455 protein-coding genes, 3 tRNA genes, 1 other RNA gene, 4 pseudogenes and 1 riboswitch (2 of these 464 running past the window's edge) are annotated in these 451,427 nt (G+C 63.1%); of the genes and pseudogenes, 255 read left to right on the top strand and 208 right to left on the bottom strand.

Annotated features, from left to right (window positions below; all coding sequences use genetic code 11):
- From mtaB to EB235_RS05740, 5 genes are all read right to left on the bottom strand, one after another.
- Positions 1-751, bottom strand: the 5' portion of a protein-coding gene (gene mtaB, locus EB235_RS05720) for a tRNA (N(6)-L-threonylcarbamoyladenosine(37)-C(2))-methylthiotransferase MtaB (RefSeq protein WP_027031923.1). 587 nt of this gene lie to the left of the window's left edge; 751 of the gene's 1,338 nt are visible here — the first part of the coding sequence; it begins with the start codon at positions 749-751; its stop codon lies beyond the left edge, outside the window.
- Positions 751-1,635: a diaminopimelate epimerase gene (gene dapF, locus EB235_RS05725; RefSeq protein WP_027031922.1), complete on the bottom strand. Its 885-nt coding sequence runs from the start codon at positions 1,633-1,635 to the stop codon at positions 751-753. The genes mtaB and dapF overlap by 1 nt, the downstream gene beginning before the upstream one ends.
- Before the next feature lie 121 nt (positions 1,636-1,756).
- Positions 1,757-1,918, bottom strand: coding sequence for a DUF1328 domain-containing protein (locus EB235_RS05730; protein ID WP_027031921.1), 162 nt, complete (start codon positions 1,916-1,918; stop codon positions 1,757-1,759).
- Positions 1,919-2,010: 92 nt separating this feature from the next.
- A complete protein-coding gene (locus EB235_RS05735; RefSeq protein WP_027031920.1) occupies positions 2,011-2,580 on the bottom strand; it encodes a hypothetical protein in 570 nt (189 codons plus the stop codon).
- A 66-nt stretch (positions 2,581-2,646) separates the two neighbouring features.
- Positions 2,647-3,666, bottom strand: a complete 1,020-nt coding sequence (locus EB235_RS05740) for an MBL fold metallo-hydrolase (protein WP_027031919.1) — start codon at positions 3,664-3,666, stop codon at positions 2,647-2,649.
- 281 nt (positions 3,667-3,947) lie between these two features.
- Between EB235_RS05740 and EB235_RS05745 the strand changes: the two genes are divergently transcribed.
- The 15 genes from EB235_RS05745 (at position 3,948) to lpdA (ending at position 18,576) form a co-directional block, all read left to right on the top strand.
- On the top strand, positions 3,948-4,487 hold the full coding sequence (locus tag EB235_RS05745; protein ID WP_027031918.1) for a protease inhibitor Inh/omp19 family protein: 540 nt from the start codon (positions 3,948-3,950) through the stop codon (positions 4,485-4,487).
- Positions 4,488-4,569: 82 nt separating this feature from the next.
- Positions 4,570-5,763, top strand: a complete 1,194-nt coding sequence (gene zapE / locus EB235_RS05750) for a cell division protein ZapE (protein ID WP_027031917.1) — start codon at positions 4,570-4,572, stop codon at positions 5,761-5,763.
- 359 nt (positions 5,764-6,122) lie between these two features.
- A complete protein-coding gene (gene mdh / locus EB235_RS05755; protein WP_027031916.1) occupies positions 6,123-7,091 on the top strand; it encodes a malate dehydrogenase in 969 nt (322 codons plus the stop codon).
- Positions 7,092-7,121: 30 nt separating this feature from the next.
- On the top strand, positions 7,122-8,315 hold the full coding sequence (gene sucC / locus EB235_RS05760; protein ID WP_027031915.1) for an ADP-forming succinate--CoA ligase subunit beta: 1,194 nt from the start codon (positions 7,122-7,124) through the stop codon (positions 8,313-8,315).
- Positions 8,316-8,319: 4 nt separating this feature from the next.
- Entirely contained in the window at positions 8,320-8,691 is a 372-nt protein-coding gene (locus EB235_RS05765) for a cupin domain-containing protein (protein WP_027031914.1), read from the top strand.
- Positions 8,692-8,694: 3 nt separating this feature from the next.
- The gene (locus EB235_RS05770; protein ID WP_027031913.1) at positions 8,695-9,192 is read left to right on the top strand and encodes a DUF1579 family protein; all 498 of its coding nucleotides are present in this window, start codon (positions 8,695-8,697) and stop codon (positions 9,190-9,192) included.
- Positions 9,193-9,275: 83 nt separating this feature from the next.
- Positions 9,276-9,572, top strand: coding sequence for a hypothetical protein (locus EB235_RS05775; RefSeq protein WP_167334881.1), 297 nt, complete (start codon positions 9,276-9,278; stop codon positions 9,570-9,572).
- Positions 9,499-9,915 carry a PIN domain-containing protein gene (locus EB235_RS05780; RefSeq protein ID WP_032925672.1) on the top strand — a complete coding sequence of 139 codons (417 nt, stop codon included), beginning with the start codon at positions 9,499-9,501 and terminating at the stop codon, positions 9,913-9,915. Before EB235_RS05775 ends, EB235_RS05780 begins: the two co-directional genes overlap by 74 nt.
- Before the next feature lie 27 nt (positions 9,916-9,942).
- Positions 9,943-10,845, top strand: a complete 903-nt coding sequence (gene sucD / locus EB235_RS05785; RefSeq protein ID WP_027031912.1) for a succinate--CoA ligase subunit alpha — start codon at positions 9,943-9,945, stop codon at positions 10,843-10,845.
- Between the two features lie 136 nt (positions 10,846-10,981).
- A complete protein-coding gene (locus tag EB235_RS05790) occupies positions 10,982-13,969 on the top strand; it encodes a 2-oxoglutarate dehydrogenase E1 component (protein WP_027031911.1) in 2,988 nt (995 codons plus the stop codon).
- A 30-nt stretch (positions 13,970-13,999) separates the two neighbouring features.
- Positions 14,000-15,286 carry a 2-oxoglutarate dehydrogenase complex dihydrolipoyllysine-residue succinyltransferase gene (odhB, locus tag EB235_RS05795; protein ID WP_027031910.1) on the top strand — a complete coding sequence of 429 codons (1,287 nt, stop codon included), beginning with the start codon at positions 14,000-14,002 and terminating at the stop codon, positions 15,284-15,286.
- A gap of 8 nt (positions 15,287-15,294) precedes the next feature.
- A complete protein-coding gene (locus tag EB235_RS05800; RefSeq protein ID WP_027031909.1) occupies positions 15,295-15,876 on the top strand; it encodes a hypothetical protein in 582 nt (193 codons plus the stop codon).
- A gap of 2 nt (positions 15,877-15,878) precedes the next feature.
- Positions 15,879-16,394 carry a hypothetical protein gene (locus EB235_RS05805; protein WP_080680862.1) on the top strand — a complete coding sequence of 172 codons (516 nt, stop codon included), beginning with the start codon at positions 15,879-15,881 and terminating at the stop codon, positions 16,392-16,394.
- Entirely contained in the window at positions 16,391-17,146 is a 756-nt protein-coding gene (locus EB235_RS05810; protein WP_027031907.1) for an SDR family oxidoreductase, read from the top strand. The genes EB235_RS05805 and EB235_RS05810 overlap by 4 nt, the downstream gene beginning before the upstream one ends.
- A 23-nt stretch (positions 17,147-17,169) precedes the next feature.
- Complete coding sequence (gene lpdA / locus EB235_RS05815; RefSeq protein WP_027031906.1) at positions 17,170-18,576, top strand: dihydrolipoyl dehydrogenase; 1,407 nt, start codon at positions 17,170-17,172, stop codon at positions 18,574-18,576.
- A 577-nt stretch (positions 18,577-19,153) separates the two neighbouring features.
- Here lpdA and EB235_RS05825 read toward each other — a convergent pair.
- Both EB235_RS05825 and EB235_RS05830 read right to left on the bottom strand, forming a co-directional pair.
- Positions 19,154-20,221: a TraB/GumN family protein gene (locus EB235_RS05825; protein ID WP_027031905.1), complete on the bottom strand. Its 1,068-nt coding sequence runs from the start codon at positions 20,219-20,221 to the stop codon at positions 19,154-19,156.
- 61 nt (positions 20,222-20,282) lie between these two features.
- The gene (locus EB235_RS05830) at positions 20,283-21,221 is read right to left on the bottom strand and encodes a tyrosine recombinase XerC (RefSeq protein WP_027031904.1); all 939 of its coding nucleotides are present in this window, start codon (positions 21,219-21,221) and stop codon (positions 20,283-20,285) included.
- Positions 21,222-21,343: 122 nt separating this feature from the next.
- Between EB235_RS05830 and rimM the strand changes: the two genes are divergently transcribed.
- Positions 21,344-21,943, top strand: a complete 600-nt coding sequence (gene rimM / locus EB235_RS05835; RefSeq protein ID WP_027031903.1) for a ribosome maturation factor RimM — start codon at positions 21,344-21,346, stop codon at positions 21,941-21,943.
- On the top strand, positions 21,940-22,638 hold the full coding sequence (gene trmD / locus EB235_RS05840) for a tRNA (guanosine(37)-N1)-methyltransferase TrmD (protein WP_027031902.1): 699 nt from the start codon (positions 21,940-21,942) through the stop codon (positions 22,636-22,638). Before rimM ends, trmD begins: the two co-directional genes overlap by 4 nt.
- Here trmD and EB235_RS05845 read toward each other — a convergent pair.
- Positions 22,620-23,372, bottom strand: a complete 753-nt coding sequence (locus EB235_RS05845; RefSeq protein WP_027031901.1) for a sulfite exporter TauE/SafE family protein — start codon at positions 23,370-23,372, stop codon at positions 22,620-22,622. The genes trmD and EB235_RS05845 overlap by 19 nt on opposite strands.
- 311 nt (positions 23,373-23,683) lie before the next feature.
- On the opposite strand from EB235_RS05845, the gene rplS reads away from it, so the two are divergent.
- The 9 genes from rplS (at position 23,684) to EB235_RS05890 (ending at position 32,366) form a co-directional block, all read left to right on the top strand.
- Positions 23,684-24,235, top strand: coding sequence for a 50S ribosomal protein L19 (gene rplS / locus EB235_RS05850; protein ID WP_027031900.1), 552 nt, complete (start codon positions 23,684-23,686; stop codon positions 24,233-24,235).
- Positions 24,236-24,391: 156 nt separating this feature from the next.
- A complete protein-coding gene (locus tag EB235_RS05855) occupies positions 24,392-24,805 on the top strand; it encodes an organic hydroperoxide resistance protein (protein WP_027031899.1) in 414 nt (137 codons plus the stop codon).
- The gene (locus EB235_RS05860; protein ID WP_027031898.1) at positions 24,802-25,338 is read left to right on the top strand and encodes a MarR family winged helix-turn-helix transcriptional regulator; all 537 of its coding nucleotides are present in this window, start codon (positions 24,802-24,804) and stop codon (positions 25,336-25,338) included. The genes EB235_RS05855 and EB235_RS05860 overlap by 4 nt, the downstream gene beginning before the upstream one ends.
- Before the next feature lie 164 nt (positions 25,339-25,502).
- Positions 25,503-26,303, top strand: coding sequence for a transporter substrate-binding domain-containing protein (locus EB235_RS05865; protein WP_027031897.1), 801 nt, complete (start codon positions 25,503-25,505; stop codon positions 26,301-26,303).
- Between the two features lie 95 nt (positions 26,304-26,398).
- Positions 26,399-27,205, top strand: a complete 807-nt coding sequence (locus EB235_RS05870; RefSeq protein ID WP_032925668.1) for an amino acid ABC transporter permease — start codon at positions 26,399-26,401, stop codon at positions 27,203-27,205.
- Positions 27,206-27,259: 54 nt separating this feature from the next.
- On the top strand, positions 27,260-27,895 hold the full coding sequence (locus EB235_RS05875; RefSeq protein WP_027031895.1) for a class I SAM-dependent DNA methyltransferase: 636 nt from the start codon (positions 27,260-27,262) through the stop codon (positions 27,893-27,895).
- Between the two features lie 413 nt (positions 27,896-28,308).
- Entirely contained in the window at positions 28,309-29,718 is a 1,410-nt protein-coding gene (gene leuC, locus EB235_RS05880; RefSeq protein WP_027031894.1) for a 3-isopropylmalate dehydratase large subunit, read from the top strand.
- Between the two features lie 163 nt (positions 29,719-29,881).
- Positions 29,882-31,078, top strand: coding sequence for a GGDEF domain-containing protein (locus tag EB235_RS05885; protein WP_027031893.1), 1,197 nt, complete (start codon positions 29,882-29,884; stop codon positions 31,076-31,078).
- A gap of 73 nt (positions 31,079-31,151) precedes the next feature.
- Positions 31,152-32,366, top strand: a complete 1,215-nt coding sequence (locus tag EB235_RS05890) for a GGDEF domain-containing protein (RefSeq protein WP_027031892.1) — start codon at positions 31,152-31,154, stop codon at positions 32,364-32,366.
- Here the strand turns inward: EB235_RS05890 and EB235_RS05895 are convergent.
- Positions 32,350-32,712 (bottom strand): hypothetical protein, encoded by a 363-nt coding sequence (locus EB235_RS05895; RefSeq protein WP_027031891.1) that lies wholly within the window; start codon positions 32,710-32,712, stop codon positions 32,350-32,352. The genes EB235_RS05890 and EB235_RS05895 overlap by 17 nt on opposite strands.
- 255 nt (positions 32,713-32,967) lie before the next feature.
- Here EB235_RS05895 and EB235_RS05900 point away from each other — a divergent pair, with 255 nt between their 5' ends.
- The 9 genes from EB235_RS05900 (at position 32,968) to EB235_RS05940 (ending at position 40,887) form a co-directional block, all read left to right on the top strand.
- A complete protein-coding gene (locus tag EB235_RS05900; protein ID WP_027031890.1) occupies positions 32,968-33,402 on the top strand; it encodes a hypothetical protein in 435 nt (144 codons plus the stop codon).
- A gap of 244 nt (positions 33,403-33,646) precedes the next feature.
- Complete coding sequence (gene sdhC, locus EB235_RS05905) at positions 33,647-34,069, top strand: succinate dehydrogenase, cytochrome b556 subunit (RefSeq protein WP_027031889.1); 423 nt, start codon at positions 33,647-33,649, stop codon at positions 34,067-34,069.
- Positions 34,069-34,467: a succinate dehydrogenase, hydrophobic membrane anchor protein gene (sdhD, locus tag EB235_RS05910; protein WP_027031888.1), complete on the top strand. Its 399-nt coding sequence runs from the start codon at positions 34,069-34,071 to the stop codon at positions 34,465-34,467. The genes sdhC and sdhD overlap by 1 nt, the downstream gene beginning before the upstream one ends.
- 1 nt (position 34,468) lies before the next feature.
- Positions 34,469-36,304, top strand: a complete 1,836-nt coding sequence (gene sdhA, locus EB235_RS05915) for a succinate dehydrogenase flavoprotein subunit (protein WP_027031887.1) — start codon at positions 34,469-34,471, stop codon at positions 36,302-36,304.
- 1 nt (position 36,305) lies between these two features.
- On the top strand, positions 36,306-36,743 hold the full coding sequence (locus EB235_RS05920) for a DUF3052 family protein (RefSeq protein ID WP_027031886.1): 438 nt from the start codon (positions 36,306-36,308) through the stop codon (positions 36,741-36,743).
- Positions 36,743-37,522 carry a succinate dehydrogenase iron-sulfur subunit gene (locus tag EB235_RS05925; protein ID WP_027031885.1) on the top strand — a complete coding sequence of 260 codons (780 nt, stop codon included), beginning with the start codon at positions 36,743-36,745 and terminating at the stop codon, positions 37,520-37,522. Before EB235_RS05920 ends, EB235_RS05925 begins: the two co-directional genes overlap by 1 nt.
- Before the next feature lie 65 nt (positions 37,523-37,587).
- Positions 37,588-38,337, top strand: a complete 750-nt coding sequence (locus EB235_RS05930; RefSeq protein ID WP_027031884.1) for a nucleotidyltransferase domain-containing protein — start codon at positions 37,588-37,590, stop codon at positions 38,335-38,337.
- Positions 38,338-38,559: 222 nt separating this feature from the next.
- Positions 38,560-40,203: a sulfatase-like hydrolase/transferase gene (locus tag EB235_RS05935; protein WP_051429716.1), complete on the top strand. Its 1,644-nt coding sequence runs from the start codon at positions 38,560-38,562 to the stop codon at positions 40,201-40,203.
- 54 nt (positions 40,204-40,257) lie between these two features.
- Positions 40,258-40,887, top strand: coding sequence for a YceH family protein (locus EB235_RS05940; RefSeq protein ID WP_027031882.1), 630 nt, complete (start codon positions 40,258-40,260; stop codon positions 40,885-40,887).
- A gap of 62 nt (positions 40,888-40,949) precedes the next feature.
- On the opposite strand, the gene EB235_RS05945 is transcribed toward EB235_RS05940, so the two are convergent.
- Positions 40,950-41,375 (bottom strand): OsmC family protein, encoded by a 426-nt coding sequence (locus EB235_RS05945; protein WP_027031881.1) that lies wholly within the window; start codon positions 41,373-41,375, stop codon positions 40,950-40,952.
- A gap of 243 nt (positions 41,376-41,618) precedes the next feature.
- Here EB235_RS05945 and EB235_RS05950 point away from each other — a divergent pair, with 243 nt between their 5' ends.
- The 3 genes from EB235_RS05950 (at position 41,619) to EB235_RS05960 (ending at position 42,879) form a co-directional block, all read left to right on the top strand.
- Positions 41,619-41,846 (top strand): hypothetical protein, encoded by a 228-nt coding sequence (locus EB235_RS05950; RefSeq protein ID WP_027031880.1) that lies wholly within the window; start codon positions 41,619-41,621, stop codon positions 41,844-41,846.
- Complete coding sequence (locus EB235_RS05955; protein WP_027031879.1) at positions 41,843-42,199, top strand: YciI family protein; 357 nt, start codon at positions 41,843-41,845, stop codon at positions 42,197-42,199. Before EB235_RS05950 ends, EB235_RS05955 begins: the two co-directional genes overlap by 4 nt.
- A gap of 152 nt (positions 42,200-42,351) precedes the next feature.
- Positions 42,352-42,879, top strand: a complete 528-nt coding sequence (locus EB235_RS05960; protein ID WP_027031878.1) for a hypothetical protein — start codon at positions 42,352-42,354, stop codon at positions 42,877-42,879.
- A 14-nt stretch (positions 42,880-42,893) separates the two neighbouring features.
- Here the strand turns inward: EB235_RS05960 and EB235_RS05965 are convergent, their stop codons facing one another.
- Positions 42,894-44,147, bottom strand: coding sequence for a ubiquinone biosynthesis hydroxylase (locus tag EB235_RS05965; protein WP_171878168.1), 1,254 nt, complete (start codon positions 44,145-44,147; stop codon positions 42,894-42,896).
- 106 nt (positions 44,148-44,253) lie between these two features.
- Between EB235_RS05965 and tesB the strand changes: the two genes are divergently transcribed.
- The 7 genes from tesB (at position 44,254) to EB235_RS06000 (ending at position 52,354) form a co-directional block, all read left to right on the top strand.
- Positions 44,254-45,129: an acyl-CoA thioesterase II gene (gene tesB, locus EB235_RS05970; protein WP_027031876.1), complete on the top strand. Its 876-nt coding sequence runs from the start codon at positions 44,254-44,256 to the stop codon at positions 45,127-45,129.
- A 217-nt stretch (positions 45,130-45,346) separates the two neighbouring features.
- On the top strand, positions 45,347-45,685 hold the full coding sequence (locus tag EB235_RS05975) for a P-II family nitrogen regulator (RefSeq protein ID WP_027031875.1): 339 nt from the start codon (positions 45,347-45,349) through the stop codon (positions 45,683-45,685).
- 49 nt (positions 45,686-45,734) lie between these two features.
- Entirely contained in the window at positions 45,735-47,078 is a 1,344-nt protein-coding gene (locus EB235_RS05980) for an ammonium transporter (protein WP_430515882.1), read from the top strand.
- Positions 47,079-47,401: 323 nt separating this feature from the next.
- The gene (locus EB235_RS05985; RefSeq protein ID WP_027031873.1) at positions 47,402-47,680 is read left to right on the top strand and encodes a hypothetical protein; all 279 of its coding nucleotides are present in this window, start codon (positions 47,402-47,404) and stop codon (positions 47,678-47,680) included.
- A 210-nt stretch (positions 47,681-47,890) separates the two neighbouring features.
- The gene (locus EB235_RS05990; protein ID WP_027031872.1) at positions 47,891-50,554 is read left to right on the top strand and encodes a DNA translocase FtsK; all 2,664 of its coding nucleotides are present in this window, start codon (positions 47,891-47,893) and stop codon (positions 50,552-50,554) included.
- Positions 50,555-50,697: 143 nt separating this feature from the next.
- Positions 50,698-51,378, top strand: a complete 681-nt coding sequence (locus EB235_RS05995) for an outer membrane lipoprotein carrier protein LolA (protein ID WP_027031871.1) — start codon at positions 50,698-50,700, stop codon at positions 51,376-51,378.
- Positions 51,379-51,547: 169 nt separating this feature from the next.
- Entirely contained in the window at positions 51,548-52,354 is an 807-nt protein-coding gene (locus EB235_RS06000; protein WP_027031870.1) for an exodeoxyribonuclease III, read from the top strand.
- Between the two features lie 192 nt (positions 52,355-52,546).
- Here the strand turns inward: EB235_RS06000 and EB235_RS06005 are convergent, their stop codons facing one another.
- The gene (locus tag EB235_RS06005) at positions 52,547-53,002 is read right to left on the bottom strand and encodes a cyclic nucleotide-binding domain-containing protein (RefSeq protein ID WP_027031869.1); all 456 of its coding nucleotides are present in this window, start codon (positions 53,000-53,002) and stop codon (positions 52,547-52,549) included.
- A gap of 122 nt (positions 53,003-53,124) precedes the next feature.
- Entirely contained in the window at positions 53,125-53,808 is a 684-nt protein-coding gene (locus EB235_RS06010; RefSeq protein WP_010912284.1) for a response regulator transcription factor, read from the bottom strand.
- 144 nt (positions 53,809-53,952) lie between these two features.
- Here EB235_RS06010 and EB235_RS06015 point away from each other — a divergent pair, with 144 nt between their 5' ends.
- On the top strand, positions 53,953-54,489 hold the full coding sequence (locus tag EB235_RS06015; RefSeq protein ID WP_171878169.1) for a L,D-transpeptidase family protein: 537 nt from the start codon (positions 53,953-53,955) through the stop codon (positions 54,487-54,489).
- A 51-nt stretch (positions 54,490-54,540) separates the two neighbouring features.
- On the opposite strand, the gene EB235_RS06020 is transcribed toward EB235_RS06015, so the two are convergent.
- Positions 54,541-54,780: a hypothetical protein gene (locus tag EB235_RS06020; RefSeq protein ID WP_027031867.1), complete on the bottom strand. Its 240-nt coding sequence runs from the start codon at positions 54,778-54,780 to the stop codon at positions 54,541-54,543.
- 164 nt (positions 54,781-54,944) lie between these two features.
- On the opposite strand from EB235_RS06020, the gene gcvA reads away from it, so the two are divergent.
- Positions 54,945-55,877: a transcriptional regulator GcvA gene (gene gcvA, locus EB235_RS06025; protein ID WP_027031866.1), complete on the top strand. Its 933-nt coding sequence runs from the start codon at positions 54,945-54,947 to the stop codon at positions 55,875-55,877.
- A gap of 28 nt (positions 55,878-55,905) precedes the next feature.
- Here the strand turns inward: gcvA and EB235_RS06030 are convergent, their stop codons facing one another.
- From EB235_RS06030 to tsaD, 7 genes are all read right to left on the bottom strand, one after another.
- Positions 55,906-56,649 carry a glycosyltransferase family 25 protein gene (locus EB235_RS06030; RefSeq protein WP_027031865.1) on the bottom strand — a complete coding sequence of 248 codons (744 nt, stop codon included), beginning with the start codon at positions 56,647-56,649 and terminating at the stop codon, positions 55,906-55,908.
- Between the two features lie 14 nt (positions 56,650-56,663).
- The gene (locus EB235_RS06035) at positions 56,664-57,080 is read right to left on the bottom strand and encodes a DUF1761 domain-containing protein (RefSeq protein WP_027031864.1); all 417 of its coding nucleotides are present in this window, start codon (positions 57,078-57,080) and stop codon (positions 56,664-56,666) included.
- A gap of 70 nt (positions 57,081-57,150) precedes the next feature.
- Positions 57,151-57,849, bottom strand: coding sequence for a class I SAM-dependent methyltransferase (locus tag EB235_RS06040; protein ID WP_171878135.1), 699 nt, complete (start codon positions 57,847-57,849; stop codon positions 57,151-57,153).
- Positions 57,804-58,229 carry an EVE domain-containing protein gene (locus EB235_RS06045; RefSeq protein WP_027031862.1) on the bottom strand — a complete coding sequence of 142 codons (426 nt, stop codon included), beginning with the start codon at positions 58,227-58,229 and terminating at the stop codon, positions 57,804-57,806. Before EB235_RS06045 ends, EB235_RS06040 begins: the two co-directional genes overlap by 46 nt.
- A 42-nt stretch (positions 58,230-58,271) precedes the next feature.
- Positions 58,272-58,568, bottom strand: coding sequence for a YciI-like protein (locus EB235_RS06050; protein WP_027031861.1), 297 nt, complete (start codon positions 58,566-58,568; stop codon positions 58,272-58,274).
- A gap of 52 nt (positions 58,569-58,620) precedes the next feature.
- Positions 58,621-59,637 carry an NAD(P)H-dependent glycerol-3-phosphate dehydrogenase gene (locus EB235_RS06055; protein WP_027031860.1) on the bottom strand — a complete coding sequence of 339 codons (1,017 nt, stop codon included), beginning with the start codon at positions 59,635-59,637 and terminating at the stop codon, positions 58,621-58,623.
- Positions 59,634-60,719, bottom strand: a complete 1,086-nt coding sequence (gene tsaD / locus EB235_RS06060; protein ID WP_171878170.1) for a tRNA (adenosine(37)-N6)-threonylcarbamoyltransferase complex transferase subunit TsaD — start codon at positions 60,717-60,719, stop codon at positions 59,634-59,636. The genes EB235_RS06055 and tsaD overlap by 4 nt, the downstream gene beginning before the upstream one ends.
- Before the next feature lie 101 nt (positions 60,720-60,820).
- Between tsaD and hemC the strand changes: the two genes are divergently transcribed.
- The 6 genes from hemC (at position 60,821) to EB235_RS06090 (ending at position 66,912) form a co-directional block, all read left to right on the top strand.
- A complete protein-coding gene (gene hemC, locus EB235_RS06065; RefSeq protein WP_027031858.1) occupies positions 60,821-61,747 on the top strand; it encodes a hydroxymethylbilane synthase in 927 nt (308 codons plus the stop codon).
- A gap of 2 nt (positions 61,748-61,749) precedes the next feature.
- A complete protein-coding gene (locus EB235_RS06070) occupies positions 61,750-62,466 on the top strand; it encodes a uroporphyrinogen-III synthase (RefSeq protein ID WP_027031857.1) in 717 nt (238 codons plus the stop codon).
- Positions 62,467-62,575: 109 nt separating this feature from the next.
- Positions 62,576-64,066, top strand: a complete 1,491-nt coding sequence (locus tag EB235_RS06075; RefSeq protein ID WP_027031856.1) for a COG4223 family protein — start codon at positions 62,576-62,578, stop codon at positions 64,064-64,066.
- 10 nt (positions 64,067-64,076) lie between these two features.
- Positions 64,077-65,666, top strand: coding sequence for a heme biosynthesis protein HemY (locus EB235_RS06080; RefSeq protein ID WP_027031855.1), 1,590 nt, complete (start codon positions 64,077-64,079; stop codon positions 65,664-65,666).
- Between the two features lie 31 nt (positions 65,667-65,697).
- A complete protein-coding gene (locus EB235_RS06085) occupies positions 65,698-66,177 on the top strand; it encodes a TerB family tellurite resistance protein (protein WP_027031854.1) in 480 nt (159 codons plus the stop codon).
- Positions 66,178-66,195: 18 nt separating this feature from the next.
- Positions 66,196-66,912, top strand: coding sequence for a glutamine amidotransferase (locus tag EB235_RS06090; protein ID WP_027031853.1), 717 nt, complete (start codon positions 66,196-66,198; stop codon positions 66,910-66,912).
- Positions 66,913-66,934: 22 nt separating this feature from the next.
- Here EB235_RS06090 and EB235_RS06095 read toward each other — a convergent pair whose 3' ends face one another.
- The 9 genes from EB235_RS06095 to EB235_RS06135 all read right to left on the bottom strand — a co-directional run bounded on the left by EB235_RS06095 (position 66,935) and on the right by EB235_RS06135 (position 76,645).
- Positions 66,935-67,243 carry an NIPSNAP family protein gene (locus EB235_RS06095; protein WP_027031852.1) on the bottom strand — a complete coding sequence of 103 codons (309 nt, stop codon included), beginning with the start codon at positions 67,241-67,243 and terminating at the stop codon, positions 66,935-66,937.
- Positions 67,244-67,281: 38 nt separating this feature from the next.
- Positions 67,282-68,520 (bottom strand): MFS transporter, encoded by a 1,239-nt coding sequence (locus EB235_RS06100; protein WP_027031851.1) that lies wholly within the window; start codon positions 68,518-68,520, stop codon positions 67,282-67,284.
- 161 nt (positions 68,521-68,681) lie between these two features.
- Entirely contained in the window at positions 68,682-69,782 is a 1,101-nt protein-coding gene (locus tag EB235_RS06105) for an aminotransferase class I/II-fold pyridoxal phosphate-dependent enzyme (RefSeq protein WP_027031850.1), read from the bottom strand.
- 70 nt (positions 69,783-69,852) lie between these two features.
- Entirely contained in the window at positions 69,853-70,347 is a 495-nt protein-coding gene (locus EB235_RS06110) for a hypothetical protein (protein ID WP_027031849.1), read from the bottom strand.
- 24 nt (positions 70,348-70,371) lie between these two features.
- Positions 70,372-70,830 carry a MucR family transcriptional regulator gene (locus tag EB235_RS06115; RefSeq protein WP_027031848.1) on the bottom strand — a complete coding sequence of 153 codons (459 nt, stop codon included), beginning with the start codon at positions 70,828-70,830 and terminating at the stop codon, positions 70,372-70,374.
- A 214-nt stretch (positions 70,831-71,044) separates the two neighbouring features.
- The gene (locus EB235_RS06120; protein ID WP_027031847.1) at positions 71,045-71,749 is read right to left on the bottom strand and encodes an ROK family protein; all 705 of its coding nucleotides are present in this window, start codon (positions 71,747-71,749) and stop codon (positions 71,045-71,047) included.
- Positions 71,750-71,763: 14 nt separating this feature from the next.
- Positions 71,764-73,140 carry a glucose-6-phosphate dehydrogenase gene (zwf, locus tag EB235_RS06125; RefSeq protein WP_027031846.1) on the bottom strand — a complete coding sequence of 459 codons (1,377 nt, stop codon included), beginning with the start codon at positions 73,138-73,140 and terminating at the stop codon, positions 71,764-71,766.
- A 22-nt stretch (positions 73,141-73,162) separates the two neighbouring features.
- On the bottom strand, positions 73,163-74,179 hold the full coding sequence (gene gnd, locus EB235_RS06130; RefSeq protein WP_027031845.1) for a phosphogluconate dehydrogenase (NAD(+)-dependent, decarboxylating): 1,017 nt from the start codon (positions 74,177-74,179) through the stop codon (positions 73,163-73,165).
- A gap of 48 nt (positions 74,180-74,227) precedes the next feature.
- Positions 74,228-76,645 carry a glucan 1,4-alpha-glucosidase gene (locus EB235_RS06135; protein ID WP_027031844.1) on the bottom strand — a complete coding sequence of 806 codons (2,418 nt, stop codon included), beginning with the start codon at positions 76,643-76,645 and terminating at the stop codon, positions 74,228-74,230.
- A gap of 209 nt (positions 76,646-76,854) precedes the next feature.
- Here EB235_RS06135 and EB235_RS06140 point away from each other — a divergent pair, with 209 nt between their 5' ends.
- From EB235_RS06140 to EB235_RS06160, 5 genes are all read left to right on the top strand, one after another.
- Complete coding sequence (locus EB235_RS06140) at positions 76,855-77,868, top strand: ABC transporter substrate-binding protein (protein ID WP_027031843.1); 1,014 nt, start codon at positions 76,855-76,857, stop codon at positions 77,866-77,868.
- A 49-nt stretch (positions 77,869-77,917) separates the two neighbouring features.
- Positions 77,918-79,438, top strand: a complete 1,521-nt coding sequence (locus EB235_RS06145; RefSeq protein ID WP_027031842.1) for a sugar ABC transporter ATP-binding protein — start codon at positions 77,918-77,920, stop codon at positions 79,436-79,438.
- Between the two features lies 1 nt (position 79,439).
- Positions 79,440-80,420 (top strand): ABC transporter permease, encoded by a 981-nt coding sequence (locus tag EB235_RS06150; RefSeq protein ID WP_027031841.1) that lies wholly within the window; start codon positions 79,440-79,442, stop codon positions 80,418-80,420.
- Positions 80,421-80,423: 3 nt separating this feature from the next.
- Positions 80,424-81,371 carry an ABC transporter permease gene (locus tag EB235_RS06155; RefSeq protein ID WP_027031840.1) on the top strand — a complete coding sequence of 316 codons (948 nt, stop codon included), beginning with the start codon at positions 80,424-80,426 and terminating at the stop codon, positions 81,369-81,371.
- Between the two features lie 171 nt (positions 81,372-81,542).
- Positions 81,543-83,615 carry a 3-hydroxyacyl-CoA dehydrogenase NAD-binding domain-containing protein gene (locus tag EB235_RS06160; protein WP_027031839.1) on the top strand — a complete coding sequence of 691 codons (2,073 nt, stop codon included), beginning with the start codon at positions 81,543-81,545 and terminating at the stop codon, positions 83,613-83,615.
- Between the two features lie 35 nt (positions 83,616-83,650).
- Here EB235_RS06160 and EB235_RS06165 read toward each other — a convergent pair whose 3' ends face one another.
- From EB235_RS06165 to EB235_RS06205, 9 genes are all read right to left on the bottom strand, one after another.
- Positions 83,651-84,529, bottom strand: a complete 879-nt coding sequence (locus EB235_RS06165) for an intradiol ring-cleavage dioxygenase (RefSeq protein ID WP_027031838.1) — start codon at positions 84,527-84,529, stop codon at positions 83,651-83,653.
- A 5-nt stretch (positions 84,530-84,534) separates the two neighbouring features.
- Positions 84,535-86,289, bottom strand: a complete 1,755-nt coding sequence (locus EB235_RS06170) for an FAD-dependent oxidoreductase (protein ID WP_027031837.1) — start codon at positions 86,287-86,289, stop codon at positions 84,535-84,537.
- Complete coding sequence (locus EB235_RS06175) at positions 86,282-87,370, bottom strand: branched-chain amino acid ABC transporter permease (RefSeq protein WP_027031836.1); 1,089 nt, start codon at positions 87,368-87,370, stop codon at positions 86,282-86,284. The genes EB235_RS06170 and EB235_RS06175 overlap by 8 nt, the downstream gene beginning before the upstream one ends.
- Positions 87,371-87,373: 3 nt before the next feature.
- The gene (locus EB235_RS06180; protein ID WP_027031835.1) at positions 87,374-88,237 is read right to left on the bottom strand and encodes a branched-chain amino acid ABC transporter permease; all 864 of its coding nucleotides are present in this window, start codon (positions 88,235-88,237) and stop codon (positions 87,374-87,376) included.
- 1 nt (position 88,238) lies between these two features.
- Positions 88,239-88,943, bottom strand: coding sequence for an ABC transporter ATP-binding protein (locus EB235_RS06185; RefSeq protein ID WP_027031834.1), 705 nt, complete (start codon positions 88,941-88,943; stop codon positions 88,239-88,241).
- Positions 88,943-89,662, bottom strand: a complete 720-nt coding sequence (locus tag EB235_RS06190; RefSeq protein ID WP_027031833.1) for an ABC transporter ATP-binding protein — start codon at positions 89,660-89,662, stop codon at positions 88,943-88,945. The genes EB235_RS06185 and EB235_RS06190 overlap by 1 nt, the downstream gene beginning before the upstream one ends.
- Before the next feature lie 154 nt (positions 89,663-89,816).
- Positions 89,817-91,097, bottom strand: a complete 1,281-nt coding sequence (locus EB235_RS06195; protein WP_027031832.1) for an ABC transporter substrate-binding protein — start codon at positions 91,095-91,097, stop codon at positions 89,817-89,819.
- A gap of 23 nt (positions 91,098-91,120) precedes the next feature.
- Positions 91,121-92,182 carry a maleylacetate reductase gene (locus tag EB235_RS06200; RefSeq protein ID WP_027031831.1) on the bottom strand — a complete coding sequence of 354 codons (1,062 nt, stop codon included), beginning with the start codon at positions 92,180-92,182 and terminating at the stop codon, positions 91,121-91,123.
- Positions 92,179-93,042, bottom strand: coding sequence for a dioxygenase (locus EB235_RS06205; protein WP_032925653.1), 864 nt, complete (start codon positions 93,040-93,042; stop codon positions 92,179-92,181). The genes EB235_RS06200 and EB235_RS06205 overlap by 4 nt, the downstream gene beginning before the upstream one ends.
- A 91-nt stretch (positions 93,043-93,133) precedes the next feature.
- On the opposite strand from EB235_RS06205, the gene EB235_RS06210 reads away from it, so the two are divergent.
- Complete coding sequence (locus EB235_RS06210) at positions 93,134-94,084, top strand: LysR family transcriptional regulator (RefSeq protein ID WP_027031829.1); 951 nt, start codon at positions 93,134-93,136, stop codon at positions 94,082-94,084.
- A 1-nt stretch (position 94,085) separates the two neighbouring features.
- On the opposite strand, the gene EB235_RS06215 is transcribed toward EB235_RS06210, so the two are convergent.
- On the bottom strand, positions 94,086-94,955 hold the full coding sequence (locus tag EB235_RS06215) for a LysR family transcriptional regulator (protein WP_027031828.1): 870 nt from the start codon (positions 94,953-94,955) through the stop codon (positions 94,086-94,088).
- A 104-nt stretch (positions 94,956-95,059) separates the two neighbouring features.
- Here EB235_RS06215 and bla point away from each other — a divergent pair, with 104 nt between their 5' ends.
- Complete coding sequence (gene bla / locus EB235_RS06220) at positions 95,060-95,953, top strand: class A beta-lactamase (protein WP_027031827.1); 894 nt, start codon at positions 95,060-95,062, stop codon at positions 95,951-95,953.
- 63 nt (positions 95,954-96,016) lie between these two features.
- Here the strand turns inward: bla and atzF are convergent, their stop codons facing one another.
- From atzF to EB235_RS06260, 8 genes are read right to left on the bottom strand one after another with little or no spacing between them, the layout of a single operon-like run.
- Positions 96,017-97,849 carry an allophanate hydrolase gene (gene atzF, locus EB235_RS06225; RefSeq protein WP_027031826.1) on the bottom strand — a complete coding sequence of 611 codons (1,833 nt, stop codon included), beginning with the start codon at positions 97,847-97,849 and terminating at the stop codon, positions 96,017-96,019.
- Positions 97,846-98,196: a cupin domain-containing protein gene (locus EB235_RS06230; protein WP_027031825.1), complete on the bottom strand. Its 351-nt coding sequence runs from the start codon at positions 98,194-98,196 to the stop codon at positions 97,846-97,848. Before EB235_RS06230 ends, atzF begins: the two co-directional genes overlap by 4 nt.
- The gene (locus EB235_RS06235; protein ID WP_027031824.1) at positions 98,189-98,857 is read right to left on the bottom strand and encodes a cysteine hydrolase family protein; all 669 of its coding nucleotides are present in this window, start codon (positions 98,855-98,857) and stop codon (positions 98,189-98,191) included. The genes EB235_RS06230 and EB235_RS06235 overlap by 8 nt, the downstream gene beginning before the upstream one ends.
- Positions 98,857-100,386 (bottom strand): ABC transporter ATP-binding protein, encoded by a 1,530-nt coding sequence (locus tag EB235_RS06240; RefSeq protein WP_027031823.1) that lies wholly within the window; start codon positions 100,384-100,386, stop codon positions 98,857-98,859. The genes EB235_RS06235 and EB235_RS06240 overlap by 1 nt, the downstream gene beginning before the upstream one ends.
- Positions 100,387-100,396: 10 nt before the next feature.
- The gene (gene biuH, locus EB235_RS06245) at positions 100,397-101,098 is read right to left on the bottom strand and encodes a biuret amidohydrolase (RefSeq protein ID WP_027031822.1); all 702 of its coding nucleotides are present in this window, start codon (positions 101,096-101,098) and stop codon (positions 100,397-100,399) included.
- 14 nt (positions 101,099-101,112) lie between these two features.
- Positions 101,113-102,039 carry an ABC transporter permease gene (locus EB235_RS06250; protein WP_027031821.1) on the bottom strand — a complete coding sequence of 309 codons (927 nt, stop codon included), beginning with the start codon at positions 102,037-102,039 and terminating at the stop codon, positions 101,113-101,115.
- On the bottom strand, positions 102,039-103,154 hold the full coding sequence (locus EB235_RS06255; RefSeq protein ID WP_051429866.1) for an ABC transporter permease: 1,116 nt from the start codon (positions 103,152-103,154) through the stop codon (positions 102,039-102,041). Before EB235_RS06255 ends, EB235_RS06250 begins: the two co-directional genes overlap by 1 nt.
- 45 nt (positions 103,155-103,199) lie before the next feature.
- Positions 103,200-104,327, bottom strand: a complete 1,128-nt coding sequence (locus EB235_RS06260; RefSeq protein ID WP_027031819.1) for a BMP family ABC transporter substrate-binding protein — start codon at positions 104,325-104,327, stop codon at positions 103,200-103,202.
- Between the two features lie 334 nt (positions 104,328-104,661).
- Here EB235_RS06260 and EB235_RS06265 point away from each other — a divergent pair, with 334 nt between their 5' ends.
- A complete protein-coding gene (locus EB235_RS06265) occupies positions 104,662-105,318 on the top strand; it encodes a GntR family transcriptional regulator (RefSeq protein WP_432431178.1) in 657 nt (218 codons plus the stop codon).
- Positions 105,319-105,348: 30 nt separating this feature from the next.
- Here the strand turns inward: EB235_RS06265 and EB235_RS06270 are convergent, their stop codons facing one another.
- From EB235_RS06270 to EB235_RS06310, 9 genes are all read right to left on the bottom strand, one after another.
- On the bottom strand, positions 105,349-106,857 hold the full coding sequence (locus EB235_RS06270; protein ID WP_027031817.1) for an aldehyde dehydrogenase family protein: 1,509 nt from the start codon (positions 106,855-106,857) through the stop codon (positions 105,349-105,351).
- Between the two features lie 33 nt (positions 106,858-106,890).
- Entirely contained in the window at positions 106,891-107,235 is a 345-nt protein-coding gene (locus EB235_RS06275) for a cupin domain-containing protein (protein WP_027031816.1), read from the bottom strand.
- Positions 107,236-107,257: 22 nt separating this feature from the next.
- The gene (locus tag EB235_RS06280) at positions 107,258-107,599 is read right to left on the bottom strand and encodes a cupin domain-containing protein (protein WP_027031815.1); all 342 of its coding nucleotides are present in this window, start codon (positions 107,597-107,599) and stop codon (positions 107,258-107,260) included.
- Between the two features lie 73 nt (positions 107,600-107,672).
- Positions 107,673-108,023, bottom strand: coding sequence for a cupin domain-containing protein (locus EB235_RS06285; RefSeq protein ID WP_027031814.1), 351 nt, complete (start codon positions 108,021-108,023; stop codon positions 107,673-107,675).
- Positions 108,020-109,294 carry a glycosyltransferase gene (locus tag EB235_RS06290; RefSeq protein WP_027031813.1) on the bottom strand — a complete coding sequence of 425 codons (1,275 nt, stop codon included), beginning with the start codon at positions 109,292-109,294 and terminating at the stop codon, positions 108,020-108,022. The genes EB235_RS06285 and EB235_RS06290 overlap by 4 nt, the downstream gene beginning before the upstream one ends.
- 10 nt (positions 109,295-109,304) lie before the next feature.
- Positions 109,305-110,378: an ABC transporter ATP-binding protein gene (locus EB235_RS06295; protein WP_027031812.1), complete on the bottom strand. Its 1,074-nt coding sequence runs from the start codon at positions 110,376-110,378 to the stop codon at positions 109,305-109,307.
- The gene (locus EB235_RS06300) at positions 110,375-111,169 is read right to left on the bottom strand and encodes an ABC transporter permease (protein WP_027031811.1); all 795 of its coding nucleotides are present in this window, start codon (positions 111,167-111,169) and stop codon (positions 110,375-110,377) included. The genes EB235_RS06295 and EB235_RS06300 overlap by 4 nt, the downstream gene beginning before the upstream one ends.
- Positions 111,162-112,004: an ABC transporter permease gene (locus tag EB235_RS06305; protein WP_032925648.1), complete on the bottom strand. Its 843-nt coding sequence runs from the start codon at positions 112,002-112,004 to the stop codon at positions 111,162-111,164. Before EB235_RS06305 ends, EB235_RS06300 begins: the two co-directional genes overlap by 8 nt.
- 238 nt (positions 112,005-112,242) lie before the next feature.
- The gene (locus tag EB235_RS06310) at positions 112,243-113,307 is read right to left on the bottom strand and encodes a polyamine ABC transporter substrate-binding protein (RefSeq protein WP_027031809.1); all 1,065 of its coding nucleotides are present in this window, start codon (positions 113,305-113,307) and stop codon (positions 112,243-112,245) included.
- 234 nt (positions 113,308-113,541) lie between these two features.
- Between EB235_RS06310 and EB235_RS06315 the strand changes: the two genes are divergently transcribed.
- The 4 genes from EB235_RS06315 to EB235_RS06330 are packed head-to-tail and all read left to right on the top strand — an operon-like array spanning position 113,542 to position 118,460.
- Entirely contained in the window at positions 113,542-114,480 is a 939-nt protein-coding gene (locus EB235_RS06315; RefSeq protein WP_027031808.1) for a GntR family transcriptional regulator, read from the top strand.
- Positions 114,481-114,490: 10 nt separating this feature from the next.
- Positions 114,491-115,774: a nucleotide disphospho-sugar-binding domain-containing protein gene (locus EB235_RS06320; RefSeq protein ID WP_027031807.1), complete on the top strand. Its 1,284-nt coding sequence runs from the start codon at positions 114,491-114,493 to the stop codon at positions 115,772-115,774.
- A 5-nt stretch (positions 115,775-115,779) separates the two neighbouring features.
- Positions 115,780-117,159 (top strand): glutamine synthetase family protein, encoded by a 1,380-nt coding sequence (locus EB235_RS06325; RefSeq protein ID WP_027031806.1) that lies wholly within the window; start codon positions 115,780-115,782, stop codon positions 117,157-117,159.
- Between the two features lie 2 nt (positions 117,160-117,161).
- Entirely contained in the window at positions 117,162-118,460 is a 1,299-nt protein-coding gene (locus EB235_RS06330; RefSeq protein WP_027031805.1) for an NAD(P)/FAD-dependent oxidoreductase, read from the top strand.
- Positions 118,461-118,467: 7 nt separating this feature from the next.
- On the opposite strand, the gene EB235_RS06335 is transcribed toward EB235_RS06330, so the two are convergent.
- On the bottom strand, positions 118,468-119,238 hold the full coding sequence (locus EB235_RS06335) for an IclR family transcriptional regulator (RefSeq protein ID WP_027031804.1): 771 nt from the start codon (positions 119,236-119,238) through the stop codon (positions 118,468-118,470).
- A gap of 120 nt (positions 119,239-119,358) precedes the next feature.
- On the opposite strand from EB235_RS06335, the gene EB235_RS06340 reads away from it, so the two are divergent.
- From EB235_RS06340 to EB235_RS06380, 9 genes are all read left to right on the top strand, one after another.
- Positions 119,359-120,240 (top strand): CoA transferase subunit A, encoded by an 882-nt coding sequence (locus tag EB235_RS06340; RefSeq protein WP_027031803.1) that lies wholly within the window; start codon positions 119,359-119,361, stop codon positions 120,238-120,240.
- On the top strand, positions 120,212-121,006 hold the full coding sequence (locus tag EB235_RS06345; RefSeq protein WP_027031802.1) for a CoA-transferase subunit beta: 795 nt from the start codon (positions 120,212-120,214) through the stop codon (positions 121,004-121,006). The genes EB235_RS06340 and EB235_RS06345 overlap by 29 nt, the downstream gene beginning before the upstream one ends.
- A 1-nt stretch (position 121,007) precedes the next feature.
- Positions 121,008-122,213, top strand: a complete 1,206-nt coding sequence (gene pcaF, locus EB235_RS06350; protein ID WP_027031801.1) for a 3-oxoadipyl-CoA thiolase — start codon at positions 121,008-121,010, stop codon at positions 122,211-122,213.
- Between the two features lie 152 nt (positions 122,214-122,365).
- Complete coding sequence (locus EB235_RS06355) at positions 122,366-123,397, top strand: BMP family protein (protein ID WP_027031800.1); 1,032 nt, start codon at positions 122,366-122,368, stop codon at positions 123,395-123,397.
- Between the two features lie 270 nt (positions 123,398-123,667).
- A complete protein-coding gene (locus EB235_RS06360) occupies positions 123,668-125,179 on the top strand; it encodes an ABC transporter ATP-binding protein (protein WP_027031799.1) in 1,512 nt (503 codons plus the stop codon).
- Positions 125,179-126,234, top strand: coding sequence for an ABC transporter permease (locus tag EB235_RS06365; RefSeq protein ID WP_027031798.1), 1,056 nt, complete (start codon positions 125,179-125,181; stop codon positions 126,232-126,234). Before EB235_RS06360 ends, EB235_RS06365 begins: the two co-directional genes overlap by 1 nt.
- Positions 126,231-127,175, top strand: coding sequence for an ABC transporter permease (locus EB235_RS06370; RefSeq protein ID WP_027031797.1), 945 nt, complete (start codon positions 126,231-126,233; stop codon positions 127,173-127,175). The genes EB235_RS06365 and EB235_RS06370 overlap by 4 nt, the downstream gene beginning before the upstream one ends.
- 203 nt (positions 127,176-127,378) lie before the next feature.
- Positions 127,379-127,534, top strand: a complete 156-nt coding sequence (locus EB235_RS06375; RefSeq protein WP_080680860.1) for a hypothetical protein — start codon at positions 127,379-127,381, stop codon at positions 127,532-127,534.
- Between the two features lie 137 nt (positions 127,535-127,671).
- The gene (locus EB235_RS06380; RefSeq protein WP_027031796.1) at positions 127,672-128,613 is read left to right on the top strand and encodes an LLM class flavin-dependent oxidoreductase; all 942 of its coding nucleotides are present in this window, start codon (positions 127,672-127,674) and stop codon (positions 128,611-128,613) included.
- A gap of 10 nt (positions 128,614-128,623) precedes the next feature.
- Here the strand turns inward: EB235_RS06380 and EB235_RS06385 are convergent, their stop codons facing one another.
- Positions 128,624-129,295 (bottom strand): cysteine hydrolase family protein, encoded by a 672-nt coding sequence (locus EB235_RS06385; protein ID WP_027031795.1) that lies wholly within the window; start codon positions 129,293-129,295, stop codon positions 128,624-128,626.
- Positions 129,296-129,566: 271 nt separating this feature from the next.
- Between EB235_RS06385 and EB235_RS06390 the strand changes: the two genes are divergently transcribed.
- The 4 genes from EB235_RS06390 to EB235_RS06405 are packed head-to-tail and all read left to right on the top strand — an operon-like array spanning position 129,567 to position 132,815.
- Positions 129,567-130,358: an ATP-binding cassette domain-containing protein gene (locus EB235_RS06390; RefSeq protein ID WP_027031794.1), complete on the top strand. Its 792-nt coding sequence runs from the start codon at positions 129,567-129,569 to the stop codon at positions 130,356-130,358.
- Between the two features lie 51 nt (positions 130,359-130,409).
- Positions 130,410-131,393 carry a tonB-system energizer ExbB gene (gene exbB / locus EB235_RS06395; protein ID WP_027031793.1) on the top strand — a complete coding sequence of 328 codons (984 nt, stop codon included), beginning with the start codon at positions 130,410-130,412 and terminating at the stop codon, positions 131,391-131,393.
- Positions 131,394-131,406: 13 nt separating this feature from the next.
- Positions 131,407-131,874 carry a TonB system transport protein ExbD gene (exbD, locus tag EB235_RS06400; protein WP_027031792.1) on the top strand — a complete coding sequence of 156 codons (468 nt, stop codon included), beginning with the start codon at positions 131,407-131,409 and terminating at the stop codon, positions 131,872-131,874.
- A complete protein-coding gene (locus EB235_RS06405; protein WP_027031791.1) occupies positions 131,871-132,815 on the top strand; it encodes a TonB family protein in 945 nt (314 codons plus the stop codon). The genes exbD and EB235_RS06405 overlap by 4 nt, the downstream gene beginning before the upstream one ends.
- 58 nt (positions 132,816-132,873) lie before the next feature.
- On the opposite strand, the gene EB235_RS06410 is transcribed toward EB235_RS06405, so the two are convergent.
- From EB235_RS06410 to EB235_RS06435, 6 genes are all read right to left on the bottom strand, one after another.
- Entirely contained in the window at positions 132,874-133,194 is a 321-nt protein-coding gene (locus EB235_RS06410) for a hypothetical protein (RefSeq protein WP_027031790.1), read from the bottom strand.
- Positions 133,195-133,222: 28 nt separating this feature from the next.
- Complete coding sequence (locus EB235_RS06415; protein ID WP_027031789.1) at positions 133,223-133,462, bottom strand: hypothetical protein; 240 nt, start codon at positions 133,460-133,462, stop codon at positions 133,223-133,225.
- A gap of 3 nt (positions 133,463-133,465) precedes the next feature.
- Positions 133,466-133,717: a hypothetical protein gene (locus tag EB235_RS06420; protein WP_027031788.1), complete on the bottom strand. Its 252-nt coding sequence runs from the start codon at positions 133,715-133,717 to the stop codon at positions 133,466-133,468.
- A gap of 67 nt (positions 133,718-133,784) precedes the next feature.
- Positions 133,785-134,843: a SagB/ThcOx family dehydrogenase gene (locus tag EB235_RS06425; RefSeq protein ID WP_245268858.1), complete on the bottom strand. Its 1,059-nt coding sequence runs from the start codon at positions 134,841-134,843 to the stop codon at positions 133,785-133,787.
- Between the two features lie 516 nt (positions 134,844-135,359).
- Positions 135,360-136,109, bottom strand: a complete 750-nt coding sequence (locus EB235_RS06430; RefSeq protein WP_027031786.1) for a helix-turn-helix domain-containing protein — start codon at positions 136,107-136,109, stop codon at positions 135,360-135,362.
- Positions 136,110-136,434: 325 nt separating this feature from the next.
- A tRNA-Ala gene (locus EB235_RS06435) sits at positions 136,435-136,510 on the bottom strand.
- Between the two features lie 146 nt (positions 136,511-136,656).
- Here EB235_RS06435 and EB235_RS06440 point away from each other — a divergent pair.
- Together EB235_RS06440 and EB235_RS06445 are read left to right on the top strand one after the other, a co-directional pair.
- Entirely contained in the window at positions 136,657-136,953 is a 297-nt protein-coding gene (locus tag EB235_RS06440; RefSeq protein ID WP_027031785.1) for a YggT family protein, read from the top strand.
- A 7-nt stretch (positions 136,954-136,960) separates the two neighbouring features.
- Complete coding sequence (locus EB235_RS06445; RefSeq protein WP_027031784.1) at positions 136,961-137,284, top strand: DUF167 domain-containing protein; 324 nt, start codon at positions 136,961-136,963, stop codon at positions 137,282-137,284.
- Positions 137,285-137,287: 3 nt separating this feature from the next.
- On the opposite strand, the gene EB235_RS06450 is transcribed toward EB235_RS06445, so the two are convergent.
- The 3 genes from EB235_RS06450 to EB235_RS06460 form a co-directional block, all read right to left on the bottom strand.
- On the bottom strand, positions 137,288-138,169 hold the full coding sequence (locus tag EB235_RS06450; RefSeq protein ID WP_027031783.1) for a MurR/RpiR family transcriptional regulator: 882 nt from the start codon (positions 138,167-138,169) through the stop codon (positions 137,288-137,290).
- A gap of 85 nt (positions 138,170-138,254) precedes the next feature.
- Positions 138,255-139,322: an ABC transporter ATP-binding protein gene (locus EB235_RS06455; RefSeq protein WP_027031782.1), complete on the bottom strand. Its 1,068-nt coding sequence runs from the start codon at positions 139,320-139,322 to the stop codon at positions 138,255-138,257.
- Between the two features lie 2 nt (positions 139,323-139,324).
- Positions 139,325-140,095, bottom strand: a complete 771-nt coding sequence (locus tag EB235_RS06460) for an SDR family NAD(P)-dependent oxidoreductase (RefSeq protein WP_027031781.1) — start codon at positions 140,093-140,095, stop codon at positions 139,325-139,327.
- Positions 140,096-140,278: 183 nt separating this feature from the next.
- On the opposite strand from EB235_RS06460, the gene EB235_RS06465 reads away from it, so the two are divergent.
- The 4 genes from EB235_RS06465 (at position 140,279) to EB235_RS06480 (ending at position 145,181) form a co-directional block, all read left to right on the top strand.
- Entirely contained in the window at positions 140,279-141,511 is a 1,233-nt protein-coding gene (locus EB235_RS06465) for an ABC transporter substrate-binding protein (RefSeq protein WP_027031780.1), read from the top strand.
- Positions 141,512-141,994: 483 nt separating this feature from the next.
- Positions 141,995-142,864: a carbohydrate ABC transporter permease gene (locus tag EB235_RS06470; protein ID WP_027031779.1), complete on the top strand. Its 870-nt coding sequence runs from the start codon at positions 141,995-141,997 to the stop codon at positions 142,862-142,864.
- Positions 142,861-143,685, top strand: a complete 825-nt coding sequence (locus EB235_RS06475) for a carbohydrate ABC transporter permease (RefSeq protein WP_027031778.1) — start codon at positions 142,861-142,863, stop codon at positions 143,683-143,685. The genes EB235_RS06470 and EB235_RS06475 overlap by 4 nt, the downstream gene beginning before the upstream one ends.
- A 20-nt stretch (positions 143,686-143,705) precedes the next feature.
- Entirely contained in the window at positions 143,706-145,181 is a 1,476-nt protein-coding gene (locus EB235_RS06480; protein ID WP_027031777.1) for a M81 family metallopeptidase, read from the top strand.
- A 197-nt stretch (positions 145,182-145,378) separates the two neighbouring features.
- Here EB235_RS06480 and EB235_RS06485 read toward each other — a convergent pair whose 3' ends face one another.
- The 6 genes from EB235_RS06485 to EB235_RS06510 all read right to left on the bottom strand — a co-directional run bounded on the left by EB235_RS06485 (position 145,379) and on the right by EB235_RS06510 (position 150,665).
- On the bottom strand, positions 145,379-147,433 hold the full coding sequence (locus tag EB235_RS06485; RefSeq protein WP_027031776.1) for a M3 family metallopeptidase: 2,055 nt from the start codon (positions 147,431-147,433) through the stop codon (positions 145,379-145,381).
- 92 nt (positions 147,434-147,525) lie between these two features.
- Positions 147,526-147,960: a hypothetical protein gene (locus EB235_RS06490; RefSeq protein WP_027031775.1), complete on the bottom strand. Its 435-nt coding sequence runs from the start codon at positions 147,958-147,960 to the stop codon at positions 147,526-147,528.
- Entirely contained in the window at positions 147,957-148,601 is a 645-nt protein-coding gene (locus EB235_RS06495) for a carbonic anhydrase (protein WP_027031774.1), read from the bottom strand. Before EB235_RS06495 ends, EB235_RS06490 begins: the two co-directional genes overlap by 4 nt.
- A 147-nt stretch (positions 148,602-148,748) precedes the next feature.
- A complete protein-coding gene (locus EB235_RS06500; protein ID WP_027031773.1) occupies positions 148,749-149,519 on the bottom strand; it encodes a DUF429 domain-containing protein in 771 nt (256 codons plus the stop codon).
- On the bottom strand, positions 149,516-150,400 hold the full coding sequence (pdxY, locus tag EB235_RS06505; protein ID WP_027031772.1) for a pyridoxal kinase PdxY: 885 nt from the start codon (positions 150,398-150,400) through the stop codon (positions 149,516-149,518). Before pdxY ends, EB235_RS06500 begins: the two co-directional genes overlap by 4 nt.
- 13 nt (positions 150,401-150,413) lie before the next feature.
- Positions 150,414-150,665, bottom strand: coding sequence for a hypothetical protein (locus tag EB235_RS06510; RefSeq protein ID WP_027031771.1), 252 nt, complete (start codon positions 150,663-150,665; stop codon positions 150,414-150,416).
- A gap of 162 nt (positions 150,666-150,827) precedes the next feature.
- On the opposite strand from EB235_RS06510, the gene EB235_RS06515 reads away from it, so the two are divergent.
- The 7 genes and pseudogenes from EB235_RS06515 to ppa all read left to right on the top strand — a co-directional run bounded on the left by EB235_RS06515 (position 150,828) and on the right by ppa (position 155,767).
- Complete coding sequence (locus tag EB235_RS06515; RefSeq protein ID WP_027031770.1) at positions 150,828-151,466, top strand: LemA family protein; 639 nt, start codon at positions 150,828-150,830, stop codon at positions 151,464-151,466.
- A 51-nt stretch (positions 151,467-151,517) separates the two neighbouring features.
- Positions 151,518-151,988: pseudogene (locus tag EB235_RS06520) on the top strand (TPM domain-containing protein); the annotation flags it as partial.
- Between the two features lie 76 nt (positions 151,989-152,064).
- Positions 152,065-152,832, top strand: coding sequence for a TPM domain-containing protein (locus tag EB235_RS06525; protein WP_245268965.1), 768 nt, complete (start codon positions 152,065-152,067; stop codon positions 152,830-152,832).
- Between the two features lie 4 nt (positions 152,833-152,836).
- Positions 152,837-153,727: a TPM domain-containing protein gene (locus tag EB235_RS06530; protein WP_027031768.1), complete on the top strand. Its 891-nt coding sequence runs from the start codon at positions 152,837-152,839 to the stop codon at positions 153,725-153,727.
- 9 nt (positions 153,728-153,736) lie between these two features.
- Positions 153,737-154,375, top strand: coding sequence for a TPM domain-containing protein (locus EB235_RS06535; RefSeq protein WP_027031767.1), 639 nt, complete (start codon positions 153,737-153,739; stop codon positions 154,373-154,375).
- Between the two features lie 151 nt (positions 154,376-154,526).
- Positions 154,527-155,033, top strand: coding sequence for a GNAT family N-acetyltransferase (locus tag EB235_RS06540; protein WP_027031766.1), 507 nt, complete (start codon positions 154,527-154,529; stop codon positions 155,031-155,033).
- 200 nt (positions 155,034-155,233) lie between these two features.
- A complete protein-coding gene (gene ppa, locus EB235_RS06545) occupies positions 155,234-155,767 on the top strand; it encodes an inorganic diphosphatase (protein ID WP_027031765.1) in 534 nt (177 codons plus the stop codon).
- Between the two features lie 3 nt (positions 155,768-155,770).
- Here ppa and EB235_RS06550 read toward each other — a convergent pair whose 3' ends face one another.
- Together EB235_RS06550 and EB235_RS06555 are read right to left on the bottom strand one after the other, a co-directional pair.
- Positions 155,771-156,364 carry a hypothetical protein gene (locus EB235_RS06550; protein ID WP_027031764.1) on the bottom strand — a complete coding sequence of 198 codons (594 nt, stop codon included), beginning with the start codon at positions 156,362-156,364 and terminating at the stop codon, positions 155,771-155,773.
- 44 nt (positions 156,365-156,408) lie between these two features.
- Positions 156,409-157,026 carry a TetR/AcrR family transcriptional regulator gene (locus EB235_RS06555; RefSeq protein ID WP_027031763.1) on the bottom strand — a complete coding sequence of 206 codons (618 nt, stop codon included), beginning with the start codon at positions 157,024-157,026 and terminating at the stop codon, positions 156,409-156,411.
- A 72-nt stretch (positions 157,027-157,098) separates the two neighbouring features.
- Here EB235_RS06555 and EB235_RS06560 point away from each other — a divergent pair, with 72 nt between their 5' ends.
- Complete coding sequence (locus tag EB235_RS06560; RefSeq protein WP_027031762.1) at positions 157,099-158,382, top strand: MFS transporter; 1,284 nt, start codon at positions 157,099-157,101, stop codon at positions 158,380-158,382.
- Positions 158,383-158,494: 112 nt separating this feature from the next.
- Here EB235_RS06560 and EB235_RS06565 read toward each other — a convergent pair whose 3' ends face one another.
- The gene (locus EB235_RS06565; RefSeq protein WP_245268857.1) at positions 158,495-158,779 is read right to left on the bottom strand and encodes a hypothetical protein; all 285 of its coding nucleotides are present in this window, start codon (positions 158,777-158,779) and stop codon (positions 158,495-158,497) included.
- A 196-nt stretch (positions 158,780-158,975) separates the two neighbouring features.
- Here EB235_RS06565 and typA point away from each other — a divergent pair, with 196 nt between their 5' ends.
- Positions 158,976-160,805: a translational GTPase TypA gene (typA, locus tag EB235_RS06570; protein WP_027031760.1), complete on the top strand. Its 1,830-nt coding sequence runs from the start codon at positions 158,976-158,978 to the stop codon at positions 160,803-160,805.
- Positions 160,806-160,868: 63 nt separating this feature from the next.
- On the opposite strand, the gene EB235_RS06575 is transcribed toward typA, so the two are convergent.
- Positions 160,869-161,495: a DUF1062 domain-containing protein gene (locus tag EB235_RS06575; protein ID WP_027031759.1), complete on the bottom strand. Its 627-nt coding sequence runs from the start codon at positions 161,493-161,495 to the stop codon at positions 160,869-160,871.
- Positions 161,496-161,892: 397 nt separating this feature from the next.
- Here EB235_RS06575 and EB235_RS06580 point away from each other — a divergent pair, with 397 nt between their 5' ends.
- Complete coding sequence (locus EB235_RS06580; RefSeq protein ID WP_027031758.1) at positions 161,893-162,507, top strand: LysE family translocator; 615 nt, start codon at positions 161,893-161,895, stop codon at positions 162,505-162,507.
- A gap of 4 nt (positions 162,508-162,511) precedes the next feature.
- Here the strand turns inward: EB235_RS06580 and EB235_RS06585 are convergent, their stop codons facing one another.
- Complete coding sequence (locus EB235_RS06585) at positions 162,512-163,075, bottom strand: peroxidase-related enzyme (protein ID WP_027031757.1); 564 nt, start codon at positions 163,073-163,075, stop codon at positions 162,512-162,514.
- A gap of 136 nt (positions 163,076-163,211) precedes the next feature.
- Between EB235_RS06585 and EB235_RS06590 the strand changes: the two genes are divergently transcribed.
- The 3 genes from EB235_RS06590 (at position 163,212) to EB235_RS06600 (ending at position 170,256) form a co-directional block, all read left to right on the top strand.
- A complete protein-coding gene (locus tag EB235_RS06590) occupies positions 163,212-168,002 on the top strand; it encodes an NAD-glutamate dehydrogenase (RefSeq protein ID WP_027031756.1) in 4,791 nt (1,596 codons plus the stop codon).
- Between the two features lie 90 nt (positions 168,003-168,092).
- On the top strand, positions 168,093-168,830 hold the full coding sequence (locus tag EB235_RS06595) for a class I SAM-dependent methyltransferase (RefSeq protein WP_027031755.1): 738 nt from the start codon (positions 168,093-168,095) through the stop codon (positions 168,828-168,830).
- 49 nt (positions 168,831-168,879) lie between these two features.
- Positions 168,880-170,256 carry an MFS transporter gene (locus tag EB235_RS06600; protein ID WP_027031754.1) on the top strand — a complete coding sequence of 459 codons (1,377 nt, stop codon included), beginning with the start codon at positions 168,880-168,882 and terminating at the stop codon, positions 170,254-170,256.
- A gap of 44 nt (positions 170,257-170,300) precedes the next feature.
- Here the strand turns inward: EB235_RS06600 and purH are convergent, their stop codons facing one another.
- From purH to htpX, 4 genes are all read right to left on the bottom strand, one after another.
- Positions 170,301-171,917 carry a bifunctional phosphoribosylaminoimidazolecarboxamide formyltransferase/IMP cyclohydrolase gene (gene purH, locus EB235_RS06605; protein WP_027031753.1) on the bottom strand — a complete coding sequence of 539 codons (1,617 nt, stop codon included), beginning with the start codon at positions 171,915-171,917 and terminating at the stop codon, positions 170,301-170,303.
- A 95-nt stretch (positions 171,918-172,012) separates the two neighbouring features.
- A complete protein-coding gene (locus EB235_RS06610; RefSeq protein WP_027031752.1) occupies positions 172,013-173,737 on the bottom strand; it encodes a heparinase II/III family protein in 1,725 nt (574 codons plus the stop codon).
- A 136-nt stretch (positions 173,738-173,873) separates the two neighbouring features.
- Positions 173,874-175,256 (bottom strand): RsmB/NOP family class I SAM-dependent RNA methyltransferase, encoded by a 1,383-nt coding sequence (locus tag EB235_RS06615; protein ID WP_432431164.1) that lies wholly within the window; start codon positions 175,254-175,256, stop codon positions 173,874-173,876.
- The gene (htpX, locus tag EB235_RS06620) at positions 175,253-176,275 is read right to left on the bottom strand and encodes a zinc metalloprotease HtpX (protein ID WP_027031750.1); all 1,023 of its coding nucleotides are present in this window, start codon (positions 176,273-176,275) and stop codon (positions 175,253-175,255) included. The genes EB235_RS06615 and htpX overlap by 4 nt, the downstream gene beginning before the upstream one ends.
- A gap of 105 nt (positions 176,276-176,380) precedes the next feature.
- On the opposite strand from htpX, the gene EB235_RS06625 reads away from it, so the two are divergent.
- The gene (locus EB235_RS06625) at positions 176,381-176,602 is read left to right on the top strand and encodes a DUF1674 domain-containing protein (RefSeq protein WP_027031749.1); all 222 of its coding nucleotides are present in this window, start codon (positions 176,381-176,383) and stop codon (positions 176,600-176,602) included.
- Positions 176,603-176,610: 8 nt separating this feature from the next.
- Here EB235_RS06625 and EB235_RS06630 read toward each other — a convergent pair whose 3' ends face one another.
- Positions 176,611-177,276 (bottom strand): HAD-IA family hydrolase, encoded by a 666-nt coding sequence (locus EB235_RS06630; RefSeq protein WP_027031748.1) that lies wholly within the window; start codon positions 177,274-177,276, stop codon positions 176,611-176,613.
- A 163-nt stretch (positions 177,277-177,439) separates the two neighbouring features.
- Between EB235_RS06630 and EB235_RS06635 the strand changes: the two genes are divergently transcribed.
- The 3 genes from EB235_RS06635 (at position 177,440) to EB235_RS06645 (ending at position 181,624) form a co-directional block, all read left to right on the top strand.
- Positions 177,440-178,309 carry a transglutaminase-like domain-containing protein gene (locus tag EB235_RS06635; protein WP_027031747.1) on the top strand — a complete coding sequence of 290 codons (870 nt, stop codon included), beginning with the start codon at positions 177,440-177,442 and terminating at the stop codon, positions 178,307-178,309.
- A gap of 313 nt (positions 178,310-178,622) precedes the next feature.
- Positions 178,623-179,984: a pilus assembly protein TadG-related protein gene (locus tag EB235_RS06640; protein ID WP_027031746.1), complete on the top strand. Its 1,362-nt coding sequence runs from the start codon at positions 178,623-178,625 to the stop codon at positions 179,982-179,984.
- Between the two features lie 377 nt (positions 179,985-180,361).
- Entirely contained in the window at positions 180,362-181,624 is a 1,263-nt protein-coding gene (locus EB235_RS06645; RefSeq protein WP_027031745.1) for an SAM-dependent methyltransferase, read from the top strand.
- A 17-nt stretch (positions 181,625-181,641) separates the two neighbouring features.
- On the opposite strand, the gene EB235_RS06650 is transcribed toward EB235_RS06645, so the two are convergent.
- From EB235_RS06650 to acs, 3 genes are all read right to left on the bottom strand, one after another.
- On the bottom strand, positions 181,642-182,460 hold the full coding sequence (locus EB235_RS06650; protein ID WP_027031744.1) for a sugar phosphate isomerase/epimerase family protein: 819 nt from the start codon (positions 182,458-182,460) through the stop codon (positions 181,642-181,644).
- Positions 182,461-182,622: 162 nt separating this feature from the next.
- Entirely contained in the window at positions 182,623-183,363 is a 741-nt protein-coding gene (locus tag EB235_RS06655) for an MOSC domain-containing protein (RefSeq protein ID WP_027031743.1), read from the bottom strand.
- Between the two features lie 8 nt (positions 183,364-183,371).
- Complete coding sequence (gene acs, locus EB235_RS06660) at positions 183,372-185,327, bottom strand: acetate--CoA ligase (protein WP_027031742.1); 1,956 nt, start codon at positions 185,325-185,327, stop codon at positions 183,372-183,374.
- 303 nt (positions 185,328-185,630) lie between these two features.
- On the opposite strand from acs, the gene EB235_RS06665 reads away from it, so the two are divergent.
- The gene (locus EB235_RS06665) at positions 185,631-185,903 is read left to right on the top strand and encodes an usg protein (RefSeq protein WP_027031741.1); all 273 of its coding nucleotides are present in this window, start codon (positions 185,631-185,633) and stop codon (positions 185,901-185,903) included.
- A gap of 125 nt (positions 185,904-186,028) precedes the next feature.
- Positions 186,029-186,421: a DoxX family protein gene (locus tag EB235_RS06670; RefSeq protein WP_032925637.1), complete on the top strand. Its 393-nt coding sequence runs from the start codon at positions 186,029-186,031 to the stop codon at positions 186,419-186,421.
- A gap of 51 nt (positions 186,422-186,472) precedes the next feature.
- Here EB235_RS06670 and EB235_RS06675 read toward each other — a convergent pair whose 3' ends face one another.
- Together EB235_RS06675 and EB235_RS06680 are read right to left on the bottom strand one after the other, a co-directional pair.
- Complete coding sequence (locus EB235_RS06675) at positions 186,473-187,507, bottom strand: aldo/keto reductase (RefSeq protein WP_027031739.1); 1,035 nt, start codon at positions 187,505-187,507, stop codon at positions 186,473-186,475.
- A 61-nt stretch (positions 187,508-187,568) separates the two neighbouring features.
- A complete protein-coding gene (locus EB235_RS06680; protein WP_027031738.1) occupies positions 187,569-188,750 on the bottom strand; it encodes an MFS transporter in 1,182 nt (393 codons plus the stop codon).
- Positions 188,751-188,876: 126 nt separating this feature from the next.
- On the opposite strand from EB235_RS06680, the gene EB235_RS06685 reads away from it, so the two are divergent.
- Positions 188,877-189,782: a LysR family transcriptional regulator gene (locus EB235_RS06685; RefSeq protein WP_027031737.1), complete on the top strand. Its 906-nt coding sequence runs from the start codon at positions 188,877-188,879 to the stop codon at positions 189,780-189,782.
- 160 nt (positions 189,783-189,942) lie between these two features.
- Positions 189,943-190,668, top strand: a complete 726-nt coding sequence (locus EB235_RS06690; protein ID WP_080680857.1) for a neutral zinc metallopeptidase — start codon at positions 189,943-189,945, stop codon at positions 190,666-190,668.
- An 8-nt stretch (positions 190,669-190,676) separates the two neighbouring features.
- Here EB235_RS06690 and EB235_RS06695 read toward each other — a convergent pair whose 3' ends face one another.
- The 4 genes from EB235_RS06695 to EB235_RS06710 form a co-directional block, all read right to left on the bottom strand.
- Entirely contained in the window at positions 190,677-191,009 is a 333-nt protein-coding gene (locus tag EB235_RS06695; protein ID WP_027031736.1) for a hypothetical protein, read from the bottom strand.
- A gap of 156 nt (positions 191,010-191,165) precedes the next feature.
- Positions 191,166-192,215, bottom strand: coding sequence for an aldo/keto reductase (locus EB235_RS06700; RefSeq protein WP_027031735.1), 1,050 nt, complete (start codon positions 192,213-192,215; stop codon positions 191,166-191,168).
- 147 nt (positions 192,216-192,362) lie between these two features.
- Positions 192,363-192,614, bottom strand: coding sequence for a type II toxin-antitoxin system Phd/YefM family antitoxin (locus EB235_RS06705; RefSeq protein ID WP_027031734.1), 252 nt, complete (start codon positions 192,612-192,614; stop codon positions 192,363-192,365).
- 53 nt (positions 192,615-192,667) lie between these two features.
- A complete protein-coding gene (locus EB235_RS06710) occupies positions 192,668-193,330 on the bottom strand; it encodes a YggS family pyridoxal phosphate-dependent enzyme (protein ID WP_027031733.1) in 663 nt (220 codons plus the stop codon).
- Positions 193,331-193,485: 155 nt separating this feature from the next.
- Between EB235_RS06710 and leuS the strand changes: the two genes are divergently transcribed.
- The 3 genes from leuS to EB235_RS06725 all read left to right on the top strand — a co-directional run bounded on the left by leuS (position 193,486) and on the right by EB235_RS06725 (position 199,480).
- Positions 193,486-196,110, top strand: coding sequence for a leucine--tRNA ligase (gene leuS / locus EB235_RS06715; protein ID WP_027031732.1), 2,625 nt, complete (start codon positions 193,486-193,488; stop codon positions 196,108-196,110).
- On the top strand, positions 196,097-196,681 hold the full coding sequence (gene lptE / locus EB235_RS06720) for an LPS assembly lipoprotein LptE (RefSeq protein WP_027031731.1): 585 nt from the start codon (positions 196,097-196,099) through the stop codon (positions 196,679-196,681). The genes leuS and lptE overlap by 14 nt, the downstream gene beginning before the upstream one ends.
- A gap of 255 nt (positions 196,682-196,936) precedes the next feature.
- Positions 196,937-199,480: a DNA translocase FtsK gene (locus EB235_RS06725; protein WP_027031730.1), complete on the top strand. Its 2,544-nt coding sequence runs from the start codon at positions 196,937-196,939 to the stop codon at positions 199,478-199,480.
- Between the two features lie 77 nt (positions 199,481-199,557).
- Here EB235_RS06725 and fsa read toward each other — a convergent pair whose 3' ends face one another.
- Positions 199,558-200,214: a fructose-6-phosphate aldolase gene (gene fsa, locus EB235_RS06730; RefSeq protein WP_027031729.1), complete on the bottom strand. Its 657-nt coding sequence runs from the start codon at positions 200,212-200,214 to the stop codon at positions 199,558-199,560.
- A 92-nt stretch (positions 200,215-200,306) separates the two neighbouring features.
- Between fsa and EB235_RS06735 the strand changes: the two genes are divergently transcribed.
- From EB235_RS06735 to EB235_RS06770, 8 genes are all read left to right on the top strand, one after another.
- Positions 200,307-202,490 carry a primosomal protein N' gene (locus tag EB235_RS06735; RefSeq protein WP_027031728.1) on the top strand — a complete coding sequence of 728 codons (2,184 nt, stop codon included), beginning with the start codon at positions 200,307-200,309 and terminating at the stop codon, positions 202,488-202,490.
- Positions 202,491-202,539: 49 nt separating this feature from the next.
- Complete coding sequence (locus tag EB235_RS06740) at positions 202,540-203,235, top strand: aspartate/glutamate racemase family protein (protein ID WP_027031727.1); 696 nt, start codon at positions 202,540-202,542, stop codon at positions 203,233-203,235.
- A gap of 94 nt (positions 203,236-203,329) precedes the next feature.
- Positions 203,330-203,725: a DUF4345 family protein gene (locus tag EB235_RS06745; RefSeq protein WP_027031726.1), complete on the top strand. Its 396-nt coding sequence runs from the start codon at positions 203,330-203,332 to the stop codon at positions 203,723-203,725.
- A gap of 246 nt (positions 203,726-203,971) precedes the next feature.
- Entirely contained in the window at positions 203,972-204,532 is a 561-nt protein-coding gene (locus EB235_RS06750) for a F0F1 ATP synthase subunit delta (RefSeq protein ID WP_027031725.1), read from the top strand.
- Positions 204,532-206,061, top strand: a complete 1,530-nt coding sequence (gene atpA, locus EB235_RS06755; protein WP_027031724.1) for a F0F1 ATP synthase subunit alpha — start codon at positions 204,532-204,534, stop codon at positions 206,059-206,061. The genes EB235_RS06750 and atpA overlap by 1 nt, the downstream gene beginning before the upstream one ends.
- Positions 206,062-206,092: 31 nt before the next feature.
- On the top strand, positions 206,093-206,977 hold the full coding sequence (locus tag EB235_RS06760; RefSeq protein ID WP_027031723.1) for a F0F1 ATP synthase subunit gamma: 885 nt from the start codon (positions 206,093-206,095) through the stop codon (positions 206,975-206,977).
- Positions 206,978-207,047: 70 nt separating this feature from the next.
- Positions 207,048-208,628, top strand: a complete 1,581-nt coding sequence (atpD, locus tag EB235_RS06765; protein ID WP_027031722.1) for a F0F1 ATP synthase subunit beta — start codon at positions 207,048-207,050, stop codon at positions 208,626-208,628.
- Positions 208,629-208,687: 59 nt separating this feature from the next.
- The gene (locus EB235_RS06770) at positions 208,688-209,095 is read left to right on the top strand and encodes a F0F1 ATP synthase subunit epsilon (RefSeq protein ID WP_027031721.1); all 408 of its coding nucleotides are present in this window, start codon (positions 208,688-208,690) and stop codon (positions 209,093-209,095) included.
- 51 nt (positions 209,096-209,146) lie between these two features.
- Here the strand turns inward: EB235_RS06770 and EB235_RS06775 are convergent, their stop codons facing one another.
- Positions 209,147-210,640, bottom strand: a complete 1,494-nt coding sequence (locus EB235_RS06775; RefSeq protein WP_027031720.1) for a mannitol dehydrogenase family protein — start codon at positions 210,638-210,640, stop codon at positions 209,147-209,149.
- Positions 210,641-210,815: 175 nt separating this feature from the next.
- Here EB235_RS06775 and uxaC point away from each other — a divergent pair, with 175 nt between their 5' ends.
- Complete coding sequence (uxaC, locus tag EB235_RS06780; RefSeq protein ID WP_027031719.1) at positions 210,816-212,225, top strand: glucuronate isomerase; 1,410 nt, start codon at positions 210,816-210,818, stop codon at positions 212,223-212,225.
- 46 nt (positions 212,226-212,271) lie between these two features.
- Positions 212,272-212,610 carry a cupin domain-containing protein gene (locus EB235_RS06785; protein ID WP_027031718.1) on the top strand — a complete coding sequence of 113 codons (339 nt, stop codon included), beginning with the start codon at positions 212,272-212,274 and terminating at the stop codon, positions 212,608-212,610.
- Positions 212,611-212,665: 55 nt separating this feature from the next.
- Here the strand turns inward: EB235_RS06785 and EB235_RS06790 are convergent, their stop codons facing one another.
- Positions 212,666-214,087 (bottom strand): coniferyl aldehyde dehydrogenase, encoded by a 1,422-nt coding sequence (locus EB235_RS06790; RefSeq protein WP_027031717.1) that lies wholly within the window; start codon positions 214,085-214,087, stop codon positions 212,666-212,668.
- A 268-nt stretch (positions 214,088-214,355) separates the two neighbouring features.
- Between EB235_RS06790 and recQ the strand changes: the two genes are divergently transcribed.
- Entirely contained in the window at positions 214,356-216,185 is a 1,830-nt protein-coding gene (gene recQ, locus EB235_RS06795) for a DNA helicase RecQ (protein WP_027031716.1), read from the top strand.
- Between the two features lie 138 nt (positions 216,186-216,323).
- Here recQ and EB235_RS06800 read toward each other — a convergent pair whose 3' ends face one another.
- The 6 genes and pseudogenes from EB235_RS06800 to EB235_RS06825 all read right to left on the bottom strand — a co-directional run.
- Positions 216,324-217,094, bottom strand: a complete 771-nt coding sequence (locus tag EB235_RS06800; RefSeq protein WP_027031715.1) for an SDR family oxidoreductase — start codon at positions 217,092-217,094, stop codon at positions 216,324-216,326.
- A gap of 326 nt (positions 217,095-217,420) precedes the next feature.
- Positions 217,421-218,236: an ABC transporter ATP-binding protein gene (locus EB235_RS06805; protein WP_051429713.1), complete on the bottom strand. Its 816-nt coding sequence runs from the start codon at positions 218,234-218,236 to the stop codon at positions 217,421-217,423.
- Entirely contained in the window at positions 218,236-218,967 is a 732-nt protein-coding gene (locus EB235_RS06810) for an ABC transporter permease (protein ID WP_032926549.1), read from the bottom strand. The genes EB235_RS06805 and EB235_RS06810 overlap by 1 nt, the downstream gene beginning before the upstream one ends.
- Positions 218,968-218,976: 9 nt before the next feature.
- Positions 218,977-219,723 carry an ABC transporter permease gene (locus tag EB235_RS06815; protein ID WP_245268856.1) on the bottom strand — a complete coding sequence of 249 codons (747 nt, stop codon included), beginning with the start codon at positions 219,721-219,723 and terminating at the stop codon, positions 218,977-218,979.
- A 90-nt stretch (positions 219,724-219,813) separates the two neighbouring features.
- On the bottom strand, positions 219,814-220,656 hold the full coding sequence (locus tag EB235_RS06820; RefSeq protein ID WP_051429865.1) for a transporter substrate-binding domain-containing protein: 843 nt from the start codon (positions 220,654-220,656) through the stop codon (positions 219,814-219,816).
- 363 nt (positions 220,657-221,019) lie between these two features.
- Positions 221,020-221,130: pseudogene (locus EB235_RS06825) on the bottom strand (Atu4866 domain-containing protein); the annotation flags it as partial.
- Positions 221,131-221,316: 186 nt separating this feature from the next.
- Between EB235_RS06825 and EB235_RS06830 the strand changes: the two are divergent.
- The gene (locus tag EB235_RS06830; protein WP_027031710.1) at positions 221,317-223,062 is read left to right on the top strand and encodes a peroxidase family protein; all 1,746 of its coding nucleotides are present in this window, start codon (positions 221,317-221,319) and stop codon (positions 223,060-223,062) included.
- A 1-nt stretch (position 223,063) separates the two neighbouring features.
- Positions 223,064-223,465, top strand: coding sequence for a hypothetical protein (locus tag EB235_RS06835; protein ID WP_027031709.1), 402 nt, complete (start codon positions 223,064-223,066; stop codon positions 223,463-223,465).
- Here EB235_RS06835 and EB235_RS06840 read toward each other — a convergent pair.
- Positions 223,427-225,493, bottom strand: coding sequence for an AfsR/SARP family transcriptional regulator (locus EB235_RS06840; RefSeq protein ID WP_027031708.1), 2,067 nt, complete (start codon positions 225,491-225,493; stop codon positions 223,427-223,429). The genes EB235_RS06835 and EB235_RS06840 overlap by 39 nt on opposite strands.
- A gap of 26 nt (positions 225,494-225,519) precedes the next feature.
- Positions 225,520-226,830: a YcaO-like family protein gene (locus EB235_RS06845; RefSeq protein WP_245268855.1), complete on the bottom strand. Its 1,311-nt coding sequence runs from the start codon at positions 226,828-226,830 to the stop codon at positions 225,520-225,522.
- Between the two features lie 399 nt (positions 226,831-227,229).
- Between EB235_RS06845 and EB235_RS06850 the strand changes: the two genes are divergently transcribed.
- The 6 genes from EB235_RS06850 to EB235_RS06875 all read left to right on the top strand — a co-directional run bounded on the left by EB235_RS06850 (position 227,230) and on the right by EB235_RS06875 (position 234,905).
- The gene (locus tag EB235_RS06850; protein ID WP_032925631.1) at positions 227,230-228,786 is read left to right on the top strand and encodes a peroxidase family protein; all 1,557 of its coding nucleotides are present in this window, start codon (positions 227,230-227,232) and stop codon (positions 228,784-228,786) included.
- A 112-nt stretch (positions 228,787-228,898) separates the two neighbouring features.
- Positions 228,899-230,017, top strand: coding sequence for an alpha/beta fold hydrolase (locus EB235_RS06855; protein ID WP_155256432.1), 1,119 nt, complete (start codon positions 228,899-228,901; stop codon positions 230,015-230,017).
- A 141-nt stretch (positions 230,018-230,158) separates the two neighbouring features.
- Complete coding sequence (locus EB235_RS06860; protein ID WP_155256431.1) at positions 230,159-231,460, top strand: hypothetical protein; 1,302 nt, start codon at positions 230,159-230,161, stop codon at positions 231,458-231,460.
- A gap of 13 nt (positions 231,461-231,473) precedes the next feature.
- A complete protein-coding gene (locus tag EB235_RS06865; RefSeq protein ID WP_032925629.1) occupies positions 231,474-233,354 on the top strand; it encodes a TIGR02594 family protein in 1,881 nt (626 codons plus the stop codon).
- Positions 233,355-233,381: 27 nt separating this feature from the next.
- Positions 233,382-234,086, top strand: coding sequence for a hypothetical protein (locus tag EB235_RS06870; protein ID WP_027031703.1), 705 nt, complete (start codon positions 233,382-233,384; stop codon positions 234,084-234,086).
- Positions 234,087-234,179: 93 nt separating this feature from the next.
- Positions 234,180-234,905 carry a DUF1353 domain-containing protein gene (locus EB235_RS06875; protein WP_080680855.1) on the top strand — a complete coding sequence of 242 codons (726 nt, stop codon included), beginning with the start codon at positions 234,180-234,182 and terminating at the stop codon, positions 234,903-234,905.
- A 128-nt stretch (positions 234,906-235,033) separates the two neighbouring features.
- Here the strand turns inward: EB235_RS06875 and EB235_RS06880 are convergent.
- Positions 235,034-235,123 (bottom strand) — tRNA-Ser (locus tag EB235_RS06880).
- Between the two features lie 137 nt (positions 235,124-235,260).
- Complete coding sequence (locus EB235_RS06885; protein WP_167334880.1) at positions 235,261-236,355, bottom strand: serine hydrolase domain-containing protein; 1,095 nt, start codon at positions 236,353-236,355, stop codon at positions 235,261-235,263.
- A 242-nt stretch (positions 236,356-236,597) separates the two neighbouring features.
- On the opposite strand from EB235_RS06885, the gene EB235_RS06890 reads away from it, so the two are divergent.
- The 3 genes from EB235_RS06890 to EB235_RS06900 all read left to right on the top strand — a co-directional run bounded on the left by EB235_RS06890 (position 236,598) and on the right by EB235_RS06900 (position 238,365).
- On the top strand, positions 236,598-237,290 hold the full coding sequence (locus EB235_RS06890; protein WP_027031701.1) for a 50S ribosomal protein L21: 693 nt from the start codon (positions 236,598-236,600) through the stop codon (positions 237,288-237,290).
- Positions 237,291-237,388: 98 nt separating this feature from the next.
- Positions 237,389-237,658 (top strand): 50S ribosomal protein L27, encoded by a 270-nt coding sequence (rpmA, locus tag EB235_RS06895; RefSeq protein WP_027031700.1) that lies wholly within the window; start codon positions 237,389-237,391, stop codon positions 237,656-237,658.
- 119 nt (positions 237,659-237,777) lie between these two features.
- Positions 237,778-238,365: a GNAT family N-acetyltransferase gene (locus EB235_RS06900; RefSeq protein WP_027031699.1), complete on the top strand. Its 588-nt coding sequence runs from the start codon at positions 237,778-237,780 to the stop codon at positions 238,363-238,365.
- 181 nt (positions 238,366-238,546) lie between these two features.
- Here the strand turns inward: EB235_RS06900 and EB235_RS06905 are convergent, their stop codons facing one another.
- Entirely contained in the window at positions 238,547-239,416 is an 870-nt protein-coding gene (locus tag EB235_RS06905) for an endonuclease/exonuclease/phosphatase family protein (protein ID WP_027031698.1), read from the bottom strand.
- Between the two features lie 132 nt (positions 239,417-239,548).
- Between EB235_RS06905 and obgE the strand changes: the two genes are divergently transcribed.
- From obgE to EB235_RS06935, 6 genes are all read left to right on the top strand, one after another.
- The gene (gene obgE / locus EB235_RS06910; RefSeq protein WP_027031697.1) at positions 239,549-240,580 is read left to right on the top strand and encodes a GTPase ObgE; all 1,032 of its coding nucleotides are present in this window, start codon (positions 239,549-239,551) and stop codon (positions 240,578-240,580) included.
- Positions 240,581-240,583: 3 nt separating this feature from the next.
- Positions 240,584-241,738 carry a glutamate 5-kinase gene (gene proB, locus EB235_RS06915; RefSeq protein ID WP_027031696.1) on the top strand — a complete coding sequence of 385 codons (1,155 nt, stop codon included), beginning with the start codon at positions 240,584-240,586 and terminating at the stop codon, positions 241,736-241,738.
- Positions 241,739-241,741: 3 nt separating this feature from the next.
- Positions 241,742-243,028 (top strand): glutamate-5-semialdehyde dehydrogenase, encoded by a 1,287-nt coding sequence (locus tag EB235_RS06920; RefSeq protein ID WP_027031695.1) that lies wholly within the window; start codon positions 241,742-241,744, stop codon positions 243,026-243,028.
- 72 nt (positions 243,029-243,100) lie between these two features.
- Complete coding sequence (locus EB235_RS06925) at positions 243,101-243,688, top strand: nicotinate-nucleotide adenylyltransferase (RefSeq protein ID WP_027031694.1); 588 nt, start codon at positions 243,101-243,103, stop codon at positions 243,686-243,688.
- Between the two features lie 13 nt (positions 243,689-243,701).
- Positions 243,702-244,472 (top strand): hypothetical protein, encoded by a 771-nt coding sequence (locus EB235_RS06930; RefSeq protein WP_032925628.1) that lies wholly within the window; start codon positions 243,702-243,704, stop codon positions 244,470-244,472.
- A gap of 111 nt (positions 244,473-244,583) precedes the next feature.
- Positions 244,584-245,882, top strand: coding sequence for an MFS transporter (locus EB235_RS06935; protein WP_027031692.1), 1,299 nt, complete (start codon positions 244,584-244,586; stop codon positions 245,880-245,882).
- Here the strand turns inward: EB235_RS06935 and EB235_RS06940 are convergent, their stop codons facing one another.
- A complete protein-coding gene (locus EB235_RS06940; protein WP_027031691.1) occupies positions 245,883-246,734 on the bottom strand; it encodes a mechanosensitive ion channel family protein in 852 nt (283 codons plus the stop codon). It lies immediately after the preceding gene.
- 242 nt (positions 246,735-246,976) lie between these two features.
- Here EB235_RS06940 and rsfS point away from each other — a divergent pair, with 242 nt between their 5' ends.
- The 8 genes from rsfS to EB235_RS06980 all read left to right on the top strand — a co-directional run bounded on the left by rsfS (position 246,977) and on the right by EB235_RS06980 (position 255,344).
- Positions 246,977-247,354, top strand: coding sequence for a ribosome silencing factor (gene rsfS / locus EB235_RS06945; protein ID WP_023777607.1), 378 nt, complete (start codon positions 246,977-246,979; stop codon positions 247,352-247,354).
- A 72-nt stretch (positions 247,355-247,426) separates the two neighbouring features.
- The gene (rlmH, locus tag EB235_RS06950; RefSeq protein WP_027031690.1) at positions 247,427-247,909 is read left to right on the top strand and encodes a 23S rRNA (pseudouridine(1915)-N(3))-methyltransferase RlmH; all 483 of its coding nucleotides are present in this window, start codon (positions 247,427-247,429) and stop codon (positions 247,907-247,909) included.
- Between the two features lie 206 nt (positions 247,910-248,115).
- Positions 248,116-249,462 carry a murein hydrolase activator EnvC family protein gene (locus tag EB235_RS06955; protein ID WP_027031689.1) on the top strand — a complete coding sequence of 449 codons (1,347 nt, stop codon included), beginning with the start codon at positions 248,116-248,118 and terminating at the stop codon, positions 249,460-249,462.
- 1 nt (position 249,463) lies between these two features.
- Positions 249,464-250,795 (top strand): S41 family peptidase, encoded by a 1,332-nt coding sequence (locus EB235_RS06960; RefSeq protein WP_027031688.1) that lies wholly within the window; start codon positions 249,464-249,466, stop codon positions 250,793-250,795.
- A 124-nt stretch (positions 250,796-250,919) separates the two neighbouring features.
- Positions 250,920-252,101 carry a divergent polysaccharide deacetylase family protein gene (locus EB235_RS06965; RefSeq protein WP_027031687.1) on the top strand — a complete coding sequence of 394 codons (1,182 nt, stop codon included), beginning with the start codon at positions 250,920-250,922 and terminating at the stop codon, positions 252,099-252,101.
- A gap of 156 nt (positions 252,102-252,257) precedes the next feature.
- Complete coding sequence (locus tag EB235_RS06970) at positions 252,258-252,773, top strand: RNA pyrophosphohydrolase (protein ID WP_027031686.1); 516 nt, start codon at positions 252,258-252,260, stop codon at positions 252,771-252,773.
- Positions 252,774-252,840: 67 nt separating this feature from the next.
- The gene (gene alr / locus EB235_RS06975) at positions 252,841-253,986 is read left to right on the top strand and encodes an alanine racemase (protein WP_027031685.1); all 1,146 of its coding nucleotides are present in this window, start codon (positions 252,841-252,843) and stop codon (positions 253,984-253,986) included.
- A gap of 101 nt (positions 253,987-254,087) precedes the next feature.
- Positions 254,088-255,344: a D-amino acid dehydrogenase gene (locus tag EB235_RS06980; RefSeq protein WP_027031684.1), complete on the top strand. Its 1,257-nt coding sequence runs from the start codon at positions 254,088-254,090 to the stop codon at positions 255,342-255,344.
- A gap of 93 nt (positions 255,345-255,437) precedes the next feature.
- Here EB235_RS06980 and EB235_RS06985 read toward each other — a convergent pair whose 3' ends face one another.
- A complete protein-coding gene (locus EB235_RS06985) occupies positions 255,438-257,594 on the bottom strand; it encodes a phospholipase D-like domain-containing protein (RefSeq protein ID WP_027031683.1) in 2,157 nt (718 codons plus the stop codon).
- Positions 257,591-258,034, bottom strand: a complete 444-nt coding sequence (locus EB235_RS06990; RefSeq protein ID WP_027031682.1) for a hypothetical protein — start codon at positions 258,032-258,034, stop codon at positions 257,591-257,593. Before EB235_RS06990 ends, EB235_RS06985 begins: the two co-directional genes overlap by 4 nt.
- Positions 258,035-258,329: 295 nt before the next feature.
- On the opposite strand from EB235_RS06990, the gene EB235_RS06995 reads away from it, so the two are divergent.
- Entirely contained in the window at positions 258,330-258,800 is a 471-nt protein-coding gene (locus tag EB235_RS06995) for a hypothetical protein (protein ID WP_245268853.1), read from the top strand.
- Positions 258,801-258,830: 30 nt separating this feature from the next.
- Here EB235_RS06995 and EB235_RS07000 read toward each other — a convergent pair whose 3' ends face one another.
- The gene (locus EB235_RS07000) at positions 258,831-259,712 is read right to left on the bottom strand and encodes a LysR family transcriptional regulator (RefSeq protein ID WP_027031681.1); all 882 of its coding nucleotides are present in this window, start codon (positions 259,710-259,712) and stop codon (positions 258,831-258,833) included.
- Positions 259,713-259,875: 163 nt separating this feature from the next.
- Between EB235_RS07000 and EB235_RS07005 the strand changes: the two genes are divergently transcribed.
- A complete protein-coding gene (locus tag EB235_RS07005; RefSeq protein WP_027031680.1) occupies positions 259,876-261,372 on the top strand; it encodes a CoA-acylating methylmalonate-semialdehyde dehydrogenase in 1,497 nt (498 codons plus the stop codon).
- A gap of 73 nt (positions 261,373-261,445) precedes the next feature.
- On the opposite strand, the gene EB235_RS07010 is transcribed toward EB235_RS07005, so the two are convergent.
- The gene (locus tag EB235_RS07010) at positions 261,446-261,775 is read right to left on the bottom strand and encodes a nuclear transport factor 2 family protein (protein WP_027031679.1); all 330 of its coding nucleotides are present in this window, start codon (positions 261,773-261,775) and stop codon (positions 261,446-261,448) included.
- Positions 261,776-261,922: 147 nt separating this feature from the next.
- Between EB235_RS07010 and EB235_RS07015 the strand changes: the two genes are divergently transcribed.
- Positions 261,923-262,246: a winged helix-turn-helix transcriptional regulator gene (locus EB235_RS07015; RefSeq protein WP_032926543.1), complete on the top strand. Its 324-nt coding sequence runs from the start codon at positions 261,923-261,925 to the stop codon at positions 262,244-262,246.
- Between the two features lie 7 nt (positions 262,247-262,253).
- Here EB235_RS07015 and EB235_RS07020 read toward each other — a convergent pair whose 3' ends face one another.
- Positions 262,254-262,946: a GntR family transcriptional regulator gene (locus EB235_RS07020; protein ID WP_051429710.1), complete on the bottom strand. Its 693-nt coding sequence runs from the start codon at positions 262,944-262,946 to the stop codon at positions 262,254-262,256.
- Between the two features lie 69 nt (positions 262,947-263,015).
- Between EB235_RS07020 and EB235_RS07025 the strand changes: the two genes are divergently transcribed.
- Genes EB235_RS07025 through EB235_RS07035 form a run of 3 tightly spaced genes read left to right on the top strand, consistent with a single transcriptional unit; the run spans position 263,016 to position 266,409 of the window.
- Entirely contained in the window at positions 263,016-263,909 is an 894-nt protein-coding gene (locus EB235_RS07025; RefSeq protein WP_027031676.1) for a dihydrodipicolinate synthase family protein, read from the top strand.
- A 45-nt stretch (positions 263,910-263,954) separates the two neighbouring features.
- Positions 263,955-265,373: an NAD(P)/FAD-dependent oxidoreductase gene (locus EB235_RS07030; RefSeq protein ID WP_027031675.1), complete on the top strand. Its 1,419-nt coding sequence runs from the start codon at positions 263,955-263,957 to the stop codon at positions 265,371-265,373.
- 34 nt (positions 265,374-265,407) lie between these two features.
- Positions 265,408-266,409, top strand: coding sequence for a 4-hydroxyproline epimerase (locus EB235_RS07035; protein ID WP_027031674.1), 1,002 nt, complete (start codon positions 265,408-265,410; stop codon positions 266,407-266,409).
- Here the strand turns inward: EB235_RS07035 and EB235_RS07040 are convergent.
- Positions 266,402-267,307 carry a LysR substrate-binding domain-containing protein gene (locus EB235_RS07040; RefSeq protein ID WP_027031673.1) on the bottom strand — a complete coding sequence of 302 codons (906 nt, stop codon included), beginning with the start codon at positions 267,305-267,307 and terminating at the stop codon, positions 266,402-266,404. The two genes, EB235_RS07035 and EB235_RS07040, sit on opposite strands and share 8 nt — an antisense overlap.
- 133 nt (positions 267,308-267,440) lie before the next feature.
- Here EB235_RS07040 and EB235_RS07045 point away from each other — a divergent pair, with 133 nt between their 5' ends.
- The 11 genes from EB235_RS07045 to EB235_RS07095 all read left to right on the top strand — a co-directional run bounded on the left by EB235_RS07045 (position 267,441) and on the right by EB235_RS07095 (position 279,651).
- The gene (locus EB235_RS07045; RefSeq protein WP_027031672.1) at positions 267,441-267,827 is read left to right on the top strand and encodes an ectoine synthase; all 387 of its coding nucleotides are present in this window, start codon (positions 267,441-267,443) and stop codon (positions 267,825-267,827) included.
- A 447-nt stretch (positions 267,828-268,274) separates the two neighbouring features.
- Positions 268,275-269,177 (top strand): branched-chain amino acid ABC transporter permease, encoded by a 903-nt coding sequence (locus EB235_RS07050; RefSeq protein ID WP_027031671.1) that lies wholly within the window; start codon positions 268,275-268,277, stop codon positions 269,175-269,177.
- Positions 269,178-269,181: 4 nt separating this feature from the next.
- Positions 269,182-270,777: a high-affinity branched-chain amino acid ABC transporter permease LivM gene (livM, locus tag EB235_RS07055; RefSeq protein WP_027031670.1), complete on the top strand. Its 1,596-nt coding sequence runs from the start codon at positions 269,182-269,184 to the stop codon at positions 270,775-270,777.
- Positions 270,777-272,261, top strand: coding sequence for an ATP-binding cassette domain-containing protein (locus EB235_RS07060; RefSeq protein ID WP_027031669.1), 1,485 nt, complete (start codon positions 270,777-270,779; stop codon positions 272,259-272,261). Before livM ends, EB235_RS07060 begins: the two co-directional genes overlap by 1 nt.
- The gene (locus EB235_RS07065) at positions 272,261-272,989 is read left to right on the top strand and encodes an ABC transporter ATP-binding protein (RefSeq protein ID WP_027031668.1); all 729 of its coding nucleotides are present in this window, start codon (positions 272,261-272,263) and stop codon (positions 272,987-272,989) included. Before EB235_RS07060 ends, EB235_RS07065 begins: the two co-directional genes overlap by 1 nt.
- 110 nt (positions 272,990-273,099) lie before the next feature.
- A complete protein-coding gene (locus EB235_RS07070) occupies positions 273,100-273,447 on the top strand; it encodes a DUF6867 family protein (RefSeq protein ID WP_027031667.1) in 348 nt (115 codons plus the stop codon).
- A 137-nt stretch (positions 273,448-273,584) separates the two neighbouring features.
- Positions 273,585-274,700, top strand: coding sequence for a branched-chain amino acid ABC transporter substrate-binding protein (locus EB235_RS07075; RefSeq protein WP_027031666.1), 1,116 nt, complete (start codon positions 273,585-273,587; stop codon positions 274,698-274,700).
- Positions 274,701-274,991: 291 nt separating this feature from the next.
- Positions 274,992-278,450 (top strand): pyruvate carboxylase, encoded by a 3,459-nt coding sequence (gene pyc / locus EB235_RS07080; protein WP_027031665.1) that lies wholly within the window; start codon positions 274,992-274,994, stop codon positions 278,448-278,450.
- Positions 278,451-278,612: 162 nt separating this feature from the next.
- Complete coding sequence (locus EB235_RS07085; RefSeq protein WP_027031664.1) at positions 278,613-278,873, top strand: DUF2312 domain-containing protein; 261 nt, start codon at positions 278,613-278,615, stop codon at positions 278,871-278,873.
- 30 nt (positions 278,874-278,903) lie between these two features.
- Positions 278,904-279,344, top strand: a complete 441-nt coding sequence (locus EB235_RS07090; protein ID WP_027031663.1) for a hypothetical protein — start codon at positions 278,904-278,906, stop codon at positions 279,342-279,344.
- Positions 279,345-279,351: 7 nt separating this feature from the next.
- On the top strand, positions 279,352-279,651 hold the full coding sequence (locus EB235_RS07095) for a hypothetical protein (RefSeq protein ID WP_027031662.1): 300 nt from the start codon (positions 279,352-279,354) through the stop codon (positions 279,649-279,651).
- A 63-nt stretch (positions 279,652-279,714) separates the two neighbouring features.
- Here EB235_RS07095 and msrB read toward each other — a convergent pair whose 3' ends face one another.
- The 4 genes from msrB to EB235_RS07115 form a co-directional block, all read right to left on the bottom strand.
- Entirely contained in the window at positions 279,715-280,119 is a 405-nt protein-coding gene (gene msrB, locus EB235_RS07100) for a peptide-methionine (R)-S-oxide reductase MsrB (protein ID WP_027031661.1), read from the bottom strand.
- 103 nt (positions 280,120-280,222) lie between these two features.
- On the bottom strand, positions 280,223-281,413 hold the full coding sequence (locus tag EB235_RS07105) for a vWA domain-containing protein (protein WP_027031660.1): 1,191 nt from the start codon (positions 281,411-281,413) through the stop codon (positions 280,223-280,225).
- Positions 281,414-281,420: 7 nt separating this feature from the next.
- Entirely contained in the window at positions 281,421-281,867 is a 447-nt protein-coding gene (locus EB235_RS07110) for a GNAT family N-acetyltransferase (RefSeq protein ID WP_027031659.1), read from the bottom strand.
- Positions 281,868-281,920: 53 nt separating this feature from the next.
- The gene (locus tag EB235_RS07115) at positions 281,921-282,784 is read right to left on the bottom strand and encodes a LysR family transcriptional regulator (protein ID WP_027031658.1); all 864 of its coding nucleotides are present in this window, start codon (positions 282,782-282,784) and stop codon (positions 281,921-281,923) included.
- Positions 282,785-282,929: 145 nt separating this feature from the next.
- Here EB235_RS07115 and EB235_RS07120 point away from each other — a divergent pair, with 145 nt between their 5' ends.
- On the top strand, positions 282,930-284,474 hold the full coding sequence (locus EB235_RS07120) for an MFS transporter (RefSeq protein WP_027031657.1): 1,545 nt from the start codon (positions 282,930-282,932) through the stop codon (positions 284,472-284,474).
- A gap of 86 nt (positions 284,475-284,560) precedes the next feature.
- On the opposite strand, the gene EB235_RS07125 is transcribed toward EB235_RS07120, so the two are convergent.
- Together EB235_RS07125 and EB235_RS07130 are read right to left on the bottom strand one after the other, a co-directional pair.
- Positions 284,561-284,911: a hypothetical protein gene (locus EB235_RS07125; protein WP_032925624.1), complete on the bottom strand. Its 351-nt coding sequence runs from the start codon at positions 284,909-284,911 to the stop codon at positions 284,561-284,563.
- 2 nt (positions 284,912-284,913) lie between these two features.
- Entirely contained in the window at positions 284,914-285,753 is an 840-nt protein-coding gene (locus EB235_RS07130) for an AAA family ATPase (protein WP_027031656.1), read from the bottom strand.
- 145 nt (positions 285,754-285,898) lie between these two features.
- On the opposite strand from EB235_RS07130, the gene EB235_RS07135 reads away from it, so the two are divergent.
- The 5 genes from EB235_RS07135 (at position 285,899) to EB235_RS07155 (ending at position 288,926) form a co-directional block, all read left to right on the top strand.
- Complete coding sequence (locus EB235_RS07135) at positions 285,899-286,324, top strand: DUF4345 domain-containing protein (protein ID WP_027031655.1); 426 nt, start codon at positions 285,899-285,901, stop codon at positions 286,322-286,324.
- Between the two features lie 25 nt (positions 286,325-286,349).
- Positions 286,350-286,505, top strand: a non-coding RNA gene (gene ssrS / locus EB235_RS07140) — 6S RNA.
- A gap of 95 nt (positions 286,506-286,600) precedes the next feature.
- Positions 286,601-287,188: a 5-formyltetrahydrofolate cyclo-ligase gene (locus tag EB235_RS07145; RefSeq protein ID WP_027031654.1), complete on the top strand. Its 588-nt coding sequence runs from the start codon at positions 286,601-286,603 to the stop codon at positions 287,186-287,188.
- Between the two features lie 77 nt (positions 287,189-287,265).
- Positions 287,266-288,090 carry a TIGR00282 family metallophosphoesterase gene (locus EB235_RS07150; RefSeq protein ID WP_027031653.1) on the top strand — a complete coding sequence of 275 codons (825 nt, stop codon included), beginning with the start codon at positions 287,266-287,268 and terminating at the stop codon, positions 288,088-288,090.
- 68 nt (positions 288,091-288,158) lie between these two features.
- Positions 288,159-288,926 carry a TerC family protein gene (locus EB235_RS07155; RefSeq protein ID WP_027031652.1) on the top strand — a complete coding sequence of 256 codons (768 nt, stop codon included), beginning with the start codon at positions 288,159-288,161 and terminating at the stop codon, positions 288,924-288,926.
- Between the two features lie 22 nt (positions 288,927-288,948).
- On the opposite strand, the pseudogene EB235_RS07160 reads toward EB235_RS07155, so the two are convergent.
- Positions 288,949-289,805: pseudogene (locus EB235_RS07160) on the bottom strand (oxidoreductase).
- A gap of 97 nt (positions 289,806-289,902) precedes the next feature.
- On the opposite strand from EB235_RS07160, the gene EB235_RS07165 reads away from it, so the two are divergent.
- The gene (locus EB235_RS07165; RefSeq protein WP_080680853.1) at positions 289,903-290,799 is read left to right on the top strand and encodes a LysR family transcriptional regulator; all 897 of its coding nucleotides are present in this window, start codon (positions 289,903-289,905) and stop codon (positions 290,797-290,799) included.
- Here the strand turns inward: EB235_RS07165 and EB235_RS07170 are convergent.
- Genes EB235_RS07170 through EB235_RS07180 form a run of 3 tightly spaced genes read right to left on the bottom strand, consistent with a single transcriptional unit; the run spans position 290,796 to position 292,091 of the window.
- Positions 290,796-291,176 carry a polyketide cyclase gene (locus EB235_RS07170; protein WP_051429709.1) on the bottom strand — a complete coding sequence of 127 codons (381 nt, stop codon included), beginning with the start codon at positions 291,174-291,176 and terminating at the stop codon, positions 290,796-290,798. The genes EB235_RS07165 and EB235_RS07170 overlap by 4 nt on opposite strands.
- Before the next feature lie 47 nt (positions 291,177-291,223).
- Complete coding sequence (locus EB235_RS07175; protein ID WP_027031649.1) at positions 291,224-291,586, bottom strand: glyoxalase/bleomycin resistance/dioxygenase family protein; 363 nt, start codon at positions 291,584-291,586, stop codon at positions 291,224-291,226.
- A gap of 22 nt (positions 291,587-291,608) precedes the next feature.
- On the bottom strand, positions 291,609-292,091 hold the full coding sequence (locus tag EB235_RS07180; RefSeq protein ID WP_027031648.1) for an SRPBCC domain-containing protein: 483 nt from the start codon (positions 292,089-292,091) through the stop codon (positions 291,609-291,611).
- Positions 292,092-292,142: 51 nt separating this feature from the next.
- On the opposite strand from EB235_RS07180, the gene EB235_RS07185 reads away from it, so the two are divergent.
- The 4 genes from EB235_RS07185 (at position 292,143) to EB235_RS07200 (ending at position 294,628) form a co-directional block, all read left to right on the top strand.
- On the top strand, positions 292,143-292,466 hold the full coding sequence (locus EB235_RS07185; RefSeq protein WP_027031647.1) for an ArsR/SmtB family transcription factor: 324 nt from the start codon (positions 292,143-292,145) through the stop codon (positions 292,464-292,466).
- A gap of 213 nt (positions 292,467-292,679) precedes the next feature.
- On the top strand, positions 292,680-293,429 hold the full coding sequence (locus EB235_RS07190) for a YebC/PmpR family DNA-binding transcriptional regulator (protein WP_027031646.1): 750 nt from the start codon (positions 292,680-292,682) through the stop codon (positions 293,427-293,429).
- Positions 293,430-293,522: 93 nt separating this feature from the next.
- The gene (locus EB235_RS07195) at positions 293,523-294,320 is read left to right on the top strand and encodes an RDD family protein (RefSeq protein ID WP_027031645.1); all 798 of its coding nucleotides are present in this window, start codon (positions 293,523-293,525) and stop codon (positions 294,318-294,320) included.
- Positions 294,317-294,628, top strand: coding sequence for a SelT/SelW/SelH family protein (locus tag EB235_RS07200; RefSeq protein ID WP_027031644.1), 312 nt, complete (start codon positions 294,317-294,319; stop codon positions 294,626-294,628). The genes EB235_RS07195 and EB235_RS07200 overlap by 4 nt, the downstream gene beginning before the upstream one ends.
- A 41-nt stretch (positions 294,629-294,669) precedes the next feature.
- Here the strand turns inward: EB235_RS07200 and EB235_RS07205 are convergent, their stop codons facing one another.
- Both EB235_RS07205 and EB235_RS07210 read right to left on the bottom strand, forming a co-directional pair.
- The gene (locus EB235_RS07205) at positions 294,670-295,146 is read right to left on the bottom strand and encodes a DUF1772 domain-containing protein (RefSeq protein WP_027031643.1); all 477 of its coding nucleotides are present in this window, start codon (positions 295,144-295,146) and stop codon (positions 294,670-294,672) included.
- Between the two features lies 1 nt (position 295,147).
- Positions 295,148-295,981: an NAD(P)H-binding protein gene (locus tag EB235_RS07210; protein ID WP_027031642.1), complete on the bottom strand. Its 834-nt coding sequence runs from the start codon at positions 295,979-295,981 to the stop codon at positions 295,148-295,150.
- A gap of 117 nt (positions 295,982-296,098) precedes the next feature.
- Here EB235_RS07210 and EB235_RS07215 point away from each other — a divergent pair, with 117 nt between their 5' ends.
- Positions 296,099-296,740, top strand: a complete 642-nt coding sequence (locus EB235_RS07215; RefSeq protein WP_027031641.1) for a TetR/AcrR family transcriptional regulator — start codon at positions 296,099-296,101, stop codon at positions 296,738-296,740.
- 122 nt (positions 296,741-296,862) lie between these two features.
- Here EB235_RS07215 and rpmE read toward each other — a convergent pair whose 3' ends face one another.
- The gene (rpmE, locus tag EB235_RS07220; protein ID WP_027031640.1) at positions 296,863-297,084 is read right to left on the bottom strand and encodes a 50S ribosomal protein L31; all 222 of its coding nucleotides are present in this window, start codon (positions 297,082-297,084) and stop codon (positions 296,863-296,865) included.
- 206 nt (positions 297,085-297,290) lie between these two features.
- Between rpmE and EB235_RS07225 the strand changes: the two genes are divergently transcribed.
- Positions 297,291-299,090, top strand: a complete 1,800-nt coding sequence (locus EB235_RS07225) for an ABC transporter transmembrane domain-containing protein (RefSeq protein ID WP_027031639.1) — start codon at positions 297,291-297,293, stop codon at positions 299,088-299,090.
- Between the two features lie 15 nt (positions 299,091-299,105).
- On the opposite strand, the gene EB235_RS07230 is transcribed toward EB235_RS07225, so the two are convergent.
- Positions 299,106-301,010 carry a DUF3857 domain-containing protein gene (locus tag EB235_RS07230; RefSeq protein ID WP_155256430.1) on the bottom strand — a complete coding sequence of 635 codons (1,905 nt, stop codon included), beginning with the start codon at positions 301,008-301,010 and terminating at the stop codon, positions 299,106-299,108.
- A 249-nt stretch (positions 301,011-301,259) separates the two neighbouring features.
- Entirely contained in the window at positions 301,260-302,744 is a 1,485-nt protein-coding gene (locus EB235_RS07235; protein ID WP_027031638.1) for a carboxypeptidase M32, read from the bottom strand.
- 140 nt (positions 302,745-302,884) lie between these two features.
- Here EB235_RS07235 and EB235_RS07240 point away from each other — a divergent pair, with 140 nt between their 5' ends.
- Positions 302,885-303,238, top strand: a complete 354-nt coding sequence (locus tag EB235_RS07240) for a DUF1304 domain-containing protein (protein ID WP_027031637.1) — start codon at positions 302,885-302,887, stop codon at positions 303,236-303,238.
- 88 nt (positions 303,239-303,326) lie between these two features.
- Here the strand turns inward: EB235_RS07240 and EB235_RS07245 are convergent, their stop codons facing one another.
- From EB235_RS07245 to EB235_RS07290, 10 genes are all read right to left on the bottom strand, one after another.
- A complete protein-coding gene (locus EB235_RS07245; protein ID WP_027031636.1) occupies positions 303,327-303,755 on the bottom strand; it encodes a hypothetical protein in 429 nt (142 codons plus the stop codon).
- A 251-nt stretch (positions 303,756-304,006) separates the two neighbouring features.
- Positions 304,007-305,038 (bottom strand): peptidoglycan -binding protein, encoded by a 1,032-nt coding sequence (locus EB235_RS07250; protein ID WP_027031635.1) that lies wholly within the window; start codon positions 305,036-305,038, stop codon positions 304,007-304,009.
- A 1-nt stretch (position 305,039) separates the two neighbouring features.
- Positions 305,040-306,065 carry a MotA/TolQ/ExbB proton channel family protein gene (locus EB235_RS07255; RefSeq protein WP_027031634.1) on the bottom strand — a complete coding sequence of 342 codons (1,026 nt, stop codon included), beginning with the start codon at positions 306,063-306,065 and terminating at the stop codon, positions 305,040-305,042.
- 105 nt (positions 306,066-306,170) lie between these two features.
- Positions 306,171-306,857: a PAQR family membrane homeostasis protein TrhA gene (gene trhA / locus EB235_RS07260; protein WP_027031633.1), complete on the bottom strand. Its 687-nt coding sequence runs from the start codon at positions 306,855-306,857 to the stop codon at positions 306,171-306,173.
- 115 nt (positions 306,858-306,972) lie between these two features.
- Entirely contained in the window at positions 306,973-307,773 is an 801-nt protein-coding gene (locus tag EB235_RS07265) for an inositol monophosphatase family protein (RefSeq protein ID WP_027031632.1), read from the bottom strand.
- Between the two features lie 122 nt (positions 307,774-307,895).
- On the bottom strand, positions 307,896-308,462 hold the full coding sequence (gene efp / locus EB235_RS07270) for an elongation factor P (RefSeq protein ID WP_027031631.1): 567 nt from the start codon (positions 308,460-308,462) through the stop codon (positions 307,896-307,898).
- Between the two features lie 143 nt (positions 308,463-308,605).
- Complete coding sequence (locus EB235_RS07275) at positions 308,606-309,649, bottom strand: tetratricopeptide repeat protein (RefSeq protein ID WP_027031630.1); 1,044 nt, start codon at positions 309,647-309,649, stop codon at positions 308,606-308,608.
- A 1-nt stretch (position 309,650) separates the two neighbouring features.
- Complete coding sequence (locus tag EB235_RS07280; protein ID WP_027031629.1) at positions 309,651-310,298, bottom strand: thiamine phosphate synthase; 648 nt, start codon at positions 310,296-310,298, stop codon at positions 309,651-309,653.
- 101 nt (positions 310,299-310,399) lie between these two features.
- A complete protein-coding gene (locus EB235_RS07285) occupies positions 310,400-310,981 on the bottom strand; it encodes a hypothetical protein (RefSeq protein ID WP_027031628.1) in 582 nt (193 codons plus the stop codon).
- A gap of 134 nt (positions 310,982-311,115) precedes the next feature.
- Complete coding sequence (locus EB235_RS07290) at positions 311,116-312,000, bottom strand: DMT family transporter (RefSeq protein ID WP_027031627.1); 885 nt, start codon at positions 311,998-312,000, stop codon at positions 311,116-311,118.
- Positions 312,001-312,131: 131 nt separating this feature from the next.
- On the opposite strand from EB235_RS07290, the gene EB235_RS07295 reads away from it, so the two are divergent.
- The 3 genes from EB235_RS07295 to EB235_RS07305 all read left to right on the top strand — a co-directional run bounded on the left by EB235_RS07295 (position 312,132) and on the right by EB235_RS07305 (position 314,246).
- Positions 312,132-312,590, top strand: coding sequence for an Lrp/AsnC family transcriptional regulator (locus tag EB235_RS07295; RefSeq protein ID WP_027031626.1), 459 nt, complete (start codon positions 312,132-312,134; stop codon positions 312,588-312,590).
- Between the two features lie 67 nt (positions 312,591-312,657).
- Positions 312,658-313,386 carry a class I SAM-dependent methyltransferase gene (locus tag EB235_RS07300; RefSeq protein ID WP_027031625.1) on the top strand — a complete coding sequence of 243 codons (729 nt, stop codon included), beginning with the start codon at positions 312,658-312,660 and terminating at the stop codon, positions 313,384-313,386.
- A gap of 89 nt (positions 313,387-313,475) precedes the next feature.
- Positions 313,476-314,246, top strand: coding sequence for a sulfite exporter TauE/SafE family protein (locus EB235_RS07305; RefSeq protein ID WP_027031624.1), 771 nt, complete (start codon positions 313,476-313,478; stop codon positions 314,244-314,246).
- A 14-nt stretch (positions 314,247-314,260) separates the two neighbouring features.
- Here the strand turns inward: EB235_RS07305 and EB235_RS07310 are convergent, their stop codons facing one another.
- The gene (locus EB235_RS07310; RefSeq protein WP_027031623.1) at positions 314,261-314,812 is read right to left on the bottom strand and encodes a DUF2269 family protein; all 552 of its coding nucleotides are present in this window, start codon (positions 314,810-314,812) and stop codon (positions 314,261-314,263) included.
- A gap of 331 nt (positions 314,813-315,143) precedes the next feature.
- Between EB235_RS07310 and EB235_RS07315 the strand changes: the two genes are divergently transcribed.
- The 8 genes from EB235_RS07315 (at position 315,144) to EB235_RS07350 (ending at position 320,557) form a co-directional block, all read left to right on the top strand.
- The gene (locus EB235_RS07315) at positions 315,144-315,524 is read left to right on the top strand and encodes a hypothetical protein (protein WP_027031622.1); all 381 of its coding nucleotides are present in this window, start codon (positions 315,144-315,146) and stop codon (positions 315,522-315,524) included.
- A gap of 383 nt (positions 315,525-315,907) precedes the next feature.
- Positions 315,908-316,441: a DUF1465 family protein gene (locus EB235_RS07320; RefSeq protein WP_027031621.1), complete on the top strand. Its 534-nt coding sequence runs from the start codon at positions 315,908-315,910 to the stop codon at positions 316,439-316,441.
- A gap of 74 nt (positions 316,442-316,515) precedes the next feature.
- Positions 316,516-317,025 (top strand): crossover junction endodeoxyribonuclease RuvC, encoded by a 510-nt coding sequence (gene ruvC / locus EB235_RS07325; RefSeq protein WP_027031620.1) that lies wholly within the window; start codon positions 316,516-316,518, stop codon positions 317,023-317,025.
- Positions 317,026-317,081: 56 nt separating this feature from the next.
- A complete protein-coding gene (locus EB235_RS07330) occupies positions 317,082-317,351 on the top strand; it encodes an AbrB/MazE/SpoVT family DNA-binding domain-containing protein (RefSeq protein WP_027031619.1) in 270 nt (89 codons plus the stop codon).
- The gene (locus EB235_RS07335; RefSeq protein WP_027031618.1) at positions 317,329-317,748 is read left to right on the top strand and encodes a type II toxin-antitoxin system VapC family toxin; all 420 of its coding nucleotides are present in this window, start codon (positions 317,329-317,331) and stop codon (positions 317,746-317,748) included. Before EB235_RS07330 ends, EB235_RS07335 begins: the two co-directional genes overlap by 23 nt.
- 51 nt (positions 317,749-317,799) lie before the next feature.
- On the top strand, positions 317,800-318,420 hold the full coding sequence (gene ruvA, locus EB235_RS07340) for a Holliday junction branch migration protein RuvA (RefSeq protein WP_027031617.1): 621 nt from the start codon (positions 317,800-317,802) through the stop codon (positions 318,418-318,420).
- Between the two features lie 43 nt (positions 318,421-318,463).
- Positions 318,464-319,501, top strand: a complete 1,038-nt coding sequence (gene ruvB, locus EB235_RS07345) for a Holliday junction branch migration DNA helicase RuvB (protein WP_027031616.1) — start codon at positions 318,464-318,466, stop codon at positions 319,499-319,501.
- A 159-nt stretch (positions 319,502-319,660) separates the two neighbouring features.
- Entirely contained in the window at positions 319,661-320,557 is an 897-nt protein-coding gene (locus EB235_RS07350) for a metallophosphoesterase (RefSeq protein WP_027031615.1), read from the top strand.
- A 15-nt stretch (positions 320,558-320,572) separates the two neighbouring features.
- On the opposite strand, the gene EB235_RS07355 is transcribed toward EB235_RS07350, so the two are convergent.
- Positions 320,573-321,823, bottom strand: coding sequence for a glycoside hydrolase family 5 protein (locus EB235_RS07355; RefSeq protein ID WP_027031614.1), 1,251 nt, complete (start codon positions 321,821-321,823; stop codon positions 320,573-320,575).
- Positions 321,824-322,003: 180 nt separating this feature from the next.
- Between EB235_RS07355 and ybgC the strand changes: the two genes are divergently transcribed.
- The 7 genes from ybgC to ybgF all read left to right on the top strand — a co-directional run bounded on the left by ybgC (position 322,004) and on the right by ybgF (position 328,509).
- Positions 322,004-322,486, top strand: a complete 483-nt coding sequence (ybgC, locus tag EB235_RS07360) for a tol-pal system-associated acyl-CoA thioesterase (RefSeq protein ID WP_027031613.1) — start codon at positions 322,004-322,006, stop codon at positions 322,484-322,486.
- Between the two features lie 270 nt (positions 322,487-322,756).
- The gene (gene tolQ / locus EB235_RS07365; RefSeq protein WP_027031612.1) at positions 322,757-323,467 is read left to right on the top strand and encodes a protein TolQ; all 711 of its coding nucleotides are present in this window, start codon (positions 322,757-322,759) and stop codon (positions 323,465-323,467) included.
- 11 nt (positions 323,468-323,478) lie between these two features.
- On the top strand, positions 323,479-323,931 hold the full coding sequence (tolR, locus tag EB235_RS07370) for a protein TolR (protein ID WP_027031611.1): 453 nt from the start codon (positions 323,479-323,481) through the stop codon (positions 323,929-323,931).
- Positions 323,932-323,938: 7 nt separating this feature from the next.
- Positions 323,939-325,096, top strand: a complete 1,158-nt coding sequence (locus EB235_RS07375) for a TonB family protein (protein ID WP_027031610.1) — start codon at positions 323,939-323,941, stop codon at positions 325,094-325,096.
- Between the two features lie 38 nt (positions 325,097-325,134).
- Positions 325,135-326,439 carry a Tol-Pal system beta propeller repeat protein TolB gene (gene tolB / locus EB235_RS07380; protein ID WP_027031609.1) on the top strand — a complete coding sequence of 435 codons (1,305 nt, stop codon included), beginning with the start codon at positions 325,135-325,137 and terminating at the stop codon, positions 326,437-326,439.
- 259 nt (positions 326,440-326,698) lie between these two features.
- Entirely contained in the window at positions 326,699-327,205 is a 507-nt protein-coding gene (pal, locus tag EB235_RS07385) for a peptidoglycan-associated lipoprotein Pal (RefSeq protein WP_027031608.1), read from the top strand.
- A gap of 179 nt (positions 327,206-327,384) precedes the next feature.
- A complete protein-coding gene (ybgF, locus tag EB235_RS07390; RefSeq protein WP_027031607.1) occupies positions 327,385-328,509 on the top strand; it encodes a tol-pal system protein YbgF in 1,125 nt (374 codons plus the stop codon).
- Here ybgF and EB235_RS34675 read toward each other — a convergent pair.
- Positions 328,478-328,780: a hypothetical protein gene (locus EB235_RS34675; protein WP_245268990.1), complete on the bottom strand. Its 303-nt coding sequence runs from the start codon at positions 328,778-328,780 to the stop codon at positions 328,478-328,480. The genes ybgF and EB235_RS34675 overlap by 32 nt on opposite strands.
- Here EB235_RS34675 and tilS point away from each other — a divergent pair.
- Positions 328,679-329,977 (top strand): tRNA lysidine(34) synthetase TilS, encoded by a 1,299-nt coding sequence (tilS, locus tag EB235_RS07395; protein WP_245268964.1) that lies wholly within the window; start codon positions 328,679-328,681, stop codon positions 329,975-329,977. The two genes, EB235_RS34675 and tilS, sit on opposite strands and share 102 nt — an antisense overlap.
- Before the next feature lie 123 nt (positions 329,978-330,100).
- Positions 330,101-332,029 (top strand): ATP-dependent zinc metalloprotease FtsH, encoded by a 1,929-nt coding sequence (gene ftsH / locus EB235_RS07400; protein ID WP_027031605.1) that lies wholly within the window; start codon positions 330,101-330,103, stop codon positions 332,027-332,029.
- A 427-nt stretch (positions 332,030-332,456) separates the two neighbouring features.
- On the opposite strand, the gene EB235_RS07405 is transcribed toward ftsH, so the two are convergent.
- Both EB235_RS07405 and EB235_RS07410 read right to left on the bottom strand, forming a co-directional pair.
- Positions 332,457-332,909 (bottom strand): hypothetical protein, encoded by a 453-nt coding sequence (locus EB235_RS07405; RefSeq protein WP_027031604.1) that lies wholly within the window; start codon positions 332,907-332,909, stop codon positions 332,457-332,459.
- 291 nt (positions 332,910-333,200) lie between these two features.
- Positions 333,201-334,037 (bottom strand): hypothetical protein, encoded by an 837-nt coding sequence (locus tag EB235_RS07410; RefSeq protein ID WP_027031603.1) that lies wholly within the window; start codon positions 334,035-334,037, stop codon positions 333,201-333,203.
- Between the two features lie 368 nt (positions 334,038-334,405).
- Here EB235_RS07410 and glmM point away from each other — a divergent pair, with 368 nt between their 5' ends.
- From glmM to serA, 5 genes are all read left to right on the top strand, one after another.
- Positions 334,406-335,758, top strand: coding sequence for a phosphoglucosamine mutase (gene glmM, locus EB235_RS07415; protein ID WP_027031602.1), 1,353 nt, complete (start codon positions 334,406-334,408; stop codon positions 335,756-335,758).
- Between the two features lie 229 nt (positions 335,759-335,987).
- Positions 335,988-336,818 (top strand): outer membrane protein, encoded by an 831-nt coding sequence (locus EB235_RS07420; protein ID WP_027031601.1) that lies wholly within the window; start codon positions 335,988-335,990, stop codon positions 336,816-336,818.
- Between the two features lie 252 nt (positions 336,819-337,070).
- Positions 337,071-337,844 (top strand): outer membrane protein, encoded by a 774-nt coding sequence (locus tag EB235_RS07425; protein WP_027031600.1) that lies wholly within the window; start codon positions 337,071-337,073, stop codon positions 337,842-337,844.
- A 201-nt stretch (positions 337,845-338,045) separates the two neighbouring features.
- On the top strand, positions 338,046-339,221 hold the full coding sequence (locus tag EB235_RS07430) for a phosphoserine transaminase (RefSeq protein WP_027031599.1): 1,176 nt from the start codon (positions 338,046-338,048) through the stop codon (positions 339,219-339,221).
- A 65-nt stretch (positions 339,222-339,286) separates the two neighbouring features.
- Positions 339,287-340,888, top strand: a complete 1,602-nt coding sequence (gene serA, locus EB235_RS07435; RefSeq protein ID WP_027031598.1) for a phosphoglycerate dehydrogenase — start codon at positions 339,287-339,289, stop codon at positions 340,886-340,888.
- A gap of 116 nt (positions 340,889-341,004) precedes the next feature.
- Here serA and EB235_RS07440 read toward each other — a convergent pair whose 3' ends face one another.
- The gene (locus EB235_RS07440) at positions 341,005-341,916 is read right to left on the bottom strand and encodes a DMT family transporter (protein WP_027031597.1); all 912 of its coding nucleotides are present in this window, start codon (positions 341,914-341,916) and stop codon (positions 341,005-341,007) included.
- A 213-nt stretch (positions 341,917-342,129) separates the two neighbouring features.
- On the opposite strand from EB235_RS07440, the gene EB235_RS07445 reads away from it, so the two are divergent.
- Both EB235_RS07445 and EB235_RS07450 read left to right on the top strand, forming a co-directional pair.
- On the top strand, positions 342,130-343,428 hold the full coding sequence (locus tag EB235_RS07445; RefSeq protein WP_027031596.1) for an adenylosuccinate synthase: 1,299 nt from the start codon (positions 342,130-342,132) through the stop codon (positions 343,426-343,428).
- A gap of 76 nt (positions 343,429-343,504) precedes the next feature.
- Positions 343,505-345,193, top strand: coding sequence for a hypothetical protein (locus EB235_RS07450; protein WP_027031595.1), 1,689 nt, complete (start codon positions 343,505-343,507; stop codon positions 345,191-345,193).
- A gap of 33 nt (positions 345,194-345,226) precedes the next feature.
- Here EB235_RS07450 and EB235_RS07455 read toward each other — a convergent pair whose 3' ends face one another.
- From EB235_RS07455 to EB235_RS07470, 4 genes are all read right to left on the bottom strand, one after another.
- Positions 345,227-345,526, bottom strand: a complete 300-nt coding sequence (locus EB235_RS07455; protein ID WP_027031594.1) for a CcdB family protein — start codon at positions 345,524-345,526, stop codon at positions 345,227-345,229.
- A complete protein-coding gene (locus tag EB235_RS07460; protein ID WP_027031593.1) occupies positions 345,526-345,768 on the bottom strand; it encodes a type II toxin-antitoxin system CcdA family antitoxin in 243 nt (80 codons plus the stop codon). The genes EB235_RS07455 and EB235_RS07460 overlap by 1 nt, the downstream gene beginning before the upstream one ends.
- Before the next feature lie 165 nt (positions 345,769-345,933).
- Entirely contained in the window at positions 345,934-347,754 is a 1,821-nt protein-coding gene (locus tag EB235_RS07465) for an ABC-F family ATP-binding cassette domain-containing protein (RefSeq protein ID WP_027031592.1), read from the bottom strand.
- A gap of 1 nt (position 347,755) precedes the next feature.
- Positions 347,756-348,415, bottom strand: a complete 660-nt coding sequence (locus EB235_RS07470) for a thiamine diphosphokinase (RefSeq protein ID WP_027031591.1) — start codon at positions 348,413-348,415, stop codon at positions 347,756-347,758.
- Positions 348,416-348,503: 88 nt separating this feature from the next.
- Positions 348,504-348,618, top strand: a riboswitch (TPP riboswitch).
- A gap of 43 nt (positions 348,619-348,661) precedes the next feature.
- On the opposite strand from EB235_RS07470, the gene thiB reads away from it, so the two are divergent.
- The 4 genes from thiB (at position 348,662) to EB235_RS07490 (ending at position 353,792) form a co-directional block, all read left to right on the top strand.
- The gene (thiB, locus tag EB235_RS07475) at positions 348,662-349,660 is read left to right on the top strand and encodes a thiamine ABC transporter substrate binding subunit (RefSeq protein ID WP_027031590.1); all 999 of its coding nucleotides are present in this window, start codon (positions 348,662-348,664) and stop codon (positions 349,658-349,660) included.
- Positions 349,661-349,667: 7 nt separating this feature from the next.
- The gene (gene thiP / locus EB235_RS07480; protein ID WP_027031589.1) at positions 349,668-351,293 is read left to right on the top strand and encodes a thiamine/thiamine pyrophosphate ABC transporter permease; all 1,626 of its coding nucleotides are present in this window, start codon (positions 349,668-349,670) and stop codon (positions 351,291-351,293) included.
- Positions 351,286-352,062: a thiamine ABC transporter ATP-binding protein gene (thiQ, locus tag EB235_RS07485; protein WP_027031588.1), complete on the top strand. Its 777-nt coding sequence runs from the start codon at positions 351,286-351,288 to the stop codon at positions 352,060-352,062. The genes thiP and thiQ overlap by 8 nt, the downstream gene beginning before the upstream one ends.
- Before the next feature lie 260 nt (positions 352,063-352,322).
- Complete coding sequence (locus tag EB235_RS07490) at positions 352,323-353,792, top strand: M48 family metalloprotease (protein ID WP_027031587.1); 1,470 nt, start codon at positions 352,323-352,325, stop codon at positions 353,790-353,792.
- A 50-nt stretch (positions 353,793-353,842) separates the two neighbouring features.
- Here EB235_RS07490 and EB235_RS07495 read toward each other — a convergent pair whose 3' ends face one another.
- On the bottom strand, positions 353,843-354,700 hold the full coding sequence (locus EB235_RS07495; protein WP_027031586.1) for an RNA polymerase factor sigma-32: 858 nt from the start codon (positions 354,698-354,700) through the stop codon (positions 353,843-353,845).
- A gap of 324 nt (positions 354,701-355,024) precedes the next feature.
- On the opposite strand from EB235_RS07495, the gene EB235_RS07500 reads away from it, so the two are divergent.
- From EB235_RS07500 to EB235_RS07510, 3 genes are all read left to right on the top strand, one after another.
- Entirely contained in the window at positions 355,025-355,798 is a 774-nt protein-coding gene (locus tag EB235_RS07500) for an amino acid ABC transporter substrate-binding protein (protein ID WP_027031585.1), read from the top strand.
- 237 nt (positions 355,799-356,035) lie between these two features.
- Positions 356,036-356,716 carry an amino acid ABC transporter permease gene (locus EB235_RS07505; protein ID WP_027031584.1) on the top strand — a complete coding sequence of 227 codons (681 nt, stop codon included), beginning with the start codon at positions 356,036-356,038 and terminating at the stop codon, positions 356,714-356,716.
- Positions 356,713-357,486 (top strand): amino acid ABC transporter ATP-binding protein, encoded by a 774-nt coding sequence (locus EB235_RS07510; RefSeq protein WP_027031583.1) that lies wholly within the window; start codon positions 356,713-356,715, stop codon positions 357,484-357,486. Before EB235_RS07505 ends, EB235_RS07510 begins: the two co-directional genes overlap by 4 nt.
- An 82-nt stretch (positions 357,487-357,568) precedes the next feature.
- Here the strand turns inward: EB235_RS07510 and EB235_RS07515 are convergent, their stop codons facing one another.
- The 7 genes from EB235_RS07515 to EB235_RS07545 form a co-directional block, all read right to left on the bottom strand.
- Positions 357,569-358,150, bottom strand: coding sequence for a CarD family transcriptional regulator (locus EB235_RS07515; RefSeq protein ID WP_010911999.1), 582 nt, complete (start codon positions 358,148-358,150; stop codon positions 357,569-357,571).
- A gap of 370 nt (positions 358,151-358,520) precedes the next feature.
- Positions 358,521-358,859, bottom strand: a complete 339-nt coding sequence (gene fdxA / locus EB235_RS07520; protein WP_027031582.1) for a ferredoxin FdxA — start codon at positions 358,857-358,859, stop codon at positions 358,521-358,523.
- A 236-nt stretch (positions 358,860-359,095) separates the two neighbouring features.
- On the bottom strand, positions 359,096-359,482 hold the full coding sequence (locus EB235_RS07525; protein ID WP_027031581.1) for an RNA-binding S4 domain-containing protein: 387 nt from the start codon (positions 359,480-359,482) through the stop codon (positions 359,096-359,098).
- A gap of 15 nt (positions 359,483-359,497) precedes the next feature.
- The gene (locus tag EB235_RS07530; RefSeq protein WP_027031580.1) at positions 359,498-362,878 is read right to left on the bottom strand and encodes a helicase-related protein; all 3,381 of its coding nucleotides are present in this window, start codon (positions 362,876-362,878) and stop codon (positions 359,498-359,500) included.
- A 232-nt stretch (positions 362,879-363,110) separates the two neighbouring features.
- Positions 363,111-363,413, bottom strand: coding sequence for a hypothetical protein (locus tag EB235_RS07535; protein ID WP_155256428.1), 303 nt, complete (start codon positions 363,411-363,413; stop codon positions 363,111-363,113).
- 173 nt (positions 363,414-363,586) lie between these two features.
- Complete coding sequence (gene phbB / locus EB235_RS07540; RefSeq protein WP_027031579.1) at positions 363,587-364,312, bottom strand: acetoacetyl-CoA reductase; 726 nt, start codon at positions 364,310-364,312, stop codon at positions 363,587-363,589.
- A 122-nt stretch (positions 364,313-364,434) separates the two neighbouring features.
- Entirely contained in the window at positions 364,435-365,619 is a 1,185-nt protein-coding gene (locus tag EB235_RS07545; protein WP_027031578.1) for an acetyl-CoA C-acetyltransferase, read from the bottom strand.
- A 302-nt stretch (positions 365,620-365,921) separates the two neighbouring features.
- Here EB235_RS07545 and phaR point away from each other — a divergent pair, with 302 nt between their 5' ends.
- Positions 365,922-366,530, top strand: coding sequence for a polyhydroxyalkanoate synthesis repressor PhaR (phaR, locus tag EB235_RS07550; RefSeq protein ID WP_027031577.1), 609 nt, complete (start codon positions 365,922-365,924; stop codon positions 366,528-366,530).
- 47 nt (positions 366,531-366,577) lie between these two features.
- On the opposite strand, the gene EB235_RS07555 is transcribed toward phaR, so the two are convergent.
- Both EB235_RS07555 and EB235_RS07560 read right to left on the bottom strand, forming a co-directional pair.
- Positions 366,578-367,045 carry a GNAT family N-acetyltransferase gene (locus tag EB235_RS07555; protein ID WP_032925618.1) on the bottom strand — a complete coding sequence of 156 codons (468 nt, stop codon included), beginning with the start codon at positions 367,043-367,045 and terminating at the stop codon, positions 366,578-366,580.
- A 58-nt stretch (positions 367,046-367,103) separates the two neighbouring features.
- A complete protein-coding gene (locus tag EB235_RS07560) occupies positions 367,104-367,523 on the bottom strand; it encodes a rhodanese-like domain-containing protein (RefSeq protein ID WP_027031576.1) in 420 nt (139 codons plus the stop codon).
- 88 nt (positions 367,524-367,611) lie between these two features.
- On the opposite strand from EB235_RS07560, the gene ftrA reads away from it, so the two are divergent.
- Positions 367,612-368,610 (top strand): transcriptional regulator FtrA, encoded by a 999-nt coding sequence (gene ftrA, locus EB235_RS07565; RefSeq protein WP_027031575.1) that lies wholly within the window; start codon positions 367,612-367,614, stop codon positions 368,608-368,610.
- Positions 368,611-368,625: 15 nt separating this feature from the next.
- Here ftrA and EB235_RS07570 read toward each other — a convergent pair whose 3' ends face one another.
- Complete coding sequence (locus tag EB235_RS07570; RefSeq protein WP_027031574.1) at positions 368,626-369,768, bottom strand: citrate synthase; 1,143 nt, start codon at positions 369,766-369,768, stop codon at positions 368,626-368,628.
- A 93-nt stretch (positions 369,769-369,861) separates the two neighbouring features.
- Between EB235_RS07570 and EB235_RS07575 the strand changes: the two genes are divergently transcribed.
- The 6 genes from EB235_RS07575 to EB235_RS07600 all read left to right on the top strand — a co-directional run bounded on the left by EB235_RS07575 (position 369,862) and on the right by EB235_RS07600 (position 377,863).
- Complete coding sequence (locus EB235_RS07575; RefSeq protein WP_027031573.1) at positions 369,862-370,950, top strand: citrate synthase/methylcitrate synthase; 1,089 nt, start codon at positions 369,862-369,864, stop codon at positions 370,948-370,950.
- 209 nt (positions 370,951-371,159) lie between these two features.
- Positions 371,160-372,290, top strand: coding sequence for a patatin-like phospholipase family protein (locus EB235_RS07580; RefSeq protein ID WP_027031572.1), 1,131 nt, complete (start codon positions 371,160-371,162; stop codon positions 372,288-372,290).
- 157 nt (positions 372,291-372,447) lie between these two features.
- Complete coding sequence (locus EB235_RS07585; protein ID WP_155256427.1) at positions 372,448-372,777, top strand: hypothetical protein; 330 nt, start codon at positions 372,448-372,450, stop codon at positions 372,775-372,777.
- Between the two features lie 402 nt (positions 372,778-373,179).
- Positions 373,180-374,355, top strand: a complete 1,176-nt coding sequence (locus EB235_RS07590; protein WP_027031571.1) for an efflux RND transporter periplasmic adaptor subunit — start codon at positions 373,180-373,182, stop codon at positions 374,353-374,355.
- A gap of 81 nt (positions 374,356-374,436) precedes the next feature.
- Positions 374,437-377,607 carry an efflux RND transporter permease subunit gene (locus EB235_RS07595; RefSeq protein WP_027031570.1) on the top strand — a complete coding sequence of 1,057 codons (3,171 nt, stop codon included), beginning with the start codon at positions 374,437-374,439 and terminating at the stop codon, positions 377,605-377,607.
- A gap of 97 nt (positions 377,608-377,704) precedes the next feature.
- Positions 377,705-377,863 (top strand): DUF3309 family protein, encoded by a 159-nt coding sequence (locus tag EB235_RS07600; protein WP_032926532.1) that lies wholly within the window; start codon positions 377,705-377,707, stop codon positions 377,861-377,863.
- 25 nt (positions 377,864-377,888) lie between these two features.
- On the opposite strand, the gene EB235_RS07605 is transcribed toward EB235_RS07600, so the two are convergent.
- Positions 377,889-378,848, bottom strand: a complete 960-nt coding sequence (locus tag EB235_RS07605; RefSeq protein ID WP_027031569.1) for an SDR family oxidoreductase — start codon at positions 378,846-378,848, stop codon at positions 377,889-377,891.
- Positions 378,849-378,961: 113 nt separating this feature from the next.
- On the opposite strand from EB235_RS07605, the gene EB235_RS07610 reads away from it, so the two are divergent.
- Positions 378,962-379,870 (top strand): LysR family transcriptional regulator, encoded by a 909-nt coding sequence (locus EB235_RS07610; protein ID WP_027031568.1) that lies wholly within the window; start codon positions 378,962-378,964, stop codon positions 379,868-379,870.
- On the opposite strand, the gene EB235_RS07615 is transcribed toward EB235_RS07610, so the two are convergent.
- The 3 genes from EB235_RS07615 to EB235_RS07625 form a co-directional block, all read right to left on the bottom strand.
- Complete coding sequence (locus EB235_RS07615; RefSeq protein ID WP_027031567.1) at positions 379,834-381,009, bottom strand: MFS transporter; 1,176 nt, start codon at positions 381,007-381,009, stop codon at positions 379,834-379,836. The genes EB235_RS07610 and EB235_RS07615 overlap by 37 nt on opposite strands.
- Before the next feature lie 442 nt (positions 381,010-381,451).
- Positions 381,452-381,760, bottom strand: a complete 309-nt coding sequence (locus tag EB235_RS07620) for a DUF1244 domain-containing protein (protein WP_027031566.1) — start codon at positions 381,758-381,760, stop codon at positions 381,452-381,454.
- A gap of 11 nt (positions 381,761-381,771) precedes the next feature.
- On the bottom strand, positions 381,772-382,569 hold the full coding sequence (locus EB235_RS07625; protein WP_027031565.1) for an N-formylglutamate amidohydrolase: 798 nt from the start codon (positions 382,567-382,569) through the stop codon (positions 381,772-381,774).
- Between the two features lie 217 nt (positions 382,570-382,786).
- Here EB235_RS07625 and EB235_RS07630 point away from each other — a divergent pair, with 217 nt between their 5' ends.
- The 4 genes and pseudogenes from EB235_RS07630 to EB235_RS07645 all read left to right on the top strand — a co-directional run bounded on the left by EB235_RS07630 (position 382,787) and on the right by EB235_RS07645 (position 387,298).
- Positions 382,787-383,998, top strand: coding sequence for a geranylgeranyl reductase family protein (locus EB235_RS07630; RefSeq protein ID WP_051429705.1), 1,212 nt, complete (start codon positions 382,787-382,789; stop codon positions 383,996-383,998).
- 483 nt (positions 383,999-384,481) lie between these two features.
- Positions 384,482-384,928 (top strand): DUF1036 domain-containing protein, encoded by a 447-nt coding sequence (locus tag EB235_RS07635; protein ID WP_245268852.1) that lies wholly within the window; start codon positions 384,482-384,484, stop codon positions 384,926-384,928.
- Positions 384,925-386,361, top strand: coding sequence for a pyruvate kinase (gene pyk / locus EB235_RS07640; RefSeq protein ID WP_027031563.1), 1,437 nt, complete (start codon positions 384,925-384,927; stop codon positions 386,359-386,361). Before EB235_RS07635 ends, pyk begins: the two co-directional genes overlap by 4 nt.
- Before the next feature lie 207 nt (positions 386,362-386,568).
- A pseudogene (locus tag EB235_RS07645) lies at positions 386,569-387,298 on the top strand (L,D-transpeptidase).
- A 73-nt stretch (positions 387,299-387,371) separates the two neighbouring features.
- Here the strand turns inward: EB235_RS07645 and EB235_RS07650 are convergent.
- The 4 genes from EB235_RS07650 to ykgO form a co-directional block, all read right to left on the bottom strand.
- On the bottom strand, positions 387,372-387,836 hold the full coding sequence (locus EB235_RS07650) for a hypothetical protein (protein WP_027031561.1): 465 nt from the start codon (positions 387,834-387,836) through the stop codon (positions 387,372-387,374).
- Position 387,837: 1 nt separating this feature from the next.
- A complete protein-coding gene (locus EB235_RS07655; RefSeq protein WP_027031560.1) occupies positions 387,838-388,905 on the bottom strand; it encodes an alpha/beta fold hydrolase in 1,068 nt (355 codons plus the stop codon).
- Positions 388,906-389,098: 193 nt separating this feature from the next.
- The gene (locus EB235_RS07660; protein ID WP_027031559.1) at positions 389,099-389,707 is read right to left on the bottom strand and encodes a tetratricopeptide repeat protein; all 609 of its coding nucleotides are present in this window, start codon (positions 389,705-389,707) and stop codon (positions 389,099-389,101) included.
- Positions 389,708-389,816: 109 nt separating this feature from the next.
- Entirely contained in the window at positions 389,817-389,942 is a 126-nt protein-coding gene (ykgO, locus tag EB235_RS07665; protein WP_006327841.1) for a type B 50S ribosomal protein L36, read from the bottom strand.
- A gap of 231 nt (positions 389,943-390,173) precedes the next feature.
- Between ykgO and EB235_RS07670 the strand changes: the two genes are divergently transcribed.
- The gene (locus EB235_RS07670) at positions 390,174-390,593 is read left to right on the top strand and encodes a lysozyme inhibitor LprI family protein (RefSeq protein WP_027031558.1); all 420 of its coding nucleotides are present in this window, start codon (positions 390,174-390,176) and stop codon (positions 390,591-390,593) included.
- A 13-nt stretch (positions 390,594-390,606) separates the two neighbouring features.
- Here EB235_RS07670 and EB235_RS07675 read toward each other — a convergent pair whose 3' ends face one another.
- From EB235_RS07675 to EB235_RS07755, 17 genes are all read right to left on the bottom strand, one after another.
- Positions 390,607-391,683 (bottom strand): 5-(carboxyamino)imidazole ribonucleotide synthase, encoded by a 1,077-nt coding sequence (locus EB235_RS07675; protein WP_027031557.1) that lies wholly within the window; start codon positions 391,681-391,683, stop codon positions 390,607-390,609.
- Positions 391,680-392,177: a 5-(carboxyamino)imidazole ribonucleotide mutase gene (purE, locus tag EB235_RS07680; protein ID WP_027031556.1), complete on the bottom strand. Its 498-nt coding sequence runs from the start codon at positions 392,175-392,177 to the stop codon at positions 391,680-391,682. Before purE ends, EB235_RS07675 begins: the two co-directional genes overlap by 4 nt.
- Positions 392,178-392,278: 101 nt before the next feature.
- Entirely contained in the window at positions 392,279-393,172 is an 894-nt protein-coding gene (locus EB235_RS07685) for a ribokinase (protein ID WP_027031555.1), read from the bottom strand.
- Positions 393,169-394,044, bottom strand: coding sequence for a MurR/RpiR family transcriptional regulator (locus tag EB235_RS07690; protein ID WP_027031554.1), 876 nt, complete (start codon positions 394,042-394,044; stop codon positions 393,169-393,171). Before EB235_RS07690 ends, EB235_RS07685 begins: the two co-directional genes overlap by 4 nt.
- A complete protein-coding gene (locus EB235_RS07695) occupies positions 394,041-395,009 on the bottom strand; it encodes an ABC transporter permease (RefSeq protein WP_027031553.1) in 969 nt (322 codons plus the stop codon). The genes EB235_RS07690 and EB235_RS07695 overlap by 4 nt, the downstream gene beginning before the upstream one ends.
- 9 nt (positions 395,010-395,018) lie before the next feature.
- The gene (locus EB235_RS07700) at positions 395,019-396,536 is read right to left on the bottom strand and encodes a sugar ABC transporter ATP-binding protein (protein ID WP_027031552.1); all 1,518 of its coding nucleotides are present in this window, start codon (positions 396,534-396,536) and stop codon (positions 395,019-395,021) included.
- A gap of 91 nt (positions 396,537-396,627) precedes the next feature.
- Complete coding sequence (locus tag EB235_RS07705) at positions 396,628-397,683, bottom strand: sugar ABC transporter substrate-binding protein (RefSeq protein WP_027031551.1); 1,056 nt, start codon at positions 397,681-397,683, stop codon at positions 396,628-396,630.
- A gap of 60 nt (positions 397,684-397,743) precedes the next feature.
- Positions 397,744-398,733 (bottom strand): sugar phosphate isomerase/epimerase family protein, encoded by a 990-nt coding sequence (locus EB235_RS07710; RefSeq protein ID WP_027031550.1) that lies wholly within the window; start codon positions 398,731-398,733, stop codon positions 397,744-397,746.
- Positions 398,734-398,910: 177 nt separating this feature from the next.
- Complete coding sequence (locus EB235_RS07715) at positions 398,911-399,819, bottom strand: anti-sigma factor family protein (protein ID WP_027031549.1); 909 nt, start codon at positions 399,817-399,819, stop codon at positions 398,911-398,913.
- Positions 399,816-400,355, bottom strand: coding sequence for a sigma-70 family RNA polymerase sigma factor (locus EB235_RS07720; RefSeq protein ID WP_027031548.1), 540 nt, complete (start codon positions 400,353-400,355; stop codon positions 399,816-399,818). Before EB235_RS07720 ends, EB235_RS07715 begins: the two co-directional genes overlap by 4 nt.
- A 37-nt stretch (positions 400,356-400,392) precedes the next feature.
- Entirely contained in the window at positions 400,393-400,614 is a 222-nt protein-coding gene (locus tag EB235_RS07725) for a hypothetical protein (protein WP_155256426.1), read from the bottom strand.
- Between the two features lie 139 nt (positions 400,615-400,753).
- Positions 400,754-401,959, bottom strand: a complete 1,206-nt coding sequence (locus EB235_RS07730) for an aminotransferase class V-fold PLP-dependent enzyme (RefSeq protein ID WP_032925611.1) — start codon at positions 401,957-401,959, stop codon at positions 400,754-400,756.
- Between the two features lie 25 nt (positions 401,960-401,984).
- Positions 401,985-402,446 (bottom strand): RidA family protein, encoded by a 462-nt coding sequence (locus EB235_RS07735; RefSeq protein ID WP_027031545.1) that lies wholly within the window; start codon positions 402,444-402,446, stop codon positions 401,985-401,987.
- A gap of 72 nt (positions 402,447-402,518) precedes the next feature.
- On the bottom strand, positions 402,519-403,313 hold the full coding sequence (locus EB235_RS07740; RefSeq protein WP_027031544.1) for an amino acid ABC transporter ATP-binding protein: 795 nt from the start codon (positions 403,311-403,313) through the stop codon (positions 402,519-402,521).
- A 4-nt stretch (positions 403,314-403,317) separates the two neighbouring features.
- Positions 403,318-403,968 carry an amino acid ABC transporter permease gene (locus EB235_RS07745; protein ID WP_027031543.1) on the bottom strand — a complete coding sequence of 217 codons (651 nt, stop codon included), beginning with the start codon at positions 403,966-403,968 and terminating at the stop codon, positions 403,318-403,320.
- A gap of 1 nt (position 403,969) precedes the next feature.
- Positions 403,970-404,635 carry an amino acid ABC transporter permease gene (locus EB235_RS07750; RefSeq protein WP_027031542.1) on the bottom strand — a complete coding sequence of 222 codons (666 nt, stop codon included), beginning with the start codon at positions 404,633-404,635 and terminating at the stop codon, positions 403,970-403,972.
- A 72-nt stretch (positions 404,636-404,707) separates the two neighbouring features.
- The gene (locus tag EB235_RS07755) at positions 404,708-405,538 is read right to left on the bottom strand and encodes a transporter substrate-binding domain-containing protein (RefSeq protein ID WP_171878172.1); all 831 of its coding nucleotides are present in this window, start codon (positions 405,536-405,538) and stop codon (positions 404,708-404,710) included.
- Between the two features lie 171 nt (positions 405,539-405,709).
- Here EB235_RS07755 and EB235_RS07760 point away from each other — a divergent pair, with 171 nt between their 5' ends.
- Entirely contained in the window at positions 405,710-406,498 is a 789-nt protein-coding gene (locus EB235_RS07760; protein ID WP_027031540.1) for an IclR family transcriptional regulator, read from the top strand.
- Between the two features lie 29 nt (positions 406,499-406,527).
- Here the strand turns inward: EB235_RS07760 and EB235_RS07765 are convergent, their stop codons facing one another.
- Positions 406,528-406,731 (bottom strand): YdcH family protein, encoded by a 204-nt coding sequence (locus tag EB235_RS07765; protein WP_027031539.1) that lies wholly within the window; start codon positions 406,729-406,731, stop codon positions 406,528-406,530.
- Between the two features lie 240 nt (positions 406,732-406,971).
- On the opposite strand from EB235_RS07765, the gene EB235_RS07770 reads away from it, so the two are divergent.
- The 4 genes from EB235_RS07770 to EB235_RS07785 all read left to right on the top strand — a co-directional run bounded on the left by EB235_RS07770 (position 406,972) and on the right by EB235_RS07785 (position 410,356).
- Positions 406,972-407,145 (top strand): YdcH family protein, encoded by a 174-nt coding sequence (locus tag EB235_RS07770; protein ID WP_080680852.1) that lies wholly within the window; start codon positions 406,972-406,974, stop codon positions 407,143-407,145.
- A gap of 303 nt (positions 407,146-407,448) precedes the next feature.
- On the top strand, positions 407,449-408,702 hold the full coding sequence (ispG, locus tag EB235_RS07775; RefSeq protein ID WP_171878138.1) for a flavodoxin-dependent (E)-4-hydroxy-3-methylbut-2-enyl-diphosphate synthase: 1,254 nt from the start codon (positions 407,449-407,451) through the stop codon (positions 408,700-408,702).
- A gap of 3 nt (positions 408,703-408,705) precedes the next feature.
- Positions 408,706-409,560 carry a lytic transglycosylase domain-containing protein gene (locus EB235_RS07780; RefSeq protein ID WP_027031537.1) on the top strand — a complete coding sequence of 285 codons (855 nt, stop codon included), beginning with the start codon at positions 408,706-408,708 and terminating at the stop codon, positions 409,558-409,560.
- A 58-nt stretch (positions 409,561-409,618) separates the two neighbouring features.
- Positions 409,619-410,356: a class I SAM-dependent methyltransferase gene (locus tag EB235_RS07785; RefSeq protein WP_027031536.1), complete on the top strand. Its 738-nt coding sequence runs from the start codon at positions 409,619-409,621 to the stop codon at positions 410,354-410,356.
- Between the two features lie 22 nt (positions 410,357-410,378).
- Here EB235_RS07785 and EB235_RS07790 read toward each other — a convergent pair whose 3' ends face one another.
- Positions 410,379-412,718 carry a response regulator gene (locus tag EB235_RS07790; protein WP_027031535.1) on the bottom strand — a complete coding sequence of 780 codons (2,340 nt, stop codon included), beginning with the start codon at positions 412,716-412,718 and terminating at the stop codon, positions 410,379-410,381.
- Positions 412,719-412,830: 112 nt separating this feature from the next.
- On the bottom strand, positions 412,831-413,586 hold the full coding sequence (locus EB235_RS07795) for an SDR family oxidoreductase (RefSeq protein ID WP_027031534.1): 756 nt from the start codon (positions 413,584-413,586) through the stop codon (positions 412,831-412,833).
- Between the two features lie 146 nt (positions 413,587-413,732).
- Between EB235_RS07795 and EB235_RS07800 the strand changes: the two genes are divergently transcribed.
- Positions 413,733-414,767, top strand: coding sequence for an L-idonate 5-dehydrogenase (locus EB235_RS07800; protein ID WP_027031533.1), 1,035 nt, complete (start codon positions 413,733-413,735; stop codon positions 414,765-414,767).
- Between the two features lie 55 nt (positions 414,768-414,822).
- Here the strand turns inward: EB235_RS07800 and EB235_RS07805 are convergent, their stop codons facing one another.
- Positions 414,823-415,740 (bottom strand): polyprenyl synthetase family protein, encoded by a 918-nt coding sequence (locus tag EB235_RS07805; RefSeq protein ID WP_051429704.1) that lies wholly within the window; start codon positions 415,738-415,740, stop codon positions 414,823-414,825.
- 222 nt (positions 415,741-415,962) lie between these two features.
- Between EB235_RS07805 and EB235_RS07810 the strand changes: the two genes are divergently transcribed.
- The 3 genes from EB235_RS07810 (at position 415,963) to EB235_RS07820 (ending at position 417,685) form a co-directional block, all read left to right on the top strand.
- The gene (locus EB235_RS07810; protein ID WP_027031531.1) at positions 415,963-416,724 is read left to right on the top strand and encodes a biosynthetic peptidoglycan transglycosylase; all 762 of its coding nucleotides are present in this window, start codon (positions 415,963-415,965) and stop codon (positions 416,722-416,724) included.
- A gap of 141 nt (positions 416,725-416,865) precedes the next feature.
- Positions 416,866-417,048, top strand: coding sequence for a 50S ribosomal protein L32 (rpmF, locus tag EB235_RS07815; RefSeq protein WP_008834724.1), 183 nt, complete (start codon positions 416,866-416,868; stop codon positions 417,046-417,048).
- Positions 417,049-417,283: 235 nt separating this feature from the next.
- Positions 417,284-417,685: a hypothetical protein gene (locus tag EB235_RS07820; RefSeq protein WP_027031530.1), complete on the top strand. Its 402-nt coding sequence runs from the start codon at positions 417,284-417,286 to the stop codon at positions 417,683-417,685.
- A 171-nt stretch (positions 417,686-417,856) separates the two neighbouring features.
- On the opposite strand, the gene EB235_RS07825 is transcribed toward EB235_RS07820, so the two are convergent.
- From EB235_RS07825 to EB235_RS07835, 3 genes are all read right to left on the bottom strand, one after another.
- The gene (locus EB235_RS07825) at positions 417,857-418,288 is read right to left on the bottom strand and encodes a GlcG/HbpS family heme-binding protein (protein ID WP_027031529.1); all 432 of its coding nucleotides are present in this window, start codon (positions 418,286-418,288) and stop codon (positions 417,857-417,859) included.
- A gap of 192 nt (positions 418,289-418,480) precedes the next feature.
- Complete coding sequence (locus EB235_RS07830) at positions 418,481-418,714, bottom strand: hypothetical protein (RefSeq protein WP_027031528.1); 234 nt, start codon at positions 418,712-418,714, stop codon at positions 418,481-418,483.
- Positions 418,715-418,791: 77 nt separating this feature from the next.
- A complete protein-coding gene (locus tag EB235_RS07835; RefSeq protein WP_027031527.1) occupies positions 418,792-419,313 on the bottom strand; it encodes a winged helix-turn-helix transcriptional regulator in 522 nt (173 codons plus the stop codon).
- Between the two features lie 90 nt (positions 419,314-419,403).
- On the opposite strand from EB235_RS07835, the gene EB235_RS07840 reads away from it, so the two are divergent.
- From EB235_RS07840 to EB235_RS07860, 5 genes are all read left to right on the top strand, one after another.
- Positions 419,404-420,240, top strand: a complete 837-nt coding sequence (locus tag EB235_RS07840; RefSeq protein WP_027031526.1) for an alpha/beta fold hydrolase — start codon at positions 419,404-419,406, stop codon at positions 420,238-420,240.
- A 122-nt stretch (positions 420,241-420,362) separates the two neighbouring features.
- Positions 420,363-421,019 (top strand): glutathione S-transferase family protein, encoded by a 657-nt coding sequence (locus tag EB235_RS07845; RefSeq protein ID WP_027031525.1) that lies wholly within the window; start codon positions 420,363-420,365, stop codon positions 421,017-421,019.
- A gap of 5 nt (positions 421,020-421,024) precedes the next feature.
- Entirely contained in the window at positions 421,025-421,351 is a 327-nt protein-coding gene (locus EB235_RS07850) for an ArsR/SmtB family transcription factor (RefSeq protein ID WP_027031524.1), read from the top strand.
- A gap of 23 nt (positions 421,352-421,374) precedes the next feature.
- Entirely contained in the window at positions 421,375-421,749 is a 375-nt protein-coding gene (locus EB235_RS07855; protein ID WP_027031523.1) for a nuclear transport factor 2 family protein, read from the top strand.
- Between the two features lie 18 nt (positions 421,750-421,767).
- A complete protein-coding gene (locus EB235_RS07860; RefSeq protein ID WP_027031522.1) occupies positions 421,768-422,232 on the top strand; it encodes an SRPBCC family protein in 465 nt (154 codons plus the stop codon).
- A 31-nt stretch (positions 422,233-422,263) separates the two neighbouring features.
- Here EB235_RS07860 and EB235_RS07865 read toward each other — a convergent pair whose 3' ends face one another.
- The 3 genes from EB235_RS07865 to EB235_RS07875 form a co-directional block, all read right to left on the bottom strand.
- Positions 422,264-422,527, bottom strand: coding sequence for an ArsR/SmtB family transcription factor (locus tag EB235_RS07865; protein ID WP_027031521.1), 264 nt, complete (start codon positions 422,525-422,527; stop codon positions 422,264-422,266).
- 31 nt (positions 422,528-422,558) lie between these two features.
- Positions 422,559-423,806 (bottom strand): MFS transporter, encoded by a 1,248-nt coding sequence (locus EB235_RS07870; RefSeq protein ID WP_027031520.1) that lies wholly within the window; start codon positions 423,804-423,806, stop codon positions 422,559-422,561.
- An 82-nt stretch (positions 423,807-423,888) separates the two neighbouring features.
- Positions 423,889-424,083: a DUF1192 domain-containing protein gene (locus EB235_RS07875; protein ID WP_027031519.1), complete on the bottom strand. Its 195-nt coding sequence runs from the start codon at positions 424,081-424,083 to the stop codon at positions 423,889-423,891.
- 120 nt (positions 424,084-424,203) lie between these two features.
- Here EB235_RS07875 and EB235_RS07880 point away from each other — a divergent pair, with 120 nt between their 5' ends.
- From EB235_RS07880 to EB235_RS07895, 4 genes are all read left to right on the top strand, one after another.
- On the top strand, positions 424,204-425,214 hold the full coding sequence (locus tag EB235_RS07880; RefSeq protein ID WP_027031518.1) for an NAD(P)H-quinone oxidoreductase: 1,011 nt from the start codon (positions 424,204-424,206) through the stop codon (positions 425,212-425,214).
- 208 nt (positions 425,215-425,422) lie between these two features.
- Positions 425,423-425,563, top strand: a complete 141-nt coding sequence (locus EB235_RS07885) for a DUF1127 domain-containing protein (RefSeq protein ID WP_080680851.1) — start codon at positions 425,423-425,425, stop codon at positions 425,561-425,563.
- Between the two features lie 364 nt (positions 425,564-425,927).
- Positions 425,928-427,010: a helix-turn-helix transcriptional regulator gene (locus EB235_RS07890; protein ID WP_027031517.1), complete on the top strand. Its 1,083-nt coding sequence runs from the start codon at positions 425,928-425,930 to the stop codon at positions 427,008-427,010.
- A gap of 182 nt (positions 427,011-427,192) precedes the next feature.
- Positions 427,193-427,888 (top strand): DUF1013 domain-containing protein, encoded by a 696-nt coding sequence (locus EB235_RS07895; RefSeq protein WP_027031516.1) that lies wholly within the window; start codon positions 427,193-427,195, stop codon positions 427,886-427,888.
- A 63-nt stretch (positions 427,889-427,951) separates the two neighbouring features.
- Here EB235_RS07895 and EB235_RS07900 read toward each other — a convergent pair whose 3' ends face one another.
- The 4 genes from EB235_RS07900 to EB235_RS07915 form a co-directional block, all read right to left on the bottom strand.
- Positions 427,952-428,671, bottom strand: a complete 720-nt coding sequence (locus EB235_RS07900; RefSeq protein WP_027031515.1) for a helix-turn-helix transcriptional regulator — start codon at positions 428,669-428,671, stop codon at positions 427,952-427,954.
- Between the two features lie 72 nt (positions 428,672-428,743).
- The gene (locus EB235_RS07905) at positions 428,744-429,151 is read right to left on the bottom strand and encodes a hypothetical protein (protein WP_027031514.1); all 408 of its coding nucleotides are present in this window, start codon (positions 429,149-429,151) and stop codon (positions 428,744-428,746) included.
- A 67-nt stretch (positions 429,152-429,218) separates the two neighbouring features.
- Positions 429,219-429,809: a DJ-1/PfpI family protein gene (locus EB235_RS07910; RefSeq protein ID WP_027031513.1), complete on the bottom strand. Its 591-nt coding sequence runs from the start codon at positions 429,807-429,809 to the stop codon at positions 429,219-429,221.
- 84 nt (positions 429,810-429,893) lie between these two features.
- Positions 429,894-430,061 (bottom strand): hypothetical protein, encoded by a 168-nt coding sequence (locus EB235_RS07915; RefSeq protein ID WP_080680850.1) that lies wholly within the window; start codon positions 430,059-430,061, stop codon positions 429,894-429,896.
- 310 nt (positions 430,062-430,371) lie between these two features.
- On the opposite strand from EB235_RS07915, the gene EB235_RS07920 reads away from it, so the two are divergent.
- From EB235_RS07920 to EB235_RS07930, 3 genes are all read left to right on the top strand, one after another.
- On the top strand, positions 430,372-431,325 hold the full coding sequence (locus tag EB235_RS07920; protein WP_027031512.1) for a ring-cleaving dioxygenase: 954 nt from the start codon (positions 430,372-430,374) through the stop codon (positions 431,323-431,325).
- 97 nt (positions 431,326-431,422) lie between these two features.
- On the top strand, positions 431,423-432,964 hold the full coding sequence (locus EB235_RS07925) for an ArnT family glycosyltransferase (protein WP_027031511.1): 1,542 nt from the start codon (positions 431,423-431,425) through the stop codon (positions 432,962-432,964).
- Positions 432,965-433,051: 87 nt separating this feature from the next.
- Positions 433,052-433,234, top strand: a complete 183-nt coding sequence (locus EB235_RS07930; RefSeq protein ID WP_032925607.1) for a hypothetical protein — start codon at positions 433,052-433,054, stop codon at positions 433,232-433,234.
- A 28-nt stretch (positions 433,235-433,262) separates the two neighbouring features.
- Here the strand turns inward: EB235_RS07930 and EB235_RS07935 are convergent, their stop codons facing one another.
- The 7 genes from EB235_RS07935 to tkt form a co-directional block, all read right to left on the bottom strand.
- Positions 433,263-433,976 (bottom strand): SGNH/GDSL hydrolase family protein, encoded by a 714-nt coding sequence (locus EB235_RS07935; protein WP_027031510.1) that lies wholly within the window; start codon positions 433,974-433,976, stop codon positions 433,263-433,265.
- A 62-nt stretch (positions 433,977-434,038) separates the two neighbouring features.
- A complete protein-coding gene (locus tag EB235_RS07940) occupies positions 434,039-434,779 on the bottom strand; it encodes a DUF899 domain-containing protein (RefSeq protein WP_027031509.1) in 741 nt (246 codons plus the stop codon).
- A 176-nt stretch (positions 434,780-434,955) separates the two neighbouring features.
- On the bottom strand, positions 434,956-435,981 hold the full coding sequence (locus EB235_RS07945) for a class I fructose-bisphosphate aldolase (RefSeq protein ID WP_027031508.1): 1,026 nt from the start codon (positions 435,979-435,981) through the stop codon (positions 434,956-434,958).
- A gap of 121 nt (positions 435,982-436,102) precedes the next feature.
- Positions 436,103-437,305, bottom strand: coding sequence for a phosphoglycerate kinase (locus EB235_RS07950; RefSeq protein WP_027031507.1), 1,203 nt, complete (start codon positions 437,303-437,305; stop codon positions 436,103-436,105).
- 112 nt (positions 437,306-437,417) lie between these two features.
- Complete coding sequence (locus EB235_RS07955) at positions 437,418-439,307, bottom strand: potassium/proton antiporter (protein WP_027031506.1); 1,890 nt, start codon at positions 439,305-439,307, stop codon at positions 437,418-437,420.
- A gap of 184 nt (positions 439,308-439,491) precedes the next feature.
- Positions 439,492-440,502, bottom strand: a complete 1,011-nt coding sequence (gene gap / locus EB235_RS07960; protein ID WP_027031505.1) for a type I glyceraldehyde-3-phosphate dehydrogenase — start codon at positions 440,500-440,502, stop codon at positions 439,492-439,494.
- A 161-nt stretch (positions 440,503-440,663) separates the two neighbouring features.
- A complete protein-coding gene (tkt, locus tag EB235_RS07965; protein ID WP_027031504.1) occupies positions 440,664-442,655 on the bottom strand; it encodes a transketolase in 1,992 nt (663 codons plus the stop codon).
- Between the two features lie 261 nt (positions 442,656-442,916).
- Between tkt and EB235_RS07970 the strand changes: the two genes are divergently transcribed.
- The 4 genes from EB235_RS07970 to EB235_RS07985 all read left to right on the top strand — a co-directional run bounded on the left by EB235_RS07970 (position 442,917) and on the right by EB235_RS07985 (position 445,479).
- The gene (locus EB235_RS07970) at positions 442,917-443,189 is read left to right on the top strand and encodes a DUF4164 domain-containing protein (protein ID WP_006200774.1); all 273 of its coding nucleotides are present in this window, start codon (positions 442,917-442,919) and stop codon (positions 443,187-443,189) included.
- 11 nt (positions 443,190-443,200) lie between these two features.
- Entirely contained in the window at positions 443,201-443,566 is a 366-nt protein-coding gene (locus tag EB235_RS07975) for a cell division protein ZapA (RefSeq protein WP_027031503.1), read from the top strand.
- A 234-nt stretch (positions 443,567-443,800) separates the two neighbouring features.
- Positions 443,801-444,460 (top strand): peroxiredoxin, encoded by a 660-nt coding sequence (locus EB235_RS07980; protein ID WP_027031502.1) that lies wholly within the window; start codon positions 443,801-443,803, stop codon positions 444,458-444,460.
- A gap of 164 nt (positions 444,461-444,624) precedes the next feature.
- Complete coding sequence (locus EB235_RS07985; protein WP_167334922.1) at positions 444,625-445,479, top strand: MBL fold metallo-hydrolase; 855 nt, start codon at positions 444,625-444,627, stop codon at positions 445,477-445,479.
- Between the two features lie 83 nt (positions 445,480-445,562).
- Here EB235_RS07985 and rpoH read toward each other — a convergent pair whose 3' ends face one another.
- Both rpoH and EB235_RS07995 read right to left on the bottom strand, forming a co-directional pair.
- Positions 445,563-446,474: an RNA polymerase sigma factor RpoH gene (rpoH, locus tag EB235_RS07990; RefSeq protein ID WP_027031500.1), complete on the bottom strand. Its 912-nt coding sequence runs from the start codon at positions 446,472-446,474 to the stop codon at positions 445,563-445,565.
- 212 nt (positions 446,475-446,686) lie between these two features.
- Positions 446,687-447,757, bottom strand: coding sequence for an RluA family pseudouridine synthase (locus EB235_RS07995; RefSeq protein ID WP_027031499.1), 1,071 nt, complete (start codon positions 447,755-447,757; stop codon positions 446,687-446,689).
- Between the two features lie 25 nt (positions 447,758-447,782).
- Here EB235_RS07995 and EB235_RS08000 point away from each other — a divergent pair, with 25 nt between their 5' ends.
- The 7 genes from EB235_RS08000 to EB235_RS08030 all read left to right on the top strand — a co-directional run.
- A complete protein-coding gene (locus EB235_RS08000) occupies positions 447,783-448,166 on the top strand; it encodes a hypothetical protein (RefSeq protein ID WP_027031498.1) in 384 nt (127 codons plus the stop codon).
- A gap of 37 nt (positions 448,167-448,203) precedes the next feature.
- Complete coding sequence (locus tag EB235_RS08005) at positions 448,204-448,611, top strand: VOC family protein (protein WP_027031497.1); 408 nt, start codon at positions 448,204-448,206, stop codon at positions 448,609-448,611.
- 90 nt (positions 448,612-448,701) lie between these two features.
- Positions 448,702-448,776 (top strand) — tRNA-Glu (locus tag EB235_RS08010).
- A 512-nt stretch (positions 448,777-449,288) separates the two neighbouring features.
- Positions 449,289-450,131, top strand: a complete 843-nt coding sequence (locus EB235_RS08015) for a DUF4760 domain-containing protein (protein WP_027031496.1) — start codon at positions 449,289-449,291, stop codon at positions 450,129-450,131.
- A gap of 111 nt (positions 450,132-450,242) precedes the next feature.
- The gene (locus tag EB235_RS08020; RefSeq protein ID WP_027031495.1) at positions 450,243-450,506 is read left to right on the top strand and encodes a hypothetical protein; all 264 of its coding nucleotides are present in this window, start codon (positions 450,243-450,245) and stop codon (positions 450,504-450,506) included.
- Positions 450,503-450,886: a hypothetical protein gene (locus tag EB235_RS08025; protein WP_027031494.1), complete on the top strand. Its 384-nt coding sequence runs from the start codon at positions 450,503-450,505 to the stop codon at positions 450,884-450,886. The genes EB235_RS08020 and EB235_RS08025 overlap by 4 nt, the downstream gene beginning before the upstream one ends.
- Before the next feature lie 502 nt (positions 450,887-451,388).
- Positions 451,389-451,427, top strand: the 5' end (the start) of a protein-coding gene (locus tag EB235_RS08030) for a DUF4145 domain-containing protein (protein ID WP_167334879.1). The gene runs 741 nt beyond the window's last position; only the first 39 of its 780 coding nucleotides appear in the window; the start codon lies at positions 451,389-451,391; the stop codon falls past the right edge of the window.

Below are 451,427 nucleotides of genomic sequence, written 5' to 3' on the forward strand. Positions count from 1 at the left end.
AATCGATCGAGGACAGCCGCAGGCGTTTGACGTCGGGCACCTGCCCGAGGATGGTCTTCACCAGTTTGCCAAGCTTGGGCGCGCCGGGCAGATCGGCGCCGAAAGAAGTCATGTCGACGCCGGTCAGCACGATCTCGGCATAGCCGTGGCCGGCCAGCCGCTTGACCTGTTCGACCACGGCGCCCATCGGCACCGAGCGGGAATTGCCGCGGCCATAGGGAATGATGCAGAAAGTGCAGCGATGGTCGCAGCCATTCTGCACCTGGACGAAGGCACGCGCGCGGCCCTCGATGGCGTCGACCATATGGCCGGCGGTCTCGCGCACCGAAAAGATGTCGTTGACGCGTGCCTTCTCGGTGTCGTTGACGCCGAAATCCGGCAGCGCGCGGTAAGAATGCGCCTTCAGCTTCTCCTCATTACCGAGCACGAGATCGACCTCGTCCATGGCGGCGAATTTCTCAGGCTCGGTCTGGGCAGCGCAGCCGGTGACGATGATGCGCACCTGCGGGTTGTCGCGGCGCGCCTTGCGGATCGCCTGCCTGGCCTGGCGCACGGCCTCGCCGGTGACGGCGCAGGTGTTGAAGATCACGGCGCCGCCTTCCAGCGCGCCGAGACCGGCACTTTCGGCCTCGCGCCGCATGACTTCGGATTCATAGGTGTTCAGCCGGCAGCCGAACGTCACCACGTCAATGCGGCTGGGAGCCTCGGAGAGGGAGCCCTCGAATTCGGGGCTCTTCGACAGAGCCGACATCAGGCCGCGCTTTCGGTGTCGCGCGCCCACGTGCCAGCCGAGGGATCAAAACTGCCGGAAAATTCCCATTCGGCGGCACCGGTCAGGATGACATGATCGTCGTCGCGCCATTCGACATGCAACGTGCCGCCGCCCGGCGTCAGCAGGTTGACGCTGCGGCCGGTCCGCCTGGTGCGGGCCGCTGCCACAACGGAGGCACAAGCGGCGGAGCCGCAGGCCTTGGTCAGGCCGGCACCGCGCTCCCAGGTGCGGATGATCATGCTCTCGGGCGAAGTCACCTGGGCGATGGTGATGTTGGCGCGCTCGGGGAAGATCGGGTGGTTTTCGAGCAGCGGGCCGAAGCGTTCGAGCTCATAGGACCAGACGTCGCGGTCGACCCAGAAGATGGCGTGCGGATTGCCCATCGAGACGGCGGAGGGCGAATGCAGCACAGGCGCGTCGATCGGGCCGATCTGCAGCTCGATCCTGCTTGTGTCGTGGAATTCTTCGGCGAGCGGAATGTCCTGCCAACCGAAACGCGGTGTGCCCATGTCGACCGAGATCGAGCCGTCGGCATGTTCCCTGGCGTTGAGGATGCCGGCGCGGGTCTCGAAGGTGAAAGTCTTCTGGCCGCTCTCGGCGGCGAGCGCCTGCACGACGCAGCGCATACCGTTGCCGCAGGCCTGCGCACTGGAGCCGTCAGAATTCAGGATGTCGACATAGTAAGCCGTACCCGCTGTGCGCGCATCATGGATCGCCATGATCTGGTCGAAGCGGGTAGCGGCATCGGCGTTCAGCGCAACGGCGGCAGCCGCCGTCACCTGATCGGCGCGGCCACGCATATCGGCAACGATGATCTCGTTGCCGATGCCGTTCATCTTGGCGAAGGGGGCGGTGCCTGCCATGGCTCTCGCAAATTCCTGTCCGTTTTGCCGCTATATGGCGGAAACGGACAGGAATTACCAGTGCAACGCCGCCCCAAGGCGACAATCTAGACGCTGCTTTACGACAGCGAAGACGCTGCGCTCACGTCACCGCGAAGATGCCCAGCACCACCAGCAGGAAGATGACCAGCACGATACCGATGAAGACGCGCGCGCCCGTGGCGGCGGCACCGGCCAGAGCCGGCATGCCGAGAAGGCTGGCGGCGGCGGCGACAATGAGCAGAATGATGATCCACTTGATCATGAAAACCTCGCAAATCGACTTTGTTTGCAGCGGCTTAGGAACGCCGTCCGCGCACTCTGGTTCCGTCGTTGCGAGGCTGGTGCTCGAAGTGCCTATCCGGCGATCTCGAAGTCGGTGGTGAAGGGCGCGGTCTTTTGCGAGTTCTCGTCATGCATGAGGAAATCCGCACGGTATTTGCCGGGCGGCACGCCATCCAGGGAGACGTTGAGCTTGAAGAACATTTCGCGGTTGTGCGAGCGCGAGGCGAGCTGGATGCGGCCGAGCTTCTCGAAAGTGCCGAGCTTCTCGCCGGCGGCGCTGAGCACGGTGAGGTCGACATAGAGCGCGATCTGGTTGTTGCCGAGCCCGTCCGAGCCATAGCCATAACCGACCGGCTCCATGTAGAGCACGATCTCTTCGCCCGACTTGTAAACATGATTGGCGCGCTCCGTGTAGATGCCGAAGCCGCTGGCCGCGCTTATATGCCTGACGTTCATCACTTCGAGGGGCATTGCTTTCCAGAGCGCTTCCTCTGCGTCGCGAAATTTCGTCAGCGCGCCCACGCCGTCATTTGCTTGCAGTGCCTTCTCCGCCGCTGCCGCATTATCGGCAATCTCGCCGGCAAAAGCGGCGGTCGATGTCGAGATGATCAGCGCAGCCAAGGCTGCCGCAAGAAACTTCATAGGCTTCCTCCCAAGGACGATCCATTAGTATCGTCTTCTAAAAAGACCGCCGGGTAAACTGCCCATTTATCGCGATGTGCTGTTCGGCACGTCCCACACCTCGCCCGGACGCATGGCGCGAAAGCGCTCCTGTGGCAGGCCCTCGGCGTCAAGCGCCTCGGCCAGTTTCCGGACCGGCTCGTCGATCGGTTCGTCGGTGAGTTGAAACGTGCCCCAGTGACAGCCGGCGGCGAAGGCAGCATTGCACAGCTTCATGCCTTGCACGGCCTCCTCCGGGTTCTGGTGCTGCGGCGCCATGAACCAGCGCGGCTCATAGGCGCCGATCGGCAGGATGGCGAAGCGGAAGCCGCCATGCTTGTGCGCCATCAGCCGGTAGTTGATGCCGTCGTGGAAGCCGGTGTCGCCGGCGAAATAGATTTTTCCCCCAGGCGTCTCGACGACGAAGCCGGCCCACAGTGCCATGCGCCGGTCGCGGGCGCCCCGCGCCGACCAATGATGCGCCGGCTCGACATGGACGATAACGCCGTTGCCGATATCGACCCTGTCACCCCAATCATGCGCCGCCAGCCGCATGCCGGGAACCGCGCCACCAATGAGGACATCGTTGCCGAGCGGCGTGATCACGGTCGGTTCGTGGCTGGCCTTGAGCTGCTTCAGCGTCGCCAGGTCGAGATGGTCGTAATGATTGTGGCTGACCAGCACGAGGTCGATCGGCGGCAGGTCGGCAAAGGCGATGCCCGGCGGATTGATGCGTTTGGGTCCGGCAAAGGAAAATGGCGAGGTGCGCTGCGACCAGACCGGATCGGTGAGGATGTTCAGGCCCGCCGTCTGGATCAGCAGCGTCGAGTGGCCAACCATGGTCACGTTCAGGCCGGAACCTTCGACACGCTCGGCCGGCTTTGCCTGCGGAAAAGGGCTTGGGTTGGTGGCCGGCCATTTCGAACGTTGGCCGCTGAACTGCCATTTCAGCAGATCGGTGAAGCGGCCGGGCAGCTGGCCGCCGGGATTGAAGAACAGGCTGCCATCGAAATGGTCGCTGGGCGGACCGCTATAATAGCGGTTGGCGGCTTTCTTTCCTGCGGCCAAGCTCTGCGCTCCAGCGGGTTTCGGTCCCTAGACATAAGTCCTGCGCAGGCCGGCGCAAGCTTTTGCGGGCGAACGACGTGGGAACCGGCCTTTCCCAGTTAGGCATGGCGGGAAGCGGCGATGAGGGCGCCGGCTCACCCTGATTGCGATAAATTTGCAACAATTCTTGCCGCAAACCCTATTTTAACCATATCAGGTTGAAATTTCGCCACCTTCTCCATCTTGGTGGAGGTGAGATTGCGCGGACGGCGTCCCCCCAGCCGGATCCGACGGAGGTTGGAATGAATTTTTCGAAAAGCGGCCTGATGGCCGTATCGCTGGCTGCGCTTGTTGTGAGCGGCTGCTCGACCTCACGGTTCTCGTCGATGGACGACCAGCAGCCGGCGCCGCTGCAGCCAGCCCCGGCCGGCCAGGTGAGCTCGAATCAGCTGCCGCCGCCGGCCTCACCGGGCACCACCGATCCGTCAAAATTCCCGACCGCACCGGCAAACACGCAGGTGGCTTCCTTGCCGCCAGACGGCACGGCGCCCGCCGGTGCTTCGGATCTCAGCGCGGCAAGCGTCGCCGGCGTCTGGAACGCCAGCGTTTCCGGCCAGAGCTGCAAGATCGCGACGCCGCAGACCAAGTTCGGCGCCGGCTTCCGTGCCGGGCCGCTGCATTGCCCCGCACCGATCGACGGCATCAAGTCGTGGAACGTCGCCGGCAAGCAACTGACGCTTTACGATGAGAATGGCGGCTCGCTGGCGCGGCTCTATTCGTCGGGGGGCTCGAAATTCGATGGCCAGACTTCCAACGGTCAGCCGATTTCGCTTACAAGGTAGTCGATAATTTTTGTTTCTACGCAATTCCTGTGGGAAAACCGCTACACACTTTTCCTGGAATTGCTCCACGACGACGTGACCGATGCATCTGCGTGACGGCCTCCAGACCCATGCGACCGTCAGGCAGCGCTACGACCATCTGGTGGCAACCGGCGCGATCGAACGCGATCCGGCGCAGGAACGCATCGCCGCTGCACTCGACCGGCTGACAGCGGAAATCTCGGCAAAACGGCTGGCGCACAAATCCAGTGCGCTGGGCTGGCTGTTTGCCCGCAAGCGCGAGACGCGCGAGGTCGTCAAGGGCCTCTACATCCATGGCGGCGTCGGCCGCGGCAAGACCATGCTGATGGACATGTTCTTCGAGCTGCTGCCGGTGCGGCGCAAGCGCCGCGTTCATTTCAACGACTTCATGGCCGACGTGCAGGACCGCATCCAGAAGCACCGACAGGCGCGCAAGGACGGTACGGTCAAGGAGGATGATCCGATCCCGCCCGTGGCCAAGGCGCTGGCCGAGCAGGCCTGGGTGCTGTGCTTTGACGAATTCTCGGTCACCGATATTGCCGACGCGATGATCCTGTCGCGGCTGTTTTCGGCGCTGTTTGCCAGCGGCGTGGTGCTGGTCGCCACCTCGAACGTGGCACCGGAAAATCTCTACAGTGACGGGCTGAACCGCCAGTTGTTCCTGCCATTCATCGCTATATTGGAACGGCACGCGCAGGTGCTGTCGCTCGACAGCGACAAGGATTACCGGCTGGAAAAGCTCGCCCGTACGCCGGTCTATGTCACGCCGGCCGATGCGGCGGCCGACCGGATGCTCGACGAGGCCTGGCGAACGATGACGCGCGGCGCGCCGACGGCGGCGACGTCGCTGGCACTCAAGGGCCGGCAAGTGACGGTGCCGGCTGCCGCCGGCGACGCGGCGCGGTTCTGCTTCGCCGACCTCTGCGAAAAACCGCTCGGCGCACGTGATTTCCTGGCCATTGCGGGCCGCTTTTCGACTGTCTTCATCGATCACATCCCGGTGCTGGGCGAAGGCAAGCGCAACGAGGCCAAGCGCTTCATCCTGCTGATCGACACGCTCTATGACCACCACGTGCGGCTGGTGGTAAGCGCCGAGGCTCCACCACCACAGCTTTATGTGGCCAAGCGCGGCGTCGAGGTGTTCGAGTTCGAGCGCACCGCGTCGCGGCTGATCGAGATGCAGAGCCGCGATTGGCTGGAGGATTGGGCCGAGCGGCGGAAGGCGGAAGCCGAAGCGCAGCAGGCGCAGGCTTAGAGACGAGAAAGTTCGCGATCCTTCGCGCCCCCTCTGTCCTGCCGACGTTAAAACTCACATCCCCGGCGACCCGCATCACAAGGGCGTCATCGGCTCTTCAAGCCTTCTGATTGCCACCCTAATTGTGTAATGCCAGCCAAGTCGGCTTACAAACTTTGACGTTTACGTAAATCCCAAACCATCTAACCGATTGAAAATGCTCACCTCAAAATAATCGTTTGAATTTATCGCTCACCGGGGCTATTGGGTGCGGCGAAATCTCGCGGTTTCCCCGCAGCATTCCGGCCTCTTGCTCGACACCGTCATCAAGTCGCTAAAGACTTGAGGCACCGTCACACACAAAGGGAAAACATCCTCACATGGCACGCAACAAGATAGCGCTCATCGGCTCGGGCATGATCGGCGGCACGCTCGCCCACATGATCGGCCTCAAGGACCTCGGCGACGTGGTGCTGTTCGATATTGCCGAGGGCACGCCGCAGGGCAAGGGGCTCGATATCGCGCAGTCTTCGCCGGTCGATGGTTTCGACTCCCGGCTGACCGGCGTCAACGATTATGCCGGCATCGAGGGTGCCGACGTCTGCATCGTCACCGCCGGCGTGCCGCGCAAGCCGGGCATGAGCCGCGACGATCTGCTGGGCATCAACCTCAAGGTCATGGAACAGGTCGGCGCCGGGCTGAAGAAGTATGCGCCAAAGGCTTTCGTCATCTGCATCACCAACCCGCTCGACGCCATGGTCTGGGCGCTGCAGAAGTTTTCCGGCCTGCCCAAGAGCCATGTCGTCGGCATGGCCGGCGTGCTCGACAGCGCGCGCTTCCGCTATTTCCTGGCCGAGGAGTTCAAGGTCTCGGTCGAGGACGTCACCGCTTTCGTGCTCGGCGGCCATGGCGATTCCATGGTGCCGATGATCCGCTATTCGACGGTCTCGGGCATTCCGCTGCCCGACCTGATCAAGATGGGCTGGACCTCGAAGGAAAAGCTCGACCAGATCGTGCAGCGCACCCGCGACGGCGGCGCCGAGATCGTCGGCCTGCTCAAGACCGGCTCGGCCTACTACGCGCCGGCCGCTTCGGCGATCCAGATGGCCGAAGCCTACCTCAAGGACAAGAAGCGCGTGCTGCCTTGCGCGGCGTTCCTCTCGGGTCAGTATGGGGTCAAGAACACCTATGTCGGCGTTCCCGTGGTGATCGGCGCCGGCGGCGTCGAGCGCATCATCGAGATCGACCTCAACAAGAGCGAGCAGAAGATGTTCGACTCCTCGGTGGCGACCGTGCAGGGCCTGACCGAGGCCTGCGTCAAGATCGCACCGCAGCTCGCTTCGAAGTAAACCCCAGCCGTTGATCTGGAGACCATCCGCATGAACATCCATGAATATCAAGGCAAGGCGCTGCTGAAGAGTTTTGGCGCGCCGGTGGCCGAAGGCGTGCCGGTGTTCAAGGCAAGCGAGGCGGAAGCCGCCGCCAAGGCACTTCCCGGTCCGCTCTATGTTGTGAAGAGCCAGATCCATGCCGGCGGCCGCGGCAAGGGCAAATTCAAGGAGCTCGGCCCCGACGCCAAGGGCGGTGTGCGGCTGGCGAAGTCGGTGGCCGAGGTCGTTGCCAACGCCAACGAGATGCTCGGCCACACGCTGGTCACCAAGCAAACCGGCCCGGCCGGCAAGCAGGTCAACCGCCTCTATATCGAGGACGGCGCCGACATTGACCGCGAACTCTATCTCTCGATCCTGGTCGACCGCACGGTCGGCCGCGTTGCCTTCGTCGTCTCGACCGAAGGCGGCATGGACATCGAGGCGGTTGCGCATGACACGCCGGAAAAGATCATCACCGTCGCCATCGACCCGGAAAAGGGTGTGACGGCGGCCGACTTGAAGGCGCTCAACGGCGCGCTGAAGCTCGACGGCGACGCGGCCAAGGACGGCGATACGCTGTTCCCGATCCTCTACAAGGCCTTCGTCGAGAAGGACATGAGCCTGCTCGAAGTCAATCCGCTGATCGTCATGAAGAGCGGCCGGCTGCGCGTGCTCGACGCCAAGGTGTCGTTCGACAACAACGCGCTGTTCCGCCACCCCGACGTGCTCGAACTACGCGACACCACCGAAGAGGACGAGAAGGAGATCGAGGCGTCGAAATACGACCTCGCCTATGTCGCGCTCGACGGCAATATCGGCTGCATGGTCAATGGCGCGGGCCTTGCCATGGCGACGATGGACATCATCAAGCTCTATGGCGCCGAGCCCGCCAACTTCCTCGACGTCGGCGGCGGCGCTTCGAAGGAGAAGGTAACGGCGGCGTTCAAGATCATCACCAAGGACCCGGCGGTCAAAGGCATCCTGATCAACATCTTCGGCGGCATCATGAAGTGCGACATCATCGCCGAGGGCGTGATCGCCGCGGTCAAGGAAGTCGGCCTCAAGGTTCCGCTGGTCGTGCGCCTCGAAGGCACCAATGCCGAGCTCGGCAAGAAGATCATCAACGACAGCGGCCTGAACGTTGTGTCGGCGGATGATCTCGACGACGCGGCCAAGAAGATCGTGGCGGCGGTGAAGGGCTGATCCTGTGCCTCCGCGCAAGATAAATCTCGTCGAGGCTGCGGATGCGAAGATCAAGAGGGTCTTCGATCCGCATATTGCCGGCGACGTCAATGACAGTCAGGCGAAAGTCGCCAAGTTCGGTGAGACCTTCGACTGGCATGCGCATGACCATGAGGACGAAGCCTTCCTCGTGCTGCGCGGTCGCATCGCCATCGATTTCCGCGATGGTCCGGTCGAACTCGGCGAGGGCGACTTCATCGTCGTGCCGCGCGGGGTCGAACACCGGCCGCGCTCGCTGACGGCGGAGCCTGTGGTGCTGATGTTCGAGCCGGCGACGACGCTCAACACCGGCAATGCCAAGAGTGACCTCACCGTCTCCGACCTGAAGCGGCTCTGACTGATGAACGCTGCATCCTTCTCCTCGCTCTCGGCCGATCACCAGCGCCTGCAGGCGCTGGTCGGCGCGTGGCGCGGCGAGGAAGAGGTGGCGGACACACAATGGGCCGATGGAGGCGCGGCGACGTCGGAAGCGCTGGCGGAGCCACAGTTCGGCGGCCTGTTCGTAGTGCAGCGCTATCGCCAGCGCCGCGACGGCACGATCTCGTTCGGCGCGCACAGCGTGTTCGGCTTCGATCAGCAAAACAACGTCGTCACCATGCACCAGTTCGATTCGATGGGCTTTGTGCCGGCATCGCCGGCGACGGGCACATGGGATGGCAACACACTGACGCTGTTGCGCTCATCGCCGCGCGGGGCCGCACGCGTGACCTATAACTTCACGACAAACGACAGCTACCGCATGCGGCTGGAGTTCCAGCCGCCCGGCAGCGACATTTGGCAAGACATGGTGGGCGGCCTTTACCGGCGCGTTCTGCCTTCCGAGTTGAGGGAAGGCTGAGCAATGGAGATCGTGGCTAGGACGGTTGAAGAATTACACATAATCACACATATTATGGCTGTGTATTTATGTGGAGACGCACGATGAAGAACGTCACCTTGGCCATGGACGAGGCTCTGCTTGAACAGGCGCGAGGCCTTGCCGAACGTCGCAAGACGACGCTCAACGCCCTCATTCGTTCCCTGCTTGCGCATGAAGTCGAGCAGGAAGACCGGATTGCCTGGGCGCGGGAAGGTATGCGCAGGCTCATGGCCGAAACTCCGCTCGACCTGGGCCCCGCATACAAATGGAGTCGGGACGAGATCTATGCTGAACGAGAAGATAGAATGCTTTCTCGACTCGAACGTCCTCCTGTACGCGGCTTCGGAGAGGACAAATGATCCCCGCCGACACGACATCGCAGAAAGGCTTGTGCTCGAGACCGCTTTTGGCGTCTCCGGGCAGACGCTGGCTGAGTTCGCGAATGTCGCCCGGCGAAAATCCGTCTCTGCCGATGCCGTTGTCGACCAGTGGCTGGTGTTTCTCGGCACGCTCCCTTTTGTCCCGGTCGATCAGGACTATGTCATCGCCGGGCTGCGCGTCGCGCGGCGCTACCAGCTCAAATATTACGACGCAGCGCTCCTCGCTGCCGCTGAGCGCCTCGGCGCGCCGATTTTCTACACCGAAGATCTCAACCACAACCAGGTTTATGGCTCGGTCCGAGCCGTCAATCCTTTCTTGTAATCGCTGAATTCAGAGGCGTAATCACCCATGTCCATTCTCGTCGACAAGAACACCAAGGTGCTGGTGCAGGGCCTGACCGGCAAGACCGGCACGTTCCACACCGAACAGGCATTGGCCTATCACGGCACCAAGATGGTGGGTGGCATCCATCCCAAGAAGGGCGGCGAGACCTGGACCGGGTCGAAGGGCGAGAGCCTGCCGATCTTCGCCACCGTCGCCGAGGGCAAGGCAAAGACCGGCGCCAATGCGTCCGTCGTCTATGTGCCGCCGGCGGGTGCCGCCGAAGCCATCCTGGAAGCGATCGAGGCGGAAATTCCGCTGATCATCTGCATCACCGAAGGCATCCCGGTGATGGACATGATCAAGGTCAAGGCGCGGCTCGACCGCTCGACCTCCCGGCTGATCGGGCCGAACTGCCCGGGCGTGCTCACCCCCAATGAATGCAAGATCGGCATCATGCCCGGAAACATCTTCCGCAAGGGCTCGGTCGGCGTTGTTTCGCGCTCGGGAACACTTACCTATGAGGCAGTGTTCCAGACCACCAATGTCGGCCTCGGCCAGACCACCGCGGTCGGCATTGGCGGCGATCCCGTCAAAGGCACCGAATTCATCGACGTGCTGGAGATGTTCCTCGCCGACGACGAGACCAAGTCGATCATCATGATCGGTGAGATCGGCGGTTCGGCCGAGGAAGACGCCGCGCAGTTCCTCAAGGACGAAGCCAAGCGTGGCCGCAAAAAGCCGATGGCCGGCTTCATCGCCGGGCGCACCGCGCCGGCGGGCCGCACCATGGGCCATGCGGGTGCGGTCATCTCGGGCGGCAAGGGCGGTGCGGAAGACAAGATCGCGGCGATGGAATCGGCCGGCATCAAGGTCTCGCCGTCACCTGCACGGCTCGGCACGACGCTGGTTGAAGCCATCAAGGGCTGAACCGCGCGCTGATTGTTGGAATGAGAGCCAACGGCGGTTCGTTGGCTTTGAGGGGACAAGAAGGGCGGGTGAACCGCCCGCTATCGCGGCCCTGCCGCAAACGCAAGGAGACGGAGCCAGGCTCCGCTGAAACGACATGGCAAGACAAGATCAGGCCAACGACCAATTCTCGCTCACCTCGTTCCTCTATGGCGGTAATGCCGACTACATCGACGCGCTTTATGCGTCCTATGAGGACGATCCGGAGTCGGTAAACCCCGAGTGGCAGGAGTTCTTCGCTGGGCTGAAGGACGATGCCGGTGATGTGCGCAAGAATGCCAAGGGCGCCTCATGGGCGAAGCCCTCCTGGCCGCTGCAGGCCAATGGCGAACTGGTGTCGGCGCTCGACGGCAATTGGGGCCTGGTCGAGAAGACGGTTGAAAAGAAGGTCAAGGACAAGGCGGTCACCAACGGCGTCGTCCTGTCCGATGCCGACGTGCACCAGGCGACGCGCGATTCGGTTCGCGCCATCATGATGATCCGCGCCTACCGCATGCGCGGCCATCTGCACGCCAATCTCGATCCGCTGGGCATCGCCAAGCCGCTAGAGGACTACAACGAATTGTCGCCGGAGAATTACGGCTTCACCGAAGCCGACTACGACCGGCCGATCTTCCTCGACAATGTGCTGGGGCTCGAATTCGGCTCCATCCGGCAGATGCTGGAGATCCTGACCCGCACCTATTGCTCGACGCTCGGCGTCGAGTTCATGCATATTTCGGACCCCGAGGAAAAGGCCTGGATCCAGGCCCGTATCGAAGGCGCCGACAAGGAGATCTCCTTCACCGCCACCGGCAAGAAGGCGATCCTGCAGAAGCTGATCGAGGCCGAAGGCTTCGAGCAGTTCATCGACGTCAAGTACAAGGGTACCAAGCGCTTCGGCCTCGACGGCAGTGAAGCGCTGATCCCGGCGCTGGAGCAGATCGTCAAGCGCGGCGGCCAGCTCGGCATGAAGGAAATCGTGCTCGGCATGGCGCATCGTGGCCGGCTGAACGTGCTGTCCCAGGTGATGGCCAAGCCGCACCGCGCCATCTTCCACGAGTTCAAGGGTGGCTCGGCCGCCCCCGACGAGGTCGAAGGCTCAGGCGACGTCAAGTACCATCTCGGCGCCTCGTCGGACCGCGAGTTCGACGGCAACAAGGTGCATTTGTCGCTGACCGCCAACCCCTCGCATCTGGAAATCGTCGACCCCGTGGTGATGGGCAAGGCGCGGGCCAAGCAGGACTATCTGTTCGGCCGCGGCCGCGAGGAGATCGTGCCGCTGGAGGAGCGCGCCAAGGTGCTGCCGCTGCTGTTGCACGGTGACGCCGCCTTTGCCGGCCAGGGCGTGATCGCCGAAATCCTAGGCCTGTCCGGGCTGCGCGGCCACCGCGTCGCCGGCACGCTGCACTTCATCATCAACAACCAGATCGGCTTCACCACCAATCCGCGCTTCTCGCGCTCGTCGCCCTATCCGTCCGACGTGGCCAAGATGATCGAGGCGCCGATCTTCCACGTCAATGGCGACGATCCGGAAGCGGTGGTCCACGCCACCAAGGTGGCGATCGAGTTCCGCATGAAGTTCCACAAGCCGGTGGTCGTGGACATGTTCTGCTACCGCCGCTTCGGCCACAATGAGGGCGACGAGCCGGCCTTCACCCAGCCGCTCATGTATCGCAACATCCGCACCCACAAGACGACGGTGCAGATCTATGGTGAGCGGCTGATCGCCGAGGGTCACATCTCCCAGGCCGAGCTCGACAAGCTCAAGGCCGACTGGCGCGCGCACCTGGAATCCGAGTGGGAAGTCGGCCAGCACTACAAGCCCAACAAGGCCGATTGGCTGGATGGCGCCTGGTCTGGCCTGCGCACGGCCGACAATCAGGACGAACAGCGGCGCGGCAAGACCGCCGTGCCGGTCAAGGTGCTGAAGGAAATCGGCAAGAAGCTGACCGAAGTGCCGAAGGGTTTTGAGGCGCACAAGACGATCATCCGCTTCCTCGAGAACCGCCGCGAGGCGATCGAGTCCGGCGAAGGCATCGACTGGTCGACGGCCGAGGCGCTGGCCTTCGGCGCCATCCTGCTCGACGGCAATCCGATCCGCCTGTCAGGGCAGGATTCCGAGCGCGGCACCTTCTCGCAGCGCCATTCCGTGCTTTACGACCAGCGCGACGAAACCCGCTACATCCCGCTCAACAACCTTTCGGCGGCACAGGCGGGATACGAAGTCATCAACTCGATGCTGTCGGAAGAGGCGGTGCTGGGCTTCGAATATGGCTACAGCCTGGCCGAGCCGAAGGCGCTGACGCTGTGGGAAGCGCAGTTCGGCGACTTCGCCAACGGCGCCCAGGTGGTGTTCGACCAGTTCATCTCTAGCGGCGAGCGCAAGTGGCTCAGAATGTCGGGCCTCGTCTGCCTGTTGCCGCACGGCTATGAAGGCCAGGGTCCCGAACATTCGTCGGCCCGGCTGGAGCGCTTCCTGCAGCTTTGCGCCGAAGACAACATGCAAGTGGCCAACTGCACCACGCCGGCCAACTACTTCCACATATTGCGCCGGCAGCTGAAGCGTGACTTCCGCAAGCCGCTGATCCTGATGACGCCGAAGTCGCTGCTGCGCCACAAGCGGGCGGTGTCGACGCTGCCGGAAATCTCGGGCGAAAGCTCTTTCCACCGGCTGCTGTGGGATGACGCGCAACTGCTGTCCGGGCAGGCGATCAAGCTGGTCAAGGATTCGAAGATCCGCCGCGTCGTGCTGTGCTCGGGCAAGGTCTACTACGACCTCTACGAGGAGCGCGAAAAGCGCGGCATCAACGACATCTATTTGCTGCGCGTCGAACAGCTCTACCCGTTCCCGGCCAAGGCGCTGATCACCGAACTGTCGCGTTTCCGCAATGCCGAGATGGTGTGGTGCCAGGAGGAGCCCAAGAACATGGGCGCCTGGTCGTTTATCGACCCGTATCTCGAATGGGTGCTGGCGCATATCGACGCCAAGCATCAGCGCGTTCGCTACACCGGCCGGCCGGCGGCCGCGTCGCCGGCGACCGGGTTGATGTCCAAGCACCTTGCCCAGCTCGCCGCCTTGCTCGAAGACGCGCTCGGCGAATAACAGAACCCGACCAAAAAACGGACAGGCACAATGGCTACCGAAATCCGCGTCCCCACTCTCGGCGAATCCGTCACCGAGGCGACCGTCGGCAAATGGTTCAAGAAGGTTGGCGACGCCATTGCCGTCGACGAGCCTTTGGTCGAACTCGAAACCGACAAGGTGACGGTGGAGGTGCCTGCCGCCGCCGCTGGCACGCTGGGCGAAATCACCGTCAAGGAAGGTGAGACCGTCGGTGTCGGCGCGCTGCTCGGATCGATCTCGGCCGGTGGCGCCGCTGCTCCGGCAACCAAGCCACAGGCGGTGTCGCAGGCATCGAGCCCCGACGCGGCGCACACGACCAAGCAGGCCGCGGCCGAGACCGCCAAGATCGCCGGTGATGCCGGCGCGGTCGAGCCGCGCAGCATGCCGCCGGCACCCGCCGCCGCCAAACTGATCGCCGAGAACAATCTGTCGGTCGACCAGGTCTCCGGCTCGGGCAAGCGCGGTCAGGTGCTGAAGGGCGACGTTCTCGACGCCATCTCCAAGGGCGCGCCGTCGCAGCCGGCCGAAACGCCGAGGGCCGCACCCGCACCGGCGGCGCCGATTGCCGTGCGTGCGCCGTCCTCGGGCGACGATGCCTCGCGCGAAGAGCGCGTGCGCATGACCAAGCTGCGCCAGACCATCGCGCGCCGTCTTAAGGAAGCGCAGTCGACCGCCGCCATGCTGACCACCTTCAACGAGGTCGACATGTCAGCGGTGATGGCGCTGAGGAGCAAATACAAGGATGTGTTCGAGAAGAAGCACGGCGTGAAGCTCGGCTTCATGGGCTTCTTCACCAAGGCGGTGACGCATGCCTTGAAGGAAATCCCCTCGGTCAATGCCGAGATCGACGGCACCGACATCATCTTCAAGAACTACGCCCATATCGGCGTCGCGGTCGGCACCGAGAAAGGCCTCGTCGTGCCGGTCGTGCGCGATGCTGACCAGATGTCGATCGCCGAGATCGAGAAGGATATCGGCCGGCTGGGCATCGCCGCGCGCGACGGCAAGCTGTCGGTCGCCGACATGCAGGGCGGCACGTTCACGATTTCCAACGGGGGCGTCTATGGCTCGCTGATGTCGACGCCGATCCTCAACGCCCCGCAGTCGGGCATTCTGGGCATGCACAAGATCCAGGACCGGCCCGTCGTGGTCGGCGGCCAGATCGTGATCCGGCCGATGATGTATCTGGCGCTCAGCTACGATCACCGCATCGTCGACGGCAAGGAAGCGGTGACCTTCCTGGTGCGCGTCAAGGAAAGCCTGGAGGATCCGGAACGGCTGGTGCTCGATCTCTAGGGTTGCACGTGGCTGAAACTGTCGAGCCAATCGATCTGTTCGAGCTTGTGACGACAGGCCGGGCAGGGCCTGTCGAGCTCGGTAAAAGCAGCCGTGAAACGGTTCGAGGTTTGATCGACCCAGAGGATGTGCGGGCGGATAATCATTTTCGCCACGGCGACACCGAATCCGCTTGGTGCATCTACGGCACGAATTGCGAGTTCTTCTTCGGTCCTGATTTTCGCTTGCGGTCGATTAGCGTCGAACCTGTTTTTGGAAGATTGCGACCGGGTGGAATGATGGCGACTTGGCATGGCCATCTGGACGTCGATGTGGGCCGGCATCCAGTAACCTTTGGAGGCGCAAAACCGATAGCCATCCATACTTTGCCCAAGGCACTTCAGTTCCTGAACAAGAGCGAATTCAAGTGGGCAATCGGCGGCGGTCGTGAGCGCGACGTTTATATCGAACTGGTGGAGAGTTCTCGCCTCTTGACCATCAAGTATGAAGTGAACGCGCTTCCGGTCGACAGGAATGAAAATGTTGCGTTCGAGATAGACTATTTTCTGTCGACGATCTTCATCCTCGATCAAGCTGTTCAAGGTGGATAGCAGTGACGATCCGATCTTTCTTGTCCGAAAGCCTGTCGACCGCATCGATAACGGTCGGCGCGGTGATGATAACAGCGATCGCCCATGCCGCCTGCCCGATCGAACTCGCCGTCTATGGCGGCGCCCAGAGCGGCAGCGAGATGGATTTTACGCCGACCGGCACCTCGGCTGTTGTCACCAACTCTTTCCGGATGATCCTCGACAACAATGTGGTGCTGAACGGCATTGTGATGTGGAGCTCGGGCGAAGCGCGGCCGAACGGCTCCTTGATGTACAAATGCCCGGAGGGCGATGTCACCGGCGGCGAACTTGCCGCCTGCACGTTGTGGAACGGTGTGATCTATACGTCGGATGACAAGGGTGCGATCGGGCTCTTGCCGGCGCAGGGCGTCGATGCGCCGAAGACACTGATCCTTCCCGACCTTGGGCCGTCCTTGCGGCATTCGCTGGCCTATGGCGGCAGCGGATTTTCGAAAGTGCCGTCGGATGTGTTTACGCTGAAGGGATGCCAGGAATGAGCGAAGCGCAAAAGGTGCTGCTGGTCACTGGCGGCAGCCGCGGCATCGGCGCCGCCGTCTGCCGACAGGGGTCCAAGGCTGGCTATCGCCTGGCAATCAATTTTGCCTCGAACCAGGCAGCCGCCGACGCGCTGGTCGCCGAGATCAAGGCTGACGGCGGCGACGCTTTCGCGGTCAAGGGCGATGTCGGCAGCGAGGCCGACATCCTGGCCATCTTCGAAGCGGTGGACCGCACCTGGGGCCGGCTCGAGGCCTTCGTCAACAATGCCGGCATCGTCGATGCCAAGGCCCGCGTCGACGAGATGAGCGCGGCGCGCCTCGAACGCATGATGCGTATCAATGTCGTCGGGTCGATCCTGTGCGCCCGCGAAGCGGTCAAGCGCATGTCGACCCGCCATGGCGGGTCGGGCGGATCGATCGTCAACCTTTCTTCGGCCGCGGCGGTGCTGGGCGCGCCGGACAATTATGTCGATTATGCCGCCTCCAAGGGCGCCATCGACACGTTCACTGTCGGGCTTGCCCGCGAGGTCGCCGCCGAAGGCATCCGCGTCAACGCGGTGCGGCCGGGCATCATCGACACCGACATCCATGCTTCCGGCGGGCAGCCGGACCGGGTGGCGCTGATCCAGGACTCGCTGCCGATGAAAAGAGCCGGCACCGCCGATGAAGTAGCGGGAGCGATTCTCTATCTTCTATCCGACGCCGCATCCTATACGACAGGCGCGATCCTGAATGTCAGCGGCGGCCGCTGAGCGCCAAGCAAAGGGAAACAAACATGGCTTATGACGTCGTTATCATCGGATCGGGACCGGGCGGCTATGTCTGCGCCATCAAGGCGGCTCAGCTTGGTTTGAAGGTCGCGGTGGTCGAGAAGAACGCGACCTTCGGCGGCACCTGCCTCAACATCGGCTGCATCCCGTCCAAGGCACTGCTTTACGCCTCCGAAATGTTCGCCGAGGCCGGCCATTCCTTCGATACGCTTGGCGTCGAGATCGCCGCACCCAAGCTCAATTTGAAGAAGATGATGGCGCACAAGGATGCGACCGTTTCGTCCAACGTCAACGGCGTCGCCTTCCTGTTCAAGAAGAACAAGATCGACAGTTTTCGCGGCACCGGCAAGGTGGTGGCGGCGGGCAAGGTCTCGGTCACCTCCGAAGACGGCAAGGTCGAGGAGATCGAAACCAAGAACATCGTCATTGCCACCGGGTCCGATGTCGCCGGCATTCCCGGCGTCAAGGTCGACATCGATGAGAAGGTGATTGTCTCGTCGACCGGTGCGCTGTCGCTGGAGAAGGTTCCCGGTCATCTGGTTGTGGTCGGCGGCGGCGTCATCGGGCTGGAGCTCGGCTCGGTGTGGGCGCGGCTCGGCGCCAGGGTCACCGTGGTCGAGTTCCTCGACACCATTTTGGGCGGCATGGACGGCGAGGTCTCCAAGCAGTTCCAGCGCCTGCTGTCCAAGCAGGGTTTTGAGTTCAAGCTCGGCGCCAAGGTCACCGGTGTGGCCAAGGCCAAGAAGGGCGCGACTGTCACCTTCGAGCCGGTCAAGGGCGGTGCGGCTGAGACCATCGATGCCGACGTCGTGTTGATTTCGACCGGCCGTCGCGCTTTCTCCGACAGTCTCGGCTTGAAGGAAGCGGGTGTCGAGGTCGACGAGCGCGGCCGGGTCAAGACCGATGCCCATCTGCGGACCAACGTGCCCGGCATCTACGCCATCGGCGATGTCATCGCCGGACCGATGCTGGCGCACAAGGCCGAGGACGAGGGCGTGGCTGTCGCCGAAACCATTGCCGGCCAGGCCGGCCATGTGAATTACGATGTCATTCCGAGCGTCGTCTACACCAGCCCGGAAATCGCTTCGGTCGGCAAGACCGAGGAAGAGCTGAAAAAAGCCGGCATCGACTACAAGGTCGGGAAGTTTCCGTTCAGCGCCAATGGCCGGGCACGCGCCATGCTGCACACCGACGGTTTCGTGAAGATCCTCGCCGACAAGACGACCGATCGTGTGCTCGGCGTGCACATTGTCGGCTTCGGCGCCGGCGAGATGATCCACGAGGCGGCGGTGCTTATGGAGTTCGGCGGCTCGTCGGAAGATCTCGCCCGCACCACTCACGCCCATCCGACGATGTCGGAAGCAGTAAAGGAAGCGGCGCTGGCGACGTTCTTCAAGCCGATCCATATTTAAAGCACCCAGCGAACCCGTAGCCATCATCGCAAACAAAACGGCCCGCCTTTCAGCGGGCCGTTCGTATTTGATGTCCAGCCGATCAGTTGGCCGGTGCAGGCGCGGGAGCCGGAGCTGGCGCGGGTGCCGGGGCAGGAGCCGGGGCTGGTGCAGGCGCCGGAGCGGGTGCAGGAGCCGGAGCTGGGGCCGGCGTAGCGGGCTTCATCGGTTCAGCCGGTGCTGGCGCTGGGGCCGGTGTACTGGCCGCCGGTGGCTCGGCGGGTGCCGGATGCTCGCCGCTTCTGCCGAAAACGTAGTATGCGACTATAGCCAGGATAACCACGACCAGCGCAATCAGCCAAGGGCTGCCGCCGCCGCCCGACTGGACGACCGTGGTGCGGTCAACGCGTGGGTCCGTGCCTGTCGGCGGAACCGGATTGAAGGGGTCATTTGGATTTGGTGCATTCGCCATAAAGTTGTCCTCCGCGAAATGAAATGATCAATCAACAGCCATCAACGCGCGATGGTTGAATGGGTTTCACGCTAGGAAAGGAAAACGCCGAAAACGCGGCGTTTGAGCCCTTCCGCCGTCGCCGACTCAATTGACGGCGGTGACAGTATAGCCGGCTTTGCGAAAATCCTCGACCAGTCCCTGCGGACCGGGAAGGTGCAGGGCGCCGACCGCCATGAAGGCATTGCCCCTGGCCAGGATCGGCTCGGCGTGATCGACCATCACCTCGTTGCGGCTGGTGATCATGGTTTCCTCGAAGGCCGCGTAGCCCGCGGGATCGTTCTGCTCTTCCGGCATGGCGGCGCGAAACAATGGCCAGAACATGCCGGTGTCGCCGCGCTGGTATAGCAGGATCATGGTCTCGTTGATGTCGTTGACCTTGTCGCCCAGCTTCAGCGTGTCGACCAGGCCCTTCATGTGGAAGGCGAGCGGCAGCGAGGCCATGGCGCGCAACTGGCTCTCGGCGGTTTCCAAACCCTCCACCGGCTTGCCGGCTGCCTTGGCGCCCTCGGCCAGCTTGACGTCGAGCACCGGCGCGCCGCCGGACTGGCGGGCGAGTTCGCAGGCCGGCAGAGCCATCATGGCCGACAGCATCCAGGGCTTCATCTTGGCAACGGTTGCCGGCGGGATGCCGCGCGCATCGAGCGCTGCATTCATGGCGGCCGCCTCGTCCGGCGTCAGCAAGGACGACAGCGTGGTGGAGTCGGTGAACATCATCAGGTCCGGCTCCTTCAGCATCGCCGCCATCATCTTCTGCTTGTCGAGCACGTCGGTGGTTTCGATGATGATGGTGCCGGCGGCGTCAAAAGCCTTCTGCGCGACCGGCGGCAGCGTGGTGACGCGCGGGTCGGTCATATGCATGGTGCCGAACAGGTAGGATGGTTGTTCGCCGGACTTTTCCAGCTTCCAGAGCAGGCCCTTGCCGTTGAGCGTGGCGGCGGCTTCCGCTTCGATCTTGCTGTAGGTGGCAGGGTCGCTCTTCTGCAGGGCCGACAGCATGTCGGCACCGGTGCAGGTCGGGATTTCCGCGTGCGCCTTGCCGGCCGCGAACAGCAGGACGGCGAGGAAGGACAGGAAAAACAGCACGTTGAGCGCGATAAGCAGCTTCAGCGACAGGGAAGCTGCACGGTCGGCGATGGCGATGACGCGTTTCATAGGCGTTTTCTAACGGTGAAAAGCGGCAAAACGGTTAATTGGAGTGGCGAAATTGAAGGGTTTACGCCCTTGGATGGGCCGATTCATAGATTTCGAGCAGCCTTGCGGTGTCGACGCCGGTATAGATCTGCGTCGTCGACAGGCTGGCGTGACCCAAGAGTTCCTGGATGGTGCGCAGATCGCCGCCACGTCCGAGCAGATGCGTGGCGAAGGAGTGGCGCAGCGCGTGCGGCGTTGCGGTGTCGGGCAGGTTGAGGGCCGAGCGCAGTTTTGCCATGTCGCGCTGGATGATAGCCGGGTTGAGTGGGCCGCCGCGGGCGCCGCGAAACAACAGGCCTTTCGGATCGAGATGATAGGGACAGAGCCTGCGGTATTCAGCGATTGCCCTCAGCGCCACCGGCAGCACCGGCACCAGCCGCGTCTTGCCGCCCTTGCCGGTGACACGCAGCACGGTGTCGCTCTCCGATGCGAGATCGGCGCCGGCCAAACCAAGCGCTTCCGAAATGCGCAGGCCGGAGCCATAGAGCAGCGTCAGCACGGCGGCGTTGCGGGCGGCGATCCACGGTTCTTCCGCCAATTGGCCTTCCACGGATACGACATGTTTGGCATCACTTGCCGTCAGCGGCTTGGGCAAGGATTTGGGCTGGCGCGGCGCGCGAAGTGCTGCGGCACCGGCCGCATTGGCGAGACCGCGACGCTCGAGGAAGCGCAGCAGTGAGCGGATGCCGGCGAGACCCCGGCCAAGCGTGCGCGCACCGGCACCACCATTGCGGCGGGCGGCGAGAAAGCCGCGCAAATCCGCCGGCCGCAGATTGGCGATATCCGAAATGCCGGGCGAGCCGCCGCAATGGCCGGTGAGGAAATGCAGGAACTGGCGCGTGTCGCGCTCATAGGCCTCGACGGTTGCGGGCGACAGCCGGCGTTCGCGCGCCAGCATCTTCAGCCAGTTTTCGCGCGCCGCTTGCAGATCGGGCTTCGCCGGGATGAGGAATTCCTGCATGGCGGCATTTTCTTGTATTCGGGTTAGGAAGCGGTGAAGAGCGCGTCGTTGAAATGACAACGAGCAATCATTGAAATGACGCCGGGCTGGGGTTAGAGCAGGGCCAAAGGATATCGAGCCCCATGAGCAAGCCGCAAAACCCCGTCCAGATGGCCGTGATCGGCGCCGCCCACGGCATCAAGGGCGAGCTCAGGGTGAAAACCTTCACCGGCGAACCGATGGCGCTGGCCGACTATGGGCCGCTTTATGCCAGGGATGGCCGCGCCTTCCAGATAACAGACATCAGGCCCGCCAACACGGTCGTTGTGGTGCGCTTCAAGGGTGTTGCTGACCGCAATGCCGCCGAAGCGCTCGCCGGCACCGAGCTGTTCGTCGACCGGTCGATGCTGCCCGACGATGGCGAGGAAGATGAATTCTACCACGCCGACCTGATCGGACTGGAAATCCGCGACGAGACGGGCACTGCCATCGGCAAGGTCGTCGCGGTGCACAATTTCGGCGGCGGCGACATTCTCGATGTGACGCTTGCCGGGCGCAAGGGCGTGCTGATCCCGTTCACCCAGGCCGCCGTGCCGCAGGTGTCCATCGCCGAGGGTTTCGTCCGCGTCGACACGGAGGCCGCCGGACTTGTCGAGGACGAGGATGGCGATGCACCGCGCGACGAAGATTTCGACCCGAAGGGCAGGCCGCGCGGACCACGCGACGCCGGGGGCAACCGGTGACGTTCAAAGCGTCGGTGCTGACGCTCTATCCCGAGATGTTTCCGGGTGCGCTCGGTGTGTCGCTGGCGGGCCGCGCGCTTGAGGCCGGCACATGGTCGCTGGAAGCAATCCAGATCCGCGACTTCGCCACCGACAAGCACCGCACCGTCGACGACACGCCGGCCGGCGGCGGCGCCGGCATGGTGATGCGCGCCGATGTGCTGGCCAGGGCGATCGACCACGCTTCGCCGCCGGGCGATTCACGGCCGCGCCTTTTGATGAGCCCGCGCGGAAAACCGCTGACGCAGGCCCGCGTGCGCGAACTGGCGGCCGGGCCGGGCGCCGTCATCCTGTGCGGTCGCTTCGAGGGCGTCGACCAGCGGGTGATCGACGCGCGGGGATTGGAGGAAGTCTCGATCGGCGATTACATCCTCTCGGGTGGCGAGCCGGCGGCGCTCGTACTGCTCGACGCCGTGGTGCGGCTGCTGCCTGGCGTCATGGGCAATGCCGTGTCCGGCGAGGAAGAGAGCTTCGAGAATGGCCTGCTCGAACATCCGCACTACACGCGGCCGCAGGAATTCGAGGGCCGGGAGATTCCCGAAGTGCTGATCTCGGGCAATCACAAGAAGATCGCGGCATGGCGGCGGGCGGAGTCGGAAGCACTGACGAGAGAACGAAGGCCGGATTTGCTCGGCGATCAGCCCTTGCCGAAATAGTAAAAAGCCAGAAACAGGCCGACGGCGATGACGAAGCCGCGCACCACGTTCTGCGGCACGCGCTTGGCGATCCACACGCCGGCATAGCCGCCCAGCGCTCCGCCCGGGATCATGATGATCGCCTGCGGCCAGGCGACGACGCCGCCCGAGACGAAGACGATGATGGCGACAGCCGCGATGACCACGGCCAGCATGTTCTTCAGCGCGTTCAGCCGGTGGTAGTCGCCGGCCTGCGTCAGGCCGAGCGTCGCCAGCATCATCACGCCCATGCCGGCGCCGAAGAAGCCGCCATAGATGGCGGTGACGAACTGTGCCAGCGAACCGGCCAACGAGCCGACAGCCACGTCCTGTCCGGGCCTTGGCACTGGCTTCAGCCACGGCCCGGCGGCAAACAGGGCGGTTGCGGCCAGCAACAGCCATGGCACCAGGACGCGGAAGGACGGATTGTCGAGCGCCAGCAGGATGAGCGCGCCTGCCAATGCGCCTATGGCCGAGATCAGGCAGAGCAGTACGGCGCCGCGCCAGAAATGCCGGATGTCGCCCCAATAGGCGAGCGTCGAGGTGATGTAACCTGGAAATTGCGTGACCGAGGAGGTGGCGTTGGCGACGATCGGCGGCACGCCGACCAACGTCATGGCGCCGAAGGTGATGAAGGTGCCGCCGCCGGCGACCGCGTTGGCGGCGCCTGACAGGAAGCCCGCCAGGAAAAGCAGGATGATGTCGAAGACAGACATGGAATGCCGCCGCGGAAAACTGTGCTATGTCAGGCTTAGGGAGCCCAAGCGACCGGCGCAACCCGGCACCGGAAGGTTGCGATGATGCCATGCCGGCAAAAAAGACTCCGGCTCGAGCGTGACAAAGCGGTGAAATAGCTGTATGTGCCCGCCCGTACCGGCCAGAAGAATCTGCCGGACCCGTCAACAATGACGGTGTAGTCGCCCCTGCCCGATGTCTTCTCGACTAACGGCATAACCGAGCGGTCATTGGAACTGCAAGGCGAGCGTAGGGCGCTCTGACTGTCGAAGAACAAGAAGTGGACTATTAGATGGATATCATCCGTCAGCTCGAGGCCGAACAGGCCGCCAAGATCGAAGCCAAGCGCAAGCTTCCCGAATTCCAGCCCGGCGACACCGTGCGCGTCCAGGTCCGCGTGACCGAAGGCACCCGCACCCGCGTCCAGGCCTATGAGGGCGTTGTCATCGCCCGCGCCGGTTCCGGCTTCCAGGAAAATTTCACCGTCCGCAAGATCTCCTACGGCGAAGGCGTCGAGCGCGTGTTCCCGGTCTACTCGCCGATGGTCGAGGGCGTCGAGATCGTGCGTCGCGGCAAGGTACGTCGCGCCAAGCTCTATTATCTGCGCGATCGTCGCGGCAAGTCGGCTCGTATCTCGGAAAACACCGGCGTGCGCGCCCGCAAGCTCAACGATGAGGAGCGCGATGCGCTGAACGCCGAGAAGGCCCGCATCGAGGCTGAGAAGGTCGCTGCTGTCCAGGCGCTGGCCGCCGAGACGGCCGCCAAGGAAGCCGCCGAGAAGAAGGCCGCCGCCGAGGCCGAAGCAGCTGCCAAGGCTGCTGCCGAAGCAACTCCCGCCGAATAAGATTTCGGAAATTCCATTCAAAAAGGCGGCTTCGGCCGCCTTTTTTCGTTTCACCAGACTGTGAACGCTTTCAGCCCCGGAAACAGGATCCAGGTGTTGACGGCATATTATCTTGTGTACTAAATAATCGTGCACAAGATAAACTGGAGATTTGATATGGCACTCTACACGACACAGGCTCACGTCACCGGCGGCCGCGCCGGCCATGGCGAGACCAGCGACGGCCTGCTCAAGGTCGATCTGGCGATGCCCAAGGAACTCGGCGGGCCGGGTGGCGCCACCAATCCCGAGCAGCTTTTCGCCATCGGCTATGCCGCCTGCTTCGAAAGCGCCGTCCGCTTTATCGCGCGCAAACAGAAGCTGCCGCTTACAGACGCCGGGGTAACCTCTACCGTCAGCCTGCTTCCCAATGGCGAGGGCTTCAAGCTCGGTGTTGCGCTCGCGGTGGAAACAAAAGGCCTTGATCAGGCAGCCGCCGACGCGCTTGTATCGGCGGCGCACCAGGTTTGCCCCTATTCCAACGCCATCAAGGGCAATATCGACGTGGCGCTTTCGGTAAAGGCGGCATGACGACAAAAGTCGAAACGAAAGCCAAGGATGTCCCGGCGCAGGCCGCCGGGACTTTTCCCATGCCGCGGCTCGATCAGCAACTGTGCTTCGCGCTCTATTCGGCGAGCGGGTTGATGACCAAGGTTTACCGCCCGCTCCTCGAGCCGCTTGGCCTGACCTATCCGCAGTATCTGGTGATGCTGGCGCTGTGGGAGCGCGCGCCGAGCACGATCGGTGCGCTTGGCGAGGCGCTGGGCCTGGATTCCGCGACACTGACGCCGCTGCTCAAGCGGATGGAGGCGGGCGGCCTCGTCAGCCGCCGACGCGACGCCGCCGATGAGCGCCGGGTGCTGGTCGAGCCGACGGCCAAGGGCCAGGCGCTGCGCGCGCGCATGAAGGATGTGTCTTCAGCGCTTGCCTGCGGCGTGCCGCTGGCTCCGAGTGAAGTGAAAGCGCTGCACGCGACGCTTACCCAGCTGGTTGCAGGTCTGCGCAGCGCCATAGCCGATCACCCTTCAGCAGATGCCGAAACGCTGGTCTCGGGCTCGAGATAACCAGATCATCCTGAAATCCCTGAACTGAAGACATTGGAATCCGTTTTCGCCCGAGCTGACGCAGCGGACCGTCTTGCATGGCGCTTGCGGGAAGCTAAAGTCGGCGCCGGATTTCCTGTAAGCCCGGCCGATCTCCGGGCGCTTTCAATTTTCGGGAGTGTGTCATGACCAAAACGAAACTGCTGCTGGCCGGCCTGCTTGCTCTTGTCATGGCGCCTGTCGCCGCATGGGCGGCCGATGCGCTGCCCGATCTCGGCGGCAAGAAGGTGGTGGTGGTGACCGAGAACGCCTATCCACCGCTGCAGTTCATCGACGCCAAGACCGGCAAGCAGATCGGCTGGGAATATGATGCGATGAACGAGATCGCCAAGCGGCTGAATTTCAAGGTCGAGTACCAGAACACCTCCTGGGACGCGATGATCCAGGCGGTTTCCGACAACCAGTATAATATCGGCATGACCGGCATCACCATCAAGGACGACCGCAAGCAGAAGGTCGACTTCTCCGATCCCTATATGCGCTCGGAACAGTTCATGCTGGTGCGCGGCGATGAAAGCCGCTTCACCGACGCCAAGACCTTCGGCGCCTTCAAGGACGGGCTGATCGGCGCGCAGGCCGGCACGACGCCGTTCTACACCGCCGTCTACAGCGTGCTCGACGGCAATGAACAGAACCCGCGCATCAAACTGTTCGAGACCTTCGGCGCCACCGTGCAGGCGCTGAAATCCGGCGACGTCGATGTCGTGCTCACCGACGGCACCGCCGGCAAGGGCTACGTCGACGCTTCTGCGGGCAAGCTGAAGCTGATCGGCGGACCGCTCGGCAGCGAGGATTTCGGCTTCATCTTCCCGAAAGGATCGGACCTGGTGAAGCCGGTCAACGCCGCGATCGCCGCGCTGAAGGCCGATGGCACGCTCGATGCGCTGAACAAGAAGTGGTTTCTTGATTACAAGATGGGGCAGTGAGCTATCTTGATGGGGGTCTCGGGTGATAACGCGCTGACATTGCGCGAAGGCACCCCCGGCAGGCCAGAGGGGGGTGCCTTGGCGCGATCCTTTTGATGGGGGCACCCTCGACCAAACCCGACTTCCCCTGGTGGCTTGCCGTCGCCATCCTCCTCGCATTGGCGGCGGCGCTGTTCATCGCCACCAGCAGCCTTTACGCCCAGGTCTTCGCCACCGTCGCCAAGGGCATCTGGACCACCATCTTCGTCACCCTGATTGCCTTCGCCCTGGCGTCGATCATCGGTCTCGGCATCGCGTTGATGGGCCTGTCGGGTTCACCCTGGCTGCGGCAGGTCGCCCGCTTCTATGTCGAGATCATTCGCGGCGTGCCGATCCTGGTGCTGCTGTTCTGGATCGCCTTCGCCGGTGCGCCGGCCTTTGTCGCGGCCTGGAATGCGCTGACGGCGCCGCTGCAAAGCGCCGGCCTGTTCGGCGAGCTTTTGGTGCGCGACGTGTCGCTTTTGTGGCGCGCCATCATGGCGCTGACCATCGGCTACTCCGCCTTCATCTCCGAGGTCTTTCGCGCCGGCATCCAGTCGGTCGAGAAGGGCCAGATCGAAGCGGCCAAGGCGCTCGGCCTGAGCCGCACGCAGCGCTTCCGGCTGGTCGTGTTTCCGCAGGCGATCCGCACCATCCTGCCGCCGCTCGGCAATGATTTCGTCGCCCTGGTCAAGGATTCCTCGCTGGTCTCCGTGCTCGGCGTTGCCGACATCACCCAGATGGGCAAGGTCTATGCCGCCGGCTCGTTCCGCTTCTTCGAGACCTATTCTATAACAGCCTACATCTATCTCATCTTGACCGTCAGCCTGTCGCTGGCGCTCAGGGCGCTGGAGCGGCGCTTGCGCCGCCAGCATGAGGAATAGTTTTTGAGCGAAGACGGGGTTACGATCCTCGACATATTTCGTTGAGGAGGTCTCATGATCGTCGACAAAGCCAATGCGGCGCTGGATTCCGTCTATGGCGCCGGCTCGCCGGAAGCGCTTGAAGAGGCCTATGCCGCATGGGCCGCGACCTATGACAGCGAGACCGCCTCGCTTGGTTACTTGCTGCCGTTCCTGATCACCGCCTGGGTGGCACGCCATGTGCCGGCGGGTGAAGGCCCATTGCTCGATGCCGGCTGCGGTACCGGCCTGTCGGGGCCATCGCTGAAAGCGCTGGGCTATGGCGACATCGCCGGACTGGATCTCTCGGACGACATGCTCAAGATCGCCGGTAGTCGGAACGCCTACAGCGAGCTGAAGCAGGCGATGCTGGGCGGCCCGCTGCCATGGCCGGACGGTCATTTCCGCGCCTTCTTCTCGACTGGCGTGTTCACCATCAGCCACGCACCGGCGTCCGGCCTGCACGAACTGGTGCGCATCACCAGGAAGGGCGGCCACGCCATCTTCACCGTGCGCGACCAGGTGTTTGAAAGAGGTGGTTTTCAGGGCGTGTTCGATGAACTCACACAGGCGGGGAAATGGCGGCTCGTCGAAGAGAGCCCATGGTTCCGCTGCTACGCCATCGCCGAGCCGGATGCGCTGGTGAAGACCTTTGTGTTCGAAGTGATGTGAGCTGTGCCTTTCCTTCTCCCCTTGCGGGAGAAGGTGGCCTCGCGAAGCGAGGTCGGATGAGGGGTGTTCCAGCTTGGCAAGGACGGCGATCCTTGACGCACCCCTCATCCGTCTCGGCGCTGCGCGCCGATCCACCTTCCCCACAAGGGGGGAAGGAAAGCCGCGGCAAGACCGCAATTGCCGTTCCGATAAAACATTGCTATCTACGAGCCCATGGAAGAGCTTTTTGGCGATCCGGCTTACAAGGGGTTCGTGCTGCAGGACAGAAAACGCCTGCCGTCGCGCTTTTCCGCGCGCGTGTCTGGTGCACTGACCAGCCGACTTAGCTAGGCCGACCTGTCCAGGTCGTTTCGCCGGACCGAGCCTTACCGGCGTCTGCTCTTTCCCATTCTCATATCGACGGATTTACGCACATGAGCGCACCGCGCACCCTCTACGACAAGATTTTCGACGATCATATCGTCGACCGCCAGGACGATGGCACCTGCCTGCTCTATATCGACCGCCACCTCGTTCATGAAGTGACCAGCCCGCAGGCCTTCGAAGGCCTGCGCATGAGCGGCCGCAAGGTCCGGCATCCGGAAAAGACGCTGGCCGTGGTCGATCACAATGTCTCGACCTCGCCCGAGCGCAAGTTCGGCATCAAGAACGAGGAAAGCCGCATCCAGGTCGAGGCGCTGGCCAAGAACGCCAAGGATTTTGGCGTCGAATATTATTCCGAGAACGATATCCGCCAGGGCATCGTCCACATCATCGGCCCTGAGCAGGGCTTTACGCTGCCCGGCATGACCATCGTCTGCGGCGACAGCCACACCTCGACGCATGGCGCCTTCGGCGCGCTGGCGCATGGCATCGGCACTTCGGAAGTCGAGCATGTGCTGGCGACGCAGACGCTGATCCAGCGCAAGGCCAAGAACATGCTGGTGCGTGTCGACGGCAAGTTGCCGGAAGGTGTCACCGCCAAGGACATCATCCTGGCCATCATCGGCGAGATCGGCACCGCCGGCGGCACCGGCTATGTCATCGAATATGCCGGCGAGGCGATCCGCGCGCTGTCGATGGAAGGCCGCATGACGATCTGCAACATGTCGATCGAGGGTGGCGCGCGCGCCGGCCTGATCGCCGCCGACGAGACGACCTTCGCCTATGTCAAGGACAAGCCGCGTGCGCCGAAGGGCGCGGCCTGGGATGCGGCGCTCGAATACTGGAAGACGCTGCAGTCCGATGAAGGCGCGCATTTCGACAAGGTGATCGTGCTCGACGCGGCCAAGCTGCCGCCGATCGTCTCCTGGGGCTCCTCGCCCGAGGACGTCGTTTCGGTGCAAGGTGTCGTTCCCAATCCGGAAGAGATCACGGATGAAAACAAGCGCACCTCAAAGATCCGCGCGCTCGACTATATGGGCCTGACGCCGGGAACAAAGATCACCGACATCTCGCTCGACCGCGTCTTCATCGGCTCCTGCACCAATGGCCGCATCGAGGATCTGCGCGCCGTGGCCAAGGTGGTCGAGGGCAAGACGGTGAGTGCGCATGTCGATGCGATGATCGTGCCGGGATCCGGCCTGGTCAAGGAACAGGCTGAGGCCGAGGGTCTCGACAAGATCTTCATTGCCGCCGGTTTCGACTGGCGCGAGCCGGGTTGCTCGATGTGCCTGGCCATGAACGACGACCGGCTGAAGCCGCATGAACGCTGCGCCTCGACCTCGAACCGCAATTTCGAGGGCCGGCAAGGCTTCAAGGGCCGCACCCACCTGGTGTCGCCGGCCATGGCGGCTGCGGCGGCGATCGCCGGCCACTTCGTCGACATCCGCGACTGGAAATAGCTTTCGGTCTACACGTTTGATGGTTGCCAGACCCCGGATCGCATTGCGGTTCCGAGGCCTTTTTCATTCGCGCGGTCTCACATATTCGCTTGCGCTTAACCGCTTGTTTGGGCTTGAGCGCTAAAGGTCTTCCCTGACGTCAGTGAGGGGAAGTCACCGTCCTTTGGACACAGGTCTGTTCATAGCGCTGCTCAATCCAACGATCGCGCTGGCGCTCGGCGCGGCGTTCCTCGTGCTATGGACCTATCAACGCCACCGCCCTTACCTGGCCGTGCTGGCGTTCAGCTACGGTATTTCGGCACCCGGCTTTCTGTTCCAGTATTTCACCCTGCCGGTGGGCATGGCGCTGACCAAGCTGGTGTCCAACGTCTGCTTCACCATCGCCGGCTGTTGCCTGTCGGGCGCTATTGTCGCCCGCTACGGCCGCAAGGTGCCCTATGTGGCGATCGGCATACTGGGTGGAGGCGGTCTGGCGTCGCTGTGCTGGTTCCTGTTCGTCGCGCCGGATCTCACCTGGCGTATCCTGGCGATGAATTTTGCCTTCGGCGGCATCAGCCTTCTGGTCGCCGCCGAATTGCGGCCGGTGCGCAACAACGGCCCGACCGAGAAAATCCTGTTCGTGCTGTCGCTGCTGTCGGGCGTGAACTTCTTCGTGCGCACCCTTGTCGTCGTTATCGCGCATGGGCCGTTCACCAGCTATGACGGGTTCTACGGTTCGTCCTACTGGACAACAGCGCTGCTGTCGCATGCGCTGCTGTCACTGCTGATCGCGCTTTGCCTGTTCAGCGCCGCGGCCCTCGACGTGATGAAGGCGCTGAAGGCCGAGACGCACACGGATCCGCTTTCGGGTCTTCTCAACCGCCGTGGTTTCGAGGAGCGCGCGGCCCTGCTCCTGCAACACTGTGCGGCGGCCAAGTTTCCGGTGGCGCTGGTGCTGGCCGATCTCGATCATTTCAAGGCGCTCAACGATGTGCACGGGCACGCCGCCGGCGATCGCGTGATCGCCGACTTCGCCGCCAAGCTCCGGTCTGCGACCGGTGCGCGGGGTGCTGCCGGGCGCATCGGCGGCGAGGAGTTCGCGGTGCTCCTGCCGTTGAGCGATCTCGGAGCAGCGCGATTGTTCGCAGAGGCGGTGCGCACGCTCTATTCGGCCGGCAGCGTCGACGGGCTTCCCGCCGGCACAAGGGTCACCGCCAGCTTTGGCGTGGCGGCCCGCAGCGGCGAGGAAGCGCTGGAGCCCTTGATGCGCCGTGCCGACGAAGCGCTTTACAAGGCCAAGAAGAACGGCCGCGACAGCGTGCGCCTTTCCTACGAACGGCCCGAAGCGGTGTTCGTGCCGGAGCTTCCAAAGACCGGCTGATCCGTCTCCCAAGCCAGCGTTAACGTCTTTTTCGCCCGTCGGTGTTTATCTGAGACACGGGTGCGAAAGAGAGATGAGCGGCGCCAACTTCATCCTGTTGATCAACCTGTCGGTTGCCGGCCTGCTGGCGGCATCCTTCATGGCGGTCGCGTTCCATGATGTCGGCCGCGCCCCGGCGCGCTGGTTCGCCTTCGGTTATTTCCTGGGCATGGCGTATTCAGCGATCGAATTCAGCATTCCCGCCTTCACCGATGCCCGGATCCCGGTGGTCACCGCCTTCGCGGTCTTCCTTGGCGCCACCATGGCCTTCAACGCCGGACTGGCCCGCAAATACGGCGTCGCGCCGCCATGGCCGCCGATGCTGTTCTTCCTGGTCGCCGCCACCATGGCCGTCTATTTCGTGCAGGACCTGCCGCGCCAGTCGCTGACACGCATCATGGCCTATCAGCTTCCCTATGCCGTCATGCAATTCGTCGGACTGGCCATCGTCTGGTCGTCCAGGCAAAGGCGTGGCCGCCTCGATCGCATCCTGATGGCCGTGCTGGCCGCCAGCGCTGTGCAGTTCGCCTCAAAGCCGTTCATTGCGCATGCGCTTGGCGGTTGGGGTGCCAATCCGCAGGCCTATTTGCAAAGCAGCTATGCGCTGGTCTCGCAATCGCTCGGCACTGTCTTTGCGCTGGCGCTCGCGCTGCTGATGCTGGGCATCCTGGTTCGTGAGGTGCTGGCTGACGTGACGTCGAAGTCGGAGACGGATACGCTATCGGGACTGCTCAATCGCGGTGCTTTCACGCGCCAGGCCGAGCTTGCTGTGCTTGGTGCCATCCGGCAAGGCGTGCCGGTGGCGCTGGTCATTGCCGATCTCGATCATTTCAAGCGTATCAACGACAGTTTCGGCCACGCCTCCGGCGACCGCGTGATCGAGACCTTTGCCGGGTTCCTGCGCGAGGCGGCCGCCGGCCACCATGTCGCCGGCCGCATTGGCGGCGAGGAATTCGCCATTATCCTGCCGGGAACCAACCTGGCGGCAGCCCGGCTGTTCGCCGAAGGCACTCGCAGCGCATTTGGGGCGCTGCCCATAGACGGGCTGCCGGCGGACATCAGCTGCACGGCGAGTTTCGGCGTTGCCGAACTTCATCCCGGTGAAACCATTGCCGATCTCATGCGGCGCGCGGACGAGGCGCTTTATCTGGCGAAGAATGCGGGGCGCAACTGCGTGCGCGCCTCAGCCGGGCCGGAAGGCGAGTGGCCGTCCAACGCGATCGCCATTAACTTTAGCGGCAGGGGCTGAGTTCGGGCATTTCGCCGTCGGAAAGCCCGTACATGTAGCTGCGGCCCTTCACGAACACCGGTGGCCGGTAGCAATCGCTGTAGCCTGATATCTCGTCGGCTTCGTTCTCGTAGATCACCTTGGGCTGGCCGGCACTGGTGTAGTCGGACAGTTGCTTGGCCAGCTTGCCTTCGCCGACGATGATACGCTTGTAGCCGGCGGCGCTGTCGATGACGAGATTGCCGAAGGAATCGGCGTAGACGCGATCCTGATGACGGGCACCGGCGAGTGCGGGTGCCGCCATGCCGGCGACCGCAGCCGCCAGGACGAGCGCCGCAAGGCGCGATCTGCCAGAGTTCGAACGCATGGCGTCCTCCATGAAAGTCACCGCGAATCAGAAATTAACCTTTTATTAACCTTTGTTAAGGGGCTGACGCGATGTGCGGCGATGTCTCGTCAAACATGGTTAATTTCCGACTGGAGGGAAAACCCGATGGCCATCATTCGGCCATGCTTGCCCGCTCCATCGCAGCCGGCGTCGAGTGGATCCACAGGTGACGTGGGAGCAACCTTGATCTTGGCGCGGTATAGCGGCTAGTTTGCCGCCACGGGAGGACAGCATATGGCGTTAGGCCGCACGGTTTGGGTGTCCGTTTTCCCGTTGATGATTGTCGTTGCGGCCTGTGTGCCGCAGGATGGCGCGCCGAAGGTGGCCAATCCCGCCGCTCCCGCTCAGCAGTCCAGTGCGACCGTGGCGGCCCCGGCATCGACGCCTCCAGCACCGGCAACCAAGACCATCACCGATCTCACCGCGCCGCGCTCCACTGTGGGCACAGCAACCTATGGATGCGGCAATGGCAGCGCGATCACCATTCAAAATCTTGGCTCATCGTTGCGTGTGATCGAGCCGAATGGCGTGACCGAAGAGTTTTTGGCGTCGCCCGCCAACCAGTCCAGCCGCTACCAGGAGACTGCCACGCATAACGCAATCGTGATCGACGGGCGTGAGGCGCTGGTGATGAAGCGGGGCTCGACGCCGCAGACCTGCAAGCGGTAGGCCGCACGACGGATGCGCAGCGTATGCTGCAGTGCAGCGATATCGAGCCGGCTTCGGGCCGCCGACCCCTAATCGATTGAAGCCCGAGCCTGCCTTTTTGTCAGACTAAATGACGTTTCCAAAACGATTTTCCGGCTTTGACGCGGTGCAAAAAGAGCATTAGAAACCGGCTGTCCGAAGTCATACGTGAAGGCGGCAAATGCCGCTTCCCCATAGCGGCTCCGAACATCGAACTGGGGGAGCCATGAGCAAATCACCAGCCACCCGCGAACTTGCCAGACGTGAACGGCCGCTCTCGCCGCATCTGACGATCTACCGGCCGCCGATCACCATGACGATGTCGATCATCCATCGCATCACCGGTGGTGCGCTCTATTTCGGCACGTTGCTGGTTACCGTGTGGCTGATGGCGGCGGCGACCTCGCAGGGCGCTTTCGATTGGGTCAACTGGGCGTTCGGCACCTGGCTCGGCCGGCTCATCCTGTTCGGCTACACCTGGGCGCTGATGCATCACATGCTCGGCGGCGTGCGCCACTTCATCTGGGACACCGGCGCCGGGCTCGAGAAGCACACGGCATCGAAGATCGCCTGGGCGACGCTCGCCGGGTCGGTTGTGCTCACGCTGCTGATCTGGATCGCCGGCTATATGGCGCGGGGAGCCTTGTGATGAGCGGCAACAAAAGCAACGATATGCGCACGCCGCTGGCGAAGGTCCGTGGTCTCGGCTCGTCGCATGAGGGCACGCAGCATTTCTGGCGCCAGCGGCTGACGGCGCTCGCCAACATTCCGCTGACGCTGTTTTTCGTCGGGTTCCTGATTGCGCTCAACGGTGCCGGTTATGCGGAGGTGCGGGCAGCACTTGCCAATCCGTTCGTGGCGCTGGTGATGATCCTTTTCCTGATCTCCGGACTCTACCACATGCGGCTCGGCATGCAGGTGATCATCGAGGACTATGTGATCAGCGAAGGCCTGAAGCTGGCGACGATCGCGCTCAGCACATTTTTCACCATAGCGGTCGGCGTCGCCTCGATCTTCGCCCTGCTTAAACTTGCATTCGGAGGCTGAGTTGGCCAAGGACGCGAAATCAGCCAACACGGCAGGCTACACTTTTGTCGACCACAAATTCGACGTCGTCGTCGTCGGCGCTGGCGGCGCCGGCCTGCGCGCCACGCTCGGCATGGCCGAGCAGGGCCTGCGCACCGCTTGCATCACCAAGGTGTTCCCGACCCGCTCGCATACGGTGGCCGCGCAAGGCGGCATTGCCGCGTCGCTGTCCAATATGGGTCCCGATTCCTGGCAGTGGCACATGTACGATACCGTCAAGGGATCGGACTGGCTGGGCGATGTCGACGCCATGGAATATCTGGTGCGCGAAGCGCCGGCGGCGGTCTACGAGCTCGAGCATTACGGGGTGCCGTTCTCGCGCACCGAAGAGGGCAAGATCTACCAGCGGCCGTTCGGCGGCCACATGATGAATTACGGCGACGGCCCGCCGGTGCAGCGCACCTGTGCCGCCGCCGACCGCACCGGCCACGCCATCCTGCATACGCTCTACGGCCAGTCGCTGAAGAACAACGCGCAGTTCTTCATCGAGTATTTCGCGCTCGACCTGATCATGGAGCCGGACGGCACCTGCACCGGCGTCGTTGCCTGGAATCTCGATGACGGCACCATCCACCGCTTCTCAGCCAAGATGGTGGTGCTGGCGACCGGCGGCTATGGCCGCGCCTATTTCTCGGCGACCTCCGCGCACACCTGCACCGGCGACGGCGGCGGCATGGCCGCCAGAGCGGGTTTCCCGCTCCAGGACATGGAGTTCGTGCAGTTCCACCCGACCGGTATTTATGGCGCTGGCTGCCTGATCACCGAGGGCGCGCGCGGCGAGGGCGGCTATCTCGTCAATTCCGAAGGCGAGCGCTTCATGGAGCGCTATGCGCCGTCGGCCAAGGACCTGGCCTCGCGCGACGTTGTATCGCGCTGCATGACGCTGGAAATCCGCGAGGGGCGCGGCGTCGGCAAGAAGAAGGACCACATCTTCCTGCATCTCGACCATCTTGACCCAGCGGTCTTGCACGAAAGGCTCCCGGGCATTTCGGAATCAGCAAAAATCTTCGCTGGCGTCGACCTGACCAAGGAGCCCATCCCGGTGCTGCCGACGGTGCACTACAATATGGGCGGCGTGCCGACCAATTACTGGGGTGAGGTGCTGAGCCCGACCTCGGAGAATCCGGACAAGGTATCGCCCGGCCTGATGGCGGTCGGCGAGGCCGGCTGCGCCTCGGTGCACGGCGCCAACCGGCTCGGCTCGAACTCGCTCATCGACCTTGTCGTGTTCGGCCGCGCCGCGGCGATCCGCGCCGGTCAGGTCATCGACCGCAAGTCGGCCATCCCGTCGCCCAACGAGGCCTCGGTCGAGAAGATCATGGATCGCTTCGACGGACTGCGCCACGCCAACGGCTCGACGCCGACCGCGGTGCTGCGCGAGAAGATGCAGAAGGCGATGCAGGAAGACGCGGCTGTGTTCCGCACGCAGGAATCGCTGGAGAACGGCTGCAAGCGCATCTCGGAAATCTGGAACGAGCTCAAGGACATCAAGGTCTCCGACCGCTCGATGATCTGGAATTCCGACCTGGTGGAGACGCTGGAGCTGGAAAACCTGATGGCCAACGCCATCACCACCGTCTACAGCGCCGAGGCCCGCAAGGAGAGCCGTGGCGCGCATGCGCGCGAAGATTTCGCGTCGCGCGACGATGTCACCTGGCGCAAGCACACGCTGGCCAAGCTGAGCGAGGACGGCAAGGTGTCGCTCTCCTACCGGCCGGTCCACACCGAGCCGCTGCTGGCTGAAAAGGACGGTGGCATCAGCCTCGCCAAGATCGCGCCCAAGGCCAGGGTGTATTGAGATGGCGCTGGCGGCCTCGGGATATTCCGCGACCCCGCTTCCGGCCAAGCTTGGCCTGAAGGCCGGCATGGTCGCGGCGTTCATTGCGCTGCCTGATGATCTCAACGATCTCGCGGAGGCCGTCGACTTCGCTCAAGTCGATCGGTTGGGAGACTGGTCCGATATTTCGGGGACGACGCTCAAATATGATGCCGTCCATGCCTTCGCAATGCAGCGGGCCGAGATCGAGGATCGCCTCGGCGATGTCCAGTCGGCGATCAAACGTAACGGCATGGTCTGGGTGTCGTGGCCGAAAAAGGCATCGAAAGTGCCGACAGATGTCACCGAAGGCGTTGTCCGCACTGAAGCGCTGAAGCTCGACCTTGTCGACGTCAAGGTCGCCGCCGTCAATGAAATCTGGTCCGGGCTGAAGCTCGTCATCCGAAAGGACCTGAGGTAATGGTCGAACTGACGCTCCCCAAGAACTCGAAGATCCAGCAAGGCAAGACCTGGCCGAAGCCGGAAGGCGCCACCAATCTGCGGGAATACCGCATCTACCGCTGGTCGCCGGATGATGACGAGAATCCGCGCATCGACACCTATTTCGTCGACATGGACGATTGCGGGCCGATGGTGCTCGACGCGCTGCTGTGGATCAAGAACAAGATCGACCCGACGCTGACCTTGCGCCGCTCCTGCCGCGAAGGCATTTGCGGCTCCTGCGCCATGAACATCGACGGCTCGAACACGCTGGCCTGCACCAAGGGTTGCGACGACATTTCCGGCGCCGTGAAAGTTTATCCGCTGCCGCACATGCAGGTGGTCAAGGATTTGGTGCCCGACCTCACCAATTTCTACGCCCAGCACGCATCGATCCAGCCATGGCTGCAGACGGTGTCACCGACGCCGGCCAAGGAATGGCTGCAGAGCCACGAGGACCGCGAGAAGCTCGACGGGCTCTATGAATGCATCCTGTGCGCCTGCTGCTCGACCTCTTGCCCGAGCTATTGGTGGAACGGTGACCGCTATCTCGGCCCGGCAACCCTCCTGCAGGCCTATCGCTGGCTGATCGACAGCCGCGACGAGGCCAAGGGCGAGCGGCTCGACAATCTCGAAGACCCGTTCCGGCTCTATCGCTGCCACACCATCATGAACTGCGCGCAGACCTGTCCCAAGGGCCTCAACCCGGCCAAGGCGATCGCGGAAATCAAGAAGATGATGGTGGAGCGCAGGGTCTGACGCCGACGTTACCCGCGGATTTCTCCCAGGACGCCGTCGAGGCCCTCCGTGCGCGCCTCGATCTGGTGCGAAGCCAGGGCGTAAAAATCCTGTTCGCCATCGAAAGCGGCAGCCGCGCCTGGGGCTTTCCGTCGCCCGACAGCGACTATGACTGCCGCTTTGTCTATATCAGGCCTGTGTCGGATCACCTCGTCCTGCAGCAGCCGCGCGACGTGATCGAGTTCCCGATCGAAGGTGAGATCGATGCCGGCGGCTGGGATCTGCGCAAGGCCGTGCTGCTGGCGCTCGGCGGCAATGCGGTCATCGTCGAATGGGCAAAATCGCCCATCGTCTATGAGCAAGTCGCGGGATTTCGCCCGCGCCTTCTCGACCTGCTGGCCGAGATCGTCGATCCGGCAAAGGTCTCGCACCACTATCTCGGCCTGGCGCGTTCACATGTCGCCAAGATCGGCAGTTTTTCCGGTGAGGTGAGGCTGAAGAAGCTGTTCTATCTGATCCGCCCGCTGGTCGCGCTGGACTGGATGGAACAGCGCGGCTTTGACCGCCTGCCGCCGATGAACCTTGGCGAATGCCTCGACCAAACGGACGTGCCGGCGCCGGCAGCAGAGGAAATCCGCCGCCTGATCGAGCAGAAGGGCCAGACGCGGGAGATGGGATCCGGTCTCATCCCGAGCGCAATCGCGCGCTATCTCGAAGCGCGCTATGGTCACCACGAAATGAACCTTGCCGTCACCGTCAGGGATGACGCCCGGCAGGCGCGCAAACATGCCCTTGCAACCGCGTTCTACCGCCGGGAAGCTGAACAGCTTTCATGAGTGAAGATATTCTCATGCCAGAGCGGATCGCCGTTTCCATGAAACGGTGAAACGTTCCAGTTGGGCCGCCGGCCACGTCCGATCGCTTTCCAAACATGCGACTATATTAGCGATAGCGCAAATAGACGATTGCCACATTCACAAGGCGACCAGTATTGTCTTAGTATAGTCTTAAGTGATGTTCGATATTCACCTTCTCGACCGTCGTTCGAGTGCCAAGTGATGCGCGGCTTCATCGGGAATGGGTATTCAGTATCCGGGCTATTGGTCAGCGCCACAACAGTGGGATCGCTCACCTGGCTTCTGTCGCTGATCTATTCTCAGGAAAAGGGGCTGCTCGCGGCCCTCGGCCTTGGGGTTTTGATCGCGCTTCTCTTGCTTGACGGTTTCCGGAACAAGAAGGCGGATCAGCAAAAAAGCGGGTGGTTCAGGCTCTATTACTCGCTCTTCCCCGGCCTTTTATTCCTTGTCTATGTCTATCTCGAAAGTGTCTTCGGCTATTTTGACTGGGGTGCGATGTTCATGCATGCCGGCGCTGGGATGGTTACGCCCGGTGTCGTCCTTGAGTATCTGTGGAATACCGGAAGCACGATGCTGGTCATTGTGGTCGTCCTGTTCGGCCTTGGCGCCCTGAAGGCGCGCGGCACGTTGACCAGAGGATTGGATGTCGCCCTGATGGCGTTCTTCCTGGCGGCAAACCCGATGCTGACGCGCCCGATCTCGGCGGCGATCCATCCCAACCCGCTGCATGATTTCCTGTCCACGCAGTTCGTCGATATCGCCCCGTTGACAAGGCCGGAGGGCGGAACGGCGTCCGAGACCGACGCGCCAAAGAACCTGGTCCACATTTTCATCGAGAGCGCCGAGCGCACTTACATGGACAGGGCCGAGTTTGGCGACGTTATGGATCCGCTGCTCGAATTCGACAGGAGTGGCGTTTCGGCGACCAACATGGTGCAGCTTGCCTACACCAACAATTCCATCTCCGGGATGGTCGCCGCGAACTGTGGAACGCCGCTGCTGATAACGTTCTTCACGACGCGCCAGTATCTGGAGGAGAATTCGCAATTCCTGCCAGGCCTGACCTGCCTGGGCGATGTTCTGAAGGCGCGGGGTTATCAGCAGAACTTCGTTACCGGCTGGCCGCTCAGCTTCACCGGCCAGGGGACATTCTATTCCACCCATGGCTACTCATCGCTTTTCGGGGGATCCGAAGTGGTCGCCGCCGTTGACGGGCGTGGCAACTCTTTTGGCGCAGACGACGCCGAAGTCCTGAACCTGAGCCTGGACATTTTGCGGCGCGCGCAGCGCGATGGCAAACCGTTCTCGTTAACGATCGCCGTCAGCGGCGGGCATGCGATGGATGGCTACCTCTCGGACAAATGCATCGGCAAGACAGGCCTTTCGCCGCAAGCTCCCAATATTCTCCACGCCGTGAAATGCACGAACATGCTCATTGCCGACTTCATCCACAAAGCCGAGGCCGAAGGTCTGATGGCAAACACCGTTCTGGCGTTGCAAAGCGATCATATCAGTGCGCCGAGCACGGTGACGGATCGCCTGAACAGACATGAACGACGCAACTTTTTCTCGCTGTCGGGGGAAGGCATTCCGTCCAAAATGCATACCGGGCTTTCGGGCACGATTGACATATTTCCCACCATCCTCGACGCGCTGGATGTGCCGCTCCCCAATGACCAGGCCGCCTTTGGCGTCTCGCTGCTCGGGGATCGACCGACGCTGGCCCAGGAACTTGGACAGAACCGGTTCGATGACGCGATCCATGCGGAGGACGTGCTCGTCAGATCATTCTGGCAGCCGAAACCGAAGCGAAAGGCCGCGGCGCCTGGGACTGATGCGCTCTAGCAGGCTGTTCCATCCCGGTTGAATCGGGATGGGAGCTTCGGCTATGAGAGATCCATGAGCGAAGACCTTCCCATCCTTTCCCCCATCGAAGCGCGTGTGCTCGGCTGCCTCATCGAGAAGAAGGAGCTGACGCCTGACGTCTATCCGCTGACGCTCAACGCAGCACTTGCCGCCGCCAACCAGAAGACCGCGCGCGAGCCGGTGATGGCGCTGGAGCAGACAGAGGTGCACCGGGGGCTGAAGCTGCTCGAGCAGAAGGGGCTGGTGCGGCAGATGTTCGGCTCGCGCGTCGAGCGCTATGAACACCAGATGGCGCAGCGCTTCTCGCTGACCACACCGCAGACCGCCTTGCTCGGTCTGCTGTTGCTGCGCGGACCGCAGACGGCGCATGAGCTCTTGGCGCGCGCTGAGCGCATGGCGCGGTTTGCGTCGATCGAGGACCTGCGCGGCGAACTCGACATGCTGATCGGCCGCCGGCCGCCGCTGATCCAGGAAATTCCGCGCGGGCCTGGCCAGCGCGAGGACCGCTACGTGCATCTCCTCACTGGCCCGGTGGACGTCGCAGCACTATCGGCGCAGCGCAGCGCGCCGTCCCTGCCTCATTCAGACCTGGAAGCAAGGCTGGAGGCTCTGGAGCAGGAACTCGCCGCTCTGCGCGCCCGGCTTGACGCGCTGGGCGCTTAGTTCTCTTTCGACGATGCCCGGCGCGACCAGGCGCGCCGGATTTCACATGGGATGCGGCAGTCTCAGCCGAGCTTGACGTCGAGCGATACCTTGATGGCGCCGAGCGCTTTCGAGACCGGGCATTCGGCCTTGGCTTTCTCGGCCAATTCCTTGAACTTCGCCGCATCAATACCGGGCACCTTGCCGACCAGCGTGATCGCGCTGCCGGTGATGCCTGTGCCGGGGACCAGCGTCACCACGGCCTTGGCGTCGAGTTCGGTCGCGGGCGTGCCGTTCTCGGCCAGGAAGTGCGACAGCTGCATGGCGTAGCAGCCGGCATGGGCGGCCGCGATCAGCTCTTCGGGATTGGTGCCGGATTTGCCGCTTTCATCCTCGAAACGCGCCTTGAAAGAATAGGGCGTGGCTTTCAGGGTGCCGCTCTGGGTGTCGAGCGTGCCTTTGCCCTCTTTCAGATTGCCTTTCCAGACGGCGGTTGCGGTGCGGTCCATGAAGTCCTCCTTGGTTGTGGGTAAGCGTGGCGTCCGGTCAACTATAGCGCGGGCGTGTGCGAAGACCACTGCGCTGTTTGGACCACGGCACGATGACGGCTCATTCGCTCCGGATGACTATTTGGGCCCTCCAGAAAAATATTCGGGTTTTCCGGAAAAAATGTTCGGGCAAGAATGTCGACTTCCATCCGGCCGGGCCGTCCTGCGGGCGGCCATGGGATTTGTGGCCGGATGGAGGTTCACATGGACAATCTGTTTTTCGCGCTGTGGAAGAGCCCGGGCTGCAGGCTTGAGCGACAGCAAGACTTCTGGCTGGACCCGCCGCCGTCTTGCTTCGGCAGGCTGCTGGCGGCTGCGGCCGTCATCGGGGTCGCGGCATGCCTTCTCGACCATGCGGCGGCGGTCGCGGGCCAGGCTGACACGCTCGTCACCGCATCCTATGGTTTGTCACAGCAAGGGAGCTGGAAATGAAATATATGTGCCTGGTCTATGGGGAGGAAAAAGACCTTTACGCGCTCACCGCCGAGAGGGGGGCCAAGCTCGACGCCGATTCGCTGGCCTATGACAGGGTGTTGGATCAGCAGGGCAAGCTGATCGTCGCCGAGGCGCTGCAGTCGGTGAAGACAGCCAAGACCGTGCGCCGGCGCCAGGGCAAGCGGCTGATCATCGATGGACCCTTTGCCGAAACCAAGGAGCAGTTGCTCGGTTTCATCATGGTCGAGGCCGCCACTCTCGACGAAGCGCTGGACATTGCCGCCGGCATTCCGCTGGCCGAAATTGGCACCATCGAGGTCAGGGCGATCTACGACATACCGGGGTCATGAAGACCGCAGCATGATCGGCCAGGGGTGACGGGTCCCCGGACGCTCGGGATTGCACGGGCGGCCCGGGTTTTGTTCATCAGCCGCAACTCTTGCGTGTTGAAGCAGCGCAAGTGTTCTTCTATCGTCAGGCGGATTTCTCGGGGGATTTCGACATGCCTTTCCTGATTGCGATCCTTGGCGTGCTGGGAGCAGCAGGTTTCTGGTGGTACCGGATGAAGGCCATGAACGAGGCCGCGCGGGAGGTCGCTGATGTTGTCGGGCGCGTGCAAGGCAACATCCGTCGCAAGAAGCTCCGCAACCAGGCGGCCCTGTCGCCGCTGACGGCGATCGACGATCCGGTGGTGGCCGCCGCGACGCTGATTACATCGATCGTTTCCGAGAATGGGCCGGTTTTGCCGCAGCGCGAGGCCGTCATCCGCGCTGTCATTTCCGAGATCGCCGACAAGAAGAAGACCGACGAGGCGGTGATCTACGCCAAATGGGCGGCGGCGCAGGTCGACGACACCACTGTCGTCATCGACAAGCTGGCGCCGTTCCTGCGCCAGCGTCTTGACGTCGCCGAGCGCAACGATCTGCTGCAGATGGTCAACCGGGCTGCCCAGGGCGGCGAGACGCGGCTTGAGATCGCTGATCAACGCATGCTGCGGCTGCGGCAGAAGCTCGGTTTTGAGGTCAACTGAAATCGCCTGGGCGCCTAGATCGCCTCGCCCTTCAATAGCCTCGGCGTCCCGGCTGACAGCCCCGATGCTTGGCGGATGAAAAAGTCCTTCAGGCGCGGCATGCGTTCGACGAGACCGAGGCCGATGTCGCGGACAGCGCGCAGCGGGGTGATGTCGTTGGAAAACAGCCGGTTCAACACATCCGTGGTGATGCCCATCTGCACCGTGTCGAAACGGCGCCATTGCTGGTAACGCTCGAGCACGTCGAGCGCGCCGATGTCCTGGCCGAGCCGGTCCGCCTCGACGATCACCTCGGCAAGTGCCGCGACATCCTTGAAGCCGAGATTGAGGCCCTGGCCGGCGATCGGGTGGATACCGTGCGCGGCGTCGCCGGCGAGCGCGATCCGCTGTGCGACGAAGGCGCGCGCGATGGTCAGGCCAAGCGGCCAGGCACGCGGCTTGTCGGCAACACGGATTTCTCCGAGCTTCAGGCTGAAGCGCTGTTCGAGTTCCTGCTCGAAGGCGAGATCGTCGCCTTCCACGAGCGCCTTGGCATCTTCCGCGCGTTCGACCCAGACGATCGACGAGCGGTTGGTGCCGTCCGCGTCCGGCTTGAGCGGCAGCGTGGCAAAGGGGCCGGCCGGCAAGAAATGCTCTTCGGCGCGGCCATTATGCGGGCGTTCATGCGCCACGGTGCAGACGATGCCGGACTGGCCATAGTCCCACTTCACCGTCTTGATGCCAGCCATGTCGCGCAGCTTCGAATTGACGCCGTCGGCGGCGACCAGCAGCCGCGCCGTCAGCATGTCACCGTCGGCCAGATGCACCGATATGCCGGCGCCATTGGTCTCAAAACCTTGCACCGCGACACCTTCGATGATGTCGATGCCGAGCTTTTCGGCCCTGGCGCGCAAAGCGCCGTTCAACGCCCTGTTGGCGACCATATGCGCGAACGGCTCGCCCGGTGCCACTTCGCCGCCGAAGGTCAGAAAGACCGGGCGGACCGGATCGGCGCTGCGCGAATCGGTGATGATCATCTCGGTGATCGCCTGCGCCTGCGGCGCGATCTCCGTCCAGACGCCGAGCTGGTCGAGCATGCGGCAGGCGGCGGCGGCAATGGCCGAGGCACGGCCATCCCTTTGCCAGGCGCCGGCGGGCGCGGCATCGACCAGCGCAACGGCAAGGCCCGGCCGCGCCTGCTTCAGCGAGACGGCGGTGGCCAGTCCGACATAGCCGGCGCCGGCGACGAGGACATCGAGCCTTGCCTTCGCTTCCGCCTTGCGTTCCATCATTCCGAATTCCTTTTGCCTGGCCATCTCAAACCATTGCGGTCTTGACTGCCTGTCCGTCCTGTCGGAAACCGCCATAACACTTCCGCTAGCGAGGGCGCGAAAGATGACGGCGGCCATGGACGAGCTTCTCGGCATTCTCGACCTCGAGAAGCTGGAACACAATCTGTATCGTGGTCGCAGCCCCTTGCTCGACTGGCAGCGCGTCTTCGGCGGCCAGACCATCGCCCAGGCGCTGGTCGCGGCGCAACGAACCGTCGACCCGGACCGCCATGTCCATTCGCTGCACGGTTATTTCATGCGGCCGGGCGATACCCAGGTGCCGATCGTCTACGAGGTCGACCGCATCCGCGATGGCGGGTCCTTCACCACGCGGCGCGTGGTGGCGATCCAGCACGGCCAGGCGATCTTTTCGCTGGAGGCCTCGTTCCAGCAGGATGAGATCGGGCTCGAACACCAGGTGCCGATGCCGCATGACGTGCCTGGACCGGAAACATTGCTGTCGCAGCGCGAACTGCTGGGCAAGTTCGCGGAGGCTGTGCCCGAAGGCATCAAGCGTTACTGGGAGCGCGACCGGCCGATCGAGATGAAGCCGGTGATGCTGAAGCATTACACCAGCCGGGAAAAGCTGGAGCCGAAGCAGAACATCTGGATCCGCACGACCGGTCCCGTACCGGCCGATCGCGCCACCCAGGCGGCGGTGCTCGCCTATCTCTCCGACATGACGCTGCTCGACACCTCGACCTTCGCGCACGGCCGCGCCATCTTCGACCGCGATATCCAGGCGGCGAGCCTGGACCATGCCATGTGGTTCCACCGCAGCCACCCGCTCGACGACTGGATGCTCTACACGCAAGACAGCCCGTCGACACAAGGGTCGCGCGGCTTTACGCGCGGCTCGCTGTTTGCCCGCGACGGCACGCTGATCGCCTCGGTTGCCCAGGAAGGTCTGATCCGGCTGAAGCGTTCGCCCGCAGAATAGGCATTTTGAGAAAATTGCCTAATATTTAATCAGATGCCTTGCCGCAACTGCGGGCGGACTGCGCCGGCGTAGCTCTCAATCCCTTTGTTTACAACCGGTTAACACCCTGCTTCGGCACTTGGCACGGAGCTTGAATCCTGATGAGCACTCTCCGGCTCTTTGGGATCGGTGAAGTCGTGCAAACGCGGGGGACCGCAACAGCAAAGGGTGAAACCTTATGAAAATCGTGATGGCAATCATCAAGCCGTTCAAGCTGGACGAGGTACGCGAAGCGCTTACCGCCGTCGGCATCCAGGGCCTGACCGTCACCGAAGTCAAAGGCTACGGGCGTCAGAAGGGGCATACGGAAATCTATCGCGGGGCGGAATACGCGGTCAGTTTCCTGCCGAAGATCAAGATCGAGGTCGCGGTCGCTGCAGACGTTGTCGACAAGGCCGTCGAAGCCATCACCGCGGCGGCCAAAACCGGCCAGATCGGCGACGGCAAGATCTTTGTTTTCGGTATCGAGCAGGCGGTGCGCATCCGCACCGGCGAAACAGACTCCGACGCATTGTAAGCGGCGAACACGTATTCCAATGGAGAGTTCAATGAACATACCTTCCACCATGAAGACGACGGGACGCGTGGCGGCGCTGAGCTCGCTCGCTCTCGCTGCATTGGGCACGGTCTCTGCATTCGCGCAGACCGTAGCTCCCGCCGCAGCCGCGGCAACGCCGGCTGCTGCCCCCACCCCGGTGCTCGATACCGGCAATACCGCCTGGATGCTGACCTCGACGGCACTCGTGCTGATGATGACCATCCCCGGCCTGGCGCTGTTCTACGGCGGCATGGTGCGCAAGAAGAACGTGCTCGCCACCATCATGCAGAGCTTTGCCATCACCTGCCTGGTGACGGTGCTGTGGTTCATGTTCGGCTATTCGCTGGCCTTCTCCACCAATGACTCCGCAAGCCTGAACAACTACATCGGCGGCGCTTCAAGGTTCTTCCATCACGGCATCACCGTCTCGACGCTGTGGCTGCCGGGCGTGGCGAACATTCCTGAATTCGTCTTCTCGATGTTCCAGATGACCTTCGCCATCATCACCCCCGCGCTGATTGCCGGCGCCTTTGCCGAGCGCATGAAATTCTCGGCTCTGCTGATCTTCATGGCGCTGTGGCTGCTCATCGTCTACGCGCCGATCGCGCATTGGGTCTGGGGCGGCGGCTTCCTTGGCGCGGCTGGCGTGCTCGACTTTGCCGGCGGCACGGTCGTCCATATCAACGCCGGTGTGGCCGGTCTCGTCTGCGCGCTCGTTCTCGGCAAGCGCGAAGGCTATGGCACCACCAACATGGCGCCGCACAACCTGGTCTATTCGGTCATCGGCGCTTCGCTGCTGTGGGTCGGCTGGTTCGGCTTCAACGCCGGTTCGGAACTGGCGGCTGACGGCCTCGCCGGTGCTGCCATGCTCAACACCCAGGTCGCCACCGCCGCGGCGGCGCTGGCCTGGATGTTCGCCGAATGGATCGTCGCCAAGAAGCCTTCCGTGCTCGGCATCATCTCGGGTGCTGTCGCCGGCCTGGTGGCGGTGACGCCTGCTTCCGGCTTCGTCAACCCGACCGGCGCCTTCATCGTCGGCATCGTCGCCGGCGTGGTCTGCTACCTCTCGGCGGTCAAGGTGAAGCATATGTTCGGCTATGACGACTCGCTCGACGCCTTTGGCGTCCATGGCGTCGGCGGCGTGGTCGGCGCGTTGCTGACCGGCGTGCTCGCTGATCCGGCGATCAATGCGCTCGGCAAGGACGCTTCGATTGGCAAGCAGCTCTATGGCATCGCCTTCACCATCCTGTGGACGGCGGTTGCCACCTTCGTGATCCTCTACATCGTCAAGGCGCTGGTCGGCCTGCGTCCGACGACCCAGGAAGAGGTCGAGGGCCTCGACATCTCCCAGCATGGCGAAGTGGTGCCGTAAGGCCAGCTTAGCCTACGGGGCCGGCGGAACCCTCCTCCCGCCGGCCCCTTGCTTGCCTTCCCGATGCCAGACCGAAACGCTGCACGATTTCCTGGCTTCGAAAAGAATCCCGTCGTGACACTCCCGCAAGGAGTTCACGCATTGAGGCCCGGATCGCATCCGGGCCTCTTTTTTTGGCAATTCATTCTGACTATGCCTGACTGCGTGCAATCACGTTCTCGTGAAGAAGATTTTCGAGGAAACATTGACTGTCCTGGCCCCGAACTGTGAAGGCGATCGTCGTTCAGGCGCTCGTGTGCACAACACAGGGAAGGAATTTTCTCATGAACTTCAAGAATATCTGCCTCGGAGCACTCGCGCTTTCCATGGTCAGCGGCGTGGCATTGGCGGGCGCCCTCGATGATCCGAACGACATGTCTCCGTTCTTCACCGATTCGGGCATGAAAACCATGAAGCCGATGGAAGAGTTCAAGGCGGCCTTCATGGCAATGCCGAAGGACAAGCAGGACGCCATGATGAAGGAGTGCCAGGACGCGGCGATGAGCAAGCCTCATGCCGAGTTCTGCGCCAATGTGAAGATGCTCGGCGGCGCCAACAAGTAACACGCCGCCTGACCAGGACAAACGGATGGCGGGCTAGGGGCCCGCCGTTTTCATGCGGTGCACGGTGGCCTGGAGATCTCCATGCCAAAGGGATCGTCACCGGCGGCCTTATAGTTAATGCAGCCTTAACCTTCCCACAGCTAGTCTGGCCCTCGAATCTGCCGGAGTGCGTCATGCGCTGCGGCCAGGCAATCACTGACGGGGAAGAGCATGCGTTCAGGGGCTTCAGCACCGCTCGCGCTGGCCGATACGGGGCACGGCATCCAGGCTTTTGCGCGGCGGCAGGTCGGCCGGCTGGTCGGCGCGGGCCTGTTTCTGTCTGTTGCCTTCGGGGTTGCCAGCCTCGCCACCTGGAACGTTGCCGATCCAAGCTTCTCGCACGCCACGAACAACACCGTCACCAATGCCATGGGCTATGCCGGCGCGGTGTTCTCCGACCTTGCCATGCAGTTCTTCGGGCTTGCCGCGGTCGCCGCGCTGGTTCCGGCCGTCATCTGGGGCTACCTCCTGTTTTCGGCGCGCGGCGTCGACAGGCTGCCCAAGCGCGGGCTGTTCTGGTTCGGTTTCGCGCTGCTCGCCGCCGCGATCGCCGGCTGCATCGTTCCGCCCAAGACCTGGCCTTTGCCGACCGGCCTTGGCGGCGTGTTTGGCGACATGGTGCTCAAGATCCCCGGCGTCCTTGTCGGCGGCTACCCGACCGGGTTGATTGCCAGCGTGCTCGCCGTGCTGCTGGCCGCGCCGACGCTGTGGCTGTTCGCCTATGGCGCGGCGCTGATCGGGCGCAAGAACGGTTTTGCCGTGATGGAAGAACCGGCCGCGGCGGAACCGCGCGAGGACGATCTTCTGTTCGACAATGACGAGGATGAGGGCGACGAAGGCATATTGGCGCTGGGTGCCATTACCCATTGGTGGCTCTCGTTGCGCGCATGGATGCATCGCCGCGCCGTGCGCCGCAGGCAGGAGCGGGAAGAGTATGAACCGGAGATGGAGCAGCGCTCCACCGCCTGGCGGCGCGCCGCCGAACGGGTCGAATCGGCCGAGTACGCTGAATCGCGGGTGAGCCAGGACGGTCGCGCCCGCGTCGAGCCGGAATTCTTCGCCGCCATGGTCAGTGACCGCAGTGTTTCCGTCGATCCGGACGATGACGATGTCTTCGACCGCGACGACGAGGATATCGATCTCGACGACGAGCCCGTCACCCAGCGCCGTACGGCCCCGACGGCCAAGGTGCAGCAGTACCGTTCCGATGCCGCGACCCGCGTCGCGGCGCCGGCACCGCGCCCGGCTCCGGGCGCGCGTGTCCAGCGCGAGGCGCAGACCTCGCTGATCGGCTCGGAAACGTTCGAGATGCCGTCGCTGCATTTCCTGTCCGAGCCCAAGAATGTGGTGCGCGATGCCAGCCTGTCGAAGGACGCGCTGGAGCAGAACGCGCGGCTGCTCGAAGGCGTGCTGGAGGATTTCGGCGTCAAGGGCGAGATCATTGCCGTGCGTCCCGGCCCTGTCGTCACACTCTATGAACTTGAGCCGGCGCCCGGCATCAAGTCGTCGCGCGTCATCGGCCTGTCCGACGACATTGCGCGCTCGATGAGCGCGATCGCCTGCCGCGTCGCCGTGGTGCCCGGCCGCAACGCCATCGGCATCGAACTGCCGAACGCCAAGCGCGAAACCGTCTATCTCAGGGAGATCCTGGCCAGCCGCGACTTCGAAACCACCAAGGCCAAGCTGGCGCTGGCGCTGGGCAAGACCATCAATGGCGAGGCCGTTATCGTCGACATTGCCAAGATGCCGCATGTGCTGGTCGCCGGCACCACCGGCTCGGGCAAGTCGGTTGCCATCAACACCATGATCCTGTCGCTGCTCTACAAGCTGACGCCGCAGGAATGCCGGCTGATCATGATCGACCCGAAGATGCTGGAACTTTCCGTCTATGACGGCATCCCGCATCTTCTGACGCCCGTCGTTACCGATCCCAAGAAGGCGGTGGTGGCGCTGAAATGGACCGTGCGGGAGATGGAGGACCGCTACCGCAAGATGTCCAAGGTCGGCGTGCGCAACATCGACGGCTTCAACGCCCGGGTCCAGCAGGCCGAGAAAAAAGGCGAAAAAATCTCACGCACCGTGCAGACCGGCTTCGACCGCCAGACGGGCGAGGCGATCTACGAGACCGAGGATCTCGACCTCGAGCCGATGCCCTACATCGTCGTCATCATCGACGAAATGGCCGACCTGATGATGGTCGCCGGCAAAGACATCGAAGGCGCGGTGCAGCGCCTGGCGCAGATGGCGCGTGCTGCCGGCATCCATGTCATCATGGCCACGCAACGTCCATCGGTCGACGTCATCACCGGCACCATCAAGGCCAACTTCCCGACCCGTATCTCCTTCCAGGTGACGTCGAAGATCGACAGCCGCACCATTCTGGGCGAGCAGGGCGCCGAGCAGCTGCTCGGCATGGGCGACATGCTCTACATGGCCGGCGGCGGCCGTATCCAGCGCGTGCACGGCCCCTTCGTCGCCGACGAGGAGGTCGAAAAGATCGTCGCGCATCTGAAGCTGCAGGGCGTGCCGGAATATCTCGATGCCATCACCGAGGATGACGACGAGGACGATGACGAGCCGTCCGGCAAGGGCGGGACCGGCGGCGGTGGCGCCAACAGCAATCTGGACGATTCCGACGACCCGTATGACCAGGCGGTGGCCGTGGTGTTGCGCGACGGCAAGGCCTCCACCAGCTACATCCAGCGCCGGCTCGGCATCGGCTATAACAGGGCCGCCTCGATCATCGAGAAGATGGAGAAGGAGGGCATTGTCGGCGCCGCCAATCATGCCGGCAAACGCGAGATCCTGGTGCCGACCGAAGACGACAAATTCTGATGGGAAGCCGGCCGCAACCTTGAACCTTGCGGCGCGTTGAACCTGAACCTTGCAGCGCGTTGAAGCGGGTATCCGCCAAACTTCAGCCCAACTGGGGGCTCAGAACAACGACAGATACAGGAATCACCACGAGAGTGACCGCCATGAAAAACGATCTTTCCGCACTCGGCAATTTCGCCCCGACCCGCCGCCAGCTGCTTGGCCTCGGCCTTGTCGCCGTGGGTGCCGCCGCACTCAATGTGGTGCCCGGCTTCGAATTGCTGGCCTCGGCGCAGGCGGCCGTGCCTGCCGCCGCGCAGAAAATCGCCGACCATTTTTCGTCGGTGAAATCGATGAGCGGGGAATTCGTGCAGTTCGGCCCCAAGGGCGAGCAGACCGGCGGCAAGTTCTTCCTCGAGCGGCCGGGCAAGATCCGCTTCAACTATGATGGCGCCTCGAACTTCAAGGTGATTTCCGACGGCAAGTCGGTGGTCATTCTCAACAAGAAAATGAACACTTCGGATCTCTATCCGCTGTCGAAGACGCCGCTGAAGCTGCTGCTCGACGACCGCATCGACCTCTCCGGCGACCGCGTCAAGAGCGTCAAGGAAGAGGACGACCTCACCACCATCAAGCTCTCCGACAAGTCGGTGTTCGGCAATGCCATGATCACCATGATGTTCGACCCGAAAACCTATGACCTGCGCCAGTGGACGATCACCGACGCCCAGGGCAAGGACACCACGGTGATGATCTTCAACACCAAGGAAGGCGTCAGCTTCGCCGCCGACACTTTTGCCATCGACTATACGGCCAACCGCGAGCTGAACACCAAGACGCGGTAGAACCAATTGCTCCAATAGCTGTGGAAAGAACCGGGCTGCGCCTCACAAGGCGCGACCCGCCTTGTCTTTGGGGCCTTCGGCTGGCAGTTTCCGGACTGACCCCTCAAAAGGCGTCTTCTCTGTCAGGGCCTATCGGTCCTGGCTGGCCGCACGCTGTCTTGGACTGCCAATGCCTTTTTCGATTGCCACCTGGAACATCAACTCCGTCCGCCTGCGCATGCCGATCGTCGAGCGCCTGTTGGATGAGTACGCCCCCGATGTGCTCTGCCTGCAGGAAACGAAAGTTCCCGATGAGCTGTTTCCCGAAAAGGCGTTCCGCAGGCTCGGCTACCAGCACATCGCCTTTCATGGCCAGAAGGGCTATCACGGCGTGGCGACGGTTGCGCGGCGGCCGATTGAGCTGGTCGAAAAGCGCCGCTTCTGCGAGATCGAGGACAGCCGGCATCTGTCGGTGACGGTGCAGGCCGGCGGCAAGACGATCCTCGTCCACAATTTCTACGTTCCGGCGGGTGGTGACGAACCCAATCCCGAGATCAGCAAGAAGTTCAAGCACAAGCTCGATTTCGTCGCCGAGATGAACGTCATCCGCGCCGAGCACAGCGAGGTGTCCGCCTCGGTGCTGGTCGGCGATCTCAACATCGCGCCGCTCGAGCACGACGTCTGGTCGCACAAGCAATTGCTCAACGTGGTCAGCCACACGCCGGTCGAGACTGAAAACTTCGAGGCGATGCGGTTGGCCGGCGACTGGGTCGACCTGATGCGGCTCAACGTGCCCCTGGAGCAGAAGCTCTACACCTGGTGGAGTTATCGCGCGCAGGATTGGGAAGCCTCCAATCGCGGCCGGCGGCTCGACCATGTCTGGTCATCGCCCAATTTGGTGCCCGATTTCGCCGGCTACGAGATCCTGAGGGCGGCGCGCGGCTGGGAACGGCCGTCGGACCATGTGCCGGTCATCGCGCGCTTCGACCTGGATTAGGTATGCCGATATTCAGGTGAGGCCGGCCTGCAAATGGCCGATACCTCCGCTTCCCCGTTCTACTGCGTCGCAGTAGAACGGTGCTCACGTACGAAAAGTACGCTCCGCTCCGGTTCTCGGTATCAGCCATTTTCGACTCGGCCTGACCTGAATCTCGACATACCCAGCGTCTCGGCTGAGATGGGTCCGCACTCACCCCGAAAACCGCGGCGCCAGTTTCTCGATGCGGCGGATCATGGTCTGGAATTCCTCGGAAATGCGCTCGTGGAGTTTCACCGCGACTTCGGGATATTCCTCCAGGATGCGGCGGAACATCTTGCGGCTCAGCCTGATCACTTCGGAGTCGATTTCGGCCGAGGCGCTGGTCAGCCGGTTGCTGTCGGCGATCAACGCCAGTTCGCTCAGGATTGTGCCGGGGCCGGCGGTGCCGATCGGGATGCGCTCGCCAGTTTGCTCGCGATAGAGCACGATGCGTCCGCTGACCACGACATAGGCCGAATCGGCCTCATCGTCCTCGCGGTAAAGCTTGTGGTTGGCTTGCAGCAGGGTGTTCTCGGCGCCGAAGGCGAGCAGACGCAGCTGTTCCTGCGTGAAACCCTGGAAGAGCTTCACGGCGGACAGGATGCGGATGTCGTCATCCAGCGCCATCTCTAGCTGCGTCCCCGAACGGTCAGTCCAATCCCTCCTTCACGAGTAGATCCCGAATCCCTCTCCACAGGACCGCACCCGAAAGCGGTCCCGCCCAGACCGCATATTGGATAATGAAATGTTTAAGGAACCAGCTTGTAGCCGCCGCTTTCTGTCACAAGAATTTCCGCATTGGAAGGATCGCGCTCGATCTTCTGGCGCAGCCGGTAGACGTGGGTTTCCAGCGTGTGCGTGGTGACGCCGGAATTGTAGCCCCAGACCTCCTCGAGCAGCACGTCGCGCGTCACCACCTTCTGGTCGGCGCGATAGAGATATTTGATGATCGAGGCTTCCTTCTCCGTCAGCCGCACCTTGCCGCCACGCGGGTCGATGAGCAGCTTCTGGCTGGGCTTGAAGGTGTAGGGGCCGACCGAGAAGGTGGCGTCCTCGCTCTGCTCATGCTGGCGCAGCTGGGCGCGGATGCGCGCCAACAGCACCGCGAAGCGGAACGGCTTCGTCACATAGTCGTTGGCGCCGGCCTCTAGACCCAGAATCGTGTCCGAATCGGTGTCGTGGCCGGTCAGCATGATGATGGGCGCCTTGTAGCCGCCCTTGCGCAGGATCTTCACCGCCTCGCGGCCATCCATGTCGGGCAGGCCGACATCCATGATGAGCAGGTCGATGAGGCCGCCGCGTGCCGCGGTGACGCCTTTTGCCGCGGTCGCTTCCTGCAGCACGTCGAATTCCTCGTAGAGGGCAAGTTGCTCGACCAGTGTGCCGCGCAGGTCGTCATCGTCGTCGACGATCAGAATGGTGCGTGAAGTCATGGATCAATCCGTTGTTTTGAAAAGTGAATTCAGTTGACCGCTGCGTATTTATGCGGAAGCTGGCGTACACAATAGCCGATCACAGTGATTTGTTCCGTGGCACGATCATACAAGAAAAAACGCGATCGCAATGCAGCCGGCGCAATTTTGGTAAAAGGGCTGCGTTTGCTGACCGTGCGGGCAAGGCCGGGCCATCCAACCCAGGGCCTGCTGCAGGCCGGGAAAACGGTGTTTGCCTGTGCGCTGGGGTGGGGTGGCATCTCGGCCGACAAGCGCGAGGGCGATGGCGCCACGCCGCTCGGCTCGATGCGGATCCTGTCGGGTTATTTCCGGGGAGATCAGTTTGCCGGTGGCCGCCGGACGCGGCTGGCGATGACGCCGATCGGACCCGATCTCGGCTGGTGCGAGGTGCCGGACGACCGCAACTACAACCGGCCGGTCAAGATCCCCTATGGCGCCAGCCACGAACGCATGCGGCGCGACGACCGGCTCTATGATGCCTGCCTGGTGCTCGACTGGAACATTTCGCCGCGCCGCCGTGGGCGTGGCAGCGCCATCTTCTTCCACCTGGCGCGCCCCGGTTTCACGCCGACGCAAGGCTGCGTCGCGGTGACCGCGCGGACCATGGCGCGGCTGCTGCCATTGCTGTCGGATCGGACGGTGGTGAGAGTGGTGAGGTAGGCAGTAGGGCTCTCTTCCGATGCCTACTGCCTATTCCCTACTGCCCAATCCCTACTTCCTCGGCTGCTGCCAGCCAATATCGAGCAGGCCCAGACGGCCGATCTCGCGGTCCATGGCCCGGGCGATGTCCTTGCGGCCGGCGCCGATATCGCGCAACTGGCGATCGGACAGATCCTCGACGTTCTGGTGCGGAAGATTGACCGCGACCCTGGCCTGACGCAGCCAGTCACGGACTGCCGAAAGCCACGCCGGCCGGGCGGTATATGCGGGGTGAAGAGCGATATGAGACATGATGCGATCCGTTCATCCGGACTTCAAATCCGGTTTAATGGTACTTCGATGCTCACATCATGCCTGATTGAAATCTTGGGAGGAAACGAGTAGTTTTTGTTCAATCATCAAGTTAAATTTGAGGATCAAGACGCCATGCTCCGCTCTTTCGAGGTCAAGTGCTGATGGCCCGCCTGCTCCCCGGAACGCGTGCGCTGAGGACCTTCGAGGCAGCGGCGCGGCACCTCAATTTCACCCGTGCCGCCGACGAGCTTGGGCTGACGCCGGCCGCGGTCAGCCACCAGGTCAAGGAAATCGAGGATCAGCTCGATCTGGTGCTGTTCACGCGCACCAGCCGCACCATGCGGCTGACGGAAGCGGGAAACGTGCTGTTCGAGGCGTCGATCGACGCGCTCGACCTGCTCAACCGGGCGGTGTCCCGCGCCCGCAAGATGACGCGCGGCACGGCGTTGCTGAAGGTGACGCTCGACGCGCAGTTCGCGACAAAATGGCTGATGCGGCGCGTCGATGATTTCCGCCGCCAAAGGCCGGGCATCGAGCTGCGCTTCGACATCACCTACGATGTCAGGGACTTCGAGCGCGACGACGTCGACATCGGCATCCGCTTCGGCACCGGCAAATATCCGGGGCTGTGCGCGCACCGGCTGTTCGAAAACATCATCATCCCGGTGTGCAGCCCGGCGCTGCTCGCTTCAGGCCCGCCGCTCAATGAGCCGCGCGATCTGTTCCAGCACACGCTCGCGCATATCGAATGGTCGCGGCAAGGCGTCACCTGGCCGAACTGGAGCATGTGGATGCAGGCGGCGGGCGTCGATGATTTCGACGACAGCCGCACCCTCGTCTTCGGCTCCTCGACCGATGCCACGCAGGCAGCACTGGATGGGAACGCCGTGGCGCTGGCCGATTTCGCCATGGTGGCCAACGACCTGTCGCAGGGACGTCTTGTCCGCCCCTTCCAACTCGGCATCAAGGTCGCGCCGGAATTCGCCTATTTCCTGGTCTATCCGCAAACCGCGAAGGACGACGCGCGCATCGTCGCGTTTCGCGAATGGCTTCTTGAGGAAGCGGCAAAGACGCCCAGCACGGACAAGGCATAGGCCGGTTCCGCCGCGCTCGGTCCTTGGTTCACGACCGGGCGTTGTGACCGAAGACCATCCTTGTGTACTTCTTCCACTTCCATTTCAGGCTCTTGTACAAACGCGGGTATCTTTTCGCGGAAATGGAGGTCTCAAACGCTCCGTTTTCGCTTCCCTGCTCGACAATCGGCCGTTCGAACCACAGCATTTCAATGCCGAGCTTCTCATCCATCTGTTCGACCTGGTGGTCGATCGAGGTGTATATCTTGTTCTGATCGATCCAGGCGCAACGGGCTTCGGCGACCGGACGGGTGATGAGGTAGGAATCGGTACATCTGGCATGGAGTGCCGGGTAGAGCCTTTGACCCCTGCGCAATTTCCAGCTCGGCGTGTAGTAGTTGCTGCCATTGCCGAGATAGATGACGGCCTTGCGCGTGGGGCTGCCAAGCTCGGCCATCCCTTGCCGGAACTTGGCGACGAAGTCGCGGGCGAGGAAGACGTCGTCCTCGAACACCAGGCAATAGGGCAGGTCGGTCTCAAGGAAATCGCGCCAGATGCCGACATGCTTCAGCGCCAGCGAAACGGCCGGCGCGTGGGTAAAGGTGGGCGCGACCAGCTCGTTGCGGATCTCCGGGGTGATATCGGGCCGGTCCCAGTCCGTGTAAAAATAGACTGGCACGCCGCGCCGCTCGAACTCGCGGACAATGTGGCGGCGTCGGTCGTCGTAACCCTGCTTGACGTGACAGATCCGGGTGAACACCAGGTCGCGCGGAAATCCGGACTTTTCTGCCATCGTCAACGCACCGTTCAGCTTGCCGCGGCGCCGAACCAGCCGATCACCGCGCCGATGATCAACAAGACACCCAGCCAGTGACCGCCGTCGATGAGGGTCAGGTCCCAGCCGAAATTCTCATAGCGATGGTTGACCGACAGCGTCGTGGCGACGAAACCCAGCCAAAGCACGAAGCCGAAGATAAGCCCTGCAAGCCATGTCGGCTCGCCGCCGGTCATGGCGCCGACGACCAGGGCCATGATGTAGGCCATGATCAGTTCGGCGATGAAGCTGATGATGAAGGGCAGCGGCGATTTCTTCATGGTCGTGGCATCGAGCCTGGCGGCTTTGAGCCATGGTTTGCTCAACGCCATGTACCAGGCGGCACCGAACAGCCAAGCCACGACAGCGGCGGCGATCACCGCCAGCCAGTTCACTGCTGAAAAATCCATGAGCTTCCCCCCTCCAGACGCAGGCCGAGCACCCTGCATGTGCCTTGTATCGAGCGCTTCGCCGATGGCGTCAAGCAAACCGCCAGACAGTGGTGCGCTTGACCAGCGCGTCCTCCAATGCCCGGGTGACGGCGACTTCATAGACGGCAAGCGGTTCCAGCCCGGCCGTTGGCATGTATGACCGACCGGGATCGCCAACGAAGATCTCGGCGCCGCGTGCCTTGAGCGTCGCAAACCACGGCATCAACAGATCGGCGAAGGATTTGTCGTAGAAAACGTCACCGGCCAGGATCACGTCCCAGCCCGCATCGGCGCCGATGCAGTCGGTGCCGAGGAATTTGACCTGGACGTCATTGGCCTCGCCGTTGAGCCGGATCGCGGTGGCGCAGAACGGGTCGATGTCGGCGGCGATCACCTCAACGGCGCCCGCCTTGGCGGCGGCGATGGCGACGAGGCCGGAGCCCGAGGCGAAGTCGAGCACGCGCTTGCCCCGCACCTTGTCGGGATTGTCCAGGACATAGCGGGCGAGGCCTTGGCCGCCGGCCCAGGCAAACGCCCAGAAGGGTGGTGGCAGGCCGATCTCGACCAGTTCGTCCTCGGTCCGCTGCCAAAGATCGTGCGCTTCATCGGCGAGGCGCAGAACAATCTCAGGCACATGCGGCGGCGCTATCAGCGCCGTGTTGTCGAGAATGAATTTTTGCGCGCTGTTTGGCGTCAGGACCGTCACGGAGCAGGTATCAGGCCGCCCATGCGGCAGACTTCCTTCCATTCGGCCGGGGTGACCGGCTGCACGGAAAGCCGCCCAAGCCGCACCAGCGCCATTTCGGCAAGCTTGGGATTGGCCTTGACCTGTTCCAGCGTCGGCGGGTTCGGCATGTCCTTGACGGCGCGGATATCGACGCATTCCCAGCGCGGATCGTCCGAAGTGGTGTCGGGGTGCGCCAGCCCGCAGACCTCGGCGATGCCGACGACGTTCAGCCCCTCATTGGAATGGTAGAAGAAGCCGAGATCGCCGATCTGCATCGCCTTCATGTTGTTGCGGGCGGCGTAGTTGCGCACGCCGTCCCACTGCGTGCCGGCCTTGCCCTTGGCCTTCAGCATCTCGAAGGAGAACTTGAACGGCTCCGATTTGAACAACCAGTAGTTCATGCCTGTGCTCCTCCTTGCGACGCGCCTTGTCTGCGGCTGGAATTAACTAGCCGCCGGCTTGTTGAACGTCCAGTTCCACTGGCGGATTTCGACGCTTTCGAACAGGCCGGCCTTGGCGTAGGGATCGGCGGCCGACAGGGCTTGCGCCGCGGCCAGGTCAGGCGCATCGACAACCACCAGGCTGCCATTGGGCTTGCCGTCGGCATCGAGGAACGGGCCGGCAAAGGCCAGTTTCTTCTCCGCATTCAGCCCTTCGAGAAAAGCAACATGCACCGGCCGCGTGTCGATGCGTACCTGCAGGCTTCCGGGCTTGTCCTTGCAAACAAAAGCAAACAGCATGGTCTTTCTCCTGGTCTTCGGTTCGAGGTTGGGGGGCTCAGCTTGGTGGGGATCAATCGTTGGTTTCGGTCTTCAGCGGCCGGGTCATCAAGGCGGTCACGGCCTGGCGGATGGTGATGGTGCCGTCCAGTATGGCCGCGACAGCGGCGATGATCGGCGCGTCTATGCCGCGCTCGACGGCGATGCGGGCGGCGATGGCCGCTGTCGGCACGCCCTCGGCAAGCGGCAGGCCGGCAAGCGGTTTACCCTGACCGAGTGCCAGCCCATAAGCAAAGTTGCGTGATTGCGCCGATGAACAGGTCAGCAGCAGGTCGCCGAGGCCGGAAAGCCCCATCAAAGTCTCGGGCCTGGCGCCGAAGGCAGCGCCGATGCGGCGCAGTTCGACGAAGCCGCGGGTCACCATGGCGGCCTGGGCGCTGGCGCCGAGCCCGGCGCCGGTGACGGCGCCCGCGGCGATGGCAAAGACATTCTTCAGGGCGCCGCCGATCTCGACGCCGATCAGGTCGTCGCTGGAATAGCAGCGCAGGTTTTCGGCCGAAAAGCGGGCAGCAAGATCGGCCGCCAGGGCCTCGTCGCCGGCCGCGACCACCACCGCTGTCGGCAAGCCGCGGGCGACATCGGTGGCGAAGCTTGGACCCGACAGTGCGGCGACCGGATTTCCAGGCAGGATCTCCTCGACGATTGCGGACAGCAAGGCGCCGGTGTCGCGCTCGATGCCCTTGGCGCAAAGGACAAGCGGGACGCCCGAAGGCATGTAGTCCTTGGCGGACGCCAGCGTCGCTCGCAGCGATTGCGCAGGCGTCACCGCCAGTACGCAATCGGCGCCTGTGAGCGCCGCCTTGATGTCGGATGTCGCCTCGATGCCGGGCTCAATCGCAATGCCGGGCAAGTAGCGCGGGTTCTGGCCCTGGCCGATCGCGGCCACGGTTTCCGGGTCGCGCGCGAACAGGCGCACCGCATGGCCGGCGCGCAGCGTGGCCAGCGCCAGCGCCGTACCCCATGCGCCGCCGCCGAGTACTGTGACGCGCCAGGCTTTTTGGCCCGGCAGGTTCGCGGCTTCTCCAGTCATGCCTTGGCTCCGCGCCGGCCGGACCCGATCATCGGTATGGATATGCTGTCCAGCGGCCAGCGCGAGCGTGGCACGAAATCGAAGCCGTTCTCCTGCGCCAGGCCTTCGCGCAGGCGCTCGATGCCGGCCCAGGCGATCATCGCCGCATTGTCGGTGCACAGCTTCAGCGGCGGCGCGACGAAGGTGAAGCCGGCGTCAGCGCAAAGCCGCTCCAGCGTCGCCTTGATGGTGCGGTTGGCGGCGACGCCACCGGCGACGACCAGGGCGGGCTTTCTCGTGCCAGGAAATGTTTGGCTGAAGCGTGCCAGCGCGCGGGAAACGCGGTCTGCCAGCGCATCGGCGACCGCCGCCTGGAACGAGGCACAGATGTCGGCGACGTCCTGGTCGCTCAAGGGCGCGATGGCCGTCGCGGCCTGGCGCACAGCCGTCTTCAAGCCGGAGAAGGAGAAGTCGGGCTGCGCCGATCCCTTCATCGGGCGCGGGAAGGCGAAGCGCGTGGCGTCGCCTGATACCGCTGCCTTCTCGACATTCGGCCCGCCGGGATAGGGCAGGCCGAGCATCTTGGCGGTCTTGTCGAAGGCTTCGCCGAGCGCGTCATCGATGGTGGTGGCCCAGCGCTGATAGTCGCCGACCCCGCGCACGGCGAGGATCTGCGTGTGGCCGCCAGAGACCAGCAGCAGCAGATAGGGGAATTCGAGCCCATCGGTCAGCCGCGCCGTCAAGGCATGGCCTTCGAGGTGGTTGATGGCGATAAGCGGCTTGTTCGCTGCCGCGGCGATCGCCTTGGCCGTCATCAGCCCGACGATCAGGCCGCCGACCAGGCCGGGGCCGGCTGTGGCGGCGATCGCATCGATATCGTCAAGGTCTGTGCCCGAATCGGCAAGTGCTGCCTCGATGATGCCGTCCAGCGCCTCGACATGGGCGCGCGCGGCGATCTCCGGCACGACACCACCGAAGGCGGCATGCTCCTCGATCTGGGAAAGCACGACGTTGGACAGGATTTTCGGCGCGGCGTCGCCCTCCAGCGCCACGACGCTGGCGGCGGTTTCGTCACAACTCGTCTCAATGCCCAGAACGCGGATCAATTCGTCGCTATTCCCGAAGATTGTATCGTGAGGCTTTCCCCTTTAGGAGAAAGCCCGAAAGGCCTCGCTTGCCCGGGGGTTATCACGGACCGCGCGTCATGCAAACAACCTTGAAAATCGGAACACGCGGCAGCCCGCTGGCGCTGGCCCAGGCGCATGAAACGCAGGCGCGGCTGATGGCCGCGCATGGCCTGCCGGCGGAGGCGTTCGAAGTGGTCGTTATCTCGACCAGCGGCGACCGCATCCAGGACCGACCACTGTCGGAAGCCGGCGGCAAGGGTCTGTTCACCAAGGAAATCGAGGAGGCTCTGCTCGCCGGCGCGATCGACATCGCGGTGCATTCGTCGAAGGACATGCCGACGCAACTGCCCGATGGCCTGGAACTCTCCGCCTTCCTGCCGCGCGAGGATGCGCGCGACGCTTTTGTCGGCAAGGCGGCGAAGACCATCGCCGAGCTGCCGCGCGGGGCCAAAGTCGGCTCGTCATCGCTCAGGCGGCAGGCGCTGATCCGCCGCATGCGGCCGGATCTCGACGTGGTGATGTTTCGCGGCAATGTGCAGACGCGGCTGCGCAAGCTGGACGAAGGGGTCGCCGCCGGCACCATCCTCGCTTATGCCGGGCTGAAGCGGCTCGGCCTGGAGCATGTCGTTACCGACCTGATACCGCTCGACATGTTCCCGCCGGCACCCGGACAAGGCGCGATCGGCATCGAGACCCGTATCGGCGATCGCGCTGTCGAGAAGATGCTGATCGCCATCCACGATGTGCCGACCGGGCAAGCCTTGGCCTGCGAAAGGGCCTTCCTCGCGGCGCTCGACGGCTCCTGCCGCACGCCGATCGCCGGCTATGCGGCGATCGAGGCCGGAAAGCTCTCTTTCGCGGGCCTGATCATTTCGCCCGACGGCACGCAGTCGCACACGGTCGAACTGCAAGGGGCAGCGCAGGATGCCGCCCGCATCGGCGATGAGGCCGCACGGACCGTTCGCGCCAGGGCTGGCGGAAAATTCTTCGACGGCTGGCTCTGAACATGCTTCGCGTCCTGGTGACCAGGCCGGAGCCAGGCGCCTCGCGCACGGCGCGGCGGCTTCAGGACATGGGATTCCAGCCGATTCTGCTGCCGCTGACCGAAACGACGGCCTTGCCTGCCGTTGCCGGGCTGATCCCCGGCGATGCCGTCGCCGTTGCCGTCACCAGCGCCAATGCCGTGCGCCATGCCCCAAAGGCGGTCATCGCCGCGCTTGCTGCTCTACCTTGCCATGCCGTGGGAACCAGGACCACTGAGGCGGCCCGCAAGATGGGATTCTCTTCGGTCATCGAAGGCGCCAGTGATGCCGAGGCGCTGGCCGACAGCATTGCGGCGGCGTTTCCCGGCAAGGCGATCGTCTATCTCTGCGGCCGCGTGCGGTTTGCGCTGTTTGAGCAGAGGCTGGAAGCGGCAGGGGTCCGGGTACGCGCTGTGGAGACATACGACACGCTTCCGGTGGGATATTCCGACGAGACGATCCTGGCGCTTCTGTCGGGTCAAGCGGTCGATGCGGTGCTGCTTTATTCGGCCAAGGCGGGTGCCGCGATGCAGGTCCTGGCCAAACGGCCGGCTTTGCAAGGCCTCTTTGAAAAGACTTTGTTTTTCGCGCTTTCCGCGCGCATCGCCGCTGCTTTTGACGACAGCGCCGGCAAAGCAATCCGTATTGCGGCGCAGCCCGACGAGGAGGCGCTGCTGGCGCTTTTGCCGCCGCCCCGCTGACCCGCGTCATCACACCGCCCCTTTTCACCGCTTGGTGATGTGCTAGACCCTTTCTGAACCATCATGCGCCGCCAGGCGTTGAGACGAAGCGAATTTGCGGAGCCCCGGCATGGTCAAGACGCCGAAGATGCGACACTCGAAAAGCCGCCGCGAGCCGGTGACCATCGATCTCGAACCGGGCGCCGTCTCCCGCATCGTCGACGAGGCTGCGGCGACGTCTCCGGCGGCAACCGAAGAAGCCCCAGCGGACGCCATAGCGGTGGAACCTTCCCAAGCGGATGTTCCCGAAGAGCCGGTGCATGCGGACCAGGTCGATCTCGAACCCTGGGAGCACTCCGATGCCGCGACGGCCGGGGCGGCCGAGGCGGAAACGCCGGCAGAGGCTGAGGCCAAAGCCGCCGAGCCGGAGCTGCCCTATCCCGGTTCGGATGCGGCGCCCAGCCGCACCAAGGCTACTTCCGATTACAATTTCGAGGATGCGTCGGCCAAGCGCGTCGACGACAGCAAGGCAAAAACCGAGACACGGGAGGACAAGATGGCGCCGACACCTCCTTCGGCAAAGCGTGGCGGCGTCAACGGGATCGCCGCCGGCATCATCGGCGGTGTCATCGCGCTGGTCGGCGCCGGCGGCCTGCAGTTTGCCGGCCTGCTCGGCGCACCGGGTTCCGGCGCCGGTGTCTCGCTCGACGGCGTCAACGGCGAGATCGCTTCGCTGAAGAGCGAAATCGCCGGGCTGAAGGAAGCCGGCGGCAGCGGCGATGCAACGGCCAAGCTGGTCGGGCTTTCCTCGGGCCTGGAGCAGGTAAAGGCCGACGTAGCCGCGTTGAAATCGGCGGTCGCATCCGGCGGCGCGGGCGACAATGCCGGGCTCGCCGCGCTGGGCGACAAGGTCACGCAGATCGAAACCGCGGTCGCCGCCCTCGGCAAGGCCGGCGGCGCGGCGCCGGTCGATCTCGGCCCGCTCAACGAGAAGCTGTCCGGTCTCGATGCGCTGGTGAAATCAACGGGCGAGGCGGCGAAGGCGCAGGATGGCCGGCTCACCGCGCTGGAACAGTCGGTGTCGCAGCTCTCCGGCAAGGTCGAGGCCGCGGCCGGACAGCCGAAGATCGCGCTCGCCATCGCCGCGTCGGCCTTGAAGTCGGCGCTCGAACGCGGCGCGCCGTTCTCGGCCGAACTCGATACGCTGGCCGCGATTTCACCCAACGCGCCGGAACTCGCGACCTTGCGGCCGTATGCCGAGAAGGGCGTGCCCACCCGCACCGAGATCGCCGCGCAGATGGATGCCGCCGCCAATGCGATGGTCGTAGCCGCAACGCCGGTCGATCAGAATGCCGGCTTCCTGCAGAATCTGATGTCGAGTGCCGAATCGCTGGTCAAGGTCCGGCCGATCGGCGCCGTCGAAGGTGCTGGTGCGCCGGAAACCGTGGCGCGCATGGAGGTGGCGGTCACCCAGGGCGACTATGCCAAGGCGCTCAGCGAGTACAATTCGCTGCCCGAGGCCGTGAAGGCTGCAGGGGCTGAATTTGCCGGCAAACTGAAGGCGCGCATTGAAGTCGAAACCCAGGTCGACACGCTGATCTCCAGCGCGATGAAGGCATGAGGGCAACACGATGATCCGCCTGCTCGTCTTCCTCATCGTCGTCTTCGCGCTCGGGCTGGGCTTTGCCTGGCTGGCCGATCGGCCGGGCGACATGGTCGTTACCTTCAACGGCTACCAGTACCAGGTCAGCCTGATGGTGGCGGCGGTGGCCGTCGTTGCCGTGGTCGCCGGGGTGATGATCCTGTGGTGGCTGATCAAGTCGCTGTGGAACAGCCCCTACACCATCTCCCGCTATTTCCGCGTACGGCGCCGCGACCGTGGCTATCAGGCGCTGTCGACGGGCATGATCGCCGCCGGCGCCGGCGACGGTGCGCTGGCGCGCAAGAAGACCAAGGAAGCGGCCAAGCTGATCCGTTCCGACCAGGAGCCGCTGATCCATCTGCTGGAGGCGCAGGCATCGCTGCTCGAAGGCGACCATGAAGGGGCGCGCCAAAAATTCGAGAGCATGCTCGACGATCCCGAAATGCGGCTGCTTGGCCTGCGTGGTCTGTACCTCGAAGCCGAACGGCTCGGTGACCGCAACGCCGCCCGGCACTATGCCGGCCGTGCCGCCGCAGTGGCGCCGCAACTGGCCTGGGCGGCCGAATCGACGCTTGAGGAGCTGGCTGCGCGCGGCGACTGGGACGGCGCACTGAAGCTGGTCGATGCGCAGAAGTCGACACGCCAGATCGAACGCGACGCCGCCAACCGCCGCCGCGCCGTGCTGTTGACCGCCAAGGCGCAATCGCTGGCCGACAGCGATCCCGCTGCCGCCAGGACAGCGGCGATCGAGGCCAACAAGCTGCAACCGGACTTTGCGCCGGCCGCCGTTGCCGCGGCTGCCGCACTGTTCAAACAGAACGACGTGCGCAAGGGCTCGAAGATCCTCGAAGCCGCCTGGAAGGCCGAGCCGCATCCGGAGATCGCCGAGCTCTATACGCATGCCCGTCCGGGCGACGCCGTGCTCGACCGGCTCAACCGGGCGAAGAAGCTGCAGGAGATGAAGAAGAACCACGCAGAATCGTCGATGACAGTGGCGCGTGCCGCGCTCGACGCGCAGGATTTTTCGACCGCGCGACGTGAGGCCGAGGCCGCGATCCGGATGGACCGCCGCGAAGGCGCCTATCTGCTGCTGGCCGATATCGAGGAAGCCGAGACCGGCGACCAGGGCAAGGTGCGGCAGCTGCTGTCCAAGGCGGTGCGGGCGCCGCGCGACCCGGCCTGGGTGGCCGATGGCGTCGTTTCGGAGCGCTGGGCACCGGTATCGCCGGTCACCGGACGGCTCGATGCCTTCGAGTGGCGGGCGCCGATGGAACGGCTTGGCCAGTTGATCGACAGCCGCGAGGACGCGCCGGAAGCCGCCGTTGCGGCTATCGAAGCTCCGGCGAGGCCAGAAAAGCCGATCGATGTGATTGATCATTCCGCCCCGGGCAGCGAGGGCAAGCGAGCCGAGAGCCACGAAGACCACGTCACGCCGGTCACGGCTGCAGCCTTTGCCGCCATACCGGCCGATGCCGAGGCGGTCGAGCCGGCGGAAGAACTGACGCGCCTGCCGGATGATCCGGGCGTCGATCCGGACGAGGAAGCGGAAAAGTCGCCGCGCCGGTTCCGGCTGTTTTGATTTGGCCATTAGGCCGTTTGGGAATGGATTGATGTTCGAACGCGTTCTTTCGTTTCTCAGGGATTTGCCAACCGGCGCCGGCACGCACACAAGCACGGATGATCCGCGCGTCGCGGCGTCGGCATTGCTCTATCATGTGATGAACGCCGATGGCGTGCGCCAGGATGTCGAGTGGGAACGGTTCAAGGCGGTGCTTGCCGAAAGCTACTCGATCAGCGGTGCCGAACTCGAAGCGCTGGCCGCCGCCGGCGAGCAAGCCGACAATGAGGCGATCGACCTCTATGCCTTCACCAGCGTGCTCAAGCGCCATCTCGACGCGGACGGACGCAAGGCCTTTATCGGGCTGATGTGGGAGATCGTCTATGCCGATGGCGAACTGCACGAGCTCGAGGACAATACTGTGTGGCGCGTCGCCGAGCTGATCGGCGTCGAGCGTCACGACCGGGTCGAGGCGCGCCGAAAGGCGGCGGCGCAAGCGCCGGGTGCGCGTGGCATTTCAAGCGACGAATAGACGGGATCTCGCCTGACGATGCCGCGCCAAACGAGTTCGAAGCCAAAAATCCTGATCGTGCTGCATCAGGAGAATTCGAGCCCGGGCCGCGTCGGCCACATGCTCATAGAAGAGGGTTTTGAACTCGACATCCGCCGCCCGCCGCTGGGCGATGCCTTGCCGGAGACGCTGGATGGCCATGCCGGTACGGTTGTGTTCGGCGGCCCGATGAGCGCCAATGATGAGGACGAGTTCGTCCGCCGCGAGACCAACTGGCTGGACATTCCGCTCAGGGAGAACCGGCCATGCCTCGGCATCTGCCTCGGCGCGCAGATGCTGGTCAATCACCTCGGCGGCAAGGTCGAGGGTCACGGTGAGGGTCTGGTCGAGATCGGCTGGTATCCGCTGAAGGCGACCGAAGCGGGCAAGAAACTCCTGCACTGGCCCGAAATGGTCTACCAGTTCCACCGCGAAGGCTTCTCACTGCCGAAGGACGCCACACTTCTGGCGACGGCCGAGACCTATCCCAACCAGGCCTTCCGCTACGGCGACAATGCCTGGGGCATCCAGTTCCATGGCGAACTGACGCGCGTGATGATGCATCGCTGGGTGGTGCGCGGCGCGCATCGCTTCGAGTTGCCGGGCGCACAGCCCGGCCGCGATCATCTCGGCGGCCGGCTGATCTGGGACATGCACCTGAAGCGCTGGCTGGACGAGTTCCTGCGCATGATCTTCGGCAGGGCGGCGGCGCGGTAGCCCCCTCTCTTCCGGTAACTCTCTAGGGTTCGAGCACCGGCCTCATGAAGCTGCGCTCATAGCTGAGAATGCTGCGATTGCGCTTTTCCGTTTCATACACTTCCTGGCATTCCGGGTCGGCAGCCATCCGCTTGCGATAGTCCTCGTAGTCGGCAAGGCTCGGAAAGGTGAACATCGCATAGGCGATGTTGTTCGCCCCTTCGCTCGGAAGGAAATAGCCATGATGGTTTCCGCCGAGGCGATTGACCAGACCGATCCAGCGGCGGCCATAGTCTTCAAACTCGGCAAGCTTGTAAGGGTCGATGACATATTTCAGGTAACAGGTGATCATGGGAGCTCCTGTGACAGGGTGATGGATCTTGCTGAGTGTCAGTTGCGCCCGTTGAGGTGGCGCACCTTGCGCAATTGCGGAAACAAATAAGCCCACAGCCCGGCGACCGCGATGGCGCCGACGCCGCCGATCACTACGGCTGGCACGGTGCCGATCAGCGCCGCCATGGTGCCGGCGCGGAATTCGCCGACTTCGTTGGAGGCGCCAACGAAAACCTGGTTGACGGCGTTGACGCGGCCGCGGACCTCGTCCGGTGTCCACAGCTGGATGAGCGTTTCCCTGATGTAGACGCTGAACATATCGGTGGCGCCGAGGAAGGCCAGCGCCACGATCGACAGCCAGGTGATGGTCGACAGGCCAAACAGCACAGTGCAGGCGCCGAACGCCGCGACGAAGCCGAGCATGATCTTGCCGGCATTGTCGCGAAGCGGGTGCCCGGCGAGCCACACCGCAACGCAGATGGCGCCGATGCCGGGCGCGGAGCGCAGCAGGCCGAGCCCCCACGGGCCGAGCTGCAGAATGTCGCGCGCATAGACCGGCAGCAGTGCCGAGGCGCCGGAGAGAAGCACGGCGAAGAGATCGAGCGAGATGGCGCCGAGCACGATCTTCTCGCTCCAGATGTAGCGAAAGCCGGCAAACAGCGTCTCCATCGTCGGCTTGTCGGTGGCGGTCTGCTGGATGGGTTTTGGAATGGTGAAGATCAGCAGGCCGGCCACCAGCATCAGCACGGAAGCGACGGCATATGCGGCTTCGGGCGAGACGCCATAGAGCAGGCCGCCGGCGACCGGGCCGATGATCGTCGCCGTCTGCCAGGCGGACGAGTTCCACGCAATCGCGTTGCCGAAATCCTCCGGCGGCACAAGATTGGCGAACAGCGACGACGAGGCGGGTCCGTAAAAGGCACGCGCCATGCCGAACAGGGCCAGAACGACGAAGATCGGCAGCGGACTGACGAGGCCGCGCAGCGTGAAATAGAGGAGAACGAGCGCACAGCCTGCCTCGACCACGGTTGCCAGCGCCATGATCAGGCGGCGGCCGAAGCGGTCGGCCACGACGCCGGTGACCAGCACCAAGAGCAGCGACGGCAGGAACTGGACGATGCCGACAATGCCGAGGTCGAAGGGATCGCGCGTCAGATCATAGATCTGCCAGCCGACGGCGACGGAGACGATCATGGTCGCGAAGGTGGTGAGGAAGCGCGCCGTCCAGTAGCTGAGGAAGGCCTTGTGCCGGAAGGCGGCGTAACGCTGCTCCGGTGAAGTTTGTACTGGTGTCATGGAGAGAGGCCCCGTTGCGATGGCATTGATCGGCGGGGCATTTCCCGGATGGGCGCTGGTCCGACCAATGGAACGTCTAACAAAGTTCGCGGCGGGATGTGCGTTAAAATCCGGCCTGGATCAAGGGATTTTCAGCCTGTTCTTTCTATCGCACAAGGAAGTTACTGCCGCAGCGCCGCGGAAATGGCGTCGAGGCCGCCTCTCAACTCAGCTTCCGCCGGCCAACCAAAACCAACGCGGAAGAAGCGCTTTTCCATTTCGAACCAGTGGCCGGGCCCGACATAGGTGCCGTGGTTTTCCAGCAGATCGACATAGAACCGGTCGAGGTCGAAACCGGGTTCGACATTGAGGCGCGGGAAGCCGACGACACCGCCTTCGGGCCTGATCCAGTCGACCAGCGGCTCGCGGTCAATCCAGGCCTGGACGATGTCGCGGCGCTTGGCCATCTCGGGCAGCAGCGCGCCCAGGAACGCGTCCCGGCGCTCCAGCATGCCGCGCGCAATGCCTTCATCGATGACGCTGCCGCAGATGCCGATCTGCTCCTTGGCGGCGAGGAATGTCTCCTGCAGCTGCGCATCCCTGGTGATCAGCCAGCCGATGCGGATGCCGGGAATCCCGAAGGCCTTTGATAGCGACGATACGCTGATCGCCTTGGGGCTCAGCGAGGCCGCGGACGGCAGGCGGCTGCCATAGGAAAGATCGCGATAGGTCTCGTCGACCAGCAAATGGCAATTGCTGGCCTCGGCGAGCGCCACCAGCGCGTCCAGATTGGCGCGCGACATCATCGTGCCGGTCGGGTTGTGCGGGCAGGTGACGCTGATCAGCTTCGTGTTCGGCTGGATCGCCGCCTTGATACGCTCGACATCGATGGCAAAGCCGTCCGCGAAGGCGAGGTCGACAAAGCTGATGGCGCAGCCGATGGCGCGGGGCGTTTCGATGTTGGTGGCGTAGTTGGGCCTGATGACGACGAGATGATCGCTCGCCGACAAAAGCGACGTCGAGATGATGAACAGCGCGCCGGCGGCGCCGGCTGTGACCAGGACATCGTCAGGCGAAACCCCGGCATCCTGCGCCGCGATCAGCGCGCGCAATTCCTTGTCGCCGCGATGCTCGCCGTAGAAGAGCGTCAGATCGGGCAGCGACAGGCCGATGTCGGAGAGTTTCTGGTCGGCGATCGAGCTTTCGGAGAGGTTGTAGCGGATACGGTCGTAGCCGTATTCCTCCGGCGCCTCTTTCTCGATCACCATCCTGGTGTAGTTCATGGCTTTCCCCTGCGACTGTAGCTCAAAGCTCCATCTCAGCAGCGAAGGCCTGTTGTCAACGATCTGACCTTCAAACGACAAATTCGGGATAGGACTTGCGGAAAGCTTTCAGCCAGGCGGCCGCTTTTCCGTAACCTGCCACTATGTCGTTCTGATCTCTAACCAGCAGAAATTCGAGATCTTGTTGGAAACAGAGGTGATTCACACCCCCCTTGTCGGCATGAGCCAAGGAAAGCCCGATGGAGTTCTGAAGTACAAACAAGGCATCTGGACGGGAAATTCGGCCATGTAGCTCGGTTACAACGAAGAGAGGCCCGCCGATTAGCTCCTTTTGCGTCGCGTAGAACAGTACGAAGAATGGCGCCCCTTGGGTCCTGTAGGCTTCCACCTCAATACCGTCCACGGGTCGGCATCTCATTGGCGAGAGGTCAAAAGCCTTCCCGTATCTTGCTTCAAGTTTACTGTATATTCCGCCAAGTTCCGGCTCGCGCAACACGGCATAGCGCGAGCCGTACTTATAGAGTCCAAGGTCTAAATAATTGTCGGTCTCGTTCTTGAACTGCACGAGACCGCTCCGCAGCTTCTAGCCTCAGGCCGAAACCTTGGCCTTGCGGCCCTTGGCCTTGACGGGCACCACCTCGACGGCCTTGCGGCCGAGACCGATCGACTTCGCCAGCAGCGAGCGCGACGCGGCATAGTTGGGGGCGACCATCGGGTAGTCAGCCGGCAAGCCCCATTTGGCGCGGTAGGCGTCCGGGGTCAGGTTGAAATGCACGCCGAGATGGCGCTTCAGCGATTTGAACTTCTTGCCGTCCTCGAGGCAGATGATGAAATCCGGCGTTACCGACTTCTTCGGGTTGACCGCGGGAACCAGGGGGGCGGCCTCCGGCACGGCCGGCTTGCCGAGCCCTTCGATCGAGGTGGCGACGCTGGCGATGAGGTCGGCCAGACCGGAGACGGGCAGGCGGTTCTTCTCGACGTAAGCGGATACGATGTGGGCGGTCAGCTCGAGAAGGTCGATGCGAGCGTCGTTGCTGTCGTCGGTCAATGTTTCCTCCGTCTATGGCGAATGGCCTCGAAAATCGGGGTCGTTTTCGAAAGGACCAGGCGTAAAATCAAAAAATTCTGAAGCGTCCCTAGGCGTATCGCGTGGAGCACGCCAGGCAGTACGGCAAAATTCCTAGTCGGCAAATCTGCATAACGCAACGATTTAAGCCATCGTCACACGTTATTTTGAACAACTATACTAAACTGTAATACTATCAGACGATCAACGCCTTGTCTCGCCACAGACGAAATCCGCCTTCGAAGGCGCGTGTGTTGTCGCCGCGCCTGGAGTCGGCCGGCAATTCGTCGAGCTTGTCGACATTGCCGCCGCCAATGACGACATAGTCTGGCTGCAGGGCGGCGCGCAGCCGGTTGACGACGTCGAAGACGGATTCGCGCCACTTCTTCTTGCCGCGCCTTTCCAGACCGCGCTCGCCGACATAGTCCTCGAAACTCCTGGTCTTCTTGTAGGGAAGGTGGGCGAGCTCCATAGGCAGGCCGACATGGTCGGCGATCATCGCTGCACCCAGACCCGTTCCAAGGCCGAGGAACAGCATGCGCCCGCCTTCGTAGCTGCCGATGGCTTGCATCAGCGCGTCGTTGACGACCTTGACCGGCTTGCCGAACTGCGCGGCGAAATCGAAGCCGGCCCAACCCTTGCCGAGATTCATGGGATCTAGCACCGGCTTGTCGTGACGTACCGGGCCCGGGTAACCCATCGAAATGACGTCGTAGGGCAGGCCTTCAGCGAGCTTCTTCACCGTATCGATCATCTGCTGCGGCGTCAGGTCCGGGCCCGAGTCGGCCCGGCGCTCGGTGCCGCCGGCGCTGGTCAGGATCTTCACATGCGAACCGCCAATATCGATCGAAAGCACGATCTTATCAGCACCCGAGTCCGTTTGCTTTACCGCCTTGGCCATCACTTCCCCTCCGTTCATGCCACCGGGTCGATCCAGCCATTGGGCGGCCCGAAGCCGGCCATGGCGTCCGCCGGTCCCCACGTTTTCGGCTCATAGAGATGCGGCGGCGTGGTGTCGCCGAGCACCGGGCCGACGATGCGCCACGCAAGTTCAGCCGCGTCCTGGCGGGTGAAGAGCTGGCCGTTGCCGTTCATGGCGTCGCCGATCAGCCTTTCGTAAGGCGGCATGTCGCTCTTTGAGTCGTCGAGCGCGGTGAGTTCGACCTGCTCGCCGACCATGTCGTCGCCGGGCGCCTTGCGCTGTGCGCCGATGGCGATCATCACCTGCGGGTCGATGCGGAAGCGCACGTAATTCTGGTCGGCGGGCTTGATCGGATCGAAGACATCGAGCGGCGGCCGCTTCAGCCGCACCACCACCTCGGTGACATGCACCGGCATGTTCTTGCCGGCGCGGATGAAGAACGGCACGTCCTGCCAGCGCCAGGTGTCGACGAAGAAGCGCACCGCCGCGAAGGTCTCGACCGGCGAGTTCGGCCTCACACCCGGTTCCGCGAGATAGCCGGTGAACTGGCCGCGCACAACATCGTCCTTGGTCAAGGTGCGGATGGCGCGGAGCACCTGCACCTTCTCGTCGATCAGATCATCGGCGGAATGGCCGACGGGTGGCTCCATGGCCAACAGCAGCAGGATGTTGAGCAGATGGTTTTCGATGACGTCGCGGATGGCGCCGACATCGTCATAGAATTTGCCGCGGCCCTCGACGCCGAAATCCTCGGCCATGGTGATCTGCACGCTCTCGACGTAATTGCGGTTCCAGATCGGCTCGAGGAACGAATTGGCGAAGCGGAAATAGAGCAGGTTTTGGATCGCTTCCTTGCCGAGATAGTGGTCGATGCGGAAGATCGACTGTTCGTCGAACACCAGATGCAGCACCCGGTTCAGCCAGCGCGCCGACTGCAGATCGTGGCCGAAAGGCTTTTCCACCATCAGCCGCGCGCCATGCGCGGTGCCCGATTGCTCCAACCCTTGCACGACGGTCTCGAACATGGTCGGCGGCACCGCCATGTAGTGCAGCGGCCGTTGTGCGCTGCCGAGCGCGGTCTTCAGTTTCTCGAAGGTGGCCGGATCGCGATAATCGCCGCTGACATAGCGCATCAGCGAGGCCAGCTTGGCGAAGACCGTCTCGTCGATAGTGCCCAGCGCGTTGACGATGCCGTCGCGGGCGCGATCCTGCAGCTGCTTCAGCTCCCAGGCCTCGAAGGCGACGCCGATCACCGGCTCGGTGAGCGTGCCCTTGGCCACCATCTGGTAGAGGGCCGGAAATATCTTCTTGTGGGCAAGGTCACCGGTGGCTCCGAAGAGCACCAGCGTGTCGGACCGTTCCTGGCTCATGCGCGCGTCTCCCCTGTCGCCTTCATTTGCCATCCTTCGGCTTCTCGACATGGCCACCAAAGGCATAGCGCATGGCGGACAGGAGCTTATCGGCGAATTCGGATTCGCCTTGCGAGGAGAAGCGGTCGAACAGCGCCGAGGATAGCACCGGCGCCGGCACGCCGGTGTCGATCGCCGCTTTCAGCGTCCAGCGTCCTTCGCCCGAATCCGAGACCCGGCCGCCGAAATTCGCCAGGCCCGGGTCGCTCTTCAGCGCGCCGGCGGTGAGATCGAGCAACCAGGAGCCGATGACGCTGCCATGCCGCCAGACTTCGGCCACCTGGGGAAGGTCGACGTCGAACTGGTAGTATTGCGGGTTTTCCAGCGGGCTGGTCTCGGCGTCGGCCGTGCGTTGCCGCTTGCCGGCATTGGCCGATTTCAGGATGTTCATGCCTTCGGCATAGGCGGCCATGACGCCGTATTCGATGCCGTTATGCACCATCTTGACGAAGTGGCCGGCGCCGCTTGGTCCGCAATGCAGGTAGCCGAAGGGCGCCGTGCCGGCGGCCTTGTCGGGGGTGGGTGCTCCGGCATCGGCGCCGGGCGCCAGCGTCGCGAAAATCGGGTCGAGATGTTTGACCGCCTCGTCGGGGCCGCCGATCATCAGGCAGTAGCCGCGCTCAAGGCCCCAGACACCGCCACTGGTGCCGACATCGACATAGTGCAGGCCCTTGGCCGCGAGCTCCGCGGCCTGATCAACGGCGTCGTGATAGTAGGAATTGCCGCCATCGATGATGATGTCGCCGGGCTCCATCAGGGCCGCGACCTGGTCTGCAATCTTGCCGGTGATCGCCGCCGGCAGCATCAGCCAGACACAACGCGGCTTGGCGAGCTTGCCGACGAATTCCGTCAGGGACGCCGCTCCCAGCGCGCCGTCGGTCACCAGGGCGGCGACGCTGGCGGGGTTGATGTCGTAGACGACGCATTCGTGGCCGTCGCGCATCAGGCGGCGGACCATGTTGGCACCCATCCGGCCCAGTCCCATCATTCCGATCTGCATGGTTTCGTCCCTGTTTCCTGGAGATTTGCTGGTTTATCGAGGAAGGCTTTACTGGCTGTCCTGGTCGCCTGATATGACGGTGAAGTCGACATTCTCCCAATCGCCGGTTGCGAGCCAGAAAAAAGTGAAGATCAGCGTGCTTCCCTTGCGGAGGCTGGCGGTCGGCAGATCGGCAAGATGGATGCCGAAAGCGTTCTCTTCTGTCTGGGCGTTGATGGCGGTCGCCCAGCTATCCGCGCTCCAGCGAACAATCGCCGGCGCCAGCAGCTCGACGCGCAGCGTCTTGCCTTCCGGCAGCAAGCGGATCTTGTTGTTGAACCGCCATGCCCTGAACGGCGACACGGTCTTGTCCTCGATGTAGCGCTTGACGCCTTGCGGCGGCATGTCGAAGACAGCGCCGTCGCGCAGCGAGCGCAGCAGCTTGATATGCTCCGAGTGTGCCCAGACCAGCGGCATGGCGCTCCCCGAGGGGCGACCAAGCAGCAATTCGCGTTCCGGCAGGTCGGCGCCGTCCCAGACCTGCTCCGGCAACAGGCCGCCGGGCTCGGCGGAGCCTTCCAGCGCCTTGAGCAGGGTGGCCGCCTTGTCCTTGCGCCCCGCCGCCAATTCGTAATGGGCGCGTTCGCCGGCCATCAGCGGCCAGGGCCGGCCCTGGCCGGTGCCGTCGAACGGCGAGCCGTCCTGGTGCTCGCCATAGCCATCGCCATTGTAGCGATACCAGAGCGTTCCTTGCGGCAATTCGCAGCGCAGCCGGCCGTCGATGACCTTGACGGTGTTGACGATGCGCGGATCATCGGCGGCCCGCAGGCCAAAGCGCACCAGCGCCAGCGCATCCGGGCTGACGATTTCCCCAGCGGGTTGGTCGGTGTCGCCGGGCGGCCGGTTCTTGATGGGGACAAAGCCGTCCTTCGGCGAGCCGGCTTCGGCGCTGTCGGGTGGCGCGATGCGGACGTAGTAGCCCTCGACGCCTGACGCCTCGCAGATTGCAGTGCCGGTGACATAGGTCCAACGCTCGACCTGGTCGTTCCAGCCATCTGATGTCTCGCGCAGATAGGTTGCGTCGTCCGGTTTGCCGCAGGCGTCGAGCAGATCGGCGGCGGCAAGCAGGGCCGCGATCTCGACGGCGAGCGTGAACGGGCTGAAGCCGGCATCTTCCTCCCAACGGTCCTCGCCGGTGACGGGTCCGTTGCGCACGACATAGGAGGCAGCTGTCTTGATCATCTGCAGGAAGGACGCCAGCTTGGCGCGCGGCAGATGGCCGGCGCGATGCAAGGCATCGGCCAGCAGCAGCGGAAAGGCGCATTCATCCATCTGGATGCCGGGCCAATAGGCCGATCCGTCGAGCCAGGCATTCTGCGGCCAGTGTCCGTCCGGCTGCTGGATGGAGCGCAGATATTCGAGGATCTGCAGCGCCGAGGCGGCATCGCCGGCGGCGAGGAACCCGCCCGCCGTTTCGACCAGATCACGCGGCCAGACCAGATGATAGCCGCCAAGGTCGTCGTCGCCCTTGTTGAAGCCCCAGGGGATCGACAGGCTGGCGACCGCCGCGCCCGGCATGGCGATGGACCGGTGCGTCGCCAGAACCGCCGTCGAGACGCGGTAGCCGTTGATCCCGGACGCCGCGTGCCGGTCCAGAGGCAGCAGGCCGGCCTGCCATTTGCGCCAGTTCTTGACGTAGGCCTTCGCTGCCGGCTCAAAACCCCGCTTCAGGCTGGCGAAGGCATTTTCGGCCGCCTCCTCTGGTGTTGCGCCAAAACCCAGCGCCAGCACCGCTTTTGTCTTGGTCGCCGAAAAACCGATCTCGCCGGTCAGCGCGACATTGCCGTCCTCGGCGCGCTGACAGGCCGTATCGAGCTTGCCGGTATGATTGAGTTGCTGCCAGCCATCGGAGAAGCCGGCATAGCCGGCTGAACAGTCTCGCCAGGGCAGCGACGAAGCCAGCGCCAGGCAAGAGCCACGCCCGGAGGCAAACAATAGGGGCTTTCCCTTATGGGCGCCGACCCAGGCGGTGTTGCCCATGCCGGCATTGACCAGATGCGGCGCCAGAAGCGCGTAGACGCGGTAGTCGTCGGCTGCACCTTTGAGCGCGGTGAAAGTGATTTCCTGCAGCAGCGCGGGCCGCGCCGGGTCGGTAAGGATGCGTTTTTCGATACGGTAGGTCCCATCGGCGGCGGTGTTGACCAAGCTGTAGGCGGGTACGCCGGCCTCGAACGGCTCGATCGTGTGCTGGGAATCGCGCTTCTCTTCCGAGAAATAGCGGTCGGGGCCGGTGACGATCAGGCCGAGGTCGCGCGTGCAGGCGCTGTCGACGCGCGGATAGTAGATTTCGTTTAGGATGCCGTGGCTGATCGTGAACCAGATCTGGCCTGTGGGTGAAAGCGATGTGCCAACACCACTCTTGGCGCTCGACGTCCAGCGCGCCGGAATTCCCGGGGCTCCCGGGGGAACGATCGGCGTCACTGCCATGTTTGTTTGGCCTCCTATGCGCATGCCTTACCCATCCAACGCGGCCATTACAATCATTGCACCGCAAGTTGATCGGCAGGCCGTCGCTGATTGCAGTTGACAGTTTGCGGCCCATCTGCATTTGTCTGACAATAGATAAAAAACAGGAACGCGAGCCACGACACCATCCACCAATCAGCATGACCAGCAACTCTTGGGAGGAGTATGATATGAAGAAACTGTTCGTATTGGGTACCCTTGCCGCGATGCTCGCATCGGGCACGGCATTTGCCGACACCAGCGGCAAGAAGATCGCATTCTCCAACAATTACGCCGGCAATTCGTGGCGCCAGGCGATGCTCGACAGCTATGGCATCGTCACCAAGAAGGCGGTCGACGACAAGATCGTCGGCGCCGCCGACATCTTCACCACCGCCGACAAGGAAGTGCCGACGCAGGCAGCCCAGGTGCAGAACCTGATCCTGCAAGGCTATGACGCCATCGTCATCAACGCCGCTTCGCCGGATGCGCTCAACGGCGCCATCAAGCAGGCCTGCGACGCCGGCATCACCGTCGTCTCCTTCGACGGCACCGTCACCGAGCCCTGCGCCTACCGCGTCGTCGTCGACTTCAAGGACATGGGCAAGCAGGAAGTCGAGCAGATGGCCAAATTCCAGCCCAAGGGCGGGAATCTGCTGGAAATCCGTGGCCTGGCCGGTACCTCGATCGACGATGCCATCCATGCCGGCATCCTCGAAGGCGTTGCCGCCCATCCCGAATTCAAGATCGTCGGCTCGGTGACCGGCGACTGGGATCAGACCACGGCGCAGAAGGCTGTCGCGACCATCCTGCCCTCGCTGCCCGATGTCGTCGGCATCGTCGACCAGGGCGGTGATGGCTATGGCGCCGCACAGGCCTTCGCCGCCGCCGGCAAGCCGCGCCCTACCATCATCATGGGCAACCGGCAGGATGAGCTGAAATGGTGGAAGGAACAGAAGGACAAGGACGGCTACAAGACCTGGTCGGCTTCGATCGCGCCCGGCGTGTCGTCGCTCGCCTTCTGGGTGGCGCAGCAGGTGCTCGATGGCCGCAAGGACATTCCGCACGATCTGCTGGTGCCGTATCTGGCCTTCACCCAGGATGATTTCGAGGCAGCCCTGCCGAAGATCAAGGAGGGCGGCGTCGCCACCCACGAATACACACAGGAAGATGCCCTGGCGGCCATCAAAGCCAACATCAAGTAAGTGTCACGGCAGCGTTGCCCTTCGTACCATCGCGCGGATATCTCTAGGCATGCCTGAAGGGAACGCTGACATCATCAGACTGAACGGCGCCGAAAAACATTTCGGCGCCGCCAATATCGAGATTGTAAGACTTGACGGTGCCGAAAAGCATTTCGGCGCCGTCAGGGCGCTTGGCGGGGTGGATTTCCATGTCGGGCCCGGCGAGTGCGTCGGCCTGGTCGGCCACAATGGCGCCGGTAAATCGACGCTGATGCACATGGTGGCGGGCACGCTCATGCCCGACAGTGGCAAGATCGGCGTGCATGGCGGCGTCGAGGACAACTACTCGGTGTCGCGGGCGCAAAAGCTCGGCATACGCTGCGTCTTCCAGGAACTGTCGCTATGTCCCAACCTCAGCATCGCCGAGAACACGCGTATCAACCATGCCTCGCTCACCGGCTACGGCTGGCGGCGCAAGGCGGCCGCGCTGATCACGGCCAAGCTCGATGAGATCTTCCCGGATCACGGCATCTCGGCCTTGGACATTGTCGGTGATCTCTCGATCGGGCGGCGCCAGATGGTCGAGGTGGCGCGCGCCTTCACGGTGACGCAGGACCGGCTCGACCTCGTCATTCTCGACGAGCCGACATCGTCGCTCGACGCGCATACATCAGGCCAGTTGCTGGCTTTCGTGCGCCGTTTCGTTGCCAGCGGCAAAAGCTGCATCCTGATTTCGCACGTGCTGGGCGAGGTGCTGAGGAATGCCGACCGCATCGTGGTGATGCGCGACGGCAAGGTGGTTGTCACGGACGCTGCCGGCGCCTTCGACCGAGACCGCCTGGTAGCGGCAATGGGCGGAGCGGAAGCACGCCAAAAGATCGCGGCCGAAATTGCTGCCACCAAGCCGGCAGCCAGCCCGTTGCGCGTTCGCGCGCGACCCGCTGTGCAGAAGGATGGTTCCGAACTTGTCGCCCATGCCGGCGAGATCATCGGCCTGGCAGGGCTTGCCGGGCATGGCCAGACGGACCTGCTGCTGGCGATTTTCGCCGCCGCATCGCGCGCCAAGGCCGGCATCGAGGTGACCGCGCCGGTGGCGCTGGTGGCTGGCGACCGCCAGTCGGACGGCATCTTTCCGCAATGGTCGATCACTGAGAACATCGGCATCCGCTCGCTGGCGCGGTTGCGCAGCGGACTGCTGATCTCGCCGCAACGCGAGGCCGAGCTTGCCCAGTTCTGGCAGAAGAAGATCGCTATACGTACGCCCGACATGAACAACAACATCTTCTCGCTATCGGGCGGCAACCAGCAGAAGGCGCTGTTTGCCCGTGCGCTCGGCTCCGACGCGAAAATCGTGCTGATGGACGATCCGATGCGCGGCGTCGATATCGGCACCAAGCTGGAGGTCTACGATCTCGTGCGCGAGGAAGCGCGCAATGGCCGCACCTTCCTCTGGTACACGACGGAAACCGAAGAGCTCGACAATTGCGACCACATCTATGTCTTCAAGAACGGCCGCATCGTCGCCAATCTGCGCCGCGACGAATTGACCGAAGAGAAGATCATCCAGTCCTCTTTCGGCGACGCGGCCTGAGATGACGGCAGCGAGCCTCGACACCGGTCGAAAGAACTCCGCCGAGCGTGGCGCACTGGCCCGCGCCCGTCTGCTGCGTGGGCTGTTGCCGGCGCTCTCGCTGGCGTTTGTGCTGATCGCCATCGCCTGGCTCAATCCGCGCGCCATCAGCTATTTCGGCTTCAGCCTGATGCTGAACCTGGCGATCCCCATCGCGCTGGCGACGATTGCGCAGATGTTCGTCATCGCCGGAAACGAGCTGGATCTGTCGATCGGCACCTTTGTCGGTTTCGTCGGCTGTGTTACCGCGACCTGGCTGAAGGACGCGCCGCTGCTCGGCGTCCTGATCCTGCTCGGTTCTATCGGCATCTATGCGCTGCTCGGCGCGCTGATCCATCTGCGCAATCTGCCGTCGATCGTGGTCACGCTCGGCATGAGCTTCGTCTGGCAGGGGCTGGCCATCCTCGTTTTGCCCAAGCCGGGCGGCAAGGCCCCGGACTGGCTGCTGGCGATCATGTCCTTCAAGCCGCCTTTCGTGCCGTTCCCGATCATTGCCGCGCTGCTGATCGGGCTCATCGTCCATTTCGGCCTGATGCGCACCTCCTACGGGGTAATTCTGCGTGGTTCCGGCGGCAATCCGGCGGCGCTCAAGCGTGCCGGGTGGTCGCTGCTCAAAACCAAGATCGTACTGTTTGCGCTGGCCGGGCTGTTCGGTGTGCTGTCGGGCATGGCGCTGATTGGCATCACCACCTCGGCCGACGCCAATATCGGCAATGGCTACACGCTGCTGGCGATCGCCGGCGTCATCCTCGGCGGCGGCGAGTTCGTCGGTGGGCGGGTGTCGCCGATCGGCGCGGTGATCGGCGCGCTGACCCTGGCGCTGGCCGCCTCGCCACTGCTCACCTTCATGCACATCCCGCCCGACTGGCAAGTGGCCGCCAACGGCGCCATCCTGATCATCGTGCTGGCGGCGCGGGTGCTGATCAGCCGCAGGGAGAGGTGAGCGATGGTTCTGGTGAAATCGCTGGCTGGCAAACCCTGGGTCTGGTCCTTCATCGGCGCACTTGTCGTGTGGCTGGCGACGATCATCTTTACGGGCGGTTATGGCGCCGGCGGCATGGTGACGGCGGCGCTGTCGCTCGCCGTATTCACCGTCATCGTCGGCGTTGGCCAGATGTTCGTCATCACGCTCGGCCCCGGCAATGTCGACCTGTCGCTGCCGGCCAATATCGGCCTCGCCAGCGCCGTTGCCATGAAAGTCATGGGCGGCAGCGATTCCATGATCATCGTCGGGCTGCTGGCGGCGCTCGCTTGCGGCGCCGCGATCGGCGCCGTCAACTACCTGCTGATCTGGGCGCTGCGCATTCCGCCGATCATCGCCACGCTGTCGGCGAGTTTCATCATCCAGTCGATCGACATCAGTTACGGGCGCGGGCTGCAGATCAAGCCGCCGCCCGGTTTCGCCGATTTCGCCAACTGGCAGGTGCTGGGCATTCCGGTGCTGGCGATCCTCACCGTGCTGTTCACCATCGGCGCGGCCATCGCGCTGCAGCGCATGATCTATGGCCGCTCTGTGCTGGCGATCGGCCAGAACATCCGCGCCGCTTGGCTCGCCGGCGTCAATGTCGGCCGCATCCGCTTCCTCACCTACACGCTGTCAGGGGCGCTCGGCGGCATTGATGGTGCCCTGCTCGCCGGCTATTTCCGCGGCGCCAATGTCGACATCGGCAATGAATATCTGCTGGCCTCGATCGCAGTCGTCGTCATCGGCGGCACGTCTGTAGCCGGCGGCAAGGCCAATGTGCCGGGCGTGTGGGGCGCGGCGCTGTTCCTGGTGCTGCTTTTGACCATGCTCAACACGTTTGGGGTCAGTGCCGGCGTGCGGCTGCTGCTGACAGGGCTGATCATCGTGGGCGTGATTACGGCTGCTGGTGGTGAGAAGGCGGTGCGGTGAGCCGGCCCCAAATTGCGTGCGTCAGCATGACGATGCCGGAGACGCTGGCGGCCGAGGCCGCCGGCCAGCGCTAATCATTGTGCCAGGTCGGCATCCGGTTCCCATCCGCGTGCAAGCGCTGTAAATCCCGTCCTCGCGGCTGCAGCCGCATACCATTGCCCGGAGGTTTGCTTGTCCAACTTCGTGAAGACCAGCCGCGACGGCGATATCGCCCTCGTCACCATCGACAACCCGCCGGTCAATGCGCTGAGTTTTCATGTCCGCGCGCCGCTGATGCAGGCGCTGGTCGCCTTGCGCGACGATGCTTCGGTTGCGGCCATCGTCATCGCTTGCGCTGGCCGGACCTTCGTTGCCGGCGCCGACATTACGGAATTCGGCAAACCGGTACAGCAGCCGGATCTGCGCGCCCTGATCGTGGCACTTGAGAGCATCACCAAGCCGACCGTCGCTGCGATCCACGGGACCGCGTTTGGTGGTGGCCTGGAACTGGCGCTCGGTTGCCATTTTCGCGTTGCCGATGCCGGCGCCAAGCTTGGCCTGCCGGAAGTGAAGCTCGGCCTGCTGCCGGGCGGCGGCGGCACGGTGCGGCTGCCGCGCCTCGTCGGTGCGGTGAAGGCGCTGAAGATGATCGTTTCAGGCACGCCGATTGGCGCGACCGAGGCGCATGCCGCCGGTCTGGTCGATGCCGTCTTTGAAGGCGATCTGGCCACGCATGCTGTGAACTTCGCCCGGGAAATCGCCCGCAGGGGTGGTCCGTTCACGCCAGTGCGCGATCGCAATGACTTGCTTGGAGAAACTGATCTGACGGCTTTCGATGCAGAGGCGGCGGATCTTGCGAAAAAGGCACGTGGTCTCGAAGCGCCGATCGCTTGCGCGCAAGCGGTGCGCAACGCCGTCACGCTGACCTTCGACGAAGCGCTTGGGGCGGAGCGTGCACTGTTTGTGAAACTGGTCGCCAGCGACCAGTCCCGAGCGCAGCGCCATCTGTTCTTCGCCGAACGTGAGGCGGCTAAGATTCCGGGCAAGGATACGCCCAAGCGCAGGATTGGCCGCGTCGGCGTCATCGGCGCCGGCACGATGGGTGGCGGCATCGCCATGGCCCTCGTCAATGGCGGCTATCCCGTCACCTTGCTGGAAACCAGCCGGGAGGCATTGGATCGCGGGTTGGCGACGATCGAGAAGAACTATGCCGTTTCGGTCTCGCGCGGCTCCTTGAACGAAGACGCCAAGCGTCAGCGTCTTGCCCAGTTCAAGGGTTCCACCGACTATGCCGATCTCGCCGATTGCGACCTGATCGTCGAGGCGGTGTTCGAGGACATGGCGGTCAAGAAGGACGTCTTTGGCAAGCTCGACGCGATAGCCAAGCCGGGCGCCATCCTTGCCACCAACACCTCCTATCTCGACATCAATGAGATCGCCGCTTCGATCTCGCGGCCGCAGGACATGCTCGGCCTGCATTTCTTCTCGCCGGCCAATGTCATGAAGCTGCTGGAGATCGTGCGCGCCGACAAGACCGCACCCGATGCGCTGGCGACCGCGGTCGATATGGCGCGCAGGATCGGCAAGGTGGCTGTCGTCGTCGGTGTCTGCCACGGCTTCGTCGGCAACCGCATGCTGGCCGCGCGTGGCTCGGAATCCGAGGCGCTTCTGCTGGAGGGCGCGACACCCAGTCAGATCGACAAGGCGTTCACGGATTTCGGCTGGCCGATGGGGCCGTTCCAGATGGGTGATCTCGCCGGCCTCGACATTGGCTGGCGCAACCGCAAGGCGCGCGGCCTGACGGCTGTCATCGCCGACACGCTGTGCGAACAGGGACGCTTCGGCCAGAAGACCGGCCGGGGGTTCTATCTCTACGAGGCCGGTGCGCGCGCGGGTGTCCCTGATCCCGAGGTCGAGACGCTGATCCGCGAAAAGGCTGCGGAGAAGGGCATCAAACCGAGGGAGATCCGGGCCGAGGAAATCATCGAGCGCACGCTCTATCCGCTGGTCAACGAGGGCGCGAAAATACTGGAAGAGAAGATCGCGGCCCGCGCCTCTGACATCGATGTCGTCTGGGTCAACGGCTACGGGTTCCCGATCGGCAAGGGAGGTCCGATGTTCTGGGCTGGCCTTGAAGGGGCCGCCAGGATTATCGACCGGCTCGACCACTGGCATCGTCAGACCGGCAAGGATGTCTTCAAGCCGGCCCCGCTGCTGAAGCGGATGGCAGAGGCCGGCTCGTGGGAGACCGACCCGACTGCTTGACCACGCTATCCCAGCGGGCAAGAATTCGCCTATCCCTAGTCCCTCGCCAGCACGAAATCGTGCTCGACCTCCCAGAACGGGCCGGCGAATTCGAGGCCCTTGGCGCGTGCCGGATCCTCGATCCGCTTGAATTCGGCGAGCAGGCTCTCCTTCACGCCGAACACCGCGTCCGAATTGATGTAGGGATCGTCGGGATCGAAGATGTGGGTGGTCAGCGTCTCGAAGCCGTCAGCCTTGAGGATGTAGTGCAGATGCGCCGGGCGGTAGGGGTGGCGGCCGAGCGCATGCAGTAGTTTGCCGACCGTGCCGTCATCGGGGATCGGGTAGAATTTCGGCTTCACCGCGCGGAACCAGTAGCGCCCGTCGTCGCCGGTGCGGAAGACGCCACGCAGGTTGAAGTCGGGCTGGATGCCCTTCTGCTGCACGTCATAGAACCCTTCGTCATTGGCCTGCCAGACATCGAGCACGGCACCTGCGATCGGCCTGCCTTCGGTGTCGAGGATGCGGCCATGGATGAACATGTCCTCGCCCTTCTGGTCGAGGCAGATGTTGGCACCCATCGGCAGTTCCGGCGCGTCGGCGAGATGGAAGGGACCGAGCACCGTCGATTCCGAAGCGCCCGACGGCTTGCGGTTGTTGATGGCGTCGACCAGCATCGAGACACCGAGCACATCGGACAACAGGATGAACTCCTGCCGCCATTCGGTGGAGAGCTGGCCGGTCTTGGTCAGGAACAGAATGGCCTCGAACCACTCGTCCTGCGTCGGCTCGATCTCCTTGACCGCCTCATGCAGTTTGCGGGTGATGACCTCCATCACCGCCTTCAGCCGCTCATCCCTGGCGTTCTTGTTGCGGCCGGTGACAACCTCGACCGAATTCGCCTCGGTGAAGAAGCCTTTTTCGTGCGCTTCCATGTCTCTCACCTGTCCAGGATTGATGTCAGAGCTTTGCGCAGATCCGCCGCGGGATTGCCGCTGATCGCGTCCTTGCGCCAGCCGACATGCTGGTCGGGCCGCACCAGCAGAATGCCGCTGTCGCGGATTTCGCGGGCGCGCGCCCAGTCGCCGGAGAAATCCTGCCGGGGCTGGCGCGGGCCGATCAGATGGCCTGATATGTCGATGCCCAGTTCCTTGCCAACCGCCTTGGCAGCGTCCAGCCAACCCTGGCCGCCAATGCCGGTCAGCACGGTGAATCTGCCATGGCCGGTCAGGTCGAGCGTGGAAACCTTGTCGCCTCGATCCGAATGTACCCAGACATGCGGCACTCGTGCGCCGGGCCAGGATGTCGGCTGGTAATGCAATTCGGCGTCCTTCTCGAAAGCCGGTTCCTTCTGGCCGTCGGTAACGATGGCGTTCGATTTGTAACGCTGGTTCATCTCGACGCCATGGGCGTCGAACTCGTAGACCTTGGAGGCGATGGTCTCGCGGATCTTCGCGCGCTGCGCTTCGGCCGCCGGCGTGTCGTCGCAGCGCGCATCCATGTTGGACTGCATCTTCACCGGGTCGATGGAATCGAGCAGGCCGAGCGCCTTGAAGATCGGGCCGAATTCCTCGATCGACTTGTTGGCGCGGGTGACGATCTGCTTGGCCACTGGCGCGCGCTCCTGCGAATAGCTGTCGAGCAGTTTTGGGCCGGCCTTGCCCTTGATGACATAGGCAAGCTTCCAGGCGAGATTGAAACCGTCCTGGATCGAGGTGTTGGATCCCAGTCCGTTCGATGGCGGGTGGCGATGGATGGCATCGCCCATGCAGAAGACGCGGCCCTTGGAGGTCTGCGTGGCGTACATGTTGTTGACGGTCCAGGTCGACACCGACTGGATCTCGATCTCCAGCTCGGGATCGCCGACCAAGTCACGCGCGACCTTCCTGGCGAAGGCGTCGTCGACCTTGGGCGCCGGCTGGTTGATGTCATAGCCCCAGACGATCAGCCATTCATTCCATGGCCGGATCATGCGCACCAGGCCCATGCCGATGCCGCCGACATCGGCGCCCGGCTGCACCACCCAGTAGAGCACCGAGGGACGGTGGGCGACGTATTTCGACAGATCGGCCTTGAACAGGATGTTCATCGAGCCGCCGACGCCCATCTTGCCTTCGAAAGGCAGGCCGGCATGTTCGGCGACCAGCGAATTGCCGCCATCGGCGCCGACCAGATATTTTGAGCGGATGGTGACATCCTTGCCGGTCAGCCGGTCGCGGCAGGTGGTGGTGACGCCGTCATCATCCTGGACATGGGACAGATATTCCATCGACATGCGCGATTGCGTGCCGCGCGAGCACGCCGTCTTGAACAGCAGCGGCTCCATGAAGGTCTGTGGCAAATCGTTCATGTGCGCGGGCGAGGAGAGCAGGTGCTCGGCGCGCGACAGCGGGTGCTTGCCCCAGCTGCGCATGCGGCCGATCTCCTCGCCGGCAAGCGAGGTGCAGAACACGTTCTCGCCCATCAAATCCTGTTCGGTGGCGTGCATATAGGCTTCCGCCTCGACCTCTTGGCCGAGGTCGCGCAGCACTTCCATGGTGCGTTGGTTGGTGATGTGGGCGCGCGGCGTCGCGGCCAGCCAGCGATAGCGGTTGATGACCATGTTCTCGACGCCATAGGTCGAAAGCAGCGCTGCGGTCGCCGAGCCCGCCGGCCCGGTGCCGATGGTCAGCACGTCGGTGGAAATGTCAGCCATGCGGTCCTCCCTTTTTGGTCAATGGTACAGGTCCACCCGTCAGCCGGCGGCGGACCGGAAAAAGCTGGATGCCGCTGCGCTCGGCGAACAGGCCCCACAGGCCGCGCGGCGCAAACAGCATGATGACGATGCCGATCAGCCCGAGGATCAGCAGATACCAGGAGCCGTAATCGGCCAGCAGGTTTTGCAGAATATAGAAGACGATGACGCCGACGATCGGGCCCTCGATGGTGCCGATGCCGCCGATGACGACGATGAAGATGACATAGGCGGTCCAGTCGACGACGGAGAAGGCGGCGTCGGGGGAGATGCGCGCCTTCTGCACATAGATCAGCGCGCCGCAGAGGCCGGTGCCGAAAGCCGCCGCCAGATAGACCAGCGTCTTCATGCGGCGCGCGTCGACGCCGACCGAGCGCGCCGCTTCCTGGTTGTCGCGTACGGCGGCGAGCCCGAGCCCTTGCTTCGAGCGCAGCAGGCGATAGACGAGGCCGATCGTGGCGATGGCGAGCAGCAGCGCCAGCCAGTAGGTCAGGATATCGCCGGCGCCGGAAGATTTGACGCCGAACAGTTCGCCGACCAGCTTCAGCGCCGGCATGTCGCGGGTCGCCTCGCGTGGCAGCGATGTGCCGGTGCCGCCGCCCAGCATTTTCCACTGCGCCAGCCCCAGCCGCACCACTTCGGCGATGACCCAGCTGCCGATGGCGAAGTAGGCGCCCTGCAAGCGAAACAGGAAGAAGGCGGTCGGGATGGCGAGCAAGGCGCTGGCGATGCCGGCGAGCAAGATTGCGATCAGCGGGTCGAGCCCGGCGAGGATGACAAGCGCGAACATGGTGTAGGCGCCGAAGCCGACAAAGGCTTGTTGTCCCACCGAGACCAGCCCGGCATAGCCGGCGAGCAGGTTCCAATTCTGTGCCAGCACAAGCATGGTCAGGATGAAGAACAGATCCTGAAGCACGCTGCGCGAGGCGAACAGCGGCGCGGCGAAGGCGAGCAGGATAACGAGCGCGGCGACGATGGCTGATATCGCTGACGCTTTGGTCTGCGTTTCGACTCTCCAGGGTGTTAGCGAGGTGTCGGTCATGGCTCAATCCACCGCACGCGGGAACAGGCCACGCGGCCGGACCAGCAGCACGACGAGGAAAGCCAGATGTCCGGCCAGGATCTGCCATTCCGGATTGATCGCCGCGCCAAAGGTCTGCGCGATGCCGATGACAATGCCGCCGGCGAGCGTTCCCCATAGCGAGCCCAGGCCGCCGATGATAACCGCCTCGAAGGCATAGATCAGCCGCGCCGGTCCGATGGTTGGATCGAAATTGGCGCGCGTGCCGAGATAGAGGGCAGCGATCGTCACCACCACCATGGCGATGCCGGTGGCCGTTGCAAAAATCCGCTTCGGCTGGATGCCCATCAGCCCGGCGGTGACCGGGTCGTCCGAGGTGGCGCGGAAGGCGCGGCCGAGCGAGGTGCGATAGAAGAGCCGGTTCAGCCCGACGATCACCGCGATGGCCGAGGCGAGCGTCAACAACGGCATGACGCCGACATTGATCGGCCCAAGCGCCACGGAAGCGGAGTCCAGCCCGCCGACCGGGATACGGCGGCTGTCGGCGGAAAAGCCTTCGAGCAGGCCGTTCTGGATGACGACAGACAGGCCGAAGGTGACCAGCAGCGGTGGCAATATGTCGGTGCCCAATGTGCGGTTGAGCAGGAAGAATTGCAGCGCCCAGCCGATGGCGAACATCACCGGCATCGCCACCAATGCCGCCAAGAATGGATTGAGGCCAAGGGCCGAGACCAGCACCAGAATCAGGAAGGCGGCAAGCACGATGAGGTCGCCATGCGCCAGATTGACCAACCGCATGATGCCGAAGACGAGGCTGAGGCCCGCCGCGAAGAGGGCGTAGAGGCCGCCGAGCAGAATGCCCTGGATGATGGTGTCGAGCCACGCCATGTCAGGCCGCCCCGAAATAGGCGGCATGGATTTTTTCGCGTGTCAGATCCGATGGCGCACCCGACAGCGTGATGCGGCCTTCCATCATGCAGTAGACGCGGTCGGCGACCTTCAGCGCCTTGCCGATGTCCTGCTCGACCACGACGATCGAAGCGCCGGCTGCGCGGATGCGCGGGAAGGCGGCGTAGATATCCTTGATGACGACCGGCGCCAGGCCAAGGCTGATCTCGTCACACAGCAGCACGCGCGGGTTGGACATCAGCGCCCGGCCGATCGCCACCATCTGCTGCTGGCCGCCGGACAGAGCGGTGCCGGGATTGGCGCGCCGCTCCCTGAGGATCGGGAACAGCTCGTAGACGGTGTCCAGGTTCCAATGTCCTTCGACCGCGCGGCCGTAGCGGCCAATGAGAAGGTTCTCCTCGACGCTAAGCGAGGGAAACAGTTTTCGGCCCTCCGGCACCATGGCGATGCCGCGCGCAACGATGTCGGGCGCGGGCAGGGCGCCGATTTTCTCACCGTCGAACAGCACCGCGTCCGGTTGGTTCGCCAGTATGCCTGAAATCGAGCGCATCAGCGTCGTCTTGCCGGCGCCGTTGGCGCCGATGATCGCAATCGTCTCGCCCGGATCCAGCGCGATGTCGACGCCGAACAGCGCCTGGAAATCGCCATAGCGCGCAATGAGGTTTCTGGTCTCGAGCAGCGCCATCAGACTTCGATCCCGAGGTAGATTTCGCGGACCTCGCGCGACGCCATGACGGTGTCGGGCACGCCCATGCCGATGATCTTGCCGAAATTGAGCACCAGCAGCCGCTCGACCACCGAATTCAGCGCATGCAGCACATGCTCGATCCAGATGATCGACATGCCGCCCTTGTGGATGCCTCTGATCGTGTCGACCAGCATGCCGCATTCGCCCTCGGTTAGCCCACCGGCGATCTCGTCCAGCAGCAGCAGCCTTGGTTCAGTCGCGAGGGCACGGGCGAGTTCCAGCCGCTTGCGCTGCAGCAGGCTCAGGCCGCCGGCCGGATGGTTGGCGCGGTCGATCAGCCCGGTCTCGACCAGGATCTCGGCGCAGCGGTCGCTCACCTCGGCTTCGGACTTGCGCGCCCCGAAGGCGCCAGCCACCAGCAGGTTCTCGAACACGGTCAGCTTCTCGAAAGGCTGCGGGATCTGGAAGGAGCGGCCGACGCCGGCAAAGCACCGTTGCATCGGCGGCAGTCTTGTCACGTCGCGGCCATCGAAGGTGATGGTACCGGCGTCGGCCGCTATGTTGCCGGTGATCAGGTTGAACAGCGTCGACTTGCCGGCGCCGTTCGGGCCGATGATGCCCAACGCCTCGCCCTCGCCAAGCTCGAACGAAACCGCGTCGGCGACCGTCAGGGCACCGAAGCGTTTCGAGACATTGGCGAGCGCGAGGATGGGCATGGCTAGCCTCTCTTCTCCCCGTTCACGGGGAGAAGGTGCAGGCAGGCAGATGAGGGGCGGAGCCAGCCTTGTCGAACTTGGCGCTGCCCCTCATCCGACCCTTCGGGCCACCTTCTCCCCGTAAACGGGGAGAAGGGAAGTTGTGCGTGACGGCTCATCCGATCGCTTCCATCTTGCCGCCGGTCGGGATGTTCGGAGCGGTCTTGTTGTCGGTGATGACGAGGTCATAGCCGCCGCCGTCCTTCAGCCGCCACTGGCCGCCGACCAGCGGCGTCTTGGCGATGTTCTTGGCGGCGAAGGGCGGCAGCTTGGCGCCATCCCAGGCAATCGGTCCGACCAGCGTGTCGAGCTTGGTTGCGGCGATCGCCGCTGCCACCTTGTCGCCGTCGCCGGCTTCGCCCGCCCGCTTCATGACATCGACGGCGATCTCGAACAGCGCATGGACAAAGCCGATCGGCTGCGTCCATTGGCGTCCGGTGGCCTTGGTGAAGCCCGCCGCTACCTGTGCCGAGCTTTCGCCGGTCAGTGACGATTTGAACGGATGGTTCGGCGTCCACCAGACCTCCGACGACAAATTGTGGCCGGACTTGCCGAGCGCCTCGACCGATTGCGGGAACAGCAGCGCCTTGCCGATCGAGGCGACCTTGGGCGTGAAACCCTGCTGCTTGGCCTGGTTCCAGAAGGTGGTGAAATCGGGCGGGATCATCACGCCGGTGATGATTTCGCAGGACGCGCCCTTGAAGGCGTTGATCTGCGCCGAGAAATCATCGGTCAGGTTCTGGTAGCGGCCGGTGTCGGTCAGCCCGTAGCCGCCCTTGGCCAATACCGGCGGGAAGCCGACCGTGCCGTCGCCCCAGGCATTGCCGTCGCCGTCATTGGGGAACAGGCCGCCAACCTTCTTGTTGGTCTCGACCTGTGCCCACATGTTGGTGAAGACGGCAATGACGTCTTCTAGCCCCCAGAAGAAATGGTAGGCATAGTTGAACGGCTTCCACGAGGAGGGGTCGCCGGGATTGCCTTGCTGGCCGATGAACCAGGGCTGCCAGGGTGCTACGGTCGACAGGCACGGCACCTCTTCCGCCTCGCAGGTGGTTGCGACCGGGTTGGTGGTCTCCGGCGTCGAGGCGACAAGCATCAGATTGACCTTGTCGGTGACGATCAGCTCCTTGGCGACTTCCGCTGCCCGGTTTGGGTTGGACTGGCTGTCCTTGACGACGACCTCGTAGTTGAGGCCGGCGGCCTTGGTGGCGGCGAGAAACCCGTCGATGATGAATTTGTCGGCCTCGGCGAAGGCGGCCAGCGGGCCGGATTGCGGGCTGACATAGCCGAGCTTGATCGGCGCATTCTGGGCGATTGCCGGCATGGCCAGCCCCGACGTGCCGGCAAGCAAGCCGGTGGCTGCCGTATTCCGGATGAACTCGCGTCTGGTAATCATTGTTGTTCCTCCCTGTGTTGCCGTCAGTTCTGTGGTCGTCTTCCCTCCCACGCGTCCTGCAACAGGGCGCGGATTGCGGCGCGGTCGAAAGACCGCGGATTCCAGTATGGATTCTTCGTCGCGGTCTCGGCTGCGCGGTCGAGATCCGCCCGCTTGAGGCCGAGTTCCCTGAGTGTCAGCGGCGCGCCGACGGACGCGGCGAAACCATGCAGACCGCCGCCGGGGCTGCCGCCAAAGATGTCGGCGACGGGCCTGAGCAGTTCGGGCACGGCGACGGCGTTGAAGCCGATCGTGTGCGGGAGCATCACCGCATGGGTCTCGGCATGCGGCAGGTCGAAGGAGCCGCCCAGCGTGTGGCAGATCTTGTGGTGCAGCGCCATGCCGACGGCGCCGAGCACGGTGCCGCACAGCCAGGCGCCGTAGAGCGCGTCGCCGCGTGCCTCGAGATTCCTCGGCTCCTTCACCAGCACCGGAAGTGCGGCTTTGAGGGCGCGCAGCCCCTCGGTCGCCATCAGCGTCGAGACCGGATTGCGGTCCTGCGCGTAAAGCGCCTCGGCCGCATGCGCCATGGCGTTGAGGCCTGAGGTGACGCTCATCGCTATGGGCAGGCCGATGGTCAGTTCGGGGTCGTAGATCACCACTTCCGGCAGGATTTTTGCATCGCGCACGGTGGTCTTCACGCCGTTCTCGGTCTGGCCGAGGATCGGTGTCACTTCCGAGCCGGCATAGGTGGTCGGGATGACGATCTGCGGCAGGTCGGTCCGATACGCGATCGCCTTGCCGAGACCAGTGGTGGACCCGCCGCCGAGCGAGACGACGCAGTCGGCGCTGACTTCTTTTGCCGTGTTCATGGCGGCTTCGGTCACATCGACCGGCGTGTGCATGGCGGCGCCCGAAAAGGTGCCGGCCGCCAGCGGCCCAAGCCGCGTCGCCAGCGCTTCACCATCGGCTGTCTGATGCGGCGTCGACAGCACCAGCGCACGCTTGCAGCCGAGTTTCTCGACCCATGAGCCGACCTCCGACGAGGCGCCATTGCCGAAGACGATGTGTGCCGGGCTGCCGGAATAGGTGAACTGCCTCGTCATGCCGCCCGGCTCCCTTTGCGCGCCATTGCCATGACGAAACTGAAATCGAGCGACCAGCTGTTGCCGGCACGCTTGAAATCGCCGACCAGTTCGGGCTTGACGCCGAACAATGCGTCCTCGCCGAGACGCGGATCGCCGCGCTCGAACACTTGCGTCGTCAGGGTCTCGAAATTGTCAGCGCGGATGAGGAAATGCAGATGCGCCGGGCGGCTGAGCGGATAGTTTAGCCGGCCAAGCATCTGCCCGACCGGGCCGTCATCCGGTACGCCGTATCCAGCGGGCTTGACGGTGCGGTAGTTGAAGCAGCCGTTCTTGTCCGTGATGAAGACACCGCGCAAATTGAATTCGGGCTGCAGATCGGGCTGCTGGTTCTCGTAGAACCCTTGTGAATTCGCCTGCCAGGTTTCGACGGTCGCACCCGCTACAGGCATACCGTCGAGATCGGTCACCCGCCCCGACACGGTCAGCGGCGCGCCAACGCCATCGAGAGAAATGTCGGCGCCGAGCGGCAGCCGTGGTGCGTCGGTACGATAGAACGGGCCGCGCCCGGTGTTGGGGGTGGCGCCGTTCGGGCGACGGGAATTGATGTCCTCGACCAGCGCGGTGACGCCGAGCAGATCGGACAGCAAAACCCATTCCTGCCGCTTGTCGTCGCTTGCATGGCCGATTTCGGTGAGGAAAGCGATGGCTTGCCGCCAATCCGCCGCTGTCGGACGTGTCTCCCGGACGATCTGGTGGAGATGGTCGACAACAGTCGCCAGGAAGCGTGGCAACGGTCCGGCCTTGGCCTTCAACAGGCGCTGGGCGACCATCTCGGCGGAGTTGGCCTCGTTGAACGACGGTATGCCTGGATGTGACATGCTCCTCCCCGGTTCCATCTCACCAAGGGACAGTACCGGAGGCCGGATACAAAGATGATGATTTCTGGCCGATTTAATATACCATATCGGTATGAAACTCGATGAACGGCATTTGATCCAGCTGGCGGCGGTCGTGCAGGCAGGCGGTGTCACCGAGGGCGCCGCGCTTGTCGGCCTGTCACAGCCGGCGGTTTCGCGCACATTGTCGATGCTGGAGAAGCGGCTGGGCGAGCCGCTGTTTCTGAAGGGCCGCCGGCCTTTGCAGCCGACACCGCTCGGCCGGGCGCTCGCCGATCATGGCCAGGTGATGCTGGCGGCATCACGCAAGGCCTCCGACATCGTCGCCAATTTCAGCCAGGGCCGCTCCGGCGTGGTGCGGGTCGGCGGCACGCCGTTCTTCATGGACGCGCTGATCTCCGGCATGATCGCCGATTTCCAGAACGCCTATCCGGATGTGCGCGTCGACCAGAGCTATGGCTATCTGCCGGACCTGCGCGCGGCCATCAATGCCGATCGCATCGACCTCGCCGTCTGTCCGATCGATATCCTGGAAGAGGGGTCAGGGATGGAGTTCCGCGAAATCCTGCCTGGCCGCAATGTCGTCGCTTGCCGGTCGACACATCCGTTGTTGCTGCGGCGCAAGCTGAAAACCAGCGACCTGCTCGATTATCCCTGGATCGCGCCGCCACCTGGCAGCCCGCTGCTGGAGGATTTGCGCAGCCTACTTCTGTCGCTCGGCGCCACGGAGATAAAAATTCGTTATTCCGGGGGCTCGCTGACCAGCGCCATCAACTACATGAAGGAAACCGACGCGCTGACCGTGCTGCCACATAGTGTGGTCTTTGCCTTTCGCAGGGACAAGGCGATCACCGCGCTGCCGCTGGCGATCCCGCATCCCGAGCGGGCATTGGGTCTGCTCAGGCTCGCCGACACGCCGCGGGCGCCGGCTGTCGATGCCTTCGCCAAGCACATCCGCCAGGGTTTCGACAACCTCAAACACCTGATCAAGCGGCACGAGCAAGCGGTGGTCTGGGGCGCTTAGCCTAGGCAGCCGTCTCTACCTTTAGCCAATCGGCGAAGGTCGTCATCGCCTGTGAGTTCTGGCGCCTGCGCCGCGCGGACAGCCAGTAGCGGCCGACTTCGACCGTGCTGCTGAAGGGCTGGACCAGCTGGCCGGAGCCAAGCTCGCGGCTGAACATCGACACCGGCAGCAGCGCCACGCCCGCACCCTGCACGGCGGCGTTGGCCATGGTGACCGAAGAATCGAAGACGATGCCCTTGATCGGCGGGCAATGGCGCCCGGCCGCCTCGAACCAGCGCAGCCATTCGTCTTCCCGGTAGGAGCAGAGTAGCGTTTCGCGCCCGAGATCCAAGGGGTCGCGCAGACGCGCGGCGATGTCGGGCGCGCAGGCGGGCGAGAAGGCGCCGGACAGCAGTGGCGTGTTGTCTGTCCCCGGCCAGGAGCCGTCGCCGAAGCGGATGGCGAAGTCGAGACCGTCGGCAGCCAGATTGACCCGGTTGTTGTTGGTCGAGACGCGCAATTCGATGTCCGGATAGGCCCGGTGGAACATCGGAAGCCGCGGGATCAGCCAGCCCGAGGCGAAGGTGCCGACGACACCGACGGTGACGATGTCGTGGAAGCGGCCGCCCTCGAAACGATCGAGCGTCACGCCGATCCTGTTGAAGGCGTCGCTCAGAACCGGCAGCAACGCCTCGCCTTCTTCGCTTAAAGTCAGCCCGTGCGGCAGCCTGCGGAACAGCCGGACGCCAAGCACCTCTTCAAGGCCCTTGACCTGATGGCTAACGGCGGCCTGGGTGACGCGCAGTTCAAGACCGGCGCCGGTGAAGCTGAGATGCCGGGCGGCGGCCTCGAAAGCGCGCAAGCCATTCAGCGGGAGGTGCGATCGCTTCATGGGTCCAGCCCTAGTTTTTCTTATGACGGAGGCGACGTTTACTCGTTTGCGGCGGCATAGGATTGGGTCCAGTCCTGCGGCGCGGGGCAAGAGAGAGTGTGGACATGACAAGCAGACGCAGTTTCATTGGTGGTCTCGCGGTGGTTTTGACGGCCCCCAGCACGTTGAGCGCGATGGCGAAGGCGGCAACAAGCCTGACAAAATTTGATGGGCTGACGCCGAAAATAAGGCGGCTTGAGGCGAAAAGCGGCGGCCGGCTTGGCGTGGCCTGCCGGATCGCCGGAACGACTGCGCAATTCGGCTATCGCGAGAATGAGCTGTTTCCGATGTGCAGCACCTTCAAGACACTTGCCGCGGCACTCATCCTGCACCGCGTCGAAGGCGGCATCGAACAGCTCGACCGCAGCATCAAGGTTCCGCATAACGCCGTTGTTGCGAGTTCGCCAACGACCAAGAACCACGCCGGCGGCGAGATGACGGTGGCGCAGCTTTGCGAGGCTGCGGTAACCGTCAGCGACAATGGGGCCGCCAATCTGCTGCTGGACTCCTTTGGCGGACCGGCGCAACTGACCGCCTATCTGCGCTCGATCGGCGACAAGGTGACCAGGCTCGACCGCATCGAGCCGGAGCTGAACGAATCCGTGCCGAGCGACCCGCGCGATACGACCTCGCCGTTGGCCATGATCGACGACTATGAGCGCCTCGCTCTCGGCGACAGCCTCTCGCAAAAGAGCCGGGCACAGCTTGTCGAATGGCTGGTGGCCAACAAGACCGGCGACGACCGTATCCGGACAGGACTGCCGAAAGGCTGGAAATGCGGCGACAAGACCGGCACGGGTGACCGTGGCAGCACCAATGACGCGGCCGTCATCTGGCCGGCGTCGGGCAATCCGATTCTGATGTCGGTCTATCTGACGGGCACAAAACAGAGCCTCGCCAGGCGCAATGCGGTGATAGCCTCGGTCTCACGGGCTTTGGTCGAAGCGATCGAAGCGTAGGTCGTATCGGCGTGGAGTTTGTCGCGTCATCGTCGAGGACGCGACGGCTCCCGGGGCGCCCGATCAGCCGCTCGGGACGCTCTCCAGACGGCGCTCCGGTTCGCGAGAATTGGCGATAAAGCTGCGCCAGCCGCCATGGACCGAGATGTCCGTTGCCGCCAACAGGCCGGCTGTCTCGGCCAGGAAGCCTTTTGCCGAAGTGCCGTCGTCGAGTTCGATCGTGCCAATGCCAAGCGGAGCCGGGATGGCGGCGACGAAGCGTCCGAAGGCGTCCGGGTCGAGCCGCCAGACCTCGACATCGATCTGCGTGCCGTTGCCGGCGACGCGCACGAGGCCAGGCTTGGGCACGGTTTGCCCGGCAAGTGCATAGAGCCGATAGGCAGCCGTTGTCTTCGCGCTCCTCGAGAACCGGGCTCCAAGCTCCCGCAATTGGCCATTGAGCGGCATGCCCGAAAGATGCGCGCCGACAACCACCAGATCGATCATCGCGTCCGGCGTGCATTCGGCGAGCGGCGGGCTACCCGACTGCGCCCAGCCGGTCGCGCCAAGCGACAGGCCACACGCGGCATGGATGTCACGGGCCAGTGCGGCCGTAAGCCAATCCTTGCCCGCCATGGCCAGCAACGTCACGCTCATTGGCAACCCGTCGTCACGCTTGCCAGTCGGAACGGCGATCCCGCACATGTCGAGCAGATTGACGAAATTGGTGTAGGTGCCAAGCCGGCTGTTGGTGGTGATCGGGTCGGCGAGCACGGCGTCCAGCGCATAATGCGTCGGCGCGGTCGGCACGCAGAACAGGTCGACCGAAGCGATGACCGGCGCGAGCTTTGCCTTGTAGGCCTGCAGCGCATAAAGCCCCTTGAAGGCGTCGGCCGCGGACAGATTGCGCGCGCCACCGATGATCTTGCGCGTCACCGGATGCATGGCCGCCTCGTTGGCGTCCATGAAGTCGCGGATCGCCGCGTAGCGTTCAGCCACCCAGGCGCCCTCGTAGAGGAGGTTGGCGGTGGCGTAGAAATCGCCGAACGGGATTTCGACCAGCCGGCAGCCGAGCTTTTCCAGCATCACAAGAGCAGCCTCGAAGCCCGCCTGCATCGAAGCGTCGCCGAAGAATTTGAGGGCTGCCTTTGCCGGCACGCCGACGCTCAGCACTGGCGGACGTGCGGCAAGCGCCGGCACCTTGACCGCGCGAGAATAGGCGTCGGCCGTGTCCTTGGCCGCCGCGACGCCGAACACCGCATAGGCGTCGTCGACGGTCAGCGCGAACACCGAGATGCAGTCGAGCGTGCGGCAGGCCGGCACGACGCCGGCGGCCGACAGCGCGCCGACGGTCGGCTTCAGCCCGACGATGTTGTTGAGGCCGGCGGGTATGCGGCCGGAGCCGGCCGTGTCGGTGCCGAGCGCGAAGGAAACGATGCCGCGCGCCGTCGCCACGGCGGATCCCGACGAGGAGCCGCCCGGCACCAGGTTGGCGTCGACAGCGTTCCTTGGGATCGGGTACGGCGTGCGCACGCCGACAAGGCCGGTAGCGAACTGGTCGAGATTGGTCTTGCCCACCACCAGCGCGCCGGCCGACTTCAGCCGGGCCACCACGGTGGCGTCCGCATCGGGCGTATAGGCATATTCGGCACAGGCGGCGGTGGTCGGCATGCCGGCAACGTCGATGTTGTCCTTGACCGCGAACGGCACGCCCCATAGCGGCTTGCCCACCGGATCGAACGGTCCGAGCGTTTGCGCCTGCGCCAGCATGTCCGCTCTGCCGGGCAGATGAATGAAGATGCCGGGATCCGCCGCCGCCGCGATGCGCTCATGCACGGCATCGATCATGGCGGCGACCGTGACACCGCTGGCATAGGCCGCGTGCAGACTGCCGATATCGAAGCGGATCTCGCTCATGTGGCCTCTCCCAGAATGATCACCGGCAGGTCCCACTGGATCAGCACGACGCAGCCGTCCTTCGTCCACACCGAATGCTCGGTGCCCACCGGGTTCAGGATAACGCTGCCGGTGGGATAACAGCCATTCTCGTCGCTCTGCGTGCCCTCGAGCACGACGATGGTTTCCAGCCCGACATGGCGATGACGTGGCACGCCGGCGCCCGGCCGGTAGTCGAGGATCGCCACCGACGGCTCGACCGGTCCGCCCTTGAGCAGCCAGTGCACGGTGATGCCCTCGCGAAAAGGCTCGAACGCCAGGTCGCGCCAACCGCCATCGACGAGGCCGGCAAAACTCAGATTAGCCATGGGCAAGTCCCTGCAGCACCTGGTCGGTCGTCGCCGTCCAGCCGACGATGGCGCCCTGGGCGCGGATCATGGCGATGGCCGCTGCCTTGAACTCAGGGAAATAGCTTTCCGTCGCGTCTTCAGCGAGCAGACATTCATAGCCGCGATCATTGGCCTCGCGCATCGTCGTTTGCACGCAGACTTCGGTGGTGACTCCGGCGAAAACCAGTTGCTGCGCGCCGAGCCGCTTGAGCTCATCACCAAAGCTCGTTGCATAGAAGGCTCCCTTGCCGGGTTTCTCGATGACGATTTCGCCAGGCAGCGGCTTGAGCTCGTCGAGGATTGCCGTACCCGGCTCGCCGACGATCAGCACGCGGCCCATCGGCCCGACATCGCCGATGCGGATCGATGGATTGCCGCGATTGCGCTTGGCCGGCGGCAGGTCGGAAAGGTCGGCCTTGTGGCACTCCATCGTATGGATGACCGGCAGGCCGGCGGCACGGAAGCCCTCGATCAATTTCTTCACCGTCGGCACGATGGCGGTGATCCGGCTGACGTCATTGCCGAGGCTGGCGCCGAAACCGCCGGGCTCGGCAAAGTCGCGCTGCATGTCGATGACGACCAGCGCCATGGACTGCGGTTTGAACGAGAAGGCAAATGGCTGCGCATCGATTTCAGCCATCAGTGATGTCCCGCCATATGCTCGCCGATGGTCTGCACGCTCGCCTGCGCGATCGGCGTCTCATAGACCAGCGCGCCGTCCGACATGACCAAGATGCGGTCCGACAGTTCCAGCAGTTCGTCGAGGTCTTCCGACATCAAAAGCACGGCTGCCCCGGCATTGCGCGCCTTCATGATGCGGGCGCGGATTTCGGCCACCGCCGAGAAGTCGAGGCCGAAGCAGGGATTGGAGACGATCAGCAGGTCGACCTCGCCGGTCAGTTCGCGAGCCAGCACCGCGCGCTGCACATTGCCGCCCGACAGCGAGGCGATGGGCGAGGACAGCGAGGCGGTCTTGACCTTGAACTGCTCGACCAGTCTGGCGCTGAAGGCGCGGATAGCACCGGTGCTGATCCAGCTGACCGGTTTGCCGTTGCCGTCGATGTCGAAGGTACGGAAAGAGATGTTCTCGGCCACCGTCATTTTCGGCGCGCAGGCATTCTTCAGCGGCTCCTCGGGAATGAGCCGTACGTGGAGCGCGCGCGCCTCGGCGCGCGTCGCGGCGTAGGCCGAACCACGCACCAGCACCTCGCCGGCGTCGCGCGGACGCTGGCCGGCCAGCACTTCCAGAAACTCCTTCTGGCCGTTGCCGGAAATGCCGGCGATGCCGACGATCTCGCCCGAACGCACGCCGAGATCCTCGATGCGGATCGACTTCAGCCCGGTGCGGTCGGGCGCCTTCAGCGATTTGACCTTGAGCACGATCTCGGCGTCCGGTTTCGGCGCCGCACGGCTGTCGAGGGCGGCGATCGGCTGGTCGCCGATCATCATTGCCGCCATCGCCTTGTGGTCGAGATCGGCGACGCGGCCGGTTCCCGTGAGTTTGCCCTTGCGCAAAACGCTGACATCGTCGGCGAAGGCCGTGACCTCATGGAACTTGTGCGAGATCATCAGCACGGTCAGGTCGCCGGCCTTGGTCATGTCGCGCACCAGCCCCAGCACCTCCTGCGCCTCGCCGGGCGTGAGGACCGAGGTCGGTTCATCCAGCACCAGGAAGGAGCGGCCGAGATAGAGTTGCTTGATGATTTCGAGCTTCTGCTTCTCACCGGCGGCGAGTTCCGCCACCTTGACATCGAGCGGCAGCTTGAACGGCATGCGCTCCATGAACACGCAGAGATCGCCACGCTCCTTGTGCCAGTCGATGATGCCGGGAACCTTCTCGCGCGAGATGACGAGGTTCTCGGCACCCGTCAGCGAGGGCACCAGCGTAAAATGCTGATAGACCATGCCGAGTCCGAGCGCCGAGGCGTCGCGCGGACTGGCGATCTTGACCTCGCGGCCATCGACCAGCATGTCGCCTGATGTCGGGTGATAAAAACCCATCATGCATTTGACCAGCGTCGACTTGCCGGCGCCATTCTCGCCGAGCAGCGCATGGAACGAGCCCGCTGGCACCTTCACCGAGACTGCGTCCAGCGCCGTGAAGCCGCCGAAGCGCATGGTCATGCCGATGGTCTCGGCGCCGACGGCTTTTCTGACGCTGTCGCTCATCGCGGCCTCCTCATGGCAACTGAGCCACGAGCGCCGTCGAATTCGACACCGTGCCGAAAACGCCGCCTTGCATCTTGATCATCTTGATCGCCGCCATATGGTTGCCGTAATCGGTCGCGCCGCAGCAGTCCTCCAGCATCATGCACTCATAACCGCGATCGTTGGCCTCGCGCATGGTGGTGTGCACGCAGACATCCGTGGTGATGCCGGTCAGCACGATGTTCTGGATGCCGCGCTGGTTGAGGATCAGTTCCAGGTCGGTGGCGCAGAACGAGCCCTTGCCAGGCTTGTCGATGATCGGCTCGCCCTCGATCGGGTAGAGGTCGGGAATGATGTCCCAGCCGGGCTCGCCACGCACCAGGATGCGCCCGCACGGACCGGGATCGCCGATGCCGGCATTGATGCGGCGCGAGCGCCAGCGCTTGTTGGCCGGCAGGTCGGCGAGATCGGGCCGATGCCCCTCGCGCGTGTGGATGATGGTGTAGCCCTTGGCCCGCATCACTGAGAGCACCGCCTTGATCGGTTCGATCGGCGCGCGCACCAGCGACAGATCGTAACCCATATGGTCGACATAGCCGCCCGGCCCGCAGAAATCGGTCTGCATGTCGATGATGATCAGCGCCGTGTTGTCGGGTCTGAGGTCACCATTGTAGGGCCACGGATAGGGCTCGGCGTCGATCGTGTGCTGGGTGAATTCGGCTCTGGCGTTCACGGGCAAAACTCCAGTCATTTGGTGATCGACAATTCGCCCGGCGCGCCGGCAAGCGAGCGCGTCGGCGACGAGGTGGCGATCATGATGATGAGGGTGAGGATGTAGGGCGCGGCGTAGAACAGATAGTAGCCTTGCGTGACGCCAACCGATTGCAGCGCCGGCCCGAGCGCGCCCGCTCCGCCGAACAGCAGCGCAGCGGCAAAGCATCCGAGCGGATTCCAGCGCGCGAAGATGACCAGCGCCACCGCCATCAGGCCCTGTCCCGACGAGATGCGTTCGGTCCAACTGCCGGGATAGTAGAGCGACAGATAGGCGCCGCCGATGCCGGCCAGCGCACCGCCGACGCCGGTGGCGAGCAGCCGCACCGTATCGGGGTTGAGGCCCATGGCGCGCGCCGCGTCCGAACTGTCACCAACGACGCGCACGATCAGCCCGGCACGCGTGTTGCGGAAGGCCCACCACAGGATGACCGACAGCACCGCGCCGATCAGGAACAGCACGTTGACGTCGAGCGCCGCCTGCACCTGCGGGATATCGGACCAGCCGCCGAACGGAATGGCCGGCAGGTTGGGCGCCTTTGGCTTGATGAACGGCTTGCCGAAGAAGAAGGCGAGGCCCGAGCCGAACAGCATCAGCGCGATGCCGATGGCGATGTCGTTGACCCCACGGAATTTGCAGATCCAGCCATGGAACAGGCCGAAGCACAGGCCGGCGAAGGCCGCGGCGAGCAGGCCGAGCCAGGGCGAGTTGGTCATTACCGCCACTCCATAGGCGGTCATGGCGCCGAAGACGAGCGTGCCTTCCAGCCCCAGATTGATGCGGCCGGACCGCTCGGTGATCGCTTCGCCCAGCGAGACGAAGATGAAGGGCGTCGACACGCGGATGGCGCCGCCCAGAATGGCCAGCGGCACGCCCCAGAGGCCGATCTCTGTCGCATCCATCAGGCAGTCCTCCGCACGAGATCGGGCCGCTTCCAGAGATCGGGATTGAAGGCCTTGAAGCGGCCGTAAAATGTTTCGCTGAACAGGATGACGATGAAAATCATGCCTTGCAGCACCAGCACGGTGGCGTCGGGCAGGTCCATGCGGCGCTGGATCAGCCCGCCGGAGGCGTCGATGCCGCCAAGCAGGATGGCGACCGGGATGATGGCCAGCGGGTTGTGGCGGGCCAGGAAGGCGACGAGGATGCCGGTGTAGCCATAGCCGGCGGCGAGCGAGGCATTGGCGCTGCCTTGCACGGCAGCGACCTCCAGCATGCCGGCCAGTCCGGCAAAGCCGCCGGCCAGCGCGGTGAAGCCGACGATGAGTGGGCCGACAGCCAGCCCCTGCACCTGCGCCGCCCGCACATTGCCGCCGGCGATGCGCGCGGCGAAACCCCAGCGGGTCTTTTCGATGAGTACCCAGGAGAGGATGCAAGCGACGACGCCGACGACCAGCCCCCAATGCACGTCCATGCCCGGAATGTTGCCGATGCGGTAGATGTCCGCCAGCGGCTGCGTCGACGGCTTGTTAAGCGAGGCCGGGTCACGCAGCGGCCCTTCCACCAGCTGGTTCATCAGCGCGATGGCGATGTAGGCCATCAGCAGGCTGGAAATGGTTTCGTTGACGGCCCGGTAGTGGCGCAGCGCGCCGACGGCACCGATCCAGATGCCGCCGGCGGCCATGCCCGCCACGCCCATGGCAAGAATGACGATTGGGGAAGGCGCGCCGCTCAGCGCCACGCCGATGGCCGCGGCGCCGACGCCGCCGAGCACGATGGCGCCCTCGCCGCCGATGACGACGAGCCCAAGTCGCGCCGGCAGCGCCACGCACAGCGCCGCCAGTAGCAGCGGTGCGGCCCGCGACAGCGAGTTCTGCACCGAGAACCATGAGCCGAAGCCACCCCGCCACATGGTTTCGTAAAGCAGGATAGGCGACTTGCCGACAGCCAAGATAAACAGGCTGAACAGCGCCATGCCGACGACAAGTGCTGCGAGCGGAATGACGAAGGCCTCCGCCCGCCGCGCGATCCATTCCAGCGCCGCCGGATAGAACCTTGCGCCGAATAGTGCCGGCATGCCGGCTCCTGTCACCGTATCCGTCATCGCCCGGTTCCCCTCAGATCACGCGGTCGAGCCGACGACGCCCTCGACCAGATAGTCCATGCTCTCGAGTTCGATGGCGGTTTCGACGAACGCCTGGCCCGCGGTGGCGACGACGACGCCCTTGTTGCTTTTCAACGGTCCCTTGATGACGGCGAAGCCGCCCTTCATCATCTCGGCCAATGTTGCGTCGAACTGCTTGCGCGCCGGCTCGCCGACGGCGGGGCCAAGCGGGCTCATCTTGACGAAGCCGTCGGCAAGGCCGCCACGCGTGAAGTTCGGCAGCGGCGTGCCGGCCGTCAGATCGTCGACGAACATCTTGTAGACCTTGGCCCAGTTCCACTCGGCGCCGGTGAGATATTTTTCCGGCGCCAGCGGGCTCTGGTTGGCATGGTAGCCGCAGACGAAAGCGCCGCGCCCGGCGGCCGTCTCGACCACCACTTTCGGGCTGTCGACATGGCAGGTGATGACGTCGGCGCCCTGGTCGACCAGCGCGTTGGTGGCTTCTGCTTCCTTGACCGCCAGCGACCATTCGCCGGTGAAGATGACCTGGCAAGTGATGGTCGGATCGACCGAGCGCGCGCCGAGCAGGAATGAGTTTATGTTCAGCAAAACCTGCGGAATCGGTTTGGCGGCGACGAAGCCGAGCTTCTTGGTCTTCGATGTGTGGCCGGCGACGACGCCGTTGAGATACTGGCCCATGCCGATATAGCCGAAATAGGAGCCGGCATTGATCGGATGCTTGGCCTTGTCCCACATGCCGCCGCAATGGCGGAACTGCACGTCGGGAAACTTTTTGCACATGGCCAGCATGTGGGGGTCGAAATAGCCGAACGAGGTCGGGAAGATCAGCGAGGCGCCGTCCAGATTGATCATCGATTCCATCGTCTTCTGGACATCGACCGTCTCCGGTACGTTCTCCTCTTCGACGACGGTAATGCCTTCAATGCCTTTCAATGTCGCCGCGCCCTCGGCATGCGCCTGGTTATAACCGTAATCGTCCTTCGGACCGACATAGATGAAGCCGACGGTCGCCGTGGCGGCAAAGGCCCGTGAAAGCGGAAAGGACGCAGAAGCCAGGCCGAGCGCCGCCCCAACGGCTGACGTCTTGAGCAACTGGCGGCGGCTAAGCATGAAACGGTCGGTCATCTTAATGCTCCTCTTTAAGGGCCCCTCAGGAAGCCGGTTAACGCCTCGATAAGAAAGTGTATGCAATCACCGTGCCAATTCAAAAACTTGATTTTATATTGTGAAAACAACGAATCATGTCTTTCGTTGTGCACAAGCGGAAGGCAATTGCATACACTTTTTGCCTTGAAAATAGCCAATTTGACAGATAGATTAAAACATAGACATAGAGGGTACCAACTGAGTCGTGGTGCTTGTGCGCGGCTTGATTTCATGGCGCAGGATGTCAAAGGCAGGGGAGGCAGTCGTGTCGGGAAAACGCAGCTTGATCCGGTCGGGCACGACCGTCGATCAGATGGTGCGGGCAATCGGCGACCGCATCGTCACCGGCGTGCTGCGGCCCGGCGAAAAGCTCGATGAAGCGTCGCTTGCCGCCCGCTTCGAGGTGTCACGCACGCCGGTGCGCGAGGCGCTCGGGCAGCTTAGCGCGATGGGCCTTGTCGAAAGGCGGCCGAACCGAGGTGCCATCGTTGCCGTGGTGACGCAGGAGCATCTCGCCTCTATGTTCGAAAGCATGGCCGAGCTGGAAGGGATTTGCGCGCGCTTCTGCGCAGAACGCATGACAGGTGGCGAGCGCCGTGCACTGGAGGTCGAACATCAGGCCTCGGCCCGTCTCGTGCGGCTCGGCGCGGAGGAAGATTATGAATATTTCAACACCGAGTTCCACACCCGGCTCTATCGCGGCGCCCACAGCACCCACATCTACGAACTGACGGTGATGACGCGCAGCCGGTTGGCGCCCTTCCGTCGCGCGCAGTTCAGGCTTTCTGGTCGTCTGGCCAAGTCCTGGCAAGAGCATGACGCCATCGTCACCGCGATCCTGCGTGGTGACGGTGCTGCCGCAGGAACCGCTGCAAAGGACCATGTCTCCATCGTCAGCGAGGCCAGCGCCGTGTTTGCCGCGGTCGACCCCGCAAGTCCAAAGCCAGGCTTGGTCGAGCTACCTTCGTAACCAGCGGCCTAGGTACAGCTTAGGTGCACCTCACACGTGCTTGCGGCCGCCGGTTTCGCGGAACCAGCTGTCGGGATAGGGATACCACCATTCCTGAATTGCCGGTCTGTGGTCGATGATCACCATCTTCGAGCGGCGGAAGGCATCGAGCCCCTGCCGGCCGAGCTCGCGGCCGAGGCCTGAGGCCTTCCAGCCGCCGAAGGGCAAGGCGTCATTGTCGATCAGCGGATTGTTGACCCAGACCATGCCGGCCTCGAGCCGTTCGGCCGCCTCATGCGCTTCGGCGAGATCCGTGGTGAACACCGAGGCGCCGAGCCCGAACGGGCTGTCATTGGCAAGCCGGATCGCCTCGTCGAAATCCTTCACCCGGCAGATCGCCGCCACCGGACCAAAGCACTCTTCGCGCACGATCGCCATGTCGGGGGTGACACCGGTGAGGATCGTCGGCTCATAGAACCAGCCGGTGTTGTGCGCCGGCGGAATGCGGCCGCCGGTCACTGCCTTGGCGCCATGGGCAATAGCGTCGTCGACAAGGCGCATGACTTTCGCGCGGGCAGCCTCGCTGACCAGCGGGCCGATCTCGGTCTTGTCCATGCCGTTGCCGATGCGCAGGGCGCGAGTCCTCTCGGCGAACAATTCGACGAAGCGATCGTGCACCGCATCGACGACGAAGAAGCGCTCGGCCGAGGTGCAGACCTGGCCGGTGAGGTGGAAGGCGGCGGTGACACTGCCCGCTGCGGCGACCTCCAGCGGGGCGTGCTCACTGATGATCAGCGGATCGCTGCCGCCGGCCTCGATGACGCAGGGCTTCATGCGTTCGGCGCAAGCCACCGCCACCGCTTTGCCGGCGGCGACCGAGCCGGTGAAAGCGACGGCGTGGGTCCGGTCGGAGGTGATCAGCGTCTGGGCGGTGGCCGCGCCGCCGGGCAGGCAGGAAACCAGCCCTTCCGGCAAGGAGCGGAACACCGTCATGTATTCGAGCGTGGACAGCGTCGTCGCCTCTGCCGGCTTGATGATACAGGCGTTGCCGGCGGCAAGCGAGGCAGCCACGGTCCAGCACATCAGCAGGATCGGGAAGTTGTAGGGCATGATGTGCACGGAGACGCCATAGGGTTCGTAGCGCGCATACTGGAACGAGCCGGCCTGCGTCGTGCCGGCGATCTTGCCGGCATCGTCGCGCGCCATCTCGGCATAGTAGCGGAAGATCGGCGCGCAATTGGCGATCTCGCCGATGGCTTCGGGATAGGGCTTGCCCATCTCGCGCACCATCAGCTCGGCGCAGCGCGTGAAGTCGGCCGCCTCGATGGCGTTGGCCACGGCATGCAGATGCTTGGCTCGGCTTTTGGCGTCGAGCTTTTTCCAGGCAAGCTGCTCCAGGGTCGCCGCGGTGAGCACGGCGTCGATCTCGCCATCGCTGGCGGACGCGATCGCACCGACGGTTTCCAGCGTCGCGGGATCGATCACTGGTTTTGCCGTGCCGGCCATCGACCGGTAGTCGGGATTGACGAAGAAAGTCGGCCGGTCGGGCGAGAAATGCATTTTCGTCCTCCTTGAAGACTGATCGAGAAGGGCTCAGCGGATCATGTAGACCTTCTTGATCGTCTCATGGACGGTGCAGACGCCTTTCCAGTCCTGCGGAAAGAAGGCTGCCGTGTCCGGCTCGATCTCGATGACCTCGCCGGATTCATGGACATAGGTGCAGCGGCCTTCGAGGAAGTGGCAGAACTCGTCGCGGGTTACGTGGCAGTGCCATTTGCCAGGCGTGCAGACCCACAGCCCACATTCCGAGCGGCCCTCAGGCCCCTTGTAGAGCAGCTTGCCCGAAGTGTGGGACTCACCCTCGATCATCGTCGGGATGACGCCCCAGTCGACGAGGTCGGTAATGGTGAGCGGCGATTGCATGATGGGGGTGGTCATAGGGATTTCCTTGAAAAAGTGCTCACCGGCACATGAAGGCCTTGGTCAGCGTTTGCGTGATGATGGAAATGCCGGTCCAGCCGGCGGGGAAAAACACGAGCGTGCCGGCTTCGACGGGAATCTGTTCGCCATCGTCGCGGACATAGCTGCCGTGGCCCGACAGGAAATGGCAAAACTCTTCGGCGGCAAAGGTCACCTTGCGGGTCCCCGGCGTGCAGGACCACAGGCCGCATTCGCTCGATCCATCGGGATTTTTCGAGAGGATCCTGCCCGCGGCGCGCGGCGCGCCGGCGAGCGTGTTGGCGCCTGCGCCCCAATCCTCCAGTTCCACGTTCGAGGCGTCAGACCAATGCGGTGTCGACATGTCTTGCTCCTGATTCTTGCTTGAGCATGATCTTGCCCGAAAAACCGGTTCCCACTTTTCGGGATCATGCTTCTCACGCCAGCATGTAGACGTTGCGCATGGTCTCGTGAACCGTGCATTCACCCGTCCAGCCGGCGGGGAACATGACCACGGTGCCGGCCGACACTTCTATCACCTCGCCGACATCCGACCGGTAGGTCGCGCGACCGGCGACGAAATGGCACAATTCATCGCGCGGAATCGACAGCCGCCAACGGCCTGGGGTGCAGACCCAGATGCCGGATTCCGGCTGGTTGTTCGGACCCTTGTGGACAAGTTTGCCGGTGGAATGCGACGCGCCTGCCAGTGAATCGGGCTGGGCGCCCCAGTCGACGAGATCGGTGCGAGTCGAAGCTTGATAGAGGTGCGGGGCGGAGGAGGTCACAGCAGCGCCTCCAGCAGGCCAGCGGCCTTCTCCGGTCCATTCTGAGCATGCATCTGTGCCGATGTCGTCACCAGCTTGGCCTTCATCCGGGGATCGGTCAGGCAGGTCTCGATCCTGGCGGTGAGTTCGGCATCGTTCCAGTCGTAGCGCCGCATGCCGAAGCCGTGGCCGGTTTCCTCGACGCGGGTCGCGTTGTCGTGGCCGTCCCAGACATAGGGCATGATGATGGCCGGCTTGCCGAAATAGAGGCACTCGGTGAACGAGTTGTTGCCGCCATGGTGGATGACGGCATCGACCTGCGGGATGACCGAGGGCTGCGGAAACCAGCTGTCGACAATGACGTTGCCGGGCACATCCGTGTACTGGTCCTTGTAGCCGCCGACATTGACCAGCGCCCGGTAGCGCGTCTTGCCCAATGTCGCGACGATGCGCTTCAGCAGCTCGACATCGCCGGCGCCCAGGCTGCCGAAGGAAACATAGAGCAGCGGCCCGTCATTGTTTTTCGCGAAGGTCGGCACAGCGTAAGGTTTCTCCTGCCGCACGCAGCCTTCGAGATACTGGAATTGTGCCGGATCGAGCCGGTGGCGGCGCTTGAACTTTGCCGCCTCGGGATAGAGCAACAGGTTCAAATGGGGCGAGGCCTCGAAGAACTGGCCGATCGGATAGGGCGCCTCGTTGTTGGCGTTGAGGAAGGTGTTGAAGTCGTCATGGATCGGCTTGATCACCGCGTTGAAATGGTCGCGGTAGCGCTGGTAGCCGTCATGGTCGTTCTCGCCGCAGCCGGAGAGATGCGGCGGGATGTCCTCATCCTCGATCTCGTTTTCCGAGCAGGAGATGACGCGCACCCACGGCTTGCCGTACTGCTTGATGGCCGGAAACAGGATGACGTTGTCGACGCAGATGACATCCGGCTTGATGGCGGCCAGCACGCGCGGCAGGTCCTTCTGCGCCCATTTGGCGCTGTCGACGATCGCGGTCCAGCAATCCTTGACGTAATTGTCGACCTGATCGTAGGGCGATTTGCGGAAATTCGGGATGTGGCCGTTGATGAAATCCTCCCAGAACTTGGCCATCTGCTCGGGCGGCATCGGCTCCGACAGGTTCACCGGATGCGCCTCGAAACCATAGCCCCTGTAGACCTCGACAAAGCCGGGATCGGACAGGAACACCGCCTTGTGGCCGCGCGCCTCGACGGCTTGCGCGATGCCGACGGAATTGAGCGCCGGGCCGTAGGCGGCTTCCGGAAAAAACGCGATCGTCTTCTGCGCCATCAAGCTTCTCCTATTCTGCAAAAATTCTGACATCGGCTGCAGCCCAGCCGAGTTCGACCTGATCGCCCGACGCGACCGGCCGGCGGTCGGCCGCATCAGCGGTGATGCGCACCAGGAAGGGCTTTGGCGACAGGGGCGTGCGAATATGTAACTGCAGGTCCAGCCCATGATAGGCCAGCGCCTCGACCGTGCCAGCGGTGCGGTTGGCGGTCTGGGCCTCTGGGAACAACCGGATGCGTTCGGGCCGTACCGATGCCACCGCCGATGCGCCAGGCGAAAGCGTGGCAGGAATCTTACCGGCAATACGCGCACCGTTCGCCGCTACCACGCCATCGGATGACGCCTTGCCGGGGATAAAATTCATCACGCCGATGAAGTCGGCGACGAAACGGTCGGCGGGGTGCTCGTAGATCGCGTGTGGGGTGTCGCATTGCAGCAGCCTGCCATCCTTCAGCACCGCCATGCGGTCGGCCATGACCAGCGACTCTTCCTGGTCGTGGGTGACGATGACGAAGGTGATGCCGACCTCGTGCTGCAGGCGCTTCAATTCCAGCTGCATGGCGCCGCGCAGTTTCTTGTCGAGCGCGCCGAGCGGCTCGTCGAGCAGCAGCAGCCGGGGCCGCTTCACCAGGGCGCGGGCGAGCGCGACACGCTGCTTCTGGCCACCGGACAATTGCTCCGGTTTGCGGTCGGCGAAGGGGACGAGTTCGGTCGTCGCCAGGATGGCGTCGACGCGGGAGCGGATTTCGGCTGCCGGTAGTCGCTCCATTTCGAGGCCATAAGACACATTGGCGCGGACGCTCATATGCGGGAACAGCGCGTAGGACTGGAACATCAGATTGACCGGGCGCTTGTTGGGCGGGGTTTTGGCGATGTCCTTGCCATCAAGCAGGATGCGCCCGTCATTCGGCGTCTCGAAGCCGGCCAGCATGCGCAGCAGTGTGGTCTTGCCGCAGCCGGACGGGCCAAGCAGCGCAAAGAATTCATTTTCGCGGATATCGAGCGAGATACCGTCGACGGCGGTGACCCGGCCGAACTTCTTCGACACATTGTCGATGGCCAGCAGCGTGCGCGGTTCGCTCATTGGCCGATCATCCCACGGTTGAGCCGCTGCGACAGGGTCAGTGCGGCGATCGAGACTGCCATGACGATGGTCGCCAGCGCATTGATCTCCGGCGTGATGCCGAAGCGGATCATGGCGTAGATCTGCATCGGCAGCGTGGTCGAGGCACGGCCGGCGCCAGCGGTGAAGAAGGCGATGATGAACTCGTCGACCGACAGCGTGAAGGCAAGCAGCGCGCCGGCAATCACCGCCGGCGCGATGACCGGTAAGGTCACGCGCCTGAAGGTGGTGAGCGCGGAGGCGCCGAGGTCGGCGGAGGCCTCGACGATCGACCAGTCGAAACTCTTCAGCCGGGCACGCACCACCGAGCAGACGAAGGCGAGGTTGAAGACGACATGGGCGAGGATGATGGTGTGCAGGCCCATGGTCAAATTGAGCATGGAAAAGAACGAGAGAAGCGCGATCGCCAGCACGATGTCGGGAATGATCATCGGCGCGAAGATCAGGGCTTCGAGTCCCCGGCCATATTGCCGGCGCATCTCGACGCCGATGGCCAGCAGCGTGCCGAGCAGCGTGGCGATGGCCGTCGAAACGACAGCCACGATCAGCGTGTTGAGCGCTGCGGAGAGGATCGCCGAATTGTGGGCCAGGGAGACATACCATTTCAGCGAAAAGCCGGACCATGCGGTCGGCAGTCCGCCTTCGTTGAACGACAGCGCCACCAGCACGGCGATCGGGATGTAGAGGAAAGCGAAGACAAGGCCGAGCACGAGCCAGAGTGTGCGCCGCGTGGCGGGGGAGCGCTCAGCCATCGGCTTGACCTCTAGCCTCAGCCGTACGCCCGGTGGCGCGGTCGGCGGCCAGGGCCTGCGCCATCAGCACCAGAAGCATGATGGCGATCAGCGCCATGGCGAGAGCGGCGCCGAAGGGCCAGTCATTGGCGGTCAGGAACTGGTCGTAGACGAGATTGCCGATCATCTGGAAACGACCGCCGCCGAGCAGCGCCGGGGTGACGAAATTGCCGATAGACAGGACGAAAACAAAAACGGCGCCGGCGGCGATGCCAGGCACCGTCAGCGGCAGGATGACACGGCGGAATGTGGTGGCTGCCGAGGCGCCGAGATCGCGCGAGGCTTCGGCGAGCTCCGGGTTGAGCCGCGACAGCGGCGCGTAGCAGGCGAGGATGACGAAGGGCAGGTAGTTGTAGACCAGTCCTGCGATGACCGCGCCTTCGGTGTAAAGCATCGACGGCGGCTCGCCGGTGTAGCCGAACCAGCGCAAGAGCTGGGTGATCAGGCCCTCGCGGTTGAGCAGCACGATCCAGGCATAGGTGCGGATCAGATAGTTGGACCAGAACGGCAGCACGGCGAAGAACAGGAACACCGGCTGCCACCGGCGCGGTGCGGCTGAAATCGCATAGGCGGCGGCATAGCCGATCACCACCGCGATCAGGGTGGCGGTACCGGCGATGCGCGCCGAATTGAGGAAAATGCCGGCATAGAGCGGGTCGAAGACCAGGCCGAAATTCTCCAGCGTGAAGGTGTAGTCGATGCCGCCATAGATGCCGCGCCGGAAGAAGGCCAGCGCCAGCACCAGCACGCACGGCACCACCATCAGCGCGGTCAGCCAGACCAGCGCCGGGGCCATCAACAGGGAGGAGCGGGAGGGTTGGTGCTTCACGAAGTACCCCCCTCTGCCCTGCCGGGCATCTCCCCCTCAAGGGGGGAGATTAGCAGCCTTGGCGTTGCGCTCATCCTCAGGCATTGGAGGTTAGCGCAAGCGACGCCACAGCCAATCTCCCCCCTTGAGGGGGAGATGGCCGGCAGGCCAGAGGGGGGCGACACGGAACGCAAGCTTGCTTCCAGGATGCTGTTGGGGCTTGCGCTTACTGCGCGGCCTTGATCTCGCTGACGATCTTGGAATAGTCGCGCTGGGCTTCGCCGACGTCGCGCAGCTGCTCAAACTTGACGAGGTCGGCCACCGGCATCGCCATGTTGGGGAATTTTACCAGGAAATCGGCTGGCAGGCTTTCCATGGCCGGCTTGTTCGGCACTTTGTAGTCGATGTTCTGCGCAGCCCAGGCGTGGTTCTTGGCGTCGAGCATGAAGTTGATGAACTTGAAGGCGTCGTCCTTGTGCTCGGATGCCTTCATCACCACCATCGTGTCGACCCAAAGGTCCGAACCTTCCTTCGGAATGACGTATTTGATCTCCGGCTTTTCGGAGATGCCGTAGTTGCACCAGCCATCCCAGGCCTGCACCATCAGCGCCTCGCCGGAAACGAGCTTGGAATAGAAGGTGGTGTCGTCATAAGCGAGCAAGGTCTTCTTGGCCGAGATTAAGAGGTTCTTGACCTCGGCCATCTTGGCCGGGTCGGTCTCGTTGACCGAAAAGCCCTTGTCGAGCTGGCCGGCGGCAAGCAGCCAGCGGTCAGTCGCCAGCATGGTGGTCTTGCCTTTGAGCGCATCGGAAGGAGCAAGCAGGTCGCTCCAGCTCGTCGGTGCGACCTTCACCAGGTCCGAACGGTAGCAAAGGCCTGTAGTGCCCCAGGTGTAAGGTACGGAGAAATTGTTGCCGACATCGTGCGGCAACTTGGTCGCCTCCGGGTAGAGGTTGGCGAGGTTGGGAATCTTGGCGTGGTCCATCGGCTCCGTCAGGCCGAGCTTGTTCAGCACTTCGGCGAAGGGCGAGGAGACGAAGACCACGTCATAACCCTTGCCGCCGGCGGCGATCAGCTTGCCCATGATCTCTTCATTGGTGGCGTGTACCACCACCTCGCCGGAAACGCCGGTCGCGGCCTTGAAGGCGGCCATGGCGTCGGGCGCCATGTAGCCATCCCAGTTGGAGATGACGAGGTCGGCGGCGCCAGCCGGCGCTGACAGCGCCAGGGCAAGGCCGAGAGCGATTGAAGAAACCTTGAGCGCACGGCGCCGCGGGCTGGTAGCGGTCATGGCAGACTCCCATTTCGGTTGATCGTCGAATTCTGTGCTGGACCCGGCGCGGCCCATGCCGCAGCTGCGATCCTGTTCCCTCGGTCTTTTTCTAGCCGATTGCGCAGACAGTACTATTGCAGAAAAAAGTACGTCAATCCATAATCTGTCAATCGACCGAGGAATCTGGCCGATTGCGCTCGTGCCGGAGATCGGTCAAACCAATACGGTCATGTCCGCCACCCGAGACCAGTCATGCAAGCCGCAGCCCGACGACCTCGCACCAACCATCTCGATCTGGCGCAGCGCATCCTCGATGTGGCGCGCCAGCGCGGCTTCGAGCCCGGCGCCCGGTTGCCCGAGCAGCAGATTGCTTCGCTCTGCAATGTTTCCCGCACGCCGGTCAGGGCAGCGCTCAGCCTGCTCGCCGAACGGGGCGTCGTGCGCTGGGAGGCCGATACCGGCTATCATTTGGCTGTCGACCTTGCCGTGCAGTCGGCAATTGCCACCGAATTGCCCGCCGCGGAGGAGGACGAACTTGCCGAAGCGATCCTGCGCGACCGGTCGGCGCGGCGGCTGGACCAGACGGTGACTGCAGCGGGGCTGATGCGACGGTACGATGCCGACAGAAAGACGGTACTAAAAGCTCTTAATAAACTGACGGAAGAGAATCTACTGGACCGCGCGCCCGGCCAGTCCTGGCTTTTCCGCCGTGCGCCTGATGATCCGGAGGCGCAAGGTGAGAGCTACGAGTTCCGGCTGCTGCTTGAGCCCGCGGCGATCCTGACGCCGGGCTTCCGGCTGGATGGCGCGCGCGCGGCGGCGTTGCGCCAAGGCATGGACGCGCTGGTGGCGCTGCCGGACGCCGCCTTCGACACGCGCGAGTTCCAGCGGCTGGACATCGATTTCCACGGCATGATCGCAGAGGGTTGCGCCAACCGCTTCATCACCGATGCACTATCCGATCATCTCAGGCTGCGCCGGCTGCCGGGCATCTACGGCGGTGTCAACGTCTTCCGGCTGCGGCAATCCTTGCTGGAACACCTGAACATACTCGACCATCTTGAAAGCCGGCAGTATGAGGTGGCGGCCGACCTGCTTCGCATCCACCTGCGGCTCTCCCGCAACCAGCGACCGCAAGCGGCCAGCCGTGGGGCTCCCGCACTGTTCGGCATGATCAGCCGGCCGGAATGAAGAGGATTAATTGACGCGCAAAGCCAGCCCGACCATCGCGCTGTTTCCCGAAGCAAGCTTCGGTGCGGCGTTGAATTGCGTCGGCATCGCGCAGGCCTTGCGTGCCAAGGGCGCCCGGCCCGTCTTTATCTGCCATGCCGGCTTCTCCGGCGTTTTTGCCGACTATGGGTTCCAGGAATACCAGCTACCGACCGATGAGCCGCTGAGCGACAGCGAGCGCCAGAGCTACTGGCAGGCCTTCGTGCGCCGCCACCTGCCGCATTTCAGGCTGAGCCCGATCGACCAGCTGGAGACCTATGTCGCGCCGACCTGGCAAGCGATCGTCGACACGGCGGTCAACGCAGAGGCGCCGCTACGCCAATTGCTGGCGCGGCTGAAGCCCGACGCGGTGGTGCTCGACAATGTCATCATGTTCCCGGCGATCGCAACGGCCGGCTGCCCCTGGGTGCGTGTCGTCTCCTGTGCCGAGACGGAGCTGCCTGACGCCGAAGTGCCGCCCTATCTGTCCGGCCTTGGTGCCGACGACCCGCAACGTGCGGCATTCGAGGCGCGCTATCTCTCGGCCTCGGCGCCGGCGCATGACCGCTTCAACCGTTTTCGCGCGGATGCCGGCCTGGCGCCATTGCCCAAGGGCCTGTTCCTGGAAAGCTCGCCCGATCTCAATCTGCTGCTGACGCCGGCCATCGTGCGGCGCGAGCGGGCCGCGCCGCTCGACCCGGATCGCTTCGTCTATCTCGAAGGCTGCGTGCGGTCGGAAGGGCCGTTCGAGGTGCCGGTGTTTCCGCGCAATGGCGGGCCGCTGGTCTATGTCGCCTTCGGCAGTCTCGGCGCCATGGATGTCGGGTTGATCGAGCGCATGCTTGCCGTGTTCGACAGATTGCCGGCGCGCTTCATCGTCAATGTCGGCGGCCTGCGCGATGCCTACCGCGCAGTGCCGGACAATGTCTATCTCGACGCCTGGTTTCCGCAGCCGTCCGTGGTGGCGAAGTCCGACCTGTTCATCCATCACGGCGGCAACAACAGTTTTTGCGAGGCGCTGCGTTTCGGCGTGCCGTCGCTGATCATGCCCTATTGCTGGGACGGACACGACAATGCGCGCCGTGCCGAAGAGACCGGCACCGGCGACCATATCGGCCGGGATGCCTGGACCGAAGGAGTATTGGAGAGAGCCATTCTCGGCCTGCTGGCCGACGACGCCATGCGTGCCCGCCTGAGGGACAATGCAGCCCGGATGGCGCTGCAGCCCGGAACAGACGTGGCCGCGCAAGCCATACTCTCTCTGATACGGACTTGAACGAAATGCCTGACAAACACACGAATAAAGCTGCGATCTCCAACGATCCCAAGGCCTGGCTGACGCAGCACGGCATCAATGAAGTCGAGTGCCTGGTGCCCGACATGAACGGCGTGCTCCGCGGCAAGGCGCTGCCGACGGCCAAATTCCTCAAGGCGCTCGAAGACCGCGCGCTCTATCTGCCGAGCAGCGCCTTCCTGGTCAGCATCGACGGCCGCTATACCGGCTCGATAGACGAGGGTTTTGCCTATTCGGATCCGGACATGCGCATGGTGCCTGATGTCTCGACGCTCTGCCTGGCGCCGGGTGCCGGGGCAGGCAAGGCCTATGTCTTCGCCGACGCCTTCCACATGGATGGCAGGCCATGGATGACCTCGCCGCGCCATGTGCTGCGGGCCGTGCTCGATCTCTACCGCCAGCGCGGCTGGCGGGCCGTGGTGGCGCCGGAACTTGAATTCTATCTCACCGCGCCCAACCCCGATCCCGACAAACCGCTAACCGCCCCGGTCGGCGGCAATGGCCGGGCCGAGGGCGTGCAGCATCCCTATGACATGGCGGCGCTCGAGGAGTTCGAGCCGGTTATCCGGCGCGTCTATGACTATGCCGCCGCCGCCGGGCTGCCGCTCGACACGCTGATCCATGAATCGGGCACGGCGCAGCTGGAGATCAATCTGCTGCATGGCGACGCGCTGCCGCTTGCCGACCAGGTGCTGCTGTTCAAGCGGCTGACGCGCCAGGCCGCACAGCAATGCGGCATGCATGCCACCTTCATGGCCAAGCCGATCGCGGCGCAGGCCGGCAGCTCGATGCATCTGCACATGTCTGTTGTCGATGAGAAGACTGGCAATGCGCTGTTTGCCACCGCTGACGACGCCGACACCGAGATGTTCGGTCATTTCATCGGCGGCCTGCAGAAATATGTGCCGGAAATCATGCCGCTGTTTGCGCCCAACGTGAACTCGTTCCGCCGCATAAGGCCGAACCACAGCGCGCCGGCCAACATCGAATGGTCGCATGACAATCGTTCTTGTGGTTTGCGCGTGCCGGCAGGGGGACGCGCGGCGCGGCGGGTGGAGAACCGCCTACCGGGCGCCGATTGCAATCCCTACCTGGCGATCGCCGGTTCGCTGCTCGCCGGCTATCTCGGCGTCGAACAGAAACTGGCACGCTCGGCCGAAGCCACGGGCAATGCCTACAAGATCAAGAGCACGCTGCCGAAGACCCTGGAGGAGGCGCTGGATCGTTTCACCGCTTGCGACCCGGTGCGAAAACTGCTCGGCGAGGACTTCTTCCAGACCTATCTGCGCGTCAAGAGCGTCGAGCTCGACCTGTTCCAGAGCGTGGTAACGAGCTGGGAACGCGACCATTTGCTGCTGAAGGTGTGATCATGACATCTTCAACGGGTTTCAATTCCGGTCTCGATATCGGCAAATCCTACTATGTCGCCACCGCCAATACGGCTCCGGACCATCCGGCGCTGGTCGGCGATGTCGACGCCGACCTTGTCGTCGTTGGTGGCGGCTGCACCGGCCTGTCGGCCGCCCTTCATGCCGCCGAGCGCGGCCTGAAGGTGGTGCTGCTCGAAGGTGGCAAGATCGGCTGGGGGGCCTCGGGCCGCAATGGTGGCCAGATGATCCCCGGCCTGCGCAAGGGAGCCAAAGGCCTGGTCAAGCTCTACGGGCCCGAACGGGCGAAGGTGCTGTTCGACCTTGCCTTCGAGGCGCGCGCACTGGTGCTCGACATCATCGAGCGCCATGCCATTGATTGCGATCTCAGACAGACCGGGCATCTGGTCGGCGCAGTCAATGGCTCCGACCTCAAGGATTTGGAAGACGAAGCAAAGTGCCTCGAAAGCGTGATGAAATTCCGCGATGTCGAAATCCTGTCGGCGGCGGACGCGCGGGCCAAGGTCGACACCCCCTATCACGGCGCGATGTATGAGCCGCTTGGCGGCCATATGCATCCGCTGAACTACACGCTCGGGCTTGCCCGCGCGGCCGTGGCCGCCGGCGTCGTCATCCACGAGAATTCGGTGGCGGTGAAACTGGAGCGGGAGCCTTCGATCCGGGTCTCGACGTCGAAGGGTTCGGTCAAGGCCAAGCATGTCGTCTTGGCCGGTGATGCGCTGCTCAATGGGCTGGAGCCGCGCGTCAACAGCCGCATCATGCCGGTCGGCAACTACATCGTCGCCACCGAGCCGCTGGAGGGCAAACGCAACGTCATCCCGGCCAATGTCGCGGTGTCGGACACACGCTTCGTCGTCAACTATTATCGCATGTCGGCGGATGGCCGGCTGCTGTTCGGCGGCGGCGAGCGCTACACGCCGTCACCGCCGGCCGACATTGCCGGCTTCGTGCGGCCGCACATGGAAGCGACCTTTCCACAGCTCAAGGGCTGCCGCATCGATCATGCCTGGGGCGGCCTGGTGTCGGTGACGACGTCGCGGCTGCCGCATGTCGGGCACTATGGCGAGGTCTATTTCGCGCATGGCTATTCCGGCAAGGGCGTCATCCTGTCGACGCTGTCTGGCAAGCTGCTGGCGGAGGCGATCACTGGCGATGCGTCACGGCTCGACCTCTTCTCGACGCTGACGCCGATGCCGTTTCCCGGTGGAACGGCGCTGCGTGGTCCGCTCTACGTGCTGGGCATGCTTTGGTACGCGATGCGGGATCGCATCAAGCATTGAGGTCGACCTAAACCACGAAAAAATCCTCGATGCGCTGCCTGGCCTCAAGCAGCGCCGGCAGGATTTCCCGCTCCATCTCCGCGACCGAAAACCGCGCCGACTGGGTCGAGACGTTGATTGCCGCGACCGTGCGTTCTGCTCGGTCGCGGATCGGCACGGCGATGGAACGCAGGCCGAGCTCCAGCTCCTCGTCGACAATGGCGAAGCCCTCCGCCTTGGCCTTGCCGATGGTGCTGGCCAGGAGCTTGATGTCGGTGATCGTCTTCGGCGTCCGTCTCTCGATGGGCGCCTGGTGCAGAAATTTGTCGAGTTCCCCCGGCGTCAGACCGGCAAGCAGGATGCGACCCATCGAGGTGCAACAGGCCGGCAGCCTGGTGCCGACATCAAGCGATACGCTGAGGATGCGGCGGCCGGGAATGCGGGCGACATAGACGACATCGTGGCCCGACAGGATCGCCGCCGAGCAGGCCTCGTTCAACTGCGTCGCCACCGCGCGCATGATCGGTGCGGCGAAGCTCCACAGCGAGCCGCCACCGAGCCAGGTGCGGGCGACGGTCAGCAGGCGCGGCGACAGCGAGAACACGCGGCCGTCCTGGGTGGCATAGCCGGTGGCGACAAGCGTCAGCAGGAAGCGGCGGGCGCCGGCGCGGGTCAAGCCGGCTTCCTCGGCCATCTCGGTCAATGTCATGCCCGAGGAATGACGTGCGAGGATCTCCATGACGGCAAGGCCACGCTCGAGCGAGCCGACATGGTCGCGGGAAATAGCCTCGTCGTCCATTGGTCTCCTCGGAACGGTATCATTGCCGGGATTGACTTAGCGCCATCCCTCGGCGTAGAAAGTATCGCATATAATACATATGTTCGCAATGCGAACTTTTCGAATTCCGGAGCCGACGCGATGGTCAAGTTCCTGCCGCTCAAACAGGCCGTTGCTGAGAATTTGAACAATGGCGATTCCGTTGCCTTCGAGGGCTTCACCCACCTGATCCCGACGGCGGCGGCGCATGAGGCCATCCGCCAGGGGTTTCGCGACCTGACCCTGATCCGCATGACGCCGGACCTGATCTACGACCAGATGATCGGCATGGGCATGGCGAAGAAGATCATCTTCTCTTATGTCGGCAATCCCGGCGTCGGCCTGCTGCGGCGCGCGCGAGATGCCATCGAGAATGGTTTCCCGCGCTCGATCGAGGTCGAGGAACACAGTCACGCCGGCATGGCCAACGCCTATGAGGCGGGCGCGGCCGGGCTGCCCTGCGCAGTGTTTCGCGGCTATCGTGGTGCCGGCCTTGCGGCGGTCAATCCGAACATCAAGTCGGTCACCTGTCCGTTCACCGGCGAGGTGCTGGCGGCCGTTCCCTCGATCCGGCCCGATGTCACCTTCATCCATGCGCAGAAGGCCGATAAAAAAGGCAATGTCCTGGTCGAGGGCATCATCGGCATCCAGAAGGAAGCGGTGCTGGCGGCCAAACGCGCCGTAGTGACGGTCGAGGAAGTGGTCGATAATTTCGATGATCTGCATCCCAACCTGACCGTCCTGCCGCGCTGGACCATCGCGGCGATATCGGTTGTGCCCGGCGGCTCGCATCCGTCCTATGCGCACGGCTATTACGCGCGCGATAATGCCGCCTATCTGGAATGGGACGAGATCGCCGCCGACCGGGAGAAATTCCAGGCGTGGATGCGGGAAAATGTCATCGAGAAGAGCGCCGACGATTTCGCTGGCCGCGTCGAGCATCTGAGGAAGCGGCATGAGCGAGCTGGGTTTCACCCCCAATGAGATGATGACGATCGCCGCCAGCCGCGCGCTGGGCAATGACGATGTCTGCTTCGTCGGCATCGGCGCGCCTTCCGCAGCCTGCAATGTGGCGCGGCTGACGCATGCGCCTGACATCACCTTGATCTATGAGAGTGGCACGATCGGCACCGCGCCCGACGTGCTGCCGCTGTCGATCGGCGATGGCGAATTGTGCGAGACCGCGGTCACCACCGTCGCGGTGCCGGAAATGTTCCGCTACTGGCTGCAGGGCGGGCGCATCTCGATCGGTTTCCTCGGGGCGGCGCAGCTCGACAAGTTCGGCAACATCAACACCACGGTCATCGGCGACTATTTCCACCCCAAGACCAGGCTGCCCGGCGGCGGCGGCGCGCCGGAGATCGCGACCTCGTCGAAGGAAATCTACATCACCATGGCGCAGACGAAGCGTGGCATGGTCGAGAAGATCGACTTCTTTACCTCGTTCGGCCATGGCGAGGGTGGGGATCATCGCCAAAGGCTTGGCATCGATACCGCTGGCCCGACCTTGCTGATCACCGATCTCGCCATCTGGAGGCCGGACCCGGCGACCAAGGAATTCACCGTCGTGTCGCTGCATCCAGGCGTGACCCGCCAGCAGGTGCAGGACAGCTGTGGCTGGGTGGTAAAGTTCGCCGCCGCGCTTGACGAAACACCGGCGCCAAGCGAACTCGAACTCAAGACATTGCGCGACCTGCAGGCCCGCACCAAGGCGGCGCATGAAGGAACGGGAAAAGGGAAAGCTGCCTGACATGGCCGAGGCCTATATCTGCGATTACATCCGCACCCCCATCGGCCGCTTCGGCGGCTCGCTGTCTTCGGTACGCGCCGACGACCTCGGCGCCGTGCCACTGAGGGCGCTGGTCGAGCGCAATGCCGGCATCGACTGGCAGGCGGTCGACGACGTCGTCTATGGCTGCGCCAACCAGGCCGGCGAGGACAACCGCAATGTGGCGCGCATGGCGCTTCTGCTGGCCGGCCTGCCCAAGGAAATCCCGGGCTCGACCGTCAACCGCCTGTGCGGCTCGGGCATGGATGCACTGACCATCGCAGCCAGAGCCATCAAGGCCGGCGAAGCGGAATTGATGATCGCGGGTGGCGTCGAATCGATGAGCCGGGCACCCTTCGTCATGCCCAAGGCCGACACGGCGTTTTCGCGCAATGCCGAGATCTATGACACCACCATCGGCTGGCGCTTCGTCAACCCGCTGATGAAGAAGCAGTATGGCGTCGATTCCATGCCGGAGACCGGCGAGAACGTCGCCGAGGATTTTTCGGTATCACGCGCCGACCAGGACGCCTTTGCGGTGCGCAGCCAGGACAAGGCGGTCGCGGCACAAGCCAATGGAAGGTTGGCCAAGGAAATCACTGAAGTGACCATCCCGCAGCGCAAGGGCGATGCAATTGTTGTCGCGAAGGACGAGCACCCCCGCGTGGGCACCACGGTAGAGGCGCTGGCCAAACTGCCGACGCCGTTCCGGCAAGGTGGCACGGTGACGGCCGGCAATGCCTCCGGCGTCAATGACGGCGCCGCGGCGCTGATCGTTGCTTCCGAGGCCGCCGCGAAGAAGTACGGCCTGACGCCGATCGCTCGCATCCTCGGCGGAGCCGCCGCCGGTGTCGCACCGCGCATCATGGGTATCGGCCCGGCGCCGGCGACACAGAAACTGTGCGCGCGGCTTGGCCTGACACCAAAACAGTTCGACGTCATCGAGCTCAACGAAGCCTTTGCCTCGCAAGGCATCGCCGTGCTGCGCCAGCTTGGCATCGCCGAGGATGCCGAGCACGTCAACCCGAATGGCGGCGCCATCGCGCTCGGCCATCCCCTGGGCATGTCCGGCGCGCGCATCTCCGGCACCGCAGCGCTGGAACTGCGCGAACGCGGTGGCCGCTATGCGCTGGCGACCATGTGCATCGGCGTCGGCCAGGGCATCGCCATCGCGCTCGAACGGACCTGATCCGAAGCGCTTCTGGCAGGCCAGATGGGGGATTCCATCGGGCCTGCCAAATTTGACCATGTGGACAAAAGTCCGCACCCGTTCCATAGTTCCCCGTCTGACATTTTCGTGAACAGCCGGCTCGACACGGCTGTCGAACAGAGGGGAATGCAATGGAAAACCGGAAGAAAACAGTCCAGATAAGGCGCGAAGGTCTTTCGCGGCGCAATGTGCTGGAGCTTGGCGCGCTGGGTCTCGCCGCGGCGATGCTGCCGGGCGCCGCCTTCGCCAAGGACAAGAAGCTGAAAGTGGCGGCGATTTTCGCCACGCCGATCGAGGAGCCATGGGACAATCAGGTCCATGTCGCGCTGCTGAAGGCGGAAAAGGAACTCGGCATCGAATACAAATGGTCTGAAAAAGTGCAGACCGCCGATTTCAGCCGCGTCATGCGCGAATACGCGCAAGGCGGCTACCAACTGGTGCTGGGCGATGCCTTCGCGGCCGAGCGCGAGTCGCGCCGCACGGCCAAGCAGTTTCCGAAGACCGCCTTCCTGTTCGGCTCAGGCGCCGGCCCGGCGGAACCCAATTTCGGCGTCTTCGACAACTGGATCCATGAGCCCGCCTATCTCTCCGGCATCATCGCCGGCAAGATGTCGAAGTCGGGCACGGTCGGCGCCGTCGCGGCGATGGGCATCCCGGAAGTGAACCGGCTGGTCAACGCCTTCTTCGCCGGCGCCAAGGAGGTCAATCCGAACATCAAGAAGAAGGTTTCCTTCATCGGCTCCTTCTTCGATCCGCCAAAGGCCAAGGAAGCCGCTGTCGCGCAGATCGATGCCGGTGTCGATGTCATTTATGCCGAGCGTTTCGGTGTCATCGAGGCGGCGGTCGACAAGAAGATCCTCGCCATCTCCAACATGTCCGACCAGTCGAGCCTCGGCCCCGATACGGTCATCACCGGCCCGGTCTGGGACATGTATCCGACGGTCGAACAGGCGATCAAACTGGTCAAGGCCGGTGTCTTCACCGCGCAGGACTATGGCGATTTCTCGCGCATGGCCAAGGGCGGCTCGTTCCTGGCGCCCTACCACAAGTTCGACAAGACGCTGCCGGCGGATGTCAAGGACCTGGTCGAGAAGAAGAAGGCCGAGATCCTGGAAGGTAATTTCCGAGTGGATGTCGACGAGAACACGCCGGTTTCGGATTGAGTTCCTTACCCTCTCCCTTGTGGGGGAGCAGCCGGTTCGCCGAAGGCGAATTCATCGTGCCGGTGGCACGATGAAAGGCAGCGAACGCCGGGACGCTGCGAAGCAGCGGGGACCCGGCAGGGCTCTCCAATTATCCACCCGGCCCTTCGCAGGCTCAGGGCGTTCGAACCTCGAAAAGCCAAGCAATTGGCTTTTCGTCCGCTACGCGGACCGCCTCTCACCCCCACAAGGGGGAGGGTGAGGAGCCGCGTAACCTCCGCAGGAGCACACTTGCCCGCCCCACTCATCGAAATGCGCGGAATCACCAAGAGCTTCGGCGCCGTCAAGGCGAATGAGGCTGTCGATCTCAGTGTGGCGCCGGGTGAAATCCTTGGCCTGCTAGGCGAGAACGGCGCCGGCAAGACGACGCTGATGAATGTGCTGTTCGGCGCCTATGCGCCCGACGCCGGCGAAATCCTCATCCAGGGCAAGCCGGTGCGGATCACCAGTTCCGCCGATGCGCTGGCCGCCGGCATCGGCATGGTGCACCAGCATTTTCACCTCGCACCAAGGCTCACGGTGCTGGAAAACCTGCTCATCGGTATTCCCGGAAAGTCGGGGCGGATCGACCGCGTCGGCGGGCTGGCGCGGTTGGCTGAAATCGGCCGCCAGCATGGGCTCACACTTGACCCGAACCTGCCGGTCTCGGCACTTTCGGTCGGCGAGCAGCAGCGGCTTGAAATCGTCAAGGCGCTGTTTCGCGGCGCAAAACTACTGATCCTCGATGAGCCCACGGCGGTGCTGGCGCCAAGCGAGGTCGACGGGCTGTTTTCGGCGTTGCGGTCGATGGCGGCGCAAGGTCTTGGCATCATCTTCATCTCGCACAAGCTCAACGAGGTGCGGGCGCTGACGCATCGCTGCACCGTGCTGCGGCTCGGTCGTGTCGCCGGCCGCGTCGATGATCCGGCCAACACGACGTCGGCCGCCATGGCGCAATTGATGTGCGGGCACGAGATCGTGCCGCCGGCAAGGGGGCCATCGATACCCGGCGAAGCGGTGATGACCCTCGACGGCATTTCTACTTCAAAACATTCGGGCACGGCGCTGCGCGATGTGTCGCTTGCCGTCCGGGCCGGCGAAATCCTTGGCATCGCCGGCGTGTCGGGCAATGGCCAGCGGGCACTGGCGGAGGTGATCTCCGGCGTGCGCGCACCCGATGCCGGCCAAATGACGATTGCCGGCCAGAAGGTCACCCGGTTCTCGCCGCGCGAGGTGCAGGCGCTCGGCCTCGGGCGCATCCCGGAAGACCGCATGACGACCGGTCTGGTGACCAACCTGCCACTCGCCGATTCCATGGTGCTGCCGCGCATCGGCACCGCCGCCTTTTCAGCCAAGGGCCTGCTCAAGCCGGATGCGATCCGCGCCTTTACCGAAGAACAGATCAAGGCCTATGACATCAGGTGTCCCGGGCCGATGACCCGCGCCGGGGCCCTGTCCGGCGGCAATCTGCAGAAGGCGCTTTTGGCGCGCGAACTCGCCTTCGACCCGAAGGTGTTGATCGTTTCGCAGCCGACGCGCGGCCTCGACATTGGTGCTGCCCGCTTCATCCATGAAAAGTTCCTCGACATGCGCGCCAAGGGCTGCGGCATCATTGTCATCGGTGAGGATCTGGAAGAGCTGCTGGTGCTCTGCGATCGCATCGCGGTGATGTATGAGGGCCGCATCGTCGGCACGCTCGACAGCACGGACGCGACGATCGGGCGGCTCGGCCTGCTGATGACCGGGGCGGAGGGCCATAGCTGATGTTTCGCCTGGAAGTCCGCACGTCGACGCCCGCCTGGTTCAACCTGGCGCTGCCGCTGCTGGCGATCGCGGCGACGCTTGTGCTGTGCAGCGGGCTGATCGCGCTGGCCGGGGCGGGTGTGCTCGAATCCTACGGCGTGATGTTCACGGCCTCGCTTGGCGACAGCTATGCGATCACCGAGACGCTGGTGCGCGCCGCACCAATGATCTTCACCGGACTGGCGGTAGCCGTCGCCTTCCGCGCCAAATTCTGGAATATCGGCGCCGAGGGGCAATTGCTGGCCGGCGCGGTGGCGAGTTGCTTTGTCGGCGCGATCCCGATGCCCGGGCCGCTCGCCATGCTGCTGATGGCAATCGCCGGTGCTGCGGCGGGCGCTGCGGTCGCGCTGGTGCCGGCGACGCTACGGGTAAGATTCAAGGTCGATGATGTCGTCAGCTCGCTGCTGCTCAACTCGGTCATCTACTACGCGCTGATGGCGCTGATCGAAGGGCCATGGAAGGATAGCTTCAGCGGTTATCCGATCTCGCCACCGATCGAGGATTCGGCGAATTTTCCGGTGCTGATCGAAGGCACGCGGCTGCATCTCGGTGTTATCGTGGCGCTGATCGCGGCGCCGTTGATCTGGTTCCTCATCGTGCGCACGACGCTCGGTTTCAGGATCAGGGTTACCGGCGAGAATCCCGAAGCCGCGCGCTATGGCGGCATCAACGTTGAGCGGGTGCTGATCTCGACCGCGTTGCTGTCCGGCGCGCTGGCGGGGCTGGCCGGCGTCGGCGAGGTCGGCGGCGTGCATTTCCAGGTGATGAGCGACATTTCGCCGGGCTATGGCTACTCCGGCATCGTCGTTGCCATGCTGGCGCGGCTCAATCCGCTCGGCGTCGTGCCGGCGGCGATCTTCCTGGCCGCCGTGATGACCGGCGCCGAGGCGATGTCGCGCGCGACCGGCGTGCCGGCCTTCCTCAGCGATGTCATCCAGGGCACGGCGCTGCTTGCCATGCTGGTGGCGCTGCTGTTCACCGCCTACCGCATCCGCCGGGTTGGGGCCTCCCAATGAGCGCGGTGTTCGAACAGATTTTTCAGGTCGGCTTCCTCGCCGCCATCATCCGCATCGCCACGCCGCTGGCCTTCGCGACGCTCGGCGAAATGTTTTCCGAGCGGGCCGGCGTGCTCAATCTCGGTATCGAAGGCATCATGCTGTTGTCGGCCATGACCGGCTTCACCGCCACCAGCCTCAGCGGCAGCCTGTGGCTCGGCGTGTTGGCGGCGGTGCTGACCGGCATGCTGATGGGCGCGCTGCACGCGCTGTTCACGGTGGCGCTCGGCCTCAGCCAGCATGTCTGCGGCATTGGCGTCACCCTGTTCTCGTCGGGCCTCGCCTATTTCCTCTACCGGCTGATCTTCGGCCAGCAATCGGTGCCGCCCAGCATCAAGGGTTTTCAGACGGTTCCGATCCCGATCCTTTCCGACATTCCGGTGCTGGGGCCGGCGGTGTTCAACCAGTTCGCCCTGGTCTACATGGCGATCATCGCCATACCGCTGGCCGCCTTCGTGCTTTACCGCACGCCCTGGGGCCTGTCGGTGCGGATGGTCGGCGAGAACCCGCGCGCCGCCGATTCCGCCGGCGTCAGCGTCATTGCCACCCGCTTCCAGGCCGTCATTCTCGGCGGTGCGCTGATGGGGCTGGCCGGTGCGTTCCTGTCGATGGCGCAGTTCAACGCCTTCACCTTCGGTGTGGTGTCGGGGCGTGGCTGGGTGGCGATCGCGCTGGTGGTGTTTGGCCGCTGGGATCCCTGGCGCTCGGCTGGGGCGGCGCTGCTGTTCGCGTTTGTCGATGCCTTGCAGCTGCGTATGCAGGCTAGTGGGCTCGGGCATATCCCCTACGAAACGTTCCTGATGCTGCCGTTCATCTTCACCATCGTTGCGATGGCGGTGATGTCGCGCAACGCGGTGGCGCCATCGGCGTTGTTGAAGCCTTTCCGCAGGGAAGAACGGTAGGACTTGCGTCCTTTCCTCATTGGTCCATTCAGCGCTTAGGGTGATGCGGGCGGCTCTGCCAATCGACCTCTCAGATAAGGCCTCTCAGCAATCTGCAACCAATTGGAAGGCGCATAAGGAAAAATTATTCTGCTTATGGCTCGAAAATAGCAATCGACAAAGTCTACAAGTTTTATAGATTAACGGGCGAGACGGAGGTCGATATGTCCTATATCCAGAACGCTCAGACTGACAGTAGCGGCCAGAGGCTGGTCAATGCCCAGACCTTTCGCCCGGCCTATGCCGGAGCGTTCGCCTATCTCGTCTTTGCCCTTGCGTTTGTGTTCACCGGGGCCGTTGTTCTGGGCCTTATTCCCTAGAAAACCAGATCGACAGGGGCCAGTTTCCCCGCTGTATCAGGCAATCGGAGTTGAATGAACCGGATCCCGGCGCGTTTGTGCGCGGCCGTGGTTCGAATTTCACCGCATCCATGATTCCAGAGATGGAGGAGATGACAATGCCGATCGAATTCACGCATGTCCCCGGCAAGACCGCCGCTGCCGCCATTCCCTTCTTCTACGATTTTGCCGAGACGGCGACCAAGCTTGGGCTGATCGAGGACGGTGGCTTCCAGAAGATCGTCGTCGACGATCCGGCTGGATTGCTGACCAACATGGATCTTGCCGCCCAGGTGCTGAATCGCACCTCATCGCTGGAGGTCGTGCTGACCCACTGGGCAGGCGTGGTCGAGCCGACAGTGGCGGCCCGCCAGCTGGCATCGATCGACACGAAAAGCGGCGGACGGCTGGCGCTCAGGATGATCAGCGAGCCGCTGAACGACGACGACGCCGAAACACGTCCGGTCGGGCACACGGTCATCTGGCAGCGTATCGATGAATATCTGGTGCTGCTCAAGCGGCTGTGGTCGAACGACCGGCCGTTCGACCATGAAGGCGCTTTCTACAGCATCAAGGGCGGCTATATCGAGCGCAAAGGTCCGCACGGCGCCGACCTCGTCATCCGCATGGGCGGGCAGTCTGGAACGGCGCTGAAAGTGGCCGGCCGGCATGCCGACGTTTTCGAACTGGCGCCCGGCTCGATCGATGAGGTCCGGCAGCTGATGGAGCGGGCGCGTGGTGCTGCCGCCGAACATGGCCGGGCGGGCAAGCTGCGTTTCGCACTTCCGGTCCGGATCCACCGGGGCGCTTCCGCCACGGGCCACAAGGCGGTCGACCTGTCCGGGCCGCCGGCCCAGGTCGCGCTGTCGTTGCTTGCCTATGCCGGGCTCGGCATCGATGAATTCATGATCGTCGGCGTCGACGCACCGCGCGAGATCGCGACAGTCGGCCGGGAAACGCTCGCCCTGCTGCGCAACTCGCTGGCGCGCCGCGAACATGATGCCTTCCAGCCAGGCGCCTATGCGCCTCGTGGCGGGTTGGAGACGCGCGCCGCGGGCTGAAGCCTGTCGTCTAACGCCTGTCGCCAAGCCGCGACAGGCCTTCGATGACGGCGGCTGAATCGGTCAATGCGCCGAACACGCCGTCCTCCACCGTCACCATGTGAAGCGCTGCCTCATGGGCTTGTCTGTCGCCGCTGGCACAGGCATCAGAGATCGTCAGGCACTGAAAATTGCGGTCGCAGGCCTCGCGCAGCGTGGTGTGGACGCAGACATCGGTCGTGCATCCGGAAAACATCAGATGCGTGATGCCTTGCGCGCGCAACACAAGCTCGAAATCCGTATAGGTAAAGGCGCTGTTGCAGGTCTTGTCGACAATGATGTCGTCAGGTGCGACGTCGATCTCCGGAACGATCTGGAACCCAGCGCCCGAGCGAAGCAGGATGTCGGTGCCGTCGAGACCGGAGCGCTTGCGGCGCCATTTCTCGTAGGGCGTCATGTCGGCCATGTCAGCGCGGTAGCCCTGCCTAGTGTGGATGATGGTGACGCCGGCTTTGCGTGCGGCTGATATCAGCCTGTTCACGGTTGGCAGGATCGCCCGCAGCGGCGAGGGGTCATATCCCTGTTTGGCGAAGTAGCCCGTGGTCGACAGGAAGTCCTGCTGCAGGTCGATGACGATGAGTGCCGTGTTTTCAGCTACCAGCCTGCCGTCATAGGGGTAGTCGAAGGGTGTTGCCTTGATCATCCGCGTTTCTCTCCTCGCCGATTGCGAGGCCCCATCCTGACCGGCGAGAGTGCGGCCGTCTACCGGGTGACGGCCTAAACGCGAGATACGGTGCGCCGTGGCGCCCGTCGGGCAAATGCCGCGCCCGTTCGCTGATGTGCCCGTTTCAACGATTTGTTGACTGTTAAAGTCATCTTCAATGTTGACTAGTAAGGTCATGTTTCATAGTCAACCGGGCATCGGACTGCCGCGGCCAGAAATTGGAAATGCGGGAGCCGCACCGGAGAGGACCATGACCGTGGCTGGAGCCGAGACTGCCTTTCATATCGACGCGGTGCGGTTTGCCGTCGGCGAGCGGACGCTGCTCGGTCCGGTCTCGCTCGAATTGCAGCGCTCGCGCGTCTATGGGCTGATCGGTCACAATGGTTCGGGCAAGTCGACACTGATCAAGCTGCTGGCCCGCCAGCAACCGGCAAGCTCCGGCGCCATCACCTTCGCCAAACGGCCGTTGCCGCAATGGGGCGCCCGCGAACTCGCCCGCGCGCTCGCCTATCTGCCGCAGACGACGCCAGCGGCAACCGGCCTCACGGTGCGCGAACTGGCGACGCTCGGCCGCTACCCCTGGCATGGCGCGCTTGGCCGCTTCAGTGCGGAAGACAGGCGGCATGTCGAGGAGGCGCTGGTGCTGACCGACATGGACGGTTTCGCCGACCGGCTGGTCGACGAATTGTCCGGCGGCGAGCGCCAGCGCGCCTGGCTTGCCATGCTGGTGGCGCAGAATGCCGGCGTCATGCTGCTCGACGAACCGATCTCGGCGCTCGACATCGCCCATCAGGTCGAGGTGCTGGGTCTGGTCCGGGAGCTCAGCCGCAAACGCGACCTGTGCGTCGTCGTCGTGCTGCACGATCCCAACATGGCGGCACGCTATTGCGATGAGCTGATCGCGCTCAAGGAAGGCAAGCTGCTGACACGCGGCACTCCGGGCGAAATCATGCGGGGCGACGTGCTCAAGGGCATTTTCGGCGTGGAGATGGGCGTGTTCGCGCACCCGGTGACCGGCCAACCCGTCGGCTATGTGCAGTGACGATTTCGGCGGTGGAAGTGGCTGGCCGCTGTGAGAACAAGGAAGAAGCTCTTGTCTAGACATGGTTTGTTGGCGGCGTTGGTCGCATCGGTGATCCTGGCGGGCGGCAGCGCGACCGCGCAGGAGCAACCGGCCGGCGCTGCCCCTGCGATCGCGACCCCGGCCGCGCCCACTGCAGCCACACCCGCTGCTCCAGCCGCATCAGCGCCCGCCGCACCAGCGCCTGCCACACCGGCGGCAGCCGCACCGGCCATGATGGCGCCGGCGCCGCCGGCAGGCCAGCCGGGCGCAGCGGTGCCGACCGAGGCCGCGGGAAGAGTGGAGCTGAACCTGCCGCACGATTTGTCGCCATGGGGCATGTTCATGGCCGCCGACATCATCGTGAAGGCGGTCATGATCGGACTGGCTTTCGCATCGCTCGTCACCTGGACGATATGGCTGGCAAAATCGCTGGAGATTTTCGGCGGCAAGCTGCGCATCCGCCGCGCCGTCCGGGCGATCGGCGACGCCGCCACGCTGAAGCAGGCCAGCCGCGCGCTCGACCGCAGCGGCGGCCCCGGCGCGCTTCTGGTCAAGGCAGCGCAAGACGAGACCGCGCTTTCGGCCGGCGCGCTTGACCATGTATCTGGCGACGGGTTGAAGGAACGGGTGAGCTCGCGCCTGTCGCGCATCGAGGCGGCGGCGTCGCGGCGCATGTCGCGCGGCACCGGCGTGCTGGCGACGATCGGTTCCACGGCGCCTTTCGTCGGCCTGTTCGGCACTGTCTGGGGCATCATGAATGCCTTCATCGGCATTTCGCAGGCGCAGACCACCAATCTCGCCGTGGTCGCGCCGGGCATCGCCGAAGCGCTGCTGGCCACCGCGATGGGCCTCGTCGCGGCAATTCCGGCGGTGGTGATCTACAATGTCTTTGCCCGCTCGATAGCCGGCTACCGGCAGATCCTCGCCGATGCCTCGGCCGGCGTCGAACGGCTGGTCAGCCGCGACCTCGATTTCCGCACGATAGCGCCGGCGACAGCCCTGGCGGCGGAGTAGCAGGAGCAGCGCCATGGGAAGCAGAATCCGACAGACCATGGACGACGATCTCGAGGAGAGCCACGAGATCAACGTCACGCCCTTCATCGACGTCATCTTGGTGCTCCTGATCATCTTCATGGTCGCGGCACCCCTGGCGACGGTGGACGTCAATGTCGACCTGCCGGGATCGACGGCGACACCCGCGCCGCGGCCGGAGACGCCGCTTTTCCTGACCTTGAAGGACGATCTCACCCTGGCGATCGGTAACGACACGGTGCCGCGCCCGGCCTTCGCCGCCACGCTGGACAGCAGGACCAAGGGCGACAAGCAGACGCGTATCTTCCTGCGTGCCGACAAGGCGGTCGCCTATGGCGACCTGATGGAGGCGATGAACCTTTTGCGCGGCGCCGGTTACCTGAAGATCGCGCTGGTCGGCCTGGAGGCGGCGCCCGCGGCCGATGCACCGGCGCCCGCGACGACGGGAACCGTGATGCCATGACGCAATCGGCCGGTTCTCCGACGGTAGAGCTGTCGCGCTTTCGCTGGCGCGACCTCGGTCTGTGGGTTGGGGCGGCCGCTTTGGTCCTCGGAGCGCATGTCGCGGTTGCTTATGCCGTGCAGAACTTCAGCATGGTCAATGAAGCGGATGGCGGCTCGCCGCCAGCCCAGGTGATTGAGATGGCGCCGATGACGGTGATGCCGGCTGTGGAGGAACAGGTCGCGGCGCTGGATGCGGTGACGCCGGACCAGAGCGAGCCAACGCCAACACCGACGACGACGGAACCGACACCTGAGCAGGTCGAGAAGGCTGAACCGATTGTCGAACAGCCGGAAGCGGTTGCGCCCGACGAGACCGAGCCCACCCAGACCGAAATGGCTGAGCAGATCGATCGGCCACCGCTGGATGAGGTGATCCCGGACATTGTCGAGGCCGTCGCCCCCGATGTGGTCGTTCCGTTGCCTCAGCCGAAGCCGGTCGAGGCGCCGAAGGACAAGAAACCGGTTGAGGCCAAGGCTAGAAAGCCTGTCGACAAGCCTAAACCCAAGAAGGAAAAAGCGGCGCCGCCCAAAACGGTAGCCGCTGCCAGCGCCGATGCCAAGGCTGCGGCCAAGACAGCAGCGCCGAAATCGGCGGAAGCGACTGGGCGATCCGGCGACTCCAGCAAATGGGATTCAAGACTGCGCTCATGGATCAATCGACATACGCGCTATCCGAGTGCGGCAAGAGCCCAACGCGCCGAAGGCAGTGCATACGTAACGTTTACAGTCGACTCGTCCGGCCGGGTGCTGTCTGCCAGATTGACCCGTTCCTCCGGCAATGTGGACCTGGATCGCGCGGCACTTTCCGTGCTTCAGGGGGCTTCCGTTCCCGCACCCCCGCCTGAGCTTGGTGGGCGCCAAAGCCGCACGGCGCCGTTCGTCTTCAACTTGCGCGATTAGCGTGTCCTGAGGGCACCGAAACGGTGGTGCCATTGGCCCTCGCGCGGACAGCGATCGATCAGCGGCCCATCGACTGGCAGAGCGCTTCGACCTGCTCCAGGTAGAAGCGGCATTTCGTCCGCAGCGTCCTGAGGCTCGGGTCGTCGGCGCCATTGATCTCGATGGTCTGCATCATGAAGTCGAAATGGGCGTGAAAGGCATCCGTCGCCCCCCACAGGCTGTCGGCCTGCCAGGTGTCGGCCATTGCCATCGAGACGAGCTGGCGGGCTTCGATGCGCGCGCTATCCGGTGATGCCGGACGGCGGGCGATCAAGGCGTGGAGCTCGCCGAAAATGCTGTCGCTGGCGTCGGCGCTGCTGATGGTTGCGATCATGTTCATCGGCGGGTCCCCCTCAAATCTGCGTGCATTAATGTCGATGTTGCGGGCTAGCGGCGATCAAGGTCGGAATCGCTGTCATATCGGATGGCTGGCCCCGGATGATGTTGGCGACCTCAGCGTCGGCCTGTTCGAACCAGTAGACCATTTCGGCATGACCGAGGTCGGCGGCGGCCTTCTTCAGGAGGGGGAGCAGGCTTTGCAGCGCACAGACTGTCTCCCACCGGCTCGGCCGCGAGCCGGCCGGCGCGCACAGGGCTGAAGGTTGCATCCGCTACGCGCTCCTTGGCTGGGCGTGGCTTTCCTTTGCATTGGCCTTGGAATGCATCGGGTTGCCGCTGAGCTGCGCATGCCTTGCCGGCCGTGCGCCGCGCAGGACATCGAAGGCTTCGGCATAGGCCATGCCCAAGAGATAGGAGATCATGGGAAAACGGCTTGCTTCGGCCATCTGCACCAGCTCATTGCTCATCGATGCGATGTATTGAAGACTATCGATCTCTGACTGACGTAGGGTCTGATTTGGCACGGTCTGCTCCTGTCATCTGGTGGAACTCAGAGAAAGCGTACTGGATACAACAGACATAATAAGACGGCTAATTGATCGACTGACCCGCCGAATGCGGGCTTGGTTCCGGGGTCGAGAGGGTCAACGCATAGATCGGTGCGTCGGTAAGGCGGTCGAGGCCGAGAAGGCGGTTGATCGCCGAATGGCTGAGCGCTGCCGTGGGACAGGCCGACAGACCATGCCTGGTCGCCGCCAGCATCATGTTCTGGCCGATATGGCCGGCCTCGATCAGCACGACGCGGTAGGCGTTGGCATCCTCATATTTCCACATGGTGCGGTCGAGCCTGGCACAAAGCATGATCAGGCAAGGCATGGCATCAGCCCATTCCTGCCCGCCGACCAGTTCGGAGATCTTCGGCAGATGGTTGACGGAGACCCTGCCGAGATCGTGATCGGCAGCGGAATAGTGATAGACGCCGGGCTCCAGCCCCTCGACGCCAAGTGCTACCACATAGGCCTCGTAGGGGTTCCGGGCGCCGCCCGAAGGGGTCATGCCCAGCGGCAGGGCGCCGACGCAGTTGCTGGTCTCGCCGGTGATGCCCATGCCCGCGAACAGACAGTCGGAGAGCTGCTGGGCGGTGATGGTGGGCGCGGCCGCGGTGCGGTTGGTGCGGCGCCGCGCCATCAGGCTCAGAAGTTCGTTGTCGTCGAGCGCATTCGGCAGCCGAATGGCGCCCATGGCATTCTTGAGCACGAGGTCGGGCTGCGCGACGTGCCCGGCGCGGTCGATCTGGTGTGTCTCGGCCTGTTCAATAGTCATGAACTCTGCGTCCTGGACGCAGAAATGCATCAGCGCGGTCGGGATGCCCCACCTCCACTGTCCGGAAAATTTTGTTTCCTGTTCGGCCAGCGGCGAGCCGGCGGTGACCAGGGCGGAAAAATCAAGCAATTGCGGGACGACGGCGTTGAGGTCGGATTTCGACCATCCATGGGCGCGCGCGATTTCCGCCGTGGACGCCCATTCGTCCCAGGATGCAAGAAGGCCGACTACCTCGGGGCTGCATTCAAATACGTTTCTGGTCAGGAAGTTGCAGGCCGTGACCTTGTTGGTCCCGGGATAGAAGACAAGCGTTTTTGAAGAGCGCATTTTCATGATGCTGGATGCCGTTTTGTGAATGCGAGACGCCGACTGGCTGACAGCCCGTCGGCGCCGAACGACTTCAGCGCTTGTTGTAGTGCATGCCCTGCGAGAAGAAGACGGTCTGCGTGCCTGCGGCGACCGTCAGCTTCGGGGCATTGTTTACTTTCTTGGCCATTTTTGTCCCTTTCCCGACCCCCAAATGGGATCTGTTGAAAGACCCCCACAGCGGGATCTGCGAGAGGAAAGGTAAGGTCGAAAGAGTTAATGGTTTGTTAAAATTGTAGTAAAGCCAACGTGATCTAAAATATCTTTATTGGTGATAAAGTCTAAAATATCGATTTTGCTCAGATATGGAGTAGGCAATCGAAAGCATACGCTTTTTCGGGATATTCTTATTCTTATTTAGCGTAAGCGATCAGCTGGCGCACGTCGCCCAAAGGCGCCCCCGGCTTTGGGGAGACGATGCGCATAGAGACAAAGACCTGAAGGGCGTCTGTCACATCCTTGGCGACGCGAAGCGGTTCAGCCCACCCCGTCCCGGGCGAGGCTGACGACGAGTTGATCGATGCCCGGATCATCAAGCCTGACGACATGCGCCATGCGGATCGCATGCCGTGGCCGGATACCGGACATATCCTGCCGCATGATGACCGATACGAATGCCGGCCCGGCCTCCGTCAGAAGCATGGCCTTGCCCGTCAGCACCGGTTCGGAGATAGGAGCCCATTGCACCGAGATCAGCGATGGTTCACCGGTCTGGCGGCGGTTGACGCCACTGAAATAGATCCAGTTCAGGCGCGAGATCGCCACGCCATAGTGATTGCCGCGCGCCCGCGCCCATGTCGAGCCACGGCGCTCCGACCATCCGGTGACCCGGCGGAATGTGACCAGTTCAGCCTCGCGACGCACGAAGGTCACCGAGCGCATCAAGAGGTCGGGACGAGCGGGAATCGAAAAGTAGGTGAAATAGGTGCCGCCCGCGATCGATGGGGCGGGCGGGCGGATCATCTGGTTGAACAGGCTTTCCGAAATCGGCGGCAGGCCGGGAGCCCTCGGCTCGGGAGCGCCTGGGTCCCGGTAGAGTTCCGCTTCGTCGATGCGGAAGTAGTCGCAAATCAGCTTGGCAGTCGCCTTGTTCGGAACGGTCTGGCCCTGCAGGTAGCGTTCGAACTGCGTACGGTTGATACGCAACTCACGGCATACGGCGCTAACCGAAGCATGGTCCTTGCAGAGCCGTCGGAGATTTGCAGCGAGGTTCTCGCGAATGGACACGGCGTTGCTTTCGCAGGCGAATTCTTCATTTCGACTCAAGAATCCCATATAACGTCTTCGGTCGCCCCCGCCGAAACGCCTTGTCACAACACACAGAAAAAACTGATTTGAGAGCCCCAGTCTAATGGGACAGCTTTCAAAAAAAATAGCGCCAATCCGATAGCGGCCATCGCCATAAGTCCAATTGACAATTGCCATGCATCGGAATCGCGCGAAATCGCATATGGCCTTTTTGGGGGGTATCGGCGCCGCGTCGCATCGGGCTGTATCGGACGGTGCCCGAGCCTTGGCGGTCAGTCAAAAAGTGGAAAACCGATTATCCCGCTGGTGGAGCTGAGGAGGATCGAACTCCTGACCTCGTCATTGCGAACGACGCGCTCTCCCAGCTGAGCTACAGCCCCGTCCAACGGATGGCGCATTTATCGGGCGCGGCGGATTTCTGTCAAGGCGGCGTTTTGCCGAAATCCTTGTTGCCTGGCGCGGTGGCTGCCGGCCCTTGCCGGTTTGGCGCGCAATGGCTACATGTCGGCAACAATCGGAGACCGGCATGCTCGCCCTCATTCAAACCATCGTCATGGCGCTTGACCTCTACTGGTGGATCATCATCGCCTCGGCGATCTTTTCCTGGCTCTACGCCTTCAACGTCGTGAATTCGCGCAACCAGTTCGTCGGCAGCATCGGCAACATGCTCTATCGGCTGACCGAACCGGCGCTGCGGCCGATCCGCCGCTTCATGCCGGACCTTGGCGGCGTCGACATCTCGCCGATCATCCTGCTCTTGATCCTGTTCTTCGTCAGGCAGTTCATTCTCACCACGGTAGCGCCGCTGGTGCTGGGCGCTTGACGCCTGAATGAGCGCGCCGTTCCGCATCCGCGAGAACGGCATCGACCTGTTCGTGCGGCTGACACCAAAATCTTCCGTGGACAGGTTCGAAGGCGCCGAAACCTCGGCGGACGGGCGAAGCCATTTGAAGGCGCGGGTCCGCGCCGTGCCCGAAAACGGCGCCGCCAATCAAGCGTTGCAGAAACTGGTCGCCAAGGCACTGGGAGTGCCGGCATCGTCCGTCTCGGTCGTCGCCGGCGGCACCGCACGGCTCAAGACGTTGCGTATACTGGGTGATCCCGAGATGCTGGCGCGGGACGTCGAAACGCTCAGCGGCCAGTCGTCCGGCTGAAGTTCAATCGCCTAACGGCAGGCGGGGATCGTCGACCTTCAGCGTGTTCACGCTCTGCTTGATGCGGCGCAAATTCTCCAGCACCTTGGGCCCACGCGCCTCGGCAACCGATGTCACGATCATGTCGACGATCGCCAGCAGCGCGTAGCGTGACGATGTCGGCTTGTAGATGTTGCCGTCCTCGAGCGGCTGCAGATGGATGACCGTGTCGGCGGCCTTTGCCAGCGCCGAATCGGGTGCAGTGACGGCGATCGTGGTGGCGCCATATTGCTGGGCGACCTGCACCGCCTCTATGACCGAGCGCGCATAGCCTGACACCGAAAAGGCGACCAGCGTGGTGTCTGGTGTGGCAACGGCGGCGTACATGCGCTGCAACTGGCCATCTATCTGCGCCAGCACCGGCAGGCCGAGCCGAAACAGCCGGTTCTGCATTTCGGTCGCCATCATCGACGAGATGCCGCCGGAGCCGATGCACAGCACATTGCCCGACGTCGCCAGCCGCTCGGCGACAGCGACCAGCGTCGTCATATCGAGGTTCTCGCTGGCGCGCTGGATGGCTGAGATCGCCGCTTCGGTGATGGCCGAGGCGATGCGCTGCTCGCGGGCGTCGCGGCTCAGCGGTTCGGGCGAGAGATACTGGCCGCCAATGGCGATGGCCTGCGCCAGGTAGAACTTGAAATCGCGCAGGCCCTCGCAGCCGAGATTGCGGCAGAAGCGGGTCACCGTCGGTTCGCTGACCCCGACGCGCGCGGCAATCTCGGATATTGCCGCCTTGGAGGCGAAGTCGAGGTCGGACAGAACCAGGCTGGCCAGCCGGCGGTCCGATTTGGTGCCGTCCTGCGACATCAGCTGCAGCCGCGTGATGATGTCGGCCGGCGTTTTCATGCCCGTGTTTTCGTCTTCATGCCCGTATTTTCATCTTCATGTTTGTCGCTTCGTCTTCATGCCGTTGCCTTCGCAGGGGTAGGGTTTATAGCGGCAGGCCCGTCGCCTTGTCGAACAGATGGATGTTGCGGGGATCGACCGAGACCGGCAGCAGGTCGCCCGGCCTGACCGGCACCCGGTCGCGGAACACGGCGCGCACAGTGTCGGCGCCAATGGCGCCATAGACATGGGTCTCGGAACCGGTCGGCTCGACGACATCCACCTTGAGCGCCATGGCATCGGCCGCTTCACCGATGATGAAGTGCTCGGGCCGGATGCCGGCCTCCACCGCGCTGCCCGCCGGCGCCGCCTTGCCGGCAAGCGCAAGCCGGCCGCCGCCAGCCGACTCGAACCAGGTCTTGTCGGGCGTTATCTTGAGAGCCCCGGACACAAAGCTCATCGATGGCGAGCCGAGGAAGCCGGCGACGAATTTGTTGGCCGGACGGTCATAAAGTTCCAGCGGCGCTCCCACCTGCTGGATCCTGCCGCGATCCATGACGACGATGCGGTCGGCCATGGTCATGGCCTCGATCTGGTCATGGGTGACATAGACGATTGTCGACTTCAGCCGCTGGTGCAGCGCCTTGATCTCGGTGCGCATCTGGACGCGCAACTGTGCGTCGAGATTGGACAGCGGTTCATCGAACAGGAACACCGACGGCTCGCGCACAATGGCGCGGCCCATGGCAACGCGCTGGCGCTGGCCGCCCGACAACTGCCGGGGATAACGGTCTAGATAGGAGAACAGGTTGAGAACGCCGGATGCCTTCTTGACCTTCCGGTCGATGGCCGCGCGGTTCTCGCCACGGATCTTCGGGCCAAAACCGATATTGTCGGATGCCTTCAAATGTGGAAACAGCGCATAGGACTGGAACACCATGGCGATGTTGCGCTGCTGTGGCGGCAATTCGTTGGCGCGCGTGCCGTCGATCAGGAGATCGCCTGATGTGATGGTCTCCAGGCCCGCCAGCATCCGCAGCAGGGTCGACTTGCCGCAGCCGGACGGGCCGACCAGCACCACGAACTCGCCGCTCTTTATGTCGAGGCTGATGTTTTCCAGGATCTTGTGCTGCCCGAACGATTTCGACAGGTCGCGGAACTCGACGTCGGTCATGGTTACGCTCCCAAAATGTCGTCGATGAACGGCAGGCACCCGGCGGTCAGTCCGGCGTCCACGGGCATCACCACGCCTGTTATGCCCGATGCGCGATCCGATGCAAGGAAAGCCACCGCTTCCGCCACTTCCGCGGCATTGACGATGCGGCCGAGCGGATAGAGCCGCTGCAGCTTGCCAAGGATTTCAGGGTCCTTGGCAAGGCGATGGTCCCAAGCGGCGGTGCGGATCGATCCCGGACAGACGACATTGGCGCGCACGCCGCTGCGGCCAAGCTCGACGGCGATCGATTTGGCATAGGCGTTGATGCCGGCCTTGGCCGCGGCGTAGGCGGGATTGCCGAAATGCGCGATGGCATTGACGGAAGAGATGAAGACGACACTGCCTGAACCGCGTGCGGCCATCGCCTTCACCAGTGGGTCGGCGAAAGTCATCACCCCGGTCAGATTGAGGTCGAGCTCGTGCTCTATTCTGTCGGCGTCGAGCGCGGCAAGCGTCTCGGCACGTGTCCAGCCGGCATTGTTGATCAGGATGTCGGGCACGCCGTCCTTGTCCAGCACAGCGGCGATCCCCGCCTCGATGGAAGCCCGGTCGAGAAGGTTGAAGACATGGTGCGAGGCAAGGTGCGGGCTTGCCAGCGCCTCCTCGGACTGGTCGCAGCCCACCACGCGGGCGCCCCTATCGGCCAGCAGCGCGACAATCGCCGAGCCAAGGCCGCCGCCGGCCCCTGTGACAACGGCAGTCCTGCCTTCGAATTCGGCTCTCGAAACCACAGGGACGCTCCTCCAGCATGTCAGGCGGATGGCGGCAGGCTACCGAATAGAATGTAATTAAGCAACACGATAATCTGCTTGCGTGCGGGCAATTCATCGATAATGTAGGAAAGTCACATAAATCTGGCGCCAGCCATCGGCGTCAGGGGCGCATATGCGCGGACCAAAAATGGGAGAGATCAGATGAGCCTTGCCAAATGGACTGTCGGCCTGATGGCCGGAATGAGCATGCTGGCCTTCGCGGCGCAGGCGGAAGCGGGTGAAGTGCGCGTCACTGTCGCGGAATACAGCGCCAAGACCGGCCCGTATTTCGAAGCGGTGAAGAAGGAATTCGAGGCCGCCAATCCGGGCATCACCGTCAAGTTCGAAGTCGTGCCGTGGGATGTGCTGCTGCAGAAGCTGACAACCGACATCACCGCCGGCACCAATGCGGATCTGTCGATCATCGGTACACGCTGGCTGATCGACTTCGTGCAGCAGGATGTCGCCGAGCCGCTCGACGGCTATATCACGCCCGAATTCAAGGGCCGCTTCATCGAGACCTTCCTGTCGCCATCGATCATGGGCGGCAAGACCTACGGCCTGCCGATCGCGGCTTCGGCGCGCGCCATGTATTACAACAAAGACCTGTTCGAGAAGGCCGGCATTGCCAAGCCACCGGCGACCTGGACCGAGTTGCAGGATGATGCGCGCAAGATCAAGGCGCTGGGTTCCGGCACCTTCGGGTTCGGCCTGCAGGGCAAGGAGATCGAGACCGACGTCTATTACTACTACGCTATGTGGTCGCAGGGCACCGAGATCCTCAACAAGGATGGTACGTCGGGCCTCGGCACGCCGGGCGCGCTCGAAGCCGCCAAGCTCTACAAGTCGATGATCGACGAAGGGCTGACCGAACCGGGCGTCACATCCAACAACCGCGAGGATGTGCAGAACCTGTTCAAGCAGGGCAAGGTCGGCATGATGATCACCGCGCCTTTCCTGTCCAACCAGATCAAGGATGAGGCACCGACCCTGAAATATGGCGTCGCTGCCATCCCGGCCGGTCCGACAGGCGCGCGCGGCACCTATGGCGTCACCGATTCCATGATCATGTTCAAGAACTCCAAGAACAAGGACGAGGCCTGGAAGCTGATGGACTTCCTGTTCACCAAGGAGCAGCGCGCCAAGTTCACGCAAGGCGAAGGCTTCCTGCCGGTGAACAAGGAAGAGGCCAAGATGGACTATTACGTCAACAATGCGGATCTGGCCGCCTTCACAGCGCTGCTGCCCGACGCCCGCTTCGCGCCGGTCATTCCGGGCTGGGAAGAAGTTGCCCAGATCACGTCGGATGCGATGCAGAAGATCTATCTCGGCGGCGACCCCGAGGCAGGCCTGAAGGACGCTGCGGCCAAGGCCAATGCAGTGCTGAAGAAGTAGCTCAACAAATAGGGCGTATCTCCCTGCGCCCGTGGCGCGCCCCAGACTCAGGCGGGGCGCGCCACATCTTGCAGCAGAAAGATAGTTCGTCGATGTCAGCCCTGCTCCAGCCAGGCTCCTTTCCTCTCCCTCCGGAGGGGGGAGAGGTGGCTCGGCGAAGCCGAGACGGAGTGGGGGAACCACCTGGCAACCGCCACGAACGGACATAGCAAGGGCACTGGGCGCAAGCATAGCCTCGTATTTCGCCCCAAAGGGTCGACCCCCACTCCGTCGAGCTTCGCTCGACACCTCTCCCCCGATCGACGGGGGAGAGGAAAGGCCCCTTCCGCGACTGTTGCGGGAGATGGGTAGGCAGGTGAGGGACAGCGCCGATGCTTGCAAGGAATGCTGAAGCCGTGTCCTGAGAAGAACGGAGCGGGATTAAGTTAATCTGTTAAGCCAACGCAATCCAATCTCCACCCGCAACGCGGTACAAACCAGCCGATGCAAAATCGTTTCTTGCCCTATCTCCTGACCTTGCCCAGCCTGTTCCTGGCGGCGGTGGTCATCTTCTGGCCGGTCTGGGATCTGATCCAGATCGCGACGCATGACGTCAACCGATTCGGCCAGCTGCGCGAGTTCAGCGGCCTTGCCAATTTCGCGGCACTTGCCGCCGATCCGGACTTCGGGGCGGCACTCTGGCGCACCGGCCTATGGACCGTGCTGGTGGTTGGCGGCGCGCTGCTGCTGTCGGTTCCGGTGGCGATGATCCTCAACACCGATTTCTATGGCCGCGGCATTGCCCGTGTCATCATCATGCTGCCCTGGGCGGTGTCGCTGACCATGACGGCGGTGGTCTGGCGTTGGGCGCTGAGCGGCGAAAGCGGCATGCTGAATTCGGCGCTGCTTGGCCTCGGCATCATCGACCACAACATCCAGTGGCTGGCGCAGGCCAGCACCGCCTTCCCGATGCAGGTGCTGATCGGCATATTGGTGACGGTGCCGTTCACCACGACGATCTTCCTCGGCGGCCTGTCGTCGATCCCGGACGATCTCTACGAGGCGGCGGCGCTCGAAGGGGCGACGCCGTTGCAGCAGTTCCGCGAGATCACCTTTCCGCTCTTAAAACCGTTCATCAACATCGCCATCGTGCTCAACACCATCTACGTCTTCAACTCGTTCCCGATCATCTGGGTGATGACACAGGGCGGTCCGGCCAATTCCACCGACATCCTGGTCACCCACCTCTACAAGCTCGCCTTCCGCATCGGCAAACTGGGCGAGGCGTCGGCGGTGTCGCTGGTGATGTTCGCCATATTGCTGGTCTTCACCATGATCTATGTGCGGTTGGCGATGCGGGAGCAGCGCGCATGACGCCTAAGCTGAAACGCACCATCATCGCCTGGCTGCTGCTGGCGCCGCTGATCGTGGTGACGATCTTTCCCTTCGCGGTAATGTTCCTGACCGCGGTCAAGCCAAGGCAGGAAGTGTTGTCGCCGACATGGTGGCCGAGCGAGTTCCGCTGGTCCAACTTTTCCGACATGTGGGTGGCGACCGGTTTCGGCCGGGCGCTGGCCAATTCGCTCTATGTCTCGGTCATCGCCACTGTCGGTGCGATCCTCATCTCCGTTCCCGCCGCCTACGCCATGTCGCGCTTTCGCTTTGCCGGCTACGGCGCCTTCCGCCAGTTCCTGCTGATCTCGCAGATGATCTCGCCGATCGTGCTGGTGCTCGGCCTGTTCCGGCTGATGGCCGCCTGGGGGCTGGTCGAATCGACCACGGCGCTTGGTTTCATCTACATGGCCTTCAACGTCGCCTTCACCGTGTGGATGCTGCAGAGCTATTTCGACACCATTCCGCGCGATCTCGAAGAGGCGGCCTGGATGGAAGGCGCCGGCCGCTGGCTGACATTGCGCAAAGTGTTCCTGCCGCTCTGCTTGCCGGCGATCGCAGTGACGGCGATCTTCACCTTCATCAACGCCTGGAACGAGTTCGTCGTCGCGCTGACCATGCTGCGGAGCCAGGAAAGCTATACGATGCCGATCCAGGTGTTCTCGCTGGTCGCTGGCCGCTATACGATCGAATGGCATCACGTCATGGCCGCCACGCTGCTGGCCACGCTGCCGGTAGCGATCCTGTTCATTTGGCTGCAGCGCTACCTCGTGCGCGGGCTGGCGCTTGGGGCGGTCAAATAGCAATTCCAGGAAAACTGTGCATGCGCATCTTCACCGCCTCGCTGGCGACCGAAACCAACACCTTCTCGCCGGTGCCGACAGACCGGGCCTCGTTCGAGATGGCGTTCTATGCCGGACCGAACAAGCATCCGGAGACACCGACGCTGTGTTCCTCGCCGATCGTCGCCTTACGTCGGCGCGCGGTGGCTGAGGGCTTGACCGTCATCGAAGGCACCGCGACATGGGCGGAGCCCGGCGGCCTGGTACAGCGGCAGACCTATGAGGCACTGCGCGACGAGATCCTCGACCAGTTGAGGGCAGCGTTACCGGTCGATGCGGTCATCCTCGGCCTGCACGGCGCCATGGTGGCGCAGGGCTATGACGATTGCGAAGGCGATCTGCTGGAAAATGTGCGGACGATCGTCGGGCCTGGAGTGGTGATCGCTTCCGAGTTCGATCCGCACAGCCATCTGACGCCGAAGCGCGTGGCGGCGTGCGATATCATGGCCTATTTCCTCGAATTCCCGCACACCGATTTCTATGAGCGCGGCGAGCATGTCGTCGAACTTGGGCTGGCGGCCGCTCGCGGCGAGATCAAGCCTGTCATCTCGACCTTCGACTGCCGGATGATCCAGGTGCTGCCCACCAGCCGCGAGCCGATGCGCTCCTTCGTCGACCGCATCAAGGCGCTGCACGGCAAGGACGGCGTGTTGTCGGTCTCGGTCATCCACGGCTTCATGGCGGCCGATGTGCCGGAAATGGGCACGCGCATCCTCGTCGTCACCGACAACGACAAGGCCAAGGGCGATGCACTGGCGGAGCGGCTGGGACGCGAGCTTTACGCGCTACGCGAAAAGACGGCGATGACGATGCTGAACACCGATGACGGCATCGACCGGGCGCTGACCGTCCACGCTGAAAATCCGGGCAAGCCGGTGGTCATCGCCGACATCTGGGACAATCCCGGCGGCGGCGTCCCCGGTGACGGCACTTTCGTGCTGCGCCGGATGCTGGCACGGGGCCTGGACAGATTCGGTGTGGCGACGATCTGGGATCCGATCGCCGTGACCTTCTGCCTGGCGGCGGGCGAAGGCGCCGTCATCGACCTGCGCTTCGGCGGCAAGGCCGGCCCGCAGGCCGGCGAGCCGATCGACGCGCGCGTGCGTGTGCTGAAGGCCGTCAACGAGGGATGGCAGAGCTTCGGGCCGAGCCGGGTGACGCTTGGGCCGACCGCGCTGGTCCGCATCGAAGGCACCGAGGTCGACATCATCCTCAACACCAACCGCACCCAGACCTTCGAGCCGGACATCTTTTCCAACATCGGCGTCGATCCGCTCAGCAAGGACATCCTGCTGATCAAGTCGACCAATCATTTCTACGCCGGCTTCGAGCCGATCGCGGCCGAGATCATCTACGTGACGGCGCCCAGTTCCTATCCGAGCAATCCGGCGGTGACGGATTACAGGAAGCTGACGCGGCCGGTGTGGCCACGGGTGGCGGATCCTTGGAAAGTATAGGGTTCTTCCTTCTCCCCTTGCGGGAGAAGGTGGCCTCGCGAAGCGAGGTCGGATGAGGGGTGTTCCAGCTTGGCGCCATCGCTCGCAAAGCACGACAGAGCCTCTCGCCAACGCCTCACTCCGCTGGAGCACCCCTCAACCGTCTCGGCGCTCCGCGCCGATCCACCTTCTCCCGCAAGGGGAGAAGGAAGAGGGCGCTACACCAGCCCCCGCTTCACCATCATCGCTTCCGGCGACGGCATCTTGCCGCGGAATGCCGTGTAGAGCTCTTCGGGGTCCTTCGAGCCGCCGGCGGCGTAAATGTTCTGCCTCAGGCGTTCGGCCAGCGCCGGATTGAAGGGATCGCCGGTCTCCTCGAAGGCGGCGAAGGCGTCGGCGTCTAGGACTTCCGACCACATGTAGGAATAGTAGCCGGCCGAGTAGCCGTCACCCGAAAAGACATGGCCGAAATGCGGTGTGCGGTGACGCATCGCGATGGTGTCGGGCATGTCGAGTTTTGCCAACGTTTCGGCTTCGAAACGAAGCGGCTCTGCCGGGGCGTCGGGCCGAGCGTGATAGGCCATGTCCATCAAGGCGGAGGACGTGAATTCGACCGTGGCGAAGCCGGCGCCAAAGGTCCGCGTGGCCAGCATCTTGTCGAGCAGCGCCTTTGGCATCGGCTTGCCGGTCTTGACGTGCAGCGCATGCTTTTCCAGCACCTCCGGCACCGTCAGCCAGTGCTCGTAGAGCTGCGAGGGCAGCTCGACGAAATCGCGGCTCACCGCGGTGCCGGCGACCGACGGCCAGGTGACATCGGTCAGCATGCCGTGCAGTGCATGGCCAAATTCATGGAACAACGTTTTCGCCTCATCGACCGACAGCAGTGCCGGCTCACCTGCCGGCGGCTTGGCGAAATTCATGACGTTGTAGATCACCGGCTTCGAGCCATCGCCGAGCTTGTAGCCGGACTTCAGCGCGCTCATCCAGGCGCCGGAACGCTTCGAGGGCCGCGCGAAGTAATCGGCGAGGAACAGGCCGCGCTCGCTGCCGTCGGCGTTTTTCACCACGAAGACACGCGCGTCGGGGTGCCAGGCGGCAATGCCTTTCTTCTCCTCGAAGGTGATGCCGAACAGTTTGGTCGCCACGTCGAAGCAGGCGTCGATGATGCGGTCGAGCTGCAGGTAGGGTTTCAGCTCGGCCTCATCGAAAGCGAATTTTTCGGCGCGCAACTTCTCCTGGTAGAAGCGCCAGTCCCAGGCGGCGAATTTCTCGTTGCTGCCGGCTTCCGCCGCCAGACGCTCCAATTGCTTCTGGTCGGCGGCGGCCTTCTCCAGCGCCTTTTCCCAGACGGGATCGAGCAGCGCATGCACCGCCTTTGGCGTCTTGGCCATGGTGTCGTCGAGCTTCAGGGCAGCAAAGGAGGCGTAGCCGAGCAGATTTGCCTTTTCGGCGCGCAGCTTCAGCATGTCGCGCACCACGGACGTGTTGTCGGTGGCGCCGCCATTCTGGCCGCGCATGGTGAAAGCGCGGAAGGCGATCTCGCGCAGGTCGCGGCGCTCCGAGAAGGTCGTGAACGGCTCGTAGATCGAGCGCGACAGGGTGACGGCGTAGCGGCCCTTCTGGCCGCGCATCTCGGCGGCCTCGGCCATCGAACTCCTGACGAAATCCGGCAGGCCGGCAAGGTCGGCCTCATCAAGGAATAGCGCCCAGTCGCGTTCGTCGGCCAGCACGTTCTGGCCGAAGCTGGTGCCGAGCGAGGACAGCTCCTCGCTGATCTTGGCCAGCCGCTTCTTGCCCTCGGCATCGAGCTTGGCACCGGAGCGGACAAAACCTTTCCAGGTCTTTTCCAGCACCCGCAAGGTCTCGGCATCGAGGCCGAGGCTCTCGCGGCGTTGATAGAGGTCGTCGATCCGGGCAAACAGCTTCTCGTTCATCGAGATCGCCGAGAAATGCCTCGACATTTTTGGCGAGATGTCGCGCTCCAGCGTCTGGATGGTGTCGTTGGTGTAAGCACCGGCACGGCACCAGAAGATCGACGACACATGATCGAGCGCCTCGCCGCCAAGCTCCAGCGCTTCAAGCGTGTTCTCAATGGTCGGCGCGTGCGCGTTGGCAGCGATCGCGTCGATCTCGGCCTCATGCGCTTTCAGCGCAGCGTCGAAGACCGGGGAAAAATCGCCGTCGCCGATATGGGCAAAATCGGGCAGGCCGAGCGGCCCTTGCCAAGCGGTCAGCGGATGGGCGGCGAGGTCGACGGCTTTCGTGGAGGGCATGGAGGGTCTTTCGCTGGCATCAAGGAGGAGGAGGTGTCACCGATGTAGGGCGCGGTCCGCAGGCTCGCAATATGGCAGTTGGCCGATCCGCTTCAGAAGCCCTCGCAGTTTTCGGCGATAGCCGCTTGCGAGCTGGCGGTGATTCGGTTGTCGGCCACCGCGAAGGTTTCCTGCATCAGCACGTCATTGTCGGGGAAGTCGTAGCAGGCAATCACCGTGGTGATGCCGCCTTCGCTCTTCTCGATGCGGTGGCGGATCGCGGCACCGGCAACCGCACCTTTCCATTCGTCGAGCGAAGCGATGAATTCCTGCTTGCTCTGGACGACGCCGAGGTCATCGAGTTTGATGCGGACGTCATCGGCAAGCAGATCGGCAAGTTCGGTGCGGTCGGCGACCAGCAGCGCCGAATACCAGCGGCTGATGATGGCGCCGTCATCGGCTCGGGCGGCGATGATCGCCACCAGCAGTGCGGCCGTCGTGAAAACGACCGAGCGGACGTTCATCACCTGGCGCACTGCTGTGTTCATTCCAGCACCGGGCGCTCGAAATCGCCGGTCTCCTTGTTCATCACCCAGAGTTCGCCGGTCGAAATGTCGAACCAGGCGCCGTGCAGCGACAGCCGGCCCTTGCCCTCTAGGATCGAGACACAGGGAAAGGTCCTGAGATTGGCGAGGGAATAGCGGATCGAGATGCGCTCGAGTGCCGTCTGGCGCTCGGCCGCCGTCATGAAGGTGCTGGACGAGACGGTTTCGGCGGCCGGTGCGATCAGGCTCATCCATTTGCCGATGAAGTCGCCGGGGGACAGCGGTGCTGAATTGGGGTCGAGGGCGGCGCGGATGCCGCCGCAGCGGCCGTGACCCATGACGACGATGTTCTTGACCTTGAGGCTCTGCACCGCGAATTCAAGCGCGGCCGAGGTCGAATGAAACTCGCCATCCGGCTCGTAGGGCGGCACCAGATTGCCGACATTGCGCAGCACGAAGAGTTCGCCCGGTCCGGCGTCGAAGATCGCTTCAGGGGCCGCGCGCGAATCGCAGCAGGCGACGATCATGGTTTCCGGTGCCTGCCCCTCTCGGGCGAGCTCGCGATAGCGGCCGCTCTCGGTGAGGTAGCGGCCATTCATGAAATTGCGGTAGCCGGCGAGAAGGTGGTCGGGAAGATGAGGCATGGGCGGCTAAGGCCTTTCCAGGTTGGAGGCGGCAGCTCGTTGCGGTCGAGAAAAGGCTCTAACGGTAAAAGCCCGTCACGAGCAATGCAGAATTGTGGGGGCTGGCCATAAATGCCATGCGCCAAAGCGGGGCGTCCGCTGACACTGTCATGCCCAGATGGCGACCGGTATGCCAAAACCGTCAGCGCGTGGCGGGTCCGGAAACGGCTTGGCCTTGCCGCTGGCGATGCGGCCGGCGATCAGCATCATGACCGCCGCATCGAGGAAATCGTCGGCGGCCGCACCGCGCGGCGGCGGCTGGTCGAGGAAGTCCATGGCATAGCCGTGCCGGCACAGCAGCGCCTTGCGCTCCGCCATGCCGGCCGGATTGACGCCGCCCTTGATCTTCTTCGGCAGTTGCATGGCGCGGTCGCCATTCAGGCGGCAGAAGGCGACTTCCGGATGCGATTCGAAGACCCGGCTGCGCAGATCAGGCCGCGCGATCAGCATGGTGTCGATCTCGCGGATTTTCGAAAAGATGCCAAAGGCCTGTATGGAAACGCCGCGCGGCGGGTCGGATGTGGCCCTGGCCACCTCGCTTGCCCTGCGATGCGCGGCATACCAGGCTTCGATTGTGGTGAAGTCCTGGGTATCGGCGTAGAGCGCGGCGCGGGACGGGATCGAAAACACGCTTGACTGGCGTGCGCCGAGCAGCGGACGCACCCGTGCCTCCGGTCCGCGTCCGCCCTTGCTCGAAAACTCCGGCAGGCCGATCGGCATGTCAACGGCGACAATGGCATCGTCGGGAATTGCTGCGAGCAGCGCCACGAAACTGGCGAAGACTTCAACCGAGGGCACTGAACCGGGATTACGCCGCACGGCGATCCAGCCGGCCTTGCAGCCATCGGCGCCGACCAGCACGATTTCGGCCGAGGTCACGCCCGGCGGTCCCGCCCCGGATGCGTGAGGTGGCGCAGCTGCACCATGGCCATCGGGTGCGACAGGCTCTGCGCATCGGTTTCGAGCTGCAACTCGTCGCCGCCGCGTTTTGCAGTGCGCGCCAGGATCTCGTAGACCGCCGCCGTGGTCGACTGCAGCGCCTTGATCGGCGGCTGGCCGGAAAGGATGCGGGCGAGGTAGACGGCGGCCGTGAGATCACCCAGGCCGTTTGGCGGCTTGTCGATCAGGCGGTGCTCGGCGAGCAGCGCCTGGGTACCGTCGAGCAGCAGATTGCCGGTGCCGCCTGAAATCATCGACTGTGCCGAGGTGACCAGCATGGTCGATGGTCCGGCATGGAGTGCCGCCGAGATCACCGATTTCAGGTCCGGCAAGGGAACGCCGGCCATCCATTCCAGTTCGAAACGGTTGGGGGTGGCGATGTCGGCAATCGGCATCAGCCGGTCGCGCATGGCGGCGGCGGTGGGCTCGGGCACATAGAGACCGCCGGAGTCACCCATCACCGGATCGCAGATATAGACGGCGTCCGGCGTCCTCGCCTTGACGGCGGCAACCAGCGAGGCGACGGCCTCGGCCTGGCCGGCCTCGCCGAGATAGCCCGACAGCACGGCGCCGACCTCGCCCAGCCATGGCGCACGCTCCAGATCGGCCATCAGCGCCTTGAACTGGTCGAGCGGCGGCACGATGCGTGTCGCCCGCCCGTGGCCGGGATGCCATGGCAGCGTGACCGTAGGCACGGCCCAGACCGGAAAGCCCAGCGTTTCCAGCGCAAACACGGCGGCACGGTTGCCGACCGAACCGCGCACGACATGGCTGGAAATGACGATGACCGCACGCGGTGCGTCGGTTTGCTCGGCGCTCATTGTTCTTTGATTCCTAACTGCCCCGGATGACGTAAAGCACGAGCCAGACCATCAGGCCCAGCGTCAGAAGCAGGCCGAGCGTTCGGCCAATGCGGGTGCCCCAGATTTCGATCGGATCATCGCGATCGGCATCGACCGCGGCGACGTGGTCGCGCACGCCTTTCGTGGTCCGCGCCACAAACGAGGTGCCGGACGGATCCGTCTCGCGCGCTACGCGCTCGAGGATACGGCGCGATTCCTTCTCACTGTCCTGGCGTTCCGCCATGATGATGTCCCGTTTTGATCAAACCTTATCGCTTTCGCGCGGCCAATCACAGGGCCTTGCGAGGCGCGGGGCGTTCCGGGCCGGCGGTTGCCGCCCGAGGCGTTTTCTTGCCCGCCGATTGTGGTAATGCTTCGCATGCAACTTCTGCCGAGGGACCCCATCATGCTTGCCCAGCGCCTTGCTCGACCATCGACATTCCGCACGCTGCCCGCCTTCCTGATGATGGCAATCGTGCTGCCGCTGCTTGCCGGCTGCGGCTACAACACGATCCCGACGGCGGAGGAAAACGCCAAGGCGGCATGGAGCGAGGTGCTGAACCAGTACCAGCGCCGCGCCGACCTCATTCCCAATCTGGTCGAGACGGTCAAAGGCTATGCCGCGCATGAAAAGGACACGCTCGACGCGGTGGTCGAGGCGCGCGCCAAGGCGACGCAGATCACGGTGACGCCGGAAACGCTGAAGGATCCCGAAGCGCTCAAGAAGTTCCAGGATGCCCAGGCCGGGCTGACCAGCGCCCTGTCACGGCTGATCGCGGTGTCGGAGGCCTACCCCGACCTCAAGGCCAACCAGAATTTCCTGGCGTTGCAGGCGCAGCTCGAGGGCACCGAGAACCGCATCGCGGTGGCGCGGCGCGACTACATCCAGGCGGTCAGGGACTACAATCTGACGCTGAAGACCTTCCCGTCGGTACTGTGGGCGACCTTCTGGTTCCGCAGCAACGAGCCCTACGCCAATTTCACCGTCGACGAAGACAAGATGCAGCCGCCGAAGGTCGATTTCGGTACGAAGCAGGGCGGTTGATAGCCGGAGCCAGCCGTGGTGATCCTGCAGGCCGATGAGGGACGGCACCGCATTCGCGTCCTCGCGTTTGTGCTCCTCATCCTTTTCCTGCCCCTGACCGCCTTCGCCGCCGATCTCCCGGCGCTCACAGGCAGCGTCGTCGACAATGCCGGCATTATCGACGCCGCGACCGAGGCGGCGCTGACGCAGAAGCTTGCCGATTTCGAGACAAAGGGTTCCGACCAGATCGTCGTCGCCACCATTCGCAGCCTCGACGGCGAGGAGATCGAACCCTACGCCACCCGGCTGTTCAATCTATGGAAACTCGGCCAGGCCAAGGAGAACAATGGCGTGCTGTTGCTGGTGGTGCTGAACGATCGCAAGATGCGCATCGAGGTCGGCTATGGGCTGGAAGGCACGCTCACCAATCTGCAGAGCAAGCGGATCATCGAAAACGACATGGTACCGGCCTTCCGTGCCGGCGATTTCTCCGGCGGCATTTCCAAAGCCGTTGATGACATTATCCTGGTGCTGGAAGGCAGCGGGTGAAGACATGACAGCTTACATCTCCTCCCGGCACAGCCGTTTCGTGACCCTGACAGCCGCTGCCTTGCTGGCCATGGCGGTTTTGCTCGTCGGCTTCAAAGCCTTCGCCGCCGAGCTGCCGGCGCTCACGGGCCGTGTTGTCGACAATGCCGGCATCATCGATGCCGGGACCAAGGCGGCGCTGACGCAAAAACTCGCCGACTTCGAGACCAAGGGCTCGGACCAGATCGTCGTCGCCACCATCCCCAGCCTCGACGGCGAGGAGATCGAACCCTATGCCAACCGGCTGTTCCGCTTCTGGAAACTCGGCCAGGCCAAGGAAAACAACGGCGTGCTGCTGCTGGTCGTGCCAAACGACCACAAGATGCGCATCGAGGTCGGCTACGGGCTGGAAGGCACGCTGACCGATCTGCACACCAAGCTCATCATCGAAAACGACATGGTGCCGGCCTTCCGCGCCGGCGACTTCTCCGGCGGCATCTCGAAAGCCGTCGATGACATGGTCATGGTGCTGGAAGGCAACCCGGAAGAATTGGTGGCGCGCGGCGAACGCAATCAGCAGCCGCCGGTCAACACCGACAATCTGTTCTTTGGCGTGTTCATCGGCATATGGGTCATTATCCTCTTTGGCAGCGTCGCGGTCGGTGTGCTCTGGCCGATGTTCGGCCGCAAGATCGGTCCCGGGCGCTATATCTGGCTTGGCACGACGTTACAGATGGGCGGCGGCTCTTCCGGGTACTCGGGCAGTTCCGGCGGTGGCTGGTCTTCGGGCGGCGGCGGTGGCGGCTTTTCCGGCGGCGGCGGTTCGTCCGGCGGTGGCGGCTCCTCGGGAAGCTGGTGACGGGATGACGACGCGCTCCATCAGCCTGTTACGGCCTGTCCGGTTCAACCTGGCGATCCATGCCGTGCTGACGGGTCTGGCGTTGCTCTTCTCCTGCCTTGCGGTTTTCGCCGCCGAACTGCCCGCGCTGACCGGCCGCGTCGTCGACAATGCCGGCATCATCGACGACGCCACCAAGACGGCACTGACGCAGAAGCTTGCCGATTTCGAGAAAAAGGGCTCCGACCAGATCGTCGTTGCGACGATTCCCAGTCTCGATGGCGAGGAGATCGAGCCTTACGCCAACCGGCTGTTCCGCTTCTGGAAGCTCGGCCAGGCAGGCGAGAATAATGGCGTGCTCCTGGTGGTGGCCAAGAACGACCATAAGATGCGCATCGAGGTTGGCTATGGGCTGGAAGGCACGCTGACCGACCTGCACACCAAGCTGATCATCGAAAACGACATGGTGCCGGCCTTCCGCGCCGGCGATTTCTCCGGTGGCATCTCGAAAGCCGTCGACGACATGGTCATGGTGCTGGAAGGCAATCCGGAGGAGCTGGAAGCGCGCGGCAAGCGCAATCCGTCCCATGCCGCTCCGATGGATCCCATCGTCGCGGCGTTCCTGATCCTGTGGGCGACGATGTTCTTCGGCGGACTTGGGATGGCGTTCCTGCCGCCGATGTTCGGCACAAAGCTGTCGCCAGGCGTGTACAAATGGCTGGGCATGACGTTCCGTTACGGCCGGGGGCCGAGCGGTTCATCCTCGGGCTCCAGTGGCTGGACATCCAGTTCGTCGAGTAGCGGCTGGTCGTCGGGAAGCTCCAGCAGTGGCTGGTCGTCGGGGTCAAGCAGCGGCGGCGGGTTTTCGGGCGGCGGCGGCTCGTCCGGCGGTGGCGGTTCTTCAGGAAGCTGGTGAGACAAGATCATGGCAACACGACCGATCAGCCCGCAAGATCATGAGCGCATCGCCGCTGCGATCCGCACCGCCGAGGCCAAAACCGACGGCGAGATCTACTGCGTCGTGGCGCATGCCAGCGACGGCTATTTCGCTCCCGCCGCCTTGATGGCAACACTTGGCATGCTGATCGTCAGCCTCGCCGTAGCCTATGGGCTGGAGGCATGGTGGCTCACCATCCGCCTGCCGCATTTCGTCATCGCCGAGCTTCTGGCGCTGGCCTGCGTGCTGGCCCTGTTGTGGGCATTGCCCGGCCTGCGTATCCACATGGTGCCGAGACGGATGCGCTATCAGGCGGCGCATGCCAATGCGGTCAAGCAGTTCCTAGCCCGCAACGTCCACCGCACCACCGCGCGCACCGGCGTGCTGGTCTTCGTCTCGATCGCCGAGCGCTATGCCGAGGTGGTCGCCGATTCGGGCATCGACGCCAAGGTCGGCCAGCATGTCTGGGACGGTGTGGTGCGCGATTTGACGGCGCATGCCGGTGACGACCGGCTTGCCGACGGCTTCGTCAAGGCGATCGAGCAGGTAGGTGCGGTTCTGGCCGAGCATTTCCCGGTCACGTCGGGCGACACCAACGAGCTCGACGACCACCTCGTCGAAATCTGAGAGCTTGCCGGCAGAGGCCACTTAGCCGATCCGGCCTGTTCCGGACGGGCTCCGCCCGATGTCAGCAGTGTCATGATCGCCTGTGAGAAAGCAGCCGGCGAGCCGCCCGGACTCTTGCAATCGGCCGATGCGGGTTTATGGTTAACAAATCATGAATACGCTGACGATCGACATCCGCAAAGCCGACCCGCGCGACGCTGAGGCCATCGCCGAAGTGCACCTGGAAGCGTGGCGCGGCGCTTATTCCGGCATCATTCCGCACCGTACGCTGACATCGATGATCAACCGCCGCGGCGCCGACTGGTGGGCGAATGCGATTCGCCGCGCCGCCACCGTTCTGGTGGTGGAGATCGGCGGCACGATCGCCGGCTATGCGACGATCGGCAAGAACCGGGCCCGGGAGCTCAAGCAGCAAGGCGAGATCTACGAATTGTACCTGCGCCCGGAATATCAGGGCATCGGTCTCGGCCGGCGGCTGTTTTCGGCAGCCAAAGCGCGTCTTGCCGACCACGGCCTGAAAGGCATGGTGGTGTGGGCGCTGGAAGACAACCAGAACGCGCTGGCCTTCTACGCCGGTGCCGGCGGCCGTGATGTGGCGGAAGGCGTCGAGATCTTCGAGCAGAAGGCGCTGAAGAAGGTTGCTTTCGTCTGGGAATGACCGTCGAGCGGTGGTTGCGGAGGCCAAGGCCGATACGCCGTGCGTATCCCGGTGAAATCACGACGCTGAAACATCTTGTGCTGATGATTGAACGCGTCTGATGCCATCGCGTCTCACCTGACGGGCGTGAACACCATTCGCCGCATTGCGCCATTGTGCGCCGCCCGCTATCTCGTCTCAATCGAGAGAGGGACAAAGCCATGCGCATTGAAGCCATAGCCATCGGAAAGAATCCGCCTGAGGACATCAACGTCATCATCGAAGTGCCGATCGGCGGCGAGCCGATCAAGTACGAGATGGACAAGGAAGCCGGCACGCTGTTTGTCGACCGCTTCCTGCACACCTCGATGCGCTACCCCGGCAATTACGGCTTCGTGCCGCACACGCTGTCGGGCGATGGCGATCCGATCGACGTGCTGGTCTGCAACACGCGCGCGCTGGTGCCGGGCTGCGTCATCAATGTCCGGCCGATCGGCGTACTGGTGATGGAAGACAATGCTGGCCAGGACGAAAAGGTCATCGCCGTGCCGTCGCCGAAGCTGACACTGCGCTACGAGAACGTCACCGAATACACGCAGCTGCCCGACATCACGCGCCAGCAGGTGCAGCACTTCTTCGAGCACTACAAGGATCTCGAGCCCGGCAAGTGGGTCAAGATCGAAGGCTGGCACGATTCAAAATACGCCAAGAAGATGATCGTCGACGCGATCGCGCGGGCGAAGGCGGCTAAGTAGCGCTCAGTTATCGACCCGCCCAAAGGGCGGCACATTGCCGATGACGGTGTGCCGGTCCTTGCCGCAGGCGAAGGTGCGCGCCTTCTCGTCGGCGAGTTTGCGCGCTTGGTCGTTGGCTTGCGGATTGCCGGTGGCCAGCACGAGGCCAACCGTGCAGCCTTCGCGGGCATCCATCTGGCTGACCTTGGCGACGAGCAGCACGTCCGTCGATTTTTTCTCGTCCTCGGGATTGCTGACCGTGCGGCGGTGGATGACCGCGAAGGGCACGGCCTTGTCGCCGGTCGTTTCGATGCGCCATTCGATCTTGCCACCGGATGAGTTGAAGGCGGAAAAACTCTCCCACGCTGACATCATGTCGTCGCCGGGCGGAAACCCGTAGAACAGCGACTCACGGTCGTCGTCATAGGCGATCAGCACGGGATAGCCGCGATAGCCGGAGCAGGCGAGATCGGCCCAGTCGCCGTCGCTTTCTCCGGCCTGCGCGAAGGTCACGCAGTCCTTCTTCGAGTCGAGATCGGTATAGGCGCTTGATATGTCGCCGGCATGGGCTGCCTGGCAGAGAACGGCGAGGGTGAGCGGGATCAGCAGGCTGCGCATGGCGGACACCTCCGGTTCGGGCCGGAGCAGCGTACCGCCAATCGCTATTTCTTCAAGCTTGCTTCGATCAGCAGATCGGCGTTCGTCGCCACAGACTGGGCCGGGCCGCCAAGGCCGAACAGCTGGCCGCTGATATAGGCGCCCTCGATCAGGAGCAGGAGCCCGTCGCCAAGCGTGTCGGCGTCGTCAGCGCCCATAGCAGCCGCCATGGCGCTTAGCCGACGGCGCAATTCCTGCTTGTTGGCCTCGCTGACCACGCGCGCCGGATGGCTGTGTTCGGGATATTCGACCGCCGCATTGGTCATACCGCAGCCGCGGTACTCGGCCACTTGCGTGCGCTTGCCGATGCGGGTGAGGAAGGCCTTGATCTGTGCGCGCGGGTCGCCGGGATGCGCCGCCACCGCCTCGTCGAAACGCTCCCAGTATTCAAGATCGTATTGCCGGAGGTAGGAAGCGGCCAATTCGTCCTTGGAGGGAAAGCTGCGGTAGAGGCTGGGCTTGGTGACGCCGGCGCGCTTGACGATCTCGTCGACGCCTATCGCCCTGATGCCGCGCCGGTAGAACAGGTCATAGGCGACATCGAGGATTTTCTTGGCGGCCTTGGGCGGCGCCGATGCATGATCATCGCTGATGGTCAGTTCAATATTTTTGTCCGTTGGCATGGTGTAACTCGATTGACGTGTACCGATCGGTACGTGTAGATGTTCTCACCCTGCAACGTACCGGTCAGTAACATGATAGCTCAATCCCGCCCCTTTGGCCAGCGCTACGCTTTCGTGGTGGTCGGTGTCATCTTTCTTTGCCTGCTGGTCGCGGCCGGGCTTCGCTCCGCCCCCTCGGTCATGATGCTGCCGCTTGAAAACAGCTTCGGCTGGCGGCGCGACGTCATCTCGCTGGCCGCCGGCGTCGGCATCCTGCTCTATGGCCTGACCGGTCCATTCGCCGCCGCGCTGATGGAAAGGATCGGGCTGCGCCGCACGCTGCTTGCCTCGCTGGTGATCATGTCGGGCTCGACGGCGCTCAGCCTGCTGATGACCAAGCCCTGGCATCTGTTCATCACCTGGGGCGTCTTCTCGGGCATTGGTTCGGGTGCCGTTGCCAGCGTGCTCGGCGCCACCATCGTCAACCGCTGGTTCAAGACCAATCGCGGTCTTGTCATGGGATTGATGTCGGCCTCCAGTGCCTCGGGCATGCTGGTGTTCCTGCCGCTCATCGCCGCCTTGGCGCAATCGGGCGGCTGGCAGCCGGTTGCCATTGCGGTCGCAGTCGCCACGGCGGCCATGATACCGTTCGTCTGGCTGCTGGTGCCGGAGCGGCCGGGCTCGATCGGCATGGTGCGCTATGGGGCCGATGCCGATGACGTGCCGCCGACATCGCCGGCATCGCAAGGCAATTTCCTGGCACATACGCTCAACACGTTGCGCCGCGCCGCCGGCACAAGGGTGTTTTGGTATCTGTTCGCCACCTTTTTCGTCTGCGGCTTCACCACCAACGGCCTGGTCGGCACGCATCTGATCGCCTTCTGTGGCGACATGGGCATCGGCGAGGTGCAGGCCGCCGGTCTGTTGTCGATGATGGGTATTTTCGACCTGATAGGCACGACGCTGTCGGGCTGGCTCACCGACCGTTTCGACCCACGCAAGCTGCTCGGCGTCTACTATGCCATCCGCGGCCTGTCGCTGATCTACCTGCCCTATTCCGGCTTCTCGGCGACCAGCCTGATCATCTTCGCGGTGCTCTACGGCCTCGACTGGATCGCCACCGTGCCGCCGACGCTGCGGCTCGCCAACGAGGCATTCGGCGACCGCAGCGGACCGATCGTGTTCGGCTGGATCGTTGCAGGTCATCAGGTGGGTGCGGCCACCGCGGCTGCCTTCGGCGGCACCATGCGCGAGCTGCAGGGCAATTACGAGCTGGCCTTCCTGATCGCAGGCATGACGGCGATCGCCGCTGCCTGTATCTCGCTGCTAATCAATACCAGCCGGCCGGCGTTCGATCCGGAGCCGCAGGCCGCATAGCGGGTTGGCTGAAATTACGATCGAAGGCGATCTGACGGCAGTCAGGTCGCCTTTCCGTTTCAGGGAGCATCTACGATTGCTGCCGTCAAACGGCAAACGGGGCTGACGCCAGTCAATCCGGGTAGCAGACCATCGGAATGTTCGGCCACACCGCGCTGTCGCAGTTGGCACTGACTTGCCTCTGCTTGAAGGCGGTGCTGACCGGTCCCGTCACCATCGGGTCAACGCCATCAGGCGCATCGGCAAAGGCCTGCTCGGCGGTCTGGGTGTCGGACTGGGCAACAGCACGCGCGCCCTTCTGTGTCGCGGCAGCCGACTGGGCGGCGTTGACCGCCAGCAGGACGGCAAATGCGGCGGACGCAATGAGGGGCCAAAATCGGTTGAGTCTATCGGTCATGATGGTCGAACTGCCCGGGACCTGAATGGTTCCCGCCTTGGTTAACAAAATCATCTCACACGCAGATGCTTAAGATTTGATGAGTATTTGGTGTCGCGCGTCCCCTTTCGCAACTGCGAAAAACCCTGTATGAGCCGCGCAACCGAAAGAGGCAGCGCCTTTGGCCTGCTGCCTGCAACGCTTCCGAGACCAGAACATGAAAATCCGTAATATCGCGATCATCGCGCACGTCGACCATGGAAAAACCACCCTCGTCGACCAATTGCTCCGGCAATCCGGCTCCTTCCGCGACAATCAGCGCGTCGCCGAACGCGCCATGGATTCCAACGACCTCGAAAAGGAACGCGGCATCACCATCCTGGCCAAGGCGACCTCGGTCGACTGGAAGGATACGCGCATCAACATCGTCGACACGCCCGGCCACGCCGATTTCGGGGGCGAGGTCGAGCGCATCCTGTCGATGGTGGATTCGGCCATCGTGCTGGTCGACGCGGCCGAGGGCCCGATGCCGCAGACCAAATTCGTCGTCGGCAAGGCGCTCAAGGTCGGCCTGAAGCCGATCGTCGTCATCAACAAGATCGACCGTCCGGACGCCCGCCATGTCGAGGTCGTCAACGAGGTGTTCGATCTGTTTGCAGCGCTCGACGCCACCGACGAGCAGCTCGACTTCCCAATCCTTTACGGCTCAGGCCGCGATGGCTGGGTTTCGGAAAATCCTGAAGGCCCGAAGGACCAGCAACTGGCGCCTCTGTTCGACCTTGTCATCAAGCACGTGCCGGAGCCGACGGTTCATCCCGGCCCGTTCCGCATGATCGGCACCATCCTGGAAGCCAACCCCTTCCTCGGCCGCATCATCACCGGCCGCATCGAGAGCGGCACGCTGAAGTCCAACCAGGCGGTCAAGGTGCTGCACCATGACGGCACCCAGATCGAAACCGGCCGCATTTCCAAGATCCTTGCCTTCCGTGGCCTCGAGCGCCAGCCGATCGAGGAAGCCCAGGCGGGTGATATTGTCGCTATAGCCGGCCTGTCCAAGGGCACCGTCGCCGACACGTTCTGCGACATGGCGGTGACCGAGGCGCTGCATGCGCAGCCGATCGATCCGCCGACCGTGACCATGTCCTTCCTCGTCAACGACAGCCCGCTTGCCGGCACCGAAGGCGACAAGGTGACCAGCCGCGTTATCCGTGACCGCCTGCTGCGCGAGGCCGAAGGCAATGTCGCGCTGAAGATCGAGGAATCGCCCGACAAGGATTCCTTCTTCGTCTCCGGTCGCGGCGAATTGCAGCTGGCGGTGCTGATCGAGACGATGCGCCGCGAAGGGTTTGAAATCGCCGTCTCGCGTCCGCGCGTCGTCATGCAGAAGGGCGAGAACGGCGAATTGCTGGAGCCGGTCGAGGAAGTCGTCATCGACGTCGACGAGGAGCATGCCGGCGTCGTCGTGCAGAAGATGTCGGAGCGCAAGGCCGAAATGGTCGAACTGCGCCCATCCGGCGGCAACCGCCAGCGCATCGTCTTCCATGCGCCGACGCGCGGCCTGATCGGCTACCAGTCGGAACTTCTGACCGACACGCGCGGCACCGCCGTGATGAACCGGCTGTTCCACGCCTACGAGCCCTACAAGGGCGAACTGCCCGGCCGTACCAATGGCGTGCTGATCTCCAACGAGCAGGGCGAAGCGGTGGCCTACGCCATGTGGAACCTGGAAGACCGTGGCCCGATGGTCATCGATCCGGGCGTCAAGGTCTATCAGGGCATGATCATCGGCATCCATTCCCGCGACAACGACCTCGAAGTGAACGTGCTGAAGGGCAAGAAGCTGACCAACATCCGCGCTGCCGGCAAGGATGAGGCGGTCAAGCTGACGCCGCCGATCCGCATGACGCTGGAGCGCGCGCTGGCCTGGATCCAGGACGACGAGCTGGTCGAGGTGACGCCGAAGACCATCCGCCTGCGCAAGCTCTATCTCGACCCGAACGAGCGCAAGCGTTTCGAGAAGTCGGCCAAGGTGGTCGGCGCGGCGTAATTTTTCTCACCTCTGATTGTGTCTGAGAGGGGCGGAGCAGCTGATGCTTCGCCCCTCTCTCGTTTACCCGCCGGCCGAGCGGATGATGGCTTCGTGGTCCGGCTCGCCGGCCAGATCGACGCGGACCGTCATTCCCGCGCGGGCCGGCTTGCGCAATGCCTTGGCGCCGTCCGGATCGACCACCAGCAGGCGCCGTTCCTCCAGCACCTGAAGCCGCGAGCGCGAAATGCCGAGTTCACTGGCTAGCAAGCGGTCGAGCCGGAGCGATGTCGGCATTTCCAGCCCAAGCTGGAGTTCCAGAGCCGCAGCACTTTCCCTGGTGCCGCCGAGCACCCGCTTGTGCACGACGACATCGGGAAACTCCTCGAGACGCCCCACCCGATTACGCAGGGCGATGACATCGAAGGCATGGCGCCGCGCCAGCCCCGGGTCATTGCTTTCGAGCGCCTGCAGCAGCGCCGGTTCGATGTCGCGGCGGTTGCAGCGTTCGAAAATGCCGAAATTCCAGGAATTGTCGCAATCGACGCAGCGATAGATCAGCCAGACGTCGATGCGCTTGCCGTTGGCGTTGACGCGAAATTTTCCGCTGCAGCGATAAGCCTTCACAGTGCCGCAGCGATTGCAGTTGATCAGCGGTTGAGGTGCGATTTCAGGCGCGATCGCCCAGTGGATGCGCAGGGTAGAAGACATGCTGGTAAGCCCTTCCCGTCGGGAAGTTCATCAGGCCGGCAATGTCGAGATGCCCATGCGGGCGCGGCGTGGCGGTAGGCTGCGGAGATGGCGAAGTCAGGTGTCGCTGGCGGAAAACGCGCGACAACGGTTCAGTAGTGCCAAACCGGTCTCGAACCGCCGCCCAGAAGAACACATGAACATGAAACAGGCACCACGAATGCAGCGCCATCAGGTGTCGGGGGAGTTGACGAGACCGGTGGTTACTGGGGCAAAGTGAAGCTCGAAATTGTTTCGCGGCGGGTCTTCTAGCCGCGAGATGTCGAACCGACAAGCGTCTTTTTTTGTCGGCGCTACCGCAGCTCAACCGCTTGCGCTAGTGTCAGGCCTCAAAAATTGTCAGACAGAGATCCTCGCCATGCATCTCGCCTCGCTGCTGATTTTCGCCGCTGCCCTGTTCGTCGCGGCTGGCTCGCCCGGCCCGTCGATCGCCGCACTCGTCGCGCGTGTCATCGCGAAAGGCTTTCGCGACGTGTTTCCGTTCCTGCTGGCCATGTGGATCGGCGAGGGCATCTGGCTGTCGCTGGCGGTGTTCGGGCTGGCCGTGGTGGCGCAGACCTTTCATTTCGCTTTTGTTGTCGTGAAATGGGTCGGCGTTATCTATCTCGCTTACCTCGCCTGGAAGATGTGGACGGCGCCTGTCGACGCGAAAGAAGGCGAGATGCCGCGCGAGGATTCGCCGGCGAAGCTGTTCTTCGCCGGCATGGCCGTGACGCTCGGCAATCCCAAGATCATGATGTTCTACCTGGCGCTGCTGCCGACCATCATCGACCTTGCTTCGGTCAGCATTGTTGGCTGGGTCGAGCTGACGGCGACCATGGCGGTGGTTTTAATCGCCATCGATCTCGCCTGGGTGCTCGCCGCCTCGCAGGCGCGCAAGCTGCTGAAGAGCAAACGCGCCATGAAGATCGCCAACCGGATCAGCGCCACGACGATGGCCGGCGCTGCCGCGGCGATTGCGGCGCGATCCTAAAACCTCACCGCGCCATGACGTGGTATTCATCGTTTGGCCGCATGTCGATTGCCGCCGCCACCCGGTTCGACATGTTGAAGAAGGCGGCGGTCGAGGCGATGTCCCAGATGTCACGGTCGCTGAAGCCGGCCTGACGCAGGCCGTCCCGGTCAGCCTCGACGATCTTAGCCGGCTCCTCAGTCAGCTTGACGGCGAATTCGAGCATCGCTGTTTGCCTCTGTGACAGCGCGGCGGCGCGGAAATTCATCACCATCATTTCGCCGAGCGCCGGGTCGCCGGACAGTTGGCGCACCGCCGCGCCATGCGCGGTCAGGCAATAGTAGCAATGGTTGATGGAGGAGACGACGACCGCGATCATCTCGCGCTCCAGCTTCGACAGGCCTGATACCCCCAGCATCAGATCATTGTACATATCGGTGAAGGCGCGCAGCTTCTTGTCGTCGAAGGCGTAGGCCTTGAGCACGTTGGGAACGAGCCCGAGCTTCTCCTCGCATTTGGCGAAATAGGTTTTCGTCGCGTCGCTTAGCTCTCCCGAGGCCAGGTCAAGCGCTGAAATTTTGCCGGTCATGGGTCATTTCTCCTCTTTGGGCACTGCCTTGCCGCCGAATTCCGATAATTCTTGGCAAGCCGTCAAACCTTTGTCGCCAAACAGCGGTCATCTGCTACGATAGTCGTAAAAGCATTCGACGGGAGGGAATAGCGTCATGGCCAGCGTGAAATCCGCAGCTAAGCCGAAGAAAAAAGCCACATCCGCGACAAAGACGGAGGAAAGGCCAGCCAGGCTTGCCGACTATCTGCTCGCCCGCGCGCCCGCGGAAGACATCGCCACCTATGACGCGGCCGCCCTCGAACGCGCCGCCGATCTCGCCGGCCAAGCGGTCACCGGCCACAAGAAGGGCGAGTGCGTCGTTGCCGTCGATGCCGATTCGGGCGTCACCCGCGAGGGCCGGCCGGTGACGGTCATCACCGTCGTCAACGACAACATGCCGTTCCTGTTCGATTCCATCCTCGGCGAGATCACCGAGACATCAGGTGAGCCGACGCTGGTCACCCACCCGGTCATCACCGTGCGCCACGGCAAAGGCGGCGTCGAGGAAATCCTAGGCGACGGCAATTTCGCCAAGGACGACGGCAATCACGACCGGCTGAGCGTCATCCACGTGCATATCCCGCGGCTGACGGCGGAGGCGGCGAACGGTTTGACCGAGCGGCTGCGCAAGATGCTCGGCCAGGTTCACGCCGCCGTCAACGACTGGCGGCCGATGCTGGCCAGGCTTGATCAGGCGATCTCGGAATTCCGCTATTCGGCGGTGCCGCTCGACAAGAAGAGCGTGGCCGAGGCGATCGCCTTCCTGGAATGGCTGCGCGACGACAATTTTACCTTCCTCGGCATGCGCGAGTTTAAATACACCGGCGGCGAGGAAAGCGGCAATCTGGAGCGCGCCGACAAGCCGGGCCTTGGCATCCTCGGCGATCCCGACGTGCTGGTGCTGCGGCGCGGCACCGAAGCGGTGACGACGACGCCCGAGATCCGCGCCTTCCTGCATGGGCCGGAACCGCTGATCGTCACCAAGGCCAATGCCAAGTCTTCCGTGCATCGCCGCATCTATCTCGATTACATCGGCGTCAAGACCTACACTCCCAAGGGCACGCTTGCCGGCGAACTGCGCATCGTCGGCCTGTTCACCTCGACCGCCTACACGCGCTCGGTGATGAAAATCCCGTATCTCCGGTCCAAGGCCGAAACCATCATCGCCAAGTCCGGCTTCGACCGGCACGATCATTCCGGCAAGGCGCTGATCAACGTGCTGGAGAGCTATCCGCGCGACGAATTGTTCCAGGTGCCGGTGCCGATCCTGAGGAAACATGCCGCGGCCATTCTCGGCCTGGTCGAACGCCCACGCGTGCGGGCGCTGGTGCGCGCCGACCAGTTCGACCGTTTCGTCTCGATCCTCGTCTTCGTGCCGCGCGACCGCTACGACAGCGTCGTGCGCGAGAAGATCGGCGCCTATCTGAAAACCGTGTTCGAGGGCCGGCTGTCGGCCTACTACCCGGCCTTCCCCGAGGGCGGGCTGGCGCGTGTGCATTTCATCATCGGCCGCTCCGGCGGCAAGACGCCGAAGATCGAGCAGGCGACGATCGAGGCGGCGATCCGCGACATCGTGCGCACCTGGGAGGATGCCCTTTCCGACGCGGCGGACGCCGATGGCGGCGACCAGGCGTTGACGGCCATCGCCGCGCGGCTGCCTGAAAGCTACCGGGATTCGTTCAGCGCGGCGGTGGCGCTGAACGACGCCGGGCGCATTGCAAAAATCAGCGCCAGCAATCCGATCGCCATCGACTATTATCGCCATGCCGAGCAGAAGCCGCATCAGGCGGCGCTGAAAATCTATCACCATGGCAGCCCGGTGGCGCTGTCGCGGCGGGTGCCGGTGCTGGAAAACATCGGCTTCCGCGTCATCAGCGAGCGCACCTTCGAGGTCGGCGACGAGCAGTCCGGCCTGGTCTTCATCCACGACATGGAACTGGAGAACAGCTACGGCAAGCCGATCGACCTCGCCGATGGCGGCGCGCTGTTCGAAGACGCGTTCCTGTCGGTCTGGCGCGGCGACGTCGACAATGACGGTTATAACGGCCTGGCCCAGACCGCCGGCCTTTGGTCCGGCGAGATCACCATCCTGCGCGCCTATGGCCGATATCTGCAGCAGGTCGGCATCCCGCAAAGCCAGGATTTCATCGCAGCCGCGCTCAACCGCTATCCCGACATCGCGCGCGGCCTGCACGCGCTGTTCATCGCAAGGCTTGGCCCGACGGCCGAGGGCGAAGGCGTGGTGGCGGCAAAGCACCTCAAGGCCAAGATCAAGGATGCGCTCGAAGATGTGCCCAACATCGATGACGACACCATCATCCGCCGCTATCTCAATCTGATCGAAGCCTCGCTGCGCACCAATCATTTCGTTGCCGATACGAAAGCCAAGGGCCAGTCGCTGGCGATCAAGCTGGACTCGCATGCGGTCGAAGGACTGCCGGCGCCACGGCCATGGCGCGAGATCTATGTCTACGGTTCCGAGGTCGAGGGGCTGCATCTGCGTTTCGGCCCGGTGGCGCGGGGCGGCTTGCGCTGGTCGGACCGCGCCCAGGACTACCGCACCGAGGTGCTCGGCCTGGTCAAGGCGCAGCAGGTCAAGAACGCCGTCATCGTGCCAGTCGGCGCCAAGGGCGGCTTCTTCCCCAAGCGCCTGCCGGCAGGTGGTAGCCGTGACGCGATATTCGAGGCCGGCACCTCGGCCTACAAGAATTTCGTCTCCAGCCTGTTGTCGATCACCGACAATATCGGGCTGGACGGTGTCATTCCGCCAGCCGGCGTCATCAGGCGCGACCCTGATGATCCCTATTTCGTCGTTGCCGCCGACAAGGGCACGGCGACCTTCTCCGACACCGCCAACGCCATCTCGGAGAAGCATGGCTTCTGGCTCGACGATGCCTTCGCCAGCGGTGGCTCGGCCGGCTACGACCACAAGAAGATGGGCATCACCGCCAAGGGCGCCTGGGAAGCGGTCAAGCGGCATTTCCGCGAGATCAACCGCGACATCCAGACCTCGCCCTTCACCGTCGTCGGTGTCGGCGACATGTCCGGCGACGTGTTCGGCAATGGCATGCTGTTGTCGCCGAAGACCAGGCTGATCGCCGCCTTCGACCATCGCGACATCTTCATCGATCCCGATCCGGATATGGCGGCCTCGATGGCCGAGCGCGAGCGCATGTTCGCTCTGCCGCGTTCGAGCTGGCAGGATTACGACAAGACCAAGCTGTCGGAAGGCGGCGTCATCGTCTCGCGCAGCCAGAAGTCGATCACCTTGCCGGCTGCCGCAGCGGCTGCGATTGGCCTGGCGAAGACGACCGCCACGCCGGTCGAGATCATGACCGCCATCCTCAAGGCGCCGGTCGACCTCCTGTGGTTCGGCGGCATCGGCACGTATCTCAGGGCATCGACCGAAACCAACGCCGAGGTCGGCGACCGTGCCAACGACGCCATCCGCATCACCGCGCTCGACGTGCGCGCCAAGGTGATCGGCGAGGGCGCCAATCTCGGCGTCACGCAGCGCGCGCGCATCGAGTTCGGCCTGAATGGTGGGCGTTGCAATTCCGACGCCATCGACAATTCGGGCGGCGTCAATTGTTCCGACGTCGAGGTCAACATCAAGATCGCGCTGGCGTCGGCCATGCGCAAGGGCTCGTTGACCAGGCCGGCACGCAACAAGCTGCTGGCCGAGATGACCGACGAGGTTGGCGGCCTGGTGCTGTCCAACAACTACCAGCAGACGCTGGCGCTTTCGATCGCCCGCAAGCGCGGCCTCGCCGACATCGCGCATCAGAGCCGTTTCATGACGGCGCTGGAAGCGCGCGGCCTGCTCGATCGCGTGGTCGAGACGCTGCCGTCGCCGGCGGCCCTTGCCGAACGCGAGGCGCGCGGCGAACCGCTGACCCGGGCCGAGCTCGGCGTGTTGCTCGCCTATGCCAAGATCGTGCTGTTCTCCGACATCGTCGCCAGCGACGTGCCTGACGATGCGCATTTCGACCGCGACCTGATGGGCTATTTCCCCGACCGGATGGCGAAGAAATACGCTACCGAGATCCACGGCCACCGGCTGCGCCGCGAGATCATCGCCCGCGTCGTCGCCAACGATTTGGTCAATCGCGGCGGACCGTCCTTCGTCAACCGGCTGCAGGAAGCCACGGGGCGCACCGCCGCCGACGTGGTGCGCACCTTCGCCGTGGTGCGTGACGGCTTTGCCTTGCCGGCGCTCTATCGCGAGATCGACGCGCTCGACAACCAGATCGACGGCCAGGTGCAGCTCGATCTCTACCAGATGGTCAGCCGGCTGATCTTCGTGACCAGCGGCTGGTACCTGAAGAACGATGCCGGTACGGCACCCCTAAGCGAGCGCATCGCCGAACTGCAGGACGCGCGCAAGGCGCTGGAGCCCAAGCTGGTTTCGCTGCTGCCGGCGTTTTCGCGGGAGCGCATCGAGGAGAAGCGGCACGGGCTCTTCAAGGCCGGCGCTCCGGAAAAGCTCGCCGAGCAGCTGGCGCTGAGCGAGGTAGCGGAACTGATCCCCGACATCGCGCTGACCGCGCGGTTGGCAAATGCCGACATCGTCGCCGCTGCCAAGGCGTTCTTTGCGGTCAGCGATGCCTTCCGTATTCCGCGCGTCGAGGATGCGGCACGCTCGATCACGCCGTCGGACTATTATGATCAGCTCGCTTTGTCGCGGGCCACCGACACGATCGGTGCGGCGCGGCGTGGCATTGCGGTGGCGGCACTCACCGGCCATGCCAAGACGGCGGACCCGGTGGCGGCCTGGCTCGAGGCCGGTGGCGAGCGGGTGGCGCGCATCCGCGAGCGGCTGCAGGCGCTGACTGAAGGCGGCGACATCACCGTGTCGCGGCTGTCGGTGGCGTCCGGTTTGATGAGCGATCTGACAGGGATGTAGCGGTTTGACCAGAGGTCATCGGGCGAGCGTCGGGCGACAGGTCAGCTGGGTGTTCCTTGTGGCCGCTTGGCTTGAGATGATGAACCAACGATGAGCGAAGACATCTACGACCCGGTGTTCGTCAAAGGTGTCTTCGATCGTTGTTCCGACCAGTACATCACCTTCAGCTGGATATGTTCATTCGGCTTTACCGAGCGCTGGCGCCGGCAATGCGTCGAGCTGATGCCCGAGCCGCCTGCTTCGGAGCCGAAGGGCTACGATCTGATGGCCGGCACCGGCGAGGTCTGGCCGCATTTGCTCAAACGCTTTCCCGGTATTGGTTCGATAACGGCCGTCGACATCTCGTCGGGAATGCATCAGCGCGCCATGGAACGCCTGCACGCGCACCGTGCCCACGAGATCGCCTTCATCGAGGACGACGTTCTGGCCAGCGACCTGCCGAAAGAAAGCGCCGATTTCATCATTTCCACGTTCGGACTGAAGACCTTCAATGGCGCGCAGCATGCCAAACTCGCCAAGCTGGTCGCGCACTGCCTCAAGCCTGGCGGCGTTTTTTGCATGATCGAAGCGTCCGACCCGAAAGGGTGGTGGTTGAGACCGCTTTATCTCTTCCACTTGAAGGTCATGCTGCCACTGATCGAAAGAACGCTGCTCAGGGGCGCGCAGGATTTCGCGAGGATCGGCACCTACTCGACCAATTTCGGCGACGCCTCCGCCTTTGCCGAAATGCTGCGGGCGGAAGGGCTGCACGTCGAATTCAAACGCTTCTTCTTCGGCTGCTCGACAGCGGTTGCGGGCAGCAAGCCGGCCGCATTTGCGCGGTCATGAAAAAAATGCAGACATGGCGCCCGATGCGGGCGCGGCCGGGGGAATCATCATGGCGGTAGAGACAGTGCAGCGTGCATCCGGGCGCGGCATCTGGGGATGGATGTTCTTCGACTGGGCGGCGCAGCCGTTCTTCACCGTCGTCACCACCTTCATCTTCGGCCCCTATTTCGTCTCGCGCATGGCGAGTGATCCAGTCACCGGCCAGGCTGTCTGGGGTTACGGCATCGCCGCCGCCGGGCTGGTCATCGCGATATTGTCGCCGATCCTTGGTTCGATCGCCGACCAGACCGGGCCGCGCAAGCCGTGGATCGGTTTTTTCGCCGCGATCAAGATCTGCAGCCTCACCTTGCTCTGGTTTGCAGCGCCAGGCTCGAACCTGTTCCTGATCGTGGCGCTGTTCTCGCTGGCCTCGGTGGCCGCCGAATTCTCCACCGTGTTCAACGATTCCATGATGCCGCGGCTGGTGCCGAAGAGCGAGATCGGCCGCATCTCCAACATGGCCTGGGGCCTCGGCTATCTCGGCGGCATGATTGCGCTGATCTTCGTCGTTACGTGCCTGGCTGGCTCGCCCGAGACCGGCAAGACGATCATCGGCATCAACCCGCTGTTCGGGCTCGACCCGAAGCTCGGCGAGGATGCGCGCGCCACTGGGCCGCTGTCGGCCGGCTGGTACTTCCTGTTCATCCTGCCGATGTTCTTCTTCACGCCGGATGCCATCAAGGGCATCCCGATCGGGCCGGCGGTGCGCGAAGGCCTGTCGGAACTGAAATCGACGCTGGCCGAGGTGCGCAGGCGCGGCGGCATCTTCCGCTTCCTCGTTGCCCGCATGATCTATCAGGACGGCGTCAACGCCCTGCTGGCGCTGGGCGGCACGTTCGCGGCGGGCATGTTCCACTGGTCGATCACCGAGATCGGCATGTTCGGCATCATCCTCAACGTCGTCGCCATCTTCGGCTGCTGGATCGCGGCCCGGCTCGACACCGCGCTTGGCTCGAAGGCGGTGGTGATGATTGCGCTGGTCTTGCTGTCGGTCGCCACCGTCGGCGTCGTCTCGACCGGCCCAGGCTTCACGCTGCTCGGCCTGATCCAGCTTTCGACCACCGATTCAGGCGGGCTGTTCGGCACGGCGGCCGAGAAGGCCTACATTATGTACGGCTTGCTGATCGGCCTGGCTTTCGGGCCGGTGCAGGCATCGTCGCGCTCCTACATGGCGCGCAGTGTCACGGCCGCGGAATCCGGCCGCTATTTCGGCATCTACGCGCTGGCCGGGCGTGCGACCAGCTTCCTGGCGCCATTCCTGGTGGCGACGATTACCGCGCTCAGCGGCTCGGCGCGGCTCGGCATGGCTGTCATCATCCTGTTCCTGGCCATCGGCATGGCGATCCTGGTCAGGACGCCGTATCCGGCGGATCGGCCGGCGGACTAGGAGCGTCTCTTCCTCCTCACGCAAGGGGAGAAGGAAGAGGGCGCTTAGTGCCTGAAGTGCCTCACGCCCGTAAACACCATGGCGATGCCATGTTCATCGGCGGCGGCGATGACATCCTTGTCATTCATCGAACCACCCGGCTGGATGACGGCGGTGGCTCCGGCTGCGACTGCGGTCAGCAGACCATCGGCAAAGGGAAAGAAGGCGTCGGAGGCGACCACCGAGCCCTTGGTCAGCGGCTCGGTCATGCCTGCAGCCTCCGCCGCGTCGAGCGCCTTGCGGGCGGCGATGCGGGACGAATCGACCCGGCTCATCTGGCCGGCGCCGATGCCGACAGTGGCGCCATCCTTGGCATAGACAATGGCATTCGACTTGACGTGCTTGGCGATGCGGAAGGCAAATTTGAGATCGGCCATCTCGGCCGGCGTCGGTGCGCGTTTGGTCACCACCTTCAGTTCGAGGTCATCGATCACGGCATTGTCGCGGCCCTGGACGAGCAGGCCGCCGGCGACGGATTTGACCGTCGTGCCGGCCGAACGCGGGTCCGGCAGGCCGCCGGTGACCAGCAGGCGTAGGTTCTTCTTTGCCGCGACGATTGCGGCAGCCTCATCTGTCGCATCGGGCGCGATGATCACCTCGGTGAAGGTTTTCACGATTTCCTCCGCCGCCTCGGCGTCGAGGGTGCGATTCACAGCAACGATGCCACCAAAGGCGGAGACCGGGTCGCAGGCGAGCGCCTTGGCATAGGCTTCCTTCAGCGAGGTGCCTTCAGCGACGCCGCAAGGGTTGGCGTGCTTGATGATCGCCACCGTCGCAGAGTGGTCGGGATCGAACTCGCCGGCCAGTTCGAAGGCGGCGTCGGTGTCGTTGATGTTGTTGTAGGAGAGCTGCTTGCCCTGCAACTGCCGTGCCGTGGCGACGCCCGGCCGCTTGTCGCCATTGACGTAGAAACCCGCGCTCTGGTGCGGGTTCTCGCCGTAGCGCATCACCTCGGCCAGCCTGCCGCCAAAGGCGCGCCAGGTCGGATGCTCGATCTCCAGCGCTTCGGCGAACCAGCCGGAAATCGCCGCGTCATAGCTGGCGGTGCGGGCAAAGGCCTTGGCCGCCAGCTTCTTGCGGAAATCCAGCGACAGCGAGCCGATGTTCATCTCCAGTGCGTTCAGCACCGAGGCATAATCGCCTGGGTCGGTGACGATGGCGACATAGGCGTGGTTCTTGGCCGAGGCGCGGATCATTGCCGGGCCGCCAATGTCGATGTTCTCGACGATCGCGGCATAGTCGGCGCCGGAGCGACGGACTTCCTCGAACGGATAGAGATTGGAGACGAGAAGATCGATCGGTTCGATGTGGTGTTTGCGCATCGCCGCCGCGTGCTCGGGGTCGTCGCGCACGCCAAGCAGCGCGCCATGCACCGAGGGGTGCAGCGTCTTGACGCGGCCGTCCATGATCTCGGGAAAACCGGTGAGCTCGGAGACGTCGCGCACCGCCAGGCCGGCCTCGGCGATCGCCTTGGCGGTGCCTCCGGTCGAGACCAGTTCGACACCGGCCGCGGCCAAGGCCGTGGCGAAGTCGATGAGGCCGGTCTTGTCGAAAACGGAGAGCAAGGCACGGCGGACAGGAACGAGGTCCGGTGCGGGAATGTTCTTGGCGGCGACGGCCATGGGCTGGCGGCCTTTCACGGCTGGTGTGATGGATGCCCCGCGCCGTAGCACAAGACATCGGGAAATCAAACCGGAAGCCTGCCTGGCTGGCGCGCTCAGTTGTTTTCGGGATAACCGGCGATGCTGGTGCGGGTCAGCTGCCAGTGGACTTCGGTCACTTCCGAGGCCTTGAAGGCAAGCACGATCTGCCGGCTACGGCGCGGGCCGCCAAGGCCGGCGAAATAGATCGATTCCTCGACCTCAGGCACGACTTCCGCGCAGGTGAATACCCAGGTATCGGCCTGATCGGCGGCCAGGACCAGACGATCGTGCTCGTCCTGCAGCAGGTTGATGTCGGGATGGACATGGAAGCGCACGGTGACGAAGTCACGGCCATTGTTGCGGATCGCGGCATTGCCGGGCCGCTGGAACCGGTCCCTGCCCGCCAGCACGTTGCCATTGGAGGAAAGCTTCAGCTCGCGCTCGTGCAGGAAGCCGAAGCGCGGGACATAGCCGTCATGGCGGGCGACGAAACCGTGAACGCCCTTCTGGTCGATGCGTTTGCACTGCACGTGCTGCGGGCCGCCGATCAACGGCGAGCCGAGCAGGTCGTTGACCCGTATCGAATGGCTGAAGCGAGCCGAGGAGGTGTCGTTGATGGTGGCGGTCGAGTGCGCGGCGGTGGCGCGCGCCAGCGGCCGGAACTCGGCGGCGCCATAGGTGTCGATGCCGGCATTGACGATGTAGTGCTGGCGACCGGACGACAGTTCGAAGGCGAGGCAGCCGGCATGCGCTGCGTTTGACACGTCGACCGGCGGCGGCAGGCCGGTGTCGGCGATGACGGTCGTGCCACCCATCGACAGCCGCTCATAGCCCGAATGCGGCGCGTGCAGCAGCGGCGCCCCGGCGGTGTCGTCATGGCGCAAGATGGTGGCGATGCGGTCATGGATGGTGGCGCCCATGCCGTTGAAGCGGGCGAGGCTGCCGTCCTGGTGGCGGAAGAAGCGCAGCGCCGGCAGCATGCGGTCGATGGCGCCGATCAGCGCCTGCGGCGGGGTTTCTGCCTGGTTGGCATAGGTCTGCCGCAGCGGCAACAGGTCGGCGAGGATTTCCAGAACCGCCATCGGATTGCGCGAGATATGGCCGCCATCGGCGAGGATCTGGCGGTTGAGTTCATCGGCGAGGTTGCGGGTGGCGCCGCGCAGAGCCGAGGCTGGTGCCGGCAGGGATAGGGCGGCGAAGGCCAGCGCGATGCGGGCGCGCAGCCGGTCCTTGCCGTCGGGCATTTCGCGCGCCATCGACCTGAGGTAGCGGATCTGGACAGCCAGCGATTTCAGGAAGGCGCGGTAGAAGGGGAACTCGGCCCCCTGCAGCACGACGGAGGAGTGCTGGAGCCAGGTGATGATGCGCTTTGCCGTCGTGCCTGGCTCCCAGGCGACGCCGGCAATGTTGTTGCCGTGCATGGCGATCCAGTCGGATACCAGCGCGCGGGCGTTGGCGGCGGCAAGCTCGGTGCCGGCGGCGCGCATGTGGCGCAGCCAGCGAAAGCCATGCAGCGTCTTTTGCCAGCCATGATTGGGCACATTGATCTGGAATGGAGATTTGCCGCCGGTTTCGACCAGATGCCCGGACAGGGGATAGCGGCCGTAATAAATCTCAAGCGCGATCTGCGGGTCGGCGAGGCGCAGGTCCGGCGGCGCGATCAGGACGCGTTCGGGCGTGCGGCCGGAATAGCGCCAGCGATAGACAGGCCCGGCACGGAGGCGCCGGCGCGTCTTGCGCCAGAACTCCTTCGCGACGAGCGTCCACAGACGCGTCGTGTTGCCGGCAGCAAGTGCCAAAACCCCTCCTGAACGTCCTCTACCCCGGCGCCGAGTTTACATGATTGAACGAGTCGTGCGAAGGCGAATTCCTGGGGAGGGGCTAGGCGCCCCACACCCTCCCTAAAAAAGTCAGCAAATCCTGTGAGTTGAGCCCTTATCCGGCTCGACGCATACGTGCGGCGAAGAAGCCGTCCAGGCCCGAACGCGCCGGCTCACCGAGGTCGAGATCGGCGGGCGTGGTGCGCAGTGTGCCTTGTTTCGTAAGGAACGAATCGATGCCGGCGATCTCGCCTTGCCGCAGCGGATCGTCAACCATATCAGGCGTCCCTTTGAGGAAAGCGCTGTAGAGATCCTCGCCTTCGAGCGGGTCGAGCGAACAATTGGAAAAGACGATCCGTCCGCCGGGTTTGACCAGCGTGACCGCACGGGCAAGCAGCCGCCTTTGCAGGTCGGCGAGCTTTTCGACATCGGCCGCCGTCTTGGTCCATGGCACGTCGGGATGCCGGCGTACCGTGCCGGTGGACGAGCACGGCGCATCAAGCAGCACGGCGTCGAACAGTTCTTCCGGCTCGTATTTTAGGAGGTCGGCCTGGGCGATGTCGGCGGAGAGGCCAAGGCGGTCGAGATTCTGTGTCAGCCGTGCCAGCCGGTTCTTCGAGGTGTCGACGGCGGTGACCCTGGCGCCGGCAAGGATCAACTGGGCGGTCTTGCCGCCGGGTGCGGCGCAGAGGTCGGCAACACGCAATCCCCTGACATCGCCGAGCAGCCGTGTCGGCAGGCTGGCCGCCGCATCCTGGACCCACCAGGCACCCTCCGCGAAGCCGGGCAGTTCGGTGACGGCGCCGGCAAGATTTTCCACGCGCACCGTGCCGGTCGGCAGCACGATGCCGCCGAGTTTTTCGGCCCAGAGTTCGGGATCGGCCTTGACCGAGAAGTCGACTGGCGCCTCAACGCGATGGGCTTCGAGAATTAGCTTCGCCTTATCGGCGCCGTAGGTGTTCTTCAGCCGATCGGAAAACCATTTTGGCGCTTCGTCGGTGGCGGCAAGGGCCGCAGGCAGCTCGGTTTCCTTGGCGCGCGCGAGCGTGCGCAGCACGCCGTTGACGAGGCCGGAGAAGCGCTGCGTGCGCGGATCGGACTTTGCGTGGGTGACCGCCAGGTCGACAGCGGCGCTGTCGGGAATGTCGAGGAACAGGATTTGCGCTGCCGCCACATGCAGTATGTGGGACAAAGCGGTGGCATTGGGCGGTAGCGGCTTTTCCAGCCTGCGCGCCAGCAGCCCCGTGATGGTCATGCGGAAGCGTAGTGCGGTGACCAGGATGGCGCGCACCAGGCCACGGTCGCGCAGATCGAGCGCCTTGTATTGGGGGTGGCCGTTCTCGTGGTCGGTCAGTCCGTCCAAAGGCGTCCTGGCGTCGATGACGGCGGCAAGCAGGCGTGCCGCTGCCTTACGGGCTGCGAGACCGGCAACGAATTCGCCGCCGTCCTTGTGGTCCTGATCGCCTGAGCCTGTGCGTCGAGGATCTCCCACGCTCACGACCACCGGCCCTTGGGCCCGGTCGGGTTGCGACCCCACGGATTGGGCTTGGGCTTGGCCGGTTCCGCCGACTGTTCAGGCTGCGGAGCCTGGCCCCACGGGCCGGACTGCTGTTGTTCCTCGGCCTGCCGCTGCGCGGGTGCTTGGCGCGGAGCGGTCTTGATGGTCCCGTCCTCCATGTCACGTGCCATCGCCTGAAGCGCGGCGATGCGGTTGTCGGTGCTCGGGTGGGTGGAGAACAGGCTGTCCATACGCTCGCCGTGCAGGGGATTGATGATGAAGAGATGCGCCATCGCCGGATTGCGCTCGGCATCAGGGTTGGGGATGCGTTCTGCTCCACGGGCGATCTTGTCAAGGGCGGACGCCAGCCACAGCGGGTGTCCACAGATTTCGGCGCCGCGCCGGTCGGCCTCGTATTCGCGGGTGCGGCTGACCGCCATCTGCACGATCATGGCGGCAAAGGGCGCCACGATCATCGCCGCCAGCACGCCGACAAAGCCGAACGGGCTGTTGTTGTTGCGGTTGCCGCCGAGGAAAAAGGCGAAATTGCCCAGCATCGAGATGGCGCCGGCAAAGGTGGCGACGATGGTCATGGTCAGCGTGTCGCGATGCTGGACATGGGCGAGCTCGTGCGCCATCACCGCCGCGACCTCTTCATGGGTCAGTCGCTGCAACAGGCCGGTGGAGGCGGCGACCGCCGCATTCTGCGGGTTGCGGCCGGTGGCAAAGGCGTTCGGCTGCGGATTGTCGATCAGATAGGTCCTGGGCATCGGCAGGCCGGCCTGCTTGGCCAATGCCTGGACGATGGCGTAATATTCCGGCGCGTTCTTCTCGTCGACCTCGACGGCATGGTTCATCGACAGCACCATCTTGTCGGCATTCCAGTAGCTGAACAGATTGGTGCCGGCGGCGATCACCAGAGCGATCATCATGCCGCCCGAGCCGCCGATCAGGAAGCCGACGCCCATGAACAGTGCCGTCATGGCGGCCAGAAGCATGGCGGTGCGAATGGTGTTCATCGTCTGCTCCTGTCCAGATAGCTGTGAAAAGGGGTCGATCGTCCTGGGTTCATGGCTATATGATGGGAAACGCCTGCCCCTGTTTCAATCTGCGGGGAATATCGCATGACCGATGAAACCAGTAAAACGCCCGCCGGCTCGGATGACGACGCGTTGCCAAAAGAGCTGACACCTGCCGCCCGTCGCGCGCTGGCCGAGGCCGAGGCACGGCGCACCGCATACCGCGAGAAAGAAGCCACGCTGCCGAAGGAGATCGGCGGCCGTGGCGGCAAGGAGCCCGGCCGCTATGGCGACTGGGAAGTCAAAGGCCTTACCAGCGATTTTTAGGGATTGATCTAGGCGGCATTGCGCCGAGGCTCCAGTGCAAGCCAGCCGCGCTCATCCACGGTGATGCCAACATTGTCGTAACCCGCAATCGCGGGATGCGGCGTCGCGATTGGATGCTGGTGCGTGGCGTTGATCACCATGACCGAAGCTTGCGCCGCCTCGGCCGCCGCGATGCCGGCCAGAGCATCCTCGAACACCAGGCAGTCGCGCGCGTCGACGCCCAGCTGTTTTGCACCAAGCTGGAAGCAGTCCGGCGCCGGCTTGCCGCGCGAAACATCTTCCGCGGCAACGAGCACTGCGGGGACGGGAATGCCGGCAACCTTCATGCGTGCAAGCGCCAGCGAGCGCGGCGCCGAGGTGACGATCGCCCAGCGTTCCGGCGGCAGCGCCTTGAGAAACGCCACGGCACCAGTAATCGGGAGAATGCCATCCAGATCGGCGGCCTCTGCCTTCAGCAGCACGTCGGCTTCGTGCGCCGGGTCGACGCCTGGGAGGCCAAGGCGGCCGACCGTCTCGATCGCGCGCACGCCATGGATGGTCGGCAGGAAGGCGGCGACGTCGAGGCCATGGCGGCGCGCCCAATCGCTCCAGACCCGCTCGGCCGAGGCGATGGAATTGATGACGGTGCCGTCCATGTCGAAGAGGAAGGCGGCAAACTTTCTGCCAGCAAACATGATTTTCCTTGAAATAGGGAAGGTGTCGAGGGAGCGCCCAACCGTAACGTCCAGGCGCTTTAATGGGAAGGCGCGGCCGCGTCTTTTCGACGGTCCAGGGAACCACTGCAAACCTGCGACGTTTGACCAAAACTGTTTTCCTGACGATCGAAGGGGACCTGCAATGCTGATCCGGCTCGGCTACGAAATCGCCATTGAATGCACCGAAGCCACTCCTGTGATTTCGCTGCTCGAGATCCACAAGGACAGGCAGGCCGATATCAAGCGGCAAACGCGCGTTCTGACATCGCCCTCGGTGCCGACGAAGCTCTACCAGGATGTGCACGGCAACGCCTGCCGCCGTTTTACCGCTCCCGCCGGCGGCTTTCGTATCCTTTATGATGCCGTCGTCGAAGACGGTGGCGAGACGGATGAGGTCAATACGCTCGCCAGGGAAGTACCGGTGGCGGAGTTGCCCGACGAAGCCCTGATCTATCTCCTGGGCAGCCGCTATTGCGAGACCGATCATCTCAGCGGGATGGCTTGGCAATTGTTCGGTCAAGTTCCCGCGGGATGGGCGCGGGTGCAGGCGGTCGTCGACTATGTCCATAACCGGCTGTCTTTCGGCTATGGCTACGCGCGCTCGACCCGTACGGCCGCGCAAGCGCATGAGGAACGGGTTGGTGTGTGCCGTGACTTCGCCCATCTGGCGATCACGCTCTGCCGCTGCATGAACATTCCGGCGCGTTATGTGAACGGCTATCTCGGCGACATCGGCGTGCCGGCCGATCCGGCGCCGATGGATTTCTCGGCCTGGATGGAGGTCTTCCTCGACGGCAAGTGGTACACGTTCGATCCACGCCATAACCAGCCCAGGACCGGCCGCGTCGTCATCGCGCGCGGTCGCGACGCCACCGACGTGCCACTGCTGCACAGCTTTGGCCCGCATCGGCTCAGCCTGTTCAAGGTCTGGACCTATGAACAGGAAGGCAATCTGTTCAATCCGCCCCATCACGGCATCGACAGGACGGCCAGCGCGCAGATGCTGGCGTAGTCCTTCGCACCGTTTAGCGTCCCCGCAATCGCGGGACAGTTGGTCCGCTTCGGCACAGCAGGCCTGTGCCGCAACAGGACGTCGCCGAGCGTTCCGCGATTGCCAGGATTCGAGCATGGTAAGCGGTTCGTAAACACGGCCGAAGCCGCGTTTCCCCGTTTACCGGTCATTCACCTTTGTAAAGAGCGAAATCCAGTAAAAACAACGGGTTGAGAACTATGAGCCGGTTCTGGCGCGTTGCGCGCGTCGTCCGGCTGGAATCCTGCATTGCCTTCATTGCGGCGACGAGGCCGAGGCATGCGGAGGCTGTTGGATGCGGAATTACGGGGGTCTTGTTCACGCGGTCGGCGGGTTCGCCAGACACAGCGGTGGAAATTTCGCAATCCTGTTCAGCCTTGCTGCCTCGGTCTTGGCGCTAACCGCCGGGTTCTCGGTCAACATCGCGCAGCTCTACAACGCCAGATCGAGCCTGCAGGGCGTGGTCGACGCCGCTGTCACGTCAACTGCGCGGGACTTGACGACTGGTGTCATCAAGGAAGCCGATGCCAACAAGTCGGTGAAGGCTTTCCTTGACGCCAATGACACCGCCGGAATTCTGCAGCCCGGCCAGATCGTTCTTGACCAGCTGGTCGTCGACAAGATCGCCAAGACGGTGCAGGTGGACGCCCATGTCGATGTCCCCCTGTTCTTCCCGATTTTCGGTAGCGGCGATACGAGGCGCGTCACCGCTTCGACGACTTCGCTTTATTCGGACAAGACCATCGAGGTCGCGATGATGCTCGATGTCACCGGCTCGATGGCCGGTCAGAAAATCAAGGACCTGAAGACCGCCGCGGCCAATGCGGTGGACAGTTTCCTGGGCAGCCAGGATCCAAACAAGCCACGGGTTCGTGTTTCCATCGTGCCCTATGCCAATTCGGTCAATGCGGGTCAGCTTGCGGTCAGCAGCGTTTACGTCGAAGCCAACGCCAGCCAGCGCAAGCAGGCGCCCGGCAATGCAAGCGCGCAGCTCGCTTCGGCTTCGCCGCGCCCTGACAATTGCGCCACCGAACGCAAGGGGGCCGATCAGTATTCTGACGCGGGTCCTGACTCCAGCATGGTCAATCGTGACTTTCTGTTGTCGGGCTTTGCCACGAACACACGCACCGCCGCTTGCCCGGTCGCGGCACTCGTCCCTTTGACGGCCGATGCCGCCACGCTCAAGAATGTCATCAGGGATCTTGTCGCTTCAGGCGGAACCGGCGGCCATATCGGCGTCCAGTGGACATGGTACATGCTCTCGGAAAGCTGGGGCAGCGTGCTCAATGCTTCGCAGCGGCCAGCCAAGTTCGATCCAAAGAAGGTTGGCAAGTACGCGATCCTTATGACGGACGGCGAATTCAACCTGTCCTATTTCGACGCCACCAGCGTTGGCGAGGTTTACAATGATGCCGGCAAGGAAACGACCCGCGCGGCGGCGACAAAACTCTGTGCTGCCATGCGTGACAAAGGCATAGAGATTTTCACGATCGGCTTCAAACTCGATGAGCCGAATGCCGCTTCGACACTCCAGAGTTGCGCCAGCCCCGATACCGGTTCGGTCAAGCACTTCTACCAAGCCGCCGACGGCGGCGAACTGGATGCCGCCTTTCAGACGATCGCCCGCAACATCGAAACCCTTGCGTTGACGAAGTAGGACTTAGCACAAAAGGAAAAGGCCGCCGCTTCTTTCGAAGCTGGCGGCCTTCCGTGTTTCCGTCCGTGGCGCGGCCTGTGGCTGCAACCCCTTGGGGTTACCCGCCGCGCATCTCGCGCCTTAACGGGAAGACTGCTTCCCGAAAGTGCAATCCTGCGAGGCCACGTTCTGGAAAACGAAATCACTCGACATCGGATCACCTCCTTTCGATTTGTTGAACACACAGACATGATGGGGTGCGTCGCAGCAAATGACAAGTGCCATGCAAAAAAAGGCACCCCGCCCGGAAAAGGAGCCCTCCCAGATCCGCGTGCTTCGGCTTGCGGTCCACGGCTCAAACGGACAAGATTGCACCCTTGGGCCGTGGGGGAAGGGGCATGGACGCCACCGAAAGAGCAGCGCGCATCGTCCGAACGGTGATCGAGGCCCTGAAGCCGGGCTTTGCCGTCAGGCTGTGGACCGGGGAGCGGATCGGTCCCGCTGGCGGTCCGGTGCTTGCCATCAACGATCAGGACATCGTCTGGCAGCTGGCCCGCCGGCCGAATTTCTCGACGCTGCTCGAGATGTGGATTTCCAAGACGATCGACGTCGAGGACGGATCGCTGTTCGATCTCTACGCCTTGCCTTCGAAGGGAAAGCTGCGGTTGAAGGCATTGCCGAAGCTGGCGATCCTGCGCGACCTGCCCGCCGTGCTGTTCTCGCGACGACAGATGACGAAACGGGCCGATCTTGCCGGCCGCAATCCCTTCGTTAGCGGTTCCAACAAGCAGGCGATCGAACATCACTACGACATTTCGAACGCCTTCTACCGGCTCTTCCTCGATGAGCGCATGGTCTACACCTGCGCCTATTTCACCGATTTCGCCAACGGCATCGACCAGGCGCAGAAAGACAAGCTCGACCATATCTGCCGCAAGCTCAGGCTGAAGCCGGGCGACCGGCTGCTCGACATAGGCTGCGGCTGGGGCGCGATGCTGATCCATGCCGCCAAGCACTATGGCGCCATCGGCCATGGCGTCTCGCTGTCGGAGGAGCAGACCCTTCTGGCGCGCGAGCGCATCCGCGCCGAAGGGCTGGAGGACAAGATCACCATCGACATCAAATCCTACACCGAGCTCGACGGCAGCTATGACAAGATCTCGTCCATCGGCATGTTCGAGGCCGTTGGCCTCGCCAACCACGCCACCTATTTCTCGACCGTCCACCGGCTGCTGAAGCCGGGCGGCATCTATCTGCATCACGCCATCACCCGCCGTGGCAAGGGCGGCACGCGGAAGACGCTGCGCAAGGGCGCGGAATACAAGGCGCTGATCAAATACATCTTCCCCGGCGGCGAGGTCGACACGATCGGCATGACAACAGGCAATCTCGAGGCGCATGGCTTTCTCATCGCCGACGTCGAGAATCTGCGCGAACACTATGCCCGCACCTGCAGGCTGTGGGCGGAGCGCCTGCATGCGCGTTTCGACGAGGCCATCGCCGAGGTCGGCGAACCCAAGGCGCGGCTGTGGCTGCTTTACCTGACCGGCTGCTCGATCACCTTCGACCGCGGCTCGGCGCAGATTTTCCAGACCGTTGCCACCAAGCGCGCGCGGGGCCTAAGCGGCCTGCCGCCGACGCGCGCGGATTTGTATCGATAGCGAGGCAGGCTAGTGCCTCACTCTGCAATGCCGAGCGAAGCGAGATAGGCCGCCGAAGCGGGGATCTTCGACTTGTCCTTGATCTCGATGATGAGGCGCGGATTGCTTTCGAGCTTGGCAAGCGCGGCAAAGACCGAGCGCCATGGCAGCGTGCCTTCACCCAGGCTCCAATGGCGATCGGCATAGCCGTCGGCATCCTGCAAATGGACGTGACGCAGGCGGTTGCCGGCGGCATGCACATAGTAGTCCACCGGCGGAGCACCGGTCGAGCCATGGGCGTAATAGGCATGGCCGGTATCAATCGACACGGCGACCGCAGGCGACTTGAAACTATCCGCCAACGCCACGCGGATGTGCGGGTCCTTGTCCTCGATGTTTTCCAGGACCATTGTGCAGCCGATGTTCTCGGCCTGCCTGACGGCATCGCGCAGCGTCAGATGGCAATACTCGATGATCTTCTCCCGCTCGCCGGGATTGTTGTCGAGATTGTTATAGGACCAGGTCGTGTAAGGGCTGTGAACGACCATATGCGTTGCGCCGATGGCGGCGCAAACCTCGATACCCTGGACCAGGCGTTTGCTCACGACATCGCGAATATCGGGGTCCTGCGAGGCAATGGTGAAGCCCCAGAAAGGCCCGTGAATGCCGAGCCGCCCTTCATGTCCGTCGAGAAGCTTGTTGGCGCGGGTGGCGAGCGGTGCCCAGTCGCCATTGAGGACATCAGCGTCGGCGAAGCTCTGCAGTTCCAGGTCGCGCTGCTTTTCGAGAAGCCAGCCACGGTGGGTTTCGACGTCGGCCAGCGTCATGGCGGCGCCAAGAATGGGTAGGGAGGTCATCGGGACTCCGGTTGGTGAGATTTCAAGGTGTCGGGCAGCAAGACAGATCGCACCAGGTCTGTATGACGCCGTTTTCTGTCATGCGTATTACACGCTGCGCCAAGCTTGCAACGAGGTGCGCGGGGATCATGCCGCCACGCAGCCTGGTCTGAGAAGTAAGATCTAGACGAACCGCATCGGCGCGCCGATCTCAACGCTGGCCGGCCTGTCCACCGTGCAGTAAACGCCGAGATTATGCGCGTTGTGGCGGACCAGGTTGCGCAGGATGCCGGGATCGTGTTCGAAGCCGTCCTGGCTGATGATGGTGAAGCCGCAGCGGCGGCACGGTTCGGAGACGGTCACCAGCAGGTCGCCAATGGCGAGCTTGCGGCCGATCCATTCGGTCTCGGGAAACGAACCTTCGACCGCCGCCATGTCGACGACGATGTTGGGCCGGAAGCGGCGCGGATCGGGGACGCCTTCAGGGTGCAGCGCCTTCAAGCGTGCCAGCGATGCGGTGGTCAAGAGGTGGATCGGCGCCTTGGTATAGCGGGCCGCGGTGACCGGACCGGCATAGGTCGGCGGCGCATTATCCCGGCCGAACGGCCGGATCGAGGCGGCAAAACCGAGATAGGCCGAAACGGCGCTGTCGCATTCGGCGCCGGGTGCGCTCAGCCAGTCGCCATCGGGGACGGCGATCTCCAATTCCCGGTCGTTGGCCAGTCGGGTGCGGATGCGCGGCACCTTGTGCCATTTCACGTCGCGATCCGGCCGCGCGATCTCATTGTCCGAGACATCGACGAGGCCGAACAGGCGATCGCCTTCGATGCCCGCGTGTCCGACGAGGATGGCGTCCTGACGCTCTCCGGCAAGCGAACTTGCTGGATAGCGCCAGAGTTCGGTAACCGCCCCCACTGCAGCCATCAAACGGGTCAGCCCTTCTTGTTTTGCCGATTGGCGATGAGGTCATCGACGACGGCCGGATCGGCAAGCGTCGAGGTGTCGCCAAGGGCGGCAAAATCGTCCTCGGCGATCTTGCGCAGGATGCGGCGCATGATCTTGCCCGAGCGCGTCTTGGGCAGGCCGGGCGAGAACTGGATCTTGTCGGGCGAGGCGATGGCGCCGATCTCCTTGCGGACATGGGCGACGAGTTCCTTGCGCAGCTCCTCGGTCGGCTCCACGCCCTTCATCAAGGTGACGTAGCTGTAGATGCCCTGGCCCTTGATGTCGTGGGGATAGCCGACGACGGCGGCCTCCGAGACCTTGTCATGGCTGACGAGTGCGGATTCGACTTCCGCCGTGCCCATGCGGTGGCCGGAGACGTTGATGACGTCGTCGACGCGGCCGGTGATCCAATAGTAGCCGTCGGCGTCGCGCCGGCAGCCGTCACCGGTGAAGTACTTGCCCTTGTAGGTCGAAAAATAGGTCTGCACGAAGCGATCGTGATCGCCATAGACGGTGCGCATCTGGCCCGGCCAGGAATCGGTGATGCAGAGATTGCCGTCGGCGGCCCCTTCCAGCACCTTGCCCTCGCCGTCGACCAGCTGCGGCTTGACGCCAAAGAAGGGCCGCGTCGCCGAGCCGGCCTTGAGGTCGGTGGCGCCCGGCAGCGGCGTGATCAGGATGCCGCCGGTCTCGGTCTGCCACCAGGTGTCGACGATCGGCACCTTGCCGTTGCCGACGACGTTGAAGTACCACTCCCAGGCTTCTGGGTTGATCGGTTCGCCGACCGAACCCAGCACGCGCAGCGACTTGCGTGACGTCTTCGTCACGGGATCGTTGCCGGCGCCCATCAGCGCGCGCAGTGCGGTCGGCGCGGTGTAGAAGATGTTGACCTTGTGCTTGTCGATGACTTCCCAGAAACGCGACTGCGACGGATAGTTGGGCACGCCCTCGAAAATCAGCGTGGTGGCGCCGTTGGCGAGCGGGCCATAGACGATGTAGCTGTGGCCGGTGACCCAGCCGACATCGGCGGTGCACCAGTAGATATCGCCATCATGGTAGTCGAAGACATATTGGTGGGTCATCGAGGCATAGACGAGATAGCCGGCGGTGGTGTGCAGCACGCCCTTCGGCTTGCCGGTCGAGCCCGAAGTGTAGAGGATGAAAAGCGGATCCTCGGCCTTCATCTTCTCGGGCTTGCACTCAGGCTTAACCGTCGCGACCTCGTCGTGGTACCAGAGGTCGCGGCCAGGAGCCCAGCCGATCTTGCCGCCGGTGCGGCGCACGACGATGACGTTCTTGACCATCACATGCTGCCTGGCGGCGATGTCGATCGCCTTGTCGGTGTTTTCCTTCAGCGGGATCGGTTTGCCGCCGCGCAGGCCTTCATCCGATGTGATGACGAAGGTCGATTCGCAGTCGACGATGCGGCCGGCCAGCGCATCTGGCGAAAAGCCGCCGAAGACGATCGAATGGATAGCGCCGATGCGCGTGCAGGCCAGCATCGCGTAAGCCGCTTCCGGGATCATCGGCATGTAGATGGTGACGCGGTCACCCTTCTTGACGCCGTGCTTCTTCATCACATTGGCGAGCCGGCAGACATGCTCGTAAAGCTCGTTGTAGGTGATTTTCTTGTCGTCGTAGGGATTGTCGCCTTCCCAGATGATGGCGGTCTGGTTGCCGCGCTTCTTCAGGTGGCGGTCGATGCAGTTGTAGGAAACGTTGGTCAGCCCGTCCTCGAACCATTTGATCGAGACCTTGCCGTCGAAGGAGGTGTTCTTGACCTTGCTGAAGGGCTTGAACCAGTCGATGCGCTTGCCGTGCTTGCCCCAGAACTTGTCCGGATTCTTGATGCTGTCGGCATACCATTTGAGATAGGTGTCGTTGTCGATCAGCGCATTCTTCTTCCACGCCGGCTGGACGCGATGGACATGAACTTCGGACATTCCTGACTTTCCTCCCGAACCTGTACGCCGGCTTGAAACGCCGGCGGGATCACGGCGACGCAGCCGCGAATTCGGCGGCATTATTACCAGTTCCGCCGTGACGGCAACATTAGACGTTGGGTTTGCGTGGCGGGATGCCGCAGGGGCATCGCCAAGTGCTGTCAGCACTCGGCCTAGCTCGCTGCTAACTGTATGTTTTCGCGTCGAAAAGCCTGTTTCGATCAGGAAAAATCAATAGACAGTTAAGCAACGGCGCGCACAATCTGACGTTGGGAGGAAAGGAGACTCAACCTGGGGACCGCCATGCGCGACCATTCCGAAATGGACCTGATGCTCAAAGGCTATGGCCTGACCACGGCCAAGATTCTCTATCATTTTCCCGATCATCCGCACCTGCTGCAGAGCTTCATCTGGCAGGATTACGACCTGGCGCCGAAGTTTCCGGTACTGATCCGTTTCATCGAATTCTGGAAGGCCAAGCTCGACGGGCCGCTGCACTCGGTCAGCTACACGCACCAGAAGCTGATCGCGCCGAATGAATGGCGCAAGGTGGATGGCGAGTTCGTGCTGCACTGAACGCGGCCGCAGACGGTCTGTTTCCATTCTCGCGCGGCGACAGCAAGGCGGCTGTCGGCTATCTTCAACCGGCGGCGCGGCAAGGCAGAGTGCCCAAAGCGGCGTCCGCGATCGGGAGAACGGACATGACCGCTTTCGACTATGCCGCGCTGCTGCTTCGGGTCAGCGTCGGCGGCCTGTTTCTTGCCCATGCCTATCTGAAATACTTCGTCTTCACGCCAAAGGGCACGACCGACTATTTCCAGTCGCTCGGCGTACCCGGCTATTTCGGCTTGATCGCCATTGCCGCCGAAACGGCTGGCGGGCTTGGCCTGATCTCCGGCGTCGCCACGCGGCTGGCGGCCATCCTGCTCATTCCCCTGATGGCGGGCACGATCGTGCTCGTCCACGGCAAGAACGGGTTCTGGTTCACCAATGCGGGCGGTGGCTGGGAATATCCGGCGTTATGGATCGTCTGCCTGATCGTTATCGCCCTGATCGGCAGCGGCCAGGCGGCACTTTGGCCGATCTGGGGATAGGCTGTTTCCGGGCGCCCGGGTCGCGCGTCACGCGGCCCGGGCGAGGAGATGTCACACCGCTGGCGGGCTCAGCCGGGCAAAGCCTTCCTGGCGGCGATAGGGGAAATACGGGTAGGGCGCGGTGACTTCGCTTGCCGCGTCGAGCTTTTTCACCTGCTCCGGTGTCAGCGACCAGCCGACCGCACCGAGGTTCTGCCGCAGCTGCTCCTCATTACGGGCGCCGATGATCACGGAAGAAACAGTCGGGCGCTGCAACAGCCAGTTGATGGCGATCTGCGGCACGGTCTTGCCGGTTTCCTCGGCGACTGCGTCAAGCGCGTCCATCACCCGGTAGAGATGCTCGTCCGCGACCGGCGGCCCGAAATCTGCCGTGTCATGCAGCCGGCTCTTGTCCGGCAGCGGCTGGCCACGGCGGATCTTGCCGGTCAGCCGGCCCCAGCCGAGCGGGCTCCACACCAGCGCGCCAACGCCCTGGTCGAGGCCGAGCGGCATCAGTTCCCACTCGTAGTCGCGGCCAACTAGCGAGTAGTAGACCTGATGGGCAGCGTAGCGCGGGTAGCCGTGCTTGTCGGCTTCGGCCAGCGACTTCATCACCTGCCAGCCGGAAAAATTGGAGACGCCGACATAGCGCAGCTTGCCTGCGCGCACGAGATCGTCCAGCGTCGACAACACCTCCTCGATCGGCGTGCCGGCGTCGAAGGCGTGCAGCTGCAACAGGTCGATGTAATCGGTGCCGAGGCGCTTCAGGGCGGCGTCCACGGATTTGATCAGCCGCGAGCGGGAAGAACCGTAGTCGGCCGGCCCGTCGCCCATCGGCAGCGAGGTCTTGGTCGAGATCAGCACGGCGTCGCGGCGGCCCTTGATGGCTTCGCCGAGCACCTCTTCGGACGCGCCGTTCGAATAAACATCGGCCGTGTCGAACAGATTGACGCCAGCCTCCAGGCAGATGTCGATCAGCCGCCGTGCTTCCTTGGCGTCGCTGTTGCCCCAGGCGCCGAACAGCGGACCCGAGCCGCCGAAGGTACCGGCGCCGAAGGAGAGTGCGGGCACTTTCAGGCCCGATGCACCGAGACGTCGATAGTCCATTTTCTTACTCCTGGTGGTGTGAAAGGGAGGGTGTCGAAAGCAAACCGGTTTGCGGAAGGCGTCAGGACCGGACGGAGACAGGCGCGCCGAGCGCGTTGGTACGGTCCAGGCGTAGCGCCAGTCCCGCCACGCCGAGTGCCGCGACCGGCAGCAAGGCGGCGACCCAGGTGAGCGAACTCAGGCCAAGGCCATGGGCGATGACCGCGCCGCCAAGCCAGGCGCCGGCGGCGTTGCCGAGATTGAAGGCGGCGATGTTGAACGAGGAGGCGAGGCTCTGGCCGGCCCCTTGTGCCTTCTCCAGCACCCACATCTGCAGCGGCGCCACGGTGGCGAAGGCGGCGGCACCGAGCAGGCCGACATAGATGACGGCCATGATTTGGCTGTGGATGGCGAAGCTCATGGTTGCCAGCACCAGCGCCAGCACCACGAGGCTGCCGAGCACCGCCGGCACCAGCCAGCGGTCGGCAATCTTGCCGCCGGCGAGATTGCCGGCGATGAGGCCGCCGCCGAAGACGAGCAGGATCGGCGACACGGCCGTTTCCTTGAAGCCGCTTATCTCGGTCAGCAAGGGAGCGATGTAGGTGAAGACGGCAAAGACGCCGGCATAGCCGAGCACGGTGGTGGCAAGGCCGAGCAGGACCGGCGTGCGGCGCAGTACGGCGAGATCGGCGCGCAGGTCGCTCTTCTCGGGCGCTGCCTGGCTGCGCGGCACCAGGAGAAGGATGACGGCGAAGGCGGCAAGGCCGACCGCTGTCACCGCCCAGAAGGTGGCGCGCCAGCCGAAAGCCTGGCCGAGCCAGGTGCCGAAGGGCACGCCGAGTATGTTGGCGATGGTCAGGCCGGTGAACATCAGCGCAATCGCCGAAGCCTTCTTGTTGGGCGCGACCAGGCCGGTGGCGACCACCGAGCCTACGCCGAAGAAGGTGCCATGGGCGAAGGCGGTGATGATGCGCGCGCCCATCAGCGTCCAGTAATCAGGCGCCAGCGCACAGGCGAGATTGCCAACGGTGAAAATCGCCATCAGCGCCAGAAGCACCGTCTTGCGCGGCCAGTTGCCGGTGGCGATGGTGAGCAGCGGCGCGCCGATGACGACGCCCAGCGCATAGCCCGAAATGAGCTGGCCGGCGGCCGAGATCGAGACACCGAGATCCTTGCTGACATCGAGCAGCAGACCCATGATGACGAATTCGGTGACACCGATGCCGAAGGCACCGGCGGCGAGGGCGTAGAGAGCAAGAGGCATGGCGGTTTCCACTTCGGCGACGAAGAGCGCCTTGTCCAAACCCGCGCCCCGACCCCAGAGATCGTGTCGTCGTGCGCTGTGAACCAGACTTGCGCTGGGCACATTTTCTGTGAAATAGATTCACAGATGGCCAGATCCGACGTCAATCGTTCCGGCGAGATCGAAGTGTTTGTCCGCGTCGTCGAAGCGGGCAGCTTCTCGGCTGCGGCGCGTGCGTTGCGCATGACGCCGTCGGCGGTCAGTAAGCTGATCGCGCGACTGGAGGCGCGGCTCGGCGCGCGGCTGGTCAACCGCTCGACGCGCAAGCTGCAGCTGACGCCGGAAGGGTCGGCTTTCTATGACAGCGGGCTGCGCATCCTGGCCGACATGGCGGCGGCCGAGCGCGAGGCGGCTGCGGGCGCAGCACCGCGCGGGCGGCTGCGCGTCAACACCTATGTGCCGTTCGGGGTGCACCGGCTGATCCCGCTTTTGCCGCGCTTCCTCGAACGCTACCCCGAGATTTCGATCGAACTGGTGCTGACCGACAGCATCATAGACCTGATGGCGGAACGCGCCGATGTCGCCATCCGGGCCGGGCCGCTCGGCGAATCACGGCTCGTGGCGCGCAAGCTCGGTCAGAGCCCTATCGTGGTCGTTGCGGCTCCGTCTTATCTCAAGACGCGTGGCACACCGCTGAGACCGGCCGCTCTCGACAGCCACAACCGCCTGGGCTTCGGCTTCGTGCGGCATGTCGACGGCTGGTCGTTTGTCGACGCGGCTGGCAACCCCCTCATGGTGCCGATCATCGGCAACACGCTGGTCAGTGACGGTGAGGCAATGCGGCTGATGACGCTGGCCGGAGCCGGTATTTCCCGGCTGGCGCGCTGGCACGTTGCGGCCGATATCGCCGCCGGGCGGCTGGTGCCGCTGCTGGAGGATTTCAACCCGGGCGACGAGGAGGCCACCCACGCCGTCTATGTCGGGCAGGGCCGGCATCTGCCGGCGCGGGTGCGCGCCTTTCTCGATTTCCTGGCCGAGACCGTGCGGCTCTGACGAAGCACGGACCGCGCCTCCGGCATGCGGAGCGACCAACGCGCCATCCAGCCCAAGGTCGGTTCGACAACCCGGCGGGGGCAGGATATGAAATCCCATCCGTCATAGCAGGCGCCTCGCACCCAGGCACCTCGAGCGTTGACGATTCAGGAGGCGTGAATTGGTCCGCTTGTCCTTTGTCGTGGCTTCGCTGGTTGCCATCGCGATAGGGTTACATGCCCCAACGATCTCCGAGGCGGCCGCGGTCTCGAAAGCAGCCGTGCCTGCTGCAAGCGCTCAACAGGATGACGTAAAACAGCTCCTTTCCGTGGTGCTGGCGGAAACCGAGGATTTCTGGGGCGCTACCTTCAAAGCGGATGGATCGACCTATGAGGAGCCCAAGCTGGTGCTGTTCACCGGCCTCATCGCTACCGCATGCGGTCCTGTTTCAGGGACATTGTACTGTGCGGCAGACCACAAGATTTATATCGATCCGGCGTTCCCCGAGCTTCAACAGATCGGCTTGACCGGCGATTTCGCCAAGGCGTTGATGGTGGCCCGAGAGGTTGGGCATCATGTGCAGACCATCTCGGCCGTTCCGCACGCTGATGTCACCGACGGTGACCTCGAAGCCGCCATCATCCGATCGGAACAGGTTGAGCTCCAGGCCGATTGTTTTGCCGGCCTGTGGAGCCGCTATGTCTGGGACAAGGGGTTGCTTGAAGACACCGATCTGACGGAGGCCAGGCAACTGCTTCGATCTCTCGGAGACGATCAGGCCGCCAATGCCTCCAAAGATTCGACGGCAACGCGGTACGGAACCTCAGAACAGAGGATCCGCTGGTATGATCGGGGCCTTGCCGGAAAAGCGATCGCGGACTGCAACACCTCAGACAATCCGCTTTGATGCCGGGCCTATCCATCGCCCTGTCGGGCACCATATTGGCCGATGGACTTCAATGCTGTTCTGATCTTTTCAACGACGGTGCCGATGTCCGACCGACCGGAGGTGTATTCGCCATCCGGGTCGTAATATGCGTCTCGCAGCCGCTCCAAGCGCGCAATGACGGCGGCTCCGTAGTCATGCGCCGTACCAGCGACGGCGACCTTTTCGAATTCGCCTTGCGCGGCACTAACCGCACCGACGCAGACTTTCCAATCGTAAGGGCTGGCGGAAGCCGCGGCTTGGCGATCAGCAATGATCGCGACGATCCTGTCTCGAAAATCCTCGGCGGATGGTGCCATCATCGCCCCTGACATCCCGGTATGCTGCTCGGATGATGACGATGCTAGCCACGAAACCGTGTCCGGTACAAGGCGACCTTGCGGCCCTGATGAAGCGCAAAAAGCCGCGCGCCCGGAGGGACGCGCGGCTGTCCGAAAATCGCGTCGCGTTGGGACGGATCAGGCCTTCGGCGTGAACGGCGCCGGGCGCCGGCCGGCACTTTGACGCTCAAGCATCCAGCCGGGATATTCGGCCGGCAGTGCGCTCACCTCGTCGAGACGGACGAGATCCTCGGTGTCGAGCTTCAGTTGGGTCGCGGCAAGGTTCTGTTCGAGTTGATCCATGCGGCTGGCGCCGATAATCACGCTCATCACGAAAGGCTTGGCCAGGACATAACCGAGCGCCACGGTGGCAACGCTAACATCATGCTTCTTGGCGATCTCGCGCATGACGGCGACAGCCGCCCAGGCGCGATCCTCGTTGACCGGCGGAAAGTTGAATGACGCGCGGCGGCCCTCGCCATTGCCGGGCGCGCCGGGACCGTATTTGCCGGAGAGCAAGCCGCCGGCCATTGGCGACCACACCATCAGGCCGAGTTTCTCCTCGTTGATGAGCGGCACGATCTCGCGCTCGAGATCGCGGCCGGCGATCGAATAATAGGACTGGATGGTCTCGAAGCGGGCAAAGCCCTTGCGGTCGGCGATACCGAGCGCCTTGGCGACGCGCCACGCCGCCCAGTTGGAGACGCCGACGTAACGGACCTTGCCGCTGGCGACAAGATCGTCGAGCGCCCGCAGCGTCTCGTCGATCGGTGTCACCGTGTCGGTGCCGTGCAGCTGATAGAGGTCGATATGGTCGAGCTGCAGCCGTTCGAGGCTGGCATCGACCGAATCCATGATGTGGCCGCGCGAGGAGCCGCGCTGGTTCGGGCCATCGCCCATGGCGCCATGGACCTTGGTGGCGATGACCACGCTGGACCTGGCAACGCCGAGATCCCGGAGCGACTGGCCGAGCAGTTTTTCAGATTCACCAAACGAGTAAACGTCCGCCGTATCGAAGAAATTGACGCCGGCGGCGATCGAGCGGCCGACGATCTCGTTGACGCCCTTCTGGTCGAGGCTGGCGATCAGGCCCCATTGGGCATTCTGCCCGGCGGCGCCGAAGGTCATGGTGCCGAGGCACAGTTCGGAGACGAACATCCCCGTATTTCCAAGCTGGTTGTAACGCATGGCGAAGGCTCCAGAAAAATTTGTGATGGCACAAAACATATAGGAACGGTACGTTTCGTTTCCAGTGGTGGTGCAATGAACCTTTCAGCCTGGACCATCCTCGGTCGACCGTCACTACCCCTGCATTTACGATGGCAGTGTCAGAATTCAGAGATCGATGCCTCGGATCATCGTGTTTGAGCGGCGATTGACCTCCTCGGCGAAGTCGTCATCCCACTCGGGACCGGAAAGAAGATAGTCCGCAAGCGAGGGTTTTGCACCGACCAGCGGTTCATAGTCCTCAACAGCCAGCACGACGGCAGCTGGCTTTCCGCGCACGATGGTTCCCGCCCCTTTTTCTCGCAACTGCGTCAACAGCTTCGAGAGATTGTTCTTTGCGCTCTGAATATCCCAGTTCATGAGGAGTGCTCGCTGAATAGCTTGGCAAGCATATACCAGACGCTACAGAGAGCCTACCGGCTGCCAAAGATCGCCGAGCCGACCCGGACGCTGGTGGCGCCGAAGGCGATTGCCGTCTCATAGTCGCCGGACATGCCCATCGAGAGCTTTTCGACTCCAGCCTCGCGCCCAAGCTTTTCCAGCAGAGCAAAATGCGGGCCGGGGTTTTCGTCCGCCGGGGGGATGCACATCAGGCCTTCGATGGCGAGGCCGTGGACATCGCGGCACCGGGCAACGAAAGCGACCGCCTCGCGCGGCTCGATCCCCGCCTTCTGCGGTTCTGAGCCGGTGTTGACCTGGACGTAGAGTTTTGGGGCGCGGCCTTGCCGGGCAATCTCCTTGGCGAGTTCGGCGGCGATCTTCTCGCGATCGACGGTCTCGATGACATCGAACAATGCCACCGCTTCCTTGGCTTTATTGGACTGCAAAGGGCCAATCAGATGCAACTCGATGTCGGGAAAAGCCTGCTTCAGATCAGGCCATTTGCCTTGCGCCTCCTGCACGCGGTTTTCGCCGAAGACGCGCTGGCCGGCCTCGATGACCGGCTGGATCTCGGTGGCGTCAAAGGTCTTGGAAACCGCCACCAGCGCCACCGCGCCGGCCTCGCGGCGGGCTTCCTGCTCGGCGGCGGCGATCTTCGCCATGACCGCGAAAAACTGCTGAACGGTGTCACCCATATGCAAATCCCGCTGTTTTGACCCGCGTTTTTAGTCGCCGCGATGCCCATATGGTTGACGGGTTTGCCAAACCATGGTGAACACCCGGACCACATTCCCTGAACTGCCGAGCTGTCGCCCGCGGTTCGCGCCTGCTTTTAAGTGAAAAACGTCCCATGGCAACCGAACGATACAATCCGCGCGCGTCAGAGCCCAAATGGCAGAAGGCCTGGGCCGAGAAGAAGCTGTTCGAAGCGCACAATGACGATCCGAAGCCGAAATACTACGTCTTGGAAATGTTCCCCTATCCGTCGGGGAAGATCCATATCGGCCACACCCGCAACTATACGATGGGCGACGTGGTGGCGCGCTACAAGCGGGCCAAGGGGTTCAACGTGCTGCATCCGATGGGCTGGGACGCCTTCGGCATGCCGGCCGAAAACGCGGCGATGCAGAACAAGGTCCACCCCAAGGAATGGACCTACCAGAACATCGCCACAATGCGCGAGCAGCTCAAGGTGATGGGCCTGTCGCTGGACTGGGCGCGCGAATTCGCCACCTGCGACGTCGACTACTACCACCGCCAGCAGATGCTGTTCCTCGATTTCGTCGAGAAGGGGCTGGTGACGCGCAAATCCTCCAAGGTCAATTGGGACCCGGAGGACATGACCGTGCTCGCCAACGAGCAGGTCATCGACGGGCGCGGCTGGCGCTCGGGCGCGCTGGTCGAACAGCGCGAACTGACGCAGTGGTTTTTCAAGATCACCGACTTTGCCCAGGACCTGCTGGATTCGCTCGACGGCCTCGACGAGTGGCCCGAAAAAGTGAAGCTGATGCAGCAGAACTGGATCGGCCGTTCCGAAGGTTTGCTGATCCGCTGGCCCCTGGCCTCGGACATTGCCGTCGAACATGAGCTGGAAGTCTACACGACGCGACCCGATACCATTTTCGGCGCCTCCTTCATGGCGATCGCCGCCGACCATCCGCTGGCCAAAAAGGCGGCGGAGACCAATCCGGCGCTGGCCAAGTTCATCGAGGAAGTCCGCCATATGGGCACTTCGGTGGCAGCACTGGAGACGGCCGAGAAGAAGGGTTTCGACACCGGCATCCGTGTCGTCCATCCGTTCGATGACTCGTGGACGCTGCCTGTCTATGTCGCCAATTTCGTTTTGATGGAATACGGCACCGGCGCTATCTTCGGTTGCCCGGCGCATGACCAGCGCGATCTCGACTTCGCCAACAAATACGGCCTGACGGTGGTGCCGGTGGTGATGCCGGAGGGCGAGAATCAGGCGACCTTCCAGATCATCGACGTGGCGTATGGCGACGATGGCGCGATGATCAACTCGCGTTTCCTCGATGGCATGAAGCCGAGCCAGGCGTTCGACGAAGTCGCAAAACTGCTGGAGCAAAAGACGATCGGCAACCGGCCGATGGCCGAGCGCAAGGTGAATTTCCGCCTGCGCGACTGGGGCATTTCGCGCCAGCGCTACTGGGGCTGCCCGATCCCGATGATCCATTGCGAGCATTGCGGCGTGGTGCCGGTGCCGAAGGCCGACCTGCCAGTCAAGCTGCCCGACGATGTCGATTTCGACCGGCCGGGCAACCCGCTCGACCGTCATCCGACCTGGCGACATGTGCAGTGCCCGCAATGCGGCAGGGATGCGCGCCGCGAGACCGATACGATGGATACGTTCGTCGATTCGTCCTGGTATTTCGCCCGCTTCACCGCGCCTCATGCGCATGAGCCGACCGATCCCAAGGCGGCCAATGAGTGGCTGCCGGTCGACCAGTATATTGGCGGCATCGAGCATGCGATCCTGCACCTGCTCTATTCGCGCTTCTTCACCCGTGCCATGCGCGAGACCGGCCATGTCGACCTGGCCGAGCCGTTCAAGGGCCTGTTCACGCAAGGCATGGTGGTGCACGAAACCTATCGTGTCGGATCGGCATCGAATGGTCGCTGGCTGGCACCCACCGAGGTGCGGCTGGAAGGCGTCGACGGTGAACGCCGCGCCTTCGACATCGCCACGGGCGAAGACGTGACGATCGGGCCGCTCGAAAAGATGTCGAAGTCCAAGAAGAACACGGTGAGCCCGGAAGACATTACCGACGGCTACGGCGCGGACACGGCGCGCTGGTTCATGCTGTCGGATTCGCCGCCCGAGCGCGATGTCGAATGGACCGACGATGGTGCTGCCGGCGCGCATCGCTTCATGCAGCGCATCTGGCGGCTGGCGTCGACAGCGGCCGAGGCACTGGCAGGCGTCAAGCCCGCCGCAGCCGACGCTGGTGAGGCGGGCGCGGTCTCCAAGGCCACTCACAAGATCCTGAAGGCGGTCGGCGAGGACATCGAGAAACTCGGCTTCAACCGCGCCATTGCACGTATATACGAACTGACCAATGTGCTGACCGCGCCGCTCAACGAAGTGGCGGAGGGCAAGGCCGATTCGGCACTGCAGGGCGCCTGCCGGCAGGCGGTGGAGATCCTGGTGCATCTGGTCGCACCTGTCATGCCGCATCTGGCCGAAGAGTGCTGGGAAGCGCTCGGCGGCACCGATCTGGTCGCCGAACGGCCATGGCCGGTCTTCGATCCGGCGCTGGTCGTCGACAATGAAGTGACCTATCCGGTGCAGGTCAACGGCAAGAAGCGAGGGGATTTGACAATTGCCCGCGACGCGGACCAAGGTGCGGTCGAAAAAGCGGTATTGGCTCTCGACTTCGTGCAGAAAGCACTTGAAGGTAAGGCTCCGCGCAAGGTGATCATCGTGCCGCAGAGGATCGTCAATGTCGTTGCCTGATCGGGAAAAGACAGAGCGGAGCCAGTTGCTGCGCCGCATCGCGGTTGCCGGGCTCGTCGGCTCGCTGGCGCTGGTTTCGGCCTGCACGGTGCGGCCGCTCTATTCCAACGCGCCGCTGTCGCCCGGCTCGAACGCTACAGCCAATTCCGAACTGGCGTCGATCGCCATCAAGCCGGTCAAGACGCGCTATGCCCAGCAGGTGCGCAACAATCTGATCTTCGGCTTAGGGCGCGGCGCCGGCGAACCGGCTTCGCCGCTCTATTCGCTTGATCTCACCGTGACCGAAGCCGTTGAATCCTCGGCCCTCGTGCAAATCCAGACCGATGAAGACGAGCCGACCGCAGGTTCAGTGACGTTGACCGCCAGCTATACGCTGACCGATGCGAAAACCGGCGCCGTCGTCACGGTCGGCAAGCGCGCGATCAGCTCTTCCTTCGACAGGCCGCGGCAGGAATTTGCCTCGTATCGGGCGCAGATCGATGCCGAGAACCGCGCCGCGCGCGAACTGGCCGAGGCCCTGCAGCTGTCCATCGCCCAGGATCTGGTCCGGCACGGCAAGACGGCTGGCTAAAGCAGCTCACGTTTCACGGTAACGCCATCTTGATCCTGGTGCTCGGCCCGCTTTGCGCTGGCCGAGATTTTTTCTTTTTGGCCCTGTGCTTGTCGATGAACGGATGATCGTGGGATGACGATCAACGGCTCGAATCCGGCTCGTGCGCCATCGCTGCGAAAGGCAGATTTCGTTCGCTCCAACGTGCTGACGGGAAGCAACTGTTAACCACTCGCTCCCTATTGCTCAGCAGACGTTTCAGAGTGAGTCTTGAGAATGGAATCCAAGCGTTTTCCTCGGGTCAATTTGTTGAAGCCAGCTTCGCCCGATGACCCCGATGGAAAGCGTTATGACGGCACTGGCGGCAAGGCGGATGGCCAGCGTGCCGGCGTAGCCAAGGCCGCCAATTCGCCACCACCCGTCGATCTCGGCGGCAATGAAAGCCCGGCCTGGCAGGACTATTTCTTCCTGGCGCCCAATGTGCGGTTCACGCGCACGCCAGATTACGAAGCCAGCACGCATCATCCTCGGCGCGACCAGATTGCGGTCGGGGAAAACGAGCCGCCGGCGCCGCAAACGATCGCAAAATCTGCAGTGGCGTCGCACGCCGCCTCGCCAGCGCCGGCGAGCAGCCGGAATCCTGCTTTGGATGCTGCCCGACCCGGCAACAAAGCCCCGAACCATGAAAGGCAGCCTGCCGTGCCATCCGGTCCAGCCGGGAATACCGGTGAAAAGGCGCGGCCGCTGGCGGGTCCGAGGACAGCTGTGACGGCGCGTGCATCGGTAGAGACTACCCAGACAATGGCAGCGCCGGTCAAGGCACCCGGCCGCGAAACCGTGCGCTGGCCCTATCTGTCGGACCACGTCTTTTTCGAAGTCATGGCGCCCTACATGATCGAAGCTCCGTCACCGGCGCCGCGCGCGGTTCCGATTGCCCGTGCAGCCGCGCCTGATGTCGCCCCGCGGGTCGACGTCCGCGCCGCGCCCACGGCCGATCCCACCGCGCTGTTCCGTGTCATCGAGTGCCGTCCGGGCCTGCAAGCTCCGCCCGCCCAGCCGGACGTTCGTCCGGCGAACTCAAACGAAGCCGTGGGTCAGCCGGCGGCGAGCAGCGTGCCGCGCCGAGCCCGGGCGGCGGTCGCAATTCCGGCCGTTGCCAGCAACGCTGTTGTGGCGCAGGCCGTGGAGGGGAACGCGCAGGCTCCGGCCCTGCGCACATCTTCGCCGCTGCCCAAGGTCGGCAAGATCGTGCCGGCCACGACTGGCGAGGCGTATGAACTTCCCTCGGAAGAGCTGCTGCAGCAGCCGCCGGAAGGACAAGGCTTCTATATGTCGCAGGAGCGGCTCGAGCAGAATGCCGATCTTCTGGAAAGCGTGCTCGAAGATTTCGGCGTGCGCGGCGAAATCATCCATGTTCGCCCCGGCCCGGTCGTCACGCTTTATGAGTTCGAGCCGGCGCCGGGCGTCAAATCGTCACGCGTCATCGGTCTCGCAGACGATATCGCCCGCTCCATGTCGGCGGTTTCTGCACGCGTCGCTGTCGTACCCGGCCGCAACGTCATCGGCATCGAGCTGCCCAACGAAACCCGCGAAACCGTTTATTTCCGCGAGCTGATCGAATCGCAGGGTTTCCGCAACACCAGCTGCAAGCTGGCGCTTTGCCTCGGCAAGACGATCGGCGGCGAACCGGTCATTGCCGAACTGGCGAAGATGCCGCATCTGCTCGTTGCCGGCACCACCGGCTCCGGCAAGTCGGTTGCCATCAACACGATGATCCTGTCGCTGCTCTACCGGTTGAAGCCGGAAGAATGCCGGCTGATCATGGTCGATCCCAAGATGCTCGAACTTTCCGTCTATGACGGTATCCCGCATCTTCTGACCCCCGTCGTCACGGATCCCAAGAAGGCGGTCACCGCGCTCAAATGGGCGGTGCGCGAGATGGAGGACCGTTACCGCAAGATGGCGCGGCTCGGTGTGCGCAACATCGACGGCTACAATGAGCGCGCCGCCGCCGCCCGCGACAAGGGCGAGACGGTCGTCATGACGGTGCAGGCCGGCTTCGAAAAAGGCACCGGCGAGCCATTGTTCGAGCAACAGGAAATCGATCTGGCGCCAATGCCCTACATCGTCGTCATCGTCGACGAGATGGCCGACCTGATGATGGTCGCCGGCAAGGAGATCGAAGGCGCCATCCAGCGCCTGGCGCAGATGGCGCGCGCCGCCGGTATCCATCTCATCATGGCAACGCAACGCCCCTCCGTCGATGTCATCACCGGCACGATCAAGGCCAACTTCCCGACCCGGATTTCCTTCCAGGTGACCTCCAAGATCGACAGCCGCACGATCCTGGGCGAGCAGGGTGCCGAACAGCTGCTCGGTCAGGGCGACATGCTGCACATGATGGGTGGCGGGCGCATTTCGCGGGTGCACGGCCCCTTTGTCTCCGACGCGGAGGTCGAGCATGTCGTGGCGCATCTGAAGGCGCAGGGCCGCCCGGAATATCTGGAGACCGTGACTGCCGACGAGGATGAAGAGGAGGTCGACGACGATCAGGGCGCGGTCTTCGACAAGGGATCGGTGGCGGCCGAAGACAATGATTCCACTTATGACGAGGCGGTCAAGGTGGTGGTTCGCGACAAGAAGTGCTCGACGTCCTACATCCAGCGCCGCCTCGGCATCGGCTACAACCGAGCGGCTTCCCTGGTGGAACGCATGGAAAAGGAAGGTCTGGTCGGCGCGCCCAACCATGTCGGCAAGCGCGAGATCATCATGGGCCGGCGCCCACAGGCAGCCCTGCCTGACGATGACGGCGCGGATTGACGGACAGGCTCTCTGTCATCCGCACTGCATAAAAAAGGCCGGTTAACCCGGCCTTTTTCGTTTGAAGCCGTGCGACCTCAGCCGATCTTCTGGCCGGTTTTTGCCCAATCGGCGGCGAACTGGTCCAGGCCCTTGTCCGTCAGCGGGTGCTTGACCAGCGCCTTCAGCGTCGCCGGCGGTGCGGTCACGACGTCGGCGCCGATGAGGGCCGCCTGCTTGACATGGTTCACCGTGCGCACCGAAGCGACGAGGATCTCGGTCTGGTAATCGTAATTGTCGTAGATCTGCCGGATCTCCTGGATCAGCTCCATGCCGTCCGAACCGGTGTCATCGACGCGGCCAACGAAGGGCGAGATGAACGAGGCGCCGGCCTTGGCGGCGAGCAGCGCCTGGTTGGCCGAGAAGCACAGCGTGACGTTGACCATGCGATTCATCTGGGTGCGGATCGTCTTGCAGGCCCTCAGGCCGTCCAGCGTCAGCGGCACCTTGATGCAGACATTGGGCGCGATCTTGGCCAGCACCTCGGCCTCCACCATCATGTCCTTGTACTCGCTCGCCACGACTTCGGCCGAAACCGGACCTTCGACGATATCGCAGATCTGCTTGGTGACTTCGGCGATCTTGCCACCGGATTTCAGGATGAGCGACGGATTGGTGGTGACGCCGTCGAGCAGGCCCAGATCGTGCAGCTCACGGATGTCCTTGATATCGGCGGTGTCGACAAAAAATTTCATGACGGGTCTCCTGACGATTTCGTCGTGCTTGGGGAAGGCACGTTCAGCGTTGCTCTTTGATCTAGACCAAAGTCGGGGCAAGGTCACGCCTCATGATCGAAGATTCGCCCTTTGTCGCGGCCGCACCGGTGCTGGTGCCGATGCCGGCCGAACGCCCCTACACCTATGCAGTGCCGGCCGGCATGCGTGTGGTGCCGGGGTCGATCGTGCGCGTGCCGCTTGGGCCGCGCCAGGTCGCCGGCATCGTCTGGGATGGCGCGGTCGAGACCGTCGACGCGAAAAAGCTGCGCCCGATCGCACAGGTCTTCGACTGCCCGCCGATAGACCGGGCCATGCGCCGCTTCGTCGACTGGGTGGCGCAATACACGCTTTCGGCGCCGGGCATGGTGGCGCGAATGCTGCTCAGGGCGCCTGAGGCTTTCGATCCGGAACCCTGGATAGAGGGCTTGCAGCGCACCCTCATCATTCCGGACCGGATGACGGATGCGCGGGCGCGTGTGCTGGAGACGGCTGAGGGTGGCCTTGCCTGGACGCGGTCGGGTCTCGCGCACGCCGCCGGCGTGTCGTCGACGGTGATCGAAGGGCTCAGGGCGCAAGGCGTGTTCGAGACGGTGATGATCCCGCCGCGCCCGGTGGTGGCAGCGCCTGACTCCAGCTACGCCATACCGGACCTGATGCCGGACCAGAGCGACGCCGCATTGATGCTGCGCGCCAATGTCGCGGCCGGCGTGTTCAATGTTGCATTGCTCGACGGGGTCACCGGGTCCGGCAAGACGGAAGTCTATTTCGAGGCGGTGGCGGCGGCACTCGATCAGGGCAAGCAGGTGTTGATTCTTTTGCCGGAAATCGCGCTGACCCACGCTTTTCTGGAGCGTTTCCAGCAGCGCTTCGGCGCCAAGCCCGGCGAATGGCATTCCGACCTGCCGCCCCGGATGCGCGAAAAAGTCTGGCGGCAAGTGGCGGAAGGCAGCGTGCGTGTCGTTGCCGGTGCGCGCTCGGCGCTGTTCCTGCCATTCAAGGAGCTTGGCCTGATCGTCGTCGATGAGGAGCACGACCCCGCCTACAAGCAAGAAGACCGCGTCTTCTACAATGCGCGCGACATGGCGGTGGTGCGCGGCCATATCGGAGGCTTCCCTGTCGTGCTGGCCTCGGCGACGCCGTCGGTCGAGAGCCGGGTCAATGCGAGCCAGGGCAAATACAACAGAGCCGTTCTCACTGCCCGTTTCGCGGAGGCAGCACTGCCGCAGCTGAGGTCGATCGACATGCGGCGCGCGCCGCCGGCGCGCGGCGGCTTCCTGTCGCCGGTGCTGATCGACCATATGCGGAAGACACTGGAACGGAAGGAACAGTCGCTGCTGTTCCTCAACCGGCGCGGCTATGCGCCGCTGACGCTGTGCCGCATCTGCGGCCATCGCTTCGGCTGTCCGGTCTGCTCGGCCTGGCTGGTCGAGCACCGCTTTCGCGGCCAACTGGTCTGCCATCATTGCGGGCACAATGAGCGCCGCCCCGAAGCCTGCCCTGAATGCGGCACGCTCGATCATCTGGTCGCGTGTGGCCCGGGCGTCGAGCGCATCGCCGAGGAGGTCGTCACGCATTTCCCAGATGCGCGCACCATCGTCTTGTCATCCGACCTGATGGGCGGCGTGCGGCGGCTGCGGCTGGAACTGGAGGCGATCGCCGATGGCGAGGCCGACATCGTCATTGGCACGCAGCTCGTCGCCAAGGGTCACAACTTCCCCAACATGACCCTGGTCGGCGTCGTCGACGCCGATCTTGGTCTCGCCAATGGCGATCCGCGCGCCGCCGAGCGCACCTTCCAGCTGCTCAGCCAGGTGACCGGCCGCGCCGGCCGCACTGGCAAGAAGAGCCTTGGCCTGCTGCAGACCTTCCAGCCCGACCATCCGGTGATGCGGGCGATCGTCTCCGGCGATGCCGAGGCTTTCTACGAGCGCGAGATCGCCGAGCGTGAACGGGCAGCCTTGCCGCCCTTTGGTCGGCTGGCCGGTGTCATTGTCAGCGCGGTGACGCGCGCCGAAGCGGAGGGTCATGCCCGCGGCCTGCGCCGCGCCGCGCCTGAGGCGTCAGATTTGTTCGTGCTCGGGCCGGCGGAAGCGCCGCTATCCTTGCTCGGCGGCCGCCACCGCTTCCGCCTGCTGATCCAGGGCGAACGGCGCGCCGACATGCAAGGGTTTATCCGCGCCATGCTGGCCAATGGGCCGAAGCAGCGCGGCTCGGTCCGAGTGCAGGTCGATATCGATCCGCAGAGCTTTTTGTGAGGTCGCGCTTTCCGCGTTACGCTGCCTGCAACGAAAAACGGAAGATCACATGAAAACCCTTGGCCTTCTCGGCGGCATGAGTTGGGAATCGACAGCCATCTACTATCGCCTGCTCAACGAGATCGTGCGCGAGCGCCTCGGCGGGCTGCATTCGGCGAAGTTGCTGCTCTGGTCGTTCGACTTCGCCGAGATCGCCGAGCGGCAGCATCATGGCGACTGGGATGGTGCAGGCGCGCTTCTGGTCGAGGCCGCGCGCAAGCTTGAGGCGGGTGGTGCTGAGGGGCTGCTTTTGTGCACCAACACCATGCACAAGCTGGCCGACCAGGTGCAGACGTCCGTCTCCATCCCGCTGATCCACATCGCCGACGCCACCGCGGTTGCGGTCAAGCGTGCCGGCATGCAGCGCCCGGCGCTGCTGGCGACGACGTTCACCATGGAGCAGGATTTCTACAAGGGCCGGCTGGCCGAGAAATACGGCCTGTCACCCGTGGTGCCCGATGCTGCTGGTCGCGACATGGTGCATCGCGTCATCTATGACGAGCTCTGCCAGGGCATCGTTACCGACGCTTCGAAGGCTGCCTACATCGCCGAGGCTGAGCGCCTGCGCCGCGAAGAGGCCGCCGACAGCATCATCATGGGCTGTACCGAAATCACCATGCTGATCGGCCAGCGCGATTTCGACATCCCAGTGTTCGACACGACACGCATCCATGCCGAAGCAGCGGTCGAATTCGCGCTCGGTTGATGCGCTGATCCTAAAGTGCCTAGAGCCATCTGGCGTGGCTTTTTTCCTTAGCTAGAATGCCTGGAATTCAAAAAAGGCATTTCGAGGGGACAAGATGGATTTTGCGCTTCCATGGCCGACGAGCCAGGGCGAATGGCTGGCATGGTCGAGCGCGGTGGCCACCGTGCTGCTCGGGCTTCTGTTTTTCCTGGCGCCGGGCCTTGCCTTCCGCATCCTGCGCCTGCAGGCCAGACCGGACAAGGCGGCGGCAATCGCCGAGGGGCGCGGCCGGATGTCGGGCTTCTATCTTGGTGTCGGCCTGTGCTGCATCCTGCTCGCGCAGCCGCTGGTTTACATGGCGCTCGGCTTCTCCTGGCTGTTCACCGCCTTCGGCCGGCTGCTGTCGATGATGTCGGATGGCGCCAACACACCTTTCAATTGGGTTTCCATTGTGGTGGAATTGGCTTTGGCGGCATTGCCGCTCGCCTTTGCCTTCGGCTTTGTCCCATGAATCCAAGGGTATTGCGGGGGCGAAGACGCGAGTCTTTTGCCGGATGCGACAATAGTGCCTGAAAACCATGCGGAACGACGCATTGCGGTCTTAAAATGCCTGTGCTAGACGGCAATCGACTTTCGGCCGGGGATAGCGGAAGCCGCGTCTCCGTGCTTGAAAAAATGCAGTAAGGTCAAAGATTTAGCCAGAGTTATTGCTCGCGCCAACAATCTGCGGCCTGTCAGACAAGAGAAAAGACGGTCCGTGGCCCAATCGTCATCGCCAATCTCAGGTGTCGCAGAACGCTATGCAGGTTCGTTGTTCGAACTGGCATCGCAGGCAAATTCGGTGGCCAAGGTCGAAGCCGACCTGACCAGTTTCGAGGCAATGCTCGCCGGCAGCGCTGACCTGGCCCGGCTGATCAACAGTCCGGTGTTCTCCAGCGAGGACCAGGCCAAGGCTATCGCCGCGATCGCCGACAAGGCCGGGATCACCGGTCTCGCCGGCAATTTCCTGCGCGTCGTCGCCCAGAACCGGCGCTTGTTCGCCATTCCCGGCATGATCAAGGCGTTTCGCCAGATCGCGGCCGAAGCCCGGGGCGAGACCGCTGCCGAGGTGACGTCGGCCCACGAGCTGACCGCCGCCCAGCAGACTGAACTCAAGGCGGCGCTGAAAAGCGTTGCCGGCAAGGACGTGTCCATCTCCGTCACCGTCGATCCGTCGCTGCTCGGCGGGCTGGTGGTCAAGATGGGCTCGCGCCAGATCGATACGTCGCTCAAAACCAAACTCAATTCGCTCAAGCTTGCACTGAAAGAGGTCGGCTGATGGACATCCGCGCCGCGGAAATTTCCGCAATTCTGAAAGACCAGATCAAGAATTTCGGCAAGGAGGCCGAGGTCTCCGAAGTCGGACAGGTGCTGTCCGTCGGTGACGGTATCGCCCGCGTCTATGGCCTCGACAATGTCCAGGCCGGCGAAATGGTCGAATTCCCCGGCGGCATCCGCGGCATGGCGCTCAACCTCGAGGCCGACAATGTCGGCGTCGTCATCTTCGGCGCCGACCGCGACATCAAGGAAGGCGACATCGTCAAGCGCACCGGCGCCATCGTCGACGTTCCGGTCGGTCCGGGCCTGCTCGGCCGCGTCGTCGACGCGCTCGGCAACCCGATCGACGGCAAAGGTCCGATCAAGGCAGTCGAGCGCAAGCGCGTCGACGTCAAGGCGCCCGGCATCATTCCGCGCAAATCGGTGAACGAGCCGATGTCGACCGGCCTCAAGGCCATCGATGCGCTGATCCCGGTCGGCCGCGGCCAGCGCGAGCTGGTCATCGGCGATCGTCAGACCGGCAAGACCGCCATCATCCTCGACACGATGCTCAACCAGAAGTCGGTGCACGACAACGGCCCCGAGAAGGAAAAGCTGTACTGCGTCTACGTCGCCGTCGGCCAGAAGCGCTCGACCGTCGCGCAGTTCGTCAAGGTGCTGGAAGAGCGCGGCGCGCTCGAATATTCGATCATCGTCGCCGCTACCGCTTCCGATCCTGCGCCGATGCAGTTCCTGGCGCCGTTCGCCGGCGCCACCATGGGCGAGTATTTCCGCGACAACGGCATGCACGCGCTGATCAGCTATGACGATCTGTCGAAGCAGGCCGTCGCCTATCGCCAGATGTCGCTGCTGCTGCGCCGCCCGCCGGGCCGCGAAGCCTATCCTGGCGACGTCTTCTATCTGCACTCGCGCCTGCTGGAGCGCGCCGCCAAGCTTAACGACGAACTGGGCGGCGGATCGCTGACCGCTCTGCCGATCATCGAAACGCAGGCCAACGACGTGTCGGCCTATATCCCGACCAACGTGATCTCGATCACCGACGGCCAGATCTTCCTCGAGACCAATTTGTTCTTCCAGGGCATTCGTCCCGCGGTGAACGTCGGCCTCTCGGTCAGCCGCGTCGGCTCGGCCGCGCAGATCAAGGCGATGAAGCAGGTTGCCGGCTCGATCAAGGGCGAGCTCGCGCAGTACCGCGAAATGGCAGCCTTCGCGCAGTTCGGCTCCGATCTCGACGCCGCCACGCAGCGCCTGCTCAACCGCGGATCGCGCCTGACCGAACTCCTGAAGCAGCCGCAGTTCTCGCCGCTGAAGACTGAAGAGCAGGTCGCGGTGATCTTCGCCGGCGTCAATGGCTATCTCGACAAGCTGCCGGTCAACCAGGTCGGCAAGTTCGAGCAGGGCCTGCTCAGCCACATGCGTGCGGCGGGCAAGGACGTTCTCGATGCCATCCGCAAGGAAAAGGCGCTGTCGGACGATCTGCGCGCCAAGCTGAAGGCCGAGATCGACGCTTTCGCCAAGACCTTCGCCTGAGCGAAGCGCAAGACGGGATCAGGTTTGAAGCATGCCTTCATTAAAAGACCTTCGTAACCGTATCGCCTCGGTCAAGGCGACGCAGAAGATCACCAAGGCGATGCAGATGGTCGCCGCGGCGAAGCTGCGCCGTGCGCAAGAGGCCGCGGAAGCGGCGCGCCCCTATTCGGAGCGCATGGGTTCCGTGCTGGCCAACATCACCCAGGCGATCGGTGGCGGCGGCGACGCCCCGGCGCTGATGACCGGCACCGGCAAGGACAACGTGCACCTGCTCGTGGTCTGCACCGCCGAGCGCGGCCTGTGCGGCGGTTTCAATTCGCAGATCGCCCGTCACGCCCGCGACCATATCCGCCGGCTTCTGGCCGACGGCAAGCAGGTCAAGATCATCTGCGTCGGCAAGAAGGGTTTTGATATCCTGCGCCGCGACTATGCGTCGATGATCATCGACCGTGTCGACCTGCGCGAGGTCAAGACGCTCGGCTTCGTCAATGCCGACGCGATCGCCAAGAAGGTCATCCATCTCTTCAGCGAGGGCGCCTTCGACGTCTGCACGCTGTTTTATTCGCAGTTCAAGTCGGTGATCAGCCAGATCCCAACCGCGCAGCAGATCATTCCGGCCGGTGTGGCTTCGGCTCCCGCAGCAGTGGTGGATGGCGGCAACGCCGTCTATGAATACGAACCGGAGCCGGGCGAAATCCTCTCCGACCTCATCCCGCGCAACATCTCCGTGCAGGTTTTCCGGGCGCTGCTCGAAAACGCCGCCGGCGAAATGGGCGCCAAGATGAGCGCCATGGACAATGCGACGCGCAACGCCGGCGAGATGATCAACAAGCTGTCGATCACCTACAACCGTCAGCGGCAGGCGCAGATCACCAAGGAACTGATCGAAATCATTTCGGGCGCCGAGGCGCTCTAGGCGCGGTCCGCGGGTCAATCTGCCTGCGACCGGACCGCGTGAGAAACAAAGGACGAAAAGGGTAAAGACGATGGCGAAAGCAGCGACCCCCCAGAAGGCGGCCCCCAAGGCAGCAGCGCCCGCGAAGGCGGCAAAGGCACCGGCAGCAGCAGCCAAGGCGGCTCCGGCCAAAGCGGCAGCAGCCCCCGCAAAGGCAGCAGCGGCCAAGACATCGGCAGTGGCCACCAAGGCAACCGGCGTTGTCGGCAAGGTCCGCCAGGTCATCGGCGCCGTCGTCGACGTGCAGTTCGGCGATCACCTGCCGGCGATCCTGAACGCGATCGAGACCACCAATGTCGGCAACCGCCTGGTGCTCGAAGTTGCCCAGCACCTGGGCGAAAACACCGTGCGCTGCATCGCCATGGACTCCACCGAAGGTCTGGTGCGCGGCCAGGAAGTGCGCGACACCGGCGCGCCGATCACCGTGCCGGTCGGCCCGGGCATGCTCGGCCGCATCATCAACGTCATCGGCGAGCCGGTCGACGAAGAAGGCCCGGTCGATGCAACCGAAATGCGCTCCATCCATCAGCCGGCTCCGACCTATGTCGAGCAGTCGACGGAAGCACAGATCCTGATCACAGGCATCAAGGTGCTCGACTTGCTGGCACCTTACGCCAAGGGCGGCAAGATCGGCCTGTTCGGCGGCGCCGGCGTCGGCAAAACCGTGCTGATCCAGGAACTGATCAACAACATCGCCAAGGCGCATGGTGGCTATTCGGTGTTCGCCGGCGTCGGCGAGCGCACCCGCGAAGGCAACGATCTCTATCACGAGTTCATCGAATCCGGCGTCAACAAGAAGGGCGGCGGCGAAGGTTCCAAGGCCGCACTCGTGTACGGCCAGATGAACGAGCCGCCGGGCGCGCGCGCCCGCGTCGGCCTGACCGGGCTGACCGTTGCGGAGTATTTCCGCGACCAGGGCCAGGACGTGCTGTTCTTCGTCGACAACATCTTCCGCTTCACGCAGGCGGGTTCGGAAGTGTCGGCTCTGCTCGGCCGCATCCCGTCGGCCGTCGGCTATCAGCCGACGCTCGCCACCGACATGGGCGCGCTGCAGGAACGCATCACCACCACCACCAAGGGTTCGATCACCTCGGTGCAGGCCATCTACGTGCCGGCCGACGACTTGACCGATCCGGCGCCGGCGACGTCGTTCGCTCACCTTGACGCGACGACGACGCTGAACCGCGCCATCGCCGAAAAGGGCATCTACCCGGCTGTCGATCCGCTGGATTCGACCTCGCGCATGCTCGACCCGCTGGTCGTCGGCGACGAGCATTACGGCGTCGCTCGCCAGGTGCAGTCGATCCTCCAGCGCTACAAGTCGCTGCAGGACATCATCGCCATCCTGGGCATGGACGAGTTGTCGGAAGAGGACAAGCAGACCGTGGCCCGCGCCCGCAAGATCGAGCGCTTCCTGTCGCAGCCGTTCTTCGTCGCCGAAGTGTTCACCGGCGCGCCGGGCAAACTGGTCGACCTGGCCGACACCATCAAGGGCTTCAAGGGCCTCTGCAACGGCGACTACGATCACCTGCCGGAAGCCGCCTTCTACATGGTCGGCGGCATCGAGGAAGCAGTCGAGAAGGCACAGCGCCTGGCGGCTGAAGCGGCTTAATTTCCTTATCAGCAGCGCGGTACCGCCGCGCTGCTTTCGATCCAAGTTTGTGAGACACCATGGCTGAAGCTTTCAAGTTCGAACTGGTCTCGCCGGAGCGCCTGCTGGTTTCGGCCGAGGTCGAATCCGTCGTCATTCCGGGCGCAGAGGGCGAGATGACGGTGATGGCGCATCATGCGCCGGTCATGACCACCATCAAGCCGGGCGTCGTCACGGTGAAAAATGCCTCCGGCGGCGAGGATCGCTATGTCGTGTTCGGCGGCTTCGCCGATATAGTCCCGGCCGGCTGCACGCTGCTGGCGGAATCGGCTGTTGCGGTAAAGGATGTCGACCGCGCCGATCTCGCGCGCCGCATCCAGGAAGCTAGGGAAGATGCGGCCGATGCCAAGGACGATCAGTCCCGCAGCAAGGCGGAGCAGTTCCTTAGCCAGCTCACCACGCTGGAAGGCGCGCTTCTGTCGGCGTAAGGCTTGCTTTCGATGAATGCGTGAAAAGCGGGCTTTGCCTCGCTTTTTTGTTTAGATGCCGAGCGCGGCGAAAGCCAGTGTCGGACCATCGCGCCGCAGGTGCACCAGATGCACGGCCACCAGTTCAATCAGCGTCTGGCGCTCTGCATGATCCCTGGAGAAGCCGGCCAGGTCGAAGACCGCCGTCACGGTTTCGTTCGCCGGCAACTCCTGGCTCAAAAGCGCCGTCAGCGGTACGTCGAGCGGATCGGTGAAATGGTTCTCGGGCAAGGTTTTTCCGCGCGCGGCGCAAGCGGCGATCCAGGCCGCCACCACCAATGTGAGATGCACGAACTCGGTGCCCGCTTCGAGGCATTCTAGGGCGGACGCGATGATGCGTTGCGGTAGTTTCTGGCTGCCATCATTGGCGATCTGCGCCGTGCGATGGGCAAGCGCGGTGTTTGAGAAACGCTCCGCGAGTTCCTCAGTATAGGTCTTCGTATCGAGCCCAGCGTCCTCGGGCAGGGTCGGGATTGCCTCGGCCCATAACGCATCGACGAACTGCCGGATTGCCGGATCGGCGAAGGCGCGATCGACCGTGGCGTGGCCGCTGAGCAGGCCGAGATACGCGATTCCCGAATGCGCGCCGTTGAGAAGCCTGAGCTTCATGTCCTCGAACGGGGCGACATCCCCGACCATGGTGACGCCGAATTTTTCCCAGGCCGGCCGACCCCCCGGGAAATTGTCTTCGATCACCCATTGGCGGAAGGGCTCCGTCATGACTGGCCAGGCATCCGCGATGCCAAGTTCGTCGGCGATCCGTGCCCGGTCGGTATCCGTGGTTGCCGGCACTATGCGGTCGACCATGCTCGACGGAAAAGCGACTTCATTGGCGATGTGGCCGGCGATGCCAGTATCGCCCCTCAGGCCAAGTGCGGCATCCCGCAACGCGGCGAATTCGGTCAGCAGGCGATGCAAGGTGGCGCCGTTGGCCGGCAGGTTGTCGCAGCAAAGCACGGTAAAGGGCGAGGTATCGGCGGCGCGCCGCCGGGCAAGCGCCTCGGTGAGAAAACCATGCGCCGTCTTCGGCAAATGTGGGTTCGCCAGGTCATGGGCAATGTCCGCGTGGGCAGCGTCCAAGCCGCCGCCGGCTGCCCTGAGATAGGCCTTTTCGGTGATGGTCAGCGTGACGATCCGGGTGCGCGGATCGGTCAGCGCGGCCAGCACCGCGCTGGGGTCTTCCGGCGCCACCAGCAGCGAGCCGATCGAGCCGATGACGCGCAGCTCCTCCTTGCCGCTGCTGCGGATCGCCAGCGTGTAGAGCCCGTCCTGCGGCGCCAGCGCATCGCGCGTGTCCGCGCTGCGCAAGGAGACGCCGACGATGCCCCAGTCCGTCTCGCCCGCCGCCAGGCAGTCGTCGACATAGGCGGCCTGATGGGCGCGATGGAAGGCGCCGACGCCCAGATGCACGATGCCCGGGGCGATCTTGCGCCGATCATAGCCTGGGATCGAGACCTTCTCAGCTAGCGACCGTAGCGTGGCGTCGGACAAATGGCTGCTTGTCATCATATCACACGGGCTGAGGGCTTCGGATGGTGTGTCATGGAGATATCCCTACGCAGGGATGACAGGCGGCGTAACACCTGTTTGTGCCTGCCGCAAGGATGCCTGTTTCCGACAGTAAGTTGACTTCGATTCCGCTCGAACGTACCGGTTCAAACCTCGAAGGAGACGCTTTCCCATGGTCGCACTGACCGATCCGGACCTGCTCTTTCCCCCCGAGGCGCATTCACGCTCACTTGCCCGCGACCTCTACGCCGGCGTCAAGAACCTGCCGATCGTCAGCCCGCACGGCCATACCGATCCGCGCTGGTATGCGCTGAACGAGCCATTCCCGGATCCGGCGCAACTGCTCATCGTGCCCGACCACTACATCTTCCGCATGCTGTTCAGCCAGGGCGTGCGGCTGGAGGGCCTCGGCGTGGCGACCTTCGATGGCGCGCCTGTCGAGACCGATGGCAGGACAATCTGGCGCCGCTTTGCCGAGCACTATTATCTGTTTCGCGGCACGCCGACCCGGCTCTGGTTCGATCATGTGCTGGCCGACCTGTTCGGTATCGAAGAGCCATTGAGTGCAGAGACCGCCGACCGCCACTACGACACGATCGCAACGCTGCTGCAGTGGGAGAATTTCCGCCCACGCGCTTTGTTCGAACGTTTCAACATCGAGGTCATCGCAACGACCGAAGGCGCGCTCGACGATCTGAAATGGCACAAAATGATCCGCGACAGCGGTTGGGAAGGGCGCGTCATCACCGCCTATCGGCCGGACGCGGTTGTCGATCCTGATTTCGAAGGGTTTTCGGCCAATCTCGATCGGCTCGACGAGATGACCGGCTGCGACACAGGCAGCTGGGCCGGCTATCTCGACGCGCATCGCCAACGACGCGCTTTCTTCAAGAGCTTTGGCGCGACCTCGTCGGATCATGGCCATCCGACGGCCGAGACCGCCAATCTCTCCGATGCGGCGGCGCAGGAGCTGTTCAACCGCATCCGACGCGGTTCTGATGATGAGCGCGAGCGCAAACTGTTCCGCGCCCAGATGCTGACCGAGATGGCCAAGATGAGCCGGGACGACGGGTTGGTGATGCAGATTCATCCCGGCTCCTGGCGCAACCATTCGGCTGACATTTTCAAGAAGTTCGGCCGCGACAAGGGTTTCGATATTCCGACGCGGACCGACTATGTGACGGCGCTGAAGCCGCTGCTCGACTGCGTCGGGCTGGAGCGTGACCTGACCATTGTGCTCTTCACGCTCGACGAGACCAGCTATGCGCGCGAACTGGCACCGCTGGCCGGTGTCTATCCGGCGCTGAAGCTCGGCCCAGCCTGGTGGTTCCACGACAGTCCCGAAGGCATGCGCCGCTTTCGCGAGATGACCACCGAGACGGCCGGCTTCTACAACACCGTCGGTTTCAACGACGACACCCGGGCCTTTCCCTCAATCCCGGCGCGTCACGACGTGGCGCGCCGGGTCGACTGCGCGTTCCTGGCGCGGCTCGTCGCTGAACATCGGCTGCGCGAAAGCGAGGCGCATGAGCTGGCAGCGGAATTGGCCTATACGCTTGCCAAGAAAGCCTATCGGCTCTGATGCATGCTGATGCGATTACCGTTGGCCAGCCGTCGACGATGAGGAGATGACGATGACAAAGATCTTCGCCCATGCCGGCGAGGGTGACTGGACGCCGACGCCTGACGGCAATATGCGGCGGGTTCTCCTCTCCACCGATGAGCTGATGCTGGTCGAGTTCGGCTTCGACAAGGGCGGCGTCGGCGCCCTGCATTCGCATCCTCATGTCCAGTCAAGCTATGTCGCCGAAGGCCGCTTCGAGGTGACGGTAGATGGCCAAACCGAAATCCTCGGGACCGGCGGCAGCTTCATCGTGCCATCAGGCCTGGTGCATGGCGTCAAGGCGCTGGAAGCGGGGCGGCTGGTCGACAGTTTTACACCGCACAGGGCTGATTTCCTCGCCTGAAAGTAGCGTGAGATAACCTTGTCGGGCGTCCCCGAAGAGACGCGGGCGAAGCTGGTCAGGTGATGTGCCTGAGCAAGGCGAAAAGCCGCTCGAACGTCTTGCCGTAAGGTGGGTGCAGCATGGCTCCCGCGCTCAGGCGCGACTGCAGGAAAACCGGCTTCTCCTTGCTGAAGGTGCGGAAGCCCCATTGCCCGTGATAGGCGCCCATGCCGCTGGCGCCGACACCGCCGAAGGGCTGGTTCTCCTGCACAAGATGCAGCATGCAGTCGTTGATGGTGACGCCGCCGGCGACGGTTTCGCGCAGGATGCGCTGGCGGTTGCCGCTGTCGGTGCCGAACCAGTAGAGCGCCAGTGGCCGGTCGGCCCGGTTCACATGGTCGATGGCGTCGTCGACGGTGGCGTACTCGACGATCGGCAGCACCGGTCCGAAAATCTCCTCGCGCATCAACCGCAGGTCTGGGCCGGCATTGCTGACCAGGGTCGGCAGAAGCTTCCGGCTCGTGTCGCCGAATTCTTCGCCGGCCGGATTGATTTCGGTGATCTCGGCACCGGCGTCGCGGGCTTCCGCGATCATGGCGCGTAGGCGCTGAAAGTGCCGGTCGCTGATGATGGCGGTATAGTCGGGATTGTCGCGCAAAGTGGGGTAGAGCCGCGCCACCGCGGTCGCGAGCCTGGCGGCGACGGTGCCGGCCTGTCCCTTCGGCACCAGCAGATAATCCGGCGCGATGCAGGTCTGCCCGGCATTGAGCAGCTTGCCATAGGCGATGCTGGCCGCGGCCGCATCGAGATCACACGAGGTATCGAAGATCGCCGGCGACTTGCCACCGAGTTCCAGCGTGACCGGGGTCAGGTTGGCGGCGGCGGCGATCGCGACCTGGCGGCCGACCGCGGTCGAGCCGGTGAACAGCAGATGATCGAACGGCATTGAGACGAAGGCTTTGCCCATTTCGGCATCGCCGGTGATGACGCTCAACTCGTCAGCGGCAAAATGCTCGCCGGCAAGTCTTGCCAGCAGCTCCGAGAAAGCCGGGGTCAGTTCGGATGGCTTGACCAGCACACGGTTGCCGGCTGCAAGCGCTGCCGTGACAGGCGCGACGGCGAGCTGAAAGGGGTAATTCCAGGGCGAGACGATGCCGACCACACCGAGCGGCTGCGGTACGAGGCGGTTTTTGCCAGGCAGGAACGGCAAGGTGGTGGCGACGCGACGCTCCCGCATCCAGCCTTTCAGACGAGACAGCGTGTGACGGATGCCGGCGCGGACGACGAACAGTTCGGCAAGGCGCGTCTCATGCGTTGACCGGCCGCCAAAGTCGCTGTTGATCGCGGCGCAAATGTCGGCTTCGTGCTGCTCGGTCAGATCCAGCAGGCGCTTCAGGCGGTCTTTCCGCACGCTCAGGTCCGGAAAGGGCTGCTTGTCGAAGGCCGCGCGTTGCAAGCGGAACCGCTCGCCGAGAGCATCCTGTCTCACCTGCAGCATCGTGCCCTCCCTGGCTTGTTGGCCCGAGCTTACATCCTAGCGCGTGAAGGAATCCAGCGGGGGTGCAGGTGTCGCCGGGGAAGGTTCTTGAGACGATGATATCCGTATGATCGGGCAGGTATGAAGTTTCCGCGGGTTGCCATGGCCTGTTTCGGTTGTCGGCTGATGATGGCTGGGCTACTCCATAGCGTCACGCGGAGAGCATCTTGATCGATTCCCCCATCGTCTCCTGTCCATGGGAAAACGCTTCCAGTCCGGTGTCCGCCTGATGTTGGCGCAGGCAGCCAGCACTCGGGCCGAGGATCCCAAGCGGCGCGTCCTGAAAGACGTGTTCGGTTTCGACGATTTCCGTCCCGGCCAGGCTGATGTCATGGATGCGTTGCTCGGCGGGCGCCATGTGCTGGCCGTGATGCCGACGGGGGCGGGCAAATCGCTCTGCTACCAGGTGCCGGCGCTGGTTCTGGGCTGGCTCACCATCGTCGTGTCGCCGCTGGTGGCGCTGATGCAGGATCAGGTCGCCGCCTTGCGCCTGGCCGGAGTGGCCGCCGATACGATCAATTCCTCGATCGACCGCGACGCCAATGTCGCCGCCTGGCGGCGCGTGGCTTCCGGCCAGACGCGGCTGCTTTATCTGGCGCCGGAGCGGCTGATGACCGAGCGCATGCTCGATGCGCTCTCAAGGCTCGACGTCAGCCTGATCGCGATTGACGAAGCGCATTGCATCTCGCAATGGGGACCGGCGTTCCGGCCTGAGTATGAGGACCTGTCGCGGCTGCGGCACATCTTCCCCAACGTGCCGATCATCGCGGTGACAGCGACGGCCGATGAGAGCACGCGCAGCGATATCGCGGCACGGCTGTTCGCCGAGAGGGTCGAAACGCTGGTGCTGGGTTTCGACCGGCCCAACATCAAGCTGGCGATCTCGGCCAAGCAGGACAGCAAGCGGCAATTGCTCAACTTTATCGAGCGTCATCCAGGCCGCAGCGGCATCGTCTACTGCCTGTCGCGCAAGAAGACGGAAGAGATGGCGGCCTTTCTCGAGAAGAACGGCGTCACCGCGCTCGCCTATCATGCAGGCATGAGCAAGGAGGCGCGGGAGGCGAACCAGAACAGCTTCATGACGCTGTCCGGCGTCGTCATGGTGGCAACCATCGCCTTCGGAATGGGCATCGACAAGCCTGATGTCGCCTATGTCTTCCACACCGATATGCCGGGCAGCCTGGAAGCCTATTATCAGGAGATCGGGCGTGCGGGGCGCGATGGCCGCGATGCCGAGGCGCATATGCTGTTCGGTCTTGGCGATATCCGCATGCGGCGGTTGTTCATCGACGACGAGGACGCATCGGCCGAGCACAAGAAACGATCGCACCAGCGGCTCAACACCTTGATCGGCTATTGCGAGACGGCGCAGTGCCGGCGCCAGGTGCTGCTCGGCTATTTCGGCGAGGAGGCGCAGCCTTGCGGCAATTGCGACAACTGCCTCGACCAGGTGCCACGCGCCGACGGTTCTGCGGAGGCGGGCATCATCCTGGCGGCGGTCGCGCAGAGTGGCGAGCGCTTCGGCGCCGCGCACGTCATCGACATCCTGACCGGCCATGAAACCGAAAAGGTGCTGGCCAGGGGCCATGAAAGGCTCGCCTGCTTCGGCAGCGGCGTGGCGCAGAAGAAGGATTTCTGGATGTCGCTGATCCGGCAGCTGGTCGCCGGCGGTTTCCTCGAGCCGGACCCGAGCGGCCATGGCGGCCTCGCCATTGCCGAGCAGGGCCATGCCTTTGGCCGGGGCGAGGTGGCGTTCCGCTATCGTGTAGAATTGCGCAGCCGTGCCATGCGCAAGATGCGAGCGGCCGAGGGTTCAGGCGCCGAAGGCGTTGATGCTTCGCTGCTGGCGACGCTCAAGACACTTCGCCTGCGTCTGGCCAAGGAGCGCCAGGTGCCGGCCTATGTGGTGTTTTCCGATCGCACGCTGATCGACATGGCCGAACGCTGTCCGCGCGACCTTGATGCCTTCGCTGAAGTGAACGGCGTGGGCGCTGCCAAACTCAAGGAGTTCGGCCAGGTTTTTCTGAGCGCAATCGCCGCGCACCAATCGGGCGGCTAGAGCATGATGCCGAAAAGTGTGAAGCGGTTTTCGGACGACATCATCCTCTATCTCTTTGATTTAGAGCCGGATTCAAATTTCAGGTCGATTCGACCTGAAATCATCCGGCTCTAGGCCTGAAGGCCGGCCCTGCAATCTTCACATCTGTATCGACATGCCGCCATCGACGGTCAGGACGTGCCCGTTGACGAAGGAGGCCGCGTCGCTGGCAAGAAAAAGCGCGGCGCCCGCGATCTCTTGCGGCCGCCCCCAACGCTGCAGCGGAACCCTCTGGCGGGCAAAGGCAACCAGATCGGGGTTCGCCGCCATAGCGGCATTGGTCTCGGTGGCGAACATTCCCGGCGCGATGGCGTTGCTGGTCACGCCGTGGGCGCCATATTCGACGGCCATGCTGCGCATCAGCCCGGTCAGTCCCTGCTTGGCGGCGGGATAGATGGCGTCGCCGGGGCGCGCCATCTCACCGACGATCGAGGTCACCGCGATCAGCCGGCCATGGCCCTGGGCCTTCATGACCTCCGCCGCATCACGTGACAGCGAGATCGCCGACAAGAGATCCGTCCGCATCAGATCGAGGATGTCTTCGTCGTTGAAGGCGGCGAGCGGCCGCCTGTCGCGGGCACCGACATTGTTGACAAGGATGTCGAGCCGGCCACGGGTCTTGCGGATGTCGGCGATCATCGCACGGCCCGCCCCGATGTCGGCGACGTCGAAGGCCGCAGCCTGCGCACTGCCGCCATTTCCGGTGATGGCGGCGACGGCGGCATCGAGCGTTGCGGCGGTGCGTCCGGTCACCACGACATGGGCTCCGGCTTCGGCAAAGGCGCGCGCGATCTCGAAACCGAGGCCGCGTCCGCCGCCGGTGATCAAGGCCACTCGCCCCTCCAGGGAAAATTGGTCGAAAATGCTCACAACAGGCGGCCTCTGCACGCATGGGACGGGAACCGATCCCATGCGGCAATCGGCGGCTTGTTCTCAAGCCTATCGTTCAATCGAAGCCGGTCAACTGAACTTAATGCGCGCTGGCGAATGCAGCATTGCTGCCCAGGCCGGCGTTGCGTCCCGTCTGCCGGCCTATGTGCGGTGTTCCTGCCGCATGCTGATCCGGCAAGGGCGGATGTTTAAAACGCACTCGACCTGAACTATAATTGAAGTTTTACGGCGTCAGCTTTCATCGGCAAGTGCTCGTACGCCTCGAAGCACCGGCAAAGTGAAGCTCGGTTGCCGAAATGGCGAGGTCACTTGTTGAAATTCGCGATAAACTGCCCGAATTGCTGGGTGGGGGCGCGCGCGAACATCTCCTTTGGTTCGCCCAGGCAATCCACCTCGCCTTTGTGAAGGAACATCACCTTGCTCGACACGTCACGGGCAAAACTCATTTCGTGCGTTACCACCAACATGGTGCGCCCTTCCTCCGCCAGCGAGCGCATGACCCGCAGCACCTCGCCGACCAGTTCCGGATCGAGCGCCGATGTCGGCTCGTCGAACAGCATCACCTTGGGGTTCATCGCCAAAGCGCGCGCTATGGCGGCGCGCTGTTGCTGGCCGCCCGACATATGCGGGGGATAGTAGTTGCGACGCTCCCATATCCCGACGCGCTTCAGCAATGCCTCGGCCTGCTCCAGGCATTCGGCGCGCGGCCGCTTGAGCACATGTGTCGGCGCGGCGACAAGGTTCTCGAGCACGGTCATGTGCGACCAGAGATTGAAGCTCTGGAAAACCATGGCGAGGTTGGCGCGGATACGCTCCACCTGACGGATATCGGCCGGCACCTGATTGCCGTCCCGCCCCGGCTTCATCTTGATGAGTTCACCATCCACACGCACTTCTCCGGAGTCCGGGGTCTCCAGAAGATTGATGCAACGCAGCAGCGTGCTTTTGCCTGAACCCGACGAGCCGAGGATGGAAATGACGTCGCCCTTGTGGGCCTCGAGCGAAATGCCCTTGAGCACTTCGTGATTGCCAAAGCATTTGCGCATATCCTTGACGCTGATGGCCGGCGCCTCGTGGGGGGACGATGCCGCATTCGCGGCAGCGGCAAGACTTGCCGACATCACAACACCTCCGGGACGGGTTTGATTTGCTGGGACTGGTCAGGCGCAGGGCGCAGATGCGGCGAAAGCGAATACTCGACCCAGGCAAACAGCCGGGCAATCGACAGGTTGAGCAGCAGGTAGATCACGCCGGCGCAGGTCAGCACCTCGATCGGCCGAAACGTGTCGTGCTGGATCTTCTGCGCCGTTCCCATCATCTCCATGATCGTGACCACGGAAGCGAGCGCGGTCGCCTTCGTCATCAGGATGATCTCTGTCGAATAGGCCGGCAAGGCCAGCCGGAGCGCTATGGGCAATGTCACAATGCGGAACCGTGTGAATGGAGACATGCCGAAAGCCTTGGCGGCCTCGATCTGCCCGACCGGCACGGCGCGGAGTGCGCCGCGGAAAATCTCGCTCTCATAGGCGGCGGTGTTCAAAGCCATGGCGACGATCGTGCAATACATGGGATCCCGCAGGATCGGCCACAGGATCGGGCTGTGGCGCACAAAATCGAACTGGGAAAGTCCGAAATAGATCAGATAGAGCTGCACCAGCAGCGGCGACCCACGGAAGACGAAAACGTAGGCGCGGGTGAAATACTCGCCGGATCTGGAGCCCGAGGCCCGCAGCCAGGTCAGGCCGGTGGCGATGATCAGGCCGAAGGCTATGCCGAAGAACCAGATTTCAAGCGTCAGCGGCAGTGCCTTCAGCACGCTCCACATGGTCGAAAGGTAGAAGTTGTAATCCACCACCACCTCTTATTTCGGACGCAGAAAGCTGCGTGAAGTGTAACGCTCGGCCTTGTCGAAGATCGGCGTCGAGATCGACGTCATCACGAGGTAGAGGATGCCGGCGACAGTGTAGAAAAGCAGCGAATGGTGTGTTGAACGCGCGGCCTTGTTGGCCGTCAGCATAAGCTCGGCGACGCCGGTGACCGAGATCAAAGCCGAATCCTTGATGGTCAGCTGCCACACATTGCCCAGCCCTGGCACCGCCAGGCGCAGGACCTGAGGCATGATCACGAGGCGAAAACGCAGCCAGGCCGACATGCCGTAGGCGCGCGCCGCCTCCAGCTCGCCGCGCTGGATCGCCAGAAACGACCCGCGGAAGACCTCGGCCTGATAGGCGCCCGAAATGATGCCGACCGCGAGCACGCCGCCGAGGAAGCTCGGCATGTTCAAAATGTCGGTCGAACCGATCGATCCCGTGGACCGCGCCACCCCGGTCAGGATCTGCGTGCCGCCATAGTAGAAAAGGTAGATGATCAAAAGCTCCGGCTCACCGCGGAACACGGTCGTGTAGCTTTCGCCGATAAATCTCAGTCCGCCGCGATGCGATAGCTTGGCCGCCGCCACGAGCGATCCCAGCGCAGCGCCGATCAACATCGAAACCATGGTGACGGCGAGCGTCCAGCCAATGCCCCAGAGCAGCTGCAAACCCCAGCCGGCCGCCAACAGCTCATAGGCCGTCGACAGCTGATCCTTGAGACTGTTGAGAAAGTCCACCTACGCCTCCCCGGGCGTCGAGATACGCATCGACGGGCTGATCCCCCTCAATGCAAAACGGGAGCAGCCTTGGCTGCTCCCGTTGCGACATTACTTGGTAATGTCGATCTTGAACCACTGCATTGAGTATTTCGACACCGAGCCGTCATCGAGAGCGGCCTTGAGCGCCTTGTTGTAGATATCCTGCAGGTCCTTGTCGGTCTTGCGGAAGGCAGCACCGATGCCCGGTCCAAGGATAGGACCGCCCTTGAACTGCGGTCCGACAAACTCCAGGTCCTTGGCGTCGGGCTTGGCCAGCGTGCCGAGGAAGTAGGTGGTGTCGGCGAAGGCCACGTCGAGGCGCCCGGCCATCAGGTCGAGGTCATGCTCGTCGGTGGTCTTGTATTCATGGACGTTGGCGACATCCTTGAGATATTTGTCGGCAAACGTCGCCTCCGTGGTCGAAACCTGCAGGCCGACATTCTTGCCTGTCAGCTCCTTGCGCAGCGTATCGAGCGCTGCCTTGGACTCGGCGTCATCCTTGGAAAGATCGATCATCTTGCCGCTGTTGGACAGCTGCGCCAGCGGCCCACTCTTGTCGGCAAGGAAAGCCACCGGCGATGAGGCATAGGGGATCGAGAAGTCGATGGTCTTCAGGCGCTCATCGGTGATCGACATGCCGTCCATGACAACGTCGAACTTGCCCGCGGTGAGGCCGGGAATAACGCCGTCCCAGTCCTGCGCGACGATGTTGCATTCGAGCTTCGCGCGGGCGCAGACGTCGTTCAGTATGTCCACCTCGAAGCCGACGATCTTGCCGCTGGCGTCGGTCTGGTTCCACGGGGCGTAGGAGCCCTCCATGGCAACCGTCACGGTCTTCCAGTCCTTGGCCATTGCCGGGGTTGAACAAGTCAGCGCCAGCGCGGCAAGCGCAATCCAACGTGATGGTGTCACGATACTTTCTCCCATTTTTGTTCTTAGAGCCCTCAGATACCAATTGCTTAGCCTAGCCCCTATTCTCCGACAAGGGCTGTTTTCCGCTCGGCATTGAGCGCAATCCTGACGCCGCATGGTGCAAGTTCTGCGGCGCGGGGAAAACACCGGCGCGATGGCGGGGTCACCTTGCTAAGCTACTGTCTTGCTGGAGTAAGCCATCGCGCGGCGCGGCCCGCCGGCTGTTTACAGCCTTCGTGTGAGCGCCATGGCCGGCGCGATCAGCGCCAGGCGTGTCATCAAGATATCGTGAACCGGCGAAGTCCGCGAAAGTCACTTTGAAAGCCTCGGGCCCGTTTCAAGGCGAATGGCCCGGCACAGGCTTCATCGGCGCCGGTCGAGGATCATGCCGGCATGATGCAGGACATCGTCGATGCAGTCGCCATCGGCGGTGAAACCGGTGTCGTCTCAATAGTCGATGTGGTTGCCCGTGACGCCTTGCGTCGCTCGCCAGCCCACCGATGCTTCGCTCTCCGGGGATCGTCACCTCGGGGTCGCGAACATCGAGCTGACGCGGCCACCGCGCCGATCGCGGACATCGGGATCTCGCGAAATTAGTAGCATTTCACGCTGGTTTCACGACACGTATGGAATAGGCGCCAAGGGACGGGGAGAACCGGAATGAACGCTCATCGCGGCACGACTACCGCCGGGCTGGCCGTGTCGGGCGATGTTCAAAGCATCGCCGGCACTGCCGATCCGCGCCAAGTGCAGTTTCGCAACTTCGGCTATGCTGCCGGCGCGGACGAAGCCAAGCTCTATCATGGACTGGAGACGCCCTGGGCCACTCAGTGCCTGTTTGCCAAGCTGCTGCGAAGGATGAGTGTCGCATCCGCCGGAGGTGACAATACAACCAACGAGCGGATCCCGGCGGGATACACCTATCTTGCTCAGTTCGCCGCACACGACATTATCCGAAATTCCTCGCTCAGTCCCTTGTTGGCGGCCCGCGAAGCAGAGCGCCGCAACGAACGCGAGGAGGCGCTCCTACTCGACGTGCTTTACGGCGGAGGACCGTTCTCGAACCCTGGTTTATATGCTGTGGCCAAGCCTGGCGAAGTCGTCAGGTCGATAATGCGTACCGGGCCGATGGCACCGCCGTCACCGACCGCCGCCATGGCGATGCCCGCAGGCGCCTGCCCCTTTGCCATGCGCGACTTGCCACGCTTTCAACAGGGCGATCTGAGCGATGGATCCGAAAGTGGCCGGACGGATGTCTTGGTCGCAGACCAGCGTAGCGACGACAACGCCAACATTGCGCAAATGACGGCGCTTTTCCTGCACCTGCACAATGCCGTGGCCGGCACACTGAGCAGCAGCGGAATACCCAAAAACGACGTCGAACTGCCCGCGGGTGCGTATCTCTTCGACCGGGCACGCCGGGTTACGACGGCGATTTACCGGAATGTGCTGCAAAACGACTTGCTGCCGCGCCTCATCGCCAAGCCGATCTGGGACCTCTACCATGCGAACGGGTTCAGACCCCTTGTCGACATGCAGCCGCAAGGTGTCCCGATAGAGTTTTCCCACGCGGCATATCGCTTGGGTCATGCCATGGTCCGGCTTTCCTATGTGTTTAATGACCAGCATCCGGAAGGGGAGGGGCTAGAGAACGTCTTGCTCAACCGCTCCTCGTCGCGCCCGCATAAATTCCCGGTCTCCGAACACTGGGTTGCCGATTGGTCGCACTTCTTCCAGATTGCCGGCTCGACGCCGCAGTTCAGTCGGCGTATCGGGCCGACGATCAACCAAGTGCTGCTTAGTGCCTACAGCATGCCGATCCTTTGCGTTGGCCCTGATTCCAAAGCACTCGACCCCGCTGCGGCGAGTCAGTTGAGCGAAGCAGACAAGGCTGCTCTGCCCGATCCGAATGCGTCCGGACTGTTGTTCAGCGATCTGGTCCGAGGAGCCATTGGCGGTCTGCTCAGGCTCGATGCCTTGATCCAACAGCTACCGCAGGCCGTTCTCGCGGTCTCGCCGCTGCTGGGCGATGCCGAGAAACGGCACCAGGCTATTCGGTCCTGGCTTCAAGGATCGACCGTTGCCTTCACCGCGGCTGAGTCAACTGAGCTGGCAGAAAATCCGCCGTTGTTGCTCTGGCTGTTGTTCGAGGCCGCGATCGAGCAGGGCGGGCTGTGTTTCGGTACCATCGGATCGGTGATTGTAGGGGATGTCTTCATGGCAAGATTCGCGGCCTCGCGTGCCATGATCGAAGACGATCCAATTACGCAAGACCTCGCCGCCAGTTTGTTTCCCACCGGCATCCCGCGAACAATGGCCGACCTGATTCTTTTCGTCGCCAGCGCGCTCAATCTGAGCGACGCCTGGCCCCGGTTTATCACCCCGTCTACAACTCCTGGAGCGTAAAATGGCCGACCCCGTCGATAATTTGGACGTCTTTCCCGAACCGATACAAACCCTCAACTTCGAGGCGGCCGGCCGCAAGGTGGTGCAATGGGCACAGGATCCCAGCACCCGTCCGCGTGACTTGGCCGAGTTCAAGGCACAGTTGGATGGACTCGTCGTCGTGCCCGACCGCTACAAGGAAATTCAGATTGTCCAAGGCTATGACCACGTCTTCTTTCTGCGGCTGCCGCCCAACAACCAGGTGACGCAATCGCAAAAGAAGCTTCAGACCGAACAGGGCGGCATGACAGATTACGGCATTCCGGATTTCTATTTCGATGCCATTCTCGAGAAGGTGCCGTTCAACCGCGATAGTTTCTTCTATTCACGCATCGCCGACTACACCATTCGGGGCTGCCGATAGGCGGGACCCCGGCAACTGTTCATGGCTGACGACTATCCCAGCCCCGGCCAGCCCTCGGCGCAGTGTCTCGAGGGCCTCTGGACTGCTGATCGGAAAGCTGTCCATGAGCCACGTGCCCACATTGTCCGGCTCCGGAGGGGAATAGCCAAACCACTCCGTCTTCAGCTGCGCCAAAAATCGGTCGGCCTCTTCGTGCGCGGCCCTCTCGTTGCCGAGCAAGGCGAGAGCCGCAGCCTTCCAGCCGCCGATATAGGACACGCTGTCGGCGGCGCGATCGGCCGCTTCGACGCAACCGGCATAGTCGCCAAGCAGGAACCGCACGCCTGCCTGATAGCTCCATTGCAATTGCGAAACCCCAAGCCCGGTCTGCAACGCCAGAGTAGCTATGCGGCTCGCGTTCTCGCGATCATCGCAATAGGCAAGCCCGAGAGACGCAGAGACCAACGTCCAAGGGTCGTTGCCATTGAGTTCACAGGCCAGAAGGAAGCTGATGGCCGCCTGCTGCGGAATGCCGTTCATGGCGTACGACCACGCCAGATGCAGTTGGCTTCGAGAATCTATCGGATCGATCTGGGTTGCCTGCTTGGCAAAGATCAACGCTTCGGCATGGCGTTCGCGTCGGCGGCCTATGCCGGGAAAGATCAGATGCCGCGAATTGATGATGCCGGCCAACCCGGCGTGGGCGGCAGCAAATTGGGGCGACTCCGCGATGATTGATCGGAAGAGCGCCTCGGCCCGTTCCTCGGACTCCGGGCGCCACTGAAAGATCAGCTCCTGCGCTCTCAGCCAGCGGTCGAACTGCTCCAGCGACAGGTCCGGGATGCTGGCGATCTGAACCAGCCGTTCGGACGACATGCTTACACCCAGCGCGACGGCGATGCGGCGGATGAGCCTCTGTTGGGTCTGGTACCACTGGCTGTTCTCGATGACAAACTGCTCGCTCCAGATGTAGCGCCCGGAGGCAAGCTGCTTGAGCGTCATGCTGACACGAAATGTCGGCCCGTCGAGAAACCCGGTTGCCTCGATGCAATAGGCATTCTCGGTGAGGCGGGGTGGCTGCCCCTCCCATTCCATCACCGCCCAGTCGCGGAACCGAACCAGGGACGCAACCAGTTCGCTGCGGAAAATACGCACGGCGTTGCGCGCACGGACGGAACCGCTCACCAATTCGAAGTCCCGCACGAACAAAAGCACGCCGGCGGCGGGCTCTTGCAGCCGTTGCGCTTGCGACCCGAACGCCTCGGCCGCGATTGCGGTCACAGCGCCCCTGCCCGCGCTGCCGATCGTGCCGAGCTTGATGTCGCTGACCAGTGCCTGCGTGGCCGCTGAAGGTTCGCTGTCGAACTCTGTTTCAAGCAGGTCCCAAAGCCCCTTATAAGCCCTCAAGGCCGTTGCCTGATCGCCCATCCGGGCAGACGCTTCCATGACCGCCCGGCACCCGATCTCGTTGGTCGGATCGAGATTGAGCAGGGCTTGTCCGGCTCGCTTTAGCGCTGGCCAGTCCGTCGCGGCTTTGGCCATGGCTTCCAGACATGAGATAAATTCGTCCTGAAGACATTGCCGCTGGACAAGGACCCAATTGCGAAACGAAGGATCGATGTCGTCCAGGCCATTGAGAAAGCTTTCGGCGACACGCTGCCTCTCCAGAAGGATGGGAGGAATCCGGCCAGTTTTCAGATCGTGCCTGATCTCACTCACATCCACAGTGACGAGCGACTGCTTCAGCGTCACGTTAAGCCGGTCCCCGAAGAAGACCCCTTCGACTTCAGCCAGGCAGTCCTTGAGATCGACCACGGTTTGCCGCAGCGAGGCCCTTGCTCGTGCCTCGTCCGATTCACTCCAGAGCAAGCCGCAGATACGCTCGCGTGTCTCAAAGCCATGAGGACTGAGTGCAAGATAGGCAAGGACGGCGCGCGACTTGCGGTTTCTCAAGGCGACGTCCCGCCCAAGCTGGCTCAGCGCGACCTTGTCAAGTGTCGTGACGCTGATCAGCGGCGCGGTCTTCGTTGGGGGTTTTTGCCCGATCATCTTGCCCCGCAGCTCCCTGCCTCAATCTACATAAGATCGGCACGGCCGCTCGGGCCGGCCTGATCGATCAGGGAACGAAGCCGGCGCGACTGGAACGGCGACGGAAAAGGCTGCAGCCCAGGGACGAAGACTTTGGCAACGGGAATGTCAAACATCGGCGTGGTCAGATCTGCAGCATATATGCGGTATTGCTTTTTAAGCATTTCGCCAACCAAGGATACGAAATTCAAGCCCTTCTCGGCATTTTTGTCCATCAGCAAGCCACCGGACAGGTGGGAGACGAGGCCAGTGTCGGTTGCGGCAGGGATCTGGGAGCGCTCCGCCTGCAGGCGCTCGACCTCATCGAGTGTCTCATCTCCCTGCTCCCTGCGCTTCATCGCCGTCAGGTCGAGAGCCAACTCCATCTGGCACATTTCGAGCAGCGCCGCCTTCAGAGCGCTGCCCGCGTCCAGCCTGCAGGCCAGCCCGACCGCCAGGCCGCCACCATCCGCGTCGAAGGATAGCGCCGCGATCACAGGCGATGGAAACTCACCCGATATGTCGAGCAACTGGGTGCATCTGCCGGACTTCTCTTGCCTTATCCGTGCAAGCAGATCGAGTACACCCCAGCCGGCAAGCGCTTCCAGTCCGATCAGCCGGCCGCCGCGCCTGCTGCGCCACCAGGCGGCAGCAGCATCGCGCTCGATTGTTTCCAGCAGCGCCGAGGTCAGCGCAGCCTCGTGGGTCATCCCCGCGGCGCATCCGCAACTGGTCACCCAGGCGCCTCGGGCTGCGCTGCGAATGAAAAGTGTCTCGGGCAAATAGCCCTTTCGGCCGTCGTCCAGCCGGCGCACGGGCACCCACCGGTCACTTTCACCAAAACCGGATTGCACACGGAAATCGTCCAGGTGATCGGCCAGCCGGGCGTCCTGCCAATGGCTTACTGCATCTGCGCTCGAGTGGTTCATCGTCCCCTGCGGCACGTGCCATTCGCTGTGATATTCGATGCCCTCGCCGATGCAGGCCTCGAATGCTCGCCCCGGCGTGAGGCCGACACCGCTGAAGCTGGCAGAAGTGGCTGAGACAGAATCTCCCCAGTTGCGGTGTACCTGTGCACCAAAGAAGTACAACCCCGGTGCGTGGCGGGCGTGCAAGCGGAACAGGTTGCCAAAATCTGCCGCTGCTGACAGCAATCCCTGGCGGTTCTTTGTCACGAACAGGCCTGGATCTGTATCACCAGAGTCAAGGTAGCCGAGAGCACCGAGCAACCCGCGTGCCATTGCAGCCTGCTCGGGCGCCAATTCTTGGGGCCGTGAACAAAATCGCGCTGCCAGTTCAAACGCATTCGCGGCGGTCAAATCACCATCCTCGCTGCTGAAGAAAACCTTTCCCTATTGTCTGCCACTTTCGCCTTACGATTTTGATCGGGTCAACAAAACGTTGCGTGCAAGAGGGTCCAGGCTCCGCAAAAACACGGGAGCCAAAGATGGTCCCATCTCACGCTGATTTCACGCTGGCTGGTCTAATGGTCAATTCAGAGAGGTCCTCTCGACCATCGCCGGCCCAGACCACCCGGACCGGACGCATCGAGACGACTGAAGATCGGCGCGAACTCGCATCCTCCCGGAGCGCCGCCGCGGGGCCATGACTGGGGCGGGCCGGTCATGTGCCTCGCGGCCGCTGGGAAGCGGCGGAGGCGGATTCTTCAACACAAAGCCATCCTGCAATCGGCAACCGACAAGACAGGGAGATCAAAAATGGGAACGCATGGCACTCCGCCCCGGGGCATTAATGCGACACGATCGCCGCTGTTCGAAGGCCGCTTCGGCCGCATGTTCCGAAATCTGGCCCCCGCAGCGTTCGGGGCAACCGACCATGACAACCGGCGTAACCTCAAGGCTCTCGGTGCCGCCATGTCTGCTGAAATTGACGAACCGAAAGATGGGCTCGATGCCGAAGAAAGCGGGATTCCTGCGCTCTATACCTATTTTGGCCAGTTCGTCGACCACGACATCACCTTCGATCCTGTCAGCACCTTGCGCAAATCGCTGGATCCCGATGGGCTGACGGATTTCCGCACGCCGAGCTTCAACCTGGACAATGTCTATGGCCGGGGTCCGGCCGACCAGCCCTACATGTACACAAAAGAGGGACGGTTCCGCCACGGCGATGCAATGACAGGAGCGGGTGGCCAGCACGGACACGATCTGCCGCGCTTCGCCGGACGGGCAATCATCGGCGACCCCCGTAACGACGAAAACAGTCTGGTGTCGCAGCTGCAAGGGCTGATGCTCAAAGTGCACAACCGGATGATCGATGACAATCCGGGCCTGGGTTTTGAAGCGATCCAGCAGCTCGTCCGCTTCCACTACCAGTATGTTGTCGTCAATGACCTCCTGGCCAGGATCGTTTCGGCACCAGTCCTTGCCGCGCTCAAGACGGACGGCCGCTTCGATCGAAAGCAATTGCGGTACTTCCACTGGCGCAACCTGCCGTTCATGCCGGTGGAATTTTCGGTCGCCGCCTACAGGCTTGGCCATTCGATGATAAGGCCGGGTTATCGGCTGAACGATCACAAGCTTTTGCCGATCTTTCCACGCGCCGGCAAACCGCATGAAGAGGCACTTACCGGTTTCGAGACAATGAAGCCGGGTCGCGCCCTGGACTGGGGCCGATTCATCGATATTGACGAACGCGCCGGTGGATCGGCTCCCGAGACTGGAGATCCGGCAAACATGCATCGACTGCAATTTGCCTACCGGATCGACACATCCCTCGTCGGTTTCCTGCACGATCTGCCGAAAACCGTGGCGGGCGACCCCCCGGCCTCACTGGGCGAGCGAAATCTGTTGCGGGGCTGGCTCCTCGGCCTGCCGTCCGGCCAGAGCGTCGCACGTGCCATGGGCATCGTTCCAATGGTCGATGCGGAAATCATAATCGGCAAGGCGGTGGACCCTCCCCCCGAGGCTGGCGACGTCGTAGGCCCCATCATCGATGCCGTCACAGCCAAAGGTGGCGACGGCAATGTCTTCGCCGACAATTGTCCACTTTGGACCTATGTCCTTGCCGAAGCGGCAATGAACAAGACAGACATGCCTATCCCGGTAACGGGTGGCGGCATTCGTGCCACGCCGCAGCTTGGACCGGTGGGCGGACGTATCGTGGCGGAGGTGTTCCTTGGACTGCTGTTCGGCGACGGCATGTCCTACCTGTCGCTCGACCCTTTGTGGCAACCCGTGACCGGGACAGGCTTCAGACTAAAGGACTTGGTCTCATACGGGCTCGGCACCGGGCCGGCCCTTCACTACCGGTGAAACCCACGCCTGGCGGAGGTGATGGGTCATCTCCTCAAGGGCATTGCCAAGACATCTCCGACCTCGCTGCGCAGTCCAAGTCAATTCTCCTATGTAAATGCGGAGCCAAGACGTGGCCGTCAAAGTTTATTTCGCGACAAATCGCCAGCCTTACACAGATCCCGGTAGCGGCAGGATCACCCGGTTCGGAGACGATCCCGGACCGGTTGGCGGCCTCAATGTGCGTTACGGCAGCGCGGATGTGGACGTTGATCTCGACGCGCGCACCAACACGATGGTCGCAGGGTCCCTGCAGGTGGCGGACGAGCAGCTCATTCCCGCTCAAGGCGGTCAGCCGCAGCTGGGCAGCTCGACGATATTCGACGCCCTGCGCAACGACATGAAAACGTCCCAGCGACCGACCATCGCGTTCATCCATGGGTTCAGCAACAGCTTTACCGACGCGATTGAGCGCGCAGGCTGGATTTCGGCGTTCTATGGTCTGGATGCCAATATGTTCGTGTTCACCTGGCCGTCGCGAGGTTCGCCACTCGGCGTTCCCCTACCCTACACTGACTACACGCACGACAGGAAAACCGCTGTTATGTCGGGTCCGGCCGTCGCGCGCACGATCCGACGCCTGCATGATTATGTGGATTCCTTGCCCCCTGATCTGGCTTGCGACCAGCCGATCCACCTGCTGTGCCACAGCATGGGCAATTACGTCCTTCGCAATGCGCTGCAGGCGCTTATGCGGCTGCCTGACCCGACGGTGGCCAGTCACTCGGGCGAGGCCGTCTCGGACATGGTGCCTCTGCCGCAGAATGTGCCCGACCCGTCGGTTCTGAGGCGAACCTTCGACAAGATCGTGCTGGCCGCAGCCGATGAGGATGCCGACGCTTTTGACGACCCGGCAAAGTTGAAGTTCCTGCCCAGGATCGGCCAGTCGGTTTCCGTATACCATTCGTTGAAGGACTGGGTTCTGAACACTCTGAGTGACAGGACAAAATTCAACGGGCCGCGGCTGGGAAGCGATGGTCCGGACAATATGGCGACGATCAGCGACAAGGTCACCGCAATCGACTGCGCTGATGTGACGTCCTTTGCCAAGGATCCGGAAGAACACCAGTACTACCGGGTGTTTCCCGTGGTCCGAAACGATATCGTCCAAGTGCTCAGGGGGGTCCCGCAAAACAAGGTCAGAAACCGGGCTGCTGTCTCGCAGGGGCGATACCGCATCAAGCCGGCCTGAACGGGGAGGGGCGATGGGTGATTCACAGCGCTTTTTCCAATTTGAATGCTGAACAGGAGGAACGCGAGCGTTCCGCAGTGAAGGCCGGGGTGTTGGATGACGAACTTGAGGGCTGGTTGCTTTGCTCAGACGCGGATGGTCATGCGTTCGGTCGTTGCGTGGGCGATGTCCATCGCAATGACGCTGTTTGCTGCTGGCTGCGTTCAAAACTATCCTGACGGTGTCGGTACCAAGCTCAATCCTGGCAACCTGCCGGCGCAGACCGACTTGCAGAATGCCTATGTCGAGGAGATCTGTCAGCAGGCAGGTCTTCAGCCGACGGCATCCAACGGCGTGACCAGTTGCGGTTCCAGTCCCTACGACGCGGGGACCTGGTGGCTGTTCGTGCAAGCCGGGATGAACGACATCGACCAGCGGTGCGATTCGTATTTGGTCTGGCTCGATGACGCGCAGCGTTCACGCGAGCCGGTGCTCGACGAACTGTCGCAGCTCAGCACCACTGCGCAGACGATCATGCGCTCGACTGGCGTTGGCGCCAATCCGATTACCATCGTTGGTGCGGCGTTCGGGCTGGCGAGCGGTACGTTCACCAACGTCTATTCGCGCATGATCATCACCATGCCGCACTCGACCATACAGGCCGTTGTCCTCAGCCGGCAGAAGGAGTACCGGGAGCAACTCATCGGCAATTCGACCAACAGGCCGCAGGTTGCTATCGTCAACCGGCCGGCTGCCCTCTATGCGCTGCGCTCCTATCTGCGTCTGTGCATGCCGATGACGATCGAGACCGAGATCAACAACACGATCGCAACCTTCGAGCGCAACGGGGCCGATGGGCTGGAAAAGGACTCGCTGATTTCGGCCCAGAGCGCAGGCGTTCCTTTCACCCCGGCCAGCAAGCCGCAGAAACCGATACGCGCGCCGGTCGCCTCGCCCCCTCCCGTAGTCGTACAGTTTTTTGCCGAAAAAACCCTCAGCCAGGAGGAAGCGGACTTTACGCTGGGTGGGCTTTGTATCGAGAACAACAAGGGCACCGAACTGCCCCAGAGAGATCTGATCAAAGCACTGATCGCAATTTATCGTGCAACGCCAGGCTCGCCGAGTACGACGTCCGGGGACACCATCAGTCGCAACGATCGGCTTGCCATCAACAAGCAATCAAATTGTGGCGCCGCCAGGAACTATTTTGAGAAATTCACCTACGCCAATACTGCCCAGCCTGGAAACAACGCCTTCAACCTCGCCGCCTTCACGGATTTGTTGAAACGCTCGCAGGCCGGCCGCGATCTTTCCGGCTCCCCTGCTCTCGATAGCCAGGTTCTACGCGACAAGATCAGGGCCGCACGTGTTGAGCTGTCCCTCACAGACGTGCCGTCGCCGATGAGTTCGCACGTCACTCCTGCGCTGATTACGGCCTTGAAAAAGCTCCCGAAACCCAACTGATTGAAGGTTAGTCATGACTGTCTATCTGGTTAGAGGCTTCCCCGACCTGCTCGACAAGCCTGGCGGTACGGCTCTCGTCGGCCTCTTCGGAAACATGACGGCTGTCGGTACCGGCAATGTCTCGGGCGACTTTGTCGAGGTAAAGGTCGGAGATCAGACAGGGTGGGTATCGAAGGACAGTCTGGTCGTAAAAGATCGCGATGTGTTGGACGAGGTGGCTTTCGTGCGCGAAAGCATCATCGCGGAGCGGGCGGTCAATGCGCTCTCGCAGACCGCGCCCTGGTTTGTTTCAGCTGACTATGTCATCGCCCGGGCGATTTTCGAAAGCCAGGACATCGCACGCAAACTGGTGAATGCCGGCAACAAGATCCCGGGATCGGACACCGTTGGGCCGTTGCAAATGTCCACCGCCGAATGGCAGACGTTCCTCGCCAATGGTGGCACGCTCGCTGCCGACTTTGGCACCGCGAGCGTGGATGATTACCTGGCGCAGGCCTGGGGCGCTGCATTCACGATGTTCACCGACGCCAAGGCCATCACCCAAGTGAAACTTGACGCCGGTCAGGGCAGCAACGCCGATCCGCCGCTACCGAGCTATCTAGAGATATTCCTGGCCTATCTGACCACCAGCCCCAAAGCGGCCACGAGTCTTGCCGCGGCCGCCGCAACTCCGGCAGACAAGGGTCAAGATGGGGCACAGGCGGGCATCGCCGGGGCAGGCGCCGGGGTTGCGCCGGCCGCGCCAGTGCCCCAGGGCGCAAGCAAGCTCAATGACTTCCTCAAGAACACCGCTGTCCTGCGCGACGACCAGATCGAGACCTTGTTCAAGGCGCGCCCCGGCCTCACAGGAACGAACGACGCCAATGCAAAGACGGTGGGCGATTTCGTCAACAGCGTCAGCACGGCGCTTGGTCAAGCGCTCAGAGACGCCGCGGACCTTATTGCCAAGGATGCGCCCGAAACCGTTGCGGCAATCATTGGGACGGGCGGCGCACCATGGATGACAGTTGCGACGGCTGAGCGAAATAAGGGCATCAAGGAAGGCACTGCGGCCGGCGATGCCGAAATTCTCAGCTATTTCCAATCGATCAACATCCAGGCAAAAACCTCGGCGACACCCTGGTGCGCTGCATTCGTCTCGTTTTGCATGAAGACCAGCGGCAACCAGGTCGCAGCCGATAGCATACCGAAGACCGCTCCGGCGCTGGCGGCAAGCTGGAAGGGCTGGGGCAGTCCATTGCCGGCCAACGCCAGCACCACCCCGCAGGGCGCCGTCGTCGTATTGTCACCAACGGAAGACCAGGACGACTCCGGTCACGTCGGCTTCTTCGTCAGCGGCAACACCGACACAATTACGCTATTGGGCGGCAACCAGACGAATGCGGTCAAGGAAAGCACCTACGCGCGCTCCCGTGTCGCTGCGATTCGCTGGCTCGACGTGGCGCAGCCGGCCGCTGCCGGGCCAGTTGCCGCAGGTCCCATCAACCTCAGCCGCTTCAACGCTAAGCAGCAAGCGGCGGCAAAAATCATCATCGATAGATTCGCCGCCAGCGGTTTCGGCTCGGTGCATCAGATCACCGCGGTCGCCAATGCCTGGAAGGAATCAAGTCTCAATCCAAGCGAGCAAACCCATACGTCGCGCGAAGACAGTATTGGCCTGTTTCAGCTCAATATGCGCTCGGGCCTCGGCGTCGGGCACCAACTGAACGATCTGCTCGATGCCACCAAAAACACCGACATCATCATCGATACCTGCAAGAGCGTTCCCGAATTCAAAAACGCGCAAGACCTGGCAGCTGCGGTTACCGCGTTCGTGCGTTTCGTCGAAAAACCAGCCAATCAACCGGCGGAAATCATCGATCGGTTGCAGAAGGCAAAATCGCTTGAGGCCTGAAGCAGGCCAGCTTTACAGGAGGGACAAATGGCGCAAATCCTCGATTCCTTGACAAACGGCGGCTTGCCAAATCTCGTCAATCTCATCACGGCTGTTGGCGCGCTGGGCGGCGCGGCCATGGGGCTGGTCGATACGACCAAGCTGTTTGGTGGCGGTCCATCCAACTTCGGATTCGGTTACATCGAGCAAGCGCTCTCCCCGTTCCTGAGCGCTCTTGCGTCCAGTTCCACTCCTTACGGAAAACACGCGATCTTGCGGACGCTAAGAGCGGACTGGTTGAACGGCGTCGCCAAGGATGACCAAAAGGCCAAGGCCAAGTCGCTCATTCAACTCAGCCTTTCGCAGATCGATGCGACGGCCCTGGCCAATGTTGCCGCCGTCGATCCAGCTGCGTTGCAATCGGCGGTGCAGAAGAAAGCCAGCAGCCAGGCTGCCGCTCCCGAGGAAGCAAGCGCTCTCGGGCAATTCGAGGCCGTGCTAGGCGCTGTGATCGATACAGCCTACGAGCGCGGTGACCAGGAATATCGCAATGCCTCGAAATTCCTTGCCATGCTGACATCTGTCGCGCTTGGAGCCGCAGGCGGTTCGATCGTCTTTTATCCTATCGGGCACGGCGATCTGCTGTTTTGCGTGCTCGCGGGCCTCATCGCGACGCCAGTGGCGCCTGTCGCCAAGGACCTGGCAAGCGCGCTTCAGACAGCAGTCGCCGCCGCCAGCGCACTCAAGAAATGACAAGGTCCGCCCGCGCAAATATCAAGCCGAGCTCGCCGCGACTGAAGCGCGAGTCGGGCTCAAACTGCAGGCAAGAGTGGGGAGGGGAAGACCGTGACCAATCGCGTCGCAAGCTTTCTTGCAGCGCTAACAATTGCCAGCGCATGCGCATTGCTTCTTGAGGTCAACTACACTTTTGCGCAAGAGCGTGTGGATAGATTTGAAGGGACCCTGGTACTTCGCGACTACAGCGGCAGCGAATCAAAAAAGTTCGAACTCGATTCAGATCTCAAGTACGTCGATCCGAATGGCCGGGAGTGGTACGCTTGGAAAGGCTTGATAACTGACGGCGCATCGATACCGTGGTTCCTCTGGTCGGTTGTGGGCTCGCCTTTCACTGGGGAGTACAGACGGGCTGCTATCATTCACGACTTCTATTGTGCCCATCACTTCCGGCAGTGGGAGACCGTATCCAGAGTATTCTATGATGCCATGTTGACAGATGGTGTCAATTCAACAAAAGCATCTCTTATGTATTATGCGGTAGTTAGATTTGGTCCACGATGGACGATTAAAGAGACAGAGACTTGCCCCAAGTTGCAATTGTGCGCCAATCCCGGGAAATTGGAGGTAAATGTTTCAACGCCATCTGTTTCAAAAAGCTTTGAGAAGGGCTATTTGGATGAAGTGGAATCGGTAAGAAAATACATCGATGAGAACCATCCGAACTTGGCACAGCTGCAGAGCTTAGCTGCCTCTAAACCGCCGATACCGCAATCATACTCGGATGAAAACATCATTGATAACTGGAACGACAATCTCTGGAGAAGTAGGGAGTAGATGTGTCGTCGGCTTGCCCCGTGAGGTAAGCTGAAACCTAATTTTGGGGCACCGACGTGGGGCACCTTGCTTTCGGACCGCCTCAGAAATAGAGGCGAAATCAATATGTTACCGATGACTGAGGAAGTTGGCGGAGAGGGAGGGATTCGAACCCCCGATGGGCTTGCACCCATGCCGCATTTCGAGTGCGGTGCATTCGACCACTCTGCCACCTCTCCGCGGTCATGGTCGGCCGTTGCCGGCGCGGCGCACTAGATAACGGCTGAACGGGCAGGTTACAAGGCCAAATCCGCCGATATTTGGCTTGTCATCCGGCCTGCCGGGCAAGCAGCGGATTCAAGGCGGTGTTTGCCGGTCATTGGCCCGGCACGGCATAAGCGGCCTTGGCGGTCATCGCCGCGATGACGCTTTTCTCCAGGGCGCCGTAGACCTTGCCGTCATTCTCGCCGGAAAAGATCACCACGGCGGCATAGCCGGCCTCGTTGACGAAGAAGAAAGAGCCGCCGGTCTTGGGGTAGTCGGGCATGTGATGATGCAGGAGGCCATCATGATAGTACTGCGTGCCAACGGCGGTATGCTTCATGCAGACGCCGAGGGCGTAGCTAGGCGTGCCCTGGAAACGCGGGCAGGGCGCCTGTGTCGGCGGCGATTTCTGCCCCTTGGCATAGCCCGGATCGCCCTGCAGGGCGTCGAGCCATTGGCGTGTCGTCGGGCCGAGAACCCCGGACTGCTTGTCGAAGGCGTAGAGGAATTTGGCGTAGTCCTGAGCGGAAATATCCCAGCCGCCATTCGGTGCTCGTGCCACCAGCGTGTCGTCGATGACGCCGGCATTCGCCGGCATGCCAAGTCTGGTGAAGACCTTGCCGCAGGCCGTGCCGTAGGCCTGGTTGCCGAGCACCTGGGCGATATAGCCCAAAATGAGATAGCCACTGTCGCTGTAGGAGATCGTGCTGCCGGGGGCGAAGTCGAGCATGGCCTGTGCCGCCGACTTGAACGAAGCGCTTACCGAATGGTCGTTCTTGTCGTCGAAGGCATTCTTGGTCAGGCCGGCGCGATGGGTCAGCAATTCGTCGATGGTGATGGCGGTGAAACGTGGATCCGTCGGCGCGTCGGCGCCGTTGTTGCGCTTGAAATAGCCTGCCAGCACGCTGCCCAGCGTATCCGCGAACGCCAGGCGCTTGTCATCGACGAGACCGGCGATGCAGACGCCGGTGAGGGCTTTTGACAGGCTGGCGATCGGGTGCCGTTCGGTCGGTTTCCAGCCATGGTCGTAGGAGCCGACCAAGGTCTGGTGCAGCGCGACGGCAACTTCGGCGTTGGCGATGTGATGGTCCTTCATCCATGCGGTGACGACGCTGTCGACGCTTTCGGCGACCGGATTCGGTGTAGCCAGCGCGGGCTGCCATGCCAGCAGCATCAAACAGAGGCAAAGTCCCGACCAGCCACGCATCCTAGCCTCCCCCGACTGCAAACGCTGGAGCATGTTGACACGGCCGGCCCGCGCCGGCCAATAACAGTCTCGGCAACGGCTGTTTGCCTTGACTCGCACCAAACCTTCGGTTAGGGACAGCGCGCAATCGGCGTGGAGGGTTCTTCCACGCCGCTTGTTTTTTGAACCCGCAGACTGACAAAAAGACGGCCGAACTGCCAGAGGCGGTTCATCAAGGCCGACCGAACAGCGAAAGGCAAAAAATGTTCGCAGTCATTAAAACGGGCGGTAAGCAGTATCGCGTTGCCGCCAACGATCTCCTGAAGATCGAAAAAGTCGAAGCCAATGTCGGCGATATCGTCGAAATCGGCCACGTGCTCGCGCATGGCGAGGGCGACAATGTCACGTTCGGCGCGCCGTTCGTCAATGGCGCTCTGGTCACCGCCGAAGTCGTCGAGCAGGGCAAGAACCGCACGGTCATCGCTTTCAAGAAGCGCCGCCGCCAGAATTCGCGCCGCAAGATCGGCCATCGCCAGCTTTTGACCACCGTGCGGATCTCCGAGATCCTGCTGGATGGCGCAAAGCCGACGAAGACGGCAGCGGTGAAGGCACCGAAGAAGGAAGCCAAGGCCGAAGTGGCCCCCGAGGCTAAGGCCGAGGCCGCGCCGAAGGAAGCCAAGGCCAAGAAGGAAGCTGCCCCCAAGGCAGAAGTGACGGCCGAGACGGCCGCTGCTCCGCTGTTCAAGGCGCCGAAGGGCGAGCCGGACGACCTGACCGTGATCAAGGGCATCGGCCCGGTCGCCGCCAAGGATCTCGCCGAGCAGGGCATCATCACTTTCGCGCAGCTCGCCAAGCTCTCCGACAAGGATGTCGCCAAGATCGACGAGCACATGCCCTTCAGCGCCGACCAGATCAAGGACTGGCGCGAACAGGCCAAGGAACTGGCGAAGAAGTAATTTTTCCGGCGAAACATCAGCCGGATCGGACTTGAAACGGAACGCGAACGCGTTCATAAGGCCTTTTAGGCGCCTTGCGGCGCAACGGAGTTAGTTAGATGGCACACAAGAAAGCTGGCGGCTCGTCGCGCAACGGTCGCGACTCGCATTCCAAGCGTCTGGGCGTGAAGAAGTTCGGCGGCGAAGCCGTCATCCCGGGCAACATCATCATTCGTCAACGCGGCACGACCTGGCATCCGGGCGTCAATGTCGGCATCGGCACTGATCATACCCTTTTTGCGCTCGAATCCGGCGCCGTGACCTTCAACAAAAAAGCCAATGGCCGAACCTACGTATCGGTCAACCCGATCACCAAAGCCGCGGAGTAGCCGGTTCCGCACTAGAACACCGGCGCCCCATCTCGGGAACCGGTGTCTGGAAAAGCCAGAAAAAGGATCAGGGGAGATGGGTTTCCATCTCCCCTTTTTCTTGCGCCTGGAGAACTCAAATGGTTGCCGAAGCTGAAGACACCGACGACGAAAGTTACGCGATAGACTGCCCGGTGCTGGTCACCGAGCGCATGGTGATGCGTGCGCCGTGCGAAGCCGATGTCCCCCAGCTGGTCGAGCTTGCCGACAACCGTCATGTCGCCGAAATGCTGGCGCGCATGCCTCACCCCTATGGCGAGGCCGAGGCGCGTGCCTTTCTCGCCATGACCCGGTCGCGCCGCGCCGGCATCGCCTATGCGCTGACGCTGGCCGGCACCGACACCTTTGTCGGCTGCGCCGGCTTGAACACCACCGATCGCGGACTGGAACTCGGCTACTGGATCGGCGAGCCCTACTGGAAGCGTGGCTATGCGACGGAAGCTGCCCACGCGCTGGTCGACCTTGCTTTCCAGAGCACGACGATCCAGGTGCTGCATGCTTCGACGCGGGTCATCAATCCGGCCTCGCGCCGGGTGATCCACAAGTGCGGCTTCCAGTATGCCGGCCAGGGCATGCTGAACTCGATCGTCGCCGGCCAGGTGCCGGTCGAGCGTTACCGGCTTGACCGCAAGACCTGGACAAGCCTCAGGAACTGGGTCCACTTCTAGGCATGTCGATATTCAGGTGAGGCCGGCCTGCAAACGCTGGTTTTCTGCGCTTCCGGTGCTCACGTACTTTAAGTACGCTCCGCTCCGGTTCTCGAAAACCAACGTTTTCGGCTCAGCCTGACCTGAATCTCGACACGCCATGGCCCTGGATGTCAAAACAGAGGTCCGGGCGAATTTAGGGTCAGCCCAGTTCGACCCAAACCGGCAGATGGTCGGAGCCGGTCGCTTGCCGATCGACCCACAGGCGCTTCAGCGAGCGGGCAAGCGAGGCGCTGGTGAAGACATAGTCGAGGCGCTTGTATCGGCTGGCGTTGGTGGGGTCTTCGGGGTCGACCCAGCTGACGAGATCGTCGCCGGTGGCGTTGAGGCGCATGGCGGCATCGACGGCGAAGTCAGCGGTCAGCGGCATGCCGAATTCATGGTCTGGCCGCCCGGCAAGTTCGACATATTCGGGCGAGCCGGCCAGCATGTTGAAATCACCCATGCCGACAAAGGCCTCGGGATGCGGCAATTCCGGCAGGCCGATCTCGGCGACGCCGGACAGCGCGCCACCTTCGAGCGCATAGTTCAGCATGCGCTGACGCAGGAACTGGATTTGGCTGGCCCGTTCGACCGGGCTGCGATGATCGAGATGGATGGAATAGAAGCGAATGAAACCAAGCGGCGTCTCGATCAGCGCTTCCAGCGCGCCGCGCTGGAAGTTCATCATCTCGAAGCTGCGGCTACGCGGCAAAAGCAGGTTGCGCGACAGATGAATGGGTGTCTTCGACAGCATCATGTTGCCGAGCTGGAATGTCGTGGTGATGGCGCGGCCGTTCTCGATACGCGAGCCGATATTGGCCTCGAAATTGCTGCCATAGACGGCGAAATAGTCGGGCAGCGCCTCGCCGATCTCGGCGACCATGTCGCGGCTGCCGTTCCTCGGATTGTTGCGGGTGACCTCCTGCAGGGCGATGACATCCGCGCCGCGCACGGCATCAGCGATGCGCGCGACATCGTACTGCCCATCAAGGCCGATGCCGTACTGGATGTTGTAGGTTACAAGCTTCATTCCGACATCTTCTCCGGCCAACCCACGCGGCCATCGTCACAAAACGGCCTCGCCCTTCGCCGCGCCTTGGTTTAGAGCAAGGCCCAAGGTTTAGAGCAATGCCGCAAGGCCAATAAAAGAAACTGCAATCCCATGAAATTTCTTGATCAAGCCAAGGTTTATGTCCGCTCCGGTGACGGAGGCGCCGGTTCGGTGTCGTTCCGGCGCGAAAAGTTCATCGAGTTCGGCGGGCCGGATGGCGGCGATGGCGGCCGTGGCGGCGATGTCTGGCTGGAAGCGGTGAACGGCCTGAACACGCTGATCGACTATCGCTACCAGCAGCATTTCAAGGCCAAGACCGGCGTGCATGGCATGGGCCGCAACATGACCGGCGCCAAGGGCGCCGACGTCACCCTGAAAGTGCCGGCCGGCACCCAGGTGTTCGAGGAAGACAATGAGACGCTGATCTGTGACCTCACCGTGGTCGGCCAGCGTTTTCTGCTCGCCAAGGGCGGCAATGGCGGTTTCGGCAACCAGCATTTCAAGACCTCGACCAACCAGGCGCCGCGCCGGGCCAATCCCGGCCTTCCCGGCGAGGAGCTCAACATCTGGCTGCGGCTGAAGCTGATCGCCGATGCCGGGCTGGTCGGGCTGCCCAACGCCGGCAAATCGACTTTCTTGGCCGCCGTCACCGCGGCCAAGCCGAAGATCGCCGACTATCCGTTCACGACGCTGCATCCCGGCCTCGGCGTCGCCCGCATCGACGCACGCGAATTCGTCATTGCCGACATTCCCGGCCTCATCGAAGGCGCGCATGAAGGCGTCGGCATCGGCGACCGCTTCCTTGGCCATGTCGAGCGCACGCGCGTGCTGCTGCACCTGGTTTCGGCGCAGGAGGAAAATCCGGGCAAGGCCTACAAGACCGTGCGCGCCGAACTCGAAGTCTATGGCAACGGGCTGACCGACAAGGTCGAGATCGTGGCACTTTCCCAGGTCGACACGCTCGACGCCGATGCGCGCAAGAAGAAGGTCGCCTCGCTGAAGCGCGCGGCCGGCCGCGCGCCGATGTTGCTGTCCGCCGTCACCGGCGAAGGTGTCGAGGCGGTGTTGCGGGGGTTGATGACGGTGATTGCCGAGGCGCGGGCACTGGCCACTCCCGTGGTCGAGACGCGCTGGGACAAGTAGGCCATGCAGTCGCTGAAGAAATACCGGCGCATCACCGTCAAGATCGGTTCGGCGTTGCTCGTTGACCGCGCGAGCGGCCTGAAGCGCGACTGGCTCGCCTCGCTTGCCGACGACATCGCCGTGCTCGCGCAGGGCGGCGCCGAGATCCTCGTCGTGTCGTCGGGTGCCATCGCGCTTGGCCGCACCATCCTTGGGTTGGGCAAGCGGGCGCTGAAGCTCGAGGAAAGCCAGGCGGCGGCGGCCGTCGGGCAGATTGCGCTGGCCGGCGCCTGGTCGGATGCGCTCGGCAAGGGCAGCCTGAAGTCGGGCCAGATTCTTTTGACCCTTGGCGACACCGAGGAACGCCGGCGTTACCTCAACGCACGCGCCACGATCTCGACGCTGCTCAAGATGAAGGCGGTGCCGGTCATCAACGAGAATGACACGGTGGCGACCTCCGAAATCCGCTATGGCGACAATGACCGGCTGGCCGCGCGGGTGGCGACGATGATGGGCGCCGACCTGCTGGTGCTGCTCTCCGATATTGACGGGCTCTACACGGCGCCGCCGGCGCGCGACCCCGATGCAAAATTCATTCCGGTGGTCGACCGCATCACGCCCGATATCGAGGCGATGGCGGGGGCGGCGGCCTCCGAACTGTCGCGCGGCGGCATGCGCACCAAGCTCGACGCCGGCAAGATCGCCACCGCCGCCGGTACCGCGATGATCATCACCTCGGGCACGCGGCTGTCGCCGCTGATGGCGATCGAGCGCGGCGAGCGTGCCACCTTCTTCAAGCCGAGCGCCAATCCGGTGAAAGGCTACAAGACCTGGATCGCCGGCCAGCTCGAACCGGCCGGCCGGCTGACCGTCGATGCTGGCGCCGTCGGCGCGCTGACATCGGGCAAATCTCTGCTGCCGGCCGGCGTGAAGCTGGTCAGCGGCAATTTTTCGCGCGGCGACACGGTGGCGATCCTGTCGCCCGAAGGCCGCGAGATCGCGCGCGGGCTGGTTGCCTATGATGCCGCCGATGCCGTAAGGATCGCTGGCCTGAAGACGGCCGAGATCGAAAACGTGCTCGGTTACGAAGCGCGTTCGGCGATGATCCACAGAGATGACCTCGTGGTGAGTCATTCTGATGAACAAGTACGGGCTGGAAGCGACATAAGCGGAGGATGAGCCATGCTGAAGCTGCATGAAAAATCCGGGGACGACACCGTGGCGCTGATGGCCGATATTGGCCTCCGCGCTCGCGCTGCCGCCCGACCGTTGGCCGTCGCCACCACCGCCGCCAAGAATACCGCACTCCGTGCCATGGCAGACGCGATCGTCGCCCGGGCACAGGCCATCCTCGACGCCAACGCCATAGACGTCTCGAATGGCCAGGAATCAGGCCTGTCCGGATCCTTCATGGACCGGCTGAAGCTCAATCCGGCGCGCATCCGTGCCATGGCTGATGGCATCCGCGAAATCGCGGAACTCAAGGATCCGGTCGGCGATGTGATCGCCGCGTGGGAGCGGCCGAACGGCTTGCAGATCGAGCGCGTGCGCACGCCGCTCGGCGTCATCGGTGTCATCTATGAAAGCCGGCCGAATGTGACGGCGGATGCCGGCGCGCTCTGCCTCAAGGCCGGCAATCCGGTGATCCTGCGCGGCGGCTCGGATTCGCTCAATTCGTCGTCCGCCATCCATGCCTGCCTGGTCGAAGGCCTGAAGGCCGCCGGTCTGCCGGAAGACGCCATCCAGCTGGTGCCGACCACCGACCGCGCCGCTGTCGGTGAGATGCTCAAGGGGCTTGGCGGCACGTTGGACGTTATCATTCCGCGCGGCGGCAAAAGCCTTGTCGGCCGGGTGCAGAGCGAGGCGCGGGTGCCGGTCTTTGCCCATCTCGAAGGCATCTGCCATCTCTATATCGACCGTTCGGCCAATCTCGACATGGCGGTGAAGATCGCCGTCAACGCCAAGATGCGACGCACCGGCGTCTGCGGTGCGGCCGAGACGCTGCTGGTCGACCGCGCCGTGGCATCCACCCATCTGGTGCCGATCCTCGATGCACTGCGCGCGGCCGGCTGCGAGATCCATGCCGATCAAGAAGTGCTGAAGCTGTTCTTCGATGCCAAGCCGGCTGATGATGCCGACTGGGTGACGGAATATCTCGACGCCATCATCGCGGTGAAGCTGGTCGACGGCGTCAGTGGCGCGATCGAGCATATCGAGACCTTCTCCTCGCATCATACCGAGGCGATCATTGCCGAGGACAGCCAAGCGGTGGAACGGTTCTTCAACGAGATCGATTCGGCGATCCTGCTGCACAATGCCTCGACGCAGTTCGCCGATGGCGGCGAGTTCGGCATGGGCGCCGAGATCGGCATCGCCACCGGCAAGATGCATGCGCGCGGGCCGGTCGGCGTCGAGCAGCTGACCTCCTTCAAGTACCGCGTGCGCGGGTCGGGACAGGTGAGGCCTTGAAGCTTTTCGTCGTTAGAGCCTGAGGCAATGCTGGCATCTTCCGAACCGGCGGTACCCTCCCGTTACCTGAAGATGCCGCATGCGGAAAAAGGCCTGGCCGTCGGCCTGTTCGGCGGTTCTTTCAATCCACCGCATGCCGGCCATGCGCTGGTCGCCGAGATCGCGCTCAGGCGCCTGGCGCTCGACCAGCTGTGGTGGATGGTGACGCCGGGCAACCCGCTGAAGAGCACGCGCGAGCTGGCGCCGCTGGCAGAGCGGCTGCAGCTGTCGGAGAAGATCGCCAAGAACCCGAAGATCAAGGTCACTGCTTTCGAGGCCGCGCACAATGTGCGCTACACCGCCGACACGCTGGCGCTGGTCAAGGCGCGCAATCCCGGCATCGACTTCGTCTGGATCATGGGTGCGGATAGTCTGCGCGATTTCCACCGCTGGCAGCGCTGGCGCGAGATCGTGCTGACCTTCCCGATCGCGGTCATCGACCGGCCGGGCGCGACGCTGTCCTTCCTGTCATCGGTCGTCGCCAAGACCTTCGACTATGCCCGCATCGACGAAGGCGACGCGCCGCTGCTTGCCCGCATGCAGGCGCCGGCCTGGACCTTCATCCACGGCCCGCGATCATCGCTGTCGTCGAGCGCGATCCGTAGGATGGCGAAATCATGAGGGGGTCGGCATCATGACCGATCCGGGCCTGCCGGCAGTCCACGCAATCTGGATCGGCGGGCCGCTCGGGCCGATGCATGTCGCCTGTCTGAAATCCTTCCTCAGGATCGGCCATCGCACGGTGCTGCACGTCTATGACGATCCGGGCGATGCGCCGCTTGGCGTCGAACTTGCAGATGCCGCCGAGATCCTGCCGCGCGAGCGCATCATCGTGCACAGGAACGGCGGTTATGCGCTGTTCGCCGATATTTTCCGCTACAAGCTGCTCGCCACCGGGGCCGAGATCTATATCGACTGCGACATGTTCTGCGTGCGTCCGCTGGAACGCCGGCCCTACATGTTCGGCTGGGAAAGCCAGACCCGCATCAACAATGCGGTGCTCAGCCTGCCAGTCGGATCGCTGATCCTTTCCGATCTCGTCGAGACGGTCGATCACCCCAAGCGTTTTCCCGAATGGTACTCATGGAGCAAGCGGCTGCGCTTCGGTGCCTTGCGGGCGATTGGCAAGCTCAAGGGCTTCGAGGACATGCCGCATGCCTCGATCGGGCCGCCGCTGCTGACCTATCTGGTGCGCAAGCACCGCCTGCTCGACCAAGCCTCGCCGATGGATGTCTTCTATCCCAACATCGAAGGCAGGGGCACACTGCTCGATCCGAAAAAGACCATCGCCGATCTGGTTACCGCGCAAACGCGGGCGATCCATCTCTGGCATGGTTCGCTGTGGAAGCTGCCGCTGGCGGACGTGCCGCCGACATCGCCGCTGGGGGAAATACTGGCGATGTAGGGACTGACAAGCCGGTCCGGGGACGGGGCAGGCCGTCCGGGAACCGGGCGCCGCCCGGTCATGTCGCTTTTATCGCTTCCTTTGCCCATTTCCTGGGCAATCCTGACCAGCATGCCAATCCCTGAGAAAAACCGCACCGAGGTCGACCGCGAACCGGGCAACACGCCGACGCCGCTGATTGCGATTGCCAGCGTCATCGTGTCGATGGCGCTGATCGCCGTCGGAAATGGGCTGATGTTTGCCTATATCCCGGTGAGGCTCGGTGTCGAAGGCTTCGATCCGACCTGGGCCGGGCTCATCATAACCGGCCTTTCGGCTGGCGGCCTCGCAGGCTGTATCCTCACCGGACCACTGGTGCGCAGGGTCGGCCACGCCCGTGCCTTCATGGTGCTGTCGGCGCTGATCGCGCTGGCCAATGCAGCCGTCGGTGCTGGACCGCATCCGGTTTTGTGGATCGCTGCCCGTGCCTTGTACGGCTTTGCCATATGCGGCCTGTTCATCGTTGCGCAGAGTTGGCTCAACGATGCCGTCGCCAATGCCATACGTGGCCGGGTGATGGCCTTTTTCTACGTCGCCTATGTCGCCGGGCTTGGTGTTGGCTACGCCACGTTGGCGCTGGTCGATATCAAAACCGCGGATGCGCCGTTGATCGGCATCGTCTTTACGGCGCTATCGATCCTGCCGGTCGGGTTGACCAGACTTGCCCAGCCGCCGGCGCCACAGGCGGCATCGGTTGCGCTGCGCCGTGCCTGGCGGATTTCGCCGGTCGGCGTTGCCGGCATGCTGGCGGTCGGTGGCCTGTCGATGTCGATTGCCGGCTTTGCGCCGATCCATGCCACCGCCAAGGGCTACAGCCAGGCCGATGTGGCGTTGCTGCTTTCGGTGATGCCGCTCGGTACGTTGCTCCTGCAGCTTCCGTTCGGCTGGATTTCCGACCGCACCGACCGCCGCTATGTGCTGATCGGGGCCTCGGCGCTCGCTGCGGTGGCCGGCATGTTCGCGCTCGGCTTCGATGGCGGCGCGCTGCCGGCGCTGCTGGTGATCTATGTCCTGTGGGACGGCGCTTCGGAATCGATCTATTCGCTGTCCAGCGCACACGCCGCCGACCGTGCCGGCAAGGACGACATGGTGGCGCTGTCCAGTTCGCTGCTGTTTGCCTGGTCGCTGGCCGGCTTTGTGGTGCCGGGCATCGTGACGGCGCTGTCGGCTGTCTTCGGCACACAGGCCTTCATTTATGTGTCCATCGTCATTGCCTGCGTCTTCTGCCTGTTTGTGTTGTTGCGGGTGTTCACCACGCAAGCCGTCCCGGCTACAGAGACTGGCAGTTTCGCGCCGATGACGGCACAGGCGCCGCTGCCGGTGGAACTTGCCTATGCGCCGGATGACGAACCCCGGCGCGGGGGCGGTTGATTATTGCCGACGCACTTCCGGTGCCGGTGCTTCCGGCGGTGGCAGGGGGATCGATATGCCTTCGCTATCGAACTCCTGCTTGGCGCGCTTGGTGAGATCGGTCTGGGTGGCGAAGAAATCGGCTGATGACGTCCAGTAGCGCAAGGTGATCGACACGGTGCTGTCGCCCAATGTCGCGACGAAGGCGATCGGTGCCGGCTCCCGCTTCACTCGGCGTTCAGCGCCGGCAATGGCAAGCAATGTCTTCTGGGCGCCATCGATGTCGTTCCACGAGCCGATGCTCAAGCTGATGTCGGCGCGGCGCACGCCGTTGCGCGAGAAATTGCGCACCGGCTGGTTCCACAGCGTCGAATTGGGCGCCAGGATGTAGATGCCGTCGGCGGCCCTGAGCTTGGTGGCGAACAGGCCGATTTCCTCGATCGAGCCTGATATGGAGCCAACCTCGACGGATTCGCCGATGCGGAACGGCCGCAGCGCCAGCAGCATGATGCCGGCGGCGATGTTCTGCAGCGTGCCTTGCAGCGCCAGGCCGATGGCGAGGCCAATGGCGCCGATCGCCGCGATGATCGAGGCCGTCTGCACGCCGAACTGGCCAAGAACCATGATGACGACCAGCACCAGAATGGCGTAGCGGACGATCTTGGAGAAGAAATGCCGCAATGTCTGGTCGAAACCGTGGATGTGACCGAGACCGGCGAAGATGGATCGCTCGGCAAGTCCCGCGACGATGTAGCCGGCGACCAGCAGGATGACGGCACCAATAGCCGAAAAGGAATACGAAACGATCAGCGTGCTGAGCTGGGCGAGGCTGGCCTGGATGGTGAGAAGGGCATTTTGCGGGTCGATCGGCATGAAGCAATTCCGGTTGGTCGATGAGCCGATAACCCATGCGGGCGGCCTGAGTTCCGATCTTTTCGGGGTTGCGCCGGAACCACAGGACCAACAAGACGTTCGAGCGTCGCGGAGTGCCGTCTTGAAACTGTCAGGGAACTCTGCCTATCTAAGAGGTGTCACCTGCTTTTGGGGGTGATTTGGTTGTTCTTGCTGCGAAAGGAAATACACTGAGAACAGCACTGCGGAAGAAGGCCGATATCATGCCTTCGCCGGCCAGGATCAGCGTAGACGACGCCGTGTCCCGTGCCATCAAGACAGTCCTTGCCAGTCTGGAAGACTCCAAGGCCGAAAATATTGTCTCAATCGACATTCAGGGGAAATCGAGCCTCGGCGACTATATGGTTGTCGCGTCGGGCCGATCGCACCGTCATGTCTCGGCTGTCGCCGACCATCTCCTCAAGGCGCTCAAGGATGCCGGTCTCGGCACGGCGCGCGTCGAGGGGCTGTCCGGTGCTGACTGGGTCCTGATCGATTCAGGCGATATCATCGTCCATGTCTTCCGCCCCGAAGTCCGCGAATTCTACAATCTCGAAAAGATGTGGCAGGCGCCGGATCTCGAGGAAGAGACCCTTCACTAAGCTGCTTTGTGTCGTTGCCCAAAATCGGATTTCAGCTTTGGGTGACATGCACGAACGGCTTATAGAGGCGGGATGAAGATTTCAGTTCATGCCGTGGGCCGGATGAAAGCCGGCCCCGAGCGGGAGTTGGCCGACCGCTATTTCGAGCGCTTCGCCAAGAGCGGGCCTGCGGTCGGGCTCGAATTCGCCGGAATTACCGAGATCGCCGAGGGCCGGGCGCAGAGCGCCGGTGAGCGCCAGCGTGACGAGAGCTCCAGGCTGCAGGCGCAGTTGCAGCCCGGCACGGCGCTGATCCTGCTCGATGAGCGCGGCAAGAGCCTTTCCTCGCAGGATTTCGCCAATCGAATCGGGCAGTTGCGCGACGGCGGCCGCAAGGCCCTGGTGCTTGCCATAGGCGGCGCGGACGGTCATGATCCGTCGCTGCGTGACCAGGCCGAACTGGTGCTGTCGTTCGGCGCGCTGACCTGGCCGCATCAGCTGGTGCGGGTGATGCTGGGCGAACAACTCTACAGGGTGGCGACGATCCTCTCCGGCCACCCCTATCATCGCGCGTGAGCCTGCCGCTACAGTTGCCGCCAGCCGTGATTCGTTGCCTGTTGCCCGGATTTCCGCCCCAATGCCGCGCAAGATCGAAATCTCTGGTTTTTGTGCATGTCGTTTTCCCAAAACCGGGGACCATTTTGGGCGACATGCATTCGGGGCGGGCTCTTCAAACATGGTTGATGGTTCGTTAACGATGCCGCGGATAGAGTCGATGGCGAATGTCTGAAGGCTGGAAACCGACACCGGGCTCACCAAGTAGCTCCTGGCGCGCGCGCTGCGGCATCGCGGCCGCGGCGATCCTTTTGTCGTTCCATGCAACGCGGGCCGAGAACACGCTCGACATGGCGCCCGATCCGGACCAGAGCCGCGCCGAATATGAACAGGTCTCCAAGGAAATAACGCTGTCGTCGGAACGGCTGGCTAAGCTTGCCGCCGATATCGCCGCGGTCAAGAAGGACCATGCCTCGATCACCGCCGCGCTGATCCAGTCGGCAATGACCGAGCAGAAGCTTGGCCAGGACATCGAGGACATCGGCGCCAAGCTGGAGGGGCTGAAGGGCCAGCAACAGAAGATTCGCGCCTCGCTTGTGGCGCGCCGCGACGTGCTGGCCGAAGTGCTGGGCGCGCTGCAGCGCATGGGGCTCAACCCGCCGCCGGCGATCCTGGTCAAGCCGGAGGACGCGCTGTCGTCGGTGCGCAGCGCCATCCTGCTCGGCGCCGTGGTGCCGGAATTGCGCCAGCAGACCGATAGCCTTCTGGCCGACCTCAAGGAACAGACCCGGGTGACGGCCTCGATCGAGGCCGAACGGGCGCGGCTGACGGACGCGGTCGGCGAACAGACAGCGGAAAAGAAGCGGCTCGGCATGCTGCTGGAAGCCAAGCAGAAGCTCGAGGCCGATACGCAGGCGCAAATGGCGGCAGAACAGCAGCGTTCCGAGCAGCTGGCGGCCAAGGCCTCCAGCCTGAAGGATCTGATCGCGTCGCTCGAAGCGCAGGCCGACAAGACCCGCAAGGCCGCGGACGCCGCAAAGGCGGCCTCGGCCGGGGGTGACAAGACGGATGGCGACACAACGGCATCGCTGGCATCCCTGCCGGTCCCCGAAGGCAACCAGCTCACCGCGACAGCGCCCTTTTCAGCGCTGCAGGGGCAGATCGCACTGCCGGTCACTGGTCGAATCAAACGCCGGTTTGGCGCCGATGATGGTAACGGCGCGGTGATGCTTGGAGACATGCTTGCGACACAATCGGGAGCCATCGTCACCGCTCCGGCGGATGGGAATGTGCTTTATGCGGGGCCGTTTCGCTCTTATGGTCAACTCTTGATCCTCAACGCTGGCGACGGCTATCATGTCGTTTTGGCGGGGATGAGCAGAATCAGTGTCGTGACCGGCCAGTCGGTGCTCGCAGGAGAGCCGGTCGGCGCGATGGGAGAGGCCCGGGTGGCTAGCACCTCGGTTTCGAAGAATGGAAATGCCACGCCGGAACTCTATGTCGAGTTCCGCAAGGATGGAAAACCCGTCGATCCGGCCCCATGGTGGGCGGACCGTTTTTCTGGAAGGACGTGAAATGATGCGGAAACTGTCGCTTCTGTTTGCCGGTGCGCTGATGGGCGCGTCCGCCATGAGCCTTGTCTATGGCGCTCCTGGCGCGTCGGCGAACGCTGCGGGGTCGGAGACCTACAAGCAACTGGCGATCTTCGGCGACATCTTCGAGCGGGTGCGGGCACAGTATGTCACGCCGCCCGACGACAAGTCGCTGGTCGAGAACGCCATCAACGGCATGTTGTCCTCGCTTGACCCGCACTCCTCCTACATGAATGCCGAACAGGCGCAGGACATGCGCGTCCAGACCAAGGGTGAGTTCGGCGGCCTCGGCATCGAGGTCACCATGGAGAACGACCTGGTCAAGGTGATCACGCCGATCGACGACACTCCGGCGGCCAAGGCCGGTGTGCTGGCCGGCGACTATATCGCCAAGATCGACGGTGAAGAGGTTCGCGGCCTGACGCTCAACGACGCGGTCGAGAAGATGCGCGGCCTGGTCAACACGCCGATCAAGCTCACCATCCTGCGCCAGGGCGCCGACAAGCCGATCGAGCTGACGGTGGTGCGCGACATCATCAAGGTCAAGGCGGTCAAGTTCCGGGTCGAGAACGACATCGGCTACATGAAGATCACCTCCTTCACCGAAAAGACCTATGACGACCTCGAGAATGCCATCGACACCATCAAGAAGCAGGTGCCGGACGACAAGCTCAAGGGCTATGTGCTCGACCTGCGCCTCAATCCGGGTGGCTTGCTCGACCAGGCGGTGAGCGTATCCGACGCCTTCCTCAAGCGCGGCGAGATCGTCTCGACGCGTGGCCGCGATCCGAAGGACGTCACCCGCTTCGACGCCAAGCCGAAGCAGGTCGACGACGTCAACGGCAAGCCGATCATCGTGCTCGTCAATGGCGGCTCGGCCAGTGCGTCCGAAATCGTCGCCGGCGCGCTGCAGGATCTGCGCCGCGTCACGGTGGTCGGCACGCAGTCCTTCGGCAAGGGTTCGGTGCAGACCATCATTCCGCTCGGCGAGAATGGTGCGCTGCGGCTGACGACGGCGCTCTATTACACGCCGTCGGGCAAGTCGATCCAGGGCAAGGGCATCACGCCCGACATCAAGGTCGACCAGCCGCTGCCGCCGGAACTGCAGGGCAGGGATTTGACCCGCGGCGAGTCGGACCTCAAGGGCCACATCAAGGGCGCCGACGAGAGCTCGACCGGCTCCGGCTCGGCAGCCTATGTGCCGCCGGATCCGAAGGACGATCTGCAGCTTATCTTCGCCGAGCAGCTGCTGCGCGGGCAGAAGACCGATCCGGCCTTCCCGCCCAATCCGGACAAGGCCGTGCTCAACCAGTAAGGGCCAGTCTGGCCGGCTGAACGAAGCAATGCGATGCTGCCGGGACCGAAAGGTTCCGGCAGTTTGATTCGGGGGCAGGCGAGGCCCCGAGATGCGGCGCCAGGGTGCGCCCCGGGGACAGGGCTTGGCTGATATCGGCAAGGACATCGAGCGCCCGCTTGGACAGACCGTCCGGGCGCCGCGTGCTGCCCGTAAGGTGAGCACCGGCGCGATCGCTACGGCCGTTGTCATTCTGGCCGTGGTCGGCATTTCCGGGGCGATCGCGCTCAGGGAAAAGCCGTTTCGCAAGCCGCAAGAGGTCGCCGTCTCGACGCCGAAAGTGACTGCGGCGGCCGAGCCCGCTGCCGCGCCATCGGCTTTGGCTCCGGTCGCGGGGCCAAAGGTCGGAACGCCAACCAAGACCGGTGGTCCACAGATCATCCATGTGCGGAAGGAGGAGGGCGATGGTCCTCCGCAGGCGGCCATCGTCATTCGCGATCCGTCTGCTGTCGGGCAGAACCTGAAGATCGCGCATCTTCCCGACAAGGCGCTGATCGAAGCCAGCGACACCGGACCTTTGCCGATGCGCTCCGCCGACGGAAGGCGGCCGTTCGATGTCTATGCGCGGCCCTGGTCCGGCGCGCGCGGCGCGCGCGTAGCGATCGTCATCGGCGGCTTGGCCGTGTCGCAGACCGGTACCCAGGCGGCCATCGCCAGGTTGCCGCCGGAAGTGACGCTGGCCTTCGCGCCGCAAGGCAACAGCATCGGCCGCTGGATGCAGGCCGCCAGGCAGGGCGGCCATGAGATTGTCATGCAGGTGCCGCTCGAACCGTTCGACTATCCCAACGTCAACCCCGGCCGCAACACGCTGACCGTGGCGGCGAGCGCCGACGAGAACATCAAAAACCTGCACTGGGCGCTGTCGCGGACGACAAACTATACCGGTGTCATGAATTATATGGGCGCGCGCTTTTCCGCCGACACGGCGGCGATGGAGCCGTTCATGGCCGAGCTCGGCAAACGGGGTCTCGCCTATATTGACGACGGCTCGTCGGCGCGCAGCCTGGCACCCGATCTGGCGCTGAAGGACGGTGTGCCCTTCGTCGCCGGCGACATGGCGATCGACGCGGTGCAGGATCGCGGCGCCATCCTGAAGAAACTGGACAGTCTCGAAGCCACCGCGCGGGCCAAAGGCTCTGCCGTCGGCATCGGCTCGGCCTTCGACCTGACGGTCGACACCGTGACGTCGTGGATCGCCGAGGCCAAGAAGCGCGGCATCGAGATCGTGCCGATTTCAGCGGTGGCGATCGATCCGCAAAAAGGCTAACAGCCGTCTTGATAATTCTACTCCGGCGGGCATCTGGCGACGTTTTCTGCGCTTCCGGTGCTCACGTACTTTAAGTACGCTCCGCTCCGGTTCTCGAAACCGCTCGCCACCTGCCTCACCGGAGCGAATTCTCAAAACGGCTGGACCCCATCACTCATGGCCAAAAAGATCGATCGTGAAACGCTGCCTTATCGCCCCTGTGTCGGGCTGGTGATCCTCAACGCCGAGGGCCTGGTCTGGGTCGGGCATCGCATTGCCGAACCCGATAGCGAATTCGCCGGCACGACGCAGCTCTGGCAGATGCCGCAAGGCGGCATCGACAAGGGCGAGGAGCCGCTGCAGGCGGCCGAGCGGGAGCTCTACGAGGAGACCGGCATGCGCAGCGTGTCGTTGCTCGCCGAAGCGCCGGACTGGATCAACTATGATCTGCCGGACGACCTCGTCGGCATCGCCTTCACGGGCCGATATCGCGGCCAGACGCAGAAATGGTTTGCCTTCCGCTTCCATGGCGATGCCAGTGAGATCCAGATCAACCCGCCGCCGGGCGGCCACACCGCCGAATTCGACGAATGGTCATGGCGGCCGATGCAAGATCTGCCCGACCTGATCGTGCCATTCAAGCGCAAGGTCTACGAAGAGGTGGTGGCGGCGTTCAGTTATCTGACCCGATAGAGACCCTGGCCGAGGTTGCCGCGCCGGTGCGCTGGTCGTATTGATGGCTGGTGCAACGAGGGTCGCCATGAACGACGCCGTCAACCGGACTGCTGCGAACACCGTCACCCGTTGGCCGGTCAGCGATGCGGCGGCCGGGGCGATCCTGACCATCGATCTCGGCGCGATCCGTGAGAACTACCGGCGGCTGAAGGCAAAGCTGGCGGGCGCGCGCTGCGCCGGTGTGGTCAAGGCCAATGGCTACGGCCTTGGCGCGGCACAGGTGGCGGCGTTGCTGGCGAGCGAAGGCTGCGACATCTTCTTCGTCGCGCTGCTGGCCGAGGGCATCGATTTGCGCAGGGCGGTCGGGGCCGGCCCCGAGATTTACGTGCTGAACGGGCTGCCGCCTGGTTCCGAGCCGGAAGCGGTTGCGGCCGGGCTTTGCGTGGTCATCAACAGCGTCGGGCAATTGAAGGCCTGGCGCGAGGCGGCCCGCAGCGCCGGCCGCGCATTGCCCGCCGCCATCCAGGCCGATAGCGGCATGTCGCGGCTCGGCATGGCGCCGGCGGAGGTCGAGGCGCTGGCCGGGGATGCCGGTGCTTTCGACGGCATCGACGTCAGATATGTGATGAGCCACCTTGCCTGCGCCGACGAGCCGCGCCATCCGGCCAATGAGCAGCAGCGGCTGGCGTTTGGGCGGCTGCGCGCCATGCTGCCCCGGGCGCCTGCCTCACTCGCCAACTCCTCCGGCATCTTTCTTGGCAAACCCTACCACTACGACCTCGCCCGCCCCGGTGCCGCACTCTATGGCATCAACCCGACGCCCAATGAGCCCAATCCGATGCTGCCCGTCGTGCGGCTGCAGGCCAAGGTGGCGCAGACGCGCAGCGTCGAAAAAGGCGCCGGCATCGGTTACGGCCATACCTACCATGCGCAGGGTCCGCTCAGCCTGGCGACGATTTCGTTCGGTTATGCGGATGGCTGGCTGCGCCGCTCCGCTTCGGCGGCCTGGTTCGAAGGTGCGCGTCTGCCTTTCCTCGGGCGCGTGTCGATGGATTCGATCATTCTCGACATTTCCGCCCTGCCGCCCGGCAGGCTGCGCGAGGGCGATCTGGTCGAGTTGCTGGGCCCTTCGCAGAGCGTCGACGATGCCGCTGGCCATGCCGGCACGATCGGCTATGAAATCCTGGCCAGTCTCGGCTCTCGCTTTCACCGGCGCTACGTGAATGAGTAGCCCCTGGGAGTAGCCCTTGGGGCTAGCCCCTTGGCGGGCGCGGCAAAATCCGGCAGACATGGAACGATGTGGCCGATATCGGCGGCGTGGAGCGTGACGCGATGAAGATCATGGTGCTGGGCGGTGGCGTCATCGGGGTGACCACGGCCTACTATCTCGCCGAGGCCGGCCACGAGGTGACTGTGCTCGACCGCCAGAAAGGCCCGGCGCTGGAAACCAGCTTCGCCAATGCCGGCGAGATTTCGCCCGGCTATGCCTCGCCCTGGGCCGGGCCTGGCATTCCGCTGAAGGCGATCAAATGGCTGTTGATGAAACATGGCCCGCTGGTGGTGCGGCCGGCTTTCGATCCGCATATGTGGACGTGGCTGGTCAAGATGCTGCGCAACTGCACCGCCGAGCGCTATGCGATCAACAAATCGCGCATGGTGCCGCTGGCCGAGTACAGCCGCGACACGCTGAAGGCGCTGCGCGAGGCGACCGGCATCAGCTATGACGAGCGGACCCAGGGCACGCTGCAGCTGTTTCGCACGCAAAAGCAGCTCGACGGCACCGGTGGCGACGTCGAGGTGCTGAAGAAATATGGCGTGCCTTACGAGATCCTCGACCAGGATGGCTGCATCGCGGCGGAGCCGGGGCTGGCCGGGGTGCGCGAGAAGTTCGTCGGGGGTCTGAGACTGCCGCATGACGAGACCGGCGACTGCAAGATGTTCACCGACAAATTGGCCGAACTCTGCGTGGCACGTGGCGTGAAGTTCGAATACGACACGACGATCTGGCGCATCACCCGCAGTCGTAACCGTGTTGCCAATCTCAGCACCAGCAAGGGTTTCAAGGCCTCCGAAGCCTATGTGATGGCGCTGGGCAGCTATTCGGCCGGCTTCATGCGCCGGATGAAACGGTCGATTCCGGTCTATCCGGTCAAGGGCTATTCGATCACCGTGCCGGTCAAGGATGCCGCCCTGGCGCCGGTGTCGACCGTCATGGACGAAACCTACAAGGTGGCAATCACCCGCCTGGGCGACCGCATCCGCGTCGGCGGCACGGCCGAGATTTCCGGCTTCGACCTCAGGCTGCACGAATCGCGGCGGCGCACGCTCGAACATTCGGTCGGCGATCTCTTTCCGGGCTCCGGCGTCATGCGCGAGGCGACCTTCTGGTGCGGGCTGCGGCCGATGACGCCGGACGGGCCGCCGCTGATCGGTCGCACTGAGCTTTCCAACCTCTTCCTCAACACAGGCCACGGCACGCTTGGCTGGACCATGGCCTGCGGCTCGGCCAAGGTGCTGGCCGACATCATGTCGAACAAGGTGCCCGATATCGACGCGCGCGCCCTGGCGCAGGAGCGCTACCTGAAATAAGCCGCTTCGTTCTCTTGGGTGGATGCGATTCCCAAGGGAAAGCGCTACGCGCTTTTCCCGGGAAAACCGCTTCACACTTTTCCTGGAATTGCATCAGAACGCCTGCCTGACCCAGGCCTCGTCGAACAGCAGCCGGTAGGCCCACGGGATCGTCACGTTGGTGGAAACCGGGTTCGAGTGGGCGAGATAGTCGTCATAGACCGGCTTCATCCTGAGGTAGAAAGCGGGATCGAGCACCATCATGCCGTTCTCCGAATCGTGGAAGAAGCTGCGGTTGTTGAGGTTGACCGAAGAGATGGCGACCAGCCTTTCGTCGATCATCATGATCTTGGAATGCAGCACCACGTCGGGCGCCTTGAACTCGCGGATATTGATGCGGTCGCCATATTTCTCGACGAACAATTTGTTCAGCGCGGTGAGGAATTTGCCGCCAATATCGCCCTTGAGATCGATGCGGCCGACAATGTCGATCCTGACGCCGCGGGCAAGCGCCCGGTCAACGGCCTGGGCGAGGCTGGGCGTCAGATTGAGGTAGGGATTGACGATCTGGATATGGTGCTGGGCCGCATCGACCAGCTCGGCGAAATAGGCCTCCAGCGCATGGTCGTCCTCATAGGGCACTGAGATGAAATGCCTGGCATTGCCCCGGGGGCGGCCATCGCCGCGAACCGGGATCGAGAAGGGGCGCGCCAGATTGGTATCGGCGTCGCGAAACCATATCGTCGACAGATGCGCGGCGAGCGTCTCGACCGTGGCGTTGTCGGCGAACTCGATGTCGAAGTCGCTCCAGTTCGAATAGTAGTTCAGCGAAAGCCCGTCGGTCTTGCCATATTGCTGCAGCTCCGGGTAGCGCGACAGATCGATCGGCTGGTGGAACAGGAAGCCGTCATGGATGTTGCGGCCACCGATGATGGCGCGCGAGCGCGCCGGGTCCTGCGCCAGCGTCGCCAGCATCTTGACGTGCAGGACCTTGTGCAGTTGCGAGATTTGCTCGTCGACCGGCGCGCCATGGTCAGCCCGCCAGCGGTATTCCTGCAATTCGACATTGGGGAATTCAGCCGCCAGCCGGTGCAGCATGGCGTCGTCCTTTTCGCGCTCCAGCACGTCGGTGACCATGATGCGCACCTTGGTGCCAAGGGCCGCATGATGGCGGATCAGCCGTTCGATGACGCGGCCGGAAAAGTCGGCCTTGAATTCGAGCGAGGACAGATAGATCAGCTTCAGCCTTGGCGCCCTGGAGAAATCGAGCGGCAGTTCCGGGTCGCCCTTGTCTATGGCCGCATCGGACAGCGGCGCGCCCATCAGCGCCTCGACCTTGGCGTTGAAGCCGTCGCGCGATTTGCGCAGCAGCCTGGGCTCGCCGATCGGCAAGGCGCAGGTCTGCGACAGCCAGCGGCTGGCATAGAAGGCGCGTTCAAGCGGGTCGAGGCCGCCGCTGGGGACCGGGCAGCGCTGGTAGCGGCTGTCGAGGCTCGCGAGTGAGGGATCAGCGGTCTCTTCGCGCCGGATGGTGAGCGGCGCGCCGGCGGGGGCAAGGCTGGATCGGATCCTTGCCGTGCAGCGGTTCAGGCCGTCGCCCGGAAACAGGCTGACCGTGTCGTCTTCGCCCGACAGGCGAAAACGGAACGTCGCGCCGGCGCCGATGGTGCGTGAGGCCCCGACGGCCCGGATCGCCAACGCGCCATCGCAGCTGCCTTCGATGTCGGCCGGCTGCTTGCCGGCCTGGCGCAGGACGATCTCGGTGCTGCGTGCCTGCAGGCCGGAGAAATCGAACGTCTTTGGGGCCGTGGGCCGCGCAGCCGCGTCGATGTAGAGCGTCTGCCGCGACACCCGCCAGCGACCATCGAAATGGCCCTCGCCGCTGCCATCACCGGTTGGCGGCAGATGCGCCTTCGCGACCGGTCCGGCCAGCTGCTGCAGCGTGGAATAGGTCGCCTGGAAGTCGCTATTCTGGACGTCGCGGCGGTTGCGCCCGAACGGGCCGGTGCCGTTGGCGCGATCCATGGCGCCGAGCTGGTTGTGGGCAAGCAGCGCCAGGAACCGCCTTTCATAGTCGCTGCTCCCGGCATCGCCGAAAAACTGCGACGCCGCGACCTGCGGCCCGGGCGTGCTGGCCAAAAGGGAAGGCCGCGCGCAAGCTTCCTGTCCCGGCAGAAGGTCGCAGGCATTGCGGCTTGTGCCGGCACAACCGGCAAGGACGGCGCTCGCCAACCCGAACAAAGCGAGGATGATGGATGCGCGGCTATTCACCCAGTCACTCCGGCCTTCATCGCGCTCAACTGCGCCGGGTCGCGTGGCGGCATGAAGCCTTGGGGAAAGACCTTGCAGACGGGGATGGCGAAGGTGGCGATCAGCAATTCCGCCTCGTCGCGCATCTTGAGGGGCGCCGTCTTGTCATCGCGGATCGTCCTGGCCGAGGCGACAAGGGCGCCGTCGCAGTCGCAATGATTGTGGCGGGCGATGTAGCAGGCGTCGTGGATCTGGCAGACCGCGTCGAGGCGGTCGACCGGCCGGGCCGACAGATCGCCGGTGCGGGTGCCGGGGCCGCAATAATTGCCGATGACGAAGGGCGAGGGGCGCGCCATGGCGTAACGGATGGGCTTCGGCAATTCGGCTTCAGGCACTTTGGTCCATGGGTTGGCGCAGGCGGAGACGTACAGCAGCGGAAGGATGGCAAGAACGGCTCGCATTTTTCTCCGCGCCAGCTTTCTGAACGATTTCCCCACCCTGCGATCCGACCCATGGCTCGTGATCGCACACCCTGATGCCACACTGGCCGGTTTTGTGGCAAGGAAAAGGCGGCGTGCGTGACTACCGCGTTGTTCTAATATTGGCATAGTCTAGCTTAAGGGGCGAACCGCCCGGCATTAGGAGGACAAGCACCGGCGATGCGTATCTGTCTTCTCGACTGTTGGATTTCTGTCCTGCGCAGCGGGGGCAAATGCCGCCGACAATACGGTTCATGACCGGGATAACTGGGTCTCGTTGACCGTTCCCCAGGAATGGACCAATGAGCCGCCTTCTGGCGAGGCGATGTTGCTGGATATAAAATCCACTGATGAGGCCCTTGAGTGCATGGTGTCTGGCTCGCTCTACAACCCCCTCGCACCGGGTTCGCCGTCCGATCCGCGCAAGTTCATCGAGGACTGGTCTATGGACACCTGGACTCGGATGATGGGCAAATCGTTCAGCACGGCCGATTTCAGCAATGACAGGCTTGCAAGGTTTCCAGACGGCTACCCAGTGCGCCATGCTGACTTGGATTTCACAGTTAGCGATGAGAATATCAGCGTGCATGGCCACTCCAGGATTGCGTTTTCAATCCGGGGTGCGCGCTATGGTTATGTCAACTGCTCGTTGATGGCCGGGAGTGCAGAGGAGGTGGCGCAGAGATGGGCGCCATTGGCGGACGAGGCCGAGCGTGTGGTGAATTCGTTCGTTCTCGACCCGCCTTGAACGGTGCATTCCGTTTGCCGGTTTGCGAAGTCAGGTAAAGAGGCTCCGCTCCCGCTCAACCGCCTTGGTGATGAAGCTGGCGACGGTCTGGATGCGGCGCAGCGGCCTGACCGATTCGTGATAGACCAGCCAATAGGCGCGGCGGATGGGCGCCACCACATCGACGGCCATCAGTTCCGGCATCGAGCGCGCAACGAAGGTGTGCAGGATGCCGATGCCGGCGCCCGAGCGCACCGCTTCGGCTTGGCCGAGTGCGGAGGAAATGGCAAAGCTGGTGCGCCAGTCCGCACTGAATTCGGCGGCGTAGTCGAGCGAAGGGCTGACGATGAGGTCCGGCACATATCCGATCAGGGTGTGCTGGCCGAGTTCGGCGGCGGTCTTGGGCAGACCATTGGCATCGGCATAGGCACGCGACGCAAACAGGCCGAGCGAATAATCGACCAGCTTTCCCGCCACTAGCCGGCCTTCGGTCGGCCGCTCGACGGTGATGGCGATGTCGGCCTCGCGTCGGGACAGCGAGAAGGAGCGCGGCACCGGCACAAGCTGGATCGTCAATTCGCGGTGCAGCGCGGTCAGTTCGCCCAGACGTTTGGCCAGGAAGGCGACGCCAAAACCGTCGGGCGCACCGATGCGCACCGTGCCCGAGATATCGTCGCCTTCGCCCGATATGGTCGAACGCGCGGCGATCATGTCGCCCTCCATGCGCTCGGCAATGTCGAGGAAGCGCAGCCCGGCCGGCGTCAGCTCGCTGCCGGTGGTCAGCCGGCGAAACAGTTTCGTGCGCAGCGCTTCCTCGAGTGCCGCGATGCGCCGCGAGACCGTGGCGTGGTTGAGCTCCAGCCGTTTGGCGGCGCCAAGGATCTGGCCAGCTCGGGCGACGGCAAGGAAAATACGAACGTCATCCCAGTTCATGGGGGATCCCCAGGAGATATCTTGTGACGCCGCCATTTGCGGGAATTGATGCTCGCTCGTCAATCGATATCTAATTTACGCACAACGGTTGCGTTCTCCCTCGCGTTGCCATCCGCCGATCAAAGGCAGACAATGCGGCATCACAAACAAAGGGAGAGAAACCATGATCGAATACGGTCATTTCATCGGCGGCAAGCATGTCGCCGGCACCAGCGGCCGCAAGCAGGACGTCATGCAACCGATGGACGGCACGGTGCGCGGTACGGTGGCGCTGGCCTCGCAGGCGGAACTGCGCGCGGCGGTCGAGAACGCCAAGGCGGCGCAGCCGAAATGGGCCGCCACCAACCCGCAGCGCCGCGTGCGCGTATTGATGAAATTCCTTGAACTGGTCGCCCGCGACTATGACGAACTGGCCGATATCCTGGCGCGCGAGCATGGCAAGACGATCGCCGACGCCAAGGGCGACATCCAGCGCGGCCTCGAAGTGGTCGAAGTCTGCATCGGCGCGCCGCATATGATGAAGGGCGAATTCACCGATGGCGCCGGTCCTGGCATCGACGTCTATTCGATGCGCCAGCCGCTCGGCGTCGTCGCCGGCATCACACCGTTCAACTTCCCGGCGATGATCCCGCTGTGGAAGATCGCGCCGGCAATCGCCTGCGGCAATGCTTTTATCCTGAAGCCTTCGGAGCGTGATCCCGGCGTGCCGCTACGCATCGCCGAACTGTTCCTCGAGGCTGGCCTGCCTGCCGGCATCCTCAACGTCGTCAATGGCGACAAGGATGTGGTCGACGCCATCCTCGACGATCCCGACATCAAGGCCATCGGCTTTGTCGGCTCGACGCCGATCGCCCACTACATCTATTCGCGCGGCACGGCGGCCGGCAAGCGCGTGCAGTGCTTCGGTGGCGCCAAGAACCACATGATCATCATGCCTGACGCCGACATGGACCAGACGGTCGACGCGTTGATCGGCGCCGGCTACGGCTCGGCCGGCGAGCGCTGCATGGCGATCTCGGTGGCTGTCCCGGTCGGCAACGACACCGCCAACCGGCTGATGGAAAAACTGATCCCGCGCGTCGAGAGCCTGAAGGTCGGCCCGTCGACGGATTCGTCGGCCGATTTCGGGCCTGTCGTGACGGCGCAGGCGCTGGAGCGCATCAAGGGTTATGTCGACACCGGCGTCAAGGAAGGCGCCAAGCTGGTCGTCGACGGCCGCGGCTTCAAGATGCAGGGCTATGAGAACGGCTACTATATGGGCGGCTGCCTGTTCGACAACGTGACGGCCGATATGCGCATCTACAAGGAAGAGATCTTTGGGCCGGTGCTCTCGGTGGTGCGTGCGCCGACCTATGAGAACGCCATCCAGCTCGCCAACGACCATGAGATGGGCAATGGCGTCGCCATCTTCACCCGCGACGGCGACGCCGCGCGTGATTTTGCTTCCCGTGTCCAGGTCGGCATGGTGGGCATCAACGTGCCGATCCCGGTTCCGATCGCCTACTACACGTTCGGCGGCTGGAAAGCGTCGTCCTTCGGCGACCTCAACCAGCACGGCCCGGATGCGTTCCGCTTCTACACCAAGACCAAGACGGTGACCTCGCGCTGGCCGTCCGGCATCAAGGACGGTGCGGAGTTTGTCATTCCGACAATGAACTGAGGTCTGAGGTTCATCTCACGAGTTGAGGGCGCGGCTTTTGTCGCGCCCTTTTTTGCGTGGCATCGGGATCCTGTCATGCGCCAATCTCCAGTCGCGCGATCCGGTTGTCGGCTAGCGTGAAGACGTAGTGGAGCGTCGCCGGGGTGCCCGGGAAATTCCCCGACACGATGCCGGCGACCCGCCACGCATCGCCATTGACCGTCGCCTCGGCGACTTCGACCGTCACCCGGTATTTGCGTGTGGTTGCTTCCATCCAGTCGCGGATGGCGGCTGATCCGCGATGCGTCTCGCCTTCGTCCCGGACCTTGGCGTCCGAAGAAAAGGGGGCGAGCATACCGTCTATGTCGTGGCGGTTCTTGGCGGCAAAATAGTCCGCCAGCGGCTGGGGGAGTTCTGTTGTCATGGCCTGTCTCCGGTGTAGGTTGCCGCAGCCATGGAGGCCGGTGGTTGTCCGGCGTCTAAAATGAGATATGCTGGTGAAATGACAAGAACCGACGAAAAAGTAAGGTACTTACCTGAAAGTAAGGACGAGCCTGAAAAACCCGAGACGCTGACGCCGTTGTCGGCGGCGAGCGGTGTGGAGAATGTGCTACGCATCCTCGAAGGGCGCTGGAAGCTGGTGATCCTGTTTCACCTGTTCGGCGGCAAGGTGCTGCGCTTTTCCGACCTCGAACGGGCGATCCCGGCGATCTCGCAAAAGATGCTCATCCAGCAGCTCAGGCAGATGGAGGCCGACGGCATTGTCCGCCGCATCGTACACCACCAGGTGCCGCCAAAGGTTGAGTACTGCCTGACCGATTGGGGCCAGGCACTGTGCCCGGCTCTGGACGCCCTGTTGAAATGGGCGGCGCAAAAGGAACCCACCGAGAGCTGACGTGGCTCTACCGCGTCGCGGCCACCTCGGCATGGCCGCGCAGCAGGGCCATCAGGCGTTTGGCATCCTTGGCGGCGGCCTCTTCGTCCCCGTCGAGGATCGAGCGGATCAGCGCGACGTGATGTTCGGCTGACTCGGCGAGGCCTGTGTCCGCCTTGTAGCGGAACCAGAAGCGGCGGCTGTGGGTCTGCAACGGGGCGGCCAGCCTAGCGGCGAACGGATTGTCGGCGGCCATCGACAGCGCTTCGTCGAGCGCCTTGTCGGCCTGGATGAAGGCAAGCACATTGCCTGATATGACCGCCTTCTGCATGGCAAGGGCGGCTTCGTGGAACAGGTCAGCGGCTTCGCGCGTGACGAAGCGGGCGGCCGAACGGGCCAGCACCACCTCCACGCCGCGGCGGGCGTCCAGCACGCGCAACCAGTCGCCCGGATGCAGCGGCGCGATCGCGATGCCGGCGCGGGGTCTGACGTCGAGCAGCCCTTCCCAGGCCAGACGCTGGATCGCCTCGCGCACGGGCGTGCGGCCGAGCGCCAGCTTTTCGATGAGCGCGCCTTCGGTGACAAAGCTCGCCGGCGCCAGTTCCAGCGTGACGATCATATGCTCGAGCACACGGTAAGCCTTGGCCGCTGCCGGCTCGGATGTCGTGCTTGCTTCCATGGATATCAAAGGCGATCTCCTGATATATCTAGGGTATATCATAACGGAATCCTTATTGACAGGTCATTTCTTAACAGATATACCGCTGATATATCAGATGGAGCAATGATCATGTGGACCGGAGTTTTCCCTGCCGTCACGACCAAATTCACCAGCGACGACCATCTCGACCATGCCGAGATGGAACGCTGCTTCACCCTGCAGATGGAAGCCGGCTGCGACGGCATCATCGTCTGCGGCTCGCTCGGCGAAGGGCCGATGCTGTCGCCTGACGAGAAGATCGAGGTGCTGAAGATCGCGCAGAAAGTCGCGGGCAAGAAGCCGGTGCTGCTGACGGTCAATGAGGCCGGCACCCGCGAGGCCGCCAGCATCGCCAAGCGCGCCGCCAAGGAGGGCGCCAACGGCCTGATGGTGGTGCCGAGCCCGATCTACCACACCAATGCGGAAGAGACGGTCGCGGCCCTTCGCGCCGTAGCGCAGGCGGGCGACCTGCCTGTCATGATCTATTCCAACCGGCTTGCCTACCGCGTCGACGTTACCGTCGACCAGATGGAGGAGCTGGCGTCGGACAAGCGCTTCGTAGCCATCAAGGAATCCTCCGACGACATCAGGCGCTCGACCGAGATCATCAACCGGCTCGGCGACCGCTACGATCTCTTCACCGGCGTCGACAATCTGGCCTTCGAGGCGCTGTCGGTCGGTGCCATCGGCTGGGTGGCCGGTCTGGTCACCGCCTTCCCACGCGAGACCGTGGCCATCTACCAGCTGATGAAGCAGGGCCGCCGCGAGGAGGCACTCGCCATCTACCGCTGGTTCCGGCCGCTGCTCGACCTCGATGTCTCGACCTATCTGGTACAAAACATCAAGCTTGCCGAAGTGTTTGCGATCAACACAAATGACCGCGTGCGCATGCCGCGCCAGCCGCTATCAGGCGAGCGCCGCAAGGCGGTGGAGAAGATCGTCAAGGATGCGCTGGCAGTGCGGCCGACTTTGCCGCAGTTCTGAGGGCTCTCTTCTCCTCGTTAACGGGGAGAAGATGGCGGCAGCCAGATGAGGGGCAGCGCCGACGTGACAGGAAATTCCAAGTCGACCGAAGGGGGACGCCGCCCCTCATCCGCCCTTCGGGCACCGCAGCCCTTCGCTAGCGCTGCGGGCGTTCGTCGTTCAAAAAGCCAAGCAATTGGCTTTTCGTCCGCTTCGCGGACCACTCCTCAACCCAGTGAACGGGGAGAAGGGAAGGACATCGCTATTGTCGGCGGTGGCATCATAGGCATCTGCGCTGCTGCCTTCCTTGCCGAGGCGGGGCTCAGCGTAACAATCTTCGACCGCACCGGCATCTGCGAGGAGACGAGCTCAGGCAATGCCGCCGCCTTTGCCTTCTCCGACGTGCTGCCGCTTGCGCACAAGGGCATGATCAAGAACCTGCCGAAGTGGCTGGCCGATCCGCTTGGTCCGCTCAGCATTCCGCCCGCTTACCTGCCGAAGCTGCTACCTTGGCTGATCCGCTTCTGGCGGGCCGGGGCGCCGGCAAAATACGAGGCGAGCCTCGCAGTCCAGGCCGGTATGATGAAGCTTGCCGAAGCCGAGTGGATGGGCCTTCTCGATCGCTCCGGCACCCGACCGATGCTGCGCGAGGACGGCTCGCTCGAACTCTACGAAAGCGAAGCCGAATTCCGCGCCGGGCTGGCGGGATGGTCGGCGCGCCAGCGTTTCGGCATCGGCTTCCGCCATGTCGAGGGTGAGGAACTGGCACGCTTGCAGCCGGGGCTGTCGCCGCGCTTCGTCAAGGGCACCTTCGTGCCGGGCTGGAAGGCGGTCGCCGACCCAAAACTGCTCGGCAAGGCTATATGGGCTTACGCCGAGGCCAAGGGCGCCCGCTTCGAAAAAGCCCGGATCGACCGGGTCGCGGCGGATCCGGATGGCGCGACGCTGATTCTGGCCGACGGCACGACCCGGCGAGCGAGGCAGCTCATTGTTGCCGCCGGCGCCTGGTCGCATCTGCTGGCAAGGCAACTCGGCGATCGCATCCCGCTGGAGACCGAGCGCGGATACAACACGACGTTGCCGAAGGGCGCCTTCGACGTGCAGCGGCAGCTGATCTTTTCCGGTCATGGCTTCGTCATCACGCCGCTCGAGGCGGGCCTGCGCGTCGGCGGCGCCGTCGAACTCGGCGGTATCGAGCGGCCGCCCAATTTCAACAGGTCGAAAGCGCTGCTACAGAAGGCGCAGAAATTCCTGCCGGGGCTCAATCCCTCAGGCGGGCGCGAATGGATGGGGTTCCGGCCCTCGCTGCCGGATTCGGTGCCTGTCATCGGCAAGGCGCCGGGAAGCCAATCGGTAGTCTATGCGTTCGGCCACGGCCATCTCGGCCTCACCCAGGCGGCGGCGACCGGACGGTTGATCCGGGAAATCGCCCTGGGGCAGACTCCGTCTGTTGATCTGACCCCTTTCAACCCACAACGTTTTTGAGTTCATCGCGGTTTTGAATCTTTCGAGGAACGACATGGCCAAGAAATCCTTCTTCTGCATCGACGGCCACACTTGCGGCAATCCGGTACGGCTGGTTGCCGGCGGCGGGCCGCTGCTGCGGGGCTCGACGATGATGGAGCGGCGGGCGCATTTCCTCGCCGAATATGACTGGATCCGCACCGGGCTGATGTTCGAGCCGCGCGGCCACGACGTCATGTCTGGCTCGATCCTCTACCCGCCGACGCGCGAGGATTGCGACATCGCCATCCTGTTCATCGAAACATCCGGTTGCCTGCCGATGTGCGGCCACGGCACCATAGGCACGGTGACGATGGCCATCGAACACGGGCTGATCAAGCCGAAGACGCCGGGCGTGCTCAGGCTCGACACGCCGGCCGGCCTGGTCATCGCCGAGTACAAGCAGGTGGGTGACTATGTCGAGGAGGTGCGCATCACCAACGTACCGTCCTTCCTCTATGCCGAGGGGCTGACGGTCGACTGCCCGCAGCTTGGCGAGATCACCGTCGATGTCGCCTATGGCGGCAATTTCTACGCCATTGTCGAACCGCAGGCGAATTTTCGCGACATGGCGGATTATTCCGCCGGCGACCTCATTGCCTGGAGCCCGGTGGTGCGCCAGCGGCTCAACGAGAAATATTCCTTCGTGCATCCGGAAAACCCGGACATCAACCGGCTGTCGCACATGCTGTGGACCGGCAAGCCGACAGTGGAGGGAGCCGATGCCCGCAATGCCGTCTTCTACGGCGACAAGGCGATCGACCGCTCACCGTGCGGCACCGGCACTTCGGCGCGCATGGCGCAGCTTCACGCCAAGGGCAAGCTCAAGGCCGGCGACGCCTTCGTGCATGAATCGATCATCGGCTCACTGTTCAAGGGCAAGGTCGAAAAGGAGGTCACTGTCGCGGGCAAGCCGGCGATCATTCCCTCGATCGGCGGCTGGGCGCGGATGACCGGATTGAACACGATCTTCATCGACGACCGCGATCCGTTCGCGCATGGTTTTGTCGTCAAGTGATAGAGGCACACCTCTGATCACCAGTATCGACCGAGACCTCACGGCGAAACCAGTCGGCGAAGGTGAGCGCGGCGGGTGAAGCATCCACCGACATCGTCAGGAAATAGCTCTTGTCGCGGTTGGTCGAGACATCGGACAGAACCACCAGGTCGCCGCGCTTCAGCTCGTCGCGAAAAACGTCGACCGGACAAAGCGCCACGCCATGGCCGGCGATGACCGCCGTTGCGAGTATGTTGAAGTCGGCGAAGACGGGACCGTTGCCGACATCGACGTTGGGCACGCCGGCTTCGGAAAACCACTCGCTCCAGCCCTGCCGGTTCTCGTCATGCAACAGGTCCGCGGCCGCGATCCCCAAAGGGGTTCGCAGATGCTCCTTGCCGGCCAGATAGTGCGGACTGCACACCGGCCGGTTCAGGCGTGAAAACAGTTTGAGGCTGGTGACGCCCGGCGTCGGATCGGCTCCGAGCGTGATCAGCACATCGTTCTCATCATCTGCGAGCCTGTCCTCGGCTTTGGCATAGGCTACCCGCATGCCGATATCGGGATGGCCTGATGTAAAGTCCGGCAGGCGGGGCACCAGCCAGCGGCTGGCGATGGACGGTATGCAGCCTACCGATAGCGTCATTGATGCCGCATTGCGGCGGATGCGCCGGCACGTGGCGCCGAGTTCTGCAAGAGCACCGCTCGCCGACGCCTGCAGGATCACGCCGGCATCCGTCAGCCGGACCTTGCGTGCGTCCCGGTGGAACAGAGGCACGCCCAGCCACGCCTCCAGCCGCCTTATCTGGTGACTGATGGCCGGATGTGTGACGTGAAGCTCTTCTGCGGCCGCCGAAAAGCTCAAGCGGCGGGCGGCAGCCTCAAAGGCGCGGATAGCATTCAGCGGGGTATAGTCCATCTGTAAAATTTACTAACATATCGAGTGAGAAGCAATCATTTGAATGTCCGGCCTCACTGCGGCACTCCTGCATCCATTCCACAGGCCTTGTTGCCATTCTTGGCTAGGGCCACGACCTGCAGGGAAGAAAAACATGTTCACCAGACAATTGGCTGATGTAGAAAAATCTGACTTCTTCGTGAATTGGGGCAATGGCACCAGCCATCGCCTGCTGACCCAGCAGGACGGGATGGGTTTTACTGTCTGCCACACGGTCGTGCGTGCCGGCAGCGAATCACGCCTCCAGTATCGGCGGCATTTCGAGGCCTGCTACTGCATCGCCGGCGCCGGTGAGGTCGAAGACATGTCCGGTGAAGTGCATCGTATCGAGCCGGGCACGATCTATGTGCTCAATGAACATGACGAACACTTTCTGCGAGCCGACGCTGCGAGCGATATGATCCTGGTCAGTGTCTTCAATCCGCCGCTGCAGGGCACGGAACGGCATGCGCTGAGTGAGAATGGCGGATCAGCGTACTGATCCGGAACAGGGCAATTGTCCCTCGATTGGCAGCCAGACAAGCGCAGCTGCATTGAACACCATCGCCGTCGAGGCCAGCCAGTCGTTCAGACACGGCTTTGAGGTCAGGCAGGAGGAATCCTGACCCAACGGAAAGGAGTGTGGCGAAAAAGTGAACCGTGTCAGGAACGCAACGATTCTTCTCATCACCTAATTTTGACGGTGGTTTCTTCGAAACGAAGCGCATTATGTGTCTGAATCATCAAAGACATTGCGTTATGCCAATGATAGGGTCCGCGATAGTCCAGGGGTCGGGTACAAAAAACGGGCGATCGGAAAGGCGTGCTTCGAAAACACGCATGGCGATCAAAAAATCACGTTGCAATCCGGGCTCGAAACTTTACGACTAGGGGAAATACGAAAAGGAATGCGTCTGCATGGGCGACATTCCAGGGGAGCCATGTACACATGCAGTATTTTGTCCAGCAGCTTATCAACGGGCTGACGCTGGGATCGATCTATGGGCTGATCGCGATCGGCTACACGATGGTCTACGGCATCATCGGCATGATCAATTTCGCCCATGGCGATATCTTCATGGTGGGCGCCTTCGCGGCGCTGATCGTTTTCCTGATCCTCACGTCGCTGTTTTATTCGGTGCCCGTGGTCATCGCGCTGCTGGTCATGATGATCGTGGCGATGCTGCTGACCAGCCTCTACAACTGGACGATCGAGAAGGTGGCCTACCGGCCGCTGCGCGGTTCGTTCCGGCTGGCGCCGCTGATCACCGCCATCGGCATGTCGATCGCGCTGTCGAATTTCGTCCAGGTGACGCAGGGCCCGCGCAACAAGCCGATCCCGCCGATGGTATCGCAGGTCTACAACATCGACGGCGTCAGCGTGTCGCTGAAGCAGATCATCATCGTCATTGTCACCGCGCTGCTGCTGGCGCTGTTCTGGTACCTGGTCAACAAGACCTCGCTTGGCCGCGCCCAGCGCGCCTGCGAACAGGACCGTAAGATGGCGGCGCTGCTCGGCATCGATGTCGATCGCACCATCTCGATCACCTTCATCATGGGCGCAGCCCTTGCCGCCGTCGCCGGTACGCTGTTCCTGATGTATTACGGCGTCGTTGCCTTCTCCGACGGCTTCACACCTGGCGTGAAGGCCTTCACGGCGGCGGTGCTCGGCGGCATCGGCTCACTGCCAGGTGCCGTGCTCGGCGGGCTGTTGATCGGCTTTATCGAGAGCATGTGGTCGGCGTATTTCTCGATCGATTACAAGGACGTCGCGGCGTTCTCGATCCTGGCAATCGTGCTGATCTTCCTGCCTTCCGGCATTCTGGGCCGGCCAGAAGTCGAAAAGGTCTGAGACCATGGCCGTCACCGTATCTCCCGAGCGCGACACCGTCGCCACCCCTGTCCAACGCGCCCTCAAGGAAGCGTTCTATGCCGGCGCCATCTCGCTTGGCCTGTTCGTGCTGTTCATCGGCCTGAAGACCGGTCAGAACATGCGCAATGAACTGGTCGTGACGACACGCTGGGGCCTGCTCGCGGCCGTGGTGATTGCCACCGCCGTCGGCCGCTTCCTCTATATCGCCTATGGCCAGCCCTTCATGGCCAGCCAAAAGATAACCAACGTTGCCACCGGCCTGTTGCCGGCGAGCGTAGCGTCACGGTTCTTCCAGTTGCCGTGGTTCATCGCGGCAGCCGTCGCCGCGGTGCTGCTGTTCGCGGTCAATAGCTCTCTCGCCGGATGGGTGGGAGCGGAAGCGGCCGGCTACCTGCAGTTCCTGCGCGCGCTGGCGGTCATCTATGTGCTGGCCAGCGTGATCTACTATTTCCGCGCTTTCATCCACACCAACTTCACCAAATTGGGCATCACAGCGCTGGTGCTGTACCCCATTCTGGTGGTCGTGGTGCTGTCGCTGAACGCCTGGTCGATCACTGGCGGGCTGCAGGGTTCGCTGAAATGGGTCGATAATTTCGGCATCCAGATCCTGATCTATGTGATGCTGGCCTGGGGCCTGAACATCGTCGTTGGCCTCGCCGGCCTGCTCGATCTCGGCTACGTCGCCTTCTATGCACTTGGCGCCTATGCGTATGCGCTTCTCGCCACGCAGTTCGGCCTGTCGTTCTGGATACTGTTGCCGGCCGCTGGGGCCATGGCTGCGCTGTGGGGCGTGCTGCTCGGTTTCCCCGTGCTGCGCCTGCGTGGCGACTATCTGGCGATCGTGACGCTGGCTTTCGGCGAGATCATCCGCCTGGTGCTGATCAACTGGCGCGAGGTCACCAACGGGTCGGCCGGCATTTCCGGCATTCCCAAAGTCAGCTTCTTCGGCCTGATGTCGTTCAACGTGTCGGACCCGAACTACATCGCCAAGGTGCTGCACATCGCCCAGTCAGGCGCCTACTACAAGATTTTCCTCTACTATCTGATCCTGGGCCTGTGCCTGCTCACCGCCTTCGTCACCGTCAGGCTGCGCCGTCTGCCGGTCGGCCGCGCATGGGAAGCACTGCGCGAGGACGAAATCGCCTGCCGCTCGCTTGGCATCAACACGACGACGACCAAGCTGACGGCCTTTGCCACCGGTGCCATGTTCGGTGGCTTCGCCGGCTCTTTCTTCGCCGCGCGGCAAGGCTTCGTCAGCCCCGAATCCTTCGTCTTCCTGGAATCCGCCATCATCCTTGCCATCGTCGTTCTCGGCGGCATGGGCTCCCTGGTCGGCATCGCGGTTGCCGCGATGGTGATGATCGGCGGCACCGAGGCGCTGCGCGAACTCGATTTCCTCAAGCAGATCTTCGGGGACGATTTCACCCCGGAACTCTACCGCATGCTTCTGTTCGGCATGGCCATGGTGATCGTCATGCTGTGGAAGCCGCGCGGTTTCGTCGGCAGTCGTGAACCAACCGCCTTCCTCAAGGAGCGAAGGGCTGTCTCCGGTTCCTTCACCAAGGAGGGCCACGGCTGATGAACGCGAGCACACCAATGAACGGCGCTATCCTGCAGGTCGATCACCTGTCGATGAAGTTCGGCGGCCTTGTCGCCATCGGCGACCTGTCCTTCACCGCCAAGCGCGGCGAGATCACGGCGCTGATCGGACCCAACGGCGCCGGCAAGACGACCGTGTTCAACTGCATCACCGGTTTCTACAAGCCGTCAGAAGGCATGATCACGCTCAACCGAGCCGACGGCTCGTCTTACCTGCTCGAACGTCTGCCCAATCATGAGATTCCGGCGCGCGCCAAGGTGGCGCGTACCTTCCAGAACATCCGCCTGTTCTCTGGCATGACGCTGCTGGAGAACCTGCTGGTTGCCCAACACAACAAGCTGATGAAGGCATCGGGCTATACGATCTTGGGCCTGTTCGGCTTCAGCGGCTACCGCAAGGCCTCAGCAGAATCGGTGGAGCTTGCCAAGCACTGGCTGGAGAAGGCCGATCTCGTAGACCGTGCCGACGACCCGGCCGGCGACCTGCCCTATGGTGCGCAGCGGCGCCTCGAGATCGCGCGTGCCATGTGCACCGGTCCCGAGCTTCTGTGTCTCGACGAGCCGGCGGCCGGCCTCAATCCGAAGGAATCGGCGGCGCTCAACGAACTGCTGATCGACATCAAGAACACATCGGGCACCTCGATCCTGCTGATCGAGCATGACATGTCCGTGGTCATGCAGATTTCGGACCATGTCGTGGTGCTGGAATATGGTCGCAAGATTTCCGACGGCAATCCGCAGTCGGTGCGCACCGATCCGCGCGTCATCGCCGCCTATCTCGGCGTCGACGACGATGAGGTCGAGACCGTTCTGACCGAGGTCGGCGACGAGGATGTCATCGAACAGCTCGATACGGGTCCTGACTCCGCGCATGGCCCGGGGACATCGTCGTCATATCTTGCCGGGCCGGTGAGCGATACCGTCGGGCACAGCACCGGCGAGCGTGTGACCGTGTCGAAGGGCGCCTCGAAGGCGGCTCAGGTCGACGCCCGTGCCGCCAGCGTGGCGAGCAAGCCTGTCGTGCCGCCGACTCCGGCCAAGCCAGCCGCGAAGGCGGGCGCGGCGAAAGCAGCACCAAGGAAAACGGCCGCCAAGACGCCCGTCGCGAAAGCCGAAGGCATTTCGAACCGCCTCGCTGCCCCGCGGGGCGGCAAGGCCGACAATCTGACCCGCATCAAGGGCATCGGCACGGTCAACGAGAAGAAGCTCAACGAACACGGCATCTTCCACTTCGACCAGATCGGCGCCTGGAAGAAGGCCGACGTCGAGGCGGCCGAAGCCTATCTCGCCTTTGACGGACGCATTGCGCGTGAGGAATGGGTCAAGCAGGCCAAACTGCTCGGCCAGGGCAAGGATACGGAATTCTCGCGCCGCGTCGATGCGGGCAAGGTGGCGACCAGCCATGCTGCCGCAAAGACTGCCGCTGTCAAACCCGCGGCGGGCAAGCGCGGAGGGAGCAAGTGATGGCCGGGACAACGCTGCTCGATATCAAGGGTGTGCAGACCTACTACGGCAACATCCGGGCGCTGAACGGGGTCGATGTTTCCGTCAATGAGGGTGAGATCGTCGCACTGATCGGCGCCAATGGCGCCGGCAAATCGACGCTGATGATGACTATTTTCGGGGCTCCACGCGCCCGCACCGGCACCATCACCTTCGCCGGCACCGATATCACCCAATTGCCGACGCACGAGATCGCGCGCCTGCGCATCGCCCAATCGCCGGAAGGTCGCCGTATCTTCCCGCGCATGACGGTGATGGAAAACCTGCAGATGGGCGCCAGCCTCGACAACCTCAAGCACTATGACGAGGACGTCGAGAAGGTGTTCACGCTGTTCCCGCGGCTGAAGGAGCGCATCGGCCAGCGCGGCGGCACGCTGTCGGGCGGCGAGCAGCAGATGCTGTCGATCGGGCGCGCGCTGATGGCGCGGCCGAAACTGCTTCTGCTCGATGAACCGTCGCTGGGCCTGGCGCCGTTGATCGTCAAGCAGATCTTCGACGCCATCCGCGAGTTGAACCGCACGCAAGGGCTGACCGTGTTCCTGGTCGAGCAGAACGCCTTCGGCGCGCTCAAGCTCGCCACGCGCGGCTATGTCATGGTCAACGGCAATGTGACGATGAGCGGCACCGGCAAGGAACTGCTCGCCAATCCCGAAGTGCGTGCCGCCTATCTCGAAGGCGGACATCACTGAGTTTGGAGCGGAATGTGCATCCGGTATTCCGCTCCAAGTTGTTTGTTTGTCGCATGACCTTTGTCCGAAAAGTCTGCAACTTTTCGGGATCACGCTAAGGAGACTTCGCCATGCAAGGCATTCTCTACGAGGAACCGTCGATCTGGCAGTTCTTCTTCGTCACCTGCCTGCTCGGCGGCTGGGCGGCATGGATGACCGGCAAGGCCAGCGCCCAGACATGGCGCAGCTTTCCGCAGCTGTTCGTCTATATGCTCGGCCTTGGCATCGGCATCCGCTTCATCCATCACGCGCTGTTCAACGGCACGATGTTTTCGCTGCACTACTATATCGTCGACACCATCGTGCTGATGATACTGGGCTTCGTCGGCTATCAATACACACGAACCAACCAGATGGTCACACAGTATAATTGGCTCTACGAAAGAGCTTCAATCTTGAGCTGGAAACCGAAAGGTTGACGTTCATCATTAACGCCGCTTCAGGGATGAATCGGCGTGACAAGTGCCTGAAAATCGGCAAACTATGCCTTCTGCGATAAGGGTGGGCATCGCATGAAAGCTTCATCCACGCCCACTCCGTTAATGGGAGCGTTTAAATGAAAAAGTCACTTTTGTCCGCCGTGGCCCTGACCGCGCTTGTCGCGTTCGGCGGCAACGCGTGGGCTGATGTAATATTCGGCGTTGCCGGTCCGATCACCGGCCCGAACGCGGCCTTCGGCGCACAGCTGCAGAAGGGCGCCGAGGCTGCCGTGGCCGCGATCAACGCTAAGGGCGGCGTCAATGGCGAGCAGATCAAGCTCGAAGTCGGCGACGACGTCTCCGATCCGAAGCAGGGCATCTCGGTCGCCAACAAGTTCGTCGGCGACGGTGTCAAGTTCGTGATCGGCCACTTCAACTCGGGCGTGTCGATCCCGGCCTCGGAAGTCTACGCTGAAAACAACATCGTCGAAATCACGCCGGCCGCAACCAACCCGAAGTTCACCGAGCGTGGCTTGTGGAACGTGTTCCGCACCTGCGGACGCGACGATCAGCAGGGCAGCATCGCCGGCGCCTATATCGCCGCGAATTTCAAGGATGCCAAGGTCGCCGTCGTGCACGACAAGACCCCTTATGGCCAGGGCCTTGCCGACGAAACCAAGAAGGCGATGAATGCCGCTGGCGTCACGGAAGTGATGTATGAAGGCATCAATGTCGGCGACAAGGACTTCTCGGCGCTGATCGCCAAGATGAAGGAAGCCGGCGTCACCCTGATCTACTGGGGTGGCCTGCACACCGAAGCCGGCCTGATCATCCGCCAGTCCGCGGACCAGGGCCTCAAGGCAACGATGATGTCGGGCGACGGCATCGTGACGGACGAGCTTGCCGCGATCGCGGGCGACGCCGTCGCCGGTACGCTCAACACGTTCGGACCCGATCCGCGCCTGATCCCGGCCAACAAGGAACTCGTCGAGAAGTTCCGTGCGCAGGGCTTCGAGCCGGAAGCTTACACGCTCTACGCCTATGCCGCCGTGCAGGTGGTCGCCGAGGCGGCCGCTGCCGCCAAGACGAACGACCCGCAGGCCGTTGCCAAGGCGATGCATGAAAGCGGCCCGTTCCCCACCGTCCTGGGCGATCTTGCCTATGACGCCAAGGGTGATCCGAAGCTGCCGGGCTACATCATGTACGAGTGGAAGAAGAAGGACGACGGAAAGTATTCCTGGTTCCCGAAATAAGCTGCTCAGACAGGTCTGAAACCAATGATGCCCGGCGCCTTGCGCCGGGCATTTTCTTTGGCGCGTCCGGCCGCCGATGACCTTTCTGGCGAGATCCTCCTAGCCGGGAAGATCGCTTCCAGGATCGAAATTGTCGCCCTTGTTGCGTCCGTCCGAACGGAGGCGTGCGAGTGTTGGCCGGATAATTGATTTAAATCGGTTTAAATCAGCGTTGATTTTGTTTGCACTGCAGCATTTTCACGCTAATCATTGCACCGTTTTCCCGTTCCTTCCGCTGCTGGAGCCCAGTCCTTGGCCATCACGAAGATCCTCGTCGCCAACCGGTCCGAAATCGCCATCCGCGTCTTTCGCGCGGCCAACGAGCTAGGCCTCAAAACCGTGGCGATCTGGGCCGAGGAAGACAAATATTCGCTGCACCGATTCAAGGCCGACGAAAGCTACCAGGTCGGCCGCGGCCCGCATCTGACCAAGGACATGGGGCCGATCGAGAGTTATCTGTCGATCGAGGAAGTGATCCGCGTCGCCAGGCTTTCGGGTGCCGATGCCATCCACCCGGGCTACGGGCTTTTGTCCGAAAGCCCTGAATTCGCCGAAGCCTGCGCGCAAGCCGGAATCACCTTCATCGGCCCGAAGCCGGACACGATGCGCCGGCTCGGCAACAAGGTCGCGGCGCGCAACCTCGCCATCGAGGTCGGCGTGCCGGTGATTCCGGCCACTGATCCGTTGCCGGACGACATGGAGGCGGTCAAGAAACTGGCCAAGGAGATCGGCTATCCGGTGATGCTGAAGGCGTCGTGGGGCGGTGGTGGGCGCGGCATGCGCGCCATCCGCGCCGAGGCCGACCTTGCCCGCGAAGTGATGGAAGGCAAGCGCGAGGCGAAGGCCGCCTTCGGCAAGGACGAGGTCTATCTCGAAAAGCTGATCGAGCGTGCCCGCCATGTCGAGGTACAGGTGCTCGGCGACACGCATGGCAATGCCGTGCACCTGTTCGAGCGCGACTGCTCGATCCAGCGCCGCAACCAGAAGGTCGTCGAGCGGGCGCCGGCGCCATACCTGCAGATGTCGCAGCGCGAGGAGCTTTGCGGCTACGCGCTGAAGCTTGCTCGCGAAACCAATTATATCGGCGCCGGCACGGTCGAATTCCTGCAGGATGCCGACAGCGGCAAATTCTATTTCATCGAGGTCAATCCGCGCATCCAGGTCGAGCACACCGTCACCGAGCAGGTGACCGGCATCGATATCGTCAAGGCGCAGATCCACATCCTCGACGGCTTCGCCATCGGCACGCCGGAATCGGGCGTGCCGGCGCAAAGCGACATCAGGCTGAACGGCCATGCCTTGCAGTGCCGCATCACCACCGAGGATCCCGAGCACAACTTCATTCCGGATTATGGCCGCATCACCGCCTATCGCGGCGCCACCGGCTTCGGTATTCGCCTCGACGGCGGCACCGCCTATTCCGGCGCGGTCATCACCCGCTTCTACGATCCGCTGCTGGAGAAGGTGACGGCGTGGGCGCCGACGCCGGCCGAGACCATCGCGCGCATGAACCGCGCGTTGCGCGAGTTCCGCATCCGCGGCGTCGCCACCAACCTGACCTTTCTCGAAGCGATCATCAACCACCCGAGCTTCGCCGACAATTCCTACACGACGAGGTTCATCGACACGACGCCGGAGCTGTTCCAGCAGGTCAAGCGCCAGGACCGCGCCACCAAGCTCATCAACTATCTCGCCGACGTTTCGGTCAACGGCCATCCCGAAACGCGTGGCCGGCCGACACCAAAGGCCGATGCGGCCGCACCCGTCGTGCCCTACCTCAACGGCAATGTGCCCGGCGGCAGCAAGCAGAAGCTGGACGTGCTCGGCCCGGAGAAATTCGCCGCCTGGATGCGCGAGCAAAGGCAAGTCCTGGTCACCGACACGACGATGCGTGACGGCCACCAGTCGCTGCTGGCGACGCGCGTGCGCACGCATGACATTGCCGGCATTGCCGGCACCTATGCGCGTGCCTTGCCGCAGCTTCTGTCGCTCGAATGCTGGGGCGGCGCGACCTTCGATGTCGCCATGCGTTTCCTCACCGAGGACCCGTGGGAGCGGCTGTCGCTGGTGCGCGAGGCAGCGCCCAACCTGTTGCTGCAGATGCTTTTGCGCGGCGCCAACGGTGTCGGCTACACCAATTATCCCGACAATGTCGTGCAGCATTTCGTCAAGCAGGCGGCTGCCGGCGGCATCGACCTGTTCCGCGTCTTCGACTGCCTGAACTGGGTCGAGAACATGCGCGTTGCCATGGACGCGGTCGGCGCCGAGGGCAAGCTGTGTGAGGCGGCAATCTGCTATACAGGCGACATTCTCGATCCGGCGCGGGCCAAATACGATTTGAAATATTATGTCGGCCTGGCCGGCGAATTGCAGGCCGCCGGCGCCCACATCATCGCCGTCAAGGACATGGCCGGGCTCTTGAAGCCGGCTGCGGCGCGCGTGCTGTTCAAGGCGCTGCGCGAGGCGACCGACCTGCCGATCCATTTCCACACCCACGATACGTCAGGCCTGTCGGCGGCGACCGTGCTGGCGGCGGTGGAGAGCGGCGTCGATGCTATCGACGCCGCAATGGACGCCTTCTCCGGCAACACCTCGCAGCCTTGCCTGGGCTCGATCGTCGAGGCGCTGAAGGGCACCGAACGCGACCCCGGGCTCGACCCGCAATGGATCCGCAAGATCTCGTTCTACTGGGAGGCGGTGCGCAACCAGTACGCCGCTTTCGAAAGCGACCTCAAGGGGCCGGCCTCGGAAGTCTATCTGCACGAAATGCCGGGCGGTCAGTTCACCAACCTCAAGGAGCAGGCGCGCTCGCTCGGGTTGGAGACGCGCTGGCACGAGGTGGCGCAGACCTATCACGACGTCAATCTGATGTTCGGCGACATCGTCAAGGTGACGCCGTCATCCAAGGTCGTCGGCGACATGGCGCTGATGATGGTCAGCCAGGACCTGACCGTCGCCGATGTCGAGAATCCCAACAAGGATATTGCCTTCCCGGACTCGGTCGTGTCGATGCTGCGCGGCGATCTTGGCCAGTCGCCTGGCGGTTGGCCAGAAGCGCTGCAGAAGAAGGCGCTGAAGGGCGACAAGCCGATCACGGCGCGGCCCGGCTCGCTGCTGAAGCCCGCCGATCTCGCGGCCAGCCGCAAGGAGATCGAGGAGAAGCTGGATCGCAAGCTCAGTGAGTACGAATTCGCCTCGTGGCTGATGTATCCGAAGGTGTTTACCGACTTCGCCGGCGCGCAAGAGACTTACGGCCCGGTCAGCGTTCTGCCGACGCCGACCTATTTCTACGGCATGAAGTCCGAAGATGAGATCTTCGTCGACATCGAGAAGGGCAAGACACTGGTGGTGCGTTGCCTCGCCATCGGCGATGTCGACGACAAGGGCATGGTCACCGTGTTCTTCGAGCTCAACGGCCAGCCGCGGCGTGTCAAGGTGCCCGACCGGGCGCATGGCGCGTCCGCCGCCAAGGCGCGCCGCAAGGCCGAGCCCGGCAACGAGGCACATGTCGGCGCGCCGATGCCGGGTGTGGTCTCCGCCCTTTCGGTCGCTGCCGGCCAGGCGGTGAAGGCTGGCGACGTGCTGCTTTCCATCGAAGCAATGAAGATGGAAACGGCGCTGCATGCCGAACGCGACGGCACCGTCGCCGAGGTGCTGGTCAAGGCCGGCGACCAGATCGACGCGAAGGATCTGTTGATCGCCTTCGGTTAGTCGACACCTTTCCACGGGATGGCTGTCTGCATCATGGCGGCAGCGTTGGTTCGACCGTCGATAACGGCTTGACCCGATGCCCCCGGTCGGGCATCGAACCGCTGAATTTGCTGCGGCCTGTTTTCCCGAGTCGCGGCGCGGAACCAATTTTTGGAGAAAAACATGGCCGACGATATCACCGATACCAGCCAGACTGTTGCCGCCGGCCAGCTGCGTGCCCTCATCGAGCGCATTGAGCGGCTCGAAGAAGAAAAGAAGACGATCGCCGACGACATCAAGGAAGTGTTCGCCGAGGCCAAGGGCACCGGCTTCGACACCAAGGCGATCCGCACCATCATCCGTCTGCGCAAGAAGGACCAGGCCGAGCGCCAGGAAGAGGACGCCATCCTCGATCTGTATATGGCCGCGCTCGGCATGGTGTGAGGCCAAGCCTCATGACTTCCCGAGGCGGTCATGAGTGAATTCGATTTCGGTGGCCGCCGGGCCTCGGAATTCCGCCATCGCGGCTTCTGGACGCTGTTCGCCGAGCGGCACCCGGAAGAAAAAGCCCGGTTGGCGCGGCGCGGACCCTGGTTCTGGCAGCGCGGGCTGCCTGACTTCGCTTTGGTTCTTTCCATGTATGTCGCGCCGGCGCAGAACCATGTCGGCGTCTTCTTCGGCCGCAACGAGAAGTTCGGCGCCACGCAAAGCTGGGCGCGGTTGAAGCCGTTCCAGCCGGCGATCGAGGACCGGCTGAAGCTCAGGCCGGAACAAAGCTCGCAAGGTCTCGGCATCAATTCGATGTGGCGGGTCAACTGCTACGCCGAGGACAATTGGCCTGCCATGACCGACTGGCTGGTGACGGAATGCTCACGTGTCGAGCACGCCGTCACCGAAGTGCTTGGACAGGAGTAGGGCGCCGATGTCCGCGGATTTCTTCCGCTCGCGTTGGCTTGGCCAGGTGCCGCTCGACCGGTTGTTCTGGCGCGACATGCTGCTTGTCGGCACCATGATCAGCATGGCCTCGTCAGCGCTGGCGCTTGTCCTGCTTGGACTGAAAATGCCGCTCGGCCTCGTGCTTGCCGCCCCTTTCGCGCCTGTGCCCTATACCATCTTCCTGACCATTTCCGTCTGGCGGACGGCAGAGAAATCGGGCGGCGCCAAGGCTTCGCTGATGATGCTGGGCTCGGCGCTCTGGCTTATCGCCACCGTGGTCGTTTGAAGCAGCGCGCATACGAAAAGGGCGGCCGAAGCCGCCCTTTGCTGAAAGCTTGCAGAATGCCGCTCAGGCCGCCGGCTCGAATTTCAGCGCCACGCCGTTGATGCAGTAGCGCAGGCCGGTCGGCGGCGGGCCGTCCTCGAAGACATGGCCGAGATGGCTGCCGCAGCGGGCACAATGGCATTCGGTACGGACCATGCCATAGCTGCGGTCGACGGTGTTCTCGACCGAACCGGGCACCGGGTCATTGAAGCTCGGCCAGCCGGTGCCGCTCTCGAACTTCAGCTTGGATTCAAACAGCGGCTGGTCGCAGCCAGCGCAGGAAAATGTGCCGGCGCGCTTCTCGTAGAGCAAGGCGCAGCTTCCCGGCCGTTCGGTGCCATGATTGCGCATGACCGCATATTGCTCCGGCGTCAGCCGGGCGCGCCATTCGGCGTCGGTGCGGGTTACGGGGTAGGTGTGGGTGTCCATTTGATCTCCTCAGCCTTGGCGGCTCGTTGTTGATTGCAACCGGATATTCGCACCAACATAGGCATTTGTTACAGGTTCGCCCAGCGGCGCGCCCTCCGCAAGATCAATGTTTCCTCGAAAGCTGCCTCGTCGCGCCTTCGAGCCCGGCGAGCGTCAGCGGGAACATGCGACCGCCGAACATGTCGCGGATCATGGCGATCGAATGGGTGTAGCCCCAGTTCTTTTCTGTTTCAGGGTTCAGCCATACCGCGTTCGGCCATTGCTGCAGAAGGCGGCCGAGCCAGACGGCGCCTGCCTCCGGATTCCAGTGCTCGACCGAGCCGCCGGGATGGGCGATCTCGTAGGGGCTCATCGAGGCATCGCCGACGACGATCACCTTGTAGTCCGGGCCGTATTTGTGGAGGAGGTCGACGGTCGCAATCACCTCGGCATGGCGGCGTCGGTTGTCTTTCCACACGCCCTCGTAGAGGCAGTTGTGGAAATAGAAATATTCGAGCTGGCGGAATTCGGCGCGCGCGGCCGAGAACAGTTCCTCGACGCTCTTGATGTGATCGTCCATCGAGCCGCCGACATCGAAGAACATCAACAGTTTTACGGCATTGCGCCGCTCAGGTCGCGTCTGCACGTCGAGGTAGCCATGCTCGGCGGTGGCGTGGATGGTGCCGGGCAGGTCGAATTCTTCCTCCGCGCCCTCGCGGACCCAACGGCGCAGCCGCTTCAGCGCGATCTTGATGTTGCGGGTGCCAAGCTCGACGGCATCATCGAAATTCCTGAACTCGCGCTTGTCCCAGACTTTCACCGCGCGGCGGTTGCGGCTTTCGTGCTGGCCAATGCGCACGCCTTCGGGATTGTAGCCATAGGCGCCGAAGGGTGAGGTCCCGCCGGTGCCGATCCATTTCGAGCCGCCCTGGTGGCGACCCTTCTGCTCCTCGAGCCGCTGCTTCAAGGTCTCCATCAGCTTCTCGAAACCGCCCAGCGCCTCGACCAGTTTCTTCTCCTCCTCGGTCAGGTGCTTTTCGGCGAGGCGGCGCAGCCATTCTTCCGGAATGTTGGCGACGTCAACCGCATCCGGTCCGCCCAGCGCCTCGATGCCCTTGAAGACATGCGCGAAAACCTGGTCGAAGCGGTCGATATGGCGCTCGTCCTTCACCAAAGCGGCGCGGGCGAGATAGTAAAAACCCTCGACATCGTAGTCGACCAGCCCGGCTTCCAGCCCCTCCAGCAGCGACAAATATTCCCGCAGCGAAACGGGAACACGCGCGGCTTTCAGTTCGAGGAAGAAGGGGATGAACATTTTCTATCTACAGCAAATCATACTCGATGAAGCCAGTCCTGCGCGCGACATGGTCGTAGAGCTTGCGGGCCGTGGCGTTGGTCTCGTGCGTCATCCAGTAGACGTTCTTGACGCCGATTTTTTCCGCTTCCTGTTTCACTGCCTTGATCAGGGCTGCGCCAATGCCCTTGCCGCGCACATCCGGGTCGGCGAACAGATCCTGCAGATAGCAGTTGTTTTTCTCCGACCAGCCGGAGCGGTGATAGAGGTAGTGGGTGAGGCCGACCGCCTTGCCGTCGAGCGTGGCGATGAAACCCTTGGGCTCGAACTCACCCGCCGTAAACAGCCGCTTCCAGGTGACGGCGTAGACCTCTTCCGGAAGCTTGGTCTCGTAGAAAGTGAGGTAGTCGGTCCACAGGCGCTTCCAGTCCGCGTGGTCGGACTGTGCGAGCGGGCGGACGGCAATCTCGGTCATTTCGGTTCCTCCAAAGTCTGATCCGGACGGAATCAGGCCGGACACAGCATCGCCTAAACCGCGGCCGAATTGTACTCGCGAAATGCGGTGGCCAGCACATGCAGCACCTCGCGCGCCCGCGGCACCAGTGTGTGCGAATGCAGGACCACTTCGGACGGGTCAAGCGGCGGCAGGCCAAGCTTGCGGCCAATCTCGACCAGGCCGGGAGGAACGACGCGGTAGGCTAGCGCCGAAACGGCGAAGCCCGCCGAAACCGCAATGTTGACGGCCGCGCCGCCGCCACCCACGAACGCCTCCTCCCAGGCGATGCCGGCCTTGTCCAGCGTCTCGACCGCCCGCACACGATCCGGACAGCTGCATATGGTGCTCAGGAGAGCGAGGCGCAGCGGCGTTCCGCGCTGCCATTCGAAGGAAGGGGTTGCGAACCAGCCATAGTGATTGCGCGACAAGGTTTTGCCCGGACGGCTGTCGCCCTCGCGGTGCACGATGATCGCATCGAGTTCGCCGCGATCGAATGCTTCCTTCAGGACGGTGCTGGTGTCGATCCTCAGACTGAGCGTGAGCGATGGATCGTGCGCGTGGAGCTGGGCGATCAGAACGGAAAGCTCCGCGCCGGCGACATGGTCGACAAAGCCGAGCGCGAGCCGGCAAGGTGCTTCGGCAAACTCGGCCACGGCGAGCTCATGCGCGGCCAGGAAATCGCGTGCGGAGGGCAGGAAAACGGCGCCCTTCGCCGACAGGCTGACGCGGCGCGGCGTGCGCTCGATCAGCCGCGCTCCGAGCTTTTCCTCGAGCCGGCGCAGCTTGACGCTAATCGTGGCCTGGGTGCTGCCCAGCGCTGCGGCTGCCCGGGTGAAACTCTGCAGATCGGCCACCATCACGAAGGTGCGTACGCCGTCGACATCAAGGGTGGTCATTCCAGGCCTTCCATTGGCACCATGCCAATTTGTCATTTCTGATATAGCCAACCATAGCCTTTTTTCATGGTCAAGTCTCATCTATGTCAGCCTGACCGCGGTCGAAGAACGCCGCCTCGCACTGCTTCGATGGAAAGTGACCGATATGCCGTTTCAGATTGAACGAAACACCGTTGCGCTTGTGGGGGCTTGCCTTGCCTCGCTGCTGTTTGGCCTCGAAATCTCCAGTGTCCCGGTGATCCTGCCGAAACTGGAGAGCGTGCTTGCCGCCGATTTCAAGGATCTGCAATGGATCATGAACGCCTACACCATTGCCTGCACCACGGTGCTGATGGCGACGGGAACACTGGCCGACCGTTTCGGCCGCAAACGCGTCATGGTGATCACCACCATCGCCTTCGGTGTGGCCTCGCTGCTGTGCGGCCTCGCGCAGAGCGCTCCCCTTCTGATCGTCGCGCGCTTTCTGCAAGGGCTGGCGGGGGGCGCGATGTTCACCTGCAGTGTGGCGGTGCTGTCCCACCAGTTCCAGGATGGTGGCGCCCGCGGCAAGGCCTTTGTCGCCTGGAGCGTCGTCTCCGGCATCGGGCTTGGGTTCGGTCCAGCCATTGGCGGATTGATCGTCGCGTTCTCGAGCTGGCAATGGGTGTTCCTCATCCATGTTCCACTGGCGATCCTGGCGCTTGCCTTCATCATCGCGGGTGTCACGGAATCACGCGATCACAACGCCCAGAAGCTCGATCGGGCCGGCATCCTGACGCTTTCGTTGGCGGTGTTCGGCTTCTCCTATCTGATCACACAAGGCGCTGACCTTGGGACCGGCGCCCGCATTGGCGTGATTGTGGCGTCGGTTGCGGCTTTCATCGCGTTCCTGGTCGCCGAGAGGGTCAATCCCTATCCGATGTTCGATTTCTCCGTCTTCCGCATCCGCCAGTTTTCGGGCGCGATCATGGGTGCGGTCGGCATGAATTTCAGTTACTGGCCATTCATCATCTATCTGCCGATCTATTATTCCGGCGTGCTCGGCTACGACAGCACCACGACCGGCCTGCTGCTGCTGGTCTACACGCTGCCCTTCATGGTGATGCCGCCGATCGCCGAACGCATTCGTTCGCGCTATCAGGCGCGGATTGCGATCCCGCTCGGCTTGCTCACTTTGGGGATCGGTTTTATCACCATGTGGATTGGGTCCGGGCTCGAGGCCGCCAGCTGGCTGACCATGCTGCCAGGCACGTTGATCGCCGGCATCGGTATCGGGCTCACCAATTCACCGACCACCAACACCACGACCGGTGCGGTGTCGCCGGATCGCGCCGGCATGGCGTCGGGCATCGATATCAGCGCGCGCCTGATCACGCTCGCCATCAACATCGCGGTGCTCGGCCTATTGCTGACGCAGGGGATTGTTTCTTATCTCCGCAGCGCATTCGGCACGGCTTTGAGCCCAGGCGCGGTGCGCGCGCTGGCGGAACGGATCGCCACCGGCAATCTCCACGGCCTTGCGCAAGGGACACCCGAGCTCGCTACCCTCGACCCGTCCGGCGCCATTGTGCACGCCGCCCTGGTCAATGGCTTCGGCTGGGTCATGCTCTATTGCGGGATCGGCGTCCTTGCCCTGTCGGTCATTGGCTTCGTCATCTTCGGACCGAAGACCGTCGCGCCGCAGGAGAGAGGGTTTGCCGCCGCCGAGTGAGCAGTCGAAAGCCGGTTGTAGAAAGTGAGGCGGTCTTACGTCCGAGTTGGGTAAAACAAGGGCGGCTTAACGGTTCAACCAAACGTTCAACCGCTGTGGTTTGACGGGCTCTTCGGCAGAAGCTGGCTGGCGAAGACTTCGAATCGACGAACCTCCTCGAGAGATTCGACAGAATCTCCCTGAAACGTATCGATTTCTGCGATCAATCGACCTTCTTCGTCCTGGCTTCGGGATAGCACCAGGCAACGCACGTCACCGGGTCGAGGATAGGCGCTATTTGCATCTAGCCATTCCAACGAAACACGGGCCTGCTTTTCATGGAACTGCCACCGGCGGCCAAACCGATCGTTGAATTCGAATTCAACTATTCCGGGCTGCGGGTCATCGTCGATCCAGCGTGTTATAGAAACCTCTATATCCGCATATTCTTTGGACACGCCTACCCCTGCCGCCGCGCCATGAACGCCAGCCGCTCGAACAGATGTACGTCCTGTTCGTTCTTCAGCAGCGCGCCGTGCAGCTTCGGCAGAGCGTTCTTCGGATCGGCGCGCAAATCCTCGGGCGCGATGTCGTCGGCGACCAGCAGGCGGATCCAGTCGAGCGCTTCGGAGGTCGACGGTTTCTTCTTCAAGCCCGGCACGTCGCGGATCTCGTAGAACTGGGTGAGTGCTGCCCGCACCAGATTCTGCTTGATGCCGGGATAGTGGACGTCGACAATCTTGTGCAGTGTCTCGACATCGGGAAAGCGGATGTAGTGGAAGAAGCAGCGGCGCAGGAAGGCGTCGGGCAGCTCCTTCTCGTTGTTGGAGGTGATGATGACGATCGGCCTGACAGCAGCGCGGATGGTCTCGCCGGTCTCGTAGACGAAGAACTCCATGCGATCGAGTTCCTGCAGCAGGTCGTTGGGGAACTCGATGTCGGCCTTGTCGATCTCGTCAATGAGGAGCACGACCTTCCTGCCGGCCGCGAACGCCTCCCACAGCTTGCCGCGCTTGATGTAGTTCTTGATGTCGTTGAACCTGGCATCGCCGAGCTGGCTGTCGCGCAGCCGCGAGACGGCGTCATATTCGTAAAGGCCCTGTTGCGCCCGCGTCGTCGACTTTACGTGCCATTCGATGAGGTCGAGGCCAAGGGCTGATGCCACCTGGCGGGCAAGTTCGGTCTTGCCGGTGCCTGGCTCACCCTTGACCAGCAAGGGCCGCTCCAGCGCAATCGCCGCGTTGACGGCCACCATCAGATCCTTGTCGGCGACGTAGTCCGCCGTGCCTTCGAAACGCATTTTTGCTCCTTGGTTCATGCCATGAGCGTAAGGACGCCGGTCAGCCTGTGCAAGGGCGAGCCGGCTGCGACGAATGGGCTTGAAACCCGACATGGAATTATCCGTTGTTATCGCAAGGCCAGTCAGCGGGCCGAAGGGCGGCGGCATGAACGAATCGACACCAGGCAGGACGGCACTGCAGACCGTTGTCGCGGTGCTGGCGGCAACGCCGGTTCTGATCGGCCCCGAAGGTATGCTGTCCGGGCCGGCGTTTCTTCACGTAATCGCTCCATGGCCGGTCGATCTCGACAGCCATTTCCGCTTCCTGTCCGGGTTTTTCCTGGCCATCGGCATTGCCTGGTACAGCTGCATTCCCCGTATCGAGGCAAAGACCGAGCGGTTCCGGCTGCTTGCCGCCTGCACGTTCACTGGCGGCCTGGCACGGCTTGTCTCGCTGTTTCTGGCCGGCGTGCCATCGCTGGGTCACATCGCCGGGCTCTGCGTCGAACTGCTTGCGGTGCCGGCGCTGGTCTGGTGGCAGGGGCGTGTCGCGAATAAAGCCGCCTGGAGTGTCCCTCTCACTGGCGCTTGACCGATGAGCGGCCTATATTGGGAAGGACGGTCTGTGCTTCCCGGCAGGAGAACATTTTCCCCGGGGCCTTAACGATCCTTAGGGAGCTGTCCCTGGGAAGACCCGTGGGTTTTCTCACACGGCGCCCACCTACTTTGTAGGTTCCCGGGATCGCTCTCTCCACCGGTTGTGTGGATCGTCACTTATTGCCCGTCTCCACGCATTCCGGTGGATGATGTGGTAGAAAACGTCGCTCCTGAAATGTCATCCAGATCCGGCCTTTTCTATCGTCCGCGCATGACATCCTCAAAAGACCTGAAAAAGCAGCTGCGGCTCGAGGCCCTTGGGCGCCGGGATGCGCTCGATGAATTCTGGCGGGTGGAGGCAGCGCTCGAAATGGCCGAGACGGCGCGCGATCATCTCGCTATCGAGCCCGGCCAGGTCGTGTCCGGCTTCTGGCCGATGCGTTCGGAAGTCGACGTCAGGCCATTGATGTTTGCCTTGCGTGAAAAGGGGGCGAGGCTCTGCCTGCCCGCCATTCTCGACAAGACCACGATCGTCTTTCGCGAGCTGGTGCGCGGCGCGCCGATGGTGGACATGGGTTTTGGCACAGTAGGACCGCATGCCGAGGCGGAGGTGCTAGATCCAGAGGTGATGCTGGTGCCGCTCGCTGCCTTCGATGCGCGCGGCCACCGCATCGGCTATGGCGCCGGCTATTACGACCGCGCCATCGCCAGGCTTGTCGACAAGGGACATGCCCCCCGGCTGATCGGCATCGCCTTCGACTGCCAGGAAGTTCCGCAGGTTCCGGACGAGCCCCACGACGTCGTCATTCCGGAAATACTCACCGAGAGCGGGTTGCGCCGCTTCGCGCCAAAATTGTAGAATAAGTACAATGGACGCATGATCTTTTCGCGGATGTCATGCAGCTTTTGCTTCGCTGACATCAGGTGCGGGATCATATGAGACTTCTCTTCCTCGGTGACATGGTTGGAAAGACAGGCCGCACAGCGGTGTGGGAACAACTGCCTGGCCTGATCTCCGACTTCAAGCTCGACTTCGTCATCGTCAATGGCGAGAACGCCGCCGGCGGCTTCGGCATCACCGAAGAGATCTTTCGCGAGACGATCGCGGCCGGCGCCGATGTCGTTACCACCGGCAACCATGTCTGGGACCAGCGCGATGCGCTGGCCTTCGCGCCGCGCGAAGAGCGCTTCCTGCGTCCCTCAAATTTTCCCAAGGGCACGCCCGGGCGCGGCTCAGGTGTGTACATCTCCCGGGGCGGTGCGCGCGTGCTGGTCGCCAACATCATGGGTCGGGTGTTCATGCATCCCGAACTCGACGATCCGTTCCAGGCCGGCGAGCGCGAGCTTGCCGCCTGTCCACTCGGCGAGCAGGCGGATGCGGTGGTGATCGATTTCCATGCCGAGGCGACGTCGGAAAAGATGTGCTTCGCGCATTTCGTCGACGGCCGCGCCAGTCTCGTCGTCGGCACCCACACCCACCAGCCGACCGCCGACCACCAGATCCTCAATGGCGGTACCGGCTATCTCTCCGATGCCGGCATGTGCGGCGACTATGATTCCTCGCTCGGCATGGACAAGGAGGAGCCGCTCAACCGGTTCCTGTCGAAAGTGCCGAAGGGCCGTTTCGAGGCGGCGACCGGACCTGCAACATTATGTGGCGTCGGCGTCACTATTTCCGATCGCACGGGGCTGACCGAGAAGATCGCGCCGTTTCGTCGCGGGCCGCGGCTTGAAGAAACCGCTCCATCTTTCTGGTTGTGACATTGATATAGAGGTTTGTAGTACCTAACTGCCGGCGACACTGCTCTAGATCGTAGGGGACGACCTCCATGCAGGTTATAGAATTCCTGGCGCCGCATTTTCATTTTGTTTCCGACCCAACCGCATGGGTCGCGTTGTTGACGCTGGTGGTGCTCGAGATTGTGCTCGGCATCGACAATCTGATCTTCATTTCGATCCTGACCAACAAGCTGCCGGAAGCGCAACGGGCCCGCGCCCGCCGGCTCGGTATTTCGGCGGCGCTGATAATGCGGCTGGTGCTGCTGGCCACCATCTCGATCATCGTCCAGCTGACGACGCCGGTGTTCACCGCCTTCGGCCACGGCTTCTCCTGGCGCGATCTGATCCTCATCGCCGGCGGCCTGTTCCTGGTCTGGAAAGCGACCAAGGAGATCCATCACACCGTCGATCCCGACGACCATCAGGACACGATGCTGGGCGGGACGCTGCAGATCAGCCTTGCCGGCGCGATCTTCCAGATCCTGCTGCTCGACCTTGTCTTCTCGATCGATTCGATCATTACCGCCGTCGGCATGACCGACGAGATCGCCATCATGTACATCGCCGTGATCGTGGCGGTGAGCGTGATGATGCTGGCGGCAGGGCCGCTTGCCAACTTCATCGCCAAGAACCCGAGCATCGTCATGCTGGCACTGGGCTTCCTGCTGATGATCGGCATGACCCTGATCGCAGACGGCATGGGCTACCACGTGCCCAAGGGCTATATCTACGCGGCTATGGGCTTCTCGGCGCTGGTCGAAGGGCTTAACATGCTGGCGCGGCGGCGCAAGAAGGCGAAGCCCGGCGACGGGCACTGAGCTGCCGCCAAGGGCCTTCCAATCAGGCTGTCTTGTCGGCGGCGAAGTCAGTGCCGCGGCTCACCGTCTCCCAGTTGTCGGTCTCCTGCCGCAGCGCGTCGAGCTTGCCGCGGAACTGGTCCAACGCGTCGCCCCCGATCAGGAGGTGGACTGGAGGACGGTTTGCCTCGACGGCGGCGATGATCGCACGGGCGCCGCGTGCGGGGTCGCCTGCCTGCCGGCGGTGGCCGGCCAATGTCCCGTCACGTGACTTGCCCGCCGTGCGGCATAGTCGTCGATGCGCGTCGCCGACTGCTTGATCGAGGCAGGACCGCGGAAATCGGTGCGAAAGGCGCCCGGCGCGACCACCGTAACCCCGATGCCCAGCGGTGCCAACTCCTTGGCCAACGTGTCCGACATCGCCTCGATGCCGAACTTCACCATGTGGTAGTAGCCAACGCCGGGGTAGGTGACGAGGCCGCCGATGGAGCTGACGTTGACGATATGGCCACGCCGGCGGGCGCGCATCCCCGGCAGCACGGCCTTCACCAGATTGACCGGGCCGAACAGATCGGTCTCGAACAAGGCCCTGACCTCAGCGTCCTCGCCCTCCTCGATGGCGGCGAGGTAGCCGTAGCCGGCATTGTTGACGAGCACGTCGATGCCACCGAAGCGATTCTGTGCCGCCGCGACCGCGGCTGCGATCTGGTCCGCGACGGTGACGTCGAGCTCGACCGCAAGCGCCGCGTCGCCGTGGGCGGTCACAAGGTCGGCGATGTCGGCGGTTTGCCGCGCGGTGACGACGACGCGGTAGCCGGCGGCGAGCGCCTGTTCCGCCAGCGCCCGCCCAAGGCCCTTGGAGCAGCCCGTGATGAGCCAGACGGCGTCTTTCGTTATCATGATCGATCTCCATCATCCGTTGATACCGGCGGATATAGCGATCGGCACAGCGTTCGATTAGGCTGAATTGATTACAAGGGTCGTTGAACAGGATTACATGATGACGCGCGCCAGCCTGGACGACCTTGCCGCCTTCGCAACCGTTGCTCGCGCGCAAAGTTTCACGCGCGCCGCCGTGGCGCTGGCGACATCCACGTCAAACCTCAGCCATACGATCCGCCGGCTCGAGGCGCGGCTCGGTTACCGTCTGCTCCAGCGCAACAGTCGAAGCGTGTCCATGACCGAAGCGGGCGAGACGCTGCTGGGGACGCTGGGGCCGGCGCTGGAAAGCATCGACGGGGCATTGGATGCGTTGGAGCTGGGACGAAACAGCGTCTCGGGGACACTGCGCCTCACAACGACGCGGCAGGCCTATGAGGCATTGGTCCGGCCGGTGCTGCCGGCCTTCACGGCCGCACACCCGCACGCAACGGTCGAGGTCCTGATCGACTACGCCTACCGCGACATCGTCGCCGACCGGTTCGATGCGGGCATCCGCCTGGGCGAAAAGTTGGAGCGGGACATGATCGCGCTCAAGGTCGGGCCCGAACTCAGCATGGCGGTGGTGGCGACGCCCGATCACCTGGTCCACTCAGCCCCCATCACTCACCCGAGCGATCTGACGCAGCACCGGTGCATAAACTACCGGATGGTCACGGCGGGGACGATCTATGCGTGGGAATTTGAACGCGACGGGCAGGCTCTGGACGTGCGCGTATCCGGCCCGCTCACATTTGATGAGCCCGAGCTGATGCTCGAAGCCGTTCTGGACGGGTTAGGCATCGGATATCTCCTCACCCACGAAGTCGCGCCTTACCTGAAGGACGGCCGACTTGTCCGGTTGCTGTCCGAGTGGACGCCAGCCTTTCCAGGCTTTCACCTCTACTATTCGTCGCGGCGGCAGATGCGTCCGGTGTTGGCGGCGTTCATCCAGGCGGTGCGTGGCCGCTTCTAACGAGGTGAGATGCCCTTCGGGTAACGGTCGCCGATCAGCCCCAGCGTTAGACCTTGCTCCAGCCAGACCTTGGCTCCCGCCAGCACCAGCGAAAAACCGTCGGTCGAACCGATGGCTTGCCTGACCTGCTCGTCGGCCGTGCCGGCAAAGCCGAAGTTCCCGACCTCGAGAAAAGTCGCATCGCCAGGCATTTCGGTGAAGGTCCAGACGATCTCGCTGACGGTGGCAGTCGTCGAGACGCCATACATGCGCCACTCCCAGCGAACCGCCTTGCCACAGTCCAGCCGGTCGCTGCCGTGGGTGAACCAGAATTTGGTGGTGATGGCCGGATCAAGGATGGCCTCGAACACTTCGGCGACAGGCCGCCGGATCAGCATGCCGGCTTTCACGGACTTCCATGGCGGTCTCCTTTTGGTCTTGGCGCTCACCAGGCGTCGGGTTCGCGCAGCATGTGAATGATGCTGGCCGGATTGGCGATCCAGCCGCCGCGAAAGCCTTCGCCCAGGGGCTCGATGGCGTCGCAACGCACCACGCCGGTCTTTGCGAAGTGGGCGGCGGCTTTGGAAAAATCGTCGGTGAACAGTTCCAGCCAGACCTCGGCCTGGCTCAACATTGGCGCTTCATCGATCCACAGGCGATTGGGTCCGAGCACGAAGCCGATCGCCGGCGCCTTGGCGGTGAACGGCTCCAGGCCGACGACATCGCGGTAGAAGGCGATCGTCGCCTTATACTGGTGCGGCGGTACCTTCATGGCGATGTTGATGCCACCGGTGATGTTCGCGGTCATTGCTGGCTCCATTTTCCCACGCTCAGATATTGTTTTCATCGGCGGGTTCGCCTTTCATTTCGCTGCGGTAATAGCCGTCGCGCAAATTGATGCCGTACTCGACATAGGCCTTCATGCAGGCCAGCATCTGCGACCAGCCCTCGCAATTGAGGTAGGATTTCTTCAGGCCGACCGCGCCTTCCTGCCAGCCGCTCTCGGCGATGGTGACGAAAGTGCCACCATCGTCCAGCGGTTCGAAATTCATCTCGATGCGGGTCTTGTAGGCCGGCTTGCCTTCGGCGTCGGTGGCATCCCAGCGCAACACGATGCGGCTGTCCTTGATCACCTCGTCGACCTCGACCGGCACCTTGCCCCACCAGACGACACCGGCGCCAGTTTGCAGCGGCGCGCTGGCGCCGCCGATGGTGGTGAAATAGCCGCTCAGCTTTTTCGGATTGACGACGGCGTCGAAAACCTCGGCGACCGGTTTGCCGATGCGGCCGGACACCCTGAATCCAAGAGACATATCCACAGCTCCTTGCTTGATTGGCTCCACGATATGTTATAGAAACATAACATGTCAAGCCAAACGCAGGACGACAATGTTTTCAAGGCGCTGGCGCATCCGCGCCGGCGCGAAATGCTCGATCAGCTGAAAGACGAGCCGAAGACCACGGGCATGCTGGTCGATGCCTTTCCCGACATCGACCGCTGCACCGTCATGCTGCACCTGAAGGTGTTGGAGGAGGCGGAGCTGATCGTCGCGCGTCGTGATGGACGCGAGCGCTGGAACCATCTCAATGCGCTGCCGATCAAGCAGATCCATGACCGCTGGATCAGCCAGTATGCCGGCCATGCGCTCAGCATCATCGACCGGCTTAAGTCCGACCTCGAGGCCTAAGCGATTGCGGCAGCCTGTCGCGTCGGGTCACGCATGCGGTGCGGCTGGACGAATTGAGCCGATTTATCTATAAGCCGGCCATTCCGACAGAGAACGCCGTGCTTCCGCGGGTTGCAGCTCCGACGCTCTGAAATTTTGAATTCGAGCATGCAGAAGACGAGGTCAGATCACCTCGCTTCGGGATGCTCTAGCCGAGAAGACGACAGGGGTGCCATGGCTGGCCATTCACAGTTCAAGAACATCATGCACCGCAAGGGCCGTCAGGACGCGGTGCGGTCGAAAATGTTTTCCAAGCTGGCGCGCGAAATCACCGTCGCCGCCAAGAGCGGAACACCCGATCCTTCGATGAATCCGCGCCTGCGCCTGGCGATCCAGAACGCCAAGGCCGTGTCGATGCCGAAGGACAACATCCAGCGGGCCGTCAACAAGGCCTCGATGGGCGACGCCGAAAATTACGAGGCCGTGCGCTACGAGGGCTATGGCCCGGGCGGCGTCGCCGTCATCGTCGAGGCCTTGACCGACAATCGCAACCGCTCGGCGTCGAATGTGCGCGCGGCCTTCACCAAGGCCGGCGGCGCGATGGGCGAAACCGGCTCGGTCTCCTTCATGTGGGACCGTGTTGGCGAAATCTATTATCCGGCATCGGCCGGCAGCGCCGACAAGGTGATGGACGCGGCGATCGAAGCCGGCGCCGACGACGTGGAAACCGATGAGGAAGGCCACACGATCTATTGCGCCTTCGAGGCTCTTGGCGAGGTGTCGAAAGCACTGGAAAGCGCGCTCGGCGAGGCGGATTCGGTGAAGCTGATCTGGCAGCCTCAGAACAATGTTCCAGTCGACGAGGAACGGGCACAGTCGCTGATGAAGCTTGTCGCCACGCTTGAGGATGACGATGACGTGCAAAGCGTCTACGCCAACTTCGAAGTCGACGAAGAGACCTTGGCCAAGCTCAGCGCGGCATGAGTTTCTGACCGTCACACGGAAGTGTAGAGGAACACCATAGTCAAGGACTCCCCGCCCAACGTATAGCTCAGTGAGTTGTCGACGGGAGGGGAGATGACTGGCGACAGGATTGAAGTTGCCACTGCGATGGCCTGGCCTCGCCAGGGTGGTTTATGGCGTCGGTGCTTCGCTTCGGTCATCGACTACCTTGTCGTGCTGATACCCCTTTATTTTCTGGTGGCTGGCTTGTTCATGCTGACCGACGGTGGGGTGAAAGGCCACTTCGGGCTGTTCTTAACAGTGTGCAGGCCGGGCAAGGTGCACGGCAGTCTGTCGCCCGAACGTTACGATTGGCAGGTGTGCAGGTCGTCTCTCTTAGGCTTTCCAGTAGCCGATTGGGCAGTCGGCACCGCGAAGGCAAGCCAATTTGCAAAGCCCGAGACGGTGTCAATCGATCTTAATTCAAAGGGGAATTTTCGAACTGCTGCATTGGATCTGGGTTTCCTCGATTTACCCGCCCTGGCGATCTATCTTCTAGTTATGGAGATGACCTTGGGCCAATCAGTCGGCAAGCGGGCTTTGGTGCTCGTCGTGTATGACGAGCATAACTGGCAAAGAAGAGGCTTGCCCTTGCAAAAGGCGTTTCGTCGACAGCTGATCAAGTTTCTCGGCGCGTTTCCCCTCGTATTGACAGGGACGTGGTCTGCCTTTCAGACTTGGGGGAGCTTTCCGGGACCTGCGCCGAGCTATCCCTGGTGGGAATTCGTGCCTGCCCTCGCTGCGGCCGGCTTCGCGCTTGGCTTGGCTCTGATCTGGCCGCTCTGGATCGGAATATCGATAGCGTTGGGCCATGAGCCGATCCATGATCGGATTGCCGGCACAACCGTTCGCACCCGCGAGACACATGAATGACCCACCCGGAGAAACCTCGGATCGTCATCACCTATTGCACGCAGTGCCAATGGCTGCTGCGTGCCGGCTGGATGGCGCAGGAGCTGCTCTCCACCTTCGGCACCGAACTCGGCGAGGTGACGCTGGTGCCCGGCACCGGCGGCATCTTCACCATCTCCTGCAACGATGTGCTGGTCTGGGACCGCAAGCGCGACGGGGGCTTTCCGGACGCGGCAAAACTCAAGCAGTTGGTCCGCGATGTCATCGATCCGGATCGTGACCTCGGCCATTCCGATCGGAAAGGCCACACGCACAAAGACCCCGCCTGAGCGGAGTCCTTTGCGTTTCGTAAGGCCTCCTGGAGCAATGCTTAAAGCAATGCGAAAATGAAGCAGGCCATTGCCACGATGGCGGTGACGGTACGGACGTGGTTCCACATCACCCATTGGCTCAGATGGTTTGCCCACAGGGCGGCGCCATTGGTGCTGTCTGGGTCGACGGCGGCGAGCGCATCGTTGAGCGGCACGTTGAAGACTATGGTTACGATCGGGTTGCCGACGAGATAGATCAGGGCTCCGGCGAGAAGCCAGAACGAACCCGGCTGGCTCCAGCCGATGATGGCGCCGGCGATGAGCACGAGGCAGACCAGCCCGGTGCCGAAGAGTGCCGTCATGAAGGTCGGCGTGATCACTGTGATGTTGATCGAATTCATCGCCGCGATGCCTTGCGGGACAGGCAGTCGGGCAAGTGCGGCCATGACGAAGTTGGAAAAGGCGAAGAACACGCCGCCGACGACCCCGGAGCCGATTGCGGCGATGATGGTGAGGGTGGGAAGAAGCTTGATCATTTCAGTGACTCCAGATTCGGCTAGCAGCGGTTTCTTTTGCGTAGGCGGAAAAGTCTTTCGGCGCGCGGCCGAGCACACGCTGGACGCCGTCGGTGAGCGACTCGTTGCGCCCGTCGAGCACCTGGGTGAACAGCTCGTCGAGCAGCCAGACGATTTCGGCGGGCAGTTCATGCGACGCGACGGAGGCCGTGAACTCGTCACGCGAAATTCTGACAAATCGGATGTCGCGTCCTGCCGCCTTGGCAATTTCGGCGACCGCATCAGTGAAGCTCAACAGCCGCGGCCCCGTGAGCTCGTAGAGCTGGCCGACATGACCGGGCTGGGTCAGTACCGCTTCGGCGGAGTCGGCGATGTCGTCGACATCGACAAAGGGTTCGCCGACAGGTCCGACCGGCAGTGCCACCTCGCCCGCCAGCAGCGGCTCTACGAGAAAGCCTTCGCTGAAATTCTGCGAGAACCATGCGCAGCGCAGGATCGTCCAGTCGGCCCCGGAAGCCTTCAGCATCTCTTCGGCGCGCTGCGCCTCGTGCTCGCCACGGCCCGACAAAAGCACCAGCCGGAGAACGCCCTGCCGCATGGCGAGGCGGGCGAAGGCACCGATCACTTCGGCGGCGCCCGGCACGGCGATGTCGGGATAGTAGCTGATGTAGACGGCGCTGACGTCGTCCAGTGCAGGAGCCCACCTTGCGGGAGCTTCCCAGTCGAAGCGAGGCGCGGCGGAACGGGAACCGATCCGTACCGGAATGCCGCGCGCCGTCAGCCGCTCGGCGAGACGGCGGCCGGTCTTGCCGGTGCCGCCAAGGATCAGGACTGGTTTGGTTGTCATGTCGGTCATCTCTGGGTGTCCTTGTTTGAAAACATGAGAAATCCTCACATTTGCAAAACGTGATAAACCCTCGTATTTTGCGAGTCAAGCCGCTTCCTGGCGATTTTGTTGAGGTTGGAGCTAGAGATGGACGACACCGAAGCCACCGTTTCCTCGCAGGAGCAGATCGCTTCGCCGCGCCGGGCGCCAAGCCAGCAGCGCAGCCGCGAGCGGGTCGAGCGCATGCTGGCCGCCGCCTCGGCGCTGATCGCCGAGCAAGGCAGCGATGCCATGCGCATGGGCGAAGTCGCCGAACGGGCAGGGGTGTCGATCGGCTCGCTCTACCAGTTCTTTCCCGACAAGCGGGCGATCATCTGGGCGCTGGCCGAGCGCTACACGGCTGAAAGCCAGGCCTGCATCTCGGCCGAGCTCAAGGATGTCAGCGACGCCGAAGGCCTGCGACGGGCTTTCTCGGAGTTGGTCGATATCTATTATCGGCTGTTCCTGGCCGAGCCGGTGATGCGCGACATCTGGTCGGGTACGCAGGCTGATAAGGCGCTGCGCCAGCTCGAACTCGCCGACAGCCGCGCCAATGCCGAATTCCTCGTCGCGGTGCTGAAGCGATTGCGTCCCGGCGCCGACCCCGTCTCCCTGGAGACGACGGCGTTTCTCGTCTGGCAAATGGGCGAGGCCGCGATGCGGCTGGCGATCTCGGTCGAGCGGCAGGAGGGCGACAGGCTGGTCGCCGCCTACAAACGCATGGCGCTCCGGGAATTGCTGGCTGAATAGGATGCTCTCACCCTCCCAACGAGGGGGAGGTAGGGCCAAGTGCTAGCCCGAGGCGATCTGCATCGGTTGCAACAAAAAACCCGCCACAAGGGCGGGTTTTTGATCTGCAAGACTTGTTGGGCTTAGAGGCCGAAGCCCTCAAAACGCTTCTTGAACTTCGACAGACGGCCGCCGCGATCGAGCAGGGTCTGGTGGCCGCCGGTCCAGGCCGGGTGGGTGCTCGGGTCGATATCGAGGTTCATCGTATCGCCTTCCTTGCCCCAGGTCGAACGGGTCGTGTATTCGGTGCCGTCGGTCATGACGACCTTGATGGTGTGGTAGTCGGGATGGATAGCGCTCTTCATGGCTCGGTTCCTGGCTTGCCGGCGCGGCTGACGGGCATAAGCCTGCGTCGATGCGCCTCTTTTTAAAACTCGAAGCCGCAGCTATTGAGGAGCCACGGCTTCTAAAACGGTCGGCGAGCCTATACATCAGGCGGAATTGAATCACAAGGCCGCGGCAAGCGCATATTGAGGCGCATGAAGCTGAAGCGGCTAGAGGACACACCAAGATGGCGCAATCAAGCAGCGCAGACGAGCGCCGACGCTCGCTCAAGCCGCTCAGGCGCCTGTTTCCCTATATCACTGGATATCGCACGCTGGTCGTCGGCGCCCTTATCTCGCTTGCCATCGCGGCGGCAACGACATTGGCGCTGCCGCTGGCGGTGCGGCGCATGATCGACCACGGTTTCTCGTCGTCCAGCACCACCTTCATCGCCGAATACTTCGCCGCCCTTGTGGCGATGGCCGCGGTGCTGGCGGCGGCATCGGCCGGCCGCTACTATTTCGTCATCACGCTTGGCGAGCGCGTCGTCGCCGATATCAGGCGCGATGTCTTTGCCCATGTAACGACGCTGTCGCCCGCCTTCTTCGACACCGCCCAGTCGGGCGAGATCGTGTCGCGGCTTGCCGCCGACACCACGCAGGTCAAGTCGGCGGTGGGCGCCACGGCCTCGGTCGCCCTGCGCAACGTCATCCTCGGCCTCGGCGCCTTGGGAATGATGGTCGTCACCAGCCCTAAACTGTCCAGCCTGGTCATTGCAGCCATTCCTATCATCGTGCTGCCGCTGGTCGCCTTCGGCCGCTCGGTGCGGCGCAAATCGCGTCAGGCGCAGGACACGCTTGCCGATGCGACGGCCTATGCCAGCGAGCAGATCGGCGCGGTGCGCACGCTGCAGGCCTTCACCAACGAGAAGCTGGTCACCGGGCATTTTTCGGGCGCGGTGGAGGCTGCCTTCGAGGCGGCGCGCGCTTCGATCTTCGCGCGCTCCTTCCTGACCTTCTTTGCCATTTTCACCATCTTCTCGTCGGTCGTCGCGGTGCTGTGGTTCGGATCGCGCGATGTGCTCGATGGCACGATATCGCCCGGCACGCTCGGCCAGTTCCTGCTCTATTCGGTGTTCGCCGCCGGCGCGCTCGGTGCGCTGTCGGAAGTCTGGGGCGAACTCGCCCAGGCGGCTGGTGCCGCCGAGCGGCTGACCGAGATTCTGGCCGAGAAGCCGGCGATCCAGGCGCCGGCCGATCCAAAGCCGCTGCCGGCGGTCGCCAAGGGCGCGATCACCTTCGAGGACGTCTCCTTCTCCTATCCGGCGCGGCCCGACCGTGCCGCCGTCCACGGTCTGAGTTTTCAGGTCATGCCGGGCGAGACGGTTGCGATTGTCGGCCCTTCGGGCGCGGGCAAGAGCACCGTCTTCTCACTGATCCTGCGCTTCTACGATCCCGAAACCGGCAAGATCCTGATCGATGGCGTCGATGTGCGCCAAGCCGATCCCGTTTCGGTGCGCGAGCGCATCGCCATCGTCCCGCAGGATGTCACCATCTTCGCGGCAAGCGCACGCGACAATATCGGTTTTGGCCGGCCCGGCGCCAGCGAGGCCGAGATCGAGGCGGCAGCCAAGGACGCGCTGGCCGACGAATTCATCCTCAGGCTCGAAAACGGCTATGACAGCCAGGTCGGCGAGCGCGGCGTGACGCTGTCCGGCGGCCAGCGCCAGCGTGTGGCGATCGCCCGCGCCATCCTGCGCGACGCGCCGATCCTGCTGCTCGACGAGGCGACCTCCGCACTCGATGCCGAAAGCGAGACGCTGGTGCAGGTCGCGCTGGAACGGCTGATGCAGGGCCGCACCACCATCGTCATCGCCCACCGGCTGGCGACGGTGCTGAAGGCCAACAGGATCCTGGTCATGGATGGCGGCCGTATCGTCGAGGAAGGCACGCATCAGAGCCTGGTCGCCAAGGGCGGCATCTATGCGCGTCTGGCCAAGCTGCAGTTCGAGACCGGCGCCAGCGCCTTCAGGGGCGCGGCGGAATAGGCATTTCCAGAGCGATTAATTCGCCTCGGCTTCGGCATAGCCGAAATTGTAGCTCCAGGAGGCGTTGTCGGTCATCTTCCGGCGTGACCTGAGATAGGAACCGATCTCCTTGGCGGGAACCCGATCGCCGATCGTCTTGAGATACCAGTCGACCTGGAACTCGGTCGGCGTGCTCGACCAGCGCGCCTTGAAGGCGACATAGGGCGTGATCACGTCGTCGGACTTCTCGGGGCCGACAAACGCCGCCTTCAGGTTCCTGACGATGCACTGGTGGCGCCTGAACATCGGACTGCCGAGCCAGACAGGTCCAATCCTGCCAACCATGTCCGGCTCCGGCAAATTGCCGATGCCGACATCCGCCTTCAGCGGGAAGTTCTTGACGAGATCGTCGGCGTCGAGATCCTCGGCCGGCAGTTCGTAGGATTCGACCGTCGTGACGACGTTGCGGTCGCGGTCGTCATTCGTCGACAAGGGCGCGAGGCTGGTCATCCCCGGATACTGCCGGTTGTAGTACTGGAGATAGTCGTCGGCGAGCTTGGTGGCCGATTGCGAAACCAGCCTGTAGCGCATGCCGTCGGCATCGGCGTCCCGATAGGTCGTGCTGACCGTCAGCTTGAGCGCCTCGCCCTTGAGTTTGGGAAAATCGAAGGCCTCGCTGACGAAGGTGGTCGGCTGGAAGAGTTCCTTGCGCTCCATCCTCTCCATTTGCGCTTTGCCGGCAACAATCGGTAAGGCAAAGCCATAGTCGGGCGCAACAAGGTTTTCGGCCTTGCCGCCCTGCAGGTAGTTGGTCGCGTCGATCCAGTAGACCTGGCTTTTGATCGTCGCCTTGACGATGACGTGGTCGAAGGCGCGGATCGTCGGCAGCATGTCGCCAAGCGCCAGTCCGTCATCAAGATCGGTCAGGGCCGGATCAGCCTGAATGCCAAGCCGGCGCAGGCTGGAGGCAAGCAGCAGGGCCTTGTCCTTGCAGTCGCCGAAACCCGAGGCAATCACGGTGCCTGGGCTGCGGGGAATGTAGGAGCCACGGCCCATCGACAGGCTTACATAACGGATGGTGTCCTGAACCAGCCGCATCGCCTCGATCATGCGGTCTTCCGGGCTGGCGTATCTGGCGGCGATGTCGTCAAGTTTCGACGCGAACGCGGCCGGCAATTCCTGGTCGAGCCGATAATAAGGCAACATCGCATCGACGACATCCTGCCATTTCGCCGTCGAGGAAATCTGGACCGTCGGATAGGTCAAGAAATCCGCCGGCAGGTTCTCCTCGGGCTTGACCGGCGCAGGGTTGATGCTTTGCCAGATGTAGGTTTTCGACGCGCCGTCGGTCTTGATATCCGGCTGGATGTCGGTCCGGACCCGGCGGATCTCCAAGGGCTGGTTCGCCGGCCATACCACCTTCTCGCGAATGAGCGCGACGGGTTCGCCCCAGGCCACGGCGACCGAGTGGAAAAACAGATCCGCGCCGACGATCGGTGTCCTGACGGTGGTCCGGCCATAGTCGATGATGTCACCGACACGGACATCGTCGACATTCACGTAAGCCGTAAGCCAGCCGTCGAACAGGCCCTTCTCGGCATCCTTCTCGCGCCGGAACACATCGAAAGTGGCCCCAGGCAGACGGTCGATGACCACGCCGTCGCGGATGATGTTCAACCAGTTCATCGTGACTTGTGACGTCGCCGGGTCGAATTCGAAATTTATGGCGGCGCCGTGCTCGAGCCCGGTGCGGTCGACGATCTTGTAGGCATAGCGGTCGAAGGCCTCGATGCCGCCGGGCCGCTGCCGGATCTGATATTCCGAGACAAGATTGGAGATGCCGCTCTTGATCTGGCTGTCGAAGCGCGGGTCCGCCTTGGGAAGCTCGACCCGGTCGATCCAGGCGCCGGGGTTGCCCTTGTGAATTTCGCTGTCAGCCATGGCCGGCGCGCAGAAAATCGCAAAGGCAATCAAGACGAAAAGCCGTGTGATCGCAGAAGATGTCACCGGAAAGCACCCGCCCTCATGATCCGCACGTCAACATACGGGCGGACCACCAGTGATAGAAAAGTAGAGGCGATCCCGCAAGACAGGGGGATCAGTCGTCGCCCGGCGATGATGGATCATTGCAGTCTTGTCTGCCGGGCGTCGTCGCCGATCACGAAAATCGCGATGGCACGGCGGCTGCCCTCATCCGCCGTAGCGCTGCTTCAGGTGATTGACGAAATACACGGCGTTGAGCTTTTCGCCGGTGGCGCGTTCGAGCAGGTCTGGCGTCGACCAGCGCGAGCCCTGCGACCATATCTTCTTGCGGCGCCAGTCGTTGATGGCTGCGAAATTCCCTTTCGCCAGATCGTCATCGGCTAAAGGATGCTCCCGCGTCAGCGCGGCCCATTGCTGCGCCGCCATCATCGCGCCGAGCGTGTAGGACGGGAAGTAGCCGAAGGCGGCGCCCGGCCAGTGCACGTCCTGCATCGGCCCATCGGCCGGATTGTCTGACGTGGAGAGGCCGAGATAGTCGCGCATCTTGGCGTCCCAGGCTTCGGGGAGATCGGCAACTTCCAGCCTGCCCGAGACCAGCTCCTGCTCCAGTTCGTAGCGCAGGATGACATGCAGGGGATAGGTCACCTCGTCGGCGTCGACGCGGATCAGACCGCGCTCGACGCGATGCACATGCGGCAGGAGATCGTCGAGCGACCAGGACTCGCCAAGATGCTTTTCCACCACCGGCAGCGCCCAGCGCCAGAAGGCGGGATTGCGGCCGACCTGCTTTTCGACGAACAGGCTCTGGCTCTCATGTACGGCCATGCCGCGGGCCTTGCCCAGCGGCCAGTGCGCCCATGCCTTCGGCAGGTTCTGTTCGTAAAGCGCATGGCCGGTCTCATGCAGCACGCCCATCAGTGCCGACAGGAAATCCGATGTCTTGTAACGGGTGGTTATGCGCACGTCGCTCGGCACGCCGCCGCAGAAGGGATGGTGCGACACCGACAGCGAGCCATGTGTCAGGTCGAAACCGACCGCAGCCATCATGGCAAGACCGAGTTCACGCTGCTTGTCGATCGCGTAGGTGCCCGAAAGCGGCTTCAGCGGGTGCTTGCGCAGCCGCGCCTCCTGAATCGCCAATGCCTCGGGCACGAAGCCTTTGAGGAAGGCTTTCAGGTCGGCGAAGACGGGGGTGATGTCGGCGGTGCGGTTGCCGGGGTCAAATTGCTCCATCAGCGCATCATAGGGGGCGAGGCCGAGCACATCGGAGCGTAGGGCCGCCTCTTCGCGCACCAGCGCCACCACGCCCTCGAGCGCCGGCTGAAAGCCCGCCCAATCGTTCTTGGCGCGCAGGTCGCGCCACAGCTGCTCGCAGCGCATGCGCGCCGTCGTCTGGCGTTCGACGAATTCGACCGGCAGGCATGTCAGGTTGGTGTACTGGCGCCGCAATTCGGCGAGAGCCGCGCGCTGCTCGTCATCGAGCGCCTCGCCTTCCGCGGTGGCGATCCAGTCGGCGATTTCCGGCGCGGTCGCCCTGGTGTGGTACATGCCGGCCAGTGCGGCCATCGCCTCGGCACGCTTCTCGCCGCCGCCGACCGCCATGTGCGTCGCCTCATCGGCGCCGAGGATGGCCAGCGCATGCTCAAGCGCTTCGAGCTTGTGGCCGAGGTTGTCGAGTTTCTGAAAGGACATGGCGGCTTCCGTGAATGAGGACGGCGCGAAAAGACACCAACGCAAAAGCGTTGGCAACCCTCAGGCCGCGTCCGCAGATCCAGCTTGCGCAGCCGAGGCGGTGCGTGAAATGCTGCCGCCGAAACATGAAGGGGGAACAAATGATCGGCAACATCCTGGTCGGGCTGGTGGCCTTGATCCATGTCTACATCGTCTATCTCGAGATGGTGCTGTGGGACACGCCATACGGCCACAAGACGTTCCGGCTGACGCCGGAATTCGCCAAAGCCTCGAAGGTGCTCGCCGCCAATCAGGGCCTCTACAACGGATTTCTCGCCGCCGGCCTGATCTGGGGACTTTACCTTGGTGCCGCCGGGCTTCAGGTCAAGGTGTTCTTCCTGGCTTGCGTGGCCATTGCCGGCCTCTACGGCGCGGCAACGGTTGGCCGCAAGATCCTGTTCATCCAGACCGTGCCGGCGGTGGTCGCCTTGATCGCGGTCTGGCTTGGCTGGTAGGCAAGAGGGACAGGTGAGGAAAAAGGACGCCCGCGGGATTGGGGTCCCGAAGGCGCCAGGTGTCCCTTCCTCTGGACCTCCAGAGGCTTCAGCCGTTCGGGTAGTTTCCGCCGTCGGAGCCGTCGCCCATCATGAAACCGCTGCCGGTGTTGATCCTCAAGCGCTGGTCGATACGGTCGAGATGACCCAGCAGATCATGATACTGCGCGGCCGGTATCCTGCCGTGATCCGAAGCCGCAATCCTCTCGGCGGCCTGGCGGATCTGGTTGGTGCGCATTTCCAGGTGTTCCGCCACGGCCGGAGTGATGTTGTTGGCCTGGCGTGCGTCGACTATGCCCTCGCGGACACCTTGAGCCTGTTCAATGAGGGCTTCGACACGCGGACCGGTCAAGTCGGTCGGGGCGGCGGCATCGAGGGCGCCCTTGTGATGGCCCGCAGCATAGGCGCCGGCGAGCGGAATGGCGATGAAGAATGCAGTCAGTGCTGCGGTTCTAAGCGAGGGTGTAAAAGAGCGCATCGTCGCGTCTCCTCCTGAAGAGGAAGGCAGCGGTTCTTTCGCCTGCCTTCCAGCTGTCGGCCGTCCGGTTCCGTCGCGTCGCGATGAGGGGGATTCATCGCCGGCGGTTCTCGGCCTGCACAGGACGCTAGGACTGCTTTGCGACGATGTGTAATTAAAAAAAGATAATCTTTTCAGGCCTTGCCGGCCGTGGTCTGCGCCCTAGAGTTGAGCTGGCAAACAAGTTCGCGTGACTTTTCCGTGATGATGAATCACCGTTCGGTGAGCTTCAGTTCAATACGGCGGTTCTTGTTGCGCGCCTCATCGGTGTCGGCGGGGTCGAGCGGCTGGAACTCGCCGAAGCCGGCGGCAACCAGCCGGTTGGCCGGCACGCCGTTCTCGATCAGGAACTTCACCACCGAGGTCGAACGCGCCGTTGACAGTTCCCAATTGTCGCGGTAGCGGCCGGTACCGGAGAGCGGCTTGTTGTCGGTGTGGCCGTCAACGCGCAGCACCCAGTTGATCTCGGGGGGGATTTCCTTTTGCAGTTCAATGATGGCGTCGGCGAGCTTCTTCATCTCGACCTTGCCGGCATCGTTGATCACCTCGGAGCCGGTTGGGAACAGCACTTCCGACTGGAAGACGAAGCGGTCGCCGACGATGCGGATGTTCTCGCGGTCGGCGAGGATCTCGCGCAGGCGCCCGAAGAAATCGGAGCGGTAGCGGTTCAGTTCCTGCACGCGCTGCGCCAGCGCCACGTTCAGGCGGCGGCCGAGATCGGCGATCTTGGTGTTGGAATCGCGGTCGCGGGTTTCGGATACGTTGAGCGCATCCTCAAGCGCGCCGATCTGCTTGCGCAGTGCTGCGATCTGCTGGTTGAGGATCTCGACCTGGCTCAGTGCCTGCTGGCTGATCTGGCGCTGGCTGTCGAGCTCGCCGCCGAGCTCCACGGCACGCTGGGTGGCAGCGTCGCCGGCGCCCGCGCCTTGCGCCAGCAATTGTTCGAGCCGGCTCTTCTCGGCTTCCGCCGCCGACAGCGATGCCTGCAGATTGGCCAGCGAATCGTCCTTGTCCTGCGCCGTCGAGCGCTCCAGCGCCAGAAGCTGCGTCAGTTCGTTGATCTGCGAATTGAGACGAGTGAGTGCCGTGTCCTTGCCGGAGAGTTCGCGGCCGAGCAGGAACTGCGCCAGCACGAAGACCGTGAGCAGGAACATGATGGCCAGAAGCAGCGTCGACAGTGCGTCGACGAAGCCCGGCCAATAGTCAATGCGGCGATCGGTGCGCCGGCCCCGGGCAAGCGCCATGCTAGTGCACCCCAGGCTTCTTCAGGGCGTCGGCGATCTTTTCCAGCGTGTTGCGCATCGCCTTCTGCTCGTCGGACTGGGCCTCGACCCAGTCGCGCATGATCTGCTGCTCGGAGCGCATGTTCTTGACCAAGCCGGAAATGCCGTCGGCGAGATTGGCCATGGCGGTGGCGACGCGCGGGTTGGAGCCGCCGCCATTCTCCTGCATGCTGCGCAGCCGTTCGGACAGCACCCGGATCTCGTCGGAGGATTCGGCCTTCGCCGGATCGGAGACGACGATGTCGGACGACAGGTCGGTGACCGAGGACAGCCAGTTCTCGAGCTCGGTGTAGAAGCGGGTCTGGGCGCGGCCGGCCTGCAGGTCGAGGAAGCCGAGCACCAGCGAGCCGGACAGACCGAACAGCGAGGACGAGAAGGCCGTGCCCATGCCGGCCAGCGGCGCCGACAGGCCCTGCTTCAGCGAATCGAGCACTGCCGCCGCATCCCCTGTGCCGGGATCGAGCGATTCGATGGTTTCGCGGATCGAGCCGATCGTGTTCAACAGACCCCAGAAGGTGCCGAGAAGACCGAGGAAGACCAGGAGACCGACGAGATAACGCGAGGTGTCGCGGCTTTCGTCGAGGCGCGTGGCGATGGAATCCAGCATCGTGCGCATCGAACTGGTCGAAAAGGCCGTCGCTGACGAGCGGCCGATCATGGCCTTCATCGGCGCCAGCAGAACCGGTTCGGTGGTCTCGGAGCCGGCCCGGAAGGAGTTGACCCAGCGCACTTCGCGAAACAGCCGTCCTACCTGGGCGAAGGCCAGCAGGATGCCGACCGCAAGCACGCCGACGATCAGGCCGTTGAGGCCGGGATTGCTGCCAAAAGCTGTCGAGATCTGACGGGTCAGGATGGCGGCAATAAACGCGACGATGGCCAGGAAGATGACCATGGTCAGCAGGAAGACCTGCGGGCTCGACAATTTGTGCGGGTCGTAAACCAGCACGTCGGAACGCCTGCCCACGCCGAAGGATTTGAGAAAAGCCATCCGTGCCCCGTTTCCGATGCCGCCGATCACGTAGCTGGCGACTCTAAACGGAATTGTGACCAAATTGAATGGCGCTTGGCAATATTGCCACACCGATAGTCATTGTCAGAGGCGATTGATGACCAGACAGTCGACCATGGCGGCCAGATGCAGGCCGGCGCCGGTGACGACAAAGCCGTGCCACAGCGCATTGTGGAAGCGCAGCGCCTTCCAAGCAAAGAAGATGACGCCGCAGGAGTAGACGACGCCACCGGCTATGATGAGCGCAAGCGACGTCGTTGGCAGGGTCTCGACAAGCGGCTTTGCCAGGAGGATGCCACTCCAGCCGATGGCGAGGTAGAAGACAACAGCCAACCGGTCGAAACGGCCGGGAAAAAACACCTTGATGGCGATGCCCATCGCCGCGGCGCTCCAGACCAGGACGATCATCCAACTGGCCAGCGGCGAGCCGTCGAGCTGGGCCAGGAAAGGCGTGTAGGTGGCGGCGATCAGCAGATAGATCGCGGCGTGATCGAAGCGCCGCAAGACCCATTTGGCCGGCGACGTCACCGGCCACAGATTGTAAGTCATCGACACTGACAGGACCGTGAGCAGCGAAACGACATAGAAGGCTGCGGCGAGGTATTCGCCGGGCCCGACCCGATACGCCGCCAGCGCCAGCAGCGCCGAGCCGGCCGCGATCGCCAGCACGATGCCGACAGCATGGACGATGCCGTCGGCGATCATCTCCGCGCGGGAATAGTGCCAGCGCCCGATGAACGGAATGTCGAGTTGTGGCGGGATATTGGTCATCTGTCGTCCTGCGTCACCCTTATCTGGGCAACCGCCGGACAGTATTTCAAGCTTTGGTTGCGGTTTTGCGACTGCGGCGCTTCAGCGCGCCGTGCCAAACAGCGCGGCTTGCCTGTCAACGAGAGGGGAGCGGCTTTTTCACCGTCTTCAGCAGCGCACGCTGGATAACCTCATTGCCGGCGACGACCGAGCCATTGTCGAGCATATCCTGCCCGCCTTCCATGTCGGAAACGAAGCCGCCCGCCTCGCGGATCAACAGCAGGCCGGCGGCTATATCCCAGGCCGACAGACCGGTTTCCCAGAAGCCGTCCATGCGGCCGGCCGCGACATAGGCGAGATCGAGCGCGGCGGAGCCGAGACGCCGCACGCCCGAGACCTCGGCCATGACGTTGCGCAACTCGACGAGGAAATTGCCGTGGTGGCCGCGTCCCAGATGCGGCATGCCGCAGCCGATCACCGTGTCGACCAGCTTGGTGCGGCCGGAGACGCGCAGCCGGCGGTCGTTCATGAAGGCGCCACCGCCCCGTTCGGTCGTATAGAGCTCGTCCATGGCCGGATTGTAGATGACACCGGCCACGATCTGCCCCTGACGTTCGAGCGCGATCGAGACTGCGAAGAGCGGAATGCCATGCAGGAAATTGGTGGTGCCGTCGAGCGGGTCGACGATCCAGCGATGCTGGCTGTCATCGCCTTCGACCACGCCGCGTTCTTCCATCAGGAAGGCGTAGCCGGGACGCGCCTTCGACAGCTCGGCAAACAGGATGTCCTCGGCCTTGCGATCGGCCTGGCTGACATAGTCACCTGGCCCCTTCAGCGAGACCTGCAGGTTCTGGACCTCGCCGAAATCGCGCGACAGCGAACGGCCGGCCTTCATTGCGGCCTGGACCATGACGTTGAGAAGGGCTGAGCGTGCCATATTGTTGAAACTCCAAAAGCCTGGGGCGGATCAACTCAAATTGGATCGCGGCCCCGCTTCATCTGCTTGTCTTTGCACGCATGATCTTGTCCGAAAAGTCCGCAACTTTTCGGGATCATGCTCTAGTCTGCGCGGCGCACGTACGTGATTTCGTTGGTGTCGACGATGATGCGTTCGCCGGCGCCGATAAAAGGCGGCACCAGGACACGAATGCCGTTCTCCAGTACCGCCGGCTTGTAGGAGGACGCCGCTGTCTGGCCCTTCACTACCGGGTCCGCCTCGGTGATGGTCAGCGTCACATAATCGGGCAGCGAGATGCCGATCGGCCTCTCCTCATAGAGCTGGACCGTCACCATCATGCCGTCCTGCAGGAAGGCGGCGCGGTCGCCGACGAAGTCCTTGTTCAATTCAAGCTGCTCGTAGCTCTGGGTGTCCATGAACACCAGCGCGTCTTCCTGCGCATAGAGGAAGGAAAAATCCTTCAGGTCGAGGCGGATCTGCTCGACCGTTTCAGCCGAGCGGAAGCGCTCGTTGAGCTTGGTGCCGTTGATGAGGTTCTTCAACTCGACCTGGTTGTAGGCGCCGCCCTTGCCGGGCTTGACGGTGTTGGTCCTGACCGCCACCCACAGGCCGCCATCGTGCTCGATGACGTAGCCGGGACGGATTTCGTTGCCATTGATCTTGGCCATGATGATGGGATCCGGGATGCTGCCAACGGCCAGGCCGTCGGTATGGGATGTTCGCTGGGAAAGCGATTTCGGGCTCCCAAGACCACAAAACACCGGAAGAGGCAAGGGAGCGGGCGGGAAGGGCCGCAGCGCCGGGGCCATTATCAGGGCAGGCGGTTCGCCTTCTGCAGGGCCTGCTTGGTCTGGTCCTCGCTCAGCCCTTGCAGGAAATCGTCCATGTCTGCGTCGATGAGGCCGGCGCGGCGGGCGACGATGTACCAGGCACCGGCGAGCACCAGGTCGGGGTCGGTGCCAATGCCTTGCATGTAGAGTTTTGCCAGGCGGTTCTGGGCGGCGACATTGCCGCCTTCGGCAGCCTGCTTCGTCCAGCCGAAAGCCGATTTCAGGTCGCGGTCACCGCCGCGGCCCTCGATCATCCAGGCGGCGAGATCGATCTGCGCGGTGTCATAGTTCTGCCGTGCGGCCTGTGCCAGCAGGCGCCTTGCCTGCGCATCGTCGCGTGGCTTGCCGCCGACGCCGTTGGCGTAGATCTGGGACATGGCGTACTGGGCGTCGGGGAGACCGGTCGCGGCGGCGCGCTCATAATAGGGGACCGCCTTGGCGAGGCCCGCGTCGCCGGGATCCTGCTGGACCAGTATCTGCGCGAAATTGAACTGCGCCAGCCGGTTGCCGGCTTCGGCGGCGGCCTGCATCAGCGCATAGGCCTCCTTCGTGTCCTTCTTGACGTAGCGGCCGTCGAGCAGCATCAGCGCATATTGGAACTGCGATTCCGGGACGCCTTGCTCGGCGGCGGCGGCGTACCATTTCGCCGCCTCGGCCGCGTTCAACGGCACGCCCAGCCCGCGCGACAGGATCTCGGCCACTAATGTCTGCGCCGCCGGGTCGCCATTCTGGGCACGGACCAGCGCAAGATCGTAGGCCGTCTTGTAGAGTCCGCGCTGGAAGGCGCCATAGGCCGCGTCCGCCGGCTTGGCCCCGAAGCGGTCTGGATTGATGCTGTCGGCCGATGGCAGCGGTGCCGGCTCCGCCGTGGTGGCGGGCTGCGGCAGCTGCGTTTCGATCGGCTTGTCAGTGTGCACGCCGGTTTCAGGCTTGGGCTGCGGCAAGGGTATGGTTTCGGCGGCGGTGGCGGCCTGAATCATGACCGCCGCAAGCAGGGCCTGAAGGGGAAGCCTTGCCAGGGACACGTCAATCCTCGAAGCGCGGCGCGGTTTCGTCGAGCAGCGCATTGGCCCGGGCGATCGCGGCTTGCGGATCGACGCCGTCGGCGAACACCGCACTCGACAGCGCGACAAACTCGGCGCCGGTCGCGGCCACGTCCTCAACGGAAGCCAGGTCGGATCCGGCCATGACGATGCAGGGGATCTGGATCATGTCAGCCCACCATCGTCCCAGCGACAGGTTGCGCGGGTGTGGCTCGGGCTTGTTGTCGTAGCCGAAGCGGCCGAAAAAGATGTAGTCGGGCCGCGTCTCGCCAAGCTCAAGCGCATCGTCACGCGTCTTGGCGCCGCCGGTACCGACCATCATTTTCGCCTGGAAATGCTCGATCGTTTCGGCAAGCTCAGCCTTGGAGACCTCGGCATGGATGCCGTCGGCCTGGACACGCCCCGCAATGCGGGTGTCGCCGGCGATGACGACGGCCACGCCCGCGGCCTGCGCCGAAGGCACAATCTGCTCGGCGAAAGCCTGGAACGAGGCTTCGTCCATGCCGTTCTCGGGCAGGATCAGCGAAGCGATATCGCCGCCGTCGAATGCAGTAACGATGCGAGCGGCCGGCACGCCGGGCGGCGCGATCAGCACGATGCGGCAGCGGTTTGGGGGCGTTGCGTCATTCATGGTTCTTCGATCCCGGGTTTCGCCTATGCCGGGCGAAGATGGTTGGATTGCGGCATAGAGCAAACTGCCGGAATTGAACAGGCGTCAGCTTTCAGTCGACATCAGGCAGGACGGAGAGCATTGCGGGCTTTCATGACGACGTCGAAAACTTTCGACGGATACTCGATGCCAAGGAATTGCGGAACCGGGTCAAGAGCCGGCGACCAGCTGGCAAAACTTTGATAGCGAGACTGGGACCAGCCGCCCGAACTTCCGAACAACGATGCGGCCGCGCCGAAGCGCAAACTGCCGCGCTTTTCTCCCTCTCCGGTCAGCTGAATGTCGGGAAGGCGCTCCAGATCAATCGATGTGAAGCTGGCGAAAGGAGCAGTGCGCATGATGAGAATGCGCTTGTCGGTGACCACATAAGAGATACGTCGTCTGAACCACGCATCGACCGCAAACCTGCCAAAGACGAAGAACAGCCCAATGCAGATGAACATTGCTCCCCATGCATCGAAGAAAAGCGGCGCACCTTGCCTCGTCGCGGTATAAGTCCAGAAGATTGCAAAACCGCACCAGAGCAGGCTGAACGGTATGAGAAACATATCGCGACTGGTGAAGAATATGCCTTGCGCGGGAATACCACTCCAAAGGATGCGTTCGCGCGGCAAGAGCCGTCCCTGGAAAGTTCCGATCGCCACTCGGTCACCCCGTTGCTTTGTGCCCGCATCCACATCGCATGGACCAGGATTGGCGCGCAAGTCAGCAACATGTTATCCGCCCTCGAGGCCATGCGTTCGAAAGTATCGTTGCAGCTATCCAACGTTCGAGAACGCTATGCCGGCACTTTCGACTTCCACAGCGACCAGCCGAGATTCATGCCGGCCGCCGCCGTCAGGATCAAAGCGGCGCCGGCGACCTGGCTTAGATGCAAGCGATGGCCGAAGGCGGTGACGTCGACCAGGATGGCAACGACCGGATAGATGAAGGACAGCGATCCCTGCAGATGCGTCGGCAGCTTTTGGATGGCGCCGTACATCAGTATGTACATCAGGCCGGTGTGGACGACGCCCAGCGTCGCCAGCATGGCCCAGCTCCATGGATCGACGGGAAGATGCGTAAGATTGGCGAAAGGCGCCAGCATGACGACACCGACGCAGACCTGGATGAGCGCGATCAGATGCGGCGGCGTGCCCTTGAGCTTCTTGGTGACGATGGCCGCGACGGCCCAGAAGAAGGCAGCGGCCAGGGCCATCAGGATGCCGGCAAAATAATTGGTGCCGACATCGCCGGCGTCAGGGGCGGCCTCGACGATCAGCACCATGCCGGCGAAGGCGATGGCCAGCCAGGTCAGCTTGGTCAGGGTCAGCCGCTCGGCGAAGAAGAGCGCGCCGAAGCCGACCAGCATGAAGGGCTGGGTGTTGTAGACAGCGGTGGCGATCGAGATCGACGCGCGAGAGAAGGCACTGAACAGGAGCAGCCAGTTGATGACGATGGCGGCACCGCCGAGTGCGGCGAGGCCGATGACCCGCAGCGACAGCCTGTTGCGCAGCAATCCGAGGCAAGCGCAGATGACGAGCAACGTTACCGCGCCGAAGGCGCAGCGCCAGAACACGACATCCATGATCGGCTGGCCGGACATGATGACGAACCATCCGATCGTTCCCAGGATCGCCATTGCTGATGACATTTCGACCGTGCCGCGTACCGTTTCGTTCATGATAGCCTCTGGTTCAGTTGAGGCGGTATAATCTCATGCGATGCGGGCACTTTCCATCTCATGGAAAAGGTGATATGGACAAATAGCCTAATTATATTAGGTGTTTTCTCCGAATGGATGGGAAATCTGAGATGCTTGACGATCTCGACCGAAGTCTCCTCGAAATCCTGGTGAGGGATGCACGCACCTCGCTGAAGGATCTGGCTGCCCAGGTCGGACTGTCGTCTCCAAGCGTTTCGGAGCGGCTTAGGCGGCTCGAGGAGCGCGGCGTCATCCGGGCGTTCACGGTCGAGATCGATCCGCTGGCGCTCGGCTATACGCTGCAGGCGATCGTGCGCATCAAGCCTTTGCCGGGCAAGCTGCACATCGTGCAGAAGCTGATCGAGGAGATTGCCGAGTTTGGCGAATGCGACAAGGTGACGGGGGACGACTGTTTCGTCGCCCGTCTGTTCGTGCGCTCGATCGGCGACCTCGACGGCATTCTCGACCGCATCGCCGACAAGGCCGAGACCAGCACCGCCATCATCAAGGCGCAGCCGATCCGGCGGCGGCCGCCGCCGCTCGGGTCGCCGTCGGCCTCATCGTCTTGACTCCGCATGGCCATGGTGGAAAGGCGCTTTCAGTCTGCCAGATGACTGGCTGAAGGATGAGCAAGATATGGCGCAGAATATCTACGACCAGCCGGATTTCTTCGCGGGCTACAGCCGGCTTGGCCGGTCAATCGAAGGCCTGGACGGTGCTGCCGAATGGCCGGCGCTGCGCGCGATGCTGCCTGAAGTCGGGGGTTTAAGGGTTGTCGATCTCGGCTGTGGCTTCGGCTGGTTCTGCCGCTGGGCGCATGAGCACGGGGCGAGCCAGATGCTTGGGCTGGACCTGTCGGAAAAGATGCTTGCCCGCGCGCGTGCCGCCGGTCCGGATACCGGCATCACCTATGAGATGGCCGATCTCGACCAGCTCAGCCTGCCGCAAGACGGTTTCGATCTCGCCTACAGTTCGCTTGCCCTGCACTATGTCGATGACGTTGCGCGCCTGTTCAGGACGGTGCATCGGGCGCTGTCGCCCGGTGGGCATTTCGTCTTCTCGACGGAACATCCGATCTATATGGCTCCCAGCAGGCCTGGTTGGGCGATCGATGCCGAGGGCCGCAAGACATGGCCCGTCGACCAGTATCTGCTGGAAGGCCCGCGCAAGACCGACTGGCTGGCCAAGGGCGTGGTGAAACATCATCGCACCCTCGGTACCACGCTCAACACGCTGATCCAGTCCGGCTTCACGATCGGGCATGTCGAGGAATTCCGCCCGACGGACGCCCAGATCGCGGCCAAACCGGAACTGGCGGAAGAGCTCGAACGGCCGATGTTCCTGCTGGTCTCGGCGCGGCGATAGGGCAGGCGCTGGCCGGGATTTCCAGTCGCCCAAGACGTTGTTCTGGGTTATCAAGCATCGACGCCCTTCCCTCCGGACCAGTCCCATCCATGTCAGGCCTGCTTCTCGATCCGTGGTTCTATGCGGCCGCCATCCCTGCGGTCATCTTGGTCGGCCTGTCCAAGGGCGGCTTCGGCGGCGCTGTCGGTTTCGTCGGCGTGCCACTGATGGCGCTGACCATCCCGCCAGTGCAGGCGGCCGCCATCCTGCTGCCGATCCTGTGCCTGATGGACATCGTCTCGGTGTGGACGTGGTGGGGCGTCTACGACAGGAAGATGCTGGTCGACATGATGCCGGGCGCTGTTATCGGCATCGGCCTCGGCTGGCTGACGGCCGCACTGGTCACCGAGGAGGCGGTGCGGCTGATCGTCGGCGCGGTGGCCATCATCTTCGTGCTGCGCTGGCTCTATTTGCAGTTTCGCCATGGCTCCGATCACGTGGCCGAACCCAACCGTCTGGCGGCTGCGCTCTGGGGCACCGTCGCCGGCTTCACGAGCTTCGTCGCCCATGTCGGTGGCCCGCCTTTCCAGGTTTATGCACTGCCGATCCGGCTTGATCCGAAGGTGCTGTCGGGCACATCCGCGATCTTCTTTGCCGCCACCAATGCGCTGAAGCTGGTGCCCTATTTCGCGCTTGGCCAGTTCGACACCGCCAATCTGACGGCGTCGGCGGTGCTGATGCCGCTGGCGCCGCTGTCAACCATCGCCGGTGCCTGGCTGGTGCGGCGCATGCGGCCGGAGATTTTTTATCCCTTCACCTACGCCACGGTCGCGGTGGTGGCGTTGAAGCTGCTCTGGGACGGTATCGCCGGTCTTCTCTAGATACTGATGCAGATTCAGGCGGCGCTGGGCGCCAGGCGCCGTGGTCGGCCAAGCGCCAGCGCGACACCCCCTGCAAGAACCAGCACCATGCCGGCCAGGACGGCGAAGTCGTGCAAGGTCGGCTTCAGCACCATGTCTGACATGATGACTAGCATCACCGCATAATCGAAGCGTGCGGCCCGCAAGATGCGCTGGCCGTAGGCAAGTGCTGCAGGGGTCACGCCATCCCTGGCGACCATCGCTGCCATGCGGTCGGCGGTCGGCTTGAAGACGAACATGCCGATGCAGAAGGTCATGGCGTAGCCGGCAAGGCCAATCAGGATCCACAATTGCGAAAAGCCGGCCCAGAACCAGCACATGACCAATCCGAAGGCCAGTGTCAGCATCGACATCGGCGCAAAGAACTTGTTGCCCAACTCGCCGGTGGCGCGCATCGCCTGCAGAGTTCCCGGGATGTTTCCGGCCCGATCGGCCAGCGTCGCCACCACCATCAGCGTGAAGCCACCACCGACCCAAAGGGTCGCCGAGAGAATGTGCAGCAGTTTGACGATGGAATACCAGTCCATGGTTGTCTCCCCGGTCCCCGACGTTGGAGGGCGACGCAGGCACCCGTGCCCGCCATTTCGATGACCGAGCGTTTAGCGCCGTGCCTGTTTCGGAACGATGCCGCGAAAAAGCCCGCTCTGTTTCAGCGTCGGCCAACGCATGGAGCTGTTGAGATGGCAAACGTGCCGCCGGGTTTTCTGTTATTGTCACATGCGTCGGGCGGGTTGGCGCGACATCGTCTTGAAACACTAACGATGCTAGTGCGCCGACGCCGGGAGCCCGGTGGCGACAGGATCGCCTGACGATCAACGCATTCCCGAAAACGGGAAAAGGCAATTCGAGGGGACAGACATGCAAGGGGTAGCACGGAATTTCTTCACGCTGGCGATCATCTATGCTTTGTGCGGCATGGCGCTCGGTATCCACATGGCGATCAGCGAAGACCATGGCCAGATGCCGACTCACGCCCACACGATGGTGGCGGGATGGCTGATGTCGGCGGTCTTCGCTTTCTTCTACCATCTGTTTCCGGCCGCCGGGCAAAAGGTGCTCGCCAAGGTTCACTTCTGGCTGACGGCGATCAGCGGCATCGGGCTCATGATCGGCCTTTACATTCTGCTCGCCGGCAATCCGGGGATAGAGCCGCTGCTGGGAATCGCCTCGATCGGCTTCTATGCGGGCATGCTGCTGTTTGCCTTTATCGCCCTGCCTGTCGTGTGGAAAAAGGCCTGAGCCGGAGGCCGAGAGGGCTCTTGGGACTGTGCTGTTACGGCACAGAAATGCGGCATTCGGTCAAAAACATCGGTGCCGTTAAGGCTTCATTAAGCTTTACAAGTGTTTACTATGTTCATCCAGTGATCTGGATTCTTACCGAGTGGTTGGAGCCACTTTGTTTGACGCCTCCCTGTTAAACTCCTGAGAGCCGCCTTATCCGCGGCTCTTTTTTTGTCCGGATTCCGGCGACAGCCCAGACCACGAATGGCCGTTAACCTTCTGTTAAACATGTGCTTGCCTTCACCCCCCGCGAAGCGCATTTTCAAGCTTCAGTCATATAGGGTTCCGGGTGTATCGGCAGTGAGCCGAATCGGCCGGTTGCAAGTGCAGGGGCGTATTCAATGAACGAGCCTTCGAAGGGCAGTGCGAAAACCGTGAAGCTGGCGGAACGTCGGGTTTTTTCGCACTCCTTCAAACCGCTCTACCAGGAAGGCATGGGCCTGGTTGAACAGGCCGCCGAATATCTCGACGGCAAGGGCCGCGCCGAGGCCAAGAAACTGTCTCGGCTGGCGGCCACGCTCTACGCGGCCGAATCGATGCGGCTGACCACCAGGCTGATGCAGGTCGCCTCCTGGCTACTTTTGCAGCGTGCGGCCAATTCCGGCGAGATGACCCGCGACCAGGTGGCTTCGGAAAAGTCCAAGGTGCGTCTCGACACCGCTTCCGCCCATGATGAAGCCGCCGGCTGGGCTGAACTGCCCAAGGATTTCCTCGACCTCGTCAACCGCTCGCTTCGCCTGCAGGCGCTGGTGCGCCGCATGGATGACGAGATCTACGGCGCCGGCGCCGTGGTCGACATGCAGCCCATAGGCCGCCGGCCCAATCCGGTTTCCGACCAGATCAGCCTGCTCAACACGGCTTTTGCTCGGGGTTGAGATCTTTCGGCCTTTCGTTTCCGGTTTGTTCACATTTCGCTGGCATCGCTGTCCGCCGGAGGTAAACTCGCCGGATGGGGGAAGCGATTCGCATTATCGGTATTGATCCGGGGCTCAGGCGCACCGGCTGGGGCATCGTTGAGAGCCTCGGCAATTCCTTGCGCTTCATAGCTTCCGGCACCGTGCGCTCCGACGACAAGGCGGCGCTGGCGACACGGCTTTGCCAGTTGCATGACGGGCTCGCCGAAGTCCTGCATACGGCGATGCCACACGAGGCGGCCGTCGAGCAGACCTTCGTCAACAAGGATGCCGTGGCGACGCTCAAGCTCGGCCAGGCGCGTGGCATCGCCATGCTGGTGCCGGCGCGGGCCGGCCTCGTCGTCGCCGAATATGCGCCCAATGCGGTGAAGAAGGCGGTCATCGGCGTCGGCCATGGCGACAAGAAGCAGATCCACATGATGGTGAAGGTGCTGCTGCCGAAAGCGACGTTCGACACCGAACACGCCGCCGACGCGCTGGCTATTGCGATTTGCCACGCGCATCACCGGCAGAGTGTCGCCTACCGTATGGCGCTGGCCGGCTAGCGATGTTCTTGACTTGTTCACGTTGAAAGGATAAGTAATACCGCAGAGGTATTACCATGCGCGTCACCACCAAGGGGCAAGTTACAATCCCCAAGCCGATAAGGGACCATCTGGGCATCGGTCCGGGTTCCGAGGTGGAATTCGTGGCTACCGACGGGGGCGTTCAGTTGGTTGCCGTCAACGAGAACCTCTCCCAGGAGGAGAAATTGCGCAGGTTCAACGACGTCCTTGACCGGATGGCGGGGACGTTGGATCTGGGAGGCATGACCACCGATCAGTACATGGAGTGGTTGAGGGGGCCGCGTGAAGATCTCGACGTTGATTGACACAAATGTCCTGATCGACGTCTGGGGACCGGCCGGGCCGCTGAAAGAATGGTCGGCATCTGCGATCGCTTCATGCCGCCGCGACGGTGCCTTGGTGTTAAATACAATCATCTGGTCTGAGCTCGCGCCGCTGATCTCCACGGAGACGGCGCTTCGAAAAGCCGTCGACATGCTCGAGATGGATCGCGAACTTGTACCTTGGGACGCAGCGTTTCTTGCGGGCGTCACGCATTCCCGCTATCGCCGGGCCGGCGGTGTTCGCGAAAGAACCTTGCCGGACTTCTTTATCGGCGCTCATGCGAGCGTTGCGGGGCATCGTCTTTTGACACGCGACGCCGCGCGTTACCGCAGTTATTTCCCCGACCTCGATATCATCTCTCCGGAAACACACCCATGAAGTCTCCGGAAACACACCCATGAAGGCCCCATCTTCGATGAAAGATCTGGCATGATCGGCAAGCTCAAGGGCACGCTCGACGAGATCGACGAAGACCACTGCCTCGTGGACATTCATGGCGTCGGCTACGTAGCCTATTGCTCGGCACGCACATTGGCCGCACTGCCTTCGCCTGGTGAAGCGGTGGTGCTGTTCATCGAGACCTATGTGCGCGAGGACATGCTGCGGCTCTACGGCTTCCAGTCGCAGCTCGAGCGCGAGTGGTTCCGGCTCTTGATGAACAATGTGCCGGGCGTCGGTGCCAAGGTGGCGCTGGCCATCCTGTCGACGCTGACGCCAGCCGATCTCGCCAATGCCATAGCGCTGCGCGACATCGCCATGGTTTCGCGCGCGCCCGGTGTCGGCAAGAAGGTGGCCGAGCGCATCGTCACCGAATTGAAGAACAAGGCGCCGGCCTATGCGGGTTCGGCCTCTGGCGCCATCGGCCTGAAGCAGGAGCTCGGCGAAGGCGTGGCGCCGGCGCCGATCACCGACGCCGTTTCGGCCCTGGTCAATCTCGGCTATTCCCGCGATACAGCTGCCAATGCCGTGGCGGCCGCGCTGAAGACAGCGGGCGAGGGCGCGGACGCGCCGAAGCTGATCCGCTTCGGGCTGAAGGAACTGGCGCGGTGAGCGCTCGCTTGTCCAGTTCGGGGCCATATGCGAGTGAGGCGGCATGAGCCTGCCGCCCCGCCTGATTGCTCCGGAAAAACGCGGCGAGGATGCCGAGCAGACCTTGCGGCCGCAGACGCTTGCCGATTTCGTCGGCCAGGCGGCGGTGCGGGCCAACCTCAAAGTCTTCATCGAGGCCGCCAAGGGCCGCAACGAGGCGCTCGACCATGTGCTGTTTGTTGGCCCGCCGGGGCTGGGCAAGACGACGCTGGCGCAGATCATGGCGCGTGAGCTTGGCGTCAATTTCCGCTCGACCTCCGGTCCGGTCATCGCCAAGGCTGGCGACCTCGCGGCACTCCTCACCAATCTCGAAGAAGGCGATGTGCTGTTCATCGACGAGATCCACCGGCTGAGCCCGGCGGTGGAGGAAATCCTCTATCCGGCGATGGAGGATTTCCAGCTCGATCTGATCATCGGCGAGGGGCCGGCGGCGCGCTCAGTCAAGATCGACCTTGCCAAGTTCACTCTCGTCGCCGCCACGACACGTCTCGGCTTGCTCACCAATCCGCTGCGTGACCGTTTCGGCATTCCGGTGAGGCTCAACTTCTACACGGTTGAGGAACTCGAGCAGATCGTGCGGCGCGGCGCCCGCATCCTGCAAATGCCGCTCGGCGATGACGGCGCGCTCGAGATCGCGCGGCGCGCGCGCGGCACGCCGCGCATCGCAGGCCGGCTGTTACGCCGCGTGCGCGATTTCGCCTCGGTCGCCGGCGACGGCCATGTCGACCGCCGGATCGCCGATGAGGCGCTGACCCGGCTTGAGGTCGATGCGCTCGGCCTCGACGCACTCGACCGGCGCTATCTCGGCATGATCGCGCGCAATTTCGGCGGTGGGCCGGTCGGCATCGAGACGATCGCCGCCGGTCTCTCCGAGCCACGCGACGCCATCGAGGATATCATCGAGCCCTATCTCATCCAGCAGGGTTTCATCCAGCGCACGCCGCGTGGGCGCATGCTGACAGCCAATGCCTGGCGGCACCTCGGCCTCGACGCGCCGAAGGACCTGGCGCAGCAGCAGATCAACCTGTTCCAGGAAGAATAGCCGCCAAGCGATCAGGCTGGGGATCCAGATCAGTGATCAAGCATCCGTGAACGTCTTGCGCCGAATCTGCTCGTCTTTGTCGATTTGCCGGCGCAATCGTGGATTTTATCGGCGCTGTCTCGCGGCATGCCGCCGCGATCCACGTGCCGGAGCCATAGAATGATAACCAGACGCGGGTTCCTGCGCTTCGTCGGCGGGTCGGTCCTGTCGGTTGCCGCGTTCAGCGCCTATGCGGTCGGCATCGAGCCGATGCTGCTGACGCATGTGAAGCGCTATGCGCTGACGCCGCCGCATTGGCCGGAGGGGCTGAAGCTGCGGGTCGTGGCCCTTGCGGATATCCATGCCTGCCGGCCGTGGATGACACCGGAACGGATCGCCTCGTTTGTCCAGGATGCGAATGCGCTGCAGCCGGACGTGATCGTCCTGCTCGGCGATTTTATCTCCGGCATGCCCATGGTGACGGGGCCGGTGACGCCATCGCAATGGGCGTCGGCCTTGTCGGGCCTCAAGGCGCCGCTCGGCGTGCATTCGATCCTCGGCAACCATGACTGGTGGCATGACGGCTTCGCGCAGCGGGCCGGAGCCGGTCCAACCATAGCGCGCAAGGCTTTGGAGGCGGTCGGCATCCCGGTGCTGGAAAACGATGTCGTGCGCCTGGACAAGGATGGGCACGGCGTGTGGATTGCCGGGCTGGCCGACCAGCAGGCCCTGCTGCCGACCAAGGAGCGCCCCGGATTGACGGGGCTGGACGATCTCGACGGTACGCTGGCCAAGGTCAGCGACACCGCGCCTATCATCCTGCTCGCCCATGAGCCCGACATTTTTGCCACCGTGCCGTGGCGGGTGTCGCTAACCTTGTCCGGTCATACCCATGGCGGGCAGGTGCGGCTGTTCGGCTATTCACCTGTTGTCCCGTCGCGTTTCGGCAATCGCTATGCCTATGGCCATGTCGTCGAGAACGATCGCAATCTGATCGTCTCGGGCGGGCTCGGCTTCTCCATCATGCCTGTGCGCTTCGGCGTGCGGCCGGAAATCCTACAGATCGATCTCGGTTGATTTAAAGAATAGCTCTCAGGGAAGCGAGCGGATTACGTCCAGCACATCCGGCTCGGCCTTGTCGCCATTGAAGGCGTCGACGATGCCGAAGGCGCCGCCATAGCTCCACACCGACCAGGAGAAGCCGTGCGCCTCGGCGCGCGTGATCATGTCCTTGACATAGGCCGCGCGGTATTCGGCCGGCATCACATAGGCGTTGCCGTATTCCTGGCGGATCATGCCGAACTCGCCCAGCGTGATGTTCTCCGGCTTGATGCCGTTGGCCTTCGCCCATGCCTCGACCTTTTTGAACGGCGTATCCATTAGACCGAGCAGTTTGTCGGGGCTGTCCATGCTGGCGACCTGTTCATCGAGATAGGCAAGCAGCCCACTCTGCCGTGTCCATGGCGCCTCGGCCTTGATCCGGGCGCGGATGGTGTCGAGCGTCACGTCGAGCTGCGCCTTGGGCACCGCCGTCAGCGGATAGGGCAGGCCGGTCACATAGGGGATGAAGTCGCCGGCCCAGGTCGCGCCCTGATGCGTGAGCAGGAATGGATCATAGGAATGAAAGGTCCAGATGACGTTGTCGTCCGGGACCGTCTTCGGATCGATCTTTTCCAGAGAGCTTGCGGCGGAATAACAGGCGCCTGTCAGGATCAGGGTCAGTTTTGTCGCCGATGATCGTGCCGCTGCGAACAATTTCTGCTGGCGGTCTGGCCACAGGCTGGTGCCGTCGCTGTCACAGTCGACGATCGGTTCGTTCATCAATTCGAAGGCGACTTTTTGGGGATCCTCGCCGGCCAGGGTGCGGCCCATCTTGCGCACCATGTCGACATAGCGGTCGAAGGTCTGCGGGTCGTCCATCACCTCAGCCATCCCGATCTTGCGGCTGCCGCCGGCCGGGATCAGGTGCATGTCGACGATGACCTTCAGGCCGGCACGATTGATCATGCGCACCGAGTCCAGCACGCTGGCGTAGAGGTCGTCGCGTAGCGCCTTAGTTTGGTCGGACAGGAAAGGCGAGGGATCGACCGGCATACGCAGGAAATCGAAGCCCGCTTCCTTCAGCGCCTTGAGATCGTCCTCCTTGAGGGACTTGCGCCATTCCGGATAGGGCAGGATCGCCTTGGCGTCGCCCCACTGATCTTCGCCGGGCCAGGTGACCCACTGGTCGAGATTGAGGCCGCGTTTCATGGAGAAAGTCGCCGCCTGGCCAGGCAGCGCCAAGGCCACCAGCACAAGCACCGCCGCCATCAAACCCTTGATCATCGCCGTCAACAGTGCCATCCGATGTTAGATCATGATGGCGTTTGGTTGAATCGTCATCATGATCTATTTCTTTGCTGGAGCATGCTCTCTGGACAAACGGAAACCGTTTGTCCGAGAGAACCGGTTCCCACTTTTCGGGATCATGCTCTAGGTCACGCGCAAAACTGGTGCCTTGCCGCGACTGAAAAAGGAAGCGCAATGGACGATCATGGTGAATCGGCGACATCGCTGGCCGGGATTTCCGGGGCGCTGACCGAATTCGGCCACCGGCTGATGGCGCGGGTCTACTATGCCGACACCGATTTCTCCGGCGTCGTCTACCATGCGCGCTATCTCGAATTTCTCGAGCGCGGACGCTCCGACTATCTCAGGCTGACCGGTGTCCATCACACGGAACTCGCCGACGGCAAGCATGGCGAAAAGATCGTCTGGGTGGTGCGCCGCATGGAGATCGACTTTCGCATCCCTGCCCGCATCGACGATATCCTGACCGTCGACACCCGCACCGACACCATTTCCGGCGCGCGTATTTTCATGGCCCAGCAGCTCAAGCGCGGCGACGAAGTGCTGCTGGAAGCCAAGGTCGAGGCGGCGATCATCGGCGAGAATGGTCGGCCGAGGCGCTTTCCCAAGGAATGGGTCATAGCCTTCATGCCCAAGGCACTACCGACGGCCGATTAGGCGGATTGCGCGTAGGCGATTGCACTTGCCCCGCCATTGGGCGCGGCAATGCGCCGCGCCTTATTTACTAACCCATCCTTAACCATAACGGTTCATGAAGAGATTGGCGAAGATTGGCGCGATCCTGCGCCTTCCTTTCACCAATATTTGCCCCGAAAAGGCCGTTAACGGCACAGTTTGGGGTTGTTCCGGTAGCTTCGTGCGAACCGACCACAAGGGATGCCATGGGCCAGCCGCCAGCTTTGCCCGGAAAATCTTAAGGACGTAACGATGGAAAATATCGCACTCGCCGATCCGGGCGCGCAATTGTCGGTTTGGTCGCTGTTCCTTTCGGCCAGCTGGGTGGTCAAGCTGGTCATGATCGGCTTGGTCTGCGCCTCGGTCTGGACCTGGGCGATCATCGTCGACAAGCTGGTTTCCTATGGCCGCATGCGGCTGGCGCTCAACCGCTTCGAGCAGGTCTTCTGGTCAGGGCAGTCGCTGGAGGAGCTCTACCGCACGCTCGCCGACCGCAAGACATCAGGCATGGGCGCCATTTTCGTTGCCGCCATGCGTGAGTGGAAAAAGAGTTTCGAGAAGGGCGCCAAGACGCCGCTTGGACTGCAGACCCGTATCGACAAGGCCATGGACCTGGCGCTGACGCGCGAGATGGAGAAGCTCGAGGGTCGTCTCGGCTTCCTCGCCACCACCGGCTCGGCCGCACCCTTCATCGGCCTGTTCGGCACGGTCATAGGCATCATGACCTCGTTCCAGGCGATCGCCGGTTCCAAGAACACCAGCCTCGCGGTCGTTGCGCCCGGCATCGCGGAAGCGCTGCTGGCGACCGCCATCGGCCTGCTTGCCGCTATTCCCGCGGTCATCGCCTATAACAAGCTGTCATCGGATGCGAGCAAGATCGCTGTGCGCATGGAAGGGTTCTCCGACGAGTTCTCCGCCATACTCTCGCGCCAAATCGATGAAAAAGTCGCGCCCAAGGCCTGAGGAGTAACGAGATGGGTATGTCCGTAGGCATGGGAGGACGCGGCGGGCGCGGCCACCGGCGGCGCGGCCGTCACCATGCGCTGATGTCGGAGATCAACGTCACGCCGATGGTCGACGTGATGCTGGTGCTGCTGATCATCTTCATGGTCGCCGCACCCATGCTGACGGTCGGCGTGCCGATCGACCTGCCGGACACGCAGGCTAAGGCGATGAATGCCGACACGCAGCCGATCACCGTCTCGATCGATGCCTCCGGCAAGATCTTTCTGCAGGAAACCGAGATCCCGATCGAGGAACTGGTGGCCAAGCTGCAGGCAATTTCGAAGACCGGTTATGAAGAGCGCATCTTCATCCGCGGCGACAAGTCCACCGATTATGGCACCGCGATGAAGGTCATGGCCCGCATTTCGGCCGCTGGTTACAAGAATATCGGTCTGGTTTCACTGCAGGAACAGGATCAGTAGACGCGAGATGAAGACCGGCCTCACCACATCGGTGATCCTGCATACGGCGGTGCTGGCCTTCGGCCTGTTCACGCTGTCGGCGCCGGCCGCGTTGCCGTCCGCCGACGTGGAGTCGGTGGCGGTCGAGATCGTGCCGACGGAAGCCGTCGCGCAGACACTGCAGGGCGACAAGAAGGCGGTGATGCATGAAAAGCCGGCGCCGTTGCCGACGCAGCGTCCCGACATCGTGCCGGTTGCGCAGAAAGTTGGCGAAAACAGCGTCGACACCGACAAGCCGATAACCCCGGAGGCCAAGCCGAAGCCCGTCGACACGACCTCGGCCCCGCCGCCCGCGCCGACCCCGATCGAAAAGCCGAAGCCCGAGGACGTGCCGAAGCCGCAGGAAAAGCCGAAGCCCATTCCGGCGACGGAAGTGGCGCCGGTGCCGACGCCCAAGGAAGAGGTCAAGCCCGAGCCGGTCAAGCAGACCGAGCCCAAGCCGACACCGGCCAAGCCGGCACCGACCCCGCCGCCGCAGGACAAGACCGCGGCAATAGACCCGACGCCCGAGGTCAAGCCGGATGCCGTCGCCGAGGCGATAGCCAAGGACCCGCCGACCGAAGAGACGCAGCTGCCGAGTTCGGCGCCAGCACCTGAAGCGCGGCCGAAGCCGCAGCCGGCACAGGCCGAAAGCGCCAAGGCGCCGGACCGCAAGGATGCCGAAAAGCCGGTCAAGGAAGCCTCCTCAAAGCCGAAGTCGAACGACAAGCAGTTCAACGCCGACGAGATCACCGCGCTTCTCGACAAGCAGAAGCCGTCCGGCGGCGGCGCCAAGCGCTCGACCCAGCAGGCCTCGCTCGGTGGCGACAAGGATCAGGGACAGAAGCTGTCGAAGTCCGAGCAAGGGGCGCTGGAAGATCAGCTCGGTCATTGCTGGACCCTTCCGGTCGGCCTCGAAGGGTCCGAGGATTTCACTGTGGTCATCCGCTTCAACCTGGACGCATCGGGCAAGCTGGAAGGCCGCCCGACTGTCGAAAAGTCCAGCGGCAACCCTCAATTCGACGCCAGCGCGGTTCGCGCCGTGCAGAAATGTGACGTTGCCGGATTGCAGGTTCCCGCGGGGAAGCAGGACATATGGTCTGACGTTCGCGTCAACTTCGATCCAAGAGCGATGCTTGGCCTTTAGCCTGAGCACCCAAAAATCAGCAAGAGAAGCGAGAAGACATGAAATCCATCCTCAAGCCGCTCCTGATGGTCGCCGCAATGGCGATGGGCATAATTTCTGTCGCCACCTTGCCTGCTCGGGCAACCCTTGAGCTCAACGTCAACAAAGGCAATGTCGAGCCGATGCCGATCGCCATCCCCGACTTTCAGGGAGAGCTCGGAGCGCAGATATCGGCAATCGTCACAGCCGATCTGAAACGGTCAGGACTGTTCGCGCCGATCGACAAAGCCGCCTTTGTCGAAAAGATCACGAACCCGGACGCGCCCCCACGCTATGAGGACTGGAAGGTCATCAACGCGCAGGCACTGGTTACCGGAAGCGTCAGCAAGGAAGCGGATGGCCGCATCCGCGCCCAGTACCGGTTGTGGGACATTTTTGGCAACACGCAGTTGGCCGGAGAGCAGTTTTTCGCCAACGACGCCAATCAACGCCGCGTCGCGCACATCATCGCCGATGCGATCTATGAGAAGATCACCGGAGAGAAGGGCTATTTCGACACGCGTGTCGTGTTCATCGACGAGTCCGGTGCCAAGAATGCGCGCAAGAAGCGGCTCGCCATCATGGACCAGGATGGCGCCAACGTCCGCTATCTCTCGGACGGCAAGTCGATCGTGCTGACGCCGCGTTTCTCGCCGAACCGGCAGGAAATCACTTACATGTCCTATGAAAGCGGCCAGCCTCGGGTCTATCTCCTGCAGATCGAGACCGGGCAGCGCGAACTGGTCGGCAATTTCCCGGGGATGACGTTTGCGCCGCGCTTCTCGCCCGACGGCCAGAAGGTGATCATGAGCCTGCTGCGCGATGACGGCAATTCCAACATCTTCGCCATGGATCTGCGCAGCCGTTCGACGACGCGGCTGACCAACTCGACAGCCATCGATACCTCGCCGTCCTATTCGCCCGACGGCAGCAAGGTTGTGTTCACCTCCGACCGCGGCGGCCGCGCGCAGATCTATGTGATGGGCGCCGACGGCTCCGGCCAGACCCGCATCTCCTTTGGCGACGGCGTCTATTCAACGCCGGTGTGGTCGCCGCGCGGCGATCTCATCGCCTTCACCAAACAGACCGGCGGCGAATTCCAGATCGGCGTCATGAAGACCGACGGCTCTGGCGAGCGCATCCTGTCGTCCGGCTTCCAGCAGGAAGGACCGACCTGGGCGCCGAACGGCCGCGTGCTGATGTTCTTCCGTGACTCCGCCGGCGGACCCAAGCTTGTGTCGGTCGATCTTACTGGCCGCAATGAGCAGCCGATTCCAACCGCGAACTTCGCGTCGGACCCAGCCTGGTCGCCGCTACTGGAATAGGTTCGGCTGAATTGCCACAGATGCTGAAAAGGGGCGGTTTCGGCCCCTTTTCCATGCATTGGCCGCGTTTTGGCCGCATTTTCGCCTAGGGTCCGCGCCAACTGTGGCCTCGGATCAAGAGGTTGCGGACGGGCAACCTAAACCAGCCTAAACCTAATATTAACCGTGTTTCTTGAATGCGGGTTAACCCAAACGTGGTTACTGGGTGATCAACGAAATCACTCGAATACGATCACTCGAAATACGAAGGAGAGGCGGCATGGGCCGTATCGCAGCACTTACCAGAAACCCGGTCATGATCGCGCTGGTGGCGATGCTGGCCATCACCGGTTGCGCCTCGAAGAAGACGCCGAACAACGCCGCCGACCTTGGCCTCAACGGCGCGGGTGCTGCAACGCCCGGCTCGGCGCAGGACTTCACCGTCAACATCGGCGACCGCATCTTCTTTGATACGGACTCAACCTCGATCCGTGCCGACGCGCAGACGACGCTTTCGCGCCAGGCGCAATGGCTGAACCAGTACAAGCAGTATGCCATTGTCGTCGAAGGTCATGCCGACGAGCGCGGCACGCGCGAATACAATCTGGCCCTCGGCGCCCGCCGCGCCGCCGCCACCCGTGACTTCCTGGTTTCCAAGGGCGTTTCGGCAAGCCGCCTGAAGACCATTTCCTACGGCAAGGAGCGTCCGGTCGCGGTCTGCGACGACATCTCCTGCTGGTCGCAAAACCGCCGCGCGGTCACCACGCTCAGCGGTGCCGGTTCCTGATCGGCAAAAATACAACACAGCTTTGCGAAAGGCGGCCTTCGGGCCGCCTTTTTCATATCTGGATGCCCGAAACAAAATTTGGCCGAAGTCTCGGGCCCTGCTATGAGCCGAGGGCGCTTGGCTGGTCCCACTCTGGTTGGAAGGCGCGCAACAGACCAACGACACACGGCGAGAGGCACATGCATTTAAGATCGGTTCTGAGCGGCACACTTGCGCTGCTGCTCCTATCAGGCGTCACCGCCCCGGCCAGCGGCCTGGGAGCAAGCGGGACAGGGCAATCAACCGACAGCGGCTTTTCTTTCCATCTGCCCAGCATCGAACTGCCCAAGCTTTTCGGTGAAAAGAAGAAGCCCGATCAGGTTCAGATGGTGCAGTCAGATCCTGCTGCCGTCACCAGCCTGGAAGACCAGCTGCGGCAGATGAACGGCAAGATCGAGGAACTCAATTTCCAGGTCCTGCAGATGCAGGAGCAGATCCGCAAGCAGCAGGAAGACAACGAGTTCCGCTTCCAGCAGTTGGAAGGCGGCTCGCAGGGCGGACAGGCACCGGCGGCACCTAAGAAGAAGTCCGACGCAACCACCGACACCAACACCAACATGGCTTCGGCCCCGGCAACCCAGGCACCGGCCGATGCCGGTGCCGCGCCCGCCGATGGCACCGCTGCTGCATCCTCTGGGGGCAAGACGGTCGAGGACGTCATTGTCGAATCGCCCGATGGCGACCCCGGCAAGGCGATCCCCGGCACGGGAGCGCCGGAAAAGACCTTTGGCTCCATCACCGTCGACAAGAACGGCAATGTGATCGATGCCGACGGCAACACCCAGGCGGCCGCGCCGGCGCAAGACGCTGCCCCGGCGACCGGCGCACCGGCCAAGGCCAGCAAGTCCGACGGCACGGTGGTCGCGGCGCTGCCCTCCACCAAAGACCCGGAAGAGCTCTATCGCAATTCCTATCAGTTCATCCTGTCGGGCGACTACAGCACCGCCGAACAGGGTTTTCGCGATCATATTTCTCGCTTCCCCAAGGATGCGAAGACGGCGGACGCGCATTACTGGCTGGGTGAGTCCCTGCTTGGCCAGCAGAAGTACCGCGATGCGGCCGAGGTCTTCCTCGCCGCCAGCAAGGACTACCCAAAGGCCAAGAAGGCTCCCGACATGCTCTTGAAGCTCGGCGTGTCGCTGGTCGGCCTCAAGCAGCACGACGTCGCCTGCGCCACCTTCAGCGAAGTCAGCAAGCGTTATCCCGACGTTTCCAATGCACTCAAGGAGCGCGTCAAGCAGGAGAAGGCCCTTGCTGCCTGTTGATTTGGCTGCCTGTTGATTTTTCCCAGCCATGTCGTAGTCCAAGGCCGGGACCACTTTTGGGCGACATGCGTTGATGCTCGACACCGAGCCTGATCTTTCGACCAACCTTCTTTTCAGTACGAAGAGCCTTTTTTCGGCTATCGATTTTACCCACGGCGCCGTTGCGGCCGTGTCCGGCGGCAGCGACTCGACTGCCCTGCTTCTCCTTCTCAAACAGCATCTCGACCGAACCGCGCCGTCCGCGAAACTGCTGGCGGTAACGGTCGACCATGGCTTGCGGCAAGGTTCTGCGGCCGAGGCGCAAGCGGTGGCGAAGCTATGCGCGGAGCGCGGCATTGCCCACCGCATCCTGGTCTGGTCCGGGCGCAAGCCATCGACGGGTCTGCCAGCAGCGGCGCGAGAAGCACGCTACCGGCTGCTGGCCGAGGTGGCACGTGCCGAAGACATCGGCCTGATCGTGACCGGTCATACCGCCGACGACCAGGCCGAGACGGTGCTGATGCGGCAGGCGCGGGATGATGGCCAGGAGCCTGCAGAAATGGCAGGCCGGGGGCTTGCCGGCATGGCGCCGGCCACACTCTATGACTGGCGCGAGTGGATCGTTCGCCCGCTTCTTGGCACGCGGCGCTCGGCACTTCGCGACTTCTTGCGGAGCGAACAGGTCGGCTGGGCCGACGATCCGACCAATATCGACGAGGCCTTCGAGCGGCCGCGCGTGCGCGCCGCGCTTGCCGGCGAAAGTATCGAACATATGGACGATGCGCTGCTGCTCGCCGGCCAGGCCGCCGTGGAGCGCAGGCGGCTTGGCGCCAATGCCGCCGATCTGATTGATCGCTTCGCCACCCAGCCAATCATCGGCCTCATCCGTCTCGATCCGTGCCTGCTGTCGAGCGACGACGACCGCGCGGCCGTCTATGCGTTGCGTATTTTGCTGGCCACCGCCGGAGGCGTTGCCTTGCTGCCGGATCATGCCCGCAGCGAGGCACTGTTCGGCCGGCTGAAGGACGGCTTTCTTTGCGCCACATTGTCGCGGAGCGTGATCGATTTCCGGCGTGCCGGCATCTTCCTGCGCCGCGAAGCGCGGGGTTTGCCGCCGGCTGCCGCAGTCACCGACAATGCCGTGTGGGATGGCCGCCGCCGCATCACATTGAACGACAGGTCAGATCCATTGTTGATCTCGCCGTTGGGTGCCACAGCGGCAAAGCGGCTGGCGATTGGTGCGGGAGAAACCCCGCCAAGCCTGATGCGCGCCGCGTTGGCTGCGGAACCAGCATTGCGGCAAGCCCTTGAAAACCCTGGATTGCCGCAGGGCGAGCCGGGGTCGCCAGGGTTCGCTTCGCGGCCGCTTGTGTCGCCTTTTGCCCGCTTCCTGCCATCCTTCGATCTGGCGCCGGCGCGGGCCGTCGCCGGGCTGATCGGCGCGTCGCCGCTGCCTCTCCCGCCATGGCGCGGCCATAGTGCCGGTTGATGGTTGGTCGAAAGCTTAACCCAGACGTGCTGTTATGCTTGGCAAGGGGAGGCGCTCTCCCTATGTTAGGCCCAAGTTTCCTCTCATGATGCTGTCCGTCCGCGGACGCCAACGGGACAATTGATGAATCCGAACTATCGCAACCTCGCGCTCTGGGCGATCATAGCGGTCCTGCTCATCGCTCTTTTCAATCTGTTCCAGACGCCGCAGACGCGTGGGGCCTCAAGCGATGTGCCTTATTCGCAGTTCCTGCAGGATGTCGCGGCCGGCCGGGTCAAGACGGTGACCATTGCTGGCGCGCGCATCACCGGCACCTACAGCGACAATTCCACCGGCTTCCAGACCTATTCGCCCGGCGATCCCTCGCTGGTCTCGCGGCTGCAGGACAAGAACGTCACCATCAATGCGCGGCCTGAAACCGACGGCTCCAACTCGCTGTTCGGCTATCTGATCTCCTGGCTGCCGATGATCCTCATCCTCGGCGTCTGGATATTCTTCATGCGGCAGATGCAGTCCGGCTCCGGACGCGCCATGGGTTTCGGCAAGTCGAAGGCCAAGCTTCTGACGGAAGCGCATGGCCGCATCACTTTCCAGGACGTTGCCGGCGTTGACGAAGCCAAGGAAGACCTTGAAGAAATCGTCGAGTTCCTGCGCGATCCGCAGAAGTTCCAGCGCCTTGGCGGCAAGATTCCGCGCGGCGTGCTGCTGGTTGGCCCTCCCGGCACCGGCAAGACTTTGCTCGCCCGCTCGGTTGCCGGCGAAGCCAATGTGCCGTTCTTCACCATTTCGGGTTCGGACTTCGTCGAGATGTTCGTCGGCGTCGGCGCAAGCCGCGTGCGTGACATGTTCGACCAGGCCAAGAAGAATGCGCCCTGCATCATCTTCATCGACGAAATCGACGCTGTCGGCCGTCATCGCGGCGCCGGCCTCGGCGGCGGCAATGACGAGCGCGAGCAGACGCTGAACCAGCTGCTGGTCGAGATGGACGGCTTCGAATCCAACGAAAGCATCATCCTGATCGCCGCCACCAACCGTCCCGACGTGCTCGATCCGGCGCTGTTGCGTCCGGGCCGTTTCGACCGCCAGGTGGTGGTGCCGAACCCCGACATCGTCGGTCGTGAGAAGATCCTCAAGGTGCATGTGCGCAACGTGCCGCTGGCCCCCAATGTCGACCTCAAAGTCGTCGCTCGCGGCACGCCGGGCTTCTCCGGCGCCGACCTGATGAACCTGGTCAACGAATCGGCGCTGATGGCAGCTAGACGCAACAAGCGCCTCGTCACCATGGCCGAGTTTGAGGACGCCAAGGACAAGATCATGATGGGCGCCGAGCGCCGCTCTTCGGCCATGACCCAGGCCGAGAAGGAGCTGACCGCCTATCACGAAGCCGGCCACGCCATCCTGGCGCTCAACGTGCCGTCGGCCGATCCGCTGCACAAGGCTACGATCATCCCGCGTGGCCGCGCGCTCGGTATGGTCATGCAGTTGCCGGAAGGCGACCGCTACTCGATGAGCTACAAATACATGATCTCGCGCCTCGCCATCATGATGGGCGGCCGTGTCGCCGAGGAGTTCAAGTTCGGCAAGGAGAACATCACTTCGGGTGCGTCCTCCGACATCGAGCAGGCGACCAAGCTGGCGCGCGCCATGGTCACGCGCTGGGGCTTCTCCGACAAGCTCGGCCATGTCGCCTATGGCGACAATCAGGAAGAGGTGTTCCTCGGCCATTCGGTGGCGCGCACGCAGAACATTTCGGAAGAGACCGCACAGATCATCGACGCCGAAGTGCGCCGCCTGATCGACGAGGCCTATGTCTCGGCCAAATCCATCCTGACCAAGAAGAAGAAGGAATGGATCACGCTGGCGCAAGGCCTGCTCGAATACGAGACGCTGTCTGGCGAAGAGATCAAGCAGCTGATCGCGGGCAACAAGCCCTCGCGCGACCTCGGCGACGATACGCCGCCGAGCCGCGGCTCGGCCGTGCCGAAGTCCGGTGGCCGCCGCAAGAAGGGCCCCGAGCCCGAGGGCGGCATGGAGCCGCAGCCGTCCAGCTGAGCAGAACGTTGTTGAGTTCAAGAAAACGCCGCGGCTTCTCCGCGGCGTTTTCTTTTGTGAAGGCACCGCCGTGGTTCGCCGGGACCAAGGCCGGCCAATTGTTGAAGTCGGCACCGCCCCTCATTGCTCTGCCGGGCGTTCGTCGTTCGAAAAGCCAAGCGGTTGGCTTTTCGCCCGCTTCGCGGACCACTCCTCAACTCCCCGTATAGTGACGGGGAGAAAGCAGCTTGCCTCAACGTCGGCGCTTTTTGCGGCGCTGGTGATTGGTGAAACTATAGATGACAGCGCCCCTCTCCCGTCACTATACGGGAAAGGATGCCGGCAGGCAGGTGAGGGGCAGCGCAAATGCGTGTAGATCGCGCGGCAAAGAAAAAGCCCGCGAACCCTGCGGCTCGTGGGCCTTTCTTTGTTGACCTATTGCTGCCGATCAGGTCTTCAGCCTGGCATTGCACAGGCTGTAATAGCCGCCACCCTTCTGGATCCACTTGAGGCCGCTCAACGTGCCGGCATCCTTGTTGCTATGGTAGCCTTGGAGGCAGGTCTTCATTCGCGCCTTGGCGGGTTTTTCGGCCTGAAATTCGGCCGCGAGCGTAGTTGGGAACGTCACGCCAGCCGGCGCTACGGTGGGTGCGGTCACCGCGCTGGCTTCCTTCTTCGGCTGTTGTGTCGCTTCGGCCGTGTTCGCCTCGGCGCTTCCCGCAGCGGACGTTGCGCATTTATCCTTGCGGAAAGCGTTCCATTCCACTCCATTCAGAGTGCCGCCTTCCTTGGCGGTCCGATAAGCCTCGCCGCATTCCTTCATCGTCAGTGCGCTTGCAGGGCCGACGCTCCACGCAACCAATGCCGTCCCGGCGAATACCGCCAATTTCAAATTGAGCATAAGATCCTCCTGGTTGATTACAAGCTAATGTCTTTTTGTATACTGTTTGTTCCTGATATGTTCAATAGGAATTTTTTGGGCTGCTGTCAAACCTGACGGTTGGCGGTGTGGGCAAATTGATGATGCCGACAGCTCCCGCGATATGCAGAGGCTGACAAGGCCGTAGGCGTGGTCGCGCGCAACAAAAGGCCCGCGATGCGGATGCATCGCGGGCCTTTGGATTTTCCGTCTACTTCAATTCGATCTCAACCGGCTCGTGCCTGATCGATCTCGGAGACTACCATGCGTGGCTCAGCCCTTCAGCTTGGCATTGCACAGGCTGTAGTAGCCGCCGCCCTTCTGGATCCACTTCAGGCCGCCGAGCGCGTTGGCGTCCTTGAGGACATAATACTGGTCGAGGCAGGTGTGCATGCGGCCCTTTCCGGGGGTCTCGCTGGCATATTTGGCCGTGATCGCGGACGGGAAGGTGACGCCCTTGGGCGCAACCGTCGTCGGCTTCGGCGGCTCCTTGGTGTAGTTGGCTTCGCTCGGAGCCGGTACGCTGTCGTCATCGGCGGCGGCGGCGCCGCACTCGGCCTTGCGGAAGTCGTTCCACTTCTGGCCCTTCAGCGTATTGGCTGTCTTGGCGGCCTGATACTTGGTGCTGCATTCGGCCATGGACAGGCCCTTGCCGGCGGCGGCGGGAGCCGCGGCGGCCTTGGTGGTCGCCGGCTTGGTGGTGTCGGCGGCAGCGGATGCGCCTGCACCGCATTCGGCCTTGCGGAAGTCGTTCCACTTCTGGCCGTTCAGCGTGCCGGCGGCCTTCGCCGCCTGATACTTGGCACTGCATTCCTTGGACGTCAGGCCCTTGGCCGTGCTGTCAGCCGCAGCGGCGGCCTTGGTCGTCTTGGCCGGCTTGGTCTCGGCAGCCTTGGTTGCGGCCGGCTTGGTGGTGTCCGTGGCGGCGGCGTCGGTACCGCACTGCGCCTTGCGGAACTGGTTCCAGGTTGCCCCGGCAAGTGTCCCGGCATCCTTGGCGGCGTTATACTTCGTGCTGCATTCGGCCATCGTCAACGCGTTGGCTGGCGCAGCCAGGAACAACGTCGCTACGGCAAGGCCGGTCAGAGTGGCAAGTCGGTGGATGAGCATAGCGTTTCTCCGTTGCTGCAGCCCATTATACGTCCCGCCGAATCAATAACGCTCAACGGTCGGTTGCGCCAGATGCTAAGTGAGGTATATATCGCCGGAAGCCGGTTTCTCCCGATAAGGTGATGAAATCATTGCCCCTTACCGGGTTAAAACCAAGATTTTCCACGTGCAGCTGCACCGAATAGCTCGCAAAACTGGTATATTCAGCGCCACAATGTCGTCATGATAGGCTGCGGCCTTGCTGTGTGCAGTGCACAACAATGATTTTCTAATGATTGGTAACATATAATCACACAATGTGATCATGACGAGCCGGCTAATTGTGGCATGACGTGCGCCGGACGGAACCCTTGAGGACTCTGACTAGCATGGCAGGAAATTACTTCGGCACGGACGGTATTCGCGGGCGCGCCAACAAGTTTCCGATGACCGCTGAAATCGCCATGCGGGTCGGCATGGCCGCCGGCCTTTCGTTCCAGCGCGGCAGCCACCGCCATCGTGTCGTTCTCGGCAAGGATACCAGGCTTTCCGGCTATATGATCGAGAATGCGATGGTCGCCGGGCTTTGCGCTGCCGGCATGGACGTGTTCCTGCTTGGCCCGATCCCGACGCCGGCCGTTGCCATGCTGGTGCGATCGCTGCGCGCCGATATCGGTGTCATGATCTCGGCTTCGCACAATCCCTATTACGACAACGGCATCAAGCTGTTCGGACCTGACGGCTACAAGCTCTCCGACGAGATCGAAGAGCGCATCGAGAGCATGCTCGACAAGGACATCGAACTGGCACTCGCCGATTCCGACGGGCTTGGCCGCGCCAAGCGCGTCGACGGCGTGCATGACCGCTACATCGAATTCGCCAAGCGCACGCTGCCGCGCTCGATGTCGCTTTCGGGTCTCAGGATCGTCGTCGATTGCGCCAATGGCGCCGCCTACAAGGTGGCGCCGGCCGCGCTTTGGGAACTGGGCGCCGAGGTCATCGCCATCAATGTCGAGCCCAACGGTCTCAACATCAACAAGGAATGCGGCTCGACCCATCCGGCCGGCCTTCAGAAGAAGGTGCACGAGGTGCGCGCCGACATCGGCATCGCGCTCGACGGCGACGCCGACCGCGTCGTCATCGTTGACGAGAATGGCACCATCGTCGACGGCGACCAGATCATGGCGCTGATCGCGGAGTCATGGCACCAGAGCGGACGGCTTGCCGGCGGCGGCGTGGTTTCGACGGTCATGTCCAATCTCGGCCTCGAACGCTTCCTCGGCGACATGAAGCTGCAATTGCACCGCACCAAGGTCGGCGACCGCTATGTCGTGGAGCATATGCGCGCGCATGGGCTCAATGTCGGCGGCGAGCAGTCGGGCCACATCGTGCTGTCGGATTTCTCGACCACCGGTGACGGTCTCGTCTCGGCGCTGCAGGTGTTGGCCTGCATCAAGCGCCAGGGCCGCCCGGTCAGCGAGCTGTCGAAGAAGTTCGAACCTGTGCCCCAGCTTTTGAAGAATGTCCGCATCGCCGGTGGCAAGCCGCTCGACGAAGCTCCGGTCAAGGCCGCCATCGAGGATGCCCGTCACCGTCTTGGCAAGGCCGGGCGGCTGGTCATACGGCCATCCGGCACCGAGCCGCTGATCCGGGTCATGGCCGAGGGTGATGATCCGCAACTGGTCGAGGCGGTCGTCAACGACATCGTCGAGGTCATCTCGGAAACCCGCAGCGCCGCCTGATCCCGGCGCGCCCGCAGGCCGCTCTGGTCGCAACCAAGCCCGCCCTTCTGGTGGGCTTTTTTGTTGGCCGCAGACCCGGTCCCTGGTTGGCGATCCTTCGAATTTTAGCGAATCGTGGTTAAGCAACAGGGTTAAACGCCTTTTAACTTTTCCAATTCATTATCCACCCTTGAAAGCCAATCTCATTCGGACGCAACCGCTGTTCCGAGGGTTCCTAGGGGTGACAAGCATGTTCAATACAGCAAGAAAGGCCCTGTTCGCGTTGCTGTTCGCGGGCATGGCCTGGCCAGTTCTCGCAGCCGACCTGCCAGAGCCGCAGGTCGAAGAAGCACCACCGCCGGTCTACGAGCAGCCGGTCGATGTCGGCGGCTGGTACATCCGAGGCGATATCGACTATCACAAGTCTGATGTGCGCGGCATCGACTACATGACCTACAGCGTCGACCCTTGTAATTGTACGGTTACGCCGGGCGGCAAGAGCTTCGACTACGGCAAGCTTAAGGGCGGTTTCTCGCTCGGCGGCGGCGTCGGCTACAAGATCAACGATCATCTTCGTGCTGATGTGACCGCCGACTATTGGTTCAAGTCGAACTTCAATGGCGGTACTTCGGATCTCCTCACGACCTCGACCGAAGTGTCGAAGATGAGCGCCCTGTTGCTGCTCGCCAATGCCTACGTCGACATCGGCACCTGGCACGGCATCACGCCCTATGTCGGCGCCGGTATCGGTGGCGCGCGCGTCAAGTGGGATAGGGTCTACGACCCCAACACCACCGAGACCAATCCCGGAGCATCCAACTGGCGCTTTGCGTATGCAATCATGGCCGGTGCCTCCTACTGCTTGACCGACAAGGTCATCCTCGATGCCGGCTACCGCTTCTCCCATATCCAGGGCGGCCGCATGTTCGAATGGGATGTGAGCAGCACCGGGCCGGGCTTTGACCGCGGTATCAATACCCACGAAGTGCGCGGTGGCCTGCGCTATCAGTTCGGCGGCAACAACGGGTGCAGCGTACCGGTAGCCTATCAGCCCGAGCCTGAGCCGATCTACACCAAGTAAGAACTTTCACGATCGAATATTCGCGAACCGCCCGGCCCAGCCGGGCGGTTTTCGTTTGAGTTGTCGCCAATGCAACGCCTGGGATGCAACCCCGAAACGGAGGTTGCTCCTGGGCGATATGCATTTGCGAAATCAATTCGCTAACGCTCTGTTAGCCTTAACCGTGACTTAACCACTATGGTTAACAATGCTCCTTGAGACGATGGCTGCTGCCGTGATTGCAAGCGTCGCTAAATTCGGGAGTCGGGTATCATGACACTCACATCGCGTATCGCGCTGGTGCTTGCCGGAGTAGGGCTCTTGCCGCTGACATCAGCATTTGCAGCCGACTATGATCCGCCAGTCGTTGTCGACCAGGCGCCTGACTATGTGCCGGTCGAGGTCGGCTCGGGCTGGTATCTGCGCGGCGACGTCTCCTATCTCGTGCAGAAGAGCTTCAAGAATGATGATTTCGCCTTCACGCCGGCGAGCTTCAGCGACAAGGAAGATCCCGTCTTTGCCAGCATCGGCTTTGGTTACCATTTCAACGACTATCTGCGCGCCGATCTCAATCTCGGCTATCTGCCCGGCAACAAGATCGGTGTCGGCTATGACGATTCAGCGACTGTGGTGCTGCCGGCCACGGCAACCGTGGCGTCAGGCTCCCTGAAGAACTACGCGTACTCGCTGATGCTCAACGGCTATGTCGATCTCGGGACCTATGTCGGTATCACGCCCTACATCGGCGGCGGCGTAGGGGTGGTCCAGAGCACGCGCAAGCTTTCGGCGAGCTATTTCACCGACAACAACGACCCAACCGATGATTTTACCCAGCAGGACAACAAGACCCAGTACTCCCTGGCCTATACCCTCAATGCCGGCCTGGCTTACCAGGTGACGAAGAATGTTTCCGTCGATCTGGGCTATCAGTATTTCTCCGCCCCGGATGCCGAATATGTGACGGCCGCAAGCCTGACATCCTATCCGGTCAAAAAGGGGATCAGCAATCATCAGGTCAAGGTCGGGCTGCGCTACGATCTCTGGTAGGCCTGGGACAGATCGGGACTTTGACGGCGGATCCTCGTGGTCCGCCGTTTGCGTTTGAAATCACGCGAACCTGATCGCGGACCGCCTGTATCCCGGCAGCGACAAAAACTTTCCTCTTGACGCCCGAAGCCTGAACGCATATCGCCGTCCGTGGGCCACCCCTCCCCAACGAGGGGCCACTATCTGGAAGGATAGACCACGATGACGACGCATACGAAGCCCGGACTCCGTCCGGCAAATCCCCATTTTTCCTCAGGTCCCTGCGCAAAACGCCCTGGCTGGTCGGTCGAGGCGCTGAAGAATGCCGCGCTCGGCCGTTCCCACCGCGCCAAGATCGGCAAGACCAAGCTCGAACAGGCAATCGAGCTGACGCGCGAAATCCTGCAAGTCCCGGCGGACTACCGCATCGGCATCGTGCCGGCGTCGGACACCGGCGCTGTCGAGATGGCGCTGTGGTCGCTGCTCGGCGAGCGCGGCGTCGACATGGTCGCCTGGGAGAGTTTCGGCTCCGGCTGGGTCACCGATGTGGTCAAGCAGCTGAAGCTTGCCGATGTGCGCAAGATCGAAGCCGGTTACGGCGAGCTGCCGGACCTGGCCAAGATCGACTTCGATCGCGACGTGGTCTTCACCTGGAACGGCACCACGTCGGGCGTGCGCGTGCCGAATGGCGATTTCATTCCCGCCGACCGCAAGGGGCTGACCATTTGCGACGCCACCTCGGCGGCGTTCGCGCAAAAGCTCGATTTCGAGAAACTCGATGTCGTCACCTTCTCCTGGCAGAAGGTGCTGGGCGGCGAAGGCGCGCACGGCATGCTGATCCTGTCGCCCCGCGCCGTCGCGCGGCTGGAGAGCTACAAGCCTGCATGGCCGCTGCCGAAGATTTTCCGCCTGACTTCGGGCGGCAAGCTGATCGAGGGCATCTTCAAGGGCGAGACCATCAACACGCCGTCGATGCTGTGCGTCGAGGACTATCTCGACGCGCTCAATTGGGCGAAGTCGATCGGCGGCCTCGATGCGCTGATCGCCAGAGCGGATGCCAATGCCGCCGTGCTCGAAGGTTTTGTCGACAAATCGTCCTGGCTCGGTCACCTCGCTGCTGAACCGGCGACGCGCTCGAACACCTCGGTCTGCCTCTCTTTCACGGATCCCGATGTGGCGGCGCTCGATGCCGACGGGCAGGCGGCTTTCGCCAAGGGGCTGGTCTCGGCGCTCGACAAGGAAGGTGTCGCCTATGACATCGGCTCCTACCGCGACGCGCCCCCCGGCCTGCGCATCTGGTGTGGTGCGACGGTCGAAACATCAGATCTCGAAGCACTGCTGCCATGGCTCGACTGGGCCTTTGCCGCGCAGAAGGCGTCGCTGAAAGCGGCTGCCTGAGATTTTGGCGGCGGCCCGCGCGCCGCGCCATTCCCGGATCAATCCCATTTTTCAAGGAGGCCGCCATGGCGCCCCGTGTTCTCGTCTCTGATAAACTTTCTCCCACCGCCGTGCAGATATTCAAGGATCGGGGCGTCGAGGTCGACTATCTGCCCGATCTCGGCAAGGACAAGGAAAAGCTGCTCGAAGTGATCAGCCAGTATGATGGCCTCGCCATCCGCTCGGCAACCAAGGTCACCGAGAAGCTGATCAACGCCGCCACCAATCTCAAGGTCATCGGCCGCGCCGGCATCGGCGTCGACAATGTCGATATCCCGGCCGCGAGCCGCAAGGGTATCATCGTGATGAACACGCCCTTCGGCAATTCGATCACGACCGCCGAACATGCCGTCGCGATGATCTTCGCGCTGGCGCGCCAGATTCCGGAGGCCAACGCCTCGACCCATGCCGGCAAATGGGAAAAGAACCGCTTCATGGGCGTCGAGATCACCGGCAAGACGCTGGGCGTCATCGGCTGCGGCAATATCGGCTCGATCGTCGCCACGCGCGGCGTCGGCCTGAAGATGCATGTCATCGCCTTCGACCCGTTCCTGTCGGACAAGCGTGCCGAGGAACTCGGCGTCGACAAGGTCGAGCTGGACGAGCTCTTCGCCCGTGCCGACTTCATCACGCTGCACACGCCGCTGACCGACAAGACGCGCAACATCATCGACGCGGCGGCGATCGCCAAGATGAAGAAGGGCGTGCGCATCATCAATTGCGCGCGCGGCGGGCTGGTCGTCGAGGCCGACCTGATCGCGGCGCTGAAGAGCGGCAAGGTGGCGGGCGCCGGCATCGACGTGTTCGAGGTCGAGCCGGCTGAGCAGAACGAGTTGTTCGGCATGGAGAATGTGGTGGCGACACCGCATCTCGGCGCCTCGACGGCGGAAGCGCAGGAAAATGTCGCGCTGCAGGTCGCCGAGCAGATGGCCGACTATCTGATCAAGGGTGCGGTCTCCAACGCCATCAACATGCCGTCGATCACGGCGGAAGAAGCGCCGCGGCTGAAGCCGTTCGTGAAGCTCGCCGAAGTGCTCGGCGCCTTTGTCGGCCAGGTCACCGACGATCCTATCAGCGAGGTCGAGATCCTGTTTGATGGCTCGACCGCGACGATGAACACGCGCGCGCTGATCAGTGCGGCTCTGGCCGGGTTGATCCGGCCGCAGGTCGCCGACGTCAACATGGTGTCGGCACCGATCATGGTGAAGGAGCGCGGCATCATCGTCGCCGAGGTCAAGCGCGACAAGTCGGGCGTGTTCGACGGCTATATCAAGTTGACGGTCAAGACCGAGCACATGACGCGCTCGATCGCCGGCACCTGCTTCTCGGACGGCAAGCCGCGTTTCATCCAGATCAAGGGCATCAACCTCGACGCCGAGGTCGGCCAGCACATGCTCTACACGACCAATGCCGATGCGCCCGGCATCATCGGCCTGCTTGGCACGGTGTGCGGCGAGAACGACGTCAACATCGCCAACTTCCAGCTTGGCCGCAACCGGCCGGGCGGCGATGCCATCGCGCTGCTTTATCTCGACGCACCGTTCCCGGAAAAGGTGCTGGAGCAGGTGCGAGCGCACAAGTCGATCGGCTCGGCCAAGCGGCTGCGCTTCGACGTGGGCGGGGTCTGATCTCGGCCTTTCCTGGAGCAATTCAAGGAAAAGTGTGAAACGGTTTTCCGCCCGGAATTGCGTCAAAACAAGAGTTAGAGATCAAAGGCGCGGCCTCGGTCGCGCCTTTTTGCTGCTTAGGGCAGCTCGGCTGGTGGGATCATCGCCGTCTTGCGTCCGCTGTATTCGGCAAGCGCGATGCCGCCCAGGACGAGGACCAGCGCCAGTGCCTGATAGAGCTGGAATGTCTCGCCGACGATCAGCACCGAAAGCAGCGTGCCGAAGATCGGCACCAGATTGATGAACAGGCCGGCACGGTTGGCGCCGATCAGCTCGTTGCCTCTGATGTAACAGACTTGCGAGATGATCGAGACGCCGACGGCGATGTAGACGACAATCCCCCAGCCGCGCGTGTCGGGCAACATAACCTTCCCGGTGGTGATCTCCCACAGGAAGAAGGGCAGCGAGGTGACAAGAGCTGCAACCGACAGAGCCAGCATCAGGCTTTGCCAGCGCATCACCGGCTTCAGCCGCAGCCCGACCGAATAGCCGCTGTAGAGGATGACTGCGACCAGCATGATGGCGTCGCCGAAATTGAGCTCCAGTGTGAGCAGCCGGCGCGGATCGCCGTGGCAGGCGGTCAGGATGACGCCAGCGATGGTCAGCACCACGCCGGCAATCTGCGCCCAGCTCACCCGCAAGCGGAAGAAGATGAAGTTGGCGACGATGATCAGTACCGGCATCGCCGCCTGTTCGATCGAGACGTTGATCGCCGTCGTGTAGTTGAGCGCCGTGTAGAAAATGGTGTTGAACAAAGTGAAGCCGCTGGCCCCAAGTGCCGCCAGGACGAACCAGTGTTTGCGCACCACCGGCCAATCCTCCCGGATCGTGCGCCAGCCGATCGGCAGCAGGATCGCCACGGCCAGCACCCAGCGCAGGAAGACCAGCGTCATCGGCGAGACGTGATCGACCGCCAGCTTGCCGGCCACCGAATTGCCGCCCCACAGCAAGGTGGTGAGCAGCAGGAAGATGTAGGCGCTTCGATGCATCGCGGGATTCCGGCCGCGGCGGATGCGCTGCGGTGTTTGCCGGCCTATTGCCCCCGTCAGTCCAAGTAAATGATGACAAAGCCGAAAATTGTTGTGCCTCAGGGCATTTTCGAGGGCAAAGAAAGGTCGCACTCGCGAGGTCTTGACGCTATAGAGGCCTGTCGTTTCGAACCATATCCAAGCCGCTCGGCGGCGTCTCAAGGGAAAAGAAACATGGCCAATGTGGTGGTCGTCGGCTCGCAGTGGGGCGACGAGGGCAAGGGCAAGATCGTCGACTGGCTGTCGGAGCGCGCTGATGTCGTGGTGCGGTTCCAGGGCGGCCACAATGCCGGCCATACGCTGGTCGTCGACGGCAAGGTCTACAAGCTGTCGCTGTTGCCGTCCGGCGTCGTGCGGCAGGGCAAGCTGTCCATCATCGGCAATGGTGTGGTGTTCGATCCGCACGCTTTCGTGGCCGAAGTGGCGAAACTCAAGGCGCAGGGCGTCGAAGTGACGCCGGACCGCCTGAAAATAGCCGAAAACACAGCGCTTATCCTGTCGCTGCACCGGGAGCTGGACGGATTCCGCGAGGACGCCGCCTCAAATTCCGGGACAAAGATTGGGACGACCCGCCGGGGCATTGGTCCGGCCTATGAGGACAAGGTGGGTCGGCGCGCGGTGCGGGTGATGGATCTGGCGGATTTGGAAACGCTTCCAGTGAAGGTCGACAGGCTGCTGACGCACCACAATGCGCTGCGCCGCGGGCTTGGCCATGCCGAAGTCACGCATGACGCGATCATGACTGAATTGACCTCGGTCGCCGATCAGATCCTGCCCTATATGGACCGTGTTTGGAAAATCCTCGACGACAAGCGCCGCGCCGGCGAACGCATCCTGTTCGAGGGCGCGCAAGGCACGCTGCTCGACATCGACCACGGCACCTATCCGTTCGTCACCTCGTCCAACACGGTTGCCGGGCAGGCCGCCGCCGGATCGGGCGTCGGTCCGGGCGCCATCGGCTATGTGCTCGGCATCACCAAGGCCTACACGACACGCGTCGGCGAAGGGCCGTTCCCGACCGAACAGAAGAACGAGATCGGCGAGTTCCTTGGCACGCGCGGCCATGAATTCGGCGTCGTCACCGGGCGCAAGCGCCGCTGCGGCTGGTTCGATGCGGTGCTGGTGCGCCAGGCCGTTGCCGTCAACGGCATCAAGGGCATCGCATTGACCAAGCTCGACGTGCTCGACGGGCTGGACGAGATCAAGGTCTGCACCGGCTATCGCCTGGATGGCGAGATGATCGACTATCTGCCGGCGAGCCAGGGCGCGCAGGCCCGTGTCGAACCGGTCTACGAGACGCTGGAGGGGTGGAAAGGCACCACCGCCGGCGCGCGCAGCTGGAACGATCTTCCGGCCCAGGCGGTCAAATATGTCCGATACATAGAGGAGTTGATCGGCGCACCGGTCGCGCTGCTCTCCACCAGCCCGGAACGGGACGACACAATACTTGTGACCGATCCGTTTCAAGACTAGTTTCTGAAGCCTTTCCGGGCATCGCGGCTGATTTGCGGGGGCCGGCGCGGAAGCAAAAATACAGGTCGACTGAAGCATGGCAGATTTTGTTGCTGTTCTGAAAAAGGCGCTCGACAAATACGGCGAGCCGACGCCCGAAACGCGCACGCGGACCTATGACGGCGCGCGGTCGGCACTCGTCAAGAAACTTGCGGAGTTTTCGCCGCCGCTGTCAGCCGACGTCGTGGCCAAGCAGAAGCGCTCCCTGGAAGACGCCATTGCCAGCGTCGAGCGCGACTATGCCCGGAGCGTGCCGGAAACGGACCCGCTCGCCGAGCTGGAACACATTTTTTCCTCCATCGACCGCAACAAGAACCAGCCGAGCCATACGCGCCAGCCAGTGCCGGCGGCGCCAGCGTGGCAGGCGCCGCCAGCCCCCAAGCCGGACCCTTATCGCCCCGCGCCGCCGCCTGCCGCCAAGGTCGAGCCAAGCTGGCAGAAGTCAGCGCCGGTGCAGCCGGCCGCCCCGAAGCTGGCCGACCATACCTTGCCGGGTATGGATGCGGACCAGGACGATGACCAGGGTGGCGTCTTCCCGAACGATGACGAGCCGGTCGCGGAGGCCGATGCTTTCCCGCGCCTGCGTCCGGCCGAGCGCAAGCGCAGCTATGGCGGGCTGATCGCCGCCGTCGTCGCCTTGCTGGTGGTTGCCGGCGGCGGCTATGGCGTCTGGCTGAACAAGGATGCGTTCAGCAAGATGCTGGGCCTCGGCGGCAGCAAGGTCGTTGCCAAGACCGAGCCGGTGAAACCGGCGCCCGCCAAGCCGGCCACCGACGCGGCGGCGACGCCATCGGCGCCCGCGGCAGGCGCCGATGCGACGAAATTCACGCAGCGGCTGACGCCTGAAGGCGGCGAAACCGATCCCGGTCCGGCCGGCGGGCAAAGCGGCATAGGCGAGGGTGAGTCCGTTGCAGCACTGACCACGCCGCCGACGGCGACGAACGCGCCGGCAACGCAGCCACCGGCCATAGCCGCGCCGCCCGCGGCAGCACCAGCACCAGCCGCAGCCACACCTGCCGCGCCCGCAGCCGACGCGGCGCCCGCTGCGACGCCGCCTGCCAACGGAACCGCACCCGCCGCACCGGCCAATGCCGCCGCAACGCCGCCAGCACCCGCGGCCGCCACGCCTCCCTCGGCGCCGGCAGCCGCTCCGGCGGCGCAAACCTCGTTGCCGGTCGGTCAGAAAGCGATCTTCTATGAGGAGCGCACCAGCACCGCGCAGGGTTCGGCCGAGCCCGGCAGTATCGTCTGGTCGCTGGTGCAGGAATCGCCCGGCGGCGACCTGCCGCCCGAGCCGGCGATCCGCGCCGAGGCGACGATCCCCGGCAAGGACATCCAGTTGCGCATGACCATCCGCCGCAACACCGACCAGACGCTACCGGCCAGCCATATCATCGAGATGATCTTCCTGACGCCCGACGGTTTCGAAGGCGGCGGTGTCGACAACATATTGCGTGTCGCCATGAAAAGCTCGGAGCAGGACGCCGGCAGCCCGCTGATCGGGATTCCGGCCAAGATCGCCGACGGCTTCTTCCTCGTCGCGCTCAACGACACCAAGGCCGATGAGGACGCCAACATGACCTTGCTGCGCGGCCAGGACTGGATCGACGTGCCGGTTGTCTACAAGACCGGACGGCGGGCGCTGCTGACCATGGAAAAGGGCATTCCCGGCGAGAAGGTTTTCGACGAGGCGATCAAGGCCTGGCAGGCGAAGACGGCGGGCTGACGACTGAGGGTTCCGCCCGGCCGCCTCCTTCGTTCAAAAGCCCTGGAACAGCATGTCGAGTGCGGCGACGATGTCGTCGCGATGCCTCGTCAGGTTCAACCGACTTTCGCCCAATTCGCTCACCGGAACGGTGCCAATAAGGTGTGTGGCCATAACCAGCTTCCGGGCGTTGATCTCGAATATCGGATGAAGTTTTCGCATTGGCGGCGGCACCATTGCGACCGGCAGAAGTGGGACGACTACCCGAGTCTTGAAATTGTCGAGCAGGTCGGATTGAACGTCGAGCAGATAGCTGCCTTCGACGCGACCTGCGAAGACGTCATATCGAGGCATCAGAACTGCCGATACTCTTCCAACGGAATGCCGTTCCTTTCGGTATAGTCGTTCCAGGCATCCATGGTGGCGCGGTTCTCAAGCTTCCACAGCCGTGTTTTTTCAGCCGCCACCGCTTCCGCAATGCCAGCTTCCGCAGCGCGCGAGACATTCACGTCTAGCCCCTTGGCTTCCCGCATGAGGTTGGAATCGATCGACAGATTTGCAGGCTGACGGATCGCATTCAAGGCAATCTTACGCATAATGGCCTCCGCAACATGCGCATAACATATGCGCATTCTCGTGCAGGAGCAATAATCAAGCGAATGGTTATAGGTGAGGCGCCCGGCCCTCCGCTATGGCTCCGGGCGTTCGTCGCTTCAATCGACAAATCGTTGCCGATTGATCGGCCTACGGCCGAGCGCTTCTCACCCTTCCATCTCCTCGCGCAACATCTCCAGTTCCAGCCACTCTTCCTCGAGTGCTGCCAGCGTCGCGCGTTCCTTGTCGAGGGCGGCGATGGTTTTCTGGAACGAGGCGGGATCGCGCTCGTAATAGGCGGGGTCGGCGATGTTGTTCTCAAGCCGCGAGATCGACGTGGTCACCGCCTCGATCTTCTTCGGCAAGGATTCCAGCGCGAATTTCTGCTTGAACGACAGTTTCTTCGCCGGTCCCTTTGGGGCTGCCGGTTCGCTCTTGCCCGGTGCCGGCGCGTCGCCGGCCTCGGCTTTTGCCCGCGCCTTGCGGTCGTCGAGACGGGTTCCGCCGCGCTGTGCCAGCATGTCGGAATAGCCGCCGGCATATTCGATCCAGCGCCCGTCGCCATCCGGCGCGATCAGACTGGTCACGGTTCGGTCGAGAAAGTCGCGGTCGTGGCTGACCAGGATGACGGTGCCGGCGAAGCCGGCGACCAGTTCCTGCAAGAGTTCCAGCGTCTCCATGTCGAGATCGTTGGTCGGCTCATCAAGCACCAGGAGGTTCGCCGGCCGCGCCAGCACACGCGCCAGGATCAGCCGCGCCCGCTCGCCGCCGGACAGTTCTCGCACCGGCGTGCGGGCCTGCTCCGGCTTGAACAGAAAATCCTTCATGTAGGAGACGACATGACGCTGCTCGCCATTGATGACGAGGTTTTCACCACGCCCATCGGTGAGGTATTGCGCCAGCGTCTCCTGCGGGTCGACGGCCTCGCGCTTCTGGTCGAGCGTGGCGATCTCCAGATTGGTGCCGAGCCGCACCGAGCCCGCGTCCGGCGCCAACTCACCGGTCAGCATCTTCAAAAGCGTCGTCTTGCCGGCGCCGTTGGGGCCGACGAGGCCAACACGGTCGCCGCGCTGGATGCGGGTCGAGAAGCCCTTGACCACGGTGAGATCGCCAAAGCTCTTCTCGATGTTTCTCGCCTCGATCACCAGCTTGCCGGATTCGGCAGCATCGCTGGCCACCATGGTCGCAGAACCCTCGGCGCCGCGATGGCCGCGAAAATTCTTGCGCATGGTCTGCAACTCGCCCAGCCGGCGCATGTTGCGCTTGCGCCGCGCCGTCACGCCATAGCGCAGCCAGTGCTCTTCACGCACGATCTGGCGGCCGAGCTTGTGCTGCTCGCGCTCTTCCTCTTCCAGCACCTGATCGCGCCACTCCTCGAAATGGCCAAAGCCCTTGTCCAGCCGGCGGGTCTGGCCACGGTCGAGCCAGACAGTGGCGCGCGACACGCGCTCGAGGAAGCGGCGGTCGTGCGAGATGACGATCAGTGCCGAAGAGGTGCGGATGAGCTCTTCTTCAAGCCATTCGATGACGGACAAATCAAGATGATTAGTCGGCTCATCAAGCAGCAGAATGTCAGGCTCCGGCGCCATGACACGGGCAAGGGCGGCGCGCCTGGCCTCACCGCCCGACAGATCGTTCGGCCGCTCCTCGCCCGACAGGCCGAGATGCTCCATCAGATAGCTGGCGCGGTAGGGATCGTCGGCGGGCCCGAGCCCGGCCTCGACATAGGCGCGCACGGTGGCGAAACCTTCCATGTCGGGCATCTGCGGCAGATAGCGGACGGTCGCCGAGGGCTGGCGAAACACTTCGCCGTCCTGCGGCTCAATCATACCGGCGGCGATCTTGAGCAGGGTCGACTTGCCAGAGCCGTTGCGGCCGACCAGTGCGATCTTGTCGCCGGCTGAAGCCGACAAGGCAGCACCATCGAGCAGTGGTGTGCCGCCGAAGGTCAACTTTATCCCGTCGAGATTGAGAAGGGGCGGGGCCATGTCAGCTTTCGGGCAAGGGAAAGGGATGAGCGAGTAGCAGGGCGCGACCGTGACCGAGCGCGATTTCGAGGCGACCCCCAGTCTTGTCGAACTTGACCTCGTTGGAGATGGTCAGTGACGAGCCGAAGGCAACCTCGACCTTGCTCAGCGGCCATTTGGCGCCTGTAACGGTCAGGCCGGCAAGTTCGGAAAAGCCGAGGATCGAAAACAACGTGCCGTCGGCATAGTCGAAGCGGGCCTTTCCCACCAGCAGGGGTACAGCTTCCTGGGCGCCGCTGGTCAGCAGCACGTCCGTTCCGGCCTCGCCCAGCCGCAGGGCGAGCGCCAGATGCAGGAAGGCGTGATCGGCACGCTTGCCGCCGAACGCGCCCGCCAGCACCAGTCGGGTGGCGCCGCGTTCAAGTGCCGCGGCGATCGCCAGTTCGCCATCGGTCTTGTCCTTCTCCGCCGGAAAGGTCTGGCGGGGCACGGCGGCGAGAGCGTCCGGCAGATTGGCCGGCACTGAATCGAAATCACCCACCCACAGTTCCGGCACAAGGCCGAGCAGCCGCGCATGGCCAATGCCGGCATCGGCGGCGATGACGCGCGTGCTCTCGACCTGGCGGTCGAGCCGGGGCGTGCGGATGAGATCGCCGCCAAGCAGGATGGTGAATGTGCTCATATCCCGTGGCCCTTACCAGCCCGGCAGCCGAAACGGAAGGCCGGCAAACTGCCACTTGCGTGGTTCGTCGGCCGGGCCTATGTGTCGAAACGCTCTAACGGGGTGCCGGCTGCGATCTTCGCGGACCGGCTGAGAGGCAGTATCGCCAACCCGCTGAACCTGATCCGGTTTGTACCGGCGGAGGGATTAGACGTTTCGGACAGTCCGACGCCTCAATTCCTTTCAATTCGAACGAAGGAGGCGCCGATGCGCACGCTTTTATACTCTCTTGCCTCAGCCATGATCGTGGTGCTGTCCGGGCCGGCCTTGGCCAAGGACAAGCTCACCGTCTACACCTATGAGAGCTTCACCGCCGACTGGGGTCCCGGCCCCGTGGTGAAGAAGGAATTCGAGGCCGAATGCGGCTGCGATGTCGAGTTCGTCTCGGTCGCCGATGGCGTGGCACTGCTTAACCGCGTCAAGCTGGAAGGGGCATCGACGAAGGCCGATATCGTGCTCGGCCTCGACACCAATCTCACCGCCGATGCCAAGGCGTCAGGCCTGTTTGCCCCGCATGGCGCGGTGAGCGATGTCAACGTGCCGGGCGGCTGGAGCGACGATACTTTTGTTCCCTTTGATTACGGCTACTTTGCCGTCGTCTATGACACCGAAAAGCTGAAGACGCCGCCAAAAAGCCTGAAGGAATTGGTCGAAGGCAGCGCCGACGACAAGATCGTCATCCAGGATCCGCGCACTTCGACACCCGGTCTCGGCCTGCTCTTGTGGGTCAAGTCGGTCTATGGCGACAAGGCGCCGGAGGCCTGGGCCAAGCTCAAGACGAAAGTGCTGACCGTAACGCCGGGCTGGAGCGAGGCCTATGGCCTGTTCACCAAGGGCGAGGCGCCGATGGTGCTGTCCTACACCACCTCGCCCGCCTACCACATGGTCGCCGAGAACACGCAACGCTACCAGGCGGCGTCCTTCGAGGAAGGCGAGTATCTGCAGATCGAAGTCGCCGGTATCACCACGACTGGAGCGAAGAACCCGCTGGCGGAAAAGTTCATCGCTTTCATGACCGGACCGAAGTTTCAGGACGCGATCCCCGAGACCAACTGGATGTTCCCGGCCGGCAAGACCGACAAGCCGCTCAACCCGGCCTTCGACAAACTGGTCAAGCCAACCAAGACCTTGCTGTTCAGCCCCGAAGAGGTTGCCGCCAACCGCAAGGCCTGGGTGGATGAATGGCTGGCGGTGATGAGCAAGTAACGACGCAATGGCGCCGGCGAATCCCACAGATCCTCGCATCACCGCCGGCATCATCGCGCTCGCCGCTATCACATTGCTGATCGGCGGCGCGTTTGCCGGGTTGCTTGTCGAAGGCGCCCATGACCTTTCGGGCGCCTGGGCCGCCTTGGATTTCTACCTCCTGCGCGTTGTCCGCTTCACGCTCTGGCAAGCCGCGCTCTCGACCCTCCTTTCAGTCATCCCGGCGCTGTTCGTGGCGCGTGCCCTGTCGCGGCATCCGCGCTTTTTCGGCCGCGCCTTCATCCTGCAGCTTTTCGCCGTGCCGCTGGCGCTGCCGGCGATCGTCGCGGCGCTCGGCATCCTGGCGCTCTACGGCCGCGCCGGCTATTTCGCCGGCCTGTTCAGTGCCATCGGCGGCCAGGGCTGGCCAGGCATTTACGGTCTGTCCGGCATTCTTGTCGCCCATGTCTTCTTCAATTTGCCACTGGCAACACGGCTGTTCCTCGAGGCACTGCAGACCATACAGGCCGACCAATGGCGGTTGGCGAGCCAGCTTGGCATGGGCGCAAGGCCGGCGTTCCGGCTGATCGAATGGCCGACGCTGCGCGCAGCCTTGCCCGGGGTTGCCGGGCTGGTCTTCATGCTTTGCATCACCTCCTTCACCATCGTTCTGACGCTCGGTGGCGGACCGGCCGCGACGACGCTGGAGGTTGGTATCTACCAGGCGCTGCGCTTCGACTTCGATCCCGCGCGGGCGGTGACGTTGACATTGCTGCAGATCGCCTTGACCTTCATCGTGGTGCTGGCGCTGACCCGGCTTGGCGCCAATGTCATTGGCGATGCCAGCCTGCCGGTCGCGCCGCGCCGCTATCTCTCAGTCAACAGAGCCGAGGTGTCGCTCAACGCCGCGCTCATCGTGCTGGCGTTGCTGTTCGTTGTCGGACCGATGGTGGCCACGGTGATCGCCGGTTTGGGCGCCGATCTCGGCCGGTTGGCCGGTGAGGCCACTGTCCGGCAGGCGACGCTGACCAGCGCTGTACTCGCCTTCCTGTCGGCGCTGCTTTCGGTGATGCTGTCGCTGGCTCTCACCATAGCCCGCCGGGCACTGGCGCTGGGCCGCCGCGCCGGCCCAAAGACACTGCTCGAACACGCAACCGATACCGGCGCAGGTTTTGTCTTGGTCGTGCCGCCGATCGTCATCGGCGCCGGCTGGTTCCTGTTGCTCCGCCATGCCGGTGATGTCTTTGCCATCGCCCCGGTCATGGTCGTCACCGTCAATGCGGTGATGGCGATGCCATTCGCGCTGCGCGCCGTCCGTCCCGCCTATGATGCGGCGAGCGAGCGTCACGAGCGGCTTTGTGCGCAGCTCGGCATTTCCGGCTGGGCAAGGTTGCGGCTGGTCGATTGGCCATCCTTGCGGCGGCCGCTCGCCACCGCTTTCGCCTTCGCCATGGCGCTGTCACTGGGCGACCTCGGCGTCATCGCGCTGTTCGGCAGTGATTCCGTGCAGACCTTGCCCTACCTTCTGCTTTCGCGCATGGGCAGCTACCGCACCGAGGACGCCGCTGGCCTGGCGCTGTTGCTTGGCCTGGTCTGCCTTGCACTGGTGCTGGCAGCGGACTGGCTAGGAAGGGAAAAGGTCTGCAATGTCTGACGGGACGAAGGACAGGAAGGGTGTTCCGGTGCGGCTGGACAAGGTCTCGTTCAGCTATGGCGAGGCGCCGCTCACCTTCGATGTCGCCTTCGCCGCGGCGGAAATCACCGCCGTCATGGGGCCGAGCGGCTCGGGGAAGTCGACGCTGCTCAATCTGGTCGCCGGCTTCGAGACACCTCAGTCCGGCCGTGTGCTGATCGGCGGGGCCAATGTCGTCGCCGCGCCGCCGGCCGTGCGCCCGGTGTCGATGGTGTTCCAGGAAAACAACCTTTTCGCCCATCTTTCCGTCGAGCAGAATGTCGGGCTCGGCCGCTCGCCATCGCTGCGGCTGACCGAGGCCGACCGCGCTGATATCACCGGGGCGCTGGCGCGCACCGGCCTTGCCGGCAAGGAAAAACGCCTGCCGCGCGAACTCTCCGGCGGCGAACGGCAGCGTGTGGCGCTCGCACGTGTGCTGGTGCGCGATCGGCCGGTGCTGTTGCTCGACGAACCCTTTGCGTCGCTCGGACCCGCCTTGCGCGACGATATGCTCGACCTGGTTGCCGGCTTGCATGCAGAACGCGGCATGACGGTGCTGTTCGTGACGCACCAGCCGGAGGATGCCCGCCGCATCGGCCAGAATGTGGTGTTTCTGGACAATGGTAGCGTCGCGGCCAAAGGCACTGCGGACGATTTTTTTTACGGGGCTGGTCCGGAGGCGTTCCGGCGCTATGTTGGCACAAACATCCACACGGCTGGATCACGAGATATTGCCCGGAAGCGGACATAATTTACGCCCAAACCGGTTCGAGGCGATATGGCGCTTGCTTGCCATGACTGGAGTAGTGTGGCTAGGTCCGCTCAATACCGGTCCTGCGCAGGCCGTGATTTGCCTACAGCATCCGCCGTCCGCCCCAAGCGACGTGCGACGGATGCTGTAGCTGTTTGAAGTGGCGCGTGACACTCTTCGAAGATCGCAAGGGATTTTCGTCGTCATGCGCCAGGACCTGAAAGGAAGCCGTTCTGGCGATCGGCGCTGACAAAGTACGAATGAACCCGCTGGCGCGCTTTCTCGCCCTGGCCGGCTTTGCTGTGGCCCTGGCCAGTTGCCAGATGTTCACGCCGCCGGATGTGCAGGAATCCGGCTTTCAGCCATCCGACAAGCCGATCACGGTCGACAATGTCGGCGCCAACAGCAAGCTCGCCGAGATGGCCAAGGCGCAGCACCCGCGCATCCTGGCGACCTATGGCGGCGAGTATTCCGATCCCAAGCTCGAGCGCATGGTCGCCAAGGTCGTCGGCAATCTGACCGTGGTGTCGGCCAACCCGACCCAGACCTATCGCATCACCATCCTCAATTCGCCCAACGTCAACGCCTTCGCGCTGCCGGGCGGCTACCTCTACATCACGCGCGGCCTGTTGGCGCTGGCCAATGATTCGTCCGAACTCGCCGCCGTCATCGCGCATGAGATGGGCCACGTCACCGCCAATCACGGCTTGCAACGGCAGCAGCTCGAAGCCGAGGAAGGCCTGGCGACCAAGGTGGTCTCGGACGTGCTGGGCGACAGCCCGACCGCCAAGGCGGCTCTGATCCGCGGCAAGCTCAGGCTGGCGCAGTTCTCGCGCAACCAGGAGCTGGAGGCCGATGCCATCGGCATCAAGTCGATCGGTGAGGCCGGCTACGATCCCTATGCCGCCGGCCGCTTCCTGCAGTCGATGTCGGCCTATACCGATTTCCGCTCGATATCAGGTGCCACCGACGCCAGCCTCGACTTCCTGGCGACGCACCCCAACACGCCGCAGCGTATCGATCTGGCGCAGCGCCACGCCCGCCAGTTCGGCGCGCCCGGCTTTGGCACGCGTGACCGCGATTCCTTCCTGGCCGGCATAGACGGCCTGCTTTATGGCGACACGCCGGAAGAAGGCTATGTGCGCGGCGAGACCTTCCTGCATCCGGGGCTCGGTGTGTCGTTCACGGTCCCGGACGGTTTCATCATCGACAATTCGGCGGCAGCGGTGACGGCGACCGGGCCGGGCGACATCGCGATCCGCTTCGACGGCGTTTCGATCGACAAGAACCGGGCGCTGACCGACTATATCAGAAGCGGCTGGGTTGCCGGTCTCGTCGACAGCACTGTCAAGCAGGAAACGATCAACGGCAATGAGGCGGCGACGGCCCATGCCGGTGCCGAAGGCTGGCAGTTCGACATCGCGGTGATCCGCGCCGGCGGCCAGGTCTACCGGCTGTTGACCGCCGCACCTTCGGCCAGCACCTCGCTGGATACGGTGGCGCGCTCGGTCAGCGGGTCGTTCCGTATCCTCAGCCCTGAAGAAAAGGCGGCCTTGAAGCCGCTGCATATCCGCGTGCTCACCGTGCAGCCGGGCCAGACCATGGGCTCGCTCTCCGCGCAGATGGTCGGCGTCGATCGCAAGCTCGACCTGTTCCGGGTGCTCAACGCGCTTTCGCCAGGGGCCGCGGTTTCGGCCGGCGACAAGGTCAAGATCGTCACCGACAAGTAGTCCGCGTCCACGCGGCGCCCTTTAACGCACCGTGGACACAACCTGCCTGCCTACGCAGCCATGAATTCCGGGTTCTGAGCCACCAGCGCGACCTTGAGCTTTTCCATGGCGCGGGCCTCGATCTGGCGTACGCGTTCCTTGGAGATGCCCAGTGTCTCGCCGAGGGATTCGAGCGTCGCGCCCTCGTCGTTCAGCCGGCGCTCCTCGATGATCCTGAGTTCTCGTGCGTTGAGCGCTTGAAGCGCCTCTTTCAGCCAGAGCGAGCGGCGCGCGACATCGATCTTGTCGCCGACGATCTCATCGGGCAGCGGGTCGTCCGAGACCAGGAAGTCCATCCGCTCGGTTGCACCCGTATCATCGGCAAGCGGCGCGTTCAGCGACGAGTCCGGCGCCGACAGCCGTGAATCCATCATCGCCACATCAGCCTCGGAGACGCCAAGCGCTACCGACACTTCGCGGTAGAGGGTCGTGTTGGAGAGCGGCTCCGCACCGTTCGCCAGCCGGGCACGCAGGCGCCTGAGATTGAAGAACAGCGCCTTTTGCGCCGAACTGGTGCCGCCGCGCACGATCGACCAGTTGCGCAAGATATAATCCTGCATCGAGGCGCGAATCCACCACGTCGCATAGGTCGAGAACCGCACCTCGCGCTCGGGCTCGAAGCGGGCGGCAGCTTCGAGCAGGCCGACATGGCCTTCCTGGATCAGATCGCCGAGCGGCAGACCGTAATGGCGGAATTTGGTGGCCATGGAAATGACCAGCCGCATATGGGCGACGGTGATGCAGTGCAACGCGTTCTGGTCTTTGTCTTCTTTCCAGAGCAGGGCCAGGCGATGTTCCTCGTCGCGTTCAAGGTAGGGAGCTTTCATTGCCGCGCGGACCATGATCCGTCCTGCCGTGTCTTGCATCATGAGGCGCTCCCTGGGGCGATATGACTGACGTTACGAACTCGGCAGGGCACCGGTTGAAATCGCGGCGTCGCGCCCTAGAACAGCCAAAACGTACGGTGTGCGGGAATGGTTCCCTGGCTGTTGCCAGGCGGATCATCTTGCTTGAACGATGTGCGCACGGGCCAGTAACGACTTCGAATGTCGCCAAGAAACGGCGTTTCGAGAATCTGATTTCAGAAACACGATGTTTTTGAAATCAAGTTCCTTATTTTTTCCGGTTGCATCTGCCATTTTCCAGCCCTCACAACATGCCGGGTAACCGGCCAAGGACGGGATCACAGAAAAATGAAATGGCTCAAGTCACTTATCGTCGCCGGAACGCTGCAGGCCCTGGCGATCACCGCTGGTCACGCCGGCGCCAATCTCGATCAGATCAAGCAGGCGGGCGTGCTTAAGGTCGGCACCGAGGGCACCTATGCGCCGTTCACCTATCATGATGCCTCCGGCGCTCTGGTCGGCTTCGACGTCGAGATCGCCAAGGCGATCGCCGACAAGCTCGGCGTCAAGGCCGAGTTCCTCGAAGGCAAGTGGGACGGGCTGATCGCCGGTCTCGACGTCAGCCGCTATGACGCCGTCATCAATGAAGTCGGCATCACCGACGCCCGCAAGGCCAAGTATGATTTCTCCGATCCCTACATCGCCTCCAAGGCAGTGCTGATCGTGCGCGGCGACAACACCGACATCAAGACCTTCGCCGATCTCAAGGGCAAGAAGTCGGCGCAGTCGCTGACCTCGAACTTCGGCAAGCTGGCCGAGACGAACGGCGCCGAACTCGTGGGCACCGACGGCTTCGACCAATCGATCCAGCTGCTTTTGACCGGCCGCGCCGACGCCACCATCAATGACAGCCTGTCCTTCCTCGACTTCAAGAAGCACAAGCCCGACGCCAATGTGAAGATCGCCGCGCAAGAGGAAAACGCCGACTATTCCGGCGTCATCGTGCGCAAGGGCGATCCGGAACTGGTCGCTGCCATCAACAAGGCGCTGGCCGACATCAAGGCCGACGGCACCTACAAGAAGATCGCAGACACCTATTTCGGCCAGGACGTTTCGAAGTAATTTCCGGGGCCGGTCGACGGCCGGTCTTATGCAACATGCCCAGCGGCGAGCCGTCTTTGACGGCCCGCCGCTTTTGTCGTGATATGGCGCATTAGCGCTTCGATGAAGCTGCCTTGACCAGAGCAGTTCACCGTTTCACGGAAACGGCGTACTGCTCCAACTCTTTGTTTTTACGCAATTCCGGACGGAAAACCGTTAACACTTTCCCTGGAATTGCTTCAGTCTGGAGGGTCCTTCGTGCCGCACTGGCTGCAACTGATGCTGGAGTCGCTGCCTTCGCTGCTCTGGGCCGCTCTCATCTTCACCGTGCCGTTGACGCTGCTGTCCTTCGTCCTCGGCTTGACGGTCGGTCTGGGCGCAGCACTTGGCCGCTTGTTCGGACCGAAGCCGGTGGTCGCGCTGGTGCGCTTCTATGTCTGGATCTTCCGCGGCACGCCGCTTTTGGTGCAACTGTTCCTGATCTTCTACGGCCTGCCGTCGGCCGGCATCCTGCTCGACGCCTTCACGGCGGCACTGATCGGCTTCACGCTCAACATCGGCGCTTACACGTCGGAAATCATCCGTGCCGCCATCGGCTCGGTGCCGAAAGGCCAGTGGGAAGCTGCCTATTCGATCGGCATGACCTGGAGCCAGGCGATGCGGCGCACCATCCTGCCGCAGGCCGGCCGTGTCGCGGTGCCGCCTCTCTCCAACACCTTCATCTCGCTGGTCAAGGACACCTCGCTGGCGGCTGCCATCACCGTGCCGGAGATGTTCCAGGCAGCGCAGCGCATCGTCGCCACCACCTATGAGCCGCTGATCCTCTATGTCGAGGCGGCGATCCTCTATCTGGCGCTGAGCTCGGTGCTGTCGGCCTTGCAGACCCGGCTGGAAACCCGGCTCAACCGCTATGGCGGCTTCCTGGAGGCACGCTCATGATCGGCCTCAGCAACATCGAAAAGCGCTTCGGCGACAATCTCGTGCTGAAGGGCGTGACGGTTGCCATCGCTGAAGGCAGCGTCACGGCACTTGTCGGCCCTTCGGGCGGCGGCAAGAGCACGCTGCTGCGCTGCATCAACCTGCTGGAGATCCCGACCTCAGGCACGGTGCGCATCGGCGAGGAGACGCTCGAATTCCATCCCGGCGGCAAGGTCTCGGCTCGGGACATCCAGCGCCTGCGCCTGCAGACCGGCATGGTGTTCCAGAATTTTCAGCTGTTCCCGCACCGCACCGCGATCGAGAATGTCATGGAAGGGCTTGTGACGGTGCTGAAATGGCCGACGGAGAAGGCGCGCGAGCGGGCGCTCGCTCTGCTGGAAAAGGTCGGCATGGCGCACAAGGCCGATGCCTGGCCGGCGACGCTGTCAGGCGGCCAGCAGCAGCGCGTGGCGATCGCGCGGGCGCTGGCGCCATCACCAAAAGTGCTGCTCTGCGACGAGCCGACTTCGGCGCTCGATCCGGAACTGGCGCAGGAGGTGGTCGATGTGCTCGGCAAGCTCGCCAGCGAAGGCACGACCATGGTGATGGCGACGCATGATCTGCGCCTCGCCTCCAAGATCGCGCAGGAAGCGGTGTTCCTCGACGCCGGCGTCATCGTCGAGAAGGGGCCGTCCGCCATGCTGTTCGGCAATCCGGAACAGCAGCGGACGAAGCGGTTCATCGCGACGCTGAAGCAGGAGGCTGAGAAGGAGGGCGGGGGCCAGGCGTAGGCGCGTCCCTTGTTTCGCCTGTTCGAAAAACAAAAAACCCGGCGCGAGGCCGGGTTCTTCATGGATTCCTATTCGAAAGCGATCAGGCAGCTTCTTCCTGCTCGGCTTCCTCATTGTCGGCCTTGGCGCCACGCTTAGGGCCCTTGTTGAGGTTCACCTCGATCAGGCGCACAGCCTCGGTTTCCGACATGCGGTTGACGGCCGCGATCTCGCGGGCCATGCGGTCGAGTGCCGCCTCATAGAGCTGGCGTTCGGAATAGGACTGCTCCGGCTGGTTATCGGCGCGGTAGAGGTCGCGCACGACTTCCGAGATCGAGATCAGGTCGCCCGAATTGATCTTGGCATCATATTCCTGGGCGCGACGCGACCACATGGTGCGCTTCACCCGGGCGCGGCCCTGCACGACCTTCAGCGCGCGCTCGACATAATCCTCTTCCGAAAGCTTGCGCATGCCAATGGAGGTCGCCTTGGCGACCGGCACCTTCAGGCGCATCTTGTCCTTCTGGAAGTCGATGACGAACAGTTCCAGCTTGTGACCAGCCACTTCCTGCTCGTCGATCGACACGATCTGGCCGACGCCGTGCGCCGGGTACACGATGTATTCGCCGGTCTTGAAACCGTGGCGCGCTCCGGTGGACTTCTTCTGCGGGGTGATCGTTGCCATTACGCCCTGAACTCCTTGTTGTGGTACCGGCGTCCTGCCGGCCCGAACTCGTGCGACCGGGGAAACCGATCGTTAGCCGCACAACTGATGAACCCACCGGAAAGGCCGGGACCGGCAAACCGCACGAATTGCGACCGCCTGGCCCAGATCGCTCTGGTCCGGAGTGGGATTTTCACCTTTCAGTGATTTGGGGCGTCTGCGCCATAAATCGACGTTGTGTCACCGGCATGTTTCGCTGATGTAACACAAAAAGTCGGAAGAATCAAGGTTTTGCTGCATTCGCGAAGGCCACAGGTCAGCCCCGCCTGTCAAGGCGGTTACTGTGGCATGTCTCTTACGCTGCGTAATACCAGCCTTTACGGCCGCATTGTCAATCGCCTTCGCCGGGCTCGGCGGAGAAGTACTTCTCGAACTTGCCGGCTTCGCCGTCGAAGGTTTTGGCGTCGGCCGGCGGTTCCTTCTTGGCGGTTATGTTAGGCCATTTCTCGGCGTATTCAGTGTTGACCTGCAGCCACTTGTCGAGGCCGGGCTCGGTGTCGGGCTTGATCGCGTCGGCGGGGCATTCGGGCTCGCAGACGCCGCAGTCGATGCACTCGTCGGGATGAATGACGAGCATGTTCTCGCCCTCGTAGAAACAGTCGACCGGACAGACCTCGATACAGTCCATGTATTTGCATTTGATGCAATTGTCGGTCACGACATAGGTCATCGGTAGGCTCCGGGACGTCCCAGCTTTATTGGGCTTTTTCCGTGAGGTAACGCCTTTATCAGCCGCTTGCAAGGGCGGCCATGCCCGGCGGCCTCGGTGTTCTCGGAATGGAATTCCAGGCAGCCAACACGCCGGGGGCGTGTGATGTCGCGTGGAGCGTCTTGTTTGCCGGGTTCAGTTCTGTCCCGCCTACGCCGTTAACCTGAGATCGCGGCGCGCGTTCCGGTCGGCACGCCTCAATCTTCGCCAATCAAGCGGTCGGTCAGGCGGCGCTCCCGTTTGGTCGGGCGGCCGCTGCCGGCCTCGCGCAGCGCCGGGATGGCATTGGGAAGGGCGTCGCCCTTTGGCGCAGGCGGCGGCGACATGTCCTCATACAGGGTGCGGGCTTCCTCGGCCGGGCCGCGCCTGACACCGGCGCCGAGCACCTTCCAGACGAAAATGCGACGGTCGAGCGTGATGGTCAGCACGTCGCCGGGCTTGACCAGATCGGAGGCCTGCGCTGCTTTGTCGCGATTGATGCGCACGCGTCCGGCGACGACCAGCTTGGCCGCCAGCGAGCGCGATTTCACCGCCCGCGAGAAGAACAGCCATTTGTCGATGCGCTGGCGGCCTTCAGCAACCATCGAAGCGCGCCGGTTTTACTTCTTCAGCTGGTCGCGCAAGGCGGCGAGCTTGGCGAAGGGTGAGTCCGGATCGAAGCGCACCGGGCGCTCCTCGCGCGGCTTCGGCTGGAAGGCCGGCTTTGCGCCGCCCTTGCCGCGATCGGGGCCACCCTTACCGTCCGGCCTGCCACCCTTCCAGTCAGGCCGACCCTCGCGGCGTTCAGGACGCTCGCCCTGCGGGCGGCCCTCGCGGCGCGGTTCGCCTTCGGCGGCCGGCTTGGGCTTGAACTTCGAGCGGTCGAAGCGCGGCTTGGCGGCACCGTCGCGCCGCCCTTCATGGGCGGGACGTTCTCCCGGTGCAGCCGTGGCCGGTGCGCCGGCCGCATCGGCCGGTGCATTGCCGTGTCCACGCGCTTGTCCGGTGCGCTGGCGGTTGTTGCGGCCTTCGTGATGGCGCGGACGCTGTTCGAAGCGGCCCTGACGCCACAGCAGGATCGGCTTGGGCGCTTCGGCTTCCGCGGCGGGCGCGTCAGTGGGCGCCTCGACCACCACGGCAGGCTCGTCCGAAACCGCTCCCGTTGCCGGCGCAGCTTCGGCAACAGGCTCCATCGGTGCGGACTCGGCAGATTCGGCTTCCGCCTCTGGCTCGGCGGCAGGTTCAGCAGCAGCGGCGACAGCCTCCGTTGCAGGCCCTTCCTCGGCCGGAGCTTCCGCCTGCTCTTCCGCGACAGGCTCTGCTGCCGTTTCGGCGATGATTTCGGCTGGAGTTTCGACGGCGGCCTCCACGGCAACGGCCGGTTCCGAACCCTCGACGGAGGCCTCCGCAGCTGTATCGATTGCGACCGCTTCGGCTGCCTTGGCCTGCTCGGCGCGGGCGGCCTCTTCCGCCGCAAGCTTTGTAGCGGCGGCTTCGCGTGCGGCGGTATCCTGCGCTTCGAGCCGCGCCTTGACCTCGGCGGGCGGCTTCGGTTCGGCGCGATAGCCCAGGCCCTTCAGGATCTCTTCCATGTCGTCGGCGGTGGCGCCGAGGATCGACATCATCGGCGGCGTCACCATGAAGGACTGGCCGTCATAGGCGCCGTCCGGGCGCTGGCCGAGGCCGGGCTTCCAGTTGGTCGCCGGACGGATCAGGTCGGCCAGCCGCTCCAATATGTCGATACGCACGGCGCGGCGGCCGAGATTGCGGTAGCCGGCAAGCTTGTAGAAGGCCTTGTCGAAGGTTGGGTCGATGACCACCGAAGTGCGGCCCGACGCCAGCGCATGGACGACGTCGCCAAATCCCGGCTTGTCCTTGCCGTCGTTTTTCAGTGCCCACAGCAGCGTCACCAGTCCGGCGGGTGCGGGCTTGATCAGCGCCGGCACGAAGACATGGTAGGCGCCGAAGCGCACGCCAAGCCGGCGAAGGGCCGCGCGACCTTCCTGGTCGAGCGACTTCATCTCCTCGGCGATGTCACGGCGGTTGATGAGGCCGAAATTCTCGACCAGCTGGAAGGCGATGCCACGGCCGATGCCGGAAATCTGGTCGGCGTTCTTCAAGTCGACCAGCGGCTTCAGCAGCGACTCGATCTGGAAATTGACGAAACGTTCGGCGCGCGCGGCGACCTTGTCGCGCGCCGGGCCGGTCAGTTGTTCGTCGGCCAGCAATATCAGGCGGGGCTTCAGCGCGTCCTCGCCTGAAACCAGCGTGCCGATCGGCGCGCCGATCCAGCGCAGTGTGCCATCCGAGCCAAGCGCGAGGTCGCCATTGGCGCAAGCGCCGAAACGTTCGGCGCGCGCCTCGAATTCGGCGGCCAGCGCCTTTTGCGCGGCGGTGCGCACGGCCTTGGCGTCTTCGCCGCCGGCGGTCTGGTCGGCGGTGAAGCGGAACCCTTGCAACTCGCCGACGTGATGGCCTTCGACAAGGACGGTTCCGGTAGGGCTAATTTCGGCTTCAGGCATGGTATTTTCTCTAAGGCGCCGCATGAGGACGGAAGTCCTGCGGTCTACGAAGCGTTTCGTCAACCGTTCATGCAGCGCATCCGACAGTCTGTCTTCGATTTCGCGCGTCTTTTCCTGCCAGTGTGCCTGATCGGCCAGCCAGCCGGGCCGGTTCGACACGAATGTCCAGGTGCGGATCTGAGCAATGCGATGCGACAGCGTGTCGATGTCGCCCTCGGTTGTGTCGGCGCGGCGCACCTGCTCGGCCATGTAGTTTTCGTCGACATGGCCGTGGCGGGCGAGGTCCATGTAGATCGAGGCGATGAGATCGGCATGCTGGGCCGGAGCGATCTTCCTGTAATCGGGGAGCGCGCAGGCTTCCCACAGCAGCGCCACGCGCTCGGCATCGGTGGCGAGCGCGCGGATATCTCCATCGCGTGACAGATATTCAAGCGCCTGCGCATCGACGGCCGGCAGCGCGCGCGTCAGCCCTTCGACAGGCGCATTGGTCTCGATCGAGCGCTTCAGCGCATCGAGGCTGGCGAAATCGAAATGGGCGGTGCGCCACTGCAGCACCTTCACCGGCTCGAAATCATGGCCTTCGATCTTCTTGACCAGGTCCTCGTCGAGCGGATCGACCTGGCCGGTGACGCCAAAAGTGCCGTCGCGCAGATGACGGCCGGCACGACCGGCGATCTGGCCGAGTTCAGCAGCCGTCAGATTGCGATACTGGTAGCCGTCGAATTTACGATTCTGGGCAAAGGCGACATGGTCGAGATCAAGGTTGAGGCCCATGCCGATGGCGTCGGTGGCAATGAGATAGTCGACATCGCCCGACTGGAACAGCGCCACCTGCGCGTTGCGGGTGCGTGGCGAGAGCGCACCGAGTACGACGGCCGCTCCACCCTGCTGGCGACGGATCAGCTCGGCGATGGCATAGACCTCGTCGGCGGAGAAGGCGACGATCGCGGTACGCCGTGGCAGGCGGGTCAACTTCTTCGAACCGGAATAGGCGAGATGCGACAGCCGCGGCCGCGTCACCACCGAGACGCCCTTCAGCAGGCGCTGCAGGATGCCGTGCATGGTGGCCGCGCCCAAGAGCAGCGTTTCCTGCCGGCCGCGCAGATGCAGGATGCGGTCGGTGAATATGTGGCCGCGCTCGAGGTCGCCGGCGAGCTGCACCTCGTCGATGGCGACGAAGGCGGCGTCAGTCTGGCGCGGCATGGCTTCGACTGTGCAGACCGAATATTTCGCGCCCGGCGGCTGGATCTTCTCCTCGCCGGTGATCAGCGCGACCTTGTGGGCACCGACCTTCTCGCAGACACGGGCGTAGACTTCTCGGGCCAGCAGCCTGAGCGGCAGGCCGATCACGCCGGTTTCGTGCGCCACCATGCGCTCGATGGCCAGATGGGTCTTGCCGGTGTTGGTCGGCCCAAGCACGGCGGTCACGTCGCGGCCCGACAGGATCAGCGGCTCGGTGTGTTTCGGCTGGATGTTCATCGGTCTGGAAATAAGGCTTTCTGGCCTCTGTTTGTCGGGAGCGTGCCTTGGGTGGCGCGTATGACAGGCGACACATAGGGATTTCGGGGGGAAAGCGAAAGCGGAATGTTCCGTCGGCGGCGAGAAGGGTCTGTGTCAAGCTCCAAAATGGTCGCTGATTAAGAGTTGGAACGAGTCTGGAACGAAACGGCGACGAATCAGTGACTCCCGCAGATTCAGCTTTTGTTCACGGCTACATGTGGATTTCGTGACCGTGAGTCTCACCACATGCTGAATCACCGAACTGGCCCGTTTTATGCTGGGCGATGTTCGTCCTTAACCTTTGCCGGGAAACGAAGGAAATGACGCGATGCTCTTCACCCAAGATTATGAAATTGTTAATCTTTCTGAATTGGGTGTTAAGGCATTGCAGGCGATTCCGGGCCATTAACGTTAATTTCCGCTCAGAGCCGGAACGAATAGGCGACAAAGCAGCACCGGCGGTATTTTCCCGTTTTGTTCCGCCGATATCTTGTATTGTGAACAGCTTATCCACCGACAATCCACAGGCTTGACCACAGGGTTCGCACAGGCGGCCCTGCCGGCGTTAACCTTTGCGTGCCGGATTGGATCATCGCGTCGCAGCGGGGCGTTTCGAGAGCCCAAAGCATCAGATAAAGCGGACCGGTTTCCCGGTCCGCTCGTTACAGCCAGAAGCCGTTGAATGTCTCAGGCGAAGTACTGGCCGCCATTGGCTGTTATGGTCGAGCCGGTGATGAAGCCGGCATCCTCGGAAGCGAGGAAGACGACGCAGCGCGCGATCTCTTCCGGTTCGCCGAGGCGGCCAACCGGGATCTGCGGGATGATGCGCTCGTTGAGCACCTTCTCGTCGATCGCCTTGACCATTTCGGTGGCGATGTAGCCGGGGCAGATGACGTTAACGGTGATGCCCGCACGGGCACCTTCCTGGGCGAGAGCCTTCGAGAAGCCGATGTCGCCGGCTTTGGCGGCGGAATAGTTGACCTGGCCAGCCTGGCCCTTCTGGCCGTTGATCGAGGAGATGGTGATGACGCGGCCGAACTTGCGGTCGCGCATGCCGCCCCACAGCGGATGCGTCATGTTGAAGACGCCGGAAAGGTTGGTGTCGATGACTTCTTTCCACTGCTCGCGCGTGATCTTGTGGAACATGGCGTCGCGGGTGATGCCGGCATTGTTGACCAGCACCGAGACCGGGCCGAGGTCGGCCTCGACCTGCTTGATGCCGGCGGCGCAAGCGTCATAGTCGGCGACCGACCATTTGTAGACCGGAATGCCGGTCTCGGCCTTGAACTTCGCCGCCGCCTCGTCATTGCCGGCATAGTTCGCGGCAACCGAATAGCCGGTGGCTTTCAAAGCGATCGAGATCGCCGCGCCGATGCCGCGCGATCCACCCGTGACGATTGCAACCTTGGTCATATTTCCTCCCTTTGGTCGGAAGAGTGAGTAGGGAGTAGCCAATAGCGAGTAGGGATTTGGCGTCCCGCCGCGCTGAAGCCATTCTTCCCTATTCGCTACTCCCTATTCACTACTCACTTTTTTCAGAGTGCTTCGATGCACAGGGCGACGCCCATGCCGCCGCCGATGCACAGGGTGGCGAGGCCCTTCTTGGCGCCGCGGCGCCGCATCTCGTAGACAAGCGTGTTGAAGATGCGGGCGCCCGAGGCGCCGATCGGATGGCCGATGGCGATGGCGCCGCCATTGACGTTGACGATCGAGGGATCCCAGCCCATGTCCTTGTTGACCGCGCAGGCCTGCGCGGCGAAAGCCTCGTTGGCCTCGACCAGATCAAGATCGCCGACCGACCAGCCAGCCTTTTCCAGCGCCTTGCGCGAGGCAGGAATGGGTCCGGTGCCCATGATCGCCGGATCGACGCCGGCGGTTGCCCAGGAGACGATGCGCGCCAGCGGGGTGATGCCGCGCCTTGCGGCTTCCGCTTCGCTCATCAGCAGCGCGCCGGCCGCGCCATCATTGATGCCGGAAGCGTTGGCGGCGGTCACGGTGCCGTCCTTGTCGAAGGCCGGCTTCAGCTTGGTCATGGCATCGATCGTTGCGCCGTGGCGGATGTATTCGTCCTGGTCGACAATGGTGTCGCCCTTCTTGCCCTTGATGGTGAAGGCAACGATCTCGTCCTTGAACTTGCCGGCCTTCTGCGCGGCCTCGGCCTTGTTCTGCGAGGCCAGTGCGAACTGGTCCTGGTCGTCACGCGTGATCTGGAACTGGCGCGCGACGTTCTCGGCGGTGTTGCCCATGTGATAGCCGTTGAAGGCATCCCACAGCCCGTCCTTGATCATGGTGTCGATCATCTTGTAGTCGCCCATCTTGACGCCCGCGCGAAGGTGCTCGGCGTGTGGCGACAGCGACATCGACTCCTGGCCGCCGGCGATGATCACCTTGGCGTCACCGGTGGCGATCTGCTGCATGCCGAGCGCAATGGCGCGCAGGCCCGAGCCGCAAACCTGGTTGAGGCCCCAGGCAGTGGTTTCCTTGGGCAGGCCGGCAATGATCGAGGCCTGGCGGGCCGGGTTCTGGCCTTGGGCCGCGGTCAGCACCTGACCGAGGATCACCTCGTCAACTTCGGCGGCCTCGACACCGGCGCGCGACAAAAGCTCCTTGATGACGACGGCGCCGAGTTCATGCGCCGGGGTGGCCGCGAAAGCACCGTTGAAAGATCCAACGGCCGTGCGCGCGGCACTGGCGACAACGATGGAATTGGCAGAGGACATTTTCTTCTCCAGACTTCGAGCTGTCGTGTTTTTGGGCATTGTTGGGGACTTTTCTTGCCCTTTCCATGATCCAAGTCAAACCGGAAATGGGCATGGCGCCCATGCGCCGCAAGCAGGCCGCATGTTGCCATGGAGGCGGTCCTTGCATTGCTGCGCAGCATATTGTGCCCGCCCTGCAGCATTAAATGATGCCGCACTGCACAAACTGCTTGGAATTATGACGCTTTTGCGCATATCCTTTGAAAAGGCGCAATCGTTACCGGCTGCTTACTCAGGCCAGCCGGTGTCCGGGGAGGATGCAGATGGCCGCAAAAGACGACCCGATCATTATCAAGAAATACGCCAATCGCCGCCTCTATAATACGGGGACGAGCACCTATGTGACGCTCGAGGATCTGGCCGAGATGGTCAAGAAGGGCGAGGAGTTCACCGTCCAGGACGCCAAGACCGGCGATGACATCACGCATCCGGTGCTGACGCAGATCATTTTCGAACTGGAGAACAAGGATGGGCAGAACATGCTGCCGATCCCGTTCCTGCGCCAGTTGATCGCCTATTATGGCGACCAGATGCAGATGATCGTGCCGAGCTTCCTCGAACAGTCGATGCTGGCCTTTTCCAAGGAGCAGGAGCGCTTTCGCGAGCAGATGAAGGGCGCCATCGGCAAGTCGCCGCTCGACGTGATGAAGATTGCGACGCCGATCAAGGCGCTGGAAGAGCAGACGCGCCGCAACATGGAAATGTTCCAGAATGCGATGCGGCTGTTCACGCCGTTCCCGCCAGCCGGCTCCACGCCAGCCGCGGCTCCCGCCGAGCCGGCCAAGAAGGAAACGCCGGAGAAACCCGACGACCTTCAGGAGCTGAAGAGCCAGATCGCGGCCATGCAGCGCAAACTCGACACGATGTCGTGAGCAGGCAGCCGGTCAGGCGTAGCGTTTAGGTCAAATCCGGCCGTGCGTTACCCGTCGATCGTCATCTGCCACAATTCCCAGATATCGTCGGCCCGCCCGTCGAGCGAGCGATAGAAAGCCTTGGCCGGCATGTTGGATTTCAGCACCGTCCATTTGATGGCGGATGCGCCAATGTCTGCGGCGTATCGGCGAAGCCGTTCAACAAGCAGATGGCCGACCGACATGCCGCGCGCCGCCTCGGCGACATAAAGTTCCTTAAGCCAGACGACAGGCTTCAGATCGTAAGTCCAGGGGATGATGTAGTGGACGGCGATGCCGACGATAACGTCCTTTCGCTCCGCCACAAACACAACGAAGCGGGGCGATGGCCCCAGCCCATGCGTGATCAGGTCGGCCTCGGTGACGCGGAACTTGTCGTCATAGCCCTCGAAGACCGCGAGTGCCCGCATGAGGACCAGCACCGCGCCGACATCCCGCCGCTCGAACGGACGGACGGTAATCGCCGCGTTGCGCATGTCTTTTTGTCCTCGTTGCCGATCTTGTCTGGTTGGCGCACGGGCCTCGGGCTGGCGATCATGCGCGCAAGACACCAGGCTCCTTGCCTGAAGCGAAGGGGAGATCTTCGTCCTGCCAGCCTGAAATGCCACCGATCATGATCTTAACCGGCCGGCCGAGACCGGCCAGCTTGAAGGCCGCCCGGTCCGCGCCATTGCAATGCGGTCCGGCGCAATAGACGACGAACAGCGTGCCTGCCGGCCATTGTGCCATCCGCTTTGCATTGATTTCGCGGTGCGGCAGATGCAGCGCGCCGGGCACATGGCGGCGTTCATAGGCTTCCGGAGAACCGACCACATGCAGAAGGACAAAGTCCGGCTCTCCGCCGCGCAGCGCTGCTGCGACGTCGGAGCAATCGGTCTCGACGGAAAGCCGGCGCAAAAAGTGGTCCCGGGCAATCTCCGGCGATGCCGCTGCAATGTCCGTCACGTAGCTCATTCTCGTATCTCCATTGCTGATGCGACGGAGATAAAGCACCCGGGCAGGGTGATTGCAGCTGGCAGCTTTGCCATATATCGTCAAGATCATGCCAAATCTTCCGCCCGCCAATCCGCGCCCTGCCAACCCTCTTGTCGTTGCCGTTGCCTATGACGGCTTATGCACGTTCGAGTTTGGTGTGGTGGTTGAAGTCTTTGCCTTGCCCAGGCCGGAAATGGGCGAGGATTGGTACCGTTTTGCGGTTGCCGGGATCGACCCCGGTGAAATGCGCGCGCTGGGCGGCGTGCGCATCGTCGCTGATGGCGGTACGGATCTGATCGGCCAGGCCGATACAGTGGTCGTGCCTGGATGGCGCGGACCAGATGCCCCCGTGCCGCCGTCGCTGATCGAGGCGCTTCGGAAGGCAAACGAGAAGGGTGCTCGAATTCTTTCGATCTGTTCTGGCGTCTTCGTGCTTGCCGCCGCCGGACTGCTTGCAGGCAAAAGAGCGACCACACATTGGCGCTATAGCGAGAAACTGAGGGAGATGTATCCCGACATCACCGTGGTCCCGGACGTTTTGTACATCGATGAGGGAAATGTGCTGACATCGGCCGGCAGCGCTGCCGGCATCGATCTCTGCCTGCATCTGGTGCGGCGCGACTTCGGCACCAAGGCGGCCAACATGGTGGCGCGACGCCTGGTTGTGCCGCCGCACCGCGACGGCGGTCAGGCGCAGTATGTCGAGAGTTCCGTTCCGGAGCCGCACGAACGCAGCCGGCTGGGTCCCTTGATCGACAGAATGCGTGCCAATATTTCCGCCGAATATCCCGTCGCTGTCCTGGCGGACCTGGCCGGGATGAGCGAGCGGACATTCCTGCGCCGGTTCGCGGCCGCAACCGGCGTCACGCCGGCGCGCTGGCTGCTCTCGGAGCGGCTTTCGCGAGCGCGCACACTGCTGGAAGATACGGCCATGCCGATCGAGCGGATTGCCGAGACCGCCGGATTTGGCGCGGCGGGGACCTTGCGTCATCACTTCCGTCAGCAGTTCTCCACGACGCCCGCTGCGTATCGTGCGCGGTTCGGGACCAATGCCAAGTCCGCCTGACGATTTCGTCCGCTGTCAGGGCAACAGTCCCTCATAGCGGCCACGTGGCCGGATGATGCTGCCGCTCAGGATCTGTTCGACCATATGCGCGGCCCAGCCGACGCTGCGTCCAAGCGCGAACAGGTGGAACGGCGCATCGCGTGGCAACCCCAAGCTGCGCGTCAGCACTGCCAGGGCAAAGTCGATATTCGCTGGAGCGCCGGTCGCGGCAATGGCGGCAGTTTCCAGCGCCCGCAACGTCTCGTCGGTGTTGTCGATGGCCGCCAGAAGCGCCGTGGCCCTGGGATCGCCCTCGGGATAGAGTTGATGGCCGAAGCCAGGCAGTGGCCGGTCATGGCCGAGCCACCGCCGGATCGTGGCATCGGCGCCATGCCGCGCCGCATCCTCCGCCAGCTGCATCACGGCTTCGCCGGCGCCACCGTGTCTAGGGCCGGACAGTGTGGCCAGACCCGCCAGCAGGCAAGCGGCGGGCGAGGCACCGGTGGAGGCGGCGACGCGGGCCGCGAACGTCGATGCGTTGAGCTCGTGATCGGCGAGCAGCACAAGGGCGCGCCGGATCGCTTCGGCACCGGTATCATCGACCGACCAACCCCGAGCCAATCGCCGATGCACGGGATCCGGTCCGGTCTCGGCACCGAGGGCACCGGCCAGCACGCCGATCGCGCGCGCGGCATCAGTGCACAGCGAGGCGGCGCTGCGTCCGAGCGAAGGCCGCGCCTGGCCGGCAAGCAAGGCGAGTTGCGCAAAGGCCGAGGCGCGGCCGACCTGGCGAGGCGCATCTGGCGACGGCGTTTCGAAGCGCACTGGTTCAGCCAAGGCCCAAAGCACAGCGGCGGTCTCTTCCAGCGTGGCATGATCGGACAGCGCAGCGGCGTCCTTGCCCCGATAGATCAGCTGGCCATGCCAGACGGTTGAGACCGAGGTGACGATCGATGGCTCGCCCCAGGCAATCGCGCTTTCGGCTATGGCCGAAGGGCTGCGTCCACGCGCCCGCCTTGTCGCAAGCGCCGCGATGTCGTCGGCGCGATATTCGCTGCGGCGCGGATCGGCCCGGTCCGGGCGCATGCCGATGCGCCCACGGCTGACATAGGCATAGAGCGTCTGCGGCCTCACCCGAAGCCTTTCCAGCGCCTCTTCCCGCGACAACCATTCCGACATTTCTGACTCTGATATTGATTCTATTGATCAAGATTGATGGTAGCGTTGCCCAGCCTTATCTCCGATCTCGAAAAGCTTCAAGGAGACAAGGCTATGGCGAATGGGCTCGATGATGTGGTGGCGGCGGAAACCGTGCTGTCCGACGTGGATGGTCTGGGCGGCCGCCTGACGATCAGGGGTCATTCGCTGCCGGAGCTAGCCGGCCGATGGACCTATCCGCAGGTCGTCCGCTTGCTGCTGGACGGCTTCTTCGAGGATTTGCCTGACGACGGCGAACTGGCGGCGAAACTGGGTGAGGCACGCGTCGAGGTGTTCGATCGGCTCGCGCCTTCCCTGCCCGTGCTGGCGCCGCTCGAAATCTACAGCGCCATGCGCGCCGGCATGGCCTTGCTGCCGGATGGCGAAACGCTGAACGACGCGCTCCGGCTGATTGCGGCGCCGGCGGTGCTGACGCCGGCCTTGCTGCGCCTGCAGCGCGGTGAGCAGCCGATCGCGCCGGACGGCGAGGTCGATCATGCCGCCGACATGCTGCGGATGCTGAAAGGCCCCGTCCCATCGCAAGCGTTGGCAAAAGCGCTCGACACCTATCTGGTGACCGTTTGCGACCATGGCCTCAACGCCTCGACCTTTGCCACCCGCGTCGTCGCCTCGACACTGGCCGGCCTGACTTCCTCGGTACTGGCCGGGCTCGGCGCGCTCAAGGGGCCGCTGCATGGCGGCGCGCCCGGTCCGGTGATCGAGATGCTCGATGCGATCCAGGCGCATGGCGATGCGGCCGGCTGGCTGCGCGACGAGATCGCACAGGGAAGGCGCATCATGGGCTTCGGCCATCGCATCTACCGCGTGCGCGATCCGCGCGCCGATGTGCTGAAAGCGGTGGTGCGGCAGCTCGGTGGCGAAGGCGAGACTGGCCGCCGCCTGGCCTTCGCGGAAAAGGTCGAGCAGACGGCGCTCGAAGTGCTGCGGATCGCCAAGCCGCAGCGCGCGCTGCAGACCAATGTCGAGTTCTACACCGCACTCGTGCTGGAAGCGGCGGGTTTTCCGCCGCAGGCTTTCAGCAATGTCTTTGCCGCCGGGCGCGTTGCCGGCTGGATCGCGCATGCGCGCGAGCAGCAGACGACCGGGCGGCTGATCCGTCCGCAATCGCGCTATGTCGGCCCGGTATCGGACCTCGTCGCCTGAAGTTCAATTCTGTTTCGAAAGACCCGAGGCCTCTCCGCATCGAAGCGGAAGGGCCTTTTTCGCGTGACCGAAATTTCATGTGATCACGCGACCGTGTTCGTGTTCTTGCCTTGGTCCGTCCTTATATGCTGCACTGCAACATAAGTCGCCGGCAACTGCATCCTTCAATGACGTGGGGGCAGGTTGGCGCATCAGATGACAGGAACGCCATGACCAAGAACGGTAAGGCGGAGGAAAAGAAGAAGATCAACATCGCGCTTCAGGGCGGCGGCTCGCACGGCGCTTTTTCCTGGGGCGTGCTCGACCGCCTGCTGGAGGACGGCAGGCTGGAGATATCGGCCGTCTCCGGCACCAGCGCCGGCGCCATGAACGCGGTGGCGCTGGCCGACGGATATGTGCGCGGCGGGGTCGAGGGTGCGCGCAAGAAGCTCGATGATTTCTGGCGTGCCGTGGCGGCGAAAGGCCGGTTCAGCCCGGTGCAGCGCATGCCGTGGGATGTTGCCTGGGGCAACTGGTCGATCGAGAACACGCCGGGCTACGTCGTCTTCGACACCATGTCGCGGGTGTTTTCGCCCTATGTCGCCAATCCGCTCGGCCTTAATCCGCTGCGCGACGTGGTGCAGCAGGAGATCGATTTCAAAAATGTCCGCGCTTGCAAGTCGATGGAACTGTTCATTTCGGCGACCAATGTCGAGACTGGACAGCTGCGGGTGTTTTCCGATGGCGAGATCGACCTCGACACGGTGATGGCCTCGGCCTGTCTGCCGCAACTGTTCCGCGCCGTCGAGATCAAGGGCGTGCCCTATTGGGATGGCGGCTATGGCGGCAATCCGGCGCTGTTCCCATTCTTCAAGACGGCGGCAACCGAGGACGTGCTGCTGGTGCAGATCAATCCGGTGGTGCGCGAAGGCACGCCGAGAAGCGCCAACGAGATACAGAACCGCATCGACGAGATCACCTTCAATGCCGGGCTGCTGAGCGAATTCCGCTCCATCGCCTTCGTCAAGGAACTGATCGCCGCCGGCCGCTTGCCGCGTGGCGAATATCGCGACATCCGCATGCACCGCATCGATGCCGACGAGGCGTTCAAGGACCTGTCGGCATCGTCCAAGGTCAATGCCGAATGGGCGTTCCTGAGCTATCTCAGAGATCTCGGCCGCACCGCTGCCAGCGACTGGTTGGAGGAGAATTACGAAGCTGTCGGCAAACGGGCCACGCTCGATCTCTCCGGTGAACTCGATGACGGCTACAAGCCGCTGCGCGGTCCAGCGCCCGGCCGCCGGGTGAAGGAGTTTCTTGCCGCTCGCAAGAACCCCGAAGCCGAACGCCGCCGGGCCTGAGCCTGTCAGATGCCGAAGGAGCGATAGCCGATCCGCATCAGGCCGCCTGGCTATCCCTGGATCGATCAAGACCATCAGCGAGGTCTTTCGGAAATCCGAGTAATGCCCAGGGCGATCCGGCAAAGCGACAACCTTCGCGTGTGGAGGACGCTTCATCATGCTGACGCCTGCTGCCACCAACATTCGGGCGGTGCCGTGCGCCGTGGTTGCGTATTGCCGCACAATGGCGAGCGGAACGATCGACGCCACTCCTGAAAATGGAACGGAAAATAGTCCGGGTTTTCGCGGTCGCACCGTGCTCGTGCCACGCCGCGATCCGGTGGGCCATGCCGACCCTAGACGTTCCGGTGCCACCGATGCTGACGTTCTCGACGCCGGGCTCCATGTCGAAGAGCCGGCCTCGGGCAATCCTCGCCAGATTGGCGTAGCGTGCAATTTTCCGAGCAATTCCAATGCATTGGTCAAGTGCCGCGTTGCCGTGGTTTGATGCCATTCTCTGCCAGCAAATAGTCTGGCTCGTCGGTCAAAATCCGCATCCAGATCTGAAATCCCGTGCACGTTGGCTGCAGCATCTCCGGGAGCGCTATGCAGCCTGTCGGTAATGACAGATCGGTCATCCGGGACTGGCCATGTGAGGCGGATCATGAGCCGGCTGCGAACTCGCTCCGCAGGTATTTTAGCATGTCGAAAGCAGTTTAGCGGCGGCCACACTCTGCCCGACACCGCAATGCTGCTGCAACTTTCGGACTATATTGCGGTGCAACTTTGATGTAGAAGCGCCCTCGCCCATCACGGCAATTTGAACACGGTCAGGCGCGCACCCATATCGGCGACGCGCCCGCGTCATCAAGGCGCGGTGCTGGCCGAACCCGCAACGGAAAAAACGACGATGCCGAGAATCAGGTTTCACAAGCTTGCAGCCATTGTTGTGCTCATTGGCTTCGCGGCCTGGATGGGGACAGGTGAGTTCTCGTCGGTCGGCAGCTTAGCGGCCAACAAGGCCAAGGCGGCCGAGGTCGAGCAGGGCAAGACGCCGGATGCGAGCAAGCCGAAGGCCGCTGAAGCCGAGCCGAAGGCGCCGTTGCGCACCGTCGCGGTGGTGACGCCGCCACGCAAGACCTATGCGCGCGCCATCCGCATCTCCGGGCTGACCGAGGCCGACAAGCGCGCCGTGCTTGCCACCCGCGTCGCCGGCGTCATCGAAAAGCTGCCGGTCAAGCAAGGCGATCACGTCAAGACCGGCGATCTGGTGCTGATGCTGGCCGCCGAGGAAAAGATCTCGATGCGCGACAATGCCAGGCAGCTTGTCGCGCAACGGCAAGCCGAGCTGGACGCGTCCCTGCGGCTGATGAAGACTGGCAATTTGCCCAAGCTGCAGCTCGACACCGCCCGCTCCAATCTGACCCTGGCGCAATCGCAGCTGGATACCGCGCAGGCCGAGCTTGACCGCAACGAAGTGAAGGCGCCCTTCGATGGCGTCATCGATCGCGTGCCGGTGGAACTCGGCAGTTCGGTGATGCAGGGCGGCGAGGTGGCGACCATCCTCAAGCTCGATCCGGTGATTGCGCGCGGCGAGATCAGCGAGCGCGACCTCGGCTATCTCAAGATCGGCGACAAGGCCAATGTGCGGCTGGTCAGCGGCCAGACCGTCGAAGGCACGGTGCGCTATATCAGCCGCGACGCATCGTCGGCGACCCGCACCTTCCGCGTCGAGGTTGCCATTCCCAATGGCGACGGCTCCGTGCCGGCCGGCATGACGGCGGAAATCCAGCTCAGCGCATTGCCGACCGACGCGGTCCTGCTGCCGCGTTCGGTGGTGACGCTGGGCGACAAGGGCGATCTCGGCATCCGCGCCGTCGGCAAGGACAACAAGGTGGCGTTCTTCCCGATCGATCTGGTCGATGACACGCCGACCGGCCTCGTGCTTGGCGGCATCCCGGCCGACGCGCGCATCATCGTTGCCGGCCAGGAGCTGGTGAAGGAAGGCGATGAGGTCAAGCCGGTCGAAGCCGACCAGGCGACCATCAACAAGCTGATCGGCGAAGCCACCGGCGGGACGCAGTAGCGCTGGCCACGGCGGCGGGTACTCCGGGCGGGGTCAATCGGCTGCGACGCAGCTCCTGAAATTCAACGACAGGCGTTAGCCATGGATATCGTCAAACTCGCGATCAACAACGCCCGCCTGACCATCTCGGTCCTGGTCTTCCTGCTGATTGCAGGCTGGGTCGCCTATCAGTCGACGCCGAAGGAAGCGGAACCCGACGTTCCGATTCCGATGATGTATGTCAGCCTGATCTATCAAGGCATTTCGCCTGAAGATTCCGAGCGCCTTCTGCTGCGGCCGATGGAAAGCAAGCTGAAGAGCCTCAAAGGCCTCAAGGAAATGCGCTCGGCCGCCTTCCAGGGCGGCGGTTATGTGCTGGTCGAGTTCCAGCCGCAGACGAACCTGGCGACGGCGCTGCAGGACACGCGCTCCAAGGTGCAGGATGGCAAGGCCGACCTGCCGCAGGCGGCCGAGGAGCCTGTCGTCACCGAGGTCAACATTTCCGAATTCCCGGTGCTCGTCGTCACTCTGTCCGGCGAACTGCCCGAACGCGTGCTGGCCGCCGCGGCGCGCGAACTGCGCGACCGCATTGAGGAGGTGCCGGGCGTTCTCGAAGGTTCGCTGCAGGGCTCGCGCGACGATCTGGTCGAAGTTGTCATCGATCCGATGAAGCTGTCTTCCTACGGCTTGCAGCTCGATCAGCTGATCGGCGCCGTCGGCGCTTCCAACAGCCTTGTCGCCGCAGGCAACATCGAAGGCTCGGAAGGCAAATACGCCGTCAAGGTGCCATCACTGATCGAGACGCCGGAGGATGTGGCGGCGCTGCCGGTGGTGGCCGGCCCCAATGCCGTGGTGCAGGCCAAGGACATCGCGACGATCCGCTCGACCTTCGCCGACGCCACGACGATCACGCGCCTCAACGGCAAGCCGGCCATCGCCATCGAGGTCAAGAAGCGCATCGGCGCCAATCTGATCGACACGCTGACCAAGGTGCGGGCAGTGTCCGACGGCTTCGTCAAGACGATGCCCGAGGGGATGCACGTCACCTACACGCAGGACAAGTCGGTCTTCGTCAACCAGCTGCTTGGCGACCTGCAGAACCATGTGATGATCGCCGTCATCCTGGTGTTCATCGTCATCCTCTACGCGCTGTCCGGCCGTGCCTCGCTGCTTATTGGTCTCGCCATTCCGTCATCCTTCCTGATCGGAATATTGTTGCTGGCGATGATGGGCTACACGATCAACATGATCGTGCTGTTCAGCCTCATCCTGGCGGTCGGCATGTTGGTCGACGACGCCATCATCGTCACCGAATTCGCCGAACGGCGCATGAGCGAGGGCATGCCGAAGCAGGAAGCCTTCGCGCTCGCCGCCAAGCGCATGGCCGGTCCGGTCATCGCCGCGACGATGACGCGCATCGCGGCGTTTTCGCCGCTGCTGTTCTGGCCCGGCATCATCGGCGACTTCATGAAGTACATGCCGATCACGCTGATCGTGACGCTGTCTGCGTCGATGCTTTATGCGCTGGTCTTCGCGCCGACGCTGGGCGCGATCTTCGCCAAGGCACCGGAGCATCACGAGAATGACAATCGCGACGGCTGGTACATGGCCGTCGTCAAGCAGGCGGTGCGCTTCCCCATCACCGTGCTGGTGCTCACCGTCGTGCTGCTGGCCGGCATCTTCGTCGGCTATTCGAAATATGGCGCCGGCGTCGAGTTCTTCCCGAGCGTGGAGCCGGATTACGGCCTGCTCTATGTGCATGCCCGCGGCAACCTCTCGCTGGCCGAAATGGATACCGCGACCAAGATCGCCGAAAACCGGCTGCTCGGCTGGCCCGGCGTGAAGTCGGTCTATACCCGTGTCGGCAAGTCCGACGGCGGCGGGCAGGATGTGCCCGAAGACGTTGTCGGCGTTATCCAGTACGAATTCATCGACTGGCGCGAGCGCAAATCGGCGAACGATATCCTGAACGATCTGCGTGGCGTCATGGCCGGCATTCCCGGCGTCGATGTCGAGGTGCGCGTGCCGGAAGCCGGCCCGCCGACCGGCAAGCCGATCCAGATCAGGCTTTCGGCAGTCGATCCCAAGGGATTGGACGAGAAGGCGCGTGCGGTGGCAGCGCGCATCGCCAAGGTGCCCGGCGTCATCGATATCTCCGACGGCCTGCCGCCGCCCGGTGTCGACTGGGCGATCGAGGTCGACCGTGCCAAGGCAGCGCAATACGGCATCAGCCCGACCGCCGTCGGGACGGTGGTGCAACTCGTCACCAATGGTCTGAAGCTCTCGGAATACCGGCCTGCCGGCGCCGACAAGGCGGTCGACATTCGGCTGCGCCTGCCGGAGGACCGGCGTACGCTGTCGACGCTTGACGAACTCAGGGTGCAGACCTCGCAAGGATCGGTACCGATCTCGAACTTCGTCGTGCGTAAGGCGAAGCCGAGCGTCGGCATCCTCAACCGTATCGACGGTGCCCGCACCGTGGTGGTGCAGGCCAACGTTGCCGCCGGCGCCCAGGTGGCGGCCGTCCAGCAGGAGGTTACGCAGGCCGTCACCGACATGAATCTCGGCAGCGGCATCCGCTGGAAGCTCGCCGGCTCGAACGAGGACAGCGCCGAAGCCAGCGCCTTCCTCAGCAAGGCCTTCGGTGCGGCGATTTTCCTGATCTTCCTGGTGCTGCTGGCGCAGTTCAACAAGTTCACCAGTGTCTGGCTGGTGCTGTCCTGCGTGGTCATGGCGACGATCGGCGTCTTCCTCGGGCTGCTGATAACAGGCGAGACGTTCGGCATCGTCATGTCGGGCATCGGCGTCATCGCGCTGGCCGGCGTGGTGGTCAACAACAACATCGTGCTGATCGACACCTATGACCGACTGCGTGAAGAAGGCTGGGACAAGATGGAGGCTGTGCTGCAGACCTGCCGCGAGCGCGCGCGGCCGGTGGTGCTGACGGCGGTGTCGGCCATCCTCGGCGTGCTGCCGATCGCCTTCGGCCTTGGCCTGGAAATCTTCCATCACGAGACGACGATCAATGCGCCGTCGACGCAATGGTGGATTTCGCTGTCCTCGGCGATCGTCTTCGGCCTGTCCTTCGCCACCGTACTGACACTGGTGGTGACGCCATCGATGCTGATGGTGTTTACCCGCGCCAAGATCAAGCCCGGCGCGCGGCGCGGTCTGTTCAGCCGGCTGTTCCGGCGCGGCAAGGGCGAGATCTCGTCGGATGCGCCGACGGTGAACGCCGAACCGGCGATCGCCTTCCCGAAAGCCGCCGAATAGGCGCACTGTGTGATTTGGAATGGCAAAGGCCGCCCGGAACAACCGGGCGGCCTTTTGCATTGTTCCCCCGCACGACTTCAAATGCGGGGAACTCTTCATGCCGATCAGCACCATCGTCATCATCGTCCTGATCCTTGTCCTCATCGGCGCGGTGCCGGCGTGGCCGCATTCGCGCTCGTGGGGTTATGGACCGTCGGGCATTCTTGGCGTGGTACTGGTGGTTGTCCTGGTGTTGCTGCTGATGGGGCGGCTCTGAGTTCGCGCCGCTCTCATCGTTGCGCTCAGGCAGCTTTCGAAGCGCCGTTCACGGTGGCGATACCGATGTCTTGCAGGGCCGCGGCGACCGCCTGATCGAGCGGTGTGTGCGGAATCTCGCCGATGATGCCTTCCAGCCGGGTCGAGGCCAGTTGATGCGGCTCGAAGCGCAGATATGACATCGAGACGATCTCGCGCCACATCGCCACGAACGGGCTGCCGGCGCGCAGCACCCACCAGGGCATCGAGGTCATCTTGAGCGGACGGCCGACGGCCTTCTCGGCGGCCGCCTTGATCTGCAGATCGGTGACCGCGTGGCCCGGAAAGTTCAGCGACTCATAGGGGCCGAGCTTGTCGAGATTCTTCGCCAGTGCGACGAAGCCAACGGCGAAATCCGGCAGATAGGCCCATTCATGCACGAGGTCGACCGGGCCGGGTGCGGTGTAGGTGCCCTTGCCGATCTTGGCGGCGACGACCAGGTCGAACCAGGAGCCGCTGCCGGTGCCGCCGAAGAAGTCGCCGGCCCGCAGAATGATGGTGCGGACGCGGCCGGCCTCGGCCTCGCTGCGGAACAGGTCTTCCATGGCGCAGCGGATGCGGCCCTTCTCTGTCGTCGGGTGGAACGGCGTGTCTTCCGTGATCACCGCCGGCATCGGCGAGCCGTAATTGTAGACGGTGCCGGGGAAGAGATGCAGCGCGCCGTTGGCATGGCAAGCGGCCATGACGTTTTCGGCCATCGGCAGGCACTTGCCCCAGTCGGTGTAGATCGGGTTGAGGCCGTTGAAGATGATGTCGACGCCCTCGGTGGCGCGGGTCAGCGATTGGCGGTCCAGCGCGTCGCCGGCAACCGCCGTGGCGCCCTTGAGTTCGGCCGGCACCTTGCCGGTGCGGGTGACAGCGCGGACGTCGAAGCCGGCATCGATAAAAGCCTTGCCGACGACGCGGCCGAGGCGGCCATTGGCGCCGAGGATTGCGATCTTGGTCATCTGAGTTCTCCTGTTTGGTGATTGCTGGGGTGTCGTTGTTTGCAGGTCGAATATCGCTCCATCACATTCGAATAGAAATTGACTATGTCTGGACATTTGATATTCAAAAATGAATGGAAGATATCGATTGGAACCTCATCAAGAGCTTCGTCACGGTCGCGGAAACCGGCAGCCTGTCGGCGGCCGCGCGCAAGCTGTCGGCCAGCCAGCCGACGCTTGGCCGTCACATCGGGGAACTGGAGCAGGCGCTCGGTGTCACCCTGTTCCGGCGCGGGCGAAGCGGCTATGCGCTGACGGAAGCCGGCGCCACGCTGTTCGAGCGCGGCAAGGCGGTGAGCGAACAGGCGAGCGGTTTTTCACTGCTGGCGCTGGGCTCGGTCGAGGCCATCGAGGGTACGGTACGCATTGCCGCCAGCGAGGTGGTGGCTGCCTATGTGCTGCCCGACATGATGGCGCGGCTCGGCATTGAGGAACCCGGCATCGAGGTTGAGATCGTCGCCTCGAACCAAGTCGAGAACCTGCTGCGCCGAGACGCCGACATCGCCATCCGCATGGTCAAGCCGGCGCAGAACGAGTTGGTGGCGCGCAAGGTCTGCGACATCGCGCTGTGCGCCTGCGCGGCGACATCCTATCTCGATCGGCGCGGCCGTCCGCTGGGACCGGCCGATCTCGTCGACCACGCGCTGATAGGTTTCGACCGCGGCGACGAAATAATCCGAGGCTTCAATCAGCATGGCATTCCGGTCACCCGTGGCAGTTTCCGCTTCAGGGCCGACAACCAGATCGTTTTATGGGAAGCGGTGCGGGCGGGAAACGGCATTGGCCTTGGCCAGGAGCCGCTTGCCGATCGCGATCCGCTGGTGGAGAAAGTGCTGCCCGGCCTGCCGCTGCCTGACTTGCCGGTGTGGCTGGCCATGCATCGCGACGTGCGCAGCAGCGTGCGCATCCGCCGCGTGGCTGACTTTCTCCACGAGGAGCTGAAACGCTATTCGGCGGGTGCTGGTGCGAATTCGGCGCGGTGAGCGAGGCCCGCCATCAGCAAGACGACAATCAGCAGCACCGACATGGCGATGAAGATCGGGCCGAAGCTGGAATGCTCGGCGACGAAGCCGATCGCCGACGGCGCCACCAGAATGCCGGAATAGCCCATGGTGGTGACGACGCTCATGCCGGTTCCAGACGACATGCCTTCCTGGTTGCCGCCTGCCGAAAAGATGATCGGCACCATATTGGCGATGCCAAAGCCGCACAGGGCAAAGGCGGCGATGGCGAGCCAGGGGGAGGGTGACAGGCCGGCGATCAGCATGCCGGCGGCAGCGACAACAGCCGAGCCACGCAGCGTCGTCACCGCGCCAAAACGGTTGCGCACGCCGTCGCCGAAGAAGCGCATGATCGCCATGACGCCGGAGAAGGCGGCGTAGGCCAGACCGGCGACGGCAAGGTCGGCACCGAGTTCCTGCCTGAGATACAGCGCTGCCCAATCGAGTACCGCGCCTTCGGAGATCATCGTCAGCAACGCCATCAGCCCGATCAGGTAGACCAACGGGTTTGCCGGTAGGGCGAATTTATGATGCTCGGCCGCCTGCGGCTTGTCCTCGGCGACCAGATGGCCGACGGCAAACGCGATCACCGCGAAGGCAAGCACTGTCACCACCGCGGCGTGGGCGAGATGGCCGTAGTGCTGGATGGCAAAGCCGCCGAGGCCGCCTCCGGCGAAACCGCCAAGGCTCCAGAAGCCGTGCGAGGAAGACATGATCGCGCGCGACAATTTTCGCTCCACCACCACTGCATTGGCATTCATGGCGACATCCATGCCGCCGATCGAGCCGCCGAAAATGACCATGGCAATCGCCGCCAGCGGCACGTTGGGCGCCAGCGCTACGACCAGCAGGCCAAGGCTGCCGCAAAGGGCGAACCAGCGCAGCACGGTGCGCGAGCCATGTCTGGAGATCAGATGGCCGCACCAGCTCATCGCGGCGACGGCGCCGACGCCGAACAAGAGGATCAGCAGGCCGAGCGTGAACTTGGTGATGTCGAGCCGGGTCAGGAACACCGGGATCTGCGGCGCCCAGCTGCCGGTCAGGAAGCCATTAGCGAGGAAAATGGCCGCCACGGCCCATCGCCCGCGAATGGCAGTCTGCATGGCGTTTGGCGCGTTCATAAGGCGAATCCGGTCAGAAAATGGCTTTGCGCGGCAAATTAGATCGATTCAAATTGTAGTCAAGCGCTGCCTGTGTGGAGATGCTTGGACCAAAGGTTGAAATAGGACCGGCATTGCTGATGGCGGGCTGACACCTCGGAGATTAGCCGAAACGCGCCTCCCTTCGTCATCCACGGGCGGAGCAAGGAGCGAAGCGACGCGGCGCAGACCCGAGGATCCATTCCGTGCCAAATGTGCGATGATACGGTGCAGAATCTGGCTTGGTGGCGCGACCTTCATTCTGAGCCGCTGTGCTTGTGCCGGCCGTCACGGCATGGATCCTAGGGTCTGCGCCGCGTCGCTTCGCTCCTTGCTCCGCCCTAGGATGACGAAGCCGCGGAGGTTTGGTCCACACAGGCGCCGGAAGAAGGTGGTCGGCGGTCGCTCGCCGTATCAGGCCTGCCTAGTGATCCTTCGGCCGCCTGGCCTCAAATTCGGCCTTCTTGGCATCCGAGGCCTCGGTCTGGTTTAGTGCCTGCCACTCGGCATAGGGCATGCCGTAGACGATCTCGCGCGACTGGTCCTTGCCGAGGTCGACGCCCTCGGCGTTCGCCGCCTCGCGGTACCAGTTCGACAGGCAGTTGCGGCAGAAGCCGGCGAGATTCATCAGGTCGATGTTCTGCACGTCGTTGCGTTCTCTGAGGTGCTCGACCAGGCGCCGAAAGGCGGCGGCCTCGAAATCGCGCTTTTGCTCGTCGCTGAGTTCGGTCATTTTCCTGATCCTCACACCGGCCCGGTGCGCGAGCCAAACATCTTCACGACATGTATATCGGGACGGCGGTTGATCGCGTCAACGATCGGTGCCAGGCGCTCGGCCCAGGCGATCGCGCCCTTCTGGTCTGATATCAGGTCCTGGCGGATCTCGATCAATGCGTGGGCGTAGCCATTGACAATGGCATGCTTGAACATGGTGTCGCCACGCAGCGCGCCGTCATAGGGCTCGTTGTCGCCGACGACGAGGTTTTTGTCTCTGGCCAGCATGTCGATCAGCGGCCGCGCCACCCGGTCGTCAAGGTCCCACAATATGCCGACATGCCATGGGCGCTTGATGCCCTGCATGACCGGCGTGAAGGAATGCACTGAGAAGATGAAGGGTGCCTGTCCGGAAGCCTGCGCGACGGAAGCAATCATGGCGCCGACCGCGTCGTGGTAGGGCCGGTAGAAGGTGTCGAGCCGCCTTTCGCGCTCCTCGGGCGCCATCGGATAATTTCCCGGCACGACGGTTCCATCATAGAGCTGGCGAATGAGCGTCGGGTCGTCCTCGCCGCGATTGGGATCAATCAGCAGCCGCGAGAAATTGGCGATCACCGCCGGCACGCCGAGCAGGGCGGCCAGTTCGCGCGTCACCGCTTCGACGCCGATGTCGTAGGCGATGTGGCGGTCGAACTCCGCCGAGGGCATGCCGAGGGTGCCATAGTCGTCCGGCAGGTCGCGGCGGGCATGATCGGCCAAAAGCACGGTGCCTCGCTTGCGGTCGCCCTCGACAATGTCGAAAGGCGCGAAAACTGTGGATCGGGTCATTGGCGGGAATGGTCTGTTCGCTGGCTTTCGGGACTGTCGTCATACTGTGACGAGGATGGATTTCTTACAACCCCTTGAATTGTCAGCGATCATTTACAACACACGATAACCGTACGATTGATCCGATCATCCGGGACGGCTTCGAAAGGATTGCTGCCATTCGTTGCGTCTAATATGGCGTGTTTCACGCGTTTGCCCAAAGGATCTCGGCCCAGCTATGAAGCCGGACTCACAGACCCAGTTCGATCTCATCGTCGTCGGTGGCGGCCCAGCCGGCAGCGCGGCCGCGTTCACCGCGGCATCTCAGGGATTTCGAACCTGCCTCATCGACAAAACTGCGTTTCCTCGGGACAAGTTGTGCGGAGGGCTCGTCAGCGGCCGTAGCAAAGCGGTGTTCGAGGCCGTGTTTCGACGATCCTGGGATGAAAAATTGTTCGTCTCTTCGGATCGCTTGCGCTTCTATTCCAACAACAGCTTCCTGGCGGACAATACTGGTTATTCCACGCTCTATTTCACAATGCGCAAGGAATTCGACAACTACCTTCTGGAGATCGCCAGGGAGGCCTCTGTTGATCTGAGGCTCAGCGCGGAGATCGTCAACGTCGACCTCCAAAACAACATGCTGCAACTCAAAACCGGAGAATCCTTGGCCTTCAGGTTTCTGATTGGGGCTGATGGCGTGAACAGCCAAATCGCGAAAGCCCTTTTCGGAGCCTCCTTCGATCCCAAGACCATCGGATTTGGCCTTGAAGTGGAGGTTCCACGATCCGCTATGCCTGATGCCTCAGATCGCGTGGAGATCGATTTCGGCGCCGCTCACTGGGGGTACGGCTGGATATTCCCGAAACACAAGACGTTCACAATTGGCGTTGGGGGCATTCACCGGTTCAACCCCGACCTCAAACAAAGCCTTGAGACGTACCTGTCATACAAGAATCTCGCGATCGCCGACTACAGGGTAAAGGGCCAGTATATTCCCTTTGGGGATTTCCGAAGGACGCCTGGAAGAGGCAATATTCTCCTCTGCGGCGACGCTGCCGGGGTCGTGGATCCAATAACAGGCGAAGGAATCGCTTACGCGATGGAGACGGGGGCCGCGGCGGCCAACGCGGTTCTTTCCTCCAATGAGAAAGGCGTCGGATCATCCGCGCTGCAGGAATATGGTGGCGAATACTCGAAAATCTCCGCCAGCCTGCGGCAGGCCAACATTTTGAGATATTTTATCTTTCCGAAGCTTGTCCATAAACCCTTCGCCTGGGCCTTTGCCGATGCAAGCACTCTGCAGAACGGATATCTGGATATCTTGGCAGGAAGGCATGGCTACAACGCTTTGTATGGCCTTTTTCTGCGCCAAGTCACGAAGGCTGCTCGCAAGGCTTTGATCTACTCGTCGCGAAAATTCCTTGGCATGCTGCGAATTGGCAGATGAGCCGATGTGGTGGGGTTGAATGTTCGCGACCTGGTTTCGGCGATAGCAAGGGATGCTGCGATATGTGGCTGCCGAAGGCCGCTGCTGGCAGGTCGAGGCGTCGGGCAGGCCGCGGCGGGCATGATCGGCCGAAAGCGCCTCGCTTACGGTCGCCCTCGACAATGTCGAAGGGCGCAAAAACTGTGGATCGGGCTGTTGGCGGGAAATGGTCTGTTCGCTGGCTTCCGGGGAGGGTGCTATCGTCATTCTACGAAGACGACGCTTGCGCAATGCCGTTGTTTGGCCAAGGTTTCCCGGGAAATCTGGCAGAAGTCGGCGAATTGTGCGCCGGAGCCTTCTTAAATCGATTGGAATTGTACAAAACGGCGCGTTGACATGCGCCCGGACTTTTCCGAAAAGGGGCGCAGAGAGATGTTGATGTGGTTCTTGAGGGGTTTCGGAATGGGTTCCGCCGGCAGGCAGCGCATGCGCTCCGCCTTTGCCATGCCGCTCCTGATCCTGACCGTGGGCTTCTCGGCGATGGTCATGGCCTCGCCGGCGCGTGCCGATTTCCGCGTCTGCAACGCCACACAGAACCTGGTCGGTGTCGGCATCGGCTATCGCGCCAAGGCCGGCTGGATCACCGAGGGCTGGTGGCACATCGAAGGATCGAGCTGCAAGACGTTGATCGAAGGGCCGCTGTCATCAAGGTTTTACTATCTTTATGCAGAAGACGCTGAGCGCGGTGGACGCTGGGACGGCCCGATCAACATGTGCGTGGCTGAAAAAGAGTTCAAGATCGCCGGCGTAAACGACTGCGTAGCCCGGGGCTTCCAGCGCGCCGGATTTCAGGAATATGACACGGGCGAACAGGCAAGCTGGATGGTCCAGCTGACCGATGAGCCCGCAACGGGAGGCGCTCCAGCCGCCCCGGGAACCAACAGTCAATGAGACGCAGCCGCAAGGTCAAGATCCTAGCCACAATCGGTCCGGCCTCCTCGTCCGAGGAGATGCTGAAGAAATTGTTCGAAGCGGGCGCCGACGTGTTCCGCATCAATATGAGCCATACCGACCATGAGCTGATGCGCACGCTGGTCGGCCGCATCCGCGCCGTCGAGGAACAGGTCGGCCGGCCGATCGGCATCCTCGCCGACCTGCAAGGCCCCAAGCTTCGGGTCGGCAAGTTTGCCAATGGCAAGGAAGTGCTGACGCAGGGCCAGACCTTCACGCTCGACGACAATCCGGAGCCCGGCACCTCGACCAGGGTCTATCTGCCGCATCCGGAAATCCTGAGCTCGGTCGAGGCCGGCCATCGCCTGCTGATCGACGACGGCAAGCTCGAACTGAAGGCGGTGAAGAGCGACGGCAAGTCGATCACCTGCACGGTCGTTGCCGGCACCACGATTTCCGACAAGAAGGGCGTCAGCCTGCCCGATACCGACCTGCCGGTCGGTGCGCTGACCGAAAAGGACCGCAAGGACCTTGACGCGGTGCTTGCCACCGGCGTCGACTGGGTCGCGCTGTCTTTCGTGCAGCGGCCGGAAGATCTGGCCGAAGCGCGCAAGATCGCGCGCGGCCGGGCGCTGATCATGGCCAAGATCGAAAAGCCGCAGGCCGTCGCCCGGCTGGCCGAGATCATCGAACTGTCCGACGCGCTGATGGTCGCCCGTGGTGATCTCGGTGTCGAGATGCCGCTCGAGGCCGTGCCCGGCATCCAGAAGCAGATCACGCGCGCCGCGCGCCGCGCCGGCAAGCCGGTGGTGGTCGCCACGCAGATGCTGGAATCGATGATCACAGCACCGGTGCCGACCCGCGCCGAAGTCTCCGACGTCTCCATCGCCGTCTTCGAAGGTGCCGACGCCATCATGCTGTCGGCGGAATCGGCGGCGGGTGCTTATCCCGTTGAAGCCGTGGCAATGATGAACCGCATCGCCACCAAGGTCGAAACCGACCCGACCTATGCCGGCATCATCAACGCGCAGCGCTCCGAGCCGGAAGCAACCGGCGCCGACGCCATTTCATTGGCCGCCCGCGAGATCGCCGAGACGCTGAAACTGGCGGCGATCATCACCTACACGGCGTCCGGCACCACCGGGCTGCGGGCCGCGCGCGAACGGCCGCAGGTGCCGATCATCGCGCTGTCGCCGATCCTCAACACGGCGCGGCGGCTGTCGCTTTTATGGGGCACGCATTGCGTGGTCTCGCCCGATGCCACCGATCTCGACGACATGGTCAATCGCGCCTGCCGCATCGCGCTGGAAGAAGAGTTCGGCAAGCCGGGCGACCGCGTCATCATCACGGCCGGCGTGCCGCTGAGGACGCCCGGCTCGACCAACATGCTGCGCATCGCCTATGTCGGGTCGGAAGCGCAGGGCAGCCGGTAAGCTGTTGATTTCCTGACTGAAGCGCGTCGCGCGGTTTTCGTGCGGGGCTTGCTGTGGCCACAATGCAACAAAGGCTCGGACAATGATCCCGGCCTTTGTCTCGACACAGGGTCGCCCTGATTGCCTTTACAAGACACGGGGCGCGAGGCGGCGTCGATCGTCGCCTCCCTTCCTGTCGGCAATTCCCATCGTTTGAAAGTATATTGAATGTCATTTGTTGTTTCGCGCCGGTCGCTTTTGACCGGGCTGTCGCTTGTCGGCGTTTCGGCGATTTCGGCCTGTGCCCAAATGCCCAGACAATCGATCAGCATCGCCGCGTCTCTCAATACGCCACCGCTTGAACCCGCACCCGAAAAGGCGCCGATCGAAGTTGCCGCGCCTGAAACCCCCGCGTCGCCCGACTATGCGAGCATGTACAGCGCGGTCGATGACGGCGGCCATGCGCTGCCGGCAATCCCCTTCAGCAAGGTCGATGGGCGGTTCCTGCGGCAGATCGTTGATGATCCGACAGGCGAAAAGCCAGGCACGATCGTGGTCAACACGACCGACAAATATCTCTACCTCGTGCTTGAGGGCGGCAAGGCCATGCGTTATGGCGTTGGGCTGGGGCGCCAGGGCTATTCCTGGGAAGGGCCGCGCGATTGTCCAGTGGAAACGCAAATGGCCGACCTGGACGCCGCCTTCGGCGATGATCCGCAGAGACCCAAAGCTGGAAAAATGGCGCCAGGGCATGCAGCCCGGCATCAGCAATCCGCTCGGGTCGCGCGCGCTCTACATCTTCAAGGATGGCGTCGACACGCTCTACCGCATCCATGGATCGCCGGACTGGAAGTCCATCGGCAAATCCGCCTCGTCAGGATGCGTGCGCATGTTCAACCAGGACGTCATGGACCTCTACGATCGCGTTCCCGGCAAGACACCGCTGCTGGTCATCTAGCGTGTAGCGCTGCGCAGCTTCCTTTGAGGCATCGCTCCTTGAAGGACTTCACACGATTGCGGCCAGAAGGACTTCAAGCCGTCGCGATCCTGAGCGCTCTTGCCTCAGCTTCAGCGTGATCTATACGCTGAAGGAACCGGCTGGCACGAAGAACAGCGTCATAAAGGTACTGATCCGGCCCCAGCATCTTTCGCTGGTTCAATTCGGCCGTGTCGAGCAGGTCGAAATCGACCTTCTCGATCGTGCAGTGCCAACGGGCGCTATGGCCGGCCCAGCACTTTCGGTGATGGTCCAGGAGCCGCTCGCGGCCGGAGTAGCCGTGGTGGTCGAAAGCGATGATGCCGTCCGTCACATAAATATGGTTTCCCGAAAATCCCTCGGCCGGAATGATCCTTTCCGCGTAAAACCCTTCAAGCGGCGACTCTTTGAGGAAGGTCCCTGCGAGAATGGCGCACGCGCCGTAGCCGAAGAAGATGCGATCCGGCAGCGCCCATCGCTTTTCCGGATTCTTCTTGATGCCGTGCTTGAGGACATACATCTCAGGTCGGCGCGAGTTCGGCCTGCGGCACTTTGATGTCAGCGCACTTGCCCGCACCATAGGTGTCGCCGGCGATCCGTGCCTCCACCGTCCTGGCCATCGTCTCCAGGTCGATATTCTTGCCGGCGACCTTCTCGATGGCGCCGACAACGAGGTCCGGGGCGATCCAGTCCGGCTTGTGGCCGAGATTGTGCACCCAGACGAGTTGGGCGCCGGCTATGTCGCGCACCAGGCCGACGGAATGAATATGCGCGTAGACGACCTTGTCGCGGTCGCCTGAAATGACCACGGTCGGCGCCGTGATCTCGCTGTAGTGCGGTGCCGCGCCGATCGCGTAGCTGTAGAGGCCGGCGACATCGGTGGCGTTGGCGCGAAAGGCCGCTGGCCGAAGCACCAGCGGGATCGAGGCGATGCTGAGATAATTGTCCGGAACCTTGTTGGGCGAGAACACGCAGGTCGTGGCATCCGTCATCTGCAATGTTCCGGCGGGATAGGTCAGTGTCTCTGAAAACAGCCGGCCGATCACCGGGATTGTGGTCAGGTCGTAGTACCAGGAGGTCGCACCGCCCGGCCAGGGATGCGTCGCCGGCGACAGGAAGACAAGGCCGAGCGTCCTGTCGGCATGCTCGCGGCCGAAAGCCGCCGTCACCACGCCGCCGAAGGAATGACCGACGATGATTGCCTTCCTGATGCCGAGACGGTCCATCAAGGCGGCGATCGTGTTGGCCTGCGCCGACGGATCCTCGTTGTTGCCGGGTCCGCGTCCCGACCAGCCAAAGCCCGGCCGGTCGAAGAACAGCATTTCAGCGCGGCCTTCGAGCAGCGGTCGAAGCGGCAGCATCTGGTCCTTGAGGTTGGCGCTGGCGCCATGGATGAAGACGATCGCCGGCAGGTCCGCATTCGCTGGTGCGGGAATGTGGACATAGTGGATGCGGGCGCCGTTGATATCGGCGAATTCACCGATCGGCGGATTGCGGCGCTCGATCAGCCACGAGCCAACGCGGGTGACGCCGACGAGGGTGAAGACAAGTGCGAAAAGGAAGGCGAGGACGGCGTAGATCAGGTTCATGCGGGGATATACGGGGGTGGAGGGGGATAAGTTCTGGAGCAGGGAAATAGGCAGTAGGCAGTACGCAGTAGGCAGTAGGCAGTAGGCAGTAGGCAGTAGGCAGTAGGCAGTAGGCAGTAGGCAGTAGGCAGTAGGCAGTAGGGGAGGCTCAGCGCCTAATGCCTATTCCCTACTGCCTAATCCCTTAGAGCAATCAAATGCCTTCGCCGGCAAGCTCTTCCGAAAGGGCGGCGACTTGGTCCTGGGCGCTGCGCATCATCGGATAGATGGCCAGCACTTTCTGCCAGGCTTCGAGCGCCGACTGCTTGTGGCCGGTCAGCGCCATGATCTGCGCCAGGCCCGACAGCGCACCGAAATGGCGCGGCTCGAGCTGCAGCGTGCGGTCGATGTCCGACATCGACTTACCGTAGTTCTTCATCATGAAATGCACGGTGGCACGACGGTTCCAGCCCTCGGCGTAGCTCGGCTGCAATGTCACCACCTGGTCGAGGAAATCGAGCGCGACGTCGAACTTCTGGTTGTCCATCGCTTTTTGCGACCACAGCATCATCAGGTCGATCGAGGCGCTGCCGGACTGGAACCATTCGCTCCAGATGTTGCCGGCGATGCGTTCGGCGGCCTTTTCGTTGCGTTCGCGCTTGAGGTCGGAGAACAGCTTGTCGAGCCGGGCCTGTTTCGTCATCGGCGGCGCTGGAGCTTCAGGGGCCGTCGGCTGAGCCGGCTGGTCGTCCGCGGCCCAGGCCGGCATGCCAATGGCGCCGGAAACAGGCAAAGCTATCAAAAATGCAAAAAGAATCCGCATCGCCCGATCCTAGTCCCGGGCGGCGGAACAGCAAAGTGATTTTAGCGTGAGAGGGTCGGCAGGCCGACAATCATCAATGGGCGGAGGCAAAAAGCCTCCGGCCGAAAGCTCAACCCTGGCGCGCCTTGTAGCGCGGGGCGGTCTTGTTGATGATGTAAACGCGGCCCTTGCGGCGAACCAGCTGGTTGTCGCGGTGACGCGCCTTCAGCGCCTTGAGCGAATTCTTGATCTTCATGGTCTTGCCTGTCGGTGTGGACCCGGTTCCGGGTCGAAATTTTAAGGCGCGCCAAAAGACGCGCCTTTTCAACGGTGGGTGGCTCATAAACGAGGAGCCTTGCCCGTGTCAACCGCAAGCATGCTCCACGTCCTGATATCATCAAATATCGGCCATGTCGGCTCCCTCGGCATTGCGTGGTCCCGGTGGGGCTGGGATGATGCCTTGGGTTCAAGTGATTTGAGGATGACCATGCGCGCAATATTGCTGTCTGCCTACCTCGTCTTGCTGGCGGGAGCATCGGTTGCCCGCGCGCAGGAATGCGACCGCTCCGACGACAGCCAGCAGATGATGAATATTTGTGCGGGCGAGGACTACCAGGCCGCCGACGCCAGGCTCAACGAGGCCTATCAGAACCTGATCAGTTCCGATGACGCCGATGCCAAGGCATTGCTGCAGGCCGCGCAGCGGGCCTGGATCGGCTTCCGCGACGCCGAATGCGCGCATACCACCGCCGCCAGCGCAGGTGGGTCCATCCATGCGATGGAGGTTTCGCAGTGCCTGACCAGGCTGACCAATGAGCGCATCAAGCAACTCGCCGCCTCGGCCAATTGCGAGGAAGGCGATGCGAGCTGCGCCAGTCCCGGAGAGGACAGCGACGAGGTGCAATAGGTCCGTTTCGAGGTTAAGGTCGGCGGCTGACGCGGGTGAAGTGGCCCATCTTGCGACCGGGCCGCGCCTCCGCCTTGCCATAGAGATGCAGCATCAGGTCGGGCTCAGAGAGCAGGGCAGGCACGCGCAGCACATCGTCGCCGATCAGGTTTTCCATGACGCAATCGGAATGGCGGCCCGGGCTGCCCAACGGCAGGCCGGCAACGGCGCGGATATGCTGCTCGAACTGCGAGATGGTGCAGGCGGCCTCGGTCCAGTGGCCGGAATTGTGCACACGCGGCGCGATCTCGTTGGCCAGCAGCGAACCGTCGGCCAGCACGAAGAACTCGACGCCGATGACGCCGACATAGTCCAGCGCCGACAGGATCTTCGCTGCCGCCGCGCGCGCCGCCTCTGCCGTTTCAGGCTTGATGGCGGCCGGCAGGGTCGAGGTGTGAAGAATGCCGTTGCGGTGGACATTCTCGGCCGGGTCGTAGGCAGCGACCGCGCCGTCCAGCCCACGCGCGGCGATCACGGATATTTCGCGCTCGAATGGCACAAAGCTTTCCAGGATCAGCGGCACGCTGCCCATCGCCTCGCAGGTGCCGGCAAAGCCGCCGGCTTCCATGTTGCGGAAGACACGCTGGCCCTTGCCGTCATAGCCCATGCGCCGCGTCTTCAGGATGCCGCTGCCGCCGAATGCTTTCAGCGCCGCCGTCAGCTCGTCGTCCGTGTCAACCGCACGGAAATCGGCGGTGGCGATGCCGATGCCATTGAGGAATTTTTTTTCGCCGACCCGGTCCTGCGCCACGTCGAGCGCCCGCGCCGGCGGATAGACCGGAACCTTGGCGGCGAGCGCTTCTGCCGCGGCGACCGGCACGTTCTCGAATTCGTAAGTGACGACCGCGCTCACTGCGGCCAATTCGGCGAGAGCAGCGGGGTCGTCGTAGGCGGCTGTTATCTGCCGGTTGGCGACCTGTGCAGCCGGGCAATCCGCTTGCGGTTCCAGCACCACGGTGCGGTAGCCGAGGCGCGCGGCGGCCATTGCCAGCATGCGGCCAAGCTGGCCGCCGCCAATGATGCCGATGGTCGATCCGGCGGGCAGGCTCACGGCGTGTCCGTCGGCTCAGCGGCGACCTTGGCGGTCTGCGCGGCGCGCCAGGCATCGAGGCGCAGTGCAAGCTTGTCGTCATAGAGAGCCAGCACGGCGGCGGCCAGCAGGGCTGCATTGGCGGCACCTGCCTTGCCGATGGCAAGAGTTCCCACGGGAATGCCGGCCGGCATCTGGACGATGGAGAGCAGCGAATCCTGCCCCGACAGGGCCTTCGATTCCACCGGCACGCCGAACACCGGCAGCGGCGTCATCGCCGCCGTCATGCCGGGCAGGTGCGCTGCACCTCCGGCGCCTGCGATGATCACCTTGTAGCCGGCGGCCTTGGCACCCTTGGCGAAATCATAGAGCCGGTCGGGCGTGCGATGCGCTGATATGATCAGCCGTTTGTGCGGGATGCCCAGCGCCTCAAGGGTTTCGGCCGCCTGGCGCATCGTCGCCCAGTCGGATTGGCTGCCCATGATAATGGCGACGTCGGCGCGTTGATCGTTCAAGCTTCTGCTCCCCGGCGACAAAGGCGCGCCTTAGCGGAATTCGGCAGCGACGGCAAGGATATGCGACGATGGCCGATGTCTGGCGGGCCAGAAAAACGGGGCTATCGGATGCGGTTTCGCTCGGCCTCCGGCATGGACACCAGCAGGGCCGAAGCAGCATTGGCGGCGGTGACGGCTGCCTGGACGTCCTCTCCGCGGGCAAGACCCGCGGCCAGCGCGCCAACGAATTCGTCGCCCGCGCCATGCGTGCTGGCGACCTTGACCGGGATGGCCGGCAACGCAAAGGCTTCGCCGGTCCGCGCGCAGCAGGCGACACCCTCGCCGCCCGCCGTGACGATCGCAACCGGGTAGATATCGACCAACTGTCTCGCAGCTTGCGCGGCGCCGTCCAGCGTTTCGACCACCGCTACACCGGCAAGGAATTCGGCCTCAATGGCGTTGACGACGAGGATATCGACCAGTGCAGTCAATTCACCGGATAGTGCGCGCGCCGGTGCTGCGTTGAGAAGCACGCGGCCTCCCTTTGCCTTCACCGCGCGCGCGGCGGCGATGTTGGCGGCTTCCGGCACTTCATTCTGCAGAAGCAGCACCGCTGTTTGGGCCACCAATTCAGCGGAGGAAGCAATGTCGGCTTCACCGAGGGTCAAATTGCTGCCCGAGACGATCACCGCACCATAGTCGCCGCCGGCGTCGAAGATCGCAACGCTCATGCCGGAACCCGTGCCGGGCGCCACCCGCACGAAGCGGCGGTCGACTTTGGCATGGTCGAGATTGGCCAGCAGTGCTCGTCCGAAATCGTCGTCGCCGATCGCTCCGATCATCGCCGCCCGCACCCCGGCGCGCGCCGCCGACACCGCCTGGTTACTGCCCTTGCCGCCGCATTTCGGGTGCCAGGCATGGCCGGTCACCGTCTCGCCCTTGCGCGGGCGGTCCGGCGCGTCGACCATGATGTCGTAATGCAGGCTGCCGAACACGGTGACCAGCGGCGTTGTCATGAGCCCCGGTCTTTTCGTTTCGATGCCACCGCCGACATGGTGCGGCCGAGATTGCGTTCCGCCGCCTGGTAGTCGCGTTGCGCCACCGCTACGAACAACGCGTCGAGGATGTTGAGCTGGGCGATGCGCGCCGCCGCGTTCTCACCCATCAGCGGCGAGCCCTGCGCGGTCGAGCACAGAACGATGTCGGCGATCGCGGCCAGCGGCGAATTGTCGTAATTGGTGATGGCCAGCGTGCGCGCGCCGTTCTTGCGGGCCAGCTGGATGGCATCGATGACGGCCGACGTGTTGCCCGAATGCGAGAAGCCGACGGCTATGTCGTCGGCGCCAAGCAACGAGGCCGACATCAGCATCATGTGCGAATCGTCGTAGACGGAGGCGCGGATGCCGATGCGCAGGAATTTGTGCGAGACGTCGCGCGCGATCTGCGCCGAACCGCCGACGCCGTAGAAATCACGGTTCTTGGCTCGGAAAAGCAGCTCGGCGGCGCGGTCGAAATCCTCGATATCGAGGATGGCGAGCGTCTCTTCCAGCGCCTGGATGGAGGTGCGGAACACTTTCTGTACGATCTCGGCCGAACTGTCGTCGGACGACAGCTCCTGGTGCATCTCGGCGGTCGGCAGGCGGCTGTATTCATAGACGGCGGTGCGGAAGTCACGATAGCCGGAGAAGCCGAGCTTCTTCGCGATCTTCACCACCATCGCCTCGGACACGCCGGACTCCTCGGCGATCTGCTTCAGCGGAATCGTCTCGTCGAAGCCGCGCCGTCCGAAGACGGTTTCCACCACCTTGGCTTCCAGTGGGGTGAGATGCGGCATCATCATGCGGATGCGCGGTCCTACCGCTTTCAGGTCCAGCCCGCTCAAGGTCATCCACGCCCCCTCGTCACGCGATCGATAAGCATCGCGGCGAGGATTATAAGACCAGTTGCCAGAAGCTGATAGAAGGACTGCACGTTCATCAGCGTCAAACCGTTGCGCATCGCGCCGAGGATGACGGCGCCGAGGATGGTGCCGACCACGCTGCCCTTGCCGCCCATCAGCGAGGCGCCGCCGATGGCCGCCGCGGCGATCGCGTCGAGCTCCCAGAGATTGCCGAGGATCGGTTCGGCGGCACCCAGCCGGCCGATCAGGATCTGCGCGGCCAGTGCCGCCAGCAGGCCTGAGATCATGTAGGCGGCGATCTTGGTGCGGGCGATCGGCACGCCGGCGATATAGGCCGCCTCCTCATTGCCGCCGACCGCGAGAAGGTACTCGCCGAACGGTGTCTTCTTCAACACGACCCAGGCGACGACGGCGACGAGAGCTACGATGATGACCGCCAGCGGCAGGCCAAACAGCGAGCCGTTGAAGATGGCGCGAAAACTCGGAGGCAGGCCGAGCACCGGATTGCCGCCGGTGTAGATCAGCGCTAGCGCCCGGTAGGTGCTGAGCGTTCCCAGCGTGACGATGAAGGGCTGCAGTCCGACATAGGCGACCAGCACGCCATTGACGAGGCCGCAGAGCAATCCAATGGCGAAGCCGGCGGCGATGGCCAGTGGAAACGGCACGCCGGCAACCATCATCGAGGCCGAGATGACCGCCGAAAGTGCTGCCGTCGGTCCGACCGACAGGTCGATGCCGCCGGAGATGATGACCAGGGTCATGCCCAGCGCCAGGCAGGCATTGATGCTCGACTGCTGCAGGATGTTGATGAGGTTTCGCTCGGCGAAGAAGCCCGGCACCAGCATGCCGAACACGGCGAGGATGACAACCAGGCCGATCAGCGTGCCGGCGTCGCGCATGGAAAACCCGCGCAGGAATTCGCTCCGTGGCTGCACCAGAGTTGTATCCGACATATCCGTCACCTACTGCCTTGCCGGCGTTGCGGCCGGCGTTTGCGTTTGCGGGATGGCGTGCGCGGCTATCGCCTGTTCCGTCAGGTCTGTCCCATCGAGTGCGGCGGCGATCGTGCCGTCGCGCATGACCAGCACGCGGTCGGCCAGCCGGATCACTTCGGGAAGCTCGGAGGAGACGACCACCACCGCGTGGCCTTCGGCGGCGAGTTCCTCGATCAAATGGTAGATCTCCGCCTTGGCCCCGACATCGATGCCGCGCGTCGGTTCATCGAACAAAAGGATGCGCGTGCCCGCAGCCAGCCAGCGGCCGATGATCGCCTTCTGCTGGTTGCCGCCGCTGAACAGGCGGATCGGCCGGTCGAGCAGGAACGGCCGCAGATTGACCCGCTTCATCTTCTCGGCCGCCACCCGTTTGAGCCTGATGTGATCGATAACGCCGCGCGGCGCGAACACGCCCATCGAGGCCAGCGCCATGTTGCTGGTGATCGAGCGCAGCGGCACGATGCCTTCGCGCTTGCGCTCCTCCGGTACCAGGCCGATGCCGGCGGCGATCGCGTCGCGCGGGCTGGAAAACCGCGTCGCCTTGCCGTCGATGGCGATCGTGCCGGCGGTGGCGCGATCCACACCCGCCAGCAGCCGCAGCAATTCGGTGCGGCCGGAGCCGACCAGGCCGGCAATGCCCAGCACTTCGCCGCGATGCAAGTCAAAGGAGACGTCGCGGACTTTTGTCGCGGAGGCCAGCCCGCGCACACTCAGCATGGTCTGATTGGTGGCATGCGAACTATGCTGTTCCTGCGCCAGTTCACGGCCCACCATCATCGCCACGACAGCTTTTTCCGACAGGTTTTTCAGGTCGACGGAATCGACGACGACGCCGTCGCGCATGATGGTGGCGCGCTGACAGATGCCGAACACCTCGTCCAGCTTGTGCGAGACATAGACGACGGCGACGCCGTCGCGCGCCAATCCTTTGATGACTTCGGCCAGGCGCTCGAATTCGCTCGGCGTCAGGCTCGATGTCGGCTCGTCCATGGCGACGATCCGGGCACGATCGAGCAGCGCACGCGCAATCTCGACGATCTGCCGCTGCGCCACTTTCAGCGTGCCCAGCGGTGCCGCCGGATCGATGGAAGGGTCGATGGCCGAAAGCGCCTCGGCGGCGCGGCGCTCTTGCTCACGGCGGGCGACGAACAGGCCGCCGCGTATCAGCGGATGGCCAAGGAACATGTTCTGCGCCACGCTGAGGCGCGGTACCTGCTGCAATTCCTGATGGATCATGGCGACGCCGGCGGCACGCGCTGTGACCGGATTGGCCAGCGTCACCGGCTTGCCGTCGATGAGGACGCTTCCCGATGTCGGCCGGTAGACGCCCGACAGGATGCGCAGCAGCGTCGATTTGCCGGCGCCGTTCTCGCCGAGCAGACCATGGATTTCACCGGCGCCGACCGAGAAGGACACATCGTTGAGAGCCCGCACGGCGGGAAACACTTTGGAAATACCGTCGAATTGCAGCCGCTGGACAGACATCGGTTCGGTCTCCGGGCAGGGTGCCGTCGGAGCAGGACGCTCCGGCCGGCACCCGCCGCCCCGCCTATCTTCTTGTCTCGAACATCGAGGCCTAGTTGCCTGCCGCCGCATCCTCGAGCAGTGCCTTGCGCACGGCATCGCCATTGCCGGAATAGCGGTCGGCATTGTCCTTGGTGATCAGCGCCTGCGGCGTAGCGACAACACGCGGCAGTTTCTGGCCGGCAACAAGGCGCAGCGCGGCTTCGAGTGCTACTTCACCCGTCAGCACCGGGAACGAGTCGACCGTGCCGGTCAGTTCGCCGGCGCGGATCGAGGCGTAGGCGTCGGAGATGCCGTCGGTGCCGAACACCGCGACCTTGTCCTGCAGGCCGGCGGCCTTGACCGCTTCGACAATGCCCAGCGCCATGCCGTCATTGTTGGCATAGAAGCCGATCAGGTCGGGATGCTGCTGGAGGATGTTGGTGGCCGCGTCATAGGAGGTCTGGCGGTCCCAATTGCCGGGAACGCTGGCGACGACCTTGAACTTGCCCGCCTGGGTGATCGTCGACTTGAAGCCGTCGGTGCGCTGCACGGCGGCATAGACGCCGGCCTGTCCCTCGACGATGGCGACCTTGCCGCCATTCGGACGGTTCCTGATGAACCATTTGGCGACGCGCACGCCATTGTCGCGCTGGACGTTGCCGACATAGTGCTCGGCCTGTGGGATGACGGCGTCGTTGACGTTGACCACCGGCACGTTGGCTGATTTGGCCTGTTCCATGATCGGCTGCAGATTGGCATCGGTTTGTGGCGAGACGAGCAGGACGCTGTAGCCCTGTGTGATCAGGCCTTCGGCTATGGTGAGCTGGCCGAGCTGGTCGCCTTCGCTTTGCGCCGCCTGATAGACGACGGGCACGCCGGCCTTTTCGCCGAATGCCTTGTAGCCCTCGCCCAGCGAGCGCCAGTATTCATTTGTCAGTGTCTTGGAGACCGCGCCGGCCTTGGTGCCGTCGGGCAGCTTGGGAAACGCGCCGAACTTGGCCTCGACCTCCGACCAGTCAATGCGATCCTTCTCGGTATCGGAATTGAGCGGTGCAAGCTCAGCCGAGAAGGCTGAGCCGATTGAAAGCGCCATCAGAGCGGCGGCGGTGGCGAGCAGAAAATTCATTGCATTCCTCCCTTGTTGTAAAACCTGGCTTTGTTGAAAAATGTTGGCGCGGCCGGCGCCTCAGCTGTCCGGCCCGAGCATGATTTCCTGGATGATGGCTTGCGACGTCACAGCATCCTGGCTGTCCATGGCGGCGGACAGGCGGTTGTCGCTATCGATCCGGTCGACGACGCGCAGCATGCGCTTGACGGTGGCGATGTTGACTTCACACTCATGCACCGGGTCGAGGCCGGTCATGTCGGGAAAGGTGTCGAAATAGATGGCGCCGGCGTAGCCATCGCGGCGGATCTGCCTGAGCAGCTCGACGGTCTGCAGCGTATGCACGGCGCCGACCATCAACCCGTCGTCGCGCTTGGCGTAGCCGTCGTTGAGATGCACGCCGAGCAGCTTGCTGTGGCGCGCCACAAGCGCCGCAGCGAAGGCCGGCTGCTCGTCGGCATAGAGCACATGGGCGAAGTCGAGGGTCACGCCGAGATTGGGCAGGCCGACATCGCGGATCGCCAGCAGCGTCGTCGCCGCATCCGGCATCAGACTGTAGGAACGCGGCTCGTTGGGCTTGTATTCCAGGCTGACTTGGCACTCGGGATCATGCGCGGCTACTTCACGAATTCCATCTATTTCGTGTTGCCAGAGCGTTGCATAGTCGACCTGGAAGGCATAGTCGAAGCCATCCTGCCCGAGCCACAGCGTCATCAGGTTGGCGCCGGCCTCGCGCGCGGCGTCGATGCCGGCCTTGGTCATGTCGATCGCTTCGCGGCGCACCGCCGGGTCTGGATTGGTGAAAGCGCCCAGCTTGAAGGCCGGGTTGGAGTAGTAGCGCATGGCAAAGCCATTGATGGAAAGGCCGATATCACCCAGCTTGCGCGCGATCTCGGCAGGCTTTTCACCGACATGATCAGGAAAATTGAGATCGAGATCAGTCAGCCCGGGCACCTTGGCTGCTCGTGCAGCCATCTGCATCAGCGACGGCTTTCCGGTAAGATCCGGCCATTCGGCTTGCGGCCGCGAGGCAAAGGAATTGAGGCGTGTGGCGAAACGATTGGGTGTCATGGACGATCCTTCAATCGCCATGACTTCACATAAATACGAATATTTGTAAAGTCATTGTTTGAAGAGGCCCAGGAGACCGACTAGCTGGCTTGCAGCCGAGCCTGAGCGTGCACGGGCAGTCTCCTGGTCGGGCGACTGCCTCAGAGCGTTGGGATCACTAACGAGGCAGGACTGCCCTCATACAGCCGCCTTACGGAAGCGGGCGACGAAGTCGTCGAGCTCGGGCCGCTCCATGTCGGAGATCGCCCAATAGGAGAAGGCGCCGTCGCTCCAGTGCACCATCGAGAAGCCGCCCGATGAAAGATCGTCCGGCTGGGTGGTCTTGCCACCCTGCTGCGGTTCGGCGACCAGCGTGATCAGATGCTCGCGGTGGCGGTAGACCAGCGCCGGCACCGGCCGGCCTGATATCACCTCGACCCGGCCGCCGATCAGCGCGTAACCATCCTGGACGAGATCCGGTGCCGGCGGCGAGACGCCGATGCGGGCATCAAGCCAAGGCTTGACCGTATGGCGGTCGGACGAGACGATGTCGATCGGGCTCGCCGCAAGCAGGCTGCGGCGGTGGCCGCTGGCTACCGCGGCGGCAAAGCCGTCATCGACGCCACTCTGCATCACCCATTGCGTTGCCCCGCTGGCCAGCACCGCGCTGATCATGATCGACGCTGCCATGGCGCGCCAGTCGAACGAGCCGAAGCGGCGTGCCCTTGGCTGTGCGCGCGTTTGGGAGGGGCGTGTTCCGGCGTCGCGCCTCTGGCCACCACCAGCGACCGAAATCAATCCCGGCAGTGCCGACGGTGCGCCCCGCTGCGGCTCTGCCGCCTCGGCTGGCGCCTGCGGTTCGATGCCGGCCATGCCGATCGCCGCGATGCGGGCCCGAAAGGCATCGCTGACATCGGGGGGCGGCAAGCGGCTGACAGCGCCTTGCAAGGCGACGATGCGGGCATGTTCGGCGGCAAGCTTGGGGTCGGCGGCGATGCGACGCTCGACGGCAAGGGCGGCCGCCGCATCAAGCTCACCATCAACAAGGGCATGGATCATCAGTCTGATACCTTCGGGATCATTGGGCAGTCCGTCGTCGTGCGTCATGACGCTCTCCCCAGTTCAGCCGCAAGCAGGCCACGGGCGCGGGCGAGCCTCGACATGACCGTGCCGATCGGCACGGTCAGCATGGCCGATATTTCGCGGTAGCTGAGACCGTTGATGTCGCGCAGCACCAAGGTTTCGCGAAACGGCTGCGGCAGGGCCGCGATCGCCGCTTCGAGTGCGGCCGTATCGGCCTTGGCGATCAGGCTCGCCTCCGGACCATCCTCGTCCGGCAGGCTGGTGCCGTGTGCCGCTGCCATGTCGTCGAGATCGCCGAGGTCACCAACCGCCATCATGGCGCGCGGCCGGTTGCGCGCCATCCAGGTGTAGGAGGTGTTGCGCACGATGGTCAGCAGCCAGGCGCGTGCGTTGCCGCCGGCATAACCTGATATGCCTGCATGCGCCTTGATGCAGGCGTCCTGGACCACATCCTCGGCATCTGCGGCATTGCCGGTCAGCCAGCGGGCAAGCGCCAGCGCGTCGCCGAGATGCGGCAGCACCACCTCGTTGAAGCGCTGTGCCAAGGCCCTCTCGCTCAAAGCAGCACCATGATCCGATACTCCGGGCCGTGCCGCCTCAAGATGCGACGGCGACCGTGGCCTGCTCGTAGGGGGAAAGCCCCCGGAAACAGGCAAAGTCGCCTGTCCCGCTGAAAGTGAATTCATCTGCGTCACCAGTGTCAAGCGCTATGGGAAGAAAGGGCGCCACGGAGGAGAGCCTGCTGACGACCATGCGTGCCAGCGCATGGTCACGGTCAGTGCCGCGGCCATGGTCGCTGTTCTCGCAATGACGGGACATGCCGATCTCCTCAACGCCAGCAGTGGCGTATGTCGAGAAGACCTGATCGGGTGCCGGTTTATTCCCGCCGCGCGCTAATTCGCTGTTCACAGTCGCGTGATCAGCCGTTGCTCTTCGGGATTTTTGGTCGGTTTGGCGCTCAATCCGGCCAGCGCAACACGCCCGACGAATCCTTGCGCGGGGCTTTCATCGCATCGGCCGGGCGGTCCTTCGCGGTCAATATCGCGCGCAGACTTTCCGCGACGATTTCCGCTTCGCCGGGATGGAGATTGCAGGGGTCGAGGAAGAAATGGCCGCGCTCGATCTCGTGGTTGCGCACGATGATCGGCGGCGAGCCCGAGGCCAGCGCCGAGGTGAGCCCGGCGGCGGTGAACCGGCTTTCCGGCGATACGAAGATTTGCAGCCGGTCGAGCGGATTGGCCGTTGGGTCCGGAATGATCTTGGCAAATATGCCCGGCAGTCCCTGCAAAGCATCCTTCCAGAGGTTCAGCGCCGCCTCCTCGCGCCGGCGGATGCCGGCGTGGTCGCGCTTTTCCCAGGCTTCCAGTGCCGCCATGGTGCCGGCGATGCTTTCCTTGCCGACCTTCATGGCCCGCGCCACGCCGCGGTTCTGCAGATAGGCTGATCGCACCAGATCCTTGCGGCCGGTGACGATGCCGCTGGTCGGCCCGCTCAGGAATTTGTGGCCGCTGTAGATGACGACGTCGGCGCCGCGCGCCAGAAAACCGCGCAGATCGTATTCGGACGCGGCATCGACAATCACCGGCACGCCTTTGGCGTGGCAAATCTCGCAGAATTCCTCCAGCGACAGCATGCCGTACTGCACCGTGTGATGGGCGACGACATAAAGGCCGGCGGCTGTGCGGTCGTTGATCGCTTCGCGCACATGATAGTCCTGCGTCATGCTGACCGTGCCGGCAGGGATCACCCTGGCGCCGGCGACGCGGACCGACTGGTCGATCGGTGCGCCGTAATTGACGATGTGGCCAAGCTGGATGACAACCTCAGACTTGAGGTCGCCTGTGTCGTCCGGCAGACGCTCGATGGCGAGCAGGCTGGTTCCCGTCATCGCGCCGGCGATCGCCATGGTGATGCCGCTGGCGCAGCAGGCGGTGATGAAGCCGGCCTCGCCGCCGGTGAGGCGCGCAACGATGGTGCTCGCGGCACGCTGCAGGTCGTCCATCTCCACCCATTGCGAGGCCATTTCGGCCATGGCGCTGATTGCTTCGGGAACGATGATCGATGCGCCGAGCGCGGTCATGGTGCCGGAGACATTGATGATCGGCCGCAAGCCCAGCCGTTCGCGGATGGTGGTGTTGGAGCCGGTGGAGGAAATGGTTTTCATGTGAGCGGATCCCGTGGATGTCAGGTCAGGCGGCGATCTCGACGACCGCTTCGATTTCGACAGTGATGTTTCCAGGCAGCGAACCGACGCCGATCGCCGAGCGGGCGTGGCCGCTAATATTAGCGAACACATCGGCAAAAAGATCGGAACAGCCATTCACGACTTTCGGGTGGTCGCTGAAGGTCGGCGTTGCGTTGACGAAGCCGAGCAGCTTGACGACGCGCACGATGCGGCCGAGATCGCCGGCGGCGACATGCATGACGGCAAGCAGATTGAGCCCGGTAAGGCGCGCATGCTCATAGGCCTGCTCGACGGTGACGTCCTCGCCGACCTTGCCGGTGCAAAGCGTGCCGTCGGCGCGCAGCGGCCCCTGGCCAGACAGGAAGATCAGTCGACCACTCCCGGCATGGGTGACGAAGTTGGCGATGGGCGTCGGCGGCTCGGGCAGTGTCAGGCCGAGTTCGGCGAGCCGGATGTAAGGCGTCATGGAATCAGGCTCCCTTGGTTGGCTTCAGCCACCCGATATTCAAAAACGAGACGGCGTCGGCCGTCCAAAATGTCAGAAATGCGAGGCGCGGAAGCGCGCCAGGAAGGTGCGCAGGCGCTCGTTGCTGGTCTCCGCCGCGAGGATTTCCTTGGGCGGCCCGACGGCGCTGACGCCGCCATCGGCCATGAAGACGATGCGGCTTGAGGCGTCGCGGGCAAAGGCCATTTCGTGTGTCACCATCAGCATGGTCATGCCGTCCTCGGCAAGGCTGCGCACCACGGCCAGCACCTCGCCGACCAGTTCAGGGTCGAGCGCCGAGGTGATCTCGTCGAGCAGCAGGATCTTGGGCTCCATCGCCACGGCGCGCGCGATGCCGACGCGCTGCTGCTGGCCGCCGGAGAGTTCGGCCGGCAGGCTGTCGGCCTTGTGGGCAAGGCCGACGCGGCCGAGCCAGTGTTCGGCCACCTGGCGCGCCTCGGCCTGGCTCTTGCCCCTTACCTTGGTCAAGCCCAGCATGATGTTGCCGGCCGCCGTCAGATGCGGAAACAGGTTGAAGCTCTGGAACACCATGCCGGTCTCGGCGCGCATGCTGGCCAAGTCGCGTTCGCTGCGGCGCTGGCGCGTTCCAGCTGAGAGGTAGCCGACCTCCTTGCCGTCGATGCGGATCGAGCCTGAGTCATAGCTTTCGAGGAAGTTGACGCAGCGCAGCAGCGTGGTCTTGCCGCTGCCGGAAGGGCCGATGACGGTGACCACCTCGCCGCGTTTCACCTGAAGGCTGACGGAACGCAGCACCTCGACGGCGCCGAAGGCCTTGGAGACATCGCGCACGTCGAGAAGGGCGGGACTGGCGTTTGAGGCGTCGGACATCGTGCTATTCCCGAATGAAGGCAAAGCGCCGCTCGAGCCGCCGGCTGGCGAGCGAGAGCGCGTAGTTGACCGCGAAATAGATGAGCGCGCCGAGGATATAGAGCGGCATCGCCTCATAGGTGCGGCCGATGACCTGGTTGATGGCCTGCATCAGATCGGTTATGCCGAGCAGCGAGACCAGCGCGCTGCCCTTGACCGCATCGGTGACGCCGTTGATCCAGGGCGGCAGGAAGCGCCGGAAGGCCTGGGGAAAAATGACGTAGGTCAGGCGCTGGCGAAAGGTCAGGCCGATCGCCATCGCGGCTTCGGATTGACCTTTCGGGATCGATCCGACCGCGCCCCTGAGATATTCGATGACCTGCGCCGTCTTGAACAGGGTCAGCGCCAGCACGGCGGCCCAGAAGGATGGCAGATGCAGCCCGATCGCGGGCAGGCCGTAATAGACGAAGAACATCAGCACCAGGATCGGAATGCCGCGGATGGTGTCTGAGAAGATGCGCACCGCCCAGCGCAGCGGGGCAGGGCCGTAGACCAGACCCACGCCAAGCGCGACGCCGGCGATAAGCGAAAGGACGACGACCAGAAGCGACACCCAAAGGGTCAAGGCGAAGCCTTTGGCGAGAAAGGGCAGAGCGTAGAGGATCTGGCTCAGCATGTCAGCGTGCCGCCCTGAACTGGCGCTCGACGAGCCTGAGCCCGAAAAGCAGGATGTAGCCGGTCACCAGATACATCGCCGTCGTCACCAGATAGACCTCGACGATGCGGAAGGTGTTGAAGTTGATCCATTGGGCGCCGAAGGTGAGCTCCGGCACCGAGATGACCGAGGCGATAGAGGTGTCCTTGAACAGTGAGATGAAGGTGTTGGACAGCGCCGGCAGCGTGATGCGCAGCATGGTCGGCAGGCGCACATGGATAAGCCTTTGCCATGGCGTCAGGCCGATCGCCTTGCCGGCATCGAGCTGGCCGCGCGGGACAGCCTCGAGGCCCGATCGAAACACCTCGACCAGATAGGCGCCGCTATAGACCGACAGCGTCAGCACGAACGAGGTCGGTGCGCTGTAGGCGAGATCGACCACGGTCGGCAGGCCGTAGAAGACGAGATAGACCAGCAGGATCAGCGGCACGTTGCGGATGAATTCGACATAGGCGGCGATGATCGCCCGGACCGTGCGCCCGGCCGAAACGTACCAGACCGCGAGCACAAGGCCGATGACGACGCCGATGGCGATCGAGATGACGGCAAGCTCGAGGCTGAGCAGCAGGCCGCCCCACAGTTTGTCGAAATGCCGCCAGATCAGGTTGAAATTAAGGGCATAGCCCATGCGTCCGCCTCGGTGTGAAGGGCGTCGAATAGATGGCGGAAGGACGGGAAGCCGCCCTTCCGCTATCTGAAATCAGATGACCGGGAAGCCGGGGTGACGCGCCGGCGGCTCCTGGCCGAAATAGTCCTTGAAGGCGGCGTCATAGAGCGCCGATTCATGGCCGAACATGGCGATGGTGAAGGTCTGGTTGACGAAGGTCAGCCAGTCGAGATCGCCTTGCCGCAATGCCGCGCCGTAGAGCATCGAATACCAGCTCTTGCCGGCATCGAAGTACTTGTCGGGATTGCGCGAGGCGAGCCAGCGTACGGTGGACAGATCGACGGCGGCGGCGTCGGCGCGCTTGGATTCCAGCGCCTGCAGCACGTTGGCCTGAGTGTCGATCTGCAGCACCTGCGCCTGCGGCAAGGCGTAGTGGACGGAGCTTTCGGCATCGACATTCTGCAGGATGGAGATGCGCGTCGCCGCGCCGCCGGCAAGCAGCTTGTCGAAGGTCTTGTTCTCGGCGGTGGGCAGCGTTAGCAAGGCAACGCCTTCGACATAGTAGGGCCGGGTGAAATTGATCAGCTGCGAGCGCTGCGCCGTCATCGTCATGAACTGGATGGTGATGTCGACCTTGTTGGTGGTGACATTCGGGATACGCTGCGCCGGGTCCTGCATGACGAACTCGACCTTGGTCGCATCGTCGAACAGGCCCTTGGCCAGGATGCGCCCCATGGTGATGTCCATGCCGACCAATTCGCCGGCATCGTTCTCGAAATGCCAAGGCGCGTTGGTGCTGCCGGTACCGACAATCAGCTTGCCGCGGTCGAGCACGGTGCGCAGCAGGCTGTCGGACGCGGCCTGGGCGGCTGCCTTCTGGGCATCGACGGTTGCCAGCACGCCGGCGGTGGCCAGTCCCGCCATTCCCAATTTCAGAAAATCACGTCTTCCGGATGTGTCGTTCACGGCGACCTCCTTTCGTGTTGTGTTCCCCAATGCACAGGCAAGACACACGTCGGTGATTTCAAAGCGATTGTCTCTTACAAGAGACGCATGTATCCTGTACAAGACAGATACTAACACCAGGAATCGACAATGCAAGATGGCAATGCCTTGACCGTTTCAGACGGCGAGAAGACCGCCGGCTCCCGTGAAAAGGGTCTCAATCGGGTGCTTGAGATCCTGGACTTTCTGCACACCACGCAGCGGGCAATCGGTATTGGCGATCTTGCCAAGGGGGTGAACGCCCCGCGTTCGACCACCTACACGCTGGTGCGCTCGCTGGTCGACGCCGGCCTGCTGGAAATGGCCGGCGACGGCAACCGCGTCTATTTCGGCAAGAAGCTCTATCTCTATGGAATGGATTATGTGCGCGGCAACGATTTGTTGCGGCGCGGGCGCCAGGAGGTCGACCATCTGTCGCGCGAGACTGGCGAGACCTCGGAACTGTGCATGCTGCAGAGCGGCCGCTACACCATCGTCCACTCCAGCCCGGGCACCAGGCCGTTCCGCATCAGCTCGGCCACCGGCCTGCAGATACCGCTGCCCTGGACCGCGTCTGGCCGGCTGCTTCTGGCGGGGCTGGAGCGGGTTGAGATCGAAGCCATGGTATCGGACGACGATCTCGTGCTGCCCGATGGCCGCAAACTGCGGCTCGATGATTTCATCGCCGATATCGCCAAGGCTGGGGTGACCGGCTACTGCGTGACTTCGGGTCTGGTCGATGCCTATACGAAATGTCTTGCGGCGCCGGTCTTTTCAGCGCCGGGCAAGGTCGAGGCGACGATGTGCCTGGTGGTTCCCATCGATACGACCGAGGAGCGGACCGGCAGTCTCATCGGCCTGCTGCGCGATCGTGCCGCGAGGCTTTCGATCGCCGGATAGCGAAATGTGGATGCGTGGCGCCGGCGGTCTCAGGCGATGATGTCTGGAATGATCTTGTCTTCCAGCTTCATCAGCCGGTCCTTGAGGAACAGCTTCTTCTTTTTCATGCGCTGGATCTGCAGCGGGTCGCAATTCGTGGCGATCATGGCGTTGATCGCGGCGTCGAAATCGGCGTGTTCCTGCTTCAGCCGGGAAAATTCGAGGCGAATATCGGCCTTTTCCTGATCGGACATTCTCTACCGTCTGCACGTCTGCGGCGCCCAAAACTGGGCCTGATTGGGCGGGGGCGGCTATTTCTGCCACCGGTGCGCAGCCAATATCACATTTCACATTGTCGTGGAATGCTACCACGCAGCATTCGACATCACGGTCGGAAGGTGGCAAAGTGTCATCGTGCCGTCACAGAAACGACCTGCGGTGGACGTGCCTTTGACGGCTGCAATCGAGGAAAACCATGAAAGGGAGAACCAATCATGTCTCTTGCATCCCATCTTGATGAGTTGCAGCGGAAACACGGCGACATCGAACGCGAGCTCGATGATGCGATGAACCACCCGTCGGTGGACGACCTGGAAATCGTGTGTCTCAAGCGACGCAAGCTGGCACTCAAGGACGAGATTGAAAAACTGAGGGCGACCACGCATTGACGCTCAACTGATATAGCCGCTCACCACTTGCGGTCTTTCCTGCCGGCGGCTACCGCCGCCGGTGTTGGGGTTTTGATTTTATCGCCGGCTATGAGCCGAAGCTAATATTATTCCGCCAAGATCCTTCTGCCCAACCTATTTCCGATCCTGACGGCTGGCCATTTCTGGCCAGTGGCGACCTGTCGCCATTGACAAGCCATCTTTGCTCCTCCACCTCATGCCGGACTCTTGCGCTTCGGCCCCCGGGGTGTGCTTGTGCGTCGAAGTGGACGCTTGGCGCTCCAGAGACAAAAGGCTGCCGGCATGACCGGATATTTTTCCTTTCCTTTCCCCCGCCGCACCTCGGTCGGCGTCGATGTCGGCGGCGTGGTCGTCGGCGGTGGCGCGCCGGTCGTGGTGCAGTCGATGACCAACACCGACACCGCCGATGTCGACCAGACCGTCGCCCAGGTTGCAGCCCTGCACCGGGCCGGCTCCGAGATCGTGCGCATCACCGTCGACCGCGACGAAAGTGCGGCCGCCGTGCCGCGCATTCATGAGCGCTTGCTGCGGCTTGGCATCAACGTGCCGCTGGTCGGCGACTTCCACTATATCGGCCACAAGCTTCTGGCCGATCATCCCGCCTGCGCCGAGGTGCTGGCCAAATACCGCATCAATCCCGGCAATGTCGGCTTCAAGGACAAGAAGGACCGGCAGTTCACGGATATCGTCGAGATGGCGATCAAGCACGACAAGCCGGTGCGCATCGGCGTCAACTGGGGTTCGCTCGACCAAGAGCTGTTGACCCGGCTGATGGACGAAAACCAGGACAAGGGCTTTCCGCTGACGGCGCAGGAAGTGACGCGCGAGGCGATCGTGCAGTCGGCGATCCTCTCGGCCGAGATGGCCGAGGATATCGGCCTTGGCCGCGAAAAGATCATCCTGTCGGCCAAGGTCAGCGGCGTGCAGGACCTGATCGCCGTCTACACCGAACTCGCCACCCGCTCCAATCACGCGCTGCATCTCGGCCTCACCGAGGCCGGCATGGGCTCGAAGGGCATCGTCGCTTCGTCGGCCGCCATGGGCATCCTTTTGCAGCAAGGCATTGGCGACACCATCCGCATCTCGCTGACGCCGGAGCCGAACGGCGACCGCACGCGCGAAGTGCAAGTGTCGCAGGAACTGCTGCAGACCATGGGTTTCCGGCAGTTCGTGCCGATCGTCGCTGCTTGCCCCGGCTGCGGCCGCACCACTTCCACCGTGTTCCAGGAGCTCGCCCAGAATATCCAGGCGGACCTGCGCAAGAACATGCCGGTGTGGCGCGAGAAATATCCCGGCGTCGAAAACCTCAAAGTCGCGGTGATGGGCTGCATCGTCAACGGCCCGGGCGAATCCAAGCATGCCGATATCGGCATCTCGCTGCCCGGCACGGGAGAGACGCCGACGGCGCCCGTCTTCGTCGACGGCAAGAAGGCGGCGACGCTGCGCGGGCCGTCGATCGCGGCCGATTTCGAGAAGATGGTCGCCGACTATATCGAGCAACGGTTTGGGCAGCACGGCAAGGCCGCAGCGGAGTAGACGATGCGGCGTTTCCTCTGGGCGACGCTTATCTTCCTGTACGGGCTGGGTTGGTCGGCATTCGTTCAGGCCGACCCGCCGCAATCGGCCAAGCAGCGGCTGATCGACAAGGTCTGCACCCTCATCCAGGCCCATGCCGACCAGAATGGCTTGCCCCGGGATTTCTTCGCCCGGCTGATCTGGAAGGAAAGCCGGTTCGATCCCAATGCCGTCAGCCCCGTCGGCGCCGAAGGCATCGCCCAGTTCATGCCGGGCACAGCCAAGATGCGCGGGCTCGAAAACGCCTTCGACATCGACCAGGCAATCCCTGCGTCGGCTAAGTATCTCGCCGAAATGAAAACCAGCTACGGCAATCTTGGCCTGGCGGCCGCCGCCTACAATGCCGGCGAAAGCCGGGTGTCGCGCTGGCTGGGCTCGGGCGGCTTCCTGCCGATGGAGACAGAGAGCTATGTCTTCGACATTATGGGTGAACCGGTCGACAAGTTCACCGACCCTGCCTATGCCGGAAAGGTCGAGCCGCTCGACGCAAAGAGGGATTTTGCCGCCGCTTGCCGCAAGTTGCCGGTGATCATGTCGCAGACCGTAGCGATGGCTTCGATCAACGTCAAACCGTGGGGCATCCAGGTGGCCGGCAATTTCCGCCGCAGTGCTGCAATCGGCCAGTGGCTGCGGGTGAGAAGCCGGTTTCCGGCCCTGCTTGCCGGCCATGATCCAGTGGTGAGCCGGGTGCGCACGCCGATCGGCCGGCGCGGCATCTACGCGGTCAGGATCGGGATCGACGATCGCGCCGCCGCCAATGTCATCTGCCAGAAATTGCAGAGCGTCGGCGGCGCCTGCGTGGTGGTGCGCAACCGGTAGTCCAAACCAGCGATTTGCTTGTCGCATGCGGTAAAAATTTCGGTTATAGGCGCCCGCCATGACCGACAGACTCTACAGCGACCCCGATCTCGTCCAGTTCTACGATATCGAGAACATAGGCGGCGACGATTTCAATTATTGCGTCGGTTTCGCCGAAGATGCCCGCTCGGTTCTTGATCTCGGCTGCGGCACCGGGCAACTGGCCGCTGCGCTCAGCCACGGGCGCAGTGTCACCGGCGTCGATCCAGCGTCGCCGATGCTCGATGTCGGGCGCAGCAGGCCTGGTGGAGACAAGGTCGACTGGATTGAGGGAGACGCGCGAACAGTTCGGCTCGGCCGGCGCTTCGATCTGGTGCTGCTGACCGGGCATGCTTTCCAGGTGTTTCTGACGCCTGAGGATCAATCAGCAGTCCTGCGCACCATCGCCGAACATCTTGCGCCGGATGGTCTCTTCATTTTCGACAGCCGAAATCCGGTTGCGAATGAGTGGCAGGAATGGACGCCCCGGCGCTCCGAACGGATCGTTATGCATCCCAGCCTTGGCGCGGTGAAATCCTGGAATGATTTCGAGTGCGATGCCGTGACCGGTATCGTCACCTATTCGACGTTCTATGAAATTCCAGGCGGCGACAAGATTCTGGGAGCCGAATCGAAGATCGCGTTCCCGGCGAAGGAAGACCTTGCCAGGATGCTCAACGAAGCGGGCCTACTGGTCGAGCAATGGCTTGGCAATTGGCACGGCGAATCTTACGTTGATAGCGCTCCGGAAATCATTCCGATCGGCAGATTGCGCTGATCCGGCAACCGGCCGGTCAAGACTAAGCCGTCTTCGCCACCACCGTCTCGCTGAGCCAGGTGCCGATTTTCGTACCCAGTCGGTCCGGCGAGACCGGCTTCGGCAGATAGTCGTCCATGCCGGCCTCGATGCATTTGTCGCGATCGCCCTTCAGTGCGTGCGCCGTGACGCCGATGATCGGGATGTGACCGCCCGACGAGGCCTCGATCGCCCGGATGGCGCGGGTCGCCTCGTAGCCGTTCATCTCGGGCATCGAGACATCCATCAGGATCAGTTTCGGATGCAGCGACCGGTACATCTCGACCGCGGTACGGCCATTGCCGGCGATGCGGTAGCTCAAGCCGAGCCCGTTGAGGATCTGGCCGAACACCAGCTGGTTCACGTCATTGTCCTCGGCGATGAGGATATCGATCGGGCCGTTCAGCGCGGTGGTCGATTCCGGCGCTGTCGCGACCGGCAGGGCAGGACCACGAATGACGGTGAAGGCAGGCGGAGCCGTCTGCGGCATCGGCTGGACCGGCTCGCGAACGAAATGCGCCTTGCCGACCTGCGAACGGGCCTTCTGGATAACCGAGATGACCGTGCCGAGCAGGACCGCCGAGCGCGCCGGCTTGGTCAGATGCGCGGCAATGCCGAAATCGATGATCATCTTGCCGAAATCGACCTGGTCGACCGAGGTCAGGATGACGATCGGGATGGAAGAAAGCCGGCTGTCGGCAGCGATGGCCCGGGCGACATCGGCGCCGTTCATGCCGGGCATCTGGTAGTCGAGGATGATGCAGTCGACGCTGGCACCCAACTGGCAGGCCCGATCGAGGAAGGCGAGCCCCATCGCGCCGCTTTCGGCGGCGGCGCAGTCGAAGCTCCAGCTTCTGAGCTGCTCAAGCAGGATCTCACGGTTGACCGGATTGTCGTCGATGACCAGCACGCGCGCGCCGGTGACGTCGACCGGAACGATCGCGTCGCGGGCCTCGGCACGGTGTACGGACAGCGGCACCGCGAACCAGAAGACGGAGCCGCGCCCGATCTCGCTCTCGACGCCGATCTTGCCGGCCATCAGGTCGACAAGGCGGGCGGCAATAGCCAGCCCAAGGCCGGTGCCTTCGTGGCGGCGGGTCGAGGACCCATCGACCTGGGCGAATTTCTCGAACACGTTCTGCAGTTTCTCGGCCGGGATGCCGATGCCGGTGTCCTCGACCCGCAGCTTGAGCTGGACCACGTCGTTGACGGTCTCGCCGCCGACATCGATCAGCACATGGCCCTTCTCGGTGAACTTCACCGCATTGCCGACCAGGTTGGTGACGATCTGCCGGAAGCGGCCGGCGTCGCCGACGACATAGGCAGGCAGGCGCGGATCGACCCGCACGATCAGCTCGAGGTTCTTTTCGGCAACGCGCGCCGAGACCAGCGTCGCCACATCCTCGACCGCTTCGGCGAGGCGGAAGGGGGCAGGGTCCAGCGTCAACTGTCCGGCATTGATCTTCGAGAAGTCGAGGATGTCGTTGATGATGGTGAGCAGCGCATTGCCGGATTTGACGATGACATCGGTGAAGGTCTTCTGGCGAGGTGTGAGGTCAGTCTTGGCCAGCAATTCGGCCATCCCCAGCACGCCGTTCATCGGCGTACGGATCTCATGGCTCATATTGGCCAGGAATTCGGACTTGGCGCGGTCGGCGGCCTCGGCCTTGAACAGGGATTCGGCGGATTGGGCAAAGGCGCGGCGGATCGCCTGTTCCATCGGCCGGAAGACCCAGAAGGCGACGACAGCTAGCACGCCGAACAACAGGCCGCTCGCCCACAGCAGCAGCCGGTCGCTGGACGCATCGGCCAGATGGCGCTCCTCGTCCATCGCGGTGCGGATACGGACCAGCATCGGCTGGACAAACAGGTCGTTCTGGTTGCGGATTTCCCGGTAGCTCCATTCATCGCCCTTTTGCGCCACCGACATCAAATTGAGGTTGCGCACCATGTCGCGCGCCGACCAGAACAGGTCGCCGTTGACCGAGGAGGCTTCGAGTTCGTTGACGGTATTGGCCGACAGCCGCTGATGTATCGCGGCGAACTGGACGCCCAGCGTCTCGATCTCGCTGGTCAGGCGTACGGAATGGTCGCGCGCCGATGCGGTCAGCGCATCGCGCGTTTCGTTGCGCCAGGCCGAGCCGGTTGTCTCGGCGAAGCTGGTCGCATTGCGCAGGTCGCGGGTGAAGACGACGAGGTTGCTGCTCAGCCCATCGATCTCATGACGGAAGGAATTGACACGGTTGAGCCCAAACATGATGGCCGTGGAGGCCAGCGCGAAAATCAGCAATCCTGAAAGATAGCGAATCCGGACAAACCGGATGAAGGAAGAATATTCCGGCATGCGCAACCCCAACACATACGCATTATTTTAACGACCGGGATTACGCTTCATTTACATTAAGATTTCGTTCGCGCGCGAGCAGCGTGATTGCTCCGTGGCACGGCGCTGCGGATCAGATCGATGCGGTGATGCCACCGTCGACATAGAGTATATGGCCGTTGACAAAGGACGAGGCATCGGAAGCCAGGAACACGCAGGCCCCGACCAGTTCCTCGACCTTGCCCCAGCGGCCGGCTGGCGTGCGCTTTTCGAGCCAGCCGCTGAAGGCCGGGTCGGCGACAAGGGCTGCATTGAGCGGCGTGTCGAAATAGCCGGGTGCGATGGCGTTGCATTGCAGGCCATATTTCGCCCAGTCCGTCGCCATGCCCTTGGTCAGGTTGCCGACCGCGCCTTTCGTTGCCGTATAGGGGGCGATGCCGGGGCGGGCGAGTGCGGTCTGCACGGAGCCGATGTTGATGATCTTGCCGCGGCCGCGTCTGATCATGTGGCGCGCCACGGCCTGGCCGACATGGAACACGCTGGCGACATTGGTCTGCAACAGGCGCTCGAACGCATCGGCGGGAAAATCCTCGAGCGGCGTGCGGAACTGCATGCCGGCATTGTTGACCAAGATGTCGATCGGCCCGTTGCTCAACTCGAAGCTGTCGATCGCGGCGCGGACCGCGTCATGGTCGGTCGCGTCGAAGACAAGTGTTTCCGCCCCGGAAATCTGCGCCGCCGCAGCGGCAAGCTTTGCCTCGTCACGGCCGTTGAGGACCACCTTTGCACCGGCCTGCGCCAGGCCCTTGGCCAAGCCGAACCCGATGCCTTGCGATGAGCCGGTTACGAGTGCCCGGCGGCCGCTGAGATCAAACAAGGTGGATGACATTTGCCGATTGCCTCTCATTGCCGAATACGGTTGGGTCAAGTGAAGCGAAACTGGTGCAGGCGCGCAAGGCGATAGGCAAGCTGGTACGCCGTTGACGCGCGGCTTATGTTGATGCTGCTGCTGGAATTGCCTGGGAGTTTGCCTGCATGAAGTCGGTCGTCATCCACGCCGCAAAGGACCTGCGCATCGAAGACCGCCCGGTCGAGGAACCCGGCACCGGCCAGGTGCTGTTGCGTCTCGCCACCGGCGGCATTTGCGGCAGCGACCTGCACTACTACAATCATGGCGGCTTCGGAACGGTGCGTCTCAAAGAGCCGATGATCCTCGGCCACGAGGTTTCCGGTCGCATTGAGAAGGTCGGTCCCGGCGTCACCGGCCTGGAGGCTGGTCAACTGGTCGCCGTCTCGCCATCGCGGCCTTGCTATACCTGCCGCTATTGCCGCGAAGGCATGCACAATCAGTGCCTCAACATGCGCTTCTATGGCAGCGCCATGCCGTTCCCGCACATCCAGGGCGCGTTCCGCGAAATGCTGGTGGCGGATGCGCCGCAATGCGTGCCGGCCGATGGGCTGACATCAGGCGAGGCCGCGATGGCCGAACCGCTGGCGGTGTGCCTCCACGCCACAAGGCGGGCCGGCGAAATGCTTGGCAAGCGGGTGCTGGTGACCGGCTGCGGGCCGATCGGTTTGCTGTCGATCCTGTGCGCGCGGCGCGCTGGGGCTGCCGAGATCGTCGCCGTCGATCTGACCGATTTCACCCTGTCGATGGCGCTGCGTGCCGGCGCCGACAAGGCGATCAACAGCCGGACCGAGCCCGAGGGATTGGCGCCTTATCTGGCCGACAAGGGGACGTTCGATATCCTCTATGAATGCTCGGGGTCAGCGGCAGCGTTGGCACAAGGCATCGCCGCGTTGCGTCCACGCGGCACCATCGTCCAGATCGGCCTCGGCGGCGCCGAGATGGCGTTGCCGATGTCGGCGATCACCACCAAGGAGTTGACGCTCAACGGCTCGTTCCGCTTCCATCCGGAATTCGCCATAGGGGTCGAGCTGATGCGCAAGGGATTGATCGATGTGAAGCCGCTGATCACGCATACCGTGGCGCTGGACGAGGCTCTGTCCGGCTTCGACCTCGCCAATGACCGCAGCCAGGCGATGAAGGTCCAGATCGCTTTCGCGTGAGGGTCTGCTTGCCCGCTTCCCTGAATTCGGTGCTTGACGCAGCCGGCGCCGGCGATCAGCTCTTGCGCGCGGCGACGAAGGTCGCGGCTTGCCTTAGCAGCGCCGCCTGGTCGCCATAGGGCTCGAGCAGCGCATGGGCTTGTTCGACAAGGCCATGCAGCTGGCTGCGCGCCCAGTTCGCACCGTGCAGCGCCACCAGCGTTCCCTTGCCGGCGGCGGCGTCCTTGCCGGTCGCCTTGCCCATCTGGCTGGCGTCAGCCGTCAGGTCCAGCAGGTCATCGGCAAGCTGGAAGGCAAGGCCGATCGCCGAGCCGAATTCGGCCAGCCTCTCGCGGTCTTCGGACGAAGCGCCAGCGATAATGGCGCCGGCTTCGCAGGCGAAACGGATCAGCGCGCCGGTCTTCATCGCCTGCAGCCTTATGATGCCGGCCTCGTCGGGCGGTGTCTGTTCGGCTTCGAGGTCGAGCTTCTGGCCACCGACCATGCCGCCGGCGCCGGCGGCCCGGGTCAGCGCCAGCACCAAGGCCACGCGCCGCTCGGCCGGCAGCATGGTTGCCTCGCCGGCGATGATGTCGAAGGCAAGCGTCAGCAAGGCGTCACCGGCCAGGATGGCCGTCGCCTCGTCGAAGGCCTTGTGCACGGTCGGCTGGCCGCGGCGCAGATCATCGTCATCCATCGCCGGCAAATCGTCATGGATCAGCGAATAGCAATGTACACATTCGAGCGCGGCTGCCACACGCAGTGCCGCTTCGCCGTCGGCGGAAAACAAGGCAGCGCTTTCCATGACCAGAAACGGGCGCAGGCGCTTGCCGCCATTCAGTACGCCGTGGCGCATCGCCGCCATCAGCCGGTCGGGCCGCGCGATCTCGCCCGAAAGCGGACGATGGTCAAGCAACCGCCGCAGCAGCACCTCGACGGCCGCCGCCCGCCTGATGAGCGCCATTTCGAACGCCATTTCGTCGTCATTCGTCATGGCCGGGAGCGGTAGCCGACACTCAGACGTTGCGCAAGAAGGCAAGCGCCATTATGCCGGAGCAGTAAGAGCCCGTTTGGAAACTCTACTCCTGCGGTCATCTGACGGCGTTTTCTGCGCTTCCGGTGCTCACGTACTCGAATGTACGCTCCGCTCCGGTTCTCGAAAACACCGTCATATGACTCACAGGAGCGAGTTTCGAAACGAGCTCGCTGGTACGGGTTGGGCGGCTTGGCGGAACCGATCGTCGATCATGAAACCGAAAAGCTGGACATGGCGACGAGATCGCGGGGCGTGAACCGCCGCGGTCTCAGGCGCTGGGTCCGGCGCGGCATTGTCGTGGCCGCAGTGCTGGCGCTTATCCCGGCGGTGCTGACCTTCCTTTACCTGCCGTCCTTCGTGCATCCGGTGTCGACGCTGATGCTGAAGGATCTGGCGACCTTCTCCGGCTATGACCGGCGCTGGGTGTCGATCGATGATGTTGCGCCGGTATTGGCCCATTCCGTCATCATGTCGGAGGATGGGCAGTTCTGCTTCCACCGCGGCGTCGATCTCGGCGAATTGCGCGGCGTGGTCGACGATGCGCTGGCCGGCGAGGCGACGCGTGGCGCCTCGACCATCACCATGCAGACGGTGAAGAACCTGTTCCTGTGGTCGCGGCCGCTGGGCTCGGTGCGCAAGGTCGTCGAACTGCCGCTGGCGGTCTATTTCGACGCGGTGATGTCGAAACGCCGCATCATGGAGATCTATCTCAACATCGCCGAATGGGGGCCGGGCATCTACGGAATCGAGGCCGCGGCGCAGCATCATTTCGGCATTTCGGCAAAACAGCTGTCACGGCGGCAGGCGGCATTGCTCGCCGTCACTCTGCCCAATCCGATCGCCCGCAATCCGGCGAAACCCGGGCCGGGGCTCAGACGGCTTGCCAATCTGATCGAGCGGCGTGCCGGCCGTTCCGGTGCTTATGTCGGCTGCCTCGACTAGCCGGTACAAAAAAGATTCACTGCAGTGCTGGCCAAAACCGCATCGGGCGTGTATAGGCACCCGACTTTCTCAGATTTAGGCCCCGACATGGCCCTTTCACGAGGGCGGGCGGGGCTTTTGACCATGTAATGGAGCATATCCATGGCCGTTCCGAAACGCAAAACCTCTCCGTCCAAGCGCGGCATGCGCCGCTCGGCCGACGCCCTCAAGGCCCCGACCTATGTCGAGGACAAGAATTCCGGCGAAATGCGCCGCCCGCACCACATCGACCTGAAGACCGGCATGTATCGCGGTCGCCAGGTGCTGACCCCCAAGGAAAGCTGAGACCAGCTTTTTCTAGGGTTCGAGTTACAAAGGACCGGCCTCTGGCCGGTCTTTTTGCGTTTGGCGGGCTAATTCACCGGAGCTGAAGCTCACGTTGCCTTCTCGGCCATCGCTGGCAGCGGCTGACATGGTTGTTGCATCCAGTCTTCGAGCGTGTTGGCGGCTTTGCACGAAAAATCTTGACGGCGTGCCCGTGGCGCATTCTACAGAAGGTGCCCCCATATGGAGACGCCAGATGTTCGGTGCCGTCCCGCTTTTGATCGTGCCTTTCATTCTCTACAATCTCGGCCTGCTCGGAATTTTCGGCGGCGGCGACGATCCGTGGGCGAGCGAGATCTTCTCGTTCCACATGATGTCGGGCGGGGTGTTCTCGATGACGCTCGGCGACCTGCTGGTGCTGATCGGGCTGATCTTCCTGTTCCTCGAAATGGTGAAGTCGGCGCGCACGACCAGCGCCTCGATCATGGACCATCTTCTTTCGACGCTGGTCTTCGTCGCTTTCCTGGTCGAGTTCCTGCTGGTCAAGGGCGCCGCGCACTCGATCTTCTTCACGCTGATGATCATCGCGCTGTTCGATGTGCTGGCCGGGTTCGCGGTGTCGATGCGGTCGGCCAGCCGGGATATCAACCTGAATTAGGCTGCATTGATATTCAGGTGATGCCGGCCTGCGAAGGGTGGCTTCCTGCGCTTCCGGTACTCACGTACCCAAAAGTACGCTCCGTTCCGATTCTCGGAATCCATCCTTCTCGGCTCGGCCTGACCTGAATCTCAAAGCAGCCCCGCTTCGATGTGGGATGTCGAAGGATGCTCAGCCCGGATCGGCGGTGAAGCCGGCGGCCTCGATGCCGGCGATGGCCGCTGCCTCGTCATTGTCCGACGTGTCGCCGGAAATGCCGACGGCGCCGATGATGGCGCCGGCCTTGTCGCGGATCAGCACGCCGCCGACCACCGGCAGCACGCGTCCGCCCGACACGTCGGAAATGCCGGCGACCAGATGCGGGCGCTCTTTGGCGAAGGCCTCGACCTTGCGCGAGCCCATGCCGATCGCCAGCGCGCCATAGGCCTTGCCGGCCGACATTTGCGGGCGCAGGAACGAGGCGCCGTCCTGGCGCTGGAAAGCGACCAGATGGCCGCCGGCGTCAAGCACCGAGACGCCGAGCGGCTTGAGCTTGAGGTCGGCCCCCTTGGTGAAGGCGGCATCGATGATTTGCCTGGCTTTTTCGAGCGGCAGTGCGGTCATGGCAAGCTCCTGTTGAAAGGGACAATCATCGGCCGCCGGCCGGCCGATGCAATCCCGGTTTCGATTGAAATTGCTTCGCGTGAGAAGGCGGGATGAGGCTTATTCGGATCGCGCCGCGAACGCGGCAATGCGCTGATGCAATCAACTCTCACCAGATCAAGGGCGATGACGAAACTGGTGGATAACAGCGCGCTACTTTTTCTTGGCGCGTGCAGGCTTCTTGGCGGGCGCTGCCGGCACGTCGGCAAGGTCTTCGGCTTCCTTGGCGAGCCGCAGGGCCCTCAGCTTGTCGGTCTTTGCCTTGCGGGCGTCGCTCTCGGCGACATATTCCGCCATTGCTTTCTGGCGGACCGTTGCGGCCTCTTCCTGCTTCTTGAAGCGCTGATCGGCACGCGCGCGGGCACTATCCCTAGAGTTCTCAACCAAGACATTATCCAATCGCTTGAATTGTGATTTTCCGTATCTTCTAGCAGAGCCGGCCCTCGAACGGGAAAATAAGTTGATCAGGCGGCCGGGCTGGCGCTGAGAGCCTTGCTGGCGACCACAGCCTCATAAGCCGCCCGCAAGGTCGCGCGGACAGAAGGACCGGACGCCGTATCGAGCGGCGTACCGAGATGCTCATGGCGCAACTCGTCCATGAATTTCTCCCACATTGGCGGTCCGCCTTTTTCCAGGAGCTCGGCGCGGATCGAGAGTTCCTCGCTGGTCGGCAGCCAGACGCGGCCCCAGGCGCCGAGATGGGCCAGGATCGGCACCAGCGTGATGGCCATCTCGGTCAGGCTGTAGATCGCCTTCTGCTTGTGCGAGGGGTCGTCAGCCTTGGTCAGCATGCCGAGCTGCATCAAACGCTTCAGCCGGTCGGCGAGGATGTTGGAGGCAATGCCTTCCATCGATCCGTTGAGCAGCTCGCGAAAATGGCGCTTACCGCCGAAAATCATGTCGCGAAGGATGATCAGGCTCCAGCGATCTCCGAACACTTCCAGCGACAGGTTGATCGGGCAGCCGGATCGGCGATCGAGGCTCATTCGATTCTCTCCATAAAACCAGTTGCATTATCGTATCAGTTTTATTATGGTGCAACCGATTGCAAAGTGCAATCAGATGAGGAGGCCGCGATGACCACGATCGACCGATCCGAGATCATATCCGAAGCCTTTGGCGATCCGGCGAATCCCGCGCTGCTGCTGATCATGGGGGCGATGGCCTCGATGCTGTGGTGGCCAGATGCGCTTTGCGGAAAGCTTTCGGACGCCGGCCTGTATGTGATCCGCTTCGACAATCGCGATACCGGCCGCTCGACCAAATATCCGCCGGGCCAGCCGCCCTACACATTCGACGACATGGCCGATGATGCGATCGATGTCCTCGACAGCCACGGCATCGACATGGCCCATGTCGCCGGCATGTCGATGGGCGGCATCATCGCGCAACGCGTGGCACTCAAGCATCCGTCCCGTGTCGCGTCGCTGACCGTGATCAGCAGCTCACCGATGGGGATGGATACCTCGCATCTGCCGCAGACGACCGATGCCTATGCCGAGCATTCGGCCGAGGGGGCTGATGTCGACTGGTCGGACCGCCGCCAGGTGATCGATTTCATGGTCAGAGATACGCGGGCTATCGCTGGCATCGCGCATCCCTTCGACGAAGCCGGGATGCGCGCCTTCATCGAACGGGACTACGACCGCTCTGGTGGCTTCCTGAGCGCAACCAATCATTTTTCGCTCAAGGGCGGCGATGTGTGGAAGGGCCGCCTGCCGGCGATGGCGGCGCCGCTGCTGGTCATCCATGGCACAGCGGACCCGATCTTTCCGGTCGAACACGGCGAAGCACTGGCCGAGGCGGTCGCCGGTGCAAAACTGCTTCGCATCGAGGGCGGCGGCCACGAACTGCACCCGCAGGACTGGCCGGCGATATCAGCCGCCATCGTCGCGCATATCGAATCCCATTGAGACTTTGAGGGGGCGGGCTTGACGTTCAAGGTTCGTCGCAATAGTTAAGTAAATGCTTCAGTGTTGACCAAGCGGATGCACACCGCCCGCCATCGATGAACCAGAAAACAAACGAGCAAGAAATGTCCCTGACGCTGCATTTCCATCCGCTGGCCTCCTTCTGCTGGAAGCCGTTGATCGCGCTTTATGAAAACGGCACGGCCTTCCACCCGGCCATTGTCGATCTTGGCGACGAGCAGTCGCGCGCGGCCTTCCTGAAAATTTCGCCGACCGGCAAGATGCCGGCACTGCGCGACGATGCGCGCGACCGCACGGTGCTGGAATCGACCATCGTCGTCGAATATCTCGACGCGCACTATCGCGGGCCGGTCCAACTCGTTCCCGCCGGCATCGACCGCGCACTTGCCGTCCGCCAGGCCGACCGCTTCTATGATTTCTATGTGCAGGAGCCGATGCAGAAGATCGTCGGCGATCGGTTGCGGCCACAGGACAAGACCGATCCGTTCGGCGTCGAGCAGGCGCGCGGCCAACTGCGCACTTCCTACGCCATCATCGAAGAGGACATGCAGTCGAAGATCTGGGCGATGGGCGACAGCTTCACCATGGCCGACTGCGCGGCGTCCCCGGCGCTGTTCTATGCCAACAAGGTCGAGCCGTTCGGTGACAAGTACCCGGCCGTGAAACGCTATCATGACCGCTTGCTGCAGCGCCCTGCCTTCGCCAGGGTGATCGAGGAGGCGCAGCCCTACTTCAAGTTCTTCCCCTACAACAACGGCTGATCGCAATGCTGCACGATCCCGCCCAGCTCGACCGGATGTTCCAGGCGCTCGCCGATCCGGCGCGGCGACAGATGGTCGACCGGCTGTCGCGCGGCCCCGCCTCGGTCAGCCAGCTGGCCGAGCCGCTGGCGATGTCGCTGTCGGCCGTCGTCCAGCATCTCAACGTGCTCGAGGCGAGCGGACTTGTCCGCACGCAGAAGGTTGGACGGGTTCGCACCTGCCAGATCGAGCCGAAGGCGCTGCGGGCTGCCGAGCACTGGATCAATGAGCGGCGCCGCGCCTGGGAGCGCCGTCTGGACCGGCTCGGTGATTTTCTCGCCGAGAGCGAATGAGTTGAACAACAGGGAGAACGAGCATGGCTGCCAAAGCAAGGGCGGAGCTGATCCGGTTCTATTTCGCTGCCTATCAGGCAAATGAGCGCGATGTCGCCGAGACGATGCTGACGGACGACTTCACGTTTACCAGCCCCTATGACGATGCCATCGACCGCGCGACCTATTTCGCCCGTTGCTGGCCGGACAGTCCCGTCTTCAAGTCGATTACAATCGAGCGGATCAGCGAAGACGTGGATGCCGCCTTTGTCCTCTACCGCTGCGAAACGCTTGACGGCAAAACCTTCCGCAATACCGAACTGCATGCGTTTCGCGGCGACCAACTGCGCAGCGTCGAGGTCTATTTCGGCGCCTCCTATCGCGAAGGCGTTTTCATTCCGCAGAACCAGTCAAGCTGACCAACACGGGAGCAATCCATGACCGAACGTTCCGTCGTCCACTCTACCTTCGTCATCGAACGTCTCTATCCGGTGGCGCCGGCGAAAGTCTTTTTCGCGCTCAGCAACCTTGACGCCAAGCGGCGCTGGTTCACCGATCCCGACAACCCGATGCCCGGCCGCTTCGAGATGGACTTCCGCGTCGGCGGCAAGGAGGTCAATGCCGGTGAGCCAAAGGATGGGCCGATTCACATCTACACCGCCACCTATCAGGACATCGTGCAGGACCAGCGCATCGTTTACAGCTACGACATGCTGTTCGGCGATATCAGGATCTCGGTGTCGCTGGCCACGATCGAACTTTTTGCCGAGGGCAAGGGCACGCGGCTGGTGCTGACCGAGCAGGGCGCTTTTCTCGATGGCCATGACAAGTCGGAGACACGCGAGCACGGGACAGGCGTGTTGCTCGATATGCTCGGCGCCTCCCTGGGCACGAAGAACTGAAGGCGGTTGATCAGGCGGCGGCCTGAAAGGGTCAGGCTTCCCAGAACTGGTCGAGCCAGATGTTGAGTTTCAGGAAGCCGGCATTGCTTACCGTATAAACACGCCGCGTGCCTTCAGCCTTGGCATTGACCAGGCCGGCATCGAGCAACACTTTCAGATGCTGGGATACGGCCGGGCGTGAGACGGGCAATCCGGCGGCCAACTCGTTGACGGTCTTCGGACCGCGTCGAAGTTCTTCCAGAAGGTGGCGCCGATTGGGGTCGGCGATCGCCATGAAGGCGTCGGAAAACATCATGTCTCATTTGTGAGGCAAAGTTTTTCGAATCTCAACTGTTTGCTTCTGCTTTTCTTCTTGGATCGAGCCGCAATGCTTCCGGTGTCACCGACCGGTCGGCCGGCTGCGTCTTGAAGGCATCGCGATTTTCGATCGGCACCGGAGCGCGGCGGCTGATGCGCAGCAGCGTGTAGCCGGCGAGGCAGAGATGCGCGAAGGCGGTTGCCAGGAACAGCCCCTCCGGGCGCATCCAGCCCATCAGTGCCGCCGCCAGCAAGGGGCCGATCATGGTGCCGAAGCCGTAAAGCAGCAGCAGGCCGCCCGACACCTTGACGAAATCTTCCGACCGCGCGTGGTCGTTGGCATGTGCCACGGCGATCGAATAGAGCGTGTAGGCGAAGGCGCCGTAAGCGGCGGTCAGGACGATAACGAAGATGGCAGAGCGCGGCTCGAACAGGAAGATCAAGAGCGCCACCAACGCCCCGCCGAAAGCGGCGCCGGCGAGCACGTAACGCCGGTCGGTCTTGTCGGACAGGCGCCCGGCCGGCAGCTGCATGGCGGCGCCCGCAACGACGACAAGGCTCATCATCAGTGCGATCTCGGGCGTCGAGATGCCGATGCGCGCACCATAGACGGCACCCAGCGTGCCCCAGGCGCCGTTGGCGATGCCGACCAACAGGCAAGCGACCGCCGACACCGGCGAGTTGGCGTAGAGCCCCTTGACGTCGAGCTTGACGTCCTGCAGCGGCTTGGGATGCGAGGCCGTCGACACCGCGGTCGGGATCAGCGACAGGCAGAACAGGATGCCGGTGATCATGAACAGCGACGCCGACTTGACGTCGCCGCCGGCAACGATCATCTGGCCGCCCATGATCGAGGCATAGGTGACCATCATGTAGAGGCCGAAGACGGTGCCTCGATTTTCGTTGGTAGCTTTCTCGTTCAGCCAGCTCTCGATGACCATGAAGGCACCGGCCATGGTAAAGCCGGTGAAGGCGCGCAGCAGGATCCAGACATATTCGTCGATGATCAGGCCGGTGAGCAGCGCCACGATGGCGCCGGACGCGGCAAAGGCGCCGAAAGCGCGCACATGCCCCGCGCGGCGCACGAGACGCGGCGCGAAGAAGCAGCCGGTGACGAAGCCGCCGGCCCAGGCCGTACCCATCAGGCCGAGCGATGCGGTGGAGAAACCCTCCAGCTGGCCACGCAGCGGCAACAGCAGTCCATGCAATCCAGATGCCGCCAGCAGGAAGGCAGTGCCGCGAAGCAGGGAAAGGATCGGCCTGTAGGATGCGAGCATTTTTTTATCCGGCTGGACTCTGGAAGGGTCTGAAGACAGTCGCATTCCGGCTTTTCAGCGGCGGGCCGTTCCGCCCGTTCCTCTATCCACGGCGAAACAGCGCTTCGGCGGCCGACTTGGTGTTGTCCTTGGCCCTGAGCTCCGCCTCCAGCCGGGTGATCTCGTCGCGCAGGATGCCGATCCGCTCAGACAGTTCGCCAACGGAGAGCAGCGACAGGTCCTGCCCGATCTCGTGCGGGCGCGCCTTCTTCTTGGGTTCGTCGTCGAAGATCGCCATCGTTGCTCCTCCTCCGCCACACCAGTTTGGCCATTTGCCTGATTTGGCAATCAGCATACATAGGGCAAGGGCGCCGATGCAAACAGCCGATCTGAAAACGGCTGGGAAAGACGGGAAATCATGGCGAGTGGACAGAAAATTCCGGCAACTATGACGGCGATCGCGATCTCGGAGCCGGGCGGCCCGCGCGTGCTCAAGCCGGAAACGCGCGACGTGCCGGTGCCCGGACCCGGCGAAATCCTGATCAAGGTGCATGCCGCCGGCGTCAATCGGCCCGATGTGCAGCAGCGCAAGGGCGCCTATCCGCCACCGCCCGGAGCATCGGACCTGCCCGGTCTCGAGGTATCGGGAGAGGTAGCTGCCCTTGGCGACGAGATATCGCGTTGGCGCATTGGCGACCGGGTCTGCGCGCTGACGCCAGGCGGCGGCTACGCCGAATATGTCAAGGTTCATACCGGCAGCGTGCTGCCGCTGCCGGCCGGTTTCACCCACACGGAAGCGGCGGCGGTGCCGGAGAACTATTTCACCGTCTGGCACAATGTGTTCGAGCGCGGCGGCCTGAAGAAAGGTGAGACGCTGCTTGTCCACGGTGGCTCGTCTGGCATCGGCACCACGGCGATCCAGCTTGCCTCGGCCTTCGGCGCCTATGTCATCACCACCGCCGGCAGCAAAGAGAAATGCGACGCCTGCCTGAAGATCGGCGCCGACCGCGCGATCAACTATCGCGAGGAGGATTTCGTCAAGGCGGTCAAGGAGGCGACGGATGGCAAGGGCGCCAATGTCATCCTCGACATGGTCGGCGGCGATTATGTCCAGCGCAATTACGAGGCTGCAGCCGTCGAGGGCCGCATCGTCCAGATCGCAGTGCAGGCCGGCGCCGTCGCCAGCGCTGATTTTTCAAAGATCATGGTCAAGCGGTTGACCCATACGGGTTCGACGCTGCGGCCGCGCACCGTCGAGTTCAAGGCGGCGATCGCGGCGGCGCTGGAGGCGCAGGTCTGGCCGCTGCTCGGCACGCGCAAGGTGGCGCCGGTCATGGACATGATTTACCCGCTCACCGATGCCTGGCGCGCGCATGAGCGGATGGAGGAGGGCGAGCATATCGGCAAGATCGTGCTCGACGTCGGCTAGGACGTATCGATATTCCGGTGATGCCGGCCTGACCTAGATCTCGACACGTCCGGGTCAGCGCCCTCCGTCCCTGCCTACAAGATGAACAGAAGCTTAATGGTGCAATGCAGCATTTGCATCATTGCTATGCAAAATCGGCCGTTCAAGTCCTCATCGATGATGCCTATTTGTGCATCATCGAAACGAACACCCCATCAGGAGGACTACCATGAACCCGATCCGTGCTTTCCGTAACTGGCGTATGTACAACGAGACCGTGCGCGAACTGAACCGCCTCAACGCACGTCAGCTCAGCGACCTCGGCATCAGCCGCGGCGACATCGAACGCATCGCCCGCAAGGCGATCTGATTATAGGCATGCCCCGGCCGCAGGGCCGGGCTCATGTTGAGAAGTAGAGCCGTCGCAGACGTCTCCCGTCTCCGGTTCCGAACCCGCTGGACACTGTCCGGCGGGTTTTGTCGTTTGGTATCCAGGTGATTGCTTCGCCGATTCCAGGAGCGCGCGCAGTGTCTCCTCGCCCGGGCTGCGCAGATCAGCGACAAGAAGCGGTTCAACGGCGCTGCCCAACCGGAACCGTTCCGGGGCATTTTGCTTATCCATGATTGACCGCGGTTGCCGCCGTGGCATGGTTGACCTTGGGGAAGACCCGTCGGCCTGAAGCGGTGGTTGTTTTGGGTTCGGCAACATGCTTGCCCGGAAAGGCATCGTGTCCATGCTCGACGACCTGACGAACAGGATCTACGAGGCGGCCTTCGTGCCGGATCTCTGGCCTGATGTGCTGGAGGATATCGATGCCGTCTCCGGCTCCGTTGGTGGCGCCGTGTTTCTGTTCGGCGACGACCAGCCGGCGCGCGGCAGGGCGATCGAATTCCTGCAGGATTTGCAAGGTGAATTGCTGGCGAGCGATACGCTGCAGTTTTCGACAGCGGTTTCACGCATGTGCGCGCTGCAGCCGGCGAGCTTTGTTGACGTCGAGGCTTTCCTGACACCAGAAGAGATCGAGAATGACCCGGTACGCCAACGGCTGCGCGCCATGGGCATCGGTGCGCATGCCTGCACCGCGATACCGATGCCCAGCGGTGAGCTGGCGATTTTCGTCTTTCAGCGACGGCTGGGTGAAGGCGACTACGACCAGAAGAGCCTGGACGTGCTCGATAGCCTCCGGCCAGCCATGGCGCGCGCCGGCCTGATAGCGGGGCGGCTCGGCCTTGAACGTGCCGAGGGGACGGTTACCGCCATGACGGCAATGGGCCTGCCGGCGGCCGTCCTGTCGCTGAAAGGGCGGGTGATGGTCGCCAACGCGTTGTTCGACGGCCTGTCCTCCCTGTTCCTGCCCACCGCTTTTGGCGGCATGGCTATTGCCGACGCCGAAGCCAATCGGCTGTTCCAGCAGGCCGTCATCGCCGCGCGCAACGAATTGGAGCCGACGGTTCGCTCCATACCGGTGCAAGGCGTGGAGAACCGGCCGCCGATGGTTCTGCACATGCTGCCGCTGCGCCGTTCGGCGCATGAGATATTTTCGGGGGCCGACATTCTGGTGGCGGCTACGGCGCTCAGCGCCAGTTCGCTTGTGCCTTCGCCGACACTGCTTGCCGGACTGTTCGACCTGACGCCAGCCGAGGCGCGCCTGGCCACGGCGCTGTCGCAAGGCCATGTGCTCAAAGCCGCGGCAATCGGTTCCAACATTACGGAAAAGACCGCCCGGACCTATCTGGAGCGAATATTCGCCAAGACAGGGACACGCCAGCAAAGCCAGCTCGTGGCCCTGCTGAAAAGCGCTGGACCTTTTGGCTAGGTCGCCGGCGGTCTGGGCATTCGAATGCACTTGCCGCCTGCCTCACGTATCGGGGCCGCCTGCCTTCCCAAAAACGTTGCGAAACAGCAAGGGAACGGTTATACAGGCCGCGAATTTCCCATTTTGGTGGCTCTAAACCACCGCCCGCGCGGGAACGCGGGCGAACGAGAAGGATTTTTGAAATGGCCAATACGCTGCTGATGCCCAAGGCGACCGCCGTCTGGCTGGTCGACAACACCGCGCTGTCCTTCGAGCAGATCGCGCAGTTCTGCGGGCTGCATCCGCTCGAGGTCAAGGCGATCGCCGACGGCGAATCGGCGCAAGGCATCAAGGGCATGGACCCGATCATGACCGGCCAGCTGACCCGCGACGAGATCGCGCGCGCCGAGAAAGACCCGAACCAGCGCCTGAAGCTGTCCGACCCCAAGGTGCGGGTGCCGGAATCCAAGCGCAAGGGCCCGCGCTACACGCCGCTGTCGAAGCGTCAGGATCGGCCGAACGCCATTCTGTGGCTGGTGCGCAACCATCCAGAACTCAAGGACGCGCAGATTTCGCGTCTCGTCGGCACCACCAAGTCGACGATCGAGCAGATCCGCGAACGCAAGCACTGGAATTCCGCCAATCTGCAGCCGATGGACCCGGTGACGCTGGGTCTGGCCTCGCAGATCGACCTCGACATGGAAGTCAACCGCGCCTCGCGCGGCCGCGAGCCGGCGCAGCCGGTCGGCGACACGCTGCTGCCGGCGGCCTTGACCGAACGGCTGGTGCCGGCCCCCGAGAAGCCGAAGGACGAGGATGCCGAACTCGACGCCAACGCGGTGTTCGCCAAGCTCTCGGCGCTAAAGTCGAAGAATACGGACGCTGACGACGACGAGTGAGGCCTCGCACCCTCAATGAAAAAAGCCCGCTTCGAGCGGGCTTTTTTCTGGGATCAGGCAGCTTCAGCTGCGTGCCACGCGGTCCGGCGCCATGCCGTAGTCCTCTGAGCGCTCCACCGCGCGGTAGAAGTCGGCAAGCTGCTTGCCCCGCTCCGGCTTGAAGATGCGGCCGGCGATAACCACCGAGGCGATGCGGTCGATGCGGAAGGCGCGGAAATCGTCGCGCATCTCGCACCAGGCGACCAGCGTCCACACCTTGCCCCAGAACCACAGGCCGAGCGGCCTGATGTCGCGCGCGGTGCTACGGCCGGCCTCATCCGAATAGTCAACGGTTAGCACCTGGCGCTTTTCGACCGCACGCTCGATCAGGTCGATCGCCTCGCGGGCGGCGTCGCTGACCACCCACATCGGCGTGTGGATCTCGGTGCGGGCGATGCGATCCTTCTCGGCATCGGGTAGCACGGCACCGATCTTGACCAGCGCCTCGTCGGCGGCGCGTGCCATGGCGGCGCCGCCAAAGGCGCGCACCATGCGGGCACCGGCAACCAGCGCCACGATCTCGTCACGCGTGAACATAAGCGGCGGAAGGTCGAAACCCTCCCTCATCATGTAGCCAACGCCAGCCTCGCCGTCGATCGGCACCCCGGTCGACTGCAGGTCGGCTATGTCGCGATAGATCGTTCGCTCGGAAACCTCGAGCCACGTGCCGAGTTTCTGGGCGGTGACCAGACGGCCACCCCGCAGATGCTGCACGATCTGAAAGAGCCTGTCGGCGCGGCGCATCGTTTGCTTCCCCAGTGTTGTCTTCAGGCATGCCGTGGCTCCCGGACCGGACCCACTTCCAGATGACATGCATTACGGTTTCAGCCCTTCGTGCTTGCGCTGCGCGGCGACGAACTCCGCGCCGAAGGACAGTTTGCTCGTTGTCGGTGCCTTCGCATCAAGCACGCGCCAGAAAGGGGCGATGTCGTTCAGTGTCATGCCGCGCCCAAGGTCCTCATTGGCGGCTTCGGCAACGGTGCGCAGATGATAGCCTATGGTGACCGGGCATGTCACTTCGGCGCCATGTTCAACGGCAAGGGCCGTGCGCAAGGCGCGGACATCCATCTCGACGCCTTTGGGAATCGAGCGGATGAAATCATCGACCTGACGCGCGGTCGGCACCAGCATCGGCTGGCCTTCGACCACGTCACCCATCGTGCGCGGCGTCGGTTTCACGCCGTTGATGCCAGGCGTATTCAGCCTGTCGTTCCAGCTTTTCATCGATCGTCCTCTTCGGCCGGCCATGCGCATTATCCCACCATCGCATGTGCCTCCTGACAGCATACTGTCAGGAGGCTTCAGCATACTCCTTGGCAAACAGCGTTCGCATCTGCGCGAGATCGCCGCCTCTTTCGGGATAGAGCGTGTTGAGAAAGGCAAGGGCGAAGGTGCCGGGCGCCGAGCCTGGCGCGGAAACGATCTTGCCGTCGGCCACGGCGCGCGGCACGTCCTGATAGTTGCTGTCGCCGGCATAGCCGGCCTCATGGCCGTTGATCCAGTCAGGGCCATTGCTGGTGTGCCTGGCGTTCTCGAACATGCCGGCACGCGCCAGTGCCAGCGTTCCGGCGCAGATGCCACCGACCACGCCGCCGCGCGTTGCGACGGCATTGAGCAGTTCAGCGACATCCGGCGGTGTCTTGCCCGCCCACTGATCGGAACCGATGACGGCAACCGCATCGAGATCGGCATTCTCTTCAACGCCGGCCGAACGGTCAGGTGTCAGCCGAAAACCGCTGATTCCGGTCACCGGCTTGCCTTCGGGCGTCAGCGACACGGCGCGGGCGCCGAACCATTCGACCGCCGAGGCCGCCAGCAAACCATATTCCCAATCGGCAAAACCTTCGATGAAGAGGAAGCCGATTGTTTTCTGTTCGGGCATAAGCGCGCTCCATCCCTCGCATGCCGGACCTGATATTTGGGCGCTGGTCCGGCCACATCCAATATTCGTGTCGAAAAAATAGTCTCAATTGCCGCGGGAGCGACGTTCCGCATACATATCCGGCCAGCCGATATCCTTGCGGATGTCCGCGGGCAGTGCGTTCATGAAGCGCTGCGTGCGGATTTCGTTGCGCATGGTGCGAACCTTGCCGACATAGTGCTGCATGCCGCGCAGAATGGTGTAACCGTTCATAACCAGTCTCCTCTCTCTTGATGGAGACACTATCGCATACCCCTCCTGACAGCAGTCTGTCAGGAGGATGTCAGGCGCCAGGCGATAGTTTGGTTCGATGCATCTCCTCAGGGGAAGCCTTGTTTTTCGCTGCCGTCGTGCCTCGCCTCAGCAGCCGGTGGGGGCACCGACTGTTCACCAATAAAGAGACAATGAGCCCCGTATTGTTCATCTCACGGCGACGGACTGTCAGGATAGGTGGCCTTCAGCGAGGTGGGCGCAGTTCTGATATGAAAGGAGAAAATTCTTCCCCAAAAACAGGGAGACGACCATGAGCTTGCAACTGACAGGAATTCACCATCTGACCGCCATCACAGCCAATGCGCCGGGCAATCTTCACTTCTACACCAAGATGCTGGGCCTGCGGCTGGTCAAGAAGACGGTCAATCAGGACGACACCTCGGCCTATCACCTCTTCTATGCGGACGGCGAAGCAACGCCGGGCACCGACCTCACCTTCTTTGACTGGCCGGTCGGCCGCGAACGGCGCGGCACCAACAGCATTGCGCGAAACAGCCTCAGGGTCGGCAGCCCGGAAAGCCTCGCCTGGTGGAAGCAGCATTTGAACGGCGAGAACGTCGTAACGAGTGAGATCGCCGACATTGGCGGCTATCCGTCGTTGGATTTCGAAGATCCTGAAGGCCAGCGGCTGCGGCTGATCAGCGATGGCGGCAAGGGCGGCAGCCATCCCTGGGCGCAGAGCCCGGTGCCGGCCGAGCATCAGATCCGCGGGCTCGGGCCGATCGTCATCAGCGTTCCCGACATCACCAACACCGAGGCGGTGCTGACCAGGGTGATGAACATGCGCAAGGTCCGCGACTATGCCTCACCTGATGGCGAGGGCCAGGTCCATGTCTTCGAAATGGGCGCGGGCGGGCCGGCGGCGGAACTTCATGTCGCCGTGCAGCCCGGGCTGGCGCCTGCGAGACAAGGCGCCGGCGCGGTTCACCACGTCGCCTTCAGGGCACCGGACCAGGAGACGTTGCATCAATGGACCGCACGTCTGGCCGAATTCCGCCTGCCGTCGAGCGGCGAGGTCGAGCGCTATTACTTCCGCTCGCTCTATTTCCGCGAGCCGAACGGTGTCCTGTTCGAGATCGCCACGGACGGGCCGGGCTTCACCGCTGATGAGCCGCTGGAGACGCTGGGCGAAAGCCTGGCCCTGCCGCCATTCCTCGAACCGAAGCGCGCTTCGATCGAAGCTGGCCTCAAGCCGCTGAAGTAGATTGATTGCCGGTCAAAGGCCGGCGCCACGTTCTGGATCGTGACGCCGGCCCTGACATTGGGCGCGAATGAATGGCGTGCTTTGACAGCCGGCCGTGATGCTGGTCAAAAAGCAGCATGTCGAAACTCCTCGCGCCCGCTATCAGGCCATGACCGTCAGCCAGTCGATCAAGCAGACCGGCTGGGTCCGTCTGGGGCAGCGGGGCGATTCCCAGGTGCTGGCTATTTTGGTGCTGGCGGCGCTCTCGGCGTCGCTGGCCTTCTGCAACCTCGACTTTCCGTACGGAATCCAGCCGGACGAGCCGATCAAAGTGGCGTTTGCCGCAGGGCAGCACCACAACTACTTACACCCGCCCTTGCTGATCATACTGGCCCGCTTTGCGGGATGGCTTTGCGGCGCGTCGAGCGAACATGACTATCTGCTGGTTGGCCGCAGTGTCAGCGCTGTAGCCTGCGTCGCCGCAAGCGTCCTCTTCTATGCCGTCTTGCGACGCCACGCGGACGGCATCAATGCCTTCCTTTGGGCGTGTGTTTTCGCGGCGTCGCCGGCCATCGCGGTTCACGCGCATTATTTCAAGGAAGACGCAGTCCTGGTCTTCGCCATCTGTGTCGGGCTGCATGCACTGGTGCGGCTGAAGGAGCAGGTCAGCACGGTCAATCTTGTCTATTTCGGATTTGCGCTCGGGCTCGCCGTGACGGCGAAATATGTGGGCGCCGGCAACAGCCTCGTTCTTTTCATCGTGGCGATTGTCTCCTGCAGGCTCAATCTCCGACAAGCCATCATCATTGCCGCCACGGACGCACTTACGGTGGTCGCGATATTCGGCGTGTCGCTGTTGAGCGAGACCGGAAGCGGGCTTTCAACCGTGATCAGTGGCCTTGGTACGGAACTGAGACACGCTGAAGCGGGCCACGACCTCAAGGAGTGGTTCTGGGAGGGCTATGGGCTCACGCATTTCCGCTACCATCTGATCCCCAGCCTCACCGGGCCGACCGTGGCGATCGCCCTTGGGGCGATCGCGATCGCCATCATCGCCGACCGCAACAAATATGTTGCCGCTTACGCCGGCGGGGCATTCATCTGGCTCTTCCTGCTGGAACTCTCGCCGCTCAAACTCGTCGGCCAGATGCGCTACATCCTGCCGGTTGTTGTCTACCTGCTGCTGGCCGCCGGCATTGCCTGTTCGAGGTCGATCGGGGCCAGAAGCCGGCTGGCGGCGATAGGACTTGGACTTGTCGCCATGGTTGCCAGCGCGCATGCCGGCATGGCCTATGTCGCGAACCTGGACCGGCAAACGGATACCCGCTTTGCAGCGATGCGCTTCCTTGAAAAGCAAGGCATCACGCATTTCGTAGTGGATTATCCGATGGGAGAACCGGCACCGCAAACCAGGGACTACCGCGATCTCTCGTCAACCGACTACCTTGTATCGCAGAAATTTCAGCGATATTTGCGCGGCGGCGGGCTGAGTGCGCAGGACCCGAGAGTATACGAGCTTGCCGGCATGTTTCGCTGTCTCGACAGTCATGTCGCCGCAGAATTTTCGAAACCATACGGGGACTATGGCTACGTCGCCCCGACAGTGAGGATCTATGACCTGCGTGATGCGCGCTCCTGCGTCCCCGGGAATGGGCCGTAGGTGGCCGAAAGCACATCCGGTTCATAGGGAGACATTGGAGCTTCCGGCCTGGGCCTGTATTTTAGACGCAGGTTTTGACAGCCAGCCATGTTGCTGGTCAAAGGCGGCATGACGAAACTCCTCGCCCTTGTCATTATCGGCTTCATGGTCATCCAGCTGATCAAACCGATCGGCTGGCCGGGGCTGAAACGCCGCGGCGATTTCTGGAAACTGGCGCTGCTGGCCATGGCGGCGATCTCGCTGGCGGCCGTGCTCGGGCATTTGACATAGGCATTCATAACCACCGGCCCGTCGATGCTCAGTCAGCAAGCACCAAGCCGACGAGATGTTCCGCCCATGCCCGATAGCCGGCTTCCGAGGCGTGAAAGCCGTCCGAGGCAAAACCCGCCTCGGGGTCGATGATCGGCAGGCGCGGCGCCGGCATCGCACCGCGCTCCAGGCAGAGCCGTTCACCCATCCGGTTCATTGCGGTGGCGCGGATCTCCAGGATCTTGCCGAGCAGCGGCGGCATGGCCGGCGCGCGGGTGAACTCCAGCACCGGCGACCACACCACACGCGCTTCCGGCCATTTGGCGCGCAGGCCGTAGAGCAGGCCGCCGAACTCCTTCTTGAAGCGCGGCACGGAGTGAAAATTCTTGGTGTCGTTGGTGCCGATGGCGAGCACGATATGCGTCCATGGATCGGCCGACAGATTGGGCAGGACGTGGTCGCGGATCTGGCCCGACGTCGCCGAATTGAAGCCGGCGGCGCGCCAGCGCACGGCGCGGCCTGTGCGTTGCGCAATCAGCATGGCAAGCTGCGCGGCAAGCCCGTCCTCGGAGTTGCCGATGCCGACCGACGCGGCCGAGGAATCACCCAGCACGAGCAGCAAGATATCAGGCGCCTTGCCGGTGAGATCGTGCATGACCGGCCCTTGCGCCGGCAGCATGCGTGAGGTGCGGCGGCGCACGCCCAGCCCCTGCCAGACATAGACGGGGAAGGCGAGCCAGGTGAGAAAGGCGGGGAAGCGCATGGCGATACCGTTTAACGATCAACGGCACCCTTAGCGCATGTTTCGGGCGCCGGGAACGATCTTCAATCGCAACAATCCGTCTTGCTTGCCGGCTTGTCCTGATATTCGTCATGCAGCCGCACCCAGTCCATCAGGCCATGATAGGGGCCATTTTCGTTGCGGCCTTTCGGCGTCATGTCGAGATAATCGTAAGTGCCGATCTGCGCCTCGCCGCCACGGGCGCGAGATGTGAATGTGAGAAAGATGTCGCCGTTCTCGTCCCTGTAGAAAACACTGGTGCCGGGCAGCTCCTTCGATGTCCGGGGGCGCGTCTCGAAATTGTAGGTGGTGTCGCCGGCCGCGATCTGCCTGTCGGTGAAGGAGACCTGCATGTCGAAGTTGAAATCCGAGGCATAGGACGACACCCAGTCGAACTTCCAGCCCATGCGCTGCCTGTAGGGCAGAAGTTCCGCGAGCGGCGCGCGCGAGATCACGACCAGCGACACGTCATGATGCCTGAGATGCTGGTTGGCGCCGTCGATGTGGTCGGCAAGGAAGGAACAACCTTCGCAATGGTGGCTGCAACCCGGCCCGAACATGAAATGGTAGACGATCAGCTGGCTGTTGGCGCCAAACAAACCGGCCAGGTTCTTCGGCCCTTGCTCGGTCTCGAAGACGTAGTCCTTGCGTATTTTTAGCCAGGGCAATTCACGCCGCTCAGCCGCGATGCGCTGGCGAAGCCGCGTCAATTCCTTCTCGCGGGCCAGATGTGCCTTGTGCGCCTGGAACCAGTCTTCGCGTGAAACGACCTTGTTGCGATGCATGAACTTCTCCCTGTCTGCACCCCAAGGACGTTTGGGATGGGCGCAAACCGACATCGCGGTCAGTTTTTGTCAGAGAGGAGATAAGGATGGGCACGCTCGGTCCCAAGTCCGGGCCTGCCACAAACGAAAAACCCGGGCGCATCGGCCCGGGTTCGAAGATGACGAAAGAACTGTGTTCAGGCGGCCTGTTCCAGGCTCGCCTTCCATTTTCCGAGCGCCGCCAGATAATTCATGTGGGCGCGATGGGTGAAGGCGGCCTGTCCGGCGGCGACGTTCGAGGCCTTGCCGCTCCATGCCTTTTGCGGGGCAGCCTGCAGCGCCCGGCCATAGGAGAAGGTCAGCTTCCACGGATGCGGGCCGATGGCGTTGATGGCGTTGAGGTTGGCGGTCGCCTCCTCGTCCTCCTGGCCACCGGAGAGGAAGGCGATGCCCGGCACCGCCGCCGGCACTGTCTCGCGGAACAGTTTTATCGTTTTCTCGGCGACTTCCTCAGGGCTGTCCACGGTGCCCGACTTCTTGCCCGACAGCACCATGTTGGGCTTCAGGATCGTGCCTTCGAGGACGACGCCGGCCGCATGGAGTTCATCATAAAGCTTGATCAGCGTCGCCTTGGAGACCTCAAAACACGTGTCGATGCCGTGGGCGCCATCCATCAGCACTTCCGGCTCGACGATCGGTACGATGCCGGCCTCCTGGCAAAGGGCGGCATAGCGGGCGAGCGCATGGGTGTTCGAGTTGATCGAATTGGTTGAAGGCACGCCCTTGCCGGTATCGATGTCGATCACCGCGCGCCATTTGGCGAAGCGGGCGCCAAGCTTGTAGTAGTCAGCCAGGCGCTCGCGCAGGCCGTCGAGGCCCTCGGTGATGGTATCGCCGGGAAAACCCGCCAGCGGCTTGGCGCCGGCATCGACCTTGATGCCGGGGATGGAACCGGCCGCCTTGATGATGTCGACCAGCGGCGTGCCGTCGGCGGCCTTCTGGCGGATGGTCTCGTCATAGAGGATGACGCCGGAAATGTATTTGGTCATCGCGTCCTTGGCGCGGAACATCATCTCGCGATAGTCGCGGCGGCTGTCGGCGGTCGATTCGACGCCGATCACGTCGAAGCGCTTCTTGATGGTGCCGGAACTTTCGTCGGCGGCCAGCAGGCCCTTGCCGTTAGCCACGATCGCGGCGGCAATGTCTTCGAGACGTTCGCTCATTCTGCTTCTCCTGAAAGGGGTTCGTTCCGCGCTTAACGGAAGTCTACCGCCAAAGGAATGGCATCGGAAAGCTCGAATCGATTGAAAGTTTCCAGCGCCTCTTTTGGCGTTGTCGCTCCGGTCAGGCCTTCTTCTTCAGCACGTCGACGCCGGGCAGCGGCTTGCCTTCCATCCATTCCAGGAAGGCGCCGCCGGCGGTCGAGACGTAGGTGAAGTCGTCGGCCACGCCGGCATGGTTGAGCGCTGCCACCGTATCGCCGCCACCAGCGACCGAGACCAGCTTGCCGGCCTTGGTGCGCGCCGCTGCGTGTTTTGCCGCAGCGACCGTCGCGTGATCGAAAGGCTCGATCTCGAAGGCGCCGAGCGGGCCGTTCCAGACCAGCGTCGCGGCGCGGTCGATCCATTCTCCGATCGTCGTCACGGTCTTTTCGCCGACATCGAGGATCATGCCGTCGGCCGGCACGTCGGAGATGGCGACCGTCTCGCAGGCCGCACCCGCCTTGAACTCCTTGGCGACGACGCCGTCGACCGGCAGGATGATGGCGCAGCCGGCCTCGGCTGCCTCAATCATGATCTGCTTGGCGGTCTGGGCGAGATCATGCTCGCACAGCGACTTGCCGACATCGGTGCCGCGCGCGGCCAGAAACGTGTTGGCCATGCCGCCGCCGATGACCAGCGCGTCGACCTTCTTCACCAGGTTCATCAACAGGTCGATCTTGGTCGAGACCTTGGCGCCGCCGACAATGGCGACGACCGGACGGACCGGATTGCCCAGCCCCTTCTCCAGCGCTTCGAGCTCGGCCTGCATGGTGCGGCCCGCAAAGGAAGGCAGCAGGCGCGCCAGGCCTTCGGTCGAGGAGTGGGCACGGTGCGCCGCCGAGAAGGCATCGTTGACGAAGATGTCGCCATTGGCGGCGAGCCTTTCGGTGAAGGCTGGGTCGTTCTTTTCCTCGGTCCTGTAGAAGCGGGTGTTCTCCAAGAGCAGCACATCGCCCTTGTTCATGGCGGCGACAGCACTGCCCGCCGTGTCGCCGACGCAATCCGAGGCAAAGCCGACGGGGCGGCCGAGCACTTGCGCCGTCGCCCTGGCAATCGGCTCGAGCGAGAATTCAGGCGAGGGGCCATCCTTGGGCCGGCCGAAATGAGCGAGCAGTATGACCTTGGCACCCTTGGCGGACAGTTCGGCGATGGTCGGCGCGATGCGCTCGATGCGGGTGGCGTCGGTGACCTTGCCGTCGGCGACGGGAACGTTGAGGTCGACGCGCACCAGCACACGCTTGCCGCTGATGTTGCCGATGTCGTCTAGGGTCTTGAAGGCGGCCATGCGGGTTCCTTTCCTCGGGAAAATCGCCGGGACCATACCCCGCGTTGACGACGATGCAAGGCCCGAAAGGCGGGCGCGCGGAAAAATGATCCAACGGCCAGATCGGGCTCCGTCAGCCTTCGGTCGTCGCTTTCTGTGCCTCCGGCGCTTCGGGCGGAGTGCCTTCGGGCCGAGCCGCTTCCATCTGCGTTTCCGTCGGCTTGCGCCAGTTGCGGATAAACGCGCTCAGGCGATCGCCCATCTCGCCGGCGCTCAGGAAGACGGGCACACGCGCCACCGGCGCTGTCGGCTCGAAGGAGAGGCCGAGACCCGTGATCTTGCCTTTGTCGTCGACATCTCTGACGATCAGCTCGATCTGGCCGATCAGCACGCGATCGGCATATTCGGCATGGCCGCCAAGCCGGGCGGTGACCAGCGCGCCAACGGTCTGTTTCTGCTCCGCTTCGGTCAGGCCCGGCGTGTAGGCTGCTTCCAGTTCGGCTGCGGAGCGAGCGGGATCGACGGCGAAGGCGCCGAAGAAATCGGCATCCTCGGGGTCGACCACGGCGCGGCTGGCGAACAGCTTGTCGAGCAGGCGCGGATAGCGGTCCGGCACGAAGATGTAGACCTGGTCGCCGGCGGCGAGCCGGCCCATGTCCTGGAAGCGCATCGAGCGGCCGTCGCGCAGCACCAATGAGGGCCGCGCCCAGCGCGGAATGCGTTCGCCGCGCGCCACCGGGCTGCCGGGTGCGACGCGATAGGCGAGAAGCTCGTGATGGGCGGAGCCAGGCAGTTCCAGTTCAACCTTGTCCAGCGGCCCAAGGCGCGCCGGCACGATGAGGCCAAGGCGGCGCGCCAGCGGGCCGACGGTCCAGCCCTGGATGACCAGCGACACCAGCACGATGATGAAGGCGGTGTTGAAGATGACGCGGCCGTTCTCCAGTCCGCCGAGCAGCGGCGTGATGGCGAGCAGGATGGACACCGCGCCGCGCAGGCCCACCCAGGAGACGAAGGCGACTTCGGGACGCGGCAGGCGGAACGGGATCAGGCAAAGCCAGACCGCGATCGGGCGGGCCACGAACATCAGGAACAGGCCAAGCGCTATCGCCGGCACCATGATGGCCGGAAATTGCGAGGGCGTCGCGAACAGGCCAAGGATCAGGAACATGATAATCTGCGCCAGCCACGACATGCCGTCCTGGAAGCGTTTCAGGATGGTGACGGCGCGGATGTCGGAATTGCCGGCAATGAGACCGGCGATATAGACCGCCAGGAATCCCGAACCGCCAATGGCGCCGGCCGCGGCAAAGACCATCAGCGACAGGGTCAGCACGAAGATCGGCAGCAGGCCATGGTCGAGATTGAGCCGGTCGACGAGGCGCACGATGGCAAGGCCGCCCAGCACGCCGACGAGTGCGCCAAGGCCCATGTTGAGGAAGAAGCCAAGGATCAGGCTGGTGAGCAGGACATTGGTTTCGGGGTTGGCGTGCGCAGCGATGATCTCGACCAGCGTGATGGTCAGGAAGATGGCGATCGGGTCGTTGGTGCCGGATTCCACCTCAAGCGTTGAACGCACGCGCTCGCGCAGATTGATCTCGCCGGCGCGCAGCAGGAAGAACACCGCCGCGGCGTCGGTCGAGGCGACTGCGGCACCGAGCAGGAAGGACTCCAGCCAGCTGAGGTTGAGCAGATAGTGGGCGGCGGCGCCGAAGAGCCCGGTGGTGAGAAGCACGCCGACGGTTGCCAGCGACAGCGCCGGGCCAGCCGCCTGCCGCAAGGCGTTGAGCGGCGTGCCGAAACCGGAATCAAACAGGATGACGGCGAGCGCCAGTGAGCCGGCAAAATACGCGATGCGGGCATTGTCGAACTCGATGCCGAGGCCGTCGGTGCCGGTGGCAAGGCCGATGCAGAGAAACAGAAGCAGGAGGGGAGCGCCGAAGCGGAAGGCAATCAGGCTCGAAAACGCGGCGGCGACGACAAGAGCTGTGCCAACCAGCGTGACGAGATAGATCGCATGCTCCATCCGTGATTTGCCCCTCGAATTCCTCTGCCTTACCGATTCAAGGGAGAGTGGGGCGAAGGCATGGCCAGTGCAAGGCGGGAGGGTGGTTTTTTGCCCTGAGCTGCTGATTTTCCGCTGTTGCGGCAAATGAAAAACGCCCGGACAAAGCCGGGCGTTTCAAGTCTTCAGAAGGGGAGCCTTCAGATCAGGCGATGGTCTTGCCGAAGGCGACCGCGGTGTCGCTCATACGGTTGGAGAAGCCCCATTCATTGTCGTACCAGGACAGCACCGAAACAAAGTTGCCGTCCATCACCTTGGTCTGGTCGAGTGCCAGGATCGACGACCGCGGATCATGGTTGAAATCGATCGAGACATTCGGGTGATGGGTGACGCCGAGAATGCCCTTGAGCTTGCCATTGGAGGCGGCGATGACCGCTTCGTTGATTTCCTGAACCGTGGTCGCGCGCTTGGCGATGAACTTGAAGTCGACGACCGAGACGTTAGGCGTCGGCACGCGGATCGAGATGCCGTCGAGCTTGCCCTTGAGGTCGGGCAGAACGAGGCCGATCGCCTTGGCGGCACCGGTCGAGGTCGGGATCTGCGACAGGGCAGCGGCGCGGGCGCGGTAGAGATCCTTGTGCATGGTGTCCAGCGTCGGCTGGTCGCCCGTGTAGGAATGGATCGTCGTCATCATGCCTTTTTCGATGCCGACCGTCTCGTGCAGCACGGCGGCCAGCGGCGCCAGGCAATTGGTGGTGCAGGACGCGTTGGAGATGACGATGTGGTCCTTGGTCAGCTTGTCGTGGTTGATGCCGTAGACCACGGTCAGGTCAGCACCATCTGCAGGTGCCGAGACCAGCACGCGCTTGGCGCCGGCGGTCAGATGGGCCGCGGCCTTGTCGCGCGCGGTGAAGATGCCGGTGCATTCGAGCGCGATGTCGACGCCGAGTTCCTTCCACGGCAGCTGGCTCGGATCCTTGATCGCGGTGACCTTGAATTTTTCCTTGCCGACGGTGATCTGGTCGCCTTCGACGCTGACTTCGTGCGGGAAGCGGCCATGCACGCTGTCATAGCGCAGCAGGTGGGCGTTGGTCTCGACCGGGCCGAGATCGTTGACGGCGACGACGTCGATGTCCTTGCGGCCGGATTCATGGATGGCGCGCAGGATGTTGCGGCCGATGCGGCCGAATCCGTTGATGGCAACTCTGACGGTCATTTTTCTCTCCCTGGGAGCTGGAGGGCAGACGATGGGTCCGCAGCTTCATAGCGGCGCAAGCGGAAAGAATCCAGCCGCAGCGACACAGATTTAAATCGATTAGGCTGGGCCAGCCCGGCGAATTCGTTTTGCGCGATTTCGCCGGGCTACCCCTCAACCCCTTATTTTGCGTGCAGGCGGGCTTCCGCTGCCTTGGCCGCTGCCTCGGCGGTGATGCCGAAATGCGGGTAGAGCTGTTCGATCGTGCCGGAGGCGCCGAAGCCGGTCATGCCGATGAAGATGCCGTCCGAGCCGATGAGGTGATCCCAGCCCTGACGGATACCGGCCTCGATCGCCATCTTGATCGGCGCATTGCCGATCGTCTTCTTGCGATAGTCGTCGCTCTGCTTGTCGAACAGTTCGAAGCAAGGCACCGAGACGACGCGGGTCGGGTGGCCATGCTTTTCCAACAAGTCACGGGCACCAAGGGCGATCTCGATCTCGGAGCCGGTGGCGAAGATCGTCACCGCTGCCTCGCCATTGGCCGCTGCCAACTCGTAGGCGCCCTGGCTGCTCAGGTTCTTGGCCGAATGCTCGGTGCGCACCGTCGGCAGATTCTGGCGGGTCAGCGCCAGGGTTGACGGCGTCTTTTCGGATTCGATGGCGATCTGCCAGCATTCGGCGGTTTCTACCGCGTCGGCCGGACGGAAGACGTTGTGGTTGGGGATGGCGCGCAGGGCCGCCAGATGCTCGACCGGCTGGTGCGTCGGGCCATCTTCGCCCAGACCAATGGAATCATGGGTCATGACGAAGATCGAGCGGATGCCCATCAGCGAGGACAGCCGCATCGAGGGACGGGCATAGTCGGAGAAGCACATGAAGGTCCCGCCATAGGCGATGAGGCCGCCATAGAGCGTCAGGCCGTTGATCGCGGCCGCCATGCCATGCTCGCGGATGCCATAGTGGACATAGCGCTGGCCATAATCGTCCGGCGTGATGTTCTTGGTCTGGCTGGTCTTGGTGTTGTTGGAGCCGGTCAGGTCGGCGGAGCCGCCGATGGTTTCCGGCACCGCGCCGTTGATGACTTCCAGCGCCATTTCCGACGATTTGCGGGTGGCGACCTTCGGCTTGTCGGCCGAGAGCTTCTTCTTGTAGTCGGCGATGACGGCGTCGAAGTTGGACGGCAGCTTGCCGGCGATCCGGCGCTCGAACTCGGCCTTGAGCTTGGGCTCGGCCTTGGCCAGGCGGCCTTCCCAGTCGGCGCGCGGCTTGGCGCCGGACTTGCCGGCAGTACGCCATGCGTCGAGGATGTCGGCCGGAATCTCGAAGGGCGGCGAATCCCAATTGAAGAACTTGCGCGCGCCAGCGATCTCGTCGGCGCCCAGCGGCGAACCGTGCGCCTTGTTGGTGCCGGCCTTGGTCGGGGCGCCGAAGCCGATGGTCGTCTTGCAGGCGATCATCGTCGGCTTGTCGGAATGGCGGGCGGCTTCGATGGCATAGGCGATCGCTTCCGGATCGGTGCCGTCGATGTGGCTGGCGTTCCAGCCGGAGGCCTGGAAGCGGGCGACCTGATCGGTGTTGTCGGACAGCGAGACCGGACCGTCGATCGAGATGTTGTTGTTGTCCCAGAAGACGATCAGCCTGTTGAGCTTGAGATGGCCGGCCAGCGCGATGGCTTCCTGGGAAACTCCTTCCATCAGGCAGCCGTCACCGGCCAGTACGTAGGTATAGTGGTTGACGAGGTCGTTGCCGAAGGCAGCGTTCATAATGCGCTCGCCGAGCGCGAAGCCGACCGAATTGGCCAGACCCTGACCGAGCGGGCCGGTCGTCGTCTCGATGCCGGTGGCGTGGCCGTATTCGGGATGGCCGGCGGTCTTCGAGCCCAGCTGGCGGAAATGCTTGATCTGGTCGATGGTCATGTCTTCATAGCCGGTCAGATGCAGCAAAGAATAGAGCAGCATCGAGCCATGGCCGGCCGACAGGATGAAGCGGTCGCGATCGGGCCAGTGCGGCGCCTTGGGGTCGTATTTCAGGAAGCGCGTGAACAGCACCGTGGCGATGTCGGCGCAGCCCATCGGCAGGCCAGGATGGCCGGACTGGGCCTTCTCGACGGCGTCCATGGAGAGAAAGCGGATCGCATTGGCCATCCGGTCATGTTGTTCACGCGACGTCATGGTTCCTCCAGAAATGGGGTTTGGGGGCTTGGGAGAGCCCTTGAAAAGGGTGCGCGACACATAGCAGGCGCGGGCTTTTAGTCAACAAACCGGTGCGCATTTGCCGGTCTTGTGATGCTGGCGCCAAGCCTACATTAGCGTTAGCGGGGGACAGTCGCGAGAGCTTTGTTGACGTTGCCTTCACCCGGTGCCTAATGTTTCCTGGATAACGCGTTCTGAACGCGAACGATTCGGTGATGGGCAGGGCACAGGACGAAGGCCATGACCGGGGAAACCACGCTCAAGGAAGTGATCGCCAGGCTGGGGAAGGCCATCGAAGGGCTGGAAAATGCCGTCGCCGCCAAGCTCGAGCATGAGCGCGACTATTCGGAAGCCGAGGCCGAGGTGCAGCGGATGAATGCCGACCGCTCCCGGCTGGCGCAGGAACTCGACAATTCCGAAGCGCGCGCCGAACGGCTGGAAGATGCCAACAAGGAAGTCTCGCGACGGCTGGTGACCGCGATGGAAACCATCCGCGCCGTGTTGGACAGATAGGAGCTGGCCCGATGGCACAGGTCACGGTTTCAATAGACGGCAAGCAGTATCGCATGGCCTGCGACGAGGGCCAGGAAGAGCATCTGATCGACCTTGCCGAGCGTTTCGACCGCTATGTCTCGCATCTGAAGGATTCTTTTGGCGAGATTGGCGACCAGCGGCTGACCGTCATGGCCGGCATCATGGTGATGGACGAACTCTCGGAGTTGCAGAAACGCGTCAAGGGCATGGAAAGCGAAGTGCTGACGTTGCGCAAGACGCGCGACGAGGCACTGACCAAGGCCGACAAGAATGACGGCGTGCTGACCAACGCCCTCGGCGCTTTGGCGCAGCGTATGGAAGATCTGACGGCGACGCTGGCCGTCAACAAGGCCTGAAGCGGCGTTTAGCGGCATCCCTCCCGAAAGATGAACAGGCGTCGATGACGCTGGCAGAACGAAAATACTCGTTCTGCCGCCGACAAGAGTTTCCTATTATCTTGCAGTCGCGATTTTTGCGCTAAGATGCGACGATGCCGGAGCGTGGACGCTTTGACGGCGGCGTGGTTTGCCGCTCTCGCTCCTGACCAGATTAGTTACAGGGGACCAGATTAGTTATAGGGGAAATGTGCCATGAGCCTTCGTATCAACGATATCGCGCCCGACTTCACCGCCGAGACCACGCAAGGGACGATCAGCTTCCATGACTGGATCGGCGACGGCTGGGCGCTCTTGTTCAGCCATCCGAAGAACTTCACGCCGGTCTGCACGACCGAACTCGGTACCGTGGCCGGGCTGGAGGGCGAGTTCAAGAAACGCAACGTCAAGATCATCGGTACTTCGGTCGATCCGGTTGCGAGCCACGACAAATGGCAGGCCGACATCAAGACGGCGACCGGCCATGAGGTGCACTATCCGCTGATCGGCGACAAGGACCTCAAGGTCGCCAAGCTCTATGACATGCTGCCGGCCGGCGCCGGCGACACCTCGGAGGGCCGCACGCCCGCCGACAACGCCACCGTGCGCTCGGTCTATCTCATCGGGCCGGACAAGAAGATCAAGCTGGTGCTGACCTACCCGATGACCACGGGCCGCAACTTCGACGAGATCTTGCGCGTCATCGATTCCATCCAGCTGACCGCCAAGCACCAGGTGGCGACGCCGGCCAACTGGAAGCAGGGCGAGGACGTCATCATCACCGCCGCCGTTTCCAACGAGGATGCGATCAAGCGTTTTGGCGCTTACGAGACCATCCTGCCCTATCTCAGGAAGACCAAGCAGCCTTCCGCCTGAAGCAAGCGCGTCGGAACAGTTTTCGGTTTTTTCGCTCCTGTGCGCCAAGTCATGCTTGACTGACCTGCTGGAGCGGACGACCATGCTCCTGTTGGGTTCCGGTGGAGAAAATCCTTCCTGCCGGTGATGGGTTGAGGGAGCCGGACGTGGACATAGCTTTGGCCATGCCATTGGTCACAGGCTTCTATGACAAGCCGACCGGGGCCATCCAGTATGTCGTCGCCGACCCGGCGACGAAGCGATGCGCCATCATCGATCCGATCCTCGACTTCGATGAGAGGTCCGGTGCAACGGATACAAAGAGCGCCGATGCCTTGCTCGATTTCGTCAGGGAAAACGGGCTGGAGCTTGAGTGGATCCTCGACACCCATCCCCATGCCGACCATTTCTCGGCGGCGCATTACCTGAAACAGAAGACCGGGGCGCCAACCGCGATCGGCCTAAGGATCGTCGATGTCCAGAACCTGTGGAAGGTGATCTACAACTGGCCGGATTTCCCCGCCGACGGCTCGCAGTGGGACAGGCTGTTCGCAGAGGGCGATACCTTCCGTGTCGGCAGCCTGCCGGTCAAGGTGCTGTTCTCGCCTGGACATACGCTGGCCTCGATCAGCTATGTGATCGGCGACGCCGCCTTCGTGCATGATACGCTGTTCATGCCGGACAGCGGCACGGCAAGGGCCGATTTTCCCGGTGGCAGCGCAGCGCGGCTGTGGCGCTCGATCCAGGACATTCTGGCGTTGCCCGATGAGACGCGAATCTTCGTCGGCCATGACTATCAGGCCGGCGGCCGCGAACCCTTGTGGGAAAGCACGGTGGCGGCGCAGAAGGCGACAAACATCCATCTCGTGGCCGCGCGCAGCGAGGCTGAGTTCGTAGCCCTGCGCGACGCGCGCGACCGGACATTGCCGATGCCGCGGCTGATCCTGCATGCGCTGCAGGTCAACATGAACGGCGGACGGTTGCCGGAGCCGGAAGCCAATGGCCGGCGGTATCTGAAGTTTCCGCTCGACGCACTTTGAGGTAATGCGCCCCACTGACTCAACGCACAAAAAAAGCGGCGCCAGTTTCTTGGCGCCGCTTTTTGTTCATTGGCGAAGCAGGCTTACGCCGCCGGCTGTGCTTCGATGGTGCGCAGCGCCTGGGTCTGGCGCTTGGCGGCGGCCTTGACCGCATCCTGCACCTTCTCGAAGGCACGCACTTCGATCTGGCGCACGCGCTCGCGGCTGATGTCGAACTCGGAAGACAGCTCTTCCAGCGTCAGCGGCTCCTCGGCGAGGCGACGGGCCTCGAAGATGCGCCGCTCGCGCTCGTTGAGCACGGCAAGAGCGCCGGACAGCATGCCGCGCCGGTTCTCCAGCTCGTCCTGCTCGATCAGCATGTCTTCCTGGCTTTCGTGGTCGTCGACCAGCCAGTCCTGCCATTCGCCGGACTCGCCTTCGCTCGCCCGGATCGGGGCGTTGAGCGATGCGTCGCCCGACAGGCGGCGGTTCATCGACACCACTTCGGCTTCGGAAACGTTCAGCCGCGTGGCGATCTCGGCGATCTGGTCGGGCTTGAGGTCGCCGTCATCCAGAGCCTGGATCTTGCCCTTCACCTTGCGCAGGTTGAAGAACAGCCGCTTCTGGTTGGCGGTCGTGCCCATCTTGACCAGGCTCCACGAGCGCAGGATGTATTCCTGGATCGAGGCCTTGATCCACCACATGGCGTAGGTCGCGAGGCGGAAGCCGCGCTCGGGTTCGAATTTCTTGACGGCCTGCATCAGGCCGACATTACCTTCCGAGATCACCTCGCCGATCGGCAGGCCGTAGCCGCGATAGCCCATGGCGATCTTGGCGACGAGCCGCAAATGGCTGGTGACGAGCTTGTGGGCGGCAGAAGTGTCTTCATGCTCGGCATAACGCTTGGCGAGCATGTACTCTTCCTGCGGCTGAAGCATCGGAAAGCGGCGGATTTCTTCCAGGTAGCGGCTGAGGCCGCCTTCGCCGGAAACGATACTGGGTAATGACTGGGCCATGATAGCGCCCCCTCTCTATTGGAGTGATGCCCCCGAAACGCGGCGGGCATGTGACGCAAGCACCAAAAGGCTCGCTCGCGACATCAGATCTTATACAGGAACAAAACCAGAAAAGACAGGCATTTGTTCAACACGAAACAGTGTGTCACGCTGAAGTGAACAATGCCAGTCAGGTTTTTTGATGGCTGGTTTCGGGCTTGACAGTGACAGGTTCAGAGTTTGCGAAAGCCGCCGACGAGTTCCTCCATGTCCCCCGGTATCGGCGCCTCGAACCTCATCGTTAGATGGGTAGTGGGGTGGCGAAATGCAAGGAGCCAGGCATGCAAAGCTTGCCGGGAAAATGCCTTGACCTGGCTTTTCAGCGGTTCGGGCAGCCGGTTGGCCTTGGTGCGAAACGCCTGACCATAGTCTGGGTCGCCGATGACGGGATGGCCGATATGCGCCATGTGAACGCGGATCTGGTGGGTGCGGCCGGTCTCCAGCCGGCACTCGACCAGGCTGGCGGTGGCGAAGTCCTTCTGGCCTTCGCCGAAGCGCTCCTGCACGGCAAAGTGGGTGACAGCATGGCGGGCGTCGTCGCGCCCTTCCGGCACCACGGCACGGCGCACCCGGTCGGCCGCGCGGCCAAGCGGCGCATCGACCGTACCGGTCGGTCTCGGCGGTATGCCCCAGACCAAAGCCAGATAGGCGCGTTCGAGATCACCCGTCCGGCCGTGATCGGCAAAGGCCTCCGACAGCGCCTTGTGGGCACGGTCGGTCTTGGCCACCACCATGACGCCGCTGGTCTCCTTGTCCAGACGGTGCACGATGCCCGGCCGCCGCACGCCGCCAATGCCCGAAAGGCTGTCGCCGCAATGATGGATCAGCGCGTTGACCAGCGTACCGGTCCAGTTGCCGGCGCCGGGATGCACGACCAGCCCGGCCGGCTTGTTGATGACGATGAGTTCGTCGTCCTCATAGAGCACATCGAGCGCGATGTTCTCGCCCCGCGGCGAGGCCGGCTCCGGTTCGGGCATGACGACCGACACGCGCTCGCCTGGGATCATCTTGCGCTTGGTCTCGTCGGCCGGCTTGCCGTCGATCGTAACGGCGCCTTGCCGGATCAGCATCTGCACGCGGCTGCGCGACATGTCAGGGCCGAGGCTTGTCGCCAACCATTGGTCGAGGCGCTGGCCGGCAGCGTCCGCGCCCACCACCAGCACGGCCGGCCCGGCCTCTATCGATCGGTCCTCTATCAATCGGTCCTCTATCAATTCAGGGGCCTCTTCGCTATGAGCGCTCATCGAAAACCGTTCCGGAATATTTGCCATGGCCCGGCCAGATGCCGACGAAGATCAGGGAATGCCGATCGATCCCGAGGTCGAAAAGATGCGCAGCAAGCTCTTCCGCTTCATGGCCATCAATCTCGGCCTGCTTTTCGTTGCCCTTATGGTGGTGATCGCGGCGATTGTCTACAAAGCCCGCAAGGCGCCCGCAGTGAGCCCGCCGCTGGCCGGCGACATCCAGGTGCCCGCCGGCGCGCCGCTCAGCGGCGACATCGTGCTGCCGGTCGGCGCAAAAGTGCTCGGCCAGTCGCTGTCAGGCAATCGGATCTCGATTGACGCCGAGCTTGCCGACGGCAGTGGTGCGATCTTCATCTATGATATCGCCGAGCGCCGCCTGATCGGCCAGTTTGCAATCCGCAACAAATGACAAACAAGTTTGTCACAGAAATGACCAAGGCTCAGCCATGAAAGGCTTTGCCGAACATCGTCGTGTCGCGACCGTCGCGCTTGTCGTCGCCAACTATGACGAAGCGATCGCCTGGTATGTCGGGCGGCTGGGCTTTCAGCTCACCGAGGATGTCGATCTCGGCGGCGCCAAGCGCTGGGTCACGGTGGCGCCGGCCAACGGGCAGGGCGCCAGGCTGCTTTTGGCCGAGGCGTCCGACGCTGCACAAAAGCAAAGCATCGGCCACCAGACCGGCGGTCGGGTTTTCCTGTTCCTCGAAACCGACGACTTTGCCCGCGATCATGCGGCGATGCTGGAAAAGGGTGTCGAATTCCGCGAGGCGCCGCGCTTCGAGGCCTATGGCACAGTGGCGGTTTTCGCCGATCTCCACGGCAATCTCTGGGACCTGATCGAGCCGAAACGCTAGAGCACGGACGTCTTTTCGTTCGATGCGGCAAACCGGCCAAACCCCAGTTGCTTTTTCCCAGCCGTCAGCCTATATCGCCGGTTCTTGAGCGCGCCCATCGTCTAGCGGTCAGGACACCGCCCTCTCACGGCGGGAACAGGGGTTCGATTCCCCTTGGGCGTACCAACAGATTCAATAGCTTACCCTCATAGCTTCCGAAGTCGTCAAATAACGGTCAAATATGCCGTCTGAGCTGCCGTGAAAGCTGAGCGGGAGGCTTTAGAGCAACTTGAATTGGAAGCCGATACATGGAGGAGCGCGCAAGCGGTTCGACAATATGCCGACGCGATCGAGGCTGCATCCAACTACTCCGATACGGAAAGCGCCGGACGCGTTAAGTGGGGACGGGGCACAGGCTGACAAGCTGGACCCTCTTACCGGCGTCCTTCGGATATTGACCCTCCGGATGTCCGGTATTGGGTAGCAAACTCACCAAATATGATGGTGTTTGTCATTTTTTAGGCCGTCCTGGCGAACGTAGAGCAGTATGATGTGATCCTTAGTGCTTCGCATCGGTGGCTGGTGCCGGACCGTTAAGCAATTGATAAATTAACCTTATTTCTTTTAGCAACTTGCTCATTTCCCTGGAATTGTTAAATTTTTGTTAGCTCATTGCACCGCAATCTGGTACTCAATATATGTCCCTCAAGGAAGCGCTAGCCAACGTCAGGAAACGCGGATACAAGATTCGTGAAACCTTCAGCGGTTGGTATGCGTTTAAAATTTGCACACAGGAGACTGGAACATGGTTAGAGATATCGCTCCGTTCTAAATTGGTGCTGTTAGGGGCCGCCTTGGCGACCCAAATCCAGTCTGCGTCTGCGCAGGCTATCCAATCAGGCCCGGCCACCCCGCCGGGCCTTACTAGTTTTCAGGCTATACAACCATGGACCCAGCCTATCGCGGACATATTGACCGCCTCGATATGGTTCATCGTTATGTTCTGGAACTACCTGATGGACCACACAGCTGCCGCCGGTCTGGTCGGGGCTCTCTTGGCTTTCTATGTCGCCAACCGCAGCATTGCCAGTGCCAGGGAGATGACGCGGCTTCGGGAAACATTCGACACTATTGATGAATCCATTAGGGACAATGACGTAATCCAGTCTCGCCTAGAATTCCGAAAAATTAAGCAGGAACTATCACAAAGCGGTCTTAGTATCGCGAAATTTAGAGACCCCACTGACGAGGCGGATATCAAAAGAGCCGTTACCCTTAGAACGATACTAAACAATTACGAAAATTATGCCCTCGGTGTTCGCTATCATATATTGGATGAGGAATACTTATACAGATGGACGCGAACCGGCACTCTGGCCGACTGGAATTATCTTCTGCCTCTCGTTGCCGCGTATCGCAGTTCGGGCCAAAATACCGCATATATTGAATTTGAGGGGCTAGCTACATCGTGGATCGACAGCAAGTCTTATCGGTCTGGGAAGAAAATTAAGACTCCGAACCGACGTACTAAGATTCATTGAAAGTCATACCTCCAAACCACTTCGCGAACGCCGATCACGCGTAGGGGATTGGGCCGGTCCGTGCTTCGGCATTATATTGCGAAAACGAACAGGCGTGGTTAGATACCGCCCATGATCATTTATGCCGTCCTTCCCGAAACTGACAGCCCCGCCCTGGATGGCCGGATTTTCGAACTATTTCAAGGTAATTGCAGGAAGATCGGCGTTGGACAATGGCTGATCGCGGCAAACCTCACAGTTCAAGGAGTTACGGAACTTATAGGCGTAGACAAAGGAACGTACGGGAGAACGGTCGTTGTAGGGGTTGAAAGCTACTACGGCTGGCACCTGAAGGATGTCTGGGACTGGATAGCTTTGAAACGTGGTCAGCCATGACAGTTGGCAAATCCGACATCAGCGGGACGACCCCCTCTAAGGAGGGCACCCCAAACACTGCCTATGATCAGATGAACACCATGGCCTTCCTACTGGAAATCCATAAAGACATTTCGGCCCAGTCCGCCAAGATCGAACGCCTAATCACTGATAGAAACGAAGATAACGCACGAAGGCACCTTGATAGCGACCGCCTAGACGCGTCAATAAAAGCCTTGTCGGACGAACTGACGCCTGTGAAGGCCAGCGTCGACCGCACATACTATATGATGGTTGGTGGGTTCGCAGTCGCCTGTGTAGCGCTGGCGATAATCTGGTTTTTGGTGGGCGATGACATCAAGGCGCTCCTAGCGTTTTCCCACAAGCTGCCGAAGCCATAGCGTAGCGCTACCTGGCCGTAGGGGATAGCGGGGATAAATCAGGTTCGCTTCTCGCTGGTAGTAGCGTCCGTGCTAATGTTCTACCGCGATATGCAAATTGCGCCACCGTGACGAGGCTCGTGATCCATGATCGCTGCAATGGTGCTGGTGATGAGCGCAAGCGCTGCGGCGGTAGCCTTCGTAGCGGCATCGGCGCCCGAAACTTCGCGCAGCCGAGCGATTTCAGCATAATACGCGTTACCGGTCCGCAAGTCCTGCCGTGCTTGGCGCAGTCGTAGCGCGGCCTTGCTGCGGGCTTTCGGCGTCCCTTTACGGGAGGCATACACTTTATAGCTTAGAAGCGCCGTGAGGTTGCGAATGTCTCCCACAGGGTAAACTGAGACCGTAGCGTTGCGCTGCAAAAGCCGTAGTAACTCGTTGCTCGCTTGTTCTGGCTCGCGCTCTCACGCATTTCCTGCGACAAGGTCCATCCGGAATAGACGCGAAGTGCTGGGGCCATCGAGTGAGCGAACTGAGCAAGATTGGTTCAAGGCAAAAAGCG

It is taken from the genome of Mesorhizobium loti R88b (assembly GCF_013170845.1).
Classification (GTDB): Bacteria; Pseudomonadota; Alphaproteobacteria; order Rhizobiales; family Rhizobiaceae; genus Mesorhizobium; species Mesorhizobium loti_B.

Coding starts and splice junctions, on each gene's coding strand:
- EB235_RS07600 (WP_032926532.1), top strand. CDS start 377,705: ATGCCGATCAGCACCATCGTCATCATCGTCCTGATCCTTGTCCTCATC.
- zwf (WP_027031846.1), bottom strand. CDS start 73,140: ATGAGCCAGGAACGGTCCGACACGCTGGTGCTCTTCGGAGCCACCGGT.
- EB235_RS06070 (WP_027031857.1), top strand. CDS start 61,750: ATGCTTCGCGTCCTGGTGACCAGGCCGGAGCCAGGCGCCTCGCGCACG.
- EB235_RS06330 (WP_027031805.1), top strand. CDS start 117,162: ATGACATCTTCAACGGGTTTCAATTCCGGTCTCGATATCGGCAAATCC.
- EB235_RS07915 (WP_080680850.1), bottom strand. CDS start 430,061: ATGAACGGTTACACCATTCTGCGCGGCATGCAGCACTATGTCGGCAAG.
- EB235_RS06265 (WP_432431178.1), top strand. CDS start 104,662: ATGGTGCGGGCAATCGGCGACCGCATCGTCACCGGCGTGCTGCGGCCC.
- EB235_RS06260 (WP_027031819.1), bottom strand. CDS start 104,327: ATGACCGACCGTTTCATGCTTAGCCGCCGCCAGTTGCTCAAGACGTCA.
- EB235_RS06345 (WP_027031802.1), top strand. CDS start 120,212: ATGAGCGAGCTGGGTTTCACCCCCAATGAGATGATGACGATCGCCGCC.
- EB235_RS06135 (WP_027031844.1), bottom strand. CDS start 76,645: ATGGCAGTGACGCCGATCGTTCCCCCGGGAGCCCCGGGAATTCCGGCG.
- lptE (WP_027031731.1), top strand. CDS start 196,097: ATGTCGTTGCCTGATCGGGAAAAGACAGAGCGGAGCCAGTTGCTGCGC.
- EB235_RS05920 (WP_027031886.1), top strand. CDS start 36,306: ATGGCGCTGGCGGCCTCGGGATATTCCGCGACCCCGCTTCCGGCCAAG.
- EB235_RS34675 (WP_245268990.1), bottom strand. CDS start 328,780: ATGGTCGACCGTTACCGCCAGCAGTTTCGCGGACGGCGCGGTTCGGTC.
- ruvC (WP_027031620.1), top strand. CDS start 316,516: ATGGGGGAAGCGATTCGCATTATCGGTATTGATCCGGGGCTCAGGCGC.
- tolQ (WP_027031612.1), top strand. CDS start 322,757: ATGGAAAATATCGCACTCGCCGATCCGGGCGCGCAATTGTCGGTTTGG.
- EB235_RS06270 (WP_027031817.1), bottom strand. CDS start 106,857: ATGCATTTCTCGCCCGACCGGCCGACTTTCTTCGTCAATCCCGACTAC.
- EB235_RS06560 (WP_027031762.1), top strand. CDS start 157,099: ATGATAGCTCAATCCCGCCCCTTTGGCCAGCGCTACGCTTTCGTGGTG.
- tesB (WP_027031876.1), top strand. CDS start 44,254: ATGACGGCGGCCATGGACGAGCTTCTCGGCATTCTCGACCTCGAGAAG.
- EB235_RS06680 (WP_027031738.1), bottom strand. CDS start 188,750: ATGCCTCTTGCTCTCTACGCCCTCGCCGCCGGTGCCTTCGGCATCGGT.
- rplS (WP_027031900.1), top strand. CDS start 23,684: ATGGATATCATCCGTCAGCTCGAGGCCGAACAGGCCGCCAAGATCGAA.
- EB235_RS07995 (WP_027031499.1), bottom strand. CDS start 447,757: ATGAGCGCTCATAGCGAAGAGGCCCCTGAATTGATAGAGGACCGATTG.
- EB235_RS07075 (WP_027031666.1), top strand. CDS start 273,585: ATGAAAAAGTCACTTTTGTCCGCCGTGGCCCTGACCGCGCTTGTCGCG.
- EB235_RS06440 (WP_027031785.1), top strand. CDS start 136,657: ATGCTCGCCCTCATTCAAACCATCGTCATGGCGCTTGACCTCTACTGG.
- EB235_RS07700 (WP_027031552.1), bottom strand. CDS start 396,536: ATGTCTGTCCAGCGGCTGCAATTCGACGGTATTTCCAAAGTGTTTCCC.
- EB235_RS06970 (WP_027031686.1), top strand. CDS start 252,258: ATGGCCAAAAAGATCGATCGTGAAACGCTGCCTTATCGCCCCTGTGTC.
- EB235_RS07605 (WP_027031569.1), bottom strand. CDS start 378,848: ATGACCAAGATCGCAATCCTCGGCGCCAATGGCCGCCTCGGCCGCGTC.
- sucC (WP_027031915.1), top strand. CDS start 7,122: ATGAACATCCATGAATATCAAGGCAAGGCGCTGCTGAAGAGTTTTGGC.
- EB235_RS06490 (WP_027031775.1), bottom strand. CDS start 147,960: ATGAACACAGCAGTGCGCCAGGTGATGAACGTCCGCTCGGTCGTTTTC.
- zapE (WP_027031917.1), top strand. CDS start 4,570: ATGCATCTGCGTGACGGCCTCCAGACCCATGCGACCGTCAGGCAGCGC.
- EB235_RS07865 (WP_027031521.1), bottom strand. CDS start 422,527: ATGATGTTTTCCGACGCCTTCATGGCGATCGCCGACCCCAATCGGCGC.
- gap (WP_027031505.1), bottom strand. CDS start 440,502: ATGACCGTCAGAGTTGCCATCAACGGATTCGGCCGCATCGGCCGCAAC.
- thiP (WP_027031589.1), top strand. CDS start 349,668: ATGGCGCCGGCGAATCCCACAGATCCTCGCATCACCGCCGGCATCATC.
- EB235_RS07785 (WP_027031536.1), top strand. CDS start 409,619: ATGACCGACAGACTCTACAGCGACCCCGATCTCGTCCAGTTCTACGAT.
- EB235_RS07490 (WP_027031587.1), top strand. CDS start 352,323: ATGAACCCGCTGGCGCGCTTTCTCGCCCTGGCCGGCTTTGCTGTGGCC.
- EB235_RS07955 (WP_027031506.1), bottom strand. CDS start 439,307: ATGGAGCATGCGATCTATCTCGTCACGCTGGTTGGCACAGCTCTTGTC.
- EB235_RS07585 (WP_155256427.1), top strand. CDS start 372,448: ATGCTGACGCCTGCTGCCACCAACATTCGGGCGGTGCCGTGCGCCGTG.
- livM (WP_027031670.1), top strand. CDS start 269,182: ATGGCCGTCACCGTATCTCCCGAGCGCGACACCGTCGCCACCCCTGTC.
- EB235_RS06250 (WP_027031821.1), bottom strand. CDS start 102,039: ATGGATGCGACAGAGATCGGCCTCTGGGGCGTGCCGCTGGCCATTCTG.
- EB235_RS06535 (WP_027031767.1), top strand. CDS start 153,737: ATGGCAACACGACCGATCAGCCCGCAAGATCATGAGCGCATCGCCGCT.
- EB235_RS06510 (WP_027031771.1), bottom strand. CDS start 150,665: ATGGCGGAACGCCAGGACAGTGAGAAGGAATCGCGCCGTATCCTCGAG.
- ykgO (WP_006327841.1), bottom strand. CDS start 389,942: ATGAAGATCAAGAATTCGCTCAAGGCGCTGAAGGCGCGTCACCGCGAC.
- exbD (WP_027031792.1), top strand. CDS start 131,407: ATGGGAAGCAGAATCCGACAGACCATGGACGACGATCTCGAGGAGAGC.
- EB235_RS07190 (WP_027031646.1), top strand. CDS start 292,680: ATGGCTGGCCATTCACAGTTCAAGAACATCATGCACCGCAAGGGCCGT.
- EB235_RS05870 (WP_032925668.1), top strand. CDS start 26,399: ATGGGGGCACCCTCGACCAAACCCGACTTCCCCTGGTGGCTTGCCGTC.
- EB235_RS06480 (WP_027031777.1), top strand. CDS start 143,706: ATGCGCATCTTCACCGCCTCGCTGGCGACCGAAACCAACACCTTCTCG.
- EB235_RS06310 (WP_027031809.1), bottom strand. CDS start 113,307: ATGACCGCTACCAGCCCGCGGCGCCGTGCGCTCAAGGTTTCTTCAATC.
- mdh (WP_027031916.1), top strand. CDS start 6,123: ATGGCACGCAACAAGATAGCGCTCATCGGCTCGGGCATGATCGGCGGC.
- EB235_RS08005 (WP_027031497.1), top strand. CDS start 448,204: ATGAAAGGCTTTGCCGAACATCGTCGTGTCGCGACCGTCGCGCTTGTC.
- EB235_RS05825 (WP_027031905.1), bottom strand. CDS start 20,221: ATGAAACGCGTCATCGCCATCGCCGACCGTGCAGCTTCCCTGTCGCTG.
- EB235_RS05945 (WP_027031881.1), bottom strand. CDS start 41,375: ATGGACCGCACCGCAACCGCCGTCTGGAAAGGCAATCTGAAAGAGGGC.
- EB235_RS06805 (WP_051429713.1), bottom strand. CDS start 218,236: ATGTCGGCAAGTCTTGCCGCTGCCGCGAATGCGGCATCGTCCCCCCAC.
- EB235_RS06255 (WP_051429866.1), bottom strand. CDS start 103,154: ATGCCGGCACTATTCGGCGCAAGGTTCTATCCGGCGGCGCTGGAATGG.
- EB235_RS07570 (WP_027031574.1), bottom strand. CDS start 369,768: ATGTCGGAATGGTTGTCGCGGGAAGAGGCGCTGGAAAGGCTTCGGGTG.
- EB235_RS06540 (WP_027031766.1), top strand. CDS start 154,527: ATGAATACGCTGACGATCGACATCCGCAAAGCCGACCCGCGCGACGCT.
- EB235_RS07020 (WP_051429710.1), bottom strand. CDS start 262,946: ATGATATACCCTAGATATATCAGGAGATCGCCTTTGATATCCATGGAA.
- EB235_RS06405 (WP_027031791.1), top strand. CDS start 131,871: ATGACGCAATCGGCCGGTTCTCCGACGGTAGAGCTGTCGCGCTTTCGC.
- EB235_RS07330 (WP_027031619.1), top strand. CDS start 317,082: ATGCGCGTCACCACCAAGGGGCAAGTTACAATCCCCAAGCCGATAAGG.
- EB235_RS06380 (WP_027031796.1), top strand. CDS start 127,672: ATGCCGATCGAATTCACGCATGTCCCCGGCAAGACCGCCGCTGCCGCC.
- rpmF (WP_008834724.1), top strand. CDS start 416,866: ATGGCCGTTCCGAAACGCAAAACCTCTCCGTCCAAGCGCGGCATGCGC.
- EB235_RS06835 (WP_027031709.1), top strand. CDS start 223,064: ATGGCCGACCCCGTCGATAATTTGGACGTCTTTCCCGAACCGATACAA.
- dapF (WP_027031922.1), bottom strand. CDS start 1,635: ATGGCAGGCACCGCCCCCTTCGCCAAGATGAACGGCATCGGCAACGAG.
- EB235_RS07740 (WP_027031544.1), bottom strand. CDS start 403,313: ATGTCCGACGCCTCAAACGCCAGTCCCGCCCTTCTCGACGTGCGCGAT.
- EB235_RS06190 (WP_027031833.1), bottom strand. CDS start 89,662: ATGCCCATCCTCGCGCTCGCCAATGTCTCGAAACGCTTCGGTGCCCTG.
- EB235_RS06325 (WP_027031806.1), top strand. CDS start 115,780: ATGCCTGACAAACACACGAATAAAGCTGCGATCTCCAACGATCCCAAG.
- EB235_RS07215 (WP_027031641.1), top strand. CDS start 296,099: ATGGACGACACCGAAGCCACCGTTTCCTCGCAGGAGCAGATCGCTTCG.
- EB235_RS06105 (WP_027031850.1), bottom strand. CDS start 69,782: ATGAACTACACCAGGATGGTGATCGAGAAAGAGGCGCCGGAGGAATAC.
- rpmA (WP_027031700.1), top strand. CDS start 237,389: ATGGCACACAAGAAAGCTGGCGGCTCGTCGCGCAACGGTCGCGACTCG.
- ruvA (WP_027031617.1), top strand. CDS start 317,800: ATGATCGGCAAGCTCAAGGGCACGCTCGACGAGATCGACGAAGACCAC.
- EB235_RS05875 (WP_027031895.1), top strand. CDS start 27,260: ATGATCGTCGACAAAGCCAATGCGGCGCTGGATTCCGTCTATGGCGCC.
- EB235_RS06920 (WP_027031695.1), top strand. CDS start 241,742: ATGCTGAAGCTGCATGAAAAATCCGGGGACGACACCGTGGCGCTGATG.
- EB235_RS06390 (WP_027031794.1), top strand. CDS start 129,567: ATGACCGTGGCTGGAGCCGAGACTGCCTTTCATATCGACGCGGTGCGG.
- EB235_RS07175 (WP_027031649.1), bottom strand. CDS start 291,586: ATGACCGCGAACATCACCGGTGGCATCAACATCGCCATGAAGGTACCG.
- pdxY (WP_027031772.1), bottom strand. CDS start 150,400: ATGAGCGCCGAGCAAACCGACGCACCGCGTGCGGTCATCGTCATTTCC.
- EB235_RS06745 (WP_027031726.1), top strand. CDS start 203,330: ATGGATTTTGCGCTTCCATGGCCGACGAGCCAGGGCGAATGGCTGGCA.
- EB235_RS06165 (WP_027031838.1), bottom strand. CDS start 84,529: ATGGAAGCGCACGAAAAAGGCTTCTTCACCGAGGCGAATTCGGTCGAG.
- EB235_RS05900 (WP_027031890.1), top strand. CDS start 32,968: ATGGCGTTAGGCCGCACGGTTTGGGTGTCCGTTTTCCCGTTGATGATT.
- EB235_RS06760 (WP_027031723.1), top strand. CDS start 206,093: ATGCCTTCATTAAAAGACCTTCGTAACCGTATCGCCTCGGTCAAGGCG.
- EB235_RS06900 (WP_027031699.1), top strand. CDS start 237,778: ATGGTTGCCGAAGCTGAAGACACCGACGACGAAAGTTACGCGATAGAC.
- EB235_RS06120 (WP_027031847.1), bottom strand. CDS start 71,749: ATGGCCAAGGCGGTAAAGCAAACGGACTCGGGTGCTGATAAGATCGTG.
- EB235_RS07595 (WP_027031570.1), top strand. CDS start 374,437: ATGGATATCGTCAAACTCGCGATCAACAACGCCCGCCTGACCATCTCG.
- fdxA (WP_027031582.1), bottom strand. CDS start 358,859: ATGACCTATGTCGTGACCGACAATTGCATCAAATGCAAATACATGGAC.
- EB235_RS07800 (WP_027031533.1), top strand. CDS start 413,733: ATGAAGTCGGTCGTCATCCACGCCGCAAAGGACCTGCGCATCGAAGAC.
- EB235_RS07195 (WP_027031645.1), top strand. CDS start 293,523: ATGACTGGCGACAGGATTGAAGTTGCCACTGCGATGGCCTGGCCTCGC.
- EB235_RS07295 (WP_027031626.1), top strand. CDS start 312,132: ATGCTTGACGATCTCGACCGAAGTCTCCTCGAAATCCTGGTGAGGGAT.
- EB235_RS06030 (WP_027031865.1), bottom strand. CDS start 56,649: ATGGCAGAAAAGTCCGGATTTCCGCGCGACCTGGTGTTCACCCGGATC.
- EB235_RS06645 (WP_027031745.1), top strand. CDS start 180,362: ATGGACGCCACCGAAAGAGCAGCGCGCATCGTCCGAACGGTGATCGAG.
- bla (WP_027031827.1), top strand. CDS start 95,060: ATGACAAGCAGACGCAGTTTCATTGGTGGTCTCGCGGTGGTTTTGACG.
- glmM (WP_027031602.1), top strand. CDS start 334,406: ATGGCAGGAAATTACTTCGGCACGGACGGTATTCGCGGGCGCGCCAAC.
- EB235_RS07460 (WP_027031593.1), bottom strand. CDS start 345,768: ATGCGTAAGATTGCCTTGAATGCGATCCGTCAGCCTGCAAATCTGTCG.
- EB235_RS07745 (WP_027031543.1), bottom strand. CDS start 403,968: ATGCTGAGCCAGATCCTCTACGCTCTGCCCTTTCTCGCCAAAGGCTTC.
- EB235_RS08020 (WP_027031495.1), top strand. CDS start 450,243: ATGATCATTTATGCCGTCCTTCCCGAAACTGACAGCCCCGCCCTGGAT.
- EB235_RS07985 (WP_167334922.1), top strand. CDS start 444,625: ATGCCATTGGTCACAGGCTTCTATGACAAGCCGACCGGGGCCATCCAG.
- EB235_RS07060 (WP_027031669.1), top strand. CDS start 270,777: ATGAACGCGAGCACACCAATGAACGGCGCTATCCTGCAGGTCGATCAC.
- EB235_RS07065 (WP_027031668.1), top strand. CDS start 272,261: ATGGCCGGGACAACGCTGCTCGATATCAAGGGTGTGCAGACCTACTAC.
- EB235_RS06045 (WP_027031862.1), bottom strand. CDS start 58,229: ATGAACTACTGGTTGTTCAAATCGGAGCCGTTCAAGTTCTCCTTCGAG.
- EB235_RS05940 (WP_027031882.1), top strand. CDS start 40,258: ATGAGCGAAGACCTTCCCATCCTTTCCCCCATCGAAGCGCGTGTGCTC.
- EB235_RS07525 (WP_027031581.1), bottom strand. CDS start 359,482: ATGGTTGCTGAAGGCCGCCAGCGCATCGACAAATGGCTGTTCTTCTCG.
- EB235_RS06955 (WP_027031689.1), top strand. CDS start 248,116: ATGTCTGAAGGCTGGAAACCGACACCGGGCTCACCAAGTAGCTCCTGG.
- EB235_RS06830 (WP_027031710.1), top strand. CDS start 221,317: ATGAACGCTCATCGCGGCACGACTACCGCCGGGCTGGCCGTGTCGGGC.
- atpD (WP_027031722.1), top strand. CDS start 207,048: ATGGCGAAAGCAGCGACCCCCCAGAAGGCGGCCCCCAAGGCAGCAGCG.
- EB235_RS06595 (WP_027031755.1), top strand. CDS start 168,093: ATGAGCGAAGACATCTACGACCCGGTGTTCGTCAAAGGTGTCTTCGAT.
- EB235_RS07950 (WP_027031507.1), bottom strand. CDS start 437,305: ATGGCCGCCTTCAAGACCCTAGACGACATCGGCAACATCAGCGGCAAG.
- EB235_RS05745 (WP_027031918.1), top strand. CDS start 3,948: ATGAATTTTTCGAAAAGCGGCCTGATGGCCGTATCGCTGGCTGCGCTT.
- EB235_RS06530 (WP_027031768.1), top strand. CDS start 152,837: ATGACGACGCGCTCCATCAGCCTGTTACGGCCTGTCCGGTTCAACCTG.
- EB235_RS06240 (WP_027031823.1), bottom strand. CDS start 100,386: ATGAGCGACAGCGTCAGAAAAGCCGTCGGCGCCGAGACCATCGGCATG.
- gnd (WP_027031845.1), bottom strand. CDS start 74,179: ATGCAGATCGGAATGATGGGACTGGGCCGGATGGGTGCCAACATGGTC.
- EB235_RS07555 (WP_032925618.1), bottom strand. CDS start 367,045: ATGCGCAACGCGGCGATTACCGTCCGTCCGTTCGAGCGGCGGGATGTC.
- EB235_RS05990 (WP_027031872.1), top strand. CDS start 47,891: ATGCGTTCAGGGGCTTCAGCACCGCTCGCGCTGGCCGATACGGGGCAC.
- EB235_RS07735 (WP_027031545.1), bottom strand. CDS start 402,446: ATGACGCCTTACATCCGGCTCGCCGAACTCGGCCTGACACTGCCCGAG.
- EB235_RS07450 (WP_027031595.1), top strand. CDS start 343,505: ATGGCAGATTTTGTTGCTGTTCTGAAAAAGGCGCTCGACAAATACGGC.
- EB235_RS07085 (WP_027031664.1), top strand. CDS start 278,613: ATGGCCGACGATATCACCGATACCAGCCAGACTGTTGCCGCCGGCCAG.
- EB235_RS06235 (WP_027031824.1), bottom strand. CDS start 98,857: ATGGCTGAAATCGATGCGCAGCCATTTGCCTTCTCGTTCAAACCGCAG.
- EB235_RS06650 (WP_027031744.1), bottom strand. CDS start 182,460: ATGACCTCCCTACCCATTCTTGGCGCCGCCATGACGCTGGCCGACGTC.
- EB235_RS06980 (WP_027031684.1), top strand. CDS start 254,088: ATGAAGATCATGGTGCTGGGCGGTGGCGTCATCGGGGTGACCACGGCC.
- EB235_RS06850 (WP_032925631.1), top strand. CDS start 227,230: ATGGGAACGCATGGCACTCCGCCCCGGGGCATTAATGCGACACGATCG.
- EB235_RS07305 (WP_027031624.1), top strand. CDS start 313,476: ATGTCAGGCCTGCTTCTCGATCCGTGGTTCTATGCGGCCGCCATCCCT.
- EB235_RS06585 (WP_027031757.1), bottom strand. CDS start 163,075: ATGACCGGCAAAATTTCAGCGCTTGACCTGGCCTCGGGAGAGCTAAGC.
- EB235_RS07770 (WP_080680852.1), top strand. CDS start 406,972: ATGTCTCTTGCATCCCATCTTGATGAGTTGCAGCGGAAACACGGCGAC.
- EB235_RS07030 (WP_027031675.1), top strand. CDS start 263,955: ATGAGGGGCAGCGCCGACGTGACAGGAAATTCCAAGTCGACCGAAGGG.
- EB235_RS05895 (WP_027031891.1), bottom strand. CDS start 32,712: ATGCGTTCGAACTCTGGCAGATCGCGCCTTGCGGCGCTCGTCCTGGCG.
- EB235_RS06695 (WP_027031736.1), bottom strand. CDS start 191,009: ATGATGGCACCATCCGCCGAGGATTTTCGAGACAGGATCGTCGCGATC.
- EB235_RS06170 (WP_027031837.1), bottom strand. CDS start 86,289: ATGGCTGACATTTCCACCGACGTGCTGACCATCGGCACCGGGCCGGCG.
- EB235_RS07410 (WP_027031603.1), bottom strand. CDS start 334,037: ATGCTCATCCACCGACTTGCCACTCTGACCGGCCTTGCCGTAGCGACG.
- EB235_RS07420 (WP_027031601.1), top strand. CDS start 335,988: ATGTTCAATACAGCAAGAAAGGCCCTGTTCGCGTTGCTGTTCGCGGGC.
- EB235_RS07870 (WP_027031520.1), bottom strand. CDS start 423,806: ATGCTCGCATCCTACAGGCCGATCCTTTCCCTGCTTCGCGGCACTGCC.
- EB235_RS06870 (WP_027031703.1), top strand. CDS start 233,382: ATGGCGCAAATCCTCGATTCCTTGACAAACGGCGGCTTGCCAAATCTC.
- EB235_RS06770 (WP_027031721.1), top strand. CDS start 208,688: ATGGCTGAAGCTTTCAAGTTCGAACTGGTCTCGCCGGAGCGCCTGCTG.
- EB235_RS07315 (WP_027031622.1), top strand. CDS start 315,144: ATGCAAGGGGTAGCACGGAATTTCTTCACGCTGGCGATCATCTATGCT.
- EB235_RS06930 (WP_032925628.1), top strand. CDS start 243,702: ATGACCGATCCGGGCCTGCCGGCAGTCCACGCAATCTGGATCGGCGGG.
- EB235_RS07895 (WP_027031516.1), top strand. CDS start 427,193: ATGGCCAATACGCTGCTGATGCCCAAGGCGACCGCCGTCTGGCTGGTC.
- EB235_RS07875 (WP_027031519.1), bottom strand. CDS start 424,083: ATGGCGATCTTCGACGACGAACCCAAGAAGAAGGCGCGCCCGCACGAG.
- EB235_RS07320 (WP_027031621.1), top strand. CDS start 315,908: ATGAACGAGCCTTCGAAGGGCAGTGCGAAAACCGTGAAGCTGGCGGAA.
- fsa (WP_027031729.1), bottom strand. CDS start 200,214: ATGAAATTTTTTGTCGACACCGCCGATATCAAGGACATCCGTGAGCTG.
- EB235_RS06385 (WP_027031795.1), bottom strand. CDS start 129,295: ATGATCAAGGCAACACCCTTCGACTACCCCTATGACGGCAGGCTGGTA.
- EB235_RS07350 (WP_027031615.1), top strand. CDS start 319,661: ATGATAACCAGACGCGGGTTCCTGCGCTTCGTCGGCGGGTCGGTCCTG.
- leuC (WP_027031894.1), top strand. CDS start 28,309: ATGAGCGCACCGCGCACCCTCTACGACAAGATTTTCGACGATCATATC.
- efp (WP_027031631.1), bottom strand. CDS start 308,462: ATGGCCAAGATCAATGGCAACGAAATCCGTCCCGGCTACGTCATCGAG.
- ftsH (WP_027031605.1), top strand. CDS start 330,101: ATGAATCCGAACTATCGCAACCTCGCGCTCTGGGCGATCATAGCGGTC.
- EB235_RS06315 (WP_027031808.1), top strand. CDS start 113,542: ATGCAAGCCGCAGCCCGACGACCTCGCACCAACCATCTCGATCTGGCG.
- EB235_RS06905 (WP_027031698.1), bottom strand. CDS start 239,416: ATGAAGCTTGTAACCTACAACATCCAGTACGGCATCGGCCTTGATGGG.
- EB235_RS06145 (WP_027031842.1), top strand. CDS start 77,918: ATGCCTGAAGGGAACGCTGACATCATCAGACTGAACGGCGCCGAAAAA.
- EB235_RS08025 (WP_027031494.1), top strand. CDS start 450,503: ATGACAGTTGGCAAATCCGACATCAGCGGGACGACCCCCTCTAAGGAG.
- EB235_RS07495 (WP_027031586.1), bottom strand. CDS start 354,700: ATGATGCAAGACACGGCAGGACGGATCATGGTCCGCGCGGCAATGAAA.
- EB235_RS06670 (WP_032925637.1), top strand. CDS start 186,029: ATGACCGCTTTCGACTATGCCGCGCTGCTGCTTCGGGTCAGCGTCGGC.
- EB235_RS07625 (WP_027031565.1), bottom strand. CDS start 382,569: ATGACCCGATCCACAGTTTTCGCGCCTTTCGACATTGTCGAGGGCGAC.
- EB235_RS06465 (WP_027031780.1), top strand. CDS start 140,279: ATGAGCCTTGCCAAATGGACTGTCGGCCTGATGGCCGGAATGAGCATG.
- EB235_RS07925 (WP_027031511.1), top strand. CDS start 431,423: ATGCTGGTCAAAAAGCAGCATGTCGAAACTCCTCGCGCCCGCTATCAG.
- EB235_RS07760 (WP_027031540.1), top strand. CDS start 405,710: ATGCAAGATGGCAATGCCTTGACCGTTTCAGACGGCGAGAAGACCGCC.
- EB235_RS06085 (WP_027031854.1), top strand. CDS start 65,698: ATGTTCGAACGCGTTCTTTCGTTTCTCAGGGATTTGCCAACCGGCGCC.
- EB235_RS06685 (WP_027031737.1), top strand. CDS start 188,877: ATGGCCAGATCCGACGTCAATCGTTCCGGCGAGATCGAAGTGTTTGTC.
- EB235_RS05935 (WP_051429716.1), top strand. CDS start 38,560: ATGCGCGGCTTCATCGGGAATGGGTATTCAGTATCCGGGCTATTGGTC.
- EB235_RS06565 (WP_245268857.1), bottom strand. CDS start 158,779: ATGACCGATAGACTCAACCGATTTTGGCCCCTCATTGCGTCCGCCGCA.
- EB235_RS05775 (WP_167334881.1), top strand. CDS start 9,276: ATGAAGAACGTCACCTTGGCCATGGACGAGGCTCTGCTTGAACAGGCG.
- EB235_RS06210 (WP_027031829.1), top strand. CDS start 93,134: ATGAAACTCGATGAACGGCATTTGATCCAGCTGGCGGCGGTCGTGCAG.
- EB235_RS07530 (WP_027031580.1), bottom strand. CDS start 362,878: ATGAACATCCAGCCGAAACACACCGAGCCGCTGATCCTGTCGGGCCGC.
- EB235_RS06455 (WP_027031782.1), bottom strand. CDS start 139,322: ATGACCGACGTCGAGTTCCGCGACCTGTCGAAATCGTTCGGGCAGCAC.
- EB235_RS06575 (WP_027031759.1), bottom strand. CDS start 161,495: ATGTCTTCTACCCTGCGCATCCACTGGGCGATCGCGCCTGAAATCGCA.
- EB235_RS07730 (WP_032925611.1), bottom strand. CDS start 401,959: ATGAAAACCATTTCCTCCACCGGCTCCAACACCACCATCCGCGAACGG.
- EB235_RS07035 (WP_027031674.1), top strand. CDS start 265,408: ATGGCCAAGAAATCCTTCTTCTGCATCGACGGCCACACTTGCGGCAAT.
- EB235_RS07090 (WP_027031663.1), top strand. CDS start 278,904: ATGAGTGAATTCGATTTCGGTGGCCGCCGGGCCTCGGAATTCCGCCAT.
- EB235_RS07510 (WP_027031583.1), top strand. CDS start 356,713: ATGATCGGCCTCAGCAACATCGAAAAGCGCTTCGGCGACAATCTCGTG.
- EB235_RS07465 (WP_027031592.1), bottom strand. CDS start 347,754: ATGGCCCCGCCCCTTCTCAATCTCGACGGGATAAAGTTGACCTTCGGC.
- ftrA (WP_027031575.1), top strand. CDS start 367,612: ATGCCAAATCTTCCGCCCGCCAATCCGCGCCCTGCCAACCCTCTTGTC.
- EB235_RS06475 (WP_027031778.1), top strand. CDS start 142,861: ATGACGCCTAAGCTGAAACGCACCATCATCGCCTGGCTGCTGCTGGCG.
- EB235_RS07615 (WP_027031567.1), bottom strand. CDS start 381,009: ATGAACGCGCCAAACGCCATGCAGACTGCCATTCGCGGGCGATGGGCC.
- EB235_RS06885 (WP_167334880.1), bottom strand. CDS start 236,355: ATGCGTGGCTGGTCGGGACTTTGCCTCTGTTTGATGCTGCTGGCATGG.
- phaR (WP_027031577.1), top strand. CDS start 365,922: ATGGCCGCAAAAGACGACCCGATCATTATCAAGAAATACGCCAATCGC.
- EB235_RS06840 (WP_027031708.1), bottom strand. CDS start 225,493: ATGATCGGGCAAAAACCCCCAACGAAGACCGCGCCGCTGATCAGCGTC.
- EB235_RS06055 (WP_027031860.1), bottom strand. CDS start 59,637: ATGACTGGAGAAGCCGCGAACCTGCCGGGCCAAAAAGCCTGGCGCGTC.
- EB235_RS07835 (WP_027031527.1), bottom strand. CDS start 419,313: ATGAGCCTCGATCGCCGATCCGGCTGCCCGATCAACCTGTCGCTGGAA.
- EB235_RS07165 (WP_080680853.1), top strand. CDS start 289,903: ATGATGACGCGCGCCAGCCTGGACGACCTTGCCGCCTTCGCAACCGTT.
- EB235_RS06445 (WP_027031784.1), top strand. CDS start 136,961: ATGAGCGCGCCGTTCCGCATCCGCGAGAACGGCATCGACCTGTTCGTG.
- EB235_RS05845 (WP_027031901.1), bottom strand. CDS start 23,372: ATGTCTGTCTTCGACATCATCCTGCTTTTCCTGGCGGGCTTCCTGTCA.
- EB235_RS07095 (WP_027031662.1), top strand. CDS start 279,352: ATGTCCGCGGATTTCTTCCGCTCGCGTTGGCTTGGCCAGGTGCCGCTC.
- atzF (WP_027031826.1), bottom strand. CDS start 97,849: ATGAGCGAGATCCGCTTCGATATCGGCAGTCTGCACGCGGCCTATGCC.
- EB235_RS07430 (WP_027031599.1), top strand. CDS start 338,046: ATGACGACGCATACGAAGCCCGGACTCCGTCCGGCAAATCCCCATTTT.
- EB235_RS06150 (WP_027031841.1), top strand. CDS start 79,440: ATGACGGCAGCGAGCCTCGACACCGGTCGAAAGAACTCCGCCGAGCGT.
- EB235_RS05925 (WP_027031885.1), top strand. CDS start 36,743: ATGGTCGAACTGACGCTCCCCAAGAACTCGAAGATCCAGCAAGGCAAG.
- EB235_RS07930 (WP_032925607.1), top strand. CDS start 433,052: ATGTTGCTGGTCAAAGGCGGCATGACGAAACTCCTCGCCCTTGTCATT.
- EB235_RS07710 (WP_027031550.1), bottom strand. CDS start 398,733: ATGACACCCAATCGTTTCGCCACACGCCTCAATTCCTTTGCCTCGCGG.
- EB235_RS07885 (WP_080680851.1), top strand. CDS start 425,423: ATGAACCCGATCCGTGCTTTCCGTAACTGGCGTATGTACAACGAGACC.
- EB235_RS07050 (WP_027031671.1), top strand. CDS start 268,275: ATGCAGTATTTTGTCCAGCAGCTTATCAACGGGCTGACGCTGGGATCG.
- EB235_RS07005 (WP_027031680.1), top strand. CDS start 259,876: ATGATCGAATACGGTCATTTCATCGGCGGCAAGCATGTCGCCGGCACC.
- EB235_RS07405 (WP_027031604.1), bottom strand. CDS start 332,909: ATGCTCAATTTGAAATTGGCGGTATTCGCCGGGACGGCATTGGTTGCG.
- EB235_RS07685 (WP_027031555.1), bottom strand. CDS start 393,172: ATGACAACGCCGCTGGTCACCGTGTTCGGCAGCCTGCATTACGACATC.
- EB235_RS07150 (WP_027031653.1), top strand. CDS start 287,266: ATGAGACTTCTCTTCCTCGGTGACATGGTTGGAAAGACAGGCCGCACA.
- EB235_RS07850 (WP_027031524.1), top strand. CDS start 421,025: ATGCTGCACGATCCCGCCCAGCTCGACCGGATGTTCCAGGCGCTCGCC.
- htpX (WP_027031750.1), bottom strand. CDS start 176,275: ATGAACACCATTCGCACCGCCATGCTTCTGGCCGCCATGACGGCACTG.
- EB235_RS06675 (WP_027031739.1), bottom strand. CDS start 187,507: ATGGACTATCGACGTCTCGGTGCATCGGGCCTGAAAGTGCCCGCACTC.
- pal (WP_027031608.1), top strand. CDS start 326,699: ATGGGCCGTATCGCAGCACTTACCAGAAACCCGGTCATGATCGCGCTG.
- EB235_RS07120 (WP_027031657.1), top strand. CDS start 282,930: ATGCCGTTTCAGATTGAACGAAACACCGTTGCGCTTGTGGGGGCTTGC.
- EB235_RS07170 (WP_051429709.1), bottom strand. CDS start 291,176: ATGCTGATCCGGCGGCCTGTCGCCGAAGTGTTCGAGGCCATCCTTGAT.
- ruvB (WP_027031616.1), top strand. CDS start 318,464: ATGAGCCTGCCGCCCCGCCTGATTGCTCCGGAAAAACGCGGCGAGGAT.
- EB235_RS06590 (WP_027031756.1), top strand. CDS start 163,212: ATGGCCAGCGTGAAATCCGCAGCTAAGCCGAAGAAAAAAGCCACATCC.
- EB235_RS07310 (WP_027031623.1), bottom strand. CDS start 314,812: ATGGACTGGTATTCCATCGTCAAACTGCTGCACATTCTCTCGGCGACC.
- tolR (WP_027031611.1), top strand. CDS start 323,479: ATGGGTATGTCCGTAGGCATGGGAGGACGCGGCGGGCGCGGCCACCGG.
- EB235_RS06355 (WP_027031800.1), top strand. CDS start 122,366: ATGGAAAACCGGAAGAAAACAGTCCAGATAAGGCGCGAAGGTCTTTCG.
- EB235_RS06095 (WP_027031852.1), bottom strand. CDS start 67,243: ATGATCACCTGTTACCTGAAATATGTCATCGACCCTTACAAGCTTGCC.
- EB235_RS06280 (WP_027031815.1), bottom strand. CDS start 107,599: ATGTCGACACCGCATTGGTCTGACGCCTCGAACGTGGAACTGGAGGAT.
- EB235_RS07690 (WP_027031554.1), bottom strand. CDS start 394,044: ATGACCTTGAGCGGGCTGGACCTGAAAGCGGTAGGACCGCGCATCCGC.
- EB235_RS06050 (WP_027031861.1), bottom strand. CDS start 58,568: ATGCTGTTTGCTTTTGTTTGCAAGGACAAGCCCGGAAGCCTGCAGGTA.
- EB235_RS05890 (WP_027031892.1), top strand. CDS start 31,152: ATGAGCGGCGCCAACTTCATCCTGTTGATCAACCTGTCGGTTGCCGGC.
- EB235_RS07840 (WP_027031526.1), top strand. CDS start 419,404: ATGACCACGATCGACCGATCCGAGATCATATCCGAAGCCTTTGGCGAT.
- EB235_RS07545 (WP_027031578.1), bottom strand. CDS start 365,619: ATGTCCTCTGCCAATTCCATCGTTGTCGCCAGTGCCGCGCGCACGGCC.
- EB235_RS07255 (WP_027031634.1), bottom strand. CDS start 306,065: ATGGCTTTTCTCAAATCCTTCGGCGTGGGCAGGCGTTCCGACGTGCTG.
- EB235_RS06860 (WP_155256431.1), top strand. CDS start 230,159: ATGCGTTCGGTCGTTGCGTGGGCGATGTCCATCGCAATGACGCTGTTT.
- EB235_RS07105 (WP_027031660.1), bottom strand. CDS start 281,413: ATGTTCATCCCCTTCTTCCTCGAACTGAAAGCCGCGCGTGTTCCCGTT.
- ispG (WP_171878138.1), top strand. CDS start 407,449: ATGACCGGATATTTTTCCTTTCCTTTCCCCCGCCGCACCTCGGTCGGC.
- odhB (WP_027031910.1), top strand. CDS start 14,000: ATGGCTACCGAAATCCGCGTCCCCACTCTCGGCGAATCCGTCACCGAG.
- EB235_RS07470 (WP_027031591.1), bottom strand. CDS start 348,415: ATGAGCACATTCACCATCCTGCTTGGCGGCGATCTCATCCGCACGCCC.
- EB235_RS06195 (WP_027031832.1), bottom strand. CDS start 91,097: ATGATTACCAGACGCGAGTTCATCCGGAATACGGCAGCCACCGGCTTG.
- EB235_RS05860 (WP_027031898.1), top strand. CDS start 24,802: ATGACGACAAAAGTCGAAACGAAAGCCAAGGATGTCCCGGCGCAGGCC.
- EB235_RS07820 (WP_027031530.1), top strand. CDS start 417,284: ATGTTCGGTGCCGTCCCGCTTTTGATCGTGCCTTTCATTCTCTACAAT.
- EB235_RS05865 (WP_027031897.1), top strand. CDS start 25,503: ATGACCAAAACGAAACTGCTGCTGGCCGGCCTGCTTGCTCTTGTCATG.
- EB235_RS07235 (WP_027031638.1), bottom strand. CDS start 302,744: ATGTCCTTTCAGAAACTCGACAACCTCGGCCACAAGCTCGAAGCGCTT.
- EB235_RS06100 (WP_027031851.1), bottom strand. CDS start 68,520: ATGACACCAGTACAAACTTCACCGGAGCAGCGTTACGCCGCCTTCCGG.
- obgE (WP_027031697.1), top strand. CDS start 239,549: ATGAAATTTCTTGATCAAGCCAAGGTTTATGTCCGCTCCGGTGACGGA.
- EB235_RS08000 (WP_027031498.1), top strand. CDS start 447,783: ATGGCCCGGCCAGATGCCGACGAAGATCAGGGAATGCCGATCGATCCC.
- msrB (WP_027031661.1), bottom strand. CDS start 280,119: ATGGACACCCACACCTACCCCGTAACCCGCACCGACGCCGAATGGCGC.
- sdhC (WP_027031889.1), top strand. CDS start 33,647: ATGAGCAAATCACCAGCCACCCGCGAACTTGCCAGACGTGAACGGCCG.
- EB235_RS06640 (WP_027031746.1), top strand. CDS start 178,623: ATGCGGAATTACGGGGGTCTTGTTCACGCGGTCGGCGGGTTCGCCAGA.
- EB235_RS06550 (WP_027031764.1), bottom strand. CDS start 156,364: ATGCGCAGCCTGCTGATCCCGCTCACCCTCGCCGTTCTCTGCCAGGCA.
- EB235_RS06295 (WP_027031812.1), bottom strand. CDS start 110,378: ATGAGCGAACCGCGCACGCTGCTGGCCATCGACAATGTGTCGAAGAAG.
- rpoH (WP_027031500.1), bottom strand. CDS start 446,474: ATGGCCCAGTCATTACCCAGTATCGTTTCCGGCGAAGGCGGCCTCAGC.
- EB235_RS07805 (WP_051429704.1), bottom strand. CDS start 415,740: ATGACGAATGACGACGAAATGGCGTTCGAAATGGCGCTCATCAGGCGG.
- EB235_RS06495 (WP_027031774.1), bottom strand. CDS start 148,601: ATGCCTCATCTTCCCGACCACCTTCTCGCCGGCTACCGCAATTTCATG.
- EB235_RS07110 (WP_027031659.1), bottom strand. CDS start 281,867: ATGACCGAGATTGCCGTCCGCCCGCTCGCACAGTCCGACCACGCGGAC.
- EB235_RS07900 (WP_027031515.1), bottom strand. CDS start 428,671: ATGCGCCGCGCCGACAGGCTCTTTCAGATCGTGCAGCATCTGCGGGGT.
- EB235_RS06935 (WP_027031692.1), top strand. CDS start 244,584: ATGCCAATCCCTGAGAAAAACCGCACCGAGGTCGACCGCGAACCGGGC.
- EB235_RS06005 (WP_027031869.1), bottom strand. CDS start 53,002: ATGGCGCTGGATGACGACATCCGCATCCTGTCCGCCGTGAAGCTCTTC.
- rlmH (WP_027031690.1), top strand. CDS start 247,427: ATGAAGATTTCAGTTCATGCCGTGGGCCGGATGAAAGCCGGCCCCGAG.
- EB235_RS06515 (WP_027031770.1), top strand. CDS start 150,828: ATGCTTGCCCAGCGCCTTGCTCGACCATCGACATTCCGCACGCTGCCC.
- EB235_RS07290 (WP_027031627.1), bottom strand. CDS start 312,000: ATGAACGAAACGGTACGCGGCACGGTCGAAATGTCATCAGCAATGGCG.
- EB235_RS06365 (WP_027031798.1), top strand. CDS start 125,179: ATGTTTCGCCTGGAAGTCCGCACGTCGACGCCCGCCTGGTTCAACCTG.
- EB235_RS07660 (WP_027031559.1), bottom strand. CDS start 389,707: ATGCGGATTCTTTTTGCATTTTTGATAGCTTTGCCTGTTTCCGGCGCC.
- EB235_RS06410 (WP_027031790.1), bottom strand. CDS start 133,194: ATGAACATGATCGCAACCATCAGCAGCGCCGACGCCAGCGACAGCATT.
- EB235_RS06275 (WP_027031816.1), bottom strand. CDS start 107,235: ATGACCACCCCCATCATGCAATCGCCGCTCACCATTACCGACCTCGTC.
- EB235_RS05770 (WP_027031913.1), top strand. CDS start 8,695: ATGAACGCTGCATCCTTCTCCTCGCTCTCGGCCGATCACCAGCGCCTG.
- EB235_RS07000 (WP_027031681.1), bottom strand. CDS start 259,712: ATGAACTGGGATGACGTTCGTATTTTCCTTGCCGTCGCCCGAGCTGGC.
- alr (WP_027031685.1), top strand. CDS start 252,841: ATGAACGACGCCGTCAACCGGACTGCTGCGAACACCGTCACCCGTTGG.
- EB235_RS06700 (WP_027031735.1), bottom strand. CDS start 192,215: ATGCGTTACAACCAGCTTGGAAATACGGGGATGTTCGTCTCCGAACTG.
- EB235_RS06960 (WP_027031688.1), top strand. CDS start 249,464: ATGATGCGGAAACTGTCGCTTCTGTTTGCCGGTGCGCTGATGGGCGCG.
- ybgC (WP_027031613.1), top strand. CDS start 322,004: ATGGACGATCATGGTGAATCGGCGACATCGCTGGCCGGGATTTCCGGG.
- EB235_RS06990 (WP_027031682.1), bottom strand. CDS start 258,034: ATGCGAGCCGTTCTTGCCATCCTTCCGCTGCTGTACGTCTCCGCCTGC.
- EB235_RS07750 (WP_027031542.1), bottom strand. CDS start 404,635: ATGGGCTATGCCCTTAATTTCAACCTGATCTGGCGGCATTTCGACAAA.
- EB235_RS05735 (WP_027031920.1), bottom strand. CDS start 2,580: ATGAAGTTTCTTGCGGCAGCCTTGGCTGCGCTGATCATCTCGACATCG.
- EB235_RS06625 (WP_027031749.1), top strand. CDS start 176,381: ATGACCGATGAAACCAGTAAAACGCCCGCCGGCTCGGATGACGACGCG.
- EB235_RS06600 (WP_027031754.1), top strand. CDS start 168,880: ATGGCGGTAGAGACAGTGCAGCGTGCATCCGGGCGCGGCATCTGGGGA.
- EB235_RS07445 (WP_027031596.1), top strand. CDS start 342,130: ATGGCCAATGTGGTGGTCGTCGGCTCGCAGTGGGGCGACGAGGGCAAG.
- EB235_RS06485 (WP_027031776.1), bottom strand. CDS start 147,433: ATGCCCTCCACGAAAGCCGTCGACCTCGCCGCCCATCCGCTGACCGCT.
- EB235_RS05730 (WP_027031921.1), bottom strand. CDS start 1,918: ATGATCAAGTGGATCATCATTCTGCTCATTGTCGCCGCCGCCGCCAGC.
- EB235_RS07650 (WP_027031561.1), bottom strand. CDS start 387,836: ATGTATGTCCTCAAGCACGGCATCAAGAAGAATCCGGAAAAGCGATGG.
- EB235_RS07425 (WP_027031600.1), top strand. CDS start 337,071: ATGACACTCACATCGCGTATCGCGCTGGTGCTTGCCGGAGTAGGGCTC.
- EB235_RS05950 (WP_027031880.1), top strand. CDS start 41,619: ATGGACAATCTGTTTTTCGCGCTGTGGAAGAGCCCGGGCTGCAGGCTT.
- tkt (WP_027031504.1), bottom strand. CDS start 442,655: ATGACGTCGCGTGAACAACATGACCGGATGGCCAATGCGATCCGCTTT.
- EB235_RS07230 (WP_155256430.1), bottom strand. CDS start 301,010: ATGGCTGACAGCGAAATTCACAAGGGCAACCCCGGCGCCTGGATCGAC.
- EB235_RS06205 (WP_032925653.1), bottom strand. CDS start 93,042: ATGTCACATCCAGGCATACCGTCGTTCAACGAGGCCAACTCCGCCGAG.
- EB235_RS07620 (WP_027031566.1), bottom strand. CDS start 381,760: ATGACCGAACTCAGCGACGAGCAAAAGCGCGATTTCGAGGCCGCCGCC.
- EB235_RS06735 (WP_027031728.1), top strand. CDS start 200,307: ATGATCGAAGATTCGCCCTTTGTCGCGGCCGCACCGGTGCTGGTGCCG.
- EB235_RS05960 (WP_027031878.1), top strand. CDS start 42,352: ATGCCTTTCCTGATTGCGATCCTTGGCGTGCTGGGAGCAGCAGGTTTC.
- EB235_RS07130 (WP_027031656.1), bottom strand. CDS start 285,753: ATGCGTTTCGAAGGCACGGCGGACTACGTCGCCGACAAGGATCTGATG.
- EB235_RS06155 (WP_027031840.1), top strand. CDS start 80,424: ATGGTTCTGGTGAAATCGCTGGCTGGCAAACCCTGGGTCTGGTCCTTC.
- EB235_RS06450 (WP_027031783.1), bottom strand. CDS start 138,169: ATGAAAACGCCGGCCGACATCATCACGCGGCTGCAGCTGATGTCGCAG.
- tolB (WP_027031609.1), top strand. CDS start 325,135: ATGAAATCCATCCTCAAGCCGCTCCTGATGGTCGCCGCAATGGCGATG.
- EB235_RS07705 (WP_027031551.1), bottom strand. CDS start 397,683: ATGAATTTTCTGCTCGCCACCGCCGCCGCTCTGATGGCGCTTTCAATC.
- EB235_RS06865 (WP_032925629.1), top strand. CDS start 231,474: ATGACTGTCTATCTGGTTAGAGGCTTCCCCGACCTGCTCGACAAGCCT.
- EB235_RS07135 (WP_027031655.1), top strand. CDS start 285,899: ATGAACGAATCGACACCAGGCAGGACGGCACTGCAGACCGTTGTCGCG.
- EB235_RS07940 (WP_027031509.1), bottom strand. CDS start 434,779: ATGCATCGCAACAAGGTCGTTTCACGCGAAGACTGGTTCCAGGCGCAC.
- EB235_RS07780 (WP_027031537.1), top strand. CDS start 408,706: ATGCGGCGTTTCCTCTGGGCGACGCTTATCTTCCTGTACGGGCTGGGT.
- EB235_RS06525 (WP_245268965.1), top strand. CDS start 152,065: ATGGCGGTTTTGCTCGTCGGCTTCAAAGCCTTCGCCGCCGAGCTGCCG.
- purH (WP_027031753.1), bottom strand. CDS start 171,917: ATGGCCGTCGCCGCCAAGAACATTCCCGCACCGGACCTCGTTCCTGTC.
- EB235_RS06010 (WP_010912284.1), bottom strand. CDS start 53,808: ATGACTTCACGCACCATTCTGATCGTCGACGACGATGACGACCTGCGC.
- EB235_RS07795 (WP_027031534.1), bottom strand. CDS start 413,586: ATGTCATCCACCTTGTTTGATCTCAGCGGCCGCCGGGCACTCGTAACC.
- EB235_RS07355 (WP_027031614.1), bottom strand. CDS start 321,823: ATGGCACTGTTGACGGCGATGATCAAGGGTTTGATGGCGGCGGTGCTT.
- EB235_RS07240 (WP_027031637.1), top strand. CDS start 302,885: ATGATCGGCAACATCCTGGTCGGGCTGGTGGCCTTGATCCATGTCTAC.
- EB235_RS07010 (WP_027031679.1), bottom strand. CDS start 261,775: ATGACAACAGAACTCCCCCAGCCGCTGGCGGACTATTTTGCCGCCAAG.
- EB235_RS07155 (WP_027031652.1), top strand. CDS start 288,159: ATGCAGGTTATAGAATTCCTGGCGCCGCATTTTCATTTTGTTTCCGAC.
- rpmE (WP_027031640.1), bottom strand. CDS start 297,084: ATGAAGAGCGCTATCCATCCCGACTACCACACCATCAAGGTCGTCATG.
- EB235_RS06580 (WP_027031758.1), top strand. CDS start 161,893: ATGCATCTCGCCTCGCTGCTGATTTTCGCCGCTGCCCTGTTCGTCGCG.
- EB235_RS07935 (WP_027031510.1), bottom strand. CDS start 433,976: ATGCGCTTCCCCGCCTTTCTCACCTGGCTCGCCTTCCCCGTCTATGTC.
- EB235_RS07265 (WP_027031632.1), bottom strand. CDS start 307,773: ATGGCACGCTCAGCCCTTCTCAACGTCATGGTCCAGGCCGCAATGAAG.
- EB235_RS06425 (WP_245268858.1), bottom strand. CDS start 134,843: ATGCGCTCTTCAAAAACGCTTGTCTTCTATCCCGGGACCAACAAGGTC.
- serA (WP_027031598.1), top strand. CDS start 339,287: ATGGCGCCCCGTGTTCTCGTCTCTGATAAACTTTCTCCCACCGCCGTG.
- EB235_RS07635 (WP_245268852.1), top strand. CDS start 384,482: ATGCCGCTCCTGATCCTGACCGTGGGCTTCTCGGCGATGGTCATGGCC.
- EB235_RS07980 (WP_027031502.1), top strand. CDS start 443,801: ATGAGCCTTCGTATCAACGATATCGCGCCCGACTTCACCGCCGAGACC.
- EB235_RS06290 (WP_027031813.1), bottom strand. CDS start 109,294: ATGGCGCAGAAGACGATCGCGTTTTTTCCGGAAGCCGCCTACGGCCCG.
- EB235_RS07910 (WP_027031513.1), bottom strand. CDS start 429,809: ATGCCCGAACAGAAAACAATCGGCTTCCTCTTCATCGAAGGTTTTGCC.
- EB235_RS05985 (WP_027031873.1), top strand. CDS start 47,402: ATGAACTTCAAGAATATCTGCCTCGGAGCACTCGCGCTTTCCATGGTC.
- EB235_RS06635 (WP_027031747.1), top strand. CDS start 177,440: ATGCTGATCCGGCTCGGCTACGAAATCGCCATTGAATGCACCGAAGCC.
- EB235_RS07560 (WP_027031576.1), bottom strand. CDS start 367,523: ATGAGCTACGTGACGGACATTGCAGCGGCATCGCCGGAGATTGCCCGG.
- EB235_RS07970 (WP_006200774.1), top strand. CDS start 442,917: ATGACCGGGGAAACCACGCTCAAGGAAGTGATCGCCAGGCTGGGGAAG.
- EB235_RS06340 (WP_027031803.1), top strand. CDS start 119,359: ATGGTCAAGTTCCTGCCGCTCAAACAGGCCGTTGCTGAGAATTTGAAC.
- EB235_RS06655 (WP_027031743.1), bottom strand. CDS start 183,363: ATGGCTGCAGTGGGGGCGGTTACCGAACTCTGGCGCTATCCAGCAAGT.
- pcaF (WP_027031801.1), top strand. CDS start 121,008: ATGGCCGAGGCCTATATCTGCGATTACATCCGCACCCCCATCGGCCGC.
- EB235_RS07610 (WP_027031568.1), top strand. CDS start 378,962: ATGGAAGATATCGATTGGAACCTCATCAAGAGCTTCGTCACGGTCGCG.
- EB235_RS08015 (WP_027031496.1), top strand. CDS start 449,289: ATGTCCCTCAAGGAAGCGCTAGCCAACGTCAGGAAACGCGGATACAAG.
- thiB (WP_027031590.1), top strand. CDS start 348,662: ATGCGCACGCTTTTATACTCTCTTGCCTCAGCCATGATCGTGGTGCTG.
- EB235_RS05810 (WP_027031907.1), top strand. CDS start 16,391: ATGAGCGAAGCGCAAAAGGTGCTGCTGGTCACTGGCGGCAGCCGCGGC.
- EB235_RS07580 (WP_027031572.1), top strand. CDS start 371,160: ATGACCAAGAACGGTAAGGCGGAGGAAAAGAAGAAGATCAACATCGCG.
- EB235_RS06175 (WP_027031836.1), bottom strand. CDS start 87,370: ATGACCGACACCTCGCTAACACCCTGGAGAGTCGAAACGCAGACCAAA.
- EB235_RS07670 (WP_027031558.1), top strand. CDS start 390,174: ATGCGCGCAATATTGCTGTCTGCCTACCTCGTCTTGCTGGCGGGAGCA.
- EB235_RS07440 (WP_027031597.1), bottom strand. CDS start 341,916: ATGCATCGAAGCGCCTACATCTTCCTGCTGCTCACCACCTTGCTGTGG.
- ppa (WP_027031765.1), top strand. CDS start 155,234: ATGCGCATTGAAGCCATAGCCATCGGAAAGAATCCGCCTGAGGACATC.
- EB235_RS06040 (WP_171878135.1), bottom strand. CDS start 57,849: ATGGAAGGAAGTCTGCCGCATGGGCGGCCTGATACCTGCTCCGTGACG.
- EB235_RS06335 (WP_027031804.1), bottom strand. CDS start 119,238: ATGGACGACGAGGCTATTTCCCGCGACCATGTCGGCTCGCTCGAGCGT.
- EB235_RS07250 (WP_027031635.1), bottom strand. CDS start 305,038: ATGGCGCTTGCCCGGGGCCGGCGCACCGATCGCCGCATTGACTATTGG.
- EB235_RS06925 (WP_027031694.1), top strand. CDS start 243,101: ATGCCGCATGCGGAAAAAGGCCTGGCCGTCGGCCTGTTCGGCGGTTCT.
- EB235_RS07210 (WP_027031642.1), bottom strand. CDS start 295,981: ATGACCGACATGACAACCAAACCAGTCCTGATCCTTGGCGGCACCGGC.
- EB235_RS07040 (WP_027031673.1), bottom strand. CDS start 267,307: ATGGACTATACCCCGCTGAATGCTATCCGCGCCTTTGAGGCTGCCGCC.
- EB235_RS07790 (WP_027031535.1), bottom strand. CDS start 412,718: ATGCCGGAATATTCTTCCTTCATCCGGTTTGTCCGGATTCGCTATCTT.
- EB235_RS07855 (WP_027031523.1), top strand. CDS start 421,375: ATGGCTGCCAAAGCAAGGGCGGAGCTGATCCGGTTCTATTTCGCTGCC.
- EB235_RS06215 (WP_027031828.1), bottom strand. CDS start 94,955: ATGAAGCGATCGCACCTCCCGCTGAATGGCTTGCGCGCTTTCGAGGCC.
- recQ (WP_027031716.1), top strand. CDS start 214,356: ATGTTGGCGCAGGCAGCCAGCACTCGGGCCGAGGATCCCAAGCGGCGC.
- EB235_RS07715 (WP_027031549.1), bottom strand. CDS start 399,819: ATGACGCACGACGACGGACTGCCCAATGATCCCGAAGGTATCAGACTG.
- EB235_RS06890 (WP_027031701.1), top strand. CDS start 236,598: ATGTTCGCAGTCATTAAAACGGGCGGTAAGCAGTATCGCGTTGCCGCC.
- EB235_RS05965 (WP_171878168.1), bottom strand. CDS start 44,147: ATGGAACGCAAGGCGGAAGCGAAGGCAAGGCTCGATGTCCTCGTCGCC.
- EB235_RS07515 (WP_010911999.1), bottom strand. CDS start 358,150: ATGGCAACGATCACCCCGCAGAAGAAGTCCACCGGAGCGCGCCACGGT.
- EB235_RS06370 (WP_027031797.1), top strand. CDS start 126,231: ATGAGCGCGGTGTTCGAACAGATTTTTCAGGTCGGCTTCCTCGCCGCC.
- EB235_RS06940 (WP_027031691.1), bottom strand. CDS start 246,734: ATGCCGATCGACCCGCAAAATGCCCTTCTCACCATCCAGGCCAGCCTC.
- EB235_RS07025 (WP_027031676.1), top strand. CDS start 263,016: ATGTGGACCGGAGTTTTCCCTGCCGTCACGACCAAATTCACCAGCGAC.
- EB235_RS06725 (WP_027031730.1), top strand. CDS start 196,937: ATGGAATCCAAGCGTTTTCCTCGGGTCAATTTGTTGAAGCCAGCTTCG.
- EB235_RS07575 (WP_027031573.1), top strand. CDS start 369,862: ATGGCGAATGGGCTCGATGATGTGGTGGCGGCGGAAACCGTGCTGTCC.
- EB235_RS07655 (WP_027031560.1), bottom strand. CDS start 388,905: ATGAACCTGATCTACGCCGTCCTCGCCTTCCTTTTCGCACTTGTCTTC.
- EB235_RS07890 (WP_027031517.1), top strand. CDS start 425,928: ATGCTCGACGACCTGACGAACAGGATCTACGAGGCGGCCTTCGTGCCG.
- EB235_RS06375 (WP_080680860.1), top strand. CDS start 127,379: ATGTCCTATATCCAGAACGCTCAGACTGACAGTAGCGGCCAGAGGCTG.
- phbB (WP_027031579.1), bottom strand. CDS start 364,312: ATGACCAAGGTTGCAATCGTCACGGGTGGATCGCGCGGCATCGGCGCG.
- EB235_RS06140 (WP_027031843.1), top strand. CDS start 76,855: ATGAAGAAACTGTTCGTATTGGGTACCCTTGCCGCGATGCTCGCATCG.
- EB235_RS05790 (WP_027031911.1), top strand. CDS start 10,982: ATGGCAAGACAAGATCAGGCCAACGACCAATTCTCGCTCACCTCGTTC.
- EB235_RS07045 (WP_027031672.1), top strand. CDS start 267,441: ATGTTCACCAGACAATTGGCTGATGTAGAAAAATCTGACTTCTTCGTG.
- EB235_RS07845 (WP_027031525.1), top strand. CDS start 420,363: ATGTCCCTGACGCTGCATTTCCATCCGCTGGCCTCCTTCTGCTGGAAG.
- EB235_RS07725 (WP_155256426.1), bottom strand. CDS start 400,614: ATGTCCCGTCATTGCGAGAACAGCGACCATGGCCGCGGCACTGACCGT.
- ybgF (WP_027031607.1), top strand. CDS start 327,385: ATGCATTTAAGATCGGTTCTGAGCGGCACACTTGCGCTGCTGCTCCTA.
- typA (WP_027031760.1), top strand. CDS start 158,976: ATGAAAATCCGTAATATCGCGATCATCGCGCACGTCGACCATGGAAAA.
- EB235_RS07880 (WP_027031518.1), top strand. CDS start 424,204: ATGGCGAGTGGACAGAAAATTCCGGCAACTATGACGGCGATCGCGATC.
- EB235_RS07755 (WP_171878172.1), bottom strand. CDS start 405,538: ATGGCGGGACTGGCCACCGCCGGCGTGCTGGCAACCGTCGATGCCCAG.
- atpA (WP_027031724.1), top strand. CDS start 204,532: ATGGACATCCGCGCCGCGGAAATTTCCGCAATTCTGAAAGACCAGATC.
- EB235_RS05975 (WP_027031875.1), top strand. CDS start 45,347: ATGAAAATCGTGATGGCAATCATCAAGCCGTTCAAGCTGGACGAGGTA.
- lpdA (WP_027031906.1), top strand. CDS start 17,170: ATGGCTTATGACGTCGTTATCATCGGATCGGGACCGGGCGGCTATGTC.
- EB235_RS06185 (WP_027031834.1), bottom strand. CDS start 88,943: ATGGCGCTGCTCGAGACCAGAAACCTCATTGCGCGCTATGGCGATTTC.
- proB (WP_027031696.1), top strand. CDS start 240,584: ATGCAGTCGCTGAAGAAATACCGGCGCATCACCGTCAAGATCGGTTCG.
- EB235_RS06300 (WP_027031811.1), bottom strand. CDS start 111,169: ATGGCTGAGCGCTCCCCCGCCACGCGGCGCACACTCTGGCTCGTGCTC.
- EB235_RS06740 (WP_027031727.1), top strand. CDS start 202,540: ATGAAAACCCTTGGCCTTCTCGGCGGCATGAGTTGGGAATCGACAGCC.
- EB235_RS07590 (WP_027031571.1), top strand. CDS start 373,180: ATGCCGAGAATCAGGTTTCACAAGCTTGCAGCCATTGTTGTGCTCATT.
- EB235_RS07500 (WP_027031585.1), top strand. CDS start 355,025: ATGAAATGGCTCAAGTCACTTATCGTCGCCGGAACGCTGCAGGCCCTG.
- hemC (WP_027031858.1), top strand. CDS start 60,821: ATGCAAACAACCTTGAAAATCGGAACACGCGGCAGCCCGCTGGCGCTG.
- gcvA (WP_027031866.1), top strand. CDS start 54,945: ATGGCCCGCCTGCTCCCCGGAACGCGTGCGCTGAGGACCTTCGAGGCA.
- EB235_RS06470 (WP_027031779.1), top strand. CDS start 141,995: ATGCAAAATCGTTTCTTGCCCTATCTCCTGACCTTGCCCAGCCTGTTC.
- EB235_RS06000 (WP_027031870.1), top strand. CDS start 51,548: ATGCCTTTTTCGATTGCCACCTGGAACATCAACTCCGTCCGCCTGCGC.
- uxaC (WP_027031719.1), top strand. CDS start 210,816: ATGGTCGCACTGACCGATCCGGACCTGCTCTTTCCCCCCGAGGCGCAT.
- EB235_RS07860 (WP_027031522.1), top strand. CDS start 421,768: ATGACCGAACGTTCCGTCGTCCACTCTACCTTCGTCATCGAACGTCTC.
- rsfS (WP_023777607.1), top strand. CDS start 246,977: ATGCCTTCGCCGGCCAGGATCAGCGTAGACGACGCCGTGTCCCGTGCC.
- EB235_RS07455 (WP_027031594.1), bottom strand. CDS start 345,526: ATGCCTCGATATGACGTCTTCGCAGGTCGCGTCGAAGGCAGCTATCTG.
- EB235_RS07205 (WP_027031643.1), bottom strand. CDS start 295,146: ATGATCAAGCTTCTTCCCACCCTCACCATCATCGCCGCAATCGGCTCC.
- EB235_RS07180 (WP_027031648.1), bottom strand. CDS start 292,091: ATGTCTCTTGGATTCAGGGTGTCCGGCCGCATCGGCAAACCGGTCGCC.
- pyk (WP_027031563.1), top strand. CDS start 384,925: ATGAGACGCAGCCGCAAGGTCAAGATCCTAGCCACAATCGGTCCGGCC.
- EB235_RS06630 (WP_027031748.1), bottom strand. CDS start 177,276: ATGTTTGCTGGCAGAAAGTTTGCCGCCTTCCTCTTCGACATGGACGGC.
- EB235_RS06305 (WP_032925648.1), bottom strand. CDS start 112,004: ATGGCCCCGGCGCTGGTCTGGCTGACCGCGCTGATGGTGGTGCCGTGC.
- EB235_RS06555 (WP_027031763.1), bottom strand. CDS start 157,026: ATGCCAACGGACAAAAATATTGAACTGACCATCAGCGATGATCATGCA.
- EB235_RS06705 (WP_027031734.1), bottom strand. CDS start 192,614: ATGAACTGGGATATTCAGAGCGCAAAGAACAATCTCTCGAAGCTGTTG.
- EB235_RS06075 (WP_027031856.1), top strand. CDS start 62,576: ATGGTCAAGACGCCGAAGATGCGACACTCGAAAAGCCGCCGCGAGCCG.
- EB235_RS07375 (WP_027031610.1), top strand. CDS start 323,939: ATGAAGACCGGCCTCACCACATCGGTGATCCTGCATACGGCGGTGCTG.
- EB235_RS05995 (WP_027031871.1), top strand. CDS start 50,698: ATGAAAAACGATCTTTCCGCACTCGGCAATTTCGCCCCGACCCGCCGC.
- EB235_RS07200 (WP_027031644.1), top strand. CDS start 294,317: ATGACCCACCCGGAGAAACCTCGGATCGTCATCACCTATTGCACGCAG.
- EB235_RS06665 (WP_027031741.1), top strand. CDS start 185,631: ATGCGCGACCATTCCGAAATGGACCTGATGCTCAAAGGCTATGGCCTG.
- EB235_RS07765 (WP_027031539.1), bottom strand. CDS start 406,731: ATGTCCGATCAGGAAAAGGCCGATATTCGCCTCGAATTTTCCCGGCTG.
- leuS (WP_027031732.1), top strand. CDS start 193,486: ATGGCAACCGAACGATACAATCCGCGCGCGTCAGAGCCCAAATGGCAG.
- EB235_RS05855 (WP_027031899.1), top strand. CDS start 24,392: ATGGCACTCTACACGACACAGGCTCACGTCACCGGCGGCCGCGCCGGC.
- EB235_RS07225 (WP_027031639.1), top strand. CDS start 297,291: ATGGCGCAATCAAGCAGCGCAGACGAGCGCCGACGCTCGCTCAAGCCG.
- EB235_RS05830 (WP_027031904.1), bottom strand. CDS start 21,221: ATGCAGGAATTCCTCATCCCGGCGAAGCCCGATCTGCAAGCGGCGCGC.
- EB235_RS07695 (WP_027031553.1), bottom strand. CDS start 395,009: ATGTCGGATACAACTCTGGTGCAGCCACGGAGCGAATTCCTGCGCGGG.
- EB235_RS07945 (WP_027031508.1), bottom strand. CDS start 435,981: ATGAGCGAACGTCTCGAAGACATTGCCGCCGCGATCGTGGCTAACGGC.
- EB235_RS06775 (WP_027031720.1), bottom strand. CDS start 210,640: ATGACAAGCAGCCATTTGTCCGACGCCACGCTACGGTCGCTAGCTGAG.
- EB235_RS07975 (WP_027031503.1), top strand. CDS start 443,201: ATGGCACAGGTCACGGTTTCAATAGACGGCAAGCAGTATCGCATGGCC.
- EB235_RS07115 (WP_027031658.1), bottom strand. CDS start 282,784: ATGACCACCCTTGATGTCGACGGCGTACGCACCTTCGTGATGGTGGCC.
- EB235_RS06230 (WP_027031825.1), bottom strand. CDS start 98,196: ATGGCTAATCTGAGTTTTGCCGGCCTCGTCGATGGCGGTTGGCGCGAC.
- sucD (WP_027031912.1), top strand. CDS start 9,943: ATGTCCATTCTCGTCGACAAGAACACCAAGGTGCTGGTGCAGGGCCTG.
- EB235_RS06785 (WP_027031718.1), top strand. CDS start 212,272: ATGACGATGACAAAGATCTTCGCCCATGCCGGCGAGGGTGACTGGACG.
- EB235_RS06080 (WP_027031855.1), top strand. CDS start 64,077: ATGATCCGCCTGCTCGTCTTCCTCATCGTCGTCTTCGCGCTCGGGCTG.
- EB235_RS06180 (WP_027031835.1), bottom strand. CDS start 88,237: ATGGCGTGGCTCGACACCATCATCCAGGGCATTCTGCTCGGCGGCCTC.
- EB235_RS06020 (WP_027031867.1), bottom strand. CDS start 54,780: ATGTCTCATATCGCTCTTCACCCCGCATATACCGCCCGGCCGGCGTGG.
- EB235_RS06090 (WP_027031853.1), top strand. CDS start 66,196: ATGCCGCGCCAAACGAGTTCGAAGCCAAAAATCCTGATCGTGCTGCAT.
- EB235_RS05955 (WP_027031879.1), top strand. CDS start 41,843: ATGAAATATATGTGCCTGGTCTATGGGGAGGAAAAAGACCTTTACGCG.
- EB235_RS07070 (WP_027031667.1), top strand. CDS start 273,100: ATGCAAGGCATTCTCTACGAGGAACCGTCGATCTGGCAGTTCTTCTTC.
- EB235_RS07300 (WP_027031625.1), top strand. CDS start 312,658: ATGGCGCAGAATATCTACGACCAGCCGGATTTCTTCGCGGGCTACAGC.
- rimM (WP_027031903.1), top strand. CDS start 21,344: ATGAGCAAGCCGCAAAACCCCGTCCAGATGGCCGTGATCGGCGCCGCC.
- EB235_RS07825 (WP_027031529.1), bottom strand. CDS start 418,288: ATGACCGCACTGCCGCTCGAAAAAGCCAGGCAAATCATCGATGCCGCC.
- EB235_RS07280 (WP_027031629.1), bottom strand. CDS start 310,298: ATGAATGACGCAACGCCCCCAAACCGCTGCCGCATCGTGCTGATCGCG.
- EB235_RS07905 (WP_027031514.1), bottom strand. CDS start 429,151: ATGAAAAGCTGGAACGACAGGCTGAATACGCCTGGCATCAACGGCGTG.
- EB235_RS07185 (WP_027031647.1), top strand. CDS start 292,143: ATGTCAAGCCAAACGCAGGACGACAATGTTTTCAAGGCGCTGGCGCAT.
- EB235_RS07630 (WP_051429705.1), top strand. CDS start 382,787: ATGAAGCCGGACTCACAGACCCAGTTCGATCTCATCGTCGTCGGTGGC.
- trhA (WP_027031633.1), bottom strand. CDS start 306,857: ATGACCAATATCCCGCCACAACTCGACATTCCGTTCATCGGGCGCTGG.
- EB235_RS07920 (WP_027031512.1), top strand. CDS start 430,372: ATGAGCTTGCAACTGACAGGAATTCACCATCTGACCGCCATCACAGCC.
- EB235_RS05980 (WP_430515882.1), top strand. CDS start 45,735: ATGAAGACGACGGGACGCGTGGCGGCGCTGAGCTCGCTCGCTCTCGCT.
- acs (WP_027031742.1), bottom strand. CDS start 185,327: ATGTCCGAAGTTCATGTCCATCGCGTCCAGCCGGCGTGGAAGAAGAAT.
- EB235_RS05780 (WP_032925672.1), top strand. CDS start 9,499: ATGCTGAACGAGAAGATAGAATGCTTTCTCGACTCGAACGTCCTCCTG.
- EB235_RS07145 (WP_027031654.1), top strand. CDS start 286,601: ATGACATCCTCAAAAGACCTGAAAAAGCAGCTGCGGCTCGAGGCCCTT.
- EB235_RS06200 (WP_027031831.1), bottom strand. CDS start 92,182: ATGACGAGGCAGTTCACCTATTCCGGCAGCCCGGCACACATCGTCTTC.
- EB235_RS06035 (WP_027031864.1), bottom strand. CDS start 57,080: ATGGATTTTTCAGCAGTGAACTGGCTGGCGGTGATCGCCGCCGCTGTC.
- thiQ (WP_027031588.1), top strand. CDS start 351,286: ATGTCTGACGGGACGAAGGACAGGAAGGGTGTTCCGGTGCGGCTGGAC.
- EB235_RS06415 (WP_027031789.1), bottom strand. CDS start 133,462: ATGCAACCTTCAGCCCTGTGCGCGCCGGCCGGCTCGCGGCCGAGCCGG.
- EB235_RS07245 (WP_027031636.1), bottom strand. CDS start 303,755: ATGCGCTCTTTTACACCCTCGCTTAGAACCGCAGCACTGACTGCATTC.
- sdhD (WP_027031888.1), top strand. CDS start 34,069: ATGAGCGGCAACAAAAGCAACGATATGCGCACGCCGCTGGCGAAGGTC.
- EB235_RS06790 (WP_027031717.1), bottom strand. CDS start 214,087: ATGCTGCAGGTGAGACAGGATGCTCTCGGCGAGCGGTTCCGCTTGCAA.
- EB235_RS06710 (WP_027031733.1), bottom strand. CDS start 193,330: ATGGGTGACACCGTTCAGCAGTTTTTCGCGGTCATGGCGAAGATCGCC.